This is a genomic window from Pseudomonas sp. B14-6 (genome assembly GCF_013260315.1).
In the GTDB taxonomy this organism is placed as follows: domain Bacteria; phylum Pseudomonadota; class Gammaproteobacteria; order Pseudomonadales; family Pseudomonadaceae; genus Aquipseudomonas; species Aquipseudomonas mandelii.
Map to the genome: position 1 here is coordinate 1,959,720 of NZ_CP053929.1, position 461,373 is coordinate 2,421,092.

The window sequence follows — 461,373 nt, forward strand, 5'->3', positions numbered from 1 at the left end:
ACATGGCTCGATACATGCCAATCACCGGCATCGACTGCATGATCCCTTCCCTGCTGATTGATGCTGAGGCTCCCCTCGACGTATTACATGACACGGCGGCACATCGAATCCGCAGCGTGACCCAACTGCTGGAAACAATGGCACTGAACGAATCGCTCACCGGCGACGCCACGCTATTGCGGGACTTCGCTCAGGTAATTGCAACTCAACTACGCGACGGCTGCGATTTGCTGGATGTCATCGGTCGACGATTACAGGCACGAACTTAAACAAACAAAAAAAGGGCGATCTTAAGATCGCCCGTTTTTTATACATTCACCGCCAACAAACTCTCCCCAGCCTCATACTTAACAACCACCCGATTCCTATAAAGCCGTTCATTCTCCAATACCTCACTCCCCTGCCCCTTACTCTTAACCTCCCGCCAAATCTCATTCTCCCGAAACACCCTACCCCCTCGCGCAAAAACCGATGCCCAACCTGGTAAACGTGATACCGAAACTCCCGCACCCGATCACACAACAATTCCCCTTCCAACTGCTGCTCGCCAACCTTCAACTTCAACTGAAAATGCCGATCCGTCGGGTTATGCAGCACCAGATCAACATAGTTATAAAAAATCGCCGCACCTGAACCGAACGGTAACACCCGCCCTTCATCAGGAAACGGATCGAAGCTGTGGTTCGAGCGTTCAACCACCACCAGCGGCGAGTGAATGGCCATCCAGTGGATGAGGTTGCTCAGTTGGCAGACTCCGCCACCGATGCCGCTGCGTGCTTCACCAAATGACAGTTCCATGCCTTCGACGTAACCGCGTTTTCGGGTCGGTCGGCCGACCAGGCGGCAGAAGGAAAAGTATTCGCCTAGTGCGATGACTATGCCGTTTATTGATGACACGGCCAGTTTGAGGTTGATGACTTTGTTGTGTTGCAGCGCAATATCGGAGTTGCCGAGTTTACGAATCAGCTTGGAGGTGTGTTTGAGGTAGCGAAAGGGCAAGCTGGATTCGGCGTTGATCGAAACGGCGTAATGCCGGCTGGAGAAGCGCCAGGCTATTTGCCTGAACAGTCTTTTTTGCCACACGCGCAGCCAGTAGAGGGCCGGGTGATAAAGGGAGAGTGGTTTCATCCGTGTCAGAACGGCAGAGGCCGTTTTCATCCTTGATCTGAATGCCGCGCATCGTGACGTATTGCTGCAGGTGCGTATCGCCCCTCAAGAAGGTGTTCGCCCAGTGTAATGGCCTCGGCAATCCATGCACTGGTAAAGAGCCTTGCCACTGGGCGAACGGGAAGTATTTTAATGGAAGTTGGCGAAGTTGTCCGCATACATAATCATGAAATTTATCGATACAACATTAATTAAATGTCATCTTAAATATTATTTGTACGACAACAAAAACTCACCAGTTCGACCATTAAAACTGATTGTTCTTATACAAAAAAACTGTACGAGAACAATCAATATATAGAGCTAATACTCAACTTCAGTGTTTACTGGTCACTGTGAGGATATCGGTGTAGGTCACGACGACACTCTGTCCAACTTTCAGGTCTTTCAATTTTGCTTGAACTTCGGGTCGTACAACGTCGATGGTCTTGGACTGGCCAGCAGGATTTTCAAAGGTCAGCTGGTTTTTCTTCAAGTCGATTTTGGTGATTTTCAGCTGAACCTGCACCTGGCGGTAGGCTTCGCCGCCCGGGTTGTCGCTGCCGGGGGCGGCACGGACTTCGCCTGTGCGCTCGACAGTGCCTGGCAAGCCTTTGTCGACATCGGTGTCGAGGTGGGCGGCGACGGAACTGGTGACCTTGATGTCGACTTGATCGCCGACTTTCAGATTACCGAGGTTTTTCGCCTTATCGGTCAGCTGTACATGGACCTGACGACCTTCCGGCCCTTCCAGGACAACCCGGTGATTAGCCGCGTCGACCGAGACGACTTTGGTGGTGACTTGATCCGCTTCCACAACGGCAGACAGCGGAATATCCGCAGCCATGGCGCCAAGGCTGGTGGCAGACAGCAAGGTAGCGAGGGTGATGGCTTTCGTCAGTGCGTGGAGTTTCATAAGCATACTTTCCCTGTGATTGGGTGGCAGCAGACGGCTCTGGCCCGAGGGTCAGCGCCGACTGTGCAACTCAGCATAGACGCAGTTCAGGGATTTTTTGCAGTTTCTTGCGCGGTGGATTCACCGCTTTGCGTGCCCTTGCCGCTTTCCTTGCGCCGGGTCGGATCGGTGGGGCGCAGGGCATCGTTGTCGCGTTCGACTTCGCCGGGTGGTCGCGGTTCGTCAGGGTGTTCGGCGGTGTCGGGGGATTGGGGTTTCATGGTGGTTCTCCTCAGGCTTCGGGATCATCGACTTCTTGTGCAACGTTCACCGCGGGCGAGTCTTTGTGGGATTGCTCGGCCTTGGCCTTCAAGGTCTGCCACTGTTCCAGGTCAATGGCGCCCTGCCCCAGCAAGTCGTCGGCCACCCGCAGCAGTTCGCTGTAGTGGGCGTCGGGGGATTGCTGCCAGTAGGCCTTGTCTTCGAACAGGCGCTGCCAGGCATCGAGGTCAGGTGGCTTGAGGTCTTCGCTCATGACGGGCTCCATTGAATGGGCTTGTTAACTTAGGAGGCCGTCGCCGAACCGAGAGTTCCGACTCAATACCCGGTCATTTCCAGATAACCCGTGCCACCTTTGAATTGCACGGGGCCTTCCCAGTAAGGAATGCGCAAATCCATCCAGGCGTTGGGATTGAGGGCGGTGATGGAGATGTCGAGGTGTTTGGCCGGGATTTTGATCGCCCAGCGCACCGGCATTTCACGCCCGGCGACTTTGGCGGTGTCTTGCGGTGTGAGGCTGATGTCGGAGGCGTGCAATGACTGAGCCTGGCCTTGAGCATCGATCCACGTGCCTGTGAGGTAAGGCGCGCCGTCCTTTTGCCGCATGCGATAAAGCATGACCTGTTCGCCGCTGCCCAGGTGCAGCGAAAACCAGTCCCATCCTGTCTGGTTCGCAGTCAGTGGCTGACTGCTCCACTCGCGATCGAGCCAGGCCGGACCGCTGACCTGATACGTCTTGCCGTCGATTTCCAGCGCGCCGCTGGCCTGGAAAAACGGTTGGCTGTAGTAATACGACGCCTGCCCTTGTTCGGATTTCTGACTGAAACCCTTGTCCCCCTGAAGCACCAGCGGGCGGGTGGACGTTAGCCGCAGTTGGTAGCTGAAGCCCTTGTCCCGCGCGCTGAGTTGCAGGTCCGCCAAGGCGTCGGCCCCCTGGCTGCTGAAGCGCCAATCGTCGATCCAGGCATTGAACGGTGCGAGACTCACCCCCGCCTGTCCAACGCCACCACGGGCGTAACGTTCGGCCGCGTGATGGGCCGTTGCCGACGTCACGGCTGCGTGCCCCAGCCAAATGGTCTGATTGCCCCAACCCGACTGCTCCGGGACAGCTTTCAACGCGCTGCGAAACAACGTCCATTGCACGCCAAACTCGCGACCTTGGTCGTCTTTGAGGTTGGCGGTGACGTACCACCATTCGATGCGAAAGCCATCGTGAGGACCGTGATCTGCCGGGAAGCTGAATTCTCGCCCGGGCACTACCGGTGTGAATACGGAGGCGTCACCACCCAGACCTGCGAAGCCTTTCTCGTCAGGCGCGGGGTTGTCGCAGCCGCTCAACAAAACCAATAGCAACACGCCGACCTTAATCCTCATGCGCGAACGTCCTCAGCAGGTCTGCCGGTTGTGTGCGGTACAGCGAATACAGCGGCCACGCCGACGCCAGTAACGTTGCGAGCAACGCCAGCCCCATCAATTGCAGCAGCTGCAACGGAAACACCCGCAACGGCAATCGCCAGCCAAACGCTTGCACGTTGATCACCGTGTCCAGGCACCACGCCAACGCGATCCCCAACGGCAATGCCAGCACCAGCGTCAGCACCGCCAGCAGCCAGGTTTGTCCGAGGTTGAGCAGCATCAATTGCTGGCGCGTCACGCCCAGCGCCCACAGCGGCGCGAGTTGGCCGAGGCGGCTCTGGCTTTGGGTCAGCAGGCTGATGAACAACGCCACACCGGCGACGGCCAGGGTCAGGCTGTTGAGCGCGGCGGTGGCGGCGAAGGTGCGTTCGAACACTTGCGTGGACCAGCCCTTGAGGCGCGCCTGATCGACGATACGGCTGTCGTCCAGGGTAAAACGGCTTTGCAGCGTTTTGAGGAATGGCGCAATCAACGCGGGCTCGATGCGCAGGTTGAAACGATTGGGCGTGAGCTGCGGCCACCCGCGCAGCAAATGGTTGGCGTTCACCAGAAGGTGCCCCTTGGGATTGCCGTAGTCGGCGTAAATCCCGACGATCCGAGGTGACCAGGGGCCGCCCGGTGTGGGGATGGTCAAATGATCGCCGAGCCGCACCTTCAACCGGCGGGCCAGTTGTTCGCTGAGCATCAGCGCATCGTCCTTGGCCAAGCGGTCCCAGGGATTGTCGCCCAAGGCTTCCAGCAGCGGCCAATGCTGGCGATAGGTCGGGTGATCGATCACGCCGAAGATATCCGCCGGCCAGCCTTGCAGCTGGATCGATACCTGCCAGTTGGGCAGCACGGCAGTCAATGAAGGTTGCTGTTTGAGCCAGCTGTGCAGCTCTCGGGACTGGGCCGGGTTTTGCGGATTGACGTAAAGCTCGGCGGTCAGGCGTTGTTCGAGCCAGTCGTTGAAGGTCTGGCGAAAACCGGCGGTCATGCTGCCGGCACCGATGTTCGCCGCCAGCGCCAACAGCAGCGCCATCAGCGCTAGGCTAAGCGCCGGCAGTTGCTGACGGCAGTCGGCGAGAAACCATTGGCCGAGCACCGAATGACTGCGGCTCAGTGCCAGGTTCAAGACCAGATTCAGCACCACCGGCAAGGCCAGTGCGGCCCCGATCAGCAGAGCTGCCATCAGCACAAAACCACTGGCCAGGCTGTCCCCCCGGAACAAGGCGATAAGCGCGATGACAGCGGCCAGTGCCGCGACCCAACCCTGACGCCGTAACCAGCGCGCGTGAGCCTGATGCCAGGCTTGCGGATCGGCCAGGGCCAGCAACGGCAGGCGCGCCGCCCGCAGCAGACTGTTGGCCCCGGCCAGCAGCGCACCCAGCAGGCTCAAGCCCACCCCGCTGAACCACCACCACGGACTGAGGCTCAACTGCCCCGCCACTTCGGCGCCGTACAAACCGCGCAGGCTGGCGGCCACGTCCGGCAACAATACGCTGGCCAGCAGGTAGCCGCTGGCGACGCCGGCAATACCGCCGATCATCGCCAGTGCTCCGAGTTCAACCACCAGACAGGTGATCAACATTCGGGCGCTGACCCCACAGGCGCGCAGGGTTCTGAGCAAGCCTCGACGTTGCTCCAGCGCCAGCCCGATCGCGGCGTGAACGATGAACAGGCCGACCACGAAGGACAGAAAACCCAAGGCATCGAGGTTCAAGTGAAAGCTTTCCGTCAGCCGCGAGAGATTGTTTTCTTCACCGCTGGTTTTGAGCTGCAACTGGCCTTTGTATTGATCGGGCAGTGCGGCGCTGAAATCCTTGGGCAACAACAGGCGCGACAGTTGCTCCGGCAGGCCGAGAACCTGCTGGGCGAAGCCGATGTCCACCAGCAACATGCCGGGGGCCATATCGGTTTGGACGTGCAGCGGTGGCAGAATCTCGCCATTAGAGTTCACTGGCCGTTCACCTTCGTGCAGGCCCAACGCCTGCAAGGTCTGCGGCGAGATCCAGGTGCGGCCCGGCGGGGTGAAAAATTCGACAATCTGCTCGATCGCCAGCGACCGCCCTGCCACCGCCGAGCCGGCCGGCAGCGACACCGGTTCGATGCCCATCAGCTGCAGACGTTGTTCCTCATGGCCCTTGAGCGTCACCCGCCCTTGCAGCGCGGGCGAGACCGGCCAGCCCGCGCGACGCAGGTCGACAAACACTTGCTGGGAAAAGGTCGCGCCACTGGGCGCACTGAGGCTGGCCTGCGGTTCACCGCCGATCAACTGACTGGCTCGCGCATAACTTTCACGTGCCTGGCTGTTCAGCGCCTCTACACCGGTCAGCAGGCTGGTGGCGAGCCAGAGCCCGGTCAGCACACTGAAAAATTGCACCGGGTGCTGCCACCAATGGCTGAGCAACGCCCGCAGCGTTTCGCGAAAGACGCGCACCTCAGTGTTCGCCCGCGCCAGCCAGACGGCCGCGATGCAGCACCACTTTCTCCGCCAGCCGTGCGGCAACGCGATGACTATGCGTGACCATCAACAAGGTGGTCGGACTGTCGTCGAGCAATTCCAGCAACAACTTCAACACTTCATCGCTGGTGGCTTCATCGAGGCTGCCGGTGGGCTCGTCGGCCAGCAACAATTTGGGCTTCGACGCCAGGGCGCGGCCCAAAGCGACTCGCTGCTGTTGCCCACCGGAGAGCTGCTCCGGGTAACGCCGCAGCAAATCACTCAAGCCCAGCCGCTGCACCAGGTGCGCCTGCCAGCGCGGATCGTGCCGCCCGGCCAGGCGCGCCTGAAAAGCCAGATTGTCCTCGACCCGCAGGCTGCCGATCAGGTTGAACTGCTGGAACACCAAGCCGATTTCAGTCCGTCGCCAGTTCGCCAGTTGCCCTTCGTTCATCTGGTCCAGCCGATGCTCGCCGCTTTGAATGCTGCCGCGATCGACCTTGTCGAGGCCGGCGATCAAGTGCAGCAAGGTGCTCTTGCCACTGCCCGACTCACCCATCAGCGCCAGGCTGCTGCCGGGTTTCAATGTCAGGTCGACACCTTGCAACACCGGCAAAGGACCTTGCGGAGTGGCGTAGCTTTTGAAGACGCCTTGGACCTGAAGCATGAAGGGAGGCTCGCTGAAGTCAGAGCGCCTAGGATAGCCGAGAGTACATCCGAAAACTTCTCTCTGATCTGGCTGACGCCATCGCGAGCAGGCTCACTCCCACAGGGGACTTTTGAACGACACACACCCGTGTAGGAGCGAGCCTGCTCGCGATGAGGCCGGATCAGTCAACCAAAAACCTCACTGCCCCACCGCAACATTTGTAGGCGCCTGCGAAGGCGTCACAATGCTGTTCAGATCAATATACTTCCACTCAGGCTTCGCCCCCAGCCGCGCATTGAACCGATAGTTGAACGTAAAGTCGTCCGCCGTCGGCACACTCAACGGCTTGCCATAAACCGCCTCGATCCCCGCCAGGTCATAGCCCATCAACTGCAACAATGTCGGGAAGATGTTGTAGTGACTCGACCGATCCTTGTTCGCGGCCAGCGCTTTCTGCCAATCCAGCGTGCGCAACTGATCCCCTTGAATCACCACCAGCGGCACCAAGCCCTCCTCCGCCACCGGATCACCGCCGCAGTGCAAATTCAACCCGGGATTGCCCCGTTCATGCAGGTCCTGCCCATGGTCCGAGGTGTAGATCAGCAGCGCATTGCTCATGTCTGCCTTGGCAAACACCCGTGAGAAAAACTCTCCGACGTTCCACAGCAAGGTGTTCTTGTAGGCGTTGCGGTAGAGCACCCAATCATCCGGCTGACCGTTGAAACCATCGCGCTTGCCGGTGTCCGCAACCTCGACAAACTGGCCCCGAGGCAAGGTCGGGCGATAGGCCATGAACGCATCCGGGTACTTGTCATGCACCGGAAAATGCGCGCCCACCTTGTTGATCACCACCAGCTCGGGCTTGCCGTCGTTGAGCAGGTCGATCAGTTTCGCCGCGGCCGCCATGTCGCGATCACGCACGCTGGCCTGGTCGAATTGCACAAACTCGTCGATGTCCTTTTTCTCGGCGTCGTTCATCAGGTTCTGCAAGTTGCCCCCGGTGCGCTGGGCATCGATGTAGACGGTGCGCAGGCCGGCCTTCTTCGCGTACTGCCAGATCGACGGCATCGTGCTGTTGATGCGCATGTAGTCGGCGCGGGTGCCGCCGTACCGCAGGGTGATGTTGGTGTCGGCGCTGCAATTGGCAATGGACGCGGCGTAACCGTAATTGAAGATCGCGACGCCCGGGCGCGGTTCCTTGAGGTTGCTGTGCACACCGAACGGGGCGTTGATGTCCAGGTAGTTGCCGGAAATGCTTTCGTCGATGATCAGAACGATGTCGTGCCCCGGCGGCGCGTCGTTGCGCGCCAGGCTCACAGGCTCGCGTGGGCCGACGGTGTTGTGCAGGGCTTCATAGGTGAACAGGTTCAAGTAGGCCAGCGGCGTGTACATGATCGGCAGGCCACGGGCGCCTTCGCCGGCTCGCACGAACAACACCGCACTGAGCAGCAGCACTCCGAGCACCGGCGCCGCCACCAGCAACGCACCGGGCAGCGGCATTCGTCGACGCGGTTTGAGCCCGATACCGAACAACAGCAGCAAGCCGCCGACCACCCCGCTGATGATCGCGTCGCGGTACTGGTACGCCGCCTCCTGAATGAACCCGCCGGAATACACCAGCGACACGAAGCTGCTGTAGGTCAGGTAGTCGGCCGTGACGCGGGTATAGACATCGAAAAACACGGCAGACACAAACATCATCAGAGCTAATAGATGACGGATCAGCGTCTGGCGAATGTACGCGGTCATAAAAAGCGCCACGGTCAGCGCGATGAACATCCCGCCAAACAGCAGCACCGGCAAACCCATTCCCAACGCGCTCAGGCGCTCCAGGTAATAGTCGTAATTTTTGAATAAGTAGAGAACTAAGAGCAGTTCTTTGAGATATCGAATCATAGTATTTCCGATGCTCGCGGCCGTCCGTTGGCCAATAGATTGTCAGCCATTTTTTGACACTAGCACCGGGCCATCAAAGCGCAAGAAATGTCGGGTTTTTACACAAAGCGTCAAAAAAACGTTGACTCAAATCTGACACACCTGACCGGCTACAACCCTTGTGTTTCAAGCCCTACGACCGTTTATCGTTTTCTTCGAATTGTGAAAAACCCGTCAAAACCGCGGCAAATCCAGCAGTGGCAAGCACTTGATGGCAAAACGCCCCAAAAATGGGGCTGTTATAGCTGCGCAACATGTCATTTTGCTGACACGTTTTCCCAACGCTGGGCTATACCCCTTTTGACAGTCTTATTTCAGTTCTTTCAACCGTCTTACGAGGCACGCCAATATGGACGTGAGCGTATTTGGTACGGGCTACGTCGGCCTGATACAAGCAGCGGCACTGGCCGATGTCGGACATCGTGTCTTATGTGTCGACATCGATCCAAACAAGATCAAGCAACTGCAACAGGCCGTGCCGCCGATCAGCGAACCGGGGTTATCCGGCACGCTGGAAGAGAACATCAAGGCCGGCCGTTTGCTGTTCACGACCCAGGCCAGCGATGCGGTCGAACACGCCGAGCTGATTTTCATCGCCGTGGGCACGCCCGCCGATGAAGACGGGTCGGCCGACCTCAGTCACGTACTGAATGTGGCCCGCCAGATCGCCAGTTACATGGAGGCCGATCGCACCCTGATCATCAAGTCCACCGTGCCTGTCGGCACCGCGGACCAGGTGGCCGCCACCGCCCACGAAGAACTGCTTCGTCGCGGCAAGAGCACCCTCAATGTGCGGGTGGTCTCCAACCCCGAGTTTCTCAAGGAAGGCAGCGCCCTCGCCGATTGCATGCGCCCGGACCGGATCATCGTCGGCACCGACGACGAGGAAGCCCGCGGCCAGCTCAGCGAGCTCTATGCGCCATTCTGCCGCAACCATGAAAAGCTCATGTTCATGGACAACCGTAGCGCCGAGCTGACCAAATACGCAGCCAACGCGATGCTCGCCACGCGCATCAGCTTCATGAACGAACTGGCGAACCTCACCGAGCTGCTGGGGGCCGATATCGAAGCGGTTCGCAAAGGCATCGGTTCGGACCCGCGCATCGGTTACCACTTCATCTACCCAGGTTGCGGTTTCGGTGGCTCGTGCTTCCCCAAGGATCTGCGCGCCCTGCTGCATACCGCCGAACACAACGGCATGCCGCTGCGCTTGCTGCGTAGCGTCACCGACGTCAACGACAGCCAACGCCACATTCTTTTCAGCAAACTGAAAGCACAATTCCCCGATGGGCTGGCCGGCAAATCCATCGCGATCTGGGGCCTGGCGTTCAAGCCCAACACCGATGACATGCGCGAAGCCCCCAGCCGTTACCTGATGGATGCGTTATGGGCTGAAGGCGCGAGCGTGCAGGCCTATGACCCGGAAGCCATGTCCGAATGCCGACGCATCTACGGCTACCGCAATGACCTGCACCTGTGCGCCACCCGCGACGACACGCTGGAGGACGCCGACGCCTTGGTGATCTGCACCGAGTGGAAAAACTTCCGCGTGGTCGACTTTGAATTGCTGGCAAGCAAACTGCGTTCGCGGGTGATCGTCGACGGTCGCAACCTCTACAACCCGGAACAGGTGGCGGCCGCCGGTTTGCACTACAGCGGCATCGGCCTGCGGCACATCGTTCCCGAGGCGCCGCGGCCATGAAGATTCTCGTCACCGGAGCGGCCGGTTTCATCGGTGCCCATTGCGTGTTGCGGTTGATCCGTGACGGGCACCAGGTGTTCGGCCTCGACAATTTCAATGATTACTACGACCCGCAACTCAAACACGACCGCGTGAATTGGGTGCAGGAGCAGGTTGGCGCTTTCCAGCTCGCGACGGTTGACCTGGCCGACGGTCCTGCCATTGAGGCCCTGTTTGTCCGTGAAAAGCCCGAGGTGGTGATTCATCTCGCGGCCCAGGCCGGGGTGCGTTACTCCCTGGAGAACCCACGGGCTTACCTCGACAGCAATTTGAGCGGGTTCCTCAACATTCTCGAAAGCTGCCGCAACCACCCGGTCAAGCACCTGGTCTACGCCTCGTCCAGTTCGGTGTATGGCGCGAACCAGCACACGCCTTACTCGGTGAAGGACGGCGTCAACCATCCGCTGTCGCTGTACGCCGCGACCAAGAAAGCCAACGAGCTGATGGCCCACAGCTACAGCCACCTGTTCGGCATTCCCTGCACCGGCCTGCGTTTTTTCACCGTGTACGGGCCCTGGGGTCGGCCGGACATGTCGCCGATCCAGTTCGCCCGGGCGATTGCCGAAGGGCAGCCACTGAAGTTGTTCAACTACGGCGAACACCAGCGCGATTTCACCTACATCGACGACATCATCGAGAGCATCGCACGCCTGATCGACCGTCCACCGCAAGCCAACGCCGAATGGGACCGTGAACAACCGGACCCGGCCAGCAGCATGGCGCCGTGGAGGATCTTCAACATCGGCGGCCAGCACCCGGTGGAACTCAAGGATTACCTGGCGCTGCTGGAAAAACACCTTGGACAAAAAGCCCTCGTCGAGTTGCTGCCACTGCAGCCGGGCGACGTGCTCAACACCTGCGCCGATGCCAGCGACCTGGCTCGGGCAACCGGATTTCAGCCTTGTATCGAGCTGGATGAAGGACTCGGGCGCTTCATCGCCTGGTTCCGCGATTACTACCCACTGCCTATCGCCCACGCGCCGCTAGCGGCTGAACTTCAGCGGAGGATTCTATGACTGGACATGAAAAAACGGTGCCGATGCAACAGATGCGCCGAGACAAGCGCCTGGACCCGGAGCACCGAATGCGCCTCGACACCGCGATCCATATGCAGGGTCGTGGCTGGATGACCGGCCGTGACGGCGGTCGTCCCTGGACGCTGTCGCGCACCAACCGCGTGGTCGCCTGCCTCGGTGCGTTGGTGATTCTGCTGCTGATCTCGCCCATCTTGTTGGGCCTGGCACTGGCGATCAAATTCAGCAGCCCGGGACCGGTGATGTTCGTGCAGAAACGCACGGGCTACCGCGGTCGCAAATTCGGCATGTACAAGTTCCGCACCATGGTGGCCAACGCCGAGGAGCTTAAAGAGTCCCTGCGTCACCTGAACAAGCACGGAGCCGACGCGATCGATTTCAAGATCGACAAGGACCCGCGCATCACCGGCATCGGTGGTTTCCTGCGGCGCAGCAGCCTGGATGAGCTGCCGAACCTGATCAATGTGGTGATGGGCGACATGCGCCTGGTGGGCCCGCGGCCAACCTCGTTCAACGCCTACCGCTACAAGGACAATCACCTTGCACGCCTGAGCATCTACCCCGGCATGACCGGCCTGTGGCAGATCTCCGGGCGCAGCAACATCGACTTCGACCAGCGCGTTGAGTTGGACCTCAGCTATATCGCCGAGCAGAGCCTGTTGCTTGATCTGAAGATCCTGTTGAAAACCCCCTTCAAAGTATTCAGCGGCCACGGAGCGAGTTAAATGGACGGTTCATCAGCCAAAAGCCTAAGCATTGCCAACCCGAGCGAGTCCAACCTGACCTCGACCGTGCTCGATCAAGATCTGCGGATCCTATTTCTGACCGCCGCCAACCCCGGCGCCGGCACCACCACCAGTGCCCTGGCGCTGGCCAGTCAGCTGGCGAAAATGAGCAGCGGCGAAGTGTTGCTGGTCGATGCCAGTCAGTCATCGACCAACCTCACGCAACAGATGGGGCTGACCAAGGAGCGCGGTTTTCGCGACCTGCTGTTCAACACCCAGAGCCCGCCCCTGCTGCAGGACTGCGTGGTGAACGTCTCCAGCCTGCCCTTCCACATCCTGCCCAACGGCCGGTATGTGCGTGGTACCGAGCACCTGACCCCAGAACGCCTGGGCCCGTTGCTCGATCAGCTCGGCAGTCAGTATCGCTTTGTGGTGATCGACGGCGACGCGGTGTATTCCGCCGCCGACACCATGATCATCAGTACCCAGGTGGACGGCGTGATCATGGTCGTGCGCTCCGAAGACACGCGCTGGGAAGTAGCCCAGGCGGCGGTTCAGCGCTTGACCCAGGCCGGCGCGAAACTGGTCGGCAGCGTCTTCAACCGGCGCAAGTACTACATGCCGAAATGGCTCTACAAAAACCTGTGAGCAATCAGAAAAGGATGACGACATGAACGCCAAAATGCTTGTCCTGCTGTTGCTGCCGCTTGCAGGTTGCTCCAGCACTTCCGAAACCCAGAACATGCCGGTGAATATCCTCACGGCCTCACCGGCCAACGCCCAGGCCACTGACATGCCCAAGGTCGAACAGACCTTGCGGCCACAGGATGTGCTGGACGTGATCTTTCACATCAGCACCAGCGGCTCGGACGCCTACCGCATCCAGTCCGGCGACCAGATCGGCCTGAACTTCACCGCTGCCAGCCAGCTCAACGGCAATCAACTGGTGCTGCCCGATGGCACCATTGAACTGCCGGGCGCCAACACCTCGGTGAAAATCGCCGGGCTGACGTCCGAACAGGCGCGTGAGGAAATCCAGCGCGCCTACCAGCGCAAACAGCTGTTCCAGCCGAACCGCAACCAGTTGTCCGTGCAGGTCATTAGCCCGCTGAGCAACGAGTCGAACCTCAAAAGTGCCCTGAACCACCCCGCTACCGGCATGAGCCGGGAGATCACCGTGGGCACCGACGGCTACGCCAGCTTCCCGGAAATCGGCGCCGTGCCGCTGCAAGGCATGACCGTCAATCAACTGGAAACCTTCCTCAACCAACGCTACGCGAAGCTGCCGGGGCGGATGACCGTCGACGTGCTGCTGAAGTCCACCGCGGGTAACGAAATCTATGTGCTGGGCGAAGTTGGCCAACCGGGGTCCTACCCGATTCGCCGGCCAGTCTCGGTGCTTGAAGCGCTGACCCTGGCCCGTGGCAGCAACACCAAGGCGCGGCTCGACTCGGTGATGATCATGCGCCGCAATGGCAACCAGGTGCAGGCCGTGCGCTACGACGTCGAAAAGGCTTTGGCCGGCGATGCGTCGCAGATTGCGTACCTGCAACCGGACGACATGCTCTATGTGCCGAAGACCAAACTGGCGAGCGCCGGTGAGCTCGCGCGGCAACTGGCAGACGTGGTGTTGTTCCAGGGCGTGGGCTTCAGCTTCGGCTACCGCGTCGACAACAAAGACAGTGACAGCAACTAACTCTCAGGTGACCGACCATGAATCCAAAGGAAAACTACCTGCACGAGTTCTTCAGGATCTTTTTCGCCAACAAGCAGTTGGTGAAACGAGTCTTCCTGGTCTTTGCAGTGATCGCGCTGGTCCTGCCGCTGATGCTCAAACAGAGCTTCGATATCACCGCCCAGGTGATCGTGCAGTCCAAAAAACTCTCACAGGGAGACGCCACAACCTCCCTCAACCAAGAGAACGCCTCGTTCATTCCACCGTCCCTGGCGGACATGGAAACCGAGAGCAATATCCTGCGCTCGCCGGCGTTGATCCGGCAGACCATCAGCGAGTTGCGCGACAAGGGTGAGTACACGCCTACCCCTGGCGTTTTCAACAAACTGGTGACCCAGCCGTTCAAGCAGTACGTGACCACGCCGCTGCGTGAATACGTGATCAACCCGATGAAAGCCACCCTGGGCCTGGAAACCGACCCGGTACGCGACACGGCGCTGGATGCCCTGACCCAACAGGCGATCGACAGTCTGAAAATCGAGACCCTGCCAGGCTCCAACGTGATCTCCATCATCTACAGCTTCGACAATCCAACCCAAGGCACCAATTTCGTTGCAGCCTTGCTGCAGAACTACCTGACGAGCCGTCAGGCACTGCAATCGATCGATTTGCCGCAGTCGTTCTACGAAACCAAGAAGAAGCAATACCAGGTGCGTCTCGATGGCCTGGAAGGCACTCGGCTGGGCTTGCTTGAAGCGGTCGGCTCGTCCGATCCGAAGGAAGAAATCACCTTCCGCCTCAATGCCATCAACACCGAGGAGCAGGCGCTCAACCTGTACCGCGATCGCCTGCTGCAAAGCCAACGCTGGCTCGACTACCTGAAAACCAGCCTGGCCGCAGCGAGCAACTCGAAACTCAACGACTACACCTTCCCCTACACCTTCACCACCACCGTGGACAATGTGGCGTTCGAGGATCGTGAGATCAAACAGATGGGTGAGGCCCTGACCACACAGGTCAGCCGCTACATGAACGACCTGGCGATCTTCCAGCCAAGCAGCGAACCGATGTTGCTGACCCGCGAGCAAATCGCCCGCACCCGTCAGCAGTTTCTGAAAGTGGTCAGCAACCGGATTCAGGAACGCAACACTGATCTGGCGATTGTCAGCTCGGTGATCGACCAGAAAACCAAGCGCATTGCCGAGTTCAAGGAGCGCATCCACCAGTTGCAGGAAACCCAGAGCAAGCTGCGGCAGATGGACACCGAGATCAACGCGTTGCACGCGGCGTTCTCGACCTATGCCCAACGCTTCGCCGAAAGCAGCAGCGCACGTTCGCTGGACAACGACCTGTCCAACGCACGGGTGCTCAGCCCGCCGTATGAGCCCACCGAAGCGGCGTTCCCGAAACCGATGCTGATCATTCCGTTCGGCTTGTTCACCGGTCTCTTGCTGGCGATTGCCCTGGTCTACGTGCGTGAGTTCTTCGATCACCGTTTCAAACACCCAGCGCAAATCACCCACGAACTGGGCTTGCCGGTGCTGTTGGTGATCAACGATCAGAACGTGGAACCCACCAATCCGCACAGCAACTGGTCCTTACCGCGCCTCGTGCATTGGGTGCGCAATTGAACGCGCCGCTCATCCCTTCCCTGCCGATCATTCATTTGCTCAGCAGCGGCGGCTTCTACGGGGCTGAGCGGATGCTGCTGGACCATTGCCTGGCGACGCCGGGGCAGCACCAAGTGCTGTTTCTCGATGCGCCGCCAGACTTGATCGCGCGGTTTCGTCAGGCGGGGGTCGACTGCCGGGGTTGCGCGGGGTTGGGGGAATTACTGGCGCATTTGCGCCAGCGCAGGGCGGAACGGCCGTTGATCAATACGCACAACTTCAAGGGCCTGTTGTTTGGCTGGGTGGGCGCAACGTTATTGCGCCTGCCGCTGGTGATTACCCAGCACGGTTTCACACCGCGCAGCCGCAAGCAGAAGTTCTACACCTGGCTGAGCCTGCAACTGTGCCGCACCGCGTCGGTGAATCGCGTGGTCTGCGTTGCCGAAAGCATCGCCGTGCTGTGCCGTCAGGCCAGCGTCCGGGCGGAAAAGCTGCAGGTGATTCCCAATGGTCTGCCGGCGACTGACGGACTGTTGCCGCGTCACGCGAAACGCCAGCGTTGGCTGGCCGGTTACGTCGGGCGGCTGAGCAGTGAAAAGGGCCCGGACTTTTTTCTCGATGCGCTGATTCCACTCTGCCGGCAACACCCGCAACTGGACGCCGTGATGCTCGGCGACGGCCCGGAACGGGAGACGCTGCTGGCGCGTATCAACGAAGCGGGTTTACAGGACCGCATCACCCTGCCGGGTTACCAGACCGACATGAGTGTGTGGTGGCGACAACTCGATGCGCTGGTGATCAGCTCGCGCACCGAAGGCACGCCGATGATTCTGCTCGAAGCGATGCAAGCCGGTGTGCCGGTGGTGGCGTTCGGCGTCGGCGGGATCCCCGATGTGCTGCAAGACCGGCACAACGGCCTGCTGGCGACACCCGCCGACAGCGCCGCCCTCGCCCGCCAGATCGGCTCGTTGCTGACTGAACCGGCCATGGCCCGCGACCTGATCGACAACGCAAAACGTACGCAATTGGACCGTTACGACCTCAAGGCCCTGGCCGAACGCTGGTCGCAACTTTATCTCCGTACTGCACGGGAGGCACGCGCGTGATCTTTCCGCTCTCGATCGTCAGTTTGTTTGGCCTGGTCTGCCTCGCTTTGCTGGCCAGCCCTTATCCGTATCTGGCGCCGGGAGCGGTGCTGGGCCTGGTCGGTGTCGCGCTCCTTTACCGAAAACCCACCTGGGGTTTGCTCGGGATCGCGGCGCTGGTGCCGTTCGAAGGTTTCTTCAAAGACAGTTCGCTGTCGGGCACCAAGTTCCTCGGCGCGTCACTGGCCGTGATCCTGATGCTGCAACTGGCCATCCACCAGATACCCTCCGAACGCCTGCGCAGCAACATCTGGCGCTACCTGATCTGGTTCATGGTCTTGTACCTGCTGAGCGTGATCAACACCGACAACATGGGCATGTCCATGGGGCACCTGCGAGAACTGAGTGTCGGCCTGGTGCTGTTTGTGATCACCCTGCTGATCGGCCGCGAGCTGAACATGGACCTGTTCGCCAAGATGGTCACCCTCAGTGTCACGGCGACCTGCGTGTTGGCGATGTTCTCCAGCAAATACCAAGACCAGGGGCGCGCCGCCGGCCTGCTGGAAGACCCGAACGCCTTTGCCATGCTGATCGCCTTCGCCGTGCCGCTTGCCTTGCTGCTGGTGGTGCGCAGCCCGCACTTTCTGCATCGAATTTTCTGGGTCGCTTGCTGCATTTTGCTGCTGGGCGGCATGACCAAGACTGAATCCCGTTCGGGGCTGGTGGTGCTGTTCCTCAGCCTGATGATCGGCGTCTGGCATTACCGCGCCGAGCTTAAACGCATCCGTCCTCGGCACCTGGGGTTTGCCATGCTGGGCCTGGTGATCGTGATTCCGCTGGCCATTTATGCGATGCCCAAGGGTTACATCGAGCGCATTCAGTCCTTGAGCATCTTGAGCGCCGGCGCCAAGAGCCAGGACCAATCCCTCGGCCGTCGCGCCTCGTACATTGTGGTCGGCAGCGAGATGATCCGCGAGAACCCGTTGCTGGGCACCGGCCCCGGGACGTTCCCGCTGCACTACGCCACCACCGGTTATGCCAAGGCGTTTTCGGCCAACCGCAAAATCGGCGACCTCTACCGTCGCGCCCACAACACCTACCTGGAAATCTTCAGTGAGCTGGGGATTCCCGCCGGCCTGTTGTTCGTCGGCATGCTCGGCCTCGGTTTGTACAACCTGGTCCGCGCCCGTCGTGCATGGATGCAGCGACGCAACCGCGAACAGGCAGATTTGCTGACGCACCTGAGCATGAGTTTCCTGTCGTTGACGCTGTTTTTGATGTTCCTCAGCGCACCCAATCAGAAGTACGTGTGGATCATGCTCGCCCTGACTAGCGTGCTGCGTTTGAAAGCCGAAGAAAGCCCACTCGCGGAGGCCAAGGCATGAGCCGCATCAGTATCGTTATTCCGATGTACAACGAATCTCGCCACATCGCTCGGACCTTGCTGGCTGCGCAACGCGCTGCCATCGCCGCCGGTCTGGAATGCGAGCTGATCGTGGTCGATAACGGTTCCGACGATCAGGGCCCGCAGATAGCCCGGCAATTCGGCGCTCAGGTGCTGGTGCTGCCGGGCGTGCTCATCGGCGCCTTGCGCAATCGCGGTGCGGCCATCGCCACCGGCGATTGGCTGGCTTTCATCGATGCCGACGTCGAGATGCCCGAGGACTGGCTCACTCTGTTGTTGAAAATCGAGCCCGCGGTTCAGGTCGACGTCCTCGGGCTGGACTTGCACACCCCGGCCGAAGCCCCCTGGTATGCCAATGCCTGGCAACGTCGCACCTTGCGTCCGAACAACGAGACGGTGCAGACGGTGCGCTGGCTGCCCAGTTCCAACCTGTTGATGCGCCGCCCCTGGTTCGACAAGGTCGGCGGCTTCAACGAAACCCTGCGCACCGGCGAAGACAAGGATTTCACCATGCGCCTTTCCCACGCGGGCGCGCGCCTGCTGTCGGTCAATCAGACCGTCGCCCTGCATTGGGGTTATGAGGGCAGCTGGCGTGAATGGATGGGCAAGGAATTCTGGCGTCAGGGCAGCCATCTGCAGTTACTGCGCCGCCATGGGCTGAGCATGCGTCTGCTGCGCTTCCCGCTGGTGTCGCTCGCCGCCTGGATGTTGGATTTCCTGGCAATCTCCGCCCTGCTCGATGGCTTCCCCCACCATGCGGCGCTCATGGTGTTCCTGACCAGCCTACCGGCGCTGGCCTTGAGCATGCGCCAGACCTTCAAACACCGTGATCTGCTATTGACCCTGCAACTCTGGGGCCTGCATTGGTTGCGTCTGCACCTGGCCGGTGCCGCGTTTGTTCTCAGTTTTTGTCATTGGAAAGCCAGGAGGCCTGCCCGTGGCTGAATTCATTTTCTGGTTGTGCCTGTTGCTGCCGGTTTACGCCTATCTCGGTTACCCCTTGCTGTTGACGCTGCTGGCGCCATTGTTTGCGGCGCGGCGTAACGCAATCGCGGAACCGATGAACATCAGCATCGTGATTGCCGCGCACAACGAAGCGCGGCACATCGAACACAAGTTGCGCACGTTGCTCGCTCAGGATTATGAGCCGGCCTCGCTGCAGATCATTCTGGCCAGCGACGGTTCGACCGATGACACCGTGGCCTGTGCACGCAAGGTCATCGACCCGCGCATCACCATCCTCGACCTGCCTCGCCAGGGCAAGGCCGCGACCCTGAATGCCGGAGTGGCATTGAGCACCGGGGATATTCTGGTGTTCACCGATGCCGACAACCAATGGTCCCGCGACACCCTCGGTCACCTGCTGGCGCCGCTGTGCGATCCCCAGGTTGGCGCGTGCGCCGGGCACATGGTAATCCCGGTCACCGGCGGTGGCCTGAGTATCGGCGACAGTCTCTATCGGCATTACGAAGGCTGGCTGCGCAAGGTGGAAAACCGCACCGGCTGCATGGTCTCCGCCGACGGCGCCCTGCTTGCCCTGCGCCGCGAGTTGTTCCAGGAGGTGCCGGCCGAGGTCAACGATGACTTCTTCATCAGCACCTGCGCGCCGGTGGCGTTCAAGCGCATTGTCTATGTGCCCGAAGCGCAAGTAATCGACCAAGGCGTCGATGAAGCAGACAAACAATTCCGCCGCCGTCAGCGGGTTACCGTCGGGGGCTTGCAAAGCCTGGCCCAACGTAGCGAGCTGCTCAATCCGCTGAAACATGGCCTGTATTCGATTGCCTTGATCAGCCACAAGTTGATCCGCCGTCTGGCGCCGATCCTGTTGCTGCCGCTGTTGCTGAGCAATTTCTGGCTGTGGGAAGAACACGGTTTCTATCGCCTGAGCCTGGTCGCGCAACTGCTCGGTTACGCCGTGGCCATCGCCGGTCTGCTGGATTCGCAACACCGTCTGCCCAAACCTTTCCGCCTCGCCGCGTTCCTGCTAGTGACCCTGGCCGGGATGAGTATCGGTCTGTGGCAGTTCCTGCGGGGGCAGCGGTACGCCCAGTGGAACCCTGAGCAAAACCGTTGAAAGGACTGAGCCATGGCGATCAAACAACTATTAAAACGTACCAGTGGCTGGCTTTATCTCAACTCGCCGGTGGGCCGCAATCAACTGCAAGGCGCCGGTGTGATCCTGATGCTGCACCGGGTGCTGGCCAGCGACCACGCCGCCGAACTGCCCCATCGCAATGAGCTGTGCGTCGGGCCAAAAGCCTTCGAACACTTGCTGGTGTGGCTGAAAAAACACTTCGATTGCGTGTCGTTGATGGACATCTTGCAACCCGGCACGGTGAGATCGGATCGCCCGAAAATCACCCTGACCTTCGACGATGGTTGGCGCGACAACGCCCTGAACGCCTTCCCGTTGCTGCAAAAATACCAGGTGCCTGCGAGCATTTTTCTCTCCACCGATTTCATCGGCAGCCGCCAGCGGTTCTGGTGGGAGAGCATCGGCGAAACCCTCTGGGGCAGCCACGGTGAACGGGCGCGGATGCAATTGATCGATTGCCTGCGACAAGTCGGTCGGCCGTTGCCGGTGGCCTTCGATGAACTGGAAGTGGAGCGTCGCAGCCTGGCCTTGCTGCATTTTCTGCACAGCCTGAAAACCCTCAGCCCTGCTGACTTGAATCACCTGACCGACGAGTGCCCGGACGAGTCATTGCCCCAGGCGCTGGACTGGCAGCAGGTGCGCATGCTGGAAGGCTCGGGGCTGGTGCGGTTCGGTCCCCACGGCGCCAGCCATGCGATTCTCACCGGCCTCGATGATCAGCGTTTGCATGAAGAACTCAGCCGCAGCCGCGACGCCTTGCACAATGGCTGCAACCGTCCGCTGCCGGTCTACTGCTACCCCAACGGCGACAACGATGCGCGGGTACGCGAACACGTTGCCGATCACGATTACCCGTTCGCCCTGGGCACCGGCACCGGGATTTATCGGGGCACCGATGACCCCTTGAACCTGCCCCGTTTCGGCGTCAGCCAACGGGTGGCGCGCAATCCGCAGCTGCTGTCCTGGCGCCTGTTCCGCGGGGCCCGCACATGAGCCGCAGCCATTACCTCAAGCATCTGGCCCTGAGCATGGGCACCAAACTGGCGATGATCGGTTTGCGGCTGATGCGCAACGTGTTGCTCGCAAGGATCCTCGGGCCGAGCGAACGGGGTTTGTTTGCCCTGCTCAGCACCTTGCCCGACCTGATCAGCGCCGCCACCAGCGGCGGGCTGAATTCGGCGGTGGGTTTTCAGGCGGCCAAGCAACGCCCCATGGGGTTGCTGCTGAGTCAGGTGCTGGTGTTCGGTTGCTTGCTGGCGGGTCTTTTGACTTTGCTGGTGGTCGCCCTGGTGCGTGAGTTCGGCAGTGAACTCGACATCACCACGCAACTGGGCCTGCTCGCCTGGCTGTTGTTGCTGGCGGTGCCGCTGACCGTACTCAAGAGCGGACTGCTGACCCTGCACAACGCCTCCGGCGGCGTGGTGGCCTTCAACGCGTTGCGCCTGGTGGAATCCCTGGCGCCGCTGCTGCTGTTTCTCGCCTTGTTCTGGATGTGGAAAGACGCCGCGCTGGAAGCAGCGCTGATCAGTTGGCTGGCAGGCATCAGCCTGGTGGTACTGGCGGGCTGGTTCTGGCTCAAACGCGCTCAGCCCCTGAAATTGCAATGGGACCGCGCCAGCCAGAACGAGCTGCTGCGCTACAGCGCTCGCAGCCATCCCGACCTGCTGTTCCAACAAGTGATCCTGCGCTCCGATTACCTGTTCATCGGCGCCCTGCTCGGCAGCACCGCGCTCGGTCATTACGCCATGGCCAGCGCCGCCGCCGAGTTGCTGCTGATTGTCCCGGAAGCCGTGACCACGCCATTGATGAAACGCCTGCTGCAACAGGAAGAAGGCATCGACAAAGTGACGCCGCTGGCCCTGCGCCTGACCGCCACGGTGATGCTCGGCGCCTGCGTGACCATGGCAGTGATCGGCGAATGGCTCATCGTGACGCTATTCGGCGCGGCCTATCAGCCGGCGTATCCGGCCTTGCTGGCACTGCTGCCGGGCCTGTTGGGCCTGTGCTACGCGAGCATCCTGCGCCTGGACTTGCTGGGCAAAAACCGTCCCGGCACGATTTCGCTGTTGATGGGGCTGGGCGCCTTGCTGAACCTGGCGCTGAACCTGGTGTTGATTCCGGCCTACGGGATCGTCGGCGCGGCGGCGGCCTCGTCCATCGCCTACCTCGCGGTCACCCTCGCGCTGCTGGTGATGTACTGCCGGTTGAGCGGCGTGCCGGTCTGGCAAACCCTGATCATCCTGCCCAGCGATGTAACGCCGATGCTGCACATGCTGCAACGGAAGTCGGCATGAAACGCCTGGTCCTGCTGTTTAGCCTTGGCCTCGCGCTGAGCGCCCAGGCGGCGCCCATGCGTTGGGCCGATATTCGCGACGGCAGCCTGTACCTGCAACCGGATCGTCCCGACACGCTGACCATTCGCTGGGCGCCGGCGTGGCAGGCGGATGCCAACGAAGAACGCCTGTACCTGCTCGACGGCCAGGGCAAACTCCAGGGCGAGCGCCTGATCGCCGCCAGCGAATCGCGCGGCAGTCAGAGCTGGCCGTTGACCCCGAGTGCCTCCAGCTATCAACTGGAAATTCCGGGCTACAGCTTCCGTCGCTACCGGGTTGAACACGACGAACACACGGTGGCGTTGTTCGCCCCGGCCAAGGTGCATTTCAGCGCCGAAACCCACAACGGCGATGAGCTGTACTTCAAGGTAGCGCCGGGTGAGCGCGCAGTGCTGGCTGGCAAGTTCCACGGCGGTGTCAGCGCCTTGCAAGCGCAGCGCGTGGGCGACGGCAAACAAGTGGCGCTGGCGCTGAAACCGTATCGGGGTTATTGGCAGTTCGACAAGGTCGAGTTGCCCGTCGCAAGAGAAGCACAGGTCTGGCGCCTGCGCCTGCAAGGCAGCGGCAAGGTGGCGTTCTGGCTAGATGGCACCGCCAACCTCTTCGCCCAGAATCCGCAGCAACTCAAGCCCCTGCGCGAGGACGATGGCCAGGTCCGGCTGACATTGCACAATAAAATGCTGGGGCCGACCCCGAACCTGGGCATCGCCCTGCCCTACGTCAAGGTGCCGGAATCGAGTTATGCCGTGCTCGATGCACTCAAGCCACAGGCGGGCACTTACTACAGTTTCGTCGACATCACGGCGAAGAATCCGCACTACGAAGATGAATTCCGTCGGCTGTATCAGGACCGCTTCGGCATCACCCAGGACATCACGCTGTTGGCCGGAAGCCAGCGCCAGGCTGACTTGCGCGCCGACACCCTGAGCAACGCCGGGCTCGACGCCTGGCTCGCGTCGACCCGGGCCCTGGGTGGCAAAGGCACGCACTACATCGGTTTTGCCGACGAGCCGAACCTCAATTACCCGGACTACGCCAACTACCAAAGCATCTTCAACAGCATGGCCCGGCAAGTGCGTAGCAATCCCGCCAATGCCAAGGCCGGCGTGCGCATCGCCATGCCCGCCAGTTCGCGACTGGTCAACGGCCCGTTTGCCGACAACGCCGCCGACAAACGCGGCATCGATTGGGCCAAACGCTTGCTGGCCGAATCCGGCGAAAACATCGATGCCCTGGCCTGGCACGAATGGATGATTCGCGACCTGCTGGCAACACGGGTCTACCGTGACAGCGTGCGCCGCGCCGCCGACCTGGTCGGCCTCGACGCCCAGGGCCGGCCGCGCAAAGCCTTGCTGCTGGACCAGACCAACATGTCCAGCGGTTCCAGCCTCAGTCCTTACGATCAGGAAACCCACTTCGCATCGTTGTGGTGGACGTCGGTCGTCATCAACTCGTCCCAGGATGGCTTGCTGGAGATGCTGAGCTGGTTCCAGGCTGCTGACGAACCGAACTACCCCAAAGGCATGTTGCGTGTCCTCGGCGACGATCGCTTCGAGCTCAAGCCCGTGGGCCTGGCTCAGCAGTTCATCCGCCAGCATTGGCTGCACGACGTGATGCTCCTCGATAACGACGCCTTCGAGGTCGACGTGCTGGCCATGGCCGAGGACAAGAAGCGCAACCTTCTGGGCGTCAATAAAGCCACGCGCTTGCAGCGTGTGGCCCTGACTGGAGTCCAGTGCCCGCTGGCCAACGGTTCATTAAGCTACTTCGGTGCCGACAACCGCGCCCGCGACGCACCCTTCAATTGCCAGGACGGTCGCGTCAGCTTCGAGCTGCCAGGACGGACCCTGTTCAATCTCAGCTGGAGCGCCTCATGAATTGCCAAGTATTGAATAGCGAAATCGGCCATTGGCCGCACCTCGCATCACTCCACTCGCGGCCGAGACCGTCAGGAGTCAATAACATGAGCGTTTTGCAGAAACTCAGCCAACACATCAGACAAAAAGGTTGGCGCGCCACCCTTAGTAAAATCTGGAAGCACTACGTGTTTTCCCACGAGGAACTGTTGTGGATGGAGCGCGACCTGGTCACTCCATTGCCGCCTTACAAACTCCGGCCCTACCCGCCGCTGCAGGTAGTGCGCATCACCCCGGAAAACGCCGTGGCGTTCACCCGTTACTTCGGTGACCGCGTGGAGACCATGGCCGAACTGGCCCGTGAAGGCTACACCGGGCATATGCACCTGGACGACAAGGGTGATGCGGTGGCCTTCATCTGGGGTGCGGCACGCAACTATCACGACAAACACTATTACGGCTGCTGGTTCCCGGTGAAAGAAGGCGAGTTCTTCGAATTCGGCGGCGAGCTGACCCGCGCGTACTGGGGCACCGCGCTGTCGATGGACGTGCAGACGGAGTTGTGGAAAGCCATGCTGGACCAGGGTTGCCACACAGTGGTGGATGTCTGTGAGTCTCACAATGTCCCTGCCCTCAAGCTGCACATACGCACCGGCTACAAGGAACAAGGGCGGATCATGAACGTCTACGAGCTGTTTGGTCGCTGGCGCTTCTACCGCGAAACCCATTACAGCGGCTCACGCCTGGATGCCTTGCGCAAACCGGCACGTGAACCCGCCACAGCAGCGGTGAGCTGACCCTATGGCAGCACGATTCGAATGGCGCACTTCGTTGTGCGCCGCTGATTTCCCGGAAACGGCTTATGAAGCGTTGCGTCTGCGAGTGACGGACCACACACCGTTCAACACACTGGCCTGGATGCGTGCATCCGAACAGGCCCTGACCACCGGGCAACGTTTGCATGTGTTGCTTGGCTGGCAGGGTCATGAGCTGGTCTTGTGTTTGCCGTTGGTGGCCTCCGTCGAGCGTTTCGCCAGGCTGCCGTTTCGCGTGCTGCATCACCTTGGCTACCCACTTGCGGACCGCCTTGCGCTCCTTGCAAAAACGGACTCGGAGAATATCCGCAAGGCACTGATCGAGATCCGCCGACAACTTCCCCATGCCCTGCTGCAACTCAACGAGTTGTCGGAACCGGTCGGCGAAGAAAGCGTGCTGACCGAGTGGATGGCGCACAGCTCGACCGGTGAACGGCGCCTCAGCTGTCGGGTGCCGGTGCACGTGATCAGCGACGCGGACCACCAGGAAGTTTCGGGTGACCCCCGCTATAAACTGCGCCGCGCACGCAAACGCATCGCAGCCTGTGGTGCTCAGGTTCGACGGATCACCCCCGATGCGTCGACCATGGGCCCGTTGTTGCAGGCCATCAGTGAAGTCGAAGCGGTCAGTTGGAAAGGCGATGAAGGCGTCGGGATTTTCGCCGACGAACGTCACCGACAATGGATGGACCGAGCCTTCACTGCCCTCGCCGAACAGGGGCTGGTGCGGGTCGTGGTGCTGGAGCTGGACGGGCGCTGCATCAGCTACCGCCTCGGGTTGCTGGAGCAAGGCCGGTTGTACGATTACAACCTGGCGTTCCTGCCGCAATACGCCGATCTGGGCAGCGGTCGGGTGCTGCTCGACGAGTGGATTCGCTGGGGGCTGGACGAGCACTGGCGCTGGATCGATGCCTCGCGGGTGAGCCTGGAAAATTCCAGCCATCAACTGCACGAACGCATGACCGGGCAACTCGAACACTGGCGCTGGAGTTTCTATTCCTGGCGCCCCAGCGGTCTGGCGCTGGGCCTGGCCTTGAGACTCTGGCAGCGGCTCAAACCCTTGTTGCAGAAATGGCAAGCCAAACGGGCAGCAGCGACCGTTGCCACTGCACCGGCGCCCGTTGCCGCAGTGGTCAAAGCAACGAAGCCAACCGACACAAACAGGGAGGGCGACCATGCCTCGCCAAGTCATAGTCAACGCTGACGATTTCGGTCTCAGCCCGTGCGAAAACGCGGTAATCCTGGGCGCCTTCCAGGCGGGGGTGATCAGCTCCGCCACGGCCATGGCCAATATGCCGGCCTTCGAAGCGGCGTGCGTCATGGCCCAGCATCCGTTGCTCAAGGACCGGATCGGCCTGCATTTCAACCTCACGTATGGGCGTCCGTTGAGTCAGTCGATTCTGGGTCGAAGGAACTTCTGTGACAGCCATGGGGTGTTCGATCTCAACCTGTCCCGCCATCGCCTCTGGCTCAGCCGGGGGGACCGCGACGCAGTGCTGGAGGAGCTCAACGCCCAATGGCAACGCTGCGTGGACAACGGTGTACGGCCCAGCCACATCGATTCCCATCAACACGTTCACAACATCTGGCCCATTGGTGAGATCGTCGCCCGCTTCGCCGCGAGCCAAGGGGTGCCCGTGCGCCTTGCGCGCAATCTGGGGCAAAACCTGAGCTTGCCCAAGCGTGTGTTCAAGACCTTGCTGAATAATCGCTTGCAGAGCCTGGCGGGTGTGACCGCGGATTATGTGTGCACACCGGTGGACCTGCGCAATGACGCCATGCCGACCGATGGTGTGCTGGAAATCGTGGCTCATCCGACTCAGCTTGGCGCTGATTTCGGTGATGCCTATTTGCAGCCAGAAGAGTCTCTAACCCTTGTTCTAGAAAGGCGTCTTCACGGCGTGCCGCGGGCTTCCTATGGTGCTTTGAACAGCCATTTGGTGACCGGTGAAGCCGCGCTCGAATGAGTTACATACGTTGCAACACATTCAAAGCTGGCGCTTTGATATGAACTTTCAAGCTTGATCTATACCCATCAAAAGCGTTTCCACCCACACCCTGGCTTAGGCTAAGGAGAGCGTCATGAGCATCATCGAAAAGCTTCGCGAACGCATAAAACAAAAAGGCCTGAGCCGCACGTTCAACACGCTGTGGAAACGCTACGTGTTCTTCCACTGGGAGCTTTTATGGATGGAACGGGACCTGATCAGCCCGGTACCGCCGCACAAACTGCGTCCTTATTCGGGACTGCGCATGGTGACCATCACCCCCGAAAACGCCAGCGCCTTCGGCAAGCATTTTGGTGACCGCGTCGGGACCATGGCCGAACTCGCCACCGAGGGTCACACCGGGCACATGTATCTGGACGAAGAAGGCCACGCTGTTGCGTTTATCTGGGGCAGCGTCCGCGACTACCACGACCGTCACTATTACGGCTGCTGGTTCCCGGTCAAACCTGGTGAATTCTTCGAGTTCGGCGGCGAAATGGCCCGCCCCTACTTCGGCACCAGCCTGTCGGTGGATGCTCAGGTAGACCTCTGGGCAGCAATGGCAGCCCAAGGCTGCAACAAGGTGGTGGACGTCTGCGAAACCCACAACATCCCTGCCCTGAAGCTGCACATCCGCATGGGCTACCACGAACAGGGTCGCGTTACCCACGTCTACAGCCTTTTCGGACTCTGGCGCTTCTACCGCGAAACCCGCTACACCGGCTCACGGCTTGATCCGCTGCGCAAACCGGGACGGCCAGTGGTAACAGGGGCGGCTAGCGCCTGATATCCGATAGACAGACCGAGTTGCGGCCATCGCGAGCAGGCTCGCTCTCACAGTAGATCCTCAGCGCACGCAGATTTTGTGTTCGACAACGATCCAATGTAGGAGTGAGCCTGCTCGCGATGGCGGCGGCACATTCAGTATTGATGTGACTGACAGAGAGCTATCGCGAGCAGGCTCGCTCCTACAGTGTATCTGCGGTGCACACGGGCTTTGTGTACGGAGGGATTCAAATGTGGGAGCGAGCCTGCTCGCGATGGCGGCGGCACATTCGGTATTGAGGTGACTGACAGATAGCTATCGCGAGCAGGCTCGCTCCTACAAAGGATCTTTAGCGCACGCAGACTTTGTGTTCGACGACGATCCAATGCAGGAGTGAGCCTGCTCGCGATGGCGGCAGCACATTCGGCATTGATGTGACTGACAGAGAGCTATCGCGAGCAGGCTCGCTCCTACAGTGGAGCTGCGGTGCACACGGGCTTTGTGTACGGAGGGATTCAAATGTGGGAGCGAGCCTGCTCGCGATGGCGGCGGCACATTCGGCATTGATGTGACTGACAGATAGCTATCGCGAGCAGGCTCGCTCCTACAAAGGATCTTTAGCGCACGCAGATTTTGTGTCCGACGACGATCCAATGTAGGAGTGAGCCTGCTCGCGATGGCGGCGGCACATTCGGAATTGATGTGACTGACAGAGAGCTATCGCGAGCAGGCTCGCTCCTACAGTAGATCCTCAGCGCATGCGTATTTCGTGTTCGACATCGATCCAATGTAGGAGTGAGCCTGCTCGCGATGGCGGCGGCACATTCGGCATTGAGGTGGCTGACAGAGAGCTATCGCGAGCAGGCTCGCTCCCACAGTGGATCTGCGGTGCACGCAGATTTTGTGTTCGACGACGATTCAATGTAGGAGTGAGCCTGCTCGCGATGGCGGTGGCACATTCAGTATTGATGTGACTGACAGAGAGCTATCGCGAGCAGGCTCGCTCCCACAGTGGATCTCCAGCGCACGCAGATTTTGTGTTCGACGACGATCCAATGCAGGAGTGAGCCTGCTCGCGATGGCGGCGGCACATTCGGCATTGATGTGACTGACAGAGAGCTATCGCGAGCAGGCTCGCTCCCACAGTAGATTTTCAGCGCATGCGTATTTCGTGTTCGACGACGATCCAATGCAGGAGTGAGCCTGCTCGCGATGGCGGTGGCACATTCGGCATTGATGTGACTGACAGAGAGCTATCGCGAGCAGGCTCGCTCCCACAGTGGATCTCCAGCGCATGCGTATTTTGTGTTCGACGACGATCCAATGCAGGAGTGAGCCTGCTCGCGATGGCGGCGGCACATTCGGCATTGATGTGACTGACAGAGAGCTATCGCGAGCAGGCTCGCTCCCACAGTAGATCCTCAGCGTACGCAGATTTTGTGTTCGACGACGATCAACTACAGGAGGGCCGGGTGATTTCGCTGCTGAGAGCGTGATACGTCCCACACATCTATGGGAAAAGCCATCCCTGGCGAAGGAAGCGCCTGACTGCTCATTCGTATCCAAGTGGATACATTTGAGCAATGAATTATATTGTTCAACAAACTATGATCTTCGTGGCATGGCATGCCTCAGTTCGTGACTTGCGGGCGAAGATTGCTATCGCTCGTCGCATTGATCGTGCCTCTGCAGGTAACCTGGGTGATATCAAGCCGGTGGGAGACGGCGTTTCCGAAATGCGCGTGGACGTCGGCGCCGGCTATCGGGTCTACTTCACTTTGCGAAACAGTGTCGTCATTGTGCTTTTGGCCGGTGGTGATAAATCTTCGCAAACCGCCGATATCAGGCGGGCTAAAAAATTGGCAAAGGAGGTTTAAACATGAGCCAGACTTTGACTACTTTCGATATGGCGGCACTGCTGGACAGTGACGAAGCCATTAGCGAGTACCTCTCACAAGTGCTCGCAGAGGGCGATAACGAGGAATTTCTTCGTGCTATCGGATACGTGGTGAAAGCGCGCGGAATGACACAGATTGCCAAGGACTCGGGTATGGGTCGCGAAAGCCTGTACAAGGCCTTCGCGCCCGGTGCAAAACCACGCTTTGATACGGTTTTGAAGGTCATCCATGCCCTCGGCATCGATCTCTGTGCGCAGCCAGGTCATTCGATCAATCACTCGGTGCTTTGAGAGATTCTTCTGGCTAGGCTGCTCGCTTCACCCCCACCCACGTAAAACACAACGGCAACTGCGCCGTCTGCCGCTCATACCGGTCATAGAGTTCCTCGCGGTTGGAATGCGGGTACTCCTTGAAATGGCTGATCTGCAGTCCCGCCTCGATGGCGCCGGTGAAGATGGCGCCCAGGGTGTGGACGAACCAGTAGGACGACGCGGTGTGCTGGTCGACTTTGCCTTCGTAGACGATCGGCTGGTCCTGCACGAACGGCTCGCTGCGAAAGTACGAGCTGTCCAGACGATAGGGATCGGCGGCCTCGGGGTCGACCATTTCCAGGAAGGGGTGGGTTTCGTACACCACCAACGCACCGCCGGGCTTGAGGGTCTGCGCGACATGGTGGAAGAATTCGCCGATGTCGGGCATCCAGTTCAAGACGCCGATGGTGATCAGCGCCACGTCGAAGCGGTCATGCAATTCAGCCGGCAGGTGATGAATGTCGGCCTCGATGAATTCGGGCTCATGGGGTGAGAGTCCAGCCAGTTCCCGCGCCTGATCGAGAAACGCGTCGGACTGGTCGACGCCCACCACGCTGCGAGCCCCCAGCGCAAACAGCGAAAGACTTTCCCGTCCGTTGTTGCAGCCCAGTTGCACCACGTCCCTGCCATCGACGCCGACCTGCTCCAGTACACCGCGAAGTGTGTCATCGATGCAGCAAAAATCGCGATGACTGACCGCCGCCACCAGAGCCTGCCAATCGGGCGCGTCCTTGTGGTGTCGGGCGGAGTCGTTCCAGGCATCGCGGTTGCTGGCGATGGCATTTTTTTTGGTCGGCATTTCCATTGCACACTCCAGAATCCGGGTCATTGTTGACCGGCACGAGTCTAGATCAGGGTGCTGAAAAACCCCATTGGGCGTTTGTTGGAATGTTGTAATCCGGGCGTCGCGAACGCGTGCCCGTAGGGCAGCTATAGTTAATGGCCTTGGGGAAGTGCGGGAAATCCGATTTCGCAGGTGTTGCCATGAAAAAAACTGATCTGACGCTGTTGCTCGCCCTCAGCCTGACCGCCCTCACCGGCGCCCAGGCGGACGACACCCTGACACCCACCACTGACTACAGCAGTGAGTTCAATTATTACGGGGCCGACCAGCCCTTCGCCCACCCGGTGCCGCCCTCCCTGAGCACCGTGCCGCCTCGGTCATACATCCCGACCGCACCTCAGGATTTCATCCCGATTGCCAGCCAGCATGAGTTCCACGACTCAATATTACCGACCGTCGCGGATGCCTCAGTCCGGGTATTCATCCGCTCCTACGATCCGGTACGTGGCGTCTACGTCAACCAGGAAGTCCTCGACCCCACATGCGTGCTCGAATGCCTCATCCGTCAGGGGGCAACGTTGCAATAAACCTCACCACTGGCGTTTGTCCGGGCGTGCGAGGCCGAGCTTTTCGATCCGGTAACGCAGCATGTCGCGGCTCAGGCCCAGCAAGCGTGCGGACTTGGTGACGTTCCAGTCGGTCTTGTCGAGCATCTTGCGCACCATGTCGCGCTCGACTTCCGGCAGGTTCATCGACTCGGTGCCGTTGTAGGCCGGTCTCGGTTCGTGGTGCTGGGGTTCTTGCAGCACGATCGGATCATCCACCAGGCTCAGGCAGACGTTGAGCTGATGGGCGGCAATCGTATCGCTTTGCGCCAACAACACGGTTTGCTCAAGCATGTTGCGCAATTCACGCACGTTGCCCGGCCAACTGTAGCTGAGCAGCAACTCTTCAGCCTGGTCACTGAAATGCAGGTGCGATTTGCCATAGCGTTTGCCGTGGATCGCCAGGAAATGCCGGGCCAGCAGCAGGATATCGGCGCCGCGGGCATACAGGCGCGGCACCTTGATCGAAATAATGCGCAAACGGAAGAACAGGTCACGACGGAACTTGCCCTGTTGCACCATTTGTTCGAGGTTGCAGTTGGTCGCGCTGATTACCCGCAAATCGACCTTGCGTTCCTTGACCGAGCCGACCCGGCGGATGGTTCGGTCTTCCAGCAGCTTCAGCAGTTTGGCTTGCAGCAGCAGGTCCATTTCACCGACTTCATCGAGGAACAGCGTGCCGCCATCGGCTGCTTCCACCAGACCAACTCGACGGTCCTTGGCGTCGGTGAAGGCGCCCTTCTCGTGGCCGAACAGTTCCGACTCCACCAGATTGGAAGGGATGGACGCGCAGTTGAATTCAATGAACGGACCTTTGCTGCGCGGACCGTCGAAGTGTAGTGCCCGGGCCACCAGTTCCTTGCCGGTACCGGTCTCGCCTTCCACCAGCACGGGCGGCAGGTCGGTGTTGGCCATGCGCCGCTCGGCGTCGAGCAACTGGGTAATGGTGTTTTTCAAGTATTGCATCGGCGCCGATTCGCCGATCAATGCCTGTACGCCTGACTTCTGCGCCTCGCGCTCCTGATAAAACGACAGCGTGCGCTCCATTCGATCAGTGGCCAGGGCCTTGTCCAGCAGCAGCTTGAGCTCCGGCAAGGCCACCGGTTTGGTGACGTAATGAAAAGCGCCCTCTTTCATCGCCACCACGGCATCTTCGACGTTGCCGTAGCCGGTCATCATGATCACCTTCAGATCCGGCGCGCTGATGCGCAGCTTCTGGATCAGGTCGTGACCGCTCATGCCCGGCAGCGAGTTGTCGGTCAGCACCACATCAGGGGTGAACGCACCCAGTTTATCCAACGCCTCTTCAGCCGAATGGCAGACCGTCACCTCGAAGTCTTTGCGCTCCAGGTAGGTCTGAATATTCTCGGCCAGGAGTTCATCATCCTCGACCAGCAGTATGCTGTGCTCCATATTCCCCTCCCGTTGCCACTTTGAAATTGAGACAGACGCGGGTTCCTTCCTGCTCCTGGCTGGTCAGTTCGACCGAGCCTTCGAAACGCTCCATTATTCGTTTGACGAGGACCAGGCCAACGCCCAACCCTCCCTGTTTGGTGGTGAAAAACGGCTTGAAGACCATCTGTTGCTGCTGCTTGGTCATGCCTTTGCCGGTATCGCTCAGGGTCATCCGCACCTGAGCGGGCCTGGGGTGCTCAATATCGATACTGAGCAAACCGCCCTTGGGCATGGCCTCAAGGGCATTGGCAATCAGGCTATTAAGAATCTGGGTGAGCAGCACCCGTTGGCTGACGACCGGTGGACAGGTCTGCGGCGTGAAACGCACCTCCACGTTCGAGCGTCGGATCAGCGCGTCGAAAGCGCTCAGGGTGTCGTCGATGGCCAGCACCAGGTCCACCGTTTCGGAGTCGTCGTTTATCGGCCGCAACGACACCAGCAACTCCCGGACCCAGCGCGACATGCGATCGACCTGGTTGATGATGTCGCCGATGTTTTTCTGCGCACTCTGGCTGGCGATTTCCTGGGCCAGTTCGGCGCTGGAGCGTATGTTCGCCAGCGGATTGCGCAAGCTGTGGGCGACGGCCGAGGACATTTCTCCCAAGGCGACGAAGGTCTCGTTAGTGATCAATTGTTTTTGCTGGCTCTGCAGCAACACGGACGCACGCCGCACGATCCAGAACAGCCCTAGGTAGATAAGCAGGCCACCGAGCAAGGTCGCCAGCCAGATCGCCTTGAAGCCACGCTGAATGCGTTCCACCAGGTCCGCCGGTTCCTTGTAGATCTCGACCATGGCAATGACCTTGCTTTTGTCGGCATTGAACATCGGGATGTAATTCTCGATGAACAGGTACTTGGGCTCGCGCAACAGCATCTGTTCGGGACGTTCCTCGTCGATCTGGTGATAGCTGGTGGAGACCGGCTCCTTCATTTCAAAGGATTCGTCCAGTTCTTCATCACCTTCGACGCGCATGCCGATCATCTGTGGATTGGTCGACCAGACCACCGTGCGATCCAGGGCATACACCACCGCCAACAGCGTGTCCGGCAAGTGTTCGACGTGATCGAGAAACTCAATGCGGGCAGCGGCACGGGCACCTGGGTTTACGTCGGGATAGGCGTTGTCTTCGCGCGGATCGAGCATCTCGCCCATGGTTCTTTTCAGGGTGATGCCGGCGTGGCGAATTTCCGCATCACCGATGGCCTGAATGAATTGCGCAGTCAGCATGGAATCACGCTCGATGCTCTCATCGACAACAAACCGCGTGGACACATAACCCAACCCCATCGCCACAGCCGCAATGATGAGAAAGCTTCCCAGCGAAAACCAGCGCAGCAGATTGAACTGTCCACTTCGACTTTGGCCTTCTGCTGCCGGGGCGTCCGGCGCAGGTACTTTTTGTTGTTCCAGTATCTGCATGGGTCTTGTCCAGGGTGCTTGCATCAAGCCTTTTCAGTCATGTTTCGGATCAGTGTAGGTGGCATTGATCGTGGTCGACGGCTTCACTGATAGTATTTCGCCGCTATGGCACCTGCGCCGCTTGTAGCGGTTGCTGGCGATCGGTTTCTTCCTGCAAAAAACCCAGAATTGACTGCGCAGCATTCTCATCCAGACGCAGATTAGGCATCGGGATTTTGTCGAAGCGTTCAAACAGTGCCAGCGCGAGCGGGTCCTTTTCAGCGAGCATGCGGTCCGGTTCGCGAATCCAACGGTTGAGCCAGGCCAGATCCCGTTGGCGCGTCACGCCGACCAGGTCCGGGCCGATGCTGCGCATGCCGATGCCCTGCCCGTCCAGCGGACCCAGGCTGTGGCACGACGCGCATCGGGTGCGAAACAGTTCTTCGCCATTGCTCGGCGGGCGAATCTCGGGCGCATCGGCGTAACTTTGCTCAATGCTGGGTTTCTTCCAGTTCTGCAAGGTGTTGGCCAACTGGTCGGCGAGAATCCACGGGTTCTCGAACGGCGAGGCTTTCATCCAGCGGCCGGTGCCCTGGTTGCCGACGATCAGGCTCAGGTTGTGGTCTTTGCTGCGTCCGTTGTCGACGCCCTCGATGAACAGCCCGAGTTTTTTTCGCAGGTCGGTGACCGCTTCGAATTCACCGGTCAGAAACGTCCAGCCCGGCCCGACCTTGAAGCGTTGTGCGTAAGCCTTGAGCACCTCGGGGGTGTCGCTGAGCGGGTCGATGCTGATGGAATAGAAGAAGATGTCCTGGCCGACCCGGTCGCCCAGCAACTTTTGCACCTGACGCAGGCGTGCGGTTTCCAGCGGACAGGAATCACTGCAAGAGGTGAAGATGAAGTTGATCACCACCACTTTGTCCTTGATCAAGTCATCGAAGAAACGCACCTGCCGACCGTCCTGATCGGTCAGCAGGGTGTTGGGGAAGTATTCGCCACCCCAGGGCGTCGCCGATTCCCTCGGCGACAGTATCCCGTCATGAGCGAGCAGCACCCGAGCCGCCAACAGACAGGTCACCAGGACCAGAATCAGGTGCATGCCCAAGGCGCGGGAGCGCGGCGTATACGCCGGTGTGTCGGCGCGCCTGCGCTTCATTTTTTCACCGCCACTTGTGGGCCGAAGCCGTCGCCATTGCGGAAGGTTGGCAGCGCAGCGGAGTTGACATAGCGCACGCCATCCCAGCTCGGCAACGGTGTCGGCATCAACTGGAATTGCCCGGGTTTCTCAATGTCCCAGCGCAGCAGCATCGAGTTGTCTTCGTGCTGAGTGTTGTGACAGTGCTCCATGTACGTCCCGGCAAATTCGCGGAAGTTGATCGCCACCTCGACGCTGTCCAGGCCGTCGTTTTCCGAGCCGATGCGGTACACGTCCTTGCGTGCCCATTTTTCCCATTCCGGTGGCGCCTTGCCGCCGCGGCTGAGAATGATCCCCTCCTCGAAGTGCACATGAACCGGGTGACTCCAGCCCTTGCCGCCGGCCTTGATGTTCCACACTTCCAGGGTGCCGAAGCCACTGACGCCGGCATCGGTTGGACCGGTTTTCAACTGGGTCGCCGTGTTCAAGCGACGCGGGTCCATGTGGAAGCCGAAACCGCCATCGGTCTTGACCGTCCACGGCGCTTCATCGGTGCCGTCGGAACGTCCGAAGGTGAAGGTGCGGTGGCGCGCCTGGGACAGCAGGACCTTGTCGGTCGCATTGTCGCGGTGGATTTTCAGCGGGATCATCACCAAGCCTTCGGCCTTGCCCGGTTTGGCCGGTTCGTAGGCTGCCGGGTCCATGGCCAGGTCCTGACCGGTGTAGGCCTTGACGTTCAGTTGCAAGACCTTGCCCACGCCCGGGTCACCCTTGTCCCACTGCGGGCCCTTGCTCGATTGCTTGATCACCGCAAGGTATTTCTCCGACAGCACATCGGCCAATGGCACGGGTTCTTTCGGGCCCTTGCCGTCGTCGTGCACCAGCAGGTTGACTACGAACAGTTTGTCGCCGGGCTTGATGCCGTTTTTCGCGAAGTTGACGATGATGTCGAAGCGCTCGGCGATGCCCTGGGTCGGCAGGATCGCGTTGTGATTCTGTTTATCGCCGTCGGCATCCAGGTCCAGGGTGCCGTCGAACGGCACGCTGTGTTCCATGATGTTGCCGTCGTTGGCAATCAGGTGAAACGGCACGCGGGCATAGGACACGCCGGAGTTTTTCGGGCCGGGGAACTCGCCGCTGCTGCCCTTGACCTCGCGGACAATGGCGAACTTGAAGTAACGCGACACCGAGCCGTTGAGGATGCGGAACCGGTAGCTGCGGGCGCGTACATCCAGGGTCGGTTTCCACTGCCAGTTGACCAGCACCTGATCACCGAGGAAGCCGTCGGTGTTGAACGGGTTGAACCACAACTGGCCGGCCTGATCCCAGGCCTTGTCGGCGAACACCAGGTTGACGTCGTAGTCACGGTTGCCCCACGGCAAGGCGCTGCCGCTGGGGAAACGCAAGTTGACACCGTCGTTAACCGATTCGTTGCCACGGTCCAGGGCGCTGTAGTAATTCATCATCGCCGCGTTGCCCTTGTAGACGTTCTGCGCGGTGAAATCGAGCATGTGGTCGTGGAACCAGTGGGTGCTCATGGTTTCGCGCCAGTCGCCGCGGATCTTGATCGTGCCGTGGTCGCAGGTCTTGCGGCTGGGGCTGATGTCGTTGGTCCACAGGGTTTCCCCCGGCGAGCAAGGGAACGCCGCGCGCGGATCATGGGCGTCGGTGTTGATGCTGTCGTAGCCGGCCAACTGGATCGGCCAGCGATAGTCGTAATACTGCCCCGGGAAGAAAAAGGCGTTGGCATAGCCATCGCTTTCCGCCGGTGCGTGACCGTTGTGCTCGTGAGTACTGATGGTGTGCAGACCGAACCCCATGTTGGCGGCAGGGTCGATCGGCAAGCCGTTGTAGTGACGCATCAGCACCGGCTGACCGTAACGCACCATCAGCAACTTGGGCGGTAACGTGCCGTCAAAGGTCCAGACCGAGTTGTGGTTCTGCACTGGCATGCTCGGGTGGAAACGCGCATCGACGCCTTTGGCGGTGCCCGCCGTGGCTGGCACGCCGGCGACGTTGTGATAAAGGCCACCGGGGCCAAACTCACCCAGCGCATAGCCGTGCATCTGATGACTGTCACGCCAGCCGCTGTTGAGCCTCGCCCCGGTTTGCACGGTTTTATAGGCCATTTGCGGGTAGAACTCGTTCCAGCGTTGATGCGACCAGCCTTTTCCTGGCGGACGGCCTTCGGCTGACGAGCCGATATGGCGGTTGAGGAAGACTTCGATCTGCGCCTGCCACGGGTTGCGGTCCACCACGTTGGAGTACTGGCTGGGGAACGGCGTCAGCCCCGGTTGACGCATAAAGGCATCGAGTGCCGCGCTCGGTGGCGCACTGCGGGCCGCGTTGGTGGGGTCCTGTTGTGGCAGCGGGCCAACGGTAGCCGGTGGAAAGCCCAACGGCGCCGCCGGTGTAGTGGGGTCGAGTTTTTCCGGACCGAACTCCTCGAACAACACCATCTGCTGAGTGAACGGCTGAGCGCCGAACAGCGGGCTCGGCTTGCCATTGGTGGGGTAGTTGAAACTGGTTTGCACCGTCGGCGGCAGGACGTTTTCCTGGCGCGTGGTGTCTCGGCTGCCTTTGACGCCATCGGGCAAATCGAAGGAGTCTTCGTTGGCCTCGGGCATGGTCAAGATGGCGTTGAGCGCGGCGGCTTCATCAGCCGGTTCGTCGTAGTAAGCCGAAGGATCGGTAGGTTCTGGCTGTCGCTCGTCATCGATCGGGCTGGCACGCAGGTTCGCTGTGCCGAGCGTCATTGTCAGGAGGACGCTCAACGGCGTCAGCAGGCCGAACCACTTGAAGGGGTACCGCGCGTTTCTGTCCATCACCAGCCGCCTCGAAGTCTTGAAGGGGGTAGTGGTGGTTTTGCAAGGACCTCGCCAGATTTGTAACAGTTTTATACAAAAGCATTAACACTCAAGAAAACAATGGCTTATCAATATCAATGTGCCGCGACCGGGGAAAACGACTGGGTCCAGACACCCGCTAGCGGGGAAAGTTCATACCCGATTTCAGGGAATCCGCTTGAACGACAAGCGGACACTCGTGCCCTCGCCCTCACGGCTGCCCAGGTTTACCGCGCCGCCAAAACGTTCCATGATCCGCTTTACCAGCACCAGCCCGACACCCAGCCCGCCTTGCTTGGTGGTAAAGAAAGGCCGGAACGCCATCCTGCGCTGTTCTTCGTTCATGCCCTTGCCGGTGTCGCTCACGACAACGCAAATTCCCCGGGTGTCGGTCGACTCCAGGGTGATGCTCAGTGTGCCGCCCCTGTCCATCGCTTCCACGGCATTGGCCAGCAAACTGTTGAGGATCTGCGTGAGTTGCACCTGCTGGCTCAACACCATCGGCGTCTCCTGCGGCTCGAACACCACCTGCACACCGGCCTTGGCAATCTGATGCTCGAAGGCCATGAGGCTGTCATGCAGGGCCGCCACCAGGTTCACCGGCTCGGCGTCATCATTGAGCGGGCGTAAGGACTGCAGCAATTCCCTGACCCACTTCGACATGCGATCCACCTGACCGATGATGTCGTTGATGTTCTTGTGGGCCAGGCCAGTGTCGAACTCCAGGGCCAGTTCGGCGCTGGAGCGTATGGTCGCCAATGGGTTGCGCAGGCTGTGGGCCACCGCCGAGGACATCTCCCCGAGTGCCACGAAGGTTTCGTTGGTAATCAATTGTTTTTGTTGCACTGCCAGCAAAATGGCTGCCCGGCGCACGATCCAGTACAACCCCAGATAAATCAGTCCGCCGCCCAGGGCCGTGGCCAGCCAGATCAGTACCAGGCCGCGCTCCATGCGATCGATCAGGTCCCTGGGTTCCTTGTAGATCTCGACCATCGCCGTGACGGTATTGCCATCGGCATCGAACAGCGGGATGTAATTCTCTATGAAGATGTAGTCCGGGGGCGTGATGAACTTCTGCTCCATACGACTTTTGTCGACGTTGTGATAACTGGCCGACACTGGAGTCTTGGAAGCGAAGGCCTGGTCCAGGTCTTCGTCGGCATGGATCGTGGTGCCCATCAGTGCCGGGTTGGTGGACCAGATCACCATGCGGTCAGGGGCATAAATGTTCGCCAGAATCACGTCTGGCAAATGCTGGATATGGTCGAGGAATTCACCACGGGCACTGGCGCGGGCCATCGGATCAACGTCAGGAAAATCCCTGTCCTTGCGCGGGTCCAGCAGCTCGCCCATGGTTCGCACGTTGGGGATCGAGACATGGCGAACCTCGGCCGAGGCAATCGCTTGAATGAACTGGGAGGTGAGCAAGGCATCGCGCTGCACGCTTTCGGTAATCACGAACCGCGTCGACACCGCCCCCAGCGCCACGGCCACCGTGCCGATCACGGCCATGCTGATCAGCGAGAACCAGCGCAGCAGATTGAACGGCTGTTTGCGCGAGCTCAGGCGGATATCGCCCTCTTCTTTCTGAAGGGTTACGGTCTGACTGGTCATGGACGTTGTTCCCGGAAACTCCCTATAGGGTTATAGCCCACTGTCCGGTCTTTGCCCGACATCGGGTTTTGTCCCCCCCACCCAATTCCCCACATACCCCACTGCCCCCACCTACCCCCAATGCTGGGGACAGTCGCCCGCTTACGCCCTCGCCCCCGCGAAACCGTTTGCGCGCTCCACGCCTTCACTGCGGGCTTCTACCGGCCGTTTTGAAAGATTGGTATGGAAGTTGCCGAAGCCCTCCCAACTGACCCATCCCTACGGGGCAGGTACTCTGATAGAGGGAATACTCATGCACCCTTTACTGTCCAAAACGGCGGCCGCCCTGGTTGTCAGCGCTCTCGCCCAAAGTGTTGCCCAGGCGGCGCTGTTTGCCGTCGACCCCGGTCCCTATGTGCCAGCCAACGGCTCGTTTGCCGCCTGGTATCAGGACACCCATGGCCGCACCCTTGATCTGTGCCTGTCCAAGGCCGTCAGTTCGCGAGTCCCCGGCGCTCCCGGTGCACAGTCGTACATGTGCAACCTGCTGCCGACTCCCGGGGTTTTTGATGATGCGCAACCGGTCGTCTTTCCGACCAACTTCCCCGACGAAGCATTCTGGTTCACAGGCGACGGCGCCATTGTCGATGCCGCCCGGGGCATCGACCTGACCTACGTCAGTGCCATCGAAGCGGCCTTCAGCGGCGGCGACCCGGTCGAAGGTGATCAAATCAGCTTTGCGCGCATCCGCATCCGGGTGGACGTGCCCACCGCTGGCACCTACGTGATCACCCACCCCTACGGCGTCGATGTATTCAACGTCGACACCCCCGGGCGGCGGGCGATCAACATGACCCGGGACATCGGCATCGGCTCACCGAAAACCTACGACGGCGCTCTCAAGGGTGACATCGGACCGTTCCTGCGCAGTGTCAACGGCCCTTACACCGAAACCAATCCGGTGACCGGTGCTGCGGAGCAATTCGTCGGCGACCCGAACCTTTCGGAAGCCTTCACCGGCAGCCCTTTCAATACCAACTACATCCGCATCGAAGGTCCGAACGGACTGGACTTGCGCACCACGGTGATGGCCATCTCCGGCAAGTTATCGACAGTGGTCCGTCCGACTCCGATGATCACCCAGCGCAGTACCTACTCGCGCAAGGCCGGTGAAAGCGCCCCGGTGGCCCAACAAGACGTGTTCGTCATGGCCCCGCCGCCACCAGCCACTGTGACCCTGGACAGCAACAACCCGGCGCTGCACCTGACCGAGGCTGACACCACCGGAAACTGGTATGCGCAGTCCTCGAACAACCCGACGTTGCCGAGCACCCTGCAACTGACAGCCGACAATCACCTGGCCATCCCCAGCAGCACGCCGACCACCTTGTCCATGCCCCTGACCGACCTGGTGGTGATACAGCGTGCCGAGTACAGCCTGAGCTCCGGGCAATTGACGCTTGTGGCCTCGACCAGCGATGAAACCTCGCCGCCAGTGCTCACCGCCACCTCCGCCAGCGGTGCCGCCATCGGCGCCCTGAGTGGCGATGGCGCAGTGAAATCCCTGGCGACCGGCATCTCGCCGATTCCACCCGCCAAGGTTCGAGTGACGTCATCCAATGGCGGCAGCGACATCGAAGAAGTGGTCATCGTGCAATGAACGCTCACATGCGCAGATCCTCATCAGGAGGCATCATGAACAATTGGCCACGCCTGGCGCTCAACGCCCTGGGACTGACTCTATCGCTGTCCGGCAGTGCATTCGCGCAACTCGCGGCTGTCGACCCCGGCCCTTATACCTTCGCCACCGGGAAATTCCCGATGTGGTATCAGGACAACAATTTACTCTCGATGGAACTGTGCCAGTCCCGGGCAGTGAGCTCACGGGTAGGGACCACTGTGCCGCCGGCCTACATGTGCATCCTGCTGGCTGAACCGGGCATTTACGACGATGCCCAGCCAATGATCTTCCCCGACAACTGGCCGCCGGAAGCGTTCTGGTTCCTGGCTGAGACTGCGATCCCGCAAATTGGCAACAGCGGCTATGAACTGGATGCCTACGTGGCCGGGATCGAGGCTGCATTCGGTGGCGGTAATCCGCTCGATGGCGATCAAGTGGCCTTCGCGCGGATTCGCGTTCGGGTCTCGGTGCCCACTGCCGGGGTGTACACCATCACTCACCCTTACGGGGTCGAAACGGTCAACGTCACCACGCCTGGCCGTCGTGCCATCAACATCACCCGGGACATCGGCATCGGTGCGCCTGGAAATTTCAGCGGCACGCTGAATGGCAACATCGGGCCGTTCCTGCGCAGCGTCAACGGTCCTTATACCGAGGTGAACCCGGACACCGGCGCCATCGAAACCTACGTTGGCGACCCGAACCTCACCGAACAGGTCACCGGCAGTCCCAATGACACCAACTTCGTCCGCATCACAGGTCCGGCCGGGACCATTCAAACCAATTTGTTCAACTTGTCCGGTAAAGTCCTGGACAGCCGTGCGCAAACCCCCGTGGAAGTTGATCGCGCTACTTACCGGCGCACCACTTCGGGTACAGGCACCAGCACCCGGGTCGAAGTCTTTGCCAAATCAGACAACAGTTCGACCCTGTGCTTTCGCGAAACCATCGCTCTGGTGCCGGGTCCGCCACTTTCGCCATGCCAGACCAACCTGTTGGGCGACAACAACGGCGGGTTCTTCGGTCAGCACCTGGCCAGCGGCACGCTGCCTTCGATCGTGGTCGTCACCGCCACCAATCCGTCGGGCACCACCCGGCCGACGGCGGTATCGAGCAAGGTCACTGACCTGGTGAAAATCCAGACCGCTCGCTACAACTGGAGCGATCACAGCCTGCTGATCGAGGCCACCTCCACGGATGAAGTGGCCGTGCCGGACATGGTTGCGCAAGGTTACGGACGTCTGTCGAAATCCGGCACCCTGCAACGACTGACCATTGCAGACCTGACTCAGCCACCGGCTACCGTCACCGTCAAATCCGCTGCTGGCGGCAGTGACACCGAACCTGTCGTGGTGGTCGGGACGGCTCCGGATACCGGTGAGAACCAGGCGCCGCTCTCGGTCGCCGACACTGGCAGCACCAGCTTCGGCGTGCCGCTGACCCTCAACCTGCTGGCCAACGACAGTGATCCCGATGGCAACACGCCGCTGAGCATCACCGCGCTGACCCCACCGGCTGCCGGGCAAGGCACCGTGGCATTGAGCGGCACGACTTCGGTGGTCTACACGCCGCCAGCCGTGGTCAATGCACCGCTGACAGCGACCTTCACCTACAAGGCTCAAGACGTCAAAGGCCTGGCCTCGACCGCTCCGGCGACCGTGACCATCACCGTGGCGCCCAACCAGTCTCCGGTGGCCGTCGCCGACAGCATCGCGACCCTCGGCGTGGCGATACCGATCAACGTGCTGGCCAACGACACCGATCCGGAAGGCAACGTGCCGCTCGCCGTCGCCAGCCTGACCCAGCCGGCACTCAATCGTGGCAGCGTCAGCACCGATGGCACCGTCATCACCTACACCCCACCAGCGACGGTCACTACGGCCTTCACCACAACCTTCACCTACGTCGCCCGGGACAGCTTCGGCGCCCTGTCGGCTCCCGCTACCGTCACGGTGCAAGTCTCGCCACGGCCTGCTGCGGAAACCTTCACGGTCACCACGGCCACGGTGTCGGCGCGCTCCAACAACCGCTTCACCTGGGACTTTGCAGGTACCTCATCGGTGATTACCGGCAACGTCATCACCGTCAAGGTCAGCACCCCGACAGGGCTGGCAACTCTGGGCACCACCACGGTGCCGGTGACCGGTCGCTGGCGGTTGACGGTGAGCAACAGCACCACGGTGATTCCGTCGGCGAACCCGACAGCCACCATCACCTCGTCCCAAGGCACCGTGCGTACCGTGACGGTCATCTCCAACTGAGCCCTCGCCCCACCCGCCGATTCGGTGGGTGGGGCCGGCCTCTTCCCACAGGACAGCGCCATGAAAACGCCGACCGCCGCCCTGCTCTGCCTGCTTCTGCTTTGCAGCAGTGCAGGCGCGCGCGCCGACGATTTGATGGAGAACGACGACCTGGCACCCTCCGCCGACCTCGGCGAGTTGCCTCCACCGGTTGGCCAGCACGCGCTGATCGACCAGAACGGCCAGGCCAACGTGGCGCTGGTGCAACAGAACGGCCAGTCGTTGCTCGGCACCATCGTCCAGTCGGGCAGTAACCAGGAAGCCTGGATCCTGCAACAAGGCAGCGACCTCATGGCATTGATTACCCAGCAAGGTTCCGGCAACGCCGCCTCAATCACGCAAAACGGCAGCCACAACCGCGCGCAGATTTCGCAGAACGGCAATAACAACGACGCCAGCATCGACCAGGCCGGTACGGGACTTTCAAGCGCCGTGACCCAGTCGGGAAATGGCATGAGCGTTTCGGTCAAACAATATCGCTAAAGCACTGCACCACTTGGAGGTTTCATCATGTTCAAACTGACGCCCCTCACCGCTGCCATCCTGGTCATTGTCAGTGCCCAGGCAATGGCCGACGACAGCGTTTCCAACCAGTCCCAGGTCGGCACCGCCAACATTGCCGAAGTGAAACAGACCGCGGCCCCGTTCAGTACCGCAGCCCAACAGCAACTCGGCGAGGGTAACGATGCCATGGCGGTGCAAGACACCGCCACCGGCACCATCACCCAGGATCAGGCCGGCGACTTCAACGCCGGTTACGCTGAGCAACTGTTCGAGAACGGCAGCACCATCGTCCAGCAACAGGTCGGCAGTCTCAACATCAGCCATGCCAGTCAATCGATCGGCATGGGCGAAAACCAGGCGCTGCAACAACAGACGGGCAGCGGCAATTTCTCGTTCCTCTATCAGGACAGCCAGGAAGCCACCAAAGGCCAGACCTTCCAGTTCGGTGACGCCAACGAGGCCAATATCGAGCAGATTCAACTGGGCATCGCCAACAACGCGACGATCATCCAGTACGGCACCGCCAACTACGGCACCACTGAGCAGATCGCGCACATGGGCGGCGAGATCGGCATCAACCAGGCCGGCGAAGGCAACTATGCCTATGGCGACCAACGCGACGGCAACGGCGGCGTCATCACGATCAACCAGTTCGGCGACTTCAACGGCAGTGAAGTCTGGCAAGGCGGGCAAACCGCTAATAGTCAAGCCACCGTCAACCAGTACGGACAGACCAACGAAACCGTGGTCGACCAAAGCTTCGGCCAAAACAACAACGCCCAGGTCCTGCAAGTTGGCGACGTCAACGCCATCTACGCCGACCAGTTCGACTCCGTCGGCTCGGTGCTCGCGCTGTACCAGCAAGGCACCGGCAACGTGCACTTCACCTACCAGAGCGGCGACAGCCATGTGCTGAACGCCACCTCCGTGGGCACTGAAAACAAGGTCTACGCCAGCAACTGGAAAGGCCCGCAACTGGGCGGCCAATTCGGCAGCAACCAGCGTGCGACCGTCACCCAGGCCGGCAACGGCAACATCGCCAGCTTCAACCAGGATGGCGTCGGCCACATCATGACCACCAACCAGACCGGCACGGGCAACAAAACCACCATCAGCCAGGCCGACTCCTATAACGAGCTGTACTTCGACCAGAACGGCAGCGACAACATTCTGATCGCCGACCAGCGCGGCACCACCAACCTGGCCCAGGGCACCACCAACGGCACCGGCAACACCACCGAGTTCGACCAGTCCGGCACCGGCAACCAGGCGTTCACCACGCAGCTGTATGGCAGCGACAACATGATCAGCGTCAAACAGGCTGACACCATGAACGTCGCCTACGTGACCCAGGGCGGTACCGGGAACATGGCCAGTGTTGATCAGAGCGGCGTGACCCAAATGGCGACGGTTCAGCAGTTGGGCAGTGACAACCGGGCGACCGTGCTGCAGCAGTAATCGCAAGGCATAAAAAACCGCGGCCCTCGGGGGTGGGTCGCGTTTTTTTTGTGTGAGGCTGCGGCGAATTGGATGCCTGACAAGCCGCTTTCGAACGATTCGCGGCCCACTTGATGAACTCATACTGTGGCGAGGGAGCTTGCTCCCGCTGGACTGCGCAGCAGACCTAAACCCGGCAAACGCATCTCCATTGACACACCGCATTCACTGGTTTTACGACGGCTTCGCCGCCGAGCGGGAGCAAGCTCCCTCGCCACAGAAACCCTCCCGCTCCAGACTCAGCGTTTACGCCTGCGGAACGACGTTATCCAGCGCCCGATTCACCGCCAGCTCGCCCAGCATAATGATTTGCTGGAGGGCCAGCATCGTGTTGCGTTGCGGGCCTTCGAGAAACCCGGCGAAGTCGCTGGCCATGACACTGGCTGAAGCCAGGGATTCGCAAGCGTTGACCAACAGGGTTTCGGTGTCGATATCCGGGGCGATGAGGTAAATGGTGCTGGGCTTGCGTGGCGGGATCGCGCTTTTCAGCGGATTGAGATAGTGATCCAGCGCACGGTCGGCGGCTTCGTTGAGCTTTTTGGGATCAAGGGGATCGTAGGGAGAAACGTCGTCGGAGTGCGGGGGTTGGGTGTGGCTTTGAACATGGTGAAACTCCATTTATACCTGTTGGAACCACCGGCACCTGTCGCTAAACAAGTAAGGGTGGCGGCTGTACGCAGGTTAGCGAACCGAGAGGTATAAGACCCGGCAGACCCGAGGGTCTCCCGCGCACAGCCACCATATCGAAACTGCAGACATCAGCCTGCAATAAAAATGGAGCTTTGTTGCGCTTATACCTGTTCAGGTCGCTAAACCCGGCCGCTGAATTCAGCGACCCGGAAACGATAAAGACCAGGCACAAAGCGCACAAGCCGGCGGATTCTGGCGCAGTCGTAGGCAACGGCGCAAGGAACTGTAGCTTTCAGGAAGTAACGCTAAACACAATTAAACACACCCCTCAAATCAGCACACATTCCCTGTAGGAGTGAGCCTGCTCGCGATGGCATTGGATCAGCCGACATCAATGTTGAATGACACACCCCCATCGCGAGCAGGCTCGCTCCCACATGGAATGACCTACATCTGCAAGTGATTGTTCGGCTGTCAGACCGCCTTCGCGGGCAAGCCTCGCTCCTACAGTGGAATGGGTGTACCTGCAAGAGAATGGTCGGCTGTCAGGCCGCCTTCGCGAGCAGGCTCGCTCCTACAAGGTTTGGTGCATGCCTGAAAGAAAATGGTCGGCTGTCAGGCCGCCTTCGCGGGCAAGCCTCGCTCCTACAAGGGGTTCGGTGTACACGCTTCGCTCCTCACCACTCATTAGGCCGAGCGTTAGCTCGCCTGCCTTTGATCTTGATCTGCTCGCCCCGTCGGGAGGCCGAGTGGAGGCGTTCATCTGGGGGTGGGCGCGTAGCGCCGTGCGGCGAAGCCGCACACATCGAGAGGAGGTCGAAGCGAAGCCGACCGGAGGCGATGCCCCCAGATGAATGCCGGAGCGAGGGTACGCCGAGCCTAGGCGAGGGCCGGACGTTGGGGCGAAGACCTTTGCTTCCTTTGGGGCGTTTGCCAAAGGGAGTCGCCGTAAGGGCGAAACCATAAGCAGCCGCTACCGCAGCAATGGATATGTACTCAGTCAACAAGAACCAGGTCGGCCCGAAGGCCGCCTAGGTTCACTCTTCCTCACCCTCAGGCACAACCTTGTTCTGGGTCAGGTAACGATCCAGCGTCGCATTGTTGTCAGGTGAAGAATTATCCCCCGCCACCTGCCACAAACGCCGTTCGATCCCCTGGGCCAACAGGTGCCCGACAGCCGCCTCGATCGCCGACAACACACACAACTGCGCCGGCTCGTTCGTGGTGTACCCGACCTCAGCCTCAAGCAACTTCTTGAACTCGATAAACTTGAACACCCCGGCACTGCGGCCCACGGAATAAATCGTCTTGCTGGTCATCACATTCGCCAGCACCTGCCCACTGCGTACATCCACCGCCCGCAGGTTGACCGTGACCTGATCTATCCGATACTCCCGGGAAATATCGATCCCCAGGTAGCGCGCCCCTTCCCCGCCACTGCGCACATTGGTGTCGTAGGCGATGATGCCGCCTTCGAGCATCATGTTCGCCGCTTGCAGCGGTGGCAGCTCGCCCTGAATGTTCACCGGCGTATTGGGCTTCTTCTGCGAGGCGCGAATGATCTTGCGCTCGGTCAGCAGGTTTTGCAGCCCTTCACGTTCCAGCACCACAAACCAGCCGCTGGCCTGCAACGCATCCATCAACATGCTCGCCGCGCCCTGGGTCACGCTGGTCGAAAACGAACTGGCCGGGGTCGGTTTGTACTGCCCGGTCTGGTCCCGGAAGCCGTACACCACCGCCATCAACCGGCCCTTGGGTCGTGGCATGTTGATCAAGTCGTAATAGGTCGACGCCCGGGGTGTCAGGGTCGGTGATTCGGTGTCCTGCTCGGCACCCACGTTCTCGCGCAAACTGCACCCTTGCAATGCCGCCAACATCAGCCCCAGCGCTATTATTTTTTTCATGTCCGTCTCTCCCCATCAACCCTGATCCCCGTCAAGGGGCGAGGCCATTCACCTGGATTTCCGAAATTTCACCGGTCGCTCGGTCGGTCACTTCAATGGTCAGTGCACCGGAGTCGTCGACGACGTTGACGATAAAGGCGTCGGTGGACAGGCTCCCGGTGTTGCCCGTGGAGATGTTGTCCAGCAACTGCCCCAGCAGCCGCGACTGCAACTGGCTGGTGAAGCGTTCGAGGGCCGAAGTCCCGGCCACAGACGTGCGGTTTTTCAGGTCAGGATCGTCGTAGTCGTTTTGTGCCTGGGCGTTGTTCAGCAACCAGGTGCCATTCAACGGGTTGCCGCCGAACGAAGGGTTGATGGGCGTGTAAACCAGCTCCGTGGCCTGCACCAGGCTGCAACTGCCCAGCCCGATCAACCAGAGCCCGAGGTTCCGTGAGACCGTTGTCGTTTTCATAATTCGTCCCTCTCAAGGTCCGTAGTGTCCTGCAACAAGGCTTCCAGCTTGCGCTGGACAATCTGTCCGCGAACCCAGTCGGCGGCGTCATAGGCCTCGTCCTTGAGTTCCACGGTGTTCGGCGGCAGGAAGCGTCGATAAACCAGTCGCTGCTGATATTCCACGGTCACCAGGCTGCCCCAGCGTGCCGAAGGTCGTTCGCGTACCACCAGGTTGAAATCCATCGGGCTGGTGGCACGCAGGCGTTCACTGAACGAGTAGTAAAAGTCGTGGCCGATGTGCGAGATCGTGTCATCGACGATAAAGCCCAGCATCTCGTCCTCCTCGCCGGCGCTGGCGAACGTCGCCACGCATGCGAGGATCAGGGCCGGCAGCCAGTGGCGGTTCATGGCGACACCGCCTGAGGCGATCCGGCCTGGTTTTTCACCGGCCCCGAAGCACCATCGAGGAAGGCTTTCTCGGCCACGAACTGCCAGTCCTTGTAGCTCGCCATGCCGGTGAAGTCCGACCACTGGCTGGGAAAATCCGACTGCTTCAGCGGCAGGTCTGTGGAAGGACTGCTGAGGCCGGTGATGCGTCCGTCGAACCCACGCATCAGCGTCCATTCACCGCCGCCAATCGGGTCCGGGTAGAGCTGGCGAATGTGATGTTTAGGCGTTGGAAAACGCTCGTCCTGCAACAGGTCTTCAAGTTCTTTCGGGTACTGCGCCAGCCCCGGAGAACTGCGGTAATAACTGCGCAACGCCTGGGCGTATTGCGTGCCGACCCACAGCAACTGACGTTCGCGATCACGGCGCGAGGCGGTTGACCACAACTCGCCGGCACTGGCCAGCCCCATGCCCATCAACATGATCAGAAACAGCACGCCCAGGTACGTGAACCCGGCCTCGTCGGCGGGCTTACCACTCGGAATAAAGGCTGCCATCACGCGCCCTCCCTGTGGCTCCGCTTTTGATATCGGCGACCCCGCCCGGTACGCCGTCAGGCGGCGCGACCAGCACCCAGAGGTCCTTGCGTTCGGAAATCGGGTCCATCGGCGGGTTGCGCAAGTAGCGCTTCTCCACCAGTTGTTCCAGGGAATCGGGATAGCGCCCGGTGTCGCCGTAATAGTGATCCAGGGCTTCGCGCATGGCCGACAGGCTCTGGCGCAGCGTGGTTTCTTTCGAGGCCTCGAGGCTGTTGAAATAGCGTGGCAAGGCGATGGTCATCAGGGTCGCGATGATTGCCATGACCACCATCAGCTCCAGCAGGGTAAAACCCTTTTCCCGACGCATGATTCACCACTCCTTGTACGCGATGCCGTTGAGACCCTTGCCGCGTGCATGGGAGTAAACGTCAAAGACGTCTTCGCCCTCCCGCGGGTTCTGAGCCGTACTGTCGTAAGAGCGCAAGCCCCAACCACCTTCATCGTCACGCTTGACCGGCGTCAGCGGGTCATGGGGCACGCGCCGTAAAAAGTAGAACTTGGCACCCTTGGCGCTGCGCACATCACGCACACCTTCCACCAACACTTGCAGGTTCGGTGGATAGCCGCTGCTGTTCAGCGACTTCTCGATGTAACCGGCGTCGAAGGCGCGTTTGTAGGCGTCGATGGCGTCGCGGATCTGGTACAGCGCCGCACGCAATTCCCGCTCTTTGCCCCGGCGCACCACGGTCTCGGTCAGCGGCGCGGCCATGCCGGCCAGCAGGCCGATCAGGGCCAGCGTCACCACGACTTCGATCAAGGTAAAACCACGTTGCGAGGCGTTCATGATCAAGGCTTCTCGACGACAACAGTGGTGGAATTGACCGCAACCGGCCGATCGATGTGTTCATTCTGAATCGGCGCCTGCATCCGCCGGTCAGGCGCCTGGATGTGCATGCTGGTTTCGGTGCCAGTGGGGAATTCCATGTCCGACGGGCTCTGGTACGGCAGGTTGCGCACGATGCGCGGGGTGATGGAGAGCACCAGTTCCGATTTGCCGACGGTGTCCTTGTTACTGCCGAACAACCGGCCAAGACCGGGAATGTCGCCCAGGCCCGGAATCTTGTTGCCGGTGGCGCCATGGTCGTTACGCACCAGGCCAGCAAGGATCTGGGTTTCGCCGTCATGCAAGCGCAGCGTGGTCTGGGCATTGCGGGTGTCGACCTGAACCGGAATCGTGCCTTGGCGGGTCGGTTCCAGTGGCGTGGCGTTACTGACTTCGAGTGCGATCTTGATCGCCACTTCGTTGTTCAGATGGATGGTCGGCTGCACTTCGAGCTTCAGACCGACGTCCAGGTAGGTGACGCTTTCAGTGATCACCGGACCTTGGGTCGACGGCACGGAGGTGGCGCTGATGATGGGCACACGCTGACCGATGTGGATGCGCGCCTGTTCACGGTTGCTCACGCGAATCACCGGGCTGGCCAGGGTGTTGATGTCGTTGTCCTGGGCGTTGATCTTGGCCTGAGGCGATGGCGAGATGGTGATCCGGCTGGAGTTGATGCCTTTGAGTTGATCGAGCAGGGTCACGGCCGAGCCGTCGCTGTTGACCACGCCGAAGGTGTTCGGCCATTGCAGTCCCAGGTCGAGAATCCGCTGAGTCGCGACTTCCATCACCTCCACTTCCAGCACCACTTCAGGGTTGGACTGGTCCTGCGACTGCAAGAGTTTTTCGGCCATGCGTATGGCGTCTTCGGTGTCGCGCATGGTCAGGGTGTTGAGGCGTTCATCGACGAACACGTCACGGGTCTTGAGCATGGTCTTGATCATGTTCAGCGCGGTGTTGGCATCGATGCTGGTCAGGTAGAACGTGCGCATCACCAGCTCTTGATAATCCTTGAGCTTCTGCGGCGAGTCCGGGTAGATCAGCAAGGTGTTTTCATTCACCACTTTCTGATGCAGCTGGTTCTGTTGCAGCAGCAGTTCCACGGCGTCTTCGATGCGCACGTCACGCACGAAGATGGTGGCTTTCATGTCGGGGCGCAGATCCTTGTCGAAGATGAAGTTCAAACCGGCGACCTGGGACAGCACTTCGAAGATGGTTTTCAGGTTGGCGTCGCGAAATTCCAGGGTCACCGGCCGGTCGAGACGGGTGCGCAGTTGCGGATAAGGAATCACGTTGCGGCTTTGCACCAGACGAATATTGTCTTGCAACTCCAGGGCACCGCCATTCTTGGGGTCCAGTTCGAGGATCTGTTTCACCTGACGGTCGGCGCCGTAGATGTCGCCGCGACGCAGGTCACCCCGGGCCAGTTCGAGTTTGTCATCCAGACTGCGCATGTGCTCTAGCTGGCGCATTGAATCCTGGGCGCGGCGGTTGTTGGGTTCAATGGTCAACACCCGGCCATACTCCAGACGGGCCGAAGCGAAATCACGCTGGGCGCGATCCATGTCGGCCTGGGTCAACAATGCCGTCACGGCACGGGCACGGCCGCTGGTCAGGGCCAGGTGCAGCTCGGTATCCCGAGGGTTTTCCTTCAGCCCTTCCTCAATACGCGCCAGGCCGGCTTCGTACTGCCCCGACTCCATCAGGTCGGTTGCTTCCTGCTTGGCCACCTGCGCCGAACTGCACGCAGCCAGCCCTGCGCATATACAAAGATTCATCAACAAACGGGAACTGTTCATTGCGTGCTCCCCACAGACAAGGTCTGGGACAAATGCAGAGGCAGGTAGACAAAGCTGAGTTCCACATCGGAAATCCCCTCGATCCGCCAGGTGTCGTCGATCACATCCCCTTTGCGCACGACGTATATTTTCTCGCCGTTCTGCAAAAACACTTGCAGGTCGGAACGGTCATTGAGCTTGCCGACGAACTGGAAAGGCATCGGCGGTACGCTGGGGACTGGCACCACCGGGGTCTGGTTGACGGGTTGTTCGGTGACGCTGGCCAGCATCGGTGCAGCCTTCCAGCTGCGGGCGGCGAACAGATCGCCGGACGGGCTCAGGTCCTTGATCACCGCGGGTTTGCCACTGGCTGAAGCGGCCGGCAGCGTGCCGCGAATTTTGCTTTTGGCGGGCGTGGCAGCGGTCGCAACCGACGCCTCGCCCTCGTCCGAAGGCATGAAGTAATCAGGCCCCCAGGTCAGCGCCGCGGCTACGCCGAAGAACGCCACCCAGCCCACTACGCGTTTGGTATTCATCATGACCTCGACAGGTAAAGGGTCATGCGGATCCGCCCGGTCAGGTCGGTGTCGGCGATTTTTTTACGCTGAAACTCCACGTCCTCCACCACCACGGCCGGCAACTGGCCGAGCAACGCGTGCAGGAAGCGCCGCAGTTGCGGGTAGCTGCCCCGCACCGGCAGCAGAATCTGATAACGGGCCAAGTGGGTCTTGGGGTCGATGCCCAATGAATATTCACCGCGCGCCGGGGTGATGTGTTCCTGGGCCGCCAGCGCGTAGATCTTGTCGATGGCCACCGTGGCCTGGGGCTGCGACGGCAGTTTGCTGCGGAAGTCGTCGAGCTGACGTTGCGGCACCACCGGGGCGGCGACACTGCCGTCTTCAACCTTGGCCAGGTACTCGCCGGCTTCGCGGGTCTGCTGGCTGAGGGTTTGCAACGAATTCCAGTCCGGCATCAGGCCACCCAGGGCCCAGGCCAGCGCCAGCAGCAACATCGCCAAGCCTGCCAGGCCGGGCATACCCAGGCCTTGCAGGTATTCGTGGACGATCAATCTAGGGATTCGCATCGCCGATCTCCCAGCTAGCCGACAGGTTGAATTGCACCGGTTGTTCCGGCGATTTCACGACAATTTCGTGGCTGAGCAGCGACACATCGGAGAGCTCGTCGCTGGCTTCGAGACGGCGGTGGAAGTCGAGCATCGCTTCCAGGTCCCGTGCTTCGGCGCTGATGCGCACCTGACCCTTGCGGGCATCCGGGGTCAGGGTCAGCAAAGCGATGTTGTCGCGCGGCATCGCTTCGAGCATGGCGAACAGACGTTCCCAGGGCCGGCGCAGTTGCTGCGAGACCTTGCGCATTTCTGCCAGGTTCTGTGCTTGCTCGCGGGTTTCGGCCGGGCTCAAAGTGACTTTGCTGCCGGTGTCGCCGGTGAGTTCACGCTGGGCACTTTGCAGATGGCCTTGCTGTTGCGAGGTCTGTTCGGCGACGTGCTGCTGGGCGACAAAACAGGTCACCACCAGCACCACGCCGCCCGCCAGCAGGCTCCAGCCCAATGGGCCCGAGCGGCGGCGCGGCTGGAAGTCGAGCGTCAGGGCGCGCATATCAGGCCACCGCCCGGGACATCACGTACAAACAATCGTGTACGGCTGTCCGGTCTTCTTCGAGGGTGCGCAAGTGCACACCGGGCACGTCGGGCTGTACCTCGATCCGCGCTGGCGCGTGCAGGTAAACGTTCAGCGGCCGCTCGCTGATGGAGGCTTGCAACTGGCTTTCCCGGCCGATCAGCGCGGTCAGTGCGGCATCGCTGTCGCTGCTGCCCACCGAACGCACCGAGGTCCAGCGCCCTTCCCTGGCCAGCAGCAAAACACTGCGTACGGGCTCGGCGACCACGAACAGGAAGTCACCGGCGTCGAGGCTTTTATCGAAGTGATTGAACGCCGCCATCAGGTACGGCTGCACCGACCGCAGGCGCAGGCCGCGACCGCTGACCAGGTTGCGCAGACGCGTCAGCAAGTCTTGCGGCAGCGCGGTGGCGATCCGGTCGTAACCCGCAGGTTCAGCCGACAGCACCATGCTCCAGGGTTGGGCCGGTACACCGTAGAGGTCTTCGAAACACAGTTGGGCAAACCCGAGCAATTCGTCGGGGCTGCTGATCTGTTCGCTCCAGGGCACCAGGCAGAAGCGGCTGAAGTGACCGGAGACCACCACGCTCAGTTCCGCGCCGGCCGGGGCGTGTTCGCCCAGCAAAAGGTCGAGGGTTTCGAGGGCGACGGCCCAGGCATGGAAGCCTTCGTCGATAAAGCCGACGCTGCCCAGCCACAAGGTGTCGCCACCCTTGCGCTGACCCAGGCCGACACCACTGGCGCCGAGTACGGCGACATAACGATCACGAGACAAAAGTGACACGATTGATCTCCTCGAGCGTGGTCCGCCCCTCAGCTACCAGTTCCAGAGCGGACTCGCGCAACAAGCGCAAGCCACGTTTGCAAGCGTGTGCCTTGATTTTCGAAACGGGTTGGCGCTCGACGATCATCTGCCGCAGTTCGTCGTCCAGGTGCAGCAGCTCGGCAATCGCGGTCCGCCCGCGATATCCGGTGCCGCGGCAATGGCCGCAGCCTTTGCCATGGACGAAGTGGTAGTGATCGACCTTTTGCGGATCGAGCCCTGAGAGGCGTAGTTCTTCATCGGTCGGGGTGCTCGGCGCGCTGCAACTGGCGCACACCAGGCGGATCAGCCGCTGGGCGAGCACGGCGTTGAGGGCCGAGACGAGGCTGTAAGGGTCGATTTCCATCTGGGTGAACCGGCCAATCACGTCGAACACGTTGTTGGCGTGAATGGTGGTGAACACCAGGTGCCCGGTCAGGGCCGATTGCACGGCGATCTGTGCGGTGTCGGGGTCGCGGATCTCACCGACCATGATCTTGTCCGGGTCATGGCGCAGGATCGAGCGCAGGCCACGGGCAAAGGTCAGGCCTTTCTTTTCATTGACCGGGATTTGCAGCACGCCCGGCAGTTGGTACTCCACCGGGTCTTCAATGGTGATGATCTTGTCCACGCCGTGGTTGATCTCGGTGATCATGGCGTAGAGCGTGGTGGTCTTGCCGCTGCCGGTCGGGCCGGTCACCAGCACCATGCCGTAGGGTTCGGCGGCCAACCGGCGCAGCTGGCGCAGGGTGTTTTCTTCAAAGCCCAGGGCTTGCAATTGCACGCCGCTGACCTTGTCCGCCAGGTCCTGTTTGTCGAGCACCCGCAGCACCGCGTCTTCGCCAAAAATGCTCGGCATGATCGAGACCCGGAAGTCGATCTGCCGGCCGCTGATGCCGATCTTGAAGCGACCGTCCTGGGGCACGCGTTTTTCGCCGATGTCCAGTTCGGCCATGACTTTGACCCGGGAGATCACCTGCTCGGCGAACTCGCTGCCCTGGATTTTGCTGATGTTGTTCAGCACGCCGTCGATCCGGTACTTGATCACCAGACCGCTGCCGGTGGTGCCCAGGTGGATGTCGCTGGCGTGCATTTTCAGCGCGTCGTAGAGGGTCGAGTTGACCAGTTTGACCACCACGCTGGCGTCTTCACTGATGCTGGTCAGGGACAGGCTTTGCAGGGTGTCGATTTCGACATTGGCGTCGGCCTGGGCGTTGAGCGATTCCACCGCGTGGAAACTCTCTTCGTGACGCGCCAGGTAGGCTTTCAGGTCGTCGGCATGCACCAAGTACAGCGGCGCGCCGTGCAGGCAGTCGTCGATCCACGCCAGACGGGTTGTGTCGAACGGATCGGCAAACACGCCAATGACCGCATCGTCATGACGCAGCAGGATGAATTCGCGCTTGAGGCATTGGGCCAGGGTGACCCGGTCGAACACCGGGGTGGCTTGAAACAGGGTGTCGGTGTCGAGCACCGGATAATGCAGGGTAGCGCCGAGGCACTGGATGAAGGGCATGGGGGCCAGTTCGCACAACCCCCCGAGGGCCTCCAGAACCCGCTCGCCGGAACCGGTTGCCAGGGCCCGGGCCTGGGCCAGTTGTTCACTGGAAAAGCGAGACGGTACACATTCCAACTGCGCCGGTTCTACGGCAAGGGATAGACGGTCCATGGCATGCTCTCCAACGCCGGGGGCTTTGAGCCCTGTCGACGCGGCAGGCCATTGCGGCGTATGCCGGAACGTCTTGTCGCGCCACTACTCCCCGGTGAGCAATTGTTGGTCGTCTGGTGCCTTGGAGGTCGATGGAGTTCGTCGACGATCTGCCAGCACCCAACTGCCGTCGTACAACTGCAGCGGGAAGCTTTCGGTCCTGCTCTGGCGTCGTTCGACGAATCCTTCGGACTTGCTCATGCCTGCTTTGGGTTCGCGCTCCATCCCCAAAAGGTCACAGACTGCACGGGCCAATTCCGCCAATGGAAACGGTTTGAACAGGATATGGCTGACTCCCAGTTGCCGGGCCCGCTCACAGACTTCAGCGGTTGGGTGCCCGGTAATCAGCACAAAATGGCAGTTCCTGTTCTGGCGGACGGCATCGAGCACCTGAAAGCCTTCCATGTCTGGCAAGCGGTAATCGAACACCATCACATCGGGTGAAAAACTTTTGGCTTCGCCGATAGCTGTTTCACCGTTGTGAGCTATCCGGACTTCCAGCGCTTGCGCCTGCAGGTAACCCTGGAGGTTTTCCGCCAGCAGCTGTTCGTCTTCAACAACCAGTACTTTGTTTAACAAGGTGGACTCCTTGAAACCGCAGGTCCGATATTCGTGCCTGGGAGTACGCGCCTTAATTAGGCTAACGCACACTTCATGCCAGACTGAGCGCCGGTTTTCGACCGCTTCATCTCTATGATTTTCATGAAAAAATCTTTTCGTTCAGGAACCCCGTCCCCCAAAGGCGGGGAAGCGCTCGGAATTGCCCCTGAAGCTTTCCCCACATTTGGGGGGGAACCTTCAATCGTCGTCAATCCGCTCGATTCGATTGCTTGATCGCAACTGCCCCAGAACTTGTAGACGAGCCTGGGACTTTTGCTGTCGGGCAAGGTAAGCCCGAACCATTTCAAGTCCCTGAGCTTCTGAGACATCGGCCGCCTCCTGGTGGTTCTGTAGGTAGATCAAATGCCAGCCCAACGGTGTGCGCACTGGCGCGCTGACGGCCCCCGGCGCCAGCGCAAATGCCGCGGCTTCGAATTCCGGCATCATGCGCCCACGGGGGAAATAGCCCAGATCCCCGCCTTCGGTGGCGGAAGCATCTTCGGAGCCGGCCCGGGCAATGCTGGCAAAGTCCTCGCCCTGGCTGATTTTCACCCGCATCTCCTCTAAGCGTAGCCGGGCGGCTTCAACGGTGGCGGCATCGGCGCCCTGAGGCACTTTGACCAGGATGTGCCGCGCCTGGATTTGCTCGGGAGTGCTCATTTCGGCGCGGTGTTCCTCGTAGAACGCGCGGACCTGTTTTTCGTCCGGCTCAGCCACCTGGAGCAGGTCGGCGAACACCTTTTGCGCCGCGAGCTCACGGCGCGTGTACTCGATAAAGGTGGCTTCGTTGAAACCGGCGTCTTCCAGCCGGCGGGCGAACACCTCGGCCCCCCCATCGCTTGCCGCGTCTGCTCAACCTGGCTTTGTACGACCTCATCGCTGATCTTCACCCCGCGTTTGCGCGCTTCCTGCCACAGCAACTCCTTGTCGATCAGCGCATCCAGTGCTTTCTGGCGCAATTGCTTGTACGCCTTGGGGTTGCGAATGCTGCCCACTGCGCGGCCCTGGTCCTCCAGGTATTCGGCAAAATAGCGCTCGAGACGGAACTCGGAAATTTCCTCGCCATTGACCCGTGCGGCAGCCGGGCCGTTGCTGCAGAAGGCCACGGGGACCCACATCGTCAGCAGAATCAGCAGCGTCTTGAGTTTCATCATCAGCCCTCTTTTCAGGGTGTCACGGCAATCGGTTTGTACGGTGCGACCAGAAAGAAGCGCTGGTCGGGCAAATCTACGGTGACGATGTGGGCACCGCTCAAGCCCAGTCGGCGACCCGGACCGAAGCTGAGCAGCGGGGTCAGCCCGGTGTCGAAATCGTGCAACCCTTCCAGGGCACTGATGAGTTTTTCGCGGCTGGCGTCGCGCCCGGCCTGTTTCATGCCTTCGCTGAGCAGCAGCATCGAACTGTAGGCGCCGACTTGCAGCACCGCGTGCTCACCGCCGAGCCCCTGGTGCTCGCGCAGTTGCGTCAAGGCCAGGCGCCCGGCCAGCGTCCAGTCACTGGGCACGAACGGATAGGCCAGAAACACTCGCCGGGAAAACCCGCTGGGCAATTGAAACAGGTCACCTGCCACCTGATTCGACGCGGCGAACAGGTAAGGCACCTGCCCCGCCGTTTGCAGGCGCTCGGCGAAGCGACTGAAACCGACGCCGCTGCCCAGGTAAAACACCGATCGCGAGCCCAGCGGCAACTCGTCCTGCGCCGAGTTGTAGGCCTGCAGCCGCACTTGCTGCCAGGCGTGATCTTGCAGGTACTGGCCGAGGTGCTGCGCCGCCTCCTGTTGGCTCGGCTCGTCCGGGTAGACAATCAGCGTCGGGCCCTGGAGCAAGCGCAAATTGGCGGCACCGTAGTCGGCCAAGGCGATCAGTTGCTCGCGCAGCCCTGACAGCGGTTCGAAAATCTGCCGACTGGCCGGGGCCATGCCCTGCAACGAGAGCGGCCCGATCAGTGGAATGCCGGCGCGTTCCAGCCGCGTGACCAGTTCGGTGTCGAGCGCAGGTGCCAGTGGTGCGATCAGGGCGAACACCTGTTCCTGCTCAATCAAGCGATCCAGCGCCTGTTTGGCACTGGCGCGGTCCGGGCCCGGATCGAGGATGGTCAGGCGCAATTGCCGGCCATGGATCCCGCCCGCCTCGTTAATCCGCGCCACGCTGCCCTTGAGCACCGCCGCCACCGTGGCGCCCTCCGTGCTCAGCGGCCCCTGCCTCGGCAACAAGGTGCCCAAGTGCAGGCTGTCGGCGGTCAACCCGGGGTCGCGATCATCGGCCACGCGCTTGAGGTAGGCCGTGAGGTTGCGCTGATCATTCATCGACAGCACGAACCGGGGCATCGCCGGGTCGAGCCGATTATTCGCCGAATCGCGCCCTTCCTGGATCGCCCGGGCCAGTGCGCCCTCGGTGTAGGCCGGGTAATTGCGACCGTTGATCTGCTGTTGCCCGTAACCGCTGGAGAGCCGCGACCAGCTGATGTCCGGCGGCCGTACCCCGCCTTCGGGTCGCCCCTGGGCATCGGCGCCATGGCAATTGGCGCAGGGCAGGCTGGTGGCGGGCAGCAACATGCCCGCCGCGCCCACCCGAGCCATGATCGGCTCACCGCTTGCCGACACGCCCTCGCGATACAGCCGTTTACCGGCGCTTTCGCTGGGGCTCAGCGGCAACGCATTGGCGGCGAGATTGATGCCGCCAATCAGTAGCAGGCCGAGGACGAGGGCAATGTTCATGGCGCGTGCTCAACGACTGGCCACGGGCATTGTCAGCAACTGCAAGCGCTGGGCAATGGCGGCGGCCGGTGCATCGGGACGGATCTTGCTCCAGCGCTTGTTGGCCACGTCACCGACAATCAGCTGCGTCGAGTGCTGCTCGGGAGTCGGCACAATCTGGCCGATGCGCCCCAGTACAAGGTCCATTTGTGCCTTGTCGCCGGTGAGAAAAAGCCAGTGGGGGCCATCGACGCCCTGCTTCAAGGTGTAAGCCTTGAGTACCGCCGGCGTATCGCGCAGCGGATCACTGGTAAGGGAGATAAAGGTGATGCCATCGGCCTTGTCGCCCAGCACTTCGCGGACTTCCTTGAGCTTTTGGGTGATCAGCGGGCAGGCATCGTTGCAACTGGTGAAAATCACGTTAAGCAACACCACGCGGTTTTGTAGCGCGTCACTGTAGAAACGCAGCGTGTTGCCGTTCTGGTCCTGCAACGGCGTGTCGGTGAACCAGGTTTTCGCATCCCGGGTGCCGCCGGCCGGTTGCGCAGCGGCCACCGCCGGCGCCGGCTCCTGGTGTCCTTCGTGGGAAAACGCCATAAAGCTGATGACGCAAAAACACATCGTAAGGAAGATCAAGGCGAGGGCTTTCATGGTTGGTGCTCCATGGCAATGGCCGTGTGTTTGGCGTGGGCGTTGCGCTGGCCGCTGAGTTTCTCGACCTGGCGGGTCAGCACGGTCGGGTCGGTAAAACCGTAATAGCGTGTCCAGTGGCGGCTGTTGCCGTCCCCCACCAGAATCAGCGGTTGATGGCTTTTGAAGTCACCGCTGAAGGAGCCGAGGCCCTTGAGGGTTTCGTTGATCGACTGCGAGCTGCCGGTCAGCCAGCTCCAGCCCGGCCCCTTCTGGAAGCTGCGGGCGTAGTCGTTGAGACGCTTGGCGTCATCGCGCTGCGGGTCGATGCTGATGGACACCAGTTGCACCTCCTCGCCGACCCGGGCGCCGAGTTGCTTCTGCACCTTGCCCATGATCGAGGACACCACCGGGCACACCGTGGTGCAGCTGGTGTAGATAAAACTCATGACCACGATTTTGTCGGTCACCAGGTCCTTTTCCAGACGCACCGGTTTGCCGTTCTGGTCCACCAGCGCAACGTCGGCGAATTTGACCTGGGCGCTTTCCGAACTGGCACTTTTAGCCGGCATGTCATGCCCGGCGTGTTCATCCGCCGAGTGCGCCAGGGCCTGGCCGATGCCGACGGCCAACAGGCAGAACGTCAGCAGTCCACGGTGTGCGAATCGGTTCATGTCGGTTTCCTCTTCAGTGGGCATCGCCGGGAATCACCCGAACGCTGGCAAAGGTCTTGTCATCGAAACTCGCGCCAAGGGACGCCGCACGCACGTGCAGGTACCAGGCGCCGTTCTGGTCGAGGGTCACCGGGGCTTCATAGATGCCATTGCCCACGTCAAGGGCCGCGACTTGCTGGGCCCGGGAAGTCGGAGCACGGAAGTAGCGCACCTGAACGTCCTTGATCCCGCTGCCCTGTGCCTTCTGCTGGCCCTGAACAATGCGAAACCGCACGGTGTAAGGGCTGCCGAGGGCGGCCGTGGACTTATCGAGCATGAACTCGACTTTTGGCACGCCGGGGAGCGTGGCGAGGTTCGGGTCCGGCTCAACCAGCGCCGTGAAGCAATGGATGATGTTCGGCTGGTTGAGCAGGAACGCCACGTCGAAACGCCCGGCGGCTGGCAGCTTGATCCGCGAACTGTAAAGCCCTGGCTCGACCTCGCGCAGGCTGCGGTCGATGACCATGGCGGCCCGCGCCACCTGCCCGCGATTGGGGTAGCCGGACATCGGCGCGTTCATGCCTTCGGCGTAGAAATAGGTGGTGTTGTCCACCGGGTTGACCACGAACACCGCGTTGTCGTCCCGCGACACCGCGAGGCTCGAGGCCAGGGGCAAATCACCGGCCAGTCGTGGCGCCTGGGGCCCGGCTTCGAAACCCTGACTGATCGGCGTGCGACCGGCCCCCAACGACGAGAGGTTGATCATCGTGACCTTGGCCGAGGCCAATCCACGGATGTAGGCGTAGGCCTTGGTGAACACCACTTGATAGGGTTCGGCGGATACGTCCAGCTCGTGGATCATCGAATCGGTGGCCGCGTCGATCACCGCCACCTGGTTTTCCAGGGTGTTGAGGACGATGCCGAAACGCCCGTCCGTACTGAACCCCATCGGGCCCAGGCCCTGTTTCATTTTGATCACCCGCCGAACCGCGAGGCTGGCGGTATCGACCACGGTCACGCTGCCGTCCTTGCCGTCGGCGACATACACCGCCTGGGACAGCGGCGAGTACGCCACCGACAGCGGGTGCGAGCCGGTCTTGAGTTGCTTGCTGATGGTCAGGCTGGCGATGTCGATGATGCTCAGGGTGCCGTCGTCGCGGTTGCTGACGAAGGCAAAACGGCTGTCTTTGCTGAAGGCGATTTCATGGTGCCCGGCCCCGGTGGCCAAGTGTTTGAGTGGCTTGAGGCTGCGGGTGTCGATCACCGTGACCCCCGACTGCTCGGCAGTCTTGGCATTGTTGCCGACCCACAGCAGGCGCTCGTCCGGCTGCAAGGCTACGCGCACCGGGTTGCTGCCAGCGGCGACCGAGTCGACCAGCTTGAACTGCTCGCTGTCGATCACCGCCACTGCATCGGCGGTCGGCATGGAGACGAACACCCGTTTGTTGTCCTTGGGCGTGGTCCAGTCCATCGGCGGTTGCTTGATCTCAATCCGCGTCATGGTGCTGGTGATGCCGCCCACCGACACCGACGGGTCGACCACCGAGACACTGGCGTCGCGGTTCATCACCAGCAGGAAGTAGCTGTTCAGGTCGAGCAGCGGCCGCGCGCCAATGCTGGATTTGAGGAAGACCCCGACCCGGGATTTGCAGCTTTGCTCGCGGCCCTGAGCCTTGTCGGCGGCGATGGTTTCCGGGTCCAGCCAGGCGCCGGGATTGACGCCCGACAACGGCTGGCCCGAGGCACTGTCGCTGACGCGGAACTGCACGTCGGCAAACTCGCCTTCACGCAACACACCGTCCTGGGCCAATGACTTGACCTCAAGCGCCACCGAAATCCCGTCTCGGGAGAGGTTCTGACCGCTCCAGGTGTTCGGCAGTGCGACTTCGCTCAGCAGGTTGGGCGGCGCGGTGCGCCAGACGCCGAAGCTGATGAGTGCCACTGCGACGATCAGCCCACAACCGGCGATTTTTGTAGTCCTGTTCATTACCCTCTCCCCTTACAGATCTGTGCCTGCCTTGTCCCTTGTAGGTACGAGCGGTGTCAGCCCCCCAATCCCTGGCTTTACGGTGCCGGTGCCGGTTCTGGCTCGCTGGTCACCCGCAGCAATCCCCAAAGCCCGGCGGTGTTGCCGTAGGCGCCGTAATCACGGAACAGGTAGTCGCCCGGTATTGCGTTGCTGCCCCCGGCGCTCGGGTGCATGAAGCTGAAGTGCGCCGCCGGCAGGATGCTTTCACGAGCGCCGATGTACATCGACATCGGGTTGTAGCCGAACCGCACCGACCCCACCCCAGGTGTCATCATCGGATAGCCACCGGTATCGCTCTTCTCCGACTGGAACGGGTTGACCGACCAGACGTGACCGTCCAGTTGGAAGGTCGTGCCGCGACTGCCACCGGTCGGCATCAGGATATGGGTGCGGAACGGTTGCCCCGGTTTCACATACAGCACCGGTGTCTGAGGATCGCCCCCGATGAGCGCATTGCTGTACGCCATATGCGCGTTAGGCACGTCACCGTAACCGGCGCCATTGGCGTGCCCGAACGGCGCATCCGGCGCCAACCCGAAGCGGAACCAGATCGGCTCGGCCTTGTAGTTGATGGCCATGCTCGAGTTGTCCTGTGGATCGGTCGGCACACCAAAGCCTTCGGCGGCAATACCTTCCACCGGCCGACCGTTGGCCCAGCGGATGTTCAACGCTTTCTGCCAGACCATCGCAAAGTCGCGGTAAGTGGTCTGCCCTGGTGCCGTGACCGTTGCGTTGGTTTTACGCGCATCCTCAACCCAGGTTGCGCCGATCGGCAGGATGGTCATCGCCCCACCCAAGCCTTTCTGCGGTTGTTTGATGAGGTCCGCCGGCGTGATATTCAGTCCGCCGAACTCCACCGCCGTGGCGTTGATGTTGTCGACACTGCGGCCCAGTTGCGAGATCGGCTTGCCTTCACGCTCCAGGTGCCCGGCGTAGTACTGATAAGTACGGGTCGGGTACGCGCCGCTGTTGCCGATGCGCGGTGGCACGGTCTGGATCGGGTTGGCGCCGACATTGGTGCCATCGGATTTGGTGATGTCATACGCCAGCAGTTGTGCATGCAGGCCAACATGGCTCGAAGGCCGCAGCAGGTTGTTGGTGAAGATGGTCGAGCCCTGGCCATTGTTGCGATCTCGCTTGACCAGCCCTTGCATCACGGCAGTCTGGGTCAGGTCGGGCATGACCACAGGCAAGCGGTTTTCCAGGGTGACGTTGATGCAGTCACCCGCCGCCGCGCGCAATACCAGCGGCTCCACCGGTACACCTGGTTTCATTTTTCCAGTGAGCGGATCGAGGTCGGATTTGCGCACGTACAGGATCGCAGTCGGATCATGCAACGGGCCGCTTTGACCGCCGATGGTGATGGTTTCGCCATCTTCAGGATCGACCACGGTGACCTGAGGGATGTTCACCGGCCGCGAGTTGAACACCAGGGTGCCACCCGCCGGGTTCAACGGCCCACCCACGTGTTGCCCGATACCGGCCGGATCGCCGATGGTCAGGTTCAACGGATTGCGCAGGATGTCGTTGGCCAGCGCCGCAACCACTTCATAGTTGCGTTGCACGGTCGGCCGGGTGCCGATGCCGTTCGGGTTGGCGCCGTACCGTGGGCAGATGCCATCGAACGCCACGGTGTTGCGCATACCGGTCGGTTTCGGGTTGTTTGGCAGTGCGAACAGATCGCTGCGCTGGGTCGTGTAGTTGCGCATCACGCCCCAGATACCGTTCCAGTAACCTTCAATCGAAGCGTCCATCGAGTACAGATAATCCCCCGTGGCCGCCGCCGAACTGGAGAGCATCGAGACCGGCGCGTTGAAGCCCAACTGTTCGGAGATACCGACCATCTGCGACGAGCGCCAGCCGGAGTTGGAGCTGTTGCCGAAGCCGGAACCGCTTTGCAGCCATTTCACGCCGTGCAGGGTCACGTTGTGCTCTTCTTCGTGACCGCCGGCATGCACCCGCAGCCGCACGTTGTCACCGGTGTAAGTGCGCAACATTGGCGTGAACGGGTCACCCGGTTCCGCGCCGCCACGGTTGACGTGTGGCGGGAACAGTGTGGTGCCGCCGGTTGGACCGGTGGCGGCGGTGACCAGGTTCGGTGCCAGGTTCATCGCCGGGATGGCGCGGTCGGTACGGCTTTGCATGGCGTACGCCAGGTCGCCACCGAGGCCGTCGGCCTGCATGCCGCGCTTGCCGTCCGGGCCGACCTTGTTCGGGTCGTAGACCCGCAGGGCCAGCGGTTCGTTGCGGTAGTTGACCACGAACATGCCGGGGTCATCGACCGAGATCGCCTGTGGGCATGGCCGAGTCGGACAACCCGGCACCATACCGCCCTGCACTTCGATGATGCCGTCGAGCAAGGTGCTGGCGTTGTTGCGCACTGGCGGGTTGATCGCGTAGCGGAAGCTGTCCGCGGTGGCCGGGAAGGTTTGTGGATCAGGCACGCCGTTAGGACCGGCGCCCACATACACTCCGGCTTCATAGGCGTGCTGGAAGTCGCTGTACTCGAGGAAGAACTCACGGAAGCTGTCGTTCTTGCCGTCGCCGTCGATGTCCCCGGTGGACACCACCGCTTGCCACGAAGTCGGCCCGCCGTCCTGGCGCGCGCCGCTGTACAAAGGCTCGCCGGTTTCGGCATGGAACCAGGTGGAACCGGCCGGTTCAGCGAGTACGGTGGCGTACAGGCCAATCTGTTGGTGAGTCGATGGGCCCAGGTGGTCGTGGGTAAAAATGGTCCCTAGTCCACGGTCGACACCTTTGGCGTTTACCACCGGATCGACGAACCAGCGCTGCATCGCCGTGCGCGCGCCCACCCAATCCGCCCGGCCATACTGACCGAAGTACGGGTGATTCCTGGCTTTTGGACAGGCCGGTGTGCCATCACGTGGATCGGTGCCTTCGCACTGGTTGAACTCGCGAATGGCGCGGATGCGTTCTTGCACGGCCCCCGGGGAAAGCACGCCGTCTTCGTAGTTCCAGCCGTTGGCCGAACCGTCGGCCGCCGTCAGGTCCCATTTGGGGAGGTGAATGTGCTGACCGATCACGTCGGTCGGCGTGCGCACCTGATAGTCATCCATCTCATAGACGGCCGGCACCAGGTTGGTTTGCTGGTATTGCACGCAATCGAAGGTGTTCATGCGCATCACCAGCGGCTCTGGCGGACGCTGCTTGGTGATGACCGGCCAGGCGTCTTCCCACAGGGCCAGAATGCGCGCTTGCGGGAAGTGGTAGCCGACCTTGTTGTACACCGCGTCGAACTGGATGTTCGCCGCTTTGTAGACCCGTGGACGGTCGGCGGTGAAGGTCGAGGAGCCGGTATAGGACATGCCGTCGATGCGTTCACCGCTGGCAAACTCGCCGGTGCCGGCGCTGCTGGTCAGGCGTTTTTGCCGGTCGTCCATGCACGGTTCGTAATAAGGCGCGCCGGCAATCGGCAAGGCACCGTTGGTGCGGAAGGCCTTCGCCACGATTTGATTGCCGGGCAGCAAGGCAAAGCTTGGGTGGTCCTTTTTGGCGTGGAAGGCCATGGCCGCCTGTTCGACTTCGGTGCCCTCTTCCGGCATGTAGATCGGTTTGGCGCGAGTCACTTCCTTGGAGAAATCCAGCGACGTGGTAATGGTGTGCGCCACGCCACCGGCGGAGAAACCGTCCAGGGAATGACGCCCCAGGCCGCCATCCCAGCCACCGGACTGCGCCGGGTCGAGGTTGGCCCACAAGGCGTTGCCGCTGGTTTTCAAGGACTGGGCCTTGGCCGCGTCGAGCATGTCCAGCGGTGGCGTCGGCGGACGTTGGCCGACCGAAGTTTCCATGCCGCCGATCCAGAACGGATAGCCAGGGTTTTTCAGGCTGCCGTCGGCATTGCGGTTGGCTTCGCTGCGATCCACCAGGGCCAGGGAACCGATGGCCTGAGCGCCGCCGCTGCTGCCGCTACCGCCGCCGTCGTCATCTTCTTCGTCATCGTCGTCACCACCACCGGCGACCAGGGTCTCGCCGATTTTCGGCACCACCGCGACCTTGCCGGGCATCGGCGCCATGGCTTTGCCCGGCAGCGGCACGACCGCTGGAATCGGCGTACCGGCAATGATTTCGCCATCGGGCAAGGCCCGGGCACCTGCCGCCGGTTTGCCGCTACGCAAGGCGTAGGGTTCGCTGTGGAACCCGTCGGCACCTTGCTGGGAAACTTCGAGTCGGGTGCCTTCTTCAAACACGTCATGCACCCGCCACATGCTCCACATACCTTGTGCGAAGTGCGGATAGAAGTGGCAGTGGTAAATCGCATCGCCCGCTACGCGGTTACGGTTGCCCGAACCACCGTTGGCGATTTCATAGGTGTAGCCGGCACCCGGGCCGATGCCCTGGGCATCCACATAGTCGGAGTTGTCATCGTTGGGGTTGAACAGCCATTGATGACCGTGCAGGTGGAAGATGTGCTGCTCGTGGCCGTTGTGGGTGTTGCGGAATTTGACGAAGTCGCCAATGTAGCTGTGGTTGACGTTGGACGGCTCGGACGGATACAGCGCCATGGTCGCCTTGACCCCAATCTGATCGGCGCTCGGTACCTGCCCTGGAAGAATGCCTTCCAGGCCAGCGTTGGCCGGCACGTCCACCAGCATCGCCACGTCGCCGACAGTGTGCGAACTGAGGAAAAATTCTTCATAGGCGCAGGACAGGCAATCGTGCATCGGCCCGACACCCAGCCGGTTGGCCACCACCTCGGCGCCCATGCCGCCGGAGCCATAGTTGATCATGAACGAGTCGCGGGTCGGCTCCAGCACATGGGCCATGACCGGGTCGGCCCAATAAGCGGGGAACGCCTGGGTCGCGGCGGTTTCATCCTGGAACTGCGAGGCGAAATCGCGGAACGGTTCCAGCCGGTTCGGAATCGCCGGGTTGCGTTTGCCGACGGCTTCCAGCGGATAGGTCGACGGCGGGAAGCTGCCGTCGGCGTTGCTGCCCATCACAATCGCGTCGCTTTCGCTGGAGATGATTTCATTGCCGTCGACCATGTTGATGATCGGTGTGCCGGCCTTGCCTTCACGGATCCACGGTTCGCGTTGCGGGTAGCGCGCCTGGTAGTCGACGATCGGTTGACCGGCCGGGGTGCGGCCGCTGCTGGCCAGGCGCATCTCTTCTTCGGTCACGGTGTTGCGGTAGCTGCGGCCGCCCTTGGGCACCACCACGACCTGGCCGAACAGGCCGTTGGCAACGTTGCCCGCATCGCCTTCACCACCGAACGTCGCGCCACGGCTGCTGGCGGCGAATGCACCTTCGCGCTCGGCGAACAAGGTGTAGGAACGGGTGCCGCCGGGGGCGACCAGCGAGTTGCCGTTGCGCCCGGTGTACGAGGCGATGTCATCGATGCTGTTGACCGCTTGCATGCCGTTGACCTGGAAGCCGACGTGGCGGTCGGTGACCTGCTCATCGACTTTGAACTGCTCGACGTCACCTATTTCGACCTCCCCCTCAACCCCTTCCTCGCCGTTTTCGTGGCTGCCGGGATTGGCCTGATACGCCAGCAGGTTCTGCAGGTTGATGGTCAGGCAGTCACCGGCGGCCACCCGCAACACCAGGGGACGCGGACGCTTGTCGGGCCGCAGCGAGACTTTGCCCGGCACTGCCGCGCCGCCCTGAGCCAGGGACACATTGTGGTCGTCGACCACGTCACGGCGCAGGGCGAACATCATGCCGTTGGCGTTCTGCGCCCCGAGGCGGTTGAACATCAGCGGCTGATCCAGCGCCACGACGTTCGCCACCAGATTGCGCTCGCAGCGCAGGGCCGCCTCAGCCAGCTCGATGCCGAACATCGACACCACCAACAGCGCGAATTTAAACAAGGACGAAGTGTTGGGTATGCCGGTCATGATCACGGGCCTCGCTGTGGGTGCTCACAGGGAATAATTCTCGACAAATCCGCTTGAGCAATCCGCATGCCATAAATAATTCAGTTAGTTTTCAGCCACTTGAAGCGACGATCTGAGAACTCGGGGGATATTCCCCACTTATTCCCCACTTTTCGGCCCAGTCCTTGTTGCCCCACTATTGGGGGACGTTCCCCACACTCGCCGATCACAACGGTGCGTCCATGGCCAAGCCTTGCAAGCGCCGGTACTGACGCAAGACGCTGGGCACATAACGCTGGGTTTCAGCAAACGGCGGGACCACTCCGCCACGGCTCAGCACCGCTTGCGGCCCGGCGTTGTAGGCCGCCACGGCGAGGGTGATGTCGTTGTCGAACAGGGTCAGCAGGCGCTTGAGGTATTTGGCGCCGCCCTGGATGTTGGCCTTGGGGTCATAGACGTTTTTCACCCCCATCTCCCGGGCGGTATCGGGCATCAATTGCATCAGCCCGCCGGCGCCTTTGGGGGACGTCGCATCCGAGTTGTAGCGGGACTCTTCGCGGATGACCGCGTGCAACAACGCGGCCGGCAATTCATTGGCCGTGGCGGCCGCCGACACCAGCTCTGCATAGGGTTGCCTGGCAATCATCTGGGGCTGCTGATCAAGACCGACCAGCGAGGATTGGGGCTCGTGAATCACCCGTTCATAGGTGCGGCCGGGACGGTGAACATTGGACAGTACGTAACTGCCCTTGGCGTCCACGGAAACGAACACATCGGCCTGTACGACGCTCGTCAGCAGCAAACAGCCGAGCAGTCCTGTGGTGAGTGTTTTCATTTTTTTGTCTCCCCTGCCCGGCCCCGAAAAATGGGGGTAATGCCCCAATGGCCGGTAGTAAACAAGCCATACGCAAGCACTGTGCCGAAAGCGCAAAGGCCCGGAATACAGGGGTTGTGGAAGAATGACCGGGGTGAGCATGGCAATTGCATACGCCTCCATGGCGACCCTTCTGCCGACTGTGTGAGGTCATCATGAATCAGCGTTTGCGTTCCGCCCCGCGTCCTCAAGGCGGGTTCACCCTGCTCGAACTGTTGGTGGTGCTGGTGGTGCTGGGGCTGTTGGCCGGCATCGTCGCGCCGAAGTATTTCGCCCAACTGGGCCGCTCCGAAGTGAAGGTGGCCAAGGCGCAAATCGAAGGCTTGGGCAAAGCGCTCGACCTGTACCGTCTGGAGGTCGGTCATTACCCATCGACCGAACAAGGTTTGCAGGCGCTGGTCACTGCGCCAAGCGATGAAACCAAATGGACCGGTCCTTACTTGCAGAAAAAACTGCCGCAGGACCCGTGGGGTCGTAACTACAACTACCGCTACCCCGGCGAAAACGGCGAGTACGATCTGCTGTCCATGGGCAAGGACGGCCAACCCGGCGGCGAAGGCGAAAACGCCGAAGTCACCAGCTGGCAATGACGGGGGGGCCGACCATGCGCTTTCATCTCAAGGCAGTGGGCAAGGCTGGCGTGGTCTCGATGACCGTCGAGGCTCCCGGCCACAGCGAGGCCCGGCGCATCGTCGAAGACCAGGGCTTGCGGGTGGTCAGCCTGCACGTCGAGCGGCACTGGCGCGCGTTGCGCCTTCGACAGCGCGAGACATTCAATCTGGTGTTGTTCAGCCAGGAACTGACCACCTTGCTCAACGCCGGCCTGCCGTTAATCGATGCGCTGGAAAGCCTCGCAGAAAAAGAGAACGCGCCACAGGCCCGTAAAACGTTGAGCGAACTGGTGCGCCTGCTGTATGAAGGCAAATCGTTCTCCCAGGCATTGGCCCAGCTGTCGGCGGTGTTTCCTCCGCTCTACGTGGCGCTGGTGCAGTCCAGTGAGAAGACCGGCGCCGTGGGTGATGCCCTGGGCCGCTATGTCAGCTATCGCCAGCGCATGGACGAGGTTCGGCAAAAAATCGTCAGCGCTTCGATCTACCCCCTGCTGTTGCTGGTGGTGGGCGGTGGCGTGGTGTTGTTCTTGATGGGTTACGTGGTGCCGCGCTTCAGCCTGGTGTTCGAAGGGCTGGGGTCGAATCTGCCGTGGCTGTCGCAAGTGCTGATGAGCTGCGGGATGTTCCTGCACGCCCACCAGGGTGAGTTCTTCGGCGCATTGGCGGCAATCATCGTCGCCCTCGGCTTTCTTCAGCGACAACCGGCCTTTCGTCGGGGCGTCGACCGTGTGATCGAAAAACTCCCGGCGGTCCATCAACGCATTTTCATGTACGAACTGGCGCGCTTCTATCGCTCCCTGGGCATCCTGTTGCAGGGCGGCATTCCCCTCGTCACCGCCATGGGCATGGTTCGCGGCCTGCTCACCCCCGCCTCCCGCGTGCGCCTGGACCAGGCCTGCGAACGGGTACGCGAGGGGCAATCACTGTCGGCCGCGCTGGAGCTCAATCACCTGGTGACCCCGGTCTCCCTGCGTTTGCTTCGAGCGGGCGAACAATCCGGCAACCTCGGCCAGATGATGGAGCGCAGCGCTGACTTCTACGACGAAGAAATCAGCCGCTGGATCGAATGGTTCGTGCGGCTGTTCGAACCCTTGCTCATGACCTTCATCGGCCTGCTGATCGGGGTCATCGTGATCCTGATGTACATCCCGATCTTCGAACTGGCTTCGAGTATTCACTGACCCGCTGGAACAGGATCAATGTGTACCGTTCATCGTTCATACGCGTTGCCACTGAATTAATCGGCGCGTTGCGGTGTTCTCCCATTGAATCGAGCAGCAAGTTGCATTGTTCATCAACGTTCCAACCTGAATAAGAAGACGGAGAACGACATGCACATCAACAAGCTTTTACTGGCAGTAGCTATTGGCGCAGTTCTGTCGGCGTCTACCGTATTGATCCCGGACAGCTTGTCCGGGGTATCGAGTGCCCAAGCCAAGGATGGTGGTAGTGGTGGCGGCGGTGGATCGGGCGGCGGGGGCGGTGGTGGTGGTCACGGCGGCGGTGGGTCTGGCGGTGGTGGCGGAGGTCACGGCGGCGGTTCTGGTGGCGGTGGCGGCGGTCACGGCGGCGGTGGTTCCGGTGGCGGAAGCGGGGGCGGCGGCAATGGCGGTGGTCACGGTGGCAGCGGCGGCGGTGGCAATGGCGGCGGCCACAGTGGAAACGGCAGCGGCGGCAACAGCGGCAGCGGTCACAGCAGCGGCGACCATGGTTCGGGACACTCAGGCAGCTCAGCCTCATCCGGGCGCAGCGGCACTCACTCTGAGCCCGGCGACGACCACGGTGTGCACCGCGCGGGAGAAATCGGCGACGACCACGGTGTGCACCGCGCGGGAGAAATCGGCGACGACCGCGGTGTGCATCGCGCGGGCGAAATCGGCGACGACCGCGGTGTGCATCGCGCGGGCGAAATCGGTGACGACCGCGGCGTGCATCGCGCGGGCGAAATCGGCGACGACCGCGGTGTGCATGTCGGTGGCGAGCCAGGCGACGACAAAAGGTCCTGACAGGGGCTGATCTTCAAAACCCCACAATCCCTTGTAGGAGCGAGGCTTGCCCGCGAAGGCGTTGTATCAGTCAGCGCTTGTTTTGAATGTCACGACGCCTTCGCGGGCAAGCCTCGCTCCTACAAGGAGATGTGTGATCCGGCGTTCTACAACCCACACTCAACCCGATCCAGCCGCTCGCGCAAAAACTCGATCAACGCCTGCACCGGCCGCGAACTCTGGCGGTGCTGCGGATACACCGCCGACAACGTCAGCGGCGGCGGACGAAACTCATCCAGCACCGGCACCAGCCGACCCTCTTTCAGCGCCGAACCGACAATGAACGTCGGCAAATACGTAATCCCCATCCCGGCCACCGCCGCATCCTTGAGCAACTCCCCGTTATTGACCCGCATCCGGCCCGTCACGTTGACACTCAGCGGCTTGCCCTGCCCTTCGAAACGCCATTGCACCTGACGCCCGTGGCCGTAAGGCAGGCAGTCATGATTGTGCAAATCTTCGGGTTTGAGCGGCGTCCCGCGCTCAGCCAGATAGGCCGGGCTGGCGCAGTACACGCGCTGGATGGAGGCGATGCGGCGGGCGATCAGGGTCGAGTCCTCCAGGATGCCGATGCGCAACGCCAGGTCGTAACCCTCGCTGAGCAAGTCCACCGGCCGATCGCTCAAGTCCACTTCCACCGTGACATCGCGATAGCGCTGCAAAAACAACGGCAGCAAGCAACCCAGATGCGCCAGCGCAAACGACAACGGCGCACTCACGCGGATGGTGCCGCGAGGCTCGGTGGTCTGGCCGGCGATGCCCTGCTCCACTTGCTCGACTTCACCGAGCAAACGTAACGCGGACTCGTAATAACTCTGGCCCAGCGGCGTGACGTCCAGCCGCCGCGTGGAGCGATTGAGCAGGCGCACGCCCAGACGCTCTTCGAGCTGCATCAAGCGCCGGCTGACAAACTGCTTGGACAGGCCCAATTGATCGGCTGCCGAGGTGAAGCTGCCGGAGTCCATGACCTGGCAAAAAATACGCATATCTTCGAACGGGTTCATTGTCACGCCTTGGTTGACAGTCAAACACTTTATAGCTGCTTTTTCCCTTTTGGGCGACCTATTAATCTGTGTCCACGGTGTTGCTGAGGCCTGACCTACAGCGCCAGCAGCGACCGACCTCAGGTAATCAAACGCTCATTAATTAAAAAGGATTTGCCCCATGAACATCGTCAAACAAACCCTGACCGCTTCCCTTCTCGCCCTTTCCATCGGCAATGCATTCGCCGCCGGTAGCCCGGGTGTCGAACACAATACCCAGGCCTTCCTCGAAGCCCTCGCCGCCGGCGGTGGCAAGCCGCTTGAGCAGTTGAGCCCCAAAGATGCCCGTGCGGTGCTGACCGGTGCGCAAAACTCGGTGAAGGTTGATCTGTCGGGTGTGGACGTCAGCGATCGTGCGATCAAGGTCGACGGGCAAACCATCAACCTGAAAATCGTCCGGCCGGCCAAGGTCAAAGGTGAATTGCCGGTGTTCATGTTCTTCCACGGTGGCGGCTGGGTGTTGGGCGATTACCCGACTCACCAGCGTCTGATCCACGATCTGGTGGTCGGCTCCGGCGCTGTCGCGGTGTATGTCGATTACACGCCGTCGCCGGAAGCGCATTACCCGACTGCGATCAACCAGGCCTACGCCGCGACCCGTTGGGTGGCCGAGCATGGCAAGGACATCGGCGTCGATGGCAAGCGCTTGGCGGTAGCCGGCAACAGTGTCGGCGGCAACATGGCGGCGGTCGTGGCGTTGATGGCCAAGGAACAGAAAGCCCCGGCGCTGCGCTTCCAGTTGTTGATGTGGCCGGTGACCAACGCACAGTTCGACAGCGGCTCGTACCAGCAATTTGCCGAAGGCCACTTCCTGACCAAGGGCATGATGAACTGGTTCTGGGACAACTACACGACCGACCAGGCCGAGCGTGCGCAGATCCATGCCTCGCCGTTGCAAGCCAGCGCCGAACAGCTCAAAGGCCTGCCCGCCGCCCTGGTGCAAACCGCCGAGTTCGACGTGTTGCGTGACGAAGGCGAAGCCTATGCCCGCCACCTCGACGCAGCCGGTGTGCCGGTCACGGCGGTGCGATACAACGGCATGATCCACGACTTCGGCCTGCTCAACCCGCTGAGCCAGATTCCGGAGGTGAAAGCGGCGGTTCGTCAGGCAGCACTGGAACTCAAGACTCACTTGAACTGAGTCACCTCGCCTCGCCACACAACCTGGTGTGGCGAAGCTGCTTTTTGTAGGAGCCAGGCTCGCCGGCGAAGGCGTACTTGAGGGCGCCTTCGCCGGCAAGCCTGGCTCCTACAAAAAACTACCGCCAACAACAACCAGTCTGCCGGAGTTCTCCCATGTCTTTTGTCCTCGCTCACATGCTGTCCTGGAGTGCCCTGCTGCTGGTGATCGACACCGTGCTCTGGCACCTCGCGCCGTTCAAGCATCGCGTCACGCGGGTTGGCGTGCGGCTGGCGTTGTTTGTGCTGTTCAGCGCGCTGGTGATCAATGCCGGTGTGAGCCCGTTGCAGGCACCATTGTTCGCCGAGGATCGTGTCGCGCAATTGGGCGCCACGGCGTTGGGGATTCTCTGGTGGCTGTACTCCGCGCGGGTGCTCACCGAAGTCATCGGCCTGGTGCTGATGCGCCGCATCGGTCACAGCGGTCGCTTGTTGCAGGACGTCATCGGCGCGCTGGTGTTCCTGATTGCAGTCGTCGCGGCGGCCGGTTACGTGCTGGAGCTGCCGGTGAAAGGCTTGCTGGCGACGTCCGGTGTCGTGGCCATCGTCGTCGGTCTGGCGTTGCAAAGCACCTTGAGCGACGTATTTTCCGGGATCGTACTCAACACCACCAAGCCGTATCAGGTGGATGACTGGATCATGATCGATGGCGTCGAAGGCAAAGTCCTCGACATCGACTGGCGCGCCACGCACCTGCTGACCAGCGCCGGCAGCACCGCTGTGGTGCCGAATTCGGTGGCGGCCAAGGCGAAAATCGTCAACCTCAGCCGGCCTACCAACATGCACGGCGTGTCGATCAGCATTCAAGTGCCCAACCACATCCGCCCGCGTCGGGTGCTGGATGCGCTGGAGCGCACGCTTCAAGGCAGCAGCAGCTTGCTGCTCAACCCGGCGCCGAAAGCCGTGCTCAAAGAGGCTGGCGAAACCATGTCCGAGTACGTGGCCAGCGGCTTTATCGCCGAGCTCGGCAAGAAGAGCGAGGTGCGCAATCAGCTGTTCGACCTGGCGCACCGGCACCTCGAAGCAGCGGGAATTTCCCGGCAGATCGATGGTGTGATTGAACCGACAACCCGCGCACGGGCGTTGCTGGATGAAGTGAAAGTCTTCCGCTCCCTGAGCGAGGACGAGCGTGATCAATTGGCTCAGTCCATGGTCCCGCAGCAATACGCGGCGGGTCAGGTGGTGCTGGAATTGGGCGAAGTGCCGGACAGCCTGATGGTGATCGCCACAGGCGTGGTCAGCGCCACCGTGCCCGATGGCACCGGGCAAACCGAAGCCGGGCGCATGGGGCCGAGTGAGGTGATGGGTGAACAAAGCGTGCTCACCGATACACCGTCCCAGGCCACCTTCACCACCCTGACCTCGTGCATCATTTACCGGATCGACAAATCCCTGACCCGTGGTTGCATGGAACAACGGGTTGAAGTGGGTCGGGCACTGAACAAGCTGCAAGCGGTGCGGCAGCAGAACAGCCGGTTGGCGCTGATGGCCAAACCGGTTCCGATCAAGAAAAACGGCTTCCTCAACTGGCTGCAAAAACGCCAACAGGCCTAGTTTTTGTGGCTGCCTGAATGTTGTGGTGGCGTGCTTTTGTGGCGAGGGAGCTTGCTCCCGCTTGAGCGCGCAGCGCTCACCAAAAAGGGGCTGCTTCGCAGCCCAGCGGAAGCAAGCTCCCTCGCCACAAAAAACCTCACCACCCCAATGAGGTTGTCCCAGACATAAAAATGCCCGCACAGTCGCGGGCATTTTTATAGATCGCCGGGCTTACTTCGAAGTCAGCGCCACGTAGCTGTTCATCAAGTTGCGATAGTTCGGAATACGCGGCGACAGCAGGTTCGCCAGGCCTTCCATGTCGTTACGCCAGTCACCCTGCAGCTCGCACGCCACCGAGAACCAGTTGACCAATTGTGCTCCGGCCGCCGACATGCGAGCCCAGGCCGCTTGCTGCACGGTTTCGTTGAAGGTGCCCGAGGCGTCGGTCACTACAAACACTTCAAAGCCTTCCGCCAGTGCCGACAACGTCGGGAAAGTCACGCATACGTCGGTCACCACACCCGCGATGATCAGTTGCTTGCGGCCAGTGGCTTTAACGGCTTTGACGAAATCTTCGTTGTCCCAGGCATTGATCTGGCCTGGACGCGGGATGTACGGCGCGTCCGGGAACAGTTCCTTGAGCTCCGGCACCATCGGGCCGTTCGGGCCATTTTCGAAACTGGTGGTGAGGATGGTCGGCAATTTGAAGAACTTGGCCAGGTCCGCGAGGGCCAGCACGTTGTTCTTGAATTCGTTCGGCGAGAAATCCTGGACCAGCGAGATCAGGCCGGTCTGGTGGTCGACCAACAGGACTACGGCATCGTCTTTGTTCAGGCGCTTGTACGGAACGTTGCTCATGTGAAACTCCTCGATGGATGGGTATTACGCAAGGCGCCGACGCAGCGCATCGGCGCGTTTTGTGATCGTCAGAACGCGAAGCACGAGCAGCCGAACGCGCCCCAGAAACCGGCGAAATCGCTGACCGGCGCGTTCGACAACCGGGCCTTTTCATGGCTGTGGGCATGCACGCCGCACGGCCCGCTGCAATGGTGAACCTGCGCCTGCATCGGCGACGTCGGACGCCAATGACCCGGCACCTTGACCACCGGCGACCAGTCCGGCAGCACCGGCACGCTGGCAGGTCCCAGTTTTTCGAAATCACCGGCGGCGTACACCACCTTGCCGCCGACCACGGTCAACACCGATTCGATCCACTTGATCGCTTCTTCATCGACGCTGAAAAAGTCAGCGCTGAGCGCCGCGACATCCGCCAGTTGGCCAATCTTGATCTGGCCTTTCTTGCCCTGCTCGGACGAGAACCAGGCGCTGCCGTGGGTGAACAGCTCCAGCGCGGTCTGCCGGGACAGGCCCTCGGCATGCAGTTCCAGGCCACCGACGGTGCGGCCACTGACCATCCAGTACAACGATGTCCAAGGATTGTAGCTCGACACCCGCGTGGCATCCGTACCGGCGCCGACCGGTACCCCTTCGGCCAACATGCGCTTGATCGGCGGGGTCGCCTCGGCGGCCTTGGCGCCATAACGCTCGACGAAATACTCGCCCTGAAACGCCATGCGATCCTGAATCGCAATACCGCCACCCAGCGCCCTCACCCGCTCGATGTTCTGCGGCGTAATGGTTTCAGCGTGGTCGAAAAACCATGGCAAACCGTTGAACGGAATGTCGCGGTTGACCTTCTCGAACACGTCGAGCATGCGGCTGATGGATTCGTTGTACGTGGCGTGCAGACGGAACGGCCAGCGCTGCTCGACGAGGTGGCGAACCACCGGTTCCAGCTCATCTTCCATGGTCTGCGGCAGGTCCGGACGTGGCTCGAGGAAGTCCTCGAAATCCGCCGCCGAAAACACCAGCATTTCCCCGGCGCCGTTGTGTCGCAGGTAATCGTCGCCCTGATGCAGGGTCACGCTCGACGTCCAGTTCTTGAAGTCGGTCAGCTCTTCTTTCGGCTTCTGCGTGAACAGGTTGTAGGCGATGCGAATGGTCAGCTGCTGGTCCTTGGCCAACTGTTCGATCACCTGATAATCGTCGGGATAATTCTGGAAACCACCGCCGGCGTCGATGGCGCTGGTCAGGCCGAGGCGATTGAGTTCGCGCATGAACTGGCGCGTCGAGTTGACCTGGTACTCCAGCGGCAACTTTGGCCCCTTGGCCAGCGTCGAGTACAAAATCATCGCGTTCGGACGCGCCACCAGCATGCCGGTCGGCTCACCGTTGCTATCGCGCACAATCTCGCCACCCGGCGGGTTTGGCGTGTTGCGGGTGTAACCGGCCACGCGCAATGCGGCGCGGTTGAGCAAGGCGCGGTCGTACAAATGCAGGACAAACACCGGGGTGTCCGGCGCGGCCTGATTGAGTTCTTCGAGGGTCGGCATGCGCTTTTCGGCGAACTGGAATTCGTTCCAGCCACCGACCACCCGCACCCATTGCGGTGTGGGCGTGCGATCGGCCTGGTCCTTGAGCATGCGCAAGGCATCGACCACCGATGGCACGCCTTCCCAACGCAGTTCGAGGTTGTAATTCAGACCGCCGCGAATCAGGTGCAAGTGCGAGTCGTTGAGGCCGGGAATGACGCAACGACCCTTGAGGTCGATGACCTGCGTGCCCGACCCGCGCAGGGCCATGGCTTCGGCGTCGGTGCCGACCGCGACGAAGCGACCTTCGCGGATCGCCACCGCGCTGGCGCGAGGGTTTTCACGGTCAACGGTATGAAATTGGCCATTGAATAAAATCAGATCGGCGTTCATCGCGTTTCCTTGGACGGAGTGGATTGAGACAGCCAGGGCGCGAACAGACGCGTCGCCATCGGCATGAACAGGTACACCACCGAAACGACGATGGTCAGCGTGATCAGGAACGTCGCGATCACGTAATTGGACAGGATGGCGTTAAGTTGCAGCAGCGGGCCCCAGAGCAGCGGCACCAGCAAGGTGTGCGGCAGAATCACCAGCAACGTCACCACGGCCTGCTTCCAGCGCGGCGGCGGTGGCGAAGCGGCGTCGGCCTGCGGCGCGAACCAGAATTCGTTGACCGGATTGACCTCGGTCTGGTCGCCATCGGCGAGCATCGGCGTGGCTTCCTTGACCAACTCAAGGCGCTGCGGTGAATCGAGCCAACGCTGCATCGCGTCGGTGGAACAAAAGCGCAGCACGCAGGTGTACATGTCCAGGCCAGCGTTTTTACCGCGCATCACGTCCACGCCCAAGTGCCCTTCCTGCTGCCCGGCGATGCTGACAATGTTGCGCAACCAGGCTTCATAGGGCGCTTCAAAACCGGCTTTGACCCGGTGCTTGATGACCAGGGTCACGACTTCCTCGAAACGATTGGATTCAGGCATAACGCAAAGCTCCGGCAAATCGGACATTGAGCGCCAGCCGTCCCGGCCCGGCGATAAGTAGGCTGGTGAACACAATCAACAGCAGCCAACCGAACTGCCCTTCATCGAGACTCCATTGCGCATGCACCACCAGCAGCGCGATCAGCAACACTGCCAAAATCGGCAGACACGCCAGACGCACCAACACCCCTGCGATAATCAGCAACGGGCACAGCACCTCGGCAAAAATCGCCAGCATCAGCGTGACGTTCGCGCCGAGGTGAAACGGGTCTTCGATGACTTGCAGTTGAGCGCTGAAGTTAAGCAGCTTCGGCAAACCGTGCACCCACAGTAGAAACACACCGCCAGTGACCCGCAAAAACAGCAGTCCGAAATCCTGCGCCCGCTCATCCCATCGCGATGTATTCATGGGCTACCTGCACAAATGAAAAACCACCGACGTTCATGCGCCGGGACCTGGTTTGATAGTGCCGGGACGGGAGCGGGGAAAATTGGATGTACGTGCTGTTTTGCGGATGAGCCGGATCTACGACCGACGAAGATCCTGTGGGAGCGAGCCTGCTCGCGATAGCAGTGGATCATTCAGCCTTGATGGTGGCTGATACGCCGCCATCGCGAGCAGGCTCACTCCTACAATTGGATTGGGTGCATCTGCGAAATATTGGTCGGCTGGCAGGCCGCCTTCGCTGGCAGGCCAGCTCCCACAGTGGAATGTGGGTACCTGCAAGAGATTGGTCGGCTGGCAGGCCGCCTTCGCGGGCAAGCCTCGCTCCTACAGTGGAATGGGTGTACCTGCAAGAGATTGGTCGGCTGGCAGGCCGCCATCGCGGGCAAACCTCGCTCCTACAGTGGAATGGGGGTACCTGCAAGAGAATGGTCGGCTGTCAGGCCGCCTTCGCGGGCAAGCCTCGCTCCTACAGTGGAATGGGTGTACCTGCAAGAGATTGGTCGGCTGGCAGGCCGCCATCGCGGGCAAACCTCGCTCCTACAGTGGAATGGGGGTACCTGCAAGAGAATGGTCGGCTGTCAGGCCGCCTTCGCGGGCAAGCCTCGCTCCTACAGTGGAATGTGGGTACCTGCAAGAGATTGGTCGGCTGTCAGGCCGACTTCGCGGGCAAGCCTCGCTCCTACAAGGGGTTCGGTGTACACGCTTCGCTTTTCACCACTCATTAGGCCGAGCGTTAGCTCGCCTGCTTTTGATCTTGATCTGCTCGCCCCGTCGGGAGGCCGAGTGGAGGCGTTCATCTGGGGGGTGGGCGCGTAGCGCCGTGCGGCGAAGCCGCACACATCGAGAGGAGGTCGAAGCGAAGCCGACCGGAGGCGATGCCCCCAGATGAATGCCGGAGCGAGGGAACGCCGAGCCTAGGCGAGGGGCCGGACGCTGGGGCGAAGACCTTTGCTTCCTTTGGGGCGTTTGCCAAAGGGAGTCGCCGTAAGGGCGAAACCATAAGCAGCCGTTACCGCAGAAATGGATATGTACACCTGAAAGAGATAGGTCGGCTATCAGGCCGCCTTCGCGAGCAGGCTCACCCCACATTGGGACGGGGTACATCAAGGGGAACCTGGTCGGCCCGAAGGCCGCCACGTTCAAGCCGAAACCACCAAAGGCCTCGACATGAACTCACTGATCCGCGACCGCAACCACCGCTCCGCCGGATCATTGTCATGCACCCCACTCCAGGCCATCGACAACTGCGCCGCATCAATGGGAAACGGCGGATCCTCCGCCCGCAACGCACACCCCTCCACCAGCGCACACGCCGCATAATCCGGCACCGTGGCAATCATCTCAGTCCCGGCCAACAACGCCCGCAACCCGCTGAACTGCGGCACACCCAACACCACCCGACGGCTGCGACCGACCTTGGCCAGATCCAGATCGATATTGCCGCTCAAATCACCCGAGAACGACACCATGGCATGCGGACGTTCACAATATTCGTCCAGCGTCAGCGTCCCCGGCCGCTTGTCCCCGCGCAGCACCTTGCAAGGAATGTCCCGCAACTTCTTGCACTTGGCATTCGCCGGCAAATCCGTGGTGTAACTCACCCCCACGGAAATCTCACCCGAGGCCAGCAATGCCGGCATCAGCAGATAGTTGGCGCGACGCACCACCACCACGATCCCCGGCGCCTCTTCCTGCAATTGCCGCAACAACGGCGGAAACAAACCGAACTCGGCATCGTCCGACAACCCGATGCGGAACACATCGCTACTGGTCGTCGGATCGAATTCCTTCGCCCGACTGACCGCCCCGGAAATCACATCCATCGCCGGTTGCAGCTCCTTGAGAATAGCCAGTGCCCGCGCCGTCGGCTCCATGGCGCGACCATTGCGCAGCAACAACGGATCGTCGAACAAATCCCGTAACCGCCCCAGCGCCGCACTCACCGCCGGCTGCCCCATGAACAGTTTTTCAGCGACCCGGGTCAGGTTCTTTTCGAACATCAACGCTTCGAAAATCACCAGCAGGTTCATGTCGACGCGGCGCAGATCGTTACGGTTCATAGGCACGGTTTCCTTGTGTGTTCAGCCAGGCTTGAGGGTAACGATTGTCTCTGACTTTACGTGAGACTGCCCACCCGGCATGAGGAATTAACAACGTTTAACTCGCCTGACAAGGCCTCGCAACCAAGAATGAAGCTCACCGACACGGACATTTGTCATGGCCCATTCTCAGCAAAACGTCGCCCGTGCGGCAGTCGATGAAGCACCCAGAAAAGCCACCGGCGGCTTGACCCCATGGCGTGAAGAGCTGGCCAAGCAACTGATCCTCGAACGCCTGGGTGAAACCGTTGAAGTCACCGAACTGGCCCGCGCCTGCGCCCTGTCGCGCAGTCATTTTTCCCGAGCGTTCAAGTGCAGCACCGGGCTCTCGCCGCAAGACTGGATTCGTCATCAACGCATCGCCCGGGCCAAGCAATTGATCCAGAACACCGACATGACGCTGACGCAAATCAGCCTCGAATGCGGCTTCTGCGATCAGGCGCATTTCTGCCACATCTTCACCCGGAGCGAAGGCATCAACCCATTTGCGTGGCGTTGCCGTGCGGTGCGCGCCCTTCCCCCACGTCGCGCCTGCACCGCTCAAACTCACGCGTTATAAAACCTGTTTTATCAGAGCGAAAACCGGCGCGGGTCCATGCCCGCGCCGGGGTACATCAACCCTTGAGAAACGCCAGCAGATCAGCGTTGAGCTGATCTTTGTGGGTATCCGTCAAGCCGTGGGGCGCGCCGGGGTAGACCTTCAGCTGCGAACCTTTCACCAGTTTTGCTGAGGCGATGCCCGCCGCTTCGAAGGGCACCACCTGGTCCGCGTCGCCGTGCACCACCAGCGTCGGGATGTCGAACTTCTTCAGGTCTTCGGTGAAGTCGGTTTCCGAGAACGCCTTGATGCAGTCGTAGGCGTTCTTGTGACCGGCCATCATGCCTTGCATCCAGAACCAGTCGATCATGCCCTGAGACGGCTTGGCGCCCGGTTTGTTGAAGCCGAAGAACGGCCCGCTGGCGAGGTCGATGTACAGCTGCGAACGGTCGGCCAGAGATGCCTGGCGAATGCCGTCGAACACTTCGATCGGCAGGCCACCGGGGTTGGCTTCGGTCTTGAGCATCAGCGGCGGCACCGCGGAAATCAGCCCGGCCTTGGCCACGCGACCGGTGCCGTGGCGACCGATGTAGCGCGCCACCTCGCCGCCGCCGGTGGAGAAGCCGAACAGCACGGCGTCTTTGAGGTCGAGCAACTCGATCAACTGCGCCAGGTCATCGGCGTAGGTGTCCATGTCGTTGCCAGTCCACGGCTGGCTGGAGCGGCCATGACCACGACGGTCGTGGGCGATCACCCGGTAGCCTTTGGAGGCCAGGAAGATCATCTGCGACTCCCAGCTGTCGGCGTTCAACGGCCAGCCGTGGCTGAAGACGATGGGTTGGCCGGTGCCCCAGTCCTTGTAGTAAATCTCGGTGCCATCTCGGGTCGTGAATGTACTCATGCGATGTCTCCTTTGCGAGTGTTGGGGGTGTATCAAAGCGGTGATGGGTTCATTCGTTCAGCCAGCCGCGCCACCCGCTCGCCGAGGTGCGCGGCAGTGCAACGGTCTTCGGGAGGTGGGGCGAGGTCCGGGGTCTGTTCGACATTCGACTGGGCCATGGCGCCGAGCGAGCTGCCGAGGCGATTCATTTGCCCGTCGAAGGCGCCGGTGCTGGAGCGCGCCGGCAGCAGGTCGAGGCCGACCCAGATCATCGAGTGCTGCGCGGCGAATACCGCCATCTGCAGCAAGGTGTTGAGTTTGTCGCCGCACAGGCAGCCGGAATTGGTGAAGCCGGCCGCCAGTTTGTCGCGCCACGGCTGGGCGAGGTAGAACGCCGCCGTGGACTCCATGAAGCCTTTGAACTGCGCCGACGCGCTACCCATGTAGGTCGGGGCGCCGAAGATGATGGCGTCGGCGCTGTGCAACCGGTCCCAGTGCTGGTCCACTTCATCGACCGGAACCAGCAGGCAGGTGCTGCCCACGTGCCGTTCCACACCCAGGGCCACGGCTTCGGCCATGACCCGGGTGTGCCCGTAGCCACTGTGATAGACCACCACCACGTTGCTCATCCCGGTGTCCTCATGACAAGTTGATCCCTTTGCTACATGCCCCACTCGCCAGCCCGGCACAATTCCCTGTGGGAGCGAGCCTGCTCGCGATGGCGGCGGCACATTCAACATCAATTCAAGCTGACCCACCGCTATCGCGAGCTGGCTCGCGCCTACAAGACCAGCGGGTGTTGAAGCAGCAGAGTTTTGGGCGTAGACCAGACGCAGGACGAGTTAAACGTTGTTAATTTTCATTGGCGCGCCAAAAGCCTCAACAGCGGCTTTGCCAAGGTTGTCCCTCAATAAATGCGGCGCCTGCCAGGGACGCCAGGTACAGGCAGTCGCAGCGGACACCCGACAGTCAGGCGAACACCTCGTTGCGTTGCCGGAAAAACCTGAGGAATATGCTCGGAAACCGCGTACCAGACGGCTGCAAGCAGGAGCGACACGTTGACCCTTTCCCCAGAACAGGCCATCCATTTCGGCCCCTACCGGATCTATCCCGGACAACGCCTGGTGCTGGAGGCCGACCAGCCCCTGCGCCTGGGCCGGCGCGCCATGGATATTCTGCTGATCCTGCTGGAGCACGCCCCAAACGTGGTCAGCAAACAGCAACTGATCGCCGGGGTATGGCCCAAAAGCGTCGTCGAAGACATCAACCTGCGCGTGCACATGGCGGCGCTGCGCAAAGCCCTCGGCGACGGCCAGGCCGGCCAGCGCTATATCGTCACTGTCGCCCAGCGCGGCTACAGTTTTGTCGCGCCCTTCTCCCTCGAGTCCATCGAGCAGCACCCCGCGAGCGAAAGCCTCCAGCCGAGCGCCCATAACCTGCCGATCCGCCGGACGCGCATGATCGGTCGTCAATCACTGGTCGAAAACCTGGTCACTCAGCTGTCACGCCAGCGCTTCATCACCCTCGTCGGCCCCGGAGGCATCGGCAAGACCACCGTGGCGCTGCGCGTCGCCGAACTGTTGATCGGCCGCTACCGGGACGGTATTCGCCTGCTGGACCTGGCGCCGCTCAGCGATCCGAGCATGATCAGCGCCCAGTTGGCGACGCTGCTGGATTTGTCCCTGCACGATGCCGAATCTACAAACGGACTGGCCACGTTCCTGCGCGAGCGGCGGATGCTGCTGGTGATCGACAACTGCGAGCACCTGCTCGACGCGGTCGCGCTGCTCTGCGAAAGCATCCTGCGCGCCGCGCCGCACGTGCACATCCTGGCCACCAGCCGCGAGAGCCTGCGGGCCGAAGGTGAGTTCGTCCAGCGTCTCGAATCGCTTGATTGCCCACCCCCCATCGCGGTGCTGGACCGCGCCCAGGCGCTGACCTTTTCCGCATTGCAACTGTTCGTCGAGCGGGCCATGGCCAGCCAGGACAGTTTCGAGCTGAGCGATGACGACCTGCCGTTATTGATTGACATCTGCCACCGCCTGGACGGCATTCCGCTGGCCATCGAACTGGCGGCGGCGCAAGTCAGTCACTTTGGTCTGAGCGGGTTGCTGACGCAGTTGCAAGGCAGTTTTCGCCTGCTCACCCAAGGCTGTCCGTCGACGCTGGGCCGGCACCAGACCCTGCGCGCCACGCTCGACTGGAGTTTCGAACTGCTCAACGCCTGCGAGCAAACCTGCCTGCGCCGACTGGGGGTGTTCAGGGGCGGTTTTACGCTGGAGTCGGCCGCGGCGGTGATCGTCGGCGAACACATCGAGCCCGGCGAGGTGTTTGGCTCGATCACGCAACTGGTGGCCAAGTCGTTGCTGAACGTGGAAGTGGGCGACGAAGAAGTGTTCTACCGCTTGCTCGACACCACCCGCAGCTACGCACTGGAAAAACTCGACCAGACTGTGGACCTGCCGGACACCCGAAAGCGCCACGCCGAACGCTGCCTGGCCTTGATGCATCAGGCTCAAACTGACTGGGAGCTGATTTCCACGGGCCTGTGGATCGAGCGTTACGCCCGCAGTCTGGATGACATTCGTTCGGCCCTCGACTGGGGCTTTAACGCCCAAGGTTCGCAGGCGCTGGCGATCCGGCTGACCGCGACGTCGACGCCGCTGTGGCAGGAGTTGTCGCTGCTCAAAGAACATGGCGTTTACGTGCGCAAGGCGCTGGCCTTGCTGGAGGCGGCGCCCGAGCCCTGTCCTCACCTGCAAATGGCCCTCAAGCTCGCCCTCGGCAGTTCCTGCTACCACACCCAGGGCGGCACGGCCGAAACCATTGCCGCGTTCGTCAGCGCCAGAACCCTGGCCAGGCACAACAACGACGTGGCCGGTCAACTGCGGGCGGTGTCCGGGCACATGGCGGTCAATCTCAGTTGCGGCCACTACCAAATGGCGCTGGAGCAGAGCCAGCTGTTCGACCGCCTGGGCGCCCAGGGTGACCCCGTGCTGTCGCTGAGCACGCACCGCTTGCGCGTCCTGGCCCTGCACTTTGCCGGCAATCAGCAACTGGCTCGGGTGAATGCCGAACAGGTCATCCAGCGCATGGCCCAGAGCGGGCACCTCAACCGCTTCACCCACGGCTTTGGCGTGCAATACGATCAGAGCGTGGCCGCCCTGACGATTCTGGCGCGCATCCTCTGGTTGCAAGGCCAGCCGGAGCAGGCGTGGCGCACCGCCCGCCAGGCGCTGGACATCGCGCTTCAGATCAACCACGGCACCTCCATTTGCTACACCCTGGCGCTGGCCGGCTGCCTGATCGCCCACTACAACGGCGACAGTACAACCGCACGCAAACTGTTACGGCTGCTACTGGAACAGGCGCAGAAACATTCGGTGCTGCTGTTTCACACGTGGGCGCAACACTACGCGCAAGTGATCGACCAGGCTGGAGCACCGTCGGCGCCACCGCCGGGTGCCGGGCTGATCAAGGAAATCATGGTCACGCTGGACGCCACGTTCGTCGATGACGCCTTGTGGCAACGGGCCGATACCGGGGCAGCGGGCTGGAGCACGGCGGAGATACTGCGGGCCAGGGCTGATGCGTTGCTGACTGAAGAAAATGCGCAGGCAGTGGATGACCCGAGTGAGCGCGTTCGCGAGCAAGCTCGCTCCCACAAAAGCGAGATGGCGGAGGAGGTATTGCTGCGAGCGTTGAATGTCGCCAGGCATCAGGGCGCCCTGGCCTGGGAGCTGCGCAGCGCCACCTCGCTGGCGCAATTGTGGCAGCGTCAGGGTCGGCATCAGCAGGCTCATGAACTGCTGACGCCGATCTACAACCGGTTCACCGAAGGCTTTGCCACCCCGGACCTGAGCAAAGTCCGTCGGCTACTCGACGAGCTGCATGGGCACCTGAACGCCTGAGACCCAGCGTGCCCGGCTGATGTAATGCGAGTAGCGCTGTTCGAGCGTACGCAGGTGGCCGCTGTGTTCGAGTTTCTCCAGGGCATAGGTGCGCGTGGTATTGAGCAAGCGGTACCGTGTGGTGCCGTTGACCTGATCCATCGACAGCAGCGACTTGGCGACCAACCTCTGCACCAGCGTCGCCAGTTGATCGGGTTTGAGCAGCTCGCAACTGCTCACCCCGATCGCCGCTTCGAGGGTGAAGGACATCTTGAACACCGAGAGGCGCTGCAACACGGTTTGCTCCCCCTGGTTCAGCCGTTCATAGCTCCAGTCCAGCGCAGCCTTGAGGGTTTGATGCCGGGGCACGGCCGTGCGTCGCCCCTGAGTCAGCAGTTGAAAACAGTTATCCAGCTGAGCCTGCAAGCCGACCAATGCCAGCGCATCGATCTGCGCCGCTGCCAGTTCAATGGCCAGCGGCAAACCGTCAAGTCGTCGACAGATTTCACGCACTGCCTTGAGGTCCTGTTCGCGCAAGGCAAACCCTTGTTGACGGGCTCGGGCGCGACTGACGAACAGCTGCACCGCCGAGTAGCCCATGGACTCGGCCACGCTGTGCAACGCCGACGCGGGCGGCACCGCCAACGACGGCAAGCGCTGGACTGTTTCCCCCGCTGCCATCAGCGGTTCACGACTGGTGACGAGAATCGACAGCCGAGGCGCCGACGCCAGCAAATCGTCGACCAATGCCCGGCAGCGTTCCAACAGGTGTTCGCAGTTGTCGAGCACCAGCAACATATGCCGATTCGCCAACACCTCCAGGGACGTGCCGACCTCCAGTTCCAGGGTTTGTGTCAGGTGATCCACCACGCGTGCGGGATCATCGAGCACCGCGAAATCCACCAGCCAAACGCCATCTTTATAGTGCTGCAACAGCAGTTCGGCCACGCGGAGCGCCACGGTGGTTTTGCCGATGCCAGCGGGGCCGACCAGGGTCATGAGCCGCCGAACCGGTAATTGCCGGACCAGGCTGCCGACCATCGAGTCCCGACCGGTCACTGGCGTGAGCCGCGCTGGCAGGTTGTGTTGATGTTTTTGCGCGGTCTCGATCGAGACCACGGCGGTCGCCGGCACCGACTCCACCGGGGCGACAAAGCTATAACCGCGCAGGGGAACGTTGACGATGTAGCGCTCACCGTTCTGCCCGTCGCCAAGCGCCCGGCGCAGCGCCGCAATATGCACGCGCAGGTTGATTTCTTCGACCACGGACGTCGGCCAGACGTGGGCAATCAACTCGTCCTTGCTGACCACATGGCCGGCGCGCTCAACCAGCACCTGGAGGATATCCAGGGCGCGACCGCCCATGCGCAGCGGCCGATCACCGTCCAGGATCAGCCGTTGCCGCTGGTGAAAGGCGTAGGGGCCGAACCGCAGCACCGTATCGCTGTTTAAATCTCTGAAGCTGTTCATGCACGTTTGCGTGCTGAAAACCTGGCCCGGCTCACAGTGCAGAAATATCGATCGCACCCACCTTCCAGGCTCCCGCACCTCCATTGCAAAGAGTTCACGGCTATCTTGGCAGGCCTCGGTGACGGTACAACTGCCATGGGGGGAGCGTCACGGCCATTGCGGTGCGCACAACGGCCAAGAACGCTCTAGCTGAACTGTTCGCGGTATTGCGTCGGGGTCAGACCGAGCTTTTCAGCGAACAGGAAGCGCATATGGCGCACGCTGCCAAAGCCACTTTTGAAGGCCACGGTCTTGAGTGGCAGATCGCTGGTTTCCAGCAGATTCCTGGCGCAATCGATGCGCGCGCTTTGCAGAAACTCCATGGGCGTCATGTTCACGTCCCGGGCAAACATCCGGGCGAAGTGCCGCGTGCTCATGTTCGCCAGGCCGGCCATGCGTTCGATGCTGAAGGCTTCGTCGAGGTGTTCGAGCACGTGATTCTGCACGCGGGTGATCGGCGTTTCCTGCGGCGCGACAGTGGCCATCAACGGACTGAATTGCGCTTGCCCGCCCTGGCGTTTCATCACCACCAGCAACACCTTGGCCACGTCCTGGGCGACTTTCTTGCCGTGGTCTTTAGCGACCACCGCCAGTGCCAGGTCAATACCGGCAGTGACGCCGCCGGAGGTGATGAGGTTGCGGTCCTGCACGTAAATCTGATCGGTCTCCACCGTCGCCTTGGGGAACCCTTTGATCAGCCGTTCGGTGTAATGCCAGTGGGTGGTGACGCGATAACCGTCCAGCAAACCGGCATGCCCCAACACGAACGCGCCGGTGCAGATCGAGCCGTAGCGCCCGGCGCGATCGACAGCGGCTTTGAGCCAACACAGCAACGGCGGATGTTTTTCGTTGTACGCGCCCGGGCCGCCCGGCACCAGCAGCAGGTCATAGGCTTGATCGGCCTGATCGATGTGCAGATCGGCCTGAACGCTGACGCCGTTGGAGGCCCGCAACGCGCCATGCTCGGTGCCGATGGTCGCCAGTTCATAACGGTCATCTGCTGCCAAGTATCGATTGGCGATGGAAAACACTTCCATGGGCCCGGCCATGTCGAGCAGCAGAAAGTCCGGAAACAACACCATAGCCACGGTTTTCATGGGTTCACAGTCACTGAAGTCAAAAGAAGATTATCTGCCAAACACCTGTCCCTGTAGGAGCGAGGCTTGCCCGCGAAAGCGCCGTGTCAGTCAGCATAAATATTGAATGTAATGACGCTTTCGCGGGCAAGCCTCGCTCCTACAGGGTTCTTGCCGGGCATTGCTGTGCATTATGGCTAATGTCCGGCGCCAGCGTCGGAGGAAAATGCCTGAATGCCCGTTCATTACTGTCAACCACAAAGCGACAGTATTTCAATTTCCATCTACTTATTGCACCAGCCAGTAACCATTAACCTTCTCCTCACTCGGACGAATCAACGTCCCCACAGGAGATTTCATCATGCTGACCCTTCGCAAAGCCTCGGATCGCGGCGCCGCCAATCATGGTTGGTTGAAGTCGTTCCACACCTTTTCCTTCGCCAATTACCGCAACCCGAAAGAGCAGGGTTTTTCTGACCTGTTGGTGATCAACGATGACCGTGTGGCGGCCGGTAAAGGCTTCGGCCAGCACCCGCACCGCGACATGGAGATTTTCTCCTACGTGCTCGAAGGTGCTTTGGAACACAAGGACACCCTGGGCACCGGTTCGGTGATCCGTCCTGGCGACGTGCAATTGATGAGCGCCGGCAGCGGCGTGGCCCACAGCGAGTACAACCACTCGGCCACGCGGCCGGTGCACTTTCTGCAAATCTGGATCGTGCCGGACGTCAGCGGCGCCAAACCGCGTTATCAGCAAGAGCACTTCAGCACCCAGAAAAAACGTGGGCGCCTGCAACTGATCATCTCCCCCGACGGGGCCAAGGGTTCGCTGAAGGTGCGTCAGGACGCACGGGTGTATGCCGCGCTGATCGACGGCAAGGAAAGCGCCACACTGGAACTGGCCGCCAACCGCTACGCCTATGTGCACGTGGCCCGTGGCAGCGTCGAACTCAATGGCGTGCAGCTGCAAGAAGGTGATGGCGTGCGGGTTCGTGATGAGCAGGTGCTGGCGTTGAGCAACGGTGTGGATGCCGAAGTGCTGGTGTTTGACCTGCGCCCGCAAGAACTGCCGGAAATGCCATGACCGTGACTGACCTGGGGGCTTCTGTGTCCCCAGGCTTTTACCAGCCAATCACATCATCTGTGGCGAGGGAGCTTGCTCCCGTTGGACTGCGAAGCAGTCCCCTTCTCTTTAGATAGATAGGGGGCCGCTCCGCAGCCCAGCGGGAGCAAGCTCCCTCGCCACAAGGGTTGTGTGAGTCCTTCGATTAGCGACGACTCACTCGCCGGTACCGGAAAACACCGCGACAATTTCATCGATGACCGCCCGGACCCTGGCCGTGTGCCGCAAGTCCGCGTGGGTCACCAGCCAGACGTCATAGGGCACCGGTCGCGTGCGCTCCGGCCATAACCTGACCAGCCCGTCCCTCTCCCCCATGTACACCGGAATTTCCCCGACCCCGAGCCCCGCCGCGATGGATCGGCGCACCAGCAGACTGGAACTCAGACTCGCCACAATCCGCCCGCGCCCCAGCGGTTCCGAGACCAGGGTCATGTCTTTATTGCCTTGCAGGTACGGCTGATACACCACCAGGTCGTGCCCTTCGAACGCCGAGCCCGGCGTTGGCACGCCATGGGCATCTACGTAATGCTGAGAAGCGAACAAACCCACCGGCCAGCGTGCGATGCGACGGGCGATCAGGTCCGGGTTGTCCGGCCGGGTGTTGCGCACGGCGATGTCGGCTTCACGTTTGGCCAGGCTGAGAATCTGCGTGGAGGCGTCCAGTTGCACGCGCACGTCGGGGTGCCGTTCATGTAAGTGGGCAATGGCCGGGATCAGAAAATCGATGGCCATGGAATCGGTGGTGCTGACCCGTACCAGCCCGGTCAGTCGATCGTCGAGCCCCTGAATCCGACGCTCCAGTTCCAGTGCCGAATGCTCCATTTTTTCCACGGCCGTCAGCGCCGCCTCCCCCACCGCTGTCAGCGCATAGCCTTCAGAGGTGCGCAGAAACAGCGTCGCACTCAACGACTTCTCCAGCGCCGCGATCCGTCGACCGACCGTGGCCTGATCGACCCCCAGCACCCGCGCCGCGCCCCGCAGCGTCGATTCTCGGCACACCGCCAGAAACACCCGTGCGTCATCCCAATTCATACGGCTCCCCCACTGATGCAGATTTGCATCACCATAGCGCAAACTCGCTGCGTTATTACATCAACCGATCGGGATAGTCTGAAGGCCAGCGTAAAACCTTCTCAGGACCTTCCCATGCACAGCACATCGACTACCCCGCGCAGCGCGATCTGGCTGCCGATCTTCGCCGGCCTCAGCGCCAGCCTGGTGAGCATCGGCCTGGCGCGGTTTGCCTACACGCCGCTGATTCCCTCATTGATCCAGGCGCACTGGTTTTCCGCCAGCGACGTGGTGTACCTCGGCGCCGCCAACCTCGTGGGTTACCTGATCGGTGCGCTGATCGGCCGGCCAGTGGCCAACCGCACGTCGAACAAAACCGCGTTACGCCTGATGATGCTGGCCGTGACCTTGTCGTTTTTCGCCTGCGGTTTTCCATTGTCGGTGAGCTGGTTCTTCGGCTGGCGATTGCTGTCGGGGGTTGCCGGTGGCGCAATCATGGTGTTGGTGGCCGCGACGGTATTGCCCCACGTGCCGGCGTCCCGCCGAGGTCTGGCCAGCGGTGCGATTTTCCTCGGCATCGGCCTGGGCATCGCCGGCTCGGGGACGATTGTGCCGCCGCTGCTGAGCCTTGGCTTGCAGCAAACCTGGTTTGGCCTGGGGCTGCTGTCACTGCTTCTGACAGCCACGAGTTGGTTCGGTTGGCCGAAAGAGGCGCATCATCAAGCCGCTGCGGTGTCGATCGAGAAAACCACCACACCAACCGACCCGGGGGTGTACCTGCTGTTCGCTCAATACGCCTTCATGGCGGCCGGGCTGGTGCCGGCCATGGTGTTTTTGGTGGATTACGTGGCCCGCGGCCTCGGCGCCGGCCCGCACATCGGAGCGCTGATCTGGGTGATGTACGGACTGGGCGCGATCATCGGGCCGGTGAGTTACGGTTTTCTGGCCGATCAACTGGGCGCAAAGCTGAGCATCCGCCTGGTGCTGGTGGTGCAGGCGATTGCCGTTGGCCTGCTGTCGATTTCCAGTTCGTTTACGGCGCTGGCCGTGCTGGCCGTGATCCTCGGTTCGTTCCCGCCGGGCATCGTTCCACTGGCGCTGGCGCGGGTGCATGAACTGCTGCCGAACCATCACCAGCAGCAGATTGCCTGGAGCCGTGCGACGGTTTCATTCGCCACCTTCCAGGCGATTGCCGGGTTTGCGTATTCGGCGCTGTTCAATGCCAGCGGTGGTCAGCATGGGTTGTTGTTTGTGATTGCGGCGGGCGCGATTGTGGTTGCACTGTTGCTGGAACAGGCCATGCGTTTGCTGAACAGCCCCACTGTAGGAGTGAGCCTGCTCGCGAAGACGTAGGCAGATCCTGCAGCAATGTGACTGACACACCGCTTCGCGAGCAGGCTCGCTCCTACAGGGGGTCGGTGGTTTGGACTGAATTATTGGTTCACTGATGCGATCCCATTTACAGACGACTTTCTCGACAGGACTCCAACATGACTTTGCCGCAAACCATGACCCTGATTGAAATCACCGAGCCCGGCGGCCCCGAGGTGTTGAAGCCGCGCCAGGAACCGGTGCCCACGGTCGGCGCAGGCGAAGTGCTGATCCGTGTGCACGCCGCCGGGGTCAACCGTCCCGATGTGATTCAACGCGCCGGCAAGTACCCGATGAAACCCGGCATGAGCCCGATTCCCGGGCTGGAAGTGGCCGGTGAAGTGGTGGCCGTAGGCACCGGCGTCAGCGAATTCATCGTCGGCGACAACGTCTGTGCGCTGACCAATGGCGGTGGCTATGCGCAATATTGCGTTGCACCGGCCAGCCAGACGCTGCCCATTCCTGATGGCATGGATTGGGTGCACGCAGCGGCCGTCCCGGAAACCTTCTTCACGGTGTGGGCCAACCTGTTCGACATGGGCGGCGCCAGCAAAGGCCAGCGCGCGTTGATTCACGGCGGCACCAGCGGCATCGGCACCACGGCGCTGATGCTCTGCCGCGAATTCGGCGTCAAGGCCTTCGCCACGGCGGGCAGTGAGGAGAAGTGCGCGGCGATCCGCAAGCTGGGTGCCGAAGCGATCAACTACCGCGACCAGGATTTCGTCCAGGTCATCGCGGAAAAAACCGCTGGCAAAGGCGTCAACGTGATCCTCGACATCATGGGCGGTTCGTACCTGAATCAGAACATCGCGGCACTGGGCATGGAGGGTCGCCTGGTGATGCTCGGCTTCCTCGGCGGTGCCCGCGCCAACGACGTCGACCTGATGGCGATCATGGGCAAGCGCGCGACGATCACCGGCTCGCTGATGCGCTCGCGCACCCGTGAAGAAAAAGCCTCGATCGCCGAACAGCTGCGCGAGTACGTGTGGCCGGTACTGGCTGCCGGGCGTTGCCTGCCGATGATCGACAAGGTTTACCCGTACACCGAGGCCGCGCAGGCCCATGCACGGATGGAAGCCGGCGATCACATTGGCAAGATTGTGTTGCAGGTGGACTGATCAGTAACCCTCGCCAGCCGCCAATGCGCCGCCGATGATCGCGATGCCCGAGCTGGTGCCCAGTCGCGTAGCGCCGGCTTCGATCATCGCCAGGGCGGTCGGGTAATCGCGCACGCCACCAGAGGCCTTGACGCCGATGTCGGGGCCGACGGTGCGACGCATCAGCGCAACGTCTTCCACGGTGGCGCCGCTGCGGCTGAAACCGGTCGAAGTCTTGACGAACGCGACCTTCAGTTCACGACAAATCTCGCAAGCCTTCACCTTTTCGGCATCGGTGAGCAGGCAGTTTTCCAGGATGACTTTCAGCGGCACCTTGCCGCACGCCTGCAACACCTGGGCGATGTCGTCGCGCACCTGATCAAACAAGCCGTCCTTTAACCAGCCTATGTTCAACACCATGTCGACTTCCCCGGCCCCGGCGGCAATCGCCCGCTCGGCTTCGAAGGCCTTGGTGTCGCTCAGGCCGGCGCCCAGCGGGAAGCCGACCACCGCGCAGATATTCACGCGCTGCCCTTCAAGGCACTGAGCCGCATGAGGGACTTGACCCGAATTCACGCACACCGAATAGAAGCCGTGTTCGGCAGCTTCGCGGCACAACGCAGCGATTTGCTCGCGGGAAGCATCAGGCGCCAGCAAGGTATGATCGATGTACTGCGCCAGCGCTTGGGGTTCGAGGTGTGCCATCGCAAAAACTCCTGTTTGTATATTCAAATGCCCCTGCGCCACAATCGAGGGTGATTCGCGCAAAAACGTTACAAAACTCACAAATAATGTTACTTAAATAACATCAACAATCAACCCCGGAATGCCTGTGGACAGTAAAAAAGCCGAGCGTCTCAAGCTGATTCAACAAGCCCTGCAAGACCAGAGCGCCATTCATCTGCGCGAGATGGCGGCATTGCTGGACGTGTCCGAGATGACCCTGCGCCGCGACCTCAGCAAGTACACCGACCACCTGCGCCTGCTCGGTGGCTACATCACCAGAATCCACGATGGCAACGAACCCGGCGATTACCGCGTGGCCGAACAGGACACCCGCCACGTCGAAGAAAAACGCCGCATCGGCAAACTCGCCGCCGGGTTTATCCAGCCGGGCGACACGGTGTTCTTCGACTGCGGCACCACCACGCCTTTCGTGATCGATTTCATTCCCGACGAGCTCGAGTTCACCGCGGTGTGCAACTCCCTGAACGTGCTGACCAAACTGTCGCAAAAGCCCAACTGCCACATCGTGGTGTGCGGCGGCACGTTCCATCGCAAGAACCAGGTGTTCGAGAACACCCGCGAAACCGGCATCCTCGACAGCGTGCGCCTGACCTGGGCCTTCGTGTCGGCCGCCGGCATCAGCCAGGACTTCGGCGTGACCTGCTTCAATTTCAATGAAGTGGAGGTCAAGCAGAAGGTCCTGCGCCAGGCGCAACAGCGGCTGCTGCTGGCTGACCACAGCAAGTTCGACACGGTGCGTACCGCGCATTTCGCCAACCTCGGGGATTTCCAGTTCGTGGTCAGCGACAAGAAAATCCCCAAGGCCTACCGCGACGCCATCACCGCCAGCGGCGCGCAGTTGATCATCTGATCAAGGCCTGTTGTTCCGCTGCACTCAGGTAACCGGTGGTGACGCAAAAATCCGCCGTCGCCCCTGCCGCCAGCGAACGCACATGGCCCTTGGCGGACTCGGCGCGATAGCCTTCCGGCTCGCAAGTGGACGGCAGCACAAACGCTGCCACTTGCTGATCGGGGTTGTGCAGGATCCAGCGCGCGGCGTGGTCGAATTGGTCTGGACGGTAGCGGGTGTAGAACGCCGCACCGTCGGGATGGCTCAGCAGAAAATGCGCATGACCGCTGTCGTCCGCCCGCACGCCGTCGAAGAAAAACACGATCTCAGGGTCGTAGAGCCTCGGCTGATCCAGGCAGGTGAACTGCTCCGGGTCTTTGGCCAGCACCTGCATGTATTCAGTCCAGGCCGGCGTCGGTTTGACGTGGGCCGGCACGCTGCTGCGCAAGCGCACGCGCTCGACCCCCAAGGGCTCGATGAAGCGGGCGCCGTCGACATAGGCGTAATTCATGTGCGCCATGTACATCAGGTCCATCGGCTTGCCCGCCAGATTGGTCACCTGCATGGCGATGTCGAACAGCCCGGAATCAGCGCGCAAGGTCACGCTGGGCGTGGCCAGGTATCGGTCTCCAAACCCTTGCGCATATTCGTACTCGCCGCTGAGTCGCAGGAAACCGCCAGCGCTGTCTTCACCGACCTCCAGCCAGGCACGATCCATCGCAGCGCAAGGCATTTCGCCGTGCAACGGATGATCGTCCTCGGGGCTCGGGCAACCGTTGCGCAACAGGCCACTGTGAAACATGAAACAGCCGTAAGTGCCGATCACCGTCGGGCTCGGTCGGGGCTGGCTGAACAGGTTGCTCATGGTCAGGTCGCAACCGTCGAACACGGCGGACCAGATCATCTGCCCCAGATACGGCAACACCACCAGACGGCCGCGTCTGTTGGCCAACTCCAGCGCCAGCACGCCACTGGGGTAGACCCAGGCGCTGGCCGAGAACGCCTCCGACTCCAGCAAAGTTTTGCGCGCCTCGCCGAACTGCGACGGTTGCAGATTGATCCACGTGTTCATGAAGTCACCACCGCACCCACCGGCGCCCGTTCGCTGTCGGAATGACGCAGGCAACGCACCGCGTACATCACGATCACGATGAAGCACAACAACGGCACGCTGTACGCCAGTTGCATGTTGCCGCCGCTGTAATCGGACAGCAGGCCCTGGAAGATCGGGATCACCCCGCCACCGACAATGCTCATCACCAGCAGCGAACCGCCGACGCCGGTGTCTTCGCCCAGGCCGTCAATGGTCAAGCCGTAGATGGTCGGCCAGCAGGGACCGAGGAATACGCTGACGCCAACGGCGGCGTACACCGCCGTGATGTTCGGCACCAGAATCGTATAAGCCAGCAACACGATGCACAGCACGCCGTACGCCGCCAACACCTTGGCCGGGTGCAGTTTGCGCATCAGCACGTTGGCGATCAGTTTGCCGACAAAATAGGCGGCGAAGGTGGTCAGCAAAAACCACGACGCGCTGCGTTCGTTCATGCCGCCCAACTGCATCGCCAGGCGAATGGTGAAACTCCAGACACCGACCTGGGCGCCGACATACAGAAACTGCGCCAGCACGCCAAAGGTGAAGCGCTTGTTGCGCCACAGTCGCGACAGGCTCTGGCCGAGACTGGCGGATTTCTTGCTGGTCACCTGATTGCCCTTGCACTTCGGAAACCGGGTGATGGCGATCAGGATGAACATCAGCACCAGCACCGCGATCATCCATTTGTACGGCAGCAAGGTGGACTGGATCATTTGCAGTTGCTGGACCGCCGCGTCCGAAGCGCTCATTTGCGTGAGCTGCTCGCGGGTGGCGTCGGTGTCCTTGAACATCACGAAGCTGCCGACGTAGACCCCGGCCATCGCGCCGAACGGATGGAAGGTCTGGGAAATATTCAGGCGACGGGTGCCGGTTTCACGCGGGCCCATCAGCGTCGAATAGGTGTTGCATGCCGTTTCGAGAAACGACAGCCCCGCCGCGATCACAAACAGCGCCAGCAGGAACATGCCGTACTTGGCGGTCGACGCCGCCGGGAAGAACAGCAGGCAACCGAACATGTAGAGCATCAGGCCAATGAGGATGGTGGTCTTGTAACTGAAACGGCGGACCACCAGCGCGGCCGGGATCGCCACGAAGAAATAGCCCAGGTAAAACGCCGATTGCACGAACGCGGTCTGGAAATCGCTGAGCAGAAAGGCCTTCTTGAAATGCGCGATGAGCACGTCGTTCATGCTCGCGGCGGCCGCCCACAGCGCGAAGATGCTGCACAGCAAAATGAAGGCGAACCAGGGCGTGCGGTTCAGGTAGAAACCATCGGCCGTCTGTTGGAGCGGAGGCTTTGTCATTGTTGTTCTCCGTGGTGAGTGTTGAGGGGTGAATCAGCTCGATTTCAAGCGCCGAGCTGGCGCTGGAATTCAGCGAATGCAGTGGCGTCCGGGTAGGAGGTCTGGGTGCCCAGGCCGGTGACCGAGCAGGCGGAATACGCCACGGCCTGGGTCATGGCGGCGCGGATGTCGCGGTCGCGGCTCCAGTGATGAATGAAGCAACCGATGAAGGCATCCCCTGCGCCGGTGGTGTCGCGCGCGGCAACCGACAGGCCGGGAATCTGGAACTCGCCTTCCTCGCCGACGTACAGCGCGCCTTGCTGGCCGAGGGTCACGATGACGTGGCGAATGCCGTCGGCGACCAAGGTCTGGGCGGCTTTATGGGCCGACGCCGGGGAGTCCACGACCTGGCCGGTGATCAGCGCCAGCTCGGATTCGTTGGGCACCAGGAAATCCAGGTGCGCCAAATGCTCACGGCTCAGGCCGGACAAGGCTGGCGCCGGGTTGAGCAAGACTGGAATGTTGTGCGCGCGGCCGAATTCGATGGCGTGGTAAACGGTGTCGACATTGATTTCGAGCTGCAGAACGATCAGCGAGCACTCGCGCAACGCCTGGGCCGCCCCGTCGATATCCGCCGGGACCAGATGCGCGTTGGCGCCTTTGACGATGAGGATGCTGTTGTGCGAGTCGGCCTGGACGAAGATCGGCGCCACACCGCTGGACACGCCGGGCACGCGCTGCACGTAACGGGTGTCGATGCCAAAACGCTGGAAATTGGCCAGGGTGTTATCGGCAAACATGTCATCGCCGACCTTGGTGAGCATCAGCACATCCGCCCCGAGCTTCGCCGCGGCAACCGCCTGATTGGCGCCCTTGCCGCCGCACCCGAGGGCAAACCCCGGCGCTTCGAGCGTCTCACCCTGGGCCGGCATGCGGTCGATGTAGGTGATCAGATCCACCATATTGCTGCCGATGACTGCGATCTTGCTCATTGCTATCCCACCTTGATCCGGCTTGCCAGACTGACGCTGGACGTTGTTGTTTTGTTATTTAAATAACATTTTGTGTGATTATTCAATCTTTTTGTTGAGTGGGGTTTGAGGCAAAGACGAATGGCTTTGCGAGATGCGTGGGCAGAAGGGACGCCATCGCGAGCAGGCTCGCTCCCACATTGGAATGCGCTCCCCTGCAGGAGTGAGCCTGCTCGCGATGGGGCCCTAAGCATCACCGACTGATCCGTGCCCTTCATACGACTGTCGAATTTATCCCCACCTCCCCCACGCATCTGTTAAAACCCGAACTTTCCTTTTCACCCTCAGGCCGCCTGCATGTTTTCAAACCTGATGAGCCGCATAAGCCGCCGCTGGCTGCACTGGCTGTGCATGGCCACGCTGGTCGTCGGCTTGCCCGTCGGGTGCGGCGCACTTAAATACAAAGAGCGTGAGCTGTTGTTCCGCATCGAGCCGGGCACCGCCGGCTGGTATCGCGGTTTGCCAACAGACGTCCAGGAATTCGATATCAAGCCTGCCAGCTTCAAGGCCGGGCAAAACCTGCATGCCTGGTGGTGGCCGGCCGCGCGTCGCGATGCACCGTCGATCCTGTATTTGCATGGCGTGCGCTGGAACCTGACGGGCCAGGCGTTCCGCATCGAGCAGTTGCGGGCGATGGGTTATTCGGTTCTGGCCATCGACTACCGCGGCTTCGGCCAGAGCAAGGGGGACCTGCCGTCGGAAGCCAGTGTCTACGAGGACGCCCGCGTCGCCTGGGAGCGCTTCAAGACGATGCAACCGGACGCCAACAAGCGCCTGATCTATGGCCATTCACTGGGCGGCGCGGTGGCCATCGACCTCGCGGCAGACCTGGCGGCGCAGGCGAAAAAAAAACGCAACCCGATACCGGTGCGCGGTCTGGTGATCGAGTCCACGTTCACCTCGCTAGGCGATGCCGTGGCGCAAGTGGCCGACAGCAACCTGCCGGTGAAATGGTTGCCGGTGCGCTGGCTGCTGTCGCAGAAATTCGATTCCATCGACAAGATCGTCGACATCGACATGCCGCTCCTGGTGGTGCATGGCCTGGCCGACCCGTTCATGCCCTCGCGGTTCAGCCAGCAGCTGTTCAACGCCGCCAGCGAACCCAAGCGTCTGCTGTTGATCCCCGGCGGCACGCACAACAACAGCATGAGCCGGGGTGGCAGCCAATACCGCCAGGCACTCGAAGGTCTGATGAAAGCAAAACCACCGCAGATCGCCGGGCCTAGCGGTAACCCTGGGCTTGCAGGTTGAACAACTGCGCATAACGCCCGCCCGCCTCCACCAGACTGCCGTGATCGCCACGCTCAAGGATCGCCCCCTGATCCAGCACGATGATGTGGTCGGCGTTGCGCACGCTGGAAAATCGGTGCGAGATCAGCAGCGTCATGCGGCCTTCGGTGTGCTGGCTGAAATGCTCGAACACCGCCGCTTCCGCTGCCGGGTCGAGTGCCGAGGTCGGCTCGTCCAGAATCAGGATGTCGGCGTTACGGCGCATGTAAGCGCGGGACAAGGCAATCTTCTGCCACTGCCCCCCGGACAACTCCTGGCCACCGGCAAACCAGCGGCCCAGTTGAGTGGCGTAGCCTCGATCCAGCCCCTCGATGAACGGCGCGGCCATGCCTTCGGTGGCCGCTTCCTTCCAGCGTTGCTCATCGTTGAACGCCAACGTATCGCCAACGCCGATGTTCTCGCCGACGGAAAACTGATAGCGGATGTAATCCTGAAAAATCACGCCGATGCGCCGGCGTAGCGCGTCTTCTTCCCAGGCCTGCAAATCGCTGCCGTCGAGCAGAATGCGCCCGTGATTGGGGCGATACAGACGGGTCAGCAACTTGATCAGCGTGGTCTTGCCCGAACCGTTCTCCCCCACCAGCGCCAGGCTGCGCCCCGGCACCAGGTGCAAGTCGATGCCTTCAAGGGCCGCGCGGCTCGCCCCCGGATAACGAAAACCAACGTTCTCGAATCGCAAACCATCGCCGGGCACGGCGCCCACCGTGAGATGCCCGGCATCGGCCACCACCGGCTCGGCGAGGTATTCGTAGAGGCTCGACAGGTAAAGTCCATCCTCGTAGAGGCCGCTGATGGCGCTCAAACTGTTGCTCACCGCCGTTTGCCCCTGCTTGAACAGCACCAGGTACATGGTCATCTGCCCGAGGCTGATCTGGCCGTGGACGGTATCGACCACCACCCACGCATAGGCGAGGTAAAACGCCCCCGTGCCGAGCAACCCCAGCACAAATCCCCAGCCATCGCGGCGCAAGGTCAGCCGCCGGTCTTCGGCATACAGGCGAGCAAACGTCTCGCGATAGCGCTTCAATAGCAGCGGCGCGAAGCCGAACAGCTTGACCTCTTTGATGTAGCCCTCGTGGGAGAGCAGCGTCTCGATGTAGTTCTGCTGCCGACTTTCCGGCGCCCGCCGCGTGAACAGCCGGAACGCATCCCCGGAAAAATGCGCCTCGGCGAAAAACACCGGCAACGCACCCACCACCAGCAACACCAGTGCCCAAGGCGAAAAATGCACCAGCAACACGCCGAAGCTGATCAACACGATCAGGTTCTGGACCAGCCCCAACGACTTCATCACCAACGCCAAAGGCCGGGTCGACGCCTCGCGCCGCACCCGCACCAACTTGTCGTAAAACTCGGAATTCTCGAACTGCACCAGCGACAACGTCTGGGCCTTCTCCAGAATCATCGTGTTGACCTTCTGCCCCAACTGCACCCGCAACAACGACTGCTGAACCGACAACGCCCGCTGCGTCCCGGACAACAACGCCAGCACGCCCGCCTCGAACAACACGTAACGCACCACCGGCCACAACGGCGCACTGCCCTGCTGCGCGTGCAATTGCATGGCGAAAACCACTGCGTCAACGATGCGCTGGCCCAGCCACGCGGCCAGCGCCGGAAGGACACCGGCGATCAGGGTCGCCAGCACGAGGCCGAGAAACAGCCCACGAGAAGTGCCCCAGACCAGCAGCAAGGCGCGCCGGGCCTGGTCGAGTAATGAGGTGAAACGGGAAAGTGCCGCAGGCATGGATTGATGAACTCGGCAAAGGAAGTCGCTGAACACTACAAAGACGTCATGGTACTTCAGCCAGAAATCCCACAGGCGAGAAACAACTGTGGCGAGGGAGCTTGCTCCCGCTGGGTCGCGCAGCGGCCCCAAAAAAGGCACCGCTGCACACCCCAACATCAGTTGCCACTCACCCCGACAAACCGCACCTACTTGGGCAGATCAATCTTATCCAACACCCGGTTCGCCATGATCTCCGCCATCATGATGCTGTTGGAAATACCTAACAGCGCATAACGCGACTCACCCTCCAGATGATCCACCAACCCATCACTACTCGTTCATCACCAGGATTATTTGGCGAATATTTTTCGGGTGGGTGGCGAGGATCAGTTGGCTAGGTATTACAGATAACTTGGGATTACTTGATAGCATAAATAGGCCGCTTGTAAAGGCGGCCTCTCAACTGGCGAGGCAACCAAAAACACCTCAGACCTTCTTCGGATAAAACCACTTAATGAACTGCCAATTCACCAATTACTCTTGTGGCTCACATCCCATCATCTCCAACCAGTTTAGAAGGGCGCCACGGACTATGTAATGAAAGGCGTGAAGGTTAATTGGAAGGTCTCCAGCTTTCCATACCCCACCGTAGGAGCTGACAGCCAATGCCGTAGTCCCTACTTCTGAGTATCCCGCTGAACCATTAAATTTCCGAGGTGGGCCGCACATTGGAGCCGGAAATGGAGTACCTCCATGGAGCGCATAAGATCGATACTTATAGACAGCACCAAGCACCTTTTTCATCGGTGAGCGCTCCCATAAAACCTGATCACATAAGTGTGGGCGCAATGGTGGCGGGGATGGTAAAAAAGCCAGAGTGAAATCGATAAATTTTTTAGTGGCACCTAGAGTGTGCTCAATCTCTTCTGCCACAAACCGAGCTAGTGCATCTCCGCCACATTCCATCAACCTTGCAAACAATTCAGGTTTCGAATCGGCTAACCGCTGTGACGCCGATCCGTTTTCTGCTCGCCACTGATTCGCCGCTGTTTCAAGGGCGGAAACAAACATTAGCCAAGCAAGACTCGGTTCTGATTCCACGATCCATAGCGCATCTTGGTAAAACCGAGCAGCGCGAACGAGTGCAATAGATCGCTGCGCATCTAACAATGGCAACGATTCAAGTCGCAGTAGTTCGTCAAGAGAGTGGGTACCTGTTACGTCTGGAAGAATCAGGCGATCCCTGTCTACTGTCAGCGACGGAGTCAGTCTATTGTTCCATTCCATAGGGCGTCCCAACGGATCGCTCGTGAGCGTGCCGAAAATACGACTCATCCCGCCTGCTTTGACCCTTGCCCCCAAGCAGAGAGACACTAAAGCAGCGATTTCATCTTGAAGTAAACCACCATGATAGAGCGAGTTATCGGTCTCAGAAAAATCGGGAACAGTTGAATAAAGATGTTCGTCAACTCGCAACGTGCAGGAGTGCTGCACTAGCCCAGGTTCATTCCTAGCCGGGATGGTATTCAAAAAAGCATACGGCCAATCCTCGCGGTGGATTTGACCGGTTAGGTGAGCATCCCCATAAAGAGGAAATTCTGCAATAGAATGTCTAGGATGGCCGGAGTTCTTCAACCTCCAGTTTTGGACGGCAGGCACTGCTGCAGGAGCGGAAGGAGTCGGCTGCAATTCGGCTACAGTGGTCATATCAATTCCGTTCGGTTATTGGGGTGTTTAGGCGAACCATTGGATTCAGACAAATAAGGCGTGGCACTCAGCATCACGAGTAGATTTTCTATGCTTAAATCAAAGTGACAAACAGAGATCTGATAGCAGTGTCCGACATGTCTGTATCATCTGAAGCTTGACTGCCGGAGGTGTATCGCTCCTCGTCATCTTCTGATCCTTCCTGTTCTAAATACGATCTATAATTACGCATATTCATTTGAAGTGACGAATCGAATGCGACATCGTATAACTTTAGAAGCTTGATCAAATCGTATTCAAATATATCAAGCTCATCAACCGAGGATTGCTCCCATAATCTGTCGGAAAATCCACTAAGGAAGTCTCCCAACGCGGCACTAGCAGCTTTTTTTGCAAGTATGGGGTTCTCCCCATAAGTCTCGATTGAGCGTGCAATGGCTTGGATATCGTCGAGTGACAATTCATTTCCACATGACGCGAGCATATCTGCTGCCGACTGAGCGAGTGCGTCACTGGACGGAAGACATTGTTGCTGTGCACATGAAAGATCTTGAAATTTCTCTAGAGATTGACGGTAGTATCTCTCTTCGCCAGCATCTATTTCTGCGATTTTTAATAGTTGAAGCACCTGCTCAGTAAAACTTAGTGCTAAATCGTTCACCTCAAAAAAATCACAAATTGACAATCCAATAAAAACAACGCGAACTGTCGAGGTGTTTTTTTCAGCTATCAATCTGCCCAACGCGGTGATCCAGATACTCTGATCTCGCATGTAAAGTCTGCACATCACATTGTGCTTTTTATAAAAGTCCCACGCCTCATTTAACTCATCGAAGGTGCCGGAGGCCTGTACCACGAGTGGAAGCAACTGATCCTCAACTATCACATTACTCAAAAAGTCCTGGACGCCAGGATTGCTGAAATGCACATACTCATCCCAATGAGAGGTAATAGAACCTTCAAGTAATTTTAAGGCCAGTCGGAATCTCGCTATTATAGTTGACTCAGGAGTAGAGCCTCCCATAACTATTACAATCCGTTTAAATGATTGAAACAGATTTTCGGTTGACACCCACAATCCACTGAAGAAAAGTGACAACATAACGGTCCGCGAATCCTCGGTCAGATGTGAACGGTATGGTGTCTCCCATAGCTCTGCTGGATTATCAAGAACTCGTAAAACAACATCATTAACGGGAAGATTTTGTAGCGCCAAGTAATCCGCAGTCGTAAGTAGGTCGATCAATCGAGGACTAAAATTCGGATGATCAATCATTCGCAGATAAAAGTCTTCACTCAGCAATGAGTGTTTTTCCTCTTTACTCAGATCCGAAAAATAAATGTGATTATATACAATCTGGGCGCGAATACTCCTAGTGTACGTACCAACATTCAGTATTAACTCGCTAGCAATTACTTTTTCTGATGCCAGTCTCGCCGACTGTTGTTGAGCCTGTGAAAGCAAGTAGCGACGCGTGGTCAATACGAACCGTAAGTTTTTATTGCTTCGCACCCGATCTAAAAAAATAGGCAGTCTCTGATCCACATTTCGTATCGTGTCGTTTGTTAGGCTGATCTGCCCTAGAAAATCATCCAAAAAAATCAGGCGTTTTTCGTCAGGAGTGCAAACCTCCATCGCTTCCTTCAGATCATCAACGACAAAGACGCGCCAACCTTGATCCAGATGAAGCCAGGTCAAGACTCGCGCCAATGTAGTTTTACCGACCCCGGGTTCACCCGCAATAATCAAAGCTCCACGACTTTCGAGGATGGCTTCAGCCTGCTCAACGCTTCGATTTTGAACGAATCTTGGAACAAGGTTTTTGATCAATTCTAGTTCAGCATCGGTGCGGTTATAAACCCCGCTATGGACAATGCGTTCGAGTGTCGCTGTATGTGTAAGCCAAAGCTTGAAGTGCTGTCGAAGCACCTTAGGATTGCGCTCAAGCAGGTTGTTGATGTCCTCGCGTCCGAGCACATCGTCGCGCGTAAGTGGCGCATTCGGCATTGCTGCGATCAATTTGTCTTTTAAAGCAGGGGTAAGGCCCGCAGACGTTGCGAGGATGTATCGGTCAGGCTTTAATCGAGCGACCTTTTCATCCTCCTTTGCTGCTGCGCGTACTAACGCCTTCGGTGGCGTATCAACGTAGTGTTTGACCTGGATGACTGTTGTTTTTCCAGCCTTGGCAAAACGGAAATCCACTCCACCATCCTTCCCCGGCCCGAAGCTTTCAATTCGAAGCTTGATCTCTTCCTGAAGCAGATCGCGAACGAGATTCTCAAAGTCGAACGGGGAAAGCTGTCTGAAATCGTGCATGGCGAAAAAATGACCAAGATGTCGAAAAGACTATAAGAGTAAGTCGCCCCCGACTTTATGGACACCCTGAAATATTTTTTCGGGACCAAATTTCCCAGAGTTCAGAAATTGGCATATTCCTTAACCAGCATTCTACGAATCCCAATGCCAAAACCTGCTACGCCCCTTAGACTGTCTACCCACTAAAAGCCTCAGGTTCCATCAATGAATCAAAGCAACCCGCGTCAGGTTCTAGACCAATGGTATGAACGAACATCCGTCGTCGCAGTGGGGCACTATCGTGCGGCGCTCAGGTATTCCAGATTGCATTTTGGGATGGCATTACCCACTGTGGGGCTCTCAGCAATTGTCGGTACGGCGGTGTTTGCTACGCTTCAACAGCAATCCAGTTTCTGGTTACAGCTCGCCGTCGGGGCCATGAGCGTGTTAGCCGCCATCCTCACTGCATTGCAATCGACGCTTCGTTACCAGGAGCTGGCTGAAAAGCACCGGGGCGCAGGGGCCAAGTACAATGCCATTGGTAGAGAAATTGAGCTTTTGCGTGCATACCCTGAGATAGATGCCGAAAAGGTCGAGGACCTCAGGGCTCGCATTGACTCTCTAGCCTTTGAGTCACCGCACATACCTCAAGCAGTGCATGAGCATATGCAGGCTGAAAAAGTAAACCAGTGGGGCGAGTCTGGCTCGAACTCGAAAGTTTAAGTTGGCGTCCTATTCGGGTTCCACGGAGCCGTGCTCCGCGTACGCCTGTGATTAATTGATCGGGAAATTCTCGAATGACAGATCGCCCGCGTTCATTTCACTAAGCCGGATGCCGTCAAAATCTTCATGACGATCAATCAGGCTATGTAAGTCCGCGTAAATACCTTCTGCCTCCTTATCATCGAGAATCAAATCCACGGCGCTACAGACACGTCCAAACGCTTCGCCACGCAGGGCTATTGCAACGGTATAGTGATAGGTCGCCAGTCGGCGGCGTTCCTTCTCCCAGTACATCAGCAACTGCTCACCGACTCCCGCTGACTCCGCGAACACTTCGCTAATGCTGACCAGATTAGAAAGATCGTCGGAAAAACTGTGGACCGAATCGCACAACGGCGCGTAAAAAGCATAATAGTTATTTTCCCAGCCAAGTGCGGCAAACAAGCCCTTGCCTCCGGGATAACGCTCTACGTCCGGCCAACGTCTATCAAAGTCCGCCAGCATCCTTTCGCCATTCGCCTGCCGTGCTTGCGCAGCTGGATTCTGCAAACCCTGTTCGGATAAGTAGGCGGCCCAACTCTTGCCATTGCTTTCGGTCAGCTTTTTACTGCTTCTGAGCAACGACCGCGCATTGTCCCCGCTGTCCATACCCACGTAGAGCATATTGGCGGACTGCTCCATGATGACTCGGCTCAATGCCTCCAAGGTGGAGAACGCATTGATCGGTAGACACCCACATCCTTGTTTGCACAGTTCTCGCAGCACATTTAAATAGTATTGAATGATCACACGCTGCGGTTCGTCCTTGATCCGTGAAAGCAATTCCTCTCTATTTCGCCCGACGAGGTCGTCAAAACGCTGGTTGATGTGGGTAATGGATGCGGCGTCCTGTTTTAGATCAATCATCCGCAAGCCTGTCTCCCTGGTTTTGAGGTATGAGTTGCCCCCACACTAACCGTCACGCTACCGTCGGCCAACCTTAAAAAGATCATCGGAGATTTCACGAATTTTTTTCAAGCGGTCCCCCGTCCTAGAACGCGTGCTCTGAGGCACTTCGTGCGAGTTCGTGAAGCTACCCCCACTAACGCCATTACATACAAACACAACAGAATTGGCCTGCTGACGCCCCAAGTTCCCATCGATACATTGTGTCCCGTCACCACCCGCAGTGACCGAGCGGAGCAGCTTTCAGCACATTGGGTTACACGTGCCTCTTTGACGCGAACTGGCAGCTCCATGCCTGATGGTTGGTGGTTGGTGGTTGGTGGTTGGTGGTTGGTGGTCACTTTGTACCCCGGTTGCCCTCGGGCAACCGGAATTGTAAATCTCCCCCCACACCGGCTCCTTTTACCGGCGTACAGTGACCATCTTTTTTCAAGCCCGCACGACTCCATGCAAAGAACCGACGCAACGTTCAGCGTCGTACCCATCCGCCGGTAACTGACCCGGCATCGCCTACCCAAACCTCAATTCAAAAAACACCACGTCACCGCGCACGCCTTGCGAGATTCAAGCGGGCGGCGGGTGTGTCCGAGCTGCAACACACCAGGAAAAACGTAGGTCACTTCTTCAGATTTTGGGAAGCGTACACGCGTTAAACAACGCGTGTTTAAAGTCACCCAATGTTACGTCCCGAAGGCTACAAATCCTTGCGCCATTACCTACGGTTAAGACAGAATCCGCCGGCTTGTGAGCCTTGCCCCTGGCCTCTATTGTTTCCCTACCACTGCCTATCAGTGGTCGGGTTTAGTAGCCCAGTATCTAGCAAGGTGCATAAGCACCTATCAATCAGGTATTCATTTACCTGCACTTGATGGTGGCTGTGCGCAGGGCGCTCTCGGGCGCGCCGGATTGCTAGGTCCCCGGTCTACTAACCTGCGAACAGCCGCCACCCTTATGTTTAGTAGCAAGAGGGTTGCGGCTTCACTAAAGGACTTAGCTTATGTTCAAAGTTACACCGAATCCGCCGGACACCGATCCGGCATCCCCGTACGAGTCTGTCGACTCAAAAAAACTCAACGAGGCGGCCGAGCGCGCCCTCGATTTCTATCTCAATCCGGCAGCGCTCATGAACAACACTCCACGCAAACCCAGCACTATTTTTATGATCGCGCCTGACATCGACCATGAAACCTTGCTGGTTCAGACGTGTGAGAATTTGGCATCGGCCAGTGTCATGGCTGGCGACGTGGCGGCGTTAGTAGAAGGCCCTCACCGCCATACCCTGTTAGCGCTTCAGCAGGTCATTATGCTGGGAGAACTGGCGGCGAACCGAATGCTGGACAACTTTGTTCCACCTAAGTAATCACTCTTCCCCTTAGCGAGGACTTGTTCCTCGCTAAGGGGAAGCGAAGACCTGTTGTCCGCCACCTGACTCAACATTTCAACTTTCGAAAGCCTCTCCCACTCCCCTCTGAAACCGCGCCCGATACCGCCCCGGACTCTCCCCCGTCCACTTCTTGAACGCCCGATGAAACGCACTCGGTTCCTGAAACCCCAGCTGCTCAGCAATATCACTAATACTCGCCCGGCTCTCACGCAACTGCTCAAACGCCACCCCACGCCGCACTTCATCCTTGATCTCCTGATACGAACAGCCTTCCCGCTCCAGTTTGCGGCGGAAGGTGCTGGGGCTCAGGTGTTGTTCGAGGGCGAACGCCTGTAAGGTCGGCCATTGGCTGTAATGGCTGTTGCGCAGGCGCTGATGGACTTGTGATGCCAGGCCATGCTGGTTGCGGAAGCGGATCACCAGCCATTGCGGTGCCGTGCGCAGGAACACTTTCAGTGAAGCCAGGTCCTGGACCACCGGCAGGCGCAGGTAGTGGCTGGCGAATTCGATTTCGGTGCGTTCGGCGCCGAAGGTCAGGTTGGGGCCCCAGAGCAGTCGGTCGTCGCTGAGGGAGACGCGCTCGTGGCGAAAATCGGCGCGGTCGATCGGGATGCGCCGCCCGCCCAGCCAGCACAGCAGGCTGATCATCAACACCAGGAACGTCTCTTCACCGAAACGGCTGGCGTCTTCGTTTTGCGCGTGGCTGTCCAGGCTGATGATGGCGCGTTTGCCGCGCACGGTCAGGGTGCCGCGAAAGTCGCGCAGGAACAGCGCGAAGTTGGCCAGGCACTGGCGCATGGCTTTGTGCAGGTCGGGTTCCTGGATCAAGGCGCGGCAGATCAGCGCGAAGCTGCCGGGGGGCATGCCGTGGGAGTCGAGTCGGAAGAACTCATCGTTCAATTCGCGGATCTGAATCAGCCATAGCGCAGCAAACGCGCTCGCCGGCACGCGGGCGGTCGGCTGCTCGATCAATGCCGGGTCGATGCCCGCCTCTTCCAGCGCAGCTCGCGAACGCTGCGGATTGTCCCCCTGCCCATGGATCATCGCCTGCACGAAGTAGGCCGCCACTGAGTCCTTTTCCCGCATTTGAACGCTTCTCTCCCCATCGCCCGACTGGCAAAAAACACCAGCACCGTTGAACAGTTGCGGCATAGGACAACCGCCCTGCCGGTTCTAGACTCGCGGCCAATAGTACGCCTTCGGCCGTTACGTCGGCCAAGGTATCGCAGGGTTTGATCGGAAGGACGGAACATGAATCTGCAAAACATCGGCGTGATCGGCGCGGGCATCATGGGCAACGGCATTGCGCAAGTCTGCGCAGTGGCCGGCTTCAACGTGACCTTGATCGACATCTCCGAGAGCGCGCTGCAAAAAGCCCTGGCCACCGTTGGCAAAAACCTCGACCGGCAGATTGCCAAGGAAACCCTGACCGAAGCGCAAAAGCTCGACGCCCTCGCCAGGATCCGCACCAGCACCGATTACAGCAGCCTGCACAACGTGCAGCTGGTGATCGAAGCCGCCACCGAAAACCTCGACCTGAAACTGCGCGTGCTGCAACAGATCGTCGCGCAGGTCAGCGCCGAGTGCGTGATTGCCTCCAACACCTCGTCGCTGTCGATTACTCAACTGGCCGCCAGCGTCAGCCAGCCTGAGCGTTTCATCGGCCTGCACTTCTTCAACCCGGTGCCGGTGATGGGCCTGATCGAAGTGATTCGCGGCCTGCAAACCAGCGACGCGACCCACGCCCTGGCGTTGGACATGGCCACCACCCTCGGCAAAACCGCGATCACCGCCGGCAACCGTCCGGGGTTCGTGGTCAACCGGATTCTGGTGCCGATGATCAACGAAGCGATTCTGGTGTTCCAGGAAGGCCTGGCCAGCGCCGACGACATCGACGCCGGCATGCGCCTGGGCTGCAACCAGCCGATCGGTCCGCTGGCGTTGGCCGACCTGATCGGTCTGGACACCGTGCTGGCGATTCTCGAAGCGTTCTACGACGGTTTCAACGACAGCAAATACCGCCCCGCTCCGCTGCTCAAGGAAATGGTCGCCGCCGGCTACCTGGGACGCAAGACAGGACGTGGCTTCCATGCCTATGCCTGAGCGTTGCTCGCGCTTCGCCGAGTACCGGGACATCGTGCTGGAGTTGTTCGCCAGCAAGGGTTTCGGGCAGGTCGGCATGCGTGAGCTGGCAACGTGCCTGGGGCTGTCCCCGGGCTCGTTGTATCACCATTACCCGAGCAAGCAGCACTTGCTGCTCGACCTGATCGAGGAGTTCTACGAAGAACTGCTGTCGACCCTGGGGCGCATCGACCAAAAAGGCTCGGCGAAACGCGACAAACTGCCCAACCTGATCCGCGCGCATTTGAATCTGCACCGGGAAATGCCCTGGCATTTTCGCCTGGCGGAGCGCGACAGTGGCTGCCTGAACGCCGAGCAGCAAGCGCGTGTTCGACAGTTGCGCGAGCAATACGAGCGCACGCTATTGAAGATGCTCGGCGCCCCGTCCCGCCTCGGCGAACAGGGTTTGATCGCCGCCGGACACGCCATCGCCAACTTGCTCAACAGCGCCCCCGGCTGGCTGGCACATCATCCGCTGGAGGAAGCGCAGCGCGATGAGTTGCTGGAAAGCCTGGTGATCGGCGCCGTCGAGCGTCTGCTGCGCCCATCGCCCGCCACGCGTGCGGCGGCCTGAGTGTTCAAGCAATAAGCCTCGCTTCTTCCATAGAAAAAACGTCTAAACAAACCCGGCACGATTCCACGTCTAACGCTTTGCTACTTGGAGTCCATTCAAAGGCCAATGTGGGTCTCCAGACCCACGGTTACCGGGAGCAAAACATGAAAATCAATCCCTACCTCATCTTCAACGGCGACTGCAAAGCCGCCTTCACCTTCTATGAGCAAGCCCTGCCAGGCCAGATCGAAATGATGATGACCTTCGGCGAAAGCCCGGCGCGCGAACACTTCCCCGCCGACTTGCACAACCTGATCATTCATACCCGTCTGGCCGTGGGTGATCAGGCGATCATGGGTTCGGACACCACACCGGATCGCCCCACGGATGACATGAGCGGTTGCTCGGTCTCGCTGAACGTCGACAGCATTGCCGAAGCGCAACGTGTGTTCGACGCGTTATCAGAAGACGGCAAGGTGCAAATGCCACTGGAAGAGACTTTCTGGGCGGCACGCTTCGGGATGCTGGTGGACCGGTTCGGTGTGTCGTGGATGGTGAATTGCGAAAAGGATCAGTGACGAGTTCCAGACATCCAACAGCCCGATCAGGAAAGGTTGGGCTGGCGCAGTAGCGCCTACCCCTTCACGCACACCACCTGACGCAAGGTGTGCAGCACTTCCACCAGTTCGCGCTGGGCGTGCATGACGTGGTCGATGTTTTTGTAGGCCATGGGGATTTCATCGATCACCGATGCATCTTTGCGGCACTCGACGTGGGCGGTGGCGCGGACCTGATCTTCGACGGTGAACAGGCTTTTCGCTTTGGTGCGGCTCATGACGCGGCCGGCGCCGTGGCTGCAGGAACAGAACGATTGCTCGTTGCCGAGCCCGCGAACGATGAAACTTTTCGCGCCCATCGAGCCTGGGATGATCCCCAACTCGCCCTTCTGCGCCGACACCGCGCCCTTGCGGGTGACCAGAATATCCTGGCCAAAGTGCCGTTCTTTCTGCACATAGTTGTGGTGGCAGTTGACCGCTTCCAGAGCGACTTCAAACGGTTTGCTGATCACTTTACGTGTGGCCTGAATCACCGCGTGCATCATCAAGGCCCGGTTCTGTCTGGCGAAATCCTGGGCCCAACCGACGGCTTCGACGTAATCATCAAAATGCCGGCTGCCTTCTTCGAAATAGGCCAGATCACGGTCCGGCAGGTTGGCGAGGTGCTGGCGCATGTCGGCCTGAGCCAGTTGAATGAACAGGTTGCCGATGGCGTTGCCAACCCCGCGTGAACCGCTGTGCAGCATGAACCAGACGCGGTTGGTTTCATCCAGGCACACCTCGATGAAGTGGTTACCGCTGCCCAGCGTGCCCAGGTGCCCGCGATTGTTGGTGTTGGCGAGTTTCGGGTATTTGTCGGTGATCGCCTTGAACCGCGGGTTCAGTGCGGCCCAAGCCTGATCGGCCTGTTTCGGAACGCTATCCCAAGCCCCTTTGTCCCGCACGCCACGCCCGACTGTGCGGCCATGGGGCACGGCTTTTTCGATTGCGCAGCGCAATCCATGCAGGTTATCCGGCAAGTCAGCGGCGGTCAGCGATGTGCGCGCGGCGATCATGCCGCAGCCAATGTCCACACCGACAGCGGCGGGAATGATCGCGCCCACCGTCGGAATCACACTGCCAATGGTCGAGCCTTTGCCCAGGTGCACGTCAGGCATCACCGCCAGGTGTTTGAAGATAAACGGCATCTTTGCGGTGTTGATCAGTTGTTGCCTGGCTTCGTTTTCGACCGGGACGCCTTCGGTCCAGAGCTTGATCGGTTTACCGTTGGCGACTTCCAGCAGTTGGTAGTTAGGTGCTTGCATGTTTTCGAACAAGTGGCGCCTCGGCCCCTTGAGTTCCTTGGTTATTTCCTGGTTTCCAGGATCTTGTCAGCGAGCGCTTTGACCCGCTTGATCGACAGGTTGTGCGTGGGCACCGTCTGATGAAAGAAGCGCCTCTATCTTACGCCCGAATATTCCCCTGAAAACCTCAACGTGATCACAGAACCAGTGGGAGCATGGCTTGCCAGCGAAGAACGATGACACGCAATACCTGAAAAACCGCGGTGCGTGCTTCGCGGGCAAGCCTCGCTCCCACTGGATTTTCGTCGCTCGTGGACTTAACGGCATCCGCCGAGGCCGCAGATATTGAATGTCGAACGCGCTCTTCAGAGCTTGGCGATGGAGACCTCGGTGGATTTGACGAAGGCAATCACCTCGCTGCCCACGCATTTAAACCGTCGCGCTGAAGCCGACAACCCAGCAGCACGACAACCATTCGTCGCCTATGAATACCTGGCGTACAACAGGCGGCCCTCTCTGGCTTAGGGATTGCACAAGCCGGTCTTGGCTGCCCCGGAACGACGTAATTCTGACGCGGCGGCCCTCTAATCAATGCTTGGTCAGTCCCCCCGGAGATGTAACGTGTCAACTCTCAATGAAATCGCAGCGAACCACGCGAGAATGGCTATGGCAAAGGCGCAAGAGTCGACCGGACTGAGTGAGCGACATCTTCAAATCGTCGGCAGCGTCGAAATCCGCACCAGCGATGAACAACCGCACGTTCCACTGCACTTCATCACCGTGACGCCGGAAAACCACCTCGCCCAGGCGGCTGGCTACTAACGCCTTCCCTTGACGAAAGAACCCGGCGCAATGGCCGGGTTTTTCTGTTAATCAACCCAAGCCCTTGCCCACGATTGGCGCCGACGCGCCTAAACTCAACTGACAACGAACTCGCCCTGCGATTGGAGGATGAGGCACTGTCATGTTTGAAATCTCAGCGGTGGCGCGGGTGAAGCACTTCGCCGCAAACACGGCCGGCCGGGATTTCGCGGTTGGCGACATCCATGGCCACTTCACTCGCCTGCAAGCTGCGCTGGATGCCGCCAGGTTCACCCCTTCGGTCGATCGCCTGTTCAGTGTTGGCGATCTGATTGACCGCGGGCCCGAATGCCGCGCCGCGCTCGATTGGCTGGACAAGCCGTGGTTCCACGCCGTGTGCGGCAACCATGATGACTACGTGGTTCACTTCGATACCTGTGCCGTCGATAGCTGGATCTTCAACGGCGGCTTATGGTTCACGCACCTGTCGCTGCCCGAACAGAAAACATTCGCCGCGACGTTCGCCGAGTTGCCAATCGCAATCGAAGTCGAAACCGCCCAGGGCCTGATCGGCATCGTGCACGCCGATTGTCCGTTTCCATCATGGGCTCAATTGCGAAACGAACTGCAATCGCCCAAGAGCAGCCAGCACCTGATGCAAGTCCAGAACCGCTGCCTATGGTCCCGCAGCCGCCTCGAACAACGGGAAACGCAGGGCGTTGCGGGCCTGCGTGCGCTGGTGGTCGGGCATAGCCCCATTCCCGTGCCCGTCAGGCTTGGCAATGTGATTCATATCGACACGGCGGGATGGAGGCCGGCGGAGGGCTATTTCACCCTGCTGAATCTCGAAACGCTTGAGCCGGCGCCTTGAGCATCCTGTACCGCTCGTCCTGACCTCGGCACGTTCACCTTCCATGCTTTTCTAATGGGTACATCCACTCGCACAGCAGGTGCAAACGATGAACAGCAAAATTGCTCCTCTCATGCTCGCCGGACTTGTCTCGATCTGCCCGCTCTACTCGCTCGCAACCGAGAAAACCACGGAAGACGCCACCCTCCCACCCAGCGCACTTCCCGGGCTCAACCAAGGCGAGTCGAATGCAGAAAAGGCTGACAAAAAGGGCGAGGAAGCATCGGGTTCCAATTCCGGCGCGGAATCGCATGAGATAGAAAAAGACGCCGCTGGTTCGAGTGGTTCAGGGAATGAAGGAGCCAAGTCGAAGCCGCAACAGTAAGCCTGCAGGCGAGTGGTGCACGGGCGTGAGTACGATAAAGGGCATCCCCCACGGCGCGAGCTCATCCCGGCACTGACGGTGATTGCCCCAAAACCCGTCACTTTTTGTGGCGGGCTTTTTTGCGTACGGCGCGTCGGATCGACGTTAGTCAGCCTCCAGTTCCAGGCAAGGCGCGGGCCGCCTGGTCAGGGTGCTTAGTTCCCAAAAACACAGGCCTGGTGACAGGACGAATAACCCTGAAATCAAGGCGCTGACCTGTTGCACCCGCCACGCCTTTCAACTCGATACGCTTTTCCGGATGAGTTTCTTGTCAATCTTCCCGACGCTGGTTTTGGGGATTTCGGCGACGAACTTGAACTGCTTGGGGATCGCCCATTTGTTGATGCGGCCGCGCTCGACAAACCCTTGCAGGTGCGTCTCCAGGATCTTGCGGTCGAGGTACTGCCCCGGTTCGGACACCACCAGCGCCATGGGCCGTTCGCCCCATTGCTCATCGGCGATGCCCACGACCGCGACCGACATCACGGCGGCGTGCTCGCTGATCAGGCTCTCCAGTTCCAGGGAGCTGATCCACTCCCCGCCTGTCTTGATCACGTCCTTGATTCGATCCTTGATTTCCACACCGCCCAACCCGTCGATGGAAGCCATGTCGCCGGTGTGCAGCCAGCCATCGCGCCAAAGTTCTGCACCCTTTTCCGGTTCCTTCAAATAGCCCTGGGTCAGCCACGGCGCGCGCACCACGATCTCTCCCAGCGACTCGCCGTCATGGGCAACGTCATTGCCACTGGCATCGATGATTTTCAGGTCGACCATCGGCACCGGCGTGCCCGTCTTGATACGAGCAGTCAGTTGGGCTAGCGGGGATTGTTCGAGGTCTTCGTCACGCAGGTACGTCAGGCACAGCAATGGACAGGTTTCCGACATGCCGTAACCGCTGTGCACCTGCATACCTTTGGCGTTCGCTTCGCTGGCAATGCCTAAGGTCAGCGCGCTGCCGCCCAGGAGCATTTTCCAGCCATCAAAACGGGTGTGTGCCGCTTCCTCACAGCCCAGGATCATTTGCAGAAGGGTCGGCACACAGTGGGAGAACGTGACTTTCTCCTCCCGATACAGCCTGACCAGGCTGTTGGGTTCGTAGCGACCGGGGTACACCTGCTTGATTCCCATCAGGGTGGCAACATAGGGCACACCCCAGGCATGCACGTGAAACATCGGCGTGATCGGCATGTAGACATCATCCGAGCGCAGCAGCGGCAACCCCTGATAGACGCCCAAAGTGCCCACGGCATTCAAGGTGTGCAGGACCAGTTGGCGATGGGTGAAATACACGCCTTTAGGATCGCCAGTGGTGCCCGTGGTGTAGAAAAGGGTCGCCACCGAGTGTTCATCGAAATCGGGAAAATCGTATTGGTCTGCGGCCCCGGACAACAGGTTTTCATATTCCCCCAGCACCGGTAGCGACGTGTCGGTTGCTGTGTCGTCCGTGAGCTGCAGGTAACCTTTGACGGTTTCAAGCCGCCCGTGAATCTGTTCAACCAGCGGCAGGAAATCATCATGCACCAGCACCAGGTCATCCTCGGCATGGTTCATGGTGAAGAGCACCTGATCCGGCGAAAGACGGATGTTCACGGTGTGCAGCACAGCGCCGATCATCGGTATGGCAAAGAAGCACTCCAGGTAGCGATGGCTGTCCCAGTCGAGCAGGGCCACCGTATCCCCGGCCTTGACGCCGGCAGCGGTCAAGGCGTTGGCCAGTCGGCGGATCCGCTGGTTGAGGGTCTGGTAGCTGTAGCGCAGTTTGTCGGCATACACGATTTCCCGGCCCGGCTCGTAGCGCACACCTGAGAGCAACAATTGCTTGATCAGCAAGGGATAGGCATAAGCGCCGTCGGCGGGCGGAATTATTTTTGTCGCCATCATGGTTGTGGTTCCCGGTCCTTTTTACGTGGGCTCAGAACTGCTCTGCATCCAATTGATAGAGGCATTCGCTGCCAGCCTTGGCCGACGCGCTCAACGAGTGGATACGTGGCAGCAAACGGGCGAAGTAGAAGCGCGCGGTCGCCAGTTTGCTGGCGTAGAAATCGTCTTTGGAATGCGTGCTCATGGCAGCCTTGGCCATTCGCGCCCACATGTAGGCGTACGCGGTGTAGCCGAATACATGCAGGTACTCGACCGACGCCGCACCGATTTCATTCGGGTTGCTCTGGGCTCGGTCCAACAGCCATGCGGTCAGTTCGTCGAGGGTGTCGAGGGCGGCGTTCAACGGTTGGGTGAACTCGGCGAGGTCAGCGCAGGCGTTGGCGGTAAAGTTGCGGATTTCCGAAGCGAACAGCCGGTAGAGCGCCCCGTCGCTGCCGACGATTTTGCGCCCGACCAGGTCCAGGGACTGGATACCATTGGTGCCTTCGTAGATCTGGGTGATGCGCACATCGCGCACCAATTGCTCCTGGCCCCACTCGCGAATATAGCCATGGCCGCCGAGGATCTGCTGACCGTGGAGGGTGGTTTCCAGGCCCATGTCGGTGAGGAATGCCTTGGCCACCGGGGTCAGCAGCGACACCCGTTCCTGGGCGCGACTGCGGATCGCTGCGTCATCACTGTACTTGGCGATATCGAGTTGCAGCGCCACGTAGCTGGAGAACGCCCGCCCGCCTTCGTTCAAGGCCTTCATGGTCAACAGCATGCGGCGTACATCCGGGTGAACGATGATCGGATCGGCCGCTTTGTCCTTGTTCTGCGCGCCCGTCGGCGAACGGCTTTGCAGACGGTCACGGGCGTATTCGACGGCGTTCTGGTACGAACGCTCACCCAACGCCAGGCCCTGGATACCCACGCCCAAACGTTCGTAGTTCATCATGGTGAACATCGCCGCCAGGCCCTTGTTCGGCGCATCGATGATCCAGCCGGTCGCCCCGTCAAAGTTCATCACGCACGTGGCCGAGGCCTTGATGCCCATCTTGTGCTCGATGGAACCGCAAGACAGCGCGTTGCGTTCGCCCAGCGAGCCGTCGGTATTGACCAGCACCTTGGGCACCAGAAACAGCGAAATCCCCTTGGGACCGGCGGGTGCATCCGGTAACCGGGCCAGTACCAGATGAATGATGTTTTCGGTCAGGTCGTGCTCGCCGCCGGTGATGAAGATCTTGCTGCCGCTGATCTTGAAACTGCCGTCGGCCTGAGGTTCGGCACGGGTGCGAATCAGGCCCAGGTCCGTACCGGCATGCGCCTCGGTCAGGCACATGGAACCGGTCCAGGTGCCGGCGTACATGTTCGGCAGATAGCGTTCCTTGAGCTCCCGACTGGCGTGGGCATTGATCGACAGGCACGCACCGGCGGTCAGCATCGGGTACAGGCCGAACGACAGACTGGCCGAGTTGACCATCTCCTCGACCTGAGCCGAAATGGCCTTGGGCATGCCCATGCCACCGAACTGCGGATCACCACCAACACCCACCCAACCGCCGTCGGCGAATGCCTGGTACGCCGCGACAAAACCGTCCGGCGCCGTGACCGTGCCGTTGCTCCAGGTGCAGCCCTGCTCGTCGCTGCTGCGGTTCAGCGGTGCGATAACCTCACCACTGATTTTGCCAGCCTCTTCAAGGATCGCAGCGGCCGTTTCTTCATCGATCACCTCGCCAAGGCCAGGCAATTTGGCCCACAACCGGGACACCTGGAAGACCTCGTTGAGTACGAAGCGCATGTCGCGCAAAGGAGCTTTGTAATCAGACATCGTTGGCTTACTCGGAAGTGGTCAGGGCATGTGGCATGCCGGGACGTTGAGAGATCGGGGTGTTGTCGGCCTGCGTAACAGGCCCGGGTTCCAGCGCTCGTTCGCGAAGGAGGAAATAAGACAGGGCAGGAATCAGCACCAACGCGCCCAGCATGTTCCACAGGAACATGAAGGTCAGCAGGATGCCCATGTCCGCCTGGAACTTGATCGGCGACCAGACCCAGCACACCACGCCAGCCGCCAGGGTGATGCCCACCAGGCCCACGACCCGTCCGGTAAACGACACGGCGTTGCGGTAAGCCTGAGACAGCGGCAGGCCCTGGCGCTGGTAATGCAGTTGCACGCTGAGCAGATACAACGCGTAGTCCACGCCGATTCCCACGCCCAATGCGATCACCGGCAGGGTCGCGACCTTCACGCCAATGCCCATGGCCACCATCAACGCCTCGCAGAGGATCGACGTCAGCACCAGTGGCAACAGGGCAACCAGGGTCGCGCGCCAACTGCGGAAGGTGATCAGACAGAACAGCGTCACCGCCGCATAGACGTACAACAGCATGGTGCGATTGGCCTCGCGCACCACAATGTTGGTGGCCGCCTCAATCCCGGCCGACCCGGCCGCCAACAGGAACTGGCGATCTTCGCTGTTGTTCTCCCGGGCGAATTTTTCCGCGATGCCGACCACGGCATCCAGCGTCTCGGCCTTGTGGTCCTTGAGGAAGGTGATCACCGGCATCAGCGAACAATCGGTGTTGAACAACTCCGGCGAGTTGACCGAGGCTTGCTGCGCAGCATAATTGAGCACGTCCTGATTGCGCTGGATGCTGTTGAGCTTGGGGTTGCCTTCATAGGTGCCAGCGGTGATTTGGCGCACCGCGTTCACCAGCGAAGCCGTCGCCTGCACGCCCGGATACTGCTGCAGCTCCCAGGCCAGTCGGTCGGCGAGAATCAACGTCTTGTAGTTCAGACAGCCTTCCGGTGCGGTCTTGATCATCACTGCGAACAGGTCGCTGGACAGCGCGTAGTGGTGGGTGATGTAGGCGTTGTCACGGTTGTAGCGCGAGTCGGCACGCAACTCCGGTGCGCCACTTTGCAGATCGCCGATTTTCAGTTGCAGGCTGACCATGAAGCCGCCGATGCCGATCAGCACCGCGACCAATACCGCCCCCGTGGCCCATTTGCGCGTGGTGAAGCGGTCGAGCACGTCCCACAGTTTGCCGAAGCCTTTGTGCCCTTCTGCGCGCGTGTCGATGTTCAGTGCACGCTCGGCCGCCTTGGCGCCGACGCCGACATAAGACAGCGCCACCGGCATCAACAATAGCGAGGTGAAAATCAGCACCGCCACACCGATACTGGCGGTGATCGCCAGGTCCCGGATCACCGGAATATCGATCAGCATCAGCACCGCGAATCCGACGGCGTCGGCCAGCAGCGCCGTGACGCCGGCAATAAACAGACGGCGGAAGGTGTAGCGTGCGGCGATCAGTTTGTGGGTGCCACGGGCGATGTCTTGCATGATCCCGTTCATCTTCTGCGCCGCATGGGACACACCGATGGCGAAGATCAGAAAAGGCACCAGCACCGAATACGGGTCGATGGCATAGCCGAGCCAGGCGACGATGCCGAGTTGCCAGACCACAGCGATCAACGAGCAGCCGACCACCAGCAGGGTGCTGCGCACGCATCGTGTATAGGCGTAAATGATGACCAGCGAAGTGACCACGGCCAGGCCGAAGAACATCATCACTTGAATCAGTCCGTCGATCAGGTCGCCCATCAGTTTGGCGAAACCGATCACCCGGACTTTGTACGGGCCCTTGCCCTCCTCCCCGGCCTTGCGTGCAGCGCTGTCGCCGGCAAACTCGATCTTGTCGCGCAACTGCTCCTCAAGCATCTGCGAAAAGGCGTGGTAGTCGATGCGCTGACCGCTGGCCGTGGCCTTGTCCAGCAGCGGCACGATCAGCATGCTCGATTTGTAGTCGCTGGCCACCAGACTGCCGACGATGCCGGCGCGGGAAATGTTCTGGCGCAGTTGTTCTATTTCTTCAGGCTTGCCCTGGTAGGTATCGGGCATCACCGGACCACCCTGGAAACCTTCCTCCGTCACTTCGGTCCAGCGCACCGCCGGGCTCCACAACGACTTCATCCAGGCGCGGTCGACGCCTTCGGTGAGAAACAATTGATCGTTGACCTGTTTGAGCACGTCCAGGTAAGCAGGGTCGAAGACATCGCCCTGAGTGGTCTCCACGACCACCCGCACCGAGTTGCCCAAGCCTCGCAGTGACTGGCGGTTTTCCAGGAAGTTCTGGATGTAGGGCTGGCTCTGCGGAATCATTTTCTCGAAACTTGGACGCAGCTCCAGCCGAGTCGCGGCCATGTAACCGAAGACCAGAGTGGCCAGCGCCATCAACAGCATGAACAGCGGACGGTAGTTGAACACCAGCCGCTCCAGCCGATTGCCGGAATCGCGGTCGAAATCATGCAGATCGCGGATCACCGGCATGGCGTCTTGTTTGATATTGCCCATGTCTGGGTTCTCGCTTTAAGGGTTCGAGGACTTATTCAACGGACAGCGTCCGCGCACCACGGCTGCCGACCACCACCAGCGCATCGTTAACGGCGCGCGTGACGCCCGTCACAGGCACCGGCTGGGCTTGCTGCACCCAGCGCTGTTGCGCACCGGTGCCCTGGCTCGCCAGCATCTGCCCGCCCTGGGTAAACAAGCGGTAATCACCATGGGCATCGACGAGGCCGGCGGTGATGCTGACGTGCAGGCCAGTGTCCAGCGAGGTCCAACTGAGGCCTGCATCGGTGCTGCGCAGCACATTGCCGCGCAAGCCGTAGACGAGCACTTCGCCGGGTTTGCCGACGACGCCGAAAAAGCTGCCCTGATAAGGTGTTTGCAGGGCGGCGAATCGCTGCTGGGCGTCATCCCACTTCAGCAACAGGCCCTGCTCGCCGACGATGTAAAGCGCATCGCCGGTGGCGGCGATGGCGTTGAGGTGAAAGCCCTGCGGGTTGTCGGTGCGATCCTGGAACGGCGTCCAGCTCTGGCCGCCATCCTCGGTGCGCAGGATCAGGTTGAACACCCCGACCACATAGCCGAGGCGGTCGTTGGCGAACCAGACATCAAGCAAGGGTTTGTCGGCACCCTGCGCCTCCAGCCGCTGACCTTCGGCGACCCGCAGCGGCCATTGTTCATTGCCAGGTTCGGCACGGGCCAACGCCTGGTAATGCTTGACCAGCAAGGCACCGATCTCGCGGCCGTCGAGTTGCTTGCTCCAGGTTGCACCCGCGTCATTGCTGTGCAACACCACGCCGTCGCCGCCCACCGCCCAGCCCTGAGTGGCGGAAGGAAAACTCACGGCATTGAGGTCGGCACTGACTGGCACAGCGGCCTGCTGCCAGTGCTGGCCGGCATCATCGGAATACAGAATGTGGCCACGCTGCCCGACGGCGACCAAGCGGTCGCCGGCGCGGGCCATGTCGGATAACGGGCTGTTGACGGCCAAGGCGCTGACCCTGGCCGGCAGATCCAGCACGTCGACATAAGCGGACGCCTGGCTCAGGCCCTGCAACACTGCAAGCAGAGCGCCGAGCGCCAGCCGCAGGTAACTTTTGTACGAACACATACCGCGTCCTCTTCGGAAAACTGCGCCGGGACACACGTCCGTGTGCCTGACGTTCCAACCTGGCGCCCGAAACGGTCGGTATGCGCCGACCGTTGCGCGATCCCCTGCCTTTGCAGGCAGCGGACCGAATGGACGCTTTGTCACGGTTTGCTTAACGAATCCCGCTACCTGCCAGAGACTCCGACGACCATTGCGCCTTGGAAAGCGGATCGGTGTACTTGATGCCGCCATAAGGCCCGACCACACCGTTGATGTTGTAGGAACCACCCACCAGGTCGTAGATCATGAAGGGCGTGGAATCCGGGATCTGCTTGTCGTAGCTCTGGCTGAGGAACGCGAAGGAGCCACGGTACAACTGACCACGTGCGTCGTATTGATCAGAGGCCAGCGCGGTCCAGCTGTCTTCATCGAGGTAGAAGCGACGCTTCTGATAGATGTGTCGGGCGCCGGACTTGAGGTTGCCTTCCACCACCCAGACGCGGTGTTTTTCCCAACGCACGTAGTCGGGTGCCAGGTGATTGGCCGTGGTCAGCGATTTGGGATCCTGGGCGTAGGTCAGCTTGTAAGTGTTGTAGGGCACGATCATTTCCTGCTTGCCCACCAGCTTCCAGTCGTAGCGATCCAGCGCACCGTTGAACACGAAGACATCGTCGTATGTGCCCGCGCCAGCGGTGCCAGGGTTAGGCGTGTCGTAGGCCAGGTTCGGTGCCAGCTTGACCCGACGCTGGCCCGGCAGGTACTGCCAAGCACGGCGCGGTTGTTGCAGCGGGTTGGCGGCGTCCTTGAGCATCACCGCTTCGCCGGCCCGGCGCGCAGGGCCGGTGTAGGACAGCTTCATCTGGTAATACACGTCGGCGCTGCTGATCGGCTGCGCGAGGTTTTCGTAGATCGGGTAGGAAATGAACGCCTGCCCAGTGGTCGCCAGGCTTGGCACGCCAGCGGAATCGACGTTCCAGGAGTCGTACTTGGAGCTGATGCTCACGCCCTGATATCGCAGCAGGAAGTTCCACATCGCTTCGTTGCCCGATTGCGGGATCGGGAACGGCACGCCCGGCAGTACGTTGTCGATGGCCAGCCCGTTTTCGAGGGATTTGGCGCCGCTGGCGTTTTTCACGCCGTTATCCAGAATGGCCTGGGGCAGCGAAACGGTGCGGTGGGTCGGGAACACATCGACACGGAAAGTCGGGAAACGCTTGGCCAGTTCAACAGTGGTAGCGCTGAGCATGCCCTTGTACTGCTCGACGTTTTTGCCGTCGATCTGCAGCAACGGTTTTTCACTGGCAAACGGATCCGGACGCATGCTGTCACCGGATTTGAAGCTGGCCGGCGGCGTGGTCAGGCCACCGTTGTAGGCGGGGATGGAACCATCAGCGTTCCCGGCTTTTTCAGCGCCCACCAGGGTCAGGCTGGTGCCCAACCGGGCAGCGTCCTGAGTTGAAACAGCGGCCTGTGCCTGGGCGGCAAGGACCATGGCCAGCGAAGCGGCCAGCACGGTTTTTGCGAATGTCATCTTGTTATTCTCCTGCTTGCATTGAGCAAATCAGTGGTGAATCAAAAAGTGGTTTTCATCGTCAGGTAAACGGCTCCACGGTCCTCAGTCGTGGCCCCGCCACCGGAGAAGGCGGAGTAGCCACCGGCGTAACAGGCGTAGTTTTCGTTACCGCTAAAGGCATTCGGCGCAGCGCCGTCGCCTCCGGTCGGGCCGGTACTCACGCCGCTGACGTTGCACTTGTCGGCCTTGCCGAATGAGTCCACGTACTTCAGGTCGACAAAGTATTTGTTGTACACAACGGCCCCGAGGCCGATGGCGTAGTTACCGGTGTCTTTGGCGCCGCCACCGGAGACCGGTGAAACACCATCGAGACCGACGTTGATGGACATCGGTGCGTTGAGGTCGACACCGGGAAACACCTGGTACCAGGTCGGGGTGAAGTTGACCGCGATGCCCCAGTTGTCCCGGGTCGGCTGGTCGATGCCGCGATAGGTGTCCTTGCCCTTGTAGAGCGCCTCGTTGTTGCTATCGAGCTTGAGCAGGTTGCTGTAATACAGCTCGCCCAGCAGAGTGGCCGAATCGAACACAGGCGTTTTAGCAATGGTCATCAGGCCGTTGAGCGTCCAGTGCAAGGTGTCGCCGGTGGCGGCCATGCTGTCGCCCTTCTGCGGGGTGTCATAAACCACGCCGGTGGCAGCCGTGCGCGCAGGCAACAGGCCAAGACCTGCGCCCAGGCCCAGCGGACTGTTAGTGCTGACAACCGCCGGAATACTGGCCAACGGCATATTGTGACGAATGTTCAGGTCCGAACCGACGCTGATCCCGCCCACGTCCTTGGACAGGCTCAGGCCAACGATCTTGATGTTGTCGGCATAGGCCATTTGATAGGTGGCGGTGCTCAGCGAGTTGAGGGTGTTGACCACCGCAGGCACTTGCCCTGCCGGCCGGGTGCCGTTGGGATTGGCCGAACTCAGGCCTCTGGCATCCAGCCAGGCTTGCGGCAGGATTTCCGAGGTTTCGCGGTAGTAAACGCCGAGGGTCCCGTCCAGCCAGGCTGGCGACCACTTGGCCATAATCCCCCAGTCTCCGCGCTTGTCCGGCGTCAGGTCGTGACCGCGACGCACATTGGTCAAACCGTTGCAGGGTGCCAGACCACACCCCAGCGGACTGCCCGGCACCACGCCATTGGTGTTGCCCAGCAGGAAGGATTGCGCACCGAAACCGACCAGATCGGAACCGCCGTAATAAGTACCGGCTTCCGGCAGGCGCGCGGCGTCCCAATCCAGGAAATACTGAGCGCCTACGGTCAACTCGGGATTGACGGTGAACGACATCGACAACTGGTTACGCGGAACGAACAGTTCCTTGGCTTCGGTACCGGGTGAGGCAGCCAGTTTGGCCAGGTCCAGGCCCGATTGGCCGTAACTGTTCGAGTGCACCGGGTTGAGAATAGTCTCGCCCCAGAACACGTTATGCTGACCGGCCTTGACGCTTAACAGCGACTCCTCGCCCACTTCGGTGCTGTAGAACACGAAGGCGTCGAGGATTTCGCCGGAAGGACCGGTGTAATAACGCTGGGCGTAGTTGCTCAGGTGCGGGCTGCCATTGCCGACGTTGTCACGGGTGACCGCGGCCAGACGTGGGTCGTTGGCGACCAGCCCCGACCTTGCGTCGTTGCCGTTGACGAACGGATTGGAATTGGAACCGGTGTTCTCGTAGGCCTTGTCGTACCAACTGGCAGCGCTCACACGGAAACCCATGTGGTTCTGGTAAACCACATCCATCTCGGTCAACAGGTCGACACGGTGGGTGATGTTGGTCCCGGCCTTGCGGAAGTTGTAGTCGCCGTCGTTGTTGTTCGGCGTTGCCAGCATGCGCTTGTCGGCGCTTTCGGTGCGTACGCCGTAGTTGTACTTCACAGTGTTATCAAAACGCACGGTCCAGTCCGGGTTCCCGGTGTCGAGCTCGATCGCCTGCGCGACCGGCACGCCTGCGGCCAGAATGGCCGAGGCCAACAAGGTGTAACGCGAGGGTGCGAACCCGTGACTCTTATTGTTGTGCATTGCGTTGTCTCCGCCTTTTTGTATTTGTTTTAAGCGCAGCCGCCCTCGCGCAACCCCTTGTTCCAGGGGTTTACGTTTTCAGGAGTGAGGGCAAATGCCGGATGGCGCGGGCCAACCGGCGCCTGAATCAGCGGTCCAGTTCGAGGATGAGAGCTTCGGCTTGTGGCCAGCGCCCATACCCGGCAGCAGGATTGAGATGACCGACTTCGCCGAGATTGAGCAGCTCGCTGCCCCAGCCTTCGGCCATGCGCGTGGCGGCGTCCAGACTGGCGAGGTGGTCGTTGGTACTGGCGGCCAGCAGACTGCGGAACGGCAACCGGCCTTTGGGTAGAGGGTCCCAACCCTGGGTACGCAGGGTTTCAGCGCAGGGGTAGCCCTGCGGCCATTGGGCATCAAGGTCCGGCGGAGCGGCCAGCAGCGCGCCCTTGATCGGCCGACTGTGACGCGCAGCCCAGTGCGCAACCATTAGCACGCCGGCGCTGTGAGCGACCAGAATCACCGGCCCGTCGATCTGCGCAAGTGTGTGCTGAATGGCTTCGACCCGCTTGCTGCAATCAAGCTTGTCGGTTTCAAGCGGCGGCACACTGCGCACCTTGCACAGCCTGGATTCAAGCAACGTTTGCCAATGCTCGGCAACGTGCTCACGCAGACCCGGTACGATCACAACGGTTGCGGCAGTTTGCAGTTTGTCCACGTCAACACCTTCGCTTTCTCGATGACTCGACTGGCTCTATTGGCCAGGGGCTTTGTGTAGGAGTGACATTAAAGAGCGCCCGACCGAGGCGCTTTTCATTGGACGTCAGGCACTTTTCTTTTCATGACAAAATTCCGCGTGTTGTCGCGCAGCGACCATTGGTCGAATATCCCCGCAGCTTCTCTCCAGCTCACTGTAATCAATGGGTGCGTGTCGATTTTTACACTGCAACGATGTGATTCCGGCCAGCACCAGGCGAGCGCCCTCGACGTTGTCACAACTGTTCAATTGCTGAAGTGCTGGATATAGTCGCCACGCTCATTTGAATCGCAACCGGCCCAGGAAAGACCTTCGCATGCCCAAGCTTGTTCGCGCCGCCGTCTTGACCAACTACCTGGAGGTCACCCAGTACCTGGGGTTCAACCCCCGAGACGTACTGGCCGGCGTCGGTTTGAGTAAAGCCATATTGCAAGCTCCTGAACATCGCATCCCCATCGACGCCGCCGTGCGGTTGCTGGAGGATTCAGCCGCCGCCAGCGGCTGCCAGAGCTTCGGCTTGAGCATGGCCGAGTCGCGCCAGCTCTCGGACTTCGGTGTGGTCAGCCTGTTGCTCTCTCATCAGCGAACGCTGCGTGATGCGTTGCAAGTGTTGGTGCACTACCGTCATCTGATGAACGATTCGCTGGCCCTCTTCATCGAGGAGGCAGGCAAGATGGTGATCATTCGCGAAGAGGTGGTCACCGAATCGCCGATGCCCTGCCGACAAGCCAATGAACTGGCCATCGGGGTGATGTTCCGCCTGTGCGCCGCCCTGCTCGGCGCACACTGGCATCCCTACAGCGTCAACTTCACGCACCAGCCTCCCGACAACCTGCAACTGCATCGCCGCCTGTTCGGCTGCAAACTGGAGTTCGGCAGCGAGTTCAATGGCATCGTCTGCCCCAATGCCAGCCTCGACATGACCAACCCCCATGCCGACCCGGCCATGGCGCGCTACGCCCAGAGTTACCTTGACTCGCTGCTCAGCCACGAAGGCCCTTCGATGCTGTTCGAGGTGCGCAAAGCCATCTACCTGTTGTTGCCGATGGGGCGCGCCACCATCGAGCAGATCGCCCAGACCCAGGGCATGAACGTTCGGACCCTGCAGCGCCGCCTCAAAGACGACGGCTGCGCCTTCAACGACCTGATCAACGACGTGCGCCGCGACCTAGTGTTGCGCTACCTGGAAAACCCGAATTACTCGTTGGGCCGGATCGCCGACATGCTCGGCTACTCCATGGCGAGTTCCTTTACACGCTGGTTCATCACCCAGTTCGGCATGCCGCCCGCGGCATGGCGCAGTGCGCAAAAGCACACCGTCAAAGCACCGCCGGAGCTGACCACCCTGCCCGGCTCCAGCGAACCCTGAACCGAACGCAACAGACCCGGCGTTTTGCAAAAAAAAGCGGCGACTGCTGGTACAGTCGCCGCAAAAGAACCGGTGTCTGTGACACCGGCCGAGGAGTCCTGTGGCGGGGGAGCTTGCTCCCTCGCCACAAGTTTGTGTACCTACATTCCCCAGCGCAGCAACAACAGCACCAGCACGACGAGGAACACCGTCTCCCCCACCATCAACAAAATCGGCTTGATGCCCACCGCCGCCAGCTCCTTGAGTTGGGTTTTCATACCCAGGGCGCTGATGGAAACCACCAGGCACCAGCGCGACAACTCGTTGACCGACCCTTGCACCACCGGGGCCACCCAGCCGGTGCTGTTGATACAGGCCAACATCAGAAACCCGACGGCGAACCAAGGTAGCAGCGGAGGTCGTTTGCCGGTCGGGTCGGCGCCCTGCATGCGGGTGATCATGGCGGCACACACGATCACCGGCAGCAACATGGCAACCCGCATCAACTTGACCACCGTGGCCGTATCGCCGGTCTCGGTCGACATGCTGTAACCGGCACCGACGACCTGGGCGACATCGTGAATGGTCGCCCCCAGAAACACGCCCGCCACTTGTGGCGACAACGACAGCCAGTTGGCAATCATCGGATACACGATCATCGCCAGGGTCGACAGCGCCGACACCCCGATCACCGTGAATAACGTCGCGCGTTCTTTCTGCGGATGATTGGGCAATGCCGCCGCCAGCGCCAACGCGGCCGATGCCCCACAAATCGCTGTGGCGCCGCCGGTGAGCATGCCGAACAAACGCTGAAAGCCCAGCGCCTTGGCTGCGATCACTGAAACGCCGATGGTCACCACCACCAGAATCACCACCAGCGCCACAGGCTTCCAGCCCAGCGCAGCCATCTGTTCGAGGGTGATGCGCATGCCCAGCAGCGCCACACCAATGCGCAACACGGTGCGTGCGGTGAACTCGATGCCCGGCTTGCAAACACCGTCACCGGCCAGGAAGTTCAGCGCCATGCCCAGCAACAAAGCGAACAGCATCACCGGCGCGCCGTAGTGCTCGGACAAAAAGGACGCAGCCGCTGCAACGATCAAACTGACGATAAAGCCCGGCGCCAGTTCGCGCGTTCGGCTGTGGATACGGGTGAGAGCGATGGCGCTCATGGCGCGGCCTCCTCGGGAACGATAACGATGAAAGCCTGGCCGTCGATGATCTCAACCGGGTAGTTGGCGACTTTGACTGCGGTGGAATTAAGCAGGTAACCGCTGCGCAAATCGAAGCGCAGGCCATGGGCGCAGCACTGAATCACCCACCCCTCAAGGCGCCCGCCACACAGCGAGGCGCCTTGATGGGGGCAACTGTCGTCGACGGCGAACACGTCACCTTCGACGTTGAATAACGCCAGGCTTTTGTCATCGAATTCGAACAGTGCACGACCGCCCGCCTGCGGGAGCTTTCCGGCAGGCACGGGGATACGTCGGTTCATGCAGGTTGCCGCTCGTGATCACTTTCTTTCAGGGCTTGGTTCATGGCCCCGAGCAGCGCCTGAGCAGGTTGTGCACCGACCATCGTCATGCGACGGTCGAACTGAAAGCCCGGCACCCCACTGGTCGCGCCGGGAAAGCCGTCAAATGGCGTGGCGTCGCCCTTCAGGCAATCGAGCACCACCTGCGCATCAACGCCGCAGGAGCGGGCAATGGCGAGCAAGGTCTCGCGGCACCCCAGGTTTTCGCGTTTGCGGAAATAAGCGGCGAACAGCCGTTCGAGCAACATTTCACGCTGAGTAGCATTGCCCAGTACGCTGACGCGTTCGAACAAACGGTGGGCGTCTGCGGTGTTGGGCATTGTCTCGATGCGGCTGAAGTCGATGGTCAGTCCAACCGCCGCCGCAGCCTGCTGTACCTGGGCCTGGCGCATGGTCATAGCCTCGGCATTGCCCAGGCGTTTGCGGTAGAAATCGGCGAAGGGCTCCCCTTGTACCGGCAACTGAGGCAGCAACTGCACGCCATGCCACACCGTGGTGACCTGCACATCCGGGTGGCGACTGCGAAACTGTACTTGCGCATGCTCCAATTGGCGTTTGCCGATCAGGCACCAGGGGCAGATGAAATCGAAGAACACATCAATACGTAAACGACGACTACTCACAACTTCACCTCTAACACTGCTTTGCTAACCGAATCGTGGACTTGCTCGCCCTTAAGCCGGGCAATGTCCTTGTGGTAATGACACTTGGCATAAAAGAACACGGCCGCAGCCGCGATGCTGACCAGCGGCACCCATTGAAAAGCAGCCTGCAAGCCAATGAGGTCGGAGACCCTGCCGGTAATGAACGGCCCAGGCGCCAGCCCCAGCATGTTGTTGGCCAGGGTCAGCGTGGCGAAGGCCGTGCCGTGGACCGAGTAATGGGTCAGGTTGGCAACCATCGCTCCGCAAGGGCCAGTCGTGCCGGCGGCAATCAACATGCCCAGGCAGATCAGCGCCAGTTGCACAGGCCCTGCCGGCAGGGCAAATGCCGCCGACAACAGCAGGCAACTGCCCAGGCAATAGGCGATGGCCAAAGTGACTTTGCGCTCCGGCGAATGGCGCGACAGTCGATCGCTGAGCATGCCGCACAGGATCATCCCGGCCCCGCTGCACAGCACGATAATGGCCGCGACGCCGCCCGCATTGTCCGTGGCCATGTCGTAATAGCGATTGAGGTAACTGGGCATCCACACAATCACTGTGCCGCCGACGAACAGTTGCAAGCCACTGCCGATGTAGGCAGCGATCACCGAACGGCTGGAAAACAGCGTACGCAACGGACGCTTGACGGCTGCCGCCGCCTTGTTCGCCGCCTGGGCGGCACGTTGCGGCGCAATGCGCGCCTCCTTGACGATGACCGGGTAAAGCACGGCCAGCAGCAGGCCGAACAACGCCATGCCGGCAAACGACCAGCGCCAGCCAAGTTTGGCGGCGATTGCACCGCCCAGCGCCATCCCTAATACCGAACCGAACATGCCGCCCGCCATGAAGGCACTGGCCAGCGTTGCACGCAGGTGCTTGGGAAACACCGAAATGACGACTGCGATGCCGACGCTGCCGTACGCCGCTTCGCCAACGCCGACCATGAATCGTGCAATGAACATCTGCTGAAAGTCCTGCGCCACGGCGCAACCCAGCGTCGCCAGACTCCACAGCAAGGCCATCAGCGCCAGGCTCTTGACCCGGCCAAAGCGATCCGCCAGCAATGACAGGGGAAATGTCAGCAGCCCCACCATCAGCGCGACAATGCCACTGAGCAAGCCAAGCTGGCCGTCGCTCAGTGCCCATTCGCCCTTGAGCATCGGAAACACCGCGTTCAAGACCTGGCGCGACATGTAATCGGATATCAACAGCCCGAACGTCAGTGCGAAGACGATCCAGGCATACGGTCGCGCAACACCGACAGCAGTGTCGTCATCGTCTGCGGCGATTGGGTGAAAGGCCATGCAGCCTCCTCAAAGCTTTGTTTTATTGTTGTTATCAAGCGTGTTGCAGTGCAGCGAGCGGGAGGCCTGACCGCCCGCTGCGTCTGCCGATCAGCCGCGTTGCGGCACACCTTTCTGCCCAGCCTTGCGGTTGGGGGCCATGCCGTTGGCCAACAGCGTTTCTTCGATGCTCTGGTACTGCACGCCGATGCGGTAGATCTCACGGGCTTCTTTGCCGGTGGCGATTTCGCGACCCAGTTCATGGGCGATACGCACGGTCTGCCTGATCTGCGCAACTGAGCCGAAACGATCGCCCTTGTGATCAATGATAGTGTCTTCATTGCCCACTCGCGGGTGCAGACCCATGGCCATCGACATGGTGTTGAACGGCATGACGTTCTTGAGCAGCGACTCGGAGGTCAGGGTGCAACCGTCCGGCGCGCGGTGGATGAAGTTGAAGAAGTTGAACGGATTGGGGCCGTCGAAACCGCCGCCAATGCCGATCCAGGTCAGGTTCAACGGGCCCTTGTAGACGCCCCTGCGCACCAGACGCTCGAGGGTTTCCATCGCGTGCATGCCGGTCAGCTGGAAGTGCGGCTGGATGCCGTTGTCCATCAGACGCTTGAGGTGTTCGGCGACCCAGGCCGGACCTGCCGGAACGGTCATTTCGCTGTAGGCGGCCTGAAACAGGGGATTGGCCAGGGACGTGCCTTCCAGGTACTGCGGATACAGCAGCTCCATGATGTTCATCTGGGTGGTGTTGATAGCCACCGTGACCTGATCCGGTTTTGGCGTCAGCTCGGCCAGCATGTGTCGCGTATCGTCAGACAGCCACTTGGCGGCTTCGCCATCGCTTTCCGGCGCGAAGGAAATCGAACCACCGACCTGGATGATCATGTCCGGCACGGCTTCACGCACACCGGCGATCAATTCGTTGAATTTGGACAGGCGCTTGGAACCCTTGCCGTCCAGCTCGCGCACGTGCAAGTGCAAGACGGTGGCCCCGGCCTCATAACATTCGACCGCTTTTTGCACCTGTTCATCCATGGTCAGCGGGATGTCTTCGGGGAAGTCTTCCGGCATCCATTCCGGGCCGTACGGGGCCACGGTGATGACCACCTTTTCCATGTTTTCCGGGTGCAGGGAATCGTCAAAAAATTGCATGAGTTACTCCTGTTCTTATGATTGTCGCGCCCACCCGGGATCGTGCCGGGCAGACGCGTTTACGAGTGCGAATGCAGAAGGGGTCGATCAGTAGGTCTTGTCGCCGATGATTCCGGCACGCTCCATCTTGCGATGGCACGGCGGATAATCCATGACGGCGTAGTGCTGGGTGCTGCGGTTGTCCCAGATGGCGATGCTGTTGGGCTTCCAGCGCCAGCGCACCTGATACTCGGGGATGTAGGCCTGGCTGATCAGGTAGCGCAGCAACTCGCTCGCGCCAGGGTTGGCGTCCTGGCCGAAGCGCACCCGCTCGGGGGTGTGGTAGTTGCTCAAGTGCGTCGTGAAGGCGTTGACGAACAGCACCTTTTCCCCGGTTTCCGGGTGGGTGCGAACCACCGGGTGTTCGGCATCGGGATACATCGCCTTGAGCGCCAGACGCTTTTCGATTGGCATGGCAGCACCGAAACTCGCTTCGATGCTGTGGCGGGCGCGCAGGTCGGCAATTTTCACCTTCACGTCCTCCGGCAAACGCGCGTAAGCCTCGACCATGTTGGCCCACATGGTGTCGCCGCCCACCGGCGGGCATTCTACGCAGCGCAGCACGCAGCCCATCGGCGGCGCCTCGCGCCAGGTCGCGTCGGTGTGCCAGGCGTTTTCGTAGCGGTCCATCGGCTGGTCCGGATTCTTGTAGATGCGCACCAGCCCGGGATGATCCGGATCGCTGCCGGCCACCGGATGGTCCTCCAACTCACCGAAGCGGCGGGCGAAGGCCACGTGCTCGGCGCGAGTGATGTCCTGATCGCGCAGGAACACCACCCGATGCTTAAGCAACTGAGCACGAATCTCGCAAAAAAGACCGTCGTCATGGACCGCGTCGGCAAGATTTACGCCGATCAGTTCGGCGCCAATGCTGCAGGTCAATTGTTCGACTTTCATGGCAGATCGCTCCTTAGATGACGAAAATCGACGAGCCCGTCGTTTTGCGTGACTCAAGGTCGCGATGGGCCTGTACGGCGTCCTCCAACGCATAATGCTGGTTGATCTCGATCTTAATCCGACCACTGCCGACGTGGTCGAACAGCTCGCCGGCCAGGGCAGCTTTCTCTGCCGGATCGGCGATGTAGTCGGCCAGCGCCGGACGGGTCAGGAACAGTGAGCCCTTCATCGCCAGCATCACCGGGTCGAAAGCCGGAATCGGACCGGATGCGGTGCCAACGCAGACCATCAGTCCCCGACGCTTGAGCGAATCCAGTGATCCCATGAAGGTGTTTTTGCCAACGCTGTCGAACACCACGTTGACTCCCACGCCGGCAGTCAGCTCGCGCACGCGCTGGGCGACATTTTCGTGGCTGTAATTGATGACATGGTCGCAACCATGGGCCAGGGCAATTTCACCCTTGACCTCGGTGGACACAGTGCCGATGACGGTCAGGCCGAGCAGCTTGGCCCACTGTGAAACGATCAGCCCCACGCCACCGGCAGCGGCGTGCAGCAGAATGCTGTCGCCGGCCTTGAAATCATAAATGCGCCGCATCAGGTACGACGACGTCAGGCCACGCATGGTCATGGCGGCGGCCGTCTCGAAACTGATGGTTTCCGGCAGCTTGATCAGCGGCGCGGCCGCAATCAGTCGCTCGGTACTGTAGGCGCCCAAGGTATTGAGAAATCCGGTGTAGGTGACGCGATCCCCCACCTGAACGTTAGTCACCCCCTCGCCGATGGCCTGGACCACACCGGACGCTTCAACCCCCATGCCGTTGGGCATCGGGATCGGGTAAGTGCCATTACGAAAATAGGTGTCGGCATAGTTCAGGCCGACCGCCACATGACGAAGACGGACCTGGCCCGGACCGGGTTCGCCGACATCGACCTCTTCATAACAAAGAACGTCGGGACCACCGGTTTCGTAGAAGCGTACGGCTTTGGCCATTTTTTCTTATTCTCCAGTCTGTGCAGCGTCGATTTACGCTGATTGGACTGTAGGACGCCGCCTGGCCAGCTGCTTTTCATCAGACGACAATGGCTTTTCATTTCATGACAATTGGCCACTGGCGCCCCCTTCTTCGCAAACCCGGTCAGCGCCATAGCGCAATTCAATTGACGCGCCACGGCCGGCTGTATGGGCTCTCACACTCAAAACCCGGACACAAAAAACCCCGCACATTGGCGGGGTTCTCAAACAGCAGGTGACTTACCAGGTACCCGTGCCACAAGGATTTTCTTTTGAAGCATAAGGCTTGGTCAATTTGCTGAAACCCAACTTTCAATCGACTTAAGGCTTGGGATGCTCGCTCGATACTGAATTATTGGCATCCACATCGGCCATTTCTTCATCGACAGGCGCCTCGTCGCCCCCTGGCAGCGGAACCTCAGGTTCATTCTCCTTTGGATCATGGCCTGTTTCGTTATCAGTCCCGCCCGTGACGCCCTGTTGGGATTTGTTTCCTGGGGCATTTTCATCAATGTCCATGCTGGCTCTCCGTTCTGATGCACGGGATGTCGGTGCATGAACATCAGAGAGAAGCCAAGCCTTGCTAGTGCCGGGCACTGGACGAACGGCAGTGTGAACTCGGATACAACAGCAGACCGCCGGCATAACAAGCCCGAAAAGTCATAACCCGACCTTTTCACCTGCGTCTCACGCTATAGAGGCAGAGGTCGACCTTGCACAACGCGTTTCATGACAAGCGTTGAGGTTAACCGTTGAACGGTGGGCCCTGACTCCCATTTCGGAGGCTATGCGCAGCGTTTCCGGTTGATCGAGATAGCCACCCTGGAGGCGCCCCTGAATCGGTCTTTCAGCACCACATCCTTGAAAAATTTTTCTGCGTGCAACTGATCGAAGTCAAACCCGGTCAACGCACAGCGGATACCATAAAACCTGACCTTAACGCTAAGGATTGAGGGCTCTCCATGGACCTCGTACTTAAGCTATTCAATGGCGGAGCCGGCAGTCTGGCTTCCTACTTGGCAGCCCACGTCCTTCTTTGCCTGTTGCCGGCGTTTTTTATCGCCGGGGCCATGACAGCACTTATTCCTAAAGCCAGCATCACTCACTGGCTAGGTCGACATGCACCTGTTTACGTTTCCTACCCTGCGGCGGCACTAGCCGGGTCACTGATTGCCGTCTGCTCATGCACAATTGTTCCTTTGTTCGCGGGCGTTTACCGCAAAGGAGCAGGTATCGGCCCGGCGATCACCTTCCTGTTTTTTGCTCCCGCAGGAAACATCATGGCCTTGGCCTATACAGGCAATATTCTGGGAGCGGAGTTTGCAATCGCCCGTCTGATCCTCTGCCTGATCTTCGGCATCGGTATTGGCTTGCTGATGGCTACCCTATTCTGGAAAGACGACCTGACCCACGACGCACAGGCGGATGCCCTGTTCGCAGAGAAGGCCAGCGTTTCCGGGCCTGCACTGGGCGTACTGCTATCTTTGGTGGCCTTGCTGATTGCGGGCACCTTGAAACTGTGGCCCCTGACGGCAGATCTGATCAGTTTCAAAGTCCCGCTTTTCTGGCCCCAGTCGTGGCAAGACACCTTGTTTGACTGGGTTCCATACGACGCCAGTAAAGGAGAAGAAGGCGTGAGCTTCCAAGGGTCTGTTCTCATCGCCCTACTCCTGATGATTGCCGCCACGGCCAAACGTGGTCTGGATAACATCACTGAAGGTGCCAACAACTGGACATGGGTTGCGCTGGGGCTGACCGCTAGTACCTTGCTGATCGCGTCAATGCGACTGACGCCAGAACCTGGCACATTAGCCTTTACCTTCACGGGTCGTGTATTCGGTGTCGCATTGACCATGCTGTCTGTTGGGTACTTTGCCCGAAAACTGCCAGCCGAAGACTGGCAAGGCTGGCTATGGGAAGCCTGGCGCTTCGTCAAGCAGATATTTGTTGTGCTGGTGGTGGGTGTATTCATTGTCGGCATGGTTCGCCAGGTGATTCAACCCGAGTGGATTGAAAGCCTTGCAGGCAGCAACACAGTGATCGCCAATGCCATAGCGGTAGGGTTCGGCGTGTTCATGTACTTCCCAACCCTGGTAGAAGTGCCCGTCGCCCGCATGTTCCTTGATCTCGGCATGCATCCTGGTCCGCTCTTGGCCTACTTGATGGCGGATCCTGAACTTAGCTTGCAGAGCATGCTCATGGTGGCGGCGGTGATTGGTCGCAAGAAGACCGCAGCCTATGTTGGGTTAGTCGCTTCGTTCAGCATCGTGGCAGGCCTGCTATTTGGTGCCTGGGTCGACGGCACCGGCTGGCTTACCCTTGGTGCAGGAATGGCGGCCTCACTGGCCATAACCGCTGCAATTTACCAGTTGATACGTTATCAGCGTAAACAAACAGCAAGCTGACTTACACACCAAGGAGCTTCCAATGCTGAACATCAAAATCCTCGGTTCAGGGTGCGCCAACTGCAAGAAGCTTGAGGCTGTAGCCCGTCAAGCCACGCAGAATCTAAATATCCAGGCCGAATTCGAAAAGATCACCGACATGGGCAAGATGATGACTTATGACATCCTCGCCACGCCGGCTCTGGTGATCAACGAGAAGGTTGTAAGCAGCGGGAAGATTCCGACTGTTGCGGATATCCAGGGCTGGATTTCGACTGCCCAATGATGCGCTGAAGGAGGATATCCCTCATCCCCCTGGTTATTGCGCCACTCACCTGTAAATCATGTCCCTCCAATCGTCTTGTCCAGACCGGATGGACGCTTGGAGGGTGTCTCGCCTTTATCACAAGCGCTCAATGCGAACGCTGCAATCACCACGAAAGACAGTGCGGGGATGTGGATAAATTGCCCATGGCGTACCTCCGACAGCTGCTGATTCAGGCTCTACCCCCCCAAACGCACATAGCGCGAAGAGGCTCATCGGCCTGACAGTTTCATATCGCCTCGGCATGCCTTGGCAGCCCGATAGAAATCAGTGCTGCGAGCAGAACGAATGCGCTCGATATCCACAAGCACGCTTGCAGCCCATACACCTGATAAACCCACCCGGACAGTACTGTACCTATCAGCCTTCCCATCGCATTCGACATGTAATAAAACCCCACATCCAGCGACACGCCATCTTCCTTGGCATAGGACACGATCAAGTAGCTGTGCAGCGACGAATTCACCGCGAACAGCGCACCAAAGACCATCAATCCGCCGAGTAGTATCATCTGCTGCGACAAAGCCGTGTCAAGCCCAAGAGCAATTGCCGCAGGCAAGCCTGCCAGTGCAAGTGCCCACAGAAATGCCGCACGACCATCCGGTACGTGGCCGCGTTTCTTGCCAGTGATGTTGGGCGCAAACGACTGCACGATGCCGTAGCCGATCACCCACGCCGCAAGGAAGCCACCCACCTTCCAGAAGTCCCAGCCGAACACGCTGCTCAGGTACACCGGCAAGGCCACCACAAACCAGACATCACGGGCTCCGAACAAGAACATCCGCGCCGCCGAGAGGATATTGATCGCCCGACTCTTGGACAGGATGTCGCGAAACTTGGGTTTGGCTTTCGCTTTGCCCAGGTCCTTCTTCAGCAGTATCAAGCTGCTGATCCAGATCAGCGCCAGAACACCCGCCATGGCCAGCAATGCACCTTTGAAGCCGATCAATGCCAGCAAGGCTCCGCCGAGAAAGAAGCCGACCCCCTTGAGTGCGTTCTTCGAGCCGGTGAGGATCGCCACCCACTGGTAGAGCCTGCCCTGCTGCCCGTCAGGAACCAGAAGCTTGATGGAGCTTTTGGCACTCATCTTGTTCAGGTCTTTGGCGATCCCCGACAGCGCCTGTGCGCCCATCACCCATGGGATGGTTAGCCAAGCGACAGGAACCGTCAGCATCAACAGCGCCACGACTTGGATACCCAGGCCGATATTCATGGTTCGATTCAGTCCCAGCCGGGCGCCGAGGTAGCCACCCACCAGGTTGGTGATCACGCCAAAGATTTCGTAGAACAGAAACAACGCCGCGATTTGCAGTGGGCTGTAGCCCAACGCGTGAAAGTGCAACACCACCAACATGCGCAAGGCACCGTCGGTGAGGGTGAAGGCCCAATAGTTGCCCGTGACGAGCAAGTACTGCCGCACTTCCGGAGCGAGGGCTGACAACGCTTTCATGACCGCTCCTTAGTCCGCCAGACTGACCAGTCTGGCCAGTTCGACGGCGCGATTGGCATAGCCCCATTCGTTGTCGTACCAGGCATAGATCTTCACTTGAGTACCATTGATCACCATCGTCGACAGTGCATCGATGATCGATGAGCGCGGGTCGGTGCGGTAGTCGATGGACACCAACGGACGCTCCTCAAAACCGAGGATGTCTTTCAGCTCGTTCTCGGAGGCGTCCTTGAGGAGTTGATTCACCTCCTCAACAGTGGTGGCACGCTCGACTTCAAAGACGCAGTCGGTCAACGACGCGTTGGCCAGCGGCACACGAACGGCATGACCATTCAGGCGTCCGCGCAGTTCCGGGAAGATTTCGGCAATGGCGGTGGCCGAGCCGGTACTGGTTGGAATCAGGCTCATACCCGAAGCACGCGCACGACGCAGATCCTTGTGCGGTTGATCGAGAATGCTTTGGGTGTTCGTCAGGTCGTGGATAGTGGTGATCGAGCCATGACGAATGCCCAGTTTCTCGTGGATGACTTTCACCACGGGTGCCAGACAGTTGGTGGTGCACGAAGCGGCGGTAACGATGCGATGTTCAGCCGGTTTGAACAACTGATGGTTGACGCCCATGACGACGTTCAACGCCCCTTTTTCCTTCACCGGAGCGCAAACCACCACACGCTTGACGCCCTGATCCAGGTAGGCTTGCAACACCGCCACGGTTTTCATCTTGCCGCTGGCCTCGATCACCAGATCGCAACCCGACCAGTCGGTGTCGGCAATCGCTTTGTTAGCGGTCACCTTGATGCGCTTGCCGCCAATCACCACCTGATCGCCTTCCGCGCTGGCTTCGTGGTGCCAACGACCATGCACCGAGTCGAAGTTCAGCAAGTGTGCATGCGTCGCCGCGTCACCCGCTGGATCGTTGATCTGCACGAATTCGAATTCTGGCCAGCCCCAGGCTGCTCGCAGCGCGAGGCGACCGATCCGACCGAAACCATTGATGCCAACTTTGATAGTCATGTTGTTGTGCTCTGTATCTGTTGTCAGTGGGAGTTCGACTGGGTGTCGAACTGGCCGATGTATTCGATATGGGCAGGATGTTGAATGGCGCGTGGACGCAACGACTGAACATCGCGGATGGCATCGCTGAATGGCACACCGCTCTCGATCAACCGTTGAGCGGCGACCAAACCGGTACGACCCGATCCGCCCTTGCAATGGATGGCGATGGTTTTCCCTTCGGTCAGCCGCTGCGGGGTGAAGATCAATTGGCCATTGAGCTGTGCCAAGGGAAGTACGGAATATGGGTGTTGTTGCACGGTGAAAAATCCTCAGATGGAGCGCTGATTGACACGTTTCATGAGTTCTTCCGCCGACTCTTTGCGCTCGGAATAACGATCAACCAGATAGTCCTGACGGTCGCGAAGCAGCAGCGTGAATTTCACCAACTCTTCCATCACATCCACGATGCGGTCGTAGAACGGAGAAGGTTTCATCCGGCCGTTATCGTCGAACTCCATATAGGCCTTTGGCACGGAGGATTGGTTGGGGATGGTGAACATGCGCATCCAACGTCCCAGCACTCGCAGCTGATTGACCACGTTGAACGACTGCGAGCCACCACACACCTGCATGACGGCGAGGGTTTTGCCCTGGGTCGGGCGTACCGCACCCATTGCGAGTGGCACCCAGTCGATCTGCGCCTTGAAGACCGCGCTCATGGAACCGTGACGCTCCGGGGAACACCAGACCTGCCCTTCCGACCACAACATCAGCTCGCGTAACTCCTTCACGCGCGGATGGTTGTCGGGGGCGTCATCTGGCAGCGGCAAACCGGACGGATTGAAAATCCGCGCCTCGGCGCCGAAGTGCTCCAGCAGTCGAGCGGCCTCCTCGACCATCAGGCGACTGAAGGAGCGCTCACGGGTCGATCCGTACAGCAGCAAAATGCGCGGCTTGTGGATGGAGGTCTTCTCGATGCCCAGCTTGTCAGCCGATGGAAGATCAACCAGGTCGGTATCGAGTTGGGGGATGTCGTCTTCAAACATAGTCTTTGTCCTGCGCAACAGCGCTCTTGGAGTCATCGAACCAACGGCCCTTCAACCAGATATCGGTCCAGGAAGGAAAGGCGGTTTTTACTCATGGTCATTGTTCCTGTGGTTACAGCCTGCCAATCAGGTCCAGTTCTGCCTTGAGCTGTTCGGCACTCAGTCGGGCAAGCGGTAAAGCCAAGAAAGCTTCAATACGGGTTTTGATCTGCTCCAAGGTGGCTTCAAAAGCCGCCCCGATCTCTTCTTGCGTCCCGTGGTATTCCGAAGGGTCAGCCAACCCCCAGTGCGCCTTGGTGGCCGGTCCGAAAAATACCGGACACGCCTCACCGGCAGCCTTGTCGCACACCGTGATGACGAAATCAGGTGCCAAATTCACATGGACATCGCTGGACTTACTGAACAGCCCGAGCGTCGACATACCAGCGTTTTCCAAAGTTTTGAGACTCAGCGGATGCACGTCGCCTTTGGGTTGACTGCCCGCGCTGTAGGCTTTCATGCCTTGCGGTGCCAAGTAATTGAAAACCGCCTCACAAAGGATGCTGCGACAGCTATTGGCCGTGCAGAGGAACAGGATTTTCATCGAGTGATCTCATAGTCGAAGACGGAATCAGGCGATTTTGCTTTCACAGCACACGGCTGCCCGTTCAGGACGGTCACCCATTTCATCAAGGCGTTTGGCATCAGGGCTCAACCAGTGTTTGTTGCTTTCCAGCACGGTGGTCAGCACTTGATGAACCCAATCAGGGAGATTCGGGTGCAGTCGGTAATACACCCATTGGCCTTGCCGACGGTCCGACAACAGGCCGCAAGTACGCAGTTGCGCCAGGTGCCTGGAGATTTTTGGCTGACTCTCGTTCAACGCGCAGGTCAGCTCGCAAACACAAAGCTCTCCTTCACGGGTGATGAGCATCATCGTGCGGACCCGAGTGTCGTCAGCAAGGCATTTGAAAACAGTGGTCGGTGTCAGATGGTCAGCCATATCGTTTTCTCAGTGCTTGTTTTTGACCAAGACGAACATCTTGATGCGCTCATGAATTTCGTGAAGGGTGTGACGGAAGGCATCGGGTTTGGTGCTGGTGACCGGGTCTTCAAAACTCCAGGCCAATGCCTCACCCGCTCCAGGTAAAGACCGGCATTGCGCAGCGGCTTTATCACACAAGGTGATGACGTAATCGAAACGCTCACCACGAAACTCGTCTATCGACTTGCTACGTAATCCTTCGGTGCTCACACCGATGTGTGAAAGCGCCTCGAAGGTGCGCGGATCTACCTGAGTTGGAGTTGTGCCGGCGCTGAACGCCTCGAAATGCTCCGAATCGGTATGCCTCAGCAACGCTTGGGCCAACTGGGAGCGTGCAGCGTTGGCAGTACAGACAAACAGAACACGGGCTTTGCTGGTCATTGTGAAGCCTCAGCTCATATGCGGTTTGACGAATATATGTTTTCCCGTATGTAAGGTAAAGAGCCAACGAACATTAATCCATCAAAACGATTGGACGCCGCCGAGCACCTTCAATGAAAGCTTTGTATCAAGGCGCTAGCCAGCCTTCCGTGCCTCTTAAAATATCTGCGACGATGTATATATGGTTTCTGTAATAAATCTGTCACTCACGCAGAAATTGGTCGCCCTTGGCTCAAGGACTACCTGGATGTGCAAAAGAAAAAAAAGGTCGCCCCTATGCCGCCCCGGTCATCGAGGGCGGGTCAGGTTGCTGCGCACTGGGCTTTGCAACAAACCGGCGAGGTACGCTTTGAGTTGCGGGATCAAGTGCTATACGCAACTCGGCGAGCAGGCTCATGTCAGGTCGGATTCCAGTCGCCACAATGATTGTGGTCCACAGGTGGAAGTATCTGGCCTCCCGCCTTCACAACCAACCCTTGATCTATCCTTCTGGCATCAGATCCGGATCAAAAAACAGATCAGCATCTCCAGCAAAAAAGTATCTTGGAGGACGGCTCGATGGAACGATGGCGACCAAAGGATCTCGGTCTACCCGTTGGATAAACCTCATATCTAATGCTGCCGCTTCCGACTGCGAAACTATCTCGTCACCCAGTGAATCTATGCTCACCGCCCCAGCAAAAACGCTGTTAACACCCAAGCGACTTAGCGCTCGTGCAACGTTCCAGGGAGCACCGCCTGGGTAACCTTTCCACTGTCCAGGAGTGCCTTGGACAAGGTCGGTCAGGGCTTCGCCAAATACTACTGCGCGAGGTAATACCATCGTCATTTCCTCATTTTTTTTAGGGATAACTGCTGGCTGATCAGTTTTGACCGGTAATCAATTACTCAATACGCTTGGTGAAAAGCAGGGATCGATGAGCTGAAGGCGTGTTGGCCGACGCGTTCAAACATTAAAACCAGGTTTCCATTTGTATCCCGTATTGCCACACACCTCCGGCGTTGAAGTCCGTCTTGCCGAAGGAGTCTGAGGTACTGTATCTGTCCAGATCCGAAGACCAATTCATGAAGCTCGCGAACACACGCAGTTCGGGACGAGTGAGCAGGTCTCCAACGTCAGGTTTGAATGTCGGCGCGATCGTGAATTTCCAGAAGTTACCGTCGACCGCATTACGTTGTAGATAGCCCTTCGGGTCGAGGTTCATGGTTTGCCAGCTCATTTCGTAGGCCATCTCGAAATTGCTGTTGATTGCATTGGCCAAACGCATGTTCAGGGTCATCCAACGGTAATTGTCACCTTTAACGTATCTATCCTTGCTCTGTTCGACCAACAAGCTGGGGCCGATGCGCCAACCAGGCGCTATGGGTGTCTCGCCGTAAAGTGCCAGGCGCAGAGCGCGGGCATCGTCAATCAATTCACCATCCGAGCCGACGTTCTTGACCTCTGCCCCCAGACCTTGCCCATAGAGCAGTGCCGTTTTGAAGAAGCCTTCTCGGCCGAAAAAGTTTTTCTGGTGATTGGCCAGCATGCTGTGCAACCCGGAATCTGCTGGTGTCAGCCCCGCTTCATTACTGCGGGTGCCAATGTCGTTTTTCCTGGAGCCAATGGCATTGAACATCCACTGCCACTGACCATTATCGAAGAACTGGTTGGAGGTCAGAATGTAGCTTTCCACGTCTGCGTTGATGCCGCCTTCACTGAAATCCCCGTAGTTACGCCCGACCAAGGAGTAATTCGAGCGCCAACTCTTGTTCATCTGCACATCGTAGATTCCCCCCGGTACCAGCCAGATAGACAACGTCCGAGTCCAGCCAGTGGATATCGAAGTTATCTCGATCAAATCGCTTACCTGCCCACAAGGTCGCGTTCTCGAACACTGAATTACCCTTGAATGCAGCGAGATGGTCGAGCTCTGTAAATACCTGACGCACGTTCAGGTTGCTTTCGTCGGCCGTCCAGTCATTGGAGCTTTCCACTCCATCGGCAATGGAAACCGTGAATTTGGAACGGGTGCCGTTCTGCGCATAGGCCTCTTTCGACAGGTCGATGCGCATGTAGGTGTCGTCTTCATTGCCGAGTCGCCCGACGGCGCCACCGACTGAACCGGCCGGGGTTGTATAAGGGCCGCCACGACCACCACCTAGCCCATCGTTGATCAGCAATCCGGAACGGGCATAACCCTTAAAGCTGAAGCCGTCCGTGAGGTGGCCGCTGCTGCCCTGCTTTTCCATGCTTTGCTGACGGGCTTCCAGTTTTGCCAGCCGGGTGTCCAACCCAGGCGCCTCAATGGCTGTCGCAGTGGACGCAACAGGCTGCGCGGCGGGAGTGGCGAGTTTGATCTGCTGCAATTCCCTGGCGAGTGCCTGGGTTTGTTGTTCAGCTGCGGCTGCGCGCTTTTCCGCTGCGCTGGCACGGACTTCAAACGCGGCCATGCGTTCTTCCAGAGTCGCGGCCTGAGAGGTCGCCGCCGAGGTGCCGAGCACACCTGCGAGTAGCCAGCTTGATGCTTTCTGCATGTGGATTCCCTGTTTTGTTTTTATTGTGTAATTCCCGCGACCATCCATTTTTCGTGAGTTGTAAATTGTGGTAATCGACGAAAAAATGGATGCTTCATCGCAAATACGCTGCTACATTTGGCGATGTTAACGTTAACTTTTCTAAAAACAAAAATAAAGGGTGCTCAATGAAACATCTGAAATCTCTCCTTCCTGCAGCACTAATCACCCTCTGTGCCGGACCTCCATCCGTCTCGAGCGCAGCCGATTTGACGATTTCGTGCGGTGCAGTGGGGGCCGAATTACAACTGTGCAAGGAGGCTGTCGAGGCGTGGTCGAAACAGACCGGCAACAACGTCGAGGTGGTTTCCACGCCTAACTCGGCAACCGAGAGGTTGTCGTTCTACCAACAGATCCTCAGTGCTCAGTCCATCGACATCGACATCATTCAAATCGATATGGTGTGGCCAGGGATGCTGGCCAAACATCTGATGGATCTGCGCGAGGTGCTGCCCGCCAACGCGACTCAAGGTTACTTCCAGACACAGGTGGATAACGCCACGGTGAATGGACGACTGGTGACGATGCCGTGGTTCACCGACTCGGGCCTGCTGTATTACCGCAAGGACTTGCTTGAGAAGTACGCCAAGCAGGTTCCCCAGACCTGGGAGGAAATGACCGCTACCGCCAGGGATGTTCAACAAGCAGAGCGCACTGCCGGGAACCCCAATGCATGGGGTTACATCTTTCAGGGACGCGCTTACGAGGGGCTGACATGTAATGCGCTGGAGTGGATCAGCAGCCATCCGGAAGGCGGACTGGTCAATCCAGCAGGAGATATCGTGGTCAACAGTCAGGCCTCGAGAACTGCTTTGACCCTGGCGAAAAGCTGGGTAGGAGACATCTCCCCGCGTGGCGTCCTCAACTACACCGAGGAAGAAGGACGAGGCGTATTCCAGTCGGGAAATGCGTTGTTCATGCGTAACTGGCCTTATGTCTGGGCCTTGGTACAAAGCCAGGATAGTGCCGTAAAAGATAAAGTCGGCGTCGCTCCCCTACCCCGAGGCGGCATGACCGGCACCCATGCCTCCACCCTCGGTGGCTGGGGCCTGGCGGTATCGCGTTACAGCGCCCATCCAAAACTTGCCGCAGAACTGGTGACCTACCTGACCAGTGCCCGACAGCAAAAACATCGAGCTTTAGTAGGCGGCTATAACCCGGTTATCGAGTCGCTATATCAAGACCCCGAGCTGCTCGCGGCCATGCCTTATTACAGTCAACTCCTCAGTATTCTCAACGAAGGGGTCATGCGCCCCGCCTCAATAACAGCCGAGCGCTATCCACGGGTCTCCAACGCGTTCTTCGATCGAGTGCACGGCGTGCTGGCAGGCGAGTTGCCGGTCGATCAGGCGCTGGCCGAACTGGAAAGCGAACTCACGCGCATCAAACGCCGGAACTGGTAAGCCACAAGGAAGGAATTCACCATGTCTGTCTCTATTACCCATGCCCCCTGTGACGAGCTCCTGGTCACCAGGGAAACGCCTGTACAGCGTCGCCGAGTACGCGCCGCCTGGCTGTTTCTGACACCTATGTTGATGTGTCTGGCCCTCGTGGCCGCCTGGCCGCTACTGCGTACATTCTGGTTCAGCCTGACTGACGCCACCCTGACTGACACCCGTGGTGGATCCTTCGTAGGCTTGAGCAATTATCTGTTCCACAACGGTTCCAACTGGTCGGGCATCCTGGTCGATCCACAATGGTGGAACGCTGTGCGCAACACGTTGCATTTCACTGTGGTGTCGGTGGGACTGGAAGTCGTACTAGGGCTACTGGTGGCGTTGCTGTTGAACATCAAGTTCACCGGCCGTTCTTTGGTGCGTGCGTTGATTCTGATTCCGTGGGCGATTCCTACCATTGTCTCGGCGAAGATCTGGTCATGGATGCTCAACGACCAGTTCGGCATCATCAATCACCTGATGCTGAGTATCGGCCTGATTGACGCTCCCCTGGCCTGGACAGCAGACGCGGATCTGTCGATGTGGGCGGTGATCATCGTCGACGTCTGGAAGACCGTCCCTTTTGTCACGCTGCTGATGCTGGCGGCCTTGCAGATGTTGCCGAGCGATTGCTACGAAGCCGCCAGGGTCGATGGCATTCATCCGCTGAAGGTATTCTGGCGTGTCACGCTTCCCCTGCTGATGCCCGCACTGCTGGTGGCGGCGATCTTCCGCATCCTCGACTCGCTGCGGGTTTTCGACGTCATCTATGTGCTGACCTCGAACTCATCGAGCACCATGAGCATGTCGGTCTATGCCCGCCAGCACCTGGTGGAGTTCCAGGATGTTGGCTATGGCAGCGCGGCCTCGACTCTGTTGTTTCTGGTCGTTGCGGTAATCGCCATGCTTTATCTCTACCTCGGACGCCGTCAACTGGAGGTTCGGTCATGAGCCAGCGCCTACTGAAAAAAGCGCTGTGGCGCCTCGGGTTCTGGTGTCTGATCGGGGTGTTGCTGCTGTATGCGGTCTTCCCTTTCTACTACGCCATCGTGACTTCGCTAAAGCCGTCCAGTGCCTTGTTCAAGGTGAGCTACTGGATCGAAAACCCCGACTTCTCCAATTACGCGGCGGTACTCCATCAAGCCTCATTCCTGCGGGCTATCGGTAACTCGCTGCTGGTCGCGCTGTGCGTGGTGACGCTGGCGCTGTTTCTCAGCCTGACCGCCGCCTATGCCTTGGGAAGGGTGAAATTCCGTGGACGTGGCACGGTATTGATGATGGTTCTCGGCGTGTCGATGTTTCCCCAAGTCGCTGTACTGTCGGGGCTGTTCGAAGTGATCCGCGCCCTGGGTCTGTACAACACGTCTTTGGCGTTGATCCTGAGCTACACGATTTTCACCCTGCCCTTCACCGTGTGGGTGCTGACCACGTTCATGGGGCAACTGCCCCATGAACTGGAGGAAGCAGCAATCATGGATGGCGCTTCGCCCTGGGTCACGCTGACCCGCGTGTTGTTGCCGCTGCTCTGGCCTGCACTGGTCACCACTGGCCTGTTGGCCTTTATCGCAGCCTGGAACGAGTTCCTGTTTGCCTTGACCTTCACCCTCACAGACACGCAACGCACAGTACCGGTCGCCATCGCCTTGATTTCCGGCGGTAGCCCCCATGAGTTGCCTTGGGGGCTGTTGATGGCCGCCTCGGTGCTGGTCACCGTCCCACTGGTGATTCTGGTGCTGATCTTCCAGCGCCGAATCGTTTCCGGTCTCACTACCGGCGCGTTAAAGGGTTGATGCCCAACACGTACAAGGAACAGCATCGTGATCAAATTGAAACTGGACAACGTGAACAAACAATTGGGCGGCGTGCGGATTCTTCGCGACGTTAGCCTGGAGATTGCTGCGGGTGAATTCGTGGTGTTCGTTGGCCCTTCTGGCTGCGGAAAGTCGACCCTGCTGCGACTGATTGCCGGACTGGATTCGATCTGCGGCGGCGACCTGCTGATCGACGGGCGACGGGTCAACGACCTGGAACCGCGCGAGCGTGGCGTCGGTATGGTGTTTCAGTCTTATGCGCTGTACCCGCACATGAGCGTCTACGACAACATCAGCTTTGGTCTCAAACTGGCCAAGACTGAAAAGAGCAGCCTGCGCGAGCGCGTGCTGAAAACAGCGCAAATCCTTCAGTTGGACAAACTGCTGCAACGCAAGCCAAAAGAACTGTCTGGAGGGCAGCGTCAGCGAGTGGCAATGGGCAGAGCCATGGCGCGCGAGCCGGACATTTTGTTGTTCGATGAGCCGCTCTCCAATCTGGATGCATCCTTGCGGGTGCAGATGCGCAACGAAATTGCCCGGCTGCATGATCGACTGGGCTCGACGATGATCTACGTCACTCACGATCAAGTGGAAGCGATGACCCTGGCCGACAAAATTGTTGTACTCAACGGCGGTCGCGTAGAGCAGGTCGGTTCACCGCGCGAACTCTATGAACGCCCGGCCAGCCGCTTTGTCGCCGGTTTTCTCGGTTCGCCCAGAATGAACTTTCTGACGGCGCGCCTGCATGCCCCGGGCGAAACCAGCCTGGTCGATACTCCCGTTTTGGGTATGACCTCCCTGCCCTTCGACAGCTCGAACCTGGCGGCAGACGCCCCGCTTAGCCTGGGAATTCGCCCGGAACACATGTCGCTCAAGGCGGCGCAGGGAACTGCCGGCGTCGTCGTTACCGCGGTCGAATACCTGGGCAGTGAAACCTATGTGCACCTGGATACAGGTCAGGACGAGCCACTGATCTGTCGTTGTGAAGTCAACGCCGGATGGCAGGCAGGCGATCGGGTCGAACTGCAGCTGGACTTCGACAACCTGCACCTGTTCGACGCCGACGGCGCGGCCTTGAGGCGCCACCCACAAGTCATTGAAACCCTGCCGGATGACGTCTCTCCACGCTCAGTCCGAGCAGGCGCCCTATGACCTTATCTTTGAATACCATGAGCGATCCAATGTCTTCGTCCCTTGACCTTGCGCAGCGCGCACTGGGAGACAGCCTGTCTCGCGTCATCCAGGATTATCGACCCGGTTATCATATTTCCCCGCCGGCAGGCTGGATGAACGACCCTAATGGGGTAGTGTACTTTCGTGGCGAATATCACGTTTTCTATCAGCACCACCCCTTCGACGCGAAATGGGGCCCGATGTATTGGGGCCACGCCAAGAGTGCCGATCTGGTTCATTGGCAGCACCTGCCCATTGCGCTGGCACCCGGCGATGACTTCGACCGTGACGGATGTTTTTCCGGTAGCGCAGTGGTGTGTGGAGACACCTTGGCACTGATCTACACCGGACACACCTGGCTGAGGGAAGTGGGTGATGAACGCTTGATCCGACAAGTCCAGTGCCTGGCCACCAGCATCGACGGCATCCGGTTCGTCAAGCATGGCGCAGTCATCGAGACCGCGCCGCAAGACACTATCATGCACTTTCGTGACCCCAAGGTATGGAAGGAGGATGACTATTGGTACCTCATTGTCGGCGCACGTCTGGGCGATATGCCGCTGCTTCCGCTGTACCGTTCCACGGATCTGCATACTTGGGAGTTCCTTGATTATGTGTCCAGCGGCAGCGAGGGCGATGGCTATATGTGGGAGTGCCCGGATCTGTTTCGACTGAACGGACGCGATGTGCTGCTGTACTCCCCCCAAGGCATGCTACCCCATGGTTACGAACGGCTTAACAAGTTCCAGACTGGTTACCGAGTGGGCCGACTCGACAACGAGTGGAACTTCACCGGCGGGCCTTTTATCGAGTTGGATAACGGCCACGATTTCTATGCAGCGCAGACGCTATTGGCCGCCGATGGTCGACGCCTCGTGTGGGCGTGGCTCGACATGTGGGAAAGCCCGATGCCGAGCCAGGCCCATCACTGGTGCGGCATGCTCGGATTGCCACGCGAACTTGAACTGTGCGCAGATCGCCTTTTCGTGTATCCGGCACGGGAGCTCACCGCTCTGCGAATGACGCAATTGCCTGGTACGTCGTGGTGGGAGGAGTCGGGAACCCGGTGGGTGCCGGAAGTGAATGGCGATATGCTCGAAATCCATGTGCATCTGGATTTGTTCGGGTGCACCGACGGCCACTTGGGAGTCGCCTTGCGTTGCAGCGACGATGGCCGTGAAGAAACCCTGCTCTACTACGATGCATCACTGAATCGCCTGGTGCTTGACCGCAGCCGCTCGGGTGCGCAAGTCACAGGCCAGCGCAGCGTATCGATAGACCCGATACAAGAGCGACTGGAACTGCGCGTGTTCCTCGATCGCTCGTCCATCGAGGTGTTCGACGAAAACGGACGTTTCAGCCTCAGCAGTCGCCTCTATCCGCGGCCCGACAGTCTGGGCGTGAAGCTGCTAGCAAGCGGGAGTGGCGGGCGTGTCTCGATTCCCAAGGCATGGCCTCTCGACTCGGGATGGCTATGAGCGGCGTCATTCGGGTCGCGAGAAGCGCGGGCCATGTGTCATGATTCTGCGTCAACCTGACCGGCCTCACTTCGCATGACTTCAGTGAAAGACGTTGCACAGCTGGCCGGCGTATCCCTGATGACGGTTTCTCGAGCGCTCAACACTCCGGAAAAACTGAGCCCCGAAACTCTTCTGCGGGTGCGTCGTGCCATTGATGAACTGCAATTCGTACCGAGCCTGTCGGCACGCAAGATGCGCGGCGACAACCTCCAGTCGCGAACCATCGGTGTGTTCGCGCTGGACACCGCGACCACACCATTCGCGGTCGAGCTGCTGCTGTCCATCGAGCAGACCGCGCAGCAAGCCGGCTGGAATGTATTTATCCTCAACCTGTTAAGCAACCCGCCCACCGACCAGAACATCGACCTGATGCTATCGCACCGTCCGGACGGCTTGATCTTCAGCGCCATGGGGTTTCGCCAGGTGTGCATTCCCGAGCGATTGAAGAGCAAACCCCTGGTGCTCGCCAATTGCCTGGCAGATGACAGCCGTCTCGTCAGCTATGTACCAGACGACGAAATGGGGCAGTATCGGGCCGTACACCACGCGTTGAACCTCGGCTATAAGCGCCCTCTGTGTATCAATCTGCCAAAACAAAGTCTGGCCTGGGGCCTGCGACAAAAAGGCATGCAGCGTGCCTGTCAGGCATTCGGACTGGCGCCTGACGCGCTCCTGCAATACGACCTTTCCGATCATGATGCCTATTGTGAAACAGCAGCTATCCTCGACCGGCACGTCATTGATGGTCGTCCCCAATTTGATATTCTGATCTGCGGCAATGACCGCATTGCCTTTTGTGCCTATCAGCTGTTGTTGGGCCGTGGCCTGAAAATTCCCAACGATGTCGCCGTGCTCGGCTACGACAATATGATCGGTATTGCGGAGCTGTTTATCCCGCCGCTGACCACGGTGCAACTGCCGTACTACGAGATCGGTCGCAAGGCTGCACGGCACCTGATAGAGACCCTCGACGTATCGGGAGCCCAGCCAGTTGATTGTCCATTGGTGGTTAGGGCATCGCTATAAGATTTAGTTAATTCGGTGATAGCGCCCCCGCTTGCTTTCGATTTGCCACTGGCCTGTCACCGACCACTTATGGCCCAAAGTGTGCTGCATTCCTGCACTCCAAGCCTACCCTTCCGCTGTTCCTCTGACTTTCGACGCACAACCTACAGTTACCGCGCCCGCAAGTGCGGTCACTCCGGAACGAATTGGCGGTAACTGGGATTCCAACCCTTGGGTCTGGGCGGTTCCGTTCAAGCAGTCGATTCCGTGATCGTCCCTATCGCCGCCCTCGCCTATATGGCCTGGCTCATCTACAAGGGGCCACGGGGATGAGTCGACGCCTAGCGTCTTCCTGCCAACACAAGAAATTGGTTTAGGACGATAAAGAACGGCGCGTTTGGTGCAGTTGATTGTGAAACAGAAGTGGAGGCCTTCGACGCGCTCATAGGGCTCGTTCAGGTATTCAGCGGTGGTATGAGCTCGATACAGCGACGTCGCCGTTCACTGGAAGAGGCCGAGAAACCCCAGATAAGAAGCTGATAGAAACATGCGCAGACGAAGGACCACTGGACGAAGATTGAAGAGAGGTATTTGACTCGAGCGTTCAAGGACGCCCGGGAGGCGGCAGACTGCTACAAGGGATGGAGGAGGAAAAGTTGCCGGACTTTCACAAAGTGCGAGTGCGCTGTCGCTGCACCTGTACAAGAAAGCCGGAAAGGATGGTCAAAAAATTGCGGGCCATGCGAGCGAGGGCATGACCAGAAACTACCAGCGGGACCACGAGGAAATCGTTTGGTCCGAAGCAATTCCGGACCTGAATATCAGCGAAATCACCGGGTAGTTTTGCGCGGGTTTTGCGCAGGCACAAAAAAGCCGATCTAGCTGATCGGCTTAAGCGTCTGATTTTACTCAGTAAATATGGTCGGGACGGAGTGATTCGAACACTCGACCCCTAGCACCCCATGCTAGTGCGCTACCGGACTGCGCTACGCCCCGACTAGGCGTGAAACTCGTTCCTCTTCTCGAAGAACGCTCAAGAATATATCGCAAGCTTTTGAAAACTGGAAGTATTCAAATGCAGGAAATTATTTCTTGAGGACAACCAACACATCTTCCAACTCAGCAATCATCTGCCGAATCATCTGTTTGTATTGGGTGGTGTCGTCTTTGGCCTCATCGCCGGACAAACGCAAGCGCGCGCCGCCGATGGTGAACCCTTGATCATAAAGAAGCGCGCGGATCTGCCGGATCATCAGCACGTCTTGTCGCTGATAATACCGGCGGTTTCCGCGGCGTTTGACGGGGTTGAGTTGAGGAAACTCCTGCTCCCAATAGCGCAGCACGTGCGGTTTTACCGCACACAGCTCGCTGACTTCACCAATGGTGAAGTAGCGTTTGCCTGGGATGACGGGTAGCTCGTCGTTATGACTTGGTTCCAGCATAAGCCTCAACTCGGGCCTTCAACTTCTGCCCTGGACGAAAGGTGACCACACGGCGAGCCGTGATCGGGATTTCTTCACCCGTTTTCGGATTGCGGCCAGGCCGCTGGCGTTTGTCCCGAAGGTCGAAATTGCCGAAACCGGACAATTTGACTTGTTCGTTGTCTTCAAGAGCGTGCCTGATTTCTTCAAAAAACAGTTCGACCAATTCCTTGGCCTCCCGTTTATTCAGGCCCAGCTCTTCATACAGACGTTCCGCCATCTCAGCTTTCGTCAGAGCCCCCATACGTCACTTCCTTAACGTGGCGTTCAACCTTTGTTCGAGCGAGGTGAGGATGTTTTGCGTCGTGGTATTCACCTCATCGTCATTAAGAGTGCGCGATGGATGCTGCCAGGTCAAGCCGACTGCAAGGCTTTTTCTATCAGGATCAATGCCTTTACCCTGATACACGTCAAATAGCCTGAGGTCTGTGAGCCATTCGCCTGCATTTTCACGGATTACATCCAGTACGGCACTGGCCGCAACGTCTGTGGACGCAATCAGTGCCAGGTCACGACGCACTTCAGGAAAGCGTGATAACTCCTGGAATTTTGGCATTTTTCCCAATGCCACTTCGGCCAGAACCAGCTCGAAGACGAAAACCGGACGGTCGAGACCGAGGGTTTTTGACAATTCAGGGTGGATAGCGCCGACGAACCCAACCAGGCGACCTTCTCGTTCGATGCGCGCGGTTTGACCCGGGTGCAACGCAGGGTGTTTGCCCGGCACGAAAGTGAACGAATCCAGTGCACCGGCAAAGCCCAGCACCGCTTCCACGTCGGCTTTGACGTCGAAGAAATCCACGACATCGCGACCCTGAGCCCAGCCTTCCGGCAGACGGCTACCGCAAACAACACCCGCAATCATCGGCTCTTGCTTCAGGCCTTCCAGCTGACCGACAAAACGCAGGCCGCTTTCGAACAGACGGACGCGATCCTGTTGACGGTTCAGGTTGTGCTGAAGTGCCTTGACCAGACCGGGCCACAAGGACGAGCGCATGGCCGCCATGTCATTCGAGATCGGGTTGGCCAGCAGCAGCGGCTCGACACCCGGATTAAACAACTCGAATTGTTTCGGATCGATGAAACTGTAGGTGATCGCTTCCTGATAACCACGCGCCACCAGCAGGCGACGCAGTTCAGGCAGATCGCTACGCGCTTCGGCTTTGGCTTGCGGTGCCAGGCGAGCTTGCGGGTAGCGAACCGGCAGACGGTTGTAGCCGTACAGACGGGCCAGCTCTTCGATCAGATCGACTTCCAGGCTGATGTCGAAGCGGTGGCTTGGCACTTCAACGCGCCACTGCCCCGCTCCATCTGCAGCAATCTTCAGGCCCAGGCCGCTGAGCAGACGCTCGACTTCGGCCGACTCCATTTCCATGCCCAGCATCTGAGTGATGCGCTGCGCACGCAGGGTGACCGGAGCAATCTTCGGCAGGTGCTGTTCGCTGACGGTTTCGATGATCGGGCCAGCTTCGCCGCCAGTGATTTCCAACAGCAGGCCAGTGGCGCGCTCCATGGCTTCACGGGCCAATTGCCAATCCACGCCACGCTCGTAGCGATGCGAAGCATCAGTGTGCAGGCCATAAGAACGGGCCTTGCCAGCGACGGCAATCTGATCGAAGAACGCACTTTCCAGGAATACATCACGCGTGGTCGCGGTGTTGACGCCACTGTGCTCGCCCCCCATGACGCCGGCGATGGCCAAGGCGCGGGTATGGTCGGCAATCACCAGCGTATCGCTACGCAGGCTGACTTCCTGGCCGTCGAGCAGTACCAGCTTCTCGCCTTCTTCGGCCATGCGCACGCGGATGCCGCCATTGATTTCAGCGAGATCGAACGCGTGCAGCGGCTGACCCAGTTCAAGCATCACGTAGTTGGTGATGTCCACGGCCGCGTCGATGCTGCGCACGTCGCCACGACGCAAGCGCTCGACCATCCACAGCGGCGTAGGCTTGGACAGATCGACGTTACGGATCACACGACCCAGGTAACGCGGGCAAGCGGCTGGCGCCAGCACTTCGATCGATCGCACTTCGTCATGCACGGCGGGCACGACAGCCACCACCGGACGGGTGACTTCAGCGTCATACAGCGCGCCGACTTCACGGGCCAGACCGGCCAGGGACAGGCAATCGCCGCGGTTCGGGGTCAGGTCAACCTCGATGCTGGCATCGTCCAGGCTCAGGTACTCGCGAATATCCAGACCGACCGGCGCATCCGCCGGCAATTCCATCAGGCCATCGTTGCCTTCGCCGACTTGCAGCTCGGCTTGCGAGCACAGCATGCCGTTGGACTCAACGCCACGCAGCTTGGCTTTCTTGATTTTGAAGTCGCCTGGCAGTTCGGCACCGATCATGGCGAACGGGATCTTCAGGCCAGGGCGCACGTTTGGCGCTCCGCACACAACCTGGAAGGTTTCCGAGCCATTGCTGACCTGGCAAACGCGCAACTTGTCGGCGTCCGGGTGCTGCTCGGTGCTCAGCACCTCGCCCACGACCACGCCACTGAATTCACCGGCGGCCGGCGTAACGCTATCGACCTCAAGACCGGCCATCGACAGACGAGCAACCAGCTCGTCGCGACTTACCTGCGGGCTTACCCAGCCACGCAGCCATTGTTCACTGAATTTCATCCTGCTCTCCTAAGAATTCGTTACGACTAGCGAAATTGCGCGAGGAACCGCAAGTCGTTGTCGAAGAACAGACGCAAGTCATTCACGCCGTAACGCAGCATGGCCAGACGCTCAACGCCGATGCCGAAGGCAAAGCCCGAAAACTCTTCCGGGTCGATTCCGGACATGCGCAGCACGTTCGGGTGAACCATCCCGCAGCCCATGACTTCCAGCCAGCCCGTCTGTTTGCAGACGCGGCAGCCTTTGCCGCTGCACATCACGCATTCCATGTCGACTTCAGCGGACGGCTCGGTGAACGGGAAGTACGAAGGACGGAAACGCACGGCCAGCTCTTTTTCGAAGAACACGCGCAGGAACTCTTCGATGGTCCCTTTGAGGTCGGCGAAGTTGATGTCGCGGTCGACCAGCAGGCCTTCGACCTGGTGGAACATCGGCGAGTGGGTGATATCGGAGTCGCTACGGTACACACGGCCTGGGCAGACGATGCGGATCGGTGGTTGTTTCGATTCCATGGTGCGGACCTGTACCGGCGAGGTATGGGTGCGCAGCAACATGTTGGCATTGAAATAGAAAGTGTCATGCATCGACCGGGCCGGGTGATGGCCTGGGATGTTGAGCGCTTCGAAGTTGTGGTAGTCGTCTTCGACCTCAGGACCTTCGGCGATGCCGTAGCCAATGTGGGTGAAGAACTGTTCGATACGTTCCAGAGTACGAGTAACCGGATGCAGACCACCCGAGGTCTGGCCGCGGCCAGGCAGGGTCACGTCAATGGACTCGGCAGACAGTTTGGCGGCCAGATCGGCCTCTTCAAACAGCGCCTTGCGGGCATTGAGAACCTCTGTGACACGCTCCTTGGCAACGTTGATCAGGGCGCCGACTTGCGGACGCTCTTCTGCCGGCAAATTCCCCAGGGTCTTCATCACCTGAGTCAATTCACCCTTCTTGCCAAGGTAGTGAACCCGGATTTGCTCCAGGGCATTGATATCTTCAGCGCTTTGCACAGCCTCTAGTGCTTGAGAGACGAGCGCGTCCAGGTTTTCCATGTACAGACTCCAGATACAAAATAGGGGAAGAGCTTGAAGGCTCTTCCCCTATTTATGACGTTTAACACCTGGTCCCACAGAGGTGAGACCGGGTGACTGTCGGGGGTACTTAAGCCAAGGTGGCTTTAGCTTTCTCGACAATCGCAGCAAACGCCGCTTTTTCGTTCACTGCCAGATCAGCCAGAACCTTACGGTCGATCTCGATGGACGCTTTTTTCAGGCCGGCGATGAAACGGCTGTAGGACAGACCGTTGATACGTGCACCAGCGTTGATACGAGCGATCCACAGAGCGCGGAACTGACGTTTTTTCTGACGACGGTCACGGTAGGCGTATTGGCCTGCCTTGATTACCGCTTGCTTGGCAACACGGAATACGCGCGAGCGAGCGCCGTAGTAGCCTTTAGCAAGTTTCAGAATTTTTTTGTGACGTTTACGGGCAATGACGCCACGCTTTACACGAGCCATGAGTTACTTCCTCTATTCTTGACTAAAATTAACGAAGGCGCAGCATGCGCTCGACTTTTGCCACGTCAGACGGATGCAGCAAGCTGCTACCGCGCAGTTGACGCTTACGCTTGGTCGACATTTTAGTCAGGATGTGGCTCTTGAAAGCGTGCTTGTGCTTGATACCGTTAGCAGTTTTCAGAAACCGCTTAGCAGCACCACTTTTCGTTTTCATTTTTGGCATGTTCGGATACTCCGCATTCAGTTGATAAACATAATCAGAAGGCCTGCCGTGCCCTGATGATTACTTCTTCTTTTTCGGGGCGATGACCATGATCAGCTGGCGTCCTTCCATCTTAGGATGCTGTTCGACCGAACCGTACTCGAGCAAGTCACCTTCAACTCGCTTGAGGAGTTCCATCCCCAGCTCCTGGTGGGCCATCTCACGGCCGCGGAATCGCAAGGATACCTTGGCCCTGTCCCCATCACTCAGGAAACGTACCAGGTTGCGCAGTTTTACCTGGTAATCCCCTTCCTCCGTCCCTGGACGAAACTTGATTTCTTTAACCTGAATCTGCTTCTGGTTTTTCTTGGCCGCGGCAATCTGCTTCTTCTTCTCGAAGATCGATTTGCCGTAGTCCATCAGTTTGCAAACAGGGGGTACTGCATCGGCGGAAATTTCCACCAAATCCAGTTTGGCCTCTTCAGCCTTAAGAAGCGCGTCTTCAATTGACACAATCCCAAGCTGTTCACCTTCAGCCCCAATTAACCGAACCTCGCGTGCCGAGATATTCTCGTTGATCGGGGCTTTCGGTGCAGCTCGTTTATCTTGTCTCATTTCACGCTTAATAGTAATTACTCCGAATCTGGGCGACCACGCCGGGAAACCGCTTGCGCGAGAAACTCAGCGAACTGGGCGACGGGCATCGAGCCCAGGTCAGCACCTTCACGAGTACGCACAGCGACAGTCTGCATCTCGACTTCCCGATCTCCGATAACCAAGAGATAAGGAACCTTGAGCAAAGTATGCTCGCGGATTTTAAAGCCGATCTTTTCATTTCTCAAGTCAGACTTGGCACGAAATCCGCTTTCGTTGAGGGTTTTTTCGACCTCGGCGGCAAAATCGGCCTGTTTGTCAGTGATATTCATGATCACTGCCTGGGTCGGAGCCAGCCACGCAGGGAATGCACCCTCGTAGTGCTCGATCAGGATTCCGACGAAACGTTCGAAGGATCCGAGGATCGCCCGGTGCAACATCACCGGGTGCTTGCGACTGTTGTCTTCGGAGACGTATTCGGCTCCCAGACGGACAGGCAGGTTAAAATCGAGCTGAAGGGTACCACATTGCCAGACACGGCCGAGGCAATCTTTCAGCGAGAACTCGATCTTCGGACCGTAGAACGCACCTTCGCCCGGCTGCAAATCATAGGGCAAGCCAGCGCTATCAAGGGCTGCAGCCAGTGCAGCTTCGGCGCGATCCCACAGTTCGTCGGAACCGACGCGTTTTTCCGGACGAGTGGACAGCTTCATTTCGACGTCTTTAAAGCCGAAGTCGGCATAAACGTCCATGGTCAGCTTGATGAATGCAGCGGATTCGGCCTGCATCTGCTCTTCAGTACAGAAGATGTGAGCATCGTCCTGAGTGAAGGCGCGAACGCGCATGATGCCGTGCAGTGCACCCGACGGCTCGTTACGGTGACAGGCACCGAACTCGGCCAGACGCATCGGCAACTCGCGGTAGCTCTTCAGGCCTTGATTGAACACTTGCACATGGCAAGGGCAGTTCATCGGCTTGATCGCGTAGTCGCGGTTTTCCGACTGCGTGGTGAACATGTTGTCGGCGTAGTTGGCCCAGTGCCCGGATTTCTCCCACAGGCTGCGGTCAACGACTTGTGGAGTTTTGATCTCCAGATAGCCGTTGTCGCGCTGAACCTTGCGCATGTACTGCTCGAGCACTTGATACAAAGTCCAGCCGTTCGGGTGCCAGAACACCATGCCCGGCGACTCTTCCTGGGTATGAAACAGGCCCAGGCGCTTGCCGATCTTGCGGTGATCGCGCTTTTCAGCTTCTTCGATGCGCTGGATGTAAGCCGCCAGCTGCTTCTTGTCCGCCCAAGCGGTGCCGTAAACGCGCTGCAACTGCTCGTTCTTGGCATCGCCACGCCAGTAGGCGCCGGACAACTTGGTCAACTTGAAGGATTTCAGGAAGCGCGTATTCGGCACGTGCGGACCACGGCACATGTCGACGTATTCTTCGTGATAGTACAGGCCCATGGCCTGCTCGTTCGGCATGTCCTCGACCAGGCGCAGCTTGTAGTCTTCGCCACGGGCCTTGAACACTTCGATCACTTCGGCGCGCGGAGTGACTTTCTTGATCACGTCGTAATCTTTCTCGATCAGCTGCTGCATGCGCTGTTCGATGGCTGCCAGGTCGTCCGGAGTGAAAGGACGTTCGAAGGCAATGTCGTAATAGAAGCCTTCGTCGATGACCGGACCGATGACCATCTTGGCGGTCGGGTACAGCTGCTTGACCGCGTGGCCAACCAGGTGGGCGCAAGAGTGGCGAATGATCTCCAGCCCCTCTTCATCCTTTGGCGTAATGATTTGCAGCGTGGAATCGCTGTCGATGATGTCGCTGGCGTCGACCAGCTTGCCATTGACCTTGCCGGCCACGGTGGCCTTGGCCAGACCTGCACCAATGGATGCGGCGACCTCGGCTACGGAAACCGGGTGATCGAATGAACGTTGACTGCCGTCGGGAAGAGTAATAGTTGGCATGGCGCCTCCTCTCCTAGTGGTGACCCCTACCAAAGGTCACGTGGGTTGGGATGAGCCAGTACAAGATCCGATCCAGGCCATTCAATGACGAACGCCTGCCTTACAGCGGCAGGAGCCTTGCGGCCAACCGGAAAACCGAACCAGAGTGACTGGGATTCAAATCAGGGTTATTCGCGCCGTTGCCGCCACCGGGACTGAAGGTCATCCGGAGCCCGCAAAAGCCCGAGCGAGGCATGCTAGCACAGATGAACGGTCATCGATGCAACGAGGCTTATGCCGGGGCAAATCTCGCAATTTATGCCAGAGTGCTGAACTTGAACCCCGCTTTACCCCTCAGATAACAAGACATTGACCCACAAGGAGCATCCCAGCATGCGTCTGAATCGTTTGTTCGCAGTCGTCGCCCCCCTTGTTCTGCTGCTGCCATTGGCCGCCCATGCCGATTGGCCAAAGGGCGAGCGCGAAAAATACATGGCTCAGTGCACAGAAGCGGCCACTCCGCAGATTGGTGCGGCAGCAGCGAAGTCTCACTGCGCTTGCGGCGCTGATTCGATCAAGTCTTATCCGGCGGCTGATATCCAGGCATTGATGGACAATAAGGCCAGCCCGGAATTGCAGCAGAAAGCTCTGGGTCAGATAGCCAAATGCAAGGCCAATACACCGGCGAAGAAGTGACAAAAAAGTCCTTTTGACTCGGCTTATCGCTGATAAAAACCGCTGCATTTGAGCTTTTTCGTACAATTTATGCAGGTTTTACAGGTTTTTTTATCGTCTTTACTTTCGGCTGAAAGCCTTGTAAAACGGGGCTTTCAGCTACATCAAGCAGCAAACGGAACGCGACTGCACGGCAAACAGCACGTCCGGGGGGCTCCCAAAGCGAACATTTCGACTATGATACCCCGGTGTGCCCAGTTGGCCTGAGCAGCACAGCACTACTGAAAATATATGTTTCTTGGAGATACACCATGTCTAATCGCCAAACCGGCACCGTTAAATGGTTCAACGATGAAAAAGGCTTCGGCTTCATCACTCCTCAAGGTGGCGGTGACGACCTGTTCGTACACTTCAAAGCTATCGAAAGCGACGGTTTCAAAAGCCTGAAAGAAGGCCAAACCGTTTCCTTCGTGGCTGAGAAAGGCCAAAAGGGTATGCAAGCTGCACAAGTCCGCGCTGAGTAATTTTCAGCCGCACTAAAAAAACCCCGTCCATGTGACGGGGTTTTTTATGGGTGAAGCAAAGCCTGAAGCGATCAGCCGCAGTTGACGCGGGTGACCACCCGGCTGGCATCGGTGTTGAGGTTCAGACGATCGGAGCGGTATTCCAGCGTCACCATATCGCTAGGCGACAGGAACCGTGCGTTCTGTGCGCCTGCGCGGGTACGTGCCTGCTCCAACAGTGCGGGCGAAGCCGGTTTGCCGATGGCGAATTCGGCTGCCTTTGCCTCACAACGGCTGTGACCTGTGTCAGACGTCGCTACAGGGTCTGCCGCCGACTCGGAGGACGTGCTACTGCAACCAGCCAGCAAAGTGACGGCGAACAAAGTACCCAATGACGCGAGCTTCCAAGGCATGAAGCCTCCTTTTTTCCAATAGTTAAGCTGAGATCTTGCGACCGCCAATCCGGCATTTGGTTTCAAGGTGAGTGCCATCACTCTGCCCTGGAACCGCACGAGCGGCGAGTTTGCCTGAGCATCACCGCGCCGTTCATCACTCAATCGTGACTGAATATGAACAGCCCTCAATAGACGTCGATGTAATCGAACGGCGGGTTCGGCCAGTTCTCTTTCAGCGCATTGAAGATCTGCATGACCCAGACCTCATCGCTTGCTGCGACCAAGCCTACGTAACCGGAGCCCTTGGCCCACGTCTCCAGCCGAAACAATAGTCCGTTGATATCGGTGCCGCCCACAACACCCGATGAAATATAGGCAACGCCAGCCTTGGTCACCCGCAGTTGCGTATGCTCGTCATCACTGGCAGAAGCCAGTAACTGGTGCACCGCCTTGATGGTCAAGCCGTCGGGCGTGTTCAAATCGATCTGCACAGCACGGTCCTTGAAAATTCGTCAAAGACCAAGTGTCGCATAGCCCTCCTCTCATGCCTAAGTCGGAGTGCCAAACGCCGCGCAAAATGGTTAACTCGACACCCAGACTTTCCCGACTTCACGAGCGCCATCATGTCCACCATAAGCATCGACGCCAACATCACCGTCAAGTGGCCGCAGGGTCACAGCTCTTACAGCCCGGGCAGCCCGGAAGAGTTCGCAATCATTGGCATCGATCTATTGGTCAAGGAACTGGGAACTGAAGCGGCCAGGAAATTCATCGCGCAGATATTCGAAAAATACCCCGCCAGCTATATGGGCTTGACAGAGAACGAGCGGGCGTAAAACCCGCAGGCTGGCACCTGCGGGTGTGAAACTTACTTCAGACGAGCCAGACGCTGGGTCAGCAAGTCGAAGAAACCCTGGGCGTCGCCGCTTTCTACCCAGAATGCATTCTTCGGCGCTTTCAGGCCGTCATACCAGTCGACGATGGTTTGACCGAAGGTCGGGCCTTCGCGGCTATCAACGACCACATTGACCGAGCGACCGGTGAACAATTCAGGCTTGAGCAGGTAGGCGATGACGGTGGCGTCATGCACCGGGCCACCCGGAATGCCGTAGTGTTCCATGTCGCCTTTGACGTACTCATTGAGAATATCGCCCACCAGCTTGCTGGCGTTGTTGTTGATCGCTGCGATCTGCTTCAGGCGCGCCTCACTGGTGAGGATCTTGTGGGTCACGTCCAGCGGCAGATAGGTCAGCTTCACGCCGCTCTTGAGCACCACTTCCGCAGCCTGCGGGTCGGCGAACAGGTTGAACTCGGCCACAGGGGTGATGTTGCCGCCGTTGAAATGCGCCCCCCCCATGATCACCACTTCCTTGATGCCCTGAACGATTTCAGGTTCCTGGATCAGCGCCAGGGCCAGGTTGGTCTGTGGACCGAGCATGGCGATGGTGATGCTGTGAGGCTTGGCGGCCTTCAAAGTGTCGATCAGGTACTCGACCGCATTGCCTTCGGCCAGGCCTTTCTTCGGCTCGTGCACGGTGACGCCCGACAAGCCCTCCTTGCCATGGATGTTCTCGGCATAAATCGGTGTGCGCATCAACGGTTTCGGTGCGCCTGCGTAGACCGGCACCTCCTCGCGCCCCGCCCACTCACGGGCCAGTCGCGCATTTCGCGAAGTCTTGTCCAGTCGCACGTTGCCCGCGACGGTGGTCAGCGCACGGATATTCAATTCTTCCGGCGACGCCAACGCAAACAGCAAAGCGACGACGTCGTCGGCACCCGGGTCGGTGTCGATGATCAAATCGATCTTTTCCGCAGCCTGGACGCTTGTTGCAGTAATCAGGGACAAAAGCAGCAAACTCCGGAGCAGGTGGTGCAGTTTCTGAGCATAGCGGTGCATATCGCACTCCTTGTGCGTGGGGAAACAGATTGTGTACAGCGGGTCAGAAGGTCACCCCCGAGACCAGCACGATGTTGCAGTACGGCGCACATTCGCCGGTACGAACAATCGCTCGCGCCTGTCGACTGAGGACTTTGAATTGTTCATGGCTGAGCAGCTCACGCTGGCCCAGCGCGCCTTTGGCATTCAGCTCATCCAGAGAGCGCAAGGCGGGTGGTTGTTTGTCCAGAATTTCCTCGGCCAGCACATGGCGCTCAACCTGCATTTCGCTGAGCACGACGTTCAAGGTGCTGACGAAATCCGGAATACCCTGGGTCAGGGCCAGGTCGATCAGTTCGACGCCCGGCGGTACGGGCAGGCCGGCATCGCCGATCACGACCATGTCGCCGTGACCCAGGGAAGCGATCAGCCGAGACAGCGCGACGTTGAGCAAAGGTGTCTTTTTCATGGTGCTTTGTACGCATGTACTTCGGACAAGGTAGGAATCGAGGGTTGCGCGCCGGCACGGGTGACTGAAAGCGCCGCGGCTACCTGGCCGAAACGGATCGCTTCAGCTTCGGTTTTGCCGGACGCCAGCGCGGCAGCAAAACCGCCGACGAAGGTATCGCCGGCCGCCGTGGTATCGACAGCCTTCACCGTCGGTGCCGGGAAATGTTCGAAGCCTGTACCGTTGGCGAACATTGACCCTTGAGCACCCAGGGTGATGATGACCTTACCGGCACCCAGTGCGATCAATCGGGTTGCGGCGGTTTCGGCGGACGCAAGGGAGTCAACCGGCAAACCGCTCAGCGCCGAGGCCTCGCTTTCATTGGGAATCAGGTAATCGATGGACGCATACCAATCTGCTGGCAGCGGACGACTGGCCGGCGCCGGGTTGAGGATCACGATTTTGCCCAGCTCACGGCCGCGCTTGAGGGCGTGACCCACCGTGGCATCCGGCACTTCCAGCTGACAAATAATCACGTCCGCCGCCTGCAACACGGCATCGAACCGGTCGATCACCTGTGGCGTCAGCGCACCATTGGCACCGGCGACGATCACGATTGCGTTCTGGCTGTTGTCATCGACCACAATCAATGCCACGCCGCTGGAACCCTCGACAGTGCTGACGGCCTGGCAGTCGATCTGCTCGACCATCAGAGCCCCGCGCAGTTCTTCACCGTAAGCATCGCTGCCGACACAACCGACCATCGACACCTGCGCCCCCAGCCGCGCCGCAGCGACCGCCTGGTTCGCGCCCTTGCCGCCGGAAACCGTGGCAAACGACTGCCCGATCAGCGTCTCACCGCCACGGGGCAGCCGTGGAGCCCGGGTCACCAGGTCCATGTTCAGGCTGCCTATCACCACTACTTTTGCTGGCATACATCACTACTCGTCAATTCGGTTTCAGCGGTATTCGTCGAACACACCGGCAAGCGGCGCAGTCGATTCTCGCAGGACAATACTGGGCGTCACGATCCGCTGATCGGTGGCCATGTCGGGTGTTGCGATTCGTCGTAACAGAACCTCGGCCGCCATCTCACCGAGTTGCAGGATCGACTGGCCCACGGTGGTCAGCGCCGGGTAGACATAACGGCTCATCTGGATATCGTCGAAGCCGATCACCGACAGTTCTGTCGGCACACGCACATTGCGCTCGGCAGCCGCTCGCAACACGCCAATGCCAATCATGTCGTTGCCGGCGAAGATCGCGCTGGGCGGGTTCTTTTCCAGCAGAATCGCGGCGACGTTGTAACCGCCAGTGCTGGTGAAGTCACTTTCCAGCATCCGCTCGCGATGCACTTCCACCCCCGCCTCTTTCAAGGCTCGGCAATAACCGGCCAGACGCATCTGCGCCACGCTGGTACCTGCCGGGCCACCGATGGTGGCAATGTCCCGGTGGCCCAGCTCCAGCAGATGCCGGGTGGCCAGGTAGGCACCGTATTCGTGATCGATTCGCACCAGGTCGGCATTTACACCTTCCAGCCCGCGGTCGACGATGACCATCGGTGTGCGCACGCCGGCGAGACCTTCTGCCAGCCCCGCGTCGCCACCGGCCGAGGCCACGATCAACCCGTCGATGCGTTTTTCCAGCAGCACGCGCAGGTAACTGCGCTGTTTGTCCGGGTTGTCGTCGGAGTTGCAGAGGATCACGCAATAGCCGTTACGCTCGCAGTAATCCTCAATGCCACGCGCCAGTTCAGCGAAGTACGGGTTGAGGCTGTTAGGCACCAGCAAACCGATGGTCGCCGTGGTCTTGGCTTTCAATGAACGGGCCACGGCGCTCGGCACGTAGTCCAGGGTCTTGATCGCCGCCTCGACTTTGATCCGTACCTCTTCGCTGACCGGCCGGGTCTTGTTCACCACATGGGACACCGTGGTGTAGGAAATCCCCGCGAGTGCCGCTACATCCTTGATCGTTGCCATGACTCAGGTCCGCCGGCTTGCGCGCTGACTGCGATAAGTATCAAGCACCACCGCCACCACGATCACTGCGCCGGTGATGATGCGTTTGGTCGGCTCGGTCGCGCCGATCTGCGCCAGGCCCGCCGCCAGTACGGAAATGATCAGAACCCCGAAGAAGGTGCTGATCACCGAACCACGGCCGCCCATCAGACTGGTGCCACCGATCACCACCGCGGCGATCACTTGCAGCTCCAAACCGGAGCCGGCATTCGGGTCCGCCGCTTCCAGACGGGAAATCTGAAACAGCGCGGCAATACCGGCCAACAGCCCCATCAGACTGAATACCAGGATCTTGTAGGGTTTTGGATTGATCCCGGCCAGACGCACCGCTTCTTCGTTGGTGCCGATGCCGATCAGGTAGCGGCCGAACACGGTACGGGTCAGCACGGCCTGGGCGATGATGATGATCAGCAAGGCAATGATGAACGACGGCGAGATGCCAAAGGCAATCGGGTTGGACAGCCAGGCGAAGGCATCACCGATATAAGCCGTGCGCGAGCCGGTCATCTGATACGCCACGCCACGGGCCATTTCCAGCACGCCAAGGGACACGATGAACGACGGAATTCGCCACGCCACGGTGATCGATCCGGTGATGGTCCCGGCCAATGCCGCGATCGCCATGCCGAGCAGCGCTGCAGGCAGGACGCTCCAGCCCCAGCCAAGAATCGCCACGCTGACGGCCGACGCTGCGAGCGCCAACACCGAGCCGACCGACAGGTCGATACCGCCGATGATCAGCACGAACGTCATGCCGACCGCCAGCACCATCAAATCGGGAATCTGGTTGGCCAGGGTGCTGAAAGTGTCGTAGGACAGGAAGTGGCTGCTCAATACCGAGAACAGCGCGACCATCGCCAGCAAGGCACCGGCCAGGCCCAGATAGGTGCCCAAGCCGTAGAAATTGCCACTACGTTTGCCGGCAGAAGATGCAGTTTTCATGGAAGATCCCTAGGCGCTGCTTCGTTGAGCAACGCATCACGTTTTTGGTAGCCGGCGAACGCGGCAGCAAGCAAATCATCCTGGGTCCAGCTGTCGCGCTCGAAGGTGTCGATCAGGCGCCCCGCCGACAACACACCGATCCGGTCGCAGATCAGCATCAGTTCACGCAGGTCGCTGGACACCACCACCAGCGCCTTGCCCTGCCGGGTCAGTTCACCGAGCAGCGCATAGATGTCGAACTTGGCGCCCACATCGATGCCACGGGTCGGTTCATCGAACAGCATCACCGAACAGTCGCGCTCCAACCAACGGCCGATCACGACCTTCTGCTGGTTGCCACCCGACAGCTCGGAAACCAGTTGCGTCGGGCTCGAACTGCGGATGCGCATGGCGTCGACCTGACGTTGGGCCAGGGACATTTCGTCAGCGTTGTTGACGATGCCGCCACTGGAAATCACCGGCATGTTGCCCAGCGCGATGTTGGCGCTGATCGACTGGGTCAGCAGCAGGCCTTCGCCTTTGCGGTCCTCGGTGATCAGGGCGATGCCGTGACCGACCGCATCAGCCGGCGAACGGATGCTCACCACCCGAGCCGGCGAACCCAGCGCAACGGTGCCACTGTCTGCGGTGTCGGCACCGAAGATCAGACGCAGCAACTCGGTGCGCCCTGCCCCGATCAATCCGGAAATCCCGTAGATCTCACCGGCGCGGACTTCGAAGGACACGTCGCGAACTTTGTCCGAGCGAGTCAGCCCTCTGACCGTCAAGGCGGGAGCGCCAATGTTGCGCGGCCCCAGGTCGATGTGTTCGCCGAGTTCACGGCCGACCATCAACGTGACCAGTTGCTCGCTGTTGTAATTGGCCATCGGCTCGACGCAGACCAGGTTGCCGTCACGCAACACCGCAATGCGCTGGGCGACCCGCGCCAGCTCTTCGAGCCGGTGGGAGATGTAGATGATCGACACGCCCCGAGCTTGCAGGCGGGTGATCTGCTCGAACAGCATCTCGACTTCACGGGCGGTCAACATGGCCGTCGGTTCGTCGAGGATCAGCACATGGCAATCGCCGATCAGATTGCGCGCGATCTCGACCATTTGTTGGTGGCCGATGCCGAGTTCGCCGACCAGGGTGTCCGGGTCGATCGCGTCGAGCCCTACCTGGGCCATGGCCTCGATCGCGGCTTTGCGCAGTTGTTTGCGGCTGATCCAGCCGCCATTGCTGGGAAGGTTGTCGAGAAACAGATTTTCCGCCACTGACAGGGTCGGCAACAGATTGAGTTCTTGCATGACCATGCGGATGCCCAGGTCTTCGGCCTGGGTGCGGCTGCCAGGGCGGTATTCCTGCCCCTGAAATTGCATGTGGCCGGTGGTCGGCGTGACCAGCCCGCCAATGATTTTCGACAGTGTGCTTTTGCCGGCACCGTTCTCGCCGGTCAGCGCCAGCACTTCACCGCGCATCAGCGTCAGGTCGATGCCGGTCAGGACAGGTTGGGCGTAGGTCTTGCCGATGCCGCTGACCGAGAGGACAGCGTTCGGGGCGGAAACTGACATAAAACTCTCCATGCGCTCGCCCGGACGGGCGAGCACCGTTGTGTCGCCAGAAGGGTTACTTGGTGACCAGTTCTACCGGCGTTTCGATCACGCCGTTGGCGCCGCTGTCGACCTTCTCGCCCTTGATGATTTTCAGCGCAGTCTCGATACCGAACACGGCTTGCCTGGCGGCAAACTGGTCAGCGGTAGCCAGGACGCGGCCGTCTTTCAACATTGGCTTGATGGCGTTGATGTTGTCGTAACCGACCACTTGCACCTTGCCGGCCTTGCCTGCCGCACGCACGGCGGAAACGGCACCGACGGCCATGCTGTCGTTGCCGGCCAGCAGGGCTTTGACGTCCGGGTATTCGCTGAGGATCGAGGCGGCAACCTTGTTGCCCTTGTCGATCTCCCAGTCACCGGATTGCAACGAGACGACCTTGATCTGCGCCGCTTCCATCGCGTCTTTGAAGCCTGCGGTGCGGGCCTGGGCGTTGGTGGTGGTGGACACGCCTTCGATGATGCCGACTTCGTCACCGGCCTTCAGCTGCTTGGCCAGATACTCGCCGACCAGACGAGCGCCTTTGCGGTTATCCGGGCCTACGAACGGGACGGTGATGTTCTTGCTTTTGACCACGGCCGGGTCGAGCTGGTTATCGATGTTGATCACGGTGATACCGGCATCGATGGCTTTCTTGATCACGGGAACCATGGCCTTGGAGTCAGCCGGCGCGATGACCAGCGCATTGACCTTGGCCAGAATCATTTGCTCGACGATGCGCGTCTGGCCCGCAGTATCCGTTTCGTCCTTGATGCCGTTGGAGATCAGCTCAAAATCGCCGGAATGGTCTTTCTGATAAGCCTTGGCACCGTCTTCCATGGTCAGGAAGAACTCGTTGGCCAGGGACTTCATGACCAGTGCGACTTTGGGTTTTTCAGGAGTCTCGGCGAAAGCCGAAGAGGCAGGCAGCGCGGCAGATGCGGCGGCCAGCATAGCGACAGCAAGAAGACGTCCAGCGAATGGCAGCTTCATGGGTTCACTCCGATCTTATGATTATTGTGAGCAACGCTTGCGCTGGCGTAAGCTTCATGGCGTCCGCCAATGGACCGAGCCATCAAGAACAACGCGCAAACGTTTGCGTAGACCGAACTATGCGAACCCTGCCGGGATTTGTCAACGACCTGTTGGTGTCTCGGTTGGCAAAAACCAACCCCGGACATCACGCGGTCGTGCTGACCAGCGCCCCAGTGCTGGAGTCTTTGGCCAGTTCTTTCACCAGATTCCCGGTGACTTGCGCCAGCGCACCATTGGTCTCGGCGATCTGCCCCTGGATCGACATGACAGCGGTGACTTTGGCTTCCTCGGTTGGATAAGACGCTGCCTGAGCAGCGGCCAATTGCTGCTGTTGTTCGCGCAACTGCTGTTGCAGTTCCTGCATGCGTTTGAGCAGCACTTGCACCGCAATACTTTGAGTGCTTTTGCTCTCGGATTTGCTCCCTGATTTGCTTTCGCCTTGAACAGCACCACCGGTTCTGACCTGATTTTCTTCTTTTCCAGTCAGTTGAGTCGACGCTTCTTCCGTCGCTTCGCTCAAGGCATTGATCGTCGACGGTGTCTTGCCACCAATGGTGATTGCGCCCGCATTTGGAAAACCGACAGAAAAAGACATGTGCACTCCCGAAAAAAAATCCCTTGAAGGGACATCGACCTGTGCGCGGGTTTCTTTAGCACTGATTTTCTATCTGGCAAGGCGAAGAGTTCACCAGAGGTCGTAGGCCTTTTCGGAGAGCCGAACGCGAAACCTCAACTAATTCGGAAACCCGGACACGAAGCTGTTTAAGGCCGGTAACCCACTGGGTAAATATTGATATAAATCATCCAGTTAAAAGTTTTTCTCATTCAACGTAGGGCTGGTACAGATCCTGCTCTTCACCTAGACCCCAAGCGTTCAGATCTGCCTGAGGCGTATCTAGATGAACTTGCATCAGCACCGTCTCACTACTAGAGAGAAAATAATGAAATCTGCCTTCAACACCTTTATTCCGGGCGCTTTGGCCCTCCTGCTGCTCCTGCCTACCGCTCTTCAGGCAAAAGAAGTCGAAACCCAACAGAAACTGGCCAACGTGGTGATCCTCGCCACCGGCGGCACCATTGCCGGTGCCGGCGCCAGCGCTGCTAACAGCGCCACCTACCAGGCAGCGAAAGTCGGCATCGAGCAACTGATCGCCGGGGTTCCGGAGCTCAGCCAGCTGGCCAACGTTCGCGGCGAGCAGGTCATGCAGATCGCCTCGGAAAGCATCACCAACGACAACCTGCTGCAACTGGGTCGCCGCGTCGCCGAACTGGCCGACAGCAAAGACGTCGACGGGATCGTGATCACCCACGGCACCGACACCCTGGAAGAAACCGCGTACTTCCTGAACCTGGTGGAAAAAACCGACAAGCCAATCATCGTCGTCGGCTCCATGCGCCCAGGCACCGCAATGTCGGCTGACGGCATGCTGAACCTGTACAACGCCGTCGCCGTCGCCAGCAGCAAAGACGCCCGCGGCAAAGGCGTGCTGGTGACCATGAATGATGAGATCCAGTCGGGGCGCGACGTCAGCAAAATGATCAACATCAAAACCGAGGCATTCAAAAGTGCCTGGGGCCCGCTCGGCATGGTAGTTGAGGGCAAATCCTACTGGTTCCGTCTGCCGGCCAAGCGTCACACCATGGATTCGGAATTCGACATCAAAACCATCAAGAGCCTGCCTGACGTCGAAATCGCCTATTCCTACGGCAACGTCAGCGACACGGCCTACAAGGCACTGGCTCAATCCGGTGCCAAAGCGATCATCCATGCGGGCACCGGCAACGGTTCGGTCTCCTCGCGTGTGGTCCCTGCCCTGCAAGCCCTGCGCAAGGACGGCGTGCAAATCATTCGTTCGTCCCACGTCAACGCCGGCGGTTTCGTCCTGCGTAATGCCGAACAGCCTGACGACAAGTACGACTGGGTCGTGGCGCATGACCTGAACCCGCAAAAAGCCCGCATCCTGGCCATGGTCGCGCTGACCAAGACCAACGACAGCAAAGAGCTGCAACGGATGTTCTGGGAATACTGATTCGCCCTCGCCCGACCGACTCCGGTCGGGCACTGCATTCACCACTCGCCAGCCTGGGCGAGTGGTTCATACCCCGCCTGATACTCCTATAAAAATTTTCCCTTCTTCCTACACCAAATGGAAAAAACTGCTGTCAGAGGATTTTCTTGAATTTTAAGCAGTTGCGAAAATGCCTACAGTTAAATACTGTATGCACGTACAGCTTAATAAGGATAATTCCGTGGCCTCCACCTCTGCTTCTCCTGATGCCTATCAACGCATGGGCATACGCGTTCAGAAAATCATCAACTCCCCCACCGCTCAGAAAGCCAAAGCCGCACTGATCTTCCGTTTACCGGACGAGCCTGTGGATGAGTGGGAGCAATTGCTCGAAGAAATTGATGAGAACGACAACGTCACCCTCGCCTATCGCGACGATGGCGGTGTGCAGATTTTCTGGGTTGTGCCGAAGGAAGATTGAGTCAATGAGTGTCCGCTGGTTTGCTTTGCTGTTTCTGTTCATCACCCTTGGCGCCCAGGCCGGCGCCCCCCGCACCTTCAACGAAGCCAAGAAAGTCGCCTGGAAGCTGTACGCGCCGCAATCCACCGAGTTCTATTGCGGCTGTAAATACACCGGCAACAAGGTCAACCTCGCAGCCTGTGGGTATGTGCCGCGCAAGAACGCCAAGCGCGCCGCCCGCATTGAGTGGGAGCACATTGTTCCCGCTTGGCAAATCGGCCATCAGCGTCAGTGCTGGCAAGAGGGCGGGCGCAAGAACTGCACGCGGTACGATCCGGTCTATCAAAAGGCCGAGGCTGATCTGCACAACCTGGTGCCGAGCATCGGCGAAGTGAACGGCGATCGCAGTAACTTCAGTTTCGGTTGGCTGCCGGTGCAATCGGGTCAGTACGGCTCGTGCCTGACCCAGGTCGATTTCAAGGCAAAGAAGGTCATGCCCCGCCCTTCCATTCGCGGCATGATCGCCCGGACGTATTTCTACATGAGCAAACAGTACGGTTTGCGCCTGTCGAAACAGGACCGGCAACTGTACGACGCGTGGAACAAGACCTATCCGGTTGAAGCCTGGGAACGTCAGCGCAACCAGAGCGTGGCGTGCGTGATGGGTCGGGGCAACGAGTTTGTCGGGCCCGTGGACATGAAAGCCTGCGGCTGATCGACCGCATAAAACCAAAAAGGCCTCGGGTATTCATGCCCGAGGCCTTTTTACGTTTCTATCCGCCGCTTTTGTTGTAGCGCCAGTAACCCATCAGATTGAGTGACTCCCGAGCGATGCCGCGCTCTTTGATCAAGTACTTGCGCAGGCTCATCACGGCCATCGTTTTCCCGGCGATCCAACCGTAGAAACCCTGACCGGTCGAGTCGGAGGTTTCCCAGAGAATCTCTTGGTCGACATCGACCTTGGCCAGCTCCACTGTTGCGTGAGTCTGCGAGGAAGTAACCGGCAGCTCCGCCCCACGGACCGCTTCGACCATCAGCGAACCTGCTGCCCTACCGGCGGAATGATCCCGGACCAGCCACCGCACTGACAACCCAGGCCATTCAGGAACCGGCAATGCGTCTTCTGCGCTGGCCACCTCGAAAAATGCCTGAGTCGTCGGCGGCTCGGCCAAGGCAGCCATCTCGTCCAGAATGCCGAGAGCGGCGGGCAATGCCGTGGCATCAGCCACCAGCAACAGATGCTTGAGCGTGTGAGGCGGCTTCCATTCGAAACCTCCCGCGTCTTGCGCTGAAAACTGACGATCAGGCGCAACAATCTGGATTGGCTCGCCCACTCCCGACCGGATTGCCCAACGGGAGGCCGGACCGGTTTCACCGTGCAATACGAAGTCGATGTCCACTTCGCCTTGCTCGGCCCGCAGATGCCGGATGGTGTAAGTGCGCATTGCCGGACGCTGGTTGGCCGGCATTGAACGGTAGCGCGCATACCAATGCTGGTCATGAGCCAGTCTGGCAGGCGACCCGTCTTCGGCTGGAAAGAACAGTTTGACGCGCTGATCCGGCGCCCAGGTGGCCATTTCGGCGACCATCGGACCGGCCAGGGTCACGCGCATTAAATGTGGGCTGAGGGTCTTTTTGTGCGCCAGGACCGCGTCGAATATTTTGTAAGGGGTGGCGGAGGCCATGGAGAGCTCCTTCTGGGAATCGACAGTGACTACGCTTAGAGACGAGTCAATGTGGATCCCCTTTAAGGGGCTTCGACGGAAGGCCTGCGTGAAAAGGGCTGTTACTGGGCTACGGGACGCTCAAGCACCAGCACTTCGATGTTCTGTTTCTTGGCCCGGGTAAGCGCCGCAGCCACCTCGGCCTGCTTGGCTTCGGCCTCGGCTTTCGAATTGAATGGTCCGAGCAGAATGCGAGTCTTGCCGTTTTCCTTGACGATGCTGGACACAAAGCTGTGCTCGATCAGCCAGCCGCTCAGGTCGCTGACAGCCTGGGGCGTTTCGCCTCGCACTTCGACATCCCATTGCGGCCCGGTGACTGCCGCGGGCGCGGAAACGACTGCCGGCTTCGGCTTTTGAGCGTCAACGCCCTTACCTTGATCGCACCCAACCAGCGCCAGTACTGCGATTACCAAGACCATTTTGCGCACAACGTGTCCCTCTGAATGCTGAAAGCGGCGATTTTAGCATTCATGAATACTTCCCGAGTGCCGCAAAATGGGCGCAAAACAACGAGAATGATGGTTGCGGCCTCTGTATAGTTACGCCTTGGGAATTAATGCAGCATCTGCGCGTCAGAAAGAGGCACCCAAACCGTGAGACTTCGCACTAATCTATACATACCACCGACCTCTGCACTGTTCGAATCAGGTGCCCTACAAAGCAATCAAGGAGAAGACCATGCTGATACTCACCCGCAAAGTCGGTGAAAGCATAAATATCGGTGACGACATTACGATCACCATACTGGGCGTGAGCGGCCAGCAAGTCCGGATCGGGATCAACGCGCCGAAAGACGTCGCAGTGCATCGCGAAGAAATCTATCAACGCATTCAGGCTGGCCTGACCGCTCCAGACAAGCCGCAAACTCCCTGAATCCTGTTGCAGTCAGTAGCCAGCCCGTTCAGTCCCGGACAACGGCTGGCTAAAGATTCAAGCGTAGTATTGCCATCCGTTCGCCCCTGCCCGCCAAAAACGTGAAGCCGATATTAACGACACGTCCCCTGCCCTGACTGTCAGACGTTTCTGATTATCCCCCAGGAAGAACGTGATCCGACTCGGCTAACCAAACGTTACGCCGCGCGCCATGCCCGTGGCCGCCACCACCATCAGCAACACCAGCAGCCCTTCGATATGACTGATCCGCGCAAACAGCTTTGCGCGCCCGGTATCGATCGCCGCGCCACGACTCAGTGCGACCCGCCATTTGATCAGCGTGATCATCGGCGCCACTTCGAGCAGCAAGATCAGCACGAACAGCGTCATCTTGAGATGGAACAATGGCTGGTGAAGGTAGTAATCCGTACCTTTTTCGTACCCACCGAAGGCCCGCATCCCACCGGAGATCAAGAGGATGACGGCAGAGATCCCCCACAGATTATCGGCCATCAACACTCGGCGAGCCTCCCCCGACCCGGCCACCAGACGGCTGAATGCGGTTCCCCGCGTCAGTACAGCCCAGAACCCCAAGGCGAAAGCCAGCAAGTGAATTGCCGCAAGCGACCAATGAACCAGCATCGATTGACTCCTATCAGACTGAGTTTGAGTTTGGCCAGTCAGTAGTAGCCCAAAAAACCGCGATTCGCCCGGGTTTGCACAGGAGGCGTTTCGCGCTTCTCCATAGAAGCGGCACGGCATACAGGCAACTTTTTCAGAGCGAAGGCAGGCGGCTGAGGTGTCCTTGCGATGTTCGAGCGAACCAGGACAAACCTCAGGCAAAAAAAAATCCCAAGCAGCTGATGGACGCTTGGGACTTAAAAATGCATAAACCGTGGTGGTGAACGCGAAGCAATCTTACCTAAAACCGACACTTGTAACAATATATTTTGAGGACCGTTCGGTTAATTAATTTTATAAGTGCTTAAATATCCACACTATTTTTGTGGAGCTTGAACAATCCTATAACGACCAGTGTCGTAACTGAGCATCTATTAGAGCGCCAAACAGAGAGCCCAGCACGATGGCTGGGCCCTGGTTATTTTCTGTTTTCCATCATCTTATCGGCGAGCGCTTTGGCCCTTTCAATCAACAGATTCTGCCTGTCTTCGTGAGTAGCCCCTCCGACAACGGGTGCCGTCAGATTGCTTTCCGCAATCAACGCAGCGCAGAAGTATTGATCCCAAACAGCCTTGCCCTCAGACGCCTGTTTGTTCATTTGGTCGGCGATCATATGCGGCTCCTTTTGGTGGGATAGCACCGCTATCTTACGCCTGAACCGCAAACAACCTCAGCCGCTGAAGACCAACGCAAACGCGCCGCCCCATAAACTTTCCGACACAAGACAGTTTCATTTCCAAGAACTCATTAACCTTTTGCAAATTCTTGCCGATGTCTCAAGCTTAGGGCATAGGAGCAACACAGATGAGAAACAATCAACCCGTTACACAACGTGAGGTTGCCCTTGGACCTCAACAGAAACTCATCTCGACAACGGACTCACGAGGGGTCATCACTTACTGCAACGACGCCTTCGTAGACATCAGCGGTTTCAACAAGTCAGATCTGATAGGCGCCCCGCAAAACATCGTTCGTCATCCTGACGTGCCATCCGCCATATTCGCCCATATGTGGAGCGCCCTCAAACAAGGCAACCCATGGATGGGCATCGTCAAGAACCGCTCCAGGAACGGCGACCACTACTGGGTCAATGCCTACGTCACGCCCATATTTGAAGGGAGCCAAGTCGTTGGTTATGAGTCGGTCCGGGTAAAGCCGAGCATCGAACAAATCCGCCGGGCCGAAGCCCTCTATAAACGAATCAACCGGGGCAAGTCTGCCGTGCCCGGCAGCGACAAATGGCAACCCGTCTTGATGGACTGGCTGCCGTTCCTGGCCATGGGCTTAGCGGGGACTTTGGGCGGTGTTTTCCTCAGTCCTCCCTTGGCAGCATTGGTAGCCGTAGGTGTATCGGCTCCGATGGGCCTGATTGCTTCGCGCCGACAGAAGCGCGGTGCGCTGCATCTGCTGGAAATGGCAGAGGCTTCCACTTCCGACCAACTGATCGCGCAAATGTATAGCGACGAGCGAGGTCATCAGGCGCGTCTTGAAACGGCCTTCGTGAGCCAGGCATCACGCCTCAAGACTTGCCTGACACGCTTACAAGACACCGCAGAGCAGCTCACCGGGCTGGCCGGGAGATCTGATGCTCTCGCCTCCGACAGTTCACGTGGACTTGATCGCCAACGAATCGAAACCGAGCAGGTATCGGCCGCCGTCAATCAGATGGCAGCGACCACGCAAGAGGTCGCAAGCCACGTCCAGCGCACTGCCGACGCCACCCAGGCAGCCAACGTGCTGACAGGCCGCGGACGTGACGTAGCCCGGGACACCCGCGACGCCATTCAGCGGCTCTCCAATGTGGTAGGCGAGACAGGCCAGACCGTCGCGCAACTGGCCAAAGACAGTAACGAAATAGGGACGGTCGTCGATGTGATCAAAGGCATTGCCGATCAAACCAACTTATTGGCGCTCAATGCCGCAATCGAAGCTGCACGCGCGGGAGAAATGGGCCGAGGTTTCGCGGTCGTCGCGGACGAAGTGCGCCAATTGGCACAGCGAACAACCGAGTCGACGACCCAGATTCACGGCCTGATTTCCAAGCTACAGGTCTCTTCAAACAATGCCGTGAAGACTATGGAAAGCGGCCAGCGCCAGGCCGAAGAAGGAGTTGCGTGGGTGCTGGAGGCCGACAAAGCCCTGATCGGCATCAGTGAAGCCGTCGCCAACATCACCGATATGACCACCCAGATCGCGGCCGCGACTGAAGAGCAGTCGGCCGTCGCAGAGGAAATCAGCCGCAACATCACCACCATCGCAACCCTCGCCGATCAGACGTCTGAGCAAGCCAGGCATTCCGCCGAGGTAACCAAGGAACTAACACAGACGGCTAAAACTCAGTATTCGCTGGTTGAGCGCTTTAACCGATAGCCCCTGCTCTTACTGATCAGGGATCTAAATAGAAAAAGCAGGATGATCAATCCTGCTGTTTACGTCATTTCTCTGCTCGACGCTCAAGATTAGCTGTGGCGTAAACGGCCGAGAAGCTCACTTGTTCCTCTGCATCCAGCCGATCAACATAAAAGCGAGCCCTGGAATGAGCAGCCCGGGCGCCATGTCACTGAACGTTGCTTCGTTCAACAAGCCGGTCAAGCCAAAGCTGGATCCGCAAATGGCCAGCGGGATGCCGGTTAGAAACATGGGATTTCGAAATGCCTTATCCATAGCAGTATCTCCTTATAGAACTTCCGGACTGAACTATACCGTCTGTCGGTGAGCGGCTGGAATTGCTAAACGTGTCTAGTCCTGAAATAGGTTTACACCTGTTTCACCCTAACGCCCGATGCACCGCATCGGGCGTTTTGTATTTCAAAGACAGGTGCGGTCGCTCGCCGTTGTAGATCGATACCGACTCACTCACCATCTTCTTCGCTTGCGTCAAATCCTGCGGCCGCTGAAGCATAAGCTCTGTCTTCAGTATCCCGTTGACCCTCTCTGCCAAGGCATTTTGGTAGCAGTCATAGCCATCCGTCATTGAACATCGAATGCCGTATTTCGCGTGCAACGCTTGGTACATCCCCGAGCAATATTGGATACCTCTATCTGAGTGGTGCACCAACGGCTGCTCTGTCCGACGGTGCTTTACCGCCCAGCTCAGCGCGTGTGCTACCGACTCGGCATGAAGGCTTTCATGGACGTGATAGCCCACGATCTTTCGCGAAAAAGCATCCGTCACAAGGCTCAGATAAGCCACACCTTCCTGAGTTGGCAAATAGGTTATGTCAGCCACCCAGACTTGTTCCGGGCCGCAGGGAACAACCTGATCAGGACCTGGTTTGAGCAGGTTCGGGTGGCGGTGAAAGCGATGATGACTATTGGTCGTCTTGTGATAAGCCCGCTTGCGAGCCACCAATAAACGCCGTTCACGCAGAATCGAAAACAGCCGATCTCGCCCCACTTGCAGCTCAAGTTGAGGCTGGCATTGCAGCAAGTAATACAGCTTTCGGGTGCCCAGCCGCGGCTGCCGCAGGCGCTTTTGTTGAACGAAATCGACAACTTTCTGATCCAGAACCAGACGAGCTGCATCGGCGCGATTGCGTTTGTAGTAAGCCTGGCGGCTTATCCCCATGAACTGGCAAGCCCTGCTGATGCTCAGGTTTTGGATTCGTTTTTGCGCGAGGACTTGCCGGGACGCTTTTTTACGACAGAGAGACCGTAGTCATTTTTCAAGACATCCACGACCGCCTCGAAAAACTGCGCTTTCTGATTGGACAGCGCCAACTGTTCTTCAAGCTCTTTGATGCGTTGTTCTGGCGTTAATGGTCGGTTTTTGTCGGGCATAGACCCCATCCTCGGCGAGCCAATGTATCCGCCTGGGCTCCAATCCTGCCGACCGTGCTTGCGTAACCACGTCAGAACGGTCGTTTTGCCTTGAATCCCGTAGCGCTCCTGAGCCTCTTTATAACTCAGCTCGCCTTTTTCGACCTGATCGACGACCGACAATTTAAAGGTCAGCGTGTAGTCTCGCTGACTACGCCTTTTTGCTTATTCCATTAAGTCCTCCTGAAAAAAAAAGATCAGAAGGTGTAAACCTTATTCAGGACGGGACACCCTGCAATTGCGCAAAGCCCGTGAAGACATCTTCGGCCTTGTGCAGATGCACGCAGGGGTATCGAGGGAGCGGGATCAGTTGCGGGCCGAACTGAACCGTGCGCTCGCCACTGCTTCAGATGCCAATAGAAGGGTCACGGACATCGAGACGAAGACAAATTGGGAGTTTATGGCAAACGCCAAGGTGATCAGCGAGCTTCACGCAAGACTGCGTGAGCTGACCGGTGTAGATCCCTTCACGCAAATCCTGCCACATTAAGTTGAATGCACAACAAACGGATTCACAGGTGATGCTGCCCTGTTTTTCAACCCGCCCAGAAGGCCGAACAGGAAGAATGCCAGGGCGCCAGCGCTCGGCACGATCAGGATATCCCAAGCCATTGCCATTGGGCCGAATGCCATTAAAACAGCAGTCCAAGCAAAGAATCGCTCCGCTGAATGCTCTGTAGCCTTTGTGCCGATGATGGCTGCCTTCAGATTGAGCAGGATCATGACCACGAACGGGACGAAAAAGATCAGCCCACCTTTCCATAGAAGCGTAAGGTAATAAACGTGAGTCGAACTGTTGGCTAGTAGAGCAGTAGATAGCCCTTCATTAGAATATCGTCCGTACCCAGAGAACCCGTTCCCAATGAGGGGACTAGCCATAAACTCTTTGGCGCCGGCAATAGCTAACTCAACGCGACCGGTTGCAAACTGGTCTGCCTGTTTCTCCCACTTTTCCTCCATCAACTCTTCTGGAGTAATCGGGTGCTCCTTTTCCTGTATCAGTTTTTCTAGAGCGATCGAGTGCTCCTTTTCCTCTATTAGTTTTTCTTGAGCGATCGGTTGCTCTAATGGCGCAGGTACGGACTCAGTCGGTACTGAATTGATAGCTTCAATAGAAGCGACCATGCGATTACTGCTCATTCCCCTTGCGTGATTTATAGCGAAGGAAATCAGGATAGATAGCAATGCCACTGCACACATCCGCCGAGCGTTCGCTTTACGTATGGCATACACAACAATGGAGCCTACGATCCACATCAACAGGATCTGCGCACTGCGCGAGTCGCTGCCGACGATTAGGAATGAGGCGCAGAACAGTGCTATCGCAAACAAGGTGAGTACGGGTTTGGTCGCTTTGCCGCCTATGAGCGAACCACACAGGATCATCGCCTGCAAGCACACCAAATGCGCAAGACTCAACACCCCGAATGTTGCAAAAACAGGCATGCCGAGGAATTCAGCGTTCATCGCGGCCAAACCGTAAGGGCCAATGTAGATTCGCACTTCCTGTTCCAGGTAGAAAATACGGGCAGCAACAACAATTAAAAACATTGATGAAAATAAAGACAACCAGTAAAAAACCTTGCTGATATCGTTACTCTTTGAAACGTACTTCCCGAGAAACAAGAAAGACGGAGAAAACATGATTAACACTAACGAGAAAATATGTTTAACCAGTGCACCATCCGCTGATATTTTATTGGCCGCCAATATAGAAGCGAGCCCGCACACTGCGGCAACAATATAAGCAAGCCCGGTGCGACCGAAGCTCATTAGGAACGCTATCCCAATTAGCGGAGCCAGTAAAAATGCGGGGTTAATGTCATACCCCAAGAGTGAAAACATCACTATAGGTAAAGACATGGCTGCGCCAATAGCGGGAACAAGTATTCCACCGCCAGCATTTAAATAGTGCATCTTCTGCGCAACAAACATTCTAACCCTTCCTGGATAGATAAATTACTTGGTACAGAGCCATGAGGAAGAAGCCGAGCAGCCCTCCATCAGTTCTAAAAACCACTCTCAAAGTGCTACGTTAGGACGTAATTCTTGGAGGCATACTGCCAGCATTTCGCGGAGAATACACTCCACAATCGAATGTTTCACTAGGTTGCAATTCCCTGTCAGAGCTCTACAGCGCACTTTTACGGCGTCCTGCCGACCGAAAACAGTCTCTAATTTTGCAGCTCACGCACATAGGCCTGGCACGCCGCCAATGCAATCAGTCCTTGGTCGCCGTCGTCGGTGATTCCGATAACTCGTTGAGCATGCGCTGGGTCAAGTCTGACGCGCGCGCCTCCATGAACACGCCGACGGCTGCGGTACCGGCAAGCACTGGGTCGCCACTGCCTGGATCCTCGGCAAGGAGGACTGACAGCCGCAAATCAGAAGTGGCAAGGCGATCGCGCAGGCGAGCCTGATTGGTCTGTGCATCTTTCAGTTCCTTGTGGTGGGTTTCGTCGCTGGCCGACAGCCGCTGCTCGATCGCGAGTCGCTTGTCCTGGTTGGCGCGCATCTGGTCGGCGGCCGCGTTGCTGATGGCGGTCAGGTCGTCCTGATGCAGCCCGGCCTGTTCTGCGCGCTGCTTGCCGTAGCGCCAGTCCTGAACCTTCCAGGTGACGCCAGCGGTTGCCAGCACCAGCAATAGGATACCGACCAGTTTCCATGCCGCGGGACTCACGACACATCCTTGAAGAAAACGCGACCACCAAGCCTCCGCGTTTCTTTGGCTTTCACCGCCCAGTCCGGAGCCTTCTTCATGGTGATGGCGTAATAGTGCGTGGCACCGCCGGTTGGATCTGGCACCTTGCCATCGATCACCTGATCAGCAGCGATCCGCGCTTGGGCAAGCTCCCGGAACGGAATCGCTTTGGCCCCGATCAAGGACGGATAGTTCGGGTCGCTCTTATTCCAGCAGCTGAACTGATACGGCGCCTGGCAGACACCGGCATAGCCCTCGCCCCACCACGACTTGGTCTTGCCATCGTTCACACGGTTGCGAATCGTCCAGGCCACGGCAATCTGCCCAGCCAGGCTTTCACCACGAGCCTCGCCCCACAGCGTGCGGGCGAGGACATCGCAGTCTTTCTCGGTAACTGACATCGCTTTTCTCCAGGCGAAAAAAAACCGCTCAATGCGGCCCTGTCGATTCAATGCTGGGTGAAAGCCGGAATCTGGTTATGCAACCTTGACCCGGATGTTTGCGCGGCCGTCAGGCAGCACGTTCTGCACGATACCCACGGCTCGTCGGTATTGCTCAAACGTAAGTACAGAAGCAGGGAATGCGATCCCAATGATGGAATCACCATCCGCCTCAGGAACGATAAAGTCACCCGGATGCGCACCCAGCACATTGACCGGAACCTGTCCGGCGAATGCCATTCGATCCACCTTCATGCGCTCCAGCTCAAGACGCACTTGAAACGCCTCCATCTCGGCTTGGAACACTAGGTAAGGCGAGCCCTCATCACTGAGAGCTCCCCCTGCTTAACGAGCATGGCCAGTCGTGTGGCCATCAGAGCAAAGGCGAAAGGAATCTGCTTACTACCAAGCGTGCGAAGAGCTTTCGAAAGCTCCTCCACATTGGTACGGGCGTCGATCTTAAGCATTTGCCATCACCTATGCTTGCGGCGATCAACCTGCTCGGCTGGGGCTTTATCGCAACCCATGCAGTGTTCGCAGTTGAGGGTTCGGCAGAGCCAGCCTTTAACCGTCAGCCACCACGTAACCATGAAGATATGGCGAACACCGGCCAATGCCAGCGACACATGCAGTGTCAAACCCGCTGTAGTCGGGTTGAAGAAGATGTTCTGGGTTCGAGTCATCACAACGAAGCCACTGATGGCGATCGTTGAATAGATGATCTTCCCGACAATGCCGTCTCTCACCTTCCCGCTCAGCACGCACCAGGTAGCCCATAAGGCAATCAGGCCGCATGCAATCAATAGAGTTGATTAGTTCGAAGTTCATGGTGGATTACCCCCGCCGAACCGCTGACGGATGATCGCCCAGAGGTCCGCGGCTTTGATGGCGCGATTGATCGCCGCCAGAAGTGAGCCGCTGAAGGTGCCAAGTAAAAAGCCGATGCCGGCGACGATGCTCGGCTCTGTGACACCGAGATAAGCACTGACCATGCCTGTCAGGTACAGAGAACAAGCCACTCCAGTGACCAAGAAAATTGCCAAAGCTCGCCAATCAGTAAGGTCGTCCTTGTGCCACCAACTGGCAACAATTGCTCCAATCAAGCCCGCGATAAGCCATTCAGCTTTGTCGATCAGGCGATGCAGTAGATCCATGCGCTCGACTCCGACTCTGCATGACTTGATTTGAATCAGCTCCAGCAGCACTCCCAGCTCGGAGCAATGGGTGTGGTGGAGCTGAAAACGAAAAAGCCCCGGCGAATGCCGAGGCTCTGTGGACAGTAGAAAGCAAAAAGCCCAACTTCAGAGTCGGGCTTTGCTCGCGGAAAAACCGCAAAGTACCTGAAATCTATAGTTAGCCCCCGGTCCTGTCAACTCCCTCGCGATGTAATATCATGTTGCCTGCATCCTGCGCCAACGACCGCGCCAACGGAGCCACACGCCATGTTCAAAAAAAGGAGTTTTAATTGAAAAGACTATTTATCTTCGCTCTCACATCTGCAATGTCCCTTTCCGCTCAAGCTACCCAATGGCGACAATTCACATCCACTATGTACGTTCTCGATCCAGCGGAGAACCAACAAGTAGTTGCTATGGCAAGCCTGTTCGAAGGAGAACAGATCGTCATGAACCTGGTGGATATGACGGGTTCGTTTTGTAGAGAAGGCCAAAACAGTGCCGTTATGCCAGCTGGCCCTTACAAGGTGAATGGCACGAACGTGAAGTTCGTTCAGGCCTGCATTAACGGAAAAAGAATCCTGTCACCGGAAACCGTTAAAGGAAAAGCATTCTTGGCTAAGGCAATCACTGCTGGCCCAGCAACCGTAGAGCTCGAGGGAAGCATTCTCCTTCATTTCTCTAGCGAAGATTTTCAGTCAGCCAAGAAGGCAATGGTTGATACAAATTCGGCACTCTGACCACCCGAAATACTTGGATGGCGCACAGCGGACTTATGCTGCGGCGCCTTCTCCCTAGCACATTTTTAAGCAGCCACTCGACGAATATCTAAAGCACCATCAATCCAAGCAATTCCTGCCTTCCAAAGCTGCCTGGTCTTCTCTTCACCGAAGCCCAGTTTCTTGCCTACATCCATCAGTGCCTTATCGCGAGAGGTGTAGTACCGCATGAGCACCTGACCACATTCCGGGTAGCGCTTCAGCAGACGGCCCATCAGACCGTCAATCATCAGTGCATCATCATCGGTGATCATCGGCGACAGGACCGTCTTCTCGCGAGAGGCGCAGCAGGATACACCCGAACCCAGCACGACCCAGCGGCCCTAATGCTCCAGCAGATCCTCGGCGGTACGCTCTTTAAATGTTGGTGTGAAAGCCATGACTCAATCCCCTGTGAAGTTCGAAGCGCCGGCACCGCGGCGGTTGTTCTGTTCGTGTTGTTCCTGGGCACCGCCGATGACATGGCGAGCCTTGGCGATCTCGGTGAGCGCGTCCTTCAAGCGCGCATTGAGTACCGGCACAACGTAGCTCAACGGAAGAGTCTGGAGCGTATGGCAGCAAACCCATCCCGACCCCAGGCAGTGCTCGCACTCGAGAAGTGAAAGATCCCGAGCCGCATACCCTTGCCCAGGTAGATGTTGCATTCGACGATGAACTTCAGTTCGCGCTTCTGGAGTGATCCGTGGAGCTTCTTCATAGCTGACCAGCCATTGCCACAGAATCTTCCATGGCCAATCCGGCAGGCTCAGCCCCTTCCATGCCCTGATCAAATGCAAAGGCAACATATTTGATCGCACCACGGACAGCTTCCGAGAGCGAATCAACCACTGACTTGAGTTGGTCGCGCTCAGATCGAACCTGATCCAGCAGGCAGCCGGAAGTGTCGGTAAATGCATTCAGCCCATCGCAGACCTTTGCCAGCAGCTGGTCTGCCGTAAGTTCTGTAGCGTTGTAGCCTCCAGCACCTAACTGGCATGCAATTGCGCGCATACCTTCGTCGTATCGCTCCTTCTCGGCGATCAGGGCCACGATCAGTTCTGGTTTGCAGGCCGCCTCAAATTGCGCCCAGCGATTGAGCATCTCGACTGTCGTGCCTTTGCCATGGATCGCGTCGGCCAGGCGCTTCAGGTCGGCCAGGTCGGCTAAATCAGCTTGAATTCGCATTTTTAAACCTCGCCTATGGTTGATTCTTGAAGTGCCTCGCAGGCCTTATGTTCCGTGGCTTATGGGGCATTACCGGAATATCCCAATCTACTGCCGGGCAATCCGTGAATCAGGTCAAAACCACGCTGATCTAAATGCGCATGCCACTTCTCCAGGGCATCGCGCTTGCGACTCATCACGTCTGATTGGACGTACACCTTCACGTTGTGGCCCATGGAATGGTTGATCAGTAGTTCACTGATCAGATAGTCAATGCCGATGTCTGCCCAGCCGGTACGCGCCACCTTGCGAAGGTCGTGACTGGTCCACTCACCTTTGCCCAGCCGGGTGAACACGGCACTGGCCTGGCCTTCACTCAATGGCTTTACGAGCAGCAGAAATTCCCGACGGAATACATCCAGGCGCTACTGGGCCATGCGGACGAGAAGATGACGAAGCACTATCAGGAGGGGCACGACGAAAAGAAGATCGAGTACTTGGAGGTGAGCGCCGAGTTGGCGTTCTGAGGTGGGAGTTTTGCAAAAGTTTTGCAAATCGCAGAAAGCAAAAAGGGGTCACCGTTTCCGGTGACCCCTCTAGACCGCCCAGCAGAGCGGATTTTGTTTGGTAGGCGCGATTGGACTCGAACCAACGACCCCCACCATGTCAAGGTGGTGCTCTAACCAACTGAGCTACGTGCCTGCTGTGAGGCGGCATTCTACGGAATTCCGGAGGGGTGTCAACACCTTTTTTCGAGCTAACCCTATGAATATGCAAAATATTTAATTTAGCGGCGGTTAAGAAGATTTTCCGGTGGCTGGCGGTCGATTTTTAACTCGGGTAGGATCGAGGCACTCGTAAAATATATTAAACAGAGGCAGCCGGATGGCGAACACCCCCTACCCCGAATCCTATTACGCCGCGTCGGCCAATGCGGTTCCGCCGCGCCCGGCCTTGCAGGATGACGTAGAGACTGATGTCTGTGTGATCGGTGCCGGTTACACCGGTCTGTCCTCAGCCCTGTTTTTGCTGGAGAACGGTTTCAAGGTCACGGTGCTGGAAGCCGCCAAGGTGGGTTTTGGTGCGTCGGGCCGTAACGGTGGACAGATCGTTAACAGTTATAGCCGTGACATTGATGTGATCGAACGCAGCGTCGGTCCCAAGCAGGCTCAGTTGCTGGGGCAAATGGCGTTTGAAGGCGGGCGGATCATTCGTGAGCGGGTCGCCAAATATAATATCCAGTGCGACTTGAAGGACGGTGGCGTGTTCGCTGCAATCACTGCCAAGCAGATGGGCCATCTGGAATCGCAGAAACGCCTGTGGGAACGTTTTGGTCATACGCAGCTTGAGTTGCTGGATCAAAAGCGCATACGTGAAGTGGTGGCCTGCGAGCACTACGTCGGCGGCATGCTCGACATGAGCGGCGGGCACATTCACCCACTCAACCTGGCATTGGGCGAAGCGGCGGCGGTCGAGTCGCTGGGCGGTACTATTTATGAGCAGTCGCCAGCGGTCCGCATTGAGCGCGGCGCGAATCCGGTGGTGCATACGCCACAGGGCAAGGTCAGGGCCAAGTTCATTATCGTGGCCGGCAATGCCTATCTCGGCAATCTGGTGCCGGAACTCGCGGCCAAGTCGATGCCTTGCGGCACTCAGGTCATCACCACCGAGCCTTTGGGCGATGAATTGGCCAAGCGTCTGCTGCCGCAGGATTACTGCGTCGAGGACTGCAATTACCTGCTCGATTACTACCGCCTGACCGGCGACAAGCGCCTCGTCTTCGGGGGTGGTGTTGTCTATGGCGCGCGGGATCCGGCGAACATCGAAGCGATCATCCGGCCGAAGATGCTCAAGGCGTTCCCGCAACTCAAGGACGTGAAGATTGATTACGCCTGGACCGGCAATTTCCTGCTGACCCTCTCGCGCCTTCCCCAGGTCGGACGGATCGGCGACAACATCTACTATTCCCAGGGCTGCAGCGGCCACGGCGTCACGTACACGCACCTGGCGGGCAAGGTGCTGGCCGAAGCGCTGCGTGGCGAGGCTGAGCGTTTCGACGCGTTTGCCGATCTGCCCCACTACCCGTTCCCCGGCGGGCAATTGCTGCGCACACCGTTTGCCGCGCTGGGTGCTTGGTATTACGGGCTGCGGGACAAGTTCGGGTACTAAGAACGACTGAAATCCTTTGTAGGAGCGAGCCTGCTCGCGAAGGCGGCGAAACAGTCAACATGGATGTTGGATGTGCCGGGCTCTTCGCGAGCAGACTCGCTCCCACAAGGGGAATGGTGTCTAAAGTCGATCCCGTGCGATGCCGCTGCGGATTCGCAGAATGTCGGCGAGTACGGCGAGGGCAATTTCCGCAGGGGTTTTACTGCCCAGATTCAGGCCGATGGGCGCATGAATCCGCGCCAGTTCTGCGTCTCCCAACCCACCAATCCTGCGCAACCGCTCGAAGCGCTTCTGCGAGGTCTGCAGGGAGCCCATCACACCGATGTAAAACGCCTCGGTGCGCACGGCTTCCATCATCGCCAAATCGTCAATGCGCGGATCGTGAGTCAAGGCCACCACCGCGGTGTCGCTGTGGCAGCCGCCATCAGCAATGAACACGGACGGCAATTGACGACGAATCTCAACGTTTTCCAGCACGACACCTTCCAGCACCTCGTCGCGCGGATCACAGAGAATCACCTCGAACCCGAGGCCAACCGCAAACTCCGCGCACGCCTGGGCGACGCTGGAATACCCCGCCAACAGCAAACGCTGAGCCGCGCCGATCCGCACGCGCACCCGATCAATCTCCCGTTCGATGCGCACGCCCTGCTCACGATCAATGAATAGGCTGCGTGCACCGCTGGCCAGATCGATCTCGCGGATCAGCCGCCGCTGGCCGAGCAACGCTGACTCCAGTTCACGCACATGAGCCTGAACCTCGCACCCGGATTCGAGCTTCTCCACCAGTACATCGAGCACACCACCGCAGGGCAAACTCACACGAGAATGCGGATCGTCGCCTTCGCCATAACGGACCACGCTGACCGCATCAACAAACGCGCCCTCGGCGACGCGTTCGAGAAAGTCTTCCTCGACGCAGCCGCCGGACAGCGAGCCTATCCATTGTCCGTCGGTATTCACCGCCAGCAACGAACCCGGCGCGCGCGGCGCCGAGCCATAGGTGGCGAGCACCGTGCACAGCCAGATGCGCTGGCCGGCCATCGACCATTCCAGCGCCCGGCGCACGACTTGCAGATCGAGATGCTGCATGTCAGTGCGCCTTGTGCTCGAGTGGCGGTGCATCGGCGCGCAACGCCCGCACGTCGCTCACGGCCAGATCACCTGTCTGACCACCCCACCCTTGACGCAGGTAGTTGAGCAGATCGGTGAGTTGCTCGTGACTGAGCTTCTCAGCGAACCCCGGCATCGGTTGCATGTGTTCGAACCCGGTGAATTTCTGCTCACCAATGCCGTCGTCGATCACCCGCACCAGGTTGCGCGGGTCTTCCAGGCGCAGCGTGGTGTTGCCGCGCATGGCCACCGCGATGTGCGGCTTGCCCTCGCCGCCGACCGCGTGGCAACCGGCGCAGACGTTCAGGTAATCCTGACGACCGCGCTGGGCGCTGGCACCGAGCTTGTCCAGCGGCACGTCGGTCAGTACCTTCGCGGTCGGCGGTTGATCGCCGAGCAGGAAGGTCGCCATCGCTGCCAGGTCCGGGTCATTGAGGCCTTGGGTGCTGTTGTGAAACACCGGGAACATCTCGTTGAACATCGTGCCCTGGGCGCTCATGCCATGTTTGAGGAACGTGCTCAGGTCTTGATGATTCCAGCCGCGAGCGGCCAGGTCGTTGGCCAGCAGGCTAGGCGCCAGATAGCCGTTGAGCACGCCGCCGGTCATGCGCTTGTCCTGCTGCATCGCGCCCGGCAATCCGCGCGGGGTGTGGCATTCGCCGCAGTGACCGAGCACATCGACCATGTACTGGCCGCGCTTCCAGGCTTCGCTTTTGCCGTCGGCCGGCGCCAGCTTCACGTCCTTGCCGTAGAGCATGTTCCAGCCCGTCAAACCCAGGCGCACGTTGAACGGAAAGCTCAGGCTCGTGACCGGCGCTGCCCGTTCGATCGGCTCGACGGTTTTCAGGTACGCGTGAATCGCATCGGAATCTGCGCGCGGCATCAAGTGATAGGAGGTGTACGGCATCGCCGGGTACAGGTTCGCACCATCGCGACGCTTGCCCTCGGTGAGCGCGGCGAAGAATTCGTCATCGTTGTACAAACCGATGCCGTGCTCTTTGCTCGGGGTGATGTTGGTGCCGTAGATCGTGCCGAACGGCGAGACGATCGGCAGCCCACCGGCATACGGCGCGCCACCCGGCGCGGTGTGGCAGGCCATGCAATCGGCGGCGCGGGCGAGGTAGGCACCACGAACGACTTGATCATCCGCATGAGCCAGCAACACAGACGCAGCCAGACTCACCGCCAACGCCAGACGGGACAGTAAATGCTTCATGCTCAACCCTCCTTGACCAGGCCGAGATCGGTCAGCACGTTGCGCGTCGCGCTGTAATACCGCACGTAGCCGGTGCAGCGGCAGATATGGTGACCGAGGCTGTCCTCGATGACTTTTTCCAGCTGGCTTTTGACGATGGGCTGACGTTGCAGCTTCTCCACCAACACCGTCGCGGCATTTACAAAACCCGGTGCGCAGTAGCTGCACTGGAAGGCAAATTCATCGACGAAGCGCTGCTGGATCGGATTGAGTTCGGTGACCTGGCCCTGTTCATCGCGGGTCGCGTGGCCTTCAATGGTCCGCACTTTTTTGCCTTCGAAATAGTGCGCACCGGTGATGCAGGTGCGCACTTCTTCGCTGGTGCCGTCCGGGTTGTCGACGATCACTACGCAGGCGTGGCAGATGCCCTGGCCGCAACCCAGGCGCGAGCCGGTGAGGTTTTTGTATTCGTGCAGGTAATCGATCATCGGCAGGTCATCAGGGATGTCCACCGGGCCGACGGATTGACCGTTGAGGGTCAGTTGAAGCGGACGGTTAGCCATTGAGGGCCTCCTTGATGCGGACAGAAGTGATAGGCAGGTCGCGGACCCGTTTGCCGATGGCATGCGCCACAGCGTTACCGATGGCACCTACCACCGGGATCATCACCACTTCGGCGATGCCCTTGGATGGATCGCTCGGCGACAGCGGCGGCAGGATTTCGGCCGTCTGCGTCCACACCGCTACGTGGCGCGCCATCGGCAAGCGGTAACGGTTGAAGTTCCAGTCACCCTCCCCCGGCCCGCCTTCATACAGCGGCATCTCCTCCATCAACGCATGGCCGATGCCCATGGCGATCCCGCCTTCGAGCTGGCCCTTGACCAGTTCTTCCACCAGCACCCGACCGCACTCGACCCACGAGTGGTGGTTGAGCACCTGCACTTCGGCGGAGCCCTTGTTCACTTTCAGTTCCACCAGCGTCGCCACCGGGCTGTAATACGTCACCGCCGCGTTGTTCAACTGCGTGTCCGGGTAATGCACGTTCTGGCGATCCAGCAAGTGAAAACCGGCACTGTTCATCTGTGCCTTTTTCACGCTCGGCGCACCGTCGCCATACTTGACCGCCAAGCCGTCCAGCGGCAGACGTTCACGCACGCCGTCGATGCTGAACTCGGCCTCGGCCCAGCTCCAGCGGTTGAAACCGTGCACGGTCGCGCCGGTCACCAGGCCTTTTTCGTGGGCGTGCCTGGCCAGTTGCTCAAAGCTCAGCGGCTGCATGCCGTTGGCGGTGAGTCGGCCGTCGACCCAATGCGCATCTTCACGGCGCACCACATACGGGTTGGCCTGGCCGCCGTAAGGGCCCTGACCCCAGATCTGCAACGCCGCCGGCCACAAACCGTGGTTGAACAACACGCGCGCAGCTTCACGGGTGGCGTGGCTGAAGTAATAGGCGGAGTTGGTCGCCGATGAGGCCGAGGCGAGTTTGCCGACCCAGCGCGGATTGCGCAGCACAGTGTCCTGCTCGGCCTGGCTCATGAGGTACGGGTTGCCGCCGGTGATCAGCTGCAACTCTTTCCATTCGGTCTCGCCGGTCTTCACTTCAGTCGCCGGGACGCCAAGGAAATCCGCCACGACCAAGGCTTGCGAGGTGGACATGCCGGTGCCGATTTCGATACCGATGTGGCGCAGGGTGATGTGCCCATCAGCGGTGAATTCGATGCTGGCCATCGGCGCTTCGGAACCGGTGCCGAAGTCTTTCTGGCAGATGGCAAAACCGACGCCGTACCAGTTGTCCGGGTCCCGCGCTTCGCGCTGCTTTTTGATCGCGTCGCGGTTTTTCCAGACTTCGTGGACAGCGGCTTTATCGAGAATTTCGTGCAGGCGCAACGCGCCTGCCGGCACCGCGCCCTGGGTGTTTTTCATGCCCGAGACCATGGCGTTTTTCTTGCGCAGATCAATGGCGTCAATGCCGAGGCGATCGGCAATCTCATCGACCATCATCTCGGTGGAGGCCATGCTTTGCAGGGTGCCGTATCCACGCATCGACCCGGCTTCAACGGCGGGGGAATGGTAGGCGGTGACCTGCAAATCGTTCTGCGGCATGTAGTAGATCGACTGCGCCGCCGTGGCGCCAACCGCCGCGACAGAGGGGCTGTAGTTGATCCGTCCACCGCCGTCGACGTTCATCTCGGCGCGGAAAATCTTGAAGCTGTGATCGGTCTTGTCGACCGCCAGTTGGTAGCGGATGTCGAACGGGTGACGCTTGATGCCGCTCTGGAACTGCTCGTAGCGATCGTTGGCCAGACGCACCGGCACACCGGCGCCGTACAACGCCGCAAGCGCCGCGTAGTACACGAAAATGTTGTGATCTTTGGAGCCATAACCGACGGTGTAGCCCGGGTGCATGTTCAGGTTGGCCAGGCCGAAACGCGACGGTGCGATCATCTTCGCGGTTTCGGTCGCGGTCTCTAGCGGGCACTGGGTGGCGACGACAAAATGCAGGGTTTTGGTCGCTGGGTCGTACCAGCCGTTGCCGTTGTCTGGCTCCATCGCGGCCGGTTCGATTGACGGGGTTTTGTAACGCTCGTCGAACACCAGCCAGTTGTCTGGTGGCGTGTCGATTTGCTGCTTCATGCGCTCGGCGTAGAACAAGCCGCGCTCGGTCAGGTTGCCGTGCAGGTTCGGTTGGGAATTCCACACCGGACGACGGTTGCGCAGCATCGGGAACAGGATCGAATCCTTCAGGCTGGCGAATTCGTCTTCATCCGCCGAGGTCGCCCCACCGACGCGCACGTAGCGGAAACTGCCGTAGGGATCGCTTTCGTAGAACGGCACTTTGTCGCCGTAACGAATCGCTTTGTCATTGAATTTGAGTTTGGCCTTGGCCTGGCGGAAGCGCTCGAAGTCGTTCCAGATCAGGATCGCCACGGGATGGCCGATGAACATCGGCACCTTGCCCTCCGGCAGCAGCGGATCCGGCGCGTGCTCTTCCGGGAAGGCGATGCCGTCCTTGTCCAGGTCGGCGGCGGTGACGATGCGGTCCGGCTGCAAGTCGGCGCCGAGCCACGTCAGGTCGTAACCGGCATAAATGCGATCGGCCTTGGTGGTCTTCAGCAGCATGGCGTGGCCTTGTTGCTGCGGCCAGCCCGGCATGTCCTTGGCGCGGATGTCGCGGGCAAACACTTTGCTGCCGCAGACCTTGGACAAGGCATCGTTACGCGAGCGCGCCTTGCCGTTGTTGCCGAGCCATTGCTCGGAAGGCACGGTCACGCTGTTTTCCATCAAGGCCGCCAGCGCCTGACTGCTGAGCGGCGTGAGCGTCACGCTCACACCCGCCACCAGCCCGCCCTGAAGGAACGAGCGCCGGGATATTTCACGGTTGGACATGGATCATCCTCTGGGCGGTTATGGGTCCGCCCTTCTGGTTATGTTCTGGGGATCTCGAGTCTTGCAGAAGCCCTTTTTGACGAGGCAAAGGGCTGTGTTGACAGTGCAAAGCTGACCGAAAGGTTAACTTTATAGATATATCGGCTTGTAGAAAACAACTGGCAACAAAAATCTGACCAAATAATCAGAAAACCGCCGCTTTCCGGCGAAGCAAATCGATGAACAAACCCAACTCCCGGCTGATGTGTTCGCCCTTGCGCAGCAACAATCCGAATGGCGCCAGTTGCACATCCAGCTCCACCGGCAGCGCCACCACCAAACCCATTTTCAGGTAGTCGCGCAACGCGGTTTCCGAGAGCACCATGATGGCGTCGGTCAGTTGAATCAGTTGCTGCATCGAGTACACCGAGCTGCATTCGATGATGTCGGCGGGTGTCGGCAAGGCCAGGCGCTGCAAGGCCTGATCCAGCCCGATGCGCGCCGGGCTGGTTTCCGGCTGCAGGATCCACGGCCAGCCGCTGACCAGTTCCGAGAGTTCGAGCGTTTCCCGTTGCACCAGGGGATGACCGGCGTGAACGACAACCAGCAACCGTTCGTTGCCCAGTTGTTCGAACTCGTAATGTTCGCTGTCGGTGGCAGCGTTGCGACGGGCAATGGCGAGGTCGATGCGGCCCTGCTCCAGCAACTGGATCACCTGATCGCTGGTGTCGCCCATGATGCGAATGCGCAACTGCGGATTGAGCGCCTTGATTTCGGCAATCGAATCCATCACCAGGTCGGGCGCGGCGCCCATGATGGTACCGATGGACAGATAACCATAACCGCCCTGCTGCCGCGCGATCAGGTCTTCGGCGCAGCGGTCGAGGCCGCTGAGGGCGGATTCGGCGAAACGAATCAACTCGCTGCCCAGTGCTGTTGGCCGCATTCCGCGCGGCAGGCGCTCGAACAGGTCGCAGCCGAACATGTCTTCAATCTCATGCAGCATCCGGGTCGCCGCCGGTTGCGACATGTTCAGGCTTTGCGAGGCGCGGTGCAGGTTCTGACTGCTGCTGAGCGTCACCAGCATGTGCAAATGCTTGTAGCGCAGGCGGTTGAGCAGGCTGCGGGAGATGATCGGCGTGGTCATGGCGGGCCTTTGTTATCGATACCTTGAAGGTATCAGTTGTGAGCTATATTCGATTTGTAACGCATCGATCCGCGGCCGTACAGTCTTTCCCATAAGAACAAATGCCCTACCAAAGGAAAACTGCGATGAAGACTCTACCTGCGCCTCTGCTCGCCAAAATTTCCTGGCGGCTACTCCCCTTCCTGCTACTGATGTACATCATGGCCTTCCTCGACCGCGCCAACGTCGGGTTCGCCAAGCAAGCCTTTCAAGCCGACACCAACATCAGCGACGCTGCCTTCGCCTTCGGCGCCGGGGTGTTTTTCGTGGGTTACGCGCTGCTTGAAGTGCCGAGCAATCTGATCCTGCACCGTGTCGGCGCCCGCCTGTGGATGTGCCGGATCATGGTGACCTGGGGGCTGGTCTCCGCCGCCATGGTCTTTGCTCACACCGAAACCAGTTTCTACGTCCTGCGCTTCTTGCTGGGCGTGGCCGAGGCCGGTTTCTTCCCCGGCGTCATCCTTTACCTCACCTACTGGTTCCCCAGCGCCGCGCGCGGCAAAGCCATGGGCTTTTTCTACTTCGGTGCACCGCTGGCGTTCATCTTTGGCAGTCCGTTGTCTGGCTTGCTGCTGGAGCTGGACGGATTTGCCGGCGTCCACGGCTGGCAATGGCTGTTCGCGGTTGAAGGCTTGATGGCCACGGCGGTGGGCGTCTGGGCTTATTGGTATCTGGACAATCGCCCGGCCGACGCGAAGTGGCTGACGGTTGAAGAACGCCAGCAAGTGCAAGGCATCCTCGATCAAGAAGACAGCCACAAACAGAATCATGGCCGCAGCCTGCTCAATGTTCTGTGCCAACCCTCAGTCCTGTACTTGTGCCTGATTTATCTGCTGATTCAGGCCAGCGTCTACGGCGTGGTGTTCTATCTGCCGACCCAGGTCGGCGGGCTGCTGGGCACCAAGGTCGGGCTGATGGTCGGACTGGTCACGGCGATCCCATGGATCTGCGCGATAGTCGCGGCGTACCTGATTCCCGGCTACAGCGACCGCACCGGCGAACGTCGCCGCACCGCCTGCCTGACGTTGCTGATGTCCGCAGCCGGAATCGCCTGCTCGGTGACCTTCGCCAGCCCGTTCCTCGGCATCGTCGCCCTGTGTTTCGCCGCTTCGGGTTTCATCGCTGTGCAACCGGTGTTCTGGACCTTTCCTTCCAGCTATCTCGCCGGCAGCGCCGCTGCAGCCGGGATTGCCCTGATCAACTCGTTCGGCGCCCTCGGCGGCTTCATCGCCCCGGTCCTGAAGAACTGGGCCGAAGGCGCCTTCCATTCACCGGCCGCAGGCTTGTACGTGCTGGCCGGCACCACCGTCATCGCCGCGTTGCTGGTCCTGGGCATCCGCTCACCCGTCCACAAGCCTTCCAACACACCGGCCACCGTTTAACCTGAGGAGTCACACCATGGGCATTCCAACCATCAAACACGTCCGCGCCTTCACGTTGAGAGGCGGCGGCGCGGATTATCACGATCAGGCGGACGGTCACTGGATCGACGATCACATTGCCACGCCGATGAGCAAATACCCCGAGTATCGCCAGAGCCGCCGCACCTTCGGCATCAACGTGCTCGGCACGCTGGTGGTCGAGATCGAAGCCAGCGACGGCACGGTCGGTTTCGCCGTCACCACCGGTGGCGAGCCTGCCGCGTACATTGTCGAAAAACACTTGGCGCGTTTCCTCGAAGGCGCACGGGTCACCGACATCGAAAAAATCTGGGACCAGATGTACCAATCGACCCTGTATTACGGTCGCAAAGGCATCGTCATCAACACGATCTCCGGGGTTGATCTGGCGTTGTGGGACTTGCTCGGCAAGATCCGCAAAGAGCCGGTGCATCAGTTGCTCGGCGGTGCGGTGCGCGACGAATTGCAGTTCTACGCCACCGGCGCCCGTCCGGACCTGGCGCAGAAAATGGGCTTCATTGGCGGCAAGATGCCGTTGCATCACGGCCCGGCCGAAGGCGAGGAAGGCCTGCGCAAGAACCTCGAAGAACTGGCGACCATGCGCGAGCGGGTGGGCCCGGACTTCTGGCTGATGCTCGATTGCTGGATGAGCCTGGACCTCAACTACGCCACCAAGCTGGCGGTCGGCGCCCACGAGTACGGCTTGAAGTGGATCGAAGAGGCTCTGCCGCCGGACGATTACTGGGGCTACGCGGCCCTGCGCAACAACGTGCCCAAAGGCATGCTGGTGACCACTGGCGAACACGAAGCCACCCGCTGGGGTTTCCGCATGCTCCTGGAAATGGGCTGCTGCGACATCATCCAGCCGGACGTCGGCTGGTGCGGCGGGATCACCGAACTGGTGAAGATTTCCGCCCTGGCCGATGCCCACAACGCGCTGGTGATTCCTCACGGCTCTTCGGTGTACAGCTACCACTTCGTCGCCACCCGGCATAACAGCCCGTTCGCCGAGTTTCTGATGATGGCGCCGAAGGCTGACGAAGTGGTGCCGATGTTCCACCCGCAATTGCTCGGCGAACCGGTGCCGGTGAACGGCCGCATGCGCCTGTCGGCACTCGACCAGCCAGGTTTCGGCGTGACCCTGAATCCGGAATGCCACCTGCATCGGCCGTACAACCGCTGAGAAAGGACCCCGCTATGAACATGCCTCACAACGCTTTCAAGGCCGCGCTGAAAAATCCGGCGACCCAGTACGGAATCTGGGCCGGTTTCGCCACCGGCTACGCCGCCGAAATCGTCGCCACCACCGGTTACGACTGGATGCTGATCGACGGTGAACACGCGCCGAACACCGTGCCCGGCGTACTCGCGCAATTGCAGGCGGTGGCGCCCTACACCACGGCGCCCGTCGTGCGTGCGGTGACGGGCGACGCCAACCTGATCAAGCAACTGCTGGATATCGGTGCGCAGACGCTGATGATTCCGATGGTGGAAACCGCAGAGCAAGCGGCCGCCCTGGTGCGCGCCATGCGCTATCCGCCGCATGGCATTCGTGGCGTCGGCGGCGGCCTGACTCGCGCCACGCGCTGGGACGGCGTGCCGGATTATTTGAACACCGCCCATGAGCAGTTGTGCCTGATCGTTCAGGTGGAATCGCGGATTGGCGTGGAAAACGTCGAAGCGATCGCCGCCGTCGAAGGCGTCGACGCGGTGTTTATCGGCCCGGCGGATTTGTCCATCGGCCTCGGCCATGCCGGCAACCCTGGCCATCCTGACGTTCAGGAACGCATCCAGCACGCAGTGAAAGCAACGCTCGCAGCCGGCAAGGCTTGCGGCATCCTCGCGCCGAACGAAGAAGACGCGCGCCGCTATCAAAGCTGGGGGTGTCAGTTCATTGCCGTGGCCATCGACATCAGCCTGCTGCGCCAAAGCGCCATGGCCACCCTGGCCCGCTATCGCACACCAGCCACCGAACACGCGCCGTCGCGCACTTACTGATAAGCCAAGGAGTCGCCCCAATGTCGTCCGTGCCCGTGTACGAAAACTTCATCAACGGCCAGTTCGTGGCCAGTACCGACCATCTCGATGTGATCAACCCGGCCACGGGTGTCATGCTGTCGAAAGTCCCGGCCTCGACGGCCGAAGACGTCGACCACGCCCTTGCCGCCGCGCGCGCCGCGCAAAAAGACTGGTCGCGCAAACCGGCGATTGAACGCGCCGGGCATCTACGCCGGATCGCCGCCAAGCTGCGGGAGAACGTCCAGCACTTGGCCCGCACCATCACCCTCGAACAAGGCAAGGTCAGCGGCCTGGCGGAAGTGGAAGTCAATTTCACCGCCGACTACCTCGACTACATGGCCGAGTGGGCCCGGCGCATCGAAGGCGAAATCATCACCAGCGACCGGCAGAACGAAAACATCTTTCTGTTTCGCAAACCACTGGGCGTGGTCGCCGGGATTCTGCCGTGGAATTTCCCGTTTTTCCTGATCGCCCGCAAGATGGCGCCGGCCCTGCTGACCGGCAATACCATCGTGATCAAACCCAGTGAAGAAACCCCGAACAACTGCTTCGAATTCGCCCGGCTGGTGGCCGAAACCGATCTGCCGGCGGGCGTGTTCAACGTGGTTTGCGGCGATGGTCGAGTGGGCGCGGCGCTCAGTGCGCACAAGGGCGTGGACATGATCAGCTTCACCGGCAGCGTCGACACCGGTTCGCGAATCATGGCCGCCGCCGCACCGAACATCACCAAACTCAACCTGGAACTGGGCGGCAAGGCGCCGGCCATTGTGCTGGCGGATGCCGACCTTGATCTGGCAGTAAAAGCCATTCGCGATTCGCGGATCATCAACAGCGGTCAGGTGTGCAATTGCGCCGAGCGGGTGTACGTCGAACGCAAGGTCGCCGACTCGTTTATCGAACGCATCGCCGCGGCGATGAGCGCCACCCGTTATGGCGATCCGATTGCCCGGCCAGAGGTGGAAATGGGCCCGCTGATCAACCGTCAGGGCCTGGACAGCGTCAACCGCAAAGTGCGCACGGCCTTGAGCCAGGGCGCGAGTCTGATCAGCGGTGGGCAGATTGCCGATTTGCCGAACGGCTTTCACTTCCAGCCCACGGTATTGGCCGGGTGCAGCGCCGACATGGAGATCATGCGCGAAGAGATTTTCGGCCCGGTGCTGCCGATCCAGATTATCGACGACCTCGACGAAGCCATCGCCCTGGCCAACGACTGCGACTATGGCCTGACTTCGTCGATCTACACCCGCGACCTCAGTAAAACCATGCACGCAATGCGCGAGCTGGATTTTGGTGAGACTTACGTCAACCGCGAGAACTTCGAGGCCATGCAGGGCTTCCATGCCGGGGTGCGTAAATCCGGGATTGGCGGCGCGGATGGCAAGCATGGGCTTTACGAGTACACCCATACGCATGCGGTGTATTTGCAGGGCTGAGTCTTGCGGCGTTGCTGATGCCGCTATCGCGAGCAGGCTCGCTCCCACAGGGGTTTTGTGTTGTTGCATACATTTAATCAACAACACCAATCCCCTGTGGGAGCGGGCCTGCTCGCAATGGCGTCGGGTCAGTCAACGCGATGCCGTCAGAAGTCGACGGTCGCCGAAAGCAGATAGGTCCGCGGTGTCGACAGCGTCAACCCTGGCTCACTGTCATCCGACGCCCCGGCCGAACTCCAGTAGCGCTTGTCGGCCACGTTCTCGATGTTGGCGCGCAATGTGATGTTCTTTTCCTCGACCTTGAACGCGTAGCGTGCGCCCACGTCGAAACGCTCCCACGAGTCGATCTCCTTGTTGTTGGACTGGTCCAGATACTGCGAACTGGAATAGATGCCCCGGCTGGTGAGGGTCAGGCCCTGCACGGTCGGCACGTCCCACTCGGCGCCCAGGTTGACGTTGTATTTCGGAGTGGCCGGCGCCCGGTTGCCGTCGAAGGTGCCATTGGCGGTGTTGGTCAACTCGCTGTCGATATACATGACGCCGCCGAGCAGGCGGAAACCCTCGAGCGGCTCACCGAACACACTCAGTTCCACACCCGTGTTTTCACGCTTGCCGTTCGGGCCGAAAACCCGCGTGGTGGCGTTGGTCTCATAGGCCGGCTGCTTGATCCGGAACACCGCAGCGGTCATGGCAAACGCGCCGGCGTCATACTTGGCGCCGACCTCGACCTGGCGGCTTATGAATGGCGGGAAAATCTCGTCTTCGTTGATCGAGGTCGACGGTGCGATCTTGCCTTGGCTCAGGCCTTCCATGTAGTTCGCGTACAGCGACAGCTTATCGGTGGCCTTGAACAGGATGCCGCCCGACGGCGAAACCTTTTCCTCGTCGTAGGCGGTGTCGCCTTTGACGTTATCCGACCAGTCGTCGACCTTCACCCGCTGCCAGCGGGCGCCCAGGGTCAGCAGCAGCCGGTCATCGAAGAATCCCAGGGTGTCGGACAAGGCCACGCCGCTGAAGCGGTTCTCGGTATAGACCTTCGGATCCTGGCGCGTCGGCCTGACCGGCGTCGGCGTTTCCACAGGGTTGTAGAGGTTGCTGGGGGCCGCCGCGTAACGTGCGCCGCCATTTTCGAAGTCCATGTAGAAATAACTGGCCGCCAGGTTCACCTCATGGCTCACCGGGCCGGTATGAAACCAGTTGCGCACCCCAGCCGTGGCCGTCCGGACGTTTTCGTCGCGGGTGAAATCACGGGGTTGGACACTGAAATCGCCCTTGTCGTTGGTGACCGCGACGGCATGCCGGAGAAAATCATGATTGCTTTTGCGCGCGCCCACACCGCCGTAGAGCATCACGGAATCGTTGACGTCGAATTCGGCGTTCACCGTGCCGAAAGTGTCGTTGGTACTCGCCTTGCTCCAGGGTTGCGCATAGTTGTGACGCACATCGCTGGCATGTGGAACCTGCGCGTTGGCGTTGACCTGCACCCGCTCCTGCGGCGCGTCGGTATCACGCTCGGTACGGCCGACGTCCGTCGAGAGACGCAGGCGTTCACCGCGAAAATCCAGGCCCAGCACGGCCATCTCGCGGTCGACATTCTGCTGATCCCATTCGGTGTCGCCGGACTGCTTCACGCCATTGAAACGAATGCCGAACTTGTTGTCTTCACCAAAGCGCCGGCCAACATCCACTGCGCCGCCGACCTGGCTGTCGGAAGAGTACATACCGGTAAACGAAGTAATGGGCTTGTCGGTGGCGCGCTTGGCCACCACGTTGATCCCGCCACCCACGCTGCCCCGCGGCGAGATGCCGTTGATCAGTTGGCTCGGACCTTTGATCACATCGACACGATCGGCCATCTCCATGTCAATCGTATAAGTCGGCAACACACCGTAGAGACCGTTGTAGGCGACATCACTGTTGAACAGACTCAACCCTCGAATGGTGAACTGCTCATAGCGCCCACCCGCCGGGTTCGTGGCACGAACCGATGGATCGTTGGCGATCAGGTCGCCCAAGGTCCGCGCCTGCTGGTTCTTGACCACCTCGCTGGTGTAGGTGGTCATGCTGAACGGCGTTTCCATGAAATCTTTGGAGCCCAGCAAGCCTTGCGAACCGCGACGCGCAACCTGGCCGCCGGCATACGGATCACCGCCCACCGGGTCGATGGAACCGAGAATCGAGGTTGCGCCGAGTTGCAGACCGCTGCCTTCGGGCGCCGGGGTCAGGATGTAGGCCTGCTCGCCCACCGGTTGCAGTTGCAGACCGGAACCCTGCAACAGCCGCGCAAAGCCCTCCTCCACGGCGAACTCGCCGGACAGACCGGGGCTGTTGCGACCGCTCACCAGCGCCGGGTCCACAGACAGATTGACCCCGGCCAGACCCGCGAAACGAGTCAGCGCTGCACCAAGGCTGCCTGCCGGCACCTGATAACTGCGTCGAGGCGCGTCTTCGGCCCAACCGGCGGTGATAAACAACGGACAGGCACTGAGGCTCAGCAACAGGCTCAAGTGCATTAACGGGCGCAGGCGGGATGAAGCCAAACGCGGACTCGACGGGAACACTGCGGGCATTGAAGAAGCTCTCTTGATTCGTTCACTTGCCTTGAATGACAAGCGACGCGAAAAAAGGGGACACCCTTCAAACACTATTTTTGCGCGGCAGCAGCGTGACCCAATAACGCGTACGCGAATGCACCTCCAGCGGCAAGCTGGCCGCTAACAGCGTGAGGATACGATCAGTGTCTTCCAGGCGAAAACTGCCGGTGACACGCAGGGATTCCAGTTCCGGCTCCCAGCGCAGCACACCCGGGCGATAGGTGCTGAGTTCACGCAGGAAATCCCCCAGAGGCTGGTTCTGTGCCATCAACACACCGTCTCGCCAGCCTGGAGCAAGCACGTCGAAGGGCTCTACAGCGCCGGCACCTGCCGCCTGAAGGCTGACTTGCTGGCCTGCGCGCAATGAAAAGACCGGTCCGCGCAAAGGCTCCAACTGCACCGCGCCGTTGAGCACCGACACCCGGCAACCCGTCGGCCACTGGCGAACACACACTTCGCTCTGACTGACGACTACCTGGCCGAAGTGAGTCTGGATCGTCAGCGGCGACGAACCGGGGACTTTCAGGGCTATTTCGCCCTCCACGAGCTTCAGTAGCCGAGTGTTCAGATCGATATCGACGGCGCTCGCGGTGTTCAATTGCAGCGAGCTGCCATCGGTCAACCGGACTTTCTTGCCCTCGCCGGTCGCCGTGCGCAGGTCGGCGCCCCAGACATCCAAAGGCAACTGCCGACTGATCAGCCAGGCAGTCGGCACCAACGCCACCGCTCCCACGGCGCGCTTGAGCACCGCACGCCGGCTCGGCTGCGGCCTATCCAGACTGGCCATCGCCAATGCTGACGGCAGGTCGCTAAAACGTTGACGCAAGCGTTGCGCTTTCTGCCAGGCCTGTTCGTGACTGGAATGGCTGTCACGCCAGGTCTGCAACTCGGCACGGTCCTGCTCATTGGCAGTGCCCGATTCCATCAGCGCCAGCCACTGCGCGGCAGCCCGCATGACTTGGCGGGCGTCGGCCGAAGGGGCTGAACCGATCACAGGTCCACCAGCAGGCAGTGTTCGTAGGCTTGGGCCATGTAGCGCTTGATCGTGCGTTCGGAGACTTGCAGGCGCTCGGCGATTTGCTGGTAACCCAGGCCTTCCAGTTGGCTCCAGAGAAATGCCCGTCGTACCGGGGTCGGCAATCCATCGAGCAATTCGTCGAGGGCTTGCAGGGTTTCCAGCAGAATCCAGCGCTGCTCAGGGGATGGCACGCAGTCTTCGGGCAGCAGCGCCAGGGCGTTGAGGTAAGCCTGTTCGAGGCTGCGGCGCTTGTAGAAGTTGGTCAGCAGCCGTTTGCCCACGGTCGCCAGGTAGGCGCGGGGCTCTTGCAGGTCAGCAATGTGCTGGGAGCTGGCGAGCACACGCACGAACGTATCCTGGCTCAGGTCCGCCGCATCATGACCATTGCTCATGCGCCGCCTCAACCAGTTTTCGAGCCAGCCGCGATGGTCGCGGTACAAGTCATGGAAGGTTTGCTCCTCCGGCATCGCTGCATCGCTCATTTCAAGAAGCCCTGTGCCAAGGAGTTATCGTAAATGAGAGTGATTCTAATTAATGTCAGGCGTGCGAAGGAAGCCCTTTATGCATCGACTGAGCAGAAAGGTTCATTGGGGAGGGTATGGATGAGAGAAAAGCCAAATCGCAGACACAAAAAACCCCGGTCTTTCGACCAGGGTCTTTGCTATCGACTCGAAGATTGCCAGCGGCTTTCTTCGTAGCTCCAAGGCGTTCAGCGGGCCTTGAGGCAGATATGGCGCAGCGGACGGGACTCGAACCCGCGACCCCCGGCGTGACAGGCCGGTATTCTAACCGACTGAACTACCGCTGCGTATCGCTTTGAGCTGACGCTCAATTAACTCGTCTGACTGAAAGCTCCGAGACTTTTCAATCTCTCTTTCAATCTCGAATCAGGTCAAGCCTGACTCGGAAAATATGGCGCAGCGGACGGGACTCGAACCCGCGACCCCCGGCGTGACAGGCCGGTATTCTAACCGACTGAACTACCGCTGCGCGTCGGTGGAGGCTTTTAACAGCTTCCATCTTGCTCTCGCAAGACTCTCGGATTTGGTGGGTGATGACGGGATCGAACCGCCGACATTCTGCTTGTAAGGCAGACGCTCTCCCAGCTGAGCTAATCACCCGTTTGCATCTCCGAGGCCGCGAAATTTACGCAGGTAGCGAACCTAAGTCAATAGCAGGATTGAAGTTTTTTCAAAACAGCTCCAAGTACAAGCTTCAAGCGGCAAGTAAAAGCAGGATCGCGTATTCAGGGCTTGCACGGGCTCGCATTTACTTGCCGCTTGTAGCTTGAGACTTGCAGCTTCTACTTGTAGACCATCTTCTTGGTCATGCCGCCATCGACCACAAATTCCTGGCCGGTGACGAACCCGGCATTCTTCGACAACAGCCACGCCACCATCGCCGCGACGTCTTCGACAGTCCCGACCCTGCCCGCCGGATGCTGGGCATGGTCGGCATCGGTCAGGGGGGCGGCACGTCGTGCCGCCGGGTCTCGCGCGTCGATCCAGCCAGGGCTGACCGCGTTGACGCGTATTTCCGGCCCAAGGCTGATGGCCAACGCGTGAGTCAGGGCCAGCAGGCCGCCCTTGCTCGCCGCGTAAGCCTCTGTATCAGGCTCTGATTGCCCGGCACGGGTCGAGGCCAGGTTGACGATCGCACCGCTGTGAGCGCGCAGATACGGCGCACAGTGTTTGGCCAACAGCATTGGCCCACTGAGATTGACCGCCAGCACCCGGTTCCAGTAAGCCAGGTCGAGGCTTTCCAGGGTGATGTTGTGCGGGTCGGCCACCGCCGCGTTGCACACCAGCGCATCCAGACGCCCGAATTGACCCAGCACCTCGGCAACGCCCAGCGCCACTTGCCCCTCGTTCGAGACGTCCATGGCGACGAACCAGGCGTTTGCGCCCAGCACTTTTGTCACTTTCGAACCACGCTCTCGATCAAGATCGGTCAGCACCACCTGCCAGCCTTCGCTGATCAGCCAGGCCGCGATCCCCAACCCGATGCCGCGTGCAGCACCGGTGACCAGTGCAACGCGGCCATGGGTGCCGGTACCCGGCGTCGCCAACTCGATCACAAGGCCGCCAACCCGCGCGCCAGATCGGCTTGCAGGTCTGCCACGTCTTCCAGACCGACCGCGATGCGGATCAGGCTGTCACGAATGCCCGCCGCTTCACGCTCTTGCGGCGCCAGACGGCCGTGGGAGGTGGTGCTCGGGTGCGTGATCGTGGTTTTGCTGTCGCCCAGGTTGGCGGTGATCGAAATCAGACGGGTCGCATCGATAAAGCGCCAGGCGCCCTCTTTGCCGCCCTTGACCTCGAAACTCACCACGGCGCCGAAACCTTTCTGCTGGCGCAGCGCCAGTTCGTGCTGCGGATGGCTCTTGAGGCCGGCGTAATGGACTTTCTCGATGCCGTCCTGCTGCTCCAGCCACTCGGCCAGTTGCTGGGCGTTGGCGCAATGCGCCTTCACGCGCAGGCTCAGGGTTTCCAGACCCTTGAGGAAGATCCAGGCGTTAAACGGGCTCAGGGTCGGCCCGGCGGTGCGCAGGAAACCCACCACTTCTTTCATCTGCTCGCTGCGACCGGCGACAACGCCGCCCATGCAACGGCCCTGGCCATCGATGAACTTGGTCGCCGAGTGCACGACGATGTCCGCGCCCATCTTCAGCGGTTGTTGCAACGCAGGGGTGCAGAAGCAGTTGTCGACCACCAGCATCGCGCCTTTGGCATGAGCGATTTTCGCCAGCTCGGCAATGTCTACCAGCTCTGCCAATGGATTGGACGGCGACTCGACGAACAGCAATTTGGTGTTGGCCTTGATGGCCGCGTCCCAACCGGACAGGTCCGCCAAAGGCACGTAGTCGACTTCGATACCGAAGCGCTTGAAGTACTTTTCGAAGAGACTGATGGTCGAGCCGAACACGCTGCGCGACACCAGCACGTGATCACCAGCGCTGCACAGGCTCATGACCACCGCCATGATCGCTGCCATGCCGGTGGCCGTGGCGACCGCTTGCTCGGCGCTTTCCAGCGCGGCAATGCGCTCTTCGAACGCGCGAACGGTCGGGTTGGTATAACGCGAGTAAACGTTGCCCGGCACTTCACCGGCAAAGCGCGCCGCCGCATCGGCAGCGGTACGGAATACGTAGCTTGAAGTGAAGAACATCGGATCACCGTGTTCGCCTTCCGGCGTGCGGTGCTGACCGGCGCGTACGGCCAGGGTATCGAACGCTACGCCTTCGAGGTCGCTGTCCAGCCGACCGGCATCCCAATCCTGACTCATGCTGTCACTCCTTGCCTTGTTCTTTATAAGTAGATACAAAACCGGCCCCTCAGGGCCGGTAGTTACTCAGTTGTTGTACAGATCAATGATCGCGCTGACGGCCTGCGTCTTGACCTTGGAGGCATCGTTACGTGCCTGCTCGATCTTGTTCAGGTAAGCCTCATCGACGTCACCGGTGACGTACTGGCCGTCGAACACCGCACAATCGAACTTCTCGATCTTGATCTTGCCGCCACCGACCGCTTCGATCAAGTCAGGCAAGTCCTGATAGATCAGCCAGTCGGCGCCGATCAGGTCGGCAACGTCCTGGGTCGAACGATTGTGGGCGATCAGCTCGTGAGCGCTCGGCATGTCGATACCGTAGACGTTCGGGTAGCGAACGGCCGGTGCTGCGGAGCAGAAGTAGACGTTTTTCGCGCCGGCTTCACGGGCCATCTGGATGATCTGCTTGCACGTGGTGCCACGAACGATCGAGTCGTCCACCAGCATCACGTTCTTGCCGCGGAATTCCAGTTCGATGGCGTTGAGCTTCTGGCGTACGGATTTTTTCCGTGCAGCCTGGCCCGGCATGATGAAGGTCCGGCCAATGTAGCGGTTTTTCACGAAGCCTTCGCGGAACTTGACGCCCAGGTGGTTCGCCAGCTCCAGGGCCGCAGTGCGGCTGGTGTCCGGGATCGGGATGACCACGTCGATGTCGTGTTCAGGACGTTCGCGCAGGATCTTCTCGGCGAGCTTCTCGCCCATGCGCAGACGGGCCTTGTACACCGACACGCCGTCGATGATCGAGTCCGGACGCGCCAGGTAGACGTGTTCGAAGATGCACGGGGTCAGGGACGGGTTGGTCGCGCACTGACGGGTGTGCAGCTTGCCATCTTCAGTGATGTAGACCGCTTCGCCTGGTGCCAGGTCGCGAATAAGGGTGAAGCCGAGCACGTCCAGGGAGACGCTTTCGGAGGCGATCATGTACTCGACGCCTTCGTCGGTGTGACGCTGACCGAAGACGATCGGGCGGATGCCGTGCGGGTCGCGGAAACCGACGATGCCGTAACCGGTCACCATTGCCACGACCGCATAACCACCGACGCAACGGTTATGCACGTCGGTTACAGCGGCGAATACGTCTTCTTCGGTAGGCTGCAACTTGCCGCGCTGGGCCAGTTCGTGCGCGAACACGTTGAGCAGCACTTCCGAATCGGAGTTGGTGTTGACGTGGCGCAGGTCAGATTCGTAAATCTCCTTGGCCAGCTGTTCAACGTTGGTCAGGTTACCGTTGTGCGCCAGGGTGATGCCGTAAGGCGAGTTGACGTAAAACGGTTGAGCTTCGGCCGAGGTCGAGCTGCCCGCGGTCGGGTAACGCACATGGCCAATGCCCATGTGACCGACCAGGCGCTGCATGTGACGCTGATGGAACACGTCACGCACCAGGCCATTGTCCTTGCGCAGGAATAACCGGCCATCATGGCTGGTCACGATACCGGCAGCGTCCTGGCCGCGGTGCTGGAGGACGGTTAGCGCGTCATACAGCGCCTGATTGACGTTCGACTTACCGACGATACCGACGATGCCACACATGCGACGCAACCCCTACTTAATGGATCTGAACTGAACACAACTCACTGAGGCGTTTTGGCCGTCGGCAAGAGGTGCTCCTTGAACGGTATCTCAGCGGGTACGCTGATACCGCTGGCAAGCCACTGACTGCTCCACCCGAGGATCAGGTTTTTGGACCAGTCTGCGACCAATAGAAATTTTGGCACGAGCTGTGACTGTTGCCACCACCCGTCCTGCTGTACCGGCCCCAGGCTCAACAGCCCGACCGCCACGACCACCAGCAACACGCCACGCGCGGCGCCGAAGGCCATGCCGAGGAATCGATCGGTCCCGGATAGCCCGGTGACGCGTACCAACTCGCCGATAAGATAATTGATCATTGCGCCTACGATTAACGTGGCGATAAACATGATGGCGCAGCCCGTGATCACACGAGCTGATGGCGTTTCGATGTATCCGGCGAGGTGCTCGGACAATGCACCACCGAACATCCAGGCGACGACTCCTGCGATGATCCAGGTCACCAGCGATAATGCTTCTTTGACGAAGCCGCGGCTCAGACTGATCAATGCGGAGATGGCGACGATTGCAACGATCGCCCAGTCAACCCAGGTAAATGGCACAGTGCAGCCTACAGACGGATAAGGCGGCGCATTTTAGCAGAGCGCATGGCTATCGGTAAGCTGCGATTGTCAGTGCATTTCAAATCGGGGCGATAGTTTTAGTTGCGCTCAGGCTGGAAACGCACCACAAAACCCTTGAGGTTCTTCTGGCGGCCCAACAAGTCGCGCAGGCGATCCGCTTCGGCGCGCTCGATCAGCGGCCCGACAAACACCCGATTCTTGCCATCGGCCGTGCGGATATAGGCGTTATAGCCCTGACTGCGCAGGTCTTTTTGCAAACTTTCTGCGCTTGCACGACTCGACAGACTGGCCAGTTGCACCGACCAGCTGACCGACAGGCCATTGGCATCGACGCGGCTTTGAGTCGTGTCTGGCTTGCCCGGCGCGGCCGTAATCGGCTGGGCAGGCGGCGTGGTCGGCGCAGCAGGCTTGACCACAGGCGCGGGAGCGACCGGTTTGGTAGCAGGCGCAGCCGCGGCTGGCGCACTCGGGGTGATCGGCGCCACGGGTGCTTCTTGCTGAGCGATCTCGTCATCGCTTGGCACAGGCTCCTGAGGCAGCGCTTGTGGCTCGGGCACCACCACTGGCTCGACCTGCACTGGCGGCACCGAGGGTGCTTGCGGCGCAGCCGGGGCTTCGACCGTCACTTGACGCTGCTCATCCTGGCGGGAAAACAGCATCGGCAGAAAAATAACCGCCAGCGCCACCAGAACCAGGGCGCCAACCATGCGCTGTTTGTATGCCTTATCCAGCAATGCCATTTGCCGCTTCCTCCGTGGAGCGCCGGGCCAGCCATTCGAGGGCCTCGGCGACACAATAAAATGATCCGAACAACAGAATCTCGTCGTCGCTCGTTGCCAGTGCGCACTGCCCTTCCAGGGCGGCGGCCACACTGTCATAAGACGTTACCGCAGCGCCAAGGTTCTGCAACGCCGCCTGCAAATCGGCCACCGGGCGCGCACGCGGCGAATCCAGCGGCGCGACAGCCCATTGCTGGACACTAGCATTCAATTCACTGACAACACCATCCAGATCCTTGTCCGCCAACAAGCCAAACACCGCCAGACGCTTGCCGACCGGCGGACGAACGGCCAGACGGCGCGCCAGATACTCGGCTGCATGCGGGTTATGCCCCACATCCAGCAACAGGTTCAGACGCTTGCCCTGCCAGTCGATTTGACGGCGGTCAAGACGACCTACCACCCGCGTCGCTGTCAGCGCATTGATTACTTGCGAATCGACCCACGGCAAACCAAGCAACAGATAAGCCTGCAAGGCCAGTGCGGCGTTTTCCATCGGCAGATCGAGCAACGGCAGATCATGCAACTCGACCACTCGCCCTTGCGCGTCAAGACCGCGCCATTGCCAATTGTGATCGGTCACACCGAGGTCAAAATCGCGCCCACGCAGGAAAAACGGGCAATTGAGCTCGCGGGCTTTATCCAGCAGAGGTTGCGGAGGATTCAGGTCACCACAGAGCGCAGGCGCGCCCTGGCGGAAGATGCCGGCTTTCTCAAAAGCCACGGATTCGCGGGTATCGCCCAGGTAATCGGCGTGATCGACGCCAATACTGGTGACCAGCGCCATGTCGGCATCGACCACGTTGACCGTGTCCAGACGCCCGCCCAAGCCGACTTCCAGCACCACGGCATCAAGCCCTGCCTGTTGAAACAGCCAGAACGCCGCCAGGGTGCCCATCTCGAAGTACGTCAGGGAAGTGTCGCCACGGCCCGCCTCGACCGCAGCAAAGGCTTCGCACAACTCGGCGTCCGTCGCTTCGACGCCGTTGACCTGCACCCGCTCGTTGTAACGCAGCAGGTGCGGAGAATTGTAGACACCAACGCTCAGGCCTTGAGCCCGCAGCAACGAGGCCACGAATGCACAGGTGGACCCCTTGCCATTGGTGCCGGTGACCGTGATCACCCGAGGCGCCAGCTTGCCCAGTCCCATGCGGGACGCTACCTGTTGCGAGCGCTCCAGGCCCATGTCGATGGCCGAAGGGTGCAACTGCTCTAGGTAGGCGAGCCACTCGCCAAGGGTACGTTCGGTCATAGGTTGGCAGGTACCGGTGGAACCACGATCGGCTCAATGGGTGCGGCAACGAATTTTGGCGTCGGCAGACCCATCATTTGTGCCAGCAGGTTGCCCAGACGCGGACGCAGTTCCTGGCGGTGAATGATCATGTCGATTGCACCGTGCTCCAGCAGGAACTCGCTGCGCTGGAAACCTTCCGGCAGTTTTTCACGCACGGTCTGTTCGATCACGCGTGGACCGGCGAAGCCGATCAGGGCTTTCGGCTCACCGACAATCACGTCGCCCAGCATCGCCAGACTGGCCGAAACGCCGCCGTAGACCGGATCGGTCAGCACGGAGATGAACGGAATGCCTTCTTCACGCAGACGCGCCAGGACCGCAGAGGTCTTGGCCATTTGCATCAGGGAGATCAGGGCTTCCTGCATCCGCGCACCACCGGAAGCGGCGAAACAGATCATCGGGCAACGGTTTTCCAGCGCGTAGTTGGCAGCGCGGACAAAACGCTCACCCACGATGGCGCCCATCGACCCCCCATGAAGGAGAACTCGAAGGCCGAGACCACCACTGGCATGCCCAGCAGGGTGCCGCTCATGGAGATCAGCGCGTCTTTTTCGCCGGTCTGCTTTTGCGCAGCGGTCAGGCGGTCCTTGTACTTCTTGCCATCGCGGAATTTCAGGCGATCAACCGGCTCCAGGTCCGCGCCCAATTCTGCACGGCCTTCGGCGTCGAGGAAGATGTCGATGCGCGCGCGGGCGCCGATACGCATATGGTGGTTGCACTTGGGGCAAACGTCCAGGGTCTTTTCCAGCTCCGGACGATACAGCACAGCCTCGCAAGACGGGCATTTGTGCCACAGACCTTCAGGCACCGAGCTCTTCTTGACCTCGGAACGCATGATCGAAGGGATCAGTTTGTCTACTAACCAGTTGCTCATGCTTTCTTTCTCCAGTACCGGCGGCCCGAACGCTCTGGTTCGCAGCCCCGCGTATGCCCTTGAGCTAAATTCATGTGTGTGGCGATGATCGGTGGATGGCCGGGTCAGCGAAACGTGACCTGCGTACAATCCAAAAATCCTCAGCCGTGCCTGCTTTGTGCAGCGCAGTGCATTTTGGGACGGCGGCAGTCTGCCAGCCGTCACATCAACTACGTGCTACTACGTACCGCCTTGATGAATGCCTGAATCTTTGCGTGATCCTTGATGCCCTTGCTCGCTTCTACCCCGCCGCTGACGTCCACCGCATAAGGCCGAACCCGGGCGATTGCCTCAGCCACGTTATCCGGCGTCAGGCCACCAGCGAGGATGATCGGCTTGCTCAAGCCCTGCGGTATCAGAGACCAGTCGAACGCCTCACCGGTTCCACCGGGAACACCTTCGACATAGGCATCAAGCAGGATACCGCTGGCACTTGGAAACGCATTGCAGGCCGCCGCGATGTCGTCGCCGGCCTTGACCCGCAACGCCTTGATGTACGGGCGGTGCCAGCCTTCACATTCGGCTGCGGTTTCGTCGCCATGGAACTGCAACAGGTCCAGCGGTACGGCGTCGAGCAGCTCGCCCAACTCGCAGCGACTGCTGTTGACGAACAACCCCACGGTGGTCACGAACGGCGGCAGCAACTTGATAATGTCGCGCGCCTGCTGGAACGTGACGGCCCGCGGACTCTTGGCGTAAAACACAAACCCGATGGCATCCGCCCCGGCCTCGACCGCCGCCAACGCATCTTCTATGCGGGTAATCCCACAAATCTTGCTGCGAACGGCTGACATGTCGATAAAACCTCAGGGCAAATCCGAGAAAGTCCCGGATGGTAACAAATGCGTTCGAGGGCGTCAGCCGTCAAGTTCAGAGAAGCCGGTGAGGAAGTGTGGGCCGATGTAACGCTCAGGCAATTGGAACTCGTCGCGATACTCGACCTGTACCAGATACAGGCCAAACGGATGCGCCGTCACCCCGCCAGAACGACGGATCCGGCTCTCCAGCACTTCCTTCATCCACTCCACCGGCCGCTCGCCGGCACCGATGGTCATCAAGACACCGGCGATGTTGCGCACCATGTGGTGCAGGAAGGCGCTGGCGCGGATATCCAGGACGATCATCTTGCCGTGGCGCGTGACACGCAGGTGATGCAGTTCCTTGATCGGCGATTTGGCCTGGCACTGACCGGCGCGGAATGCGCTGAAATCATGGGTACCGACCAGGTACTGAGCGGCCTCGGCCATGCGCTCGACATCGAGCGGACGGTGGTTCCAGGTGATTTCTTCGTTGAGATGCGCCGGGCGGATCTGATCGTTGTAGATCACATACCGATAACGGCGGGCGATGGCCTTGAAGCGCGCATGAAAATGCGCCGGCATGACCTTGGCCCAGCTGACACTGACGTCGTGGGGCAAGTTGATGTTGGCGCCCATGACCCAGGCCTTCATCGAACGCTCGACTTGCGTATCGAAATGCACCACTTGGCCGCACGCATGCACGCCCGCGTCAGTGCGCCCGGCGCAGAGCAGCGACACCGGTGAGTCGGCGACTTTGGATAAGGCCTTTTCGAGGGTTTCCTGCACAGTGAGCACACCGGAGGCCTGGCGCTGCCAGCCGCGATAACGCGAGCCTTTGTATTCAACGCCCAACGCGATCCGGAAAAAGCCGTCGGCCGCCATTTCGGCAGCCGGGTTATCTATATTTGCCAAGGAGTCACAGCCTGCTGATGTGCGCAAAGGCGGGCATTATAAAGCTGTCCGGCGGGGATACCAGCACAACAGAAAGTACGATATTGAATGTTGCAGCCCTTTCGCGGCCAAGCCCGCCCCCACAGTGTTTCGGGGTGTTCTCAGGTTATGTGACCGCCACAAAACCTTGTGGGAGCGAACCTGCTCGCGATGGCGCCCTGACAGACGCCGTCGGACCACCGCTAAAACAAAAACGGCAGCCTCAATGGGCTGCCGTTCTGTTTATTGCCTACCGATCACTCAAGCCAGATGCGAAAGCATCTCCTTGGCCTCGCTCTTCTGGCCAGCATTCCCCTCGGCCACAACCTCATTGAGGATGTCCCGAGCGCCGTCGTTGTCACCCATGTCGATGTAGGCCTGGGCCAGATCGAGTTTGGTGGCGACTTCATCGGTGCCGGAGAGGAAGTCGAAGTCCGGCTCGTCCGCCGCAGAAGCCATAGCGTCTTCTGCAGTAAAGGTCGGCTCACTCATGCTCTGGGACAAACGATCCAGCTCGGCGTTGACGTCATCCAGTTCAGCGGCAAAGGCGTCCTTGACCTCAGGCTCGGCCGGGGCGGCATCCATTTCATCAGCCAGCGACAGGTCGAAATCGGCCGGCAGCTCCAGATCGTCCTGAGGCACTTCAGGTTTTACAGGCTCCGCAGGCAGGTCCTTCACGCCTTCGTCCAGATCCAGCAGGAAGTCATCTTCAGCGAGGATGGCCGGCGATGGGTCGCCGCCCAAATCCATGTCCAGATCGAAGTCCGACAGGTCGTCGAGGTTTTCCTTGATTTCGGTCTGTTCCTTCAATACCGATTCAAAGCTCAGGTCATCGTCCAGCGGAAACTCGTCAAGGTCAGCCGCAGCTTCCGGCTCTGGCGTGACCACTGCGGGTGACGCGGCTTCCAGGTCATCCAGGCTCAGGTCGAAGGCACTGTCCAGGTCATCGGCCGGTGCTTGCGGCTCGTCCAGCAGCAGGTCCTTGACGTACTGCGCGTCCAGCTCGGCAGCGAGGGCGGCGGCAGCAAGACCACCGGCAGCCGCGATAGCCATTGCCGGGAAGCGGCTTTTAAGCTGCTCGACCTGGGCGAAGTTGTCACCGTTGGCGACCAACTGACGCTCCTGGGCAACAAATGCATCGCGATCGCCCTGCTGACCGTAGACTTCCATCAGTTTCAGACGCAAGTCGCTGCGCTGTGGCTCTTGCTTGATGCCGTCTTCGAGCAACGCAGCGGCCTGGTTCAGACGACCGGCGGCAATGTGCGACTGAGCCTTGGTCAGTACGTCGTCATTGCGCTCGGCCGCTGGCGACACCAGCGGCGCGGCGATCGGCGTCGTCATTACATCCGGGGCTGGAGCTGGCGCAGGTGGTGGCGTTGGAATCGGCGCGGTAGCGAGTTTCACGCTCGGCGGCGGAACTTCCAAACCTTCGAAGCTGCTTTCTGGCAGGTCCTGCTCGGCAGAGAATTCCTTCTCTTCTTCCAGGGCACGCGCCATGCGCAGGTGTTTCTCGGCTTCTTGCTGCGCCTTGCGGCGACGCGCCAGCAACAGCAGCAGAAGCAGCAGAACCACTGCCCCACCGCCTACCAGACCCAGCAGGACCGGATTGGTCAGCAGTTCGTTGAATTTCTGCTCGTCGGAAGCTACCGGTGTCGGCTCGATTGGCGGCTCGGCAGGCACGGGTGCAGGAGCAGTCTCAGGCGCAGACGTTTCCGGAGCAGGAACCACTTCAGTCGGTGCTGCCGCAGGGTTCGCGGCCAGTTCAGCAGACATTGCCGGTGGGGTCGTCGCTGGAGTCGAAGCCGACGCTCCCGCTGCGCCTTCAGCCTGCAACTTGGCCAGTTGATTGTTCTTCAGCTCGATCAGGCGCTGCAGCTTATCCAGCTGACTTTGCAGATCGGTCATGCGGCTTTTCAGTTCAGCGTTGTCACGACGGGTCGTGTCGAGGCTTTCCTGGGTCACCGCCAGTTTGTTGTTCAAGGCTTTGGCATCACCTGCAGCGCCTTTGCCCTTGCCGGTTTCGGCAGAAACCAGGCTCAGGTTGTCTTTCGCCGTTTGCGATGGAGCTGCGTCAGCGCGGCCACGCTTGGTGGCATCGAGTTGCTGCTGCCCGGTGCCGGGCTTCGCCACATAACGACGACCCTGGCGCCATGCGGTGTTCTGGGCAGCGACCTCAGCGATTGCCTTGGGTTGCGGCAGGCTGGTGCTCTGCGCCTGATCCGGCAAGCGCAGCACCTGACCGGTTTTCAGCCGGTTGATGTTGCCGTCGATGAAGGCATCCGGGTTCAGCGCCTGGATGGCCAGCATGGTTTGCTGGACCGAACCGCCATTACGCGCTTTCGCGGCGATTTCCCACAGGGTATCGCGCGGCGTGGTGGTGTATTGGGACGGCTGGGTGGCACCGGTCACCGGCGCAGTGACCGTTTCGGTCGACGCAGGCTGCGCAGCCGCTTCAGCGGTCTGCGGGGAGAATTTGGAAGGATCGAGCAGCACGCTGTAATCGCGCAGCAGACGACCGTTGGGCCACATCACCTGAACCAGGAATTTCACCATGGGTTCGGACAGTGGTTTGCTGGACGTTACACGCAGGATACTTTTGCCGCTGGCATTGAGCACGGGCGTGAAGGTCAGGTCGTTGAGAAACGCCTGGCGATCGACACCGGCCTTGGCGAAATCTTCGGGTGACGCCAGGCTCGGCACCACTTCTGCGGCGGTGAGGTCCTTGACGTCGAGCAGCTCGATTTCCGCCACCAGAGGTTGGTTCAGCGTCGACTTCAGGGTCAATTCCCCGAGCCCGAGGGCATGCGCCATACCGGAGGACAGCGCCGAGGCGGCCGCTATTGCTAACACCAGTTTGCGAACTTGAACCATAGCCTCATCCTTTGTTTGAACATTCCTCGGCCAGCGAGAAGGTGTTGATAGCCGCTGCCGTAAGGCATTGCGCGCGGCGACGAAGGGTCGTCACGCGCGATCATTTCATAAATGCCCCGGAAAGCCCCGAAGAGTGGCTCGCCATCAGCAATCCGGCCAAGCATAGCGCTCGACTGGACTCATTCGAAAAATTGTTGCCAAGTATCTTTTACAGCAGGTCTTTTATCAACAATTCAGCCACCTGCACAGCATTGAGCGCAGCGCCTTTACGCACGTTATCTGACGTCAGCCACAAATTAAGTTCCGACGGGTCGTCGATTCCGGCGCGAACCCGACCAACGTAGACCACGTCCTGCCCTACTGCATCGCCTACTGCCGTCGGGTAATCGCCGGCTTCCACCAGTTCGATACCCGGTGCGTCTTCCAGCGCCGCGTTGACTTTCGCCAGGTCCACAGCGCTCGCTGACTGCAAGGTCACGCTAAAGCTATCGCCAAAAAACACCGGGGCTTGAATGCAAGTGACAGAAATCTTTAATAAAGGCAGCGCCATGACCTGACGCAGCTCACGCACCAGGCGTTTTTCCAGCAGCGTATGACCCTGCTCATCAGGCTTGCCGACCTGAGCCAACAGGTTGAAAGCCATCTGCCGATCAAAGAAAGTCGGCTCCAGCGGACGCACATTGAGAAGCTCGGCGGTCTGCCGGGCCAGCTCGGTCACGGCTTCTCGGCCCTGGGCGGAAACGGCCAGACAGGCGGTCAGGTTGATGCGTTGCAGGTCGAGCAAACCGAGCAGCGGCGCCAGCACCACGGCCAGCGTGGTGGCCGACGGGCTTGGGCTGCTGACCTGGAACGGTTTTTTCAAACCGGCCAAGACGTCGGCGTTGGCTTCCGGCACCACTTGCGGCGCCTGATTGGCCGGCAGAGCGCCGGACAGGTCGATCAGCGAACAACCGGCAGCGGTCGCGCGCGAGGCAAAACTCAGGGTCACTGCCGGACCGGCAGCGAAAAACACCAGCTGAACCTTGCTGAAATCGAACTCGTCGACTTCACGCACCCGCACGTTCTTGCCGCGAAACGGCACCGAATGCCCGGCGGATTCGCTACTGGCCAGCAAATGGAGGTTGCCGACCGGGAAGTCGCGTTCTTCGAGAATCTGCACGAGCGTTTCGCCGACAGTACCGGTGGCGCCGATCACGGCAATATCAAAGGACTGGCTCATGGTTCTACCTCTGGCGAAACGGGGGGAGCGGCACTTTACCGGGTGGGTGGCGCGCAGGCAATTCGGCTGGGGTTTTGTGGTGTATGCGCCGGCTTCTTCGCGGGCAAGCCTCGCTTCTACGGGTTGTGTGTCGGTCGCGAAATCTTGAAACAACCGCGATACCTGAAGGAGCGAGGCTTGCCCGCGAAGAGGCCCTTCCTGACGACATACCTTCCCAAAAAAAACCCGCACCTCTTTCAAGGCGCGGGTTCTTTGATTACTTCAATCGATCAGCGCTCAAGCAGGATCCGCAGCATGCGACGCAGCGGTTCGGCCGCGCCCCACAGCAGTTGGTCGCCGACGGTAAACGCGCCGACGTACTGCGTGCCCATGTTCAGCTTGCGCAGACGGCCAACCGGCACGTTCAGGGTGCCGGTGACTTTCGTCGGGCTCAGTTCCTGAATGCTGGCTTCGCGATTGTTCGGCACCAGTTTGACCCAAGGGTTGTGCTGGCTGATCAGCCCTTCGATGTCGGCGATCGGCACGTCTTTGTTCAGCTTGATGGTCAGCGCCTGGCTGTGGCAGCGCATGGCGCCGATGCGCACGCAGATGCCATCCACCGGGATCGGGCTCTTGAAGCGACCGAGGATCTTGTTGGTCTCGGCCTGGGCCTTCCATTCTTCGCGGCTCTGACCGTTCGGCAGCTCCTTGTCGATCCACGGGATCAGGCTGCCGGCCAGCGGAACGCCGAAGTTTTCGGTCGGGTACGCGTCGCTGCGCATGGCTTCGGCCACACGGCGGTCGATGTCGAGGATGGCGCTGGCCGGGTCGGCCAGTTGATCGGCGACAGCGGCGTGGGTCGCGCCCATTTGCTTGATCAGTTCACGCATGTTCTGCGCGCCGGCACCGGAGGCCGCCTGATAAGTCATGGCGCTCATCCACTCGACCAGACCGGCTTCGAACAGGCCGCCCAGGCCCATCAGCATCAGGCTGACGGTGCAGTTGCCGCCGATGTAGTTCTTGGTGCCCGCGTCGAGCTGCTGGTCGATGACCTTGCGGTTCACCGGGTCCAGCACGATCACCGCGTCATCCTGCATGCGCAGGCTGGAAGCAGCGTCGATCCAGTAACCCTGCCAGCCGGCTTCGCGCAGCTTCGGGAATACTTCGCTGGTGTAGTCGCCACCCTGGCAGGTCAGAATCACGTCGAGGGTTTTCAGCTCTTCAATGCTGTAAGCGTCCTTGAGCGGAGCAATGTCCTTGCCCACGGACGGGCCTTGGCCACCGACATTGGAAGTGGTGAAAAACACCGGCTCAATAAGATCGAAATCCTGCTCTTCCAGCATCCGCTGCATGAGCACGGAACCGACCATACCGCGCCAACCGATCAGACCTACACGTTTCATCGCAACTACACCTTCTTTAAAAAGTGGGCCGCTGCTTTCAAGAGTGAAAGTGGCAGCGGGCCCGAGAGATTACAGATTCCGCAGCGCGGCGACTACTGCGTCGCCCATTTCCTGCGTACCGACTTTAGTGCAACCGGCCGACCAGATGTCGCCCGTGCGCAGCCCCTGATCCAATACCAGACTGACGGCTTTCTCGATGGCATCGGCCGCGTCCTGCAGATTGAAGCTGTAACGCAGCATCATCGACACCGACAGAATGGTCGCCAACGGGTTGGCAATGCCTTTGCCAGCGATGTCTGGCGCCGAACCGTGGCAAGGCTCGTACATACCCTTGTTGTTGGTATCCAGGGATGCCGAAGGCAGCATGCCGATGGAACCGGTGAGCATCGATGCCTGGTCAGACAGAATGTCGCCGAACATGTTTTCGGTAACGATCACGTCGAATTGCTTCGGCGCACGCACCAGCTGCATGGCGGCGTTGTCGACGTACATGTGGCTCAGTTCGACTTCCGGGTAATCCTTGCCCACTTGCTCGACGATTTCGCGCCACAGTTGGCTCGAAGCCAGCACGTTGGCCTTGTCCACCGAGCACAGCTTTTTGCCGCGCACCATGGCCATGTCGAAACCGACACGGGCGATGCGGCGGATTTCGCTTTCGCTGTACGGCAGCGTGTCGTAAGCCTGACGCTCGCCGTTTTCCAGGGTGCGGGTACCGCGTGGCGCACCGAAATAGATGCCGCCGGTCAGTTCACGGACGATCAGGATGTCCAGGCCCGAAACGATTTCAGGCTTCAGGCTCGATGCCTCGGCCAGTTGCGGGTAGAGGATCGCCGGGCGCAGGTTGCCAAACAGGCCCAGTTGCGCACGAATCTTCAGCAGGCCGCGCTCAGGGCGGATGTCACGCTCGATGGTGTCCCATTTCGGGCCGCCCACGGCGCCCAGCAGCACAGCGTCGGCTGCGCGCGCACGGTCGAGGGTTTCGTCGGCCAATGGCACGCCGTGCTTGTCGATGGCGGCGCCGCCGATCAGGTCGTGGCTCAGCTCGAAGCCCAGGCTGTACTTGTCGTTGGCCAGCTCCAGCACCTTGACCGCTTCGGCCATGATTTCCGGGCCAATACCATCACCTGGGAGAATCAGAATCTGCTTGCTCATGCTTTCCTCATGTCATCAGTCGGTGCACCCTTGAGCACACCCGGAAAAATTCTATCGTTCGGCCATCAGCACCAGCACATCGGTACTGAACGAACCATCGGCCTCAATCTCAAAATATTCGCGCACTTCATTGCCCATCGACTGCTGCAACTCGCGGATCGCCGCGCGCATCACTTCTGGCGTGCGCATGCGTTCGACCCAGGAGTTGTACTCCAGCCGCAACCGTTGACGCGTAGTGCTACGGGTATGCAACCCCGCTTCGCTGACCTGACGCAACCACTCGCCGGCGGAATAATCGCGCACATGGCTGGTGTCGCGCAGCACTTCGACGCTTTGCAGGTAAGTGTCAAACAACGGACTGCCCGGTGACAACACGTCGATGAACGCCGCCACCCCACCCGGCTTCAGTACCCGCCGGACTTCGCGCAGGGCCAGGCCGAGGTCGCTCCAATGGTGCGCCGAGTAACGACTGAAGACGAAGTCGAACTCACCATCGGCAAACGGCAGGCGCTCGGCGGCACCGTTGACCGTGGTCACATTGCTCAAACCACGGTCCACAGCGGCGACGGTAACCACGTCGAGCATCTGCTGGGACAAATCGTAGGCCACCACTTCCTTGACCAGCGACGCCACGTGAAAACTGACGTGACCAGCGCCACACCCCAGGTCCAGCACCCGAGCATCGCCCTGCCCGGCCAGTTCGGCCTGTAGCAGCGCAAATTCGGTGCCTTGAGCGTGTACGGCGCTGCTCAGATAGGCCGAGGCCTGTTCACCGAATTGCTTTTGGACTACCTGGTTGTGCTGGGCGGTGCGGGTCATGGGGGACTTCCTTTTGGGGTTTAGCCTTGTGTTGTCTGGGCGGGCCTCTTCGCGGGCGAGCCTCGCTCCTACAGGGAGACGTATTTCAGCCGTAGGAGCGAGGCTTGCCCGCGAAGGCGTCATCACGCCTTGCGCAAACTTACGCGTCGCGAAACAACCAAGGCTGGCTCGCCCGGTGCTTGGCTTCAAACGTCGCAATCGCTTCATGGTCCATCAACGTCAGACCGATATCGTCCAGACCGTTGAGCAGGCAATGCTTACGGAAGGCGTCAATTTCAAAGCTCAACACCTTGCCATCCGGACGGGTAACGGTCTGGGCCTGCAAATCGACCTGCAACTGATAACCCGGGGTCACTTCCACCTGCTGGAACAGCTCATCCACTTCAGCGTCGCTCAAGATGATCGGCAGCAAGCCGTTCTTGAAGCTGTTGTTGAAGAAGATGTCGGCGTAGCTCGGCGCGATGATGCTGCGGAAACCGTATTCCTCCAGCGCCCACGGCGCATGTTCACGACTGGAACCGCAACCGAAGTTTTCGCGGGCCAGCAACACGCTGGCGCCTTGATAACGCTCAGCGTTGAGGACGAAGTCCTTGTTCAACGGGCGCTTGGAGTTGTCCTGATAAGGCTGCCCGACATCCAGGTAGCGCCACTCATCGAACAGGTTTGGGCCGAAACCCGTGCGCTTGATCGACTTCAAGAATTGCTTCGGGATGATCTGGTCGGTGTCGACGTTGGCACGATCCAGAGGCGCGACAAGACCAGTGTGCTGGGTAAAAGCTTTCATGCTGCGCTCCTTTAGATCAATTCACGGACGTCGACGAAACGACCATTCACCGCGGCGGCGGCGGCCATGGCCGGGCTCACGAGGTGGGTACGGCCACCGGCGCCCTGACGGCCTTCGAAATTGCGGTTGGAGGTCGAGGCGCAATGCTCGCCCGACTCCAAACGGTCCGGGTTCATCGCCAGGCACATCGAGCAACCCGGCTCACGCCATTCGAAACCGGCGTCGAGGAAAATCTTGTCCAGGCCTTCCGATTCAGCCTGGGCCTTCACCAGACCCGAGCCCGGCACCACGATGGCCTGCTTGATGGTCGAAGCGACTTTGCGACCTTTGGCGATCACGGCGGCAGCACGCAAATCTTCGATCCGCGAGTTGGTGCAGGAACCGATGAACACGCGGTCCAGCTGAATGTCGGTAATTGCCTGATTGGCAGTCAAACCCATGTATTTCAAGGCGCGTTCGATGGAGCCGCGCTTGACCAGGTCCATTTCCTTCGCAGGGTCCGGCACGTTCTGATCCACGGCCAACACCATCTCGGGCGAAGTGCCCCAGCTGACTTGTGGCTTGATCTGGGTGGCATCGAGCTCGACGACGGTGTCGAACGTGGCGTCTTCATCAGTCACCAGGTCTTTCCACGCTTCGACGGCCAAGTCCCATTCCGCGCCTTTCGGAGCGAATGGACGGCCCTTCACGTAGGCGACGGTTTTTTCGTCAGCGGCGACCAGTCCTACGCGAGCCCCAGCCTCGATGGACATGTTGCAAATGGTCATGCGGCCTTCGACCGACAGATCACGAATCGCACTACCGGCGAACTCGATGGCATGGCCGTTACCGCCGGCAGTGCCGATCTTGCCAATGACCGCGAGAACGATGTCCTTGGCGGTCACGCCGAACGGCAATTTCCCTTCGACCGACACCCGCATATTCTTCATTTTCTTGGCGACCAGGCACTGGGTGGCGAGCACGTGCTCGACCTCGGACGTGCCGATACCGTGAGCCAACGCGCCAAACGCGCCGTGGGTCGAGGTGTGGGAGTCGCCGCAGACCACGGTCATGCCCGGCAAGGTTGCGCCCTGTTCCGGGCCGATGACGTGGACGATGCCTTGGCGCACGTCGTTCATCTTGAACTCGACGATGCCGTATTCGTCACAGTTGTCATCGAGGGTCTGGACCTGCAAACGCGAGACCTGGTCGGCAATGGCTTCGATGCCGCCCTTGCGTTCCGGGGTGGTCGGTACGTTGTGGTCCGGGGTCGCGATGTTGGCATCGATGCGCCAAGGCTTGCGCCCGGCCAGACGCAGGCCTTCAAAGGCTTGCGGCGAGGTCACTTCGTGAATGATGTGACGATCGATGTAGATCAAGGCAGAGCCATCGTCGCGCTGCTTGACCAAATGCGAATCCCAGAGCTTGTCGTAGAGCGTTTTGCCGGCCATCAGACGGTTTCCTCATCAGCTTGTTTCTATGCCCCGGGCCGTTTGTATAACCCTTTGGCTTGTGAGGTCGATCCTAGGGGGTTACATTAAATAACTCAAATTCATATTTTTCATGCTTTGGATAACCAACTGGAATACCGAAATGGACCTGGCCAATCTCAATGCTTTCATCGCCATTGCCGAGACCGGAAGCTTCTCCGGCGCGGGAGAACGGCTGCACCTGACGCAACCGGCGATCAGCAAGCGCATCGCCGGGCTGGAGCAGCAATTGAAGGTGCGGCTTTTCGATCGACTGGGTCGTGAAGTCGGCCTGACCGAGGCCGGTCGCGCCCTGTTGCCGCGGGCCTACCAGATTCTCAATGTGCTGGACGACACCCGCCGCGCCCTGACCAACCTGACCGGCGAAGTGACCGGGCGCCTGACACTGGCCACCAGTCACCACATTGGCTTGCACCGCTTACCGCCCTTATTAAGGGAGTTCACCCGACGCTACCCACAAGTGGCGCTGGATATTCAGTTTCTCGATTCGGAAGTGGCCTACGAGGAAATCCTCCATGGCCGCGCGGAACTGGCGGTGATCACCCTCGCCCCGGAACCTCATACCTTGGTCAAAGCCACGCCGGTGTGGGACGACCCCCTGGATTTCGTGGTCGCCCCGGAGCATTCGCTGATCAGCAACGGCCCAGTCAGCCTGGCGGACATTGCCCTGCATCCGGCGGTGTTTCCCGGCGGCAACACGTTCACTCATCACATTGTCCAGCGCCTGTTCGAGGCTCAGGGACTGACGCCAAACATCGCCATGAGCACCAATTATCTGGAAACCATCAAGATGATGGTCTCGATCGGCCTGGCCTGGAGCGTTTTGCCGCGAACGATGCTCGACGATCAAGTTGCGCGAATACCTTTGCCGGGCATACAACTGACTCGCCAGCTAGGCTATATCCTGCACACCGAACGGACGCTGTCGAATGCGGCACGGGCCTTCATGGCCTTGCTGGATGCACAAATCGATCTGCCAGGGATTCAAGGCTAACGTGTGCTACTGCCATAGAGCCGCGAACCCCTGCGCCTAACGCCCAATTCAGCCCAAGGCCTGCCAATGCCGAAATCTGTTGACCGTATTCCGCCGATGCCACGTATACAGGCGCTTGACCCGAAACGGTCCGAGCAGAGCTGGGAAAGCGCACCACAGTTGTTGGCCGCCCTCAACGGCGCGCGCCTGGGCGCCTGGTATTGGGACATCGAGCGCGGACAGATCAGTTGGTCGCGGGGCACCCAGGCGTTGTTCGGCTTCGATCCCCGACAGCCGTTGCCGACCGATCTGGAATACCTCGACTTGCTGCCTCCGGAGGATCGGGCAAAAACCATTCGCGCCTTTCATGCCGTGATCGCCGGCGCCCCGCTGGAGCAGGCGATGCACCACCGCATCCGCTGGCCCGACGGCAGCCTGCACTGGCTGGAGATCAACGGCAGCTTGCTGCCGGACAAAGACGGTCGGCCACGGATGATTGGGGTCATTCGCGAAATCACCCATCAGCGCCAGCGCGAACAGGCCCTGAGCAGCTCGGAAAAACGCTTTGCCACGCTGTTTCACCTGTGCCCGAACATGGTGCTGCTGACCCGCCAGGAAGATGGCCTGATTACCGAAGCCAATCAGTATTTCGAAAGCCTCTTCGGCTGGCCGGTGCAGGACGCCATTGGCCGAACCACCGTCGAACTGGGCCTCTGGGTGCACCCGGAACAACGGGACGTGCTGGTCAAGGCGACCAAGGCCAAGGGCGAACTGACCAGCATGGAGGTGCAGTTTCGCGCCAGCAATGGCCAGATCCACGACGGCATCCTCAGCGCACAGAAAGTCGAACTCGAAGGCCAGCCCTACCTGCTGAGCACTTTCCTCGATACCACGGAACGCAAGGCCGCCGAACTCGCGCTGAAAGACAGCCAGGAACGCCTCGACCTGGCCCTGGATTCGGCGCAACTCGGCACCTGGGACTGGCACATTCCCAGCGGCATGCTGTACGGCTCGGCGCGGGCCGCGCAGTTGCACGGGCTGGAGGCCATACCCTTCCATGAGTCCTTCGACGCGTTTTTCGAAGGTGTGCCCGACGAAGAACGCGGCAGCATGCGCGACGCTTATCGCAGCCTGCGCGAAGGACCGGCCGGCAATTATCAGCTGACTTATCGCGTGCAGTTGCCGGACGGCAGTTCACGCTACCTGGAAAGTCGTGCCCGCCTCTACCGCGATGAAAACGGCGCACCGCTGCGCATGGCCGGCACCTTGCTGGACATCACCGATCAAGTGGAGCGCGAACAACGGCTGGTGGCCTCCGAAGAGAAATTCGCCACGCTGTTTCAAGTCAGCCCGGACCCGATCTGCGTCACGCGCCAGGACACCGGCCAGTTCATCGAGATCAACTCCAGCTTTACCCAGACCTTCGGCTGGAGCGCCGCCGAAGTGATTGACCGCAGGGCCGACGAAATCGGCCTGTGGGACGCGTCAGCGAAAAGCCTGCAACGAATTGAACAAGTCATCCGTGAACAGGGGCTGAACAATGTCGCGATCATCGCCCAACACAAAGACGGGCAAGCCCTGACCTGCGTGATTTCCAGCCGGCAGATCAGCGTGGGCGACCAGCCGTGCATCGTCACGACCCTGCGCGACATTACCCAGCAACAGCGTTCCGAAGCGGCACTCAAGGCCAGCGAAGAGAAGTTTGCCAAGGCGTTTCACTCAAGCCCGGACGCGATCACCATCACCGAACGCGATACCGGGCGCTACCTGGAGGTCAACGATGGTTTTTGTCGCCTGACCGGTTACCGCGCCGACGAAGTGGTCGGCCGCACGGTGTATCAAGTCGGCATCTGGGCAGAAGAGAAACAGCGCTCGGCGCTGCTGGCCGAGTTGCAGCTTAAGGGTCGTGTGCATCACCAGGAAATGCTGGGCCGCAACAAGCGCGGCGAACTGCTGACCGTCGAAGTCTCGGTGGAGCCAATCACCCTCAACGAAACCGCATGCCTGTTGCTGACTGGCCGAGACGTCAGCCTGTTGAAAAATGCCGAAGCGCAGATTCGCCATCTGGCCTACCACGACCCGCTGACCAACCTTCCGAACCGCGCCCTGTTGATGGATCGCCTGAGCCAGCAGATCGCCCTGCTCAAGCGCCACAACCTGCGCGGTGCGCTGCTGTTCCTGGACCTCGATCATTTCAAGCACATCAACGATTCCCTGGGTCACCCGGTGGGCGACACGGTGCTGAAAATCATCACGGCTCGGCTTGAAGCCAGCGTGCGCATGGAAGACACCGTGGCACGCCTGGGTGGCGATGAATTTGTGGTGCTGCTCAGCGGCCTTGAGGGCTCGCGCAATGAAGTCAGCGCCCAGGTTCGGGAGTTGGCGGACACGTTGCGTGAACTGTTGTCGGAGCCGATGTTCCTCGACGGCCAGCGCCTGCAAGTAACACCGAGCATCGGCATCGCGCTGATCCCCGACCACGGCTCGACCCCGACCGACCTGCTCAAACGTGCCGACATTGCGCTTTACCGCGCCAAGGACTCGGGCCGCAACATGGCGCAGATGTATCACAACACCATGCAGAAGGCTGCCAGTGAACGCCTGCGCATGGAAACCGACTTGCGCCTGGCCCTTTCCCGGGGCGAGTTTCATGTGCATTACCAACCCCAGGTCGACGCTCGGGGCAACCGTATTGTCGGCGCCGAAGCGCTGGTGCGCTGGGACCACCCGGAACTCGGCCCGCAATCGCCCACCGAATTCATCAAGGTGCTGGAGGACAGCGGGCTGATTCTGGAAGTGGGCACGTGGATCATCGACGAAGCCTGTGGGGCCTTCAAAAAGCTGGTTGCCAAAGGCCTGGTGAACCCGCTCAGCTTCAGCCTGTGCGTGAACATCAGCCCGAGGCAATTTCGTCAAAACGACTTCGTCGAACGCATCGAATACAGCCTCAGCAGCCACGGCCTGCCCTGCTCGTTGCTGAAACTGGAAATCACCGAAGGGATCGTCATCCAGAACCTGGAAGACACCATCAACAAAATGCGCCGCCTGAAAAAACTCGGCGTGAGCTTTGCAATGGACGACTTCGGCACTGGCTACTCCTCGCTGACCTACCTCAAGCGCCTGCCGGTCGACACGCTGAAAATCGATCAGTCGTTCATCCGCGATGCCACCACCGACCCCAACGACGCCGAAATCATCCGCGCCATCGTGGCCATGGCCCGCAGCCTGGAACTGAAAGTGATCGCCGAAGGGGTGGAAACGGCGGAGCAGCTGGAATTTTTGCAGGGGCTGGGGTGCCATTTTTATCAGGGGTATTTGCACAGTCGGCCGCTGCCGGTGGAGGAGTTCCAGAAACTCCTCAAATAACGGGTACAAAAAAGGGCGCCGAATGGCGCCCTTCTCATTGCTCTGACTCGTTACTGCAGAGCGGGTTTTTGCGTCCCGTTGATCGGGATGCGTTTGGCTTTTGCCTCTTCCGGTATCACCCGCAACAGGTCGATGCTCAACAAACCGTTGCTCAGGCCGGCAGCCTTGATTTCGATATGGTCCGCCAGACGGAAGGACAGTTTGAAGGCGCGCTGAGCGATGCCTTGGTACAGATAGGTGACGTCTTCATTCGCGTCACGCTTGCCACCACTGATGGTCAGCACCCCTTTTTCCACTTGCAGATCCAGGTCTTCTTCCTGGAACCCGGCGGCCGCCACGACGATGCGGTATTGGTCATCACCATGCTTTTCAACGTTGTAAGGTGGGTAGGTGCTGCCTGGCTCGTTGCGCAGGGCGGTTTCGAACAAGTCATTGAAGCGGTCGAAGCCCACCGAGGAACGGAACAGGGGCGCCATCGAAAATGCAGTACTCATGATTCAAATCTCCTGAAAACAGATCAGCAAGTTTTTTTGTCTCCGCGACCCGAATTCGGCATCGCGTAATCCCTAGATAGGGATCGCCGATTGCTTTTCAAGAGATTATTTTCAGATTTTTTTGCGTTTTTTTCAGGCCGCTTCCGACACCTGGAGCCCCAACAAACGCGAGACTTGATCCAGTTCGGTCTCTCGACGCAACACGGTAAACAGCTCCACCGCCTCAGGATAATTGCGGGTCAACATCGCCAGCCATTGCTTCAAACGACCCGGCGACTGGCGGGCAGTCATCTGCGCCTTGGCTTGCAGCCAGAAGTCCTGGATCAGTGGCAGCAACTCGGCCCACGTCATCTCGACCACTTCTTCACCGGCCCGCGCCGCCGCGATCTGCCGGGCCAGGTCCGGACGCGACACCAGGCCGCGACCGAGCATGATGTCTTCCACGCCGCTGATTTCGCGGCAACGGCGCCAATCTTCAACGCTCCAGATGTCGCCATTGGCGAACACTGGAACCTTGACCACGTCCTGCACGCGGGGGATCCATTCCCAATGCGCAGGCGGCTTGTAACCGTCGGTTTTGGTCCGCGCGTGCACCACGATGTGCGCCGCGCCGCCTTCGGCCAGCGCTGTTGCGCAGACCAGCGAACCGTCCGGGCTGTCGAAGCCCAGGCGCATTTTCGCGGTGACCGGAATGTGCGCCGGCACAGCGCGGCGGACGTGTTCAACGATTTGGTTGAGCAGTTCAGGTTCTTTCAGCAGGACGGCGCCGCCCCGGGACTTGTTGACGGTCTTGGCCGGGCAGCCGAAGTTCAGGTCGATCACCTCGGAACCCAGCTCGCAGGCCAGCGCGGCGTTTTCAGCCAGACACACCGGATCGGAACCGAGCAACTGCACCCGCAGCGGCACGCCGGACGCGGTGCGGGCGCCGGTCAATAATTCCGGGCCGAACTTGTGGTAATAGGCGGGCGTGAGCAGTTGATCGTTGATCCGAATAAACTCGGTCACGCACCAGTCGATACCGCCCACTCGGGTCAGCACGTCCCGCAGGATGTTGTCGACCAACCCCTCCATGGGCGCCAAAGCAATTTGCATGAAAAACACACTCAACGAAAAACGTGCGGCAGTTTACTGGATTCTCTGTCGAAAGACTTGCATCTGCCTCTGTGGCGAGGGAGCTTGCTCCCGTTAGAGTGCGTGGCACTCTCCATTGCAAGGGACCGCTTCGCGCTCCAGCGGGAGCAAGCTCCCTCGCCACAGGATCGCGTCAACCTGGAACTTGCAACGCCGGGCCGTAGCCTTCGATGAACTCGGCCGGCATGCGCTTGGGCTTGCCGGTGGACAGTTCGATGCAGACGAAAGTGGTTTGCGCGCGCAGCAACGTGGTGTTATCGCTGGGGCGCTTCAACTGGAAGTGGCGGGTCATTTTCAGGCGCTGATCCCAATCGACAATCCAGGTCGCCAATTGCAACTCATCGCCCTCATAGGCGGCGGCCAGGTAATCGATCTCGTGCCGCACCACCGCCATCGCCCGATCCAGCCGACGATACTCGACCAGGTCCAGCCCCAGCCGCTGCGAGTGACGCCAGGCGCAGCGTTCGAGCCAGGTCACGTACACCGCGTTGTTCGCGTGCCCCAGCCCGTCGATGTCCTCGGCGCCGACTTCCAGATCAATGATAAATGGCGTTGCCCGATCCCAGCCCATGCCCCACTCCCGGTCAGATGATGTCGACCGGGGCAGTGTAACGGATGCTCAGGCCGATTGGCGCGATTGCAGGCTGCGGCCAGCCAGCAGTGATAACACGCCATCAATCACCCGAGGATCGGCCAGCACGCGTTGATGCCCGCCCTCCTCCAGGCGTAACAGCCGGCTGTCGAACCACGCCTCATTGATCAACTGGGACTCCTTGACCGGAACAAAACAATCATCTTCGGCGTGGACGATCAGCCCCGGCATGTCGAGCTGATAGTGCGCAACATCCAGCGTTGCAGCGCGCATGCCGACGTCTTTCTCGACCTGGCGAATAAACGCCGAACGCGCTTTGGGCGGCAGCCGCACGTAACGGGCAAAACCGCGCAACACCCCGAGAATCCGCGCCGGTGCGGCGATGGTGACCAGGGTTTCGGTGCGCAAACCCAACTGCACGGCGAGCATCGCACTGGCGCCGCCCATGGAGTGGCCAATGACGGCTCGCAGCGGCGGCAACTCGGCGGCCGCTTCGAGCATGGCCCGGGCAAACAGCACCACGTTGGCTTCACTGCCCGGTGAGCGACCATGAGCAGGACCGTCGAGCGCTACGACGGTGTAGCCAGCATCGACCAGCGCCGTGATGAGACTCGCAAATTGTGTCGGCCGCCCTTCCCAACCGTGCATCAGCAACACGGCCGGACCTTGCCCCCAGCGCAGCGCCGAGAGACCGAAACGCAAGGTGATCCGTTCGGATTTCGCCAGCAGCGGCAATTCCCAGTCACGCGGCGGAAGCTCTCGCGGCGTCATGAACGCCAGTCGCATTTTGCTCGCGACCAGTTTCGGTGCAAACCAGCCCAAGGTGCCATTAACGCCACGAACCCACTTCAACGTGCTCATCGCTCTCACTCCTCAGGCCAATGCCTTCAGGTCATAGCACCGCCGACTTGGCGGCGCGCAGCAATCGATCGGACAACTCTCCTGGCCCCAGCGCCCTAGCCAGAGCCAGACCCCCGACCATCAAGGCCATGTCGGCCAGGGCTTTGTCGGTGTCTTCCGGGCTGGCCGCCAACTGCGCGACCATCATTTCCACATGCTCATTCAGCGCCACGCGAAACGCGTCCGGCAGGCGACCCAACTCACCGACAGACGCCGGGATCGGGCACGCGGAATCCGAGGAATCACGGTGTTTGCGCGACAGGTAAAACGCAGCCACCAACGCGCGACGCTCTTCGCCGGTCAATTCGGCGTCCATGTCAGCGATCAAGCCACGGCGGTGACCGAGCAGTTGCTTGAATGCTTCCAGCATCATGGCGTCCTTGCTTTCGAAGTGCGCATAGAAGCCGCCAACCGTCAGGCCGGCTGCGCCCATCACTTCGCCCACGCTCGGTTCGGCCGGGCCGCGCTGAATCAGCGCTGCGCTGGCGGCCTTGAGAATGCGTTCGCGGGTTTGAGCTTTTTTATCGTTCATCGTTGCCTCCGAATATTACGACTAGAATATTATTCTCATAATAATTTTCCGCAAGTCGTGGATGTGACCGCTGGTCTGAAGAACAGTTTGAAAGAAATGGGGGATTTGGCCAAACGCCAGACAAACAAAAGGGCCATTCAATAATTGAATGACCCTTATAAAATCCCGCAGAGCGGGTAATCGTGGCGTCCCCTAGGGGACTCGAACCCCTGTTACCGCCGTGAAAGGGCGGTGTCCTAGGCCACTAGACGAAGGGGACGCAAAACCTTCTATACAACTGATCAGTGCTGAGAGCTGATCGATTCAAGGCCGGTGTGGCCAGACCTTGAACTGTAAAATTGGTGGAGCTAAGCGGGATCGAACCGCTGACCTCCTGCATGCCATGCAGGCGCTCTCCCAGCTGAGCTATAGCCCCGGATTTTTCGCCTCGCGGCGGAGCGACATCTTGCAACATCGCTTCTGTAAAACTGGCGTCCCCTAGGGGACTCGAACCCCTGTTACCGCCGTGAAAGGGCGGTGTCCTAGGCCACTAGACGAAGGGGACGCAAACCCTTCTATACAACAGATCAACGCTGAGTGTTGATCGCTTCAAGGCCGGTGTGGCCAGACCTTGAAGTGTAAATTGGTGGAGCTAGACGGGATCGAACCGTCGACCTCTTGCATGCCATGCAAGCGCTCTCCCAGCTGAGCTATAGCCCCTCATCGCTGAGGACGGGGCGAATCTTAATGGCGCTTCGGAAAGCTGTCAAACTTATTTTTAACAATTTTCAAAATTTTTTGTCGCCATAACAATCACTTACCGCCCTCCCCCCGGAAAAACGGGGGCGGCGCCGAAGATCACGATCAAATGATCGCCACCTCCGGCAGCCCCTACGAGGTCAAACGTCCTCAGGCGATGTTGCCCAGGAGTTTTTCCCACTCCTTGTTTTCCTTCTTCGACACGCCGCCCAGCAGGTCGATGGCCTGGCGCAGACGGAAACGGGTCAGGTCCGGGCCAAGGATTTCCATCGCATCAAGCACCGACACCGAACTGGCCTGGCCAGTGATCGCGGCGAACATCAGCGGCATGGCGTCACGCAGCTTCAGCTCCAGGGATTCGACCACCGCCTGAATCGTCGCGGTGATGCTGTCCTTCTCCCACTGACGCAGGCTTTCCAGCTTCCACAGAATCAGCTGCATCAACTGACGAACCTGGTCGCCCGAGAGCTTCTTCGATTCGAACAGCTTGGCATCCGGGTTCACACCACCGGCGAAGAAGAAACCGGCCAGCGGTGCAACCTGACTGAAGGTCTCGACGCGCCCCTGCACGTGCGGCGCGATCTTCATCATGTATTCCGGGTTCAGCGCCCAGGTTTGCAGGCGCGAAGCGAACTCTTCCACCGGCAAGTCACGCAGCCATTGGCCGTTGAGCCACGACAGCTTCTCGATGTCGAAAATCGGTCCGCCGAGGGATACGCGGCTCAGGTCGAAATTGTCGACCATTTCCTGCAGCGAGAATTTTTCGCGCTCGTCCGGCATCGACCAGCCCATGCGGCCGAGGTAGTTGAGCATCGCTTCCGGCATGAAGCCCATGCGCTCGTAGAACGTCACCGAGGTCGGGTTCTTGCGCTTGGACAGCTTGCTCTTGTCCGGGTTACGCAACAGCGGCATGTAGCACAGCTCCGGTTGTTCCCAGCCGAAGTATTCATAAAGCAGGATCAGCTTCGGCGCCGATGGCAGCCACTCTTCACCGCGCAGAACGTGGGTAATGCCCATCAAGTGGTCGTCGACCACGTTGGCCAGGAAGTACGTCGGCAGGCCGTCAGTCTTCATCAACACTTGCATGTCCATGCGATCCCACGGGATCTCGACGTCGCCACGCAGCATGTCCGGTACCACGCAAACGCCTTCGCTCGGCACTTTCATGCGGATCACATGAGGCTCGCCAGCGGCCAGGCGCCGGGCGACTTCTTCTTTCGAGAGCAACAGCGCACGGCCGTCGTAACGCGGGGTTTCGCCACGGGCCATTTGTTCGGCGCGCATCTGGTCCAGCTCTTCGGCGGTGCAGAAGCACGGGAAGGCATGGCCCATCTCGACCAACTGCTGGCAGTACTTCTGATAGATGTCGCCGCGTTCGCTTTGACGATACGGACCGTGCGGGCCGCCAACGTCCGGACCTTCGCTCCAGTCGATGCCCAACCAGCGCAAGGCGTCGAAAATCTGCTGTTCGGACTCCCGGGTCGAGCGCAACTGGTCGGTGTCTTCGATCCGCAGGATGAACTCACCGCCATGCTGCTTGGCAAAGCAGTAGTTGAACAAAGCGATGTAAGCGGTACCTACGTGGGGGTCCCCGGTAGGCGATGGCGCGATGCGCGTGCGGACGGTGGTCATGGCAAGTCTCGAAATGAAGATAAAACAAAGGGCGAATGGTAACAGGCGATACCCGCCCGGCTCCAGTCAGCAGGGCATTTAAGCCAAGGTTGCGTCTACAACGGGCCTGAGCCGCGATGAATGACGGATTATCAGCCGATGGCATTTACCCACTATCGACTGTATGCAAGATTCACCTGCTGATAACTTTCCTTACAATTTCTCGACTACAGTCTGCCCCATGCCTGCCCAACTCAAGCGACGCCTGTTTATTTTCCTGCTGATCGTCCTGCTGATTGCCGGGGCTTCTTCGCCCAATGGTTCTTCAAGGGGCGGTTTTATGAAAGCACCGACAACGCCTATGTCCAGGGCGAGATCACCCGTGTCTCAAGCCAATTGGGCGCGCGCATCGATCAGGTGCTGGTGCAGGACAATCAGCACGTTGAGAAAGGCCAGTTGCTGATCAAGCTCGAAGGCGATGACTTCCACCTCGCCGTCGACCGCGCCAATGCCACCCTCGCTACCCGACAAGCCGAACGTTTGCAGGCGCAAAGCAAACTGACCCAGCAAGCCAGCCTGATCGCCGCCAGCGAGGCGCAAGTCGCCTCCAGCCAGGCCAGCCTTGGGCGTTCGCAGATCGACTTGTCCCGCGCGCAAACCCTGCGCAAACCCGGTTATGTGTCGGAAGAACGAGTGACCACCCTCTCCGCCGACAACCACATCGCCCGTTCGCAAGTGACCAAGGCCCAGGCCGACGCACAAAGCCAACGCCAGCAAGTCAATTCTCTGAGCGCCGAGATCAAGCGCCTCGACGCGATGATCGCCAACGCCAAAACCGACCTCGCCCAGGCCGAACTGAACCTGACCCGCAGCGAAATCCACGCGCCGATCAGCGGCCTGATCGGCCAACGCGCGGCTCGACAAGGCCAATACGTGCAAGCCGGCGCCTATCTTTTGTCGATCGTCCCGGACCAGGACATCTGGATTCAGGCCAACTTCAAGGAAACCCAGATCGGCCACATGCAGCCCGGCCAGAAAGCCACGCTGACCTTCGACGCCTACAGCGACACACCGATAGACGCACGGGTCGACAGCCTGTTCGCCGCCTCGGGCGCACAGTTCAGCCTGTTGCCGCCGGACAATGCCACGGGCAATTTCACCAAAGTCGTACAACGGATCCCGGTAAAACTGACGTTCGCTTCGGACAATCCGCTGCACGGCAAGATTCGCCCGGGGATGTCGGTCACCGCCAAAGTGAACATCAAAGACGCCCCTGACGATGGCCGGTGATCAACTGATCCGCCCGGCCGGCGAACCGACCCGGCGGGACTGGATTGCGGTGATGAGCGTGATGCTCGGCGCCTTCATGGCCGTGCTGGATATCCAGATCACCAACTCGTCGCTCAAGGACATTCAGGGCGCGCTGTCGGCCACCCTGGAAGAAGGCTCGTGGATTTCCACGTCCTATCTGGTGGCGGAAATCATCATGATCCCGCTGACCGCGTGGCTGGTGCAGCTGCTGTCGGCGCGACGCCTGGCAGTCTGGGTGTCATTGGGATTTCTCGCCGCCTCGCTGCTTTGCTCCATGGCCTGGAGCCTGGAGAGCATGATCATCTTTCGGGCGTTACAGGGCTTCACCGGCGGCGCCCTGATTCCGCTGGCATTCACCCTCACGCTGATCAAACTCCCGGAACACCACCGCGCCAAAGGCATGGCCATGTTCGCCATGACCGCGACGTTCGCGCCCTCCATTGGCCCAACCCTTGGCGGCTGGCTGACCGAAAACTGGGGCTGGGAGTACATTTTCTACATCAACATACCGCCCGGCCTGATCATGATCGCCGGTCTGATGTACGGCCTTGAGAAGAAAGAGGCGCACTGGGAACTGCTCAAAAGCACCGACTACATGGGCATCCTCACGCTTGGCGTCGGCCTCGGCTGTTTGCAGGTGTTTCTGGAAGAAGGCCATCGCAAGGACTGGCTCGAGTCGAACCTGATCGTGACCCTGGGCAGCATCGCGCTGGTGAGCCTGATCACTTTTGTAATCGTGCAGTTTTCCAAGCCCAATCCGCTGATCAACCTCGGCATTCTGGGTAATCGAAACTTCGGTTTGTCGAGTATTTCCAGCCTAGGAATGGGCGTCGGCTTGTACGGCTCGATTTTCCTGTTACCGCTGTACCTGGCGCAGATCCAGAACTACAACGCCCTGCAGATCGGCGAAGTGATCATGTGGATGGGCGTGCCGCAGCTGTTTCTGATTCCACTGGTGCCCAAGCTGATGAAATACGTGTCGCCCAAATGGCTGTGCGCAATAGGCTTCGGGCTGTTCGGGTTGGCGAGCTTTTCGTCGGGGGTGCTGAACCCGGACTTTGCCGGGCCGCAGTTCAATCAGATCCAGATCATCCGGGCGCTGGGCCAGCCGCTGATCATGGTGACCATCTCGCTGATCGCCACCGCTTACATCCTGCCGCAGGACGCGGGGTCGGCGTCGAGCCTGTTCAATATCCTGCGCAACCTCGGCGGCGCGATTGGCATCGCCCTCCTCGCGACCTTGCTGGACGCGCGAACCAAGACCTACTTTGATTACTTGCGTGAATCCATCGTGCCGAGCAATCCGCAAGTGGCGGAGCGAATGGCGTCGATGACGAACCGGTTTGGCAGTGAGACGGCAGCGCTGGGCAAGCTGAGCGAGATTGCGCATCAGCAGGCGTCGATCATGGCGTACAACGATGCGTTTCACTTTGTCGGGATTGCGCTGGGGATCAGCATGATTGCGGTGTTGTTGACCAAAGCGTTGCCGGTGGGGCTCAAGGCTGGCGAGGCGCACTAACCCCGATTGCGGTGGTGACCTTTCGGACGCCTTCGCGGGCGAGCCTCGCTCCTACAAGGTTTGTGGCGCGCCAGCGAGATGTGAACGGCACAAAATCAGAAGGCGCGAGGCTCGTCCGCGAAGGCGCATGCACATTCACCGCAAATCTCAGACAGTAATCAATCGATCCCGCAGCTTGCCAATCTCATCGCGCATCTGCGCCGCCGCTTCAAACTCCAGATCCCGCGCCAACGCGTACATCTTCTCTTCCAAGGCTTTGATGCGCTTGGCGATCTCGCCCGGCGAGCGCAATTCGGCTTCGTACTTGGCGCTTTCCTCGGCGGCCTTGGCCATGCCTTTGCGCTTCTTGCTGCGCGACCCCGGCACGGTGGCGCCTTCCATGATGTCGGCCACGTCCTTGAACACACCCTTCGGCGTGATGCCATTGGCGAGGTTGAAGGCGATCTGCTTGTCGCGACGCCGTTCGGTCTCGCCGATCGCCCGCTCCATGGAACCGGTGATGCGATCCGCATACAGAATCGCCCGGCCATTGAGGTTACGCGCGGCCCGGCCGATGGTCTGGATCAACGAACGCTCGGAACGCAGGAAACCCTCCTTGTCTGCATCGAGAATCGCCACCAGCGACACTTCCGGCATGTCCAGGCCTTCACGCAGCAGGTTGATCCCCACCAGCACATCGAACGTGCCCAGACGCAGATCGCGGATGATTTCGACCCGCTCCACGGTGTCGATGTCCGAGTGCAGGTAACGCACCCGCACGCCATGGTCGGCCAGGTAATCGGTCAAGTCTTCAGACATGCGCTTGGTCAGCGTAGTCACCAGCACCCGCTCTTCCAGCGCCACACGTTTACCGATTTCCGAGAGCAAGTCGTCAACCTGGGTCAACGCCGGGCGGATTTCGATCTGCGGGTCCACCAGGCCAGTTGGGCGAACCAGTTGCTCGACCACGCGACCGGCGTGTTCCGCTTCGTAATTGCCCGGCGTGGCCGAGACGAAAATCGTCTGCGGGCTGATGCTTTCAAATTCGTCGAAACGCATCGGCCGGTTATCCAGCGCTGACGGCAAGCGGAAGCCGTATTCCACCAGCGTCTCTTTACGGGAACGGTCGCCCTTATACATGGCGCCGACCTGCGGCACGCTGACGTGGGATTCGTCGATCACCAGCAAGGCGTCGGCCGGCAGGTAGTCGAAGAGAGTCGGTGGCGCCTGGCCGGATTCACGGCCCGACAGGTAGCGCGAGTAGTTTTCGATACCGTTGCAGTAACCCAGTTCGAGGATCATCTCCAGGTCGAAACGGGTGCGCTGCTCCAGGCGCTGGGCTTCCACCAGTTTGTTGTTGGTTCGCAGGTAATCCAGGCGCTCCTGCAATTCGACCTTGATCCCTTCGACGGCACCCAGCAGGGTTTCCCGTGGCGTCACGTAGTGGCTTTTCGGGTAGAAAGTGAATCGCGGCAACTTGCGGATTACTTCGCCGGTCAGCGGATCGAAAGCCGACAGGCTCTCGACTTCGTCATCGAACAGCTCGATGCGGATCGCTTCGAAGTCGGATTCCGCCGGGTGGATATCGATCACATCGCCGCGCACCCGGAAGGTCGCCCGGGCGAACTCCATGTCATTGCGGGTGTATTGCAAGTCTGCCAGGCGACGCAGCAACGCACGTTGATCGAGCTTGTCGCCGCGATCCACGTGCAGCACCATTTTCAAATAGGTTTCCGGACTGCCCAAACCATAGATGCACGACACCGTGGTGACGATGATCGCGTCCTTGCGTTCCAGCAGCGCCTTGGTCGCGGACAGCCGCATCTGCTCGATGTGGTCGTTGATCGAGGCGTCTTTCTCGATGAAGGTGTCCGATGACGGCACATAGGCTTCTGGCTGGTAGTAGTCGTAGTAGGAAACGAAGTACTCGACGGCATTGTTCGGGAAGAACGCCTTGAACTCACCATACAACTGCGCGGCCAGGGTCTTGTTCGGCGCCAGCACCAAGGTCGGACGCTGTACCTGGGCGATCACGTTGGCGATGCTGAAGGTCTTGCCCGAGCCGGTCACACCAAGCAACGTCTGGTGCGCCAGCCCGGCTTCGATGCCCTCGACCATCAGGCGGATGGCTTCCGGCTGATCGCCGGCGGGCTCGAAGCGGGTGACTAGCTGGAATTCAGACATGTATACCTCTGATATCGCGCCAGCGCGGTCAAACCGGCAGCAACGAGAAAGACCGCAAACGACTCACGCCGCCCGAGGAAAAAACAGGATTGTGCTCAATGTGGAGCCGATTGCCTGCGCTTTCAAGGCAAACGTCCTACATCCCTTGAAGTCTTTGATGCCGGCATTCGACTAACGGTCGAAAAATAATCGAAAAAACTTACCTGAAAAGCTGATTCGTCTGTCGCCATCAATCGCAGATGGCCTCTATACTAGCTCCCCGTTTGTGCACCGCTCTAGTGCATTCGGCTGGAGCGCGACACGTCCCTCCACACTCCATTCAGAGCCGCCGCAAAAATGAGCCTGTTCTCCGCTGTCGAAATGGCACCACGCGATCCAATCCTGGGCCTCAACGAAGCATTCAACGCCGATACCCGTACCAACAAGGTCAACCTGGGAGTCGGTGTTTACTGCAACGAGGAGGGGAAAATTCCACTCCTGCGCGCCGTTGTCGAAGCCGAGACGATTCGCGTCGCTCAACACGCTTCCCGTGGTTACTTACCAATCGACGGTATCGCCGCCTACGACCAGGCAGTGCAGAAACTGCTGTTCGGCAATGACTCGCCACTGATCGCCGCTGGCCGCGTCATCACCACCCAGGCCGTTGGCGGCACGGGCGCCCTGAAAATCGGCGCCGACTTCCTCAAGCAACTGCTGCCGAACGCCGTCGTGGCGATCAGCGACCCGAGCTGGGAAAACCACCGCGCCCTGTTCGAAACCGCCGGTTTCCCGGTGCAGAACTACCGCTACTACGACGCCGCGACCCATGACGTTAATCGTACCGGCCTGCTTGAAGACCTGAACGCCTTGCCTTCCGGCTCGATCGTTGTGCTGCACGCCTGCTGCCACAACCCGACCGGCGTGGACCTGAGCCCGGCGGACTGGAAAAACGTCCTGGACGTGGTGAAAGCCAAAGGTCACGTGCCGTTCCTCGACATGGCCTACCAGGGTTTTGGCGATGGCATCGACGAAGACGCCGCTGCCGTGCGCCTGTTTGCTGAATCGGGCCTGACCTTCTTCGTCTCCAGCTCGTTCTCCAAATCCTTCTCGCTGTACGGCGAGCGCGTTGGCGCCCTGTCGATCGTCAGCGAATCGAAAGAAGAAAGCGCGCGCGTGCTGTCGCAAGTCAAACGCGTGATCCGCACCAACTACTCCAACCCGCCGACCCACGGTGCCAGCATCGTCGCCGCGGTCCTGAACAGCCCGAAACTACGCGCCCAGTGGGAAGAAGAACTGGCCGAAATGCGCCTGCGGATTCGTGGCATGCGCACCCAGATGGTCGACCTGCTGGCGAAAAACGCGCCACAGCGTGATTTCAGCTTCGTCGGTCGTCAGCGCGGCATGTTCTCCTACTCCGGCCTGACGGTTGAGCAAGTCACCCGCCTGCGCAGCGAGTTCGGCATCTACGCCCTGGACACCGGCCGCATCTGTGTGGCGGCGTTGAATCAGAGCAACATTGATGCAGTGACCAAGGCCATCGTTGCGGTGATCTGAGTCTCGCGCAGTACGGAAAACGGGAAGCCTTGGGGCTTCCCGTTTTTTATTCGTCGCAGATAAGTGTCAAAGCGCTATCGGCGCCCTCTAAACTCCACACAACGATGCACCTGCAGGATCGCCGCACCGCTCGCTCCTACAGGTTTTGTGTACACCTGAGAATTCTTACGAGAACCCACATGAAAAACGATGACCTACGCGCCGACCGTGACGAACTGGACCATTTTGTCCCTCGCACACCGGCCAAACGCGGTAACAACCTGGTGCTGCAAGTGGCCGCTGGCGTATTTCTCGGCGGCCTGGCCTTGTGGCTGGTGCAACTGGCCGCCACGATGCTGTACGCCAAGCTGATGCTCGCCACGGTCACCTTCGGCGGTTAAGCCAGTTCGGTCGCACGCTGACTGGCGGCATCGTCATAGGCGACGTAGAGCGATTCGGCGACCTGACTCTTGATCGCTTTGGCGCTTTCCAAACCGAGGACAAAGCCCTCAGCCTTGCCGCCCGCGCGGTTCAGATCGTCAGCGGTGCTGGCCTGAGTGATCGCATCAAACAGCTTCTCTGCATGCGGGCCGACACCTTTGGGCAGGCTGATCTGAGCGATGCTCATGCGAACACCCCGTTGTCTTGAGGGGTGAGGATTGGGTGATTCATGGCACGTACCTTTTCGGCGAATGGCCGGCAGCGCGTGTAACCACTTCCGGGCGGCCATGGTAGACCTCTGAGGCGATTCTGGTAACCGCCCACTGCCGATAAACCACCGTCCGTCTCCATGAATCCATCAAGTTGCTAACAGATGCTTGACTTCTCTTTCTGAATCAGTAACATACGCGCCATTCCGCGATAGCTCAGTTGGTAGAGCAAGTGACTGTTAATCACTGGGTCCCTGGTTCGAGTCCAGGTCGTGGAGCCAGACAAGGTTCCAGAGAAGGCTTTCAAAATCTCTGCTCCCCCCGAAAAACCCGCCTTATGGCGGGTTTTTTCGTTCTGGCGTTCTGTTGGACTCCGGAGGGGTACCAGCCATTTTAAAGGTAGAGTTTGGGATAAAGGTCAGTTCGATAAAAGGGAGTTCCCTTATGTCGCGCACTACTGCCCCACTCTCCGACGCCGCTTGCCGTTCGGCCAAGCCCACAGACCGCGCCTATAAGCTTTTCGACGGCGACAGCCTTTACCTCTAGTCCAACCCAATGGCCGCAACGGCTGGCGTCTCAGATACGTCAAACCTGATGGCCGGGAAGGACTGACCTCATTCGGCAACTACCCCATCGTTGGCCTCGGCTGCGCGCCGCAAGCGCTTGGAGGCCAAGCGAATGCTGGCGGATGGCATTGACCCTATAGGAGCCAAGAACCAAGCCAAGACGAACGCTCTGGTCAAAGGCGCACCTTTGAAAGCGTTGCCCTCGGCTGGCACACGGAAATGTCAGCCAAGTAGGCACCGGACTATTCCAAGACAGTGATGAGTCGCCTCAAAACTCACCTCTTCCCGCTGATCGGCGCTCGCGCCATTGTCGACCTTGATACCCACGATCTTATGCAGCCCCTGGAAGCGATTAAGAAGCGCGGAACGGTGGACATTGCTTTAAGGGTACAAAACTACCTGCGGAGCATCATGCGCGAGGCAAAGCGCCTCCGGCTTATCACCGTAAACCCTGCTTACGATCTCGTAGGCTCGATCAAAGCCTCGCGGGTCGTCCACCGTCCCGCTTTATCCTTATCGCGCCTGCCTGAATTGCAGGAACGGATCGCCACCTATAAAGGCCGCGCACTTACCCGGCTAACGGTCTTGCTGTCGCTGCACGTGTTTGTACGCTCCAGCGAGCTGCGCTTCGCGCGCTGGAGCGAGTTCGACCTCAAGCGCGGCGCCTGGGAAAAACCCGACACGCGACCAGCGTTAGAAGGTGTACCCTTTTCCACAAGGGGTACGAAGATGGCAAGCGATACCAAATCTTGGAAACCAATGTCCGAAAACACGGTGAACAGCGCGCTTCGGAAGATGGGGTACGACACCAAATCCGAGATCTGTGGGCATGGGTTTCGTTCGATGGCCTGCAGCGCACCGATCGAGTCAGGTTTGTGGACGGACACAGCCATCGAGCGGCAGATGAGCCACAAGGAACGCGGTAATCTCTGAAGGTGGGACAGCAGAAACAACTATTGCGCTGAGTTCACTGCACGCCAGGTAAAAATCGCTACGGTCTGGCGAGCCCACAATCCGGCCATGCCTCAAACAACACCGCCTGCAATGACAGGCTCGAGATAGCCCGTCAAACACAGTTCTTCCCTGGAGCCAGTTGGCCGGAGCCACAAAGGGCGCAGCGGGATCAAACTGCTAAGTAATCTGGGCCAACGAGCTCATATCGATTTTCCTTTTTGAGACGATCCAGACACGCAGGTATCAAGCAACATGAGTGTTCGCTGCAAGCTCATGCGCGGGCTCAGGCTTGATCTTGAACCAGAGGGCGTACATCGCTGGCAGGAACACCAGGGTCAGCACGGTGCCAGCAAACGTACCGCCAATCAGGGTGTAGGCCAGCGTTCCCCAGAACACCGAATGGGTCAGCGGAATGAACGCCAGCATCGCCGCCAACGCCGTGAGAATCACTGGCCGTGCACGCTGCACAGTGGCTTCGACCACTGCGTCATAAGGCGACAGTCCGGCTTGCTTATTGGAGTGAATCTGGCCAATGAGGATCAGCGTGTTGCGCATCAGAATCCCTGACAAGGCAATCAATCCCACCAAGGCGTTGATCCCGAACGGCTGCTGGAACAGCAGCAGAATTGGCACCACACCAATCAGGCCCAAAGGGGCGGTGGCGAACACCATCATCATTGCCGACATTGAGCGCACCTGAATGATGATGGTCAGCAACATCAGCGCGATCATGATCGGGAACAACGGCAGCAATGCCTTGTTTGCTTTACCCGACTCCTCGATCGCGCCGGCAAACTCAATGCGGTAGCCCGCCGGCAGCTTTTCGATGATAGGTTCCAACTGCGTTATCAAGGCGTTGGAGACATCGGGAGGCTGAAGACCTTCAGCCACGTCACCGCGCACGGTTATTGTCGGCGTACGATCACGACGTCGCAGGATGGGCTCTTCCATGCGCACATCCACCGCCCCTACCTGGGACAGCGAAACGCGCTGGCCTTGGACGCCGTTCAGCGTGAAGGCGGCAATTTTCGATGGATCCAGACGCGTCTCACCAGCGGAGCGAGCGACCACCTGAACCGAACGAATGTCCTCACGCACCTCGGTGACAGGCACCCCCGTGAGCAGAAATTGCAGCTGTTGCGCGACATCGGTCGAGGTCAAGCCGAATGCTTGCAGGCGATCCTGATCCAGCGTGAGATGAAGTGCCGGCACGCGCTCGCCCAAGTCGGTGTTGACGGTTCTCATCATGGGGCTGGCGGTCATGACCTCACGCACCTGCGCGGCGATATCCCGCAACACTGCGGGGTCGGCGCCCATCACCCGAAAGGCCACCGGATACGGTGAGTAAGGACCAAATACCAACTGCGTCACCCGCACGCGGGCTTCAGGCGCCAAACCATCGGCCGTGGCTTGCCTGAGCCGAATCTTGAGCGCCTCACGCTCTTGCTGATTCGCCGTCAGGACGACGATTTTTGCGAAGGATGGATCGGGTAGCTCAGGGGCCATCGCCAAATAGAAGCGTGGCGCGCCCTGGCCAATGTAAGCGGTGACGATCTTGGCTTCCGGCTGCTGAGCCAACCACGCCTCGACCTTGGCCGCCGCGACATCAGTTTGTTCGATAGAGGTGCCGTAAGGCATCTGCACCTCAACCAGCACCTCAGGTCGGTCGGATGTTGGAAAGAACTGCTTCTTGACCACGCCCATGCCCAGAATCGCAACAACAAACAAGCCCACGACGGATGTCGCCACCAGGCCTTTGCGGCGGATCACACTGCCCAGAAGGCGCCTGAAACGCTGATAGTTCGGTGTACCGTAAATCGCCGTATGCCCGCCTTCAGGCACCTTGATCTGCGGCAGCAGTTTGACGCCCAGGTAAGGGGTAAACACCACGGCCACCACCCAGGAAGTGATCAGCGCAATGCCAACGATCCAGAACATGTTCGCGGTGTATTCACCAGCGGTCGACTTGGCAAAACCGTTGGGCATAAAGCCGATCGCCGTCACCAACGTCCCCGACAACATCGGCGCGGCCGTGTGGCTCCAGGCATAAGCGGAGGCCTTGATTCGGTCGTAGCCCTCTTCCATCTTCACCACCATCATTTCAATGGCAATGATTGCATCGTCCACCAGCAGCCCCAGCGCCAGAATCAACGAGCCCAGGGTAATTCGATCGAAGTCTTTGCCCGTGGCCGCCATGACAATGAACACGGCCGCCAGAGTCAGCGGCACCGCTGCGGCAACCACAACGCCGACACGCCAGCCCATGCTGAGAAAACACACCAGCAGCACCACGCCCAAGGCAGCAAAAAACTTCACCATGAACTCGTTGACGGATGCGCCAATATTCACCGCCTGATCCGTGACCTTGGTCAGGCTCATGCCCAAAGGCATCTGCTCATTGATCGCTGTTGCCTCAGCATCCAGCGACTTCCCCAAATCCAGGCCGTTCCAGCCATCGCGCATGACCACGCCGAGCAACAGTGCCGGCTCGCCGTTGTTGCGTACAAGGAATGTCGCGGGGTCCTCATAACCGCGCTTGACCTCAGCCACATCGGACAACTTGAGGGTTCTGCCCTGCACTGTCAGCGGGGTATCGCGAATCTTCTGCAGGTCATCAAACGCGCCATCCAGCCGGATGAAAATCTGGGGCCCCTTCGCTTCTACCGAACCGGCCGGCGTTATCATGTTTTGCGTATTCAGCGCACTGAAGATGTCTCGTGCAGAAATGCCCAGTGTCGCCAGACGCTCGTAGGACAGCTCGACAAAAACGCGCTCGGCCTGTTCACCGATGATGTTGACCTTCTTCACCCCCGCTACATGCAGCAAACGCTGGCGCAAGCTCTCGGCTTCGCGCACCAATAGACGTTGCGGCTCGCCCTTGGCCTTGAGCGCATAGAGCGCGAAGGTGACATCGGAATACTCATCGTTGACCATCGGGCCGATCACCCCAGACGGCAACCCCTTCTGCTCATCCAGAATTTTCTTGCGTGCCTGGTAAAACTCCTCCTGGACGGCTGAGGGCGGCGTGCTGTCGAGCAGGTACACCGTAGTGAATGCCAAACCGGGTCGGGTAAAGGTCTCGGTCCGATCGTACCAACGCAGCTCCTGCATGCGTTTTTCCAGCTTTTCTACCACCTGGTCTTGCATCTCCTGGGCCGTCGCCCCAGGCCAGGCAGTAACCACCGTCATTTGTTTAATGGTGAATGCGGGATCTTCCGCACGCCCCAGTTTGAAGAAGGCGTACAACCCACCCACAGAAATCAGCAGGATCAAAAACAGCGTGATTGAGCGCTCGCGTACGGCCAGCGCCGAAAGATTGAAGCCGCTCATCGACTTACCTCAACCACCGAATTTTGCGGAGCATCGGCGAGTTCAGTCCTGACCTTCTCTCCCTCGCTCAGCAAGTGAGCACCCAATGCGACAACACGATCACCCACCTGCAGATCACCCGTCACGCGCACGCTGGCCTCATTATTCAGGCCACGAACCTTGATCGGGCGCCATGCCACCTGCTCAGGTTCCCCGCCCACCACCCAGACCCCCGGGCCTTTACCGGCGTCGTAGAGGGCCCCCATGGGCACCTGTAATTCCTTGGCATCAGCAACATCCGTGTCAGCGATAACCACTGAGATCGTCGAACCCAGGGTGGCGTTGGAGAGCGCCCCCTCCAGCACATAACGCGCTTCAAACGTTCGGGTCTGTCGGTCGGCAGAGTCGGACAACTGGCGTAACCGCGCATTACCTGCAGTCTGGTGCTGGCCGTACAGCTCAACCCTCGCCGCCGAGCCCAGCGCAGGACGTAACGTCTCGGGCAACTGGATCACCGCCTCGCGCTGCCCTGAATGGGCAACGCGTACCACCACCTGCCCTGCGCCAACTACCTGCCCCGGCTCCGCCAAGGTATCCACTACCACCCCGTCAGCATCCGCCAGCAACGTCGAATAACCGGTCGCGTTTTTCGCCACATCAGCCTGGGCCTGGGCAGCGTTGAGTTGGGCTATCGCCGAGTCGGCAGCTGCTTTGAACCCTGCATAAGCTGAAGCAGATACCGCTCCGACGGACACCAGATCACGGTAGCGAAGCTCGTCATCGGAGGCCTGCCGAGCTCGGGCCATGGCGGCCAGTACCGCTTCCTTCTGTGCCCGCGCGGTCAGCGTCAGGTCGTTGGCATCGATTCGCATAAGGGGCTGCCCGCGCTTGACACTCTGTCCAGCATCCACCAAACGCTCCAAGACCTTCCCTGGCACCCGAAAACCGAGGTCGCTCTGAACTCGGGCCGCGACGATACCGGTGAATACCCGTGCCGCAGGCGCGGAGGGTTGAACCACGCCGATGCGCACCAAGGGCGTTTGAAGGCGAGGATCGGCAGGCGTGGCCTCGTTGCAGGCCGCTAGGGCAAACGGCAACAAGACAATGAAAATGGCTGACATGCGGTGGCGCTGGATCATAAAGACCTCTCGGTAGCGGATGCATCATGCTTATTCAAGTGACCATTTCTGTCAATAGTCACTACCGAGACGAATGAACATTCGCCCACTTGATCAGAGCAGAGCAAAGAGGCTCGATATCTAGTTTTTTCAGGCGCACACGCTGATACGGATGCGCAGCGCATCCGTCAGCAGAGGTTTAAGGCATCAGGCTGCGCAGAACAAGATTGGAGATGAGAGAAGGGGCTTCTTCAACAAAATCGAGGTTGTACTGCAATAGCAGAGGATTCATGAAAGGCCGCAGAGCGAGATGAATCGACTCTACCGTCTCGTCCAGCGGAGTCTTGCGTTCAAACTCGCCGAGCTCTCGCCCCTCACGCACGATTTGCAACACGAAGCTCTTAATCTGAGCGTCATAGACTTGTGAGCTGGGCCATCGCTCCGACGCGGAGAACGCTGCGATGTCGTAGAGTTTACGGTCGTTAAAGAACAGGCTCACACCTGTAGCGATTAAGGTTTTGACCAGGCGCCGAAAACGTTCAGTCGGGGAGATGCCGTCTACATTGATGGCTTGCTCCACTGCCGCAACGATTTCAGTCAGGCAATTTGTACAGATTGCTTCACCAATCGCCTGCTTGGATTCAAAGAATTTGTAGATGTAAGCCTTGGAAAAGCCGATGGCCTTGGCTAGGTCAGAAACCGTTGTTTTGCCATAACCGTATTGACTGAAATGTTCGTTGGCCGCCGCAACAATCTGGTCTCGAATGTCGTGATCGGCTGGGCCACGGGCGCTGGGCGAAGAAACTGATGGCTGATTCATGCGAGCAGCTTACTCATCCCAAAGGTGGTTGACAACTTGTGACCAAATTGTAATATCGTCACAAATCGACCCTTTCGCAGGCATCGCATGCACCCTCCTCCTCGTTTCGCCGTCTTACTGTGTTTGGGTATGGTTGCAGGTTGCTCAGTGGGCCCCGACTACTCAGAACCCCGCGTGGAATTGCCCGAGCATTTCTCGGCGCAAACGTCCAAGGCACGGCAAGTGGACGCTGCAAATGCCGATCTCGCCGCTTGGTGGAATGCATTTAATGACCCGATACTCAGTCAACTGATAAATCGAGCACTTGAACAGAACCTCGATTTAGCCCAGGCAAACGCAAGGATCGAGCAGGCTCGCGCCGGTTTGGGCGCAGCTAACGCGGCCCTCCTGCCGTCGGCTACCGTCAATGGTCAGGCGGCCCGAGCCCGTCAGTCTTTGGAGACGCCGTTGGGCCAAGTGCTGAATTCAGCCCCTTCCTATAATCGCTACGGCAGCGCCTATGAGGCGAACTTGAATGCCGGCTGGGAGCTGGATGTGTTTGGCGGGCTGCGCCGAGGTAAAGAAGCGGCTTTCGCCGATTATCAGGCCTCGCAAGCCGGAGCAATTGCCACACGCCTGGCAGTGGTCGCGCAAACAGCCGACCTTTACATCAGCATCCGTGGCCTGCAAGCACGTCTGGAAATTGCCCGGCAGCAAGTAGACACACGACAACAACTGCTCACCACCATCGAACATCTCTACGCAAAAGGCCTGGCGGCTGAACTGCAGTTGAACCAGACCCAGGGCGCGCTGAACCAAGCGCAGGCCACCGTGCCGGTACTGCAAGCAGGCATTGACACGGCAATGAATGCGCTGGATGTCATGTTGGGCAAGGCGCCCGGCACTTACAGTGCGCAGTTGACTAAGCTGGCGCCCATCCCTGAGGTGCCAAGCCTCTCGGACATGGGCGCTCCAGCCGACCTGCTGCGTCGGCGTCCAGACTTGATCGTCGCGGAGCGCCGTCTTGCGGCATCCAGCGCGCGCATCGGCGAAGCCATGTCCGAGTACTACCCCAAACTGTCTGTGGCTGCGCTGCTCGGCAGTGCTACATCGGTATCCAGCGCAAACCTGTTCAGCAACGGCGCCAGTCAGGCTTCGGCGGCACTGGGATTACGCTGGCGGCTGTTCGATTTTGGCCGCATCAACGCCCAGATTGATTTGGCAAAGGGCCAGGAAGCCGAAGCCTTGGCCGCTTACCGCCAGTCCGTTCTGCGGGCCTGCGAAGATGTGGAAAGCGCTGTTTCGGCACGGATCAAACGCGAGCAACAATCGACCCAGCTCGCCCAAGGCGAGTCGGCGTATGCGAAAGCCAGAGCGACATCGTTTGCCGCCTATGAAAAAGGCGTGGTCAGCTTGATCGAAGTGCTGGATGCCGATGAACATCTCCTAGCGGCATCTGATGGCAGAGCCCAGGCACAAACTGAATCGGCTCGCGCTGCAGTGGCCACGTTCAAAGCCTTGGGTGGCGGTTGGCAGCGAGATGATTCAGATGCTCGCGTTGTCTCAAAAAGAGCGGAAACTCGAATGTTTTTTCCTGATCCAGGGATATCGAAAGAACTCCAATAAAATACGGGCTGGATTAGGATAATCGTAGGGATATATCTACTAAAAAGCAGAATAATTTCATTGTAGAACAAATGCTTATTTTTCTGTTCGAGTCCAGGTCGTGAGCCAGACAGCAATATCGAAAAGCCCCTGAATCGAAAGGTTCAGGGGCTTTTTTGTGGCCGCTGGAAAAGCAAAAGGCCGATCTGTCTATTCAACAGATCGGCCTGGTTAGCAGGTGCCGCCGTCAGACATGCTCACTGCTTTTAGCATGAGCCGCTCGATGCTCGCTCGATTCATGGGCCGCTTCCACCACCGGAATCTCGTTCCCGTCGCAGTCACGCAGTTTACCTTCGCTGAAGTAATCCCCTTCACGCAACGCTGCCAGATCCTGATATCGAAGAACCCGCTCGGTACCGGCCGCGAACACCGATTGCTGATCCGAGTTACCGGCAGTGAGGTGGTTGAAGGCCAGGTTGAGCACGATGGCCATGATCGCCGAGGAGCTGATGCCCGAGTGGAAGATGGTCGCGAACCAACTTGGGAAGTGGTCGTAGAAATTCGGCGCGGCGATCGGGATCATGCCGAAGCCGATGGAGGTGGCGACGATAATCAGATTGACGTTGTTGCGGTAATCAACCTTGGACAGCGTGCGAATGCCACTGGCCGCCACGGTGCCGAACAGCACGATGCCAGCGCCACCCAGTACCGAGGTCGGTACTGCGGCGATGACCCGGCCCATGAACGGCAGCAGACCGAGTATCACCAGGAACAAGCCGCCGGTGGCGACCACGAAACGACTCTTGATGCCGGTCACGGCCACCAGCCCGACGTTCTGGGCGAAGGCGCTTTGGGTGAAGGAGCCGAAGATCGGCGCGATCATGCTCGACAGCATGTCGGCGCGCAGGCCGTTGCCCAGGCGTTTGGAGTCGACCTTGGTGTCGATGATTTCACCGACAGCAAGGATGTCCGCCGAGGTTTCCACCAGGGTCACCATGACCACGATGCACATCGACAGGATCGCGGCAAAATGGAAGGTTGGCATGCCGAAGTGGAACGGGGTCGGGAAGCCGAACATCGGGCCTTGCGTGACCGACGAGAAGTCCGCCATGCCAAGGAACACCGCGAGGATCGTGCCGATGACCATCGCCAGCAGGATCGACAAACGGGAGATGGTCGCGCTGCCAATCTTGCTCAGCAGCAGCACCAACACCAGCGTCACCGCCGCCAGACCGATGTTGGCCATGCTGCCGAAATCCGGGGCATGGCTATTGCCGCCCATGGCCCAGCGTGCAGCCACCGGCATGAGCGTCAAGCCGATGGTGGTGATCACGATGCCCGTCACCAGCGGCGGGAAGAACTTGGTGATTCGCGAGAACACCGGCGTGATCAGTAATCCGATCAACGAAGCGGCAATTACCGCCCCGAGAATTGACTGAAAGCCGCCCTCCCCGCCGCTGCTGACAATCGCCACCATCGTCGCGACACCGGAGAAGGACACGCCCTGTACCAGCGGCAACTGACACCCGAAAAACGGTAAACCGAGGGTCTGCAGCAATGTCGCCAAGCCCCCCGCAAACAATGAAGCAGCAATCAACAAACCGATGTCCGCCGGCGAAAGCCCGGCCGCCTGGCCGATGATCAAAGGCACCGCGACGATGCCGCCGTACATGGTCAGAACATGTTGCAGGCCGTAAGCCATATTCGCGCCGACCCCGAGGTTTTCGTCCTCAGGCCGTTGGTGTGAAACATGGGGCGTTTTCATGGTTGGGGGGTTCCCTGGTTTTTTGTTATGCGCACACTGTATGCAAGAGTCAGGACAAATGTCTATAGAGTTGTATACAACTCACCAGTCAGATAATGGACACATGTCCATGTCGCCCTTTAGCTGCGCGCCTTTCCCCTCCAAAAATCTTGAAATACATCCTTCATCTGCCTGCTCCCCTGCCCGCTAGTCTTTTGCATTCCAAGCGACCTCCGGCACGGACGCCCCCTCGCTTATACATATAAAGTATGCATAATAAAGTCATTCGAAATTCAGTATCACAAGGCAAAAAACGCAGCCAACAAATTAAAGCATCGCGGCATCAGCCTCGCCGAAACAGAACCGGTGTTTTACGACGAACGAGCACTGACGATTCGGGACAACCATCACGATGAACAACGGTGGATCGTCATGGGCATGGATGCCAAAGCTCGCTTGCTGGTCGTTGCGTACACCTATCGCGATCCGAATTTCGTACGAATCATTTCCGCGCGCCTCGCCAGCAAAAACGAGCGCCGTCGTTATTTGGAGAATTGAACGATGAAAGACGAATACGACTTCAGCAACGCCAAGCGTGGAGCAGTTGCCTCCAGCAAAGGCAAAACCCGAATTACCATCATGCTCGATGATGTCGTCATCGAAGCAGCACGCGCCATGGCGGAGAGCGAGGGGTATGGCTACCAAACAGTGATCAACAACACGCTGCGCCAGGCGCTGCTCAACACCAAGGAAAAAACCACCGCGCACGATCAGTACGCCACGGTGGCGAATGGCGGGCATTTCAGAGAAGGCGTTACTGCATCTGAACTGAAGAGCCTGGAGAAAAAACTCTCAGAGGTCTTGAGCGAGATCCATCGTGTGATTGAGCCTTGAGGGTGTGCCGTTTCAAGACCCAAGGGGGAACGGAGCCTGCCCCACGCAAAGAAAAAGGGCAGATGTTTTGAATCTGCCCTCTCGGGACGATGGCTATGTCACCTGAATCAACCGCCCAAGCACCTGCCGCAACCCCGCATGCTCCGGCACGCGAATCCCGAACTCCCCCTCCAGCAACCCGATCAACTCCTCCACATCTGCAACCTGCCGCCGTTCGCTCTCGGCGCCCACCCGATGAATCGCAAAACTGCCGTTGTTCAACGTGCGCCTCCAGCCATCCCCGGTGCGCGCGACCAACAGTTGCTTGGTAAACGACGATTCCGGATGGGTCGAGACGTACCAGTTACCGAGGACGTAGTCGATGTCTTCCTGGCGTTGCAGATCGAAAATGTACATCGGCCGCCACTCGCCGCCGACGTTGGCGCGCAGGGTGTAGCCGTCTGCATGGCGCTCGATGCGATACGGTTCGTGGGGCGTGAGTTGTGCCGCATCGTTGTCGAGCAGGAGCGGTGCGGTCGGCACCATGCCGCCGAAGCCGACGTCGGCGATGTAGCGCACGCCGTCCAGCGTGACCAGGCTCAAGCGGTGCGTGCGGGCAGTCCAGACACCTTCGGGCTGACCCATGACGACTCGGCCGGTAATGCCGCATGCGTCAAAACCCAACTCCTGAAGCAAGGCTAGAAACGCGTAGTTGAGCTCGTAGCAGTAACCGCCGCGCCCCTCATGCAGGATTTTCCGCTCGATGGATGGCAGGTCGATGCGTACCGGCTCGCCGGACAGCGTGGTGAGGTTTTCAAACGGGAAGGCCCCGGTGTGGCGCAACTGGAGTTGGCGCAAGGTGTCCAGGGTCGGCGCCGGGGGCGCGTCGAAACCCAGGCGCTGCAGGTATGCCGCACGGTTCGTCAGGCGTGGTTCGCTCATTGCTCGGTCCTTATGCAGGGGCCGCGGATCTCTCCGCCGATGGGCGCCATGTATAAGGGAAAAAGCAGTTCGACTGACAATTGATTTAGCCAATCGCCCACCCTCTGAACATCAACGCTGTTTGCGCGAACTCAAGCGAATCCACGTCGGCGCATGGTCGCTGGCGTGCGGTTCGTTGCGCACCCAGGCATCGACCCCGGCCTCGTGCAGATAGGGGCTCAGCGCCGGGTTAAGTAGCAAGTGATCGATGCGCAACCCCGAGTTCTTCTGCCAGTGCTGGCGGAAATAATCCCAGAAGGTGTAGAGCCGATCCTCCGGGTACAGATGACGCAGGGAATCGGTCCAGCCCTGATCCAGCAAACGCTGGTAACACTCGCGACTTTCCGGTTGCAGCAACGCGTCCTTGAGCCACGAGCGCGGGTTGTAGATGTCCAGGTCGGTGGGCACCACGTTGTAGTCGCCGGCCAGCACCACCGGATGCTCGCTGCTTTGCAGGTCCTTGGCATAGGCGATCAGCCGTTCGAACCACGCCAGTTTGTAGTCGAACTTCGGCCCGGGTTGCGGATTGCCGTTGGGCAAATACAGGCAGCCCACCAGAATCCCGTGCACCGCAGCTTCCAGGTAGCGACTGTGCGTGTCGGTGTCATCTCCCGGCAGACCGCGCCGACTCTCCAAAGGCTGCGCATCACGGGCCAGAATCGCCACCCCGTTCCACGACGACTGGCCTTGCCAGATAGCGCCGTAGCCAATGGCCTCAAGCTCGGCGGCCGGGAATGCGCTGTCGACCGACTTGAGCTCCTGCAAACAGGCAATGTCCGGTTTTTCTCGCTCAAGCCAGGCCAGCAAATTCGGCAGCCGGGCACGCATGCCGTTGACGTTGAAAGTGGCAATTTTCAGGTTTTTCATAGGCCGGGGCTCGCAACGGATGGACGATATCCAGTTGTGACCGGAGTGCGCCATGGCAGTTGCGACGACAACTGAAGCAGGCGACTAAAGGTCCCCCTCACAAAGGATGCTCGTCACGCGATGCCTTGAGCAATGGCAGCAGCGCCTGGTTTTCCATCGGCCGGCTGAGGTAGAAACCCTGCACCTCATGGCACTCGTCCGAGATAAGGAAGTCCAGTTGTTCCAGGGTCTCGACGCCCTCTGCGGTCACCGTCAGCCCCATGGCCTTGCCCAGGTTGATGATCGCCTGCACCACCGCACGGTCGTTACCGGTGCCGCTCATGGACGAGATGAAGCGCTTGTCGATCTTGATCCCGTCGAACGGATACGTGCGCAGATAACCCAGCGATGAATAACCAGTGCCGAAGTCGTCCATGTTCAGTCGCACACCCAGCTCCTTCAGCGAGTTCATGGTCGCGAGCGCGCCGTCGACATCGTTGAGCATCACATTTTCGGTGATCTCCAGCTCCAGTCGACTGGCCGGCAAACGACTCTGGATCAACGCCTCCCTGACATCCTCCACCACGTCACTGCGAACAAACTGCACGGGCGACAGGTTGACCGATACCATCAGCTCACCCGGCCAGGTCAGTGCCGTCTCGCACGCCTCACGTAAAACCCAGCGCCCCAAGGGCACGATCAGATCGGTCTGTTCGGCCAATGGAATAAACGAGTCGGGCCCCAGCAACCCCTGCACAGGATGCTGCCAGCGCAGCAACGCTTCGACCGAGACGATCTGCTTGCCATCGACGTGATAACGAGGCTGATAGTGCATCACGAACTCATTGTTCTTGATCGCCTGACGCAGGTCGTTTTCGAGTTTGCGGCGATGCTGGATCTGGTCATTCATGTGCGGCGCAAAGTAGCACCAGGTTTTCTTGCCGTCGGATTTGGCCTGATACAGCGCGATGTCGGCACATCGAATCAACTCCTCCGGCATGTGCCCCTGACGCCGGCTCAAGGCGATACCGATGCTCGCACCGATGTGCAGCGCGTGATGGTCATAGTGGATCGGCTGGTGCAGGCTCTGGAGGATACGTTCGCATATGCGGTCGATTTCCGTGTGGATGTCCATGCCATTGAGTACCAGCACAAACTCGTCGCCGCCCAGTCGGGCGACCAGGTCAATGTCCCGTGTGCACTCACGCAAACGGGTAGCCACCTCCAGCAACACCGCATCGCCGGCCGGGTGGCCGAGGGAATCATTGATCGGCTTGAAGTTGTCCAGGTCGATCATCAACAACGTCAGCGGCGCCGAATGCTCCTTCAGCACCAAAGCGTCTTCGAGGTAGCGCGCCAGCTTGTTGCGATTGGGCAGGCCAGTCAGCGCGTCGTGCAACGACAGATGCTGGATCTGCGCATGGGCGGCGACTTCATCGGTGATGTCACTGGCCGTGCCGCGGTAACCCACCACCGCGCCTTTGCTGAGGATCGGTCGCGCCGATACCCGACTGATCCGTTGCTGCCCCGACTGTTCGCGATAGGAGCAACGCAGGTGGCTGACGCTGTGCTCTTCGTCGAGCTTGTTCAGCCACAGCGACAAGGGCGTAGTGTCGCAATACAACAACTGCTCGATGCCCTGCCCCAGCCATTGCTGATCGGAAAACCCGGTGACGGCGCCAAAACGCCCCGACAGATACGTGATGCGATGCTGGTCATCGATTTCCCATATCCAGTCAGACGCGGCCTCGGCCACTGCACGAAAACGTTCTTCACTGGCCTCCAGCGCCTGGTTCGACAAATCGAGTTTGATGTAACTGGCATCCACGTGCCCGGACGTGCGCAACACATAACGAAAGAAGTAAGCCGTCAACAACGCGAGAATCAACAGCGCGCCGCCCAGTGGCGGCAGCAGTGACCAAAGCAGCTGATGGCCTGGCTGCTCGAGCTGCGAGACCAAACTATAATCGGTGCCCGTGAGTCCGACCGCAGGCTGACCGGGAGCGAGGGTGTTGTCAGGTGCGAGGCTCAAGTCATGCAAACCATAGTCGGCACTCAAGGCGCTGAGCTTCTCCGAACTCAATTGATCGACGAACACCAGCACCGACGTGCTTTGGGGATCGACCGCCGGCCTTTCGTCATTGGGCACGATCGCCGCCGCCGTCAATAGCGCGGGCTGCCCCTCGAAGAGCGTGAACCGGCTGATGGGGGCAAGCAGGCTTTCCTGGCCCTGCACCTCCTCGATCAGTGCTGCCATCGCTATCGACAGCCAGGCCGCCGCGTCGCCCTGGACCTGAAGGCCGCGCACCACGGCGTATTTGGTTCGCTGAGGGTCGACCACAAAAACGCCGTCGTAATGATCCAGGGTGAACAGGGTTTTGCCCATGTTCTGCTCAACGTAAGCCCACTGCGCGTCAACTTCGCCATTCAAATGATCGTAGGCCGTGGTCCAGTTTGCATAACTGGCAACGTAGTTTTTCGAGGCTGAGATGCGGTTTTCCAGCGCGCGCTGGGTGTAGAACGTGGTCTTGGCCAAGTCCTGGGCATCGAGCCGGCCGGCAATGTTGAACAACGCAACCAGAGCAATCAGCACCCCCAATACAAATACCAGCCCGACAGACCAGACCAGGTTCCGTGTGATCGGTGTATGGCGCGCTGGTGCGGCGGCGGTCGTGGCGGTCAATTCCATGCATGGGATCCTGTCAATCGATTGCCTGCGTCCATTGACCATAGCAGCCAGGATCCAACATCGCGCCACGACTATTGCCAATCGGCAGCCGCTACCTTGGGAGGGCGCGCGTCACCCTCCCCGCCCACCCCTTCAAGTCTAAACAGACAAGTGAGCCTGCTCCGAACCCGAGAGGCAACGCACCATCGACCATTCGTCATCCCGCCAACACCCATCGCCCGGGCAGTCACACCATCAGAGGTAACAACTCATCTTGGGAGACGTGCACTGATGAACATCAACATCACCACCCTGTTGTTGACCAGTTTGCTGGCAGCAACAGGCACCACTTACGCAGCCTCCGGCGATCACACCGACGCGACCGAGACCGGTTCCTGGTATCGCGGCGGCTCAATCATGACCCCCAACAACTATCCAGACCAACCCTCTGGGCGATATACCCCTGAGCGGGGCACAGGCGGAAACGGATCGTCCAGAGAGGGCAATGGTGGAAATGCCGGTGCCAGCGGCTCGGGTGCAGGCGGCGGCACGGGAGCTGCTGGTGGGGGAACCGGCGGTGCGGGAGGCGGGACTGGCAGCTGGACACGTAGAAGCAGCCAATGAGGTGAAATCGTCGGCAGCTTTCTATTGAGTGCACTTAACGTAACAGCCCTGAACGCCGAGGGTATCGGCGCTCATCGACCCGCCGTGACCACTGGAGCATGGATAGCGACCGGCTCGGCTTTTTTACCAATCTGCGACAACGGCGTCACGGTGTAGCCCGCCTGAATCCTGTTCACCGTCGCATAGTCAACCGCCCCGCCGACGTCGGTGCGACCGACGACCCAGACAAAGGGCGTGGACGCCGGCAAATGATTCAGCCCGGCCGGCACCGTTCCTGTCCATCCCGGTGGCGTCACCAGAAACTCACCGGCCTGTGTGCCCGTCGCATACCCACCCGGCGAGACGAGAACATCGCTCCACATGTCGAGCATCGGCAACACGTATAAACGCCCGGCGGTGTCCGGCGCGGTAATCACGAGCGGCTCCTGGGTCAAATCGAGCCAGGCAATGGAATACAACGTGTCGACGTTCGACTGCACCACCTCTTTGAAATCTTCGGATGGGTACTGCGGCACAGTCACAAAGGCGTTGGCTTCTTGCGGCGTGACTTTCGATTGAGCCTGGCTGACCTGCGGCCAAACAATGGAAACTGCGAGGGTTAAAGCAACGGCTGTCAATGCTCGAGTTATCAACATTTTGGCGATCGTCCGTGCTGTGGGGAGCCCCGCCGGGTTCGGCAGGGCTACCGGAACTCTAGACGATGAAAACAGACGGATCTGACAGGTAGACAGACGGACAAGCGACTGTTGCAGGGCTGAAACAACGGCACAAAGTGTCTCAACGGTCTGAGCGCATCAACGCCTCCACGCCGCCCTCCAGCGACAACACGGATGCACGGTTTCGACCGGAATGTTTGGCCTGATACAACGCCGCATCCGCTCGTTCGATGAACAGTTCGATGCTGTCACGCCCGGTCGGCACGAACGCGTAACAGCCAAGACTGACCGTCACATATCCCGTGGGTGAACCGTTGTGAGTGATGTTCTTGTCCATGACGCTGCGGCGGATCTGTTCGGCAATCACCAACGCACCGTGAATGTCGGTGTCAGGCAGCAGCACCGCAAACTCCTCGCCGCCATAACGCACCGCCAGGTCTGCTTTGCGGTGGCAGCAACCCTTGACCGCACGCGCCACTTCCGCCAGGCAGTGGTCCCCTGCGACGTGGCCGTAAGCATCGTTGTAGCGTTTGAAGTAATCGATATCGAGCATGATCAGGCTCAGCGAACTCGACTGCCGGGCGCCTCGGCCAAACTCGATGTCCAGCGCCTGCTCGAACAGTCGGCGATTGGCCAGGCCCGTCAGGCTGTCATGAGTCGCGATCAGCTTCAGTGCTTCCTTGGCCTTGCGCAAATCGGCCTCGACCCGTACGCCGACGCGCACCTGGCGAACGAACACCCAACCGAACAGACCGACACCCAGCACCACCAAGGCAACGATGACGCAGGATTGAAATGCGGTGTCGTACCAATCCTTGAGAATCGAATCCCTGGACGATGCCGCCGAGACCACCAGCGGATAGGCGTCGAGTTGACGGTAGCCATACAAACGTACAACGCCATCGATCACCGAGCTGATCATCGCGTTGCCGGCGGGCGCGTTGGGCAAGAGTTTATGAAAGATTTCGCCCTTGGCCAGGGACGTGCCGATCTGTGATTCCACAAACGGCCTTCGCGCCAGCAACGTGCCGTCGGTCAGCGCCAAAAACATCGAGCCGTTGTCATCGATGCTGAAGCTTTTGAAGAACTGATCGAAATAGGCCATTTTGATTCCGGCCAACACCACGCCCTGGAAGTTGCCGTTCTTGTCGTTCACCCGTTTGGAGAGCGGAATGATCCACTCTCCATTTTCCCGACTGCGAACCGCCGGCCCTATGTGCGCGAGGGTGGATGCGTTCTGCTGGTGGAACGTGAAGTACTCTCGATCCGACACGCCCGGACCGCGGGTCAAATCATCGAACGACGTCACGACCCACTGCCCTTGCTTGTCGAACAGAAATATCCCGTGCAATTGGTCGAGCGCCTGCGCCCGCCGGGCAAAAGTTTTCTGCAAGCGTGGCTTTTGTGCCGCGCCGTAGCCATCGACCTGAATCCAGTCCACCAGACTGGTCAACACCAGGTCGGCTTTCATAAAGGTGTCTTCGGCCTGCTGTGCCATGGCGCGAGCCAGGTTCGAAGACGCGACTTGCGCCACGTCCAGCGCGTGGCGCCGCGATTGCTCCAGTTGCAGATAAAGCAGACCACAGAGACACAGGCACACCGTCGCGATAAACAGCACCGCTGCCTTGAGCAGAGATAACCGTTTCAAAGCGCCGCCAGGAGTTTGCTGCGGGTCTTGAGTGAGGATAGGCAAAAGCTCGTCCTGTAAGGGCAAGGCATGGGCAAAGGCCCAAAGCCCTTAATTTTTGTGAGCTTAGTCTACCCGCTAGTGTGGGGCAATTGTCCTTTGGCCAGCCGCCGCATCGCACTGTGCAAATGCGCCCGAGCACTTTCGGCATCGCCCAGGCGCATTTGCTCGTAGGCCCGCCGGGCAATGTCGTGGGGCACCGGTTTGAGTTCGCGCTGGGTCGCCATGGCCATCAGTTGCACTTGCGCGGCACGCTCCAAGTAGTACAAATCATCCCAGGCTTCGGCGATGGTCGGCCCCGCGACAATCACCCCGTGGTTCTTGAGGAACAGGATGTCAGCGTTGCCCATGACACTGGCGATCCGGTCGCCTTCGGATTCATCGAGGGCCAGGCCGTTGTAGTTTTCGTCCACCGCCGTGCGGCCGTAAAATTTCAGCGCCGTCTGGCCCAGCCACAAAAGCGGCGGACCTTGCAGCAAGCACAACGCCGTGGCGTGAGGCATGTGAGTGTGGAACGCCACTTTCACCCTCGGCAGCTGTTTGTGCAGTCGGGCATGGATGTAAAACGCGGTCGCCTCGGGCTGTCCTTCGCCGTCCACGACATTGCCGTGGAAGTCGCACACCAGCAGATTCTGCGCCGTCACCTCGGCGAATGCGTACCCGTAGGGATTCACAAAAAACAGATCATCCCGGCCCGGCACCATCGCCGAAAAATGGTTACAGATGCCCTCCTCCAGGCCATGCAGCGCGGCCAGTTGAAAACACGCAGCCAACTCGGTGCGGGCGGTAATGACGGCATGTGAATCGAGGTTGAGATCGGCATAACGCGCGGAACGCGAACCGCCTGCAAGGGTGTGTGCCATGACGAGGTCTCCGTGTTTTGTTACCAGCCGAGGGAAGTGAATAAAGGCACGACCTGATCCAGCGTGCTCAATATCTCATCGGGTCGGTAATCCGGCAGCAATTGCCGACCGGTGCCACGGTCAATCCATACACAACGAAAGTGCATGTCTCGGGCGGCGGTGTGATCCAGTGTCGGGCTGGCGCAGATGTGCACTACTTGATCTCGACTGACACCGAGCTGCTCATGAGCGTAGTCAAACAGGCGCGGATTCGGCTTGTAGGCCCCGGCCTGTTGCGCAGTGATGACTCGATCGATATGCCCCCCGAGTTGCGCGACGTTGCCGGCGATGATGTCGTCGTCGGTGTTGGAGACGATGCACAGTTTGAAACCCATTGCCTTGAGTTTCGCGAGGGTCTCGATCACCTCAGGGAACGGCGGCATCCGCGGAATCGCGCCGGCCAACCGCTGACTGTCTTCGGGCCGACTCGTCAGCCCCAACTCCTCCAGGGCGAGCTGCAACCCGAGCGTACTCAGTTGGCGAAACGAGCGATGCGGTGGAGTCTGCTCCAGCCGATGTTCATGCCGGTCGTAGACCTCGATGAGGCGATCGGCTTCAACGCTGTGGTCGCCCTTGTCGTGCAGGATGTCGGCGACCACGGCCTTGAGGCCTTCATCCCACTGGATCAACGTGCCGTAACAATCGAAGGTTAGCCATTCGGGACGCGGGGTATTTTCGAGTGTCATGTTTGTATCCTCTGAAGGGTGATCTTCAGATTACGAGCCGCTAGTGATAGTGTGAAATTAAATTAATGTCGACTAGTCAGTAGGAAATCAAATATCAAGGAGATCGCCATGCTTGATCTTGAATTGCTCAAGACCTTCGTCTGCGTGGTCGATGAAGGCAGCTTCACCCGCGCTGCCGAACGCGTGCACCGAACCCAATCCACGGTGAGCCAACAGGTTCGCAAGCTGGAAGTTTTGGTCGGTCATTCCCTGCTCCTGCGTGACCGAACTGGCCAGAACGTCACCGTCACCGAGCATGGCGAACTGCTGATTCACTATGCCCGACGCTTGTTGGCCCTGTCCTCTGAAGCCGTTGAAGCCTTGGCCAGCGACCTGGATCTGGAGATCCTGCGCATCGGCGTACCGGAGGACTTTGATGCGAGGCGTATGGCGCTGATCCTTGCCGGTTTCAATCGCGCCCGCCCGCACGCCCGGCTGGAAACCGTCAGCGGCATGAGCACGGATCTGAAGCAGAAACTCGCATCGGGTGAGATCGACATCGCCTTGGTCAAACGCGAACCGGACAGCGGACCGTGCTGGGCGGCGTGGCCGGAAGTGCTGGTGTGGGTCAAAGGCGCGGGGGTGGACTCGGCCAACGGCGTGTTGCCATTGGCGTTGTTTCCGCAAGGGTGCATTTATCGGCAGCGGGCAATCCGCTTGCTGGACGTGGCACAGCGCCCCTGGCGCGTGGCGTTTGGCAGCCATAGCTTGACCGGTATCCAGGCGGCAGTCGCTTCGGGGCTGGGGGTGTCCGTGCTGCCGGCTTCGGCGGTGTTGCCGGAGCACAGCGTGTGCACCGATTTGCCGGAGTTGCCACCGACGGAGCTGGCGTTGATCAGCCGCGAGGGCGCGTTGACCGGGTTGCAGCGGGATTTGGTGGAGTTTTTGCGGGAGGAGTTGGCGGTCTTGGGCAATTGAGTGTGAATAGAAATGATTTGTCACGCTTGTGTCGCTGACATGACGCAGGGCAAAGCGCGGATAGCAGTGAAGGAGCTACGATTACTCTTACATCACGACAGGGAATCGAAATGAGTAAGGCAGACGAACTCGCGGCGAAGTTGAAACAGACCCGGTCTACCAGCGCAGATCAGATGATCGACAGTTGGCCCGGCCAAGTCTACGAGTTGTATGAGCAGATCGAGGCGTGGCTGAAGCCGCTGACTGAGGTAGGCCTGATTCTGCGACGCAATCCGACACATGTCTTCGAGTGCGATTCAGAGGGTGCGACTTTCGATTACGCGATCGACCAGCTTCTGATCGAAGGCAATGAGCACGGCATTACCTTCGACCCTGTTGCGCGCTTCACTGAAGATGGCGCTGGGCGTGTCGAGATTCACTCGACGGGCAAAGAACTCGCGCTGTTGCGCACAGCGGACGCGGATGGCGAGACACATTGGTGGTTGCAGGTGATTGAGCAGGCCGGACAGCAACTGGATGCGGTTGCGTTGACGGAGAACAATTTACTTTCGGTGGTGCAGGAAGGCCTGCAGCTTTAACACCCAGACGAACAACGAAGACAGATCACCCACACCGGAAAGGGGACGGACTTACTATCAAGTCCAATCCCCTACTGCCGCGCCGGTCCCGCCGCCACCACCGATCCCACCGCCGAATGCAAATCCAGCACTGGCATCGGCGACGGCCGATTCAGCGCCCGCAACACCGGCGCATCGTAGCCATACACATCAGGCTTGAACGCCACTCGCCCGTCGCTGCCCAAATCCACGGTCCAGTACGCCAGCAACACCGGCACTTTCACCGGAAGCCGAATGTTCTCGGTCTTGCCGCTGGCCAACTGCTTTTGAATACCTTCGCTGTTCCACCGGACCGGGTCGTTGAACAACAATTCCACAAGCTGCAGCGGATTCTCTACCCGAATGCAGCCCGAGCTGGTCGCGCGGATGGTTTTTGCAAACAACTCGCGGTGCGGTGTGTCGTGGAGGTAAATCGCATAGTCGTTGGGAAAGCGGATCACCACCCGGCCCAGCGAACTGTCAGGCCCGGCGTCCTGGCGCAACGTGAGGCCGCGTGGGTTGGTCCAGTCCACACTCGATGGATCGAGCACATTGCCTTCGCGATCAAGCACTCGAATGCGATTGGCGGCGAGGTAGCCGGGGTTGCTCTGGATCTTCGGCAACACGTCCTCCTTGAGGATCGTCGGCGGCACTGTCCAGGTCGGGTTAAACGTGATGTAGGTAATCTGCGCCTGGAAGACTGGCGTATTGCGCGCCGCTTTACCGACCTGCACCCGGGATCGCCAGATCGGCACGCCATCGCGGTACATCGCCACCTTGTAGCCGGCGATATCGACGATGACGAATGTGCCCTGGAGTTTGTAGAGCAGCCAACGTGCACGCTCCATGTTCACGCGGACCTGGTCGATGCGCGCATCAACGGGCACGTTCAGCGCTGCCAGTGTTGTCGCCCCTGCCATGCCGTCCGCACTCAGGTATTGCTCGTTCTGATACTTTTTCACCGCGGCGGTGACGGCGCCGTCGTACTGGGTGCCGTGGATCAATCGCGGATCGAGAAAACCGGCCGCGACCATCCTCGCGCGCAATTGCGCGACCGCCGGTTCGTCCATGCCCGGTTTGAGCGAATGATCGACCACCACTTTCGGCCAGCCGCCCCGGTCCCGAATACCGCGCAGTTGCGCCAGGGCCTGACGCAAACCGACGTACACCGCTTCTTGCGGCGGTGCCTGGGCAAAAGCCTTCGCCACGTCGTGATTGTCGAGCGCGGCGAAGAAAGCATTGACGTCGTCACGTGGATCGACGCCATTCGAATCAAAATTCCAGTGAATGTCGAGCCGCGAAGGGTCGACCTTGCCCCGCCGCAACTGCAGCAGCGCGGTGATAAACGTATGCGTGGTCGCCATATCGAACGCCGCCCGCTGCTCGGGCGTCACCGGTGTCGTCTGCATCGTGGTTTGCGACCGGACCAATTCATCGATATGAAAGTCTGCCGGGGTCAAGCCGTCGGCCTCAGTCGCGTTCAGGCTGGCGATCAATTGCGCGACATCGCTGTCATTGGTCCACGCCGCGCGATAGGCACGATGGGTATAAAAATCCATGACAAGACGACTGACATCCACCCGCCGATTGCGTGGTGCGGTCAGCAGCGGCGGAAATGCGGTTTTCAACGGTTCAAGCGAGGCCTGAATCGCTTGACCGACGTTATCGTCCGCTGCGGCCTCGATAATGGAGGTTGGCGCAGTTAGCGGCTCAATCGACGACGTTTGCGCAAGTGCTGTGCCGCTTATCAGAAAGCCCATAAAAAATACGCGGCTTATGACGAATAACCTTGTTAAAAGCACCATGAATAATCCTTAATCCCCCGCATTCAACGCCCGGCTTGCAACGCACTGCTAGACTCGAACTTAACATGATGAGACATCTATATGGCGCCACTACGTTTTGGCTATCTACTTCCGGCCCTGCTACTGACTGCAATGTCCGTACCGTCAGCCTACGCCGATTCGCTCGCGGCCGCCCTCATCAAAGCGGCCCCGAAAGCTAACGCCAACGTCATCAACCTCGCCGTTCGCGCCTCGCAATGCAGCATCGCTCAAGGCAAAGCGCCTGTCCAAAGACTTGCGGTTATTGATTATTCCCTGCCTTCGACCGAGCAACGTTTATGGGTGTTCGATTTAAAGAAGCGCAAGTTGCTGTTTCATGAACTGGTCGCCCATGGACGCAATAGCGGCGAAAACATGGCCGTCAACTTCTCCAACCAGAATGAAAGCTTCGCTACCAGCCTCGGGTTGTATCGCACCCAGCAGAGCTATGTCGGACAGAACGGTTACTCGCTACGCATGGAAGGCCTGGAGCCGGGTTTCAATGACAACGCGTTTGACCGGGCCATCGTGATTCATGGCGCGCCTTATGTGAGTCCGGTCCTGGCCCGTGCGAATGGACGTATTGGCAGAAGCCTCGGCTGCCCGGCGGTCAGACCAGCGGTCGCTCGTCGGCTGATTGATTCGATGAAGGGAGGCCAACTGTTGTTTTCCTACTATCCGGATCAGCGTTGGCTGAAGTCTTCTTCGTATATCAATTGTGGCAGCGGCACGGTGGCTGATACATCCGCGCCAAAAAAACACCTTTAAGAATAGGCGCCCGTCCAGTGGTGCCTCCCTCCTGCTTCACCGAGCCTACATCGGTGAAACTGTCAAAACTGTAATCTCAGCCTCAGCCTTCTGAAAGGCACCGCTCGGTAGCCTCATCGTCAAGCTAGCTCCAAGCTGACGGACAGGGAACACAACGGCATGCATTCCAACACTACAAGACGCACCTTCGTGAAAGGGCTGGCCGCAGGCGGACTGCTGGGTGGCCTCGGCTTATGGCGCACGCCGGTCTGGGCAATCACCGGCCCTGGCGAACCTCAGGTGTTGACGGGCACCGACTTCGATCTGTCGATCGGCGAAACCCCGGTCAACATCACCGGCAACCCGCGCACCGCCATGGCCATCAACGGCGGCATTCCCGGCCCCCTGCTGCGCTGGCGCGAAGGCGACACGGTGACGTTGCGGGTGAGGAACAAGCTCAAAGTCGACACGTCCATTCACTGGCACGGCATCTTGCTGCCGGCCAACATGGACGGCGTACCGGGCCTGAGTTTTCACGGCATCGAACCGGGCGGCCTGTACGTCTACCAATTCACAGTCCGGCAGAATGGCACCTACTGGTATCACAGCCATTCGGGCTTTCAGGAACAGTCCGGCGTTTACGGCCCGCTGGTCATCGATGCCAAGGAGCCAGAGCCATTCCAGTACGACCGCGATTACGTGGTGATGCTGACCGACTGGACCGACGAAACCGCCGTCGGCCTGATGAAGACGCTGAAAAAGCAGTCGGATTACTACAACTACAACAAGCGCACCGTGGGTGATTTCATCCATGACGTCAGCGAAAAAGGTTGGGGAGCCACCGTCGCGGATCGAACGATGTGGGCCGAGATGAAGATGAACCCCACGGACATCGCCGACGTCAGCGGCGCCACTTACACCTACCTGATGAACGGCCAGGCGCCGGACATGAACTGGACCGGTGTATTCCGCCCCGGCGAAAAGCTGCGGCTGCGGTTTATCAATGGCTCCGCCATGAGCTACTTCGACGTGCGCATCCCCGGGTTGAAAATGACGGTAGTCGCAGCCGACGGTTTGCACATCAAACCGGTGAGCGTCGACGAGTTTCGCATCGCAGTGGCAGAGACGTTTGACGTGATTGTCGAGCCGACCGAAGCGGCTTACACGCTGTTCGCGCAATCGATGGATCGCACGGGTTTTGCACGGGGTACGCTGGCAACGAAGCCAGGTTTGTTGGCGCCGATCCCGGCCCTGGACCCTCGACCGTTAGTGACCATGGATGACATGGGCATGGGCGGCATGGACCACAGCAGCATGGGCGATATGGCAGGCATGGATCACAGCAGCATGGCCGGCATGCAGTCTCATCCAGAGACGGAAAAGGACAACCCGCTGGTGGACATGCAAGCCATGTCCACCTCGCCCAAGCTCGACGATCCCGGACTGGGCCTGCGCAACAACGGACGCCGAGTCCTGACCTATTCCGACCTGCGCAGCACCTTCGAAGACCCGGACGGCCGCGAACCCGGCCGCACCATTGAGCTGCACCTCACCGGCCACATGGAGAAATTCGCCTGGTCGTTCAACGGCGTGAAATTCGCGGACGCCGAGCCGCTGCGCCTCAAGTACGGCGAGCGCGTCCGGATTGTGCTGGTCAACGACACGATGATGACCCACCCCATTCACCTGCACGGCATGTGGAGCGACCTCGAAGACGAGAATGGCGAGTTCATGGTGCGCAAACACACCATCGACATGCCGCCCGGCTCCCGGCGCAGCTATCGGGTCACCGCCGATGCGCTCGGCCGCTGGGCCTATCACTGCCATCTCCTGTACCACATGGAAATGGGCATGTTCCGTGAAGTTCGCGTGGAAGAATGAGGCGCATCCCATGACCCGATTGACTCAAATATCTTTAGCACTCGTGACCGCGGGCCTGACGCTCTCTTCGGCAATGGCCGCCACTGACGACATGCAGGGCATGGACCATAGCCAGATGACCGGCATGGACCACAGCCAGATGCAAAGCATGGATGACGGCCAGATGCAGCCCGCCGCGCCGACTGAAAGCCGCACGCCGATCCCGACGCTGACCGACGCCGACCGCGCCGCCGTGTATGCCAGCCCGACCGGCCACGGCGTGCATGACACCGCACTCAACTATTATTTCCTTGCCGACAAACTCGAATGGCAGGACGCGGACAACGGCAGCGTCCTGGCCTGGGATCTGTCAGGCTGGATCGGCGGCGACATCGACCGTCTGTGGCTGCGCTCCGAAGGCGAACGCACCAACGGCAAGACCGAAGACGCCGAAATCCAGGCCCTGTGGGGCCATGCGATCTCCCCATGGTGGGACGTGGTGAGTGGCGTGCGCCAGGATTTCAAACCCGGTGCCCCACAAACCTGGGCCGCCTTCGGTGTGCAAGGCATGGCGCTTTACAACTTTGAAACCGAAGCCACGGCCTTCATCGGTGAGGGCGGCCAAACCGCTGCACGACTGGAAGGCGACTACGACATCCTGTTGACCAATCGGCTGATTCTGCAGCCGACTGCCGAACTCAACTTCTATGGCAAAAACGATCCACAGCGGGGTATCGGCTCCGGCTTATCCAACACCGAGGCCGGCCTGCGGCTGCGCTACGAAATCCGCCGGGAGTTCGCGCCCTATATTGGCGTGACCTGGAACCGCACTTACGGCAAAACCGCCGATTACGCCAATGATGAAGGTGAGGATCGCAGCGAAGCGCGCCTGGTCCTCGGCGTTCGGCTGTGGTTTTAAACGCTTCAACTCAAAAAACCAAAAACCAACCGTTGAAAACGGTAAGAGGCCTCGCATGCGCATGATCAAAACCACCGTTGTTGCCTTGGGACTGCTGCTGAGCACATTCGCTCAAGCCCACCCGAAATTACTGTCCTCCACCCCCGCTGAAGGTGCAGTAGGCGCAGCACCCGCCAAAATCGAACTGCACTTTTCCGAAAATCTCATGACCCAGTTTTCCGGCGCGAAACTGGTCATGACCGAAATGCCCGGCATGGCCCACGCCCCCATGCCGATGAAAGCCAAAGTCTCCGGCGGCGGCGACCCGAAAACCATGGTCATCACCCCGCTTTCGCCACTGCCCATCGGCACCTACAAAGTCGAATGGCGCGCGGTGTCTTCGGACACTCACCCGATTACCGGCAATGTTACGTTCAAAGTGAAGTGATGAATGAGCGACTCGATCGGCATTGCCCTGCGGTTTGGCTTGTATGTGGATTTGATGCTGCTGTTGGGCTTGCCGCTGTTTGGGTTGTACAGCCTTAAAGGGCGGGAACGCGTGTCAGGCGCGGTGTTACCGTTTCGGTTGATGCTGGCGGGGACGGCGGCGCTTGGGTTGCTGTTGTCTATTGCGAGCATGGTAGTGATGGCGAGCGCCATGAGCGGTGAAACGGCCTTTGCCGAGTTACGTCCACACCTCGAGATGATGGTGTTGGAAACGGACATGGGCCTGGCCTGGGTCGTGCGTATCGTCGCACTGGTTGTTGGTGGATTGGCGGTGATGCTCAATCATCGTGCCCCTGGCGTTGGCTTGCTGGTTGCGACGATTGCTGGCGGTATCGCCCTCGCCTCTCTCGCCTGGAACGGACATGGCGCGATGGATGAAGGCATCCGCCGTGTCTGGCATTTCACCACCGACATCCTGCACTTGCTGGCCGCAGGAGTGTGGCTGGGAGCGCTAGTGGCGCTTGCGTTGATGGCGAAAGCCAATGTTCTGCAAACCGAAGAGCGCATCCGGCTGCTGGCCCGCGCAGTGACAAGGTTTGAAGTGGTGGGCGCGTTGATTGTGGTCGTCATCACCGTCACGGGTGTTGTGAACTACCTCTTCATCGTTGGGCTGGAGCTTGATGACTTATTTCTAAGCACCTACGGGATTTTGCTGTTTATCAAAGTCACCTTGTTTGCAGGGATGCTGGTGCTCGCCGCGTTGAACCGGTTTCACCTTGGACCGTTTTTGCAGAGGTCGTTGCGCAACGGGCAGTATTGGGTAGCGGCGAATGCACTGCGGCGCAGTGTGGTGATGGAGTTGGCTGCGGCCGTTCTGATTGTTGGGCTGGTGGCCTGGCTGGGGACGTTGAGTCCAGAGATGGAAATGGCCGCGGAGTAACGTAAAGGGCGCCACTTGATATAGATCAACGACAGCCCCCTACACAGGGCTACGCTCAAAATAACCCTCAGATCGGATACCAGACATGCACGGGCTCCGCACCCATCTACCGCTGCTGATCCGCCAAGTGCTCGCACTGTGGCTGTTAGCCTTTGCGGTAGCGGCGAGCCAGGGTTGTCTTAGCCTGCCGCCCCATGATCTGAACGCCGCCCATGAAATCACCAGCAGCGCTGGCCATGACAATAGTCATGAGCAGCATGCCAGCGGCTGCCTGCAATACTGCGAACACAGCGCCACAGCACTGCCCCCCGCACAGACCTTGCCCACCTTCGAACACGCCCTTTGGGCCGTCCTGTTTCTGCTGCCTGCGCTGATTCTGAGTGTCCGCTCCCAGACTCCGTTCGCGTTTCTCACCTTACACCGACCGGCGCCACCCCGGCCGCCAGCGCGCCTGCGCTTCGTTCGCTTCAACGATTAAAACCACTCTCCGAGCGTCCGGAGTTCCGACCGCCCCTCCTTTGGCTTCGCCTCTTTAGCGCGGCTCAATAGTTCCTGTACGTCCCTGACTCACTGGAGATTGCCATGCATACGCACTTCAAAGCACTCGTCGCCGCACTGCTCATCAGTAGCCCATTGGTTGCCATGGCCGTCGAGGAGCATCACCCCGACACACCGCCAACCACACCGGCCACCGCCACCGCCACCGCCGCCACCACCACGCAAAACAAGGCCATGAGCGAACAGATGGAAAAAATGCAGGCGGCCCACGAAAAAATGATCGCCGCCAAAACCCCGGCCGAACGCCAGGCCGCCATGCAAGAAGGCATGGCCACGATGAAGGACAGCATGGGCATGATGCACAACCATTGCCAAGGCATGGGCATGGGCATGGGTATGGGCAAAGGCATGTCCGGCGACAAGAACCACGCAGAACAGATGATGGACATGATGATGAAAATGATGGAACAGCAGTCGAGCATGATGAAGATGCCGATGGCGCAGTAACCGCCTGAAAGAAGCACTTGACCTTGCCATCGTGGCAAGGTCAACCATCGAACCCTGTCATCACACCACCGCCACTCATGGCGAAAGAGGTTTACGCAATGAACGGTACAGAATTGCAAGTCGAAGGCATGAGCTGCGGCAGTTGCGTCAAACACGTCAACGCTGCGTTGCTGCCACTGGCCGGGGTTGGTGAAGTGACTGTCGACCTGGCGTCTGGCCGGGTCAAAGTGACCGGGGACATCGACAGCAATGTCCTGTTATCGGCACTGAATGAGGCAGGGTATCCAGCTAGCGTGTTGAAGGGTGAACGCCCCCAAAGCGTCGAGAAAAAGTCGGGGTGCGGCGGCTCCAGTTGCTGTTGTCATTGAGTCCGAACGGCCAGGATGACATCGAGGCCAGACCGCATTTTGCAAACACAACAATGGGCGCTCCCACAATGAGCGCCCTTTTTCGTCGTGGATAGCAGCCGGGAAACTGTTTCACTACACTCCACTTTTTCTAACCCACCCGGATAAAAGCCCGCCAAAAATGAAAACCATAAAATGCACAATGATGCTCGGTGGCCTGCTCGCTCTATCCTTCGGCGCTCAGGCACAGGACGGCCCTTCGCATCTGGACAGCATCATCCAGCAAAACCAACTGCGCGTGTGTACGACGGGCGACTACAAACCCTATACCTCCAAAGCCGAGAACGGCGAGTACTCGGGGATCGACATCGCCATGGCCCACACATTGGCCGACAGCCTCGGCGTCAAGGTTGAGTGGGTGCAGACCACGTGGAAAACGCTGATGCCCGACATGCTGGCCGGCAAGTGCGACATCGGCGTCGGCGGCATCTCGGTCACCCTGGAACGCCAGAAAAAAGCCTTCTTCAGCACCACACTGGATGTCGACGGCAAAATCCCGTTAGTGCGCTGCGAAGATCAGGCCCTCTACCAGACCGTCGAACAAATCAACCAGCCTTCGGTTCGCTTGGTTGAACCGGCCGGTGGCACCAACGAAGCGTTTGTCCACGCGTTTCTGCCCAAGGCGCAATTGAGCCTTCACGACAACGTGACGATCTTTCAGGAGCTGCTGGATAAAAGGGCTGACGTGATGATTACCGATGCGTCGGAAGCGTTGTATCAGCAGAAACTTAAACCCGGGTTGTGCGCGGTTAACCCGAGCCAGTTCATGCAGTACGGCGAGAAGGCTTACTTGCTGCCCCGCGATGACATGACCTGGAAGTTATACGTCGACCAATGGCTGCACCTGGCCAAGGTGACAGGTAACTATCAGAAAGTCCTGAGCGAGTGGATAGCAACGCCCGCCCCCAAATAACCGCCACACATCGTTCCACGCAAGCGCTGGCGAAGCCGCGTCCAGCTGAGAAACAGTCCCTCATTCAGCACTCGCGGTACATCAGGTAACAACGCGCCCCGACGGAAACATCTTCCGTCGGGGGCATTACGCCTTAGTCGTCGCGGAGCAACCCTGAGCTGTACTCGCTGAAATTGCTACCGATAGCGCTTCCGCCAAGGTTCAACTTGTTGGCGCCATGGCCGTCGAACGATTGGCAGCCATCTGAAAAACAGGTGCTGGTGCTGACGCCTGAGCAGGCGCTTAACAGCAAGGCACTGGTGATCATCATGACTTTGAAGAGATTTGAGATCATTTTTCATGTTCCTGGGGGGCTGGAAGCTTGGTAGTTCGACTACGCCTCATCCTAGGACGCCAATTCGTCAGACATTATGAAACTTGGCTGGGCGACAGGATTGGTTCAGCCAAGACGGTTTCTTGAGGCAAAAAAGGCGCTCTGTTCTGTTGCAACGCCACCCCAGTAAGACTCGTCTCCACCTCAAAAGCCCATTCCTGATAAACTCCCCCACCTCCCAGCCCCATCGATTCCAGACCCCCAATGCCCCCAATCACCGCCACACCCGCCCCGCTCTCCCGCCGATTCTCCGTGGCGCCGATGATGGATTGGACTGACCGCCACTGCCGTTTTTTCCTACGTCTATTATCGAAAAACGCCCTCCTCTACACCGAAATGGTCACCACCGGCGCGCTCCTCAATGGCGATCACGAACGCTTCCTCCGTCACAACGAAGCCGAACACCCGCTCGCCCTGCAACTCGGCGGCAGTGTTCCGTTGGACCTGGCCGCCTGCGCCCGTATGGCTCAGGACCACGGTTACGACGAGGTGAATCTGAATGTCGGCTGTCCGAGTGATCGGGTGCAGAACAATATGATCGGCGCGTGCCTGATGGGGCATCCGCAGCTGGTGGCGGATTGTGTGAAGGCGATGCGCGATGCGGTGTCGATTCCGGTGACGGTGAAGCACCGGATCGGGATTAATGGGCGGGACAGTTACGAGGAATTGGTTGATTTCGTTGGCACGGTTCGGGATGCAGGGTGCACGAGTTTTACGGTACATGCGCGGATTGCGATTCTGGAGGGCTTATCGCCGAAAGAGAACCGTGACATTCCGCCCCTGCGTTATGACGTGGCGGCGCGGTTGAAGGCGGACTTTCCGGAGTTGGAAATTGTTCTTAACGGCGGGATCAAGACGCTGGAAGCCTGTCACGCGCATTTGCAAACGTTTGACGGTGTGATGTTGGGCCGCGAGGCGTATCACAATCCTTATGTGATGGCTGAGGTGGATCAGCAATTGTTCGGCAGTACGGCGCCGGTGATTAGCCGGGCGGAGGCGCTGGCGAAGTTGCGGCCTTATATAGCGGCGCATATTGATGCGGGCGGTTCGATGCACCATATCACCCGGCACGTGCTGGGGCTGGGCACCGGGTTCCCGGGGGCACGCAAGTTTCGGCAGTTGTTGTCGGTGGATATCCACAAGGCTAAAGAGCCTTTGGCGTTGCTGGATCAGGCAGCTGAGTTGCTTGAAGGGCGTTAATCCGTTTTATCTTTTAAATACCAGGCTGGTGGGTCCGCAGCCTGGTTCACGTGTCAGAGCGCTGCTGCTTCAGTCCAGTTAACCCAACCGAATGCCCATGTGGCCAGGATCACCAGACCGAATGCAATTCGGTAACAGGCGAACGCGGCGTAGCTGTGGCTGGCGATAAACTTGAGCAAGCCGCGCACGGCGATCATGGCGAAAAAGAACGCGGTGACGAAGCCTAAGGTGAAGACTGGCAGGTCGCCAGCCTGGAACAGATCCCGATATTTGTAGCCTGAGTAGACGGCGGCACCGACCATGGTTGGCATGGCCAGAAAGAACGAGAACTCGGTGGCTGCCTTGCGCGACAGTCCAAATAGCAACCCACCGATAATGGTCGATCCTGAGCGTGAGGTGCCCGGTATCATCGCCAGGCATTGAGCGAACCCGACCTTTAACGCGTCGGTCCAACGCATGTCGTCAACATGGTCGACATACACCCTATGTTCCCGCCGCTCAGCCCACAACATAACGATACCGCCCACTACCAATGCCACCGCCACGGTGATTGGATTGAACAGATATTCGTGAATCTTATCGGCGAACAATACACCTAATACAACGGCAGGCATAAAGCTGATCAATAAGTTCAAGGTAAACCGTTGCGCATTACGTTGGGTTGGCAAGCCTGTGACGATCTCGAGGATCTTGCGCCGAAACTCCCAGACCACGGCCAGGATCGCCCCAAGTTGAATGATGATATTAAAAGCCATGGCACGCTCACCGCCGAAGCCGAGCAGGTCCGCGACAATGATTTGGTGCCCTGTACTTGATATGGGTAAAAACTCTGTCAGCCCTTCCACCACGCCTAAAATCAATACCGTTACGGTAGTCCAAAAATCCATTAACCCCCTCATCTACAAAAGCAAAACTGCTGACGAACTGACGATTTTATCGCCAACGAGTCAGTAAAACGCATTCAGACCTGCATTAAAACTCAACGTTAATAATTGTCCATGAATGTCACCATCAACCAGAACGTTACATAACAAGAAATATCAGCCAGTTCCAAACAAAACACATACTAAAACCGGCACTTAAAGCAGCCTAGTTCTGGCAACTCATAAGGCCTCCATAAAAATCCAACTAAGGCAGCTTCAACCGCCCACCCAGGCTTATTGAACTGGAAAAGCGGGACATTGCGCGAAAAGATGGCACAATGATGCCTATTTGCCACTGTGCATGCCAAGCATCAGGGACACAAAGGATCTCGCCAGATTGCTCAACAATGTTAAAAAAATTGTGACACCTGCTTGAAAACCCGGGAAATGTTACCAATTGTCAGTCACAAATGAGAATTGGTGCTTTAACATCCAAATGTCAGCACCCAGCCGAGTCAAAGCATGATGCTTACAGGGAAATTAACGAATACCAGCCACAGCCACACAAAGGAGGTGACGGGTATTCTCACCATTGGGCGGACCCATAGTTTAGCTGAGGGTTTCAGGGCATTAGTTGCAAGCTATGTAGCGCATGATATACCCGTTGACACTATGTGCTTCAACAACTTGTTTAGAAAAAATAAGGGTTCCCATTCATACCGTGCAGTATTCATTGTCATTGACAGCCCTCAGGCGTTTGATGAAAGCATCGCCCTGGTGGAAAATATGCGTGCCGATAACCAGGCCCTTATTATCTTTGTAGCCATCACCGGCAAAGGCACCTACAACAAGATGAGATACTATCTTGCCGGCGCCGACCACTGCATTAAATTCAGTACGCTTCCTGAAGATAACCCGGACGTACTTTCCGAGTTTTTTAATAGCGCAGAATGGCACAAGCAACACAGTTTACTCTTGGACCCCACGCGTATGTGCCTGATTGGAGACTATAAAAAACTGGATGTTTCGTTTCCGGAAATGAAAATCCTGGAAGCCTTTGCCGAAACAAGAAATCAAATACTGAGCCATGATGAAATCGCCAGAATCATGGGTCTGAATATAACGTTTTATGACCCAAGGGCCTTGGAAAAATCTATCAGTCGCCTGCGCGGCAAGATAAAAGGCATGTATGGCACCAACGCCATTCAAAGTATTCGTGGGCATGGATATCGTCTCGTCAGGGGTCTCATCTCGACCGCCTGATGATTAATATGCAGGGAGTTATTGCATTATGAACGCAACGATGAGCGCGTCACACATCTATCGTGCGAGTCATTATCTGTCTCGACAATTGATCCTCACTCGTGATGACTGCCCATTTGGCAGCGAGATCAGAATACAGTTTGACGACAGTCCGGCTCAGCCAGCCCATGCATCTTTTGCGGCATCCATGCAGCAGATGAGCGGCATCTACAGTGAAGTGCTCATGCAGACCCGGTTGATTGCCTTTTCGCTGAAAGACCATAATATATCCAGCAAAAACAAATACTTAAGTCGTAGATTTGTCTGCGTCGGACAATCAGACCTCGCCGATTCAGCACTCGCGGAAGAGTTGGTACAGTCCAGCGACGCCCTGCACAACTTTGGTCAGACGCTGGTTATCGCTTTCAATGAACTGCCTCTTTCGGCGGTCAGTTTCAGTGAAAAAAAGAAGATTCTCAACAATGTGTATCTGTTGAAAGACCACGGCATAGAAATCGCGTTCGATGGTTACAACATCGACAATGAAAGTATCGAGATCTTTACAACCCTGAATCTTTTCGACTATATCAAGATCCCTCTTTCAACCCTAGACTTAAGCCTTAAACTCACGGGCAACCCCGAATTATTCAATCGTCTCCACGAACGCATGACCATGCTGACCCACACCACTAAAGTCGCCTTCATAGCTGACAGAGTGGAGCATGCCGCGAGCCATATACTGGCGCGCGCGCTGCCGTTTGAATACTTTCAAGGGAGCCATTACTCCCCTGCCGACAACCTTTTGAATTAAAAACTGAGTATGCCCTTCAGGAGAGAGACATGGAAAGCAGTACACCCCTCCCCAGAAAATATTTTGTCGTCGTTACTCACAGCCCGGCATTACAACTAGAGCTTGAGGCATTATTATCGAGCGAGCGATATAACTCATTTGGTACGTCGCAGGCAAAGATGTTTGTCGAGGGTGTTGCCCTACCCTCATCCGCCCCTAAACTAATGGAATTTATTTCCCCTCACCTGGACAGAATTGTCCCTCCCGTTATCAGACATGATACACAGCGCATTCTCTCTTCATTCGAATCCGAGTGGCGAGCGGCCCAGTCCGATACGCGGTTCAGCAACATATCCTCACGGGCAGATGAAGACCGGGAAAACACCCAGGATTCACTCCTCAACGAGGCGGTAAAACCGCATTATCCCTATACAGAAGCCTGGCGATTGAGTCATGGCAATGGTGCGTTGATCAAAGATGACGTAGAGGTTGTCTTGACCGGGCTAGAAGCCACACTGGTCAAGAAAATGCTGCACCATGATGAGCGAGTCGTAAGTAAAGATGATCTTATTCGGAGCATCGGCAGAGAACCCGAGCATTATCGAGGCCTGGAAATGTGCTTGAGCAGGCTACAGGAAAAGTTCAAGAGTGCCAGCAATGGTGAACGTTTGTTCCGGGCCGTGAGGAATCGTGGCTATTGCCTGATTCAAAAAATAGTACGGGGGAAAAGTCTCACCTGAATCAATAAGATTGATCGCAATGGTAGTGCATACAAAAACAAAAAAGCACCCCACCATTTCACCCTCCGGCCCCTCCCCTCTCCGCAGACCATCTCGCTTGCCCCTTCCTGAAATCAACTTTCATTATCGACTATTTCTAACACTTCGCCGCCTCAATATAACCAGCACACCAACTTACCACTCGTTAAAAGTCGTCAGACAGCTTTCTGCCCAATAAATTAATCTATTCACTGACGAGCACGCCGCACAGTGGCATTTCGACCGTCAATGTTTTGCCCTCTTATAAAAATAATAATGCTTACCACATCAACTTGGCTCTTGTCTGTCGACACGCGAATGGACGTATTTTGGGGATATCGCATGGTTAACAATCTTCGTATCAATCGAAATACCCACCTCAAAGGATTGACCTTCTGGGGACAATGGGCACTGGGTCAGGGCTTTGTTGTAGCCCTGTTGTTTCTATTGGTTTATTACCACACCGGGACGGTGGAGTTCTATTACCGAGTGTGCGCAATTCTAACGGTACTTGCCTCGGTGCCCGCCTATACCTGGTGTGGCGTCTATGCAAAGAAAGATAATTACCTGGAGGGATTGGGACGTTTGTTGGTGGGCTGGACAATGACCCTGGCGGCATTGGCCTGTGTGGCATTCATCTGCAAGGCCGATGGACTGTTTTCCCGTCAACTGATCCTGATATGGGCAGCCTGCGGTTATCTCGGGCAGGCACTGTTGTACGTGCCGCTGCACGGATTCTCGCAATACTATCAACGGTCACTTCAAAGCGAGCATAAAACCCTGATCGTCGGTACGGGCGAGTTGGCGCTGGGTCTTGCCCGGAAGCTGCGTAGCCTTGAACACTTCCCGCTGGTGGGGTTGGTCAGCACCGACACAACGCTCCCGCTGGCGATGGGCTCACCGCCGATCGTAGGCCCGCAAGAGCATCTGCTGGCGCTGATCAAAACCCATGACATCCGCCGTTTGTACATCACGCTACCCCTGAGTGAAGCGGCAAAAATTGAAGCCATGTATATCGATTTGCTGGGGGCCAACGTCGATGTGGTCTGGGTGCCGGACTTGAACAGCCTGATGCTGCTCAATCACTCGGTAAGGGTCGTGGACGGCTTGCCGGCGATCTACTTGAATGAAAGCCCGTTGACCAGCCAGCCAACCGCCGCACTGAGTAAAAGCCTGTTGGAAAAGAGCGTGGCGCTGTTGGCCCTGGTTCTTCTAAGTCCGTTGCTGTTACTGATTGCCCTGGCCGTTAAACTCAACTCTCCCGGCCCGGTGTTCTTCAAGCAGGACCGCCACGGCTGGAATGGCAAGGTGATCCAGGTCTGGAAGTTTCGCTCGATGCGCGTGCACGATGACCTTGAGGTCAAGCAGGCCAGCCGTAACGATTCTCGGATCACTCCGGTGGGACGCTTTATCCGCCGTACTTCGCTCGACGAACTGCCGCAGTTGATCAATGTGCTGCAAGGCCATATGGCTCTGGTCGGACCACGTCCCCACGCCGTTGCGCACAACGATTACTACTCCGGGAAGATTCTCGCCTACATGGCTCGCCACCGAATCAAACCGGGGATTACCGGGTTGGCTCAAATCAACGGTTGCCGTGGCGAGACCGACACCATCGACAAGATGCAAAAACGTGTGGAGATCGATCTCAAATACATCAATAACTGGTCGTTGTGGCTGGATTTGAAGATCCTGGTGAAGACGCCTTTTACCTTGCTGTCAAAAGACATCTATTGATCACTTGAATACCAGGCACCGCAAAATGACAAGGGGACGCAAGTCCCCTTTTTCATGGGCGTCTATCAGGCGCTGAGTCGCACTTACGCCCCTGCCACACCAGGCTCCCTGACACACGGCAACACTTGTTCAAGCCGGGAGCTGAGTCAGCCCCCGGCTTATCATTGCAAGTGTGTCGTTTTAACGCAGAGAACCCTGCGCAAGATGGCGCTGCTTACTACAAGACCTTCCAGGTTGTCCCCTTTCGGTCGACCGCGATGCGATCTACAGCGCTAATCGCCCTGCAGATCGCCCGCTTTCACTCAGTGATCTTGTCGAAGTTACGGTAGAACAAGTCGCTGTCACGGCTATCGGTCATCGAGTGCAGCCAGTAGCTGCGATTGAGCCGTGCACCGCCGTCCCGGGTCAGCGGCGACCAGACGATATTGGCCCGACGCATGGTCGACATGCTCATCAGTTCATCGAACGGAATGGAGATGTAGATGCCCTTGTCGAAACTGCCTTCACCGTATTCCGCTGTCGTCGCAGTGGTCAGCGTGGCCCAGGCACCGAATCGCACGCCATTGCGGAACTCCCGTGACAGATCGACTGTGGCGCCCCAATCCCGCGCCAGGTAACGGCCGACACTGACGGCGGCCTGGGTATCGAAAGGCAAGTCGGTATAACCGGTGATATGGCCGGTCACGGTCGAGTAATCGCGCAAGCCAAAACCCTGGTTGAACTCGCGCTGACGCACGTAGTTCAGGTCTGCACCCACCGACCAACGCTGGCCTGCCGGACGGAACAGTACCTCACCGCCCACACCGGCAAACATCGACTCCAGATAGCCGCCGTAGACCATGCCATACAGGTCTTTATCCAGTTGCTCGGCGTGGCTGAACTGGAACGTGGGCATGGTGACGTCAGAGGTCGTCAGGTACTTGCGCAGGTCGGTCCGCACCCGGGGCAAACCACTTGGTGCGTCGTAGGTAAAGTTGTCGTAGTTGTTCACCAGATTGGCGCTCAGCAGGCCGCTCCACCAGGTATTGCGCGTGAAACGATACTCGGCGTCCGCATCGGCACTCAGCTGATAGAGCAAACCATCAGGGCCGCCGACGTTCTGTTTGTAGCCCAGCCCGACACCATAGCTGAAGGGATCGCGCGCGGCAGTATAGAGCGTGGTCTCGGTATGCGGCATCGCCCCGTTGACCTCAGTGGTTCGGTGCAAGGTTTGCAGCGGCTCCTCATTGTTGACCACTTCGCGGAAGGTCTCGCGCGGCACGCTGGTTTCTTCCAGCGGCATGTCGTAGCGCTTGTTCACCAGGGTGAACCAGTCGATATCGTCGTTGACGCTGTTGTCCAGAATCCGGCTGGCGCGGCCGACGGCTTTGGCCGAATGGAAATAGTTCGTCTGCTCGCCGTACACAAACAACTCGGGGCCGCGCTGAGTGATGCGCTCGACTTTGTAGCCGGCATTTTTCTGCAAACGTTGGGACACGTTGGCCCAGTTAACCTGATCCGGCGGTGTGGCGGGTGCCTGTGTCGGCAGACGCTCCGCGGGCGGATCGTAAGTCTTGGCCGGCGTCTTGCGGCTGACGAAGTTGGTGTGCAGGGTGATGCCGAACATCGCAGTATTGCCGCGCTCCCAACCCGCGCTGAGATCGACCGAATCGGTCAGCTTGAACACTGCACCGATGTTGATGGGCGAGTCCTGCTTGATGACGTTGTCTTTCGGCTCGTTTTTGTAGTCGTTGCCTTCGTACTCAAGCTTCAGGCTGAGCGGCTCCCAGGGTGTCTGGTAGGTCACGCCGCCAAACAATGAAGGTCGCCCACGAAAATAGGCATTGGTGTTGACGTCACCGGTGCCCTCGCCGTCCGGCCGGGTATTGAAGCGATCAGCCGCCCAGCCCAACGGGTTGTCGAAATCGCCTCGATTGCCGATGTATCCCCAGGCAATACCCGCGCTGAAATCAAAGTCGTCATAGCGTTTGTTGGCGACCAGGAATTCGCTGGAGAACAGGCCGGTACCGCCGATGTCGCGAAAGCCCAGGGCCAGCTCAGGCGCCCAGTGGCTTTCTTGCCACAGGCGTACCTTGAGGTCCACAGCCTTGTCTTTGTAACTCTGGTCGCCGCTCAACGATTCGGGGCCATACCGGCGGTTGGTGATCGCGGTATAGCGAAACGAGCCTTCCAGCCATTCAAATGGCTGCAATGAAACGCTGTAACGGGTATAGGGCTCGGTTCGACTGGCATTCACACTCAACTCGCCGGCCGGCGCCATTCGGGCCGTTGGCGTTTGCATCAAGCCCACGCCGCCGAAATCGTTTTGAGTCAATCGCGGCTCTGCGTGAGCCAAACCACACGGCAACAACAGCACTGCAGCAAAACGTAAATTCAAGGAACCACCTCAGCCAGTTGCGTGGCAAGAAATTCGGCCAACTGCTGATTCAGTTCAGGTATAGGCGGATTAAGATCATCGGTTTTGACAGGGACCAGGATTTTGCTGCCGGCGGCAGGCACCTGCCCGCTTTCACGATTCCACGGCGCAATGCCGACACGGCGGGTGACCCCGTCGGGCTGAACGATCCAGAGGTAATCGGCTTCGGCATCGGTCAGAGATGAACACCCTTGCAGGTAATCCCGCGCCTCTTGCAGCGGGCGAAAGGCGAGCCGGCACGGTTCGGCGACAGCGCCCAGCACTTCAACCACATCGGAACGCTTGGGGTAGATCAGGCTGTCGCCGTCATCGAGGCGGAAGTTGCGAGCGAAGCCGACCTCCACCGCGATCGGATCAAGGACCGCCACCTGGCGCCCGGTAACCGGCATGCGGCTGACTTGCTCGTACAACTGCAACGCCAATGCCGCCCGGCTGGGCCGATTGAAGAGCAATGCGGTGCGTTGCAGCACCTTCAAGTCAAACAGGACCCCGGTCTTGAGTCGGGTCTGCTCCTCAAGCAATGGTTGTCGCAGCCAGGCGGCCGCCAGCCAGTAGCTTTCAGGATTGGGTTGCGCCAAACGCATCACGTCCAGCACGCGCCCCCCGGGTTGCAGCTCGACCGGCCCCGGATTGCGCACATCACCGCTGACGTTGACTGCCGCATTCACGCCACCGCAGATCAACAACAGGCACGTCCATAACACCTTGGGAAACTTCAACGGACAGCCCCGCGCTCAGAGGTCAACTGCACGATCTTCACCCTGAGTTGCCCTGTCAGTTGCTGTTCACTCTGGAGGATGAAACCGTTATCCGGATCGACCCAATAATGATTGGTCGCGCGCAGGCCAATAGCCGGTGCCTCTATCTGCTCATCGACACGCAGCACGGCGTATTCCTTGTCCAGGATCCTGAGGGTTTCCATGGGTTTTCGGGTAAAGCGGCTGCTCACGGCAACACCCACTTCGTAACCTCGATAGAGATCGATCCAGCGCTGGCTGGTGTATCCATCGGGCAATCGGTGAAGGCCTTGCTTGAACGGCGATTGCGCTTCGATACGGGTCCCGTCCAGGTCACCTTCAAAGCCCAAACCGACCGTGCGAACCGCCAGGCCGTCGCGCAGCAACAACACCTGCTTGCCGGACGCGACCCAGTACTGCAAGTCACCTCGCTCACGCACCATCGCCAACACCCCTTCTCCGGAAGGGGTGGTCAGCTTGAGTTGCGGATACTGAACCTCGGCCACTTGCGCCGGAGTCAACTCCAGGTCGTCAGGCCCGGTGGCCACGGCTTTGAAGTTCGCCAGTGTGGCCTTCATCAGCGGATTACATCCACACAACAGCAATGCCGCCATCAAGCAGACGCTAACGTTCAACGTTCTCACAGTGGGACCAGACCTTATCTGCTGTTGGCTTCACTTAAGTTGTTTTGTGCCGCCGCGCCCATACCGAGAATCGAGGCCGATGGCACCAATTGACTGATGAAGCGGTTCCAGCGGGTAACGTTGGCAGGGCCTACATAAACAATGTCCTGAGGGCGGACATCGAAGTGAGTGGCGAGCGCCATGGCGGACGGCGACTCGGCTTGTAATTGATAGATTTTGGCGGGTTCGACATCGAGGTTTTCTACACCGCGAATGACGTACACGGCGTTGCCGTTCGAGGTGGTCTGGTTCAATCCTCCTACCGAACCAATGACGTCGGAAAGATTCATGGTGCGGGTCTTGAAGGTCAATGCACGCGGCTGATTGACCTCGCCCATCACGTAGATCTTCTTGCTGTCGTTGTAGGGCAAATACAACTGATCGCCGCCTCTGAGGTAGACCTTCTGCAACTCGGCATTCTGCTGATTGAGCGCATCGAGATTCAGCGGATAAACCCGCCCGTTTCGCGTCAACAGCAACCCGGACAAGTCCGCATTCAGCGGATCGACACCGGCCGAACCCAGGGCTTCAACCACATTGAGCGGATTGGTGGAAATCGCTTGAGGGCCTGCTTTCAATACGGCGCCCGACACCACCACTTTCTGACTGGCAAAGCGCAACACGGCGACATCCACTTGCGGGTCCGAGATGAAGGTCGACAACTTCTCGGCAATATCGGATCGCAGTTGCTGGATGGTCTTTCCGGCAGCCTGGACTTCTTTGATGTAGGGGTAATACAGCGTGCCATCGGACCGAACAAGACGGCCGTTTGCATCGATCTGCTGTTGCGCGCCAGAAGGTGCGGTCAGCTCGGGGTGATCCCATACCGTGATGTACAAGACATCGTTGTTACCGATGCGGTATTCGTCGGGCGTGGTCAACAATTCCGGGGGTAATGACTCATGTACCTGAGTGGCCCTGTCCATGGCGATAAGCTTGGGGGTAATCGGAATAAGCTCGACCCGACTGTTTTCGCTTGAGCCTTCGCGAGTGATATCGCTGGTGCTCATATGTTGGCCCGGCGAAAACATACAACCTTGCAAAGCAATACTTGCCAGCATTAAAAAAGGAACGCTACGAATCATAATGGCACTACGCTATTCAAGGGCAAACCCAAAACAAGATCACCCAGTGTTAGCCGGGCAATCTTGGATGACACCTGCGGTATTTATCAGTGTGTGCCGGTGGTACCGGTAGTGCCTGTAGTCCCGGTACTTCCGGTTGTTCCGCCGTTGGAACTTCCGCCGCTGCTGGAGGCAGCCACTGCGCCTGAAACAATCGCAGTGCTGGCCAATGCAGCTTGTGCCGCCGTTACATCACCCAGCACTTTTGTATCCAGCGAAAGAGGCACTTCTACTGCGAAAGCCCCGCTGCTCATCATGGACAATACGGCAATCACCATCATCTTTTTCATATCAAACTCCTTCCTGCGTGTTCTTTATATCTACGGACTTGCGGGACGTGTTTCCAGTCAATTTTCCCGACCATAATTAACATTGCGTCCTGATATAACAGTTCAGCAGAAAAACCAGGGGCTGACGGCCTGTTTCAAGCCCTACTCGACGTAACCCCTGGGATGATTCGATTGCCAACGCCAGGTGTCTGTCATCATCTCCTGTAGATTTCGCGTGGCCTTCCAGCCGAGCTCCTTCGCCGCTTTGGAAGGATCGGCCCAACACTCGGCGATGTCGCCCGAGCGTCGTGGCATCACGCGATAAGGCACTGGACGCCCCGACGCCTGCTCGAACGCCCGCACTACCTCCAGAACGCTGTAACCATCGCCCGTGCCCAGGTTCCAGATATTGATTCCGGTACGCGTCGAGATCGTCTGTAATGCCTTGAGGTGCCCGTCCGCCAGATCCACCACGTGGATGTAGTCGCGCACGCCGGTGCCATCGACGGTGGGGTAATCGTCACCAAATATCGACAACTCCTTGAGACTGCCGACGGCCACCTGGCTGATGTAAGGCACCAGGTTATTGGGAATCCCGCTGGGGTCTTCCCCCATGTGGCCACTGGCATGAGCGCCGATCGGGTTGAAGTAACGCAACAGCGCGATACTCCAGCGCGGCTCTGCCGCACACAGATCCTGCAGCACGTTTTCGATGAACAGCTTGGATTGCCCGTAAGGATTGGTTGGCGTGCCGGTGGGGAAATCTTCCCGGATCGGCATCTGCTCAGGCGCGCCGTACACCGTGGCCGATGAACTGAACACCAACCGGAACACGCCCGCCGCCGACATCGCCTGGCACAGCGTAATGCTCCCGCAAACATTGGCCTCGTAATACTCAAGCGGCTTGCGCACGCTCTCGCCTACGGCCTTGAGCCCGGCAAAATGCAGGACAGCATCAATGGAATGCTCCTGAAAAGTCCGGTCCAGCAATGCCCGGTCGCACACATCCCCGCGAATCATCGATGCGGACTTGCCGCAGAGGGCTTCAATGGCGTGCAGGGACGCGTCAGAGCTATTGCAAAGGTTGTCCAGCACAACCACATCGAAGCCCGCCTCAAGCAGCGCAAGTGTAGTGTGAGAACCGATATAACCGGTTCCACCCGTTACCAGAATCTTCATAGAGCGGTCCATAGTGGGGTATTGAAGTGCTCAATTACAGGCAATGTTAAATGTGCACATCACCCATTGACGCCAAACACTTATTAGCACTTCAGAACAACCAACACTATTAACAGACACCGACTAAAATTAACTAAAAGGCATCAGCCCAGACAACTAATAACATTTGCCCCACTCTACGCCTGCTAATAATTGCCAATAAAGCCTCACTCAGGTATTAAAGTACAACCTCAGTAATACTTCAAAACTCACAGCCACACTCGATATTGTTTTTGCGCGGATGTGAATAATGACTTTCCAGGATATATCTATGATTCGTAAATGCTTGTTCCCCGCCGCCGGTTATGGCACGCGCTTCTTGCCTGCTACTAAAGCCATGCCGAAGGAAATGCTGCCGATCGTCAACAAGCCTTTAATCCAGTACGCCGTTGAAGAGGCACGGGACGCCGGTCTGCAGCACATGGCAATTGTGACCGGCCGGGGCAAGCGTGCGCTGGAAGACCATTTCGATATCAGCTATGAACTGGAACACCAGATTCGCGGCACCGAAAAGGAAAAATTTCTGGCCGGCACCCGCGAGCTGATTGAAACCTGCACGTTCGCCTACACCCGCCAGGTCGAAATGAAAGGCCTGGGGCACGCGATTCTCAGCGGTCGCCCCTTGATCGGTGACGAACCGTTCGCCGTGGTGCTGGCGGATGACCTGTGCCTGAACCTGCAAGGTGACGGCGTACTGGCGCAGATGATCCAGCTCTACAAAAAATTCCGCTGCTCGATCGTGGCCATTCAAGAAGTGCCTCGAGATCAGACTCATAAATATGGCGTGATCGCTGGGGAGTTGATTTCCGAAGGGATCTACCGGGTCAACAGCATGGTCGAGAAGCCGGCACCCGAGGACGCACCGTCCAACCTGGCGATCATTGGCCGCTACATTCTGACCCCCGATATTTTTGATTTGATCGCCGACACCCAACCGGGCAAGGGTGGCGAAATCCAGATCACCGACGCACTGATGAAGCAGGCTCAAAATGGCTGCGTGCTGGCTTACAAGTTCGAAGGCCTGCGCTTTGATTGTGGCGGTGCAGAAGGCTATATCGACGCCACCAACTTTTGCTATGAGCATCTGTATCTCAACGGTCTTTGACCCACTCACTCATCCAGGCAAGCCACTATGACCACTGCAAAACGCTCGGTAGACATCGAACAGAAAGCGGGCAACGTCGGGGTGATGGCCTGGCTGTCAAAAACCCCGTCGTTATCCTCCACTTCGGCGGCCTGGTTTGGCACAGCCTTGTTGGTTGAGCGCATCGGGGTGTTCCCCTCTTCGGGCGATATCCATCGCCCGGCCAGGGACCCTTTTGCACTCTTGAACCATCTGAAAAGTCTGTACGCCCACCAGGCCCTGGATATCGATGAAAGCGACGGGCTTAAAGTGATTTTCAATGATTGGCGATTCCGGGTTCGCGTGCGCTATAGCGACCCGGCAATTGTTATCAATATTGAAACGCGATGTGATCCTGACTTGATGCCTGTGAAAACCGCAGAGCTGCTGAGCCATCTGGAACGCTTTGAACGGTGAATGATTATTTCAAAGCGGAACCACACTGGCCCGGCGACTCACCGCCCCCTCCGACAATCAGGCGATACACGTAATCGGCAATAAGCCGACCGCCCGAACCCGGGATAGGGTGGATTTTGTCCGGACCGATCATGGGCGTCGGCCCGTCATTGGCGTAGCGCTTGAAGTCGGGACCGAACGTGCACTGCAAACTCGAATACACGATGTGCTCCGAACGCGCCCAAGGCTCAAGCACCTGGGCGTACTCCGACATCGGATACGCACTGGAGCGCGTTGTGTCCTGACGCAAGATCACGTTGATGCTCGCCGCCGGATGAACTTCGCGAATCATCCGCACCACCCCTTTCATGTTCTCCAGATAGTCGTTGGGCTTGACGCCAAACCCCTGGTCATTGCCGCCTAACATGATCAGGTAAACGTCCGCCGGTATCTTGGAAACGATGGCCTTCCATTGGGTTTGCCATAGACGGTCGTTTTTATAAAAGTCACCTGAGGCGCCACCGGAAGCAGCGAGTTTGGAGACCCTGACGCCGCCCTGATTATTGGCCAGCCACAGACCAAACAACGTCGGCGCACCTTTCACAACTTCGAGCTTTAACGACCATTCAGCATTGGCGGGGATACTGAGTTGCACTTCCTGAACCCCGGAACCGGCCAACGTCAAAGGCTGCCAGGTGTCTGAAGGTGTCCACCGATAGCGCATCTCACTGGTTTTTCCATTGCCCAGGTAGAGCAACTTGGCGTCGGTAATGGCTGTATTGATGGATGCCGTTTCTTTGGAATCCACTTCAAGAAAAGCGCCCGCCTGCCCGGTTACGGTGCGGCTGTCCGGACTCGCCTGGCCAAGACTGGAAACGTCCCAATCTCCACCGAAGTACTTCTTGCTGCTGCGGGTGTATTTGAAATTCGTACCGCCGAGCGCGGCACCGTGATTGAACCCGACATAACCAGGCCCGGCGAAACCAAAATCTTTCGCCAAGTGCTGAGTGAGGGCATTGAGATAAAAATCCTGCCCCGCGCTGTAACTGTCGCCAATTACCGAGATGGCCAGCACCTCCCCCGCTTTACCCTTGGTCATTGCAGCAAGCCGATCGCGTGAACTTCTCACTTCGACAACCTGAGCAGGAACGGGGCGCACATCATCGACATCTACCACTGGCTCATTCCTCTATCAGTAAGCCGGCTGAATGGGCACTCAGGATTGAGGCACCTTCAACCCGACCGCTGGAGTCTTTTTGCGGGTAACTCGCTCGCCCAGGAACAGAACGGAAGTCAGGGTGAAGCGGCTGAAAATGTTCGACAACAGCACGGGGCCCAACAATCCGCACAGCACGCCGCCTGCGACCAGAACGCTGTCGTCCGTGACGCCCAAACGACCCAAGGCAAACCGCGAACTGGCAGCAAACAGCACGTGAAAAAGGAAAATGGCGTAAGAATATCCACCCAGCCAGATCAGAGCTTTAGAGCGCATGTCAGTCGACAGTAGCGCGACACAGGACATACAGCCAACGAGCAAACCGACAACGCTTCTACGATCGACAATGAGTTCGCGATCCACGGCGGCGACATACAGCAGCACAGCCGATATCAAGACGAACACGACCGGCCCGATCACTTTCAGCGATTGCTTCAAGGCACTGACCTTTTCGTGGCAAATCATCCCTGTCACGAAAAACGGCAGCAAATAGATCGCGCCATTGATGCCAAACGCGTCAACCGGAAAAGGCGGCAACAAGAACACCAGCGCCGAAAACAAGAACAGCAGATACAGCCGCGTCGCCGTCTGCAACAGACCGCGCCACTGCAGAAAACCGACAAACACAAAGATGATGAAGACGGCCTGCAAAAACCAGAAATGGTTAACCGGTATGTAGAACGACAACAAGGCGTCGATTAACCCGACCTCCTTGTTAACGCCAGGCCCTACAACCTGCAGCACCGAAAATGGAATACCGACAAAAAACAACGGCACGATCAACCGTCTCACCTTGCCAACGCAGTAAGCGGAGAAGTCATTGCCTCTGATCTTGTATATCGAATAGATGTAGCCCGATATGAAGGTGAACAGCGGCATCCTGACGTACACCATCGAATCCGCCAACACCCGAAAAGGTGACCCCAGGTCGATTTTCAGTCCGCCGCCCAGCGGACCTATCACGTGATAGAGCACCAGCAGCAGGCATGCCAGACCTCTGAGCGTTTCTATTTCCAACGATTTTTTCTTGCTTTGCATAGACCACAAACCTCAGCGCTGGACGCTTGATTCAACCGACTCGGGTTTCTTTGAGCGCAGCTGCAATCCCAGCCCCAGAAACAGCACCGGAACCACCATGGAGAAATGTCGGGCAAACGAGCCGAAGTCAGGCTCGAACAACCCCTGCACCAATAAAAAGGACAGAGGGATCGCAATCAGCTCTTTGACTTTCGGCTCGATGGTCGAGCCCTTGTAGTGACTCGACGTCATCATTTTGAACATCAGCAACGAGGTCATCATCATCAGGACGACGAATATGATCTGCCCCAGGCCCGAGAGCAGGATCAACTCCACCGGGAAAGACAGCCTGAAAAAAATGCTCATCGAGTCCACTGCCTGGGACACGAAATCTCCGCCGTTAATCCATGAAACGATCAATGACTTCGAGCCTTCTTCACCCAAAGTCCGCTGTTCATTGTTACTGGCGCGAATGGATGAAACCGAATAGCCGACCAGCAACTGAATGGCCGTCGCGATCACCAGGTAGAACATGAACAACATCACGAAAAAGCTGAAACGCGATACATGCTTCTTCATCACGCACACACCGACCCAGACCAGCGAAAACAATATCCAGTAGGGCCGGATCAGCACACCGTAAAACAGCGCAGAGAGGAAAAAGCCCGCGCGGTAGCGTTTCGAAAAGGAGAAAAACAGAATGGCGATCACCGCCACCGAGACAATGATTTCCTTGGTCAGGTTATCGAGAAAAAACGACCTGACTACTCCCCACAGGCACAAGGTCAGAAAGATCGTTATCGGTATTCTTTTGAAGATGAAGATCGGGATAGAGGTCAGAAACAGGTTGCACAACATCCCGTAGGCCCACGCATTGGTCAGGTTGATACCGGTGGGACGCAGCAGGTAAGCGGAGCACTCGTAAGAGGACCGGTCTGGTGAAAACGGATTCCAGAAATTGCAGTTGTCTGAACGAACGTATGACGTCCACAAGGTCATGGCATCCGGGCCAGGATCGCGGTGCATCAGCAGCGGCATCGCAATAGACAGAAAAAGACCACACAGCAGAATCAGGAATGAAATGGGTGAATCGAGTTTTCTTCCGCGAAACTCTATGGACGGTAGCGAGATGGCCATTACAAGGCCCCCTTTGACCGGGCAAACCTGGTCAGCAAAGCAATGACGGCCAACTGCACCGTGATCGAAAAGACATTGCCCCACGCCGCGCCATAAATTGAATAGTGCTTGATGAGCACATAGCTGACGGGCAGTGAAACCGCCAAACAGATCGCTGCACTGGCTAACGAAACCCGACTGTTCTTCGAGGCAATAAGACCGCCCAGACGATATCGCCGACGGCGCGCAGGGCAAAAGAGAAAATCAGAATCGCTAAAATCCGGTTATCCGGACGCGGGACTGCTGCGTCCACATAATCGAGCAAGATATTGAAGAAAGCATAAATCAGCACAGCCACCGCGCAGGAAACCATCAGGGAGCGCAGCACCCATTGATTAACGAACAATTGCCGGACCGTCAGCGCCTGCTGGCTATTTTTATAACGCTTGGCGAGCACGGGAATGCCCACCACTGCAACAACAGCGTAGGACAGTGCTTGCAACGTGTTGGCGGCAGACCAGGAGTAAACGTATTTGCCGAGGCTGGCATACGGTTCAATGTCCAGAATCAAAAAACGTTCAGCGTACTGACTTAATGCGATCAGCCCGCCTCCCAGATAAAAGGGCAACCCTGCTCTCCAGACCGAAACCGTGGTGACGGCACTGACGCCCCGGCCCTTATGTACGTCAACCACAATGAAGTAACCGGCCACGATGACCAACAGGTTGGTGGCCACCCATAACCAAAGCACACTGGCGATGGTGGACACTACGCCGGTCATCAGTCCGCCCACGGCAAGGAGCGCCCAGAGGCCGGTCTTGATGAAAAACAACAACGCGCCCCAGTTGGCCTTTTGTGCGGAAAAGACAAACGAGTTTATTTCGAAGGACAGATGCTCGGTGAGCAGCAACAGCGTGACGCACGCGATCAACGCGGCACTCGCCTCAACATCACTGAACAGTGAGTAGAGCGCGACCGTGACCACCGATAACAGCAAACCAACGGCCAGGTACAGAATCAGTACCTTATCAACGACAAGCTTCGAACTGCCCCCCACGCTGATCAGCCGGTTGATTTCAGAACTGAACCCGACGCTGTAAAACTTGGAAGCGATCAATGAAGCGGCCACCACCACCCCGTAGAAACCCAAAGCCTCATAACCCAGGTAATGCGTGATGGCCAACACCAGCAAGAACTTTGCGCCTAAAGCACCTCCGCGTAGCAACAGCCGAAATATCATCGAACAATCCCTTTGATGATCGTGTCCATCAGCTCCGTTTTGGCTTCGATTTCTTTGCAGGTGTCCGTCAGTTTTTTACCGAATCTGGACAACGCATTCGGCGCGTAAACAGTGTCGATGATGGTGTCGACATTGATGTCCCCGCCGTTGATCACCCAATCTTCCACGCCCATATCCTGATAGGCGCCAAAACCTTTGCGTTCATAGCTGATATGAAACGCAGGCACGCCGGCGAGCAGAGACTCGATGGCTCCGTGCAGCCTTACGGAAATGACCAGGTCGGGCTGATACTTGGACAGGGTCGCCTTCAAGGGCAAGAGATCCTCGGTAATGCCAAGTTCCCGATAGAACGCCCCGTCATCGTTGCCACGAACGGCGCTTTGAACAGCGCAGACCACTTTGCTTTTCGCCCTTAGTCTCTTCAAAAGAAGCTTCAAGTTGGCAACGTAGGCGATCTTTTTCTCTTTGCTCCATTCCGGCGGCTTGCGTAAAACCACGCAGACCACGGCCGGCGATGACGCACAGCGGGTGAACTTGGGTTGCACCAGAATCTTTTTCGCCAACGCCTGGACCGCCAGGTCTGGCGCTCGATAGACATTTTCATTGGATTGGAAAATAGCCGACGACCTGTTGTCACGGACAAACACCGCATCGGCACTGGCGTAGTGTTTTACGATCGCGCTGCTCTCGCCGTGGAACGGGCCGATACTTTGCGGCAGGTAAACCGACGGCACCTTACTCAAGATCGCCGTTTCGAGCTGTTTGGCATGGCCCAGTTTCAGCTTGATGTGTTCAAAGGCGCTCTTTGACCGCATGTACCCACCGCCCACCCCGACGATCAGATCGCTGGTGCTCAAGAGGTCGGCGAGTGGCGCGTAAGACTGTTTAAGGAAAACCGCTTCCTTCACGCGTCCCAATCCTTTAGCCGCCATGACCGGCGCGTCATACCGCTTATAGGGAAGGTAACTAAATGATTGAGGGTCTGACGCAACGACATTGATTAACGTGTCAGCACCAAAGTTTCGCAGCACCAAGGCGATTGCCAAATCCACCAGGAGGCCATCACCGGAATTGGATGCACTGTAGCCATGCAAAATAGTTACGTTCATATCTTGATATCTACTTAATAAGTTTGAGCGGAATACACGTCATAGGTTTTCTGGATCATCAGCGTTGCGCTGAACCGTTCGCGCACCCGCTTGCGGCTTTCGGTGCCGAGTTCCAGCAACTTCTGTTTCTTGATGTTCACTAAGATGTTACTGAGCGCCTGGTGATCGCCCGTCGAAAATATGTAGCCCGTGACGTTGTGCGTGACCAGTTCAGGGAGCGAAGTGCAGTCACTGGCAATAACGGGCACGCCCATGGCCATGCCCTCAAGGGGAACCATGGCAAAACCTTCCCAGCGGCTGGGGACAATCAGGGCATCGGCGGTTTTATAGAGGGCATTGACTTCGGCCGGGGTCACCCAAGGCAGGTATTCAACAGCGTCAATGACGGGGCACTCTACCGGTTCCTCATTCACCGCACTGCCAACCACGGTCAGTTTCAAGTCGGTGCGCTCAACTTCCGTGAATGCCTTGAGCAAGACATCAAAGCCCTTCTGATAGTCCAGTCGACCCACAAATAAAAGTTGAATATCCGTGCACTGACTGGACAGGCTCTCATCGTTTTTATAATGAATGCCGTTGTAGATCAGTTTCATACGGCGGCGGTCGATACCAAACGAGGCCGCTTTATCCAGTTCATACTGGCTGACACAGATAATGACATCCGTGACTTTTTGCAAAAGCCGCTCAATCAGAGAATACACTTTCTGTTTGGCGGGAGAACTTTCCATCAAGAACGAAAACGCATGCGGGCAGTAGATGATTTTCGGAGACCGCCAAGGCCGCAAGATTAAACACACACATCGGCCAATGACCCCGGAAAACGTGCTGTGCAAGTGCACGACATCCGGTTTTTCCTTGAAGATCACTCGAATGAGTTGCCAGGCAAAGCGCAGCAGGGAGACGACATCTCTCTTGTTTCGGGAGAAGGTCCTGATGTCTTTTTCATCAATGCCATGCAGTTCTTTCTTCTGGTCGAACGGAATCAAATACACCAGTTCATACTGCTGGGCGTCGCCCTTGGGAGGGGTTGATATCGTCCGGATGACCGTCGCAACGCCACCTTTAATCGTTTCCGCCACATGTAGTATTTTTTTCACAGTTCACCCAACTCCATTATCGTAGTCGCAAGGCGACAGGGACCGGAGAATGGTGAGCCCACTCTCAGTCCATGACCTGGCAAATAGAACCCGCATTTACGACTTGTCAGAGGCGTACTCGTAGTTGTAATAGCCATAACTGCCATTACCGTAATAGCTGGACGCTCGCTTCTCGACACCGTTGAAAATCGCGCCTTTCAATTCGATGCCGTTTTGAGCAAACCGACGAATCGTCAATTCGATCTCTTTGGCCGGATTGACGCCGAAGCGCGTCACGATCAGATTAATGGCGGCTTCACGTCCAACGATGGCCGCATCTGTCACGGCCAGAAGAGGTGGCGTGTCGATGATTACCACGTCGTAGAGTTCACTCAGTTCAGCGAGGAGTTCTCTGAAGTTGGCATGCATCAACAGTTCGGACGGGTTGGGCGGTACTTGTCCCCGACTGATGAAATGCAGGTTATCGACTTCGAGTTTATTGATCGCTTGCTCGATGCTGCAGCGCTTGGTCAACAGATCGGACAAGCCATTGCTGATCGGTGTCGCCAAGGTCTTGTGCAGATGACCTTTGCGCATATCGGCATCGATCAGTACGACCGTCTGCCCACTTTGAGCGATGACCGCGGCCAAGTTGGAAGAGACAAACGTCTTGCCTACCTGGGGACTCGGACCGGAGATCATGATCCGGTTGTTGGTGGCATCCAGCCCTGCAAAATGCAGACAGGTCCGCAAGCTGCGGATCGATTCGATGGACAGGTCCGTGGGGTTACGCAGGGCCAATAGGAAAGACTGGCTGTTGGCTCCGTCGCCCTGTCTGACTTTTTTAGTATCTTCTTCTTGTTGCAGGGTGCTGTAAGGAATGGAGGCATAAACCGGCAGCCCCAGTTGCTCGATGGCTTCCGGCCCTTCGAGTCCTCTGCTCAGCGATTTACGCACTAACACCAGCGCTACACCGACAAAGCCACCCAGCAACGTCGCAATCAATACGATCAGGGCTTTGCGCGGTTTGACCGGGGTGGTGATGTCGACGTCCGCCGTATCAATCAGCCGCGCATTGCCGACCGCCCCGGCCCTGACAATGTCCAGCTCCTGGGATTTGTTCAGCAACTGGGTATAAATCTGTGTCGCCACTTCCACATCACGGGTCAGGTTTAACAGCTCCTGCTGTGTCGCCGGAAGTCCTTGGACTTTCTTTTCCAACCCTTGTCGCTGTTTGTTCAAATCCCCCATCTGCGCCATCAATGCGCGGTAGGCCGGATGCTCCCGGGTGAACTTTCGGTCCATGTCGGCTTGCTGGAGTTTGAGATCCGAGATGCGCGTATCCAGCACCACCATCTGTTCCAGCACAGACTTGGTTTCGAGGGAGATGTTGACCGTATTTCCGTGGGTCTGATAGCTGTTCAGCGCGTTGCTGGCCTTGACCAGATCTTCTTTGACTTGCGGGAGTTGCGCCTGCAGGAACTCAAGGCTCTGGGCCGCCTCGGCAGAGGTGCGTTGCACATTCTGCTGCACATAAAGCCTTGAGATCTTGTTGAGAATCTTCACCGCCAAGGCGTAGTCGGTGCTGGCCAGGGCCAGACTTATAATGCCCGACTCTTTACCTTGCTCGGATACATCGAGGGCGTCCTGGTAATTCTGAATGGTGACAATGCGTGGATTGCGCACGACTTCGAATTGAGTGCCCGGATTCGCGGCCATGCTCGCGATAAGGACTTCGACACCCTCCTGTGCGATGGCTTCGCCTGTGGCACCTTCGGCCAACAAACCGCCGTTGTCATCGTAGAGCTTGAATCGATTGCGCTCTTCGGCGACCAACATCAATTTCTTGCCCAACAGTTCAGCCGGCAGATCGAGCTGTTCGATATAAAGGCGCTCGCCGCCCCAGGCATAACTGTTCATGCCAAAGCGCGGTGGCGAGACACTTTCCGCAGGGCTGCTTTTATAGCGCCGAGCAAGAAAGCCGCCGATAACGGGAAAGGTGTTGGGCGTAATCACAATATCAAGATGCAGATCATCGACCGTTTTACCGATAACCGCACGAGACTTGATAATGCCGATCTCGGTAGCCGCCGGTGATTGTCCACCGAGCATGCTGCTGATATCCGAGAACCCCAGCATGTCGTTCTTTTTCGGCTCGACCTGGACCAGGGCGTTCGCCAGATACACGGGCGGCGATAAAATCGAATACGCGGCACCGGTCACCATGAACGCCCCGGTGATGGCACCTATTAACCATTTATGGTCAATCAATGTGCCTAATAAACCGAGCAGATCAATCTCGTCTCTGTCTTTATCCCGGGTGCTGACTACTGACGGTAACTGCATAAGGTCTATTCTTTTACCATTATTACTAATCTGAAAATCATCCATCAACGTCCGAGGCGCTGCGCCCATGAGCAAACGGCATCTTCAATCAATGCATGGGCATGGACAAACGCAGCTTTTCCTTGACGATACGGGTCCTTTATTTCGCGTTCACTCTGCCACTTCCCCAGAAGAAACACTTTGCCCCTGGCGTGTGATGCAATCTTTAGTACGCCCTGTACATGCTCTTTTTCCATGACTAGGATGAGGTCTGATTCATTGACAATGGCAGGCGTAATCTGCCGCGCTTTAAACCCTTGGTCTTCGTGACCCTGTTCTTCAAGAACCCGAAGTGCATCGGGCTCCATAGACTCACCCACCCGCGCGTTCAATCCCGCGGAGGTCACTGAGATACCTGAAGGTTGCAGCGCATGGCGAAGCAACAGTTCAGCGGTCGGGCTTCGGCATATATTGCCGACGCAGACCACAAGAATCTTTCTGAACAAGGCTACTCTTCCCGTGTAGTGTCGATTCGGTCCACGTATAGCGAGGCTATAAGTGAGCCAACAAGACCGTCCCGCATTCAGAGTGGGATCCATCATGAAAATACTTTCGTATTAAATACCACGACACACAAAAAACGCCCAACCAGAAAACCGGACCATAAATAACACTCACGATAGGAAAGTTATTTATCCGACCAATATTAACAATGGACGTCTGGGCGGGAAGATTAATGGTATCGCTGTATTAACTGACTAATGCTATGTTCCCCTGCCCTCTACTCTGGACGACTACAGGAACTGCTAGTTATGCCCTCCATGTGTTTTCGACTGATTGCCACTTCAACGCTATTTATACTTGGCGCCTTCAGCCCTGTTTACGCCAGTCAGGCTTTTTCAGCACTGGCCCAGGACAACAAGACAATAGGCGTTCAGGTGAAGATCCAGAATTTCTCGACCGCCGACGCCCATGAGATCAAGGCGTCAGGGTTTGGATTCGTGCGCTTTGGCGTATGGACGAATAGCCTGGGTAACCCGGCGTATCAACAACAGATCAGTGAAGCCTTCGCAGCGGCCAAATCCGCCGACCTGCCAGTATTGATGACCGTTCGCTCCACAAAAGCGTTAACCCACAAAACGCAAAGCAGTGGGATAGATCTCGCCGCTGCGGGAGATTCATTCGCCAACTCGGTGATCGGTCTGGAAAACGCCTTCAGTACGCAGCTTGTCGCCATTGAAATCTGGAATGAACCGGACTTGCCAAAATACTGGCCTACCCAGGATTTTGAAGTAACGTTTGTGCCGTTCATGAGCGCAGTGTGCAACGCGTTACAAAAGCGGGATCACTCAACACCCCTGATCGGCTTTGGATTCGCGAAGGCGCCCACCAAAGACTCCAAGGCGACCGTCGCACTGACTGAGATTCTGAGGGAACACCCACGGTGCCTCAGCGCTGTTTCTTATCACCCGTATGGCATGTCGGGCACCGAAATCAGCCGTACTCAAGCGTTTATCCTTGATAACTTCCATGTGCCGGGGGTCATTACCGAATGGGGAGTGCCATCGCTCAGTTCCATCGGAGGCACCGCCGGACAAGCATCACGCATTACAAGATTTATCTCGGACGTCAAAAAACTGAATATACCGCTGACATCCCTTTACGAATGGAAAAACAGCGACTCTGGCAGCAATGATCGCGAGCGAAGTTTTGGATTAAAATCGTCCGATGGAACATCAAAACCTGCGGAAGCTGCCGTCAAAATGTTATTGAAGTAACCCTGATGAATGACCGCGCCCACCATCAACCGGCGCTTTTATTAATCCACTCTGCATAACTTGCGGCGTCCATGGCCAGCGACTCTTCCACCAGCACCTCGAACAATACGGCTTGCGCTTCAAAACGCAGGTCATGTTTGGACTTCTGTGAGTCGCTCATTTGTTCCAGCAACACGCGAGTGACTTGGCTGGGCATGCTGTGTTTCACGCGATTGAGCCAAGCGGGAATTTTCTTTGCGGCTTTCACCCTTCCCATTTCAACCAGACCCGTCATATTGTCCGGATGGTTCTTCTTTGATGCGGCCATCAGCGCTTCAAATACTTCGGTCAATTTTTTCAAGACATAACCGAGAATAATGTCATCAAAGGCCTCCACAATTGCAGACACCCGCTCACCTTGTGAAGTCATTTCCCCATCCAATACCTACATTTATCCGCGCCACATTACACGCCATCCGAGTGGCACTAATTGACATCTTATAACGGCTGAACCTGACCCTTTTTAACACCCGTTGGCGTGCGAATGCAGGCATGCCAGCTCAGGCGCCAGAGTTGCCATAGAGCCGTCAACGGTCAGTTGCTTTGAACCTGCGCGCGGTTTTGGCATCGTATTTACCGAGACCCGCGCCCCACCTTTCAAACATCCGTTCTCCGGTTGTTGCCAACGGGGCCACCGATACGTACATGCGCCCTTGAGTGGCTGTCAGCGCTCGGGTAATGTCATTAGACCCATAGGACAGAGCACGCCCATGACTTCCAAGCTGGAACAACTCAAACAAATGACCACCGTAGTTGCCGACACCGGCGACTTCGAAGCTATCGCTCGCGTAAAACCCGTCGACGCTACCACCAACCCTTCCCTGCTGCTGAAAGCGGCGGCCATTCCCGGTTATGCCGAGTTGCTGAACGCCTGCGTCCACGACTGCAAGGGCGATGTGGGCCTGGCCAGCGACCGCTTTGGCGTGGCGGTAGGCCAGGAAATCCTGAAGGTTGTACCGGGCCGCATTTCCACTGAAGTGGACGCACGCCTTTCGTTCGACACTGACGCCGTATTGAAGCGTGCGCACCGTCTGATCGAGCTGTACGACAAGGCCGGCATCGGCCGTGACCGCGTGCTGATCAAAATCGCCTCCACCTGGGAAGGCATTCGCGCTGCCGAGAAGCTTGAAAAGGAAGGCATTCAGACCAACCTGACGCTGCTGTTCTCGTTTGCTCAGGCGGCGGCATGTGCTGACGCCGGGGTGTTCCTGATTTCGCCATTCGTAGGCCGCATCTACGACTGGTACAAGAAAGCCAACGGCAACGACTACACCGGCGCGGATGATCCGGGTGTGCAGTCGGTGACGCGTATCTACAACTACTACAAGGCCAATGACTACAAGACCGTGGTCATGGGTGCGAGCTTCCGCAATCTGAATCAGATTGAGCAGTTGGCCGGGTGTGATCGCCTGACCATCAGCCCGGACCTGTTGGAAAAGCTGGCGGCAGACACTGGCAAGCTGGAGCGCAAGTTGGCCCCGGGGCATGCGGGTGAAGGGCGCTTGAGCCTGAATGAAGCGCAGTTCCGCTGGTTGTCCAACGAGGACGCGATGGCGACCGAGAAACTGGCGGAGGGGATTCGTCAGTTCGCTCGCGACCAGGAAAAACTCGAAGCACTGCTGCAAGCCAAGCTGTGATCTAGTCCAGCGCAATGCAAAAAGGGCGACCCCTTACAGGTTCGCCCTTTTTCATGCTTTGGATTCGGGGATTCGCGATGGAGCCCGCCTTCCCTACATCCCCCTCAGGGGATCAATGACGCTCTAAAGCATTCACCAGGTCATGGAAGGCTTCACGATTGGAGTCGTTCAGGCCCATGAGGATTTTGTGTGCCTCGAGCACTTTGATCCGCACGACTTCCTCGGACTGATCCTGGTCTGGCAGGTCGGTCAGGCATTCAGGACACGGGATCGGGCGGTCAACGATGTTGAACACTTGCTCGAAGCCCATGGACTGCAGCAGACGGGTGATGTCTTCGTGGGTGGTGACGACGGTCGGCAGCAGGCCGACCTTTTGCCGCGACAGGATCGACAGTTTGGCCAGCAGGCCCAGGGTGGTGCTGTCGATGCTGCGGGTTTCGGTCAGGTCGATCACGATCGCGTTGAAGTTCAACGCGGTGAAGATCCGCTCAATAGTCGCATCCAACGCCGAACACAGGGTCAGGCGAACTTCACCGACGAACTTCAGGACGAAGGTGCCATCCTGCTCGGCGAACTGGATTCTACCGGTACTCATTAAAGATTCCTGCTCAACACCAACAGGGCGATATCATCCGGCATCTCCCCTAGCGTGGCCAATCCAAAAACCTGCCGCAGACCATCCAGGCTGCCGCCCGCTGCCTTGACCCGTTGGGGCAAAGCCGCTTCTTTTTCTTTGAGTGTAGGTTCTGGCAAAAGGTCCAGAATGCCATCGGACATCAGCGTCAGGCTGAACGTCGGCGGCAGCTCCAGCACGTGGTCTTCATAGGTGGCTTCATTGAAGAGGCCCACCGGCAGACCACGACCTTCCAGATAACGAACACTGTCTGGCGTGTACAACACAGGCAACGGCAAATGACCACCGATGCTATAGGTCAACAAACCTGTCTCCTCGTCGATGACACCACCGACCATTGTGACGTGTTTACCCAGCTTACAACTGATCAGGCCTCGGTTGATATGACCAAGGACCTCTGAAGGCTTGAATTCTGGCAATGTGCCGCTGCGCTTGGATTCGAACAGCAAGCGCGTGGTCATGAACTTCAGCAGCACGGTGACGAAGGCTGAAGAGGCGCCATGGCCGGAAACGTCGGCCAGGTAGAAGGCTACGCGACGCTCGTCGACCCGAAAGTAGTCAACGAAATCACCCGACAGGTACAACGACGGGATGATCTGGTGGGCGAACTGGAACTCGTCGATGGTCCAGGGGCTGACCGGCAGCATGTTCATCTGCACCTGGCGACCGGCGTTCTGGTCTTCCTGGAGCAGGTTCAAGCTGGCGGCGAGCTCGCGGTTGGCCTTTTCCAGCTTCTCGCGGTAGCGCTGGTTCTCCAGCAGCAGGCGCGCACGATCCAGGGCACGGCGCACAGAGTGCTCGAGCACAGCCAGATCTTCGAGAGGCTTGATCAGGTAATCCGCCGCACCCAGGCGCAAGGCCTCGACCGCGTCGTTCATCACGCCGGCACCCGAAACCACGATCACCGGGGTTTGCGGCGACAGCTCGGTGACCTGGCGAATGAGTTCGAGTCCGCCCATCTGCGGCATGCGCAGATCGCAGATGACCAAGTCAGGCTTGTCTTGCTCGAATACCTGAAGACCCTGCTGGCCATTGCTGGCTTGCAGGACACTGAAACCACTGTCTTCCAAGTAGGCCGCGAGGCTCGCGCGCACTACTTCGTCATCATCGATTATCAGCAGCGTGGCACTGGTTTTTGGCATGTGGGCAAACGGCGCCAGAATTAGGTTGGCGTAGCAGGCACGGGTTTTAGCCCGGCTCACACTACTGGATTCGCTTTCTAGCCTCTCTGTCGCACCGTTATCGGGCATTTGCCCTACACACAGGTACACCAGAGGTGCCCTTCTAAGGCGCAGACGGTACTCCCATCCGCGGGGCGTTTCAAGCTCACGCCGATGGTCGCTTGACGTCTTTACTTGTCAAATCACCGGGAGTTATAAGAACAGGCAAAACCGTAACCCAATGGAAGGATGAAGCCCATGAGTCAAACCGATCGGGACTACAGCGAAAAGCGCGATTTCATCCGCATGCGGGTCGATGCCGATGTGTCGCTGATTCACGAAGGCGATGAGGTGCCAGCCGTCTGCATCGACCTTTCCAGCAGTGGCATGCAGGTCGAGGCACCCCGCCTGTTCAAGGTCGGAGGCCGGCTCAGCGTGCGCATCGATTCCGATCACGCAGCGCTCAAAGGCCTTGAAGCCGACACCGAAGTGGTCTGGGTGAAGGAACAGGACGGTGGCAGTCAGAAACTCGGGCTTACAATCTTGAAGATGAAATAAGCCCTGATCCAAACGAAAGAAGGCGGCCAATCGGCCGCCTTCTTCATTTCACGGGTAGAGATCAAAAATCGTCTTCGACCTGGCCGTCTTTGACCTTGAACTCGCGGTTCTGCAAATACGCATTGCGAATGAACGTGTATTTGTCGCCAGTGATCAACTTCTCGCTCGACAGCAAGCTGGCGCGGGTGTCGACGATGTTCAGGCCGAAGATCGAGTTACGCACGGGAACGTCGTTGATATAGCGATACGGGCCGGTGTAGCCGTCGACGTACTTGGATGGCGCATCACGCAACGTGCTTGGGCCCAACAACGGCAACATCACATACGGGCCGCTGCCCAAGCCCCAGTAACCGAGCGTCTGGCCGAAGTCTTCGTCGCTACGATTCAGGCCCATTTTGGTGCCGACGTCGAAGAAGCCCAGCAGGCCGAAGGTAGTGTTGAAGATCAGACGCGCAGTATCGACGCCAGCCGCGGCCGGTTTAGCCTGCAAGACGTTGTTGGCAAGGTTGGTGACATCACCGACGTTGCGGAACATGTTGTGAATGCCGTCTTCCAGAAACTGCGGCGTCACGAACTGGTAGCCTTGAGCGATTGGCTTGAGTGCATAGGTGTCGACGAAGTCGTTGAACTGGAAGATTGGACGGTTGACGCTTTCCCAAGGGTCTTCTTCCGTGGCAGCCTGGGCTGCGAACGGAACCAGCAACACGCTGGCACACACACAAAGCTGAGCTAGACGATTGCTCCAGCGCATAGAAAACTCCTTGGATTGTACTGGCATGGGCACTTGGCCCAGGCGATAAGCTGGCTAGTATAAGACGGAAAAGCCGGTTTAGGGCAGCCTCGCGCGTAAGGACTTACAGATGATTCGTCCTGACTGAGCGCGCTTCACATCAGTGTCATGCAACTGTCACCGGCAACACATAGCCTGTCGTTATTTCAGGGACGTTGATATGCCGCACGCCGAAGCCTTGCCCGTTGCCGCACCCAGCCTGACCGCCGTACTGTTCGGGCTCAGCGGTTGCCTGGTGGATTTCGGCGCCCGGATGCGCCAGCACGATACTCACACACCAGCGCATGCCGAGGTCACCCCCGGCGCGCTGGACAGTCTGAACAGCTTGCAGCGCCAGCAGATTCCTTGCGCCTGGCTCGACGAGTTGCCCCCCGCCCTCACCCATTCGCTGGCCGGCGCCCTGCCTGCGTGGATCAAACCTTCGCAACACCCCGCAACACTCAATCCATGGCCGGCGCCGAACGCTTGCTGGCAAGCCTTGATGGCATTGAATGTCGAACGACTCGATGGTTGCGTGCTGGTCAGTGGCGAACCGCGACTGCTGCAATCGGGACTGAATGCCGGGTTATGGACGATCGGCCTGGCGTCCTGCGGTTCGCTCTGCGGGTTGGCGCCCAACGAATGGCAGGCCTTGAGCCAAAAGGAGCGCGAACACCTGCGTGGTAAAGCGACCGTGCAGTTGTTCAGCCTGGGTGTGCATTCGGTGATCGATCACCTCGGCGAGCTCGACACCTGCCTGGCGGACATCAGCCTGCGTCGGCTCAAGGGCGAAAAGCCCTGATCGAGATCATGCAGGTTGCGCGGGAGTGGATTAATCTAAAGGCAAGCCATAGACCTTTGGCACGCTGCTGCGGTCTATGCCAGTGCCTATCGATAAAAGGAAGAACGCCATGCCTGCCCGCGAACTGCAACAACAGCTCAATACTCTGCGCGAGCAATTGGAACAGAATCCGCCGCTGACGGAAGCCGAGCGCGAAGACCTGCACGCGCTGATGCAACAGATCGAACTGGAGCTTGAACTCGAAACCAAAACCCAGGATTCCAGCCTCGTCGACGGCGTCAACCTGGCCGTCGAACGCTTTGAAGTCGAACACCCCACCCTCGCTGGCACCTTGCGCAACATCGTGCAAGCCTTGGCCAGCATGGGGATCTGAATACGCCAGATGCAAAAAAGCCCCGCCAGTGATGGCGGGGCTTTTTCATACCCGGGAAGTGCACTGCAATCCCTTGTAGGAGCGAGCCTGCTCGCGATGACGGCAGCACATTCAACATCGATGGTGCCAGACACTCCGCCATCGCGAGCAGGCTCGCTCCTACAGGAGTATTTTACTGACGGACCAGGCGATGGTTCGGCAATTGCACGTCTTCAGTGCTGCGATACGGGTTGATGTCCAACCCACCACGCCGCACATACCGCGCATACACCGTCAACCTCTCCGGTTTCAACAACCGCTGCAAGTCGAGAAAAATCCGCTCCACGCACTGCTCGTGAAAGTCCGAGTGCTGACGGAAGCTCACGATGTACTCCAGCAAACTCGAGTGATCCAGGGCCGCGCCACGGTATTCAACCGCCACGCTGCCCCAGTCCGGCTGGCTGGTGACCGGGCAGTTGGATTTGAGCAGATGACTGTGCACGCTCTCTTCGACAATGCGCGAATCATCGCAACGCAGCAGCTCCGGGCGCGGATGTTCGTAGTTGCTGACGCTGATCTCCAGATCATCGATACACACACCCGGCAACGCCACGACGCCTTCGGCTTCGACATCCTTGAGGCTGCGAATCCGCACGCCAACCGGCTTGCCGGCAGCGGCCGACAGGTCTTTGACCAGCGTCGCTTCAAGGGTCGCGCTATCGGCAAACGGTGTCTGGTTCAACGAGTTCAGGTACAGCTTGAACGACTTCGACTCGATGATGTTCGGCGAATCCGCCGGGATGCTGAATTCGCCAATCGCCACCACCGGCTTACCGGACGGCAACAGCCACGACAGCTCGAAGCAGTTCCAGAAGTCCACACCCTTGTAAGGCAGGGTTTGCGCCGTCAGGCCCAACTCGGCCCATTTCGCGGTGCGCGGGATCGGGAACAGCAAGGACGGCGTATAAGTGGCGATGTATTCGCTGGATTTGCCCAGCGGCGAGTGTTCGGCTGCGGGATGCATGGCGGAAACCTGACTGAAGAATCAGCGGATTCTACCAGCCTTTGCGCCCGCCTTTGAGTGCTTACTGACTGACAGTCAGTTTGCCGACCATGCCCGCCTGGTAATGGCCGGGAATGTTGCAGGCAAATTCCAGGTTGGTGGCCTTCGTGAAGGTCCAGGTCAGCTCGGCCGTTTTTCCCGGCTCGACGAGGACACTGTTCGGGTCATCGTGCTTCATCATCCCGTGATCCATGCCTGCCATCGAACCGTGGTCCATTTCCTTCATGCCTGTAGGCGTGAGCATGCCGCTCTGCTGCATCTTCATCATTTCCTGCTGATGACGGGCATGCATCGCCGCATCGCCGAGGTTGAATTCGTGCAACAACTGGCCTTTATTCACCAGCACAAAACGAATCGTCTCACCCGTTTTGATATCGATCGCCTTGGCCGTGAATGACATGTCATCCATCACCACCTCGACACTTCGGGTAGCCTTGGTTGCCGGGGCCGGCTGACCGAAATCCCGGGGCTGCGCCGACGAGGCCCACACTGGCGAGCTTAACGCCAACAAACACGCGGCCAGCCCCTGATATTTACGCAAAAACATAGTCGTACTCCAACAAGATAAGGTTCAGCCTGTGGAAAACTCTAAACTGTCGCCACTGCCCGCGACCTGACAGCCAAATTACAACTTTGTCAGGTTGGTCTGTATCAACGCTGCCCACGGTATAAAGCCTTCGTTCCATTTGCCTCGAGTTGCCCATGAAGCTGCTGATCGTCGAAGACCAACCGAAAACCGGCCACTACCTGCGCCAGGGCCTGACTGAGGCCGGTTTCAACACCGAACTGGCGGCCGACGGCATCACCGGCCAACAACTGGCCTTGAGTGGTGATTACGCGTTGTTGATCCTTGATGTGATGCTACCCGGTCGCGATGGCTGGCAAATCCTGCAGGCGGTGCGTGGCGCCGGTCTCGATACACCAGTCCTTTTTCTGACGGCGCGAGATGCGGTTGAGGACAGGGTCCACGGCCTCGAACTCGGCGCAGACGATTACCTGGTCAAGCCGTTCGCCTTTTCCGAATTGCTGGCTCGGGTCCGCAGCCTGTTGCGACGCGGCAGCGCTTCGCCTCAGGAAACCAGCCTGCAACTGGCCGACCTGCGGCTGGATTTGATCCGCCGCCGGGTGGAGCGCGGCGGTCAACGCATCGACCTGACCGCCAAGGAGTTCGCCCTGCTGGAAATGCTCCTGCGGCGCCAGGGTGAGGTGCTGCCCAAATCACTGATTGCCTCCCAGGTCTGGGACATGAATTTCGACAGCGACACCAATGTCATCGAGGTCGCGATCCGCCGTTTGCGCCTGAAGATCGACGATGAATTCCCCAACAAGCTGATTCATACCGTGCGCGGCATGGGTTATGTCCTTGAAGAGCGACCTGCCTGATGCGTCGACTCTCGCTGAGCAGTCGCCTGGCGTTGCTGTTTGCGGCCTGTACCGCCGTGGTTTCATTGTTTGCCGGAGTGTTGTTCAGTCGCGCCAGCGAGGCGCACTTCGTCGAACTCGATCAGCAGTTGCTGGACGGCAAATTGATGGGTTTACGCCGCGCGCTGCATGACGTTCAGCCGAGTGAAAGCGAAGTCAGACTGACGGATGAACTGAGTCGGCAGGCCGACCTGTCGCTGCGAATCACTGGCAGCGATGGCCAGCGCTGGTATGACAGTTCGCCGCACTTGCCCCGGGAATTACCTACCCAGGCGGGTTTGTCCACGGTGAGTAGCGAAAGTACCGACTACCGCGTCCTCAATGCTCCGTTGTATCTCGACAAACCTGACTCACCGCAATTGACCTTGCTGCTGGACATCACCCATCACCAGCACTTTCTGCAACGCATGCAGCGCCTGATCTGGATGACCGTCGGCTTGTCGGCGCTGGCCACCGCGTTGCTCGGTGCATGGGCGGCACGCAGTGGTTTGCGCCCGTTGCGACGCATGAGCGCGATCGCCAGCGGCGTTTCAGCGCAATCGCTCAATGCCCGGCTGCCCGACGAGAATATGCCGTCGGAGCTCGAGGAATTGGCCCACAGCTTCAACGCCATGCTCGGACGCCTGGACGACTCATTTCAACGGCTCTCGGCGTTTTCCGCTGACATCGCCCATGAGCTGCGCACGCCGTTGTCGAACCTGCTGACCCACACCCAAGTCACCCTCACCCGCCCTCGGCCTATCGAGGACTACCGCGAAGCGCTGCACAGCAACCTCGAAGAACTGCAATGGATGGCGCAACTGGTCAACGACATGTTGTATCTGGCCAAGGCTGACCATGGGTTGTTGATGCCCAAGCGCGAACCGCTGGAGCTGGCGGGAGAAGTGGATCTGTTGCTGGAGTTTTTTGCGCCGTTGGCGGAGGACGCGCAGGTCAGGTTGAGTCGTGAAGGCAGTGCGCGCATGGAGGGAGATCGCAGCATGTTGCGTCGGGCACTTTCCAATCTGCTGGACAACGCGTTGCGGTTTACACCAGCCGAAGGCGAGGTTCGGGTGCGGATTGTCGATCAGGTCAAAGCCTTGAGTTTGACGGTCGAGAACAGTGGGGACGGGATTGACGGGGCGTTGCTGCCGCGATTGTTTGACCGGTTTTATCGGACCGATCCGGCGCGCCAGGAAGGCAGTAGTGAACATGCGGGATTGGGATTAGCGATCACTCAGTCAATCATCCGCGCCCATGGCGGACAGATTCATTGCGAATCGAATAATGGGTGGACGCGGTTTGTGATTGAGTTGCCAAAGGGAGATTAAGGCCAGCAGAGCCGGCCCCATCGCGAGCAGGCTCGCTCCCACCGTGACCGAGTTGAATCAGATCCAATGGGAGCGAGCCTGCTCGTGACGGCGGTGTAACGACTTACGAATACCGCAACGCGTGTGCTGGCTCGATCTTCGCCGCACGCCAGGCCGGGTAGACCGTCGCCAGGAAGCTCAGGACGAACCCCGCCGAGCAGATCAACAACACATCCCCACCCTGCAACTCCGACGGCAAGTTACTGACGAAATACACGTCAGAACTGAAGATGTGCTGGCCACTGACCCGCTCCATCCACCCCACCAGCTCGCTGACGTTCAGCGCCGCTATCACGCCCAGAACGCCACCGATCAAGGTGCCGACAACCCCGATCACCGTGCCCTGCACCATGAAGATCGCCATGATCTGCCGCGGTGTGGCGCCAATGGTGCGCAGGATCGCGATGTCCGCGCCCTTGTCGTTCACCACCATGATCAACGTTGCGATGATGTTGAACGCCGCCACGGCGACGATCATCAGCAACAGCAGGCCGATCATGGTTTTTTCCATCTTCATCGCACTGAACAGACTGCCCTGGGTGTGGGTCCAGTCATCAGCCTTGTAAGCGGTGCCCAGCCCGCCAGCGATATCGCTGGAGACCTTCGGCGCCGCGTACAAATCCTTCACCGCCAAACGCACGCTCTGCACCTGGTTCGGTTCCCAGTGCTGCATCTGCGCGGCATCGGCGACGTGGATCAGCGCCATCGAGCCATCCAGCTCGGCACCGACCTTGAACACGCCCACTACGTTCAGCCGCTGCATGCGCGGGGTAATGCCGCCCGGTGCGTTGCTGACTTCCGGCACGATCAGGGTGATCTTGTCGCCGACATTCAAGCGGAAACGCCGCGCGGTGATTTCGCCGATCACCACGCCGAACTCGCCCGGTTTCAACGCATCGAGACGGCCCTGAACGATGTGCTGGGCAACGATCGACACCTTGCCTTCCAGTGCGGGATCTACACCGCTGACCTGAATTGGCTGCATCGTGCCTTTATAGGAGAGCATGCCTTCCATCTCGGTGAACGGCACGGCGGCAGTGACTTCCGGGTTTTTCATCGCGGCGGCGGCCACGGGCTGCCAATCGTCGATCGGCTTCACGCCGACGATGGTCGCGTGCGGCACCATTCCGAGGATGCGCGAGCTCATTTCGCGCTGGAAGCCGTTCATCACCGACAGCACCACGATCATCGCCAGCACGCCGAGGGCGAGACCGATCATCGAGGTCATCGAGATGAAGGAAACAAAGCGATTGCGGCGCTTGGCGCGGGTATAGCGCGTGCCGATAAAGATCGATAACGGTCTGAACATTCGCTGGGGCACCGTATAAAAATAAAAGACCCGACGTACTGTTCAGCACGCCGGGTTTCGGCCAATCAGATGGGCGTCAGGCAACCTTCCTGCAAATGCAGGACGCGATCCATCTGGCGAGCCAGGTTCATGTCGTGAGTCACCACCAGGAACGCCGTGCGCATCGAGGTGCTGAGTTCCAGCATCAAATCCTGAATGCCCTGGGCGGTGTGGGAGTCGAGGTTGCCGGTCGGCTCGTCGAGCATCACCAGGCCTGGCTTGTTCACCAAGGCGCGGGCGATGGCAACGCGCTGACGTTCGCCGCCGGACAGTTCAGACGGTTTGTGCTCCAGGCGATGGCCAAGCCCTACCCGCTCCAGCAACGCAGTCGCACGCTGGCGCGCTTCCGGAATCGCAGTCTTGCCGATTAGCAGCGGCATGCAGACGTTTTCCAGCGCGGTGAACTCAGGCAGCAAATGGTGGAACTGGTAGACGAAACCCAGCGACCGGTTGCGCAGCAGGCCGCGATTCTTCTCGCTCAGGGCCGACAGCTCTTCGCCATCGAGCCAGACGCTGCCCTTGGTCGGCGTGTCGAGACCGCCCAACAGGTTGAGCAAGGTACTTTTGCCCGAACCCGAGGTGCCGACAATCGCCACGCGCTCACCCGGATGCAACTCCAGTTGCAGACCGGCCAGCACTTCTACCGACTCCGGGCCTTCCTCATAGGACTTGCCCAGGTTGCGGCAGCTCAAGATTGCTTTATCACTCATACCCAACTCACTCATAACGTAGCGCCTCCGCAGGCTGGGTGCGCGCGGCACGCCAGGCTGGATACAGGGTGGCGAGGAAACTCAGGACCAACGCGGCGGCGCAGACCATCAACACGTCCTGGCTCTGCACTTGCGACGGCAGGTAATCGATGAAATACACGTCGGCGTTCAGGAATTTGTGGCCGATCAACCCTTCGAGGGCCGAGATCGCAGCGCTGACGTTCAACGCGGCGAAGATCCCGACCACGGCGCCGATCAGCGTGCCGATCACGCCAATGACCGTGCCCTGGACCATGAAGATCGCCATGATCTGCCCCGGCGTGGAGCCTAGGGTTCGCAGAATCGCGATGTCACCCTTCTTGTCGTTCACCACCATCACCAGCGTGGAAATGATGTTGAAGGCCGCGACGGCGACGATCAGCAGCAACAGCAGGCCGATCATGGCTTTTTCCATGCGGATCGCCTGATACAGATTGCCGTGGGTACGGGTCCAGTCGCGGGCGTAGAAATGGTCCTCACCGAGTTGCTGGGCGATATTCCACGCCGTGCGCGGGGCCTGGAACAGGTCATCGAACTTCAGGCGGATGCCCTGGACCTGATCCGGCTTCCAGCGATGCATTTTCGCCAGATCCTGCAGGTTGGTGACACCCAGGTACCCGTCGATCTCACCGGCACCGACATGGAAAATGCCGACCACGGTAAAGCGTTTCATGCGCGGGAACATCCCGGCCGGGGTCACCGTGACTTCCGGTGCCACGAATGTCAGCTTGTCGCCAACCGCGGCGCCAAGCTTGGCGGCCGCCTTGTCACCGATGACAATGCCGAAGCTGCCCGGCGTGAGGTCGTCGAGTTTGCCCTGCTGCATGAAGTTATCAATGATCGAGACCTGGCGTTCCAGCGCAGGGTCGATGGCATTGAGCAGGACTTTGGAGACCTTGCCGTTGTTGGTCAGCAAACCCTGCATCTGGGTGAACGGCGCAACGGCCGTCACCTGCGGGTTCTGCTTGACCTTGGCGGCCAGGCTTTGCCAGTCGCTGATCGGTTCACCGGACTCGATGGTCGCGTGGGGCACCATGCCCAGCACGCGGGTGCGCATCTCATGATCGAAGCCGTTCATGACCGAAAGCACGACGATCATCACGACCACGCCGAGGGCGAGTCCGATCATCGAGGTCAGGGAAATGAATGACACAAAATGATTGCGGCGCTTTGCACGGGTATAACGCGTGCCAATAAATACGAAGAGAGGTCTGAACATGTCGGGGCTTGTTCGGAGGGAAAAGGAACGTCCTTGTGGCGGGGGTCGATAACCAGCTTTACACTCAGACCACCGCCGCTACCATGGGTTCGCCATGTCGACATTAGATGAAGAAGATCGCCGCGAATACTACCGTATCGAGGACACGATCGCACTGGAAATTCGGCCCCTGTCCGCTCCCGAAGCCGCAGGCCAGGAAGTGTTGCAGGATGCTTCCCCACTGTTCAACTTGCTCAGCGAACTGCACCTGAGCGAATTCGAGTCGCAACACCTGCTGCGCCAGATCAGTGAGCGCGACCGCAACCTCGCTGCGTTCCTGAAATCCCAGAACAAACGCATCGATCTGCTGAGCCAGGTGATCGCCATCACCGTACTCGGGCAGATCGGCGAGCCGCAGCCGGTGATCATTTCCGAAGGCGGTATCGACTTCCAGCACCCGACGCCCATCGCCGTGGGCGCGCACCTGTCGGTCAAACTGGTGCTGATGCCGCAAGCCCTCGGCCTGTTGCTGCGGGCCAAGGTCACGCATTGCGATCGCAAGGCTGGCGCCTACGACGTTGGCACCGAGTTCGAATACCCGACCGACGCCCAGCGCCAATTGCTGGCCCGCTACATTTTGCAGAAGCAGGCCCAGGAACGACGTCTGGCCCGCGAAAACGAATCAGGCATTTAATTTAAGGAAGAACCGTGACCCTCATCTACGGCCATCGCGGCGCCAAGGGCGAAGCACCGGAAAACACGCTGACCAGTTTCCAGCAATGCCTCAAGCATGGCGTGCGCCGCTGTGAACTGGACCTGCACCTGTCCATGGACAACGAGTTGATGGTCATCCACGACCCGACACTCAAGCGCACCACCGACCGACGCGGCAAGGTCGTCGAGCACACGGCGGCCGAGCTGGTGACCTACGACGCACGCAAGGGCGGGCCGGGCTGGATCAAGCCTTGCCCGATCCCCACGCTGGAAGAGTTGTTCGAGAAATGCGATTTCGAGCATTGGCAGCTGGAAGTCAAAAGCGCATCTCGCACCCGTGCCGCGACGACCGTGCTGGCGATACGCGAAATGGCTCAGCGTTTCGGCCTGCTCGACAAGGTCACGATCACGTCGAGTTCACGCGAAGTGCTGAAAGCCGCGCTGGACCTGGTGCCGGACGTGTCTCGTGGATTGGTGGCTGAATATGCATGGCTCGACCCGTTGAAAGTCGCCCAGAGTTACGGCTGTGAGATTCTGGCGCTGAACTGGACCCTGTGTACGCCGGAACGCCTGCAGAAGGCGCAGCGTCAGGGGCTGCATGTGTCGGTATGGACAGTCAACGAGCCCGCGCTGATGCGCAGACTCGCCGACTTCGGCGTTGACAGCCTGATTACAGACTTTCCCGGTTTGGCCAGCGCCACCCTCGAGAATTGCTGAAATCGGTCTCCCCGGCCGGCTCAGGCCACCGGCCGGAGCCACTCAAAAAAGCCGGTTGAGGCCATCGTAAGCCGCTACCCGATAGGCTTCGGCCATGGTCGGGTAGTTGAACGTCGTGTTGACGAAGTATTTCAGAGTGTTCAGTTCGCCCGGCTGGCTCATGATCGCCTGACCGATGTGAACGATCTCCGACGCCTGATAACCGAAGCAGTGAACGCCCAGCACTTCCAGGGTCTCGCGGTGGAACAGGATTTTCAGCATGCCCTGGGGCTCGCCGGCAATCTGTGCACGCGCCATGCCCTTGAAGAACGCCTTGCCCACTTCGTAGGGCACCTTAGCCTGAGTCAGCTCCTGCTCGTTCTTGCCGATCGAGCTGATCTCCGGAATGGTGTAGATACCGGTCGGCACGTCGTTAACGAAGCGCCAGCTGTTGTTATCGACGATGCTGCCAGCGGCCGAACGACCCTGGTCGTGGGCGGCACTGGCCAGGCTCGGCCAGCCGATCACGTCACCGGCACCGTAAATGTTCGGTACGCAGGTGCGATAGGCTTCGTCGACTTCGATCTGGCCACGGCTGTTGACCTTCACGCCGATGTTTTCCAGACCCAGCTGGTCGGTGTTGCCGGTACGACCGTTGCACCAGAGCAAGGCATCGGCCTTGATCTTCTTGCCGGACTTGAGGTGCAGGATCACGCCGCTGTCCACGCCTTCGACGCGGTCGTAGTCTTCGTTGTGGCGAACCGTGATGTTGTTGTTGCTGAAGTGGTAGCTCAGGGCCTGGGAAATTTCCGAGTCCAGGAAACTCAGCAACTGACCGCGGTTGTCCACCAGTTCAACCAGTACACCCAGGCCACTGAAGATCGACGCGTATTCGCAACCGATCACGCCAGCGCCGTAAACGATGAGTTTGCGCGGGGTGTGGCCGAGGCTGAGGATGGTGTCGCTATCGTAGATGCGCGGGTGATGGAAATCGATGTCCGCCGGGCGATAAGGACGCGAGCCGGTGGCGATGATGATGTGCTTGGCCACCAGTTTTTCGACCACACCGTTGGCGCAGACCACTTCGATGGTTTGCTCGTCGGCGAAGCTGCCGGTGCCAAAGAACACGTCGACGCGATTACGGGCGTAGTAGCCGGTGCGCGAGGCGACTTGTTTGGAAATGACTTTTTCGGCGCTTTTCAGCACGTCCGGAAACGAGAACCAGCGCGGCTCACCAATGGCCCGGAACATCGGGTTGGTGTTGAACTGCATGATCTGCCGGACCGAGTGACGCAGTGCCTTGGACGGGATGGTACCCAGGTGGGTGCAGTTGCCGCCGACCTGGCGACGGCTATCGACCATCGCCACCTTGCGCCCTGCTTTGGCGGCGTTCATTGCCGCGCCTTCTCCCGCCGGGCCGGAACCCAGTACCACCACGTCGTAGTTGTAGACAGCCATGCGTACTCCTCAGAACAGGCCGCAGTGCCCTCGGCACCTGCGGCTAAATCACGCCGATCTGTGGCGTGAAGGAACAATTTGGGGCCAATGCAGAACCCGGACACAGTCTATAGAAGCGTCAACGCCGGGCACATTAACCCTTGGTCGCGTCGTAGGCTAGTTTTGCCTGCACTACAACGCCAGTCTTCGATGCGCGAACCGTCGCAATCATTCAGTTTTGCCGCCACTGAGGCGCTCAAAAGCCTGATTGGTTCGTGTGACGAAACCTGTATCGGCACGGATCACAAAAAATGCGCCGATATCGTGTTTTTCTGCGTAGTCCCAACCGCGCTCCGGTCCGAGAATCAGCAACAGCGTCGATAAGCCATCGGCCATTAACGCTGAAGGATTAATCACTGTGACCGACGCCAGGGTGTGTGAGACCGGCGCACCGGTGCGGGCATCGAAGGTGTGGGAATAGCGCCGACCGTCCTGCTCGAAATAGTTACGGTAGTCGCCGGAAGTGGACACTCCGTAGCCGTCGACAACAATCACACGTTCGGCCACTTGCCGATCATCCCGAGGCTCTTCCAGAGCGATGCGCCATGGCGAGCCGTCGTGTTTCTTGCCGGCCGCCTTGAGTTCGCCGGTGACCTCGACCAGGTAGCTGCGGATGCCCATCGTTTCGAGTTTTTCGGCAATGGTATCGACGGCGTAACCGGCGGCGATGCTGTTGAAGTCGACTTCGACGGCGGCGTCCTTGCACAGCTGATCACGATCGATGCGCAGGTGTTGGTAGCCAACCCTCTGCCTTACTTCGGCGAGCGACTGGGCGGTGGGGACTTTTTCCTCACGGGCTTGCGGGCCGAACCCCCAGAGATTGAGCAGCGGTTCCACAGTCAGGTCGTAGGAACCTTCGCTTTGTTCCGACAGCAGCTGAGCAACGCGGATCAGTTTGAGGATCGGCGCGGGCATTTTCTGACAGCGATTGGCGGGGAGATCGTTGAAGCGCTCGATGTCCGAATCGCTGCGGTAGGTCGAGAATTGTCGATCCACTTCAGCGAGGATATTTTCTACTTCAGCCTGCACCGTCTTCGGCCCGAGCGTGTAGGAATGCCTCACGTATTGAATGGAATAACGACTGCCCATGGCTGGGCCGTCGAAGCGTTCCAGACTGTCGCCGTTGCCACAACCGGACAAAACACCGACCAGCATCACAATCCCAGCCCACCGTCCAGTTAACAAATCTTCATCTCCCCCCAAAACCGCGCCCGCCATTATGGGCTTCAGAGCGCATGGGAGCCAGACCTGCCTCATCTGCCTGTCAGACGCAAAACCTGTGGGAGCCTCACTTCACCACACAGGCTCGTGCAGGTGCAGCGCGTTCAAACAAGACTTACCAGAGTGAGTATCTACAAATGTCCTCCAACACGAGCAAAGGCAAGGCGATTTTTCGCGTTGTCAGCGGTAACTTTCTCGAAATGTTCGACTTTATGGTCTACGGCTTTTACGCCACGGCCATCGCGAAAACGTTCTTTCCTGCCGACAGCGCTTTTGCCTCCCTGATGTTGTCGCTGGCCACTTTCGGTGCTGGTTTCCTGATGCGCCCGCTGGGCGCGATTTTCCTCGGCGCCTACATCGACCGTCATGGCCGCCGCAAAGGCTTGATCATCACCCTGGCGATGATGGCTGCCGGCACGGTGCTGATTGCCTGCGTGCCGGGTTACGCCACCCTCGGCGTGGCCGCGCCGCTGCTCGTGCTGTTCGGCCGCCTGCTGCAAGGCTTCTCGGCCGGCGTGGAACTGGGCGGCGTGTCGGTGTACCTGGCAGAGATTTCCACGCCGGGTCGCAAGGGCTTCTTTGTCAGTTGGCAATCCGCCAGTCAGCAAGCCGCGGTGGTGTTCGCCGGTCTGCTGGGAGTCGGTTTGAACCATTGGCTCAGCCCCGAAGAAATGGGTGACTGGGGCTGGCGTGTTCCATTCCTGATCGGCTGCATGATTGTGCCGGTGATTTTCGTGATTCGTCGTTCGCTTGAAGAAACCCCGGAATTCCAGGCGCGCAAACACCGCCCTACCCTGCGGGACGTCGTCCGCTCGATCAGTCAGAACTTTGGCATCGTCATCGCCGGCATGGCATTGGTGGTGATGACCACGGTGTCGTTCTACCTGATCACCGCCTACACCCCGACCTTCGGCAAAGCCGAATTGCATCTGTCGGATCTGGATGCGTTGCTGGTGACGGTCTGTATCGGTCTGTCGAATTTTTTCTGGCTGCCGGTCATGGGTGCCGTGTCCGACAAGATCGGGCGCAAACCCCTACTCCTGGCGGCGACCGTTCTGGCGATCCTTACGGCCTACCCTGCCCTGTCATGGCTGGTGGCGAACCCGAGCTTCAGCCATTTGCTGATCGTCGAGTTGTGGCTGTCGTTCCTGTACGGCTCGTACAACGGCGCCATGGTAGTGGCGCTGACCGAGATCATGCCGGTGGAAGTTCGTACCACCGGCTTCTCCCTGGCCTACAGCCTGGCGACTGCAACGTTCGGCGGGTTTACACCTGCGGCGTGTACGTACTTGATCCATGTGCTGGATAACAAGGCAGCGCCGGGGATCTGGCTCACTGGCGCGGCGGTGCTGGGGTTGATTGCGACGCTGGTGTTGTTCAAAGGCAATCGGCATGAACTGCGGACTGCGCAAGCCGCGGTGGTCGGCGGCGCCTGACAAATCGCTTTCGCGGGCAAGCCTCGCTCCTACAGGTCATTTGCCAGTTTTGAGCGGGCGCATGCCCGTAGTAGCGAGGTTTGCCCGCGAAAAGGCCGGCACAAACCACACCTCTGGAAACTGACAAATTGCACAAACAAAAACGCCCCGACCAAAGTCGGGGCGTTTTCATGTGCAGCTAAGGCTTAGCGAGGGAACGCTGGCGGGTTTACACCGGCCATGTCTTCCATCACGCGAACTACCTGGCAGCTGTAACCGAACTCGTTGTCGTACCAGACGTACAGAACAACGCGGTTGTCTTGGGTGATGGTTGCTTCAGCGTCCACAACGCCTGCGTGGCGCGAGCCAACGAAGTCGGTGGAAACCACTTCCTGCGAATTGACGTAGTCGATTTGCTTATGCAGATCGGAGTGCATGGCCATCTGGCGCAGGTACTCGTTGATCTCTTCACGAGTGGTGGCTTTCTCAAGGTTCAGGTTGAGAATGGCCATCGACACGTTTGGCGTCGGAACGCGGATCGCGTTACCGGTCAGCTTGCCGGCCAGCTCAGGCAGTGCCTTGGCAGCAGCAGTGGCAGCACCGGTCTCGGTGATCACCATGTTCAGCGCGGCACTACGGCCACGGCGATCGCCTTTGTGGAAGTTGTCGATCAGGTTCTGGTCGTTGGTGTACGAGTGAACAGTTTCAACGTGACCATTTACGATGCCGAACTTGTCGTTCACAGCTTTGAGCACCGGCACGATGGCGTTGGTGGTGCAGGAAGCGGCGGAAACGATCTTGTCGTCAGCAGTGATATCACCGTGGTTGATGCCGTGAACGATGTTCTTCAGCTTGCCTTTACCCGGCGCGGTCAGAACAACGCGGTCGATACCTGGGCAAGCCAGGTGTTGACCCAGGCCCTCGGCGTCGCGCCATACACCGGTGTTGTCCACCAGCAGCGCGTCTTTGATGCCGTACTGGGTGTAATCCACTTCAGTCGGGTTTTTCGCGTAGATCACCTGGATCAGGTTGCCGTTGGCGGTGATGGTGTTGTTGGCTTCATCAATAGTGATGGTGCCATCGAACGGACCATGAACCGAGTCACGACGCAGCAGGCTTGCACGCTTGACCAGATCGTTCTCGGCGCCCTTGCGGACAACGATGGCGCGCAGACGCAGGCCGTCGCCACCACCGGTTTTCTCGATCAGGATGCGCGCCAGCAGACGGCCGATACGACCGAAGCCGTACAGGACAACGTCGGTGCCTTTGCGAGCGGAAACGTTCTGCTGACCAACGACGTCAGCCAGTTCTTCGCGGACGAACTGCTCGGCAGTGCGGCCATTGCCTTCGGCTTTGAACTTGACCGCAAGCTTGCCCAGGTCAACCGAAGCGGCGCCGAGCTTGAGCTCGCTCATCGCCTTGAGCAGCGGGAATGTTTCGTGGACGGACAATTCGCTGTCATCGGACTGACGATGACGAGCAAAGCGGTGAGCTTTGAGAATCGCAATGACTGAACGATTGATCAGGCTGCGGCCATAGATCGAGCTCACCACGTTGTTATTGCGGTAGAGCTGACCGATAAGCGGAATCATCGCTTCTGCGAGTGCTTCACGGTCGATCCATTCACCAAGACACTGGTCGGGCTTCTGAGTCACGGGAACCTTCCACATGTAGGGGCAGAAAAAAGGGGCTACATTATGCCGCCGAGTGCCTCCCGTAGCAATGCGCGCCTGTCGTGCGATCCGTAACAAAATCAGGTTCAAAAAAATCACGCAGCGATGCAGCCCAGTAAAACCGGGGCTTTCAGCGCAGTCAATTTTTTGGAGATACCGCTGTCTTATCCGTAACCCTCCGTAACACTCGGTCGTTTTGCCACTACATAATCATCAATTTCCGGTAAAAAACCGGCGAATTTTGTCTTTACCACTACATTTCGCCAAACCTGCGTAATAGACACAGTCTGCAACTGACAGGCGGCACCCGGGGCCGCTACAATTACCGACTTTGTCGCAACGCTTGGAGCTCAACCTTCCGTGCCCGTTCTGCGTCTACCGCTTCTCCCTGCCGCGGCAGGTAAACAGCACTGGGGCAACCTGCCCGGTGCCGCCCTTAGCCTGGCCATCGCCGAGGCTGCCAGCGCTGCCAAGCGCTTTACCCTGCTGCTGACCGCCGACAGCCAAAGTGCCGAACGGCTGGAACAGGAGCTGAGTTTCTTCGCCCCGGATTTGCCTGTGCTGCATTTCCCGGACTGGGAAACCCTGCCTTACGATCTGTTTTCCCCCCACCAGGACATCATTTCCCAGCGCATCGCGGCCTTATATAGGTTGCCGGAGCTGAGCCATGGCGTATTGGTCGTGCCGATCACCACCGCGCTGCACCGCCTCGCGCCGACCAAATTCCTGCTCGGCAGCAGCCTGGTGCTGGACGTTGGCCAGAAGCTCGACGTCGAGCAAATGCGCACCCGACTTGAAGCCAGTGGCTATCGCTACGTCGACACGGTGTACGAGCACGGCGAGTTCACGGTGCGCGGCTCGCTGATCGACCTGTTCCCGATGGGCAGCAAACTGCCCTTCCGTATCGACTTGTTCGACGACGAAATCGAAACGCTGCGTACCTTCGACCCGGAAAACCAGCGCTCCATCGATAAAGTCGACACCGTTCGCCTGCTGCCCGCGCGGGAATTCCCGCTGCAGAAAGATGCGGTCACCCGCTTCAAGGCACGCTTTCGCGAGCGTTTCGATGTCGACTTCCGTCGCTGCCCGATCTTTCAAGACCTGAGCAGCGGGATTACACCGGCCGGTATCGAGTACTACCTGCCGCTGTTCTTCGACGAAACCTCGACGCTGTTCGATTACCTGCCCCAGGACACACAAGTGTTTTCCCTGCCGGGCATCGAGCAGGCGGCGGAAAACTTCTGGAACGACGTGCGCAATCGCTACGAAGAACGCCGCGTCGATCCGTCCCGTCCTTTATTACCTCCGGCCGAACTGTTCCTGCCGGTGGAAGACTGCTTTGCGCGCCTGAAGAACTGGCCGCGGGTAGTGGCCAGTCAACAGGACGTGGAAACCGGCGTCGGTCGCGAGCGCTTCCCGGCGCGCGAACTGCCGAACCTGGCCATCGAAGCCAAGGCCACCCAGCCGTTGGCGGCGCTGGCCGGCTTCCTCGACGAGTTTCCCGGGCGCGTGCTGTTTACCGCCGAGTCCGCGGGTCGTCGTGAAGTGCTGCTGGAATTGCTCGAACGCCTGAAGCTGCGACCGAAAACCGTCGACAGCTGGCCGGACTTTGTCGCAAGCAAGGAGCGACTGGCGATCACCATCGCGCCGCTCGACGAAGGCCTGGTACTCGACGACCCGGCCCTGGCGCTGGTAGCCGAAAGCCCGTTGTTCGGTCAGCGGGTGATGCAACGTCGTCGCCGCGAAAAACGCGCCGATGCCAACAACGATGCAGTCATCAAGAACCTTACCGAGTTGCGCGAAGGCGCGCCGGTGGTGCATATCGATCACGGCGTCGGTCGCTACCTGGGTCTGGCGACCCTGGAAATCGACGATCAGGCTGCCGAGTTCTTGACCCTGCAATACGCAGAGGGCGCCAAGCTCTACGTGCCAGTGGCCAACCTGCACCTGATTGCTCGCTACACCGGTAGCGACGATGCCCTGGCCCCGCTGCACCGCCTCGGCTCGGAAACCTGGCAGAAAGCCAAACGCAAAGCCGCCGAGCAAGTGCGCGACGTCGCGGCCGAGCTGCTCGACATCTATGCCCGTCGCGCCGCTCGCGAAGGTTATGCCTTCGAAGACCCGAAAGCTGACTACGCAACCTTCAGTGCCGGTTTCCCGTTCGAAGAAACCCCGGATCAGCAAACCACCATCGACGCCGTCCGCGCCGACATGCTGGCACCGAAGCCGATGGACCGCCTGGTCTGCGGCGACGTGGGCTTCGGCAAGACCGAAGTGGCGATGCGCGCGGCGTTCATTGCGGTGCATGGCGGTCGCCAGGTGGCGATCCTGGTGCCGACTACCCTGCTCGCCCAGCAGCATTACAACAGCTTCCGCGACCGCTTCGCCGACTGGCCGGTGAGCGTGGAAGTGATGAGCCGCTTCAAGTCGACCAAGGAAGTCAACGCTGCAGTGGCGGACCTCGCCGAAGGCAAGATCGACATCGTCATCGGCACGCACAAGTTGCTGCAGGACGACGTGAAAATCAAAAACCTCGGGTTGGTCATCATCGACGAAGAGCATCGTTTTGGTGTCCGTCAAAAAGAACAGCTCAAGGCCCTGCGCAGTGAAGTCGACATTCTTACCCTGACCGCCACGCCGATTCCGCGCACGCTGAACATGGCGGTGTCGGGCATGCGCGACCTGTCGATCATTGCCACGCCGCCAGCCCGTCGCCTGTCGGTGCGGACCTTTGTCATGGAGCAGAACAAGAGCACGGTCAAAGAGGCCCTGCTGCGTGAGTTGCTGCGCGGCGGTCAGGTCTATTACCTGCACAACGATGTGAAGACCATCGAGAAGTGCGCCGCCGACCTCGCCGAACTGGTGCCGGAAGCGCGGATCGGCATCGGCCACGGGCAGATGCGCGAACGCGATCTCGAACAGGTGATGAGCGACTTTTATCACAAGCGCTTCAACGTGCTGATTGCCTCGACCATCATCGAGACCGGCATCGACGTGCCGAGCGCCAACACCATCATCATCGAGCGTGCCGACAAATTTGGCCTGGCGCAGCTGCACCAATTGCGCGGCCGCGTCGGTCGCAGTCACCACCAGGCTTACGCTTATTTGCTGACCCCGCCACGCCAGCAGATCACTCCCGACGCCGAAAAACGTCTGGAAGCGATCGCCAACACCCAGGACCTCGGCGCAGGCTTCGTGCTCGCCACCAACGACCTGGAGATCCGTGGCGCCGGCGAACTGCTGGGCGACGGTCAGAGCGGTCAGATCCAGGCGGTCGGTTTCACCCTGTACATGGAAATGCTCGAACGCGCGGTGAAGTCGATCCGCAAGGGCGAACAACCGAACCTTGATCAACCGCTGGGCGGTGGTCCGGAAGTCAATCTGCGCGTCCCGGCGTTGATTCCCGAAGCCTACTTGCCGGACGTGCATGCCCGACTGATTCTCTACAAACGCATTGCCTCGGCCACCGATGAGGAAGGCCTCAAAGACCTGCAAGTGGAGATGATCGACCGTTTCGGCCTGCTGCCGGAACCGACGAAGAACCTGATGCGCATCACGGCATTGAAGCTGCAAGCCGAACTGCTGGGCATCAAGAAAGTCGACGGTGGCCCGCAAGGCGGCCGGATCGAGTTCGCCGCGCAGACGCCGGTCGACCCGCTGACCCTGATCAAACTGATCCAGGGCCAGCCCAAACGCTACAAATTCGAAGGTGCCACGATGTTTAAATTCATGGTCCCGATGGAGCGCCCGGAAGAGCGCTTTAATACTGTAGAGGCGCTGCTTGAGTGCCTCATTCCGAAAACTGCTTGAAGGACGCCGCATGCGCCTGTTTTGTTTACTGACCTTGCTGACCACCCTGGTCGCTCCTACGGCGTTTGCCGATGACCTGTACCAGGTTGAAATGATCCTGGTGCGGCAAAACGCCGTGCCAGCCATTGTCAGCAAAGCCGCACCGGAAGACTGGGCTGCCGGTGCAAAAAGTATCAGCAAGGACAACCTGCGCACGCCGAGCCTGAATAACGAAGTGCAAAAACTCAGCGCCAGCAGCGATTACACGGTGTTACTGCACAAGGCCTGGCAACAGAACCTGGGCGAAGATGCCCGCAAGATCGCCATCAGTGAGGGCAAGGAACAGTTCGGCCAGTTCCCGATCGAGGGCACGTTGAGCTTGAAACTGGGACGTTTTACCGACGTCGACGCGGATTTCTGGGTCAACCAGATCGACGCCAATGGTTTGGTCACCGCCAGCGAACGCCTGAAGCAGGAAAGCCACACCAAGAACGGCCAGCTGAACTTCCTCGACAACGGCCACCTCGGCCTGCTGATCAAGATCACCTCGCTCACCGCCCCTGCGCCTCGGCCAGTCCCCGATGAAATTCCGGACTGATTGAGTCCCTATGTCAGCGACCCTGAGCAAACCCCTGGCACCTTCCTGGGTCAGCCGATTCAAGGAACAGAGCCTGGAGCGTGGCCGTCGCTACGCGCTGGAGAACCGCGTCAGGATCGTCGAGGCTGGCGATGCCACGATCGTCGCCGCTTGCGAAGGCTCTGGCGGTAACGTGTACCGCCAGACCATTCGCCTGCGCGAGTCGGCCAAAGCGACCTTGCTGATGGTCGACGCCACGTGCACGTGCCCGGTTCACGTCAACTGCAAACATTGCGCGGCGGTGCTGCTGAAGGTGCAGGAAACCCTCGCCTACCCCGCCGCCGCACAAGACGCCGAACTGCTGGAAAAACTTCAGGCGGTATTGGAGAACCGCAGCCCAAAGGCGCCACCCCAAGTCCTTGTGGACAACGTGCAACCGATACCGCGCCTGTGGCTGGCGAGCATCGAGTTCAGCGCCTTCGAACCACGCAACGGCAAGATGCAGCGCTACATCCAGCATCGGGCGGCGCTGTCGTTCAGCTATCTGGATGAGTACGTTTCCGGGCAGAAGAACGCCGATGTACTGATTCGCCAGGAAACCCAGACGCTACGGATAAAACGCCACCCGGAAGTCGAACAGGCCTACCGGGAGCAGCTGCGAATTCTCGGTTTCAAGATCGCCACCCGACAAAGCAAGGCCTTGCCGGAAAGCGCTGGCGAACTCTATGAAATGGTCAACGACAGCGCCTGGCTGACCTTCACCCTCAATGAATTGCCGAAACTGCGCACTCAAGGTTGGGAGCTGCAGATCGACGAAGATTTCGGCTTCGACCTGACCGCCGTGGACGATTGGTACGCCACCGTCGAGCAGGCACCGGAGCGCGACTGGTTTGATCTGGAGCTGGGGATCATCGTCAACGGCGAGCGCTTGAGCTTGCTGCCGATCCTGCTGAACCTGATGCGCTCCCACACCGAAATCCTCAATCCGGAACGCCTCGCCCGCCGACGCGACGACGAACTGATTCTGGTGAACATTCCCAACCGCCCGAATTCCCAGCACGGCCCCTTGCAGGTCGCCCTGCCCTTCGGCCGCTTGAAACCGGTGCTGGCGACGCTTGGCGAGTTCTACCTGCAAGAGCCCGGCGAAACCACGCTACGCCTGAGCAAGGCCGATGCCACGCGCCTGAATCCGCTGGAAGGCATGCCGCTGCTTTGGGAAGGTGGCGAGCAGATCCGCACGTTTGCCCAGCGCCTGCGGGACATCAAGGATTACACCGCAACAGCCCCCGAAGGCTTGAACGCGACCTTGCGCCCATATCAGCTGGAAGGCTTGAGCTGGATGCAGTCGCTGCGGCAACTGGAAGTCGGCGGAATTCTCGCGGACGACATGGGGCTGGGTAAAACCCTACAGACGCTGGCGCATATTCTTAGTGAGAAGAACGCCGGACGCCTCGACCGGCCGTGCATGGTGGTGATGCCCACCAGCCTGATCCCGAACTGGCTCGATGAAGCCGCGCACTTCACGCCACAGCTCAAAGTGCTGGCGCTGTACGGCGCCAGTCGCAAAAAACACTTTGATCACTTGGTCGATTACGACCTGATCCTCACCACCTATGCATTGCTGCCAAAGGACGTCGACCGCCTGGCCGCGCAGCCGCTGCACGTGCTGGTACTGGACGAAGCGCAATACATCAAGAACCCCAACAGCAAGGCCGCCCACGCCGCCCGCGAGCTGAATGCGCGCCAGCGCCTGTGCCTGAGTGGCACGCCGCTGGAAAACCACCTCGGCGAGCTGTGGTCGCTGTTCCACTTCCTCTTGCCTGGCTGGCTTGGCGACGTGAAAAGCTTCAACCGCGATTACCGCGTACCGATTGAAAAACGCGCCAGTGAAGTCAGACTTCAGCACCTCAACGGTCGGATCAAACCGTTCCTGCTGCGCAGGACCAAGGAGCAGGTCGCGACGGAATTGCCGCCGAAGACCGAGATCATCCATTGGGTGGAGCTCAACGAAGCCCAGCGCGATGTGTATGAAACCATGCGCCTGGCGATGGACAAGAAAGTCCGCGACGAGATCACTCGCAAAGGCGTGGCGCGCAGCCAAATCATCATTCTTGAAGCGCTGCTGAAACTGCGCCAGGTGTGCTGCGACTTGCGCCTGGTCAACGATGCCGTGCCGCCGACTCGCGGCAGTACCTCGGGCAAGCTCGACAGCCTGATGGAAATGCTGGATGAGCTGTTTGAGGAAGGTCGGCGAATTTTGCTGTTTTCGCAATTCACCTCGATGCTGGCGTTGATCGAAGTCGAACTGAAGAAACGCAGTGTTGAATACGCGTTGCTGACGGGACAGACCCGTGACCGCCGCGCCCCCGTGAAGGACTTTCAGAGCGGCAAGCGTCAGATCTTTCTGATCAGCTTGAAGGCAGGCGGTGTCGGTTTGAACCTGACGGAAGCGGATACGGTGATCCACTACGATCCTTGGTGGAACCCGGCGACGGAAAATCAGGCGACAGATCGGGCGTATCGCATCGGCCAGGAGAAGCCGGTGTTCGTCTACAAGATGATTGCCCGCGGCACGGTGGAAGAGAAGATTCAGCACCTGCAAAAGGAAAAATCCGACCTGGCGGCCGGTGTGCTGGATGGGCGCAAGACTGGCGACTGGAAGTTGCAGAGCGATGATATTGAAGCGTTGTTTGCGCCGCTGCCGGATAAGCTCGAGAAGCGCTGAGGTCTGCGGCGCCCGGCAGATCGATTTCGCGGGCAAGCCACGCGCCCACAGGTTCAGCGATCATCCTGTGGAAGCGTGTCTTGCCCACGATAGGGTCAATTCGTTTTCAGTCAAGAGATCGGAAATCAGGACTTGAGATTTGGCAACGGCGCAAACAGCGCTTCAATGTCACTCTGCTCAAGCTTCCAGCCACCCGTCGCTCCACCTTCAAGCACCGCCCCGGCCAGCGCGGCCTTCTCCAACTGCAATGCCTGAATTTTTTCTTCTACGGTGCCACGGGCTATCAGCTTGTAGACGAACACAGGTTTGTTTTGCCCGATCCTGTAGGCCCGATCAGTCGCCTGGTTTTCGACCGCTGGGTTCCACCAGGGATCAAAATGGATGACTGTATCCGCAGCTGTCAGGTTCAGACCTGTGCCGCCAGCCTTCAAACTGATCAGAAACAGCGGCACTTTACCGCTCTGAAAGTCCTTGACCGGTGTGCGCCGATCCGTTGTCTCACCCGTCAACAACGAGTAACCCTGACCACGTTGCTGCAACTCGTCCTCAATCAAGGCGAGCATCGAAGTGAACTGTGAAAACAGCAGCACCTTGCGGCCTTCGCTGAGCAACTCCTCCAGCATCTCCATCAGGCTGACCAGTTTCCCGCTGCCAGAACGAAGGGCTTTGGCGGTGAGCGGCGTTTTGATCAACCGCAGATCGCAACACACCTGACGCAGCTTGAGCAATGCATCAAGGATGATGATTTGACTGCGCCCGACACCACTGCGGGCAATTTCGTCACGCACCTTCTTATCCATTGCTACGCGCACGGTTTCATACACATCCCGCTGCCCATCGCTGAGATCAACCCAATGCACAATCTCGGTTTTCGGTGGTAATTCGGTTGCCACCTGATCTTTCTTGCGACGTAGCAAAAAGGGCTTTATCCGGGCCGTCAGATGTTGCATCCGTTCGTTATTGCCGTGCTTTTCGATCGGCGTGCGGTAGTCGCGATTGAAGGTTTTGCTGTCGCCAAGCCAGCCTGGCAGCAAAAAGTGAAATTGCGACCACAACTCGCCGAGATGATTTTCCAGCGGGGTGCCGGACAGACACAATCGCTGGCGGGCCTGTAGGTCTCGGGCTGCTTGAGCCGCTTTGCTGACCGGATTCTTGATGTTCTGCGCCTCATCGAGAATCAGCACACTCCAGACCTGAGGCTGTAAAACCTCCAGATCGCGCGGCAACAGCGCATAGGTGGTCAATACCAAGTCGTATTCGGCAAGACTGGCAAAGTCTTTTTGCCGCGCCGCACCATGCAGTGCCAAGACCTTCAACTGCGGGGTAAAGCGCTGCGATTCGTCGAGCCAGTTGGGGATCAGACTGGTGGGCATCACAGCCAGTGCCGGACGATCAAGCCGCCCGGCCTGTTTTTCTGCCAGCAGATGAGCCAGGGTTTGCAGGGTTTTCCCCAGGCCCATGTCGTCGCCGAGAATACCGCCGACCTCCAGTTCTCGAAGGGTTTGCATCCAGTTCAGCCCTTCCAGCTGATAAGGTCGTAGCGTCGCGTTCAGGCCCTCGGGCGCCGGGACATGAGCATGGATCGACTCCCGTAAACGCTTTGCAAAACTGCGCAGCCGTTCACCGCCCTGCCAGACCAGCGGAATGCCTTCCAGCGCACTCAGCCGCGCCGCATCCGGAGCACTCAAACGCAACGAGTCGCCCAGATGTTTACCCAGGTACAACTCGCCAAGGGTCGCCATCAGCGGTTTTATCCGGCCAAAAGGGAGTGCGACTTTGCCATGGGATTTACCACCGAAACGCCCATCGCCAAGTTCAATCAGTAGCTGTTCGTCATCATTGCGGCGGGCCAAGCTCGCAGGTTCCATCAACTGTGGCTGGCTACGTAGCAAATGCAGCAGGATGGGCAACAGGCTATGACGCTCGCCGTTGACGACGATGCCCAGCTGCAAATCGAACCACTGGCGCCCCGGCTCCTCCTCGACTTCTGCATACCACTGTTCGACGGGGTGCACGTTGAACTCAAAGTTATCGCTGATATCGATCAGCCAGTTTTTCTCCCGCAGCGCCGGGATGCCATGGTGCACAAAAGCAAGCCAGGCCGCGTCATCCGGCAGGGCGAACATTTCGCCTGGACGATCCAGGTTGCTTTTGCGTGTGGCCTTTTTAAAGCCATGTTTTTGCAAGGCTTGGCGCAAGGCTTTTTCGGCGACAGGGTTGCGCTGGATGCGCTGGGTTTCGGTACCCGAAAGGATCAGCACCTCCGGGTTTCGGTCCGACGTCGGATGGCCGTTGTAGGTAAACGCCAATGCAGCCCGGTGCTCTGGCTCGTACTGCCAGCGGACGTAACGCTTGCCGCTGGCGAGCGTCAGGTGAGCCTGAGGAAAAATGCCTTCGACGACCCGTTCCGTCAGGGCGTACGGAGGTGGTGCTGCCCGGGTCGCAGCGGTCATCCGCTGGCTGAATTGCATCGCCTGACCTGCAGGAATATCGGGAGCCAATGACAAGTGACGGGCCAGCTTTTCGTCCAGCTCGCTGAACAGCGGTCCGACTTGCAGCCGCTCGCGATCCAGATAATACAAGGGTTCCAGGGCCAGGATCGTTTCCACTGGCGCTTCGTCGCTGCTCCATTGAGGGCGAAAACTGCCATTGGATTGTTCGGCCCAGGAAAATTGACCTGTTCTTCTCATTCCCGGCGTCAGGGGTTGTGGCTGTTCGAGGTCAAGGAAAAGGCGCGAGGTTCGCAACAGCATTTCGATAAGTTCCACCCCACTGCTGCCTTCCAAGGGGTAGCCAGCGTAATGGGCGTGGTGGGAGTGAACGGCGACCAACAATCTGGCGATCCGCAGATCCAGTTCGGTCAGGTAACCGGGTTGCCGAATCAGCGTATCCGACAGCGAGTACACCGGCTTGATGTCTTGCAGGCGGCCGTCCTTGAGCTGATGGGCCTTGAAAATTTCCAGCGTCCATTTCCCGGCAGAGGATGTTGCCCTGAGTTTGTAAAACAGGCGCGTGCCTGCTCCCTGCGCCGACTCGTCAGGGGGATTGCTTACAGAAGGAATACCGTCGATCCAGCGCTCCAGTTCACGATTCAAGTGAACCTGGACGGCACTTTCAGGCGCGTTAACGGGATGTTCTTGCAGGTGATAGATGACTGCGGCGCAGTGCTTGCAATTGAACATGACAGGACAGGAGCAAACGCATTGGAGCTGCGCTTGCCCACGCCGATCTTCAGTGAGCTCAATGACCTGCTCGTATGCCTGCGTCTGGGAGCCGATGCACGTAGCGATAACCATGAGGTCATCAATTTGACGGATCGTTATCCGATCCTCATCCGCGTACCTGCGAGCTTTTTCCAGAGCACGATGGCTGAACACCTCTGCCCAGGGTAGCGCATGAAGTTGCTCAGTTATTGTGGTCACGACATCAACACCGCTTGAAACTCATTGAATCGTAAAGCAGCCAGGCACCTAATCCGACCGCTGATACTCAACCCGCCAACACCCGCGCCAACGTGGACTTGACCTTGCCCATCCCGTCCTGCAACGCCTGCTCGATCTCGGCCATGGTGATCACCGCCGTGGACTTGCCGGCTGCCGGGTTCACCACCAGCGCCAGACACGCATAATCCAGTTCCAGCTCACGGGCCAACGCCGCTTCCGGCATGCCGGTCATGCCGACGATGTCGCAGCCGTCGCGTTCCAGTTTTGCGATTTCAGCGACGGTCTCCAGACGTGGGCCCTGGGTGCAGGCGTAGATGCCCTGACTGCTGTAATCGACGCCTTCAGCCGCCAATGCCGCGATCAATTGCTGGCGCAGTGGTTCGCTGTAGGGATAGCTGAAATCGATGTGGGTGACGTGATCCAGGTCGCCAGCGAAATAGGTGTGCTCGCGACCGCTGGTGTAGTCGATCAACTGATGAGGCACACAAAAGTGCCCAGTACCCATTGCAGCATGAATTCCGCCCACGGCGTTGACCGCGAGGATCGCCTCGGCACCCGCCTGTTTCAGCGCCCAAAGGTTGGCGCGGTAATTCACCTGATGCGGCGGAAAACGGTGCGGGTGACCGTGGCGGGCGAGGAACAGCACTTCCTTGCCGGCGTATTCACCAATCTGCACGTCGGCCGAAGGCGCGCCATAGGGCGTGTCCACCGCCAGCGACTGACGAATGTTCAGGCCTTCGAGTTGGGTCAGGCCGGTGCCACCGATAATCGCGTAAACCGTCATAACGAAAAGTCCTTATTCAATCAGTTGAGCTTCTTTAAGCGCGCCTATGGCAGTCAGCCAGCGCGGGTTCTGACGGTATTCAGTGTTGGCATACGACTGGCCACGCATCCGCGCAATGCGCTCGGATGGCTTGACCTTCAAGCGCTGGGCAGCGCTCAAGGCGAGCTCCGCTGCAGCGCGGTCGTTACACACCAGGCCCATGTCGCAGCCAGCGGTCAGCGCGGCCTCGATACGGCTGGCGGCATCGCCTACCACGTGGGCACCGGCCATGGACAGGTCGTCACTGAAGATCACACCATCGAATTGCAGCTCACCGCGCAAAATGTCCTGCAACCAGCGGCGGGAAAACCCGGCTGGCTGGGAATCGACTTGCGGGTAAATAACGTGGGCTGGCATGACGGCGGCCAGTTGTTTGCTCAATCTGGCGAACGGCACCAGGTCGTTGGCGCGGATTTCATCGAGGCTGCGTTCGTCGTTCGGGATCGCGACGTGGGAATCCGCCTCGGCCCAGCCGTGACCGGGAAAATGCTTGCCGGTGGCAGCCATGCCGGCGCTGTTCATGCCGCGAATGAATGCACCCGCCAGCAGCGCTGCGCGCTCCGGGTCACCTTCAAACGAACGGGTGCCGACGACGGCGCTGCGCTGGTAATCCAGGTCCAGCACCGGGGCGAAACTCAGATCGAGGCCAACGGCCAGCACTTCGGTGGCCATGATCCAGCCGCACTGCTCGGCCAGGTATTCGGCGTTCGGATTGTCGGCGATGGCGCGCATGGCCGGCAGCCGCACGAAGCCTTGGCGCAGACGCTGAACGCGACCGCCTTCCTGATCCACCGCCAGCAGCAGGTCGGGACGAATGGCGCGGATCGCAGCGCTCAACTCGCGCACCTGACGCGAATTTTCGATGTTACGGGCGAAAATGATCAGGCCACCCACTTCGGGCTGACGCAACAATTGGCGATCTTCGGCCGTCAGCCAGGTACCGGCGACGTCCACCATCAACGAGCCTTGCAGGCCAGCAGTCATAGAGATTCCTTGATAACGAAAAACCCGGCGCGCACGCGTTCGCCGCCTTGGGCTGTGCCCGGCAGGTCGGCGACATCAATGGGAAGCGGGTTCAGAACGAGAGTCGGCATGGGCGGCTAGCTTAGCGGATGTCAGTCGCCGCGCCCACCCGTGCGCGGCTAAACCTTGGCGGCAGCCGGGGCCGACTTGCTGCGCGGACGCAGTTGTGCGGTGGCCATGGCCACATCGGTGACGCCTGTTTCGGCACGCATGCCTGCGGCCAGGAACGGCACCATCAGACGCATCACTTGCTCAATGGAGGTGTTAACGCCGAAATCGGTCTCGGCAATGGCGCGCAACGCCTTGATACCGGACATGCTGAACGCAGCAGCGCCGAGCATGAAGTGCACGCGCCAGAACAGTTCGATCGGCGGAATACGCGGCGCGGCTTCGTTGACCAGCATCATGTAGCGGCGGAACACCTTGCCGTACATGTCTTCCAGATAACGACGCAGGTGGCCCTGGCTTTGACTGAACGCCAACCCCAGCAAGCGCATGAAGATAGACAGATCGTTGCCGCTGCGCGGCTGCACGACGAGGGCTTGCTCAACGAGAATCTCGAGCAACTCTTCGAGTGTCGGCTTGTTTTCAGGCTTGGACTGACGCCGCTCCAGCTCTTTATCAAGGCTCAGGCAAAACGGCCCGAGAAAGCGCGAGAAGACAGCCTGGATCAGCGCCTTCTTCGAACCGAAGTGATAATTCACCGCCGCCAGATTGACACCGGCTTTGCTGGTGATCAGACGCAACGAGGTTTCGGCGAAACCTTTTTCCGCGAACAACTGCTCGGCAGCATCAAGAATGCGTTCAACGGTTTCCGACTGGGCCATGGCTACTCCGCCTGACAAACACTTGTTTGAAACATACGTTTCAGCCTGTGCATTGTCAAGCCTGCCGGTTCGTTTTGGGAATGGTCGGTCAGCTATTTAACCATACAACGGCGAGGCTTTAATCAGCTGGCTGATCGACCGTCCAGCGGCCGGCGAAAAAAGGGGCATTGCCAAGACCGTTCCACTGTATATAATCCCAGTCACTGTATAAAAAGACAGAGCGATCAATATGCTAAAGCTGACGCCACGCCAAGCAGAGATTCTGGCCTTCATCAAACGCTGCCTCGAAGACAACGGCTACCCGCCGACCCGTGCGGAAATCGCTCAGGAACTGGGTTTCAAGTCGCCTAACGCGGCGGAAGAACACCTCAAGGCGCTGGCCCGCAAGGGTGCAATCGAGATGACCCCGGGCGCTTCCCGTGGCATCCGCATTCCGGGCTTCGAAGCCAAGGCCGACGAGTCTACTCTGCCGATCATTGGCCGAGTGGCTGCCGGTGCGCCGATTCTGGCCCAGCAGCACATCGAGGAGTCCTGCAACATCAACCCTGCCTTCTTCCATCCGCGTGCTGACTATCTGCTGCGCGTTCATGGCATGAGCATGAAGGACGTCGGCATTTTCGACGGCGACCTGTTGGCCGTCCACACCACTCGGGAAGCCCGCAATGGCCAGATCGTCGTGGCGCGGATCGGTGACGAAGTGACCGTCAAGCGCTTCAAGCGAGATGGCAGCAAGGTCTGGTTAATTGCCGAAAACCCTGAATTCGCCCCTATCGAAGTCAACCTGAAAGATCAGGAACTGGTGATTGAAGGCTTGAGTGTCGGCGTCATTCGCCGCTAAAGGAGGCTTTATGCAGTTCCCACACACATCGCAGCAAGCACAACTGCCGTTGTTCGAGGCATTCATGGTGCAGCCGTTGGCCCCGATCCTGAAAGACGTGGTCGAGTCGCCCTGGAACGCCGAACCCGAAGTCTTCAGCGAGCTTTCACTACGTGGTGCGGCCGGGAATTGCTTGAACCTTTTGGCGCCGATTCTTCGTGAATTGAGTCAGGATCAAGACGCGCGGTGGCTGACACTGATCGCCCCGCCCGCCAGCCTGACTCAGACGTGGTTGCGGGACGCCGGTCTTAACCGCGAACGCATCCTGCTGCTGCAACCTCGCGGCACTCAGAGCGCTCAGCAGTTGACCTGCGAAGCCTTGCGCCTGGGCCGCAGCCATACGGTTGTCAGTTGGCTCAACCCATTGAACGCAAACTCACGGCAACAGTTGATCAGCGCAGCCCGTACCGGAGATGCGCAGAGCCTGAATATTCGCTTGGGTTAATGTATCAATAATGCGCGCAACGCAAAGCGCGGGGCTTCTCAAAGGATAGAGAAGCCGGTTCGTAACCGTATTAACAGAAAGCGACGAATGGGATCAGTGGAGGACCCGCGAACTCTCATCCGTATTAAATTCGCCTTCAACCAGGCGTCCTGCCATCTGAACACCCACGCTCAACATCGCCTTGGCGACTTCCACGTGTTGGCCCTGCAGGAAAGCCTTGGCATCCTCGGAGAAATCCAAAGTAACCAGAGAACCCTCGTCCTCGGCCCTGCGCAGCTCAATCCGGCCGTCTGGTAACTCGACAATTTCTAGAAAGGACGTTGGCATAAAGGTCTGTTCTCCACGAAAGGCGGGGATTATATAGGCATCGGCCAGGCTTCGCTCGGTAACTTGACCAGCAGCGCTTTTAATCGCGCCGCCGGCTCTCAGTCGATCAGCACTCGTTCAAACCTTCGCGAAACCGGATCGCCAACCCTTTGAGGTTCTGACGCCAGCTCTCCAGTTCTTCGCGACTCAATTCCTCAGGCGCGTCTTCCTCATCCAGGTTAACGGCCAGGATGAGCGGCTGAGTCACGTCGCCCTTGGGCTTATGCGGAGCGCGAGGCGGTTGAAACATCGCCGCGTGAGCCGCCAGCAGCTTCGCCAGCCAGGTTTCCGGATTCTGGGCCAGCTCGAACATCTCAGCCATCTCGGGAATGGCGATGGCTTCCAGCACTTCGCGGGTCAGCAACATTTCTGCCCGAGGTGCATTGGCCTGAGGCAAGCGGTAGAAGCCAGCGATTTCATGGCACAGCCCCAGCAACGCACCGTACAGGTGAAACAACGTCGACTCGCGCCCAGCCTGAATCAGCGCCAGGGAGTTCATCGCCCGCCCCTCTTCAGCCTTGGCTAGCGCTTCCAGCGACAGGCCGGCGAAATAAATCTTCTGGTTGGTACGGGTATAGAGTTCGTGGGCCATGACGGCAGCCTCCACAACGAAATAATTGCTTCACGCAGGTCAGACAGTGTCGTGGATCCGCCGATCCTACCGCAAGCACAAAACAAAAAGGCCGCATGAAAACCAGTAGGTTGTCATGCGGCCTTTTCAGTACAGCACCTGTTAAGCCTTAGCGACCTTCGCTGGACGCTTGTCTTCGACCGTCCATTTGCCGCCGTCGTAGTACGCCTTCCAGCCAGTCGGCTTACCGTCGACTTCAGTCTGCACGTACTGCTCTTTGGTCTTGCGGCTGTAGCGGATCACCGCAGGCAGGCCGTCCGGATCTTTCTTCGGTGCTTCGCAGAGGAAGTGGTACTTCGGATCGATCTCATCCTTGTGCGGCACAATTTCCATGACCAGCGGAGCACGCGTCTCGCGGTTTTTCGGGAATTGACTGGCCGCCAGGAACAGGCCGGAAGCACCGTCGCGCAGGATGTAGGTGTCGTTGACCTTTTCGCATTTCAGCTCAGGCATCTTCACCGGATCCATCTTCGGCGGCGCCGCATCACCGCTTTTCAGCAGTTTGCGGGTGTTCTTGCACGTCGCGTTGGTGCAACCGAAGAACTTGCCGAAACGGCCGGTCTTGAGCTGCATCTCGCTGCCGCACTTGTCGCATTCCAGGCTCGGACCTTCGTAGCCCTTGATGCGATAGGTGCCCTCTTCGATTTCATAACCAGCGCAATCCGGGTTGTTACCGCAGATGTGCAGCTTGCGCTTCTCATCCAGCAGGTAGGCGTCCATCGCCGTGCTGCAGATCGGGCAACGGTGCTTGCCGCGCAGTACCAAGGATTCCGATTCACCCTCGTCGTCCGCCGCGATTTCATCGCCCGGTACCAGGTTGACGGTGGCCTTGCAGCGTTCTTTCGGCGGCAGGCTGTAACCCGAGCAACCCAGGAACACGCCGGTCGATGCGGTACGAATCTGCATCGGACGCCCGCACAACACGCACGGGATATCAGTCATCACCGGCTGGTTGGCGCGCATGCCGCCTTCGGCGCTTTCGGCTACTTCGAGTTTCTTCTTGAAGTCGCCGTAGAACTCGTCGAGCACGTTTTTCCAGTCGCGCTCGCCCTGAGCCACGTCATCGAGATTCTCTTCCATGCCGGCGGTGAAGCCGTAGTCCATGAGGTTGGAGAAGCTCTCGGCCAGACGCTCGGTCACGATGTCGCCCATCTTTTCCGAGTAGAAACGACGGTTGTGCAGCGCAACGTAGCCACGGTCCTGGATGGTGGAAATGATCGCGGCGTAGGTCGAAGGACGACCGATGCCGCGTTTTTCCATCTCCTTGACCAGGCTCGCTTCCGAGTAACGCGCCGGCGGCTTGGTGAAGTGCTGGGTCGGATCAAGCTTGATCAGCTTCATCGCGTCGCCCTGGGCCATGTCCGGCAGCACGTCGTCATCGCCAGGCTTGGCGATTTGCGGCATGACCCGGGTGTAGCCGTCGAACTTCAGGATGCGACCCTTGGCGCGCAGCTCGAAATCGCCGGCACCGACGGTGACCGTGGTTGACAGGTATTGGGCTGGCAGCATCTGGCACGCGAGGAACTGGCGCCAGATCAGCTCGTAGAGCCGCTCTGCATCACGCTCCATGCCCGACAGCTTGCTTGGCTCGGTATTGGCGTCAGACGGACGAATCGCTTCGTGAGCCTCTTGTGCGCCTTCCTTGCTGCTGTAGACATTCGGGTTTTCCGGCAGGTACTTCTTGCCGAACTCGCCTTCAATATAGGTGCGCGCCATCGTCACGGCATCGGCCGAGAGGTTGGTGGAGTCGGTACGCATATACGTGATGTAGCCGGCTTCATACAGACGCTGGGCCATCATCATGGTTTTCTTCACGCCGAAGCCCAGGCGGTTACTCGCAGCCTGTTGCAGGGTGGACGTGATAAACGGCGCCGACGGCTTGCTGCTGGTCGGCTTGTCTTCGCGCTTGACGATGCTGTAGCTGGAAGCCTTGAGCTTCTCCAGCGCGGCCATGGCCTGGGCTTCGTTGAGCGGCTTGAAGGCTTCGCCTTTCTCGCGAGCCACGTCGAAGCGCACGGTGGCGCCCTTGGCGGTGCCGAGGTCGGCGTGGACTTCCCAGTATTCTTCGGGGTTGAACGCGCGGATTTCACGCTCACGCTCGACCACCAGCTTCACGGCAACCGATTGCACGCGACCGGCGGACAGACCACGAGCGACTTTGGCCCACAGCAGTGGCGAAACCATGTAACCCACCACGCGGTCGAGGAAACGACGCGCCTGTTGTGCGTTGACACGGTCAATGTCCAGCTCGCCCGGTTTGGAGAAGGCTTCCTGAATCGCTTTCTTGGTGATTTCGTTGAACACCACGCGCTTGTAGCGGCTGTCGTCACCACCGATGGCTTCGCGCAGGTGCCAGGCAATGGCTTCCCCCTCGCGATCCAAGTCGGTTGCGAGATAGATGGTGTCAGCATCTTTGGCGAGCCGGCGCAGCTCTTCGATGACCTTTTCCTTGCCCGGGAGGATCTCGTACTTGGCTTTCCAGCCATGATCGGGATCGACACCCATGCGCGAGACCAGCTGCTTGCGCGCCTTCTCTTTCGGCGTGAGCACCGGACCTTCACCCGCGGCGGCCTTGCCGCGCTTGGCGGCAGGCTCTTTGCTGGCGCTAGCCGAACCGCTGGTGGGCAGGTCTCGGATATGGCCGATACTCGACTTCACCACGTATTGGTTACCCAGATACTTGTTGATGGTCTTGGCCTTAGCCGGGGATTCCACAATGACCAGCGATTTGCCCATGGATCAGAAAATTCCTGAATTCTAGAAGTGAAAGGCGGTTGGCGCCTGACGCGGCACCGCTATATATAGTGGCTACAAGGTGAGGTCAAGCGCAGGGTCCTGCGCGCACTCAGCTTATGCCTTCGAAAAAAGGCTCGGTTCGGCTTCCACCAAAGCAAAGCGTGGCACCTGTTCGCCGTCAACCTCGACCGACTCCAGGAACATGCTCAAGGGACGCACCCAAAAGCCGTAATCGCCATACAGGGCTTGGTAGAAGACCACTTCTTCCTCGGTTTCCGAATGCCGCGCGATACTGAATACGCGGTACTGCGGACCTTTGTAATGCTGGTAGAGCCCAGGTTGTATCGGCATGGTTTGGCCCTCACTCAAATCTTTTAAAAATAAAAACAAAAAATAAATTCAGAAAAACAAAAACCGGGGCACTTGGCCCCGGCTTCCGTCAACGAAACGCTTAAACGCGTTCGAAGACGGTGGAGATGCCTTGGCCGAGACCAATGCACATGGTGGCAACCCCGAAGGTGCCGCCATTCTGCTTCATCACGTTCAGCAGGGTGCCGGAAATACGGGCACCGGAGCAACCGAACGGGTGACCCAGGGCGATCGCGCCGCCGTGCAGGTTAACCTTCTCGTTCATCTTGTCGAGCACTTTCAGATCTTTCAGCACTGGCAGGGCCTGTGCAGCGAAAGCTTCGTTGAGCTCGAAGAAGTCGATATCGTTAATGCCAAGGCCCGCACGTTTCAGTGCTTTCTGAGTGGCCGGTACTGGACCATAGCCCATGATCGCCGGATCCACACCTGCCACCGCCATCGAGCGGATAACCGCCAGCGGCTGGATGCCCAGGTCCTGTGCACGCTGTGCCGACATCACGATCATGCACGAAGCACCATCGGTGATCTGCGACGAAGTACCGGCTGTCACGGTGCCGCCCTTGGGGTTAAACGCTGGCTTCAGAGCCGCCAGGCTTTCCAGGGTAGTTTCCGGACGAATGGTTTCGTCGTAGTCGAACAGTTTCAGGAAACCGTTCTCGTCGTAGCCTTGCATCGGGATGATTTCGTCTTTGAACTTGCCTTCCAGGGTCGCCTTGTGAGCGAGCTGGTGGGAGCGCACGCCGAAAGCGTCCTGTTGTTCGCGAGTGATGCCGTGCATTTTACCCAGCATTTCAGCGGTCAGGCCCATCATGCCCGAGGCTTTTGCCGCGTACAGCGACATGTGCGGGTTCGGATCGACACCGTGCATCATGCTCACGTGGCCCATGTGCTCGACGCCGCCGACGACGAACACGTCACCGTTGCCAGTCATGATCGCTTGTGCGGCAGTGTGCAGCGCGCTCATCGAAGAACCACACAGACGGCTGACGGTCTGGCCGGCAGCAGTGTGCGGGATCTGCGTCATCAGGGACGCCATGCGAGCGATGTTCCAGCCCTGCTCCAGGGTCTGGTTTACGCAGCCCCAGATCACGTCTTCGACTTCGTTCGGATCAACCTTGACGTTGCGTTCCAGCAATTTGCTGATCAGGTGCGCCGACATGTCTTCGGCGCGGGTGTTGCGGTGCATGCCGCCCTTGGAGCGGCCCATCGGAGTACGACCGAAGTCGACAATCACGACGTCTCTTGGATTCAAGCTCATAAAATTTCACTCTCGCTCAAGTGTTGGGACGCTTAACCGAAGAACCGTTGGCCGGTTTTGGCCATTTCACGCAGTTTTGCGGTCGGGTGGTACAGCGCGCCCAAATCAGCGTACTGGTCAGCCAGGGCAACGAACTCGGCAACACCGATCGAATCGATGTAGCGCAGCGCACCGCCACGGAATGGAGGGAAACCAATACCGTAGACCAGGCCCATGTCGGCTTCGGCGGCGGTTTCGACAATGCCGTCTTCCAGGCAACGCACGGTTTCCAGGCACAGCGGGATCATCATCCAGTTGATGATGTCTTCGTCAGTGACTTCGCGCTGCTCGTAAACGATCGGCTTGAGCACTTCCAGCACCGACGGATCGGCCACTTTCTTTTGCTTGCCTTTCTTGTCGGTCTCGTAAGCGTAGAAACCCTTGCCATTCTTCTGGCCCAGGCGCTTGGCTTCGTAGAGCACATCGACAGCCGAGCGACGGTCGTCTTTCATGCGGTCCGGGAAACCTTCAGCCATCACGTCACGACCGTGGTGGCCGGTGTCGATGCCGACCACGTCCATCAGGTACGCCGGGCCCATTGGCCAGCCGAATTTTTCCATGATCTTGTCGATACGGACGAAGTCCACACCGGCGCTGACCAGCTTGGCGAAACCGCCGAAATACGGGAACAGGACGCGGTTGACCAGGAAGCCCGGGCAGTCATTGACGACGATCGGGTTCTTGCCCATTTTCTTGGCGTAGGCAACGGTGGTGGCCACGGCCAGCTCGCTGGACTTCTCGCCACGAATCACTTCAACCAGCGGCATCATGTGCACCGGGTTGAAGAAGTGCATGCCGACGAAGTTTTCCGGACGCTTGAGGGCTTTGGCCAGCAAGGTGATGGAAATGGTCGAGGTGTTGGACGCGAGGATGGTGTCCTCTTTGACCTTGTCTTCGACTTCGGCCAGAACGGCTTGCTTGACCTTCGGGTTTTCGACGACTGCCTCGACGACCAGGTCAACGTGACCGAAATCACCGTAGGACAGGGTCGGACGGATGCCGTTGAGCACTTCAGCCATTTTCGCTGGGGTCATGCGACCTTTATCAACGCGGCCGACCAGCAGCTTGGCGGCTTCAGCCAGGCCTTGCTCGATACCGTGCTCGTTGATGTCCTTCATCAGGATCGGCGTACCTTTGGAGGCCGACTGATAAGCGATACCGCCACCCATGATGCCGGCGCCCAATACGGCGGCCTGCTTCACATCCTTGGCGATTTCATCGTAGGCCTTGGCCTTTTTCTTCAGCTCCTGATCATTCAGGAACAGACCGATCAAGCTCTGCGCAGCAGAGGTCTTGGCCAGTTTGACGAAACCGGCGGCTTCGATTTCCAGCGCCTTGTCACGACCGAAGTTCGCGGCTTTCTGGATGGTCTTGATCGCTTCGACCGGTGCCGGGTAGTTCGGACCGGCTTGACCGGCCACGAAACCCTTGGCGGTTTCGAAGGCCATCATTTGTTCGATGGCGTTCAACTTCAGCTTTTCCAGCTTCGGCTGACGCTTGGCCTTGTAGTCAAACTCGCCAGAGATGGCGCGCTTGATCAGCTCCAGGGCCGCTTCCTGCAATTTCTCAGGGGCAACCACGGCATCGACGGCGCCTACTTTCAGCGCGTCTTCAGGACGGTTTTCCTTGCCGGCGGCAATCCACTCGATAGCGTTGTCGGCACCGATCAGGCGCGGCAGACGCACGGTACCGCCGAAGCCCGGGTAGATGCCCAGCTTGACTTCCGGCAGACCGATCTTGGCCTTGGTGGACATGACGCGGTAGTCCGCCGCCAGGCACATTTCCAGACCGCCACCCAGAGCGATGCCGTTGATCGCGGCGACAGTCGGGACGTTGAGGTCTTCGAAATCGCTGAAAATCTTGTTGGCTTCCAGGTTGCCAGCAACAAGCTCTGCATCAGGCAGCTTGAAGTTCTCGACAAATTCGGTGATGTCGGCGCCGACGATGAAGACGTCCTTGCCACTGCTGACGATCACACCCTTGATCGAAGCATCTGCCTTGATGGTGTCTACGGCCTGACGCAGTTCGTTCAGGGTTAGACGGTTGAACTTGTTGACGGACTCACCCTTGAGGTCGAATTTCAATTCGACGATGCCACTTTCAAGAGCCTTAACCGTGATGGCTTTACCTTCGTAAATCATCAACTGATCTCCACGATATGGAAGCTGAACAGTACACGTCGGACGCAGGCAAATGGCTTGGCAGGGACGCTTAACGTCAATGCTACGCCCATCTACCCGGCACACCCGCCAACGCGATAGTCGGGATTCTGTAGGAGCGATGTTAAATACAAACGCTCAATTCATACGCCCGTTTGATTTGGGTACGCCACCTTCACGGAATTTCCGACAATTGTCAATCGCCCAAAATGCGGGTTCAAACGCGACTTTGCGGTCACTTCCGTACTACGAAGATCTTCAACACGCCCCTGCATGTGAAGCCATTCATAGAATCAATAGTTAGAAAAGTCGCCCTAATTCGCTGCAGCCTTTGTTTAACAGACTACGCTGGCGGGACCTTGAGAAAAAAAATTGAACACTTTTGGCGAACGCCAAGCGTAAGATCGGCGGCACAAAGAATTACCGGCCTGCCTGGCCAACCCCAGCCCGATGATGATGTCGGGCTTTTTATTGCCTGTCTGTCGGAGGTTTCGCGCCATTGCAGCGCGAAATGTCCGTGAGTCACGCCAGTGCTTTCAGCACCGCATCGATGTCTTGCAAAACCGTCGCTTCGCCCTTCTCGCCCCAATACAGAGTGATCATCTGTTTGTCCGCTTCAACCTTGTAGACGTTGGCTGGCAATTTTTCGAAATGATTGAGCAGCGCTCGATCTTCGCAAATCTCCTGCCACTGGTTCACCCACACACCCGGCGACTTTTGCCAGTAACTCCAGCACGCCGGTTGATTGCCACGACGTGGCCGATGGTACTGGGCGCAAGGGCTCGGCGGCTCCTGGCTCAGCCAGTGCGGCCACTCCTGGGGCGCAAGCTGCATGGCGAGGCCGATACGCCGCGCTTCCATGCGCAGAGCCATGCGCCCGCTCTGTCCACGGGACGGTCGCAACCATGCCAGCGGACTCAGCACCACCAGCAGGATTGACACCACTATCCAGACCGTCATATCTGTACTCCCGATTCTTGATGAGCGCTTTGAGTCACTTTGGAACCATTGCGCTTGAAACCAGCCATACTTACCAATATTGCAATCCTCAGGAGGAGCACCTCATGCCCTACCACCATATTCTGGTCGCTGTAGATCTAACCGAAGAGTGCGACCCTGTAATCCACCGTGCTCGTGAGCTTTCAGTGAGCAATGGCGCGAAACTGTCCCTGGTCCATATCGTCGAACCGATGGCCATGGCCTTTGGCGGCGACGTCCCCATGGACCTGTCACAACTGCAACAGCAGCAGTTCGATCAGGCCAAGGAACGCCTGGACCGACTGATCGTGAAGTATCCGGAACTCTCCAAAGAATACAGCCACCTGACCTACGGCCAGCCACGCCAGGAGATTCACCACCTGGCCAAGGAACAGACCTGCGACCTGATCGTGGTGGGCAGCCATGGCCGACACGGCCTGGCATTGCTGCTGGGCTCGACGGCCAACGACGTGCTGCACGGCGCTCCGTGTGATGTGCTCGCGGTGCGCCTGATCAAAAGCTGAAAACCCGTACCCTGTAGGAGCGACCCTGCTCGCTCCTACAGGGGATCTATAGCAACGTGTAGATCGCATTCCATACGAAAAGCCCGGCGCTCATCACTGAACGCCGGGCTTTTTTGTTACAGCATCAATCAGGCATCCAGCTCAGCCCAACGCTCGACCATCACGTCGAGTTCAGCCTGCAACTGCTCAAGCTGAGCGATCACGGCAGCGGTCTCGACCGCAGGACGCTGATAGAAACCGGCATCGGCCATCTGGGCCTCGACGGCAGCGATCTGCTGTTCCATGGCTTCGATCTGGGCCGGCAACATTTCCAGCTCACGCTGCAATTTGTAGCTGAGCTTCTTCTTCGCCACCGGCGCTTCGACTGCCGCAGCAATCGGTGCCGCTTCCGCCGTCACGACCGCAGAGGTCAGGTCGGCCTTGCCGGATTTGCTCTCGGTCACGCCCAGCAGGCGCGGCGAGCCGCCCTGACGCAGCCAGTCCTGATAACCACCGACGTACTCGCGCACCTTGCCTTCACCTTCGAAGACCAGGGTGCTGGTGACCACGTTGTCGAGGAATGCCCGGTCGTGGCTGACCATCAGCACGGTGCCGTTGAAGGTCAGCAAGACCTCTTCCAGCAGCTCGAGGGTTTCGACGTCGAGGTCGTTGGTCGGTTCGTCGAGAACCAGCAGGTTCGCTGGTTTGCTGAACAGTTTCGCCAGCAACAGACGCGCACGTTCACCACCCGACAGCGCCTTGACTGGCGTGCGGGCACGCTGAGGGCTGAACAGGAAGTCGCCGAGGTAACTCAGCACGTGACGGCTCTGGCCATCGATATCGATGAAGTCGCGACCTTCGGCCACGTTGTCGATCACGGTCTTTTCCAGGTCCAGCTGATGGCGCAACTGGTCGAAGTAGGCCACGTCGATGCGCGTCCCCTCTTCCACTGTGCCGCTGGTTGGTTGTAGACCGCTGAGCATCAGCTTCAGCAGCGTGGTTTTGCCGGTACCGTTGGCGCCGAGCAGACCGATACGGTCGCCCCGCGTCAGGACCATCGAGAAATCCTTGATCAGGAACGGACCGCCCGGGTGAGCAAAGCTCACGTTCTCGAGGACCATCACCTGTTTGCCGGACTTGTCAGCGGTGTCCAACTGAATGTTGGCCTTGCCGGTGCGCTCACGACGCTCACTACGCTCGACACGCAGGGCTTTCAATGCGCGGACGCGGCCTTCGTTACGGGTACGACGGGCCTTGATGCCCTGGCGGATCCAGACTTCTTCCTGGGCCAGCTTCTTGTCGAACAGCGCGTTGGCGGTTTCTTCAGCGGCCAGGGAGGCTTCTTTGTGCACCAGGAAACTGGCGTAGTCGCCGTTCCAGTCGATCAGGCCGCCGCGATCCAGTTCCAGAATGCGGGTCGCGAGGTTTTGCAGGAATGAACGGTCGTGCGTGATGAACAGCACGGCGCCCTGGAAATCCTTCAGCGCTTCTTCGAGCCAGGCGATTGCACCGATGTCCAGGTGGTTGGTCGGTTCGTCGAGCAGCAGCAGGTCCGGTTCGGAAACCAGGGCCTGGGCCAGCAGGACGCGACGACGCCAGCCGCCGGACAATTCAGCGAGAGTCTTGTCGGCCGGCAACTGCAGACGGCTCAAGGTGCTGTCGACCAGTTGCTGCAAACGCCAGCCATCGCGGGCTTCGAGGTCGTGCTGGACGTGCATCAGCTTGTCCAGGTCGGCGTCGGTGACGATGTTCTGGCTCAGGTGGTGATACTGCGCGAGCAGCTCGCCGACACCGTCCAGGCCTTCAGCCACTACGTCGAACACGGTCCGCTCGTCGGCTACCGGCAGTTCTTGCGGCAATTCGCCAATCTTGAGGCCGGGCGCGCGCCAAACGGAGCCTTCGTCGGGCTTCTGGTCGCCCTTGACGAGCTTCATCATGCTGGACTTGCCAGTGCCGTTGCGGCCGATGATGCACACCCGCTCACCACGGGCGATCTGCCAGGACACCTTGTCCAACAACGGCATAGCGCCGAAAGCAAGGGACACATCGCTGAATTTGAGCAGGGTCATGAGCTTCTCCAAAAACCGGGCGCGCATTCTACCTGACTTGAGGCTTCAGAAGGCCGGCAATTTCAATGTCGAAGCACTCTGCATGACAATTGTTGCGAACTTGTGCCGAGAGGCCCGCAAAGCTTTCGCCCGTTGCTGGCAAAAGGCTAAGCTACAGATAATTCGGTGCAGGTTAAGTCTGCACTTGTCGTGATTTCTATGCCCGGACGTCTCATGCGCAGCCGCCTCTTCAGTTTTTTATCTTGCTTGCTTCTTTCTGCCGCTGCCGCTCAAACCGCCCAGGCGGTGGACCTGTCCACCCAGCGCCAATATTACGATGAGGCCAAGCGAGCCTTGGCCAAGGGCGATACCGGCCCATATTTTCGCTACAGCCAGGCCCTTCGTGATTATCCACTGGAGCCATACCTGGCCTACGACGAACTGACCGCTCGGCTGAAAACGGCCAGCAATGCCGAAATCGAAAAATTCCTCGCCGAACACGGTGACCTGCCCCAGGCCAACTGGATGAAATTGCGCTGGTTGCGCTGGCTGGCCGAACGCGGCGACTGGGCGACCTTCGTCAAATACTACGACCCCAAGCTCAATTTCACCGAACTGGACTGCCTGAACGCGCAGTACCAGATTGGTCACAACCAGAAAGCCGAAGGCTACGCCAACGCCAATAAACTCTGGCTGACCGGTAAATCCCAACCCGCCGCCTGCGACGCGCTGTTCGGGCAATGGGCCGCCGAAGGTCAACTGACCGAACAGAAACGCTGGGAGCGCACGAAGCTTGCCGCCCAGGCGCGCAACTATCCGCTGGCCAACAGCCTGGTCAATGGCCTGACCACCCTCGCCCCTCGCGGTCGTTTGCTGGTGGATGTGGCGCAAAAACCTGAACTGCTGAATCAGCCGTCGCGCTTCACCCCTGCCGACGAACCGATGTCCGACGTGGTCAGTCTCGGTCTGCGCCGCCTGGCCCGCCAGGACCCGGACAAAGCCATGAACCTGCTCGACGGCTATGCCAGCAGCATGCACTTCTCCCGCGACGAAAAAGTGGCGATCGCCCGTGAAATCGGGTTGACCCTCGCCAAACGTTTCGACCCTCGCGCACTGGAAATGATGACCAGGTACGACCCGGAACTGCGCGACAACACCGTGTCCGAATGGCGCATGCGCCTGCTGTTGCGTCTGGCCCGCTGGGACGATGCCTATCAGCTGACTCGGCGCTTGCCGCAGGACCTGGCGACCACCAACCGCTGGCGCTACTGGCAGGCCCGCAGCCTGGAACTGGCGCAGCCGCAGAACCCGGAAGTACAAAACCTGTACAAGAACCTGGCCCGTGAGCGCGACTTCTACGGTTTCCTTGCCGCTGACCGTTCACAATCGCCCTACTCGCTAAACAACAAACCGCTGGTACTGAGCCAGGCGCTGATCAACAAGGTGCGCAACACGCCAGGCATTCGTCGCGCCCTCGAGTTCCACGCCCGCGGGCAGATCGTCGACGGTCGTCGCGAGTGGTACCACGTCAGCCGTCACTTCAACCGTGACGAGATGGTCGCCCAGGCAAAACTGGCCTACGACCTGAAATGGTATTTCCCGGCGATTCGCACCATCAGTCAGGCGCAATACTGGGACGATCTGGACATCCGCTTCCCGATGGCCCACCGCGAATCCCTGGTGCGTGAAGCCAAGGTCCGTGGCTTGCACTCGAGCTGGGTGTTCGCCATTACCCGCCAGGAAAGCGCCTTCATGGCCGACGCCCGTTCCGGCGTCGGCGCCAGCGGCCTGATGCAGCTGATGCCCGGCACCGCCAAGGAAACCGCACGCAAGTTCAGCATTCCGCTGGCCTCGCCGCAGCAAGTGCTCGACCCGGACAAGAACATCCAGCTCGGCGCCGCGTACCTGAGCCAGGTCCACAGCCAGTTCAACGGCAACCGCGTCCTCGCCTCCGCCGCCTACAACGCCGGCCCCGGCCGTGTACGCCAGTGGCTGCGCGGTGCGGATCACCTGAGCTTCGACGTGTGGGTGGAAAGCATCCCGTTCGACGAAACCCGCCAGTATGTGCAAAACGTATTGTCGTACTCGGTGATCTACGGCCAGAAACTCAACTCGCCACAGCCGCTGGTGGATTGGCATGAGCGGTACTTTGACGATCAGTGATACTGATGCTGAAGTCCGAATAAAAATGCCCGCATCGATTGATGCGGGCATTTTTTTTGGCGTATCCAGAAGGTCTATGCAGACTTGAATCGTGCGGCAGTCTGTTTGCCATGCCGGGTCAGACGATATTTTTGAGCCGGACTGCTTGGTGTCTCGGGGCTGGTCATTTCAATCAAATCGGCAGCCAATGCGGGCCTGAGGTAGTTAGCCCGAAAGGTCGCCTTGTGAGCCAAACCGACCTCAGCCATCAAGTCGCTGATTTTAAGCGGACCATTAACCTGGAGTGCTGAAAGCAATCTCCCTACTGGGTCGGTTACTGGGTCGGTTACTGGGTCGATTATTGATTCGGTATTGCCTGCCTCTTCAAGCGCAATACTCAACGCTTGCAGCATGAACTCGACAAAAGGCGTCGACTCAGCCAACTGGTCCGCAGCCGACAACGCCGCGTAATAAGCGTCTTGCTGCTCTCGAATCACCGCTTCGACTGGCAGATAAGCCAACACCGGCCGCCACTGACTGAGTATCAAGGTTTGCCAGAGTCGCCCCATCCGCCCATTTCCATCGGCGAAAGGATGAATAAACTCGAACTCGTAGTGGAAGACGCAGCTGACGATCAATGGGTGCCAATCCGATTGACTGAGCCACGCCAGCAAATCGTCCATCAAATGCCCAACACGACTCGGCGGCGGTGCCATGTGGACTAATTTTTCACCACGATAAATACCGACACCGGCTTGGCGAAACCGCCCACAGTCGTCAATCAATCCGCCCATCAGCAACTCATGCGCCCGCAGCAGGTCGGCCCGGTTGCTCGACCGCCACTCAGGCATGGCTTCATACGCCGCAAAAGCGTTACGCACTTCCTGGATTTCTCGCGGCAGGCCAAGTACTCGTCGCCCAGCCAGGACTGCGGTCACCTGCTCGATGCTGAGCGTGTTGTTCTCGATCGCCAAGGAAGCCTGAATCGTGCGAATTCGATTACTACGACGCAGTTGAGGCGTCTGCAGGCGTTCGTCCACAGCCGTCAGCTGACCGATTTGTTCGCTGATCCCGGCGATCAACGCCAGCATTCTGGTGGTCAGGGTCAACGGTGGTTGATAACGGCTCATATCCTCATCCAGGCTCGCAACTGAGGCCGACATAATGCCCGAACCTCGCAGTGTTCAGCAGCTCTCATTCATGCCGCGTCGTGCCCGTCACTGAATTGCAACGCCGCCAACCGCGCATACAGCGCATTGCTCGCAATCAATTCCTGATGCGTCCCTATTGCCACCAGTTTCCCATGATCCATCACCGCGATCCGGTCGGCATTTTTTACCGTGGCCAAGCGGTGAGCGATGACCAGGGTGGTGCGGTTTTTCATCAGGCTCGGCAGGGCTTGCTGGATCAGGTGTTCGCTTTGGGCGTCGAGGGCGCTGGTGGCTTCGTCCAGCAACAGGATCGGCGCGTCCACCAGCAGCGCCCGTGCGATGGCCAGGCGTTGGCGCTGGCCGCCGGACAACCCGAGGCCACCGTCGCCCAGATGGGTCTGATAGCCGTTAGGCATCTGCTCGATAAAGTCGTGGGCGTAGGCGATTTTCGCCGCTTCCTGAACCTGGGCCAGGGTCGCCGACGGGTTGCCGTAGCGGATGTTCTCTTCGATGCTGCCGAAGAACAGGGCCGGGTTTTGCGAGACCAGGGCGAAGCAGCGACGCAGGTCGAGCGGATCGAGTTGGGTCAGTGGCACGCCATCCAGCAGGATCTGCCCCGAGGCAGGATCGTAAAAACGCAGCAGCAGGTCATACACGGTGGATTTCCCGGCACCGGACGGGCCGACCAGGGCGAGGGTTTCGCCTGCATTGATGGTCAGATTCAAGCCATCGACGGCGTAACTTTCTGGACGTGAAGGGTAGGAAAAGCGCACGTCTTGCAGCGCCAGATTGCCCTTCACCCGATCAGGCAAGGTCACCAGCCCTGTGGTGGGCGGCTGGATGATGTTCTCGGAGCGCAGCAATTCGGCAATCCGCTCGGCCGCACCCGCCGCTCGCTGCAATTCGCCGATCACCTCACTCAACGTGCCAAAGGCGCTGCCGACGATCAGGCTGTAGAAGACGAAGGCTGCCAGTTCGCCCGCCGAGATCCGTCCGGCGATCACGTCCATACCGCCGACCCACAGCATCACGCCCACCGCGCCCAGCACGAGCACGATCACCAACGTAATTAGCCAGGCGCGCTGGAAAATGCGTTTGCGCGCCGTGTCGAACGCCTCCTCCACGGTCACGGCGAAGCGTTGCTCGTCCTGGACCTGATGATTGTAGGCCTGCACGGTTTTGATCTGGCCGAGGGTTTCGGAGACGTAGCTGCCGATGTCGGCAATCCGGTCCTGACTCAGGCGCGACAGACTGCGTACCCGACGGCCGAAAACAAGGATCGGCGCGATCACCAGCGGCAACGCCACGACCACGATGCTGGTGAGTTTGGGGTTGGTGATAAACAGCAAGACGATCCCGCCGGTGACCATCAGCAAATTGCGCAAGAACAGCGACAACGAAGAGCCGATCACTGATTGCAGCAACGTGGTGTCGGCGGTCAGCCGTGACTGGATCTCGGAGCTGCGATTGTCTTCATAGAAACCCGGATGCAGATAAACCAGGTGGTTGAATACTTGCTTGCGGATGTCCGCGACCACACGTTCGCCGATCCACGACACCAGATAGAAGCGCGCAAAGGTGCCGATCGCCAGCCCGACCACCAGCACCATGAACAAGCCGATGGTCTGGTTGAGCAAATGCGCCGATTGGGTCATGAACCCTTGATCCACCAGCAAGCGAATGCCCTGCCCCATCGACAAGGTGATGCCGGCGGTGATGATCAGCGCGAGCAATGCGCCAAGGGCCGGCCAGCGATAAGGTGCAAGAAAACGGCTGGTCAGGCGAATCGCACGGCGGTGACGGGCAGAGAGCATCGGGTTATCCAGTACGCAAATGATGGGACCAGCTATATCGCTTAAATGGGGTGGAACTCTGTAAATCACAATGAGTCAGGTTAATTATGACCACAAAGACTAGCCGCTAGACGCTATTGGTCTAATGTCCGGGTGGCAACACTGCGGTATTTCTGGTGGACTGATGTTGCCGCCTTGGAGAGATCGCAGGGAGTTGTCACAGCCTGGTCACCTGGCGGTTTTAAAGTAGGCACACAACCTGATGAGGAGACAGGCCATGTCCTTGCAAAACAGCAGCGAAGACAAGATTCAAGTGATCCGCACACAACCAGACCAGTCTCTGGGTTGCTCAATTATTGATAAGGATGGGCGCGAAGTACCGATCACTGAAGACATGATCCAGCAAGCCTGCAGCGAACTGGAAAAGCGATTGGTCAAGCCTGCCGAACAAGAGTGATATAGCCACCGTCTTCTTGACCCGGCCCTGATGGCCGGGTTTTTTGTGGGTGCTTATCCGGGAAATGCGGTGCAGCCATTCGCGGGCAAGCCTCGCTCCTACAGATTTTGCGTCGTCAACCTACTTAGCGAACACCCAAATCCTGTAGTAGCGAGGCTTGCCCGCGAAAGGGTCAACCCGGTCTCTAGACCGCCGTTGCGCCCAGTGCCGCCACTATCTTCAGCAACTCAGGCGAATCCCCCTCAATCCGCACCTGCAACCCGTCAATCTCCCTGCGCGCAGGATAGTTCTTGCGCAACGCATCAAACGCCGCACGCTGCTCGCTCACATTGCCTACAAGGCTGCGACGGAAATCCGCATCGTCACGACGCGGGTCGTACACGCCGCGGCACAGCATCGCCAGCGCCCAGGCCGGATCGCTCTTCGCGTGAAGGGTCACGTGCGACAACCACGGCGCCGGCAGCAGATCGCTCAAGCTGACCTGGGCCGGTTGCCCGATGAATTCGCAATACGCCTGATAGATCTGCGCCGTCCCCCGTTGTTTGCCATCCAGGCTATAACCGGCAATGTGCGGCGTCGCCAGCACGCAGAGTTCGGCCAGCGCCACATCGACTTCAGGTTCGCCTTCCCACACGTCGAGCACTGCTTGCAGGTCTTCGCGCTGCAACAACACCTGGCGCAGGGCGGCGTTGTCCACCACCGGGCCACGGCTGGCGTTGATCAGCCAGGTGCCAGGCTTGAGTTGGTTCAGGCGTTGTTTATCGAACAGATGCCAGGTCGACTGTGAGCCGTGTTTCTTCAAAGGGGTGTGCAGACTGATGACATCGCACTGCTCGATGATCTGCTCGAGGCTGACGTAATCGCCACCTTCGGCCGCTTGCCGTGGCGGATCACACACCCGCACGTTCCAGCCCAGCCCCTTCAAGACCTTGACCAGGCGACCGCCCACTTCGCCGGCACCCACGATGCCGTAAGTGCGCTGAGTCAGGTCGACGCCTTCGATTTCGGCCAGGGTCAGCAAACTGCCGAGCACGTAGTCGACCACGCCCCGGGCATTGCAGCCGGGCGCGCTCGACCAGGTGATGCCGGCCTGCTGAAAATAATCCAGATCCAGGTGATCCGTGCCGATGGTGCAAGTGCCGACAAAGCGCACCTTGCTGCCTTCGAGCAACGCGCGATTGACGTTGGTCACCGAACGCACCAGCAGCACATCGGCCTGCTCGACGGTGGCGCGGTCGATGGAACGTCCCGGCACCCGGCGAATTTCGCCGAAACTTTCGAAGAAGGCATCGAGCAGCGGGATATTTTCGTCGGCAACAATCAACATGGCAGGCTCCTTTGGCGGGTTGGCAGTGTAGGCGGAGATGACTGTAGTGGGCCAGCGGGCATTAAGGTCACTCCATACCCTGTGGCGAGGGAGCTTGCTCCCGCTGGGTCGCGCAGCGGCCCCAACCCTAGCGATCCGGTTTTGACAGGCTTATCACTTGCAAGGCTATGGGACTGCTGCGCAGTCCAGCGGGAGCAAGCTCCCTCGCCACACAGTGTTCAGCATTAACCCGGATCGGTAATTACAAATAGCTAACACAGGATTTTTCCTGACCACTGCGTCAGGGCGTAGAATGCGCCGCCTTGCGCATCAACATCTCTGGACGTTTCGCCCTTGAATTCCGTGACTGACCGCCCCGCCGCTACTTCCCTCACCCGCCCGGCCAGGGTTCGCCTGGAGCTGAAAAACCTGCTTGGCCTGGCGCTGCCGATCATGATCGCGCAACTGGCGACCACCGCCATGGGCTTCGTCGATGCGGTGATGGCGGGACGGGTCGGCCCGCGCGACTTGGCGGCCGTGGCGCTCGGCAACTCAATCTGGGTTCCAGTGTTTCTGTTGATGACCGGCACCTTGCTGGCCACTACTCCGAAAGTCGCCCAGCGCTTCGGTGCCGGCACCCACAGCGAAATCGGCCCGATTGTACGTCAGGCACTGTGGCTGGCCTTGGTGGTGGGTTTGATGGCGACCGGCATGCTGTTCAGCGCCGAACCGATCCTGCACATGATGAAGGTCGATCCCGAGCTGATCGGCCCGTGCATGCAGTATCTGCACGGCATCGCCAGCGGTCTGCCCGCCGTCGCCTTCTATCATGTGTTGCGTTGTTTCAGTGACGGCCTGGGACGCACACGTCCAGCGATGGTGCTGGGCCTCTGCGGATTGGCGTTGAACATTCCGCTGAACTACATCTTCATCTATGGCCACTTCGGCGTGCCGGCCATGGGCGGGGTCGGGTGCGGCTGGGCCACTGCGATCGTGATGTGGGTGATGGCGCTGGGCATGGCCGGTTGGGAGCGTTGGGCACCGGCGTACCAGTCGAGTCAGTTGTTCAGCCGTTTCGACTGGCCGCAATGGTCGGTGATCAAACGTCTGCTCGGTATCGGCCTGCCGATCGGCATCGCAGTGTTCGCCGAGTCGAGCATCTTCGCCGTAATCGCCCTGCTGATCGGCAGCCTCGGCGCCACCGTGGTGGCCGGACATCAGATCGCCCTGAACTTCAGCTCGCTGGTGTTCATGATCCCTTACTCCCTCGGCATGGCCGTCACGGTGCGGGTCGGCCAGGCACTCGGTCGCCAGGAACCCCGTGAGGCACGCTTCGCTGCCGGGGTCGGCATGGGCACGGCGCTGGCGTATGCCTGTGTTTCGGCGAGCATGATGCTGTTGCTGCGCGAACACATCGCTACGATCTACACCGCCGACCCGACGGTCATACGCGTGGCAGCGATGCTGATTGTGTATTCGGCGCTGTTCCAGTTCTCCGACGCAATCCAGGTCACGGCGGCCGGCGCACTGCGCGGTTACCAGGACACTCGGGTGACGATGATCCTGACCTTGTTCGCCTATTGGGGCATCGGTTTGCCGGTGGGCTACGCCTTGGGCCTGACCGACTGGTTCGGCACGCCGAGCGGCCCGAGCGGGCTGTGGCAGGGTTTGATCGTAGGCTTGAGTTGCGCGGCGCTGATGCTGTCGATCCGCCTGACGCGCAGTGCACGCAAGCGAATCCGCATCAGTCATTCGACGGGTTAAGCGAGTTTCTTGCGGATCCAGTAGAGGTAGGTGCCGGCCTCTTCGTGCTGCGCGACCAGTTCGTGGTCGAGGAATACGCAGAACTTGGGAATATCGCGACGGGTCGAGGGATCGGTCGCGATTACCTTGAGCAGGCCACCGGGCACCAGGTCACGGATGTGCTGGTGCAGCATCATCACCGGTTCCGGGCAGTTGAGGCCGGTGGCGTCGAGGGTGCCGTCTACCGGCGTATCAATCATTTCACTCATGATTCACTCCTGAAGCTGGCCGGCATTGTCGCGCATTGCCGGGGTTCGGTCATCTGTGTCGTACACCGCCCGCCTGTAGGAGCGAGGCTTGCCCGCGAAGAGGCCCTTGAGGACGCCAAAAGCTTCGCGGGCAAGCCTCGCTCCTACAAGGGGGTGCGGTGTGTATCAGCGGGATTTCGGTTTCTTCACGTCGATCCGGCGCAAGTGGCACGTCACTTCTTCACGGTCGTGATACAGCTGCTTGCAGCCGATCTCGACCCGAATGCCGCGCTCCTTTAAACCGTCGGCGATGCGTTCCAGCAAGCGTTTCACTTCGGCGTAACGCTGTTTCATCGGCAACTTCAGGTTGACCACCGCTTCGCGGCAATGCCCCTCGCCAATCCATTCTTCCAGCATCGCGGCGTTGCGCGCCGGTTTCTCGACGATGTCGCAGACCATCCAGTCCACCGGTTGCTTGGGCTTGAAGGTGAAACCGTCGGCCATCAGGTGCTGCACTAAACCAGTGTCCATCAAGCTTTCGGCCATCGGACCGTTGTCAATCGCCGTCACCAGCATGCCGCGGTTGACCAGTTGCCAGGTCCAGCCGCCGGGGGCGGCACCGAGGTCGACGCCGGTCATGTCGCTGTGCAGGCGCTCATCCCACTGATCGCGGGGGATAAAGTGGTGCCACGCCTCTTCCAGCTTCAACGTCGAACGGCTCGGCGCCTCACGAGGAAACTTCAGACGCGGAATGCCCATCGGCCACATCGCCGAGTTGTTGGACTCGGCCAGCCCCATGAACACTTCGCGGCCGCTTTTGAAGGTCAGCAGCAGGCGCGGCTTGTGCGCATCCTCGACCAACTTGCCGGCCGCCATCAGCGCCTTGCGCAGGTGCCCTTCGAATTTCTTGCAGAAGTTCGACAGCTCCTTGCCATCGTTGGTGTCGACCATTTCCAGCCACAGGCTGCCGCACAGCGGGAAGTCCGCCATGTGCGCAAGGATCACGCTGATGCGGTCGGTTTCCGGCAGGTCGATGAAAATTCCGCGCGCCCATTGGCGCGGGAAGATCAGCTCGGCGAAACGCTGGCCACGCATCAGCCGCTCGGCGCCGTCTTCTTCGGTGCAGATGAATTCAGCGCAGGCGCTGGCGGTCTTGGCTTTGGCATAACCGGCCACGTTCAGCCGCGCGGCGTGTTCGGAAATCTCGGAACAGACTTCGCCTTCGAAGCCCGGCCGGCAATGCATAAAGAGGGTGTTCATTCTTACTCCTGGGCAGTTGGCGAAGAATTCAGCCACTGCGCGATGCCCAGGCTTGCGTTGAAGCAAAGCCTGTCACGAAAACCGGCGCATGATAGCCGAGTTCGGAACCTTGGACTTGGCCATAGAGTCCAGTTATTAGCTTTAACATTCAAACAGGGCTAGGTTGAAAGCTCTGTCCGTCCCCTCAGTCCGTAGCCGTGCGGACTCAAAGGAGTGATCGCAATGCCGTCCCTCGATAGCCTGAACACCCTTAAAACCCTGCAAGTCGACGACAAGACCTATCACTATTTCAGCTTGCCCGATGCCGCCAAAAGTCTGGGCGACCTGGACAAGCTGCCGATGTCGTTGAAAGTGCTGCTGGAAAACCTGCTGCGCTGGGAAGATGAAAAAACCGTCACCGGCGCCGACCTCCGGGCGATTGCCGCCTGGCTCAAGGAGCGTCGCTCCGACCGAGAAATTCAATACCGCCCCGCACGAGTATTGATGCAGGACTTTACCGGCGTGCCTGCCGTGGTCGACCTGGCCGCCATGCGCGCCGCCATGGCCAAGGCCGGTGGCGACCCCCAGCGGATCAATCCGCTCTCCCCTGTGGATCTGGTGATCGACCACTCGGTGATGGTCGACAAATTCGGCAGTTCCAGCGCCTTCGAACAGAACGTCGACATCGAAATGCAGCGCAACGGTGAACGTTACGCGTTCCTGCGCTGGGGCCAGAGCGCCTTCGACAACTTCAGCGTGGTGCCACCGGGCACGGGCATTTGCCACCAGGTCAACCTGGAATACCTCGGTCGCACGGTCTGGACCAAAGACGAGGATGGCCGCACCTACGCCTTCCCCGACACCCTGGTCGGCACCGACTCCCACACCACCATGATCAACGGTCTCGGCGTACTCGGCTGGGGCGTCGGCGGGATCGAAGCGGAAGCGGCGATGCTCGGCCAGCCGGTATCGATGCTGATTCCGGAAGTGATCGGCTTCAAACTCACCGGCAAGCTCAAGGAAGGCATCACCGCCACCGACCTGGTGCTGACCGTCACGCAGATGCTGCGCAAGAAAGGCGTCGTCGGCAAGTTCGTCGAATTCTATGGCGACGGCCTTGCCGACCTGCCGCTGGCCGACCGCGCGACCATCGCCAACATGGCCCCGGAATACGGCGCCACCTGCGGCTTCTTCCCGGTCGACGACATCACGCTGGAGTATCTGCGGCTCTCGGGTCGCCCACTGGCCACCGTGAAACTGGTCGAGGCCTACAGCAAAGCTCAGGGCCTGTGGCGACTGCCGGGCCAGGAACCGGTGTTCACCGACACCCTGGCACTGGACATGGCCAGCGTCGAAGCCAGCCTGGCAGGGCCTAAACGCCCACAGGACAGGGTTTCGCTGCCAAATGTCGCGCAAGCGTTCAGTGATTTCATCGACCTGCAATTCAAACCCACCAGCAAGGAAGTCGGTCGCCTCGAAAGTGAAGGCGGCGGTGGCGTCGCGGTGGGCAATGCCGATCTGGCGGGCGAAGCCGACTACGAATACGACGGCCAGACCTATCGGTTGAAAAACGGCGCGGTGGTGATCGCCGCGATCACCTCTTGCACCAACACCTCCAACCCGAGCGTGATGATGGCCGCCGGCCTGGTGGCGAAAAAAGCCGTGGAAAAAGGCCTCAAGCGCAAACCGTGGGTCAAGAGTTCGTTGGCCCCTGGCTCGAAAGTGGTCACCGACTACTACAAGGCTGCCGGCCTGACCCCGTATCTGGATGAGCTGGGTTTTGACTTGGTCGGCTATGGCTGCACCACTTGCATCGGCAACTCCGGCCCCTTGCCGGAGCCGATTGAAAAAGCCATCCAGGCCGCAGACCTGACCGTCGCCTCGGTGCTGTCGGGCAACCGCAACTTCGAAGGCCGCGTGCATCCGCTGGTGAAAACCAACTGGCTGGCCTCTCCGCCGCTGGTCGTCGCCTATGCGTTGGCCGGCACGGTGCGGACCGACATCAGCAGCGAACCGCTGGGTAACGACAAGGATGGCAATCCGGTGTACCTGCGGGACATCTGGCCGAGCACCCAAGAGATTGCCGACGCCGTGAGTCAGGTCAACACCGCCATGTTCCACAAGGAATACGCCGAGGTGTTTGCCGGCGACGAGCAATGGCAAGCGATTGAAGTGCCGCAGGCGGCGACGTATGTCTGGCAGGACGATTCGACTTACATCCAGCATCCACCGTTCTTCGATGACATCGGCGGTCCACCGCCGGTGGTCAAGGACGTTTCCGGCGCCAGGGTCCTTGCGCTGCTGGGCGACTCGGTGACCACCGACCACATCTCCCCCGCCGGCAACATCAAGGCGGACAGCCCGGCCGGTCAATACCTGCGCGATAAAGGCGTGGAGCCGCGGGACTTCAACTCCTATGGTTCCCGTCGCGGCAATCACGAAGTGATGATGCGCGGCACTTTCGCCAACATCCGCATTCGCAACGAAATGCTCAGCGGTGAAGAAGGCGGCAACACGATCTACATCCCCACAGGGGAAAGGATGCCGATCTACGACGCGGCCATGCGCTATCAAGCGTCGGGCACGCCGCTGGTGGTGATCGCAGGGCAAGAATACGGCACCGGTTCGAGCCGCGACTGGGCGGCCAAGGGCACTAATCTGCTGGGCGTGAAAGCGGTCATCGCCGAAAGCTTCGAGCGGATTCACCGTTCCAACCTGGTGGGCATGGGCGTGCTGCCGTTGCAGTTCAAGCTGGATCAGAACCGCAAGAGCCTGAACCTGACCGGCAAGGAGACGCTGGATATCCTTGGGTTGACCGGCGTCGAGTTGACGCCGCGGATGAACCTGACACTCATCATCACCCGCGAGAACGGCAGCCGCGAGAAAGTCGAGGTGCTGTGCCGGATCGATACGCTCAATGAAGTGGAATACTTCAAGGCAGGGGGGATTTTGCATTACGTGTTGCGGCAGTTGATTGCGTCGTAACCGCCTGCCGACACAGACACCGCCTTCGGGCGGTGTTTTTGTTTGGGCCTGTTTATAATCGCGCCCCGCAAACAGTGCACACTTTGTGGCGAGGGCGCTTGCTCCCGCTCGACTGCGAAGCAGTCGTAAAACAGCCGATGCGATCTGATTGAAGTATCGGGTCACCGGGTTTGGGGCTGCTTCGCACCCTAGCGGGAGCAAGCTCCCTTGCCACAAAAGCTCTTCAGCCTCAAAGGACTAATTTATGCTCGCCCTGCCATGGACATACCTGGCCCTTCTCTCCCTCGGCTACACCCTCGCCCTGACCTACGGCCACCTCGGCTGGCTGGCCGGCATCTCCGTCGCATTGTTGCTCGTCGCTGGTTTCGCGGTCCGTCAGCAAAAAATCCCCATCGCTCGCTTCCTCGGTCACGGCGTGTTCATCATCCTCGCCGTGGCCCTGGCGATGCATTGGCTGCCCGGTTTCTACAACGGTCGTGGCATCGACCCGCATCGCATCACCGACGATGCCGCGCCGTTTACCATGTACCTGAATCAGGACAAGCCCCTGATCGGCTTTTGGCTGTTACTGGTGTGTCCGTGGATTGTCGGCCGGCGCTCTTTGCGCCTTTCGGTTTATGCCACCGCACTCGCCCTGCCCCTGAGCGCCATCCTGGCCTTGGGTGGCGCACTCTTGCTGGGGATGATCAGTTGGGCGCCGAAGTGGCCGGACCAAGCCGGGCTGTGGGTGCTGAACAATCTGCTGCTGGTGACGCTGGTGGAGGAAGCGCTGTTTCGCGGTTACGTCCAGGGTGGGCTGAGCCGGCATTTCAAACACCTGCCTTACGGTGAAAACCTGGCATTGCTGCTCGCCTCGCTGTTGTTCGGCGTGGCGCATGCGGGCGCGGGTTGGCAATGGGTGCTGCTGGCGGGTCTGGCAGGTGTCGGCTATGGTCTGGCCTACCGTTTCGGCGGATTGGGGGCGGCCATCGCCACCCATTTCGGCTTGAACCTGCTGCATTTCGCACTGTTCACGTACCCGATGCTCGCCGGCTGATGCAATGGCCGTTTTGCGACGCGCCACTGATTATTGAAAAATATTTTCAATAAATTCCTGACGCCGCCGACAACCTCTCAAAGCCTTGCGGATTGAAAAAGCCATGCGTAACAACCAGCCCACCACACAACGCGAACGGACCTTTCCGGCTCAGCAACGGTTGATTTCCACCACCGATGCCAAGGGCGTGATCACCTACTGCAACGACGCCTTCGTCGAAATCAGCGGATTTTCTCGTGAAGAACTGATCCGTGCGCCGCATAACCTGGTCCGTCACCCCGACGTTCCGGCGGCGGTGTTCGCGCACATGTGGGGCACACTGAAACAAGGCTTGCCATGGATGGGCATTGTCAAGAATCGCTGCAAGACCGGTGACCACTACTGGGTTAACGCCTATGTCACACCGGTGTTCGAAGGCAATCAGGTGATCGGCTACGAATCGGTGCGGATCAAACCCACCGCCGAGCAGATCCGCCGTGCCGAGGCGCTCTACCAACGCATCAACCAGGGCAAGTCGGCCATTCCTTCGACAGACAAATGGCTGCCAGTCCTTCAGGACTGGGTGCCGTTCATTCTGGTCAGTCAACTGAGCTTCATGATCGGTGCGTCGCTCAACTCCCACTGGGGTTTCGCCCTGGCCGCCGGCCTGTCGGTGCCGCTGGGCTTGCTGGGCTTGAGCTGGCAACAGCGCGGCCTCAAGCGCTTGCTGGTGCTGGCAGGGCAAACCACCTCCGACCCGTTGATCGCGCAGATGTACACCGACAGCCGTGGCGCCCAGGCACGTCTGGAGATGTCGATTCTCAGCCAGGAAGCACGTCTGAAAACCTGCCTGACCCGCCTGCAGGACACCGCCGAGCACCTGACCGAACAAGCCAGGCAGTCCGACACCCTGGCCCACAACAGTTCCACAGGCCTGGAACGTCAACGCGTCGAAACCGAGCAAGTGGCCACCGCCGTCAATCAGATGGCCGCCACCACGCAGGAAGTCGCCAGCCACGTGCAGCGCACCGCCGATGCGACTCAGGAAGCCAATCGCCTGACTGGTCGCGGTCGCGACATCGCCGGGGAAACCCGTGAAGCCATCCAGCGCTTGTCGGTGGTGGTCGGTGAAACCGGGATGACCGTAACCCAGCTGGCCAAGGACAGCGACGAAATCGGTGGCGTGGTCGATGTCATCAAGGGCATCGCCGACCAGACCAACCTGCTGGCCCTGAACGCCGCCATCGAAGCGGCCCGTGCCGGCGAGATGGGCCGTGGTTTTGCCGTGGTGGCTGACGAAGTGCGTCAACTGGCGCAACGCACCAGCGAATCCACCGGACAGATTCATGCCCTGATCGCCAAGCTGCAACAAACCGCCAGCACCGCAGTGCAAACCATGGAAGCCGGGCATCGTCAGGCTGAAGAAGGCGTGGCGCGGGTACTGGAAGCGGATCAGGCGCTGGTAGGGATCAGCGAGGCGGTGGCCAACATCACCGACATGACCACCCAGATTGCGGCGGCGACCGAAGAGCAAAGTGCGGTGGCTGAAGAGATCAGCCGCAACATCAGCAACATCTCGCAGCTGGCTGACCAGACGTCGGAACAGGCACAGCACTCGGCGCTGTTGAGTGAAGAGCTGACCAAGACGGCGAATACCCAGTATTCGTTGGTGGAGCGGTTTAACCGCTGACAGTCACTGGAAAGACAAAAACCCGGACGGTGAAAACCTCCGGGTTTTTTTATTTTTGCAAATCGTGAAATGTTTTCAAGGAGGCACCTGTCAGTTCTGACAGTAGTCGAAAAAACCCAGGAGGCTTATCAAGGAGACGGTCGCGTTGTCCATCGGACAATGGCTACCGAACTCTTACCAGCAAAAGGATTTCATCATGACAACCCACGCGACCTTTATCCCTAAAAAATGCGCAACGTTCGCAAACGAAAACATCTTTCAGTGGAAATACGGAACCATCAAGAAAACTGCAGAATTCAGTGATTTTTACCAAGGTGAATTTTTCGGTGAGTTTTATTGGTCTATTGGTGGAGGAATGGGTACGGCTGCGGAGGAAAACACGTTTGTTTTCAGTATGACGCTACCCTACAACGGTGACGATGCACTGCCAGGTGTCTATTCGCTAGATAACGGGCTGAGCTTTCTCCATGGCCACTGGATTCCAGCGCCTCCCGGCTTCAATGGCTTTCGAACGGTGGATGCAGACTCTGCCACGCTGAACATTATCAACTACAATCCCGTGACAGACATCGTCGAAGGCACATTCGAAGCCCTGTTCAAAAGCCATGGTTATCGTCTGAATCCAAAAGGCACATTCACCATGAAAAGACTGCGGCCTTCAACGCAAATGCCAGACGCACAAAGGGAAAGCACTCCGTGACTTTTAAACAGTCAAAATAATCAGACACAACCCCGCCCCCATAAGTTTTCGGTGTTGAAGATCTCACTCACAACACAATAAAAAGTGGGGAGCGGGTTTGCCCGCGAAGCGGCCCAAACGGGCACCACCTCTTTCACTGAAGAAATGCAGCCACCCGACTCGCCGCCGAAGCCAAATGCTGCTCATGGGTCAACCCGGAAGCCTTCAACGGCTTCAAGTCATGATCCCCTGCCACCAGCCAGAACACCTCGATGCCCGGCGCCAACGCATAACCTTCGACCGCCTCGCGATTGCCCAGGGCATCGCGCTCGCCCTGTACGATCAACGTCCGGGTCTTGAGCCCGGCCAAATGCTCGACCCGAGGTTTCTCCGGTTTACCCACCGCATAAAACGGATAACCCAGGCACACCAACGCATCCGCCCCCAACTCATCCGCCAAAAGACTGGCCATCCGCCCGCCCATGGACTTGCCGCCAATCGCCAGACGCCCAGTGACATGGCGTCGCACCTCGGCGTACACCTCACGCCAGCACTCCAGCAGTTTCGGCGCCGGATTCGGTGGGCGCTTACCCCCGTCGACACGCCGCTGCGCCATGTACGGAAACTCGAAGCGCAACACGTTGACGCCTTGATCGGCGAGGCGTGCAGCCATGTCGTTCATCCAGACGCTGTCCATTGGCGCACCGGCGCCATGGGCGAGAATCAGCGTCACAGGATCCGCCGAAGCCTTTGAAGCCGCTTCATTCCACAACCATCCATGTTCCCGCACACACCGCGCCCATTGATCCCCGTCAATACTGGCCTTGTGCTCTTTGTCCATGCTTGCCTCGCTTTTAGTCTGCCTATAACTCCAGGCGAAGGGAGCGTTGCCTTGCGCAAACGCCTTCACTTCGGCTGAACCGTGGATGGGGAACCATGAACACTTCTATCAGTACCGCCTACAACTACAAGGTGGTCCGCCAATTCGCCATTATGACGGTGGTGTGGGGCATCGTCGGCATGGGGCTCGGGGTTTTTCTCGCAGCCCAATTGGTCTGGCCTGAACTCAACTTCGATTTGCCGTGGACCAGTTTCGGCCGGTTGCGCCCTCTGCACACCAACGCGGTGATCTTCGCCTTCGGCGGTTGCGCCCTGTTCGCCAGTTCGTTCTATTCGGTGCAACGCACCTGTCAGACCCAGTTGTTCGCGCCGAAAATCGCCGCGTTCTGCTTCTGGGGCTGGCAACTGGTGATCCTGCTGGCGGCCATCAGCCTGCCGCTGGGTTACACCAGCTCCAAGGAATACGCCGAGCTGGAATGGCCGATCGACATCCTGATCACCATCGTCTGGGTCGCCTACGCCATTGTGTTCTTCGGTACGCTGGCCAAGCGCAAGACCAAGCACATCTACGTCGGCAACTGGTTCTTCGGTGCGTTCATCATCACCGTGGCGATTCTGCACATCGTCAACAACGTTGAGCTGCCGGTGAGTTTCACCAAGTCCTACTCGGTCTATGCCGGTGCCACCGATGCCATGGTCCAGTGGTGGTACGGCCACAACGCCGTGGGCTTTTTCCTCACCGCCGGTTTCCTCGGGATGATGTACTACTTCGTGCCGAAACAGGCTGAGCGCCCGGTGTACTCCTATCGCTTGTCGATCGTGCACTTCTGGGCGCTGATCACCCTGTACATCTGGGCCGGTCCGCACCACTTGCACTACACCGCGCTGCCAGACTGGGCACAGTCGCTGGGCATGGTGATGTCGCTGATCCTGCTGGCACCAAGCTGGGGCGGGATGATCAACGGGATGATGACGCTCTCGGGCGCCTGGCATAAATTGCGCAGCGACCCGATCCTACGCTTCCTTGTCGTGTCGCTGGCGTTCTACGGCATGTCGACCTTTGAAGGGCCGATGATGGCCATCAAAACGGTCAACGCCCTCTCCCACTACACCGACTGGACCATCGGCCACGTTCACGCCGGCGCCCTCGGTTGGGTGGCGATGATTTCCATCGGCGCGCTGTACCACATGATCCCGAAAATCTTCGGTCGCCCGCAGATGTACAGCATCGGCCTGATCAATGCGCACTTCTGGCTCGCGACCATCGGCACCGTGCTCTACATCGCTTCGATGTGGGTCAACGGCATCGCCCAGGGCCTCATGTGGCGCGCAGTCAACGAAGACGGCACGCTGACCTACTCCTTCGTCGAAACCCTGGTGGCCAGCCACCCAGGCTTCGTCGTGCGACTGGTGGGCGGTGCGATCTTCCTCAGCGGGATGTTCCTGATGGCTTACAACACCTGGCGCACCGTGCGGGCCTCGCAGCCTGCCGAAGTCGCCGCTGCCGCGCAGATGGCCTGAGGAGTCCGCCATGAAACACGAAACAATCGAGAAAAACGTCGGCCTGCTGATGCTGCTGATGGTTCTGGCGGTGAGCATCGGCGGTCTGACCCAGATCGTCCCGCTGTTCTTCCAGGACGTGACCAACAAACCGGTGGAAGGCATGAAGCCCTACACCGCCCTGCAACTGGAAGGTCGCGACATTTACATCCGCGAAGGCTGTGTCGGTTGCCACTCGCAGATGATCCGGCCGTTCCGTGCCGAGACCGAACGCTACGGGCACTACTCGGTGGCAGGGGAAAGCGTGTGGGATCACCCGTTCCTCTGGGGCTCCAAGCGTACCGGTCCGGACCTGGCCCGGGTCGGCGCACGCTACTCGGATGACTGGCACCGTGCGCACTTGTACAACCCGCGCAACGTCGTGCCGGAGTCGAAAATGCCTGGCTACCCATGGCTGGTCACGCAAGCGGTCGACAGCAGCCACACCGAAACCAAGATCCGCACCATGCGCACCCTCGGCGTGCCATACAGCGATGACGACATCAGCGGCGCGGTCGCCAGCCTCAAGGGCAAGACCGAAATGGACGCACTCGTTTCTTATCTGCAAGTGCTCGGCACTGCCATCAAGAGCAAGAGGTGAGCCATGACCATGCCCTTCGAAATAGTGAGCGAGATAAGCAGTGGAATGATCCGCGGCCTGGGCACGGTCGTGGTGTTCGTGGCTTTCGTCGGCCTGACGCTATGGGTGTTCAACAGCAAGCGCAACCCGGAATTCGCCGAAGCGCGTTTGCTGCCGTTCGCCGATGAACCCCTGGCCGACGACGCCACCCAAGAACCTGAAACAAGGAGTACCCGGCCATGACCACCTTCTGGAGTACGTGGATCTGCGTACTGACTATCGGCAGCCTGATCGGCCTGACCTGGCTGCTGGTCGGCACCCGCAAGGGTGAAACCAAGGGCAGTGTCGACCAGACCATGGGCCACAGCTTCGACGGCATCGAGGAGTACGACAATCCGCTGCCGCAGTGGTGGTTCATGCTGTTCGCCGGCACGCTGGTGTTTGCCGTGGGCTACCTGATTCTTTATCCGGGCCTGGGCAACTGGAAAGGCGTCCTGCCGGGTTACGAGGACGGCTGGACCGGCGTCCACGAATGGGAAAAGGAGATGAACAAGGCAGACGCCAGGTTTGGGCCGATCTTCGCCAAATTCGCGGCCATGCCCGTTGAAGAAGTGGCGAAGGACCCGCAAGCGCTGAAAATGGGCGGTCGTCTGTTCGCGTCCAACTGCTCGGTGTGCCACGGCTCGGATGCCAAGGGCGCTTTCGGCTTCCCGAACCTGGCCGACAGCACCTGGCGCTGGGGCGGTGACGCCGAGATGATCAAGACCACGATCATGGGCGGTCGAATGGCGGCAATGCCGGCCTGGGGGGAAATCCTCGGTGAGGCCGGTGTGAAGAACGTGGCCGCGTATGTACGTCATGAACTGGCGGGCCTGCCATTGCCGGCTGGCGACACCGCCGACCTGCAAGCCGGACAGCAAGCGTTCAGCACCACGTGCGTAGCCTGTCACGGTGCAAACGGCAAGGGTACTGAAGCCATGGGCGCGCCGAACCTGACGCAACCGGCCGGGTTCATCTACGGTACAAGCCTGGCGCAACTTCAGCAGACCATCCGCCATGGCCGCCAGGGCCATATGCCGGCGCAGAATGAACTGCTCGGCAACGACAAGGTGCAACTGTTGGCCGCTTACGTTTACAGCCTGTCCCACGGTCTGAACACCGAGCGTTTGCAAGCAGAAGGCAAACGCGAATAAATCTCGACCGCTCTACTGCCGCATTCGCCCGGATGCGGCAGTTCCCTGCCTCTTTGCGACCAAGTGTCGCACCCCTCCGTTGGTCCTCCTTTCGGTTCACCAGATTCGGGTCTAAGCTTGCTCCGATGCGGACTGGCATGAGCCGGTTCCAGGTCGACCTTGCCCGATGTGTTCAACGAATCTGCTCGATGACAGGCCGCAAAGGCTGGTAGATACCGGCTGTCGTGCCAATTGCCGTCGGTCACCCGATCGTTGTGTTTGAACACACCCCGTAACAACTGACCTGCCCCCTCACCCTTTTCGTTCGCTGCGACATTTTGTCCGAGGTCAATTTTGTCCTTACGCGGCGCATGGAAAGGCCGCAGAATCAGCTTTTGAAAGCATTGACCCAGGTCATGGCGCGTTGCAATGACCCCCGCTTTCTACATACTTGCGGCCGATTTTTACTCCTAATAAAACACCCAAACCGTGGAACCTTAGAATGAGCACAGCAATCAGTCCGACTGCTTATAACTATAAGGTAGTCCGCCAGTTCGCCATCATGACGGTGGTCTGGGGGATCCTTGGCATGGGGCTTGGTGTCTTCATCGCCTCACAGCTTGTATGGCCGGAATTGAACTTCGGTCTGCCGTGGACGACTTTTGGACGCTTACGCCCGTTGCACACCAACCTGGTGATTTTCGCCTTCGGTGGTTGTGCTCTGTTTGCCACTTCTTATTACGTCGTGCAGCGAACCTGCCAAACGCGACTGATTTCCGACAGCCTCGCGGCCTTCACCTTCTGGGGTTGGCAAGCGGTGATCGTCGGCGCGATCATTACCTTGCCGCTGGGTTACACCACCACCAAGGAATACGCGGAACTGGAATGGCCCCTGGCTATTCTGCTGGCCATCGTCTGGGTGTCCTACGGTCTGGTGTTCTTCGGCACCATCACCAAGCGCAATACCAAGCACATCTATGTGGGTAACTGGTTCTACGGCGCCTTCATCGTCGTGACGGCGATGCTGCACATCGTCAACCACGCGTCCCTGCCGGTCAGTTTCTTCAAGTCCTACTCGGCCTACGCCGGTGCGACTGACGCAATGATCCAGTGGTGGTACGGCCACAACGCGGTCGGTTTCTTCCTGACCACCGGCTTCCTGGGGATGATGTACTACTTCGTTCCGAAGCAGGCCGAGCGTCCGATCTACTCCTATCGCCTGTCGATCGTGCACTTCTGGGCGCTGATCACCCTGTACATCTGGGCCGGTCCGCACCACCTGCACTACACCGCGCTGCCAGACTGGGCTCAGTCGCTGGGCATGGCGATGTCGATCATCCTGCTGGCGCCAAGCTGGGGCGGCATGATCAACGGCATGATGACCCTGTCGGGAGCCTGGCATAAGCTGCGCACCGACCCGATCCTGCGCTTCCTGGTGGTGTCGCTGGCCTTCTACGGCATGTCGACCTTTGAAGGCCCGATGATGGCCATCAAGACCGTGAACTCGCTGTCGCACTACACCGACTGGACCATCGGCCACGTACACGCCGGTGCCTTGGGCTGGGTTGCGATGATCTCGATCGGCGCCATCTACCACATGATCCCGAAACTGTTCGGTCGCGCGCAGATGCACAGCATCGGCCTGATCAACACGCATTTCTGGCTCGCGACCATCGGTACCGTTCTGTACATCGCTTCGATGTGGGTCAACGGCATCACCCAGGGTCTGATGTGGCGTGCAATCAACGACGACGGCACCCTCACCTACTCGTTCGTCGAAGCCCTGCAAGCCAGCCATCCTGGTTTCATCGTTCGCGCCCTGGGCGGTGCGTTCTTCGCCAGCGGCATGCTGTTCATGGCCTACAACGTATGGCGTACCGTACGTGCCTCGAACCCGGCTGAAGCCAAAGCTGCTGAACAGATTGCTGTAGTTGGAGCTCACTGATGAAGCATGAAGCAGTCGAGAAGAATATTGGCCTGCTGGCCTTCTTCATGGTTATCGCCGTCAGCGTCGGCGGCCTGACCCAGATCGTTCCGCTGTTTTTCCAGGACGTCACCAACAAGCCGGTCGAAGGCATGAAGCCTCGCACCGCCCTTGAACTGGAAGGCCGCGACATTTACATCGCCAACGGTTGTGTCGGCTGCCACTCGCAGATGATCCGCCCGTTCCGTGCTGAAACCGAACGTTACGGCCACTACTCGGTTGCCGGTGAAAGCGTCTGGGACCACCCGTTCCTGTGGGGTTCCAAGCGTACCGGTCCGGACCTGGCCCGTGTCGGCGGTCGTTACTCCGATGACTGGCAGCGTGCGCATTTGTACAACCCGCGCAACGTAGTGCCCGAGTCGAAAATGCCGGCCTACCCGTTCCTCGTGGAAAACAAGCTCGACGGCAAAGACACCGCCAAGAAAATGGAAGTCTTGCGCACGCTCGGCGTCCCTTACACCGACGAAGACATCGCCGGCGCCAAGGATGCTGTGAAGGGCAAAACCGAAATGGACGCGCTGGTGGCCTATCTGCAAGGCCTGGGCACCATCATCAAAAGCAAACGGTGATTTAGATGGATATCGGGATGATTCGTGGCCTGGGCACCGTTGTTGTGATGGTGGCCTTCATCGGTCTGGCGTTGTGGGTATTCAGCCCCAAGCGCAAGTCGGAGTTTGAAGACGCGACCTTGCTGCCTTTCGCGGATGATCCCGAAGCCATCAAGCACGTCGAGCAAGCTTCTAGGAGTAACAAAGAATGACTACGTTCTGGAGTCTGTACGTCACAGTCCTCAGTCTCGGCACGATCTTCGCCCTGACCTGGCTGCTGCTGTCCACCCGCAAGGGCCAGCGCAGCGAAGCCACCGAAGAAACGGTTGGCCACTCCTTCGACGGGATCGAGGAGTACGACAACCCACTGCCGAAATGGTGGTTCATGCTGTTCGTGGGCACCATCATCTTCGCCCTGGGCTATCTGGTGCTGTACCCGGGCCTGGGTAACTGGAAAGGCCTGTTGCCGGGTTACAACTACCTGGATAACGAGAAGCAGACCGCGTTCGCCAACGGCCAGACCGGCTGGACCGGCGTTCACGAGTGGGAAAAGGAAATGGCCAAGTCGGACGCCAAGTTCGGCCCGATCTTCGCCAAGTTCGCTTCGATGCCGATTGAAGAAGTCGCCAAGGACCCGCAAGCCCTGAAGATGGGTGGCCGCCTGTTCGCCTCCAACTGCTCGGTCTGCCACGGCTCCGACGCCAAGGGCGCTTATGGCTTCCCTAACCTGACCGACGCCGACTGGCGCTGGGGCGGTGAGGCAGAAACCATCAAGACCACCATCATGGGTGGCCGCCACGCGGTCATGCCGGCATGGGCTGACGTGATCGGCGAGCAAGGCGTTGCGGACGTTGCTTCGTTCGTACTGATCAACCTCGATGGCCGCAAGCTGCCGGAAGGCACCAAGGCCGATCCGGTTGCCGGTCAGAAGCTGTTCGCCGCCAACTGCGCGGTGTGCCACGGTCCGGAAGGCAAAGGCACGCCAGCCATGGGCGCGCCGAACCTGACTCACCCGGCTGCGTTCATCTACGGTTCGAGCTTCGCTCAATTGCAGCAGACCATCCGTTATGGCCGTCAGGGCCAGATGCCTGCGCAAGAACAGCTGCAAGGCAACGACAAGGTTCACCTGCTGGCCGCTTACGTCTACAGCCTTTCTCACGGTGAGAAAGCGCCGGCGGAAGACGCTCAGTAAGGCCAACGCCTGACGCAACAAACAAGGCCCCGCCAGTGATCTGGCGGGGCCTTTTTCATGGGCGACTGGCCCAGATCGATTTTACCGGTACCGTACCCAACAGCTTTCGGCTCTGCCATTGGTTGTCCTTCACCAGGTTGATCTGCAACTGCTTGCGATCCTCCGAGAAACTGGCAACCAGGTAGGTTTGCTGAGAAGTGGCACCGCTCAGGTACATCGGCACGCCATTCACTTCATAGGCATCACCACCTTGATCATGGAGATGGCCGGCGAAGATGGCAGTGACCTCATACTTCCTGATCATCTGATAAAAGCGCCACTCTTGCTCACTATTACCCATCATTTCGAGTGGCTTGTGCATGTTGATAATGATGGCGTAACCCTGAGTCCGAGCGACTCTCAAATCGTTTTCAAGCCAATCCAGGGTACTGGTGATGTCGAACGTCGTCGGGTTTAACGCATGAGCAATCCTGGTGGCATAGGTCGGCTCATTATTGAGTTGCACCATATGGACGTCCCCTATGTTCTTGGAATAGGCGAGACTGCCGGAATACAGCCGACTCAGAAAATTGCCGGTAATTTTCAAATCAAAATTATCAACCTTATTTTCATGATGCTCTTTAAACTCCACGATACTGCCGGCCGCACAGTTATTGCTGAAGCAATCATCCACGTTGTTCTCATAGTCGTGGTTACCCAGGCCATACAAGAAATCGCCATTGAAGTATTTTTTCAACATCGAGTTCATGTAAGAGCGCTGCCAGCCGTGACCGAAAGCGGTGATGTCGCCATTAATCATCAGCGGCACGTGGGATTGCGCATGGTTCTTGCGGAAGTCGGCAATACTCGCAAACTGAGTCTCCACCAGCCATTTTGAACGTGTATTGAAATCCGCATCGGACTCGGGCTCCCTGCGGTCGAGCTTGTCCGTCCACGGGTACTGCGTATCCGAAGCGAAGATCATATGACGTGGGGCACCTTCGATTGAATAGGCCAAAGGCGCCATAGACAGCAGGCACACGCCCAGCACAAACCGCTTAACTTTCTTAGAAATCATAGAATTCCGTTTCCATTAGTATTAGATAAAGTGTGCAACTAACAAACCGCACCCAATCAACCTATTAGAAACAGACAAAAACTTCAAACAACTCATAAAGACCAATTAAATAAATATATTTCCGCTGCACGTCGTAAAACAACAACTTACCCAACCTCAAGTTGGTTAGTTCAACGCATTGCAAGTTTCAAAACGGCGCCTGAAATGACGGCGGCCATGGCGTAAAGTGCTGCGGCAGGCTTGTGGCATGACTGAGGTCAGCAGTTCTGCTCCCGTCGGCCACGCACCGGCCAGGAATCGCCCCATCCTCTGACTCTACATCACGAAAAACCGTCCATAATCCACAAGTCAATTGATTCAAGTCACTACACCATCAATTGAATTTGCCCAACGCGACCAAAGGTCGCACCCTTGAGCCAGAGCGACAGGCGTATCATTGCGCCACTGCAACACCTCTTTTTGACCGCGGTCGGCATGTACTGACCGAGGCATTTTTCCACTGCCGTGGGATGCAATGATGAGCAATCAGATTCCGGTACACGACGTCACACCGCCTGCCAAAGACGCAAACAACAGCGTCGATCTTTACGCCTCTCGAGAAAAAATCTACACCCGTGCCTTCACCGGCCTGTTCCGCAACCTGCGGATGATGGGCGGTGCCGGGTTGTTTCTGCTGTATTTCGGTACGGTCTGGCTGAACTGGGGCGGTCATCAAGCCGTCTGGTGGAACCTGCCGGAACGCAAATTCTTCATCTTTGGCGCGACCTTCTGGCCCCAGGATTTCATCCTGCTCTCCGGGATCCTGATCGTCAGCGCCTTCGGCCTGTTCTTCATTACCGTGTACGCCGGTCGGGTGTGGTGCGGTTATACCTGCCCGCAAAGCGTCTGGACGTGGATTTTCATGTGGTGCGAAAAGGTCACCGAAGGCGACCGCAACCAGCGCATCAAGCTCGACAAGGCGCCGATGAGCGCCAACAAATTCCTGCGTAAACTCAGCAAGCACTCGATGTGGCTGTTGATCGGCTTCGTCACCGGCATGACCTTCGTCGGGTACTTCTCGCCCATTCGCGAACTGACCATCGACTTCTTCACCGGCGAAGCGGATGGCTGGTCGTATTTCTGGGTCGGTTTCTTCACCCTCGCCACCTACGGCAACGCCGGCTGGTTGCGTGAGCAAGTGTGCATTTACATGTGCCCGTATGCGCGCTTCCAGAGCGTGATGTTCGACAAGGACACGCTGATCGTGTCCTACGATCCTCGCCGTGGTGAAAGCCGCGGCCCGCGCAAGAAAGGCGTCGACTACAAGGCTATGGGCCTGGGCGATTGCATCGATTGCACCATGTGTGTCCAGGTCTGCCCGACCGGCATCGACATTCGCGACGGTCTGCAGATCGAATGCATCGGCTGCGCGGCGTGCATCGATGCCTGCGACAGCATCATGGACAAGATGGACTACCCGCGCGGGTTGATCAGCTACACCACCGAGCACAACCTGTCCGGGCAAAAAACCCATAAACTGCGCCCGCGGCTGATCGGCTATGCCCTGGTGTTGCTGGCCATGATGGGCTTGCTGGCGGGCGCGTTCTTCATGCGTTCACTGGTCGGTTTCGACGTCAGTAAGGACCGCGTGCTGTATCGCGAGAACGCCGAAGGCCGGATCGAGAACGTCTACAGCCTGAAGATCATGAACAAAGACCAGCGCGACCATACCTACGTACTGGAAGCCTCCGGTCTGCCGGACCTCAAGCTGCAAGGCAAGCGCGAGATCAAAGTCGCCGCCGGGGAGATTTTCAGCCAGCCAGTCGAACTGTCCATGGCACCGGAAAAATTGCCGTCGAGCACCAACGAGGTGAAATTCATCCTCAAGGATGCCGACGACGACAGCATCCACGTTGAAGCCAAGAGCCGATTCATCGGCCCACAAATTCGTTGAGAGAAGTAATCATGCCCGCAGCAAACGCCGCAAGCCCTTGGTACAAGCATCTTTGGCCATGGATCATCATCGCCATCCTGGCTTGTTCCGTGACGTTGACCCTGTCCATGGTGACCATCGCGGTGAACAACCCGGACAACCTGGTCAACGATAACTACTACGAGGCCGGCAAAGGCATCAACCGCTCCCTTGATCGTGAGCTGCTGGCCCAGACCCTGCTGCTGCGGGCCAGCGTTCACCTGGATGACGTAACCGGCGAAGTCGACCTGCGCCTGAGCGGCAACAGCCAACCTGAAACCCTTGAGCTGAACCTGATCTCGCCGACCCAGCCGGAAAAGGATCGCAAGATCACCCTTGCCCGCAGTGAAACAGAGCAGGGTCGCTATATCGGTCAATTGAGCGACAAGATTGAAGGCCGTCGTTTTGTCGAATTGCTGGGCACTCAGGACGACCACATCTGGCGCATGTTCGAAGAAGAGCTGGTCAGCCATGATAAGGACCTGCTGCTCGGGGATGAGCCGCTGCAAGGCGCGGAAGACCTGAAGAAGTAAGTTCCAGTGAACACGGTCAACTGTGGCGAGGGAGCTTGCTCCCGCTGGGTGCGAAGCGCCCCCTGAAACCAGCAAACCGATTCTTTCAGTCATAGCGCGTTCGCAGGTTTACGACTGCTGCGCAGCCGAGCGGGAGCAAGCTCCCTCGCCACAATGGTTTCCATGGCAGCACAGATGACCACGCCAACCCCCTGCTACCACTGCGCCCTGCCCGTCCCGGCCGGCAGCCGCTTCACCGCTACGGTCCTCGGTGAAACCCGCGAGTTCTGCTGCCCGGGGTGCCAGGCCGTGGCTGAGGCGATCGTGGCCGGCGGGCTGGAAAGCTATTACCAGCACCGCAGCGAGTCATCGGCCAACCCCGAAGCCTTGCCGGTGCAGTTGGTGGATGAGTTGGCGCTCTACGACCGCGCCGATGTGCAGAAGCCTTTCGTGCGCCACGACGGCGAACTCGCCGAAACCACCCTGTTGATGGAAGGCATCAGCTGCGCCGCCTGCGGCTGGCTGATCGAAAAACACCTACGCGCCTTGCCGGCGGTGGCAGAGGCGCGACTGAACCTGTCCAACCATCGTCTTCACGTGCGCTGGGCCGACGCGCAATTGCCATTGAGTCAGGTGCTCAGCGAACTGCGCCACATCGGCTACGCCGCGCACCCGTACCAAGCCGACCGCGCCAGCGAACAACTGGCCAGCGAAAACCGCCTGGCCTTGCGCCAACTGGGCGTCGCCGGGTTGCTGTGGTTCCAGGCGATGATGGCGACCATGGCCACTTGGCCGGAATTCAACATCGATTTGAGTCCCGAGCTGCACACCATCCTGCGCTGGGTCGCACTGTTCCTCACCACGCCGATCGTGTTCTACAGCTGTGCGCCGTTCTTCAAAGGGGCGATGCGCGATTTGCGCACCCGACATCTGACCATGGACGTGTCGGTGTCGCTCGCCATCGGCAGTGCCTACATCGCCGGAATCTGGACCTCGATCACCGGCGTCGGCGAGTTGTATTTCGACGCGGTGGGAATGTTCGCGCTGTTCCTGCTGGCCGGTCGATACCTGGAACGCCGCGCCCGGGAGCGCACCGCCGCCGCCACCGCACAGCTCGTCAACCTGTTGCCGGCCTCGTGCCTGCGCCTGAGTGCCGACGGCCAGAGCGAACGAATCCTGCTCAGCGAACTGCGTGTCGGCGATCAGGTGCTGGTGCATCCGGGCGCCATTCTGCCGGCCGACGGCAAGATCCTCGATGGCCAGTCGAGCATTGACGAATCGCTGCTGACCGGCGAATACCTGCCGCAACCGCGCACCCAGGGCGACGCGGTCACCGCCGGCACCCTGAACGTCGAAGGCGCGTTGACCGTGCAAGTGCTGGCGCTGGGTCAGGACACGCGGCTGTCAGCCATCGTCCGCCTGCTGGACCGCGCCCAGGCCGAAAAGCCGCGACTGGCGGAAATCGCTGACCGCGCTGCGCAATGGTTCCTGCTGCTGTCATTGATCGCAGCAGCGGCAATCGGCCTGTTGTGGTGGGAGCTGGATTCGTCGCGAGCCTTCTGGATTGTCCTGGCGATGCTGGTTGCGACGTGCCCGTGCGCCTTGTCGCTGGCCACGCCGACCGCCCTCACGGCCGCCACCGGCACGTTGCACAAACTCGGTTTACTGCTGACCCGTGGCCATGTGCTGGAAGGCCTGAACCAGATCGACACGGTGATTTTCGACAAGACCGGCACGTTGACCGAGGGGCGATTGGCCTTGCGTTCGATCCGCCCGCTCGGCGCGCTCGACAGCGATCAATGCCTGAGTCTCGCCGCGGCCCTGGAAAACCGTTCCGAACACCCGATTGCCCGGGCATTTGGCCGAGCGCCGCTGGCGGCCGAAGAAGTCCTCAGCACGCCGGGGCTTGGCCTCGAGGGCCTGGTCGGCACGCAACGCCTGCGCATCGGCCAGCCGGGTTTTGTCTGCGAACTCAGTGGCGCGGCGACACCGGTCATGCCCGATGAAGCCGGGCAATGGCTGCTACTCGGCGACAGCCAGGGGCCGCTGGCGTGGTTTGTCCTCGATGACCGTTTGCGTGCCGATGCCCCGGCACTATTGGAAGCCTGCAAGGCCCGTGGCTGGCGCACCTTGCTGCTGTCGGGCGATACCTCACCGATGGTCGCCAGCGTGGCCGCCGAACTGGGCATCGACGAAGCCCGGGGCGGTTTGCGTCCGGATGACAAATTGCAGGTCCTGCAACAGTTGCACAAGGAAGGCCGCAAGGTGTTGATGCTCGGTGACGGCGTCAATGACGTGCCAGTGCTGGCCGCAGCCGACATCAGCGTGGCGATGGGTTCAGCCACCGACCTGGCGAAAACCAGCGCCGATGCGGTGTTGCTGTCCAACCGCCTCGATGCGCTGGTGCAGGCCTTCAGCCTGGCGCGGCGCACCCGTCGGGTAATCATCGAGAACCTGCTGTGGGCCGGGCTGTACAATGGCCTCATGTTGCCGTTCGCCGCCCTCGGCTGGATCACACCGGTATGGGCCGCGGTCGGCATGTCCATCAGTTCGTTGACCGTGGTGCTGAACGCCCTGCGCCTGACTCGCCTGCCGAGCGCGCCTGGCGTCCGGCCCACGCCAGAAACCCGCCCGCTGCCGGCCTGAGCCGCGCGGGCATGGAGTCCAGATGCCAGCTCTCTACGTGATGATCCCGGCCGCGCTGCTGATCGTGGCCATCGCTATCTATATCTTCTTCTGGGCGGTCGACAGCGGTCAGTACGACGACCTCGACGGCCCGGCCCACAGCATTCTGTTCGACGACCAGGACCCGAACCACCAGGCCGCAGTCGACGAAGCCAGCGGCCATCCGGCCAAACCGGACGACAAGGCGCCTCCGCATGCTTGAGTTGGCGCCACTGCTGGTGTCTGCGGTGATTCTCGGCCTGCTCGGCGGTGGGCATTGCCTGGGCATGTGCGGCGGCTTGATGGGCGCGCTCACCCTGGCGATTCCCAAGGAACAGCGCAGCCGCCGTTTTCGCCTGCTGCTGGCGTACAACCTGGGGCGAATTCTCAGCTATGCAACGGCCGGTCTTTTGATCGGCCTGGCGGGTTGGGCAGTGGCCAACAGCCCGGCCGCCATGTTCATGCGCGTGATCGCCGGATTGTTGCTGATCGCCATGGGCCTGTACCTCGCCGGCTGGTGGAGCGGCCTGACCCGTATCGAGAGCCTTGGCCGCGGCCTGTGGCGGCATATCCAGCCGGTCGCCAACAAACTGCTGCCGGTGTCGAGCCTGCCCCGCGCCTTATTGCTGGGCGCGCTGTGGGGCTGGTTGCCGTGCGGGTTGGTTTACAGCACGTTGCTGTGGGCGGCGAGCCAGGGCAATGCGCTGGACAGTGCGCTGCTGATGCTCGCGTTCGGACTCGGCACCTGGCCGGTGCTGCTGGCCACGGGGTTGGCGGCTGAGCGGGTCACGGCGTTGTTGCGCAAGCGCAGTGTGCGCATGACCGGTGGGTTGCTGGTGATGTTGTTCGGCATCTGGACCTTGCCTGGGCCGCATCAGCATTGGCTCATGGGGCATTAGATCGGTGGTGCGGCCTTCGCGGGCAAGCCTCGCTCCTACATTGAAATGCATTCCCCTGCTCGCGAAGAGGCCCTGACTGGCCACACATATCCTGACCGTTGATGCAAATCAAGATGCCCCGGCGTCGCCCCCCATAGACTTGCGAACACTGCCAGCCTATCCGGGGGAATGCCCGCATGATGCTCGACGCCATTCGTTGGGATACCGATCTGATCCGCCGTTACGACCTGGCGGGGCCGCGCTACACCTCTTACCCCACTGCCGTGCAATTCGACGGGCAGGTCGGCACGTTTGACCTGTTCCACGCCCTGCGCGACAGCCGTAAGGCCCAGCGCCCATTGTCGCTGTACGTGCATGTGCCGTTCTGCGCGAACATTTGTTACTACTGCGCGTGCAACAAAGTCATCACCAAGGACCGAGGCCGCGCCCTGCCCTATTTGCAGCGTCTTGAGCAGGAAATCCAGCTGATCGCCTGCCACCTCGACCCGGCGCAAAAAGTCGAACAACTGCACTTTGGCGGCGGCACCCCGACCTTTCTCAGCCACGACGAACTGCGCCAGTTGATGGCTCAGTTGCGCAAGCACTTCAACCTGCTGGACGACGATTCCGGCGACTACGGCATCGAGATCGACCCTCGCGAAGCCGACTGGTCGACCATGGGACTGCTGCGTGAACTGGGTTTCAACCGGGTCAGCATTGGCCTGCAAGACCTCGACCCGGCGGTGCAACGGGCGGTCAATCGCCTGCAAAGCCTGGAAGAAACCCGCGCCGTGATCGACGCCGCCCGGACCCTGCAATTCCGCTCGATCAACATCGACCTGATCTACGGCTTGCCGAAGCAGACCCCGGAAAACTTCGCGCGCACGGTCGACGAAGTCATTGCGCTGCAACCGGATCGGCTTTCGGTGTTCAACTACGCGCACCTGCCGGAACGCTTCATGCCGCAGCGGCGAATCAACAGCAACGAGTTGCCGACGCCGGCGCAGAAGCTGGAAATGCTGCAGCGCACCATCGAACAACTGACCGCTGCCGGCTACCGCTACATCGGCATGGACCACTTCGCCTTGCCCGACGATGAGCTGGCGATTGCCCAGGAAGAATCGACCCTGCAGCGTAACTTTCAGGGCTACACCACTCACGGTCATTGCGACCTGATCGGGCTGGGGGTCTCGGCCATCAGTCAGATCGGCGACCTCTACTGCCAGAACAACAGCGATTTGAACCAGTACCAGAACACCTTGGCCACCGCGCAACTGGCAACCAGCCGGGGCCTGATATGCAATGCTGATGACCGCGTGCGACGGGCGGTAATTCAGCAGTTGATCTGCACATTCAATCTGGAGTTCGCGCAGATCGAACAGGCCTTCAACATCGATTTTCGTGGTTACTTCGGTGACCTGTGGCCTCAGCTACAGACCATGGCCGAGGACGGCTTGATCAGCCTCGACAATGAGCGGATCAGCGTACTGCCCGCCGGTCGCTTGCTGGTGCGCTCGGTGTGCATGGTGTTCGATGCCTATTTGCAACAGCACAATCACCAGCGATTTTCGCGAGTGATTTAGTCATCCGTTCACTTGTCGGTTAACAAAATGCTGGCTTTATGACCCTGCGGCAAAATCGCCGCGTGCCTGAATGTCCTCCCGTGAGTTACCCTTACGGCTTATGTGTGTTTTCCCACAAGGATTGAAGAAATGTCCGAGCCAGTAAAACTGCGCGCTAACGGCCAGGCCCATTGCAAGGATTGCAGCCTGGCCCCCTCTGCTTGCCACTTTCTCTGAATCTGGAAGACATGGAAGCGTTGGACGAGATCGTCAAACGGGGTCGCCCGTTGAAAAAAGGCGAGTTCCTGTTCCGCCAAGGCGATACTTTCGATTCCGTTTATGCAGTGCGCTCCGGCGCCCTCAAGACCTTCAGCCTCAGCGATGGCGGTGAAGAACAGCTCACCGGCTTCCACTTGCCGAGCGAACTGGTTGGCCTGTCGGGCATGGACACTGAAAAGCATCCGGTTTCGGCGCAAGCCCTGGAAACCACGTCGGTGTGCGAAATCCCCTTCGAACGCCTCGACGAACTGGCCCTGCAACTGCCACAACTGCGCCGTCAGTTGATGCGGGTGATGAGCCGCGAGATTCGCGACGATCAGCAAATGATGTTGCTGCTGTCGAAAAAAACCGCCGACGAGCGCATCGCCACGTTCCTGGTCAACCTCTCGGCACGTTTCCGCGCCCGGGGCTTCTCGGCCAACCAATTCCGCCTGAGCATGTCGCGTAACGAAATCGGCAATTACCTGGGCCTGGCGGTGGAAACCGTGTCCCGGGTGTTCACACGCTTCCAGCAAAACGAACTGATCGCCGCCGAGGGCAAGGAAATCCACATCCTCGACCCGATCCAGCTCTGCGCCCTGGCCGGTGGCTCGCTCGAAGGCTGACGGACATAATTGCGGCTGAGCGAAACGGTTCAGCCGCCGTTATACTGCGACGTTTGCAGCCTGCCAGGACACCTCGACGATGCTCATCGAATCCTTCGACATCAAATCCCTGATCCGCCCCGTGATCGACTTCCCCAAGCCGGGCGTGATCTTTCGTGACATCACCCCGTTGTTCCAGTCGCCTACGGCCCTGCGCCTGGTGATGGACAGCTTTGCCCACCGTTATGTCGAGGCGGACTTCACGCACATCGGTGCGATGGATGCGCGCGGCTTCCTGATCGGCTCGGTCCTGGCCTATCAGCTGAACAAGCCGTTGGTGCTGTTCCGCAAGCAAGGCAAACTGCCGGCCGACGTGTTGGCCGAAGGTTATGCGACCGAATACGGCGAAGCCTTTCTCGAAGTGCACGCCGACAGCTTGTGCGAAGGCGACTCGGTGGTGATGTTTGATGATTTGATCGCCACCGGCGGTACGCTGATTGCGGCGGCGAACCTGATTCGGCGCATGGGCGCGCGGATTCATGAAGCGGCGGCAATCATTGATCTGCCGGAGCTGGGTGGGTCGCAGCGGCTGGAAGAGCAGGGAATTGCGACGTTTTGCCTGACGCAGTTTGCGTTGAGCGAGAAGTAAGGCGGCGCCTTCACTGACGCCTTCGCGAGCAGGCTCGCTCCCACATTGGATTTGCGGCGTTCACAAGTCCCCTGTGGGAGCGAGCCTGCTCGCGATGGCGTCAGCCGCTACATCGCCGATTAAAGCCCCATCTGCTTGCTGATGATCTCGTTCATCACTTCCCGCGTCCCGCCGCCGATCGACAGAATCCGGTTATCCCGATACAGCCGCTCCACCAGGCTCTCGCGCATATACCCCAAACCGCCCAAAATCTGCACCGCATCCGTGGTAATCCGGTCTGCCGTGTCGGTCGCGAAGTTCTTGGCCATGGAAATCTCCTTGATCACGCTCTGCCCCGCGGCCATCTTCGCCGCCTGACGGTAAGTGAACTCGCGCGACACCTCCAACGCCGTGGCCATTTCCGCAAGGCGATGCTTGAGTACCTGGAACTTGCCGATGGGTTTGCCAAAGGCTTCGCGCTGACGCGCCCATTTCAGGCTTTCCTCCAGCGCCAGCTGCGCCGTCATGTTGGCCATCAGCGCCAAGGCAAGGCGTTCGCTCTGGAAGTTGCCCATGATGCAGGCGAAGCCCATGTTCTCGGCGCCAATCAGATTTCCCACAGGCACCCGGCAATCATCGAAGAACAATTCGGCCGTGTCCGACGCCCACCAGCCCATCTTCTTCAACTGCCGGCCGACGGCGAAACCGGGTGTACCTTTTTCGATCAGCAGCAGACTGATGCCAGCAAAACCCGGCTCACCGGTGCGCACCGCAACGGTGTAGAAATCCGCGCGCACACCACTGGTGATAAAGGTCTTGCTGCCGCTGACCCGGTAAAAGTCGCCGTCACGCACAGCGCGGGTTTGCAGGTTGGCCACATCGGAGCCGCCGCTGGGCTCGGTGACCGCCAGCGCGCTGATCTTCTCGCCGGCCAGCACTTGCGGCACCACACGATCACGAATTTCGGGGCGGGCCCACTTGAGAATCGGCGGCAGTCCGATGTCCAGCGAACCGAGGCCGGCCACCAGACCGCCGGAGCCACAACGCATCAACTCTTCGCTGGCCGCGACCTTGGCAAACAGATCGCCTTCGTGACTGCCGCCCAGGGAGTCGGGATAGCCGATCCCGAGGATGCCCGCCGCACCGGCCTTGAGATAGAGTTCGCGGGGAAAGCTCTCCGCTTCTTCCCACTGATCAATGTCGGGAAGGATCTCGCGCTCGACGAAACGTCTGACGCTGTCGCGGACCAATTGGTGGCTGGGATCGAAGTATTCCTGAAAGGCAGGCATCGGCGAACTCCACTGAAGGTTCAGCGAAGTTAACCGAGCGCTTGCTTGGTTTTCAACAGGATTGTTGTGAATCTGATGGACCGAGGCGCTTGGCTTGCTGTCGATGGCGTCGATTCAAACACTACAAAGCGATCGGCTTACGCCCGGCAAACGAATGCGCCAACGTCCCGCCATCCACCAGTTCCAGCTCACCCCCCAACGGCACGCCGTGGGCAATACGCGAAGCGACCAGGCCTTTGTTACTCAACAACTGCGCGATGTAATGCGCCGTCGCCTCACCTTCCACGGTCGGGTTGGTGGCCAGGATGACTTCAGTAAAGGAGCCCGCCTCTTCAATCCGCGCCAACAGCTGCGGAATGCCAATGGCCTCCGGCCCCAGGCCGTCGAGCGGCGAGAGATGGCCCTTGAGCACAAAGTAGCGACCCCGGAACCCGGTCTGCTCCACGGCGTAGACGTCCATCGGACCCTCCACCACGCAGAGCAAGGTGTCGTCCCGGCGCGTATCGGCACATTGCGGGCACAGGTCGTCTTCGGTCAGCGTGCGGCATAACCGGCAATGGCCCACCCCTTCCATGGCCTGGCTCAGTGCCGACGCCAGTCGCGAACCCCCGCTGCGATCACGCTCAAGCAGTTGCAGCGCCATGCGCTGAGCGGTTTTCTGACCGACACCTGGCAAAATTCGCAGGGCATCGATCAGTTGGCGAATCAAAGGGCTGAAGCTCATGGGGAAACGTCCGACAAAACAACGAGACGCGGTTTATACCCGCGCCTCTGATTAGCGTCAATTATTCAGTCCTGGGCGACGCGCACCACCAGTTTGCCGAAGTTGCGGCCTTCCAGCAGACCGATGAAGGCCTCCGGCGCGTTCTCAAGGCCATCAACCACGTCTTCGCGGAACTTGACCTTGCCATCGCGCACCCACGGCGCCATGGCACTGACGAACTCCGGCTGGCGATCACCGTAGTCGTCGAACACGATAAAGCCCTGAATGCGCACGCGCTTGGTCAGCAAGGTGCGCTGCAATTGCGGCAGGCGATCCGGGCCGGTCGGCGCTTCGTGGGCGTTGTAGGAAGCGATGAGGCCGCACAGTGGAATCCGCGCCTTGGCATTGAGCAACGGCACCACCGCGTCGAACACCTTGCCACCGACGTTCTCGTAGTAAATATCGATACCCTCGGGGCACGCCTGGGCCAGTTCATCGGCGAAGTTCGGGCTCTTGTGGTCAACGCAAGCGTCGAACCCCAATTCCTCCACCACGTAGCGGCATTTTTCCGCACCGCCCGCCACGCCCACGACGCGCAGGCCTTTGATCTTCGCCACCTGGCCGACCACCGAACCCACCGCGCCCGAGGCAGCCGCGACCACCAGGGTTTCGCCGGCCTTGGGCTGACCGATGTCCATCAGACCCATGTACGCGGTCATGCCCGGCATGCCCAGCACTCCCAGGGCCATGGACGGGGACGGCAAACCGCTTGGCACCGGAATGATGTTGCGACCGTCGCTGATGCTGTGGCTCTGCCAGCCGGTGGCGCCCACCACCAGATCGCCTTCGTGGAATTTCGGATTCAGCGAGCGCTCGACGCGGCTGACAGCGCCTCCGGTCATCACCTCGCCGATTTCCACCGGTGCGGCGTAGGAAGGCGCGTCACTCATGCGGCCGCGCATGTAGGGGTCCAGCGAGAGGAATTGAGTCTTGAGCAGGACCTGGCCTTCGGCAAGCTCCGGCAGTGCTTCCCGTTCCAGGCGGAAATTCTCCGGTGTCGGCGCGCCTACAGGGCGGGACGCCAGGACGATACGTTGGTTGAGGGTCAATGCGTCTGGCATGTGAGCGTCTCCTGTGATCGATGAATTTCGGCGGTATAGGGAGCAGACCGTTGTGGAGGTGTGGCGTTCGATGTTTCGTCCGTTGGACCGAGGTGACTTCTTCGCGGCACCTACAAGGTCAGCGATGCTTCTGTAGGAGCGAGGCTTGCCCGCGAAGGCTGCCTCACAGGCACCGCGTTTCCAACGGGCAGAAACAAAAATGCCAGGCGCGATGCCTGGCATTTTTTTGTAGCTCATCCGACGCGCTTTGGCGAATCAGAACGGCAGTTTCATACCCGGTGGCAGTTGCATGCCAGCGGTCATGCTGCCCATTTTATCCTGGCTGTTGGCTTCGATCTTGCGCACGGCGTCGTTGACGGCGGCGGCGAACACGGCTTCGAGCATCTCTTTGTCGTCTTCGCTCAGGCCTTCAACCAGGCTCGGGTCGATGGTCACGCGCTTGACGTCGTGACGACCGGTCATCACCACGGTGACCATATCGCCGCCGGCTTTACCGGTGACTTCAGCGTTGGCCAGTTCTTCCTGCATCTTGGCCATTTTTTCCTGCATCTGCTGTGCCTGCTTCATCAGGCCGGCCATGCCACCTTTCATCATGGGAATCACCTCAAAAGTACTTGGATTTAAACAGCGCCCGGCCCTTGGGGCCAAACGCCTTCAGTTATTAGCCCTGACTGACCAGGGCTTCGACAGGTTCAATAGTATCGTTGCGAACCACCGCACCGAACTGCTGCATCATTTGCTGGATGAACGGATCACCGTGAATCGACTCCTCGGCCTCGCGCTGACGATTCGCACGACGACGGGAAGCGGCCTGGGCCGGGGTTTCCTGCTCCGGCTTGATCAGTTCCATGCTCAGGGTCAGCGTGCGCCCGTGAAACTGGTTCAACGCATCGTTGAGACGCCGTTGCTGGGTGGCGTTGAACAAGGCGCTGTGGGCCGGGTCCAGATGCATCAGCCAGTGGTCACCATCGACGGCGATCAGCGTGCAGTTGGCGGCGATGCTGCCGGTCATGCCAGAGATCGGCAGTTTCGGGAACAGCTCCAGCCATTGCAGGGCCAGGCCGGTGGCGGGCATGGCGGCCGGCTCAGGCTCGGGTTCCGGTGCTGGCTCGGCAGCATGTTCACTGGCCAGTTCATCGAGGTAGCTGTAGGCCGAATCCATGTCCGGCTCGATGTAGTCTTCGTCCAGCGGCGGCTCGTCATCCAGGTCCACGCCCGGGGTGGCGGCATCGACGTCGGCCACCGACGGTTCCGGGATCGGCGCTGCGGCCCACTCCGGCGCGTCCGGCACCACGCTGTCCGGCGTCGGCAACGGCATGGGCGGCAGATCAGGTTGTTCGCTGGCGGTTTCCAGGACCGGCTCGACGGCGGGTTGCTGGACGGGTTCCGGCTCGACCGGGTCATTCCACGGCAAGTCGACCGCCGCCTCGACCGCGACCGGCTCAACCACAGGCTCGGCCACCACAACGGGCGCCACCGGCTCAGGCGCTGGGGCAGGAATCGCCGCCGCGACGGGCTCAGGCGCTGGCGCAACGGGCGCAACGGGTGCAACTGCCGCAGCGACTATCGGTGCCACCACCGGCGCGGCAGCCACTGAATTTGCGGAATCAACTGTGGCCTGGCTGATCCCCACTGGCTTTAGCGGTTGCCTCGGGGCGTCCGCGGTGTCCGCCGGTCGGAACGCGAGCATTCGCAGCAGGACCATTTCGAAGCCACCACGAGGGTCCGGCGCCAGCGGCAAGTCGCGGCGGCCGATCAGACCCATCTGGTAATAGAACTGCACATCTTCGGCCGGCAAGGCCTGGGCCAGTGCCAGCACCCGATCGCGGTCGCCATGACCGTTGTCGACGCCTTCAGGCAATGCCTGGGCGATGGCGACACGGTGCAGAACGTTGAGAATTTCCGAGAGCACGCCATTCCAGTCCGGGCCTTGTTCCGCCAGATGGCGGACACCTTCGAGCAAGGCCTTGGCGTCGCCTTCGATCAGCGCATGCAGAACGTCATAGACCTGACCATGATCGAGCGTGCCCAGCATCGCCCGCACGTCGGCAGCCATGACCTTGCCTTCACCGAAGGCGATGGCCTGGTCGGTCAGACTCATGGCGTCACGCATCGAGCCGTCGGCGGCGCGGCCCAGCAGCCACAGTGCGTCGTCTTCGAACGGCACGTTCTCGACGCCCAGGACGTGGGTCAAATGCTCGACCACACGCTCCGGGGTCATGTTCTTGAGAGAGAACTGCAGGCACCGCGACAGAATGGTTGCAGGAAGTTTCTGCGGGTCGGTCGTCGCCAGGATGAACTTGACGTAGGGCGGCGGCTCTTCAAGGGTTTTCAACAGCGCATTGAAGGAATGGCTGGAGAGCATGTGCACTTCGTCGATCAGGTAGACCTTGAAGCGGCCACGGCTCGGCGCGTATTGCACGTTATCGAGCAACTCGCGGGTGTCCTCGACCTTGGTCCGGCTCGCGGCGTCGATCTCGATCAGGTCGACAAAGCGGCCCTCATCGATTTCGCGGCACACCGAACACTCGCCGCACGGCGTCGAAGTGATACCTGTTTCACAGTTCAGGCATTTGGCGATGATCCGTGCGATGGTGGTCTTGCCGACCCCGCGCGTACCGGTGAACAGGTAGGCGTGGTGCAGCCGCTGGCTGTCCAAGGCATTGATCAGAGCCTTGAGCACATGGGTCTGGCCGACCATTTCGCGGAACGAGCGCGGACGCCATTTACGTGCAAGAACCTGATAACTCATCGAAAACCGTCGCAACGAAGGAACAGAAGCGGCTAATGCTAGCGGAGCAAGGCCAAAATTGCATCCGGTGCGCTCGTCTAATCTGGCTAAGATGCACTTTGGGGGGCTTTTATCGGCTCAGGTTTGCGACGTACCGGAGCGTTTATGCGTTTTGCCTTGGGGGCACTGCTGTGGATAAGTCTGAGCGTCGCCGCCGCCGAAGCGCCGCTGCGTTTTGTGGTGCCCGACAGTTGGGCGATGCCGATGGTGCAACTGGAACGCGGGCAAGTGACCCAGGGCATCCTGTATGACGTGATGCTCAGCCTGGCGACCCAGGTCGGCTTGCCGGCCGAATTTCATGTGTTGCCCCGGGCGCGGGTGCAAAGCGCCATGGAACACGGCGAGGTCGATATCCGCTGCTATGCCGCGCAGTCCTGGCTGCCGAATCAGTCCGGCGACTACCTCTGGAGCATTCCCCTCTGGTTTCAGCGCGACATGCTGATCAGCCGGCAGGATCCGCAGCCTTTGGTGGTGCCTGCGAACTTGTCGCGGCAAGCCATCGGTACCGTGCTCGGCTACTCCTACCCCACCTTGCAACCGCTGTTCAATGCCGACCGTTTGCACCGCGAAGACGCGCGCAACCAGGAACAAGTGCTGGAAAAACTCCACGCCGGGCGCTATCGCTATGCCGTGAGCAATCAATGGACACTGGACTGGTTCAATCAGCGCCTGTTACCCGACAAGCAACTCAAAGGCGTGGCGGTTCTGGAAGAACAGAGCGTCGGCTGCTACGTGCGCAATGACCCCAAGGTGCCGGTGCAACGCATACTGCGCACGTTGCTGCGGATGAAAATGTCGGGGGAGATTGATGACATTATCCGGCTTTATATCGGTTCGGGGCCTGGCACACTTTAAGCAAATCCTCTGATCAACACGAACCCTCTGGGAGCGAGCCTGCTCGCGATAGCGGTTTGCCATTCAACACTGATGGCGACTGACAGATTGCTATCGCGAGCAGGCTCGCTCCCACAGTGGATCAGTGTCGATTACAGAACTTCAGCCAACCTGATCCAGCGCTTGCCATTGCGGCGGCGCGACGAACCCCGCGACCCAACCCGGCACGTCGGCGGGGGGCATTGGCCGGGCGATGAAATAGCCTTGGGCCACTTCACACCCCAGTCGCAACAGCAACTCACCGTGCTCGATACTTTGCAGTCCTTCAGCAATCACCTGCCGGCCAAACGCCCGGGCCAGACCGATCACCGCCGTGGCCAGCGCCAGGTCATCGCGATCGTCCAGAATGTCACGCACAAACGACTTATCGATCTTGATGGTTTGGGTGCGCAATCGCTTGAGGTAGCTCAGCGACGAATAGCCAGTGCCGAAGTCGCCCAGTGAAAACTGCACCCCCAGCGCCTGACAGGCCTGCAAACAGTCGCTGACGTGCTGGATATTCTCGACCGCCACCGACTCGACGATTTCCAGGTCGAGCATCTGCGGCGCAATGTCGGCATGCCGGGCGAGGACGAGCCTGAGCCGGTCGACGAAATCCGCGCGCTGAAAATGCCGTGCCGCGATATTAATGCTGATCGGCCAGCCCTGCCCCGCCTGCTGCCAGTGGTGCAACTGCGTCAGCACCTGATCCATCACCCATTCACCGATGTCGACGATCAGGTCCGTCTCTTCCACAAACGGCAAAAACTCCCGGGCCGGCACCATGCCGTTTTGCGGGTGCTCCCAGCGCAACAGCGCCTCGAAGCCGACCACCACGCCAAGGCGCATGTTGACCTTGGGCTGGAAATGCAGACGCAACTCATCGGCGGCCAGCGCTTGGCGCACGCGTTCGACCGTCTGGTGAGTGGCCTTGACCTCCTGATCCCTGGACACGTCGAACAGATGGAATCGGTTGCGCCCGCGCTGCTTGGCCACGTACATGGCTTGATCGGCGTGACGCAGCAGGGTTTCGGCATCTTCATGGTCGAGTGGGAACAGCGTAACGCCGATGCTGGCGAACACATTGATGTCCTTGCCGTGCAAGGTATACGGCGCCGAAATCGCCCCCAGCACTCGGTTCAGCGCCGCGCGCAACTCCGGCAGATCCCGCACGTAACGCAACACCAGCACGAACTCGTCGCCGGCCAACCGCGCCACGACATCTTCGCCGCGCACGATGTGGCGCAAACGCTTGGCCACTTCAACCAATAATTGATCGCCACTGGCGTGACCGTAGCCGTCGTTGACCGCCTTGAACCCGTCAAGGTCGAGCATGCACACGGCGAGCGGGATGTTTTCCTTTCGGGAGAACTCCAGCGCCTGATCCAGCAGATCCGAGAGGAACGCGCGATTGGGCAGCCCGGTCAGCACGTCGTGCCCGACCCGCCATTGCAGGGAATGCAACAACTGGCGTTTTTCGCTGATATCGAAACGAATCGACAGGTATCGGTCGACCCGTCCGGTGTCGTCATTGAGCACGGGCACCATGGTGCTTTCGACCCAGTACAGGCTGCCATCCTTGGCGCGATTGCAGATTTCGCCCTTCCAGACGTTGCCCAGCGCGATGGTGCGCCACATACCGGCGAAGAAATCAGCGGTGTGCACGCCGGAGTTGAGGAGACGGTGGTTCTGCCCGAGCAACTCGTCGCGGCTATAACCGGACACGGCGCAGAACTGATCATTGACGTGGGTGATCCGGCCGCTCAGGTCCGTCTCGGAAAAAATGGCGGCGGCATCCACGGCCCTGCGGTATTTCTCATCCATGAATCAGGCTCGCTGTCGCTAGCGGTGGGACTGCGCAAACACGTGTTCACTCCATGACCCGCATTTGATGACCGCGCAGAACCGAAGATCGGCTAGTCTCAAAAACCTCGTGCAAGGCCGGCAAAGGAGCGCAATGCTGGCGGTTTGGCGTTGCCCATTTTCTGGAAACAGATCACCAATCACCCCTTATTGGCGGCGATTCTACGAAACGCATCACATTTTGCAAAGCAAGGTGATGGATCATGCGGTTGTCTAATGCGAAAATCTATCGTTAAGTTCTTGATTCTAAATGGGAATTGAGCGATGCAAATTTCAAGTTTGGGTCCGGCCATCCGACGCTACCGCAAGGTCGCGGGGCTTACTCAGGCTGAACTCGGCGAAAAAACCGGTTTTGACCCCAAAACCATCAGCCGCTTTGAAACCGGAACCTATACCCCCAGCGTCGAAGCCTTGTTCTTGCTTGCCGACGTGCTGGACGTAAAGCTGAAAGCCTTTTTCGCCGATATGGGTGATGAAGATGAACAGCGGGCGTATCTGTTCGGTGTCATCCATAAAGCCACCCCGAAGGATCTGGGAAAGCTGATCGCAGCGGTTGACCAGGCCTTGTCCAAGCCTTAGTGGCGGAAATGAAAAAGGAGGCCGACGTGTCTGATACGACACATCGGCCTCCTTTTTTATAGTCATTCTAAAAATCAGGAACGACAAAAAACCGCCTGGATCAAGGGCCATGGCAGCAACACACACTAAGTATTTTCAGACAGAAAACGCGAGAGAGGGCTCGCGGTGCGTTATGGAGGCAACCCCACCAGCCACACCCCGGCACACAATGTTCCCGCTGTGGCTGCTTCCTTCCGGATCTGACCAGGTTCACGGGTAATCGTTGCGGGGGGACCGATGGGGTCACCATAACGACGCTCACCTGACGGCGAGCCGCGCCATTGTACCTATCTGGTACGAAGTTACAACCGTTCGGGGGGATTAAAAAATATGTGCTGGTTCAAGGACATGCAAAGTCTGCAGAACACCGTAGTCATGTAGCAGCTGCCGAGCTTGCGAGGCTGCTGCAAGTGAATGCAGGCGGCTACAATTCTTGCAACACCTCATCCGCCCTGCCGCCCTCCTGCTGGATCACCAGATGGATGAAGTGCAATTTGGCGATGACCGCTGGTGGCAGGACGAACGGATAGAAATCCGGCTGACCCATGCTGCGCGACAGTTCATTGAGCATGCCGGCCAGTTCGATCCATGCGTTGACGAACGACAGGAATGCCGCGCCGCCGGGATGCTGTGGATCGTAGAGCGTGTCGAGCGGGAATGGCTGGTAGTCGAAATCCATCTCGCGCGCGCTCATGCCAAACCCCAGCGCCGTGTCCACCGCGTCCATCATGTGCAGGTAATGCGCCCAGGTTTCCGCCCAGTCTTCCCATGGATGCATGGTGGCGTAGGCGCTGACACAGTGCTGCTGCCAGTCGAGCGGTGCGCCTTGCTGATAATGGCGTTCGAGAGCGTCGGCGTAGCTGAGACGCTCGTCGCCAAACAGGTTGCGGAACGGTTCCAGCCAATGACTGTTGGCGATCAGCCGGTCCCAGTAGTAATGCCCGACTTCATGACGAAAATGCCCGAGCAGCGTGCGATAAGGCTCGTGCATTTGCACCCGGACCTTTTCGCGGTGGGCGTCATCGGCTTCCTTGATATCGAGGGTGATCAGGCCATTGGCATGCCCCGTGGTCGGCGGTTTGCCTTCCAGGTCGACACCGATGAAATCGAAGGCGAGACCGGTCTGTTCGTCGACGCTTTTGGGAATCACCTGCAATCCCAGGCTGATCAACTGCGCGACCAGACGCCGCTTGGCGGTTTCGACCTGACGCCAGCGTTCGTGGTTTTCGGCAATTGAGAGGTCAGGGATGGTGCGATTCAGGCTACAGGCGATGCACAGCGCATCATGGTCATTGGCGGCCAGCAGCCAATTACACGCAGCCGGGGAATCGAGGTTGGCGCAGCGCCGGAACAGGCCGGCTTCGGGGTCGGCGTCAAGCAACCAGGTATCCGCCAGCACACCCGGCTGCAGCGAGGACAGGCGACTCTGCTCCGGCTGATAGCCCAAGGCTGCCGAACAGGCCAGGCACTGGCTGTTGCGAAAGAAAAGCGACTGCCCGCAGCGGCACTGCCAGACCTTGCTGTTGCGCGAACTTCCACCCATGAAGGGCGCGGCGATGCGTGAGCTGAGCTGTTCGAAGAAGCGGTACATGGCGATCTCTCCCTGGGGCTTGCCAAGACTAGATCATTCCCCAGCGAGGATCGTTCCGTTTTCTGTGGCGAGGGAGCTTGCTCCCGCTGGGCTGCGAAGCGGTCCCCGAAGTCTTGGCGACTGCTGCGCAGTCGAACGGGAGCAAGCTCCCTCGCCACAGGTTGAGTGTCAGATCGGTATACCGTGTTTTTTCAGGAAATCGACAAACGCCTCTTCATCGAGCACTTTCAGTCCCAATTCATTGGCCTTGGTCAACTTCGAACCGGCACCCGGCCCGGCCACCACGCAATGGGTCTTGGCCGACACAGAACCGGCCACCTTGGCCCGAGGCTTTCGAGTTTGTCTTTGGCAATATCACGGCTCATCAATTCCAGCGAACCGGTCAGCACCCAGGTCTGCCCAGCCAGCGGCAGGCCTTCGACGACTTTTTTCTCGCTCTGCCAATGCATGCCGAAATCACGCAACTGCTGTTCAGCCGCCTCAGCTATCTGACGGTTTTCAGCAACCGCGAAAAACGCTCGAACCGAATTCGCCTGCTTCTCCGGCAAGGCCTGGCGCATGTCCAGCCAATCAGCGCTCATGACCGATTCCAGCGAACCAAACTTGTCCGCCAGCTTCTGCGCCCCGCCCGGCCCGACCGACGGAATGTTCAGCTTGTCGAGGAAACCGCCCAGCGTCGTGCTGGCAGCAAATTCGGCCCCCAACTCGCCCTGATCCTGAATCTGCAGGCCGTGCGCGAGCAACTTCGCAATAACCTGCTGGTTATGCGCATCTTCAAAGAAGCTGTGAATCTCGTGAGCCACTTCCAGGCCGACATCCGGCAAGTACGTGAGCACTTGCGGCAACGCCTGCTGAACCCGCTCCAGCGAGCCGAGAGAGCGCGCCAGGACCTTGGCCGTCTCTTCGCCGACGTCAGGAATACCGAGGGCATAGATGAACCGTGCCAGGCTCGGTGTCTTGCTGTCCTTGATCGCGGCGAGCAGTTTATTGCTCGACAGCTCGGCAAAGCCTTCGAGATCGACAATGTCCTCGAACTTCAAGGCATACAGATCGGCGGGAGAACTCACCAGCCCCTCATCGACCAATTGCTCAACGCTCTTGTCGCCCAGGCCTTCAATGTCCATCGCACGACGGGAGACGAAGTGAATGATCGCCTGCTTGAGTTGCGCACCGCAGGCCAGACGACCGACACAGCGGTAAACCGCCCCTTCGCTGACGGTCTCGCGACCCTTGCTGCGCTTGACCAGCTGCGTGCGCTCGACATGCGAGCCGCACACCGGGCACTGCTGCGGAATCTGTACCGGACGCGCGTCGTCCGGGCGGCGATCCATGATCACTTGCACCACTTGCGGAATCACGTCGCCCGCGCGGCGGATGATCACGGTGTCGCCGATCATCAGGCCCAGGCGAGCCACTTCGTCCATGTTGTGCAACGTCGCATTGGCCACGGTGACACCGGCGACCTTGACCGGCCTCAAGCGCGCCACGGGCGTAACGGCACCGGTGCGGCCGACCTGGAATTCGACGTCGAGCAGTTCGGTGAGCTCTTCCATGGCCGGGAATTTGTGGGCAATTGCCCAACGCGGTTCGCGCGCGCGAAAACCGAGCTCACGCTGGGACGCGATGCTGTTGACCTTGAACACCACGCCATCGATTTCATAGGCCAGGCCGTTGCGGCGCTCACCGATGTCGCGGTAGTAATCCAGGCATTCATCAATGCCGTGCGCCAGTTTCAGCTCGCGACTGATCGGCAGGCCCCAGGTCTGCAGCTGCTTGAGATTACCGATGTGCGTATCGGCGATATCCGCCGAAATCTGGCCGATACCGTAGCAGCAGAACTCCAGCGGACGGTTGGCGGTGATCTTCGAATCCAGCTGCCGCAAGCTGCCCGCCGCCGCGTTGCGCGGGTTGGCGAAGGTCTTGCCGCCGACCTCCAGCTGCGTGGCGTTCAGGCGCTCGAAACCGGCCTTGGACATGAACACTTCGCCGCGCACTTCCAGGGTCGCCGGCCAGCCGGTTCCCTGTAGCTTCAGCGGGATGTTGCGCACGGTGCGCACGTTGACGCTGATGTCTTCGCCGGTGGTGCCGTCGCCGCGCGTCGCACCGCGCACCAACATACCATCCTGATAAAGCAGGCTGACCGCCAGGCCATCGAGCTTGGGTTCGCAGCTGTATTCCACCGCCGCGCCGCCGCCAAACAGGTCGCCGGCCGGCAAGTCGAGACCTTCCGTTACCCGGCGATCGAACTCGCGCATGTCGCTTTCTTCGAAGGCGTTGCCGAGGCTGAGCATCGGCACTTCGTGGCGTACCTGGGTGAACGCCGACAGCGCCGCGCTGCCGACGCGCTGGGTCGGCGAGTCGCTGGTGACCAGCTCGGGATGGGCGGCTTCAAGGGCCTTGAGTTCATGGAACAAACGATCGTATTCGACGTCCGGAACGCTTGGCTCGTCTAGTACGTGGTAACGGTAGTTGTGCTGATCCAGCTCAGCGCGCAGCTCGAGAATGCGGGTTTTGGCGGCGGTCATGGGTGTTCTCTCATAAAGCAAAAGAGCAGCCGAGGCTGCTCAATCTATTTTGCTGATCGTCCCGCGCACGGCGCGGGGACAACCTTTTGAATCAACGCTTCTGGGTCAGGGCGCGACGTTCGAATTCGACGATGCGCTGACGGTAATGCTCGATCGTCTGGGCGGTCAGCACGCTGCGCTGGTCGTCTTTCAGTTCGCCGTTCAGCTCCTGGGACAATTTGCGCGCCGCGGCCACCATCACGTCGAAGGCTTGCTTCGGATGACGCGGGCCTGGCAGGCCGAGGAAGAAGCTCACCGCCGGCGTGCTGAAGTGGTCGATGTCGTCCAGATCGAAGACGCCCGGCTTGACCGCATTGGCCATGGAGAACAACACCTCACCGTTGCCGGCCATGCTCTCGTGACGGTGGAAAATATCCATTTCGCCGAAACGCAGACCGCTCTCCAGTATGTTCTGCAACAACGCCGGGCCCTTGAAGCCGGCAGCGTCACGGCAGATCACGCTGATCACAAGCACTTCTTCGGCTTGCGGTTGTTCCTTGTCGCTGACCGACGGCGAGGACTTGGTGTCATCCGGGAAGTCGTCGTCACGGCTGCTGAAGCTCGGGCCGCCGTCCAGGTCCAGGCTGAGGTTCATGTCGCCCTGGGAAGGCTCGCCATGGCCACGCTTGCCGCGCTTGGAACCCGATTCACGCGGTTCACGGGCAGGCATGCTCACCGACGGCAGATCATGCTCGTCCAGTTGCGGTTCCTTATGCGTGTCCAGCACGCGGGGCGGGCCCAACAGCTCGGCGCTGGTGTCCTCGTCCGGCAGGTTGGACAAACTTCGGTCAAGACGGAATTTCAGTTTTCCCTTGCCGCCGCGCATGCGACGCCAGCCATCGAAAAGAATACCGGCAATGACAATAATGCCGATGACGATCAGCCACTCGCGCAGACCGATTTCCATGTAATCCCGTGCCTCTATAAAAAATGCTGAAAAATAAGGGGTTTACAACTCGTAAACCGCTTTAAAACGTGGCGCCAACTCTATGTTCTGACAGGCGTTTTGCCCACGTATACGAAAAATTGACATTAAACTAGCACGACCAAAGGCAACTTTACACCGTCTGTCACAATGGCTCGCGCGAATATGTCGATTGGCCAGCAAGTCAAGACAGGTAAAAAAGTCCTACAGACCAAAAATACTTGCCCTACAAGCACCGGCTCAGGCCTCCACCATCGCCATCGCCTCCTCGACATCCACTGCCACCAGACGCGAACAACCCGGTTCGTGCATCGTTACCCCCATTAGTTGATCGGCCATTTCCATGGCGATCTTGTTGTGGGTGATGTAGATGAACTGAACCGTCTGCGACATCTCTTTGACCAACCGTGCGTAGCGTCCAACGTTCGCGTCGTCCAGCGGCGCGTCAACTTCATCGAGCATGCAGAACGGTGCCGGATTCAACTTGAAGATCGCAAAAACCAGGGCCAATGCGGTCAGGGCTTTTTCGCCACCGGAGAGCAAATGGATGGTGCTGTTCTTCTTTCCTGGCGGCTGCGCCATGATCGTTACCCCTGTATCGAGTAGATCTTCGCCCGTCAGTTCCAAATACGCGCGCCCTCCACCGAAAACTTTTGGGAAAAGGGCCTGTAATCCGCCATTGATCTGATCAAAGGTATCTTTGAAGCGGTTTCGGGTTTCCTTGTCGATCTTGCGAATCACGTTCTCAAGCGTATCCAGCGCTTCCACCAGATCGTCGTTCTGCGCATCCAGATAACGTTTACGCTCGGATTGTTGCTGGTATTCGTCGATGGCCGCCAGGTTGATCGCACCGAGGCGCTGAATGCGCGCGGCAATGCGTTCGAGTTCTTCTTCAGCGTCTTTCTCGCTGGCCTCGGCGGTCAGCGTGGCGAGCACGCCATGCAGGTCGTAGCCATCCTCAAGCAACTGATCTTCGAGGGTCTTGCGTCGCACGGTCAGGGCTTGCCATTCCATGCGCTGGGTTTCCATCTGACCACGGATCAACTGCGATTGCTGCTCGGCCTGGTTGCGTCGTTTTTCCGCATCACGCAATTCACGGTCAGCGTCTTCCAGAGCGATCTGAGCCGACTTCATTTCTTCGTCGACCGTCATGCGCTTATCGAGCAACTCTTCGAGTTTCAGGCGCAGCTCTTCCAGCGGTGCCTCGCCCTCCTCCAGATTGAGGCTCAGCTGTTCGCGTTTCTCGGTCAGGCGCTCGGACTGCATCTCCAGGCGTTCCAGCGCCTGACGCGTCGAGTCATGTTGCGCCTTGAGCGAGCCGAGGCGTACCGCCAACTGATGGGCGTGATCCTTGTGTTGCCGGGCTTCCTGACGCACGCGATCGAGTCGCTCGCGCAGGCTGTCGCGCTGGGCCAGCAGCAACTCGCGCTGCTCGGTGTCCAGCGCCATGGCGTCGAGGGCATCCTGCAATTGCAGGCGCGCTTCGCCGATGTTTTCGTGCTCCAGCGCCCGCTGCTCAGCCAGCTCGGTGAGTTCTTCATCAAGGCGGGTTCGACGCAACGTCAGCTGCTCAACCTTGGCCTTGCCGGCCGACAACTGAGCTTTCAATTCGCCTTGCTGACGCGCTTCGTCTTGCAGCAAACGGCGCAAATGTTCGCGACCGTTTTCCTGCTGGCGCTGCTGCGCCCTGAGCGTCTGAAGTTGGGTTTCCAGGGTTTCGACCGTGGCCTCGCGCTCTTCGCGCTCGATGCTCAGACGCTGGATTTCCTGCCCACGGGCGAGCACGCCGCTTTCCGCTTCGCTGGCCCGGCGAACACGTAGAAAGTGTCGGCCAACCCAATAGCCGTCGCGACTGATCAAGCTCTGGCCGACACTCAGCTGACTGCGCAGGGCCAACGCTTGCTCAAGATTCTCAACCGGTTTGACCTGCCCCAGCCAGGGCGACAGATCGATCTGCGCTTCAACCTTGTCAAGCAGGCTGCCCGGTACGCGCACGCCATCAATGGCCGGGCTGAGCAAACGCAAATCGCCTTGGGCAAAACCGGCCAGATCGAAATCGCCGAAGTCGTCCACCAGCACCGCCTGGAGGTCGGCACCGAGCACGGTTTCCACCGCCAGCTCCCAACCCGCCTCGACTTTCAGTCCTTCGGCTAGACGCGGGCGGTCCGCCAGGTGCTGTTCGCGCAGCCATTGCGCGGTGCCGGTGCCCGGATCGAGCGCGGCTTGCTGCAAGGCTTCAAGGGACGCAAGGCGACCGTTGAGGCGCTGCAAATCACCCTGAGCCTGCTGCTGATTTTGCAGCGCTAATTGCAATTCCTGACGCAGTTGCTCAAGGCGTTCGACCTGAGCCTCTTCGCTGGCCTGTAAATCTTCAAGCGTCGCTTCGCTCGCGGCCAGTTGCTCACTGAGCTCCATGATCGCCGCATCTTCCGGGTCCGCCGAGAGCAACGCGCGCTCTTCGCCAAGTCGCTTCTGGCGATCGGCCAGACGCTCCATGCTGGTTTCGAGTTGCTGAATGCGTGACTGCTGGACCTCGGACTGGCGACGCGGCTCGGCGGCCGTGAGGTTGAAGGTGTCCCACTGCTCCTGCCAGCCGTGCATGGTGGTTTCGGATTCTTCCAGCGCAGCGGCGGCTTCTTCGGCGGCGGCGCTGGTGACTTCCTGCTCCGGCGTGAGCATGTCCAGCTCTTCACCGAGGGTCAGCAGCAAGGTGCGGTCGTGGCCGAGGTGAGATTCGGTTTCCAGTCGCGCACGCTCGGCTTCTTTAAGATCATCCTGCAACTGCCGCAAACGCTGCTGACCGTGCTGGATGCTCTGCTCGACCCGGGCGATGTCGCCGCCGACCGAATAGAAGCGTCCCTGCACCAGATTGAAGCGCTCGGACAGATCATGGTGCCCGTCACGCAAGCGCTCGATGGCCGCATCGGCGTTGCGCTGTTCAGCGACCAACGCTTCGAACGTGACTTCCTGATTGCCAATGACTGCTTCGCGCTGCCCGACCTGTTCGTTCAAAGCCTGCCAGCGCAGGGCCGACAGCTGGGCCTTGAGCTGACGCTCCTCGCCTTTGTATTCCTGATACTTCTTGGCGGCCTCGGCCTGGCGATGCAAACGCTCAAGCTGACGCTCGAGTTCTTCACGCAAATCGGTCAGGCGGGCCAGGTTTTCATGGGTGCGACGGATACGGTTTTCGGTCTCGCGCCGACGCTCCTTGTACTTGGAGATGCCCGCCGCTTCTTCGATGAAGTTGCGCAGGTCTTCGGGCTTGGACTCGATCAGCTTGGAGATCATCCCCTGCTCGATGATCGAATAGCTGCGAGGGCCCAGGCCTGTGCCCAGAAAGATGTCGGTGATATCGCGACGACGGCATTTGGTGCCGTTGAGGTAGTAGGTGGTCTGGCTGTCGCGGGTCACTTTGCGGCGAATGGAAATTTCCGCATAGGCGGCGTATTCGCCAAGCAGCGTGCCGTCGGAGTTATCGAACACCAGCTCGATACTCGCCTGACTCACGGGCTTACGGCTGGTCGAACCGTTGAAGATGACGTCGGTCATCGACTCGCCACGGAGGTTCTTCGCCGAACTTTCGCCCATCACCCAGCGAACGGCGTCGATGATGTTCGACTTGCCGCAGCCATTGGGCCCTACCACGGCCGCCATGTTGCTGGGGAAGTTCACGGTGGTCGGGTCGACGAAGGATTTGAACCCGGCCAGTTTTATGCACTTGAGCCGCACGCTTAAGCGTCCGTCAGGGCAGAAACCACCAGATCGCAACTGCGCTGGGCATAGGCCGTCAGCACTTCGCGGATCAGCGGAAAGTCACGGGCCAGCACGGCGGCCAGCAAACGTTCGAACAACTCCAGGAACTCGCTCATCGACGCCTTGCGCTGGTCCAGGGCGAGGAAATATGCACGGCTCATCGCCGGTTGCAGGTTCTCGACGGTTTCCTGCAAGTACGGATTGTTGGCAAACGGGTACGCGGCGCGCATCACATTGAAGCTGTCGTCGACGAAGGTGCGGATGTCCTGACGCTCATAGCTGGCGGCGAGGCGCTGCTGGATCTGCACGAACGGCGCCATGTCAGACTGGACCTGCCAGCCTTTGGCCACGGCGTTGCCGAGCAAGATGTACAGCTCGCTCATCAGCGTGCACAGGCTCTGCACCTTGTGTGCGGTGAGTTCGGTAACGTGGGCACCGCGGCGCGGCAGGATCGCGATCAGGTGGCGGCGCTCGAGGATCAGCAAGGCTTCGCGGACCGAACCGCGGCTGACATTGAGGGCCAGCGTGACCTTCTGTTCCTGGATGCGCTCCCCGGGCTTCATTTCGCCACGAATGATGCGTTCGGCGAGGTGGTGAGCAATTTGCTCGGCGAGGCTGTCCGGCGCCTTGAACGTCATGGTTGTCCTTCAAACTCTTCGATCTGCACAAGCGGCGCAGTGTAGCGCACATGAAGGGTCATGGCGGAGTGCCCACTCAGCGGTTTTTGGCACGAATCAAGCAAAAAGCAGGCTAACCCGCGAGGGTCAATAATGAAGGAACGAGTCGTTGATCGACAAAATGGCGTTTCCTGACCTTTAAGTCAGAAAATCATTGACCGCAAAGTCAGACCTGATAAATTCGGTCCAAGTCGGTTAACAACAATAATGAGTCTGCGAGGCCTTCCGTGATCCAGTTTTTACTTAACCAGGAACTCCGTAGCGAGCACGCCCTGGACCCAAACCTGACCGTGCTCAATTATCTGCGCGACCATGTGGGCAAACCCGGCACCAAAGAAGGCTGCGCCAGCGGTGACTGCGGCGCCTGTACCGTGGTGGTCGGCGAGCTGCAAACGGATGACGATGGCCGCGAATACATTCGCTATCGCAGCCTCAACTCGTGCCTGACGTTCGTGTCGTCATTGCACGGTAAACAACTGATCAGCGTCGAAGACCTCAAGCACCAGGGCGAGCTGCACAGCGTGCAGAAAGCCATGGTCGAGTGCCACGGCTCGCAATGCGGCTTCTGCACCCCGGGCTTCGTGATGTCGCTGTTCGCGCTGCAAAAGAACAGCGATCAGCCCGACGCCCACAAGGCCCACGAAGCGCTGGCCGGCAACCTCTGCCGCTGCACCGGCTATCGGCCGATTCTGGCCGCCGCCGAACAATCCTGCTGCGGCAAGCAAGCGGATCAGTTCGATGCACGCGAAGCCGATACCATCGCCCGCCTTAAAGCCATCGCCCCTACCGACATCGGCGAACTCAACAGTGGCGACAAGCGCTGCCTGGTGCCGCTGACCGTGGCCGATCTGGCTGACCTCTACGATGCTTATCCACAGGCCCGGCTGCTGGCCGGCGGTACGGATCTGGCATTGGAAGTCACCCAATTCCATCGCACGTTGCCGGTGATGATCTACGTCGGCAACGTCGCCGAAATGAAGCGCATCGAGCGCTTCGATGATCGTCTGGAAATCGGCGCCGCCACCGCCCTCTCCGATTGCTACGAAGCCTTGAAAGCCGAATACCCGGACTTCGGCGAATTGCTGCAACGCTTCGCCTCCTTGCAGATCCGCAACCAGGGCACCCTCGGCGGCAACATCGGCAACGCCTCGCCGATTGGAGACTCGCCACCGCTGCTGATTGCCTTGGGCGCGCAGATCGTTTTGTGCAAAGGCGAAACCCGTCGCACCCTGGCGCTGGAGGATTACTTCATCGATTACCGCGTCACCGCGCGTCAGGAAAGCGAGTTCATCGAGAAGATCATCGTGCCGCGTGCCAGCGCCGAACAATTGTTCCGCGCCTACAAAGTGTCGAAACGTCTGGACGATGATATTTCCGCCGTTTGCGCCGCGTTCAACCTGCGCATCGACAACGGCGTGATCGCCGACGCCCGCGTGGCGTTCGGCGGCATGGCCGCGATTCCGAAACGTGCGAATAACTGCGAAACCGTGTTGCTCGGCGCGCCGTTCAATCACGCCACCGTCGAACGCGCCTGCGCCGCACTGGCCGAAGATTTCACGCCGCTCTCGGACTTCCGCGCCAGCAAGGAATATCGCCTGCTCAGCGCGCAGAACCTGCTGCGCAAATACTTCATCGAACTGCAAACACCGCACATCGAGACTCGGGTGACCGCTTATGTCTAACCATCACGCCGTAGAGAAGACCCAGGCCGAACTGGCTGAACTGTTCGCCAAGGACCTGACCACCGGTGTCGGCCGCAGCGTCAAGCACGACAGCGCCGCCAAACATGTGTCCGGGGAAGCGCAGTACATCGACGACCGTCTGGAATTTCCGAACCAGCTGCACGTTTACGCACGCCTCTCGGACCGCGCCCACGCGAAAATCATCAGCATCGACACCAAGCCCTGCTACGCCTTCGAAGGCGTGCGCATCGCCATCACCCACAAAGATGTGCCAGGCCTGAAAGACATCGGCCCATTGCTGCCGGGCGATCCATTGCTGGCCATCGACGATGTGCAATTCGTCGGTCAACCCGTACTGGCCGTTGCCGCAAAAGACCTGGAAACCGCACGCAAAGCCGCCATGGCGGCGATCATCGAATACGAAGATCTCGAGCCGGTGCTGGACGTGGTCGAAGCCCTGCGCAAACGCCACTTTGTGCTCGACAGCCACACCCATCAGCGCGGCGATTCGGCCGGCGCATTGGCGACTGCCGAACACCGCATTCAAGGCACGCTGCACATAGGCGGCCAGGAACACTTCTACCTCGAAACCCAGATCTCGTCGGTGATGCCGACCGAAGACGGCGGGATGATCGTCTACTGCTCGACCCAGAACCCCACCGAAGTGCAGAAACTGGTGGCTGAAGTGCTGGACGTGTCGATGAACAAAATCGTCGTCGACATGCGCCGCATGGGCGGTGGTTTCGGCGGCAAGGAAACCCAGGCTGCGAGCCCGGCGTGCCTGTGCGCAGTCATCGCCCACCTCACCGGCCAGCCGACCAAGATGCGCCTGCCGCGGGTCGAAGACATGTTGATGACCGGCAAGCGTCACCCGTTCTACGTCGAGTACGACGTCGGCTTCGACAGCACCGGTCGCCTGCACGGCATCGCCCTGGAACTGGCCGGCAACTGCGGTTGCTCGCCGGACCTCTCGGCGTCGATTGTCGACCGCGCGATGTTCCATGCCGACAACTCGTACTACTTGGGCGATGCGACCATCAACGGTCACCGCTGCAAGACCAACACCGCGTCGAACACCGCATACCGTGGCTTCGGTGGCCCGCAAGGCATGGTCGCCATCGAAGAAGTGATGGACGCGATTGCCCGCCATCTGGGCCTCGATCCGCTGGCGGTGCGCAAGGCCAACTACTACGGCAAGACTGAGCGCAACGTCACCCATTACTACCAGACCGTCGAGCACAACATGCTCGAGGAAATGACCGCCGAACTGGAAGAAAGCAGCCAGTACGCCGAACGCCGCGAAGCGATTCGTCGCTACAACGCCAACAGCCCGATCCTGAAAAAAGGCCTGGCGCTGACCCCGGTGAAATTCGGCATTTCCTTCACCGCCAGCTTCCTCAACCAGGCCGGTGCGCTGATCCACGTCTACACCGATGGCAGCATCCACCTGAACCATGGCGGCACGGAAATGGGCCAGGGTTTGAACACCAAGGTGGCGCAAGTCGTAGCCGAAGTGTTCCAGGTGGAAATGGACCGCGTGCAGATCACCGCGACCAACACCGACAAGGTGCCGAACACCTCGCCGACCGCTGCCTCCAGCGGTGCCGACCTCAACGGTAAAGCCGCACAGAACGCCGCGGAAATCATCAAGAAACGCCTGATCGAATTTGCCGCCCGGCAGTACAAGGTCAGCGAAGAAGACGTGGAGTTCCACAACGGTCACGTGCGGGTTCGTGATCACATCCTGACCTTCGAAGCGCTGATCCAGCAGGCGTATTTCGCCCAGGTGTCGCTGTCGAGCACCGGCTTCTACAAGACCCCGAAAATCTTCTACGACCGCAGTCAGGCCCGTGGTCGACCGTTCTATTACTACGCCTTCGGTGCAGCCTGTTGCGAGGTGATCATCGACACCCTGACCGGCGAGTACAAAATGCTGCGCACCGACATCCTCCACGACGTCGGCGACTCGCTGAACCCGGCCATCGACATCGGCCAGGTCGAGGGCGGTTTCATCCAGGGCATGGGCTGGCTGACCATGGAAGAACTGGTGTGGAACAACAAAGGCAAACTGATGACCAACGGCCCGGCCAGCTACAAGATCCCGGCCGTGGCGGACATGCCGCTGGACCTTCGGGTGAAGCTGGTGGAAAACCGCAAGAACCCGGAAGACACGGTGTTCCATTCCAAGGCTGTGGGTGAGCCGCCGTTCATGTTGGGTATCGCATCGTGGTGTGCGATCAAGGACGCCGTGGCCAGTCTGGGCGACTACAAGCATCAACCGAAAATCGACGCGCCGGCGACTCCGGAGCGGGTGTTGTGGGGCTGTGAACAGATGCGGCAGTTGAAGGCGGCGAAGGCCGTCGAGGCAGAGCCGGCGTTGGCTTCGCTCTAGACCGAGGCGCGCCCTTCGCGAGCAGGCTCGCTCCCACAGTTGATCGCATTCCCCTGTAGGAGTGGGCTTGCCCGCGAAGAGTCCCGAACAGACAACAAAGATGTCGAGGTGAAACATGTACAACTGGATCGACGCCCTCGCCGACCTGCAATCCCAGGGTGAACCCTGCGTGCTGGTGACCATCATCGAAGAGCTCGGCTCGACGCCGCGCAATGCCGGATCGAAAATGGTCATCAGCGCCACCCAGGCCTACGACACCATCGGTGGCGGGCACCTGGAATACAAGGCCATGCAGATCGGCCGCGAGATGCTGGCCAGCGGCAAGCAGGACACGCACCTGGAGCGCTTCAGCCTCGGCGCCAGCCTCGGCCAGTGCTGCGGCGGCGTGACCGTGCTGCTGTTCGAACCGATGGGCCAGGTCCAGGCGCAAATCGCTGTGTTCGGCGCCGGCCATGTCGGCCGGGCGCTGGTGCCGCTGCTCGCCAGCCTGCCCTGCCGGGTGCGCTGGATCGATTCGCGGGAAGCGGAATTCCCCGAGCAGATCCCCCACGGCGTGCGCAAAATCGTCGCCGAAGAACCGGTGGATGAAATCGACAATCTGCCCGCCGGCAGCTACTGCATCGTCATGACCCACAACCACCAGCTCGATCTCGAACTCACCGCCGCGATCCTCAAGCGCAACGACTTCGCCTACTTCGGCCTGATCGGTTCGAAAACCAAACGGGTGAAGTTCGAACACCGCCTGCGGGACCGTGGTTTCGACAGCGCCGTGCTGCAACGCATGCGCTGCCCGATGGGCATCGGCGAAGTCAAAGGCAAGTTGCCTGTGGAAATCGCCATCTCCATCGCCGGCGAAATCATCGCCACCTATAACGCCAGTTTCGGCCAGCAAACTGCCCGCGCCGGATCATCGATCGCCAAACTGCTGCCTGCATCACGCCGCAGCCAAGCCTCCCACTGAGAAAGCTCATGCCTCTGACTCGCAAAGCCTACCGCGCCGCCATCCTGCACAGCATCGCCGACCCCGCCGAAGTGGGCATCGAAGCCTCGTATGAGTATTTCGAAGACGGCCTGCTGGTGGTCGATAACGGCCAGATAAGTGCCCTTGGTCACGCCAGCGACTTGCTGCCGACCCTGCCAGCCGATATCGAGATCACTCATTACCAGGACGCGCTGATCACCCCGGGTTTCATCGACACTCACATTCATTTACCGCAAACCGGCATGGTCGGCGCTTACGGCGAGCAGCTGCTGGACTGGCTCAACACTTACACCTTCCCGTGTGAAAGCCAGTTCGCTGACAAGACTCACGCTGATGAAGTCGCGGACATTTTCATCAAGGAACTGCTGCGTAACGGCACCACCACGGCGCTGGTGTTCGGCAGCGTCCACCCGCAATCGGTGAACTCGTTTTTTGAAGCCGCCGAGCAGCTGGACCTGCGGATGATCGCCGGCAAGGTGATGATGGACCGCAACGCCCCGGACTACCTGACCGATACCGCCGAATCCAGCTACGTGGAAAGCAAGGCGCTGATTGAGCGCTGGCATGGTAAGGGCCGCCTGCATTACGCGGTGACCCCGCGCTTCGCCCCCACCAGCACCCCGGAACAACTGACCCTCGCCGGCCAGTTGCTCAGCGAGTACCCCGACCTGTACATGCAGACCCACATCAGCGAAAACCTCAAGGAAATCGAGTGGGTCAAGGAACTGTTCCCCGAGCGCAAGGGCTACCTCGACGTTTACGACCACTACCAATTGCTCGGCGAGCGCTCGGTATTCGCCCACGGCGTGCACCTGTGCGATGACGAGTGCGCGCGGCTGGCGCAGACGGGTTCGGCGATTGCTTTCTGCCCGACCTCGAACTTCTTCCTCGGCAGCGGCCTGTTCAATTTGCCGATGGCCGAGAAGCACAAACTCAATGTCGGCCTGGGCACCGACGTGGGCGGCGGTACCAGTTTCTCGCTGCTGCAAACGTTGAACGAAGCCTACAAGGTCATGCAGCTGCAAGGTGCGCGCCTGAGTCCGTTCAAATCGCTGTACCTGGCGACCCTGGGCGGTGCGCGTGCGCTGCGCCTGGAAGACAAGATCGGCACGCTGCATCCGGGCACCGACGCGGACTTCCTGGTGCTGGACTACAACGCCACGCCGCTGCTGAGCTATCGCTTGAAGCAAGCCAATAACATTGCCGAGACGTTGTTTGTATTGATGACGCTGGGGGATGACCGGACTGTGCTGCAGACCTATGCGGCGGGGAATCAGGTGCATCAGCGCTAAGCTATTCCGGGCATAAAAAATCCCCCGCAATCGATGGTTGCGGGGGATTTTTTTTGCTTTTGAAGCCGCCTTCGCGGGCAAGCCTCGCTCCTACAGGTTTAACGCGAAGCCCTTGTAGGAGCGAGGCTTGCCCGCGAAGGCCGCACCTCGATCTTTCAGAGCTTGACCGCTGGCCGCCCTGGCTTTTTGGTCTGCAATAAATGCGAGAACACCGCATGCAAATCATCCGACGCGCTTTCCTCGTCGAGGTTGAGTTTGCTGTCGATGTGATCCATGTGATGCATCATCAGGTTCACCGCCAACTCGCCGTTGCGCGCTTCGATGGCGTCGATCAGTTGGGTGTGCTCGTCGTAGGAACAGTGGGAGCGGTTGCCGCTTTCGTACTGGGCGATGATCAACGACGTCTGGGACACCAGGCTGCGCTGAAAGCTGATCAGCGGCGCATTCTTCGCCGCTTCCGCCAGCTTCAGGTGGAATTCGCCCGACAGGCGGATGCCGGCACCGCGATCGCCACGGGAGAAGCTGTCGCGCTCATCGTTGACCATTTGCCGCAACTCGGCAATCTGCTCGGCAGTCGCGTGTTGAACCGCCAGTTCAGTGATCGCCCGCTCCACCAGACGCCGCGCCAGGAACACCTGACGGGCCTCTTCAACACTGGGGCTGGCAACCACGGCGCCACGGTTCGGACGCAGCAGCACGACGCCTTCATGAGCCAGGCGCGACAGCGCACGGCGAATGATGGTGCGACTGACCCCGAAAATTTCCCCCAGCGCTTCTTCGCTCAACTTGGTGCCGGGCGCCAGACGCTGTTCGAGGATGGCCTCGAAGATATGCGCGTAGACAATATCGTCCTGGGTACCGCTGCGGCCGGCTTTGCCTGCTCGCGGTTGTTTCTTTAGGGGCTGCAACTGTTCGTTCATGGGCACTCGAGTCGGGAGAACTGCGGCGAATTGACCGTGACTGTAATACGGCACAGTGGGTCGCTGGCAAGTATCGCGTAATAAACAGCGCGATTGTACACAATGGATGGTGGCAACACGACTGTACGGCTGTTTGTCGCTTCTGCTGTATCGCAACGGTTGGTTACTTTTGAGTTTAGGCTTGATCCCGGAATTCGCCGCTTCCACATAATCCCTTGTAGGAGCGAGGCTTGCCCGCGAAGGCGTCCTATCATTCAACTTTGATGTCGACCGGTACGACGCCTTCGCGGGCAAGCCTCGCTCCTGCACGGGGGTCGGCGGCGCTTCGGCATTTTTACCAGAACAAGGAACACCGCTGTCATGAACGACGCCACGCACACGCAGCTTCGCCCCTTGGCCGATACGTCACCGTCGGCGATTGTCGCCGGCTTCATCGCGATGATGACCGGCTACACCAGCTCCCTGGTCCTGATGTTTCAAGCCGGACAAGCGGCGGGCCTGACCAGCGGGCAGATTTCGTCGTGGATCTGGGCGATCTCGATTGGCATGGCGGTGTGCTCGATCGGCCTGTCCCTGCGTTATCGCACGCCGATCACCATCGCCTGGTCGACCCCTGGCGCGGCGTTGTTGATCACCAGCCTGGGCGGCGTGAGTTACGGCGAGGCCATTGGCGCCTACATCACGTGCGCAGTGCTGGTGACGATTTGCGGCCTGACCGGCAGCTTCGAACGGCTGGTGAGAAAGATTCCGGCATCATTGGCCGCCGCCCTGTTGGCGGGGATTCTGTTCAAGATTGGCAGTGAAATCTTCGTCGCCGCGCAGCATCGCACCGGGCTGGTGCTGGGAATGTTCTTCACTTATCTGCTGGTCAAGCGCCTGTCGCCTCGCTACGCGGTGCTCGCAGCGTTGCTGATCGGCACGGCGCTGTCCGGGTTCATGGGGCTGCTGGACTTCAGCGGTTTCCATCTGGAGGTGGCAACGCCGGTCTGGACCACGCCGCACTTCTCCCTGGCCGCGACCATCAGCATCGGTATTCCGTTATTTGTGGTGGCGATGACTTCGCAGAATATGCCCGGCATCGCGGTATTGCGCGCCGACGGCTACACCGTGCCCGCCTCGCCATTGATCACCACCACCGGCATCGCCTCGCTGCTGCTGGCGCCGTTCGGCTCCCACGGGATCAACCTGGCAGCCATCAGCGCGGCGATCTGCACCGGGCCGCATGCCCATGAGGATCGCAACAAGCGCTACACGGCGGCGGTCTGGTGCGGGATTTTCTACGGGATTGCCGGGGTGTTCGGCGCAACGCTGGCAGCGTTGTTTGCGGCGCTGCCTAAAGAGCTGGTGCTGTCGATTGCGGCGCTGGCACTGTTCGGCTCGATCATCAATGGCCTGAGCATTGCCATGACCGAAGTGAAAGAGCGGGAGGCGGCGTTGATTACCTTTATGGTCACGGCGTCGGGGCTGACGCTGTTTTCCATTGGGTCGGCGTTCTGGGGGATTGTCGCGGGGGTGTTGACGCTGGTGATTCTGAATTGGCGCAAGGGCTGAGGGACCCGACATCGACTTCGCAGGCCAAGCCATGCACCTGCAAAAAGCAGGCATAAAAAAACGGCGACCTTTGGGTCGCCGTTTTTCATGACATCAAGCTACCGGATTGATCGGCTTTTCCGGGTACCAGACGTCGATCAGCGGGCTGACGGTTGCTTCGGTCAGTTCGCTGCGGCCCTTGAGCCAGGCTTCAACAGCAGCGCGCTGCTCTTCGGACACCGAGCCACGCTTCTGCAGGCAAACCAGACCGAAGTCGTCGCCGCCAACATAACCCAGACCGTTGGCTTCCATGGCTTCTTTCAGGAACGCGTCGAGGAAAGCATCAATGGCTTCATCAGCCAAATCTTCTTTGAAATCCAGGTTCAGTTCGAAACCCAGCTCTTGAAATTCATCGACGCACAGTTTTTTGCGCAGACGCTGGGAACGGTTAGTCGCCATTGGAACAATCCTCATAAGTAATAACGGGCGGCACTTTAGCAGTTTAAGCCGCTAATTGCCCGACTCTCTGGGGCGCGTCGCTGACCGTCGGTAAAAAAATTGCGGATTAGAAGGCCACGGCAAGGCACAAGCCGTTGCACCTTGGGGCATAATGCCGACACTTTCATGACCACTGAGGGAATTTATCTTCATGCCCTCGCCTTTTTTCCCCTCGAATGCAGGGTTCAATTTCACATGATCAAATCTTTGCGTCCCTTGTTACTGGCCGGCTTCCTTCTTCCTCTGGCCTTCTCCGTTTCCGCCGCCACCATCAACACCGGTCTGTCACCCAACGTAGAAAAGGCCCTGAAGGCCAGCAAGCTTCCGGACAACGCCCTGTCGCTGGTGATGATCCCGCTGAACGGCCCGGGTACACCGACCATTTACAACGCTGACGTTTCGGTCAACCCGGCCTCGACCATGAAGCTGGTAACCACCTATGCGGCGCTGGAAATGCTCGGCCCGAACCATCAGTGGAAAACCGAGTTCTACACCGACGGCACCCTCAGCGGCGGCATCCTCAACGGCAACCTCTACCTCAAGGGTGGCGGCGATCCGAAACTGAACATGGAAAAACTCTGGCTGCTGATGCGTGATTTGCGCGCCAACGGCGTGACGCAAATCACCGGCGACCTGGTGTTGGATCGTGGCTTCTTCGTGCAACCGCAACTGCCGGAATTCAACGACGATGGCAATGACGACAACAAGCCGTTCCTGGTCAAGCCTGATTCGCTGATGGTCAACCTCAAGGCCTTGCGCTTCGTGGCACGCAACGACAATGGCCGGGTCCTGGTGTCGGTGGAACCGCCGATTGCCAGCATCAAAGTTGAAAACCAGGTCAAAGCAGTCAATTCCAAGCAATGTACCGGTGGCGTGCGTTACAACCCGGTGACCCAGGCCGATGGCAGCGTGACTGTGACGGTCGGCGGTCAGTTGGGCGAAGGCTGCAGCTCGCAGACTTATCTGTCGCTGCTTGACCACGCCACCTATACCGCGGGTGCCGTGCGGGCGATCTGGAAAGAACTGGGTGGCAGCATCCAGGGCAGGGACCGTCTGGCGCCAACGCCGAGCAACGCCAAGGTGCTGGCCCGGGCCTACTCGCCGGATCTGGCGGAAATCATTCGCGACATCAACAAATACAGCAACAACACCATGGCTCAGCAGTTGTTCCTGAGCCTGGGCCAGAAATTCCGCACCGACGCCGACGGTGACGACGCCAGGGCTGCCCAGCGTGTGGTGCGTCAGTGGCTGGCGAAGAAAGGCATCACCGCGCCGCACCTGGTGATGGAGAACGGCTCCGGCCTGTCTCGCGCCGAACGCGTGAGCGCTCGTGAAATGGCGGCGATGCTGCAAGCTGCGTGGCGCAGTCCCTACTCCGCCGAGTTCATCAGCTCGATGCCGATTGCTGGCACCGACGGCACCATGCGTAAACGCCTGAAAACCACGGCGATGCGCGGCGAAGCTCACGTCAAGACCGGCACCCTGAACACCGTGCGCGCGATCTCCGGTTACAGCCGTGACGTCAACGGCAACACTTGGGCGGTGGTGGCGATCCTCAACGACAAGGCCCCGTTTGGCGCATCGTCGGTGCTGGATCAGGTGCTGCTGGACCTGTATCGCCAGCCGAAAGTGCCGGAAACGGCTTCGGTGCTCTGACCCGATCTACACGACACCACAGATCCAATGCAGGAACGAGCCTGCTCGCGATGACGGCGGCACATCCAGTAATGATGTGACTGACAGACCGCCATCGCGAGCAGGCTCACGCCCACAGGGGTCAGCATGAAGGCTTAGTTCATCTCTGCTTCAACGCGATCCCGTCCCGCCTGCTTCGCCGCATAAACCCCAGAATCCGCCCGCAGCAACAGCGCATCCGCGCCCTCCCCGACTCGCCAACTGGCGATCCCGAAACTCGCGGTCACGACCCCGACGCCTTCGATCGGTGAACTGCGCAAGGCTTGCCACAGTTGCAAGGCCAGCACGTGAGCCTGTTCGCCGCCGATGTCCGGGCACAGCACCATGAATTCCTCGCCACCCAGGCGGCAGAACACGTCGGTACGTCGCAGACGATGGCCGATGCGCTCGCACACGGCCTGCAACACCCGATCACCCACGGCGTGGCCATGCTGGTCATTGATGCGCTTGAAGTGGTCGATGTCGAGCATGATCACCGACAACTCGCCACCCCCGCGCTCGACCCGGGCCATTTCGGTGGTCAGGCGCTCTTGAAAGTAACGGCGGTTGTGAATTCCGGTCAGGGAGTCGGTGATCGACAGCGCCCGCAGTTCTTCTTCCACCCGTTTCAGGTCGGAAATGTCCGAGATATAGCCATGCCAGAGCACGCCGCCGCCCGGCAGTTCCTCCGGGGTCGCCTCGCCGCGAACCCAGCGCAGACCGCGCTGCGGCAGTTGTACCCGGTACTCCTCGCGCCACGGGCTGAGCGTATTCGCCGATGCGCGTATCGAGTCGCGAACGCGGGTTGTGTCCTGGGGATGAATCCGCGTGAAAATCGCTTCGGCGTTGAGCAGCAAAACGTCCGGCTCGAGTTCATAGATCTCGCGAATCCCGTCGCTGGCGTAGATCACACTGAATCGGCCGTCGAATTCCATCTTGAATTGATAAATGCCACCGGGCACATGGGCGCTGAGCTTTTTCAGCAACAGGTCTCGGGCGGCCAGGGCCTCGTGGACACGCTTGCGTTCGGTGATGTCGATGCAGATCGCCAGATGCCCGACCCACAGGCCTTGCTCGTCGAGCACCGGGGTCGCGAGCATGTTCACGGTCAAATGGCTGCCGTCCTGACGGACCAGCGTCCACTCCCGCGCTTCATGACCGCCCTCTTCTCCACCTTCGACCAACATCGCCTGGCAGGTCGGAATCGGCTTGCCATAGCGCGCACTCAATTCCGCCGAGCGTGCGACCAGCTCTCGGGGAAAGTGAAGGTTTTCCAGGGTCATGCGCCCCACCACTTCCGCGCTGGAGTACCCCAGCATTTGCTCGGCCCCGGCGTTGAAGGTGTTGATGACACCTCGCAGGTCGGTGGCGATGATCGCCACTTGCGTCGCAGCATCCAGCACGCCGCGCAACTGGCCGTGAGTGCCACGCAATTCCTGCTCGCGGGCGTGCAGCTCCTGGGTGCGCTGCTCGACCATTTTCAGTGCGCGCTGGCGTTGGCTGACCAGCACGTAGAGCAACGCACTGAGCAGCACACTGAGCAAGCCACCGAGCACCACCAGGCTGGTCACCGAGGAATGGTTGGCTTTCAGAAAGGCTTCGCTGGGCAGGATATCGACTTGATAATCGTGGTCGGCCATACGCAACAGGCGTGTCGCGGACAATTCACTGGGCGCAGGCGGGTTAGAGGACTCGTAAAGCACTTCATGCTGATCGTCGGTGGACAGATCGAGGATGCGTACCGAGAGATAGTCATAACTGGCCTCCGGCAACCCGTCCGCCAGCAACTGGCGCATGCTGATCACGGCCATGACATATCCGTAGGGTTTCATGTCCGCCGTCGCCGCATCACGCTGACGCTTCACCGGCGCCACCAGCAGCACACCTCGCGCATACGCCGGCTCGATGCCGACCAGATGCATCGGCTGCGAGACGGCCATACTGCCCAGTTTGTCCGCCCGATCAAGGGTGGCGCGGCGTAACGGCTGGGCAAACAAGTCGTACCCCAGCGGCGAGCCGAGTCGGCTTCGGGTCTGGCTGTAGCGCACCGCCACGTATTCATCCCGCTCGGCAGCCAATTGCAGCTGGCCCTCGGCATTGAGCTCACGCAGAGTGAAGTCGCTCAAACCGTCTTCTTCACGCACCTTGCGCTCGAACGCCGCCCGCTCGGCACGGGTGACCCGCGCCGCGAATGAATACGCCTGCGTGCGGTGCAGCAGCGGTTGGGTGTAACCGTCGAACTCCGCGCGGGAGACTGACTCGGAATTGGCGAAGAACCGGCGCAGGCCGTCGAGGCGCTGCTCCTGATCTTCGAAACGTTCTTCGATGCGGCTGTAGCGTTCGCTGGCGAGCAGCTGGAAACGTTGCCGTAATTGATGGTGATACAGATTCAGCGTCGACCAGGCCAGCAATCCAGTGAGAACCCCACCGACGAGCAATACCAGCAGCGCGACCAACCAGGCCGAGACATCTTCACTGATAAAACCCAGGATCTTGGGGCGCACGGCGTGCAACGACATAAACGCAACTCAAAACGCCAGGTGCGGGAAAGCCCATTGGCCATGCGTTGAGTTATAGCTATTAGCCATCAATTTGACCAGCACAGAAAGAAGCCAAGAGCCTTTAAAATCAAGGCTCTGTGGATCCAATCCCTGCAAGTGTCAACGAGCCGTGATTTTCCAGGCACGGTGGATCTTGCCATTACGGGCGAAATCCGGATCGATGGTCTGGGCGGTGATTTCTTCAACGGCATAACGCGCGCTGAGGTTTTCCTCGAGCGTGAACTTGCGGAAGTTGTTGGAGAAGTACAACACGCCACCGGGCGCCAGGCGCGCCATGGCCAGGTCGATCAACTGCACCTGGTCGCGCTGAACGTCGAATATCCCTTCCATGCGCTTGGAGTTGGAGAACGTCGGCGGGTCGATGAAGATCAGGTCGTACTCGTCACGGCAGGCATCGAGCCACGCCATCACGTCACCCTGCTCCAGACGGTTCTTGTCGGAGAAACCGTTCAGTGACAAGTTGCGACGCGCCCAGTCCAGGTAGGTTTTCGACAGGTCGACACTGGTGGTGCTGCGCGCGCCGCCCTTGGCCGCGTGAACGCTGGCGGTCGCGGTGTAGCAATACAGGTTGAGGAAGCGCTTGCCGGCCGCCTCTTTCTGGATACGCATACGCATCGGGCGGTGGTCGAGGAACAGTCCGGTGTCGAGGTAGTCGGTGAGGTTGACCAGCAGCTTCACGCCGCCTTCGTTAACCTCGACAAACTTGCCCTGGGCCGCTTGGCGTTCGTATTGCTTGGTGCCGCTCTGTCGCTCGCGGCGCTTGACCACCACGCGGCTCTTGTCGATGTTCAAGGCCTGCGGAATCGCCGCCAGGGCATCGAACATGCGCGCCGAGGCTTTTTCCGGGTCGATGGACTTCGGCGCAGCGTATTCCTGGACGTGGACCCAATCGTGATACAGGTCGATGGCCATGGAATATTCCGGCATGTCGGCATCGTAGACGCGGTAGCAATCAATGCCCTCGCGCTTGACCCACTTGCCCAACGCCTTGAGGTTCTTTTGCAGGCGGTTGGCGAACATCTGCCCGCCTTCGCTCAAGCGCGGTTGCTCGATCACTACCGGGGCCGGTTTGATCGGGTTGCCGTTCTTGTTGTACTTCTCGTATTTGCCCGGTGCTACGTCGTTGTCGGCGACTTCGACTTCGGCTTGAACTTGTTCGCGCTCGACCTGACGCTGTTCCGGGGTGCGACGCTCGCCGGTAACGAACTGGTCCGGCGTGACTTTGATCAGCAGCAATTTGCACGGCAAGGCGCCGTTCCAGAACGAATACTGTTTGTGGCTGCGGATGCCCATGCGCTTGCCCAGGTCCGGCGCGCCGGTGAACACCGCCGCTTCCCAGTTCAGGCAGGCCTGACGCAGACGCTCGCCAAGGTTCTGGTAGAGGTAGAGCAGGCTCGCCTCGTCGCCCAGACGCTCGCCATATGGCGGGTTGCAGATCACCAGACCTTTCTGGTTCTGGTCCGGACGTGGCTCGAACGTGCCGACTTCGCCCTGGTAGATCTTGATCCACTCGCTAAGGCCCGCACGTTCGACGTTGTTGCGGCCCGGTTGAATCAGGCGCGGATCGGCTTCGTAACCGCGAATCCACAGCGGTGGCTTGGCCAGGCCGGCGGCGGCGCGTTCGGTGGCTTCTTCGTGGAGCTTTTTCCACAGCGCCGGCACATGGCCGAGCCAGGCGGTGAAGCCCCACTGTTCGCGACGCAGGTTCGGCGCCATGTCGGCGGCGATCATCGCCGCTTCGACGAGGAACGTACCGACACCGCACATCGGGTCAGCCAGTGCGCCGCCTTCGGCCGCAATGCGTGGCCAGCCGGAACGGATCAGGATCGCGGCCGCGAGGTTTTCCTTCAGCGGCGCCGCGCCCTGCTGCAAACGATAACCGCGCTGGTGCAGGCTGTGACCGGAGAGGTCGAGGGAGAGAATCGCTTCGCCACGGTCCAGGCGCAGGTGAATGCGCAGGTCCGGGTTGAGCTTGTCGATGGACGGACGATCGCCCTGCGGAGTGCGCAGTTTGTCGACGATGGCGTCTTTGACTTTCAGGGCGCCGAAGTGCGTATTGTCGATGCCCGAGCCGTGGCCGCTGAACTCGACGGCCAGGGTGCCGTCATTGAGCATGTGGTCTTGCCACTCGATGTCGAGTACGCCGTGGTACAGGTCTTCGGCGTCCTTCATCGGGAAACGCTTGAGCACCAGCAGCACCCGGTTCGCCAGACGCGACCACAGGCACAGGCGATAAGCGGTTTCCATGGTGGCCATGCCGCGCACGGCAGAGGTGTGCTCACGTGCTTCTTCAAGGCCAAGCCCGACGGCTTCCTCGATCAGCAGGCCTTCAAGGCCTTTGGGACAAGTGAGGAAGATTTCGAATTGATCGGACATTGGAATCTCAGAGCCTTTAGCTAAGTGAACCGGCAACGCATTGCCGGCCCGGTTTTCAATCAGGCGCTTTTCTAAAAGAGCGCCCGCGTGGCACGAAGGTGTGCCGTCCCACCTGTGCTGCTCAGGTTAGAAGAGCTTAGATGCACAGGCAGATAAAAAAGTTGATGCAACAAAATGTCATAAGTCGACCCTTCGTCGAATAATCGTCCTGCTTAACAGGAGCCATTCTCACAAAGGATTAACTCCATCATTCTGTGGGGGGCCGATCATACAGGGCTTTGACCAAGAAACACGGGACAAACATCGAGTTACTTATGGCCTTAGCATCTTTATGGTTACGTTCTTATGACAAAACGATCATTCCCTCGATGTGACGCATTGGTTAGAACTCAACACAGGTTGACGCCGCAACGACGTCAACACCTTGGCTCGCGACGCCGGCAGCGAGCCCCAACGGCAGGAGTTTTTTTCTGCCAGACCTCAATTGAGGTCGACGCGATAAATACAGTCAACAAGTGAGGGCAACACCCTATGAGAAGACTTAAGCGTGATCCGTTGGAAAGAGCATTTTTGCGCGGATATCAATATGGCGTTGGTGGCAAATCCCGTGAGCTTTGCCCATTTACTCTACCGTCGGTACGCCAAGCCTGGATTAACGGCTGGCGAGAAGGACGCGGCGACAACTGGGACGGTATGACCGGCACTGCGGGAATCCACAGACTCAACGAACTTCACGCCGTCGGCTAACACAGGGCACAACACTCCGACACGACAATCTGATTACGTAACGACTTACCACGCACGCCCCATCCGGGCGGCGGGCTCCGGCCCAGGGGCTCCTTCGAGGAGCCCTTTTTTATGCCCGCCAATTACCTGGAATCTGAACACTGCTTTTGTGGCGAGGGTGCTTGCTCCCGCTGGGCTGCGAAGCGGCCCCAGAACCAGTCACAACTCGGAGTGTCAGGTAAAACGCGGTTGCGGGGTTTACGACTGCTTCGCAGCCGCGCGGGAGCAAGCTCCCTCGCCACAAAAAACCTCAACGCCAGGACCTGCTCAGCCCTTCAGCGCAGCGCCGCGATGGCGTCGACGGACTCGCGAATCAGCGCCGGGCCTTTGTAGATGAAGCCGGAATAGAGCTGCACCAGGCTAGCACCCGCAGTGATTTTCTCAGCCGCATGCTTGCCTTCGGTGATGCCGCCCACGGCGATGATTGGCAAGCGACCCGCCAGTTCCGCCGCCAGTACCTTCACGGTGTGGGTGCTCTTGTCGCGAACCGGTGCGCCGGACAGACCGCCCGCCTCATCACCATGCTCCATGCCTTCAACGCCCACACGGCTCAGGGTGGTGTTGGTGGCAATCACTGCGTCCATCCCGGTTTCGATCAGCGCTTGCGCGACCTGAGCGGTTTCTTCATCGGTCATGTCCGGCGCGATCTTGATCGCCAGCGGCACATGTTTGCCGTGGCGCAGGGCCAGTTCCGCGCGACGGGTCGCCAGATCAGCCAGCAATTGCTTGAGCGAATCACCGAATTGCAGGCTGCGCAGGCCCGGGGTGTTCGGCGAGCTGACGTTGACCGTCACGTAGCTGGCGTGGGCATAGACCTTGTCCAGGCAGATCAGGTAATCGTCGACCGCGCGCTCAACCGGCGTATCGAAGTTCTTGCCGATGTTGATGCCCAGCACGCCCTTGTACTTGGCCGCCGCCACGCGTGCCAGCAGGTGATCGACGCCGAGGTTGTTGAACCCCATGCGGTTGATGATCGCCTCGGCCTCCGGCAGACGGAAAATCCGTGGCTTGGGGTTACCCGGCTGCGGACGCGGGGTGATGGTACCGATTTCGACAAAGCCGAAACCCAGCTGGGCAAACCCGTCGATGGCCGCACCATTCTTGTCCAGACCGGCCGCCAAACCTACCGGGTTCGGAAACTCCAGGCCCATGACGCTGACCGGCATTTTCGCCGGCGCCTTGCACAGCAGACTGTTGAGGCCCAAACGCCCGCCCGCGCCGATCAGGTCCAGGGACAGATCGTGGGAGGTTTCCGGGGAAAGTTTGAACAACAGCTGACGGGCCAGGGTGTACATGGGCGGTTTTGACTCGAATGGCGGCGAAATGAGGCGGCGATTATAGCCGGGCATCGGTGCCGCAAGCGAGGCGCGCAACAAAATCAGCGGACGATGGCATATGCCTTGCACCCTCACTGACATCAGCACTCATGCCAACGGCGGGATGAGTCGAAAGACAAAGGCGTCGTCACTTGGCCTTGCCCTGGCAAGCAGCCCGGTACGACGCTTTTTTTTGGAAGGTGTTTAACCATGAATGAAACCACAGCGGGCCCACTGGCCTGGGTCAATGGCAGCGATGCCCCGGAAAAGACTGAGATCAACCTCGGCTTCATGGCCCTGAGTGACTGTGCCTCGGTGGTGGTCGCGGCCACGCAGGGTTTCGCGCAGCCTTACGGCCTGACCCTGAACCTCAAGCGCCAGTCGTCCTGGGCCAACCTGCGGGACAAACTGGTCAGCGGCGAACTCGACGCCGCCCACAGCCTGTACGGCCTGATCTACGCCGTGCACCTGGGCATCGGCGGCGTGGCGCCGACCGACATGGCGGTGCTCATGGGCCTGAACCAGAACGGCCAGAGCATCAACCTTTCTCATGGCTTGCAGGCCTTGGGGGTGACCAGTCCTGAAGCACTGGACCGGCACGTGCACCAAAGTCGCCCAAAACTGACCTTCGCCCAGACATTTCCGACAGGCACCCACGCCATGTGGCTGTATTACTGGCTCGCGAGTCAGGGCATTCATCCGTTGCAGGACGTCGACAGCGTGGTGGTGCCACCACCACAGATGGTCGCGCACCTGCAAGCCGGACGCATCGACGGCTTCTGCGTCGGCGAACCGTGGTCCGCCAGCGCGGTGAAGCAGAATCTGGGGTTCACCATGGCAACGACCCAGACCATCTGGCCCGATCACCCGGAAAAAGTCCTCGGCTGCACTCGCGCCTTTGTCGAGCAGTACCCCAACACCGCCCGGGCGTTGGTGATGGCGATCCTCGAAGCCAGCCGCTTCATTGAAGACGGCAGCGAGAACCGCCGCAGCACCGCGAAGCTGTTGAGCGCGCCCGAATACCTTGATGCACCGCTCGATTGCATCGAACCGCGCTTGCTTGGCGACTACGCCGATGGCCTCGGCAATCGCTGGCAGGACCCGCACGCGCTGCGTTTCCATGCGGGCGGTGAGGTCAACGTGCCGTACTTGTCCGATGGTATGTGGTTCATGACCCAGTTCCGCCGCTGGGGCTTGTTGCGCGACGACCCGGATTACCTCGGCGTGGCCCGTGAGGTCCAGCAACTAGACTTGTATCGTGAGGCCGCCAGCGCAGTCGGTGTTGCCGCCGAGGGTGAGGACATGCGCAGCAGCCAATTGATCGACGGCAAAGTCTGGGACGGCTCCGACCCGACCGGCTATGCCCGCAGTTTCAAGCTGCACGCAATGAGCGAAAGCTCGCACCGAATCGCCAGCCGCTGACAGGAGATTGCGAATATGTTGCGTATCCTGCTGATCAACGACACCGCGAAGAAAGTCGGTCGCCTGAAAGCAGCCCTGACCGAAGCCGGGTTCGAGGTGATCGACGAATCCGGCCTGACCATCGACCTGCCCGCGCGCGTCGAAACGGTGCGTCCGGATGTGATTTTGATCGATACCGAGTCACCCAGCCGCGATGTGATGGAGCAAGTGGTGCTCGTGAGCCGCGACCAACCGCGACCGATTGTGATGTTTACCGATGAACATGACCCCGATGTGATGCGCCAGGCAATCAAGTCCGGGGTCAGTGCCTACATCGTCGAAGGCATTCACGCACAACGCTTGCAGCCGATTCTCGACGTGGCCATGGCGCGCTTTGAAAGCGACCAGGCCCTGCGCGCCCAGCTCAACGCCCGCGACCAGCAACTGGCCGAGCGCAAGCGCATCGAGCTGGCCAAGGGGCTGTTGATGAAGATGAAGGACTGCAACGAGGAAGAGGCTTACACCCTCATGCGCCGCCAGGCCATGAGTCGGCAGCAGAAACTGATTCAGGTGGCGGAGCAGATTATTGCCATGAGTGAATTGCTCGGCTGACCTCTTACCCTTTGTGGCGAGGGAGCTTGCTCCCGCTGGGCTGCGAAGCGGCCCCAAAAAACCCGGCAGCCTAACCGATTTTGTGAGTGCTGCGCACTCAAGCGGGAGCAAGCTCCCTCGCCACAAAAATCTCCTCAACCCACATTCCCGAGGGTTGGCACAGATCTCGCTAAGTAATCCATACAGGTAACCAACGGCGGTTGCCCCACCTACGACAAAGACGTCGCTCACCTCATTTGCCCACGGCGAATCGGGTGGCGGCGTTTTTTCGTTTTGGCCCCAGAGATCGGGGCCGGTGGTGCGGCCGAGGCGGCGCCCCACCTGCAAGCTTCTGACTCCTTCTCGAGACTCCCTACAGCTGAGGTGCGCGATGAATTCAAGCTTCTGGAAATCTGGCCATACCCCGACATTGTTCGCGGCCTTCCTCTATTTCGACCTGAGTTTCATGGTCTGGTACCTGCTCGGCCCACTGGCGGTGCAGATCGCCACCGACCTGCAACTGACCACCCAGCAACGCGGGCTGGTGGTGGCCACGCCGATTCTCGCCGGGGCCATACTGCGCTTTTTGATGGGCTTGCTGGCTGATCGCCTGTCGCCCAAGACCGCTGGCCTGATCGGCCAGGTGATCGTCATCTGCGCCCTGTTCGTTGCCTGGAAACACGGCATCCACAGTTACGAACAAGCGCTGCTATTGGGCTTGTTTCTCGGTGTGGCCGGCGCATCCTTCGCCGTCGCCCTGCCGCTGGCCTCGCAATGGTATCCGCCGCAGCATCAGGGCAAGGCAATGGGCATCGCCGGTGCCGGCAACTCGGGCACCGTGCTTGCCGCATTGATCGCCCCGGTGCTGGCGGCCGCCTTCGGCTGGAGCAACGTGTTCGGCTTCGCCCTGATTCCGCTGATCCTGACCATCATCGTGTTCGCCTGGCTGGCCAAAAACGCCCCTGAACGGCCGAAAGCCAAGTCCATGTCCGACTACTTCAAGGCCTTGGGCGACCGCGACAGTTGGTGGTTCATGTTTTTCTACAGCGTGACCTTCGGTGGCTTCATCGGCCTGGCCAGCGCCCTGCCCGGCTATTTCAACGACCAATACGGCCTGAGCCCGGTCACCGCCGGCTACTACACCGCAGCCTGCGTGTTCGGTGGCAGCCTGATGCGCCCATTAGGCGGCGCGCTGGCCGACCGATTCGGCGGGATTCGCACGTTGCTGGGGATGTACACAGTCGCAGCGATCTGCATCGCGGCGGTGGGTTTCAACCTGCCGAGCTCCTATGCAGCGCTGGCACTTTTCGTCTGCACCATGCTCGGTTTGGGTGCGGGTAACGGCGCGGTCTTCCAATTGGTCCCGCAACGTTTTCGTCGGGAAATCGGTGTAATGACCGGCTTGATCGGCATGGCCGGCGGCATCGGCGGTTTCGCACTGGCAGCGGGCATGGGCGCGATCAAGCAAAGCACTGGCAGTTATCAAATGGCCCTGTGGTTGTTCGCCAGCCTTGGCGTGCTCGCCTGGTTCGGCCTGCACGGGGTGAAACGTCGCTGGAGAACCACCTGGGGTTCGGCCGCTGTGACCGCTGCCCGGGTCTGAGACTGCAATGAGCCTGCAATTGAGTTTTGCCGAAGCGAGCGCCATCGGCCCTCGCGAGGAAAATCAGGACGCCCTGCGCCTGGTCACTCCGGCCCCGGCGCTGGCGGCAAGCAAGGGTTACCTGTTCGCCATCGCCGACGGGGTCAGCCAGTGCGCCGACGGCGGTCTCGCCGCCCGTTCGACTTTGCAGGCCCTGGCGCTGGACTATTACGCCACCCCGGAAACCTGGGGTGTCGCGCAAGCGCTGGATCGCCTGCTGCTGGCGCAAAATCGCTGGTTGCAGGCCAATGGCGGTGGGCAACCATTGCTCACCACTGTCAGTGCTTTGGTCATGCGCGGCAGGCGTTTTACCTTGGCCCATGTCGGCGATTGCCGGGTGTACCGCTGGCACGCCGACACCTTGCAGCGGGTCAGCGAAGATCACGTATGGGACCAGCCGGGCATGCAGCATGTGCTCAAGCGAGCGCTGGGGCTCGATCAGCATCTGGTCCTGGATTTTCTTGACGGTGAACTTCGCCTCGATGAGAGCTTTGTGCTGCTCAGCGACGGCATCTGGGCGGTGCTGGGCGACACCGCCATTGCGGCGATTCTGCGCGACCAACCGGACCTGCACAGCGCGGCGCAAACCCTGGTCAGCGCAGCGCACCTGGCGGGCAGTCAGGACAATGCCAGCGCCCTGTTGGTGCGAGTCGATGCCCTCGGTGAGACGAGCATTGGCGATGCGCTGATTCATCTGCAGCAATGGCCACTACCACCCGCATTGAAACCGGGCCAGATGTTCGAGGGCTGGCAGGTCGAAGGGATGCTCGGCCAGAGCCAGCAGTCGCTGCTTTATCGGGTTCGCGACAGCCAACAACACCCCTGGCTGCTGAAAACCTTGCCCGGCGCACTGCGCGACGATCACCTCGCCGGTCAGGCTTTGCTGTCGGAGGAATGGTTTCTCAAGCGCGTGGCCGGACGGCATTTCCCTGAAGTTCATGCCGCCAGTCAGCGTCAGCATTTGTATTACGTGATGCGCGAGTATTCCGGTTCCACTCTGGCGCAGTTGCACGAACGGGTTGCCGCGCTGCCGCTGGCGCAATGGCAGGATCTGGCCGAGCGTCTGCTCAAGGCCGTCGGCATGCTGCATCGCCGGCAGATTCTTCATCGCGACATCAAACCGGAGAACCTGTTGCTGGGCGACGACGGTGAATTGCGCTTGCTGGATTTCGGCCTCGCCTACTGCCCCGGTCTGTCAGAAGATCAACCCACGACCTTGCCCGGCACGCCGAGCTATATCGCGCCGGAAGCCTTTGCCGGTGAGGCACCGACACCGCAACAGGATCTGTACGCAGTCGGTGTCACCCTGTATTTCCTGCTGACCGGGCATTATCCCTACGGCGAAATCGAAGCCTTCCAGCGTCCACGCTTTGGCGTGCCCGTCAGCCCCAGCCGTTACCGCCCAGACCTGCCGGACTGGATCGCGCAAAGCCTGGAGCGCGCGGTCGCGGCGGATCCGGGTCAACGGTTTGAAACGGCGGAAGAGTGGTTGCTGTTGCTGGAGCAGGGAGAGCGACGCAGTTTGAGTGTGCGGCCCAGACCGCTGCTGGAGCGCGAGCCGTTGAAGGTCTGGCGGACACTGGCGCTGGTGATGTTGGTGGTGAATCTGGTGCTGCTGGTTTTGCTGTTTCATGGCTGATTCCGCGTCGTGCCCATCGCGAGCAGGCTCGCTCCCACAGGGGATCTCCAGTGTCCGGGAGACCATTATGGGAGCGAGCCTGCTCGCGATGGCGGACTGACAGCCCCGCCTGCCCCATCAGCAACTCGCTCCATTAATGGGCAACGCGCTTTGATTCGGTGCAATAAATCGGACGCTTTGACTCAAAACTGTTATTTCCCGCTCTAAACCCGGGTTCTGACGACTTGGCACAACCACTGCATTACCTCTCCCAACAGACATAAAGCCCAGCCTTCAACGATGAAGGGTGTGCTTCCCGAGAGAACGGGACCAGGACAAAGGCGTCCTCGCTAGGCAACTAGCGGGACGCCTTTTTTTGTTTGCGCAAAATATGTCGAGCAAGACCTGACAGCCCTGATGAGGCGGGTCCGAGCTCCCCGGAGAACCTGATGAAAAAACTAAAACTGGTGATGATCGGCAACGGCATGGCCGGGGTTCGTACCCTGGAAGAACTGCTCAAGTTGAGCAACGAGCTGTACGACATCACGGTCTTCGGCGCCGAACCCCATACCAACTACAACCGCATCCTGCTGTCCCCGGTACTGGCCGGTGAACAGACCTTCGACGAGATCGTACTGAACGATCTCGACTGGTACCTGGACAACAACATCAAGTTGCTGCTCAACCGCAAAGTAGTGGAGATCGACCGGGTCAAACGCCGCGTGATCGCCGACGACGGCACCGAGGCGGAATACGATCGCCTGCTGATCGCGACCGGCTCGACCCCGTTCATCCTGCCGATCCCCGGCAACGCTTTGCAGGGTGTGATCGGCTATCGCGACATCGCCGACACCCAGGCCATGATCAACACCGCGAAAACTCACAAGCACGCAGTGGTGATCGGTGGCGGTCTGCTCGGCCTGGAAGCTGCAAACGGTCTGATGCTGCGCGGCATGCACGTCACCGTGGTGCACATCGGCGAGTGGCTGCTGGAGCGGCAGCTGGACAAAACCAGTGGCGAACTCCTGCAAACCGCCCTGGAAGCCCGCGGCCTGCATTTTCGTCTGAGCGAACAGACCCAGGCCCTGCACGATGCCGGCAACGGCCGGGTCGGCTCGGTTGAATTCAAGAATGGCGACATCATCCCCGCCGACCTGGTGGTCATGGCCGCCGGCATCCGCCCAAGCACCGAACTGGCGGAAAAATCCGGCATCCCCTGCCATCGCGGGATTCTGGTCAATGACACCCTGCAAACCTATGACCCACGGATCTACGCCATCGGCGAATGCGCCAGCCACCGCGGAACCGCCTACGGCCTGGTCGCGCCGCTGTTCGAGCAAGCCAAGGTCTGCGCCAACCACCTCGCGCAACTGGGCTTCGCCACCTACAAAGGCTCGGTGACCTCGACCAAATTGAAAGTCACAGGCATCGACCTGTTCTCCGCCGGCGACTTCATGGGCGGCGAAGGTACCGAAACCATCACCCTCTCCGACCCGATCGGTGGGGTCTACAAAAAACTGGTGATCAAGGATGACGTGCTGGTCGGCGCCTGTCTGTACGGCGACACGGCCGATGGCGGGTGGTATTTCCGGCAGATTCGTGAAAATCACGACATCGACGAGATCCGCGATCACCTGATGTTCGGCGACGCTTCGTTCATGGAACAGGCCATCGGCGACGCAGGACACTCAGGCAGGGAAGCAAGCTGATGAACCAGATTACCGCTTCCACCTGCTGCTACTGTGGGGTCGGCTGCGGCGTGCTGATCGAGCATGACGGCGAGCGCATTCTCGGCGTCAGCGGCGATCCGAGCCACCCGGCGAACTTCGGCAAGCTGTGCAGCAAGGGGTCGACCTTGCACCTGACGGGCGACTTGACCGCGCGAGCGTTGTACCCCGAACTGCGCCTGGGCAAAGGCCTGGCCCGCAGCCGCACCGACTGGGACACCGCCCTCGACCACGCGGCCAATGTCTTTGCCCGAACCATCGCCGAACACGGCCCGGACAGCGTGGCGTTCTACATTTCCGGGCAGTTGCTGACCGAGGACTATTACGCCTTCAACAAACTGGCGCGAGCGCTGGTGGGCACCAACAACATCGACAGCAATTCGCGGCTGTGCATGTCATCCGCAGTGGTCGGCTACAAGCGCAGCCTCGGGGCCGATGCGCCGCCATGCAGCTACGAAGACCTGGAACTGAGCGACTGCGTGATGATCGTCGGCAGCAACATGGCCTACGCCCACCCGGTGCTGTTTCGTCGCCTGGAAGAAGCCCGGTCCCGCCGCCCGCAGATGAAAGTCATCGTCATTGACCCCCGTCGTACCGACACCTGCGATTTGGCCGACCTGCACCTGGCGATTCTTCCCGGGACCGATGTCGCCTTGTTCCATGGGATTTTGCACCTGCTGCTGTGCGAAGACTGGGTCGACCGCGATTTCATCCAGGCTCATACCGAAGGTTTGGCCGAACTGACCAATCTTGTACGCGATTACACGCCGTCAATGGTGTCGCAGCTGTGTGGGATCGAGGTCGAGCAATTACAGGAATGCGCCAGATGGGTCGGCACCTCCCCGAGTTTTCTGTCGCTGTGGTGCATGGGATTGAACCAGTCCACCGCCGGTAGCGCCAAAAACAGCGCACTGATCAATCTGCACCTGGCCACCGGGCAAATCGGCCGTCCCGGCGCAGGACCGTTCTCCCTGACCGGTCAGCCAAATGCCATGGGTGGACGGGAAACCGGCAGCCTGTCGAACCTGCTGCCGGGCCATCGCGAAGCGGCCAATGCCGAGCATCGCGCGGAAGTGGCGGCCTATTGGGGCGTTGATCAACTTCCGGAAAATGCCGGGCTTACCGCAATCGAGTTGTTTGAGCAGGTTCGCAGCGGAAAAATCAAAGCCCTGTGGATCGCCTGCACCAACCCGGCCCAATCGTTGCCGGACCAGACCGCCGTGCGCGCTGCCCTGGAGGCCTGCCCGTTCGTGGTGTTGCAGGAAGCCTTTCGCACCACCGAAACCGCCGCGTTCGCCGACCTGCTGTTGCCTGCCGCCAGTTGGGGCGAAAAGGACGGCACGGTGACCAACTCCGAACGGCGCATTTCCCACGTTCGCCGGGCCATCGTCGCACCGGGTGAAGCGCGTTCCGACTGGGCGATCACGGTGGATTTCGCACAACGCCTGGAAAAACAGCTGCGCCCCGGGCAAAACAGCCTGTTTGCCTTTGAAACGCCGGCGCAGGTCTTCGACGAATACAAACACCTGACCCGCGGGCGTGATCTGGACTTGTCCGGCATCAGTCATGCGCTGATCGACCGCCTCGGCCCACAACAATGGCCCTTCCCCACTGGCGCCAGCGAAGGCACTGCACGCCTGTATCTCGACGGTATTTTCCCGACCGCCAGCGGACGTGCTCAGTTTGTGGCCGATCCGTATCGCGCGGCCAGGGAACAACGCGACGCACACTTCCCGCTGACGCTGATCACCGGTCGCTTGCGCGATCAATGGCACGGCATGAGCCGCACCGGCACCGCCGCGCAGCTGTTCGGGCATGTCAGCGAGGCCGTGTTGAGCCTGCATCCGGATGAAATGCGTCGGCATCGTCTGCAACCCGGCGATCTGATCAGCCTGAAAAGTCGGCGCGGCGCGGTAATCGTGCCGGTCGCCAGCGACGACAGCGTGCGGCCTGGCCAGGCCTTTCTGCCCATGCATTTTGGTGACCGTTTCCTCAAGGGCGGCGTGAACACCCTCACCCTGCCCGCTTTTGATCCGCTGTCAAAACAACCGGAACTCAAACACAGCGGCGTGCGACTTGAGCCGGTGCAGTTGCCGTGGCAGCTGTTCGCCCTGGTCGAAGGCAATGTTCAACAACATTTTGAGACGCTACGACCGCTCTGCGAGGCGTTTTCCTACGCCAGCCTCAGCCTGGTCGGCCGTGAACGCCCTGCGCTGCTGATACGCGCTGCCAGCGCCACCGCGCCTGATCCGCAACTGCTGCGTGACATCGATCAGTGCCTGGCGCTCAACGACGGTCCCGTACTGGCCTACGACGACCCACGACGCTCCATCGGCAAACGCGTGCGGATCGAGAACGGTCGGATCACCGCGATTCGCCTGGCCGGCGAAACACTCGCCCAACACTGGCTGCAAAACCTCTGGCTTGAGGGACGCGTCGACGAACAACTGCGCCGTTGGCTGCTGGCACCACTGAGCGCGCAGCCGGGTAACGCGGGCACGGCGGCAGCGGGCACCAAAACCCTTTGCAACTGCAAGAACGTCAGTCAACGCGCGGTCTGCGCCGGCATCAGCCGTGGCCTGGACTTGCAGGGCCTGAAACAAGAATTGGGCTGCGGCACGCAATGCGGCTCCTGTGTACCTGAAATCAAGCGTCTACTGGCTGCCACTGCGCAGCCGATCGCCGTTATCGCGTGAGGAAAATACGATGAGCGCAAAAGTCTGGCTGGTGGGTGCAGGTCCCGGCGACCCTGAATTGCTGACCCTCAAGGCTGTTCGGGCGTTGAGAGAAGCAGATGTTGTGCTGATCGACGATCTGGTCAATGACGCGGTGCTGGAGCATTGCCCCGGCGCGCGGATCATTCCTGTGGGCAAACGCGGCGGCTGTCGTTCCACGCCTCAAGCCTTCATTCATCGCCTGATGCTGCGTTATGCCCGCCACGGCAAATGCGTGGTACGGCTCAAGGGCGGCGATCCGTGCATCTTCGGTCGCGGCGGTGAAGAGGCACAGTGGTTGCGCGAGCACGGCGTTGAGGTCGAACTGGTCAACGGCATCACTGCCGGGCTGGCGGGTGCGACGCAATGCGATATTCCGCTGACCCTCAGAGGCGTTGCCCGTGGCGTGACGCTGGTCACCGCCCACACTCAGGACGGCAGCAGCCTGAACTGGCAGGCCCTGGCCCAGGGCGGCACGACGCTGGTGATTTATATGGGCGTGGCGAAGCTGAGCGAGATCCGCGAGCAGCTGCTGGCCGGGGGGATGGCGGCGGATATGCCGGTGGCGATGATTGAAAACGCGTCCCTGGCGCACCAACGGGAATGTCGGAGCAATTTGACGGCCATGGAACAGGATGCCTCAGCATTCGAATTGAAAAGCCCGGCGATCCTGGTCATTGGCGCGGTAGCAGCCCGCTCTGCGCTTTACTGTGGGAACGAGTCTGCTAGCGAAGCGGACTTGTCCGTCGACATCAATGCTGGATATCAACGCGCCTGACGGCTCGCCCCTCACCAAATCGCAGACAAAGAAAAGCCCGGCCTAAGCCGGGCTTTTCTCAGAGCTGCGGGCTAATTACTTAGCTTGAGCTTCAACCTGCGCTTCTACGCGACGGTTTACAGCGCGGCCAGCTTCAGTTTTGTTGTCAGCAACTGGGCGGGATTCGCCGTAGCCAACAGACTGAACGCGGGTCGATTCAACACCGTACTGGTTGGTCAGAACTTGCTTAACGGCGTTTGCACGACGCTCGGACAGTTTCTGGTTGTAAGCGTCAGGACCGACGGAGTCAGTGTGACCTTCAACAGTAGTGGTGGTGGATGGGTACTGTTTCATGAAATCAGCGAGGTTTTTGATGTCGCCGTAGCTGTTAGGCTTGACTACCGACTTGTCGAAGTCGAATTTCACGTCCAGTTCAACACGAACAACTTCAGCAACTGCTGGGCAGCCATCAGCGTCAACAGTTACGTTGGCTGGGGTGTCCGGGCACTTGTCAACGTTGTCGCAAACGCCATCGTTGTCGCTGTCGGAGCAGACTTCAGCTGGTGCTGGAACTGGAGCAGCAGCAGGCTTGGAGCCGCCACCGAAGTTCACACCGATACCGACGCTTGGAGCCCACTCGGTGTCGCCTTGGTCGATGTTGTACTGAGCTTCAACGCCAGCACGGGCATAGAAGTTGTCAGTGAAGTACAGCTTGGCACCGCCGCCAACGTTGGCGAAGGTCGAACGGTTGCGGCCGTTGCTGCCATTCTGGTCGATGCTCTGGTCCGAGAAACCGGCAGAGACGTAAGGACGCAGCATGTCACCTGGGTTGTTGAAGTGGTACAGAGCGTCCAGAGCGGTGTTAGCGCCCTTGATGTTACGACCGTCGTCGGAACGAACGTTGTGCACTTCGTCGTAGCCCAGACGCAGTTCAACGTCGTCGGTCAAGAAGTAACCGATCGAGCCGCCGAACAGGTTGCCGTTGTTCTTGAAGTTACGAGCGCTGTCGAATTGTTCTTTCTTAGCGAAGCCTTCGATTTCAACTGCGCCTTGGCCTTGTGCCAGAGCGCCGAACGAAGTGGCGGCAATCAAAGAACCAATGGCCAAGCCCAAGGTGTTTTTCAGTTTCATCCGTTAAATCCCCATCTGGTGATTGTGAAGCAGTCCCGCAAACCGGGGGACAACTCGGCGGCAAGTCTATCAGAACTTGCCTACACGTAAGAGATATTTGCGCCGAACTAAGTTTCAGCAATGCCTGCAAATTTCTCACGCAATTTGTCTAGAGCGCGTTTGTACCGCATTTTTGTTGCACTCAAACCCATGTGCATGATGTCTGCGATCTCCTGAAACTCCAGCTCTGCGACAAATCGTAGCACCAGAATTTCACGGTCAATCGGGTTCACATACACCAGCCAGCGATCAAGTCCACCCTTATCCTCGGGTTTCGGCGTCTTTTCTTCAGACGCTTCCTCGAGGGGGTCCAGACTCAAAGCGTCCATCAAGCGACGCTTTCGCCGTTCCTTCCGATACTGTGTGATGCATTCGTTGTACGTGATGCTGTAGAGCCACGTTTTGAACTTCGATTTTCCCTCGAAGTTCTTCAGGCCATACAACACCTTCAACATCACTTCCTGACAGACATCGTCCGCGTCGCGATCGTTCCCCAGATATCGTGCGCAGACGTTAAATAATGTTCGTTGGTAACGCCGCATCAGTTCTTCATAGGCGCGTGTTACGTGAAACAGCTCGGTATGCGAGCGCGCGACCAACTCCTCATCAGAGAGCTCGCGGGGGTCGTAGCGCGTGGAGAGCGATTGAGCTTTATTCAAAACAAGTCGGGCCGACAGTCAGGTCAATGTCCGCCGCAGCCCTTACAGGGCACTTTGCGGCGGCATACATTAGCAGGGTTTGCCGGGTTAGCGGCTACTCACATGCTGCTCCAGGAGGATCCGATTGGAGAGAGAGACTAGCTCACCCTCATCGGTCAGCAATGTGGTTTTAACCGTGCCGATCTCTTCGATCTGACCTTCGACCTCGCCAACACGCACTTGTTGCCCAACCTGATACAACTCACGCACATAGATTCCCGCAAGAATCTGACCGGCAATTTCCCGGCTTCCCAATCCCATGGCCAGCGCAACTGCCAGACCAACGGTAATCAAAACGATCACAATCACGTGGTTGAGCAGGTCAGTCTTGACCTCCAACTGGCTGATCGCGACCGAAATACTGATGATAATTACCAGCCCCTGGGCAATTCGCCCAAGGCCCGCAGCGTAATCCAGCCCTACGCCCTCTGCGGCACCACGCACCAGCCCATTGGCCAGTTGCGCCAGCAACACACCCACCAGCAGCACCAGCGCGGCGCCAAATACTTTCGGCAAATACAGCGCAAGCATGTCAAGCGTAGCCGAAACTCGCTCAAGTCCAAGGGACTCTGCGGCAGAAACCAGAAAAATCAGCAGAACGAACCAATAGACAATCTTTCCGATCAGGGTCGAGATCGGCACTTGCAAGCCGGCCCGGGACAGCAATTTAGTCAGACCGGTGCCGCCCATCAGGCGATCAAGGCCCAGCTTGGCGAGCAACTTCGACAGCAAAGTATCCAAAAGTTTCGCAACGACGAAACCCAACAGCAGCACAACCAGCGCGCCGAACAGGTTCGGGATGAAATTGGCCACCTTGGTCCATAACGCAGTCATTGCAGTGACGAGGCTCTGTGTCCAGAGATCAAGTTCCATATTCAATCAGCCTTATCAGCGGTGCGAACGGTAGGTTTACGGTGGCGGGATACCGGCGAGACGTGGGCCGAGCCGTTATTGAGGGCAATCATCAGCGCGGGCAACCAGCGGCCCAGCAGGCTGAACAGATCGCCAGCGCCGACCTGGCGGTTGGCGGTTTTCAGGACACGCCCAAGGCACGCATCGTCGTCACGGGTGGACGGCGAGGCGTTCAGCATGTCGCGCAAAGACTGTTCAAACGGATCGTGCATACGCACCTCTCGTGATGTCTGTGAAAGACGCGGTCAAATTTGCCCGGGTCACATGGCTCATCGTCACACCCAGCGCAAACGTCTAAATAACCACCACTGTCCGAGCGCTACCGAAACCATCATCAGGCACGCGATCAGGAACCCATAAGGGCTGGCGGAGAATGGAATTCCACCGACGTTGATGCCCAGAAGACCGGTCAGAAAACTCATCGGCAAAAAGATCCCGGTGATGATCCCGAAGCGGTACATCGTGCGATTCATGCGCACGCTCAAACGTCGGTCTTCAGCCTCGAGGACCAGCCCCACCCGCTCCCGGGTCAATTCCAGCTCCTCAAGATATCGGGTCAGGCTGTTGTTCAATTCGTTCCAGTAATCGCCATCGTCTTCGACGAACCAGGGCAGTTTTATCCGCGTCAGCTGTCCGAAAATTTCCCGCTGCGGAGCAAGGAAACGTTTCAGTGCAGCAGCCCGTCGACGGATCTGCAAAATGGCGCCGTGCTCGGGTGTATACCGTTCGTCGGCATCCAGTTTTTCTTCTTCCTCATCGACCACTTCCGAGAGGCAACTGACCAGATCCTGCACCTTATGGGTGAGGTACTGAGCCATATAAAGGATGAGTTCGGAGGCGGTTTTCGGACCTTTGCCTTCGGCCAGCGTCACCAGCAACTCATCAGTGGCGCGCAATGGACGCAGGCGAAGGGAAATCACACGCTGGGCTGAGGCGAAGATACGCACCGAGACCATGTCTTCCGGTTCTGCGCCCGGGTTCAGGTTGACCCCGCGCAGAAACAGCAGGAGTTCGGAGTCCGGCAGCGGCAGAAGGCGCGGACGGGTGTTCTCTTCGAGCAGCAGGTCACAGCTGAATTCACTCAGACCGCTGGATTTGCGCAGCCAGGTCTGGGTTTGCGGGTGACTGCGATCCCAGTGCAGCCACAGGCTTTCATGGGCCTGTAGCTGCAAGTCATCGAGTTCAGTCCGGGCTATCGAACGCGCACCGCCTTTACCATCCAGCACCAGGGCATGCACCAGCCCCCACTGCGCGTTTTCTTCCTCGAACATCCTCACCCCTTTGTTGGTCTTGCGCTTTATTCAGGCATCTTCAGCGGGCTTGGCGAGATGATCACGCCGTTGTTGTCCGCGTAGATGTAATGGCCTGGATGGAAGGTCACGCCCGCAAAGGTCACCGCCACGTTGAGATCGCCGATACCACGCTTGTCGGTCTTCATGGGATGGCTCGCCAGTGCCTGAACCCCCAGGTCGGTTTGCGCAATGACGTCGACGTCACGGATGCAACCATAGATCACCAGCCCTTCCCAGCCGTTGTTCGCGGCTTTCTCGGCGATCATGTCGCCCAGCAGGGCACGACGCAGGGAACCGCCACCGTCGACCACCAGCACCTTGCCATTGCCCTTGAGCTCGGCTTGTTCCTTGACCAGCGAGTTGTCTTCGAAGCACTTGATGGTCACGATTTCGCCGCCGAAAGAATCACGGCCGCCGAAATTGCTGAACATCGGTTCCAGCACCTGCACCAGCTCCGGGTAGGCGTCGCACAGGTCAGGCGTGAGGTAATGGTTCATCGAGAAACTCCTGTAGAGAGGAAGACAATCGAGTGTGTCGCAAAGTGACCGGAACAGCTCAATGCGTCATATCTTAGCCTCAAGCCGAACAGAGCGAAATGCCCTTGTTAGAGCATCAGGCTCAGATTGCCGTGGCCAAATCCGGCTTTTCTCCCAGTAAAGGCGTTTGCTGATCAGCCAGCCAGCGCGCTACCAACGGCCAGACTTCAGTTTGGGCGGCTTTGCTGACGAGCATTTCCACGTGACCGAAATTATCGCCAAAGCCCTGCTCGCGGCCAAGGTTGATGAATTGCTTGTGTTCGGAACCCATTTGATCGAACAACTTGCGGCACGCCCATGCCGGATCCTGGTGATCGCCAGCGGCACTCACGGCCAGCACCGGTATTTGAACGTCGGCCAATCCCGCCCACCAGTCCTTCTCCGAATCGCCGAAGCGCCCGAACAGGCCATACCAACGCATGCTTTCCAGGGCCAGGCCAATCGGCTCGTCCTCCGGGCCACGCTTGAGCCGCGAACCGGACAGTTGGGCGAAACGCTTGAGAATGAAGCGCCCGCTCCACTCCACCGGTGGAATTTTCAACGGCCAGTAGGTGCGACTGACCTGCGTGCCGAAGAACGCCGCCGACGCCACGACAGGCTCGCCAATGTATTCACCACCCAGTGCCGCCGCCAATGTGATGCCGCCCAGCGAGTGACCGATCCAGTGCGGGACCTGACCACTCTGCTCGCGAACGAACGCGCCAATGGCCGGCAGATCGTAACGGGCGTAGTCGGCAACACGGTTCTTGCGGTAGTTCTGATTACGCTGGGACAGGCCGTGACCGCGCATTTCGGGAATCCAGACATCGAATCCCAGGCGCGTCAGGTAGGCGCCCAGCCCAAGTCCTTTCGGCGAGAACCAGAACCGGCGATTGGAAAAGCTGCCGTGCAACAAAATCACCGGCACGCCACGCACGGACGATTCATCAGCCATGCCAAGACGCGTCACAGCCAGTTCGACGGTGCCGTCAGGGCTGTTGCCAGGTTTCAAACGATAGACATCTTCGCTCAGATCGCCGCGACGCTCGGCGCTGATCAGGGCGACAGGAAATAGGTTGCTGCTGCTTTGCATAATGCTCTTGCACAAAAAAGGGCGGCTTCCAGAGGAGCCCGCCCTACTTGAATCTTAAAGCCCCAGCCACTAAAGCGGCCGGGGCTTCACTCACACCATCAAGCCGAAGCCTGACCTTCAGCCAGGAAGAACCAGGTTTCCAGTACGGAATCGGGGTTCAGCGAAACGCTTTCGATGCCCTGCTCCATCAGCCACTTGGCCAGATCAGGGTGGTCCGAAGGGCCCTGACCGCAAATGCCGATGTACTTGCCAGCCTTGTTGCAGGCCTGAATCGCGTTGGCCAGCAGCTTCTTGACCGCCGGATTACGCTCGTCGAACAGGTGCGCGATGATCCCGGAGTCACGGTCCAGGCCCAGGGTCAGCTGGGTCAGGTCGTTGGAGCCGATGGAGAAGCCGTCGAAGAACTCGAGGAACTCTTCAGCGAGGATGGCGTTGGACGGCAGCTCGCACATCATGATGATGCGCAGACCATTTTCGCCACGCTTCAGACCGTTCTCCGCCAACAGATCGATGACCTGGCTGGCTTCGCCTAGGGTACGGACGAAGGGCACCATGATTTCGACGTTGGTCAGGCCCATCTCGTTGCGCACGCGCTTGAGGGCACGGCATTCGAGTTCGAAGCAGTCGCGGAAAGATTCGCTTATGTAACGCGAGGCGCCACGGAAACCCAGCATCGGGTTTTCTTCTTCCGGCTCGTAGAGCTTGCCGCCGATCAGGTTGGCGTATTCGTTGGACTTGAAGTCCGACAGACGCACGATGACCTTTTTCGGCGTGAACGCAGCGGCCAGGGTGCTGATGCCTTCAACCAGTTTCTCGACATAGAAACCGACCGGATCGTCGTAACCGGCAATGCGCTTGTCGACGCTGTCCTTGATGTCCTGCGGCAGCCCGGCGTAGTTCAGCAGCGCCTTGGGGTGCACGCCGATCATGCGGTTGATGATGAATTCCAGACGGGCCAGGCCCACACCGGCGTTCGGCAGTTGCGCGAAGTCGAATGCACGGTCCGGGTTACCGACGTTCATCATGATCTTGAACGGCAGATCAGGCATGGCATCGACGGAGTTTTTCTTGATGTCGAAGCCCAGTTCGCCTTCGAAGATGTAACCGGTGTCGCCTTCAGCGCAGGAAACAGTCACGCCCTGGCCGTCTTGCAACAGCTGGGTGGCGTTGCCGCAACCGACCACGGCCGGGATGCCCAGCTCGCGAGCGATGATCGCCGCGTGGCAAGTACGGCCGCCACGATTGGTGACGATGGCGCTGGCGCGCTTCATGACCGGTTCCCAGTCCGGGTCGGTCATGTCGGAGACCAGAACGTCGCCTGGCTGGACCTTGTCCATCTCGGACACGTCCTTGATGATGCGGACCTTGCCGGCGCCGATGCGCTGGCCGATGGCGCGACCTTCAACCAGCACGGTGCCGGTTTCTTTCAACAGGTAACGTTCCATGACGTTGGCCTGAGTGCGGCTCTTCACGGTTTCAGGACGGGCCTGAACGATGTAGAGCTTGCCGTCGTCGCCGTCTTTGGCCCATTCGATGTCCATCGGGCACTTGTAGTGCTTCTCGATGATCATCGCTTGCTTGGCCAGTTCGCTGACTTCAGCGTCGGTCAGGCAGAAACGGGCGCGATCGGCCTTGTCCACGTCGATGGTCTTGACCGACTTGCCGGCCGTGGCGACTTCGCCGTAGATCATCTTGATGGCCTTGCTGCCCAGGTTGCGACGCAGGATGGCCGGACGACCGGCGGCCAGCGTACCTTTGTGGACATAGAACTCATCCGGGTTCACCGCGCCTTGTACGACGGTTTCACCCAAGCCGTAGGCGCCGGTGATGAACACCACGTCACGGAAGCCCGACTCGGTATCGAGGGTGAACATCACGCCGGCGGTGCCGGTTTCGGAGCGGACCATGCGCTGCACGCCAGCCGACAGGGCAACCAGCTTGTGGTCGAAGCCCTGGTGGACGCGGTAGGAAATCGCGCGGTCGTTGAACAGGGAGGCGAACACCTCTTTGGCGGCGCGAATAACGTTTTCGACACCACGGATGTTCAGGAAGGTTTCCTGCTGACCGGCGAAGGAAGCGTCCGGCAGGTCTTCGGCGGTAGCGGAAGAACGCACGGCCACGGCCATGTCAGGGTTGCCGGCCGACAGCGTGGCGAACGCAGTGCGGATCTCGGCGTTGAGTTTCTCGGGGAATTCGGCTTCCATGATCCATTGACGGATCTGGGCGCCAGTCTTGGCCAGGGCGTTGACATCGTCGACGTCCAGGGCGTCGAGGGCGGCGTGGATCTGATCGTTCAGGCCGCTCAGTTCCAGAAAATCACGATAAGCCTGAGCTGTCGTGGCGAAGCCACCGGGCACCGATACACCGGCACCTGCGAGGTTACTGATCATCTCGCCCAGGGATGCGTTCTTGCCCCCTACGTGCTCTACATCATGGACGCCGAGCTTATCGAGGGAAACTACGTACTCTACCAAGGTGATCTCTCCACTAACTGTGTTGGAAAAGCTCAGAAGCCGGGCGCTCGGGGGAGCGTTTGCCAGCTGTATGGCCTGGACCTGGAAAATAAGTGAGAATGCGGGCCACTGGCGGCCGGCAAATCGCGCCTATCATATCCAAGATTCGTCACTAGCTTAAGGCCCAAGGTGCAAATGAAACGATCTGCTTTCTTTATTTCCGACGGCACCGGCATCACAGCCGAAACCCTCGGCCAAAGCCTCCTGGCGCAGTTCGAAAACATTACCTTCAGCAAATTCACGCGTCCGTACATCGACAACGTGGATAAAGCGCGGGCCATGGTACAACAAATCAACAAAGCCGCCGAAACCGACGGTTTCCGGCCGATTATCTTTGACACCATCGTCAATCAGGACATCCGTGAGATCCTCGCCACGTCCAATGGTTTCATGATCGACATTTTCTCGACCTTCCTGGCGCCGCTTGAACAGGAACTGACCGAGCATTCTTCCTACACCGTCGGCAAATCCCACTCCATCGGCACCAACTCCAATTACATGGAGCGGATCGAGGCGGTGAACTTCGCCCTCGACAATGACGACGGCGCGCGCACGCATTATTACGACAAGGCCGACCTCATCCTAGTGGGCGTGTCGCGTTGTGGTAAGACACCGACGTGCCTGTACATGGCGATGCAATTCGGCATCCGCGCGGCCAACTACCCGCTGACCGAAGACGATATGGAACGCCTGCAACTGCCCACCGCACTGCGCGCCCACCAGCACAAGCTGTTCGGCCTGACCATCGACCCGGATCGTCTCACCGCGATCCGCAACGAGCGCAAGCCCAACAGCCGCTATTCGAGCTACGCCCAGTGCGAGTTTGAAGTGCGCGAGGTGGAGAACCTGTTCCGCCGGGAGAACATTGCGAACATCAATTCCACGCATTTTTCGGTGGAAGAGATTTCGGCGAAAATCCTGGTGGAGAAAGGGGTGGAGCGGCGGTTCAAATAGTTCTGCGGCGCCCGTTATAGCGCATTCGCGAGCAGGCTCGCTCCCACAGTTGATCTCCAGTGGACACAAAGTTTGTGTACGACAGAGATCCACTGTGGGAGCGAGCCTGCTCGCGAAAAACGATTACACGGTCTCCGCCAATGCCCTCGCCAATGCTTCAAACCCCTGCAGCAACAACCGATCATCCCCCGCTGAATGACACACACTCGCCCGAATGAATTGCGGCACTGCGGCATGCCCGACCGCAAACGCTTCCGCGGTGGCCACCAGGTAATTGTTCTGCTTGAGCTCCGCCGCAATCTGCGATGCTCGCCACGGTTCGGGCACTTCGATCCAGAAGTGTGGGCTGTGGGGATGAGTCTTGTACCCGACCTCTTCTAACATGGGGCTGACCAAACGCTTGCGGCGACTGATTTCAGCAATCTGCTGCCCCAGCAACTGCTCGGCGATACCGTTTTCGATCCACGCCGTCGCCAGCTCCATCGACAGCGGACTCGCCATCCAGCACGTCCCGCGCACCGCCGCGCTCAAACGTCCGATCAACGGTTGCGGCGCATGCAGATAACCCGCCCGTAAACCCGCCGAAACCGCTTTGCTCAGACTGCCGATCAACACCGAACGCTCCGGGGCAAAGTGGCTCAAGGGCAACGGACGCTGCTGCGCGAGCACGGCGTGGGCTTCGTCCTCGATGATCAGCAGATTATGTTGGCGACAGACCTCGGCAATCGCCTCACGTCGCGGGACGGACATCACCGCCGCCGTAGGATTCTGGAGGGTCGGCGTGCAGTACACCGCTGATACCCGATGATGCTGGCAAACCTCCGACAAAGACTCGGGCAACAATCCTTCGTCATCCATCCCGACACCGATCAGCTTGATGCCGAGCATGCGGGCGACACTGATCAACCCGGGGTAAGTCAACTGCTCGGTGACCAGAGTGTCGCCGGGCTTGAGCAGCGCCATCAGCACGCAGAGCAAGCCGTGCTGGCCGCCATTGACGCAAATAACCTGCTCGGCGCTCGGCACGAAGGCCTGATGCCGCAGCCAATGGGCACCTGCCGCACGATGGCGCGGCAACCCGGCATCGGCCGTATAACCGCTAAGCAGTTGCAAGGTGTATGGATCGCTGGCCAAGGCCTGCAGGCTTTGACTCAGAAAAGCGCCTTCCTGCCCCGGAATCGGCTGATTCCGACTCATATCGAAGTAAGGCTGTGGGTCGTCGCTGACATTGCGAAAGCCGCCATCCCGCACCCGCTCCATCCCCCGCTGACGCACATAGGTGCCATCTCCTACACGAGCCACGACCAACCCTACCCGCTCCAGTTCGCCATAGGCACGGCTGATGGTGCCGATGGTCACTCCCAGGCTGTCTGCTAAAAGACGATGGGGTGGCAGCTTGCTGCCGGGTTCGATCAAACCTTCGCCGATACTCTTTTCCAGGGCTTCGGCGAGGCGCTTGTACTTCACGCCGCGTCCCTGAGCCAGGCCTTCGCGCAAGATTGACACCGTGGCAATACTTACTTTGACAGTCATTTCCATCCCGAATAGCGTGCTGAAAACAGGTTCAATCAGCGATAGACCTATTTGGTAACCGGGTCAATTTCGACGACGAAGGAGCACGATCATGTCCACGGCCCTCAGCGCCTTTTCCAGTATCCGAAAACCGTGGCTGGCCGGAGGGGTCACCAGCGTGCTGTTCCTGATCGTTTGCCTGAGTTGGGGCACGACGTGGCTGGGCATCAAGATTGCCGTCGAAAGTGTGCCCCCGCTGACCGCCGCCGGGCTGCGTTTTCTGATCGCCTTTCCGCTGTTTTTGAGCTTCGCCCTGCTGCGTCGCGAGCCGCTGCTGTTTCCCCGGCAAAGCCGCTGGTTTTTCGTGTTCGTCACCCTGTCGTATTTCAGCCTGCCGTATTACTTGCTCAACTACGGCGAGATGCACGTGTCGTCCGGCCTGACCGCGCTGCTGTTCAGCTGCATGCCGGTGTTCATCCTGCTGTTTTCCGCCGTGTTTCTGCGGCAGAAAATCTACCCTTCGCAAGTGATTGGCATCGCCATCGGTTTTGGCAGTCTGTTCATGATTATCCGCAGCCAGGGGCTGCACCTGGACCATGCCGAATTGTTCGGTGTGCTGGCGATTCTGGCGGCGGCGGTCATGCATGCGCTGTGTTACGTCATCACCAAGAAGCAAGGCAGTGCGATCAGTGTGATTACTTACAACACGCTGCCCATCGGCCTGGCCGGTTTGATGCTGTTTGTGGCGGGATTGAGCGTTGAGGCTCCGGTGTTCGAAGACATCACTGCGCGCTCGTGGGGCGCCTTGCTGTATCTGGGACTTGTGGCCTCGGTGGGCGGGTTTATCGTTTACTTTTTGCTGCTCAAACGCTTGAGCCCGATCATTCTGTCGTTCGTGTTTATTATTTTTCCGGTGTTCGCGGTGGTGATTGGCGCGTGGTATGAAGGGCACAGTCTGACCCGGGAGTTGATGGGGTATTCGGCGGTGCTGCTGACCGGGTTTGCCATCACCAAATTACCCGTCGAAAAATGGCTCAAGGGTTGACGCCGGCCGCCCCTGCAGGAGCCAGGCTGCCGGCGAAGGCGTCTGCAAATACGCCGTCGCCGGCAAGTCGGATCGCCGCCCCCCTGTCTTTTGCAGGAATTCGTGTCAGATCACGAACAGGTCGACGAAGCGATTGACCGGGGTTGCCTCCAGCACAGCCTGATCCTTGCACAACGCAAAAATCTCCGCACTGCGCTGGGCGGTGAAGCGCGTCGCCAGGTTGGCCTTGAACTTGTCCTCCAGCAACGGAATGCCATCGGTGCGGCGACGGCGATGCCCGATCGGATATTCCACCACGACCTTCTCGGTGCTGGAGCCGTCCTTGAAAAACACCTGGATCGCGTTGGCGATGGAACGCTTGTCCGCCTCGAGGTACTCGCGGGTGTACTGCGGGTCTTCGACGATGACCATTTTCTCGCGCAATACATCAATGATCGGGTGCGCCGCGTGGAAACTGTCTTCGTACTGCTCGGCGACCAGATTGCCGAAAGCCAGCGGCACCGCCGTCATGTACTGAATGCAGTGGTCGCGGTCGGCAGCGTTGGCCAGCGGGCCCACCTTGGAAATGATCCGGATCGCCGACTCGTGGGTGGTGATGACGATTTTGTCGATCTCATGCAGACGATTTCTAACCTGTGAATGCAGGGTCACTGCCGCTTCGCAGGCGGTTTGTGCGTGGAATTCAGCGGGGAAACTGATTTTGAACAGCACGTTTTCCATCACGTAGGTGCCGTATGGGCGGGAGAAGCTGAAGGCGCGTTTGTCGTCGGGCTTGAGCGCCAGATCGTTGTTGGTGTGGCTGAACAATACATCGTAAAAGCCCCACTGCTTCGCCGTCAGCACGCCGGGAATGCCCATCTCGCCACGCATCGCCATGTCCGCCAGGCGCACACCGCGACTGGACGCATCGCCCGCCGCCCAGGACTTGCGCGACCCGGCATTCGGCGCATGCCGATACGTGCGCAGCGCCTGGCCGTCGGCGAAGGCATGGGACAACGCTGACAGCAACTGCTCGCGATTGGCGCCCATGAGTTTGGCGGTGACGGCGGTCGAGGCGACTTTCACCAGGATGACGTGATCGAGCCCTACCCGATTGAAGGAGTTTTCCAGTGCGATCACGCCTTGAATCTCGTGGGCCATGATCATGGCTTCGAGCACTGCGCGAACGGTCAGCGGCGCATCGCCATTGGCCAGGCGCTTTTGCGACAGGTGATCGGCCACTGCGAGAATACCGCCGAGGTTATCGGACGGATGGCCCCATTCGGCGGCGAGCCAGGTGTCGTTGTAGTCGAGCCAGCGCACGATGCAGCCGATGTCCCAGGCCGCCTTGACGGGATCGAGCCGGAATGGGGTGCCTGGCACGCGTGCACCGAACGGGACGATGGTGCCTTCCACGATAGGGCCCAGGTGTTTGGTGCATTCGGGGAAGCGCAGGGCCAGCAGGCCGCAGCCGAGGGTGTCGATCAGGCAGTTGCGGGCAGTGTCGAGCGCTTCGGCGGACTCGATCTTGAAGTTGAGGACGTAATCGGCAATGTCCTGCAGGACAGTGTCGTAGTCGGGGCGGTTGTTCAGGTCGACGTTGGCGCTCATGTTCGATTCACTCTTGAAGTGGTTCGTTGATGGGACCTCGGTTCAGGGATCAATCTCGATGGGTTACAACATTCTTATTGTTGAAATCGGACCTGTAGGAGCCAGGCTTGCCGGCGAAGGCGATCTTGAGGGCGCCTTCGCCGGCAAGCCTGGCTCCTACAGGCGTTAGATGTTGTTAGAAGGAATCACCCGGCACGCGGACGTAACCTTCCATCAACACCCGCGCACTGCGGCTCATGATGGCCTTGTTCACTTTCCATTCACCGTTCACCAGGCTAGCTTCAGCGCCCACCCGCAAGGTGCCGGACGGATGCCCGAAGCGCACGGCATTGCGTTCGATCCCACCCGCCGCGAGGTTGACCAAGGTGCCGGTAATCGCCGCTGCCGTGCCGATGGCAACGGCCGCCGTGCCCATCATCGCGTGGTGCAATTTACCCATCGACAACGCACGTACCAGCAGGTCGACATCCCCTGCCGCAATGGCTTTGCCGCTGGACGACACGTAGTCCGCCGGCTTTGCCACAAAGGCCACCTTAGGTGTGTGCTGACGCTTGGCCGCTTCGTCCAGGTCCTTGATCAGGCCCATGCGCAACGCGCCATAAGCACGGATCGTCTCGAACATCAGCAGCGCTTTCGGATCGCCATTGATCGCCCCCTGCAACTCGGTGCCGGTGTAGCCAATGTCTTCGGCATTGACGAAAATCGTCGGGATGCCGGCATTGATCATGGTTGCCTTGAAAGTCCCGACACCGGGCACTTCCAGGTCATCCACCAGATTGCCGGTGGGGAACATCGAACCGCCGCCACCCTCTTCTTCCGCGGCAGGGTCCATGAATTCGACCTGCACTTCAGCGGCGGGAAAGGTCACGCCGTCGAGTTCGAAATCGCCGGTTTCCTGCACTTCACCGTTAGTGATCGGCACGTGGGCGATGATGGTCTTGCCGATGTTGGCCTGCCATACACGCACCACGGCGATGCCGTTCTGCGGAATGCGGCTGGCGTCCACCAAACCATTGCTGATGGCGAACGAACCGACCGCAGCCGACAGGTTGCCGCAATTACCGCTCCAGTCGACGAAAGGCTTGTCGATCGAGACCTGACCGAACAGGTAATCGACGTCGTGATCAGCCTTGGTGCTTTTCGACAGGATCACGGTTTTGCTGGTGCTGGACGTTGCGCCGCCCATACCGTCGATTTGCTTGTCGTAAGGGTCGGGGCTGCCGATCACGCGCAGCAACAAGGCATCGCGCGCCGGGCCGGGAATCTGTGCCGCTTCGGGCAGGTCTTTGAGGCTGAAAAACACGCCTTTGCTGGTGCCGCCGCGCATGTAGGTGGCGGGGATTTTGATCTGAGGTGCGTGAGCCATGATGGTCCTTTTAGGATCGAGCGGGACCGCAGGGTCCCGCCCGAACTCATCGTGTTAAACGGCAACCGCCGATTCTTCGAGGAAGTCCTGAGCGAAACGCTGCAACACGCCGCCGGCCTCGTAGATCGACACTTCTTCAGCGGTGTCGAGGCGGCAGGTCACCGGCACTTCGACGCGTTCGCCGTTCTTGCGGTTGATCACCAGCGTCAGTTCGGCACGCGGCGTGCGCTCACCGATCACGTCGTAGGTTTCGCTACCGTCGATGGCCAGGGTATGACGGTCGGTGCCCGGTTTGAACTCCAGCGGCAACACGCCCATGCCCACCAGGTTGGTGCGGTGGATGCGCTCGAAACCTTCAGCGGCAATCGCCTCGACACCCGCCAGACGCACGCCCTTGGCCGCCCAGTCGCGGGACGAACCCTGACCGTAATCGGCACCGGCAATGATGATCAGCGGCTGCTTGCGCTCCATGTAGGTTTCGATGGCTTCCCACATGCGCATCACTTTGCCTTCCGGCTCGACGCGAGCGAGAGAACCCTGCTTGACCTTGCCGTTTTCCTGAACCATTTCATTGAACAGTTTCGGGTTGGCGAAGGTGGCGCGTTGCGCGGTCAGGTGGTCGCCACGGTGAGTCGCGTAAGAGTTGAAGTCCTCTTCCGGCAAGCCCATTTTCGCCAGGTATTCACCCGCCGCGCTGTCCAGCATGATCGCGTTCGACGGCGACAGGTGATCGGTGGTGATGTTATCCGGCAGCACCGCCAATGGGCGCATGCCCTTGAGCGGACGTGCGCCGGCCAACGCGCCTTCCCAGTACGGCGGACGACGGATGTAAGTGCTCATCTCGCGCCAGTCGTACAGCGGCGTGACTTTCGGGCCGGTGTCTTCATGGATGGCGAACATTGGAATGTAGACCTGACGGAACTGCTCCGGCTTGACCGACGCCTTGACCACGGCGTCGATTTCTTCGTCGCTCGGCCAGATGTCTTTCAGGCGGATTTCCTTGCCTTCGGCGTCCAGGCCCAGCACATCTTTTTCGATGTCGAAACGGATGGTGCCGGCGATGGCGTAAGCAACCACCAACGGCGGCGAAGCAAGGAACGCGTTCTTGGCGTACGGGTGAATCCGGCCGTCGAAGTTGCGGTTACCGGAGAGCACGGCGGTGGCGTACAGGTCGCGGTCGATGATCTCTTGCTGGATCACCGGATCCAGCGCACCGGACATGCCGTTACACGTGGTGCAAGCGAACGCCACGACGCCGAAACCAAGTTGCTCCAGCTCAGTCGTCAGGCCGGCTTCGTCCAGGTACAGCGCCACGGTTTTCGAACCCGGCGCCAGGGACGATTTGACCCACGGCTTGCGGGTCAGGCCGAGCTTGTTGGCGTTACGCGCCAGCAGGCCGGCGGCAATCACGTTGCGCGGGTTACTGGTGTTGGTGCAGCTGGTGATGGCGGCGATGATCACCGCGCCATCCGGCATCTGGCCAGGAACGTCGTCCCACTGACCGGAGATGCCTTGGGCGGCGAGATCCGAGGTGGCGACGCGGGCGTGCGGGTTGCTCGGGCCGGCCATGTTGCGCACGACGGTGGACAAGTCGAACGTCAGGCCGCGCTCGTATTGCGCGCCTTTCAGGCTGTCAGCCCACAGGCCGGTTTGCTTGGCGTAGTTCTCGACCAACTGCACCTGCTCGTCTTCACGGCCGGTGAGTTTGAGGTAGTCGATGGTTTGCTGGTCGATGTAGAACATCGCCGCCGTGGCGCCGTATTCCGGGGCCATGTTGGAGATGGTTGCGCGGTCGCCGAGGGTCAGCGCGGCGGCGCCTTCACCGAAGAATTCCAGCCATGCGCCGACCACTTTTTGCTTGCGCAGGAACTCGGTCAACGCCAGCACCATGTCAGTGGCAGTGATGCCCGGTTGCAGCTTGCCGGTCAGTTCAACGCCGACGCTTTCCGGCAGACGCATCCACGACGCACGGCCGAGCATCACGCTCTCGGCTTCCAGACCACCGACACCGATGGCGATCACGCCCAGTGCATCGACGTGCGGGGTGTGGCTGTCGGTGCCGACGCAAGTGTCGGGGAACGCCACGCCGTCACGTACCTGGATCACCGGAGACATTTTCTCCAGGTTGATCTGGTGCATGATGCCGTTGCCCGGTGGAATCACATCAACGTTCTTGAAGGCCTTTTTGGTCCAGTTGATGAAGTGGAAACGGTCTTCGTTGCGACGGTCTTCGATGGCGCGATTCTTCTCGAACGCCTCCGGGTCGAAGCCTCCGCGCTCGACGGCCAGGGAGTGGTCGACGATCAACTGCGTCGGCACCACCGGGTTCACTTGCGCCGGGTCACCACCTTGCAGGGCGATGGCGTCACGCAGGCCGGCGAGGTCGACCAGCGCGGTCTGGCCGAGGATGTCGTGGCACACCACGCGAGCCGGGAACCACGGGAAGTCGAGGTCGCGTTTGCGCTCGATGAATTGCTTCAGGGATTCGGTGAGCGTGGCCGGGTCGCAGCGACGTACCAGGTTTTCCGCCAGCACGCGTGAGGTGTACGGCAGAGTGTCGTAGGCGCCAGGCTGGATGGCCTCGACAGCCGCGCGGACGTCGAAGTAATCCAGATGGCTGCCGGGCAGCGGTTTACGGAATTCAGTGTTCATCGTCAGGACTCGGTCACGGTAGTTTCAAAAGGTGGGGCCTGGCACAGCACCTGAAATGCACACAATCCACTGTAGGAGTGAGCCTGCTCGCGATAGCGGTCAATCAGTCGACATCCATTTTGAATGTCAGTCCGTCATCGCGAGCAGGCTCGCTCCTACAGGGATCTGCGTAGAGTTCAGATCCCGGTGCAGGCCTTCACCATTCAGCGTTGTTCGATTGGCACGAACTTGCGCTGTTCGACGCCGACATACTCGGCGCTCGGGCGGATGATGCGGTTGTTGGCACGCTGTTCGAACACGTGCGCCGCCCAGCCGGTCAGGCGCGAGCAGACAAAGATCGGTGTGAACAACTTGGTCGGAATGCCCATGAAGTGGTACGTCGACGCATGGTAGAAGTCGGCGTTCGGGAACAGTTTCTTCTGTTCCCACATGGTCGCGTCGATGGCTTCGGAAACCGGGAACAGCACGGTGTCGCCCACTTCTTCAGCGAGTTTTTTCGACCAGCCCTTGATCACTTCGTTACGCGGATCGTTGTCTTTATAGATCGCGTGGCCGAAGCCCATGATCTTGTCCTTGCGCGCCAGCATGCCGAGGGTGCCCTCGACGGCCTCTTCAGGCGACGAGAAGCGCTCGATCATTTCCATCGCCGCTTCGTTGGCGCCGCCGTGCAGAGGGCCGCGCAACGAACCGATGGCCGCGGTGACGCAGGAATACATGTCCGACAGCGTCGAGGCGCACACCCGTGCGGTGAACGTCGAGGCGTTGAACTCGTGTTCCGCGTAGAGGATCAGCGAAACGTTCATCACTTTGACGTGCAAATCGCTCGGTTTCTTGCCGTGCAGCAAGTGCAGGAAGTGGCCGCCGATGGATTGTTCGTCGCTCACGCAGCTGATGCGCTTGCCGTCGTGGCTGAAGCGATACCAGTAGCACATGATCGCCGGGAACGCGGCCAGCAGGCGGTCGGTCACGTCGTGTTGTTCGGAGAAGTCTTTCTCCGGCTCGATGTTGCCCAGGAACGAGCAACCGGTACGCATCACGTCCATCGGGTGGGCGTCGGCAGGGATGCGTTCCAGCACTTCTTTGAGCGCTTGCGGCAGGTCGCGCAGCTTGCCCAGTTTGCTGATGTAAGCGGCGAGTTGTGCCTTGGTCGGCAATTCACCGTAAAGCAGCAGATAAGCCACTTCTTCGAATTGCGCGTCGGCCGCCAGTTCGCGAACGTCGTAGCCGCGATAGGTCAGGCCGGCGCCCGATTGGCCCACGGTGGACAGAGCGGTTTGCCCGGCAACCTGGCCACGGAGCCCGGCGCCACTGAGTACTTTTGCTTCGGCCATTGCTGTCTCCAGTTTTTCTTGAATTTGTCAGGGAAACTTGTAGGAGCGATGCTTGCTCGCGAAAGCGCTGTATCAGACGACATTAATGTTGAATGTCAGTGCGTCTTCGTCGGATCGCCGCCCAGAGCAAGCTTCGCTCCTACAGGGCTTTCGTTACTTCTTCGCGGCAAACAACGCATCGAGCTTCTGCTCGAAGGTGTGGTAGTCGATGCGATCGTAAAGCTCCATGCGGGTCTGCATGGTGTCGATCACGTTCTGTTGCGTGCCGTCGCGACGGATTGCGGTGTAGACGTTTTCCGCCGCCTTGTTCATCGCGCGGAAAGCGGACAGCGGGTACAGCACCAGCGACACATCGGCAGCGGCGAGTTGCTCGGTGGTGTACAGCGGCGTCGCGCCGAATTCGGTGATGTTAGCCAGGATCGGCGCTTTCACGCGGTTGGCGAACAGCTTGTACATGTCCAGTTCGGTAATGGCTTCCGGGAAGATCATGTCGGCGCCGGCTTCGATGCAGGCGGCGGCGCGATCCAGCGCGGATTCCAGACCTTCCACTGCCAGGGCGTCGGTGCGAGCCATGATCACGAAGCTGTCATCGGTGCGCGCATCGACGGCGGCCTTGATCCGGTCGACCATTTCCTGCAGCGACACGATCTCTTTATTCGGACGGTGACCGCAGCGCTTGGCGCCGACCTGGTCTTCAATATGAATCGCCGCCGCGCCGAACTTGATCATCGACTTGACGGTGCGCGCGACGTTGAACGCCGAGGAACCGAAACCGGTGTCCACGTCCACCAGCAGCGGCAGGTCGCACACGTCGGTAATGCGACGCACGTCGGTCAGCACGTCATCCAGGCCGGTGATGCCCAGGTCCGGCACGCCGAGGGAGCCGGCAGCCACCCCGCCACCCGACAGGTAAATCGCCTTGAAACCGGCGCGCTTGGCCAGCAGCGCGTGGTTGGCGTTGATCGCGCCGACCACTTGCAGCGGATGTTCGCTGGCGACCGCATCGCGGAAACGCTGGCCTGGAGTGCTCTTGTTGGAACTCATGACTCACCTCGTTCAGTGGCTGTCTGGTTAGCGCCGTCCTGGTAGTGACGGGCGATATTGCGTTTGGAGGCGCCGATGTGACGGCGCATCAACAACTCGGCGAGCTCACCGTCACGGTCGGCGATGGCGTCGAGAATTCGGTGGTGCTCGGCAAAGGCCTGGTGCGGGCGATTGGGCGTGGTGGAAAACTGGATGCGGTACATGCGCACCAGTTGGTAGAGCTCGCCGCACAGCATCTGCGTCAGGGTGCGGTTGCCGCTGCCCTGGATGATCCGGTAGTGGAAATCGAAGTCGCCTTCCTGCTGGTAATAGCCAACGCCGGCCTGAAACGCCTCATCGCGCTCGTGGGTTTCGAGGACCCGGCGCAGTTCGTCGATTTCTTCGACGGTCATGCGTTCGGCCGCCAGCCGACAGGCCATACCTTCGAGGGATTCGCGAATCTCGTAGAGCTCCAGCAGCTCGGCATGGCTCAGCGAAACCACCCGCGCCCCGACGTGCGGTACGCGGACCAGCAGGCGCTGGCCTTCCAGTCGATGGATCGCCTCGCGCAACGGCCCGCGGCTGATGCCGTAGGTGCGTGCCAGCTCCGGCTCGGAGATCTTGCTGCCCGGGGCGATCTCGCCTTTGACGATGGCCGCCTGAATGCGGCGGAAGACGTTTTCGGAAAGCGTCTCCGACTCGTCTTGCGTAACCACCGGGGGATCGAGTTGATCCAGCATATTGTCGACACCTTGAAAGCCAATGCCGCAAAAACTAGCGAAAACAGCCGCAACAGTCAAAGGATAAATAGGTATTGTCGACAATCGTCTAATAACCGACTGCACCACAACAAAGCAGCCCTTCTGTTTATAGCCCCCGCCAGCGCTGGCGCCATAAACCCACCGTGCTAGAATGCCGCCCGCATTTGTCTGTGACATCTGCACGGCTTGTCATAAATAGTTGATAGGCATACGAGGGAGCTTGCGCAGCGATGCCAGGGCCTTGAATTGAAGTACGGACCGCTGCGCACCAGGATTTATGAGACTCAAGCCCCTCCCGACATTCCTTTATCTTCTTTGCCTGCCCGGTTTCGCCGTGGCGGGGGAAAAGACCGTGTACGGCCTCAACGAGTATGCTTCCCTGGACGGCATCAACCTGGAAGTCGCCGCCAAACTCGACACCGGGGCGAAAACAGCGTCCCTGAGTGCCCGCGACATCAAACGTTTCAAACGCAATGGCGAGTCCTGGGTGCGCTTCTATCTGGCCATCGACGCAGCGCATTCGCACCCCATCGAACGGCCACTGGCCCGCGTCAGCAAGATCAAGCGTCGTGCCGGCGACTACGACCCGGAAGAGGGCAAGAAGTACACCGCCCGTCCGGTGATCGAGCTGGATATCTGCATGGGTTCGGCTTTACGCAGTATCGAAGTGAACCTAACCGACCGTAGCGCCTTCCAATACCCGCTCTTGATCGGCTCCGAAGCGCTGAAACGCTTCGACGCGCTGGTCGACCCCAGTCTTAAATACGCTGCTGGCAAACCCGCCTGCGCCACCGACGCACATACCGCAGAGTAATTCCAATGCGCGCTCTTACCCTCCATCTGAAACTGCTGATCGCCATCCTGGTGGTGCTGGGCATTTCAGTTACGGCCTATCAGATTTTCGTGCTCGGCATTCCCGTGACCGAGGACGCCACCGACGACTTGTGGAATATCGACGCCAAGGTCGAGTTCGTCGCCAGTGCCAAAGACCCGGTCAAGATCCAGATGTTCGTGCCGCCGCTGAGCCGCGACTACGTCAGCCTCAACGAGAGTTTCATTTCCAATAACTACGGCGTGGCCGTAAACCGTGTCGACGGCAACCGCAAGGTGACCTGGTCGGCGCGCCGGGCCAAGGGCAACCAGACCCTTTATTACCGCCTGGTGCTGACCAAGCGCTACACCGGCGAAAAATCCAAGGTCAAGGGCCCGACCTTCCGCGACAGCATCGCCGTCGAAGGTGCGGAAAAAATCGCCGCCGAAGCCCTGCTCGCGCCGATCCGCCAACACTCGGCCGACGTCGAAACCTTCATCGGCGAAGCCATCAAGCGTGTCAACAATCTCAACGATGACAACGTGAAGCTGCTGCTAGGCGGCGATCCGTCCCCCGGGCACAAGGCGAAAATCGTCGAGCTGGTCCTGTCCATCGCCCACGTGCCGGTGGAAAAGGTCCACACCATCCGTCTGGTGGCCGATCAGCCGCAAACGCCGGAACTCTGGCTGCGCAGCTTCAACGGCACCGACTGGCTGTACTTCAACCCGGAAACCGGCGAACAAGGCCTGCCGTCCGACCGCCTGCTGTGGTGGACCGGCGACGAAAACCTGATCACCGTCGATGGCGGCAAGAAAGCCAACGTGACGTTCAGCCTGAACAACAGCGAAATGAACGCGATTCGACTGGCCAAGCTGACCGACGAAAACACCGACGCCAACTTCCTCGAATACTCGCTGTACGGTTTGCCCCTGCAAACCCAGCAGACCTTCATGATCATGGTGATGATCCCGATCGGCGTGCTGGTGATCCTGATCCTGCGTAACCTGATCGGCCTGCAGACCCTCGGCACCTTTACCCCGGTGCTGATCGCCCTCGCCTTCCGCGAAACCCAGCTTGGCTTCGGCATCGTGCTGTTTACGGTCATCACGGCGCTCGGGCTGTCACTGCGCTCCTACCTTGAACACTTGAAGTTGCAGATGCTGCCGAGGCTGTCGGTGGTGCTGACCTTCGTGGTGGTGCTGATCGCGGCGATCAGCCTGTTCAGCCATAAACTCGGCCTGGAACGCGGGCTGTCGGTGGCGCTGTTCCCGATGGTGATTCTGACCATGACCATCGAACGCCTGTCGATTACCTGGGAAGAACGCGGTTCCGGGCATGCGATGAAAGTGGCGATCGGTACGCTGTTTGCCGCCTCCCTGGCGCACCTGATCATGAGCGTGCCGGAGCTGGTGTACTTCGTGTTCACCTTCCCGGCGATCCTGCTGATCCTGGTGGGTTTCATGCTGGCGATGGGGCGTTATCGCGGTTACCGCCTGACCGAACTGGTGCGCTTCAAGGCTTTCCTCAAGAAGGCTGACTCTTGATGTTCGGCTTCTGGAAGACCTGGAAGGCCCTGGAAGCCCGGGGCATCATGGGGATCAATCGGCGTAACGCGGACTACGTGCTCAAGTACAACAAGCGCAGCCTGTACCCGATTGTCGATGACAAGATCATCACCAAGGAACGCGCGATCGCCGCCGGTATTCATGTGCCGGAACTGTACGGCGTGATCTCCACCGAGAAGGAAATCGATAACCTCGACAAGATCATCGGCGGGCGCACCGACTTCGTGATCAAACCGGCCCAGGGCGCGGGCGGCGACGGCATCATTGTGGTTGCCGACCGTTTCGAGGGCCGCTATCGCACGGTGTCCGGCAAGATCATCAGTCATGAGGAGATCGAGCACCATGTCTCCAGCATCCTCACCGGCCTGTATTCCCTGGGCGGTCACCGTGACCGCGCACTGATCGAATACCGCGTGATCCCGGACCAGATCTTCAAAAGCATCAGCTACGAAGGCGTCCCGGACATTCGCATCATCGTGTTGATGGGCTATCCGGTGATGGCGATGTTGCGCCTGCCGACGCGCCAGTCCGGCGGCAAGGCCAACCTGCACCAGGGCGCTATCGGCGTCGGCGTCGACCTCGCAACCGGGCAGACGCTGCGCGGCACCTGGCTGAACAACATCATCACCAAACATCCGGACACCACCAACGCGGTGGACGGCGTGCAACTGCCCTACTGGGACGGTTTCATGAAACTCGCTGCCGGCTGTTATGAGCTGTGCGGGCTGGGCTACATCGGTGTCGACATGGTGCTCGACCAGGAAAAAGGCCCGCTGATTCTTGAGCTCAATGCCCGGCCCGGGTTGAACATCCAGATTGCCAACGATTGCGGCCTGACGCTGCGCACCCATGCGGTTGAAGCGCGGCTGGAAGAGCTGAAAGCGCGCGGGGTTGTTGAGTCGGTTCAGGAGCGGGTCGAGTTTGTTCAGGAGATGTTTGGACATATTCCTGCCGTCGAAGGCTGATCCGAAACCGAGTCGCTGCCTTCGCGGGCAAGCCTCGCTCCTACAGATCTAGCGTCGTTCACATTCTCGGCGAACGGCACAAACCCGTAGGAGCGAGGCTTGCCCGCGAAGACTGACTAACAGTCACCAAACCTCGCAACCCTGTCCCCAATCTGCCAATCCCCGACATCCCCTCTAGGAGCAAATCCTGCAGAGGACTACAATCGCACCCCCGCCTCGATGGCTGATCTGCCCCGCCCATGTTGACCTGTTCCGTACACCCGCTGCCCTATCGCGCCAACCCCGCCGAGTACTTCGCGGCGATTCGTCATGCCCCCGGTGCCGTGCTGCTCGACAGCGGCCGGCCCACCGCTGATCGCGGGCGTTATGACCTGCTCAGCGCCTGGCCGCTGCAGCAAATAGCAGTATTGCCTGACGAAAGTGGCAGCGATTTCCTGCAACGCCTTCGCGACCATCTGGCACGACTGGGTGAAGCGGCAGTCTCCGATGAACTGCCATTCGCCGGCGGGCTGATCGGTTATCTGAGTTATGACTTCGGACGGCATCTTGAACACCTGCCGAGCCAGGCGCAGGACGACCTGCAATTGCCGGATGCGCGTTTCGGGCTGTACGACTGGGCATTGATCAGCGATCACCATTTGGCTACCAGTCAACTGGTGTTCCACCCGACACTGATCGACAGCGAGCGCCAGCGCTTGATCGCCTTGTTCAGTCAGCCTGCGGTTGAGCCGATCGAGCCGTTCAGTTTGAAAGCCCCGATGAAGGCCGACCTGAGCGCTGACGAGTATCGCCACGCACTTGAGCGCATTCAGCAGTACATCCAGGCGGGCGATTGTTATCAGGTGAACTTCGCCCAGCGCTTTCGTGCGCAATGTGCGGGTGATCCGTGGGCCGCGTATGTCGCGCTGCGGGCCGCGTGCCCGACACCGTTTTCCGGTTTCCAGAGCCTGCCCGACGGCGGCGCGGTGTTGAGTCTGTCGCCTGAGCGCTTCGTCAAAGTCAGTGAACGTCATGTGGAAACCCGCCCGATCAAAGGTACCCGTCCGCGTGGCCTGACGGCTGCCGAAGACGCCGCGAACGCTGCCGAACTGCTGGCCAGTCCCAAGGACCGTGCCGAGAACCTGATGATCGTCGACCTGCTGCGCAACGACCTCGGTCGCACTTGCCGAATCGGCTCGGTGCGGGTGCCGGAGTTGTTCAGTCTGGAAAGCTATCCGAATGTGCATCACCTGGTGAGCAGCGTGACCGGCGAACTGGCGGATGACCGGGATGCGCTGGATCTGATCGCTGGCAGTTTTCCGGGCGGATCGATTACCGGTGCGCCGAAGATTCGTGCCATGCAGATCATCGACGAGCTGGAGCCGACCCGACGTGGGTTGTACTGCGGCTCGTTGCTGTACCTGGACGTGCGCGGCGAGATGGACAGCTCTATCGCTATTCGCAGCTTGCTGGTCAAGGATGGGCAGGTGTGCTGCTGGGCGGTGGCGGGATTGTCGCGGACTCGGAATGGCAGGCGGAGTATCAGGAATCAATTACCAAGGTGAAGGTTCTGCTCGACACCCTGCAAAACCTTTGATTCCGGGCTTTTGTGGCAAGGGAGCTTGCTCCCTCGCCACAGGTAGGGTTTACAGACTTAAGGCCCGATTCGAAGCCTTGATGAACTCCTGCTTCAAGTCCTCAAAGGTATGCACCGCCGGGAACTGCGGAAACTCGCGAATCACATTATCCGGCGCATGAAACAGAATCCCCGCATCCGCCTCACCGAGCATGGTGGTGTCGTTGTAGGAATCCCCTGCCGCAATGACCCGATAGTAAAGACTCTTGAACGACAGAACCGACTGCCGCTTCGGATCTTTCTGACGTAACTGATAGCTCGTCACCCGTCCCGAATCGTCGGTGATCAAGCGATGGCACAGCAAGGTCGGGAAGCCCAGTTGACGCATCAGCGGCTGGGAAAACTCGTAGAACGTGTCCGACAGAATCACCACCTGAAACCGCTCACGCAGCCAGTTGACGAACTCGATGGCGCCGTCCAGCGGCTTCAGCGTGGCGATCACTTCCTGGATGTCAGTGAGTTTCAAGCCGTGCTCGTCGAGAATCCGCAGGCGCTGCTTCATCAGCACGTCGTAGTCGGGAATGTCCCGGGTGGTCGCCCTCAGGGATTCAATACCGGTTTTTTCAGCGAACGCGATCCAGATTTCCGGGACCAGCACACCTTCGAGATCCAGACAGGCAATTTCCACAAGACACTCCCATTTGTATTGATTATTGAGTCGAGCGAGTAAAAGACTGCCGAACTCTAGCGACTCAGGCTGCCCCGCGCAACGCACAGGGCGCGCCCGCCGCCGCAGGATTTTGTTACCATCAGCCCCATATAGAGCGCCCAGCGCCACCGACCTGTAGGAAGCCGCCCTGATGAGCCCATCGTTCGATGTTGTGGAACTCGCCACGACCTATGCCAACAAATCCGCCCAGGACATCCTGAAACTCGCGTTTGCCGAGTTTGGCGATGACCTGTGGATATCTTTCAGCGGCGCCGAAGACGTGGTGCTCGTGGACATGGCCTGGAAGCTGAACAAGAACGTCAAAGTGTTCAGCCTCGACACCGGCCGCTTGCACCCGGAGACCTACCGCTTCATCGATCAGGTGCGCGAGCACTACAAGATCGACATTGAGCTGGTGTCCCCGGACTACACGAAACTGGAGCCGTTCGTGAAGGAAAAAGGCCTGTTCAGTTTCTACAAGGACGGCCATGGCGAGTGCTGCGGCATCCGCAAGATCGAACCGCTGCGTCGCAAACTGTCGGGCGTGAGCGCCTGGGCCACCGGCCAGCGTCGGGACCAGAGCCCGGGTACCCGCAGCGCCGTCGCGGTGATGGAAATCGACACCGCGTTTTCCACCCCGGATCGCACCCTCTACAAATTCAACCCGCTGGCGCAGATGACCAGCGAAGAGATCTGGGGTTACATCCGCATGCTCGAACTGCCGTACAACAGCCTGCACGAACGCGGCTTCATCAGCATTGGCTGCGAACCCTGCACCCGCCCGGTGCTGCCGAACCAGCATGAACGTGAAGGCCGTTGGTGGTGGGAAGAGGCGACGCAGAAAGAATGCGGGCTGCATGCGGGGAATATCATCAGCAAGTCCAAGGCCTGAGCCCGAGCCGGGTGAATTCCCCTGTGGGAGCGAGCCTGCTCGCGATAGCGGTGTAACAGTCAACAATACTGTTGAATGCCCCGGCAAGCCGGTCTCACTCCCGCAGGATTAGTGTTCTGTTTTATAAATGTGTACACACGAATGTCACCATAGGTGCCATTTATGTGTGCACTTTTGTTTTCTGCGCCCCAAAAAGTTACACCCTTTTTTCCTGACTTCCCCAGTCGAGTTTTCCCACCTCCTCCGACGAAAAATAAATACCTGTTCAACCGGTCAATTTATATCGCCTTTTTTTCAGTCACTTATCGTGATTCATCAACAAAACGAAATGAGAACCTATTTTTATAGATCAGCAGATGGCATGGATCTGGCTTAAGTGCATACATGTTTTGTATACAATCAATACAAAACATACACACACTTAGATCCGCAAGCCTGAAGCGCCCTATCCCGTACAGGCTGCAGATGCCCCGTAACCAATGATGCTTATTGCCCGCGACGAAGATTTGTCGAGCTCACGCTCATGCACAGTCATCGCGACGCCAAGCTCGGAGCCTGCCGGAATGCGTACTAGCCTCTCCAATAACAACATCGCACTGGATCTGCCCTCCTTTCCACCCACCGCTCAAGATCAAACTGTTCAAGAACCCGTGGTGCTCAGCCCGCGCCTGCACAACAAGGACCTGGCGCCGACCAAGGCCGAAGGCCGACGCTGGGGCCGCTACAGCATCTTCGCCCTGTGGACCAACGACGTTCACAACATCGCCAACTATTCCTTCGCCATTGGCCTGTATGCGCTGGGTCTGGGTGGCTGGCAGATTCTGTTGTCCCTGGGGATCGGCGCGGCGCTGGTGTATGGCTTCATGAACCTTTCCGGCTACATGGGGCAAAAGACCGGCGTGCCGTTTCCTGTCATCAGCCGGATCAGTTTCGGTATTCACGGGGCGCAAATTCCTGCGTTGATCCGCGCCATTATCGCCATCGCCTGGTTCGGCATTCAGACGTACCTGGCGTCCGTAGTGTTTCGCGTGCTGCTGACGGCGGTGCATCCCGGCTTCGCCGACTACGACCACAACTCGATCCTTGGTCTGTCGAGCCTGGGCTGGGTATGTTTCGTGGCGATCTGGCTGGTGCAACTGGGCATCCTCGCCTACGGCATGGAAATGGTACGGCGCTATGAAGCGTTCGCCGGGCCGGTGATTCTGCTGACCGTCGCCGCGCTCGCCGCCTGGATGTACACCCAAGCCGACGCAACCATCGCCTGGTCGATCCGCGAGCCGCTGACCGGTGGCGAGATGTGGCGCAATATTTTTGCCGGCGGCGCATTGTGGCTGGCGATCTACGGGACGTTGATCCTCAACTTCTGCGACTTCGCCCGTTCATCGCCGTGCCGCAAAACCATCAAGGTCGGAAATTTCTGGGGCTTGCCGGTGAATATTCTGGTGTTCGCGGCCATCACCGTCCTGCTTTGTGGTGCGCAATTTCAGATCAATGGCCGGATCATCGAAAGCCCGACTGAAATCATCGCCTCGATCCCCAACACCTTCTTCCTGGTGCTCGGCTGCCTGGCGTTCCTGATCGTCACCGTAGCGGTGAACATCATGGCCAACTTCGTCGCCCCGGCGTTCGTGCTCAGTAACCTGGCGCCTAAATACCTGACCTTCCGCCGCGCCGGGCTGATCAGCGCAACCATCGCGGTGCTGATCCTGCCGTGGAATCTCTACAACAGCCCACTGGTGATCGTGTATTTCCTGTCCGGCCTCGGCGCCCTGCTAGGCCCGTTGTACGGCGTGATCATGGTCGACTACTGGCTTGTACGAAAAGGCCAGGTCAACGTGCCGCAGTTGTACAGCGAAGACCCCAACGGCGCTTATTACTACAGCCGCGGGGTCAATTTACGCGCCGTAGCGGCGTTCATTCCTGCCGCATTGATTGCCATCGTCCTGGCGCTGGTGCCGGGCTTCCACCTCGTTTCACCGTTCTCGTGGCTGATCGGCGCCGGGATTGGCGCAATGCTCTACCTGATCATCGCCAAGCGACAGCCCCATTACGCCGACGTCAGCGGTGAAAGCATCGCAGTCGACAACGTCTGCCACTAATCCACTCGCGGCCCGCCAGCGCCGGGCCGCAGAACCGCCCTGCAATAAGGACTACTCATGCGAATTCTCGTGGTTAACGTCAACACCACCGAATCCATCACTCAGGCCATCGCCCGATCCGCCCAGGCGGTGGCCGCGCCGGGAACGGAAATCGTCGGCCTGACGCCCTACTTCGGCGCCGACTCCATCGAAGGCAATTTCGAAAGTTACCTGGCCGCCATCGCCGTAATGGACCGGGTCATGGCCTACGACCAGCCCTTCGATGCGGTGATCCAGGCCGGCTACGGCGAACACGGTCGCGAAGGCTTGCAGGAATTGCTCAACGTGCCGGTGGTGGACATCACCGATGCAGCGGCCAGTACGGCGATGTTCCTCGGCCATGCCTATTCGGTGGTCACCACCCTGGACCGCACCGTGCCCCTGATCGAGGACCGGCTAAAACTGTCGGGGCTGTGGGACCGCTGCGCGTCGGTGCGGGCCAGTGGTCTGGCGGTGCTGGAACTGGAATCCGATCCGCAACGGGCGCTGGAGGCGATTGTCCGTCAGGCGGAACTGGCGGTGCAGGAAGACAAGGCCGAAGTGATTTGCCTGGGCTGCGGCGGCATGGCCGGGCTGGATGAACAGATTCGCCAGCGCACCGGGGTTCCGGTGGTGGATGGCGTGACGGCGGCGGTGACCATTGCCGAATCGCTGGTGCGATTAGGGTTGTCCACTTCCAAGGTGCGGACGTATGCGACGCCACGGCCGAAGAACATTATTGGTTGGCCGGGGCGGTTCGGGCGGTAGACCGCGTTATCGTTCATCGCGAGCAGGCTCGCATTGGATCTGTGTCATTCACAAATCCCCTGCTCGCGAAAGCAGCGACTCGGTCTCAAGCCAGACTCAAACCGCACTGAACCGCTGCACCCACCCCCGCTCCGCAAACTGCTCAATAATGAAATCCACAAACGCCCGGGTCTTGCCCGGCAGCAGTTTGTGTTCCGCGTAATAGATAGACATGTTGCCGTCGTCGACATACCAGTCCGGCAACACCCGTTGTAACGTCCCGGCTTCCAGATACCCCACAGCAAACGGCATGCTTACCAACGCAATGCCCAACCCCTGCGCCGCCGTCGCACACGCCGCTTCCGAATCGCTCATGGTCATGCGCGCCTTCAGCGCCAGCGGGTTGTGTTGCTGAGTACGACTGGTCAATTGCCAGGAACGCACCCGACCGGTCTGTGGGGAGCGGATCAGGATGCCGTCGTGGTCCTTGAGTTGATCGGGATCGACGATCACAGGCCGCGCCGCCAGATACTCCGCCGACGCCACCAGCACCCGATGCGCCGGCGTCAGCTTGCGCGCCACCACGCCTTGCGGCAGCTCAAATCCCCCACCAATCGCCGCATCGAAGCCCTGAGCGATCAGATCGACCTGCCGGTTGTCGAAATGCCAATCCGGGTTGATCGCCGGAAATCGCCGCAGAAACTCGCCCAGTAAGGGCACCACATATAAACGCCCGAACACCGTGCCCATGCTGACTTTCAGTGTTCCCGCTGGCCGACCCTCAGCGCTGGCGAGGTTGGCCACCGCATTCTGGATCGTGTGAAGGCTGGAACTGACTTCGCCGAGAAACAGGTGACCTGCCTCGGTCAGCGTCAGGCTTCGCGTGCTGCGCTGGAACAGCCGCACACCCAGCCGGGCCTCAAGCTTGGCAACACTTTTGCCGACCGCCGCCGGGGTCAGGCTCAAGCGTCGCGCGGCTTCGGCGAAGCTGCCAACCTCGGCGCTGCGCACGAAGCATTCGATACTGCTGAAGGTTTCCATAGGCGCCACTATAAACTTCTGGTTTACACAGACTATCGTAATTGCCGTCTACACAGCGTGTAATCCGCAATCAATACTAGGCTCCATCAACCGAGGCATCTCGCCTCGGGACTTCGGAGATCGTTATGACTACTCAGAACCTCAGCGGCAAAGTGGCTTTGATTCAAGGCGGGTCCCGCGGCATCGGCGCCGCCATTGTCAAACGCCTGGCCGCTGAAGGCGCAACCGTTGCCTTCACCTATGTCAGCTCCACGGCCAAAGCCGAAGCCTTGCAAGACAGCATCACCGGCAATGGCGGCAAAGCCCTCGCCATCAAGGCCGACAGCGCTGACGCCGAGGCCATTCGCCGCGCCGTGACCACCACCGTAGACACCTTTGGTCGCCTCGACATCCTCGTCAACAACGCCGGCGTGCTGGCCGTTGCGCCACTGGAGGATTTCAAACTCGAAGATTTCGACCAGACCCTGGCCATCAACGTGCGCAGCGTGTTCATCGCCACCCAGGCCGCCGCCAAACACATGACTGAAGGCGGTCGCATCATCAACATCGGCAGCACCAACGCCGACCGCATGCCCTTCGCCGGTGGCGGCCCTTACGTCATGAGCAAATCAGCGCTGGTAGGTCTGACCAAAGGCCTGGCCCGCGACCTCGGCCCGCGCGGCATCACCATCAACAACGTGCAACCGGGCCCGGTCGACACCGACATGAACCCGGCCGACGGTGACTTCGCTGACAGCCTGATCCCGCTGATGGCGGTGGGCCGTTACGGCACTTCCGAGGAAATCGCCAGCTTTGTGGCCTATCTGGTCGGGCCGGAAGCCGGTTACATCACAGGGGCGAGCCTGACCATCGACGGTGGTTTTGGCGCCTGATGCGCTAGACGCAATCACAATGTGGGGGCGAGCCTGCTCGCGAAGACGGTGCGTCAGGCGACATTGATGTCGTCTGACCTTCCGCTTTCGCGAGCAGGCTCGCTCCCACACTTTTTACTTCAAGCCCATTCGAGGGCTGGCAAACCACAAGCACTCGGCTTGAACGCCTTCAACGAACGAAGAATGCCATCGGCATGCGCATACTTTTCGTCAGCCATCGCCGCGTCGGGAATCGCAATCGCCGTCATCCCCGCCGCTTTCGCCGCCGTGACACCGAACGGCGAGTCTTCGAACACCAGGCAGTCTTCGGGCGCAACGCCCAGGCGCCGCGCCGCCGTGAGGAAGATGTCCGGCGCCGGTTTGGCCGCGCCCACTTCAGGGTCATCGGCCGTCACGACAAAGTCGAACAGCGCAAACCAATCGCGGTGCAAGGTGGTTTTCTGGCCGAACGACTGACGCGAAGAACTGGTGCCGACCGCGATCGGAATGTTGTTGGCTTTCAAGTGCCTGACCAGTTCCTCGGCGCCAGGCATCGCCAGCGCTTGCGGAAAACGCTCGCGCATCAGCGGTTCGCGGATCACCAGAAACTCTTCGGCGGTGATCGGCAGGTCGAGAGCCTCGACCACGTACCGCGCCAGATCACCCGCGCCACGGCCGATGATGTTCTGTTTGATGCTCCAGTCGAAGACCCGACCGTAGCGCTCGGCAATCATGGACGTGACCTCGGTATAAATGCCCTCGGTGTCCAGCAGCAAGCCGTCCATATCAAAAATTACGGCCTTGATCGGGCCGTATTCATTCAGCGGTGCATTCATCGCATCTGATCCGTTTTCTAATGACATCCCAGAGGCGGCTCAGGTGCGGCCGGGTCCGTGATCGATTAAAGGATTCAGCAGCATAGCGAGCGCGGCGGCCATCGAGCAACGGGCAATCCCTGACAGATACAAAAAGTGCTCGTCGTCATTTAGCGATTTTCCCTACATAAAACGCCTCCTTTCCCGACTTCTTTACCCGTTGATCCCAAGCAAAGTCCCGCGCTCAAACTTGATCTGCGCGAGGGACTGCGAATGTTCGTACCTGACAAGGTACTGGCCTTGAATAACGCCATCGGCCTGCTGGTGGTTGCCGCCATGGACCCCGAGCGGCCGGATGTCGAAGCGCTGTTCGCTGACTTCCGGCTTTGCCTCAATGACTACGACGCCTGGGCCGAAAGTTTCTGGACCGGCAAGGCGCTGGATATCGAGCAGGTGTTCAAGGTGGGGCACGACGTTCGCCTGGTCGCGCCGAAAAACTCCACCACCCCTGTCAGCTCGACCGTCGCCGCATGCCCGGCAGCGGGTCCCCTGACCCTCGTGCACATGTTCGACGCTGCGCGGTTCGTGCCGATCGGCAACACCCCGGTGATGCTTGAGCCTTTGAACGCTGACGGTACGTTCGGCAAACCGGTTTATGACGAGATCGGCCCTAGCGGCATCCTCGAAATCCGCGAGTGCGAACGCAGCCTGCGTTATCGCATCACCTTCTTCCCGAATGTTTCCGCTGAGCATGTCAAAGCGCTTTATGCCTCCTATCAAGGCGTCATCAGCGGTCTGGAAGGCTGGCTGCGTAACGAGTGGACGACCGAATTCGAACCCTCATGGGCCGAGTTCGCCGAGGCCGGTTTCATCAAGCGTTACGGCCAGCTGCAACAGGCCGACTGGCGCGGTTTCGAGAATTCGCTGAACGGGTTGTGGGATGACGTGAAGCAGATCTACGCGCTCATCGCGGACCTGCAAGCCAACAGTGAAAAACTCCTTGAGTACCTGACCGAAACCGAACTTGAAACGCTGCTGGAGGCTTCAGCGGAATCCATCGCCAACCTGCTGCTGGTGTTGAGTGATGAGCCGCTGATGTTCATTCATCTGGCGGCGATCACCAGTTGGCTGAGGATGTTGCCGCCGCAGTTCATCGCCGAAGTCGTGGCAGAGATTCGCACAGGCATATTGATCGGCTTCCTGCTGGCGCGCCTCACAGGCCCTGCCGGGTTGAAGCTCGGCATCAGCGCCAAGGTGCTGGACAAGGTCAAATCCGAGCGCGCGCGCAAATGGCTGGCTGCCGCGAGCCTGAGGTTGGCCGAGCTCGGCACCCAGTCCGACCTGACGACCCACGCGGGCGTACTCAAACCCCTTGCGGTCAATGTCCGAAATGCTCCGCTAAACCCCGCACCCGCCGTGCCGTTGCAGATCAACCTGGGCACTGCGCCGGTTTTGACAGTGCAGAATCCAGTCGCCATTGCTCGCGACAAATCCGCAGCCATGACCCGATTGGGTCGGCAGGAGCACCGTGACGACGTTCCCGATCAAGCGAAAAATCCCAACGGCGATAGTGCCGATTGCGGGCCGCTGACCTGCACCAACGGTTGCCCGGTGTCGATGGTCACCGGCGAAGAATTGCTGACACTGGACGATGGATCGCTTAACGGCTTGCTGCCTTTCGCGTTTACCCGGTTGTACCGAACCAGCGCCGTGGAAATGGATTGCGGGCTGGGTTGGGGCTGGAGTCATTCGCTGGCGCATCGCCTGGAGCTGGACGCAGAACAAGTCGTCTGGACCGACCATGAAAACCGTCGCACGACGTTTCCACTGCCCAGCATTTTGCGTCCGGCGATTCATAACAGCCTGTCCCGCTCGGCCATTTATCTCGGAAACAAACCCGAGGAGCTGATTGTTGCTCTGGCGGGTGAGTCTCCACGGTTCTATCACTTTGAGAATGGTCGCCTGACGTCCATCAGTGATGCCTACAACAACCGGCTGCATATCACCCGCGACCGTCAGGATCGCATTCAACGCGTCGATAACGGCGCGGGACGTTCACTGCTGTTGCGTTACGAGCGCCGGCACATCGTTACGGTCGAGTATCAGTCGTTTCACCCCGCCGACGGGTTGGTGGACGCCTGGCGTACAGAGCAAACGCTGATTGCCTACCGCTACGACGCCCGTCACCGCCTGATCGAAGCGACCAATGCTGCCGGCGAAAGCGAGCGATACGACTACGACGACCAACACGTGATTCTCCAGCGACAACTGGCCGGTGGGGCCAGTTTCTTCTGGGAGTGGGAAAGGTCTGGCAAAGCGGCCAGATGTGTCAGGCACTGGGCGACTTTTTCGCAGATGGATACGCGTTATGCCTGGGATGACGACGGCGCAGTGCTGGTTAAAAACGCCGATGGCAGCGAAGAAGTTTACGTCCATGACGATAAGGCGCGATTGGTGCGCCGGGTTGAGCCGGATGGCGGAGAGCATCTCAACACCTACGACGACCACGGCCGATTGACAACCGAGCGCAGTCCATCAGGGGCGATCACCCAGTATCGCTACGACGAGATCGGGCGGCTGATCGCGCTGATTCCACCGGAAGACGAGCCAACGTCCTACGAATATCGCTACGGTTTCCTGCATGCGCGATATCGCGGTAAAGCGGTGTGGAAATACCGGCGCAATGCTCAGGGGGATGTCACCGAGGCCATCGATCCCGACGGCCACATCACTCACTACCACTACGATGCTCAAGGCCGGCTGCTGTCTATCCGTTACCCGGACACCAGCCGTCATGTGTTCGTGTGGGATGCCATCGGGCAACTGGTCGAAGAGACGTTGCCAGACGGCAGTCAGCGGCGGTTTTCCTACGATGTATCGGGTCGTCAGATTGCCCGTCAGGACGAACATGGTGCCGTCACTCAATACCAATGGGACGCCGTTGGCCGACTGATCCAGACGGTTCTTCCCACAGGCGCCAGCCGCGCCTTCAGTTACAACGCCTACGGCAAAATCACCGCCGAACGCGATGAACTGGGGCGCGTCACCCGTTTTGAATACGACGATGACCTGCATCTGGTCAGCCGCCGAATCAATCCCGACGGCACGCAGCTGCGTTATCGCTACGACAACGCCCGGCTGCTACTGACGGAAATCGAAAACGAATCCGGCGAACGCTATCGACTGGACTACACACCTGGCGGACTGATCCGACAGGAAACCGGCTTTGACGGCCGTCGCACAGCGTATGCCTACGACCTCAACGGCCATCTGCTGGAAAAAACCGAATTCGGTGATGACGGCTCGCAGCTGTTTACGAGTTACCAACGGGATACGGCCGGACGCCTGCTGGTCAAAAACCTGCCCGATGGCGTCAACGTCGAATATCGCTATGACAGCCTAGGCCGAT

At 59.4% G+C, this 461,373-nt stretch carries 387 protein-coding genes, 10 tRNA genes, 1 other RNA gene and 20 pseudogenes (1 of these 418 cut by a window edge); 167 read left to right on the top strand and 251 right to left on the bottom strand.

Features of this window, described 5'->3' with window-relative positions:
* Positions 1-2 precede the first annotated feature (2 nt).
* Positions 3-269 (top strand): hypothetical protein, encoded by a 267-nt coding sequence (locus HP062_RS08875; protein ID WP_010455597.1) that lies wholly within the window; start codon positions 3-5, stop codon positions 267-269.
* 38 nt (positions 270-307) lie between these two features.
* Here HP062_RS08875 and HP062_RS08880 read toward each other — a convergent pair.
* The 8 genes and pseudogenes from HP062_RS08880 to HP062_RS08915 all read right to left on the bottom strand — a co-directional run bounded on the left by HP062_RS08880 (position 308) and on the right by HP062_RS08915 (position 8,703).
* A pseudogene (locus HP062_RS08880) lies at positions 308-1,128 on the bottom strand (VanW family protein).
* Between the two features lie 355 nt (positions 1,129-1,483).
* The gene (locus HP062_RS08885) at positions 1,484-2,062 is read right to left on the bottom strand and encodes a hypothetical protein (RefSeq protein ID WP_010455601.1); all 579 of its coding nucleotides are present in this window, start codon (positions 2,060-2,062) and stop codon (positions 1,484-1,486) included.
* Between the two features lie 86 nt (positions 2,063-2,148).
* Entirely contained in the window at positions 2,149-2,322 is a 174-nt protein-coding gene (locus tag HP062_RS08890; protein ID WP_010455603.1) for a hypothetical protein, read from the bottom strand.
* 11 nt (positions 2,323-2,333) lie between these two features.
* Positions 2,334-2,576 (bottom strand): hypothetical protein, encoded by a 243-nt coding sequence (locus HP062_RS08895; protein ID WP_145308208.1) that lies wholly within the window; start codon positions 2,574-2,576, stop codon positions 2,334-2,336.
* Positions 2,577-2,638: 62 nt separating this feature from the next.
* Positions 2,639-3,694, bottom strand: a complete 1,056-nt coding sequence (locus HP062_RS08900; protein WP_172791283.1) for a lipocalin-like domain-containing protein — start codon at positions 3,692-3,694, stop codon at positions 2,639-2,641.
* Positions 3,684-6,155 (bottom strand): FtsX-like permease family protein, encoded by a 2,472-nt coding sequence (locus tag HP062_RS08905; RefSeq protein WP_172791284.1) that lies wholly within the window; start codon positions 6,153-6,155, stop codon positions 3,684-3,686. The genes HP062_RS08900 and HP062_RS08905 overlap by 11 nt, the downstream gene beginning before the upstream one ends.
* A gap of 1 nt (position 6,156) precedes the next feature.
* On the bottom strand, positions 6,157-6,825 hold the full coding sequence (locus tag HP062_RS08910) for an ABC transporter ATP-binding protein (RefSeq protein ID WP_077749058.1): 669 nt from the start codon (positions 6,823-6,825) through the stop codon (positions 6,157-6,159).
* 180 nt (positions 6,826-7,005) lie between these two features.
* Positions 7,006-8,703 carry a sulfatase-like hydrolase/transferase gene (locus tag HP062_RS08915; protein ID WP_172791285.1) on the bottom strand — a complete coding sequence of 566 codons (1,698 nt, stop codon included), beginning with the start codon at positions 8,701-8,703 and terminating at the stop codon, positions 7,006-7,008.
* A gap of 388 nt (positions 8,704-9,091) precedes the next feature.
* Here HP062_RS08915 and HP062_RS08920 point away from each other — a divergent pair, with 388 nt between their 5' ends.
* From HP062_RS08920 to HP062_RS08985, 14 genes are all read left to right on the top strand, one after another.
* The gene (locus tag HP062_RS08920) at positions 9,092-10,444 is read left to right on the top strand and encodes a UDP-glucose/GDP-mannose dehydrogenase family protein (protein WP_010455615.1); all 1,353 of its coding nucleotides are present in this window, start codon (positions 9,092-9,094) and stop codon (positions 10,442-10,444) included.
* Entirely contained in the window at positions 10,441-11,499 is a 1,059-nt protein-coding gene (locus tag HP062_RS08925; protein ID WP_010455617.1) for an NAD-dependent epimerase, read from the top strand. The genes HP062_RS08920 and HP062_RS08925 overlap by 4 nt, the downstream gene beginning before the upstream one ends.
* On the top strand, positions 11,496-12,242 hold the full coding sequence (locus HP062_RS08930; protein ID WP_077749055.1) for a sugar transferase: 747 nt from the start codon (positions 11,496-11,498) through the stop codon (positions 12,240-12,242). Before HP062_RS08925 ends, HP062_RS08930 begins: the two co-directional genes overlap by 4 nt.
* Entirely contained in the window at positions 12,243-12,890 is a 648-nt protein-coding gene (locus HP062_RS08935) for a CpsD/CapB family tyrosine-protein kinase (protein WP_010455621.1), read from the top strand.
* A gap of 22 nt (positions 12,891-12,912) precedes the next feature.
* Positions 12,913-13,938, top strand: a complete 1,026-nt coding sequence (locus HP062_RS08940) for a polysaccharide biosynthesis/export family protein (RefSeq protein ID WP_010455623.1) — start codon at positions 12,913-12,915, stop codon at positions 13,936-13,938.
* Between the two features lie 17 nt (positions 13,939-13,955).
* Entirely contained in the window at positions 13,956-15,548 is a 1,593-nt protein-coding gene (locus HP062_RS08945; protein ID WP_010455625.1) for a Wzz/FepE/Etk N-terminal domain-containing protein, read from the top strand.
* Positions 15,545-16,633 (top strand): glycosyltransferase family 4 protein, encoded by a 1,089-nt coding sequence (locus tag HP062_RS08950; RefSeq protein WP_083376386.1) that lies wholly within the window; start codon positions 15,545-15,547, stop codon positions 16,631-16,633. The genes HP062_RS08945 and HP062_RS08950 overlap by 4 nt, the downstream gene beginning before the upstream one ends.
* The gene (locus HP062_RS08955) at positions 16,630-17,997 is read left to right on the top strand and encodes an O-antigen ligase (protein WP_083376385.1); all 1,368 of its coding nucleotides are present in this window, start codon (positions 16,630-16,632) and stop codon (positions 17,995-17,997) included. Before HP062_RS08950 ends, HP062_RS08955 begins: the two co-directional genes overlap by 4 nt.
* Positions 17,994-18,962, top strand: a complete 969-nt coding sequence (locus HP062_RS08960) for a glycosyltransferase family 2 protein (protein ID WP_077749053.1) — start codon at positions 17,994-17,996, stop codon at positions 18,960-18,962. The genes HP062_RS08955 and HP062_RS08960 overlap by 4 nt, the downstream gene beginning before the upstream one ends.
* On the top strand, positions 18,955-20,091 hold the full coding sequence (locus HP062_RS08965; RefSeq protein WP_077749052.1) for a glycosyltransferase: 1,137 nt from the start codon (positions 18,955-18,957) through the stop codon (positions 20,089-20,091). Before HP062_RS08960 ends, HP062_RS08965 begins: the two co-directional genes overlap by 8 nt.
* 12 nt (positions 20,092-20,103) lie before the next feature.
* Positions 20,104-21,105, top strand: a complete 1,002-nt coding sequence (locus tag HP062_RS08970; protein ID WP_077749051.1) for a polysaccharide deacetylase family protein — start codon at positions 20,104-20,106, stop codon at positions 21,103-21,105.
* A complete protein-coding gene (locus HP062_RS08975; RefSeq protein ID WP_077749050.1) occupies positions 21,102-22,406 on the top strand; it encodes a lipopolysaccharide biosynthesis protein in 1,305 nt (434 codons plus the stop codon). The genes HP062_RS08970 and HP062_RS08975 overlap by 4 nt, the downstream gene beginning before the upstream one ends.
* Complete coding sequence (locus HP062_RS08980; RefSeq protein WP_172791286.1) at positions 22,403-24,322, top strand: hypothetical protein; 1,920 nt, start codon at positions 22,403-22,405, stop codon at positions 24,320-24,322. Before HP062_RS08975 ends, HP062_RS08980 begins: the two co-directional genes overlap by 4 nt.
* Positions 24,323-24,408: 86 nt before the next feature.
* Entirely contained in the window at positions 24,409-25,098 is a 690-nt protein-coding gene (locus HP062_RS08985) for an N-acetyltransferase (protein WP_172791287.1), read from the top strand.
* 63 nt (positions 25,099-25,161) lie between these two features.
* Here the strand turns inward: HP062_RS08985 and HP062_RS31445 are convergent, their stop codons facing one another.
* Complete coding sequence (locus tag HP062_RS31445) at positions 25,162-25,248, bottom strand: hypothetical protein (RefSeq protein ID WP_224795531.1); 87 nt, start codon at positions 25,246-25,248, stop codon at positions 25,162-25,164.
* Between the two features lie 277 nt (positions 25,249-25,525).
* Between HP062_RS31445 and HP062_RS08990 the strand changes: the two genes are divergently transcribed.
* The 5 genes from HP062_RS08990 to HP062_RS09010 all read left to right on the top strand — a co-directional run bounded on the left by HP062_RS08990 (position 25,526) and on the right by HP062_RS09010 (position 30,058).
* Complete coding sequence (locus HP062_RS08990) at positions 25,526-26,320, top strand: GNAT family N-acetyltransferase (RefSeq protein ID WP_353852379.1); 795 nt, start codon at positions 25,526-25,528, stop codon at positions 26,318-26,320.
* A complete protein-coding gene (locus HP062_RS08995; RefSeq protein ID WP_172791288.1) occupies positions 26,292-27,083 on the top strand; it encodes a ChbG/HpnK family deacetylase in 792 nt (263 codons plus the stop codon). Before HP062_RS08990 ends, HP062_RS08995 begins: the two co-directional genes overlap by 29 nt.
* A gap of 115 nt (positions 27,084-27,198) precedes the next feature.
* Positions 27,199-27,891: an N-acetyltransferase gene (locus tag HP062_RS09000; protein WP_172791289.1), complete on the top strand. Its 693-nt coding sequence runs from the start codon at positions 27,199-27,201 to the stop codon at positions 27,889-27,891.
* Positions 27,892-29,453: 1,562 nt separating this feature from the next.
* Positions 29,454-29,747, top strand: coding sequence for a type II toxin-antitoxin system RelE/ParE family toxin (locus HP062_RS09005; RefSeq protein ID WP_010455649.1), 294 nt, complete (start codon positions 29,454-29,456; stop codon positions 29,745-29,747).
* A gap of 2 nt (positions 29,748-29,749) precedes the next feature.
* Positions 29,750-30,058, top strand: a complete 309-nt coding sequence (locus tag HP062_RS09010) for an addiction module antidote protein (protein WP_010455651.1) — start codon at positions 29,750-29,752, stop codon at positions 30,056-30,058.
* A 13-nt stretch (positions 30,059-30,071) separates the two neighbouring features.
* On the opposite strand, the gene HP062_RS09015 is transcribed toward HP062_RS09010, so the two are convergent.
* Positions 30,072-30,884 (bottom strand): bifunctional 2-polyprenyl-6-hydroxyphenol methylase/3-demethylubiquinol 3-O-methyltransferase UbiG, encoded by an 813-nt coding sequence (locus tag HP062_RS09015; protein WP_010455653.1) that lies wholly within the window; start codon positions 30,882-30,884, stop codon positions 30,072-30,074.
* A gap of 179 nt (positions 30,885-31,063) precedes the next feature.
* Here HP062_RS09015 and HP062_RS09020 point away from each other — a divergent pair, with 179 nt between their 5' ends.
* Positions 31,064-31,450 carry a hypothetical protein gene (locus HP062_RS09020; protein ID WP_010455655.1) on the top strand — a complete coding sequence of 129 codons (387 nt, stop codon included), beginning with the start codon at positions 31,064-31,066 and terminating at the stop codon, positions 31,448-31,450.
* 3 nt (positions 31,451-31,453) lie between these two features.
* Here the strand turns inward: HP062_RS09020 and HP062_RS09025 are convergent, their stop codons facing one another.
* From HP062_RS09025 to HP062_RS09045, 5 genes are all read right to left on the bottom strand, one after another.
* Positions 31,454-32,881: a sigma-54 dependent transcriptional regulator gene (locus tag HP062_RS09025; RefSeq protein WP_145308181.1), complete on the bottom strand. Its 1,428-nt coding sequence runs from the start codon at positions 32,879-32,881 to the stop codon at positions 31,454-31,456.
* A complete protein-coding gene (locus HP062_RS09030; protein ID WP_172791290.1) occupies positions 32,850-34,343 on the bottom strand; it encodes a sensor histidine kinase in 1,494 nt (497 codons plus the stop codon). The genes HP062_RS09025 and HP062_RS09030 overlap by 32 nt, the downstream gene beginning before the upstream one ends.
* A gap of 103 nt (positions 34,344-34,446) precedes the next feature.
* Entirely contained in the window at positions 34,447-35,478 is a 1,032-nt protein-coding gene (locus HP062_RS09035; RefSeq protein WP_169857050.1) for an SCO family protein, read from the bottom strand.
* The gene (locus tag HP062_RS09040; protein ID WP_083376375.1) at positions 35,475-38,282 is read right to left on the bottom strand and encodes a multicopper oxidase domain-containing protein; all 2,808 of its coding nucleotides are present in this window, start codon (positions 38,280-38,282) and stop codon (positions 35,475-35,477) included. Before HP062_RS09040 ends, HP062_RS09035 begins: the two co-directional genes overlap by 4 nt.
* 186 nt (positions 38,283-38,468) lie before the next feature.
* Positions 38,469-39,917, bottom strand: coding sequence for a HAMP domain-containing sensor histidine kinase (locus HP062_RS09045; RefSeq protein WP_172791291.1), 1,449 nt, complete (start codon positions 39,915-39,917; stop codon positions 38,469-38,471).
* A gap of 292 nt (positions 39,918-40,209) precedes the next feature.
* On the opposite strand from HP062_RS09045, the gene HP062_RS09050 reads away from it, so the two are divergent.
* The 4 genes from HP062_RS09050 to HP062_RS09065 are packed head-to-tail and all read left to right on the top strand — an operon-like array spanning position 40,210 to position 45,839.
* Positions 40,210-41,556 (top strand): hypothetical protein, encoded by a 1,347-nt coding sequence (locus HP062_RS09050; RefSeq protein ID WP_172791292.1) that lies wholly within the window; start codon positions 40,210-40,212, stop codon positions 41,554-41,556.
* Positions 41,557-41,591: 35 nt separating this feature from the next.
* The gene (locus HP062_RS09055; protein ID WP_010455667.1) at positions 41,592-43,838 is read left to right on the top strand and encodes an Ig-like domain-containing protein; all 2,247 of its coding nucleotides are present in this window, start codon (positions 41,592-41,594) and stop codon (positions 43,836-43,838) included.
* A gap of 60 nt (positions 43,839-43,898) precedes the next feature.
* Positions 43,899-44,360: a curlin gene (locus HP062_RS09060; protein ID WP_077750527.1), complete on the top strand. Its 462-nt coding sequence runs from the start codon at positions 43,899-43,901 to the stop codon at positions 44,358-44,360.
* Positions 44,361-44,387: 27 nt separating this feature from the next.
* A complete protein-coding gene (locus HP062_RS09065) occupies positions 44,388-45,839 on the top strand; it encodes a curlin (RefSeq protein WP_010455670.1) in 1,452 nt (483 codons plus the stop codon).
* A 285-nt stretch (positions 45,840-46,124) separates the two neighbouring features.
* Here HP062_RS09065 and HP062_RS09070 read toward each other — a convergent pair.
* The 21 genes and pseudogenes from HP062_RS09070 to HP062_RS09170 form a co-directional block, all read right to left on the bottom strand.
* Positions 46,125-46,483 (bottom strand): annotated as a pseudogene (locus HP062_RS09070) (DUF6124 family protein).
* A gap of 1,062 nt (positions 46,484-47,545) precedes the next feature.
* Positions 47,546-48,412 (bottom strand): CsgG/HfaB family protein, encoded by an 867-nt coding sequence (locus HP062_RS09075; protein ID WP_010455674.1) that lies wholly within the window; start codon positions 48,410-48,412, stop codon positions 47,546-47,548.
* A 31-nt stretch (positions 48,413-48,443) separates the two neighbouring features.
* Positions 48,444-48,863 (bottom strand): curli assembly protein CsgF, encoded by a 420-nt coding sequence (locus HP062_RS09080; RefSeq protein ID WP_010455676.1) that lies wholly within the window; start codon positions 48,861-48,863, stop codon positions 48,444-48,446.
* Positions 48,860-49,252 (bottom strand): curli production assembly/transport protein CsgE, encoded by a 393-nt coding sequence (gene csgE / locus HP062_RS09085; protein WP_077750410.1) that lies wholly within the window; start codon positions 49,250-49,252, stop codon positions 48,860-48,862. The genes HP062_RS09080 and csgE overlap by 4 nt, the downstream gene beginning before the upstream one ends.
* Complete coding sequence (locus HP062_RS09090) at positions 49,249-49,788, bottom strand: type II secretion system protein (protein ID WP_077750409.1); 540 nt, start codon at positions 49,786-49,788, stop codon at positions 49,249-49,251. Before HP062_RS09090 ends, csgE begins: the two co-directional genes overlap by 4 nt.
* Positions 49,763-50,137, bottom strand: a complete 375-nt coding sequence (locus tag HP062_RS09095; RefSeq protein WP_172791293.1) for a type II secretion system protein — start codon at positions 50,135-50,137, stop codon at positions 49,763-49,765. Before HP062_RS09095 ends, HP062_RS09090 begins: the two co-directional genes overlap by 26 nt.
* A gap of 3 nt (positions 50,138-50,140) precedes the next feature.
* Positions 50,141-50,614 (bottom strand): type II secretion system protein, encoded by a 474-nt coding sequence (locus HP062_RS09100; RefSeq protein WP_172791294.1) that lies wholly within the window; start codon positions 50,612-50,614, stop codon positions 50,141-50,143.
* 2 nt (positions 50,615-50,616) lie between these two features.
* Positions 50,617-52,452 carry a type II secretion system protein GspD gene (locus HP062_RS09105; protein ID WP_077750408.1) on the bottom strand — a complete coding sequence of 612 codons (1,836 nt, stop codon included), beginning with the start codon at positions 52,450-52,452 and terminating at the stop codon, positions 50,617-50,619.
* The gene (locus tag HP062_RS09110) at positions 52,449-52,967 is read right to left on the bottom strand and encodes a hypothetical protein (RefSeq protein WP_010455686.1); all 519 of its coding nucleotides are present in this window, start codon (positions 52,965-52,967) and stop codon (positions 52,449-52,451) included. The genes HP062_RS09105 and HP062_RS09110 overlap by 4 nt, the downstream gene beginning before the upstream one ends.
* Positions 52,967-53,515 (bottom strand): GspMb/PilO family protein, encoded by a 549-nt coding sequence (locus HP062_RS09115; RefSeq protein ID WP_172791295.1) that lies wholly within the window; start codon positions 53,513-53,515, stop codon positions 52,967-52,969. Before HP062_RS09115 ends, HP062_RS09110 begins: the two co-directional genes overlap by 1 nt.
* A complete protein-coding gene (locus HP062_RS09120; RefSeq protein ID WP_010455690.1) occupies positions 53,502-54,047 on the bottom strand; it encodes a PilN domain-containing protein in 546 nt (181 codons plus the stop codon). Before HP062_RS09120 ends, HP062_RS09115 begins: the two co-directional genes overlap by 14 nt.
* A gap of 1 nt (position 54,048) precedes the next feature.
* Positions 54,049-54,852, bottom strand: coding sequence for a hypothetical protein (locus HP062_RS09125; protein WP_172791296.1), 804 nt, complete (start codon positions 54,850-54,852; stop codon positions 54,049-54,051).
* Positions 54,833-56,539, bottom strand: coding sequence for a GspE/PulE family protein (locus HP062_RS09130; RefSeq protein WP_077750406.1), 1,707 nt, complete (start codon positions 56,537-56,539; stop codon positions 54,833-54,835). Before HP062_RS09130 ends, HP062_RS09125 begins: the two co-directional genes overlap by 20 nt.
* An 84-nt stretch (positions 56,540-56,623) precedes the next feature.
* The gene (locus HP062_RS09135; protein ID WP_077750405.1) at positions 56,624-57,157 is read right to left on the bottom strand and encodes a response regulator; all 534 of its coding nucleotides are present in this window, start codon (positions 57,155-57,157) and stop codon (positions 56,624-56,626) included.
* Between the two features lie 219 nt (positions 57,158-57,376).
* A pseudogene (locus HP062_RS09140) lies at positions 57,377-58,329 on the bottom strand (peptidylprolyl isomerase).
* A gap of 14 nt (positions 58,330-58,343) precedes the next feature.
* Complete coding sequence (locus HP062_RS09145; protein ID WP_172791297.1) at positions 58,344-59,894, bottom strand: ABC transporter substrate-binding protein; 1,551 nt, start codon at positions 59,892-59,894, stop codon at positions 58,344-58,346.
* 9 nt (positions 59,895-59,903) lie between these two features.
* Positions 59,904-60,524: an SCO family protein gene (locus HP062_RS09150; protein WP_010455702.1), complete on the bottom strand. Its 621-nt coding sequence runs from the start codon at positions 60,522-60,524 to the stop codon at positions 59,904-59,906.
* Complete coding sequence (locus HP062_RS09155; RefSeq protein WP_042932740.1) at positions 60,521-61,177, bottom strand: SCO family protein; 657 nt, start codon at positions 61,175-61,177, stop codon at positions 60,521-60,523. The genes HP062_RS09150 and HP062_RS09155 overlap by 4 nt, the downstream gene beginning before the upstream one ends.
* 13 nt (positions 61,178-61,190) lie before the next feature.
* Positions 61,191-63,143, bottom strand: coding sequence for a beta-propeller fold lactonase family protein (locus tag HP062_RS09160; RefSeq protein WP_172791298.1), 1,953 nt, complete (start codon positions 63,141-63,143; stop codon positions 61,191-61,193).
* A 77-nt stretch (positions 63,144-63,220) separates the two neighbouring features.
* A complete protein-coding gene (gene mnxG / locus HP062_RS09165; RefSeq protein WP_172791299.1) occupies positions 63,221-69,046 on the bottom strand; it encodes a manganese-oxidizing multicopper oxidase MnxG in 5,826 nt (1,941 codons plus the stop codon).
* A 205-nt stretch (positions 69,047-69,251) separates the two neighbouring features.
* Positions 69,252-69,860, bottom strand: a complete 609-nt coding sequence (locus HP062_RS09170; protein ID WP_010455720.1) for a lytic transglycosylase domain-containing protein — start codon at positions 69,858-69,860, stop codon at positions 69,252-69,254.
* A 194-nt stretch (positions 69,861-70,054) separates the two neighbouring features.
* On the opposite strand from HP062_RS09170, the gene gspG reads away from it, so the two are divergent.
* The 3 genes from gspG to HP062_RS31025 all read left to right on the top strand — a co-directional run bounded on the left by gspG (position 70,055) and on the right by HP062_RS31025 (position 72,516).
* Positions 70,055-70,489: a type II secretion system major pseudopilin GspG gene (gspG, locus tag HP062_RS09175; RefSeq protein ID WP_077750400.1), complete on the top strand. Its 435-nt coding sequence runs from the start codon at positions 70,055-70,057 to the stop codon at positions 70,487-70,489.
* Positions 70,490-70,503: 14 nt separating this feature from the next.
* Positions 70,504-71,691, top strand: a complete 1,188-nt coding sequence (locus HP062_RS09180) for a type II secretion system F family protein (protein ID WP_010455722.1) — start codon at positions 70,504-70,506, stop codon at positions 71,689-71,691.
* Between the two features lie 150 nt (positions 71,692-71,841).
* A complete protein-coding gene (locus HP062_RS31025) occupies positions 71,842-72,516 on the top strand; it encodes a hypothetical protein (protein ID WP_256666147.1) in 675 nt (224 codons plus the stop codon).
* A gap of 146 nt (positions 72,517-72,662) precedes the next feature.
* Here the strand turns inward: HP062_RS31025 and HP062_RS09195 are convergent, their stop codons facing one another.
* Positions 72,663-73,559 (bottom strand): LysR family transcriptional regulator, encoded by an 897-nt coding sequence (locus tag HP062_RS09195; protein WP_102595902.1) that lies wholly within the window; start codon positions 73,557-73,559, stop codon positions 72,663-72,665.
* Positions 73,560-73,719: 160 nt separating this feature from the next.
* Here HP062_RS09195 and HP062_RS09200 point away from each other — a divergent pair, with 160 nt between their 5' ends.
* Both HP062_RS09200 and HP062_RS09205 read left to right on the top strand, forming a co-directional pair.
* Positions 73,720-74,739 (top strand): alpha/beta hydrolase, encoded by a 1,020-nt coding sequence (locus HP062_RS09200; RefSeq protein WP_010455725.1) that lies wholly within the window; start codon positions 73,720-73,722, stop codon positions 74,737-74,739.
* Positions 74,740-74,894: 155 nt separating this feature from the next.
* Entirely contained in the window at positions 74,895-76,331 is a 1,437-nt protein-coding gene (locus HP062_RS09205) for a mechanosensitive ion channel family protein (RefSeq protein WP_172791302.1), read from the top strand.
* 210 nt (positions 76,332-76,541) lie between these two features.
* On the opposite strand, the gene ycaC is transcribed toward HP062_RS09205, so the two are convergent.
* The 5 genes from ycaC to HP062_RS09230 all read right to left on the bottom strand — a co-directional run bounded on the left by ycaC (position 76,542) and on the right by HP062_RS09230 (position 82,173).
* A complete protein-coding gene (gene ycaC / locus HP062_RS09210; RefSeq protein WP_010455729.1) occupies positions 76,542-77,168 on the bottom strand; it encodes an isochorismate family cysteine hydrolase YcaC in 627 nt (208 codons plus the stop codon).
* A gap of 68 nt (positions 77,169-77,236) precedes the next feature.
* Complete coding sequence (locus HP062_RS09215; protein WP_102595899.1) at positions 77,237-79,075, bottom strand: amidohydrolase; 1,839 nt, start codon at positions 79,073-79,075, stop codon at positions 77,237-77,239.
* Entirely contained in the window at positions 79,072-79,665 is a 594-nt protein-coding gene (locus HP062_RS09220) for an antibiotic biosynthesis monooxygenase (RefSeq protein ID WP_172791303.1), read from the bottom strand. The genes HP062_RS09215 and HP062_RS09220 overlap by 4 nt, the downstream gene beginning before the upstream one ends.
* Positions 79,658-80,074 (bottom strand): DoxX family protein, encoded by a 417-nt coding sequence (locus HP062_RS09225; RefSeq protein WP_077750469.1) that lies wholly within the window; start codon positions 80,072-80,074, stop codon positions 79,658-79,660. Before HP062_RS09225 ends, HP062_RS09220 begins: the two co-directional genes overlap by 8 nt.
* Before the next feature lie 1,178 nt (positions 80,075-81,252).
* A complete protein-coding gene (locus HP062_RS09230; protein ID WP_145306316.1) occupies positions 81,253-82,173 on the bottom strand; it encodes a LysR family transcriptional regulator in 921 nt (306 codons plus the stop codon).
* 157 nt (positions 82,174-82,330) lie between these two features.
* Between HP062_RS09230 and HP062_RS09235 the strand changes: the two genes are divergently transcribed.
* Positions 82,331-82,771, top strand: coding sequence for a helix-turn-helix domain-containing protein (locus HP062_RS09235; RefSeq protein WP_145306314.1), 441 nt, complete (start codon positions 82,331-82,333; stop codon positions 82,769-82,771).
* A gap of 55 nt (positions 82,772-82,826) precedes the next feature.
* On the opposite strand, the gene HP062_RS09240 is transcribed toward HP062_RS09235, so the two are convergent.
* Entirely contained in the window at positions 82,827-83,651 is an 825-nt protein-coding gene (locus HP062_RS09240; protein ID WP_172791304.1) for an alpha/beta fold hydrolase, read from the bottom strand.
* Between the two features lie 32 nt (positions 83,652-83,683).
* The gene (locus tag HP062_RS09245) at positions 83,684-84,259 is read right to left on the bottom strand and encodes a flavodoxin family protein (protein ID WP_102595815.1); all 576 of its coding nucleotides are present in this window, start codon (positions 84,257-84,259) and stop codon (positions 83,684-83,686) included.
* Positions 84,260-84,688: 429 nt separating this feature from the next.
* Here HP062_RS09245 and HP062_RS09250 point away from each other — a divergent pair, with 429 nt between their 5' ends.
* On the top strand, positions 84,689-87,541 hold the full coding sequence (locus HP062_RS09250) for a winged helix-turn-helix domain-containing protein (protein ID WP_172791305.1): 2,853 nt from the start codon (positions 84,689-84,691) through the stop codon (positions 87,539-87,541).
* Here the strand turns inward: HP062_RS09250 and HP062_RS09255 are convergent.
* Together HP062_RS09255 and HP062_RS09260 are read right to left on the bottom strand one after the other, a co-directional pair.
* Positions 87,506-88,990, bottom strand: a complete 1,485-nt coding sequence (locus HP062_RS09255) for a winged helix-turn-helix domain-containing protein (RefSeq protein WP_172791306.1) — start codon at positions 88,988-88,990, stop codon at positions 87,506-87,508. The genes HP062_RS09250 and HP062_RS09255 overlap by 36 nt on opposite strands.
* Before the next feature lie 185 nt (positions 88,991-89,175).
* Positions 89,176-90,126, bottom strand: a complete 951-nt coding sequence (locus HP062_RS09260) for a GlxA family transcriptional regulator (RefSeq protein WP_042932737.1) — start codon at positions 90,124-90,126, stop codon at positions 89,176-89,178.
* A gap of 340 nt (positions 90,127-90,466) precedes the next feature.
* Between HP062_RS09260 and HP062_RS09265 the strand changes: the two genes are divergently transcribed.
* The gene (locus tag HP062_RS09265) at positions 90,467-91,189 is read left to right on the top strand and encodes a pirin family protein (RefSeq protein ID WP_010455748.1); all 723 of its coding nucleotides are present in this window, start codon (positions 90,467-90,469) and stop codon (positions 91,187-91,189) included.
* 195 nt (positions 91,190-91,384) lie between these two features.
* Here the strand turns inward: HP062_RS09265 and HP062_RS09270 are convergent, their stop codons facing one another.
* A complete protein-coding gene (locus HP062_RS09270) occupies positions 91,385-92,260 on the bottom strand; it encodes a LysR family transcriptional regulator (protein WP_172791307.1) in 876 nt (291 codons plus the stop codon).
* A gap of 114 nt (positions 92,261-92,374) precedes the next feature.
* Between HP062_RS09270 and HP062_RS09275 the strand changes: the two genes are divergently transcribed.
* Both HP062_RS09275 and HP062_RS09280 read left to right on the top strand, forming a co-directional pair.
* Positions 92,375-93,592: a YbfB/YjiJ family MFS transporter gene (locus HP062_RS09275; protein ID WP_172791308.1), complete on the top strand. Its 1,218-nt coding sequence runs from the start codon at positions 92,375-92,377 to the stop codon at positions 93,590-93,592.
* Positions 93,593-93,729: 137 nt separating this feature from the next.
* Positions 93,730-94,728: an NAD(P)H-quinone oxidoreductase gene (locus tag HP062_RS09280; protein ID WP_172791309.1), complete on the top strand. Its 999-nt coding sequence runs from the start codon at positions 93,730-93,732 to the stop codon at positions 94,726-94,728.
* Here the strand turns inward: HP062_RS09280 and deoC are convergent, their stop codons facing one another.
* Complete coding sequence (gene deoC / locus HP062_RS09285) at positions 94,729-95,412, bottom strand: deoxyribose-phosphate aldolase (protein WP_145306299.1); 684 nt, start codon at positions 95,410-95,412, stop codon at positions 94,729-94,731.
* 127 nt (positions 95,413-95,539) lie between these two features.
* Here deoC and deoR point away from each other — a divergent pair, with 127 nt between their 5' ends.
* Complete coding sequence (gene deoR / locus HP062_RS09290) at positions 95,540-96,304, top strand: DNA-binding transcriptional repressor DeoR (RefSeq protein WP_010455758.1); 765 nt, start codon at positions 95,540-95,542, stop codon at positions 96,302-96,304.
* Here deoR and HP062_RS09295 read toward each other — a convergent pair.
* Genes HP062_RS09295 through rbsK (HP062_RS09305) form a run of 3 tightly spaced genes read right to left on the bottom strand, consistent with a single transcriptional unit; the run spans position 96,297 to position 99,654 of the window.
* On the bottom strand, positions 96,297-97,355 hold the full coding sequence (locus HP062_RS09295) for an aldose 1-epimerase family protein (protein WP_172791310.1): 1,059 nt from the start codon (positions 97,353-97,355) through the stop codon (positions 96,297-96,299). The two genes, deoR and HP062_RS09295, sit on opposite strands and share 8 nt — an antisense overlap.
* Positions 97,352-98,683, bottom strand: a complete 1,332-nt coding sequence (gene fucP / locus HP062_RS09300; RefSeq protein WP_172791311.1) for an L-fucose:H+ symporter permease — start codon at positions 98,681-98,683, stop codon at positions 97,352-97,354. The genes HP062_RS09295 and fucP overlap by 4 nt, the downstream gene beginning before the upstream one ends.
* Before the next feature lie 44 nt (positions 98,684-98,727).
* On the bottom strand, positions 98,728-99,654 hold the full coding sequence (rbsK, locus tag HP062_RS09305) for a ribokinase (RefSeq protein WP_172791312.1): 927 nt from the start codon (positions 99,652-99,654) through the stop codon (positions 98,728-98,730).
* Between the two features lie 336 nt (positions 99,655-99,990).
* On the opposite strand from rbsK (HP062_RS09305), the gene HP062_RS09310 reads away from it, so the two are divergent.
* Positions 99,991-100,944, top strand: a complete 954-nt coding sequence (locus HP062_RS09310; RefSeq protein WP_172791313.1) for an alpha/beta hydrolase — start codon at positions 99,991-99,993, stop codon at positions 100,942-100,944.
* Here HP062_RS09310 and HP062_RS09315 read toward each other — a convergent pair.
* The 4 genes and pseudogenes from HP062_RS09315 to HP062_RS09325 form a co-directional block, all read right to left on the bottom strand.
* On the bottom strand, positions 100,916-102,730 hold the full coding sequence (locus HP062_RS09315) for an ABC transporter ATP-binding protein (protein ID WP_172791314.1): 1,815 nt from the start codon (positions 102,728-102,730) through the stop codon (positions 100,916-100,918). The genes HP062_RS09310 and HP062_RS09315 overlap by 29 nt on opposite strands.
* Before the next feature lie 188 nt (positions 102,731-102,918).
* Positions 102,919-103,035 (bottom strand): annotated as a pseudogene (locus tag HP062_RS31450) (DUF6124 family protein); the annotation flags it as partial.
* 211 nt (positions 103,036-103,246) lie between these two features.
* Positions 103,247-104,419, bottom strand: a complete 1,173-nt coding sequence (locus HP062_RS09320) for a hypothetical protein (protein WP_172791315.1) — start codon at positions 104,417-104,419, stop codon at positions 103,247-103,249.
* 94 nt (positions 104,420-104,513) lie between these two features.
* The gene (locus HP062_RS09325) at positions 104,514-106,736 is read right to left on the bottom strand and encodes a restriction endonuclease (RefSeq protein WP_172791316.1); all 2,223 of its coding nucleotides are present in this window, start codon (positions 106,734-106,736) and stop codon (positions 104,514-104,516) included.
* A 204-nt stretch (positions 106,737-106,940) separates the two neighbouring features.
* On the opposite strand from HP062_RS09325, the gene HP062_RS09330 reads away from it, so the two are divergent.
* A complete protein-coding gene (locus HP062_RS09330) occupies positions 106,941-107,438 on the top strand; it encodes a DUF4231 domain-containing protein (protein ID WP_172791317.1) in 498 nt (165 codons plus the stop codon).
* Between the two features lie 51 nt (positions 107,439-107,489).
* Here the strand turns inward: HP062_RS09330 and HP062_RS09335 are convergent, their stop codons facing one another.
* On the bottom strand, positions 107,490-108,344 hold the full coding sequence (locus tag HP062_RS09335) for a hypothetical protein (RefSeq protein WP_172791318.1): 855 nt from the start codon (positions 108,342-108,344) through the stop codon (positions 107,490-107,492).
* Positions 108,345-109,380: 1,036 nt separating this feature from the next.
* On the opposite strand from HP062_RS09335, the gene HP062_RS09340 reads away from it, so the two are divergent.
* A complete protein-coding gene (locus HP062_RS09340; protein ID WP_172791319.1) occupies positions 109,381-109,743 on the top strand; it encodes a DUF6124 family protein in 363 nt (120 codons plus the stop codon).
* Positions 109,744-109,821: 78 nt separating this feature from the next.
* Here the strand turns inward: HP062_RS09340 and HP062_RS09345 are convergent, their stop codons facing one another.
* On the bottom strand, positions 109,822-110,853 hold the full coding sequence (locus HP062_RS09345) for an AraC family transcriptional regulator (protein ID WP_172791320.1): 1,032 nt from the start codon (positions 110,851-110,853) through the stop codon (positions 109,822-109,824).
* Between the two features lie 165 nt (positions 110,854-111,018).
* Here HP062_RS09345 and HP062_RS09350 point away from each other — a divergent pair, with 165 nt between their 5' ends.
* The 3 genes from HP062_RS09350 to HP062_RS09360 all read left to right on the top strand — a co-directional run bounded on the left by HP062_RS09350 (position 111,019) and on the right by HP062_RS09360 (position 113,019).
* The gene (locus tag HP062_RS09350) at positions 111,019-111,870 is read left to right on the top strand and encodes a 3-hydroxybutyryl-CoA dehydrogenase (protein ID WP_172791321.1); all 852 of its coding nucleotides are present in this window, start codon (positions 111,019-111,021) and stop codon (positions 111,868-111,870) included.
* Positions 111,857-112,462 (top strand): TetR/AcrR family transcriptional regulator, encoded by a 606-nt coding sequence (locus HP062_RS09355; protein ID WP_077748131.1) that lies wholly within the window; start codon positions 111,857-111,859, stop codon positions 112,460-112,462. The genes HP062_RS09350 and HP062_RS09355 overlap by 14 nt, the downstream gene beginning before the upstream one ends.
* A 143-nt stretch (positions 112,463-112,605) precedes the next feature.
* Positions 112,606-113,019 (top strand): VOC family protein, encoded by a 414-nt coding sequence (locus tag HP062_RS09360; RefSeq protein ID WP_010455786.1) that lies wholly within the window; start codon positions 112,606-112,608, stop codon positions 113,017-113,019.
* A gap of 56 nt (positions 113,020-113,075) precedes the next feature.
* On the opposite strand, the gene HP062_RS09365 is transcribed toward HP062_RS09360, so the two are convergent.
* Entirely contained in the window at positions 113,076-114,302 is a 1,227-nt protein-coding gene (locus HP062_RS09365) for an RtcB family protein (protein WP_172791322.1), read from the bottom strand.
* A gap of 600 nt (positions 114,303-114,902) precedes the next feature.
* Between HP062_RS09365 and HP062_RS09370 the strand changes: the two genes are divergently transcribed.
* From HP062_RS09370 to HP062_RS09380, 3 genes are all read left to right on the top strand, one after another.
* Positions 114,903-115,103: a hypothetical protein gene (locus HP062_RS09370; RefSeq protein WP_077748130.1), complete on the top strand. Its 201-nt coding sequence runs from the start codon at positions 114,903-114,905 to the stop codon at positions 115,101-115,103.
* A 142-nt stretch (positions 115,104-115,245) separates the two neighbouring features.
* Complete coding sequence (locus HP062_RS09375) at positions 115,246-115,953, top strand: metallophosphoesterase (protein WP_172791323.1); 708 nt, start codon at positions 115,246-115,248, stop codon at positions 115,951-115,953.
* 88 nt (positions 115,954-116,041) lie between these two features.
* Complete coding sequence (locus HP062_RS09380; RefSeq protein WP_010455793.1) at positions 116,042-116,317, top strand: hypothetical protein; 276 nt, start codon at positions 116,042-116,044, stop codon at positions 116,315-116,317.
* Positions 116,318-116,593: 276 nt separating this feature from the next.
* Here the strand turns inward: HP062_RS09380 and HP062_RS09385 are convergent, their stop codons facing one another.
* From HP062_RS09385 to HP062_RS09415, 7 genes are all read right to left on the bottom strand, one after another.
* Positions 116,594-118,237, bottom strand: a complete 1,644-nt coding sequence (locus HP062_RS09385; protein WP_172791324.1) for a fatty acid--CoA ligase — start codon at positions 118,235-118,237, stop codon at positions 116,594-116,596.
* A 31-nt stretch (positions 118,238-118,268) separates the two neighbouring features.
* A complete protein-coding gene (locus tag HP062_RS09390; protein WP_083376326.1) occupies positions 118,269-120,047 on the bottom strand; it encodes an acyl-CoA dehydrogenase C-terminal domain-containing protein in 1,779 nt (592 codons plus the stop codon).
* A 7-nt stretch (positions 120,048-120,054) separates the two neighbouring features.
* Positions 120,055-122,574, bottom strand: coding sequence for an RND family transporter (locus HP062_RS09395; RefSeq protein ID WP_172791325.1), 2,520 nt, complete (start codon positions 122,572-122,574; stop codon positions 120,055-120,057).
* 31 nt (positions 122,575-122,605) lie between these two features.
* Positions 122,606-123,679, bottom strand: coding sequence for a YCF48-related protein (locus HP062_RS09400; protein ID WP_010455825.1), 1,074 nt, complete (start codon positions 123,677-123,679; stop codon positions 122,606-122,608).
* 151 nt (positions 123,680-123,830) lie between these two features.
* Positions 123,831-125,189, bottom strand: coding sequence for a DUF1329 domain-containing protein (locus HP062_RS09405; protein WP_010455826.1), 1,359 nt, complete (start codon positions 125,187-125,189; stop codon positions 123,831-123,833).
* A gap of 41 nt (positions 125,190-125,230) precedes the next feature.
* A complete protein-coding gene (locus HP062_RS09410; RefSeq protein ID WP_010455827.1) occupies positions 125,231-127,234 on the bottom strand; it encodes a DUF1302 domain-containing protein in 2,004 nt (667 codons plus the stop codon).
* 127 nt (positions 127,235-127,361) lie between these two features.
* Entirely contained in the window at positions 127,362-127,928 is a 567-nt protein-coding gene (locus tag HP062_RS09415; RefSeq protein ID WP_010455828.1) for an alpha/beta hydrolase, read from the bottom strand.
* A 355-nt stretch (positions 127,929-128,283) separates the two neighbouring features.
* Between HP062_RS09415 and HP062_RS09420 the strand changes: the two genes are divergently transcribed.
* A complete protein-coding gene (locus HP062_RS09420; protein WP_154501248.1) occupies positions 128,284-129,336 on the top strand; it encodes an AraC family transcriptional regulator in 1,053 nt (350 codons plus the stop codon).
* Between the two features lie 140 nt (positions 129,337-129,476).
* Here HP062_RS09420 and HP062_RS09425 read toward each other — a convergent pair whose 3' ends face one another.
* The 8 genes from HP062_RS09425 to HP062_RS09460 form a co-directional block, all read right to left on the bottom strand.
* Positions 129,477-130,487, bottom strand: a complete 1,011-nt coding sequence (locus HP062_RS09425; RefSeq protein ID WP_010455832.1) for a YeiH family protein — start codon at positions 130,485-130,487, stop codon at positions 129,477-129,479.
* Positions 130,484-130,810, bottom strand: coding sequence for a Rieske 2Fe-2S domain-containing protein (locus HP062_RS09430; protein WP_010455834.1), 327 nt, complete (start codon positions 130,808-130,810; stop codon positions 130,484-130,486). Before HP062_RS09430 ends, HP062_RS09425 begins: the two co-directional genes overlap by 4 nt.
* Complete coding sequence (locus tag HP062_RS09435; protein WP_077748122.1) at positions 130,807-131,472, bottom strand: DsbA family oxidoreductase; 666 nt, start codon at positions 131,470-131,472, stop codon at positions 130,807-130,809. The genes HP062_RS09430 and HP062_RS09435 overlap by 4 nt, the downstream gene beginning before the upstream one ends.
* Complete coding sequence (locus HP062_RS09440) at positions 131,469-132,797, bottom strand: MFS transporter (RefSeq protein WP_172791326.1); 1,329 nt, start codon at positions 132,795-132,797, stop codon at positions 131,469-131,471. Before HP062_RS09440 ends, HP062_RS09435 begins: the two co-directional genes overlap by 4 nt.
* Positions 132,798-132,887: 90 nt before the next feature.
* Complete coding sequence (locus tag HP062_RS09445) at positions 132,888-133,940, bottom strand: 3-keto-5-aminohexanoate cleavage protein (RefSeq protein ID WP_077748120.1); 1,053 nt, start codon at positions 133,938-133,940, stop codon at positions 132,888-132,890.
* A gap of 87 nt (positions 133,941-134,027) precedes the next feature.
* Positions 134,028-134,876 (bottom strand): TauD/TfdA family dioxygenase, encoded by an 849-nt coding sequence (locus HP062_RS09450; RefSeq protein ID WP_083376320.1) that lies wholly within the window; start codon positions 134,874-134,876, stop codon positions 134,028-134,030.
* A gap of 13 nt (positions 134,877-134,889) precedes the next feature.
* A complete protein-coding gene (locus tag HP062_RS09455; protein ID WP_010455841.1) occupies positions 134,890-135,870 on the bottom strand; it encodes a quinone oxidoreductase in 981 nt (326 codons plus the stop codon).
* Between the two features lie 342 nt (positions 135,871-136,212).
* Positions 136,213-136,410 carry a hypothetical protein gene (locus tag HP062_RS09460; protein WP_010455843.1) on the bottom strand — a complete coding sequence of 66 codons (198 nt, stop codon included), beginning with the start codon at positions 136,408-136,410 and terminating at the stop codon, positions 136,213-136,215.
* A 443-nt stretch (positions 136,411-136,853) separates the two neighbouring features.
* Between HP062_RS09460 and HP062_RS09465 the strand changes: the two genes are divergently transcribed.
* Complete coding sequence (locus HP062_RS09465; RefSeq protein WP_172791327.1) at positions 136,854-138,296, top strand: permease; 1,443 nt, start codon at positions 136,854-136,856, stop codon at positions 138,294-138,296.
* Between the two features lie 22 nt (positions 138,297-138,318).
* Positions 138,319-138,561, top strand: a complete 243-nt coding sequence (locus tag HP062_RS09470; protein WP_010455847.1) for a thioredoxin family protein — start codon at positions 138,319-138,321, stop codon at positions 138,559-138,561.
* Between the two features lie 268 nt (positions 138,562-138,829).
* Here the strand turns inward: HP062_RS09470 and arsJ are convergent, their stop codons facing one another.
* The 9 genes and pseudogenes from arsJ to HP062_RS09510 all read right to left on the bottom strand — a co-directional run bounded on the left by arsJ (position 138,830) and on the right by HP062_RS09510 (position 146,014).
* Positions 138,830-140,050 (bottom strand): organoarsenical effux MFS transporter ArsJ, encoded by a 1,221-nt coding sequence (gene arsJ / locus HP062_RS09475; RefSeq protein WP_172791328.1) that lies wholly within the window; start codon positions 140,048-140,050, stop codon positions 138,830-138,832.
* 9 nt (positions 140,051-140,059) lie between these two features.
* Positions 140,060-141,064, bottom strand: a complete 1,005-nt coding sequence (locus tag HP062_RS09480) for an ArsJ-associated glyceraldehyde-3-phosphate dehydrogenase (protein ID WP_077748114.1) — start codon at positions 141,062-141,064, stop codon at positions 140,060-140,062.
* A 23-nt stretch (positions 141,065-141,087) separates the two neighbouring features.
* Positions 141,088-141,282, bottom strand: a pseudogene (locus HP062_RS09485) (protein phosphatase); the annotation flags it as partial.
* 93 nt (positions 141,283-141,375) lie between these two features.
* Entirely contained in the window at positions 141,376-142,092 is a 717-nt protein-coding gene (arsH, locus tag HP062_RS09490) for an arsenical resistance protein ArsH (RefSeq protein ID WP_010455860.1), read from the bottom strand.
* 112 nt (positions 142,093-142,204) lie between these two features.
* Positions 142,205-142,675, bottom strand: coding sequence for an arsenate reductase ArsC (locus tag HP062_RS09495; RefSeq protein WP_172791330.1), 471 nt, complete (start codon positions 142,673-142,675; stop codon positions 142,205-142,207).
* Between the two features lie 27 nt (positions 142,676-142,702).
* On the bottom strand, positions 142,703-143,074 hold the full coding sequence (locus HP062_RS31030) for a metalloregulator ArsR/SmtB family transcription factor (protein WP_010455862.1): 372 nt from the start codon (positions 143,072-143,074) through the stop codon (positions 142,703-142,705).
* Between the two features lie 9 nt (positions 143,075-143,083).
* The gene (locus tag HP062_RS31035; RefSeq protein ID WP_077748111.1) at positions 143,084-143,497 is read right to left on the bottom strand and encodes an arsenate reductase ArsC; all 414 of its coding nucleotides are present in this window, start codon (positions 143,495-143,497) and stop codon (positions 143,084-143,086) included.
* Positions 143,498-143,981: 484 nt separating this feature from the next.
* Positions 143,982-144,320: pseudogene (locus HP062_RS09505) on the bottom strand (PfkB family carbohydrate kinase); the annotation flags it as partial.
* A 130-nt stretch (positions 144,321-144,450) separates the two neighbouring features.
* Positions 144,451-146,014 (bottom strand): annotated as a pseudogene (locus tag HP062_RS09510) (carbohydrate porin).
* 167 nt (positions 146,015-146,181) lie between these two features.
* Between HP062_RS09510 and HP062_RS09515 the strand changes: the two are divergent.
* The 7 genes and pseudogenes from HP062_RS09515 to HP062_RS31040 all read left to right on the top strand — a co-directional run.
* A complete protein-coding gene (locus tag HP062_RS09515) occupies positions 146,182-147,456 on the top strand; it encodes an ABC transporter substrate-binding protein (protein WP_172792563.1) in 1,275 nt (424 codons plus the stop codon).
* Positions 147,457-147,477: 21 nt separating this feature from the next.
* A complete protein-coding gene (locus HP062_RS09520) occupies positions 147,478-148,440 on the top strand; it encodes a carbohydrate ABC transporter permease (RefSeq protein WP_077748108.1) in 963 nt (320 codons plus the stop codon).
* On the top strand, positions 148,437-149,279 hold the full coding sequence (locus HP062_RS09525) for a carbohydrate ABC transporter permease (RefSeq protein ID WP_077748107.1): 843 nt from the start codon (positions 148,437-148,439) through the stop codon (positions 149,277-149,279). The genes HP062_RS09520 and HP062_RS09525 overlap by 4 nt, the downstream gene beginning before the upstream one ends.
* A gap of 27 nt (positions 149,280-149,306) precedes the next feature.
* On the top strand, positions 149,307-150,452 hold the full coding sequence (locus HP062_RS09530) for an ABC transporter ATP-binding protein (RefSeq protein ID WP_172791331.1): 1,146 nt from the start codon (positions 149,307-149,309) through the stop codon (positions 150,450-150,452).
* Positions 150,449-151,951, top strand: coding sequence for a sucrose-6-phosphate hydrolase (locus HP062_RS09535; RefSeq protein ID WP_172791332.1), 1,503 nt, complete (start codon positions 150,449-150,451; stop codon positions 151,949-151,951). Before HP062_RS09530 ends, HP062_RS09535 begins: the two co-directional genes overlap by 4 nt.
* A 75-nt stretch (positions 151,952-152,026) precedes the next feature.
* On the top strand, positions 152,027-153,019 hold the full coding sequence (locus HP062_RS09540) for a LacI family DNA-binding transcriptional regulator (protein ID WP_154501260.1): 993 nt from the start codon (positions 152,027-152,029) through the stop codon (positions 153,017-153,019).
* A gap of 522 nt (positions 153,020-153,541) precedes the next feature.
* Positions 153,542-153,839, top strand: a pseudogene (locus tag HP062_RS31040) (integrase); the annotation flags it as partial.
* A 78-nt stretch (positions 153,840-153,917) separates the two neighbouring features.
* Here HP062_RS31040 and HP062_RS09545 read toward each other — a convergent pair.
* The 9 genes from HP062_RS09545 to thrS all read right to left on the bottom strand — a co-directional run bounded on the left by HP062_RS09545 (position 153,918) and on the right by thrS (position 161,374).
* A tRNA-Pro gene (locus HP062_RS09545) sits at positions 153,918-153,994 on the bottom strand.
* An 89-nt stretch (positions 153,995-154,083) separates the two neighbouring features.
* Positions 154,084-154,440: a MerR family transcriptional regulator gene (locus HP062_RS09550; protein WP_003179985.1), complete on the bottom strand. Its 357-nt coding sequence runs from the start codon at positions 154,438-154,440 to the stop codon at positions 154,084-154,086.
* Entirely contained in the window at positions 154,421-154,723 is a 303-nt protein-coding gene (gene ihfA / locus HP062_RS09555) for an integration host factor subunit alpha (RefSeq protein WP_002553164.1), read from the bottom strand. Before ihfA ends, HP062_RS09550 begins: the two co-directional genes overlap by 20 nt.
* Before the next feature lie 3 nt (positions 154,724-154,726).
* The gene (gene pheT / locus HP062_RS09560) at positions 154,727-157,108 is read right to left on the bottom strand and encodes a phenylalanine--tRNA ligase subunit beta (protein WP_077748046.1); all 2,382 of its coding nucleotides are present in this window, start codon (positions 157,106-157,108) and stop codon (positions 154,727-154,729) included.
* 26 nt (positions 157,109-157,134) lie between these two features.
* Positions 157,135-158,151: a phenylalanine--tRNA ligase subunit alpha gene (pheS, locus tag HP062_RS09565; protein ID WP_172791333.1), complete on the bottom strand. Its 1,017-nt coding sequence runs from the start codon at positions 158,149-158,151 to the stop codon at positions 157,135-157,137.
* A gap of 109 nt (positions 158,152-158,260) precedes the next feature.
* Entirely contained in the window at positions 158,261-158,617 is a 357-nt protein-coding gene (gene rplT / locus HP062_RS09570) for a 50S ribosomal protein L20 (protein ID WP_007905879.1), read from the bottom strand.
* A 28-nt stretch (positions 158,618-158,645) separates the two neighbouring features.
* Positions 158,646-158,840: a 50S ribosomal protein L35 gene (rpmI, locus tag HP062_RS09575; protein ID WP_002553160.1), complete on the bottom strand. Its 195-nt coding sequence runs from the start codon at positions 158,838-158,840 to the stop codon at positions 158,646-158,648.
* Positions 158,841-158,900: 60 nt separating this feature from the next.
* Complete coding sequence (gene infC, locus HP062_RS09580) at positions 158,901-159,452, bottom strand: translation initiation factor IF-3 (protein ID WP_169857083.1); 552 nt, start codon at positions 159,450-159,452, stop codon at positions 158,901-158,903.
* The gene (gene thrS, locus HP062_RS09585) at positions 159,452-161,374 is read right to left on the bottom strand and encodes a threonine--tRNA ligase (protein WP_010455934.1); all 1,923 of its coding nucleotides are present in this window, start codon (positions 161,372-161,374) and stop codon (positions 159,452-159,454) included. The genes infC and thrS overlap by 1 nt, the downstream gene beginning before the upstream one ends.
* A 372-nt stretch (positions 161,375-161,746) precedes the next feature.
* On the opposite strand from thrS, the gene HP062_RS09590 reads away from it, so the two are divergent.
* Both HP062_RS09590 and HP062_RS09595 read left to right on the top strand, forming a co-directional pair.
* On the top strand, positions 161,747-162,049 hold the full coding sequence (locus tag HP062_RS09590) for a hypothetical protein (RefSeq protein WP_172791334.1): 303 nt from the start codon (positions 161,747-161,749) through the stop codon (positions 162,047-162,049).
* A 290-nt stretch (positions 162,050-162,339) separates the two neighbouring features.
* A complete protein-coding gene (locus tag HP062_RS09595) occupies positions 162,340-162,552 on the top strand; it encodes a cold-shock protein (protein WP_007905882.1) in 213 nt (70 codons plus the stop codon).
* 71 nt (positions 162,553-162,623) lie between these two features.
* Here the strand turns inward: HP062_RS09595 and HP062_RS09600 are convergent, their stop codons facing one another.
* Together HP062_RS09600 and HP062_RS09605 are read right to left on the bottom strand one after the other, a co-directional pair.
* Positions 162,624-162,944: an I78 family peptidase inhibitor gene (locus HP062_RS09600; RefSeq protein ID WP_010455938.1), complete on the bottom strand. Its 321-nt coding sequence runs from the start codon at positions 162,942-162,944 to the stop codon at positions 162,624-162,626.
* A gap of 167 nt (positions 162,945-163,111) precedes the next feature.
* On the bottom strand, positions 163,112-163,417 hold the full coding sequence (locus HP062_RS09605; RefSeq protein ID WP_172791335.1) for a hypothetical protein: 306 nt from the start codon (positions 163,415-163,417) through the stop codon (positions 163,112-163,114).
* Between the two features lie 132 nt (positions 163,418-163,549).
* Between HP062_RS09605 and HP062_RS09610 the strand changes: the two genes are divergently transcribed.
* Positions 163,550-163,762 (top strand): hypothetical protein, encoded by a 213-nt coding sequence (locus HP062_RS09610; RefSeq protein WP_172791336.1) that lies wholly within the window; start codon positions 163,550-163,552, stop codon positions 163,760-163,762.
* A 32-nt stretch (positions 163,763-163,794) separates the two neighbouring features.
* Here HP062_RS09610 and HP062_RS09615 read toward each other — a convergent pair whose 3' ends face one another.
* The 8 genes from HP062_RS09615 to HP062_RS09650 all read right to left on the bottom strand — a co-directional run bounded on the left by HP062_RS09615 (position 163,795) and on the right by HP062_RS09650 (position 171,409).
* Entirely contained in the window at positions 163,795-164,823 is a 1,029-nt protein-coding gene (locus HP062_RS09615; RefSeq protein ID WP_102595447.1) for a nucleoside hydrolase, read from the bottom strand.
* 43 nt (positions 164,824-164,866) lie between these two features.
* A complete protein-coding gene (gene rbsD, locus HP062_RS09620) occupies positions 164,867-165,271 on the bottom strand; it encodes a D-ribose pyranase (protein ID WP_102595446.1) in 405 nt (134 codons plus the stop codon).
* Positions 165,268-166,185 carry a ribokinase gene (gene rbsK, locus HP062_RS09625; RefSeq protein WP_172791337.1) on the bottom strand — a complete coding sequence of 306 codons (918 nt, stop codon included), beginning with the start codon at positions 166,183-166,185 and terminating at the stop codon, positions 165,268-165,270. Before rbsK (HP062_RS09625) ends, rbsD begins: the two co-directional genes overlap by 4 nt.
* Positions 166,186-166,209: 24 nt before the next feature.
* A complete protein-coding gene (locus HP062_RS09630) occupies positions 166,210-167,229 on the bottom strand; it encodes a LacI family DNA-binding transcriptional regulator (RefSeq protein ID WP_172791338.1) in 1,020 nt (339 codons plus the stop codon).
* 3 nt (positions 167,230-167,232) lie between these two features.
* Positions 167,233-168,210 carry an ABC transporter permease gene (locus HP062_RS09635; RefSeq protein WP_010455954.1) on the bottom strand — a complete coding sequence of 326 codons (978 nt, stop codon included), beginning with the start codon at positions 168,208-168,210 and terminating at the stop codon, positions 167,233-167,235.
* On the bottom strand, positions 168,207-169,760 hold the full coding sequence (locus HP062_RS09640; RefSeq protein WP_102595444.1) for a sugar ABC transporter ATP-binding protein: 1,554 nt from the start codon (positions 169,758-169,760) through the stop codon (positions 168,207-168,209). Before HP062_RS09640 ends, HP062_RS09635 begins: the two co-directional genes overlap by 4 nt.
* 55 nt (positions 169,761-169,815) lie before the next feature.
* Entirely contained in the window at positions 169,816-170,772 is a 957-nt protein-coding gene (locus HP062_RS09645) for a sugar ABC transporter substrate-binding protein (RefSeq protein WP_172791339.1), read from the bottom strand.
* A 187-nt stretch (positions 170,773-170,959) separates the two neighbouring features.
* Positions 170,960-171,409 (bottom strand): hypothetical protein, encoded by a 450-nt coding sequence (locus tag HP062_RS09650; RefSeq protein WP_102595442.1) that lies wholly within the window; start codon positions 171,407-171,409, stop codon positions 170,960-170,962.
* A 346-nt stretch (positions 171,410-171,755) separates the two neighbouring features.
* Here HP062_RS09650 and HP062_RS09655 point away from each other — a divergent pair, with 346 nt between their 5' ends.
* The 3 genes from HP062_RS09655 to HP062_RS09665 all read left to right on the top strand — a co-directional run bounded on the left by HP062_RS09655 (position 171,756) and on the right by HP062_RS09665 (position 173,998).
* Positions 171,756-172,844 (top strand): asparaginase, encoded by a 1,089-nt coding sequence (locus HP062_RS09655; RefSeq protein ID WP_010455963.1) that lies wholly within the window; start codon positions 171,756-171,758, stop codon positions 172,842-172,844.
* 169 nt (positions 172,845-173,013) lie between these two features.
* Positions 173,014-173,304: a DUF1654 domain-containing protein gene (locus tag HP062_RS09660; RefSeq protein WP_042932723.1), complete on the top strand. Its 291-nt coding sequence runs from the start codon at positions 173,014-173,016 to the stop codon at positions 173,302-173,304.
* 4 nt (positions 173,305-173,308) lie between these two features.
* Positions 173,309-173,998 (top strand): endonuclease, encoded by a 690-nt coding sequence (locus HP062_RS09665; RefSeq protein WP_010455967.1) that lies wholly within the window; start codon positions 173,309-173,311, stop codon positions 173,996-173,998.
* 58 nt (positions 173,999-174,056) lie between these two features.
* Here the strand turns inward: HP062_RS09665 and HP062_RS09670 are convergent, their stop codons facing one another.
* Positions 174,057-174,968 carry a siderophore-interacting protein gene (locus HP062_RS09670; RefSeq protein ID WP_172791340.1) on the bottom strand — a complete coding sequence of 304 codons (912 nt, stop codon included), beginning with the start codon at positions 174,966-174,968 and terminating at the stop codon, positions 174,057-174,059.
* A 101-nt stretch (positions 174,969-175,069) separates the two neighbouring features.
* Positions 175,070-175,435, bottom strand: coding sequence for an SPOR domain-containing protein (locus HP062_RS09675; protein ID WP_010455972.1), 366 nt, complete (start codon positions 175,433-175,435; stop codon positions 175,070-175,072).
* Between the two features lie 250 nt (positions 175,436-175,685).
* Between HP062_RS09675 and csrA the strand changes: the two genes are divergently transcribed.
* Positions 175,686-175,880, top strand: a complete 195-nt coding sequence (gene csrA / locus HP062_RS09680; protein WP_007938114.1) for a carbon storage regulator CsrA — start codon at positions 175,686-175,688, stop codon at positions 175,878-175,880.
* 186 nt (positions 175,881-176,066) lie between these two features.
* Here the strand turns inward: csrA and HP062_RS09685 are convergent, their stop codons facing one another.
* Complete coding sequence (locus HP062_RS09685) at positions 176,067-176,522, bottom strand: DUF2214 family protein (RefSeq protein WP_172791341.1); 456 nt, start codon at positions 176,520-176,522, stop codon at positions 176,067-176,069.
* A gap of 457 nt (positions 176,523-176,979) precedes the next feature.
* Entirely contained in the window at positions 176,980-177,174 is a 195-nt protein-coding gene (locus HP062_RS09690) for a hypothetical protein (protein WP_010455982.1), read from the bottom strand.
* A gap of 191 nt (positions 177,175-177,365) precedes the next feature.
* Between HP062_RS09690 and HP062_RS09695 the strand changes: the two genes are divergently transcribed.
* On the top strand, positions 177,366-178,931 hold the full coding sequence (locus HP062_RS09695; RefSeq protein ID WP_083376297.1) for a PAS domain-containing methyl-accepting chemotaxis protein: 1,566 nt from the start codon (positions 177,366-177,368) through the stop codon (positions 178,929-178,931).
* 117 nt (positions 178,932-179,048) lie between these two features.
* On the opposite strand, the gene HP062_RS09700 is transcribed toward HP062_RS09695, so the two are convergent.
* Positions 179,049-179,225: a hypothetical protein gene (locus HP062_RS09700; protein ID WP_172791342.1), complete on the bottom strand. Its 177-nt coding sequence runs from the start codon at positions 179,223-179,225 to the stop codon at positions 179,049-179,051.
* A gap of 75 nt (positions 179,226-179,300) precedes the next feature.
* Positions 179,301-180,515 (bottom strand): annotated as a pseudogene (locus HP062_RS09705) (IS3 family transposase).
* Between the two features lie 103 nt (positions 180,516-180,618).
* Here HP062_RS09705 and HP062_RS09710 point away from each other — a divergent pair.
* Positions 180,619-180,870, top strand: a complete 252-nt coding sequence (locus HP062_RS09710) for a hypothetical protein (RefSeq protein ID WP_178119845.1) — start codon at positions 180,619-180,621, stop codon at positions 180,868-180,870.
* Here HP062_RS09710 and HP062_RS09715 read toward each other — a convergent pair.
* The 6 genes and pseudogenes from HP062_RS09715 to HP062_RS09740 form a co-directional block, all read right to left on the bottom strand.
* Entirely contained in the window at positions 180,867-182,315 is a 1,449-nt protein-coding gene (locus HP062_RS09715; RefSeq protein ID WP_172791343.1) for an O-antigen ligase family protein, read from the bottom strand. The two genes, HP062_RS09710 and HP062_RS09715, sit on opposite strands and share 4 nt — an antisense overlap.
* A 239-nt stretch (positions 182,316-182,554) precedes the next feature.
* A pseudogene (locus HP062_RS09720) lies at positions 182,555-183,060 on the bottom strand (lysis protein).
* On the bottom strand, positions 183,057-183,482 hold the full coding sequence (locus HP062_RS09725) for a cell wall hydrolase (RefSeq protein WP_172791344.1): 426 nt from the start codon (positions 183,480-183,482) through the stop codon (positions 183,057-183,059). The pseudogene HP062_RS09720 and the gene HP062_RS09725 overlap by 4 nt, the downstream one beginning before the upstream one ends.
* 75 nt (positions 183,483-183,557) lie before the next feature.
* On the bottom strand, positions 183,558-183,797 hold the full coding sequence (locus tag HP062_RS09730; RefSeq protein ID WP_172791345.1) for a hypothetical protein: 240 nt from the start codon (positions 183,795-183,797) through the stop codon (positions 183,558-183,560).
* A gap of 197 nt (positions 183,798-183,994) precedes the next feature.
* Positions 183,995-184,349 (bottom strand): annotated as a pseudogene (locus HP062_RS09735) (hypothetical protein).
* On the bottom strand, positions 184,346-184,675 hold the full coding sequence (locus HP062_RS09740; protein ID WP_145306067.1) for an MFS transporter: 330 nt from the start codon (positions 184,673-184,675) through the stop codon (positions 184,346-184,348). Before HP062_RS09740 ends, HP062_RS09735 begins: the two are co-directional and overlap by 4 nt.
* Before the next feature lie 311 nt (positions 184,676-184,986).
* On the opposite strand from HP062_RS09740, the gene HP062_RS09745 reads away from it, so the two are divergent.
* On the top strand, positions 184,987-185,436 hold the full coding sequence (locus HP062_RS09745; protein ID WP_083376291.1) for a hypothetical protein: 450 nt from the start codon (positions 184,987-184,989) through the stop codon (positions 185,434-185,436).
* A 65-nt stretch (positions 185,437-185,501) separates the two neighbouring features.
* On the opposite strand, the gene HP062_RS31045 is transcribed toward HP062_RS09745, so the two are convergent.
* The 4 genes and pseudogenes from HP062_RS31045 to HP062_RS09765 all read right to left on the bottom strand — a co-directional run.
* Positions 185,502-185,729, bottom strand: a complete 228-nt coding sequence (locus HP062_RS31045) for an antiterminator Q family protein (RefSeq protein ID WP_256666151.1) — start codon at positions 185,727-185,729, stop codon at positions 185,502-185,504.
* Positions 185,730-185,858: 129 nt separating this feature from the next.
* Positions 185,859-186,008 (bottom strand): hypothetical protein, encoded by a 150-nt coding sequence (locus HP062_RS09755; protein ID WP_156877437.1) that lies wholly within the window; start codon positions 186,006-186,008, stop codon positions 185,859-185,861.
* Positions 186,009-186,168: 160 nt separating this feature from the next.
* Positions 186,169-186,639 (bottom strand): hypothetical protein, encoded by a 471-nt coding sequence (locus HP062_RS09760; protein ID WP_172791346.1) that lies wholly within the window; start codon positions 186,637-186,639, stop codon positions 186,169-186,171.
* 59 nt (positions 186,640-186,698) lie between these two features.
* Positions 186,699-187,004: pseudogene (locus HP062_RS09765) on the bottom strand (site-specific integrase); the annotation flags it as partial.
* Here HP062_RS09765 and HP062_RS09770 point away from each other — a divergent pair.
* A complete protein-coding gene (locus HP062_RS09770; protein WP_083376289.1) occupies positions 186,936-187,145 on the top strand; it encodes a hypothetical protein in 210 nt (69 codons plus the stop codon). The pseudogene HP062_RS09765 and the gene HP062_RS09770 sit on opposite strands and share 69 nt — an antisense overlap.
* Before the next feature lie 98 nt (positions 187,146-187,243).
* Here HP062_RS09770 and HP062_RS09775 read toward each other — a convergent pair.
* Positions 187,244-187,320, bottom strand: a tRNA-Val gene (locus tag HP062_RS09775).
* 183 nt (positions 187,321-187,503) lie between these two features.
* On the opposite strand from HP062_RS09775, the gene HP062_RS09780 reads away from it, so the two are divergent.
* Complete coding sequence (locus HP062_RS09780; protein WP_172791347.1) at positions 187,504-188,787, top strand: FAD-binding oxidoreductase; 1,284 nt, start codon at positions 187,504-187,506, stop codon at positions 188,785-188,787.
* 120 nt (positions 188,788-188,907) lie between these two features.
* Here the strand turns inward: HP062_RS09780 and HP062_RS09785 are convergent, their stop codons facing one another.
* From HP062_RS09785 to HP062_RS09805, 5 genes are all read right to left on the bottom strand, one after another.
* A complete protein-coding gene (locus HP062_RS09785) occupies positions 188,908-189,879 on the bottom strand; it encodes an XdhC family protein (protein WP_172791348.1) in 972 nt (323 codons plus the stop codon).
* A 1-nt stretch (position 189,880) separates the two neighbouring features.
* Positions 189,881-191,116, bottom strand: coding sequence for a cytochrome c (locus tag HP062_RS09790; RefSeq protein ID WP_172791349.1), 1,236 nt, complete (start codon positions 191,114-191,116; stop codon positions 189,881-189,883).
* Between the two features lie 2 nt (positions 191,117-191,118).
* Positions 191,119-191,658 (bottom strand): (2Fe-2S)-binding protein, encoded by a 540-nt coding sequence (locus HP062_RS09795; RefSeq protein WP_010455997.1) that lies wholly within the window; start codon positions 191,656-191,658, stop codon positions 191,119-191,121.
* Positions 191,651-194,482 (bottom strand): xanthine dehydrogenase family protein molybdopterin-binding subunit, encoded by a 2,832-nt coding sequence (locus HP062_RS09800; RefSeq protein WP_172791350.1) that lies wholly within the window; start codon positions 194,480-194,482, stop codon positions 191,651-191,653. Before HP062_RS09800 ends, HP062_RS09795 begins: the two co-directional genes overlap by 8 nt.
* Before the next feature lie 184 nt (positions 194,483-194,666).
* Positions 194,667-195,608 (bottom strand): LysR family transcriptional regulator, encoded by a 942-nt coding sequence (locus HP062_RS09805; RefSeq protein WP_010456001.1) that lies wholly within the window; start codon positions 195,606-195,608, stop codon positions 194,667-194,669.
* Positions 195,609-195,733: 125 nt separating this feature from the next.
* Between HP062_RS09805 and HP062_RS09810 the strand changes: the two genes are divergently transcribed.
* Genes HP062_RS09810 through aldA form a run of 4 tightly spaced genes read left to right on the top strand, consistent with a single transcriptional unit; the run spans position 195,734 to position 200,499 of the window.
* Entirely contained in the window at positions 195,734-197,029 is a 1,296-nt protein-coding gene (locus HP062_RS09810) for an MFS transporter (RefSeq protein ID WP_010456004.1), read from the top strand.
* A 16-nt stretch (positions 197,030-197,045) separates the two neighbouring features.
* Entirely contained in the window at positions 197,046-198,230 is a 1,185-nt protein-coding gene (gene rhmD, locus HP062_RS09815) for an L-rhamnonate dehydratase (protein ID WP_172791351.1), read from the top strand.
* Between the two features lie 14 nt (positions 198,231-198,244).
* Positions 198,245-199,045, top strand: coding sequence for an aldolase/citrate lyase family protein (locus tag HP062_RS09820; protein ID WP_172791352.1), 801 nt, complete (start codon positions 198,245-198,247; stop codon positions 199,043-199,045).
* Positions 199,046-199,065: 20 nt separating this feature from the next.
* Entirely contained in the window at positions 199,066-200,499 is a 1,434-nt protein-coding gene (gene aldA, locus HP062_RS09825) for an aldehyde dehydrogenase (protein WP_172791353.1), read from the top strand.
* A gap of 146 nt (positions 200,500-200,645) precedes the next feature.
* Here the strand turns inward: aldA and HP062_RS09830 are convergent, their stop codons facing one another.
* From HP062_RS09830 to leuC, 22 genes and pseudogenes are all read right to left on the bottom strand, one after another.
* Complete coding sequence (locus HP062_RS09830; RefSeq protein ID WP_172791354.1) at positions 200,646-203,069, bottom strand: TonB-dependent receptor; 2,424 nt, start codon at positions 203,067-203,069, stop codon at positions 200,646-200,648.
* A gap of 67 nt (positions 203,070-203,136) precedes the next feature.
* A complete protein-coding gene (locus HP062_RS09835) occupies positions 203,137-204,087 on the bottom strand; it encodes a FecR domain-containing protein (protein WP_102594066.1) in 951 nt (316 codons plus the stop codon).
* On the bottom strand, positions 204,084-204,593 hold the full coding sequence (locus HP062_RS09840) for a sigma-70 family RNA polymerase sigma factor (RefSeq protein WP_042932721.1): 510 nt from the start codon (positions 204,591-204,593) through the stop codon (positions 204,084-204,086). The genes HP062_RS09835 and HP062_RS09840 overlap by 4 nt, the downstream gene beginning before the upstream one ends.
* A gap of 249 nt (positions 204,594-204,842) precedes the next feature.
* Positions 204,843-204,919, bottom strand: a tRNA-Asp gene (locus tag HP062_RS09845).
* 105 nt (positions 204,920-205,024) lie between these two features.
* Positions 205,025-205,101 (bottom strand) — tRNA-Asp (locus HP062_RS09850).
* Between the two features lie 55 nt (positions 205,102-205,156).
* Positions 205,157-205,232: transfer RNA gene (locus HP062_RS09855), tRNA-Val, on the bottom strand.
* A gap of 182 nt (positions 205,233-205,414) precedes the next feature.
* Positions 205,415-206,188, bottom strand: a complete 774-nt coding sequence (locus tag HP062_RS09860) for an SDR family oxidoreductase (protein WP_010456018.1) — start codon at positions 206,186-206,188, stop codon at positions 205,415-205,417.
* A complete protein-coding gene (locus HP062_RS09865) occupies positions 206,185-207,396 on the bottom strand; it encodes an O-succinylhomoserine sulfhydrylase (RefSeq protein ID WP_172791355.1) in 1,212 nt (403 codons plus the stop codon). The genes HP062_RS09860 and HP062_RS09865 overlap by 4 nt, the downstream gene beginning before the upstream one ends.
* A gap of 66 nt (positions 207,397-207,462) precedes the next feature.
* A complete protein-coding gene (gene purF, locus HP062_RS09870; protein WP_010456022.1) occupies positions 207,463-208,968 on the bottom strand; it encodes an amidophosphoribosyltransferase in 1,506 nt (501 codons plus the stop codon).
* Positions 208,969-209,009: 41 nt separating this feature from the next.
* Positions 209,010-209,570 carry a CvpA family protein gene (locus tag HP062_RS09875; RefSeq protein ID WP_010456024.1) on the bottom strand — a complete coding sequence of 187 codons (561 nt, stop codon included), beginning with the start codon at positions 209,568-209,570 and terminating at the stop codon, positions 209,010-209,012.
* Positions 209,571-209,668: 98 nt separating this feature from the next.
* Positions 209,669-210,331 (bottom strand): SPOR domain-containing protein, encoded by a 663-nt coding sequence (locus HP062_RS09880; RefSeq protein ID WP_010456026.1) that lies wholly within the window; start codon positions 210,329-210,331, stop codon positions 209,669-209,671.
* A complete protein-coding gene (gene folC, locus HP062_RS09885; protein ID WP_010456028.1) occupies positions 210,315-211,622 on the bottom strand; it encodes a bifunctional tetrahydrofolate synthase/dihydrofolate synthase in 1,308 nt (435 codons plus the stop codon). Before folC ends, HP062_RS09880 begins: the two co-directional genes overlap by 17 nt.
* Positions 211,619-212,538: pseudogene (gene accD, locus HP062_RS09890) on the bottom strand (acetyl-CoA carboxylase, carboxyltransferase subunit beta). The gene folC and the pseudogene accD overlap by 4 nt, the downstream one beginning before the upstream one ends.
* 209 nt (positions 212,539-212,747) lie before the next feature.
* Positions 212,748-213,371 carry a phosphoribosylanthranilate isomerase gene (locus HP062_RS09895; RefSeq protein WP_154501288.1) on the bottom strand — a complete coding sequence of 208 codons (624 nt, stop codon included), beginning with the start codon at positions 213,369-213,371 and terminating at the stop codon, positions 212,748-212,750.
* Positions 213,372-213,434: 63 nt separating this feature from the next.
* Entirely contained in the window at positions 213,435-214,259 is an 825-nt protein-coding gene (gene truA, locus HP062_RS09900; RefSeq protein WP_010456035.1) for a tRNA pseudouridine(38-40) synthase TruA, read from the bottom strand.
* Positions 214,260-214,568: 309 nt separating this feature from the next.
* On the bottom strand, positions 214,569-217,178 hold the full coding sequence (locus HP062_RS09905) for a FimV family protein (RefSeq protein WP_172791356.1): 2,610 nt from the start codon (positions 217,176-217,178) through the stop codon (positions 214,569-214,571).
* Positions 217,179-217,386: 208 nt separating this feature from the next.
* Positions 217,387-218,397 (bottom strand): aspartate-semialdehyde dehydrogenase, encoded by a 1,011-nt coding sequence (locus tag HP062_RS09910; RefSeq protein ID WP_010456038.1) that lies wholly within the window; start codon positions 218,395-218,397, stop codon positions 217,387-217,389.
* A 269-nt stretch (positions 218,398-218,666) separates the two neighbouring features.
* Positions 218,667-219,779: an aspartate-semialdehyde dehydrogenase gene (gene asd / locus HP062_RS09915; RefSeq protein ID WP_054052925.1), complete on the bottom strand. Its 1,113-nt coding sequence runs from the start codon at positions 219,777-219,779 to the stop codon at positions 218,667-218,669.
* A gap of 69 nt (positions 219,780-219,848) precedes the next feature.
* Positions 219,849-220,931 carry a 3-isopropylmalate dehydrogenase gene (gene leuB / locus HP062_RS09920; RefSeq protein ID WP_154501291.1) on the bottom strand — a complete coding sequence of 361 codons (1,083 nt, stop codon included), beginning with the start codon at positions 220,929-220,931 and terminating at the stop codon, positions 219,849-219,851.
* Between the two features lie 51 nt (positions 220,932-220,982).
* The gene (locus HP062_RS09925; RefSeq protein WP_077750382.1) at positions 220,983-221,750 is read right to left on the bottom strand and encodes a class I SAM-dependent methyltransferase; all 768 of its coding nucleotides are present in this window, start codon (positions 221,748-221,750) and stop codon (positions 220,983-220,985) included.
* 139 nt (positions 221,751-221,889) lie between these two features.
* Positions 221,890-222,534 carry a 3-isopropylmalate dehydratase small subunit gene (gene leuD, locus HP062_RS09930; RefSeq protein WP_010456042.1) on the bottom strand — a complete coding sequence of 215 codons (645 nt, stop codon included), beginning with the start codon at positions 222,532-222,534 and terminating at the stop codon, positions 221,890-221,892.
* 11 nt (positions 222,535-222,545) lie between these two features.
* On the bottom strand, positions 222,546-223,964 hold the full coding sequence (gene leuC / locus HP062_RS09935; protein WP_010456043.1) for a 3-isopropylmalate dehydratase large subunit: 1,419 nt from the start codon (positions 223,962-223,964) through the stop codon (positions 222,546-222,548).
* A 142-nt stretch (positions 223,965-224,106) separates the two neighbouring features.
* Here leuC and HP062_RS09940 point away from each other — a divergent pair, with 142 nt between their 5' ends.
* Positions 224,107-224,997, top strand: coding sequence for a LysR family transcriptional regulator (locus HP062_RS09940; protein WP_010456044.1), 891 nt, complete (start codon positions 224,107-224,109; stop codon positions 224,995-224,997).
* A 66-nt stretch (positions 224,998-225,063) separates the two neighbouring features.
* Positions 225,064-228,342 carry a PAS domain S-box protein gene (locus HP062_RS09945; RefSeq protein WP_077750381.1) on the top strand — a complete coding sequence of 1,093 codons (3,279 nt, stop codon included), beginning with the start codon at positions 225,064-225,066 and terminating at the stop codon, positions 228,340-228,342.
* Between the two features lie 50 nt (positions 228,343-228,392).
* Here HP062_RS09945 and HP062_RS09950 read toward each other — a convergent pair whose 3' ends face one another.
* The 10 genes from HP062_RS09950 to gltX all read right to left on the bottom strand — a co-directional run bounded on the left by HP062_RS09950 (position 228,393) and on the right by gltX (position 234,361).
* Positions 228,393-228,836, bottom strand: coding sequence for an Hsp20 family protein (locus HP062_RS09950; RefSeq protein ID WP_010456046.1), 444 nt, complete (start codon positions 228,834-228,836; stop codon positions 228,393-228,395).
* 132 nt (positions 228,837-228,968) lie between these two features.
* Positions 228,969-229,928: a tRNA-dihydrouridine synthase gene (locus HP062_RS09955; RefSeq protein ID WP_172791357.1), complete on the bottom strand. Its 960-nt coding sequence runs from the start codon at positions 229,926-229,928 to the stop codon at positions 228,969-228,971.
* Between the two features lie 172 nt (positions 229,929-230,100).
* The gene (locus HP062_RS09960) at positions 230,101-230,538 is read right to left on the bottom strand and encodes a thioesterase family protein (protein ID WP_010456048.1); all 438 of its coding nucleotides are present in this window, start codon (positions 230,536-230,538) and stop codon (positions 230,101-230,103) included.
* Between the two features lie 48 nt (positions 230,539-230,586).
* Entirely contained in the window at positions 230,587-231,420 is an 834-nt protein-coding gene (locus tag HP062_RS09965) for an alpha/beta fold hydrolase (protein WP_010456049.1), read from the bottom strand.
* A 31-nt stretch (positions 231,421-231,451) separates the two neighbouring features.
* Positions 231,452-231,991: a TetR/AcrR family transcriptional regulator gene (locus HP062_RS09970; protein ID WP_008151286.1), complete on the bottom strand. Its 540-nt coding sequence runs from the start codon at positions 231,989-231,991 to the stop codon at positions 231,452-231,454.
* A 183-nt stretch (positions 231,992-232,174) separates the two neighbouring features.
* Positions 232,175-232,250: transfer RNA gene (locus HP062_RS09975), tRNA-Glu, on the bottom strand.
* 80 nt (positions 232,251-232,330) lie between these two features.
* Positions 232,331-232,406: transfer RNA gene (locus HP062_RS09980), tRNA-Ala, on the bottom strand.
* 53 nt (positions 232,407-232,459) lie between these two features.
* Positions 232,460-232,535, bottom strand: a tRNA-Glu gene (locus HP062_RS09985).
* Positions 232,536-232,614: 79 nt separating this feature from the next.
* Positions 232,615-232,690 (bottom strand) — tRNA-Ala (locus tag HP062_RS09990).
* A 189-nt stretch (positions 232,691-232,879) separates the two neighbouring features.
* Complete coding sequence (gene gltX, locus HP062_RS09995) at positions 232,880-234,361, bottom strand: glutamate--tRNA ligase (RefSeq protein WP_008037650.1); 1,482 nt, start codon at positions 234,359-234,361, stop codon at positions 232,880-232,882.
* A 220-nt stretch (positions 234,362-234,581) separates the two neighbouring features.
* Here gltX and HP062_RS10000 point away from each other — a divergent pair.
* Both HP062_RS10000 and HP062_RS10005 read left to right on the top strand, forming a co-directional pair.
* Positions 234,582-235,630: pseudogene (locus HP062_RS10000) on the top strand (HlyD family secretion protein).
* Positions 235,631-235,679: 49 nt separating this feature from the next.
* Positions 235,680-237,170, top strand: coding sequence for an MDR family MFS transporter (locus HP062_RS10005; protein ID WP_172792564.1), 1,491 nt, complete (start codon positions 235,680-235,682; stop codon positions 237,168-237,170).
* 147 nt (positions 237,171-237,317) lie between these two features.
* Here the strand turns inward: HP062_RS10005 and uvrB are convergent, their stop codons facing one another.
* A complete protein-coding gene (gene uvrB, locus HP062_RS10010) occupies positions 237,318-239,333 on the bottom strand; it encodes an excinuclease ABC subunit UvrB (protein WP_010456056.1) in 2,016 nt (671 codons plus the stop codon).
* Positions 239,334-239,669: 336 nt separating this feature from the next.
* On the opposite strand from uvrB, the gene HP062_RS10015 reads away from it, so the two are divergent.
* On the top strand, positions 239,670-240,866 hold the full coding sequence (locus HP062_RS10015; protein WP_010456058.1) for an amino acid aminotransferase: 1,197 nt from the start codon (positions 239,670-239,672) through the stop codon (positions 240,864-240,866).
* Between the two features lie 179 nt (positions 240,867-241,045).
* Positions 241,046-241,246: a hypothetical protein gene (locus HP062_RS10020; RefSeq protein ID WP_010456060.1), complete on the top strand. Its 201-nt coding sequence runs from the start codon at positions 241,046-241,048 to the stop codon at positions 241,244-241,246.
* On the opposite strand, the gene HP062_RS10025 is transcribed toward HP062_RS10020, so the two are convergent.
* Positions 241,243-241,473 carry a hypothetical protein gene (locus HP062_RS10025; RefSeq protein ID WP_010456061.1) on the bottom strand — a complete coding sequence of 77 codons (231 nt, stop codon included), beginning with the start codon at positions 241,471-241,473 and terminating at the stop codon, positions 241,243-241,245. The two genes, HP062_RS10020 and HP062_RS10025, sit on opposite strands and share 4 nt — an antisense overlap.
* A gap of 227 nt (positions 241,474-241,700) precedes the next feature.
* On the opposite strand from HP062_RS10025, the gene HP062_RS10030 reads away from it, so the two are divergent.
* Positions 241,701-241,776: transfer RNA gene (locus tag HP062_RS10030), tRNA-Asn, on the top strand.
* A gap of 163 nt (positions 241,777-241,939) precedes the next feature.
* Positions 241,940-242,991 (top strand): annotated as a pseudogene (locus HP062_RS10035) (tyrosine-type recombinase/integrase); the annotation flags it as partial.
* Between the two features lie 267 nt (positions 242,992-243,258).
* Here the strand turns inward: HP062_RS10035 and HP062_RS10040 are convergent.
* The 3 genes from HP062_RS10040 to HP062_RS10050 form a co-directional block, all read right to left on the bottom strand.
* Positions 243,259-246,345, bottom strand: a complete 3,087-nt coding sequence (locus HP062_RS10040) for an efflux RND transporter permease subunit (RefSeq protein WP_172791358.1) — start codon at positions 246,343-246,345, stop codon at positions 243,259-243,261.
* Positions 246,342-247,463, bottom strand: coding sequence for an efflux RND transporter periplasmic adaptor subunit (locus HP062_RS10045; RefSeq protein WP_083376273.1), 1,122 nt, complete (start codon positions 247,461-247,463; stop codon positions 246,342-246,344). Before HP062_RS10045 ends, HP062_RS10040 begins: the two co-directional genes overlap by 4 nt.
* 178 nt (positions 247,464-247,641) lie before the next feature.
* Positions 247,642-248,262 (bottom strand): TetR/AcrR family transcriptional regulator, encoded by a 621-nt coding sequence (locus HP062_RS10050; protein WP_010456071.1) that lies wholly within the window; start codon positions 248,260-248,262, stop codon positions 247,642-247,644.
* 87 nt (positions 248,263-248,349) lie between these two features.
* Here HP062_RS10050 and HP062_RS10055 point away from each other — a divergent pair, with 87 nt between their 5' ends.
* Positions 248,350-249,867, top strand: coding sequence for an efflux transporter outer membrane subunit (locus HP062_RS10055; protein WP_172791359.1), 1,518 nt, complete (start codon positions 248,350-248,352; stop codon positions 249,865-249,867).
* Positions 249,868-250,093: 226 nt separating this feature from the next.
* On the opposite strand, the gene HP062_RS10060 is transcribed toward HP062_RS10055, so the two are convergent.
* A complete protein-coding gene (locus tag HP062_RS10060) occupies positions 250,094-251,611 on the bottom strand; it encodes a nucleobase:cation symporter-2 family protein (protein WP_010456075.1) in 1,518 nt (505 codons plus the stop codon).
* Between the two features lie 255 nt (positions 251,612-251,866).
* Between HP062_RS10060 and HP062_RS10065 the strand changes: the two genes are divergently transcribed.
* A complete protein-coding gene (locus tag HP062_RS10065; RefSeq protein ID WP_010456077.1) occupies positions 251,867-252,148 on the top strand; it encodes a BrnT family toxin in 282 nt (93 codons plus the stop codon).
* A gap of 3 nt (positions 252,149-252,151) precedes the next feature.
* Positions 252,152-252,484 (top strand): BrnA antitoxin family protein, encoded by a 333-nt coding sequence (locus HP062_RS10070; RefSeq protein ID WP_010456079.1) that lies wholly within the window; start codon positions 252,152-252,154, stop codon positions 252,482-252,484.
* A gap of 93 nt (positions 252,485-252,577) precedes the next feature.
* Here HP062_RS10070 and HP062_RS10075 read toward each other — a convergent pair whose 3' ends face one another.
* The 7 genes from HP062_RS10075 to HP062_RS10105 form a co-directional block, all read right to left on the bottom strand.
* Positions 252,578-253,405 carry an arylamine N-acetyltransferase gene (locus HP062_RS10075; RefSeq protein WP_172791360.1) on the bottom strand — a complete coding sequence of 276 codons (828 nt, stop codon included), beginning with the start codon at positions 253,403-253,405 and terminating at the stop codon, positions 252,578-252,580.
* A gap of 111 nt (positions 253,406-253,516) precedes the next feature.
* Complete coding sequence (locus HP062_RS10080) at positions 253,517-254,311, bottom strand: exodeoxyribonuclease III (RefSeq protein WP_010456084.1); 795 nt, start codon at positions 254,309-254,311, stop codon at positions 253,517-253,519.
* 97 nt (positions 254,312-254,408) lie between these two features.
* A complete protein-coding gene (locus HP062_RS10085; RefSeq protein ID WP_172791361.1) occupies positions 254,409-256,979 on the bottom strand; it encodes an EAL domain-containing protein in 2,571 nt (856 codons plus the stop codon).
* Between the two features lie 674 nt (positions 256,980-257,653).
* Positions 257,654-258,217, bottom strand: a complete 564-nt coding sequence (locus tag HP062_RS10090; protein WP_172791362.1) for a DUF1254 domain-containing protein — start codon at positions 258,215-258,217, stop codon at positions 257,654-257,656.
* Positions 258,218-258,359: 142 nt separating this feature from the next.
* Entirely contained in the window at positions 258,360-259,931 is a 1,572-nt protein-coding gene (locus tag HP062_RS10095) for a GGDEF domain-containing protein (protein ID WP_010456092.1), read from the bottom strand.
* 65 nt (positions 259,932-259,996) lie between these two features.
* Entirely contained in the window at positions 259,997-260,788 is a 792-nt protein-coding gene (locus HP062_RS10100) for an aldolase (RefSeq protein ID WP_102594046.1), read from the bottom strand.
* A 20-nt stretch (positions 260,789-260,808) separates the two neighbouring features.
* Entirely contained in the window at positions 260,809-261,513 is a 705-nt protein-coding gene (locus HP062_RS10105; protein WP_077750254.1) for a haloacid dehalogenase type II, read from the bottom strand.
* A gap of 108 nt (positions 261,514-261,621) precedes the next feature.
* On the opposite strand from HP062_RS10105, the gene HP062_RS10110 reads away from it, so the two are divergent.
* Positions 261,622-262,470, top strand: coding sequence for a LysR substrate-binding domain-containing protein (locus tag HP062_RS10110; protein ID WP_145306008.1), 849 nt, complete (start codon positions 261,622-261,624; stop codon positions 262,468-262,470).
* 110 nt (positions 262,471-262,580) lie between these two features.
* Complete coding sequence (locus tag HP062_RS10115; RefSeq protein WP_010456100.1) at positions 262,581-263,048, top strand: hypothetical protein; 468 nt, start codon at positions 262,581-262,583, stop codon at positions 263,046-263,048.
* Between the two features lie 71 nt (positions 263,049-263,119).
* On the opposite strand, the gene HP062_RS10120 is transcribed toward HP062_RS10115, so the two are convergent.
* Entirely contained in the window at positions 263,120-264,871 is a 1,752-nt protein-coding gene (locus tag HP062_RS10120) for a murein L,D-transpeptidase (RefSeq protein WP_172791363.1), read from the bottom strand.
* 81 nt (positions 264,872-264,952) lie between these two features.
* Between HP062_RS10120 and HP062_RS10125 the strand changes: the two genes are divergently transcribed.
* The 9 genes from HP062_RS10125 to HP062_RS10165 all read left to right on the top strand — a co-directional run bounded on the left by HP062_RS10125 (position 264,953) and on the right by HP062_RS10165 (position 272,106).
* Complete coding sequence (locus tag HP062_RS10125) at positions 264,953-265,657, top strand: murein L,D-transpeptidase catalytic domain family protein (protein ID WP_172791364.1); 705 nt, start codon at positions 264,953-264,955, stop codon at positions 265,655-265,657.
* A gap of 159 nt (positions 265,658-265,816) precedes the next feature.
* Complete coding sequence (locus tag HP062_RS10130; protein ID WP_172791365.1) at positions 265,817-267,517, top strand: copper resistance system multicopper oxidase; 1,701 nt, start codon at positions 265,817-265,819, stop codon at positions 267,515-267,517.
* A 10-nt stretch (positions 267,518-267,527) separates the two neighbouring features.
* Positions 267,528-268,415 carry a copper resistance protein B gene (locus HP062_RS10135; protein ID WP_083376262.1) on the top strand — a complete coding sequence of 296 codons (888 nt, stop codon included), beginning with the start codon at positions 267,528-267,530 and terminating at the stop codon, positions 268,413-268,415.
* Positions 268,416-268,470: 55 nt separating this feature from the next.
* Positions 268,471-268,842 carry a copper homeostasis periplasmic binding protein CopC gene (gene copC / locus HP062_RS10140; RefSeq protein WP_010456110.1) on the top strand — a complete coding sequence of 124 codons (372 nt, stop codon included), beginning with the start codon at positions 268,471-268,473 and terminating at the stop codon, positions 268,840-268,842.
* A gap of 3 nt (positions 268,843-268,845) precedes the next feature.
* The gene (gene copD, locus HP062_RS10145) at positions 268,846-269,781 is read left to right on the top strand and encodes a copper homeostasis membrane protein CopD (RefSeq protein ID WP_010456112.1); all 936 of its coding nucleotides are present in this window, start codon (positions 268,846-268,848) and stop codon (positions 269,779-269,781) included.
* A gap of 85 nt (positions 269,782-269,866) precedes the next feature.
* Positions 269,867-270,259 carry a hypothetical protein gene (locus tag HP062_RS10150; RefSeq protein WP_102594041.1) on the top strand — a complete coding sequence of 131 codons (393 nt, stop codon included), beginning with the start codon at positions 269,867-269,869 and terminating at the stop codon, positions 270,257-270,259.
* Positions 270,260-270,363: 104 nt separating this feature from the next.
* Positions 270,364-270,786: a hypothetical protein gene (locus tag HP062_RS10155; RefSeq protein WP_172791366.1), complete on the top strand. Its 423-nt coding sequence runs from the start codon at positions 270,364-270,366 to the stop codon at positions 270,784-270,786.
* Between the two features lie 98 nt (positions 270,787-270,884).
* Complete coding sequence (locus HP062_RS10160) at positions 270,885-271,154, top strand: heavy-metal-associated domain-containing protein (RefSeq protein WP_154912801.1); 270 nt, start codon at positions 270,885-270,887, stop codon at positions 271,152-271,154.
* A 160-nt stretch (positions 271,155-271,314) separates the two neighbouring features.
* On the top strand, positions 271,315-272,106 hold the full coding sequence (locus HP062_RS10165) for a transporter substrate-binding domain-containing protein (protein WP_172791367.1): 792 nt from the start codon (positions 271,315-271,317) through the stop codon (positions 272,104-272,106).
* Between the two features lie 133 nt (positions 272,107-272,239).
* Here HP062_RS10165 and HP062_RS10170 read toward each other — a convergent pair whose 3' ends face one another.
* Positions 272,240-272,440, bottom strand: a complete 201-nt coding sequence (locus HP062_RS10170) for a hypothetical protein (protein WP_077750262.1) — start codon at positions 272,438-272,440, stop codon at positions 272,240-272,242.
* 243 nt (positions 272,441-272,683) lie between these two features.
* On the opposite strand from HP062_RS10170, the gene dusA reads away from it, so the two are divergent.
* Positions 272,684-273,679 carry a tRNA dihydrouridine(20/20a) synthase DusA gene (dusA, locus tag HP062_RS10175; RefSeq protein WP_169856847.1) on the top strand — a complete coding sequence of 332 codons (996 nt, stop codon included), beginning with the start codon at positions 272,684-272,686 and terminating at the stop codon, positions 273,677-273,679.
* A 53-nt stretch (positions 273,680-273,732) separates the two neighbouring features.
* On the opposite strand, the gene HP062_RS10180 is transcribed toward dusA, so the two are convergent.
* On the bottom strand, positions 273,733-274,566 hold the full coding sequence (locus HP062_RS10180; protein WP_077748253.1) for an undecaprenyl-diphosphate phosphatase: 834 nt from the start codon (positions 274,564-274,566) through the stop codon (positions 273,733-273,735).
* A gap of 498 nt (positions 274,567-275,064) precedes the next feature.
* Here HP062_RS10180 and HP062_RS10185 point away from each other — a divergent pair, with 498 nt between their 5' ends.
* From HP062_RS10185 to HP062_RS10200, 4 genes are all read left to right on the top strand, one after another.
* Entirely contained in the window at positions 275,065-275,805 is a 741-nt protein-coding gene (locus HP062_RS10185; protein ID WP_010456243.1) for a winged helix-turn-helix domain-containing protein, read from the top strand.
* Positions 275,806-275,833: 28 nt separating this feature from the next.
* Complete coding sequence (locus HP062_RS10190) at positions 275,834-276,595, top strand: EAL domain-containing protein (protein WP_172791368.1); 762 nt, start codon at positions 275,834-275,836, stop codon at positions 276,593-276,595.
* A 29-nt stretch (positions 276,596-276,624) separates the two neighbouring features.
* Positions 276,625-277,314, top strand: coding sequence for a helix-turn-helix domain-containing protein (locus HP062_RS10195; protein WP_010456247.1), 690 nt, complete (start codon positions 276,625-276,627; stop codon positions 277,312-277,314).
* 360 nt (positions 277,315-277,674) lie between these two features.
* The gene (locus HP062_RS10200) at positions 277,675-279,069 is read left to right on the top strand and encodes an undecaprenyl-phosphate glucose phosphotransferase (protein WP_172791369.1); all 1,395 of its coding nucleotides are present in this window, start codon (positions 277,675-277,677) and stop codon (positions 279,067-279,069) included.
* Positions 279,070-279,367: 298 nt separating this feature from the next.
* On the opposite strand, the gene HP062_RS10205 is transcribed toward HP062_RS10200, so the two are convergent.
* From HP062_RS10205 to galE, 6 genes are all read right to left on the bottom strand, one after another.
* Positions 279,368-281,446, bottom strand: coding sequence for a YjbH domain-containing protein (locus HP062_RS10205; protein ID WP_169856831.1), 2,079 nt, complete (start codon positions 281,444-281,446; stop codon positions 279,368-279,370).
* Positions 281,443-282,204, bottom strand: a complete 762-nt coding sequence (locus tag HP062_RS10210) for a capsule biosynthesis GfcC family protein (RefSeq protein WP_010456254.1) — start codon at positions 282,202-282,204, stop codon at positions 281,443-281,445. Before HP062_RS10210 ends, HP062_RS10205 begins: the two co-directional genes overlap by 4 nt.
* Positions 282,201-282,866, bottom strand: a complete 666-nt coding sequence (locus HP062_RS10215) for a YjbF family lipoprotein (protein ID WP_042932700.1) — start codon at positions 282,864-282,866, stop codon at positions 282,201-282,203. Before HP062_RS10215 ends, HP062_RS10210 begins: the two co-directional genes overlap by 4 nt.
* Positions 282,867-282,880: 14 nt before the next feature.
* Positions 282,881-283,936 carry a polysaccharide biosynthesis/export family protein gene (locus HP062_RS10220; protein WP_081853998.1) on the bottom strand — a complete coding sequence of 352 codons (1,056 nt, stop codon included), beginning with the start codon at positions 283,934-283,936 and terminating at the stop codon, positions 282,881-282,883.
* 140 nt (positions 283,937-284,076) lie between these two features.
* Positions 284,077-284,319 carry a hypothetical protein gene (locus HP062_RS10225; RefSeq protein WP_083376201.1) on the bottom strand — a complete coding sequence of 81 codons (243 nt, stop codon included), beginning with the start codon at positions 284,317-284,319 and terminating at the stop codon, positions 284,077-284,079.
* 141 nt (positions 284,320-284,460) lie between these two features.
* Complete coding sequence (galE, locus tag HP062_RS10230; protein WP_172791370.1) at positions 284,461-285,477, bottom strand: UDP-glucose 4-epimerase GalE; 1,017 nt, start codon at positions 285,475-285,477, stop codon at positions 284,461-284,463.
* A 310-nt stretch (positions 285,478-285,787) separates the two neighbouring features.
* Between galE and galU the strand changes: the two genes are divergently transcribed.
* Entirely contained in the window at positions 285,788-286,621 is an 834-nt protein-coding gene (gene galU, locus HP062_RS10235) for a UTP--glucose-1-phosphate uridylyltransferase GalU (RefSeq protein WP_010456264.1), read from the top strand.
* A 27-nt stretch (positions 286,622-286,648) separates the two neighbouring features.
* Positions 286,649-287,056, top strand: coding sequence for a mannose-1-phosphate guanylyltransferase (locus HP062_RS10240; RefSeq protein ID WP_172791371.1), 408 nt, complete (start codon positions 286,649-286,651; stop codon positions 287,054-287,056).
* A 4-nt stretch (positions 287,057-287,060) separates the two neighbouring features.
* Here HP062_RS10240 and HP062_RS10245 read toward each other — a convergent pair whose 3' ends face one another.
* From HP062_RS10245 to HP062_RS10280, 8 genes and pseudogenes are all read right to left on the bottom strand, one after another.
* Complete coding sequence (locus HP062_RS10245; protein ID WP_172791372.1) at positions 287,061-288,212, bottom strand: SGNH/GDSL hydrolase family protein; 1,152 nt, start codon at positions 288,210-288,212, stop codon at positions 287,061-287,063.
* Between the two features lie 39 nt (positions 288,213-288,251).
* Entirely contained in the window at positions 288,252-289,289 is a 1,038-nt protein-coding gene (locus HP062_RS10250) for an acyltransferase family protein (RefSeq protein WP_172791373.1), read from the bottom strand.
* A 12-nt stretch (positions 289,290-289,301) separates the two neighbouring features.
* Positions 289,302-290,405 carry a hypothetical protein gene (locus tag HP062_RS10255; protein ID WP_010456273.1) on the bottom strand — a complete coding sequence of 368 codons (1,104 nt, stop codon included), beginning with the start codon at positions 290,403-290,405 and terminating at the stop codon, positions 289,302-289,304.
* A pseudogene (locus HP062_RS10260) lies at positions 290,405-291,624 on the bottom strand (polysaccharide biosynthesis C-terminal domain-containing protein). Before HP062_RS10260 ends, HP062_RS10255 begins: the two are co-directional and overlap by 1 nt.
* The gene (locus HP062_RS10265) at positions 291,621-292,733 is read right to left on the bottom strand and encodes a polysaccharide pyruvyl transferase family protein (RefSeq protein WP_042932696.1); all 1,113 of its coding nucleotides are present in this window, start codon (positions 292,731-292,733) and stop codon (positions 291,621-291,623) included. The pseudogene HP062_RS10260 and the gene HP062_RS10265 overlap by 4 nt, the downstream one beginning before the upstream one ends.
* A gap of 14 nt (positions 292,734-292,747) precedes the next feature.
* Entirely contained in the window at positions 292,748-293,830 is a 1,083-nt protein-coding gene (locus tag HP062_RS10270; protein WP_010456278.1) for a glycosyltransferase, read from the bottom strand.
* A 96-nt stretch (positions 293,831-293,926) separates the two neighbouring features.
* A complete protein-coding gene (locus HP062_RS10275) occupies positions 293,927-296,155 on the bottom strand; it encodes a polysaccharide biosynthesis tyrosine autokinase (RefSeq protein ID WP_172791374.1) in 2,229 nt (742 codons plus the stop codon).
* Between the two features lie 44 nt (positions 296,156-296,199).
* Positions 296,200-296,640, bottom strand: coding sequence for a low molecular weight protein-tyrosine-phosphatase (locus tag HP062_RS10280; protein ID WP_042932693.1), 441 nt, complete (start codon positions 296,638-296,640; stop codon positions 296,200-296,202).
* Between the two features lie 306 nt (positions 296,641-296,946).
* Here HP062_RS10280 and HP062_RS10285 point away from each other — a divergent pair, with 306 nt between their 5' ends.
* Entirely contained in the window at positions 296,947-297,912 is a 966-nt protein-coding gene (locus HP062_RS10285; protein WP_172791375.1) for a glycosyl hydrolase family 5, read from the top strand.
* Positions 297,913-297,937: 25 nt separating this feature from the next.
* Here the strand turns inward: HP062_RS10285 and HP062_RS10290 are convergent, their stop codons facing one another.
* Complete coding sequence (locus tag HP062_RS10290) at positions 297,938-298,321, bottom strand: hypothetical protein (RefSeq protein WP_077748237.1); 384 nt, start codon at positions 298,319-298,321, stop codon at positions 297,938-297,940.
* Positions 298,322-298,661: 340 nt separating this feature from the next.
* On the opposite strand from HP062_RS10290, the gene tal reads away from it, so the two are divergent.
* Positions 298,662-299,588 carry a transaldolase gene (tal, locus tag HP062_RS10295; RefSeq protein ID WP_010456288.1) on the top strand — a complete coding sequence of 309 codons (927 nt, stop codon included), beginning with the start codon at positions 298,662-298,664 and terminating at the stop codon, positions 299,586-299,588.
* A gap of 112 nt (positions 299,589-299,700) precedes the next feature.
* On the opposite strand, the gene rssC is transcribed toward tal, so the two are convergent.
* Together rssC and rssB are read right to left on the bottom strand one after the other, a co-directional pair.
* Complete coding sequence (gene rssC, locus HP062_RS10300) at positions 299,701-300,183, bottom strand: anti-sigma factor antagonist RssC (protein WP_007935262.1); 483 nt, start codon at positions 300,181-300,183, stop codon at positions 299,701-299,703.
* Positions 300,183-301,364, bottom strand: coding sequence for a two-component system response regulator RssB (gene rssB / locus HP062_RS10305; protein ID WP_010456296.1), 1,182 nt, complete (start codon positions 301,362-301,364; stop codon positions 300,183-300,185). The genes rssC and rssB overlap by 1 nt, the downstream gene beginning before the upstream one ends.
* A 276-nt stretch (positions 301,365-301,640) precedes the next feature.
* On the opposite strand from rssB, the gene HP062_RS10310 reads away from it, so the two are divergent.
* Positions 301,641-301,940, top strand: a complete 300-nt coding sequence (locus tag HP062_RS10310; RefSeq protein WP_172791376.1) for a PilZ domain-containing protein — start codon at positions 301,641-301,643, stop codon at positions 301,938-301,940.
* 61 nt (positions 301,941-302,001) lie between these two features.
* Here the strand turns inward: HP062_RS10310 and HP062_RS10315 are convergent, their stop codons facing one another.
* A complete protein-coding gene (locus tag HP062_RS10315; RefSeq protein WP_010456300.1) occupies positions 302,002-302,691 on the bottom strand; it encodes a VacJ family lipoprotein in 690 nt (229 codons plus the stop codon).
* A 199-nt stretch (positions 302,692-302,890) separates the two neighbouring features.
* Between HP062_RS10315 and HP062_RS10320 the strand changes: the two genes are divergently transcribed.
* Both HP062_RS10320 and HP062_RS10325 read left to right on the top strand, forming a co-directional pair.
* On the top strand, positions 302,891-303,511 hold the full coding sequence (locus tag HP062_RS10320) for a phosphatase (RefSeq protein WP_077748234.1): 621 nt from the start codon (positions 302,891-302,893) through the stop codon (positions 303,509-303,511).
* 109 nt (positions 303,512-303,620) lie between these two features.
* Positions 303,621-303,884, top strand: coding sequence for a DUF4404 family protein (locus tag HP062_RS10325; RefSeq protein WP_154501328.1), 264 nt, complete (start codon positions 303,621-303,623; stop codon positions 303,882-303,884).
* Between the two features lie 172 nt (positions 303,885-304,056).
* On the opposite strand, the gene queF is transcribed toward HP062_RS10325, so the two are convergent.
* Positions 304,057-304,887, bottom strand: a complete 831-nt coding sequence (queF, locus tag HP062_RS10330) for an NADPH-dependent 7-cyano-7-deazaguanine reductase QueF (RefSeq protein WP_172791377.1) — start codon at positions 304,885-304,887, stop codon at positions 304,057-304,059.
* A gap of 61 nt (positions 304,888-304,948) precedes the next feature.
* Positions 304,949-305,473, bottom strand: coding sequence for a plastocyanin/azurin family copper-binding protein (locus tag HP062_RS10335; protein ID WP_010456308.1), 525 nt, complete (start codon positions 305,471-305,473; stop codon positions 304,949-304,951).
* Between the two features lie 155 nt (positions 305,474-305,628).
* Here HP062_RS10335 and HP062_RS10340 point away from each other — a divergent pair, with 155 nt between their 5' ends.
* Both HP062_RS10340 and HP062_RS10345 read left to right on the top strand, forming a co-directional pair.
* Positions 305,629-306,309 carry a heavy metal response regulator transcription factor gene (locus HP062_RS10340; protein ID WP_010456310.1) on the top strand — a complete coding sequence of 227 codons (681 nt, stop codon included), beginning with the start codon at positions 305,629-305,631 and terminating at the stop codon, positions 306,307-306,309.
* A complete protein-coding gene (locus HP062_RS10345) occupies positions 306,309-307,658 on the top strand; it encodes a heavy metal sensor histidine kinase (RefSeq protein ID WP_172791378.1) in 1,350 nt (449 codons plus the stop codon). Before HP062_RS10340 ends, HP062_RS10345 begins: the two co-directional genes overlap by 1 nt.
* Positions 307,659-307,761: 103 nt before the next feature.
* Here HP062_RS10345 and HP062_RS10350 read toward each other — a convergent pair whose 3' ends face one another.
* From HP062_RS10350 to HP062_RS10360, 3 genes are all read right to left on the bottom strand, one after another.
* A complete protein-coding gene (locus HP062_RS10350; RefSeq protein WP_010456313.1) occupies positions 307,762-309,006 on the bottom strand; it encodes a lipoprotein-releasing ABC transporter permease subunit in 1,245 nt (414 codons plus the stop codon).
* A 65-nt stretch (positions 309,007-309,071) separates the two neighbouring features.
* The gene (lolD, locus tag HP062_RS10355; protein ID WP_167360488.1) at positions 309,072-309,755 is read right to left on the bottom strand and encodes a lipoprotein-releasing ABC transporter ATP-binding protein LolD; all 684 of its coding nucleotides are present in this window, start codon (positions 309,753-309,755) and stop codon (positions 309,072-309,074) included.
* Between the two features lie 7 nt (positions 309,756-309,762).
* The gene (locus tag HP062_RS10360) at positions 309,763-311,013 is read right to left on the bottom strand and encodes a lipoprotein-releasing ABC transporter permease subunit (RefSeq protein ID WP_010456317.1); all 1,251 of its coding nucleotides are present in this window, start codon (positions 311,011-311,013) and stop codon (positions 309,763-309,765) included.
* A 94-nt stretch (positions 311,014-311,107) separates the two neighbouring features.
* Between HP062_RS10360 and HP062_RS10365 the strand changes: the two genes are divergently transcribed.
* Both HP062_RS10365 and HP062_RS10370 read left to right on the top strand, forming a co-directional pair.
* The gene (locus HP062_RS10365; protein WP_010456319.1) at positions 311,108-311,686 is read left to right on the top strand and encodes a PilZ domain-containing protein; all 579 of its coding nucleotides are present in this window, start codon (positions 311,108-311,110) and stop codon (positions 311,684-311,686) included.
* A gap of 14 nt (positions 311,687-311,700) precedes the next feature.
* Positions 311,701-312,423 (top strand): glycerophosphodiester phosphodiesterase family protein, encoded by a 723-nt coding sequence (locus HP062_RS10370; RefSeq protein ID WP_010456321.1) that lies wholly within the window; start codon positions 311,701-311,703, stop codon positions 312,421-312,423.
* A gap of 42 nt (positions 312,424-312,465) precedes the next feature.
* Here HP062_RS10370 and sthA read toward each other — a convergent pair whose 3' ends face one another.
* Together sthA and HP062_RS10380 are read right to left on the bottom strand one after the other, a co-directional pair.
* Positions 312,466-313,860, bottom strand: a complete 1,395-nt coding sequence (gene sthA / locus HP062_RS10375; RefSeq protein WP_010456323.1) for a Si-specific NAD(P)(+) transhydrogenase — start codon at positions 313,858-313,860, stop codon at positions 312,466-312,468.
* Between the two features lie 207 nt (positions 313,861-314,067).
* Complete coding sequence (locus tag HP062_RS10380; protein ID WP_172791379.1) at positions 314,068-315,054, bottom strand: FAD:protein FMN transferase; 987 nt, start codon at positions 315,052-315,054, stop codon at positions 314,068-314,070.
* 203 nt (positions 315,055-315,257) lie between these two features.
* Here HP062_RS10380 and HP062_RS10385 point away from each other — a divergent pair, with 203 nt between their 5' ends.
* Positions 315,258-316,556 carry an MFS transporter gene (locus HP062_RS10385; RefSeq protein ID WP_102594814.1) on the top strand — a complete coding sequence of 433 codons (1,299 nt, stop codon included), beginning with the start codon at positions 315,258-315,260 and terminating at the stop codon, positions 316,554-316,556.
* Positions 316,557-316,741: 185 nt separating this feature from the next.
* Here the strand turns inward: HP062_RS10385 and HP062_RS10390 are convergent, their stop codons facing one another.
* On the bottom strand, positions 316,742-318,205 hold the full coding sequence (locus HP062_RS10390) for a glyceraldehyde-3-phosphate dehydrogenase (RefSeq protein WP_042932690.1): 1,464 nt from the start codon (positions 318,203-318,205) through the stop codon (positions 316,742-316,744).
* 363 nt (positions 318,206-318,568) lie between these two features.
* Between HP062_RS10390 and mfd the strand changes: the two genes are divergently transcribed.
* Genes mfd through HP062_RS10405 form a run of 3 tightly spaced genes read left to right on the top strand, consistent with a single transcriptional unit; the run spans position 318,569 to position 325,299 of the window.
* Complete coding sequence (gene mfd / locus HP062_RS10395; RefSeq protein WP_010456331.1) at positions 318,569-322,018, top strand: transcription-repair coupling factor; 3,450 nt, start codon at positions 318,569-318,571, stop codon at positions 322,016-322,018.
* 10 nt (positions 322,019-322,028) lie between these two features.
* On the top strand, positions 322,029-322,595 hold the full coding sequence (locus HP062_RS10400) for a CsiV family protein (RefSeq protein WP_010456333.1): 567 nt from the start codon (positions 322,029-322,031) through the stop codon (positions 322,593-322,595).
* 10 nt (positions 322,596-322,605) lie between these two features.
* Entirely contained in the window at positions 322,606-325,299 is a 2,694-nt protein-coding gene (locus tag HP062_RS10405; RefSeq protein ID WP_172791380.1) for a DEAD/DEAH box helicase, read from the top strand.
* 125 nt (positions 325,300-325,424) lie between these two features.
* Here the strand turns inward: HP062_RS10405 and HP062_RS10410 are convergent, their stop codons facing one another.
* A complete protein-coding gene (locus tag HP062_RS10410) occupies positions 325,425-328,481 on the bottom strand; it encodes a DEAD/DEAH box helicase (protein ID WP_372242817.1) in 3,057 nt (1,018 codons plus the stop codon).
* 21 nt (positions 328,482-328,502) lie between these two features.
* On the opposite strand from HP062_RS10410, the gene HP062_RS31455 reads away from it, so the two are divergent.
* Positions 328,503-328,691, top strand: a complete 189-nt coding sequence (locus HP062_RS31455; protein ID WP_229801687.1) for a hypothetical protein — start codon at positions 328,503-328,505, stop codon at positions 328,689-328,691.
* Between the two features lie 97 nt (positions 328,692-328,788).
* On the opposite strand, the gene HP062_RS10415 is transcribed toward HP062_RS31455, so the two are convergent.
* From HP062_RS10415 to HP062_RS10425, 3 genes are all read right to left on the bottom strand, one after another.
* The gene (locus HP062_RS10415) at positions 328,789-329,526 is read right to left on the bottom strand and encodes an S-methyl-5'-thioinosine phosphorylase (protein ID WP_083376188.1); all 738 of its coding nucleotides are present in this window, start codon (positions 329,524-329,526) and stop codon (positions 328,789-328,791) included.
* 12 nt (positions 329,527-329,538) lie between these two features.
* The gene (gene nagZ / locus HP062_RS10420) at positions 329,539-330,537 is read right to left on the bottom strand and encodes a beta-N-acetylhexosaminidase (RefSeq protein WP_172792565.1); all 999 of its coding nucleotides are present in this window, start codon (positions 330,535-330,537) and stop codon (positions 329,539-329,541) included.
* Positions 330,538-330,707: 170 nt separating this feature from the next.
* Complete coding sequence (locus HP062_RS10425; protein ID WP_010456345.1) at positions 330,708-331,415, bottom strand: TetR/AcrR family transcriptional regulator; 708 nt, start codon at positions 331,413-331,415, stop codon at positions 330,708-330,710.
* A 229-nt stretch (positions 331,416-331,644) separates the two neighbouring features.
* On the opposite strand from HP062_RS10425, the gene lexA reads away from it, so the two are divergent.
* Positions 331,645-332,253 carry a transcriptional repressor LexA gene (lexA, locus tag HP062_RS10430; RefSeq protein ID WP_007944149.1) on the top strand — a complete coding sequence of 203 codons (609 nt, stop codon included), beginning with the start codon at positions 331,645-331,647 and terminating at the stop codon, positions 332,251-332,253.
* Positions 332,254-332,263: 10 nt separating this feature from the next.
* Entirely contained in the window at positions 332,264-332,737 is a 474-nt protein-coding gene (gene sulA, locus HP062_RS10435; protein ID WP_010456350.1) for an SOS-induced cell division inhibitor SulA, read from the top strand.
* Positions 332,738-332,830: 93 nt separating this feature from the next.
* Here sulA and HP062_RS10440 read toward each other — a convergent pair whose 3' ends face one another.
* The 7 genes from HP062_RS10440 to HP062_RS10470 form a co-directional block, all read right to left on the bottom strand.
* A complete protein-coding gene (locus tag HP062_RS10440; protein ID WP_010456352.1) occupies positions 332,831-333,064 on the bottom strand; it encodes a hypothetical protein in 234 nt (77 codons plus the stop codon).
* Positions 333,065-333,170: 106 nt separating this feature from the next.
* Positions 333,171-333,695: a DUF6586 family protein gene (locus HP062_RS10445; RefSeq protein ID WP_010456354.1), complete on the bottom strand. Its 525-nt coding sequence runs from the start codon at positions 333,693-333,695 to the stop codon at positions 333,171-333,173.
* Positions 333,696-333,836: 141 nt separating this feature from the next.
* Positions 333,837-336,470, bottom strand: coding sequence for a type I DNA topoisomerase (gene topA / locus HP062_RS10450; RefSeq protein WP_010456356.1), 2,634 nt, complete (start codon positions 336,468-336,470; stop codon positions 333,837-333,839).
* Between the two features lie 114 nt (positions 336,471-336,584).
* Positions 336,585-336,821: a DUF1653 domain-containing protein gene (locus HP062_RS10455; protein ID WP_010456358.1), complete on the bottom strand. Its 237-nt coding sequence runs from the start codon at positions 336,819-336,821 to the stop codon at positions 336,585-336,587.
* Positions 336,822-336,921: 100 nt separating this feature from the next.
* A complete protein-coding gene (gene fadA, locus HP062_RS10460) occupies positions 336,922-338,097 on the bottom strand; it encodes an acetyl-CoA C-acyltransferase FadA (RefSeq protein ID WP_010456360.1) in 1,176 nt (391 codons plus the stop codon).
* Between the two features lie 32 nt (positions 338,098-338,129).
* Positions 338,130-340,277 (bottom strand): fatty acid oxidation complex subunit alpha FadB, encoded by a 2,148-nt coding sequence (gene fadB, locus HP062_RS10465; RefSeq protein WP_083376184.1) that lies wholly within the window; start codon positions 340,275-340,277, stop codon positions 338,130-338,132.
* Between the two features lie 540 nt (positions 340,278-340,817).
* Positions 340,818-341,255, bottom strand: coding sequence for a hypothetical protein (locus HP062_RS10470; protein WP_010456364.1), 438 nt, complete (start codon positions 341,253-341,255; stop codon positions 340,818-340,820).
* Positions 341,256-341,359: 104 nt separating this feature from the next.
* Here HP062_RS10470 and HP062_RS10475 point away from each other — a divergent pair, with 104 nt between their 5' ends.
* Positions 341,360-341,797 carry a universal stress protein gene (locus tag HP062_RS10475; RefSeq protein WP_010456367.1) on the top strand — a complete coding sequence of 146 codons (438 nt, stop codon included), beginning with the start codon at positions 341,360-341,362 and terminating at the stop codon, positions 341,795-341,797.
* A 128-nt stretch (positions 341,798-341,925) separates the two neighbouring features.
* Here the strand turns inward: HP062_RS10475 and HP062_RS10480 are convergent, their stop codons facing one another.
* A complete protein-coding gene (locus HP062_RS10480; protein ID WP_077748223.1) occupies positions 341,926-343,845 on the bottom strand; it encodes an ATP-binding cassette domain-containing protein in 1,920 nt (639 codons plus the stop codon).
* Between the two features lie 213 nt (positions 343,846-344,058).
* Between HP062_RS10480 and HP062_RS10485 the strand changes: the two genes are divergently transcribed.
* Complete coding sequence (locus HP062_RS10485) at positions 344,059-345,987, top strand: transglycosylase SLT domain-containing protein (RefSeq protein ID WP_083376181.1); 1,929 nt, start codon at positions 344,059-344,061, stop codon at positions 345,985-345,987.
* Between the two features lie 74 nt (positions 345,988-346,061).
* Here the strand turns inward: HP062_RS10485 and HP062_RS10490 are convergent, their stop codons facing one another.
* Positions 346,062-347,096, bottom strand: a complete 1,035-nt coding sequence (locus HP062_RS10490) for a Fic family protein (protein WP_083376180.1) — start codon at positions 347,094-347,096, stop codon at positions 346,062-346,064.
* Between the two features lie 68 nt (positions 347,097-347,164).
* Positions 347,165-348,931: an ABC transporter transmembrane domain-containing protein gene (locus HP062_RS10495; protein ID WP_172791382.1), complete on the bottom strand. Its 1,767-nt coding sequence runs from the start codon at positions 348,929-348,931 to the stop codon at positions 347,165-347,167.
* A gap of 256 nt (positions 348,932-349,187) precedes the next feature.
* Between HP062_RS10495 and HP062_RS10500 the strand changes: the two genes are divergently transcribed.
* Entirely contained in the window at positions 349,188-349,367 is a 180-nt protein-coding gene (locus HP062_RS10500) for a PA1571 family protein (protein ID WP_010456379.1), read from the top strand.
* Positions 349,368-349,551: 184 nt separating this feature from the next.
* On the opposite strand, the gene pdxB is transcribed toward HP062_RS10500, so the two are convergent.
* Positions 349,552-350,694: a 4-phosphoerythronate dehydrogenase PdxB gene (gene pdxB / locus HP062_RS10505; RefSeq protein ID WP_102594823.1), complete on the bottom strand. Its 1,143-nt coding sequence runs from the start codon at positions 350,692-350,694 to the stop codon at positions 349,552-349,554.
* Between the two features lie 333 nt (positions 350,695-351,027).
* On the opposite strand from pdxB, the gene HP062_RS10510 reads away from it, so the two are divergent.
* The gene (locus HP062_RS10510; protein ID WP_172791383.1) at positions 351,028-352,437 is read left to right on the top strand and encodes an MATE family efflux transporter; all 1,410 of its coding nucleotides are present in this window, start codon (positions 351,028-351,030) and stop codon (positions 352,435-352,437) included.
* Here the strand turns inward: HP062_RS10510 and tusA are convergent.
* Both tusA and rlmM read right to left on the bottom strand, forming a co-directional pair.
* Positions 352,434-352,685 (bottom strand): sulfurtransferase TusA, encoded by a 252-nt coding sequence (tusA, locus tag HP062_RS10515; RefSeq protein ID WP_007907805.1) that lies wholly within the window; start codon positions 352,683-352,685, stop codon positions 352,434-352,436. The two genes, HP062_RS10510 and tusA, sit on opposite strands and share 4 nt — an antisense overlap.
* A 165-nt stretch (positions 352,686-352,850) precedes the next feature.
* Entirely contained in the window at positions 352,851-353,924 is a 1,074-nt protein-coding gene (rlmM, locus tag HP062_RS10520; RefSeq protein ID WP_172791384.1) for a 23S rRNA (cytidine(2498)-2'-O)-methyltransferase RlmM, read from the bottom strand.
* A gap of 222 nt (positions 353,925-354,146) precedes the next feature.
* Here rlmM and acnA point away from each other — a divergent pair, with 222 nt between their 5' ends.
* The 4 genes from acnA (at position 354,147) to HP062_RS10540 (ending at position 360,293) form a co-directional block, all read left to right on the top strand.
* On the top strand, positions 354,147-356,888 hold the full coding sequence (gene acnA, locus HP062_RS10525) for an aconitate hydratase AcnA (RefSeq protein ID WP_010456394.1): 2,742 nt from the start codon (positions 354,147-354,149) through the stop codon (positions 356,886-356,888).
* A 244-nt stretch (positions 356,889-357,132) separates the two neighbouring features.
* On the top strand, positions 357,133-357,924 hold the full coding sequence (locus tag HP062_RS10530) for a CPBP family intramembrane glutamic endopeptidase (protein WP_010456396.1): 792 nt from the start codon (positions 357,133-357,135) through the stop codon (positions 357,922-357,924).
* A 103-nt stretch (positions 357,925-358,027) separates the two neighbouring features.
* The gene (locus HP062_RS10535; RefSeq protein WP_010456398.1) at positions 358,028-359,593 is read left to right on the top strand and encodes a PAS domain-containing methyl-accepting chemotaxis protein; all 1,566 of its coding nucleotides are present in this window, start codon (positions 358,028-358,030) and stop codon (positions 359,591-359,593) included.
* A 196-nt stretch (positions 359,594-359,789) separates the two neighbouring features.
* Positions 359,790-360,293, top strand: a complete 504-nt coding sequence (locus HP062_RS10540) for a hypothetical protein (protein WP_256666154.1) — start codon at positions 359,790-359,792, stop codon at positions 360,291-360,293.
* 133 nt (positions 360,294-360,426) lie between these two features.
* On the opposite strand, the gene HP062_RS10545 is transcribed toward HP062_RS10540, so the two are convergent.
* Positions 360,427-361,113 carry an alpha/beta family hydrolase gene (locus tag HP062_RS10545; RefSeq protein ID WP_077748215.1) on the bottom strand — a complete coding sequence of 229 codons (687 nt, stop codon included), beginning with the start codon at positions 361,111-361,113 and terminating at the stop codon, positions 360,427-360,429.
* A 95-nt stretch (positions 361,114-361,208) separates the two neighbouring features.
* Between HP062_RS10545 and ccoN (HP062_RS10550) the strand changes: the two genes are divergently transcribed.
* The 8 genes from ccoN (HP062_RS10550) (at position 361,209) to ccoP (HP062_RS10585) (ending at position 368,127) form a co-directional block, all read left to right on the top strand.
* Positions 361,209-362,633 carry a cytochrome-c oxidase, cbb3-type subunit I gene (ccoN, locus tag HP062_RS10550; RefSeq protein WP_010456403.1) on the top strand — a complete coding sequence of 475 codons (1,425 nt, stop codon included), beginning with the start codon at positions 361,209-361,211 and terminating at the stop codon, positions 362,631-362,633.
* Positions 362,634-362,643: 10 nt separating this feature from the next.
* Positions 362,644-363,252: a cytochrome-c oxidase, cbb3-type subunit II gene (gene ccoO, locus HP062_RS10555; RefSeq protein WP_010456405.1), complete on the top strand. Its 609-nt coding sequence runs from the start codon at positions 362,644-362,646 to the stop codon at positions 363,250-363,252.
* A gap of 21 nt (positions 363,253-363,273) precedes the next feature.
* A complete protein-coding gene (locus tag HP062_RS10560) occupies positions 363,274-363,474 on the top strand; it encodes a cbb3-type cytochrome c oxidase subunit 3 (RefSeq protein WP_102594714.1) in 201 nt (66 codons plus the stop codon).
* Positions 363,471-364,424, top strand: coding sequence for a cytochrome-c oxidase, cbb3-type subunit III (gene ccoP, locus HP062_RS10565; RefSeq protein WP_172791386.1), 954 nt, complete (start codon positions 363,471-363,473; stop codon positions 364,422-364,424). The genes HP062_RS10560 and ccoP (HP062_RS10565) overlap by 4 nt, the downstream gene beginning before the upstream one ends.
* Before the next feature lie 481 nt (positions 364,425-364,905).
* Positions 364,906-366,348, top strand: coding sequence for a cytochrome-c oxidase, cbb3-type subunit I (gene ccoN, locus HP062_RS10570; RefSeq protein WP_010456410.1), 1,443 nt, complete (start codon positions 364,906-364,908; stop codon positions 366,346-366,348).
* Entirely contained in the window at positions 366,348-366,956 is a 609-nt protein-coding gene (gene ccoO / locus HP062_RS10575; RefSeq protein ID WP_010456412.1) for a cytochrome-c oxidase, cbb3-type subunit II, read from the top strand. Before ccoN (HP062_RS10570) ends, ccoO (HP062_RS10575) begins: the two co-directional genes overlap by 1 nt.
* Before the next feature lie 5 nt (positions 366,957-366,961).
* Entirely contained in the window at positions 366,962-367,147 is a 186-nt protein-coding gene (locus tag HP062_RS10580; protein WP_003175465.1) for a CcoQ/FixQ family Cbb3-type cytochrome c oxidase assembly chaperone, read from the top strand.
* Positions 367,144-368,127, top strand: a complete 984-nt coding sequence (gene ccoP / locus HP062_RS10585) for a cytochrome-c oxidase, cbb3-type subunit III (protein ID WP_010456414.1) — start codon at positions 367,144-367,146, stop codon at positions 368,125-368,127. Before HP062_RS10580 ends, ccoP (HP062_RS10585) begins: the two co-directional genes overlap by 4 nt.
* 55 nt (positions 368,128-368,182) lie before the next feature.
* Here the strand turns inward: ccoP (HP062_RS10585) and HP062_RS10590 are convergent, their stop codons facing one another.
* Positions 368,183-369,184 (bottom strand): metallophosphoesterase, encoded by a 1,002-nt coding sequence (locus HP062_RS10590; protein ID WP_172791387.1) that lies wholly within the window; start codon positions 369,182-369,184, stop codon positions 368,183-368,185.
* Positions 369,185-369,701: 517 nt separating this feature from the next.
* Here HP062_RS10590 and ccoG point away from each other — a divergent pair.
* From ccoG to HP062_RS10630, 8 genes and pseudogenes are all read left to right on the top strand, one after another.
* Complete coding sequence (gene ccoG / locus HP062_RS10595; RefSeq protein ID WP_010456417.1) at positions 369,702-371,117, top strand: cytochrome c oxidase accessory protein CcoG; 1,416 nt, start codon at positions 369,702-369,704, stop codon at positions 371,115-371,117.
* Positions 371,118-371,128: 11 nt separating this feature from the next.
* Entirely contained in the window at positions 371,129-371,668 is a 540-nt protein-coding gene (locus tag HP062_RS10600) for a FixH family protein (RefSeq protein ID WP_010456420.1), read from the top strand.
* A 174-nt stretch (positions 371,669-371,842) separates the two neighbouring features.
* Complete coding sequence (locus HP062_RS10605) at positions 371,843-374,293, top strand: heavy metal translocating P-type ATPase (protein ID WP_172791388.1); 2,451 nt, start codon at positions 371,843-371,845, stop codon at positions 374,291-374,293.
* A gap of 22 nt (positions 374,294-374,315) precedes the next feature.
* Positions 374,316-374,534, top strand: a complete 219-nt coding sequence (ccoS, locus tag HP062_RS10610) for a cbb3-type cytochrome oxidase assembly protein CcoS (protein ID WP_042932684.1) — start codon at positions 374,316-374,318, stop codon at positions 374,532-374,534.
* Positions 374,527-375,210, top strand: a complete 684-nt coding sequence (locus HP062_RS10615) for a sulfite exporter TauE/SafE family protein (protein ID WP_172791389.1) — start codon at positions 374,527-374,529, stop codon at positions 375,208-375,210. The genes ccoS and HP062_RS10615 overlap by 8 nt, the downstream gene beginning before the upstream one ends.
* Before the next feature lie 179 nt (positions 375,211-375,389).
* Entirely contained in the window at positions 375,390-376,772 is a 1,383-nt protein-coding gene (hemN, locus tag HP062_RS10620) for an oxygen-independent coproporphyrinogen III oxidase (RefSeq protein ID WP_010456429.1), read from the top strand.
* 129 nt (positions 376,773-376,901) lie between these two features.
* Positions 376,902-377,635: pseudogene (fnr, locus tag HP062_RS10625) on the top strand (fumarate/nitrate reduction transcriptional regulator Fnr).
* A 79-nt stretch (positions 377,636-377,714) separates the two neighbouring features.
* Positions 377,715-378,263: an adenine phosphoribosyltransferase gene (locus HP062_RS10630; protein ID WP_010456433.1), complete on the top strand. Its 549-nt coding sequence runs from the start codon at positions 377,715-377,717 to the stop codon at positions 378,261-378,263.
* A gap of 119 nt (positions 378,264-378,382) precedes the next feature.
* Here the strand turns inward: HP062_RS10630 and HP062_RS10635 are convergent, their stop codons facing one another.
* The 5 genes from HP062_RS10635 to dnaX all read right to left on the bottom strand — a co-directional run bounded on the left by HP062_RS10635 (position 378,383) and on the right by dnaX (position 384,107).
* Positions 378,383-379,531 (bottom strand): acyl-CoA dehydrogenase family protein, encoded by a 1,149-nt coding sequence (locus HP062_RS10635; RefSeq protein WP_172791390.1) that lies wholly within the window; start codon positions 379,529-379,531, stop codon positions 378,383-378,385.
* Between the two features lie 121 nt (positions 379,532-379,652).
* Positions 379,653-380,255, bottom strand: a complete 603-nt coding sequence (gene recR, locus HP062_RS10640; protein WP_010456436.1) for a recombination mediator RecR — start codon at positions 380,253-380,255, stop codon at positions 379,653-379,655.
* Between the two features lie 65 nt (positions 380,256-380,320).
* Complete coding sequence (locus HP062_RS10645) at positions 380,321-381,355, bottom strand: NADP-dependent oxidoreductase (RefSeq protein ID WP_010456439.1); 1,035 nt, start codon at positions 381,353-381,355, stop codon at positions 380,321-380,323.
* Between the two features lie 255 nt (positions 381,356-381,610).
* Entirely contained in the window at positions 381,611-381,949 is a 339-nt protein-coding gene (locus HP062_RS10650; RefSeq protein WP_007933349.1) for a YbaB/EbfC family nucleoid-associated protein, read from the bottom strand.
* 67 nt (positions 381,950-382,016) lie between these two features.
* Entirely contained in the window at positions 382,017-384,107 is a 2,091-nt protein-coding gene (gene dnaX / locus HP062_RS10655) for a DNA polymerase III subunit gamma/tau (protein ID WP_172791391.1), read from the bottom strand.
* Positions 384,108-384,251: 144 nt separating this feature from the next.
* Between dnaX and HP062_RS10660 the strand changes: the two genes are divergently transcribed.
* Complete coding sequence (locus tag HP062_RS10660; protein ID WP_083376171.1) at positions 384,252-385,001, top strand: ABC transporter substrate-binding protein; 750 nt, start codon at positions 384,252-384,254, stop codon at positions 384,999-385,001.
* A 141-nt stretch (positions 385,002-385,142) separates the two neighbouring features.
* Here HP062_RS10660 and HP062_RS10665 read toward each other — a convergent pair whose 3' ends face one another.
* Entirely contained in the window at positions 385,143-386,843 is a 1,701-nt protein-coding gene (locus HP062_RS10665; protein WP_172791392.1) for a bifunctional diguanylate cyclase/phosphodiesterase, read from the bottom strand.
* A gap of 303 nt (positions 386,844-387,146) precedes the next feature.
* On the opposite strand from HP062_RS10665, the gene HP062_RS10670 reads away from it, so the two are divergent.
* Positions 387,147-387,461, top strand: coding sequence for a helix-turn-helix domain-containing protein (locus HP062_RS10670; RefSeq protein WP_010456454.1), 315 nt, complete (start codon positions 387,147-387,149; stop codon positions 387,459-387,461).
* Positions 387,462-387,643: 182 nt separating this feature from the next.
* Here the strand turns inward: HP062_RS10670 and ffs are convergent.
* The 6 genes and pseudogenes from ffs to HP062_RS10700 all read right to left on the bottom strand — a co-directional run bounded on the left by ffs (position 387,644) and on the right by HP062_RS10700 (position 396,971).
* Positions 387,644-387,740: signal recognition particle sRNA small type (ffs, locus tag HP062_RS10675), an RNA gene on the bottom strand.
* Positions 387,741-387,924: 184 nt separating this feature from the next.
* A complete protein-coding gene (locus HP062_RS10680) occupies positions 387,925-389,091 on the bottom strand; it encodes a putative zinc-binding metallopeptidase (RefSeq protein ID WP_172791393.1) in 1,167 nt (388 codons plus the stop codon).
* A gap of 168 nt (positions 389,092-389,259) precedes the next feature.
* Positions 389,260-391,616, bottom strand: a pseudogene (ligA, locus tag HP062_RS10685) (NAD-dependent DNA ligase LigA).
* 91 nt (positions 391,617-391,707) lie between these two features.
* The gene (gene zipA, locus HP062_RS10690) at positions 391,708-392,562 is read right to left on the bottom strand and encodes a cell division protein ZipA (protein WP_010456461.1); all 855 of its coding nucleotides are present in this window, start codon (positions 392,560-392,562) and stop codon (positions 391,708-391,710) included.
* A gap of 258 nt (positions 392,563-392,820) precedes the next feature.
* Entirely contained in the window at positions 392,821-396,309 is a 3,489-nt protein-coding gene (smc, locus tag HP062_RS10695) for a chromosome segregation protein SMC (protein ID WP_172791394.1), read from the bottom strand.
* 2 nt (positions 396,310-396,311) lie between these two features.
* Positions 396,312-396,971, bottom strand: coding sequence for a GntR family transcriptional regulator (locus HP062_RS10700; protein WP_010456464.1), 660 nt, complete (start codon positions 396,969-396,971; stop codon positions 396,312-396,314).
* Between the two features lie 266 nt (positions 396,972-397,237).
* Between HP062_RS10700 and xdhA the strand changes: the two genes are divergently transcribed.
* From xdhA to guaD, 4 genes are all read left to right on the top strand, one after another.
* Positions 397,238-398,692, top strand: a complete 1,455-nt coding sequence (gene xdhA / locus HP062_RS10705) for a xanthine dehydrogenase small subunit (protein WP_010456467.1) — start codon at positions 397,238-397,240, stop codon at positions 398,690-398,692.
* Positions 398,685-401,084, top strand: coding sequence for a xanthine dehydrogenase molybdopterin binding subunit (xdhB, locus tag HP062_RS10710; RefSeq protein WP_077748204.1), 2,400 nt, complete (start codon positions 398,685-398,687; stop codon positions 401,082-401,084). Before xdhA ends, xdhB begins: the two co-directional genes overlap by 8 nt.
* Before the next feature lie 115 nt (positions 401,085-401,199).
* Positions 401,200-402,045, top strand: coding sequence for a xanthine dehydrogenase accessory protein XdhC (xdhC, locus tag HP062_RS10715; protein WP_010456471.1), 846 nt, complete (start codon positions 401,200-401,202; stop codon positions 402,043-402,045).
* A gap of 8 nt (positions 402,046-402,053) precedes the next feature.
* Positions 402,054-403,358 carry a guanine deaminase gene (gene guaD, locus HP062_RS10720; protein WP_172791395.1) on the top strand — a complete coding sequence of 435 codons (1,305 nt, stop codon included), beginning with the start codon at positions 402,054-402,056 and terminating at the stop codon, positions 403,356-403,358.
* A gap of 155 nt (positions 403,359-403,513) precedes the next feature.
* Here guaD and HP062_RS10725 read toward each other — a convergent pair whose 3' ends face one another.
* Positions 403,514-404,278 (bottom strand): GntR family transcriptional regulator, encoded by a 765-nt coding sequence (locus HP062_RS10725; RefSeq protein WP_010456474.1) that lies wholly within the window; start codon positions 404,276-404,278, stop codon positions 403,514-403,516.
* A 360-nt stretch (positions 404,279-404,638) separates the two neighbouring features.
* Here HP062_RS10725 and HP062_RS10730 point away from each other — a divergent pair, with 360 nt between their 5' ends.
* On the top strand, positions 404,639-405,829 hold the full coding sequence (locus tag HP062_RS10730) for a benzoate/H(+) symporter BenE family transporter (RefSeq protein ID WP_077748202.1): 1,191 nt from the start codon (positions 404,639-404,641) through the stop codon (positions 405,827-405,829).
* A 93-nt stretch (positions 405,830-405,922) separates the two neighbouring features.
* On the opposite strand, the gene HP062_RS10735 is transcribed toward HP062_RS10730, so the two are convergent.
* Positions 405,923-406,267 (bottom strand): YggL family protein, encoded by a 345-nt coding sequence (locus HP062_RS10735; RefSeq protein ID WP_007896965.1) that lies wholly within the window; start codon positions 406,265-406,267, stop codon positions 405,923-405,925.
* A gap of 234 nt (positions 406,268-406,501) precedes the next feature.
* On the opposite strand from HP062_RS10735, the gene dacB reads away from it, so the two are divergent.
* Positions 406,502-407,962, top strand: coding sequence for a D-alanyl-D-alanine carboxypeptidase/D-alanyl-D-alanine-endopeptidase (gene dacB, locus HP062_RS10740; RefSeq protein WP_010456483.1), 1,461 nt, complete (start codon positions 406,502-406,504; stop codon positions 407,960-407,962).
* Positions 407,963-408,096: 134 nt separating this feature from the next.
* Here the strand turns inward: dacB and HP062_RS10745 are convergent, their stop codons facing one another.
* Positions 408,097-410,499: a diguanylate cyclase gene (locus tag HP062_RS10745; RefSeq protein WP_083376062.1), complete on the bottom strand. Its 2,403-nt coding sequence runs from the start codon at positions 410,497-410,499 to the stop codon at positions 408,097-408,099.
* Positions 410,500-410,640: 141 nt separating this feature from the next.
* Complete coding sequence (gene rlmKL / locus HP062_RS10750; protein WP_010456487.1) at positions 410,641-412,917, bottom strand: bifunctional 23S rRNA (guanine(2069)-N(7))-methyltransferase RlmK/23S rRNA (guanine(2445)-N(2))-methyltransferase RlmL; 2,277 nt, start codon at positions 412,915-412,917, stop codon at positions 410,641-410,643.
* A 531-nt stretch (positions 412,918-413,448) separates the two neighbouring features.
* Between rlmKL and rmf the strand changes: the two genes are divergently transcribed.
* Positions 413,449-413,664, top strand: a complete 216-nt coding sequence (gene rmf / locus HP062_RS10755) for a ribosome modulation factor (protein ID WP_003223300.1) — start codon at positions 413,449-413,451, stop codon at positions 413,662-413,664.
* 314 nt (positions 413,665-413,978) lie between these two features.
* Here rmf and HP062_RS10760 read toward each other — a convergent pair whose 3' ends face one another.
* On the bottom strand, positions 413,979-414,998 hold the full coding sequence (locus HP062_RS10760) for a quinone-dependent dihydroorotate dehydrogenase (protein ID WP_010456498.1): 1,020 nt from the start codon (positions 414,996-414,998) through the stop codon (positions 413,979-413,981).
* Between the two features lie 231 nt (positions 414,999-415,229).
* On the opposite strand from HP062_RS10760, the gene HP062_RS10765 reads away from it, so the two are divergent.
* The 7 genes and pseudogenes from HP062_RS10765 (at position 415,230) to cobA (ending at position 425,490) form a co-directional block, all read left to right on the top strand.
* Complete coding sequence (locus tag HP062_RS10765; RefSeq protein WP_010456499.1) at positions 415,230-416,441, top strand: CmpA/NrtA family ABC transporter substrate-binding protein; 1,212 nt, start codon at positions 415,230-415,232, stop codon at positions 416,439-416,441.
* A gap of 15 nt (positions 416,442-416,456) precedes the next feature.
* Complete coding sequence (locus HP062_RS10770; RefSeq protein WP_008146285.1) at positions 416,457-417,032, top strand: ANTAR domain-containing response regulator; 576 nt, start codon at positions 416,457-416,459, stop codon at positions 417,030-417,032.
* A 370-nt stretch (positions 417,033-417,402) separates the two neighbouring features.
* Positions 417,403-418,614 carry a NarK/NasA family nitrate transporter gene (locus HP062_RS10775; protein ID WP_077748200.1) on the top strand — a complete coding sequence of 404 codons (1,212 nt, stop codon included), beginning with the start codon at positions 417,403-417,405 and terminating at the stop codon, positions 418,612-418,614.
* Between the two features lie 7 nt (positions 418,615-418,621).
* Entirely contained in the window at positions 418,622-420,292 is a 1,671-nt protein-coding gene (locus HP062_RS10780) for a bifunctional protein-serine/threonine kinase/phosphatase (RefSeq protein WP_077748199.1), read from the top strand.
* Between the two features lie 428 nt (positions 420,293-420,720).
* Positions 420,721-421,977: pseudogene (locus HP062_RS10785) on the top strand (NAD(P)/FAD-dependent oxidoreductase); the annotation flags it as partial.
* A 2-nt stretch (positions 421,978-421,979) separates the two neighbouring features.
* On the top strand, positions 421,980-424,694 hold the full coding sequence (locus HP062_RS10790) for a nitrate reductase (RefSeq protein ID WP_172791396.1): 2,715 nt from the start codon (positions 421,980-421,982) through the stop codon (positions 424,692-424,694).
* Between the two features lie 10 nt (positions 424,695-424,704).
* Positions 424,705-425,490, top strand: coding sequence for a uroporphyrinogen-III C-methyltransferase (gene cobA / locus HP062_RS10795; protein ID WP_010456514.1), 786 nt, complete (start codon positions 424,705-424,707; stop codon positions 425,488-425,490).
* Positions 425,491-425,565: 75 nt separating this feature from the next.
* Here cobA and HP062_RS10800 read toward each other — a convergent pair whose 3' ends face one another.
* From HP062_RS10800 to ppsA, 8 genes are all read right to left on the bottom strand, one after another.
* Positions 425,566-426,600 (bottom strand): OmpA family protein, encoded by a 1,035-nt coding sequence (locus HP062_RS10800; RefSeq protein WP_010456516.1) that lies wholly within the window; start codon positions 426,598-426,600, stop codon positions 425,566-425,568.
* A gap of 107 nt (positions 426,601-426,707) precedes the next feature.
* Positions 426,708-427,298: an RNA polymerase sigma factor SigX gene (gene sigX / locus HP062_RS10805; RefSeq protein WP_010456518.1), complete on the bottom strand. Its 591-nt coding sequence runs from the start codon at positions 427,296-427,298 to the stop codon at positions 426,708-426,710.
* 87 nt (positions 427,299-427,385) lie between these two features.
* Positions 427,386-428,210: a mechanosensitive ion channel domain-containing protein gene (locus tag HP062_RS10810; protein ID WP_008027407.1), complete on the bottom strand. Its 825-nt coding sequence runs from the start codon at positions 428,208-428,210 to the stop codon at positions 427,386-427,388.
* Positions 428,211-428,212: 2 nt separating this feature from the next.
* On the bottom strand, positions 428,213-428,461 hold the full coding sequence (locus HP062_RS10815; protein ID WP_007944521.1) for a hypothetical protein: 249 nt from the start codon (positions 428,459-428,461) through the stop codon (positions 428,213-428,215).
* 63 nt (positions 428,462-428,524) lie between these two features.
* Positions 428,525-429,520, bottom strand: a complete 996-nt coding sequence (locus tag HP062_RS10820) for a zinc transporter ZntB (RefSeq protein WP_083376059.1) — start codon at positions 429,518-429,520, stop codon at positions 428,525-428,527.
* 26 nt (positions 429,521-429,546) lie between these two features.
* On the bottom strand, positions 429,547-430,038 hold the full coding sequence (gene rraA / locus HP062_RS10825; protein ID WP_010456528.1) for a ribonuclease E activity regulator RraA: 492 nt from the start codon (positions 430,036-430,038) through the stop codon (positions 429,547-429,549).
* 121 nt (positions 430,039-430,159) lie between these two features.
* The gene (locus HP062_RS10830) at positions 430,160-431,149 is read right to left on the bottom strand and encodes an alpha/beta fold hydrolase (RefSeq protein ID WP_172791397.1); all 990 of its coding nucleotides are present in this window, start codon (positions 431,147-431,149) and stop codon (positions 430,160-430,162) included.
* A 98-nt stretch (positions 431,150-431,247) separates the two neighbouring features.
* Positions 431,248-433,623, bottom strand: a complete 2,376-nt coding sequence (gene ppsA, locus HP062_RS10835; RefSeq protein ID WP_010456532.1) for a phosphoenolpyruvate synthase — start codon at positions 433,621-433,623, stop codon at positions 431,248-431,250.
* Between the two features lie 174 nt (positions 433,624-433,797).
* Here ppsA and HP062_RS10840 point away from each other — a divergent pair, with 174 nt between their 5' ends.
* Positions 433,798-434,616 carry a pyruvate, water dikinase regulatory protein gene (locus HP062_RS10840; RefSeq protein WP_172791398.1) on the top strand — a complete coding sequence of 273 codons (819 nt, stop codon included), beginning with the start codon at positions 433,798-433,800 and terminating at the stop codon, positions 434,614-434,616.
* Between the two features lie 123 nt (positions 434,617-434,739).
* Here the strand turns inward: HP062_RS10840 and HP062_RS10845 are convergent, their stop codons facing one another.
* Complete coding sequence (locus HP062_RS10845; protein WP_102594104.1) at positions 434,740-436,149, bottom strand: PLP-dependent aminotransferase family protein; 1,410 nt, start codon at positions 436,147-436,149, stop codon at positions 434,740-434,742.
* 136 nt (positions 436,150-436,285) lie between these two features.
* Between HP062_RS10845 and HP062_RS10850 the strand changes: the two genes are divergently transcribed.
* Entirely contained in the window at positions 436,286-437,173 is an 888-nt protein-coding gene (locus HP062_RS10850; RefSeq protein ID WP_172792567.1) for a DMT family transporter, read from the top strand.
* Between the two features lie 105 nt (positions 437,174-437,278).
* On the opposite strand, the gene prpD is transcribed toward HP062_RS10850, so the two are convergent.
* The 6 genes from prpD to HP062_RS10880 all read right to left on the bottom strand — a co-directional run bounded on the left by prpD (position 437,279) and on the right by HP062_RS10880 (position 445,875).
* Positions 437,279-438,763 (bottom strand): 2-methylcitrate dehydratase, encoded by a 1,485-nt coding sequence (gene prpD / locus HP062_RS10855; RefSeq protein WP_172791399.1) that lies wholly within the window; start codon positions 438,761-438,763, stop codon positions 437,279-437,281.
* A 175-nt stretch (positions 438,764-438,938) separates the two neighbouring features.
* Complete coding sequence (gene prpF, locus HP062_RS10860; RefSeq protein WP_010456542.1) at positions 438,939-440,129, bottom strand: 2-methylaconitate cis-trans isomerase PrpF; 1,191 nt, start codon at positions 440,127-440,129, stop codon at positions 438,939-438,941.
* 54 nt (positions 440,130-440,183) lie between these two features.
* Complete coding sequence (gene acnD, locus HP062_RS10865) at positions 440,184-442,781, bottom strand: Fe/S-dependent 2-methylisocitrate dehydratase AcnD (RefSeq protein WP_010456544.1); 2,598 nt, start codon at positions 442,779-442,781, stop codon at positions 440,184-440,186.
* A gap of 203 nt (positions 442,782-442,984) precedes the next feature.
* Complete coding sequence (gene prpC, locus HP062_RS10870) at positions 442,985-444,112, bottom strand: 2-methylcitrate synthase (RefSeq protein ID WP_077748190.1); 1,128 nt, start codon at positions 444,110-444,112, stop codon at positions 442,985-442,987.
* Positions 444,113-444,265: 153 nt separating this feature from the next.
* The gene (prpB, locus tag HP062_RS10875) at positions 444,266-445,156 is read right to left on the bottom strand and encodes a methylisocitrate lyase (RefSeq protein ID WP_010456549.1); all 891 of its coding nucleotides are present in this window, start codon (positions 445,154-445,156) and stop codon (positions 444,266-444,268) included.
* On the bottom strand, positions 445,153-445,875 hold the full coding sequence (locus tag HP062_RS10880) for a GntR family transcriptional regulator (protein WP_010456551.1): 723 nt from the start codon (positions 445,873-445,875) through the stop codon (positions 445,153-445,155). The genes prpB and HP062_RS10880 overlap by 4 nt, the downstream gene beginning before the upstream one ends.
* A gap of 298 nt (positions 445,876-446,173) precedes the next feature.
* Between HP062_RS10880 and HP062_RS10885 the strand changes: the two genes are divergently transcribed.
* The 4 genes and pseudogenes from HP062_RS10885 to pabB all read left to right on the top strand — a co-directional run bounded on the left by HP062_RS10885 (position 446,174) and on the right by pabB (position 450,813).
* Positions 446,174-446,710 (top strand): ATP-dependent zinc protease, encoded by a 537-nt coding sequence (locus HP062_RS10885; RefSeq protein ID WP_010456553.1) that lies wholly within the window; start codon positions 446,174-446,176, stop codon positions 446,708-446,710.
* A 5-nt stretch (positions 446,711-446,715) separates the two neighbouring features.
* A complete protein-coding gene (locus tag HP062_RS10890; RefSeq protein WP_077748188.1) occupies positions 446,716-448,251 on the top strand; it encodes an inactive transglutaminase family protein in 1,536 nt (511 codons plus the stop codon).
* Entirely contained in the window at positions 448,251-449,237 is a 987-nt protein-coding gene (locus HP062_RS10895) for an alpha-L-glutamate ligase-like protein (RefSeq protein WP_010456557.1), read from the top strand. The genes HP062_RS10890 and HP062_RS10895 overlap by 1 nt, the downstream gene beginning before the upstream one ends.
* 239 nt (positions 449,238-449,476) lie before the next feature.
* A pseudogene (gene pabB, locus HP062_RS10900) lies at positions 449,477-450,813 on the top strand (aminodeoxychorismate synthase component I).
* 49 nt (positions 450,814-450,862) lie between these two features.
* On the opposite strand, the gene thrH reads toward pabB, so the two are convergent.
* Positions 450,863-451,480 carry a bifunctional phosphoserine phosphatase/homoserine phosphotransferase ThrH gene (gene thrH, locus HP062_RS10905; RefSeq protein ID WP_010456561.1) on the bottom strand — a complete coding sequence of 206 codons (618 nt, stop codon included), beginning with the start codon at positions 451,478-451,480 and terminating at the stop codon, positions 450,863-450,865.
* Between the two features lie 172 nt (positions 451,481-451,652).
* Between thrH and HP062_RS10910 the strand changes: the two genes are divergently transcribed.
* From HP062_RS10910 to HP062_RS10920, 3 genes are all read left to right on the top strand, one after another.
* Positions 451,653-452,393 carry a phosphoadenylyl-sulfate reductase gene (locus tag HP062_RS10910; RefSeq protein ID WP_145305880.1) on the top strand — a complete coding sequence of 247 codons (741 nt, stop codon included), beginning with the start codon at positions 451,653-451,655 and terminating at the stop codon, positions 452,391-452,393.
* A gap of 563 nt (positions 452,394-452,956) precedes the next feature.
* Complete coding sequence (locus tag HP062_RS10915; protein ID WP_077748186.1) at positions 452,957-454,492, top strand: NCS1 family nucleobase:cation symporter-1; 1,536 nt, start codon at positions 452,957-452,959, stop codon at positions 454,490-454,492.
* 57 nt (positions 454,493-454,549) lie between these two features.
* Complete coding sequence (locus HP062_RS10920) at positions 454,550-455,278, top strand: aspartate/glutamate racemase family protein (RefSeq protein ID WP_010456567.1); 729 nt, start codon at positions 454,550-454,552, stop codon at positions 455,276-455,278.
* 96 nt (positions 455,279-455,374) lie between these two features.
* On the opposite strand, the gene HP062_RS10925 is transcribed toward HP062_RS10920, so the two are convergent.
* Positions 455,375-456,298, bottom strand: coding sequence for a LysR family transcriptional regulator (locus HP062_RS10925; RefSeq protein ID WP_172791400.1), 924 nt, complete (start codon positions 456,296-456,298; stop codon positions 455,375-455,377).
* Positions 456,299-456,423: 125 nt separating this feature from the next.
* On the opposite strand from HP062_RS10925, the gene HP062_RS10930 reads away from it, so the two are divergent.
* The gene (locus HP062_RS10930; RefSeq protein WP_172791401.1) at positions 456,424-457,170 is read left to right on the top strand and encodes a 3-oxoacyl-ACP reductase family protein; all 747 of its coding nucleotides are present in this window, start codon (positions 456,424-456,426) and stop codon (positions 457,168-457,170) included.
* A gap of 119 nt (positions 457,171-457,289) precedes the next feature.
* Here HP062_RS10930 and HP062_RS10935 read toward each other — a convergent pair whose 3' ends face one another.
* Entirely contained in the window at positions 457,290-457,985 is a 696-nt protein-coding gene (locus tag HP062_RS10935; protein ID WP_010456572.1) for an HAD-IA family hydrolase, read from the bottom strand.
* A gap of 252 nt (positions 457,986-458,237) precedes the next feature.
* Here HP062_RS10935 and HP062_RS10940 point away from each other — a divergent pair, with 252 nt between their 5' ends.
* Positions 458,238-461,373, top strand: the 5' portion of a protein-coding gene (locus HP062_RS10940) for an RHS repeat-associated core domain-containing protein (protein ID WP_172791402.1). 1,739 nt of this gene lie beyond the right edge of the window; the window shows 3,136 of its 4,875 coding nt (coding positions 1-3,136); its start codon is at positions 458,238-458,240; the stop codon falls past the right edge of the window.

Coding starts and splice junctions, on each gene's coding strand:
- HP062_RS08930 (WP_077749055.1), top strand. CDS start 11,496: ATGACTGGACATGAAAAAACGGTGCCGATGCAACAGATGCGCCGAGAC.
- HP062_RS10400 (WP_010456333.1), top strand. CDS start 322,029: ATGCGCCTGTTTTGTTTACTGACCTTGCTGACCACCCTGGTCGCTCCT.
- HP062_RS09865 (WP_172791355.1), bottom strand. CDS start 207,396: ATGAGTCAGGATTGGGATGCCGGTCGGCTGGACAGCGACCTCGAAGGC.
- HP062_RS09655 (WP_010455963.1), top strand. CDS start 171,756: ATGAAATCTGCCTTCAACACCTTTATTCCGGGCGCTTTGGCCCTCCTG.
- HP062_RS09310 (WP_172791313.1), top strand. CDS start 99,991: ATGTTTTCAAACCTGATGAGCCGCATAAGCCGCCGCTGGCTGCACTGG.
- mnxG (WP_172791299.1), bottom strand. CDS start 69,046: ATGACCGGCATACCCAACACTTCGTCCTTGTTTAAATTCGCGCTGTTG.
- HP062_RS09215 (WP_102595899.1), bottom strand. CDS start 79,075: ATGAACGCCGATCTGATTTTATTCAATGGCCAATTTCATACCGTTGAC.
- HP062_RS09390 (WP_083376326.1), bottom strand. CDS start 120,047: ATGTCTGATTACAAAGCTCCTTTGCGCGACATGCGCTTCGTACTCAAC.
- HP062_RS09145 (WP_172791297.1), bottom strand. CDS start 59,894: ATGAACATTGCCCTCGTCCTCGGCCTGCTACTGATTGGCGGCATCAAT.
- HP062_RS09420 (WP_154501248.1), top strand. CDS start 128,284: ATGCCCAAGCTTGTTCGCGCCGCCGTCTTGACCAACTACCTGGAGGTC.
- rssC (WP_007935262.1), bottom strand. CDS start 300,183: ATGAGTACCGGTAGAATCCAGTTCGCCGAGCAGGATGGCACCTTCGTC.
- HP062_RS09035 (WP_169857050.1), bottom strand. CDS start 35,478: ATGAAGCGCAGGCGCGCCGACACACCGGCGTATACGCCGCGCTCCCGC.
- HP062_RS10290 (WP_077748237.1), bottom strand. CDS start 298,321: ATGACTTCACAAGGTGAGCGGGTGTCTGCAATTGTGGAGGCCTTTGAT.
- HP062_RS09780 (WP_172791347.1), top strand. CDS start 187,504: ATGGCGAACACCCCCTACCCCGAATCCTATTACGCCGCGTCGGCCAAT.
- HP062_RS08900 (WP_172791283.1), bottom strand. CDS start 3,694: ATGAGGATTAAGGTCGGCGTGTTGCTATTGGTTTTGTTGAGCGGCTGC.
- HP062_RS10250 (WP_172791373.1), bottom strand. CDS start 289,289: ATGCAAAGCAAGAAAAAATCGTTGGAAATAGAAACGCTCAGAGGTCTG.
- HP062_RS10925 (WP_172791400.1), bottom strand. CDS start 456,298: ATGGAAACCTTCAGCAGTATCGAATGCTTCGTGCGCAGCGCCGAGGTT.
- HP062_RS09395 (WP_172791325.1), bottom strand. CDS start 122,574: ATGGGCAATATCAAACAAGACGCCATGCCGGTGATCCGCGATCTGCAT.
- HP062_RS09015 (WP_010455653.1), bottom strand. CDS start 30,884: ATGGAAATGCCGACCAAAAAAAATGCCATCGCCAGCAACCGCGATGCC.
- HP062_RS09430 (WP_010455834.1), bottom strand. CDS start 130,810: ATGAACCGACGTATCCCCGTGCCTGCCGGAAAGCTCCCGCAGGCGGGC.
- HP062_RS09100 (WP_172791294.1), bottom strand. CDS start 50,614: ATGAACGCCTCGCAACGTGGTTTTACCTTGATCGAAGTCGTGGTGACG.
- HP062_RS09130 (WP_077750406.1), bottom strand. CDS start 56,539: ATGGACCGTCTATCCCTTGCCGTAGAACCGGCGCAGTTGGAATGTGTA.
- HP062_RS10135 (WP_083376262.1), top strand. CDS start 267,528: ATGACCCGATTGACTCAAATATCTTTAGCACTCGTGACCGCGGGCCTG.
- HP062_RS08910 (WP_077749058.1), bottom strand. CDS start 6,825: ATGCTTCAGGTCCAAGGCGTCTTCAAAAGCTACGCCACTCCGCAAGGT.
- rraA (WP_010456528.1), bottom strand. CDS start 430,038: ATGAACCATTACCTCACGCCTGACCTGTGCGACGCCTACCCGGAGCTG.
- HP062_RS10390 (WP_042932690.1), bottom strand. CDS start 318,205: ATGTGGAAGGTTCCCGTGACTCAGAAGCCCGACCAGTGTCTTGGTGAA.
- HP062_RS10415 (WP_083376188.1), bottom strand. CDS start 329,526: ATGACGGTTTACGCGATTATCGGTGGCACCGGCCTGACCCAACTCGAA.
- HP062_RS10265 (WP_042932696.1), bottom strand. CDS start 292,733: ATGAACGTAACTATTTTGCATGGCTACAGTGCATCCAATTCCGGTGAT.
- HP062_RS09180 (WP_010455722.1), top strand. CDS start 70,504: ATGCGCTTTCATCTCAAGGCAGTGGGCAAGGCTGGCGTGGTCTCGATG.
- deoC (WP_145306299.1), bottom strand. CDS start 95,412: ATGGCACACCTCGAACCCCAAGCGCTGGCGCAGTACATCGATCATACC.
- HP062_RS10150 (WP_102594041.1), top strand. CDS start 269,867: ATGCACGGGCTCCGCACCCATCTACCGCTGCTGATCCGCCAAGTGCTC.
- HP062_RS10745 (WP_083376062.1), bottom strand. CDS start 410,499: ATGTCGTTGCACGCCGTGCGCCCCAAGATCCTGGGTTTTATCAGTGAA.
- HP062_RS09220 (WP_172791303.1), bottom strand. CDS start 79,665: ATGCCTGAATCCAATCGTTTCGAGGAAGTCGTGACCCTGGTCATCAAG.
- HP062_RS10025 (WP_010456061.1), bottom strand. CDS start 241,473: ATGAGCATCGCTCAGATCAGCCTGCCCAAAGGTGTCGGCCCGCATGCA.
- HP062_RS09360 (WP_010455786.1), top strand. CDS start 112,606: ATGAAAATCAATCCCTACCTCATCTTCAACGGCGACTGCAAAGCCGCC.
- leuC (WP_010456043.1), bottom strand. CDS start 223,964: ATGGCCGGCAAAACGCTCTACGACAAGCTCTGGGATTCGCATTTGGTC.
- HP062_RS09465 (WP_172791327.1), top strand. CDS start 136,854: ATGGACCTCGTACTTAAGCTATTCAATGGCGGAGCCGGCAGTCTGGCT.
- HP062_RS10045 (WP_083376273.1), bottom strand. CDS start 247,463: ATGATCCAGCGCCACCGCATGTCAGCCATTTTCATTGTCTTGTTGCCG.
- HP062_RS09610 (WP_172791336.1), top strand. CDS start 163,550: ATGTCCACCATAAGCATCGACGCCAACATCACCGTCAAGTGGCCGCAG.
- HP062_RS09685 (WP_172791341.1), bottom strand. CDS start 176,522: ATGCTGGTTCATTGGTCGCTTGCGGCAATTCACTTGCTGGCTTTCGCC.
- HP062_RS10225 (WP_083376201.1), bottom strand. CDS start 284,319: ATGAAAAAGATGATGGTGATTGCCGTATTGTCCATGATGAGCAGCGGG.
- HP062_RS09760 (WP_172791346.1), bottom strand. CDS start 186,639: ATGCGAATTCAAGCTGATTTAGCCGACCTGGCCGACCTGAAGCGCCTG.
- HP062_RS10190 (WP_172791368.1), top strand. CDS start 275,834: ATGAACGCAACGATGAGCGCGTCACACATCTATCGTGCGAGTCATTAT.
- HP062_RS10455 (WP_010456358.1), bottom strand. CDS start 336,821: ATGCCGATACAACCTGGGCTCTACCAGCATTACAAAGGTCCGCAGTAC.
- HP062_RS10320 (WP_077748234.1), top strand. CDS start 302,891: ATGCCGCACGCCGAAGCCTTGCCCGTTGCCGCACCCAGCCTGACCGCC.
- ccoO (WP_010456412.1), top strand. CDS start 366,348: ATGAAGCATGAAGCAGTCGAGAAGAATATTGGCCTGCTGGCCTTCTTC.
- arsH (WP_010455860.1), bottom strand. CDS start 142,092: ATGTTTGAAGACGACATCCCCCAACTCGATACCGACCTGGTTGATCTT.
- HP062_RS10075 (WP_172791360.1), bottom strand. CDS start 253,405: ATGAGCGAACCACGCCTGACGAACCGTGCGGCATACCTGCAGCGCCTG.
- prpC (WP_077748190.1), bottom strand. CDS start 444,112: ATGGCCGAAGCAAAAGTACTCAGTGGCGCCGGGCTCCGTGGCCAGGTT.
- HP062_RS09350 (WP_172791321.1), top strand. CDS start 111,019: ATGAATCTGCAAAACATCGGCGTGATCGGCGCGGGCATCATGGGCAAC.
- HP062_RS08960 (WP_077749053.1), top strand. CDS start 17,994: ATGAGCCGCATCAGTATCGTTATTCCGATGTACAACGAATCTCGCCAC.
- HP062_RS09910 (WP_010456038.1), bottom strand. CDS start 218,397: ATGAGCCAGTCCTTTGATATTGCCGTGATCGGCGCCACCGGTACTGTC.
- queF (WP_172791377.1), bottom strand. CDS start 304,887: ATGCATCCCGCAGCCGAACACTCGCCGCTGGGCAAATCCAGCGAATAC.
- HP062_RS09355 (WP_077748131.1), top strand. CDS start 111,857: ATGCCTATGCCTGAGCGTTGCTCGCGCTTCGCCGAGTACCGGGACATC.
- HP062_RS09725 (WP_172791344.1), bottom strand. CDS start 183,482: ATGTCAGTTACCGAGAAAGACTGCGATGTCCTCGCCCGCACGCTGTGG.
- HP062_RS10315 (WP_010456300.1), bottom strand. CDS start 302,691: ATGCGCTGGAGCAATCGTCTAGCTCAGCTTTGTGTGTGTGCCAGCGTG.
- HP062_RS09925 (WP_077750382.1), bottom strand. CDS start 221,750: ATGACCCGCACCGCCCAGCACAACCAGGTAGTCCAAAAGCAATTCGGT.
- uvrB (WP_010456056.1), bottom strand. CDS start 239,333: ATGTCTGAATTCCAGCTAGTCACCCGCTTCGAGCCCGCCGGCGATCAG.
- arsJ (WP_172791328.1), bottom strand. CDS start 140,050: ATGAAAGCGTTGTCAGCCCTCGCTCCGGAAGTGCGGCAGTACTTGCTC.
- HP062_RS10160 (WP_154912801.1), top strand. CDS start 270,885: ATGAACGGTACAGAATTGCAAGTCGAAGGCATGAGCTGCGGCAGTTGC.
- HP062_RS09630 (WP_172791338.1), bottom strand. CDS start 167,229: ATGGCAACGATCAAGGATGTAGCGGCACTCGCGGGGATTTCCTACACC.
- HP062_RS10155 (WP_172791366.1), top strand. CDS start 270,364: ATGCATACGCACTTCAAAGCACTCGTCGCCGCACTGCTCATCAGTAGC.
- HP062_RS10310 (WP_172791376.1), top strand. CDS start 301,641: ATGAGTCAAACCGATCGGGACTACAGCGAAAAGCGCGATTTCATCCGC.
- pheT (WP_077748046.1), bottom strand. CDS start 157,108: ATGAAATTCAGTGAACAATGGCTGCGTGGCTGGGTAAGCCCGCAGGTA.
- HP062_RS09365 (WP_172791322.1), bottom strand. CDS start 114,302: ATGCAAGCACCTAACTACCAACTGCTGGAAGTCGCCAACGGTAAACCG.
- gspG (WP_077750400.1), top strand. CDS start 70,055: ATGAATCAGCGTTTGCGTTCCGCCCCGCGTCCTCAAGGCGGGTTCACC.
- rhmD (WP_172791351.1), top strand. CDS start 197,046: ATGGGCATTCCAACCATCAAACACGTCCGCGCCTTCACGTTGAGAGGC.
- guaD (WP_172791395.1), top strand. CDS start 402,054: ATGCCTCTGACTCGCAAAGCCTACCGCGCCGCCATCCTGCACAGCATC.
- rmf (WP_003223300.1), top strand. CDS start 413,449: ATGAGAAGACTTAAGCGTGATCCGTTGGAAAGAGCATTTTTGCGCGGA.
- HP062_RS09440 (WP_172791326.1), bottom strand. CDS start 132,797: ATGGCCTTTCACCCAATCGCCGCAGACGATGACGACACTGCTGTCGGT.
- cobA (WP_010456514.1), top strand. CDS start 424,705: ATGAGCGCAAAAGTCTGGCTGGTGGGTGCAGGTCCCGGCGACCCTGAA.
- rbsK (WP_172791337.1), bottom strand. CDS start 166,185: ATGCCAGCAAAAGTAGTGGTGATAGGCAGCCTGAACATGGACCTGGTG.
- HP062_RS10790 (WP_172791396.1), top strand. CDS start 421,980: ATGAACCAGATTACCGCTTCCACCTGCTGCTACTGTGGGGTCGGCTGC.
- hemN (WP_010456429.1), top strand. CDS start 375,390: ATGCTCGACGCCATTCGTTGGGATACCGATCTGATCCGCCGTTACGAC.
- tusA (WP_007907805.1), bottom strand. CDS start 352,685: ATGAGTGAAATGATTGATACGCCGGTAGACGGCACCCTCGACGCCACC.
- prpD (WP_172791399.1), bottom strand. CDS start 438,763: ATGAGCGCCAACGTCGACCTGAACAACCGCCCCGACTACGACACTGTC.
- HP062_RS09595 (WP_007905882.1), top strand. CDS start 162,340: ATGTCTAATCGCCAAACCGGCACCGTTAAATGGTTCAACGATGAAAAA.
- HP062_RS09740 (WP_145306067.1), bottom strand. CDS start 184,675: ATGGATCTACTGCATCGCCTGATCGACAAAGCTGAATGGCTTATCGCG.
- HP062_RS10070 (WP_010456079.1), top strand. CDS start 252,152: ATGAAAGACGAATACGACTTCAGCAACGCCAAGCGTGGAGCAGTTGCC.
- copC (WP_010456110.1), top strand. CDS start 268,471: ATGCGCATGATCAAAACCACCGTTGTTGCCTTGGGACTGCTGCTGAGC.
- thrS (WP_010455934.1), bottom strand. CDS start 161,374: ATGCCAACTATTACTCTTCCCGACGGCAGTCAACGTTCATTCGATCAC.
- HP062_RS10660 (WP_083376171.1), top strand. CDS start 384,252: ATGCGTTTTGCCTTGGGGGCACTGCTGTGGATAAGTCTGAGCGTCGCC.
- HP062_RS10275 (WP_172791374.1), bottom strand. CDS start 296,155: ATGCAGTTACCGTCAGTAGTCAGCACCCGGGATAAAGACAGAGACGAG.
- HP062_RS10540 (WP_256666154.1), top strand. CDS start 359,790: ATGACAACCCACGCGACCTTTATCCCTAAAAAATGCGCAACGTTCGCA.
- HP062_RS10170 (WP_077750262.1), bottom strand. CDS start 272,440: ATGATCTCAAATCTCTTCAAAGTCATGATGATCACCAGTGCCTTGCTG.
- HP062_RS10335 (WP_010456308.1), bottom strand. CDS start 305,473: ATGTTTTTGCGTAAATATCAGGGGCTGGCCGCGTGTTTGTTGGCGTTA.
- ihfA (WP_002553164.1), bottom strand. CDS start 154,723: ATGGGGGCTCTGACGAAAGCTGAGATGGCGGAACGTCTGTATGAAGAG.
- lolD (WP_167360488.1), bottom strand. CDS start 309,755: ATGAGTGATAAAGCAATCTTGAGCTGCCGCAACCTGGGCAAGTCCTAT.
- HP062_RS10630 (WP_010456433.1), top strand. CDS start 377,715: ATGCTCATCGAATCCTTCGACATCAAATCCCTGATCCGCCCCGTGATC.
- HP062_RS10765 (WP_010456499.1), top strand. CDS start 415,230: ATGAATGAAACCACAGCGGGCCCACTGGCCTGGGTCAATGGCAGCGAT.
- HP062_RS10800 (WP_010456516.1), bottom strand. CDS start 426,600: ATGAAACTGAAAAACACCTTGGGCTTGGCCATTGGTTCTTTGATTGCC.
- asd (WP_054052925.1), bottom strand. CDS start 219,779: ATGAAACGTGTAGGTCTGATCGGTTGGCGCGGTATGGTCGGTTCCGTG.
- HP062_RS09410 (WP_010455827.1), bottom strand. CDS start 127,234: ATGCACAACAATAAGAGTCACGGGTTCGCACCCTCGCGTTACACCTTG.
- HP062_RS09375 (WP_172791323.1), top strand. CDS start 115,246: ATGTTTGAAATCTCAGCGGTGGCGCGGGTGAAGCACTTCGCCGCAAAC.
- HP062_RS09550 (WP_003179985.1), bottom strand. CDS start 154,440: ATGCTGGAACCAAGTCATAACGACGAGCTACCCGTCATCCCAGGCAAA.
- HP062_RS09525 (WP_077748107.1), top strand. CDS start 148,437: ATGAGCCAGCGCCTACTGAAAAAAGCGCTGTGGCGCCTCGGGTTCTGG.
- HP062_RS09240 (WP_172791304.1), bottom strand. CDS start 83,651: ATGAGTACATTCACGACCCGAGATGGCACCGAGATTTACTACAAGGAC.
- truA (WP_010456035.1), bottom strand. CDS start 214,259: ATGGCGGCCGACGGCTTTTTCCGGATCGCGTTGGGCGTTGAATACAAA.
- HP062_RS09230 (WP_145306316.1), bottom strand. CDS start 82,173: ATGAACCGTAACGATCTGCGCCGCGTCGACATGAACCTGCTGGTGATT.
- HP062_RS09635 (WP_010455954.1), bottom strand. CDS start 168,210: ATGAAAACTGCATCTTCTGCCGGCAAACGTAGTGGCAATTTCTACGGC.
- prpB (WP_010456549.1), bottom strand. CDS start 445,156: ATGAGTTCCAACAAGAGCACTCCAGGCCAGCGTTTCCGCGATGCGGTC.
- HP062_RS09515 (WP_172792563.1), top strand. CDS start 146,182: ATGAAACATCTGAAATCTCTCCTTCCTGCAGCACTAATCACCCTCTGT.
- HP062_RS09270 (WP_172791307.1), bottom strand. CDS start 92,260: ATGAATTGGGATGACGCACGGGTGTTTCTGGCGGTGTGCCGAGAATCG.
- HP062_RS09340 (WP_172791319.1), top strand. CDS start 109,381: ATGTTCAAAGTTACACCGAATCCGCCGGACACCGATCCGGCATCCCCG.
- rbsD (WP_102595446.1), bottom strand. CDS start 165,271: ATGAAAAAGACACCTTTGCTCAACGTCGCGCTGTCTCGGCTGATCGCT.
- HP062_RS09455 (WP_010455841.1), bottom strand. CDS start 135,870: ATGGCCAAAGCCGTACGCTTCTACGAAACCGGTGGTCCCGACGTTCTT.
- xdhB (WP_077748204.1), top strand. CDS start 398,685: ATGTCTAACCATCACGCCGTAGAGAAGACCCAGGCCGAACTGGCTGAA.
- HP062_RS09470 (WP_010455847.1), top strand. CDS start 138,319: ATGCTGAACATCAAAATCCTCGGTTCAGGGTGCGCCAACTGCAAGAAG.
- HP062_RS08890 (WP_010455603.1), bottom strand. CDS start 2,322: ATGAAACCCCAATCCCCCGACACCGCCGAACACCCTGACGAACCGCGA.
- HP062_RS09695 (WP_083376297.1), top strand. CDS start 177,366: ATGAGAAACAATCAACCCGTTACACAACGTGAGGTTGCCCTTGGACCT.
- HP062_RS09095 (WP_172791293.1), bottom strand. CDS start 50,137: ATGCGTCGGGAAAAGGGTTTTACCCTGCTGGAGCTGATGGTGGTCATG.
- rlmKL (WP_010456487.1), bottom strand. CDS start 412,917: ATGTCCGATCAATTCGAAATCTTCCTCACTTGTCCCAAAGGCCTTGAA.
- HP062_RS09110 (WP_010455686.1), bottom strand. CDS start 52,967: ATGAATACCAAACGCGTAGTGGGCTGGGTGGCGTTCTTCGGCGTAGCC.
- HP062_RS09945 (WP_077750381.1), top strand. CDS start 225,064: ATGCCGAAATCTGTTGACCGTATTCCGCCGATGCCACGTATACAGGCG.
- csgE (WP_077750410.1), bottom strand. CDS start 49,252: ATGAACCGCCACTGGCTGCCGGCCCTGATCCTCGCATGCGTGGCGACG.
- HP062_RS09260 (WP_042932737.1), bottom strand. CDS start 90,126: ATGAAAACCGTGGCTATGGTGTTGTTTCCGGACTTTCTGCTGCTCGAC.
- HP062_RS10580 (WP_003175465.1), top strand. CDS start 366,962: ATGGATATCGGGATGATTCGTGGCCTGGGCACCGTTGTTGTGATGGTG.
- HP062_RS09055 (WP_010455667.1), top strand. CDS start 41,592: ATGAACAATTGGCCACGCCTGGCGCTCAACGCCCTGGGACTGACTCTA.
- HP062_RS09650 (WP_102595442.1), bottom strand. CDS start 171,409: ATGTCTTTTTCTGTCGGTTTTCCAAATGCGGGCGCAATCACCATTGGT.
- HP062_RS09425 (WP_010455832.1), bottom strand. CDS start 130,487: ATGAGCGCCATCGCTCTCACCCGTATCCACAGCCGAACGCGCGAACTG.
- HP062_RS10605 (WP_172791388.1), top strand. CDS start 371,843: ATGACCACGCCAACCCCCTGCTACCACTGCGCCCTGCCCGTCCCGGCC.
- HP062_RS10180 (WP_077748253.1), bottom strand. CDS start 274,566: ATGGATTTTTGGACTACCGTAACGGTATTGATTTTAGGCGTGGTGGAA.
- recR (WP_010456436.1), bottom strand. CDS start 380,255: ATGAGCTTCAGCCCTTTGATTCGCCAACTGATCGATGCCCTGCGAATT.
- HP062_RS09830 (WP_172791354.1), bottom strand. CDS start 203,069: ATGCCCGCAGTGTTCCCGTCGAGTCCGCGTTTGGCTTCATCCCGCCTG.
- HP062_RS10340 (WP_010456310.1), top strand. CDS start 305,629: ATGAAGCTGCTGATCGTCGAAGACCAACCGAAAACCGGCCACTACCTG.
- HP062_RS10365 (WP_010456319.1), top strand. CDS start 311,108: ATGTCGACATTAGATGAAGAAGATCGCCGCGAATACTACCGTATCGAG.
- HP062_RS09000 (WP_172791289.1), top strand. CDS start 27,199: ATGAGCATCATCGAAAAGCTTCGCGAACGCATAAAACAAAAAGGCCTG.
- galE (WP_172791370.1), bottom strand. CDS start 285,477: ATGAAGATTCTGGTAACGGGTGGAACCGGTTATATCGGTTCTCACACT.
- HP062_RS09065 (WP_010455670.1), top strand. CDS start 44,388: ATGTTCAAACTGACGCCCCTCACCGCTGCCATCCTGGTCATTGTCAGT.
- HP062_RS09020 (WP_010455655.1), top strand. CDS start 31,064: ATGAAAAAAACTGATCTGACGCTGTTGCTCGCCCTCAGCCTGACCGCC.
- HP062_RS10670 (WP_010456454.1), top strand. CDS start 387,147: ATGCAAATTTCAAGTTTGGGTCCGGCCATCCGACGCTACCGCAAGGTC.
- ccoN (WP_010456410.1), top strand. CDS start 364,906: ATGAGCACAGCAATCAGTCCGACTGCTTATAACTATAAGGTAGTCCGC.
- HP062_RS10130 (WP_172791365.1), top strand. CDS start 265,817: ATGCATTCCAACACTACAAGACGCACCTTCGTGAAAGGGCTGGCCGCA.
- HP062_RS10445 (WP_010456354.1), bottom strand. CDS start 333,695: ATGGCCCACGAACTCTATACCCGTACCAACCAGAAGATTTATTTCGCC.
- HP062_RS10050 (WP_010456071.1), bottom strand. CDS start 248,262: ATGAATCAGCCATCAGTTTCTTCGCCCAGCGCCCGTGGCCCAGCCGAT.
- HP062_RS10780 (WP_077748199.1), top strand. CDS start 418,622: ATGAGCCTGCAATTGAGTTTTGCCGAAGCGAGCGCCATCGGCCCTCGC.
- HP062_RS10600 (WP_010456420.1), top strand. CDS start 371,129: ATGCCCGCAGCAAACGCCGCAAGCCCTTGGTACAAGCATCTTTGGCCA.
- sthA (WP_010456323.1), bottom strand. CDS start 313,860: ATGGCTGTCTACAACTACGACGTGGTGGTACTGGGTTCCGGCCCGGCG.
- HP062_RS08940 (WP_010455623.1), top strand. CDS start 12,913: ATGAACGCCAAAATGCTTGTCCTGCTGTTGCTGCCGCTTGCAGGTTGC.
- purF (WP_010456022.1), bottom strand. CDS start 208,968: ATGTGTGGCATCGTCGGTATCGTCGGTAAGTCGAACGTCAATCAGGCG.
- dnaX (WP_172791391.1), bottom strand. CDS start 384,107: ATGAGTTATCAGGTTCTTGCACGTAAATGGCGTCCGCGCTCGTTCCGC.
- HP062_RS31045 (WP_256666151.1), bottom strand. CDS start 185,729: ATGATCACCGATGATGATGCACTGATGATTGACGGTCTGATGGGCCGT.
- HP062_RS10285 (WP_172791375.1), top strand. CDS start 296,947: ATGCCCTCCATGTGTTTTCGACTGATTGCCACTTCAACGCTATTTATA.
- csrA (WP_007938114.1), top strand. CDS start 175,686: ATGCTGATACTCACCCGCAAAGTCGGTGAAAGCATAAATATCGGTGAC.
- HP062_RS10915 (WP_077748186.1), top strand. CDS start 452,957: ATGCGTACTAGCCTCTCCAATAACAACATCGCACTGGATCTGCCCTCC.
- HP062_RS09170 (WP_010455720.1), bottom strand. CDS start 69,860: ATGAAAACACTCACCACAGGACTGCTCGGCTGTTTGCTGCTGACGAGC.
- HP062_RS09405 (WP_010455826.1), bottom strand. CDS start 125,189: ATGACATTCGCAAAAACCGTGCTGGCCGCTTCGCTGGCCATGGTCCTT.
- HP062_RS10890 (WP_077748188.1), top strand. CDS start 446,716: ATGCGCGCTCTTACCCTCCATCTGAAACTGCTGATCGCCATCCTGGTG.
- HP062_RS31025 (WP_256666147.1), top strand. CDS start 71,842: ATGCACATCAACAAGCTTTTACTGGCAGTAGCTATTGGCGCAGTTCTG.
- HP062_RS09665 (WP_010455967.1), top strand. CDS start 173,309: ATGAGTGTCCGCTGGTTTGCTTTGCTGTTTCTGTTCATCACCCTTGGC.
- HP062_RS09255 (WP_172791306.1), bottom strand. CDS start 88,990: ATGAACAGCTTCAGAGATTTAAACAGCGATACGGTGCTGCGGTTCGGC.
- pheS (WP_172791333.1), bottom strand. CDS start 158,151: ATGGAAAACCTGGACGCGCTCGTCTCTCAAGCACTAGAGGCTGTGCAA.
- HP062_RS10885 (WP_010456553.1), top strand. CDS start 446,174: ATGAGACTCAAGCCCCTCCCGACATTCCTTTATCTTCTTTGCCTGCCC.
- HP062_RS10775 (WP_077748200.1), top strand. CDS start 417,403: ATGAATTCAAGCTTCTGGAAATCTGGCCATACCCCGACATTGTTCGCG.
- HP062_RS09840 (WP_042932721.1), bottom strand. CDS start 204,593: ATGAGCGATGCAGCGATGCCGGAGGAGCAAACCTTCCATGACTTGTAC.
- ccoO (WP_010456405.1), top strand. CDS start 362,644: ATGAAACACGAAACAATCGAGAAAAACGTCGGCCTGCTGATGCTGCTG.
- HP062_RS31030 (WP_010455862.1), bottom strand. CDS start 143,074: ATGGCTGACCATCTGACACCGACCACTGTTTTCAAATGCCTTGCTGAC.
- HP062_RS09790 (WP_172791349.1), bottom strand. CDS start 191,116: ATGAAGCATTTACTGTCCCGTCTGGCGTTGGCGGTGAGTCTGGCTGCG.
- HP062_RS09105 (WP_077750408.1), bottom strand. CDS start 52,452: ATGAACAGTTCCCGTTTGTTGATGAATCTTTGTATATGCGCAGGGCTG.
- HP062_RS09235 (WP_145306314.1), top strand. CDS start 82,331: ATGGCCCATTCTCAGCAAAACGTCGCCCGTGCGGCAGTCGATGAAGCA.
- xdhC (WP_010456471.1), top strand. CDS start 401,200: ATGTACAACTGGATCGACGCCCTCGCCGACCTGCAATCCCAGGGTGAA.
- pdxB (WP_102594823.1), bottom strand. CDS start 350,694: ATGTTGATTGTTGCCGACGAAAATATCCCGCTGCTCGATGCCTTCTTC.
- HP062_RS10100 (WP_102594046.1), bottom strand. CDS start 260,788: ATGGCACACACCCTTGCAGGCGGTTCGCGTTCCGCGCGTTATGCCGAT.
- fucP (WP_172791311.1), bottom strand. CDS start 98,683: ATGACAAAGCCTCCGCTCCAACAGACGGCCGATGGTTTCTACCTGAAC.
- HP062_RS10615 (WP_172791389.1), top strand. CDS start 374,527: ATGCTTGAGTTGGCGCCACTGCTGGTGTCTGCGGTGATTCTCGGCCTG.
- HP062_RS10115 (WP_010456100.1), top strand. CDS start 262,581: ATGAGTAAGGCAGACGAACTCGCGGCGAAGTTGAAACAGACCCGGTCT.
- HP062_RS09955 (WP_172791357.1), bottom strand. CDS start 229,928: ATGCAAATTGCTTTGGCGCCCATGGAGGGGTTGGTCGACAACATCCTG.
- HP062_RS10060 (WP_010456075.1), bottom strand. CDS start 251,611: ATGAAAACGCCCCATGTTTCACACCAACGGCCTGAGGACGAAAACCTC.
- HP062_RS10325 (WP_154501328.1), top strand. CDS start 303,621: ATGCCTGCCCGCGAACTGCAACAACAGCTCAATACTCTGCGCGAGCAA.
- HP062_RS09320 (WP_172791315.1), bottom strand. CDS start 104,419: ATGACCACTGTAGCCGAATTGCAGCCGACTCCTTCCGCTCCTGCAGCA.
- HP062_RS10040 (WP_172791358.1), bottom strand. CDS start 246,345: ATGAGCGGCTTCAATCTTTCGGCGCTGGCCGTACGCGAGCGCTCAATC.
- HP062_RS09795 (WP_010455997.1), bottom strand. CDS start 191,658: ATGGCTAACCGTCCGCTTCAACTGACCCTCAACGGTCAATCCGTCGGC.
- HP062_RS09450 (WP_083376320.1), bottom strand. CDS start 134,876: ATGAAAGTCGAACAATTGACCTGCAGCATTGGCGCCGAACTGATCGGC.
- HP062_RS10480 (WP_077748223.1), bottom strand. CDS start 343,845: ATGACCCTGCTCAAATTCAGCGATGTGTCCCTTGCTTTCGGCGCTATG.
- dacB (WP_010456483.1), top strand. CDS start 406,502: ATGATCAAATCTTTGCGTCCCTTGTTACTGGCCGGCTTCCTTCTTCCT.
- HP062_RS10730 (WP_077748202.1), top strand. CDS start 404,639: ATGAACGACGCCACGCACACGCAGCTTCGCCCCTTGGCCGATACGTCA.
- HP062_RS08935 (WP_010455621.1), top strand. CDS start 12,243: ATGGACGGTTCATCAGCCAAAAGCCTAAGCATTGCCAACCCGAGCGAG.
- topA (WP_010456356.1), bottom strand. CDS start 336,470: ATGGGCAAATCGCTGGTCATTGTGGAATCCCCGGCTAAGGCCAAGACC.
- ccoN (WP_010456403.1), top strand. CDS start 361,209: ATGAACACTTCTATCAGTACCGCCTACAACTACAAGGTGGTCCGCCAA.
- HP062_RS08925 (WP_010455617.1), top strand. CDS start 10,441: ATGAAGATTCTCGTCACCGGAGCGGCCGGTTTCATCGGTGCCCATTGC.
- fadB (WP_083376184.1), bottom strand. CDS start 340,277: ATGATTTACGAAGGTAAAGCCATCACGGTTAAGGCTCTTGAAAGTGGC.
- HP062_RS08945 (WP_010455625.1), top strand. CDS start 13,956: ATGAATCCAAAGGAAAACTACCTGCACGAGTTCTTCAGGATCTTTTTC.
- HP062_RS10185 (WP_010456243.1), top strand. CDS start 275,065: ATGATGCTTACAGGGAAATTAACGAATACCAGCCACAGCCACACAAAG.
- HP062_RS09480 (WP_077748114.1), bottom strand. CDS start 141,064: ATGACTATCAAAGTTGGCATCAATGGTTTCGGTCGGATCGGTCGCCTC.
- leuD (WP_010456042.1), bottom strand. CDS start 222,534: ATGAAAGCTTTTACCCAGCACACTGGTCTTGTCGCGCCTCTGGATCGT.
- HP062_RS10910 (WP_145305880.1), top strand. CDS start 451,653: ATGAGCCCATCGTTCGATGTTGTGGAACTCGCCACGACCTATGCCAAC.
- rssB (WP_010456296.1), bottom strand. CDS start 301,364: ATGCCAAAAACCAGTGCCACGCTGCTGATAATCGATGATGACGAAGTA.
- HP062_RS09050 (WP_172791292.1), top strand. CDS start 40,210: ATGCACCCTTTACTGTCCAAAACGGCGGCCGCCCTGGTTGTCAGCGCT.
- HP062_RS09010 (WP_010455651.1), top strand. CDS start 29,750: ATGAGCCAGACTTTGACTACTTTCGATATGGCGGCACTGCTGGACAGT.
- HP062_RS09615 (WP_102595447.1), bottom strand. CDS start 164,823: ATGCACCGCTATGCTCAGAAACTGCACCACCTGCTCCGGAGTTTGCTG.
- HP062_RS10840 (WP_172791398.1), top strand. CDS start 433,798: ATGAAACGATCTGCTTTCTTTATTTCCGACGGCACCGGCATCACAGCC.
- HP062_RS09905 (WP_172791356.1), bottom strand. CDS start 217,178: ATGGTTCAAGTTCGCAAACTGGTGTTAGCAATAGCGGCCGCCTCGGCG.
- HP062_RS09800 (WP_172791350.1), bottom strand. CDS start 194,482: ATGTCCAACCGTGAAATATCCCGGCGCTCGTTCCTTCAGGGCGGGCTG.
- gltX (WP_008037650.1), bottom strand. CDS start 234,361: ATGACCACCGTCCGCACGCGCATCGCGCCATCGCCTACCGGGGACCCC.
- HP062_RS09445 (WP_077748120.1), bottom strand. CDS start 133,940: ATGCAATTTTTTGACGATTCCCTGCACCCGGAAAACATGGAAAAGGTG.
- HP062_RS10360 (WP_010456317.1), bottom strand. CDS start 311,013: ATGTTCAGACCTCTCTTCGTATTTATTGGCACGCGTTATACCCGTGCA.
- tal (WP_010456288.1), top strand. CDS start 298,662: ATGACTTCCAAGCTGGAACAACTCAAACAAATGACCACCGTAGTTGCC.
- HP062_RS09970 (WP_008151286.1), bottom strand. CDS start 231,991: ATGAACGATAAAAAAGCTCAAACCCGCGAACGCATTCTCAAGGCCGCC.
- HP062_RS10350 (WP_010456313.1), bottom strand. CDS start 309,006: ATGTTCAGACCGTTATCGATCTTTATCGGCACGCGCTATACCCGCGCC.
- HP062_RS09155 (WP_042932740.1), bottom strand. CDS start 61,177: ATGAACCGATTCGCACACCGTGGACTGCTGACGTTCTGCCTGTTGGCC.
- HP062_RS08885 (WP_010455601.1), bottom strand. CDS start 2,062: ATGAAACTCCACGCACTGACGAAAGCCATCACCCTCGCTACCTTGCTG.
- HP062_RS31035 (WP_077748111.1), bottom strand. CDS start 143,497: ATGACCAGCAAAGCCCGTGTTCTGTTTGTCTGTACTGCCAACGCTGCA.
- HP062_RS10125 (WP_172791364.1), top strand. CDS start 264,953: ATGGCGCCACTACGTTTTGGCTATCTACTTCCGGCCCTGCTACTGACT.
- HP062_RS09385 (WP_172791324.1), bottom strand. CDS start 118,237: ATGATGGCGACAAAAATAATTCCGCCCGCCGACGGCGCTTATGCCTAT.
- HP062_RS10490 (WP_083376180.1), bottom strand. CDS start 347,096: ATGAGCCGTTATCAACCACCGTTGACCCTGACCACCAGAATGCTGGCG.
- HP062_RS10590 (WP_172791387.1), bottom strand. CDS start 369,184: ATGATTTCTAAGAAAGTTAAGCGGTTTGTGCTGGGCGTGTGCCTGCTG.
- HP062_RS10830 (WP_172791397.1), bottom strand. CDS start 431,149: ATGCAAAGCAGCAGCAACCTATTTCCTGTCGCCCTGATCAGCGCCGAG.
- HP062_RS09335 (WP_172791318.1), bottom strand. CDS start 108,344: ATGATTGATCTAAAACAGGACGCCGCATCCATTACCCACATCAACCAG.
- HP062_RS09245 (WP_102595815.1), bottom strand. CDS start 84,259: ATGAGCAACGTGGTGGTGGTCTATCACAGTGGCTACGGGCACACCCGG.
- HP062_RS09820 (WP_172791352.1), top strand. CDS start 198,245: ATGAACATGCCTCACAACGCTTTCAAGGCCGCGCTGAAAAATCCGGCG.
- HP062_RS10380 (WP_172791379.1), bottom strand. CDS start 315,054: ATGCTGGTCGGTGTTTTGTCCGGTTGTGGCAACGGCGACAGTCTGGAA.
- HP062_RS09895 (WP_154501288.1), bottom strand. CDS start 213,371: ATGTCAGCCGTTCGCAGCAAGATTTGTGGGATTACCCGCATAGAAGAT.
- HP062_RS09690 (WP_010455982.1), bottom strand. CDS start 177,174: ATGATCGCCGACCAAATGAACAAACAGGCGTCTGAGGGCAAGGCTGTT.
- HP062_RS09280 (WP_172791309.1), top strand. CDS start 93,730: ATGACTTTGCCGCAAACCATGACCCTGATTGAAATCACCGAGCCCGGC.
- HP062_RS09785 (WP_172791348.1), bottom strand. CDS start 189,879: ATGCAGCATCTCGATCTGCAAGTCGTGCGCCGGGCGCTGGAATGGTCG.
- HP062_RS09345 (WP_172791320.1), bottom strand. CDS start 110,853: ATGCGGGAAAAGGACTCAGTGGCGGCCTACTTCGTGCAGGCGATGATC.
- HP062_RS10015 (WP_010456058.1), top strand. CDS start 239,670: ATGAGCCTGTTCTCCGCTGTCGAAATGGCACCACGCGATCCAATCCTG.
- HP062_RS09965 (WP_010456049.1), bottom strand. CDS start 231,420: ATGAGCACGTTGAAGTGGGTTCGTGGCGTTAATGGCACCTTGGGCTGG.
- HP062_RS09205 (WP_172791302.1), top strand. CDS start 74,895: ATGTCTTTTGTCCTCGCTCACATGCTGTCCTGGAGTGCCCTGCTGCTG.
- HP062_RS10385 (WP_102594814.1), top strand. CDS start 315,258: ATGTCCTCCAACACGAGCAAAGGCAAGGCGATTTTTCGCGTTGTCAGC.
- dusA (WP_169856847.1), top strand. CDS start 272,684: ATGCCCCCAATCACCGCCACACCCGCCCCGCTCTCCCGCCGATTCTCC.
- HP062_RS10425 (WP_010456345.1), bottom strand. CDS start 331,415: ATGGCCCAGTCGGAAACCGTTGAACGCATTCTTGATGCTGCCGAGCAG.
- HP062_RS09880 (WP_010456026.1), bottom strand. CDS start 210,331: ATGGCATTGCTGGATAAGGCATACAAACAGCGCATGGTTGGCGCCCTG.
- HP062_RS09330 (WP_172791317.1), top strand. CDS start 106,941: ATGAATCAAAGCAACCCGCGTCAGGTTCTAGACCAATGGTATGAACGA.
- HP062_RS10545 (WP_077748215.1), bottom strand. CDS start 361,113: ATGGACAAAGAGCACAAGGCCAGTATTGACGGGGATCAATGGGCGCGG.
- HP062_RS09640 (WP_102595444.1), bottom strand. CDS start 169,760: ATGTCAGTTTCCGCCCCGAACGCTGTCCTCTCGGTCAGCGGCATCGGC.
- ccoP (WP_172791386.1), top strand. CDS start 363,471: ATGACCACCTTCTGGAGTACGTGGATCTGCGTACTGACTATCGGCAGC.
- HP062_RS10635 (WP_172791390.1), bottom strand. CDS start 379,531: ATGCCTGCCTTTCAGGAATACTTCGATCCCAGCCACCAATTGGTCCGC.
- HP062_RS10725 (WP_010456474.1), bottom strand. CDS start 404,278: ATGAACGAACAGTTGCAGCCCCTAAAGAAACAACCGCGAGCAGGCAAA.
- HP062_RS10770 (WP_008146285.1), top strand. CDS start 416,457: ATGTTGCGTATCCTGCTGATCAACGACACCGCGAAGAAAGTCGGTCGC.
- HP062_RS10240 (WP_172791371.1), top strand. CDS start 286,649: ATGACCACTGCAAAACGCTCGGTAGACATCGAACAGAAAGCGGGCAAC.
- HP062_RS09950 (WP_010456046.1), bottom strand. CDS start 228,836: ATGAGTACTGCATTTTCGATGGCGCCCCTGTTCCGTTCCTCGGTGGGC.
- HP062_RS10535 (WP_010456398.1), top strand. CDS start 358,028: ATGCGTAACAACCAGCCCACCACACAACGCGAACGGACCTTTCCGGCT.
- HP062_RS09060 (WP_077750527.1), top strand. CDS start 43,899: ATGAAAACGCCGACCGCCGCCCTGCTCTGCCTGCTTCTGCTTTGCAGC.
- copD (WP_010456112.1), top strand. CDS start 268,846: ATGAGCGACTCGATCGGCATTGCCCTGCGGTTTGGCTTGTATGTGGAT.
- sulA (WP_010456350.1), top strand. CDS start 332,264: ATGCAGTTCCCACACACATCGCAGCAAGCACAACTGCCGTTGTTCGAG.
- HP062_RS10110 (WP_145306008.1), top strand. CDS start 261,622: ATGCTTGATCTTGAATTGCTCAAGACCTTCGTCTGCGTGGTCGATGAA.
- HP062_RS10410 (WP_372242817.1), bottom strand. CDS start 328,481: ATGTTCAATTGCAAGCACTGCGCCGCAGTCATCTATCACCTGCAAGAA.
- HP062_RS08915 (WP_172791285.1), bottom strand. CDS start 8,703: ATGATTCGATATCTCAAAGAACTGCTCTTAGTTCTCTACTTATTCAAA.
- HP062_RS09295 (WP_172791310.1), bottom strand. CDS start 97,355: ATGAACACGTGGATCAATCTGCAACCGTCGCAGTTCGGCGAGGCGCGC.
- leuB (WP_154501291.1), bottom strand. CDS start 220,931: ATGAGCAAGCAGATTCTGATTCTCCCAGGTGATGGTATTGGCCCGGAA.
- galU (WP_010456264.1), top strand. CDS start 285,788: ATGATTCGTAAATGCTTGTTCCCCGCCGCCGGTTATGGCACGCGCTTC.
- HP062_RS08875 (WP_010455597.1), top strand. CDS start 3: ATGGCTCGATACATGCCAATCACCGGCATCGACTGCATGATCCCTTCC.
- HP062_RS08975 (WP_077749050.1), top strand. CDS start 21,102: ATGAGCCGCAGCCATTACCTCAAGCATCTGGCCCTGAGCATGGGCACC.
- HP062_RS10530 (WP_010456396.1), top strand. CDS start 357,133: ATGCTCGCCCTGCCATGGACATACCTGGCCCTTCTCTCCCTCGGCTAC.
- HP062_RS09150 (WP_010455702.1), bottom strand. CDS start 60,524: ATGAAAGCCCTCGCCTTGATCTTCCTTACGATGTGTTTTTGCGTCATC.
- HP062_RS09645 (WP_172791339.1), bottom strand. CDS start 170,772: ATGAAGCTGCCATTCGCTGGACGTCTTCTTGCTGTCGCTATGCTGGCC.
- ccoG (WP_010456417.1), top strand. CDS start 369,702: ATGAGCAATCAGATTCCGGTACACGACGTCACACCGCCTGCCAAAGAC.
- HP062_RS10815 (WP_007944521.1), bottom strand. CDS start 428,461: ATGCACGATCCGTTTGAACAGTCTTTGCGCGACATGCTGAACGCCTCG.
- HP062_RS09520 (WP_077748108.1), top strand. CDS start 147,478: ATGTCTGTCTCTATTACCCATGCCCCCTGTGACGAGCTCCTGGTCACC.
- HP062_RS09040 (WP_083376375.1), bottom strand. CDS start 38,282: ATGGACAGAAACGCGCGGTACCCCTTCAAGTGGTTCGGCCTGCTGACG.
- HP062_RS09805 (WP_010456001.1), bottom strand. CDS start 195,608: ATGACCACGCCGATCATCTCCCGCAGCCTGCTCAACCGCCTGCGCTAC.
- HP062_RS09005 (WP_010455649.1), top strand. CDS start 29,454: ATGAATTATATTGTTCAACAAACTATGATCTTCGTGGCATGGCATGCC.
- rplT (WP_007905879.1), bottom strand. CDS start 158,617: ATGGCTCGTGTAAAGCGTGGCGTCATTGCCCGTAAACGTCACAAAAAA.
- HP062_RS10820 (WP_083376059.1), bottom strand. CDS start 429,520: ATGTTCGAGGAAGAAAACGCGCAGTGGGGGCTGGTGCATGCCCTGGTG.
- ccoS (WP_042932684.1), top strand. CDS start 374,316: ATGCCAGCTCTCTACGTGATGATCCCGGCCGCGCTGCTGATCGTGGCC.
- HP062_RS09670 (WP_172791340.1), bottom strand. CDS start 174,968: ATGGCCTCCGCCACCCCTTACAAAATATTCGACGCGGTCCTGGCGCAC.
- HP062_RS09200 (WP_010455725.1), top strand. CDS start 73,720: ATGAACATCGTCAAACAAACCCTGACCGCTTCCCTTCTCGCCCTTTCC.
- HP062_RS10485 (WP_083376181.1), top strand. CDS start 344,059: ATGCGCAGCCGCCTCTTCAGTTTTTTATCTTGCTTGCTTCTTTCTGCC.
- HP062_RS09075 (WP_010455674.1), bottom strand. CDS start 48,412: ATGAAAAAAATAATAGCGCTGGGGCTGATGTTGGCGGCATTGCAAGGG.
- HP062_RS09265 (WP_010455748.1), top strand. CDS start 90,467: ATGCTGACCCTTCGCAAAGCCTCGGATCGCGGCGCCGCCAATCATGGT.
- HP062_RS10080 (WP_010456084.1), bottom strand. CDS start 254,311: ATGAAAAACCTGAAAATTGCCACTTTCAACGTCAACGGCATGCGTGCC.
- HP062_RS10495 (WP_172791382.1), bottom strand. CDS start 348,931: ATGCTCTCTGCCCGTCACCGCCGTGCGATTCGCCTGACCAGCCGTTTT.
- HP062_RS09600 (WP_010455938.1), bottom strand. CDS start 162,944: ATGCCTTGGAAGCTCGCGTCATTGGGTACTTTGTTCGCCGTCACTTTG.
- ycaC (WP_010455729.1), bottom strand. CDS start 77,168: ATGAGCAACGTTCCGTACAAGCGCCTGAACAAAGACGATGCCGTAGTC.
- HP062_RS10895 (WP_010456557.1), top strand. CDS start 448,251: ATGTTCGGCTTCTGGAAGACCTGGAAGGCCCTGGAAGCCCGGGGCATC.
- HP062_RS10880 (WP_010456551.1), bottom strand. CDS start 445,875: ATGCTGGATCAACTCGATCCCCCGGTGGTTACGCAAGACGAGTCGGAG.
- HP062_RS09030 (WP_172791290.1), bottom strand. CDS start 34,343: ATGCAGATACTGGAACAACAAAAAGTACCTGCGCCGGACGCCCCGGCA.
- prpF (WP_010456542.1), bottom strand. CDS start 440,129: ATGGCTCACGCACCTCAGATCAAAATCCCCGCCACCTACATGCGCGGC.
- HP062_RS09025 (WP_145308181.1), bottom strand. CDS start 32,881: ATGGAGCACAGCATACTGCTGGTCGAGGATGATGAACTCCTGGCCGAG.
- HP062_RS08990 (WP_353852379.1), top strand. CDS start 25,526: ATGGCGCACAGCTCGACCGGTGAACGGCGCCTCAGCTGTCGGGTGCCG.
- HP062_RS09045 (WP_172791291.1), bottom strand. CDS start 39,917: ATGACCAGTCAGACCGTAACCCTTCAGAAAGAAGAGGGCGATATCCGC.
- HP062_RS10255 (WP_010456273.1), bottom strand. CDS start 290,405: ATGGCCATCTCGCTACCGTCCATAGAGTTTCGCGGAAGAAAACTCGAT.
- HP062_RS10845 (WP_102594104.1), bottom strand. CDS start 436,149: ATGACTGTCAAAGTAAGTATTGCCACGGTGTCAATCTTGCGCGAAGGC.
- HP062_RS09540 (WP_154501260.1), top strand. CDS start 152,027: ATGACTTCAGTGAAAGACGTTGCACAGCTGGCCGGCGTATCCCTGATG.
- HP062_RS10105 (WP_077750254.1), bottom strand. CDS start 261,513: ATGACACTCGAAAATACCCCGCGTCCCGAATGGCTAACCTTCGATTGT.
- HP062_RS10700 (WP_010456464.1), bottom strand. CDS start 396,971: ATGACGTTCAAGGCGCCGGACAGCCTCGCCGAGCAAATTGCTCACCAC.
- HP062_RS10090 (WP_172791362.1), bottom strand. CDS start 258,217: ATGTTGATAACTCGAGCATTGACAGCCGTTGCTTTAACCCTCGCAGTT.
- HP062_RS09715 (WP_172791343.1), bottom strand. CDS start 182,315: ATGTTTGTTGCGCAGAAGATGCACTATTTAAATGCTGGCGGTGGAATA.
- HP062_RS10345 (WP_172791378.1), top strand. CDS start 306,309: ATGCGTCGACTCTCGCTGAGCAGTCGCCTGGCGTTGCTGTTTGCGGCC.
- HP062_RS10920 (WP_010456567.1), top strand. CDS start 454,550: ATGCGAATTCTCGTGGTTAACGTCAACACCACCGAATCCATCACTCAG.
- HP062_RS10020 (WP_010456060.1), top strand. CDS start 241,046: ATGAAAAACGATGACCTACGCGCCGACCGTGACGAACTGGACCATTTT.
- HP062_RS10935 (WP_010456572.1), bottom strand. CDS start 457,985: ATGAATGCACCGCTGAATGAATACGGCCCGATCAAGGCCGTAATTTTT.
- HP062_RS10665 (WP_172791392.1), bottom strand. CDS start 386,843: ATGGATGAGAAATACCGCAGGGCCGTGGATGCCGCCGCCATTTTTTCC.
- HP062_RS09120 (WP_010455690.1), bottom strand. CDS start 54,047: ATGCGCGCCCTGACGCTCGACTTCCAGCCGCGCCGCCGCTCGGGCCCA.
- HP062_RS09080 (WP_010455676.1), bottom strand. CDS start 48,863: ATGAAAACGACAACGGTCTCACGGAACCTCGGGCTCTGGTTGATCGGG.
- ccoP (WP_010456414.1), top strand. CDS start 367,144: ATGACTACGTTCTGGAGTCTGTACGTCACAGTCCTCAGTCTCGGCACG.
- HP062_RS09195 (WP_102595902.1), bottom strand. CDS start 73,559: ATGAACCCGTTCGAAGATATGCGTATTTTTTGCCAGGTCATGGACTCC.
- folC (WP_010456028.1), bottom strand. CDS start 211,622: ATGACCGAACGTACCCTTGGCGAGTGGCTCGCCTACCTAGAGCAGTTG.
- HP062_RS09660 (WP_042932723.1), top strand. CDS start 173,014: ATGCCTACAGTTAAATACTGTATGCACGTACAGCTTAATAAGGATAAT.
- HP062_RS10500 (WP_010456379.1), top strand. CDS start 349,188: ATGTCCTTGCAAAACAGCAGCGAAGACAAGATTCAAGTGATCCGCACA.
- HP062_RS09810 (WP_010456004.1), top strand. CDS start 195,734: ATGAAGACTCTACCTGCGCCTCTGCTCGCCAAAATTTCCTGGCGGCTA.
- HP062_RS10810 (WP_008027407.1), bottom strand. CDS start 428,210: ATGGAACTTGATCTCTGGACACAGAGCCTCGTCACTGCAATGACTGCG.
- fadA (WP_010456360.1), bottom strand. CDS start 338,097: ATGAGCTTGAATCCAAGAGACGTCGTGATTGTCGACTTCGGTCGTACT.
- HP062_RS09495 (WP_172791330.1), bottom strand. CDS start 142,675: ATGAAAATCCTGTTCCTCTGCACGGCCAATAGCTGTCGCAGCATCCTT.
- aldA (WP_172791353.1), top strand. CDS start 199,066: ATGTCGTCCGTGCCCGTGTACGAAAACTTCATCAACGGCCAGTTCGTG.
- HP062_RS10440 (WP_010456352.1), bottom strand. CDS start 333,064: ATGCCAACGTCCTTTCTAGAAATTGTCGAGTTACCAGACGGCCGGATT.
- HP062_RS09325 (WP_172791316.1), bottom strand. CDS start 106,736: ATGCACGATTTCAGACAGCTTTCCCCGTTCGACTTTGAGAATCTCGTT.
- HP062_RS09700 (WP_172791342.1), bottom strand. CDS start 179,225: ATGGATAAGGCATTTCGAAATCCCATGTTTCTAACCGGCATCCCGCTG.
- HP062_RS10165 (WP_172791367.1), top strand. CDS start 271,315: ATGAAAACCATAAAATGCACAATGATGCTCGGTGGCCTGCTCGCTCTA.
- rlmM (WP_172791384.1), bottom strand. CDS start 353,924: ATGAACACCCTCTTTATGCATTGCCGGCCGGGCTTCGAAGGCGAAGTC.
- HP062_RS10930 (WP_172791401.1), top strand. CDS start 456,424: ATGACTACTCAGAACCTCAGCGGCAAAGTGGCTTTGATTCAAGGCGGG.
- rbsK (WP_172791312.1), bottom strand. CDS start 99,654: ATGAGCAAGATCGCAGTCATCGGCAGCAATATGGTGGATCTGATCACC.
- zipA (WP_010456461.1), bottom strand. CDS start 392,562: ATGGAAATCGGTCTGCGCGAGTGGCTGATCGTCATCGGCATTATTGTC.
- HP062_RS09400 (WP_010455825.1), bottom strand. CDS start 123,679: ATGTGTTCGTACAAAAGTTACCTGCGGCTGGCGCTCGGCGCTCTGCTT.
- HP062_RS10200 (WP_172791369.1), top strand. CDS start 277,675: ATGGTTAACAATCTTCGTATCAATCGAAATACCCACCTCAAAGGATTG.
- HP062_RS08895 (WP_145308208.1), bottom strand. CDS start 2,576: ATGAGCGAAGACCTCAAGCCACCTGACCTCGATGCCTGGCAGCGCCTG.
- HP062_RS10220 (WP_081853998.1), bottom strand. CDS start 283,936: ATGTTTTCGCCGGGCCAACATATGAGCACCAGCGATATCACTCGCGAA.
- HP062_RS10650 (WP_007933349.1), bottom strand. CDS start 381,949: ATGATGAAAGGTGGCATGGCCGGCCTGATGAAGCAGGCACAGCAGATG.
- HP062_RS09090 (WP_077750409.1), bottom strand. CDS start 49,788: ATGGCAGCCTTTATTCCGAGTGGTAAGCCCGCCGACGAGGCCGGGTTC.
- HP062_RS09940 (WP_010456044.1), top strand. CDS start 224,107: ATGGACCTGGCCAATCTCAATGCTTTCATCGCCATTGCCGAGACCGGA.
- HP062_RS09115 (WP_172791295.1), bottom strand. CDS start 53,515: ATGCGAATCCCTAGATTGATCGTCCACGAATACCTGCAAGGCCTGGGT.
- HP062_RS10085 (WP_172791361.1), bottom strand. CDS start 256,979: ATGGAATTGACCGCCACGACCGCCGCCGCACCAGCGCGCCATACACCG.
- HP062_RS09225 (WP_077750469.1), bottom strand. CDS start 80,074: ATGAATACATCGCGATGGGATGAGCGGGCGCAGGATTTCGGACTGCTG.
- HP062_RS09275 (WP_172791308.1), top strand. CDS start 92,375: ATGCACAGCACATCGACTACCCCGCGCAGCGCGATCTGGCTGCCGATC.
- HP062_RS08970 (WP_077749051.1), top strand. CDS start 20,104: ATGGCGATCAAACAACTATTAAAACGTACCAGTGGCTGGCTTTATCTC.
- HP062_RS10475 (WP_010456367.1), top strand. CDS start 341,360: ATGCCCTACCACCATATTCTGGTCGCTGTAGATCTAACCGAAGAGTGC.
- HP062_RS08920 (WP_010455615.1), top strand. CDS start 9,092: ATGGACGTGAGCGTATTTGGTACGGGCTACGTCGGCCTGATACAAGCA.
- HP062_RS10735 (WP_007896965.1), bottom strand. CDS start 406,267: ATGGCGACTAACCGTTCCCAGCGTCTGCGCAAAAAACTGTGCGTCGAT.
- HP062_RS09460 (WP_010455843.1), bottom strand. CDS start 136,410: ATGGACATTGATGAAAATGCCCCAGGAAACAAATCCCAACAGGGCGTC.
- HP062_RS08995 (WP_172791288.1), top strand. CDS start 26,292: ATGCCTCGCCAAGTCATAGTCAACGCTGACGATTTCGGTCTCAGCCCG.
- HP062_RS09960 (WP_010456048.1), bottom strand. CDS start 230,538: ATGGGCTGGGATCGGGCAACGCCATTTATCATTGATCTGGAAGTCGGC.
- HP062_RS09315 (WP_172791314.1), bottom strand. CDS start 102,730: ATGCCTGCGGCACTTTCCCGTTTCACCTCATTACTCGACCAGGCCCGG.
- HP062_RS10680 (WP_172791393.1), bottom strand. CDS start 389,091: ATGTACCGCTTCTTCGAACAGCTCAGCTCACGCATCGCCGCGCCCTTC.
- HP062_RS09535 (WP_172791332.1), top strand. CDS start 150,449: ATGACCTTATCTTTGAATACCATGAGCGATCCAATGTCTTCGTCCCTT.
- HP062_RS08980 (WP_172791286.1), top strand. CDS start 22,403: ATGAAACGCCTGGTCCTGCTGTTTAGCCTTGGCCTCGCGCTGAGCGCC.
- HP062_RS08985 (WP_172791287.1), top strand. CDS start 24,409: ATGAGCGTTTTGCAGAAACTCAGCCAACACATCAGACAAAAAGGTTGG.
- acnD (WP_010456544.1), bottom strand. CDS start 442,781: ATGAACACTGAATTCCGTAAACCGCTGCCCGGCAGCCATCTGGATTAC.
- rpmI (WP_002553160.1), bottom strand. CDS start 158,840: ATGCCAAAAATGAAAACGAAAAGTGGTGCTGCTAAGCGGTTTCTGAAA.
- HP062_RS09380 (WP_010455793.1), top strand. CDS start 116,042: ATGAACAGCAAAATTGCTCCTCTCATGCTCGCCGGACTTGTCTCGATC.
- HP062_RS10195 (WP_010456247.1), top strand. CDS start 276,625: ATGGAAAGCAGTACACCCCTCCCCAGAAAATATTTTGTCGTCGTTACT.
- HP062_RS09160 (WP_172791298.1), bottom strand. CDS start 63,143: ATGAACAGGACTACAAAAATCGCCGGTTGTGGGCTGATCGTCGCAGTG.
- acnA (WP_010456394.1), top strand. CDS start 354,147: ATGCCGTCCCTCGATAGCCTGAACACCCTTAAAACCCTGCAAGTCGAC.
- HP062_RS10120 (WP_172791363.1), bottom strand. CDS start 264,871: ATGGTGCTTTTAACAAGGTTATTCGTCATAAGCCGCGTATTTTTTATG.
- HP062_RS10055 (WP_172791359.1), top strand. CDS start 248,350: ATGCACCCTCCTCCTCGTTTCGCCGTCTTACTGTGTTTGGGTATGGTT.
- HP062_RS10760 (WP_010456498.1), bottom strand. CDS start 414,998: ATGTACACCCTGGCCCGTCAGCTGTTGTTCAAACTTTCCCCGGAAACC.
- lexA (WP_007944149.1), top strand. CDS start 331,645: ATGCTAAAGCTGACGCCACGCCAAGCAGAGATTCTGGCCTTCATCAAA.
- HP062_RS09590 (WP_172791334.1), top strand. CDS start 161,747: ATGCGTCTGAATCGTTTGTTCGCAGTCGTCGCCCCCCTTGTTCTGCTG.
- HP062_RS10405 (WP_172791380.1), top strand. CDS start 322,606: ATGTCAGCGACCCTGAGCAAACCCCTGGCACCTTCCTGGGTCAGCCGA.
- HP062_RS10645 (WP_010456439.1), bottom strand. CDS start 381,355: ATGCCAGACGCATTGACCCTCAACCAACGTATCGTCCTGGCGTCCCGC.
- HP062_RS10470 (WP_010456364.1), bottom strand. CDS start 341,255: ATGACGGTCTGGATAGTGGTGTCAATCCTGCTGGTGGTGCTGAGTCCG.